General features: G+C 66.5%; 442 protein-coding genes, 1 tRNA gene, 4 pseudogenes and 2 riboswitches (2 of these 449 only partly in view). Of the genes and pseudogenes, 180 read left to right on the top strand and 267 right to left on the bottom strand.

Annotated elements, in window-relative coordinates; genetic code table 11:
• The 7 genes from BLV49_RS08425 to BLV49_RS08395 form a co-directional block, all read right to left on the bottom strand.
• Positions 1-306, bottom strand: partial view of an ABC transporter substrate-binding protein gene (locus BLV49_RS08425; protein ID WP_091182573.1) — the 5' end (the start) only. It extends 678 nt beyond the left edge of the window; 306 of the gene's 984 nt are visible here — the first part of the coding sequence; the start codon lies at positions 304-306; its stop codon lies beyond the left edge, outside the window.
• Between the two features lie 184 nt (positions 307-490).
• The gene (locus tag BLV49_RS08420) at positions 491-1,510 is read right to left on the bottom strand and encodes an ABC transporter permease (protein WP_091182571.1); all 1,020 of its coding nucleotides are present in this window, start codon (positions 1,508-1,510) and stop codon (positions 491-493) included.
• A complete protein-coding gene (locus BLV49_RS08415; protein ID WP_091182569.1) occupies positions 1,507-3,027 on the bottom strand; it encodes a sugar ABC transporter ATP-binding protein in 1,521 nt (506 codons plus the stop codon). The genes BLV49_RS08420 and BLV49_RS08415 overlap by 4 nt, the downstream gene beginning before the upstream one ends.
• Before the next feature lie 216 nt (positions 3,028-3,243).
• The gene (locus BLV49_RS08410) at positions 3,244-3,663 is read right to left on the bottom strand and encodes an RbsD/FucU family protein (RefSeq protein WP_091182566.1); all 420 of its coding nucleotides are present in this window, start codon (positions 3,661-3,663) and stop codon (positions 3,244-3,246) included.
• 3 nt (positions 3,664-3,666) lie between these two features.
• Entirely contained in the window at positions 3,667-4,566 is a 900-nt protein-coding gene (locus BLV49_RS08405; protein ID WP_245723587.1) for an amidohydrolase family protein, read from the bottom strand.
• Entirely contained in the window at positions 4,563-5,531 is a 969-nt protein-coding gene (locus BLV49_RS08400; RefSeq protein WP_091182563.1) for an aldo/keto reductase, read from the bottom strand. The genes BLV49_RS08405 and BLV49_RS08400 overlap by 4 nt, the downstream gene beginning before the upstream one ends.
• Complete coding sequence (locus BLV49_RS08395; RefSeq protein ID WP_091182561.1) at positions 5,524-6,831, bottom strand: L-fuconate dehydratase; 1,308 nt, start codon at positions 6,829-6,831, stop codon at positions 5,524-5,526. Before BLV49_RS08395 ends, BLV49_RS08400 begins: the two co-directional genes overlap by 8 nt.
• A 166-nt stretch (positions 6,832-6,997) precedes the next feature.
• Between BLV49_RS08395 and BLV49_RS08390 the strand changes: the two genes are divergently transcribed.
• Together BLV49_RS08390 and BLV49_RS08385 are read left to right on the top strand one after the other, a co-directional pair.
• A complete protein-coding gene (locus tag BLV49_RS08390) occupies positions 6,998-7,864 on the top strand; it encodes a fumarylacetoacetate hydrolase family protein (protein WP_091182558.1) in 867 nt (288 codons plus the stop codon).
• 35 nt (positions 7,865-7,899) lie between these two features.
• Complete coding sequence (locus tag BLV49_RS08385; protein WP_091182556.1) at positions 7,900-8,649, top strand: SDR family NAD(P)-dependent oxidoreductase; 750 nt, start codon at positions 7,900-7,902, stop codon at positions 8,647-8,649.
• A gap of 6 nt (positions 8,650-8,655) precedes the next feature.
• Here BLV49_RS08385 and BLV49_RS08380 read toward each other — a convergent pair whose 3' ends face one another.
• A complete protein-coding gene (locus BLV49_RS08380) occupies positions 8,656-10,290 on the bottom strand; it encodes an MDR family MFS transporter (protein ID WP_091182554.1) in 1,635 nt (544 codons plus the stop codon).
• Positions 10,287-10,910: a TetR/AcrR family transcriptional regulator gene (locus BLV49_RS08375; RefSeq protein ID WP_176980783.1), complete on the bottom strand. Its 624-nt coding sequence runs from the start codon at positions 10,908-10,910 to the stop codon at positions 10,287-10,289. The genes BLV49_RS08380 and BLV49_RS08375 overlap by 4 nt, the downstream gene beginning before the upstream one ends.
• 155 nt (positions 10,911-11,065) lie before the next feature.
• Between BLV49_RS08375 and BLV49_RS08370 the strand changes: the two genes are divergently transcribed.
• From BLV49_RS08370 to BLV49_RS08355, 4 genes are all read left to right on the top strand, one after another.
• The gene (locus BLV49_RS08370) at positions 11,066-12,520 is read left to right on the top strand and encodes a phytoene desaturase family protein (protein WP_091182548.1); all 1,455 of its coding nucleotides are present in this window, start codon (positions 11,066-11,068) and stop codon (positions 12,518-12,520) included.
• 7 nt (positions 12,521-12,527) lie between these two features.
• On the top strand, positions 12,528-12,971 hold the full coding sequence (locus tag BLV49_RS08365; protein ID WP_091182546.1) for an SRPBCC family protein: 444 nt from the start codon (positions 12,528-12,530) through the stop codon (positions 12,969-12,971).
• An 89-nt stretch (positions 12,972-13,060) separates the two neighbouring features.
• Positions 13,061-13,855 (top strand): ABC transporter ATP-binding protein, encoded by a 795-nt coding sequence (locus BLV49_RS08360; protein WP_091182543.1) that lies wholly within the window; start codon positions 13,061-13,063, stop codon positions 13,853-13,855.
• Entirely contained in the window at positions 13,837-15,405 is a 1,569-nt protein-coding gene (locus BLV49_RS08355; RefSeq protein ID WP_091182541.1) for a transporter, read from the top strand. Before BLV49_RS08360 ends, BLV49_RS08355 begins: the two co-directional genes overlap by 19 nt.
• Before the next feature lie 14 nt (positions 15,406-15,419).
• On the opposite strand, the gene mtnN is transcribed toward BLV49_RS08355, so the two are convergent.
• Together mtnN and dcd are read right to left on the bottom strand one after the other, a co-directional pair.
• The gene (gene mtnN / locus BLV49_RS08350; protein WP_281245320.1) at positions 15,420-16,181 is read right to left on the bottom strand and encodes a 5'-methylthioadenosine/S-adenosylhomocysteine nucleosidase; all 762 of its coding nucleotides are present in this window, start codon (positions 16,179-16,181) and stop codon (positions 15,420-15,422) included.
• Positions 16,182-16,214: 33 nt separating this feature from the next.
• Positions 16,215-16,820 carry a dCTP deaminase gene (dcd, locus tag BLV49_RS08345; protein ID WP_091187047.1) on the bottom strand — a complete coding sequence of 202 codons (606 nt, stop codon included), beginning with the start codon at positions 16,818-16,820 and terminating at the stop codon, positions 16,215-16,217.
• 55 nt (positions 16,821-16,875) lie between these two features.
• On the opposite strand from dcd, the gene BLV49_RS08340 reads away from it, so the two are divergent.
• Positions 16,876-16,946, top strand: a tRNA-Gly gene (locus BLV49_RS08340).
• A gap of 445 nt (positions 16,947-17,391) precedes the next feature.
• Here BLV49_RS08340 and BLV49_RS08335 read toward each other — a convergent pair.
• Both BLV49_RS08335 and BLV49_RS08330 read right to left on the bottom strand, forming a co-directional pair.
• The gene (locus BLV49_RS08335) at positions 17,392-19,365 is read right to left on the bottom strand and encodes an ATP-binding protein (protein WP_091182535.1); all 1,974 of its coding nucleotides are present in this window, start codon (positions 19,363-19,365) and stop codon (positions 17,392-17,394) included.
• 281 nt (positions 19,366-19,646) lie between these two features.
• Entirely contained in the window at positions 19,647-24,476 is a 4,830-nt protein-coding gene (locus BLV49_RS08330) for a DEAD/DEAH box helicase (protein ID WP_434061454.1), read from the bottom strand.
• A 159-nt stretch (positions 24,477-24,635) separates the two neighbouring features.
• On the opposite strand from BLV49_RS08330, the gene BLV49_RS08325 reads away from it, so the two are divergent.
• Positions 24,636-26,213 carry a HEPN domain-containing protein gene (locus BLV49_RS08325; RefSeq protein WP_143034006.1) on the top strand — a complete coding sequence of 526 codons (1,578 nt, stop codon included), beginning with the start codon at positions 24,636-24,638 and terminating at the stop codon, positions 26,211-26,213.
• Between the two features lie 105 nt (positions 26,214-26,318).
• Here BLV49_RS08325 and BLV49_RS08320 read toward each other — a convergent pair whose 3' ends face one another.
• The 6 genes from BLV49_RS08320 to BLV49_RS08295 all read right to left on the bottom strand — a co-directional run bounded on the left by BLV49_RS08320 (position 26,319) and on the right by BLV49_RS08295 (position 29,246).
• A complete protein-coding gene (locus tag BLV49_RS08320) occupies positions 26,319-26,648 on the bottom strand; it encodes a hypothetical protein (protein WP_091182525.1) in 330 nt (109 codons plus the stop codon).
• An 11-nt stretch (positions 26,649-26,659) separates the two neighbouring features.
• Complete coding sequence (locus tag BLV49_RS08315) at positions 26,660-27,223, bottom strand: hypothetical protein (RefSeq protein ID WP_143034005.1); 564 nt, start codon at positions 27,221-27,223, stop codon at positions 26,660-26,662.
• Positions 27,216-28,061 carry a metallophosphoesterase gene (locus BLV49_RS08310; RefSeq protein ID WP_143034004.1) on the bottom strand — a complete coding sequence of 282 codons (846 nt, stop codon included), beginning with the start codon at positions 28,059-28,061 and terminating at the stop codon, positions 27,216-27,218. The genes BLV49_RS08315 and BLV49_RS08310 overlap by 8 nt, the downstream gene beginning before the upstream one ends.
• Complete coding sequence (locus BLV49_RS08305; protein WP_143034003.1) at positions 28,039-28,323, bottom strand: hypothetical protein; 285 nt, start codon at positions 28,321-28,323, stop codon at positions 28,039-28,041. The genes BLV49_RS08310 and BLV49_RS08305 overlap by 23 nt, the downstream gene beginning before the upstream one ends.
• A gap of 29 nt (positions 28,324-28,352) precedes the next feature.
• Positions 28,353-28,592 (bottom strand): hypothetical protein, encoded by a 240-nt coding sequence (locus BLV49_RS08300; RefSeq protein ID WP_091182510.1) that lies wholly within the window; start codon positions 28,590-28,592, stop codon positions 28,353-28,355.
• Between the two features lie 93 nt (positions 28,593-28,685).
• The gene (locus tag BLV49_RS08295; protein WP_091182506.1) at positions 28,686-29,246 is read right to left on the bottom strand and encodes a hypothetical protein; all 561 of its coding nucleotides are present in this window, start codon (positions 29,244-29,246) and stop codon (positions 28,686-28,688) included.
• A 658-nt stretch (positions 29,247-29,904) separates the two neighbouring features.
• Here BLV49_RS08295 and BLV49_RS16730 point away from each other — a divergent pair.
• A complete protein-coding gene (locus tag BLV49_RS16730; protein WP_143034002.1) occupies positions 29,905-30,096 on the top strand; it encodes a hypothetical protein in 192 nt (63 codons plus the stop codon).
• 325 nt (positions 30,097-30,421) lie between these two features.
• Here BLV49_RS16730 and BLV49_RS08290 read toward each other — a convergent pair whose 3' ends face one another.
• The 6 genes from BLV49_RS08290 to BLV49_RS08265 form a co-directional block, all read right to left on the bottom strand.
• Entirely contained in the window at positions 30,422-31,996 is a 1,575-nt protein-coding gene (locus tag BLV49_RS08290) for an amidohydrolase (RefSeq protein WP_176980782.1), read from the bottom strand.
• Positions 31,996-32,667 (bottom strand): FMN-binding negative transcriptional regulator, encoded by a 672-nt coding sequence (locus tag BLV49_RS08285; protein WP_176980781.1) that lies wholly within the window; start codon positions 32,665-32,667, stop codon positions 31,996-31,998. The genes BLV49_RS08290 and BLV49_RS08285 overlap by 1 nt, the downstream gene beginning before the upstream one ends.
• A 141-nt stretch (positions 32,668-32,808) precedes the next feature.
• Positions 32,809-33,984 carry a TRAP transporter substrate-binding protein DctP gene (gene dctP / locus BLV49_RS08280; RefSeq protein WP_176980780.1) on the bottom strand — a complete coding sequence of 392 codons (1,176 nt, stop codon included), beginning with the start codon at positions 33,982-33,984 and terminating at the stop codon, positions 32,809-32,811.
• Positions 33,985-34,104: 120 nt separating this feature from the next.
• A complete protein-coding gene (locus BLV49_RS17325) occupies positions 34,105-34,773 on the bottom strand; it encodes a TRAP transporter large permease subunit (RefSeq protein WP_091182494.1) in 669 nt (222 codons plus the stop codon).
• A 26-nt stretch (positions 34,774-34,799) separates the two neighbouring features.
• On the bottom strand, positions 34,800-35,600 hold the full coding sequence (locus tag BLV49_RS17320) for a TRAP transporter large permease subunit (protein ID WP_091182491.1): 801 nt from the start codon (positions 35,598-35,600) through the stop codon (positions 34,800-34,802).
• Entirely contained in the window at positions 35,597-36,115 is a 519-nt protein-coding gene (locus BLV49_RS08265; RefSeq protein WP_091182488.1) for a TRAP transporter small permease, read from the bottom strand. Before BLV49_RS08265 ends, BLV49_RS17320 begins: the two co-directional genes overlap by 4 nt.
• Positions 36,116-36,313: 198 nt before the next feature.
• Here BLV49_RS08265 and BLV49_RS08260 point away from each other — a divergent pair, with 198 nt between their 5' ends.
• Together BLV49_RS08260 and BLV49_RS08255 are read left to right on the top strand one after the other, a co-directional pair.
• Complete coding sequence (locus tag BLV49_RS08260; RefSeq protein ID WP_091182485.1) at positions 36,314-37,654, top strand: aminotransferase class I/II-fold pyridoxal phosphate-dependent enzyme; 1,341 nt, start codon at positions 36,314-36,316, stop codon at positions 37,652-37,654.
• 242 nt (positions 37,655-37,896) lie between these two features.
• Complete coding sequence (locus BLV49_RS08255) at positions 37,897-38,640, top strand: HNH endonuclease (RefSeq protein ID WP_091182481.1); 744 nt, start codon at positions 37,897-37,899, stop codon at positions 38,638-38,640.
• Positions 38,641-39,207: 567 nt separating this feature from the next.
• Here the strand turns inward: BLV49_RS08255 and BLV49_RS08250 are convergent.
• From BLV49_RS08250 to BLV49_RS08235, 4 genes are all read right to left on the bottom strand, one after another.
• Positions 39,208-41,349, bottom strand: a complete 2,142-nt coding sequence (locus BLV49_RS08250; RefSeq protein WP_091182477.1) for a glycoside hydrolase family 2 protein — start codon at positions 41,347-41,349, stop codon at positions 39,208-39,210.
• 36 nt (positions 41,350-41,385) lie between these two features.
• Positions 41,386-42,129 (bottom strand): carbohydrate ABC transporter permease, encoded by a 744-nt coding sequence (locus BLV49_RS08245; protein WP_218132613.1) that lies wholly within the window; start codon positions 42,127-42,129, stop codon positions 41,386-41,388.
• 98 nt (positions 42,130-42,227) lie between these two features.
• Positions 42,228-43,052, bottom strand: coding sequence for a carbohydrate ABC transporter permease (locus BLV49_RS08240; protein ID WP_218132612.1), 825 nt, complete (start codon positions 43,050-43,052; stop codon positions 42,228-42,230).
• Between the two features lie 120 nt (positions 43,053-43,172).
• On the bottom strand, positions 43,173-44,474 hold the full coding sequence (locus BLV49_RS08235) for an ABC transporter substrate-binding protein (protein WP_176980779.1): 1,302 nt from the start codon (positions 44,472-44,474) through the stop codon (positions 43,173-43,175).
• 293 nt (positions 44,475-44,767) lie between these two features.
• On the opposite strand from BLV49_RS08235, the gene BLV49_RS08230 reads away from it, so the two are divergent.
• Positions 44,768-45,823 (top strand): LacI family DNA-binding transcriptional regulator, encoded by a 1,056-nt coding sequence (locus BLV49_RS08230; protein ID WP_176980778.1) that lies wholly within the window; start codon positions 44,768-44,770, stop codon positions 45,821-45,823.
• 251 nt (positions 45,824-46,074) lie between these two features.
• On the opposite strand, the gene BLV49_RS08225 is transcribed toward BLV49_RS08230, so the two are convergent.
• The 5 genes from BLV49_RS08225 to BLV49_RS17495 form a co-directional block, all read right to left on the bottom strand.
• On the bottom strand, positions 46,075-46,623 hold the full coding sequence (locus BLV49_RS08225; protein WP_091182461.1) for a hypothetical protein: 549 nt from the start codon (positions 46,621-46,623) through the stop codon (positions 46,075-46,077).
• A complete protein-coding gene (locus BLV49_RS08220; protein WP_091182459.1) occupies positions 46,607-47,464 on the bottom strand; it encodes a metallophosphoesterase family protein in 858 nt (285 codons plus the stop codon). The genes BLV49_RS08225 and BLV49_RS08220 overlap by 17 nt, the downstream gene beginning before the upstream one ends.
• Positions 47,442-47,756 (bottom strand): hypothetical protein, encoded by a 315-nt coding sequence (locus tag BLV49_RS08215; protein ID WP_091182456.1) that lies wholly within the window; start codon positions 47,754-47,756, stop codon positions 47,442-47,444. The genes BLV49_RS08220 and BLV49_RS08215 overlap by 23 nt, the downstream gene beginning before the upstream one ends.
• 145 nt (positions 47,757-47,901) lie before the next feature.
• Entirely contained in the window at positions 47,902-48,174 is a 273-nt protein-coding gene (locus tag BLV49_RS08210; protein ID WP_143033999.1) for a hypothetical protein, read from the bottom strand.
• A 54-nt stretch (positions 48,175-48,228) separates the two neighbouring features.
• Complete coding sequence (locus BLV49_RS17495) at positions 48,229-48,660, bottom strand: Helicase associated domain protein (protein ID WP_491522687.1); 432 nt, start codon at positions 48,658-48,660, stop codon at positions 48,229-48,231.
• Positions 48,661-49,149: 489 nt separating this feature from the next.
• On the opposite strand from BLV49_RS17495, the gene trxB reads away from it, so the two are divergent.
• From trxB to BLV49_RS08180, 5 genes are read left to right on the top strand one after another with little or no spacing between them, the layout of a single operon-like run.
• The gene (trxB, locus tag BLV49_RS08200) at positions 49,150-50,124 is read left to right on the top strand and encodes a thioredoxin-disulfide reductase (RefSeq protein WP_091182449.1); all 975 of its coding nucleotides are present in this window, start codon (positions 49,150-49,152) and stop codon (positions 50,122-50,124) included.
• A complete protein-coding gene (gene trxA, locus BLV49_RS08195) occupies positions 50,121-50,447 on the top strand; it encodes a thioredoxin (protein WP_091182447.1) in 327 nt (108 codons plus the stop codon). The genes trxB and trxA overlap by 4 nt, the downstream gene beginning before the upstream one ends.
• On the top strand, positions 50,444-51,532 hold the full coding sequence (arsB, locus tag BLV49_RS08190) for an ACR3 family arsenite efflux transporter (RefSeq protein WP_091182445.1): 1,089 nt from the start codon (positions 50,444-50,446) through the stop codon (positions 51,530-51,532). The genes trxA and arsB overlap by 4 nt, the downstream gene beginning before the upstream one ends.
• Positions 51,529-52,533 carry a metalloregulator ArsR/SmtB family transcription factor gene (locus BLV49_RS08185; RefSeq protein WP_091182444.1) on the top strand — a complete coding sequence of 335 codons (1,005 nt, stop codon included), beginning with the start codon at positions 51,529-51,531 and terminating at the stop codon, positions 52,531-52,533. Before arsB ends, BLV49_RS08185 begins: the two co-directional genes overlap by 4 nt.
• A gap of 16 nt (positions 52,534-52,549) precedes the next feature.
• Positions 52,550-52,954, top strand: a complete 405-nt coding sequence (locus BLV49_RS08180) for an arsenate reductase ArsC (protein WP_010157043.1) — start codon at positions 52,550-52,552, stop codon at positions 52,952-52,954.
• 136 nt (positions 52,955-53,090) lie between these two features.
• Here BLV49_RS08180 and BLV49_RS08175 read toward each other — a convergent pair whose 3' ends face one another.
• Genes BLV49_RS08175 through BLV49_RS08155 form a run of 5 tightly spaced genes read right to left on the bottom strand, consistent with a single transcriptional unit; the run spans position 53,091 to position 57,595 of the window.
• Complete coding sequence (locus tag BLV49_RS08175) at positions 53,091-53,399, bottom strand: hypothetical protein (RefSeq protein WP_010157044.1); 309 nt, start codon at positions 53,397-53,399, stop codon at positions 53,091-53,093.
• Positions 53,396-53,950, bottom strand: coding sequence for a signal peptidase II (lspA, locus tag BLV49_RS08170; RefSeq protein WP_024356154.1), 555 nt, complete (start codon positions 53,948-53,950; stop codon positions 53,396-53,398). Before lspA ends, BLV49_RS08175 begins: the two co-directional genes overlap by 4 nt.
• Positions 53,947-55,860 (bottom strand): heavy metal translocating P-type ATPase, encoded by a 1,914-nt coding sequence (locus BLV49_RS08165; protein ID WP_176980777.1) that lies wholly within the window; start codon positions 55,858-55,860, stop codon positions 53,947-53,949. The genes lspA and BLV49_RS08165 overlap by 4 nt, the downstream gene beginning before the upstream one ends.
• Entirely contained in the window at positions 55,857-56,216 is a 360-nt protein-coding gene (gene cmtR, locus BLV49_RS08160; RefSeq protein ID WP_091182441.1) for a Cd(II)/Pb(II)-sensing metalloregulatory transcriptional regulator CmtR, read from the bottom strand. Before cmtR ends, BLV49_RS08165 begins: the two co-directional genes overlap by 4 nt.
• Positions 56,217-56,263: 47 nt before the next feature.
• Complete coding sequence (locus BLV49_RS08155) at positions 56,264-57,595, bottom strand: NAD(P)-binding domain-containing protein (protein ID WP_091182439.1); 1,332 nt, start codon at positions 57,593-57,595, stop codon at positions 56,264-56,266.
• Between the two features lie 82 nt (positions 57,596-57,677).
• Between BLV49_RS08155 and BLV49_RS08150 the strand changes: the two genes are divergently transcribed.
• The gene (locus BLV49_RS08150) at positions 57,678-58,019 is read left to right on the top strand and encodes an ArsR/SmtB family transcription factor (protein WP_091182437.1); all 342 of its coding nucleotides are present in this window, start codon (positions 57,678-57,680) and stop codon (positions 58,017-58,019) included.
• Positions 58,020-58,028: 9 nt separating this feature from the next.
• Here BLV49_RS08150 and BLV49_RS08145 read toward each other — a convergent pair whose 3' ends face one another.
• Both BLV49_RS08145 and BLV49_RS08140 read right to left on the bottom strand, forming a co-directional pair.
• Positions 58,029-59,054 carry a hypothetical protein gene (locus BLV49_RS08145; RefSeq protein ID WP_245723586.1) on the bottom strand — a complete coding sequence of 342 codons (1,026 nt, stop codon included), beginning with the start codon at positions 59,052-59,054 and terminating at the stop codon, positions 58,029-58,031.
• Positions 59,055-59,430: 376 nt separating this feature from the next.
• On the bottom strand, positions 59,431-59,898 hold the full coding sequence (locus BLV49_RS08140; protein WP_143033998.1) for a helix-turn-helix domain-containing protein: 468 nt from the start codon (positions 59,896-59,898) through the stop codon (positions 59,431-59,433).
• Positions 59,899-60,005: 107 nt separating this feature from the next.
• Here BLV49_RS08140 and BLV49_RS08135 point away from each other — a divergent pair, with 107 nt between their 5' ends.
• The 5 genes from BLV49_RS08135 to BLV49_RS08115 all read left to right on the top strand — a co-directional run bounded on the left by BLV49_RS08135 (position 60,006) and on the right by BLV49_RS08115 (position 67,394).
• Positions 60,006-60,773, top strand: a complete 768-nt coding sequence (locus BLV49_RS08135; protein ID WP_091182433.1) for a TnsA-like heteromeric transposase endonuclease subunit — start codon at positions 60,006-60,008, stop codon at positions 60,771-60,773.
• Positions 60,766-62,673 carry a TnsB C-terminal domain-containing protein gene (locus BLV49_RS08130; protein ID WP_091182431.1) on the top strand — a complete coding sequence of 636 codons (1,908 nt, stop codon included), beginning with the start codon at positions 60,766-60,768 and terminating at the stop codon, positions 62,671-62,673. Before BLV49_RS08135 ends, BLV49_RS08130 begins: the two co-directional genes overlap by 8 nt.
• A gap of 2 nt (positions 62,674-62,675) precedes the next feature.
• The gene (locus tag BLV49_RS08125; RefSeq protein ID WP_091182429.1) at positions 62,676-63,731 is read left to right on the top strand and encodes a TniB family NTP-binding protein; all 1,056 of its coding nucleotides are present in this window, start codon (positions 62,676-62,678) and stop codon (positions 63,729-63,731) included.
• Complete coding sequence (locus BLV49_RS08120) at positions 63,728-65,668, top strand: zinc-ribbon domain-containing protein (RefSeq protein ID WP_091182428.1); 1,941 nt, start codon at positions 63,728-63,730, stop codon at positions 65,666-65,668. The genes BLV49_RS08125 and BLV49_RS08120 overlap by 4 nt, the downstream gene beginning before the upstream one ends.
• A gap of 1,234 nt (positions 65,669-66,902) precedes the next feature.
• Positions 66,903-67,394 carry an FBP domain-containing protein gene (locus tag BLV49_RS08115; RefSeq protein ID WP_091182426.1) on the top strand — a complete coding sequence of 164 codons (492 nt, stop codon included), beginning with the start codon at positions 66,903-66,905 and terminating at the stop codon, positions 67,392-67,394.
• A gap of 10 nt (positions 67,395-67,404) precedes the next feature.
• On the opposite strand, the gene BLV49_RS08110 is transcribed toward BLV49_RS08115, so the two are convergent.
• Positions 67,405-67,878 (bottom strand): universal stress protein, encoded by a 474-nt coding sequence (locus BLV49_RS08110; RefSeq protein WP_091182424.1) that lies wholly within the window; start codon positions 67,876-67,878, stop codon positions 67,405-67,407.
• Between the two features lie 97 nt (positions 67,879-67,975).
• Entirely contained in the window at positions 67,976-70,039 is a 2,064-nt protein-coding gene (locus BLV49_RS08105) for an APC family permease (RefSeq protein WP_245723585.1), read from the bottom strand.
• A gap of 109 nt (positions 70,040-70,148) precedes the next feature.
• On the opposite strand from BLV49_RS08105, the gene BLV49_RS08100 reads away from it, so the two are divergent.
• Positions 70,149-71,318, top strand: a complete 1,170-nt coding sequence (locus tag BLV49_RS08100; RefSeq protein ID WP_091182421.1) for an SLC13 family permease — start codon at positions 70,149-70,151, stop codon at positions 71,316-71,318.
• A gap of 2 nt (positions 71,319-71,320) precedes the next feature.
• On the opposite strand, the gene BLV49_RS08095 is transcribed toward BLV49_RS08100, so the two are convergent.
• Positions 71,321-71,977 carry a ScbR family autoregulator-binding transcription factor gene (locus BLV49_RS08095; protein ID WP_091182419.1) on the bottom strand — a complete coding sequence of 219 codons (657 nt, stop codon included), beginning with the start codon at positions 71,975-71,977 and terminating at the stop codon, positions 71,321-71,323.
• Positions 71,978-72,389: 412 nt separating this feature from the next.
• On the opposite strand from BLV49_RS08095, the gene BLV49_RS16875 reads away from it, so the two are divergent.
• A complete protein-coding gene (locus tag BLV49_RS16875) occupies positions 72,390-72,557 on the top strand; it encodes a hypothetical protein (RefSeq protein WP_176980775.1) in 168 nt (55 codons plus the stop codon).
• Between the two features lie 43 nt (positions 72,558-72,600).
• Positions 72,601-72,858, top strand: coding sequence for a hypothetical protein (locus BLV49_RS08090; protein ID WP_091182418.1), 258 nt, complete (start codon positions 72,601-72,603; stop codon positions 72,856-72,858).
• Between the two features lie 13 nt (positions 72,859-72,871).
• Here the strand turns inward: BLV49_RS08090 and ypfJ are convergent, their stop codons facing one another.
• Positions 72,872-73,759: a KPN_02809 family neutral zinc metallopeptidase gene (gene ypfJ, locus BLV49_RS08085; protein WP_091182416.1), complete on the bottom strand. Its 888-nt coding sequence runs from the start codon at positions 73,757-73,759 to the stop codon at positions 72,872-72,874.
• 103 nt (positions 73,760-73,862) lie between these two features.
• Between ypfJ and BLV49_RS08080 the strand changes: the two genes are divergently transcribed.
• A complete protein-coding gene (locus tag BLV49_RS08080; protein WP_091182415.1) occupies positions 73,863-74,195 on the top strand; it encodes a cupin domain-containing protein in 333 nt (110 codons plus the stop codon).
• Between the two features lie 91 nt (positions 74,196-74,286).
• On the opposite strand, the gene BLV49_RS08075 is transcribed toward BLV49_RS08080, so the two are convergent.
• From BLV49_RS08075 to BLV49_RS08060, 4 genes are all read right to left on the bottom strand, one after another.
• On the bottom strand, positions 74,287-74,490 hold the full coding sequence (locus BLV49_RS08075; RefSeq protein ID WP_091182413.1) for a cold-shock protein: 204 nt from the start codon (positions 74,488-74,490) through the stop codon (positions 74,287-74,289).
• A 108-nt stretch (positions 74,491-74,598) separates the two neighbouring features.
• Positions 74,599-75,687 carry a fatty acid desaturase family protein gene (locus BLV49_RS08070; protein WP_245723704.1) on the bottom strand — a complete coding sequence of 363 codons (1,089 nt, stop codon included), beginning with the start codon at positions 75,685-75,687 and terminating at the stop codon, positions 74,599-74,601.
• A 148-nt stretch (positions 75,688-75,835) separates the two neighbouring features.
• On the bottom strand, positions 75,836-76,363 hold the full coding sequence (locus BLV49_RS08065; RefSeq protein WP_091182408.1) for a DinB family protein: 528 nt from the start codon (positions 76,361-76,363) through the stop codon (positions 75,836-75,838).
• A gap of 50 nt (positions 76,364-76,413) precedes the next feature.
• Positions 76,414-76,986 carry a TetR/AcrR family transcriptional regulator gene (locus tag BLV49_RS08060; protein ID WP_176980773.1) on the bottom strand — a complete coding sequence of 191 codons (573 nt, stop codon included), beginning with the start codon at positions 76,984-76,986 and terminating at the stop codon, positions 76,414-76,416.
• Between the two features lie 101 nt (positions 76,987-77,087).
• On the opposite strand from BLV49_RS08060, the gene BLV49_RS08055 reads away from it, so the two are divergent.
• Complete coding sequence (locus BLV49_RS08055) at positions 77,088-78,326, top strand: glycosyltransferase (RefSeq protein WP_091182404.1); 1,239 nt, start codon at positions 77,088-77,090, stop codon at positions 78,324-78,326.
• 15 nt (positions 78,327-78,341) lie between these two features.
• Here the strand turns inward: BLV49_RS08055 and BLV49_RS08050 are convergent, their stop codons facing one another.
• On the bottom strand, positions 78,342-79,610 hold the full coding sequence (locus BLV49_RS08050) for a serine hydrolase domain-containing protein (RefSeq protein ID WP_091182402.1): 1,269 nt from the start codon (positions 79,608-79,610) through the stop codon (positions 78,342-78,344).
• 98 nt (positions 79,611-79,708) lie between these two features.
• Here BLV49_RS08050 and BLV49_RS08045 point away from each other — a divergent pair, with 98 nt between their 5' ends.
• Positions 79,709-80,011 (top strand): DUF2470 domain-containing protein, encoded by a 303-nt coding sequence (locus BLV49_RS08045; RefSeq protein ID WP_091182400.1) that lies wholly within the window; start codon positions 79,709-79,711, stop codon positions 80,009-80,011.
• 10 nt (positions 80,012-80,021) lie between these two features.
• Here BLV49_RS08045 and BLV49_RS08040 read toward each other — a convergent pair whose 3' ends face one another.
• Entirely contained in the window at positions 80,022-81,398 is a 1,377-nt protein-coding gene (locus tag BLV49_RS08040) for an ATP-dependent DNA helicase (protein ID WP_091187031.1), read from the bottom strand.
• 60 nt (positions 81,399-81,458) lie between these two features.
• Here BLV49_RS08040 and BLV49_RS08035 point away from each other — a divergent pair, with 60 nt between their 5' ends.
• Positions 81,459-82,538 (top strand): hypothetical protein, encoded by a 1,080-nt coding sequence (locus BLV49_RS08035; protein ID WP_091182399.1) that lies wholly within the window; start codon positions 81,459-81,461, stop codon positions 82,536-82,538.
• Between the two features lie 3 nt (positions 82,539-82,541).
• On the opposite strand, the gene BLV49_RS08030 is transcribed toward BLV49_RS08035, so the two are convergent.
• From BLV49_RS08030 to BLV49_RS08005, 6 genes are all read right to left on the bottom strand, one after another.
• Positions 82,542-84,545, bottom strand: coding sequence for a bifunctional copper resistance protein CopD/cytochrome c oxidase assembly protein (locus BLV49_RS08030; RefSeq protein ID WP_176980772.1), 2,004 nt, complete (start codon positions 84,543-84,545; stop codon positions 82,542-82,544).
• A 100-nt stretch (positions 84,546-84,645) separates the two neighbouring features.
• The gene (locus BLV49_RS08025) at positions 84,646-84,933 is read right to left on the bottom strand and encodes an HU family DNA-binding protein (RefSeq protein ID WP_091182397.1); all 288 of its coding nucleotides are present in this window, start codon (positions 84,931-84,933) and stop codon (positions 84,646-84,648) included.
• Between the two features lie 251 nt (positions 84,934-85,184).
• On the bottom strand, positions 85,185-85,490 hold the full coding sequence (gene rpsN, locus BLV49_RS08020; protein WP_091182396.1) for a 30S ribosomal protein S14: 306 nt from the start codon (positions 85,488-85,490) through the stop codon (positions 85,185-85,187).
• 4 nt (positions 85,491-85,494) lie between these two features.
• Positions 85,495-85,662, bottom strand: coding sequence for a 50S ribosomal protein L33 (rpmG, locus tag BLV49_RS08015; RefSeq protein WP_091182394.1), 168 nt, complete (start codon positions 85,660-85,662; stop codon positions 85,495-85,497).
• The gene (gene rpmB / locus BLV49_RS08010; RefSeq protein WP_091182392.1) at positions 85,662-85,898 is read right to left on the bottom strand and encodes a 50S ribosomal protein L28; all 237 of its coding nucleotides are present in this window, start codon (positions 85,896-85,898) and stop codon (positions 85,662-85,664) included. Before rpmB ends, rpmG begins: the two co-directional genes overlap by 1 nt.
• A gap of 166 nt (positions 85,899-86,064) precedes the next feature.
• Positions 86,065-86,457: a Fur family transcriptional regulator gene (locus BLV49_RS08005; protein WP_091182389.1), complete on the bottom strand. Its 393-nt coding sequence runs from the start codon at positions 86,455-86,457 to the stop codon at positions 86,065-86,067.
• Between the two features lie 94 nt (positions 86,458-86,551).
• Here BLV49_RS08005 and BLV49_RS08000 point away from each other — a divergent pair, with 94 nt between their 5' ends.
• A complete protein-coding gene (locus tag BLV49_RS08000; RefSeq protein WP_176980771.1) occupies positions 86,552-88,015 on the top strand; it encodes an MFS transporter in 1,464 nt (487 codons plus the stop codon).
• A 6-nt stretch (positions 88,016-88,021) separates the two neighbouring features.
• Here the strand turns inward: BLV49_RS08000 and BLV49_RS07995 are convergent, their stop codons facing one another.
• The 10 genes from BLV49_RS07995 to BLV49_RS07950 form a co-directional block, all read right to left on the bottom strand.
• Positions 88,022-88,921 carry a metal ABC transporter permease gene (locus BLV49_RS07995; protein ID WP_091182387.1) on the bottom strand — a complete coding sequence of 300 codons (900 nt, stop codon included), beginning with the start codon at positions 88,919-88,921 and terminating at the stop codon, positions 88,022-88,024.
• Complete coding sequence (locus BLV49_RS07990) at positions 88,918-89,766, bottom strand: metal ABC transporter ATP-binding protein (RefSeq protein WP_091182385.1); 849 nt, start codon at positions 89,764-89,766, stop codon at positions 88,918-88,920. Before BLV49_RS07990 ends, BLV49_RS07995 begins: the two co-directional genes overlap by 4 nt.
• Positions 89,763-90,713, bottom strand: a complete 951-nt coding sequence (locus BLV49_RS07985) for a metal ABC transporter solute-binding protein, Zn/Mn family (protein WP_091182382.1) — start codon at positions 90,711-90,713, stop codon at positions 89,763-89,765. Before BLV49_RS07985 ends, BLV49_RS07990 begins: the two co-directional genes overlap by 4 nt.
• A gap of 106 nt (positions 90,714-90,819) precedes the next feature.
• Positions 90,820-91,716, bottom strand: a complete 897-nt coding sequence (locus BLV49_RS07980; RefSeq protein ID WP_091182380.1) for a glycine betaine ABC transporter substrate-binding protein — start codon at positions 91,714-91,716, stop codon at positions 90,820-90,822.
• 69 nt (positions 91,717-91,785) lie between these two features.
• The gene (locus BLV49_RS07975) at positions 91,786-92,721 is read right to left on the bottom strand and encodes an ABC transporter permease (protein ID WP_091182378.1); all 936 of its coding nucleotides are present in this window, start codon (positions 92,719-92,721) and stop codon (positions 91,786-91,788) included.
• A complete protein-coding gene (locus BLV49_RS07970) occupies positions 92,718-94,046 on the bottom strand; it encodes a quaternary amine ABC transporter ATP-binding protein (protein WP_176980770.1) in 1,329 nt (442 codons plus the stop codon). The genes BLV49_RS07975 and BLV49_RS07970 overlap by 4 nt, the downstream gene beginning before the upstream one ends.
• 411 nt (positions 94,047-94,457) lie before the next feature.
• Positions 94,458-95,762: a dihydrolipoamide acetyltransferase family protein gene (locus BLV49_RS07965; protein WP_091182376.1), complete on the bottom strand. Its 1,305-nt coding sequence runs from the start codon at positions 95,760-95,762 to the stop codon at positions 94,458-94,460.
• A gap of 15 nt (positions 95,763-95,777) precedes the next feature.
• A complete protein-coding gene (locus BLV49_RS07960; protein WP_091182373.1) occupies positions 95,778-96,794 on the bottom strand; it encodes an alpha-ketoacid dehydrogenase subunit beta in 1,017 nt (338 codons plus the stop codon).
• Positions 96,791-97,927, bottom strand: a complete 1,137-nt coding sequence (locus BLV49_RS07955; protein WP_245723583.1) for a thiamine pyrophosphate-dependent dehydrogenase E1 component subunit alpha — start codon at positions 97,925-97,927, stop codon at positions 96,791-96,793. Before BLV49_RS07955 ends, BLV49_RS07960 begins: the two co-directional genes overlap by 4 nt.
• Positions 97,915-99,051 (bottom strand): histidinol-phosphate transaminase, encoded by a 1,137-nt coding sequence (locus tag BLV49_RS07950; protein WP_218132658.1) that lies wholly within the window; start codon positions 99,049-99,051, stop codon positions 97,915-97,917. Before BLV49_RS07950 ends, BLV49_RS07955 begins: the two co-directional genes overlap by 13 nt.
• A 94-nt stretch (positions 99,052-99,145) precedes the next feature.
• On the opposite strand from BLV49_RS07950, the gene BLV49_RS07945 reads away from it, so the two are divergent.
• A complete protein-coding gene (locus BLV49_RS07945) occupies positions 99,146-99,532 on the top strand; it encodes a phage holin family protein (protein ID WP_091182371.1) in 387 nt (128 codons plus the stop codon).
• Positions 99,533-99,539: 7 nt separating this feature from the next.
• Here the strand turns inward: BLV49_RS07945 and BLV49_RS07940 are convergent, their stop codons facing one another.
• Both BLV49_RS07940 and BLV49_RS07935 read right to left on the bottom strand, forming a co-directional pair.
• The gene (locus BLV49_RS07940) at positions 99,540-101,108 is read right to left on the bottom strand and encodes an alpha/beta hydrolase family protein (protein ID WP_091182369.1); all 1,569 of its coding nucleotides are present in this window, start codon (positions 101,106-101,108) and stop codon (positions 99,540-99,542) included.
• A complete protein-coding gene (locus BLV49_RS07935) occupies positions 101,105-101,419 on the bottom strand; it encodes a hypothetical protein (protein WP_091182367.1) in 315 nt (104 codons plus the stop codon). The genes BLV49_RS07940 and BLV49_RS07935 overlap by 4 nt, the downstream gene beginning before the upstream one ends.
• Positions 101,420-101,582: 163 nt before the next feature.
• On the opposite strand from BLV49_RS07935, the gene BLV49_RS07930 reads away from it, so the two are divergent.
• From BLV49_RS07930 to BLV49_RS07920, 3 genes are read left to right on the top strand one after another with little or no spacing between them, the layout of a single operon-like run.
• Positions 101,583-102,101: a low molecular weight protein-tyrosine-phosphatase gene (locus tag BLV49_RS07930; RefSeq protein WP_091182366.1), complete on the top strand. Its 519-nt coding sequence runs from the start codon at positions 101,583-101,585 to the stop codon at positions 102,099-102,101.
• Entirely contained in the window at positions 102,098-103,483 is a 1,386-nt protein-coding gene (purB, locus tag BLV49_RS07925; RefSeq protein WP_091182364.1) for an adenylosuccinate lyase, read from the top strand. Before BLV49_RS07930 ends, purB begins: the two co-directional genes overlap by 4 nt.
• A 60-nt stretch (positions 103,484-103,543) precedes the next feature.
• A complete protein-coding gene (locus BLV49_RS07920; protein ID WP_091182362.1) occupies positions 103,544-104,671 on the top strand; it encodes an ROK family transcriptional regulator in 1,128 nt (375 codons plus the stop codon).
• Positions 104,672-104,688: 17 nt separating this feature from the next.
• Here BLV49_RS07920 and BLV49_RS07915 read toward each other — a convergent pair whose 3' ends face one another.
• The 18 genes from BLV49_RS07915 to BLV49_RS07830 form a co-directional block, all read right to left on the bottom strand.
• Positions 104,689-104,946, bottom strand: a complete 258-nt coding sequence (locus BLV49_RS07915) for a hypothetical protein (protein WP_245723582.1) — start codon at positions 104,944-104,946, stop codon at positions 104,689-104,691.
• Positions 104,943-105,602, bottom strand: coding sequence for a hypothetical protein (locus tag BLV49_RS07910; RefSeq protein WP_091182360.1), 660 nt, complete (start codon positions 105,600-105,602; stop codon positions 104,943-104,945). Before BLV49_RS07910 ends, BLV49_RS07915 begins: the two co-directional genes overlap by 4 nt.
• 103 nt (positions 105,603-105,705) lie before the next feature.
• Entirely contained in the window at positions 105,706-106,053 is a 348-nt protein-coding gene (locus BLV49_RS07905; RefSeq protein ID WP_245723581.1) for a type II toxin-antitoxin system PemK/MazF family toxin, read from the bottom strand.
• Positions 106,047-106,292 (bottom strand): CopG family transcriptional regulator, encoded by a 246-nt coding sequence (locus BLV49_RS07900; RefSeq protein WP_091182357.1) that lies wholly within the window; start codon positions 106,290-106,292, stop codon positions 106,047-106,049. The genes BLV49_RS07905 and BLV49_RS07900 overlap by 7 nt, the downstream gene beginning before the upstream one ends.
• Positions 106,293-106,427: 135 nt before the next feature.
• Positions 106,428-107,108, bottom strand: a complete 681-nt coding sequence (locus tag BLV49_RS07895) for an SDR family NAD(P)-dependent oxidoreductase (protein WP_091182354.1) — start codon at positions 107,106-107,108, stop codon at positions 106,428-106,430.
• 33 nt (positions 107,109-107,141) lie between these two features.
• Positions 107,142-108,119, bottom strand: a complete 978-nt coding sequence (locus tag BLV49_RS07890; protein ID WP_091182352.1) for a Gfo/Idh/MocA family protein — start codon at positions 108,117-108,119, stop codon at positions 107,142-107,144.
• 9 nt (positions 108,120-108,128) lie between these two features.
• A complete protein-coding gene (locus tag BLV49_RS07885) occupies positions 108,129-108,653 on the bottom strand; it encodes an aromatic-ring hydroxylase C-terminal domain-containing protein (RefSeq protein ID WP_143033997.1) in 525 nt (174 codons plus the stop codon).
• Positions 108,654-108,697: 44 nt separating this feature from the next.
• Positions 108,698-108,952, bottom strand: coding sequence for an addiction module protein (locus tag BLV49_RS07880; protein WP_176980769.1), 255 nt, complete (start codon positions 108,950-108,952; stop codon positions 108,698-108,700).
• Between the two features lie 72 nt (positions 108,953-109,024).
• Entirely contained in the window at positions 109,025-110,398 is a 1,374-nt protein-coding gene (gene dnaB, locus BLV49_RS07875; RefSeq protein WP_091182347.1) for a replicative DNA helicase, read from the bottom strand.
• 525 nt (positions 110,399-110,923) lie between these two features.
• Positions 110,924-111,376 carry a 50S ribosomal protein L9 gene (rplI, locus tag BLV49_RS07870; RefSeq protein ID WP_091182346.1) on the bottom strand — a complete coding sequence of 151 codons (453 nt, stop codon included), beginning with the start codon at positions 111,374-111,376 and terminating at the stop codon, positions 110,924-110,926.
• Between the two features lie 11 nt (positions 111,377-111,387).
• Positions 111,388-111,648: a 30S ribosomal protein S18 gene (rpsR, locus tag BLV49_RS07865; RefSeq protein ID WP_091182344.1), complete on the bottom strand. Its 261-nt coding sequence runs from the start codon at positions 111,646-111,648 to the stop codon at positions 111,388-111,390.
• Positions 111,649-111,678: 30 nt separating this feature from the next.
• Positions 111,679-112,179 (bottom strand): single-stranded DNA-binding protein, encoded by a 501-nt coding sequence (locus BLV49_RS07860; protein WP_091182343.1) that lies wholly within the window; start codon positions 112,177-112,179, stop codon positions 111,679-111,681.
• A gap of 5 nt (positions 112,180-112,184) precedes the next feature.
• A complete protein-coding gene (rpsF, locus tag BLV49_RS07855; RefSeq protein ID WP_091182341.1) occupies positions 112,185-112,547 on the bottom strand; it encodes a 30S ribosomal protein S6 in 363 nt (120 codons plus the stop codon).
• 133 nt (positions 112,548-112,680) lie between these two features.
• Positions 112,681-114,000: an ABC transporter substrate-binding protein gene (locus tag BLV49_RS07850; protein ID WP_091182339.1), complete on the bottom strand. Its 1,320-nt coding sequence runs from the start codon at positions 113,998-114,000 to the stop codon at positions 112,681-112,683.
• Between the two features lie 16 nt (positions 114,001-114,016).
• Positions 114,017-114,877, bottom strand: a complete 861-nt coding sequence (locus tag BLV49_RS07845; RefSeq protein ID WP_091182337.1) for a carbohydrate ABC transporter permease — start codon at positions 114,875-114,877, stop codon at positions 114,017-114,019.
• Positions 114,864-115,838 (bottom strand): carbohydrate ABC transporter permease, encoded by a 975-nt coding sequence (locus BLV49_RS07840; protein ID WP_091182335.1) that lies wholly within the window; start codon positions 115,836-115,838, stop codon positions 114,864-114,866. The genes BLV49_RS07845 and BLV49_RS07840 overlap by 14 nt, the downstream gene beginning before the upstream one ends.
• Before the next feature lie 42 nt (positions 115,839-115,880).
• Positions 115,881-117,107 carry a trans-sulfuration enzyme family protein gene (locus BLV49_RS07835; protein ID WP_091182333.1) on the bottom strand — a complete coding sequence of 409 codons (1,227 nt, stop codon included), beginning with the start codon at positions 117,105-117,107 and terminating at the stop codon, positions 115,881-115,883.
• A 52-nt stretch (positions 117,108-117,159) separates the two neighbouring features.
• A complete protein-coding gene (locus BLV49_RS07830; protein WP_091182331.1) occupies positions 117,160-118,614 on the bottom strand; it encodes a CCA tRNA nucleotidyltransferase in 1,455 nt (484 codons plus the stop codon).
• Positions 118,615-118,669: 55 nt separating this feature from the next.
• Here BLV49_RS07830 and BLV49_RS07825 point away from each other — a divergent pair, with 55 nt between their 5' ends.
• The 3 genes from BLV49_RS07825 to BLV49_RS07815 all read left to right on the top strand — a co-directional run bounded on the left by BLV49_RS07825 (position 118,670) and on the right by BLV49_RS07815 (position 121,951).
• Positions 118,670-120,133, top strand: a complete 1,464-nt coding sequence (locus BLV49_RS07825; RefSeq protein ID WP_091182329.1) for a SulP family inorganic anion transporter — start codon at positions 118,670-118,672, stop codon at positions 120,131-120,133.
• A 57-nt stretch (positions 120,134-120,190) separates the two neighbouring features.
• Positions 120,191-121,549 (top strand): APC family permease, encoded by a 1,359-nt coding sequence (locus BLV49_RS07820; protein ID WP_091182328.1) that lies wholly within the window; start codon positions 120,191-120,193, stop codon positions 121,547-121,549.
• A 96-nt stretch (positions 121,550-121,645) separates the two neighbouring features.
• Positions 121,646-121,951, top strand: a complete 306-nt coding sequence (locus BLV49_RS07815) for a hypothetical protein (protein WP_091182326.1) — start codon at positions 121,646-121,648, stop codon at positions 121,949-121,951.
• A 15-nt stretch (positions 121,952-121,966) separates the two neighbouring features.
• Here BLV49_RS07815 and BLV49_RS07810 read toward each other — a convergent pair whose 3' ends face one another.
• Complete coding sequence (locus BLV49_RS07810; protein WP_143033996.1) at positions 121,967-122,215, bottom strand: hypothetical protein; 249 nt, start codon at positions 122,213-122,215, stop codon at positions 121,967-121,969.
• Between the two features lie 63 nt (positions 122,216-122,278).
• On the opposite strand from BLV49_RS07810, the gene BLV49_RS07805 reads away from it, so the two are divergent.
• From BLV49_RS07805 to BLV49_RS07790, 4 genes are all read left to right on the top strand, one after another.
• Positions 122,279-125,518, top strand: coding sequence for a DEAD/DEAH box helicase (locus tag BLV49_RS07805; RefSeq protein ID WP_245723580.1), 3,240 nt, complete (start codon positions 122,279-122,281; stop codon positions 125,516-125,518).
• A 72-nt stretch (positions 125,519-125,590) separates the two neighbouring features.
• Entirely contained in the window at positions 125,591-127,315 is a 1,725-nt protein-coding gene (gene poxB, locus BLV49_RS07800) for a ubiquinone-dependent pyruvate dehydrogenase (protein WP_091182322.1), read from the top strand.
• Between the two features lie 73 nt (positions 127,316-127,388).
• Positions 127,389-127,835, top strand: coding sequence for a DUF2185 domain-containing protein (locus tag BLV49_RS07795; RefSeq protein ID WP_091182320.1), 447 nt, complete (start codon positions 127,389-127,391; stop codon positions 127,833-127,835).
• Positions 127,836-127,937: 102 nt separating this feature from the next.
• Positions 127,938-129,476 carry an MDR family MFS transporter gene (locus BLV49_RS07790; protein WP_091182317.1) on the top strand — a complete coding sequence of 513 codons (1,539 nt, stop codon included), beginning with the start codon at positions 127,938-127,940 and terminating at the stop codon, positions 129,474-129,476.
• 9 nt (positions 129,477-129,485) lie between these two features.
• Here BLV49_RS07790 and BLV49_RS07785 read toward each other — a convergent pair whose 3' ends face one another.
• From BLV49_RS07785 to BLV49_RS07770, 4 genes are all read right to left on the bottom strand, one after another.
• Positions 129,486-129,863 carry a DUF4440 domain-containing protein gene (locus tag BLV49_RS07785; RefSeq protein ID WP_091182313.1) on the bottom strand — a complete coding sequence of 126 codons (378 nt, stop codon included), beginning with the start codon at positions 129,861-129,863 and terminating at the stop codon, positions 129,486-129,488.
• A gap of 39 nt (positions 129,864-129,902) precedes the next feature.
• Positions 129,903-130,286 (bottom strand): DUF7715 family protein, encoded by a 384-nt coding sequence (locus BLV49_RS07780; RefSeq protein WP_091182309.1) that lies wholly within the window; start codon positions 130,284-130,286, stop codon positions 129,903-129,905.
• Positions 130,287-130,355: 69 nt separating this feature from the next.
• Positions 130,356-131,216, bottom strand: coding sequence for an NAD(P)-dependent oxidoreductase (locus tag BLV49_RS07775; protein WP_091182306.1), 861 nt, complete (start codon positions 131,214-131,216; stop codon positions 130,356-130,358).
• Positions 131,213-131,929: a FadR/GntR family transcriptional regulator gene (locus BLV49_RS07770; protein ID WP_091182304.1), complete on the bottom strand. Its 717-nt coding sequence runs from the start codon at positions 131,927-131,929 to the stop codon at positions 131,213-131,215. The genes BLV49_RS07775 and BLV49_RS07770 overlap by 4 nt, the downstream gene beginning before the upstream one ends.
• A 126-nt stretch (positions 131,930-132,055) precedes the next feature.
• Here BLV49_RS07770 and BLV49_RS07765 point away from each other — a divergent pair, with 126 nt between their 5' ends.
• Together BLV49_RS07765 and BLV49_RS07760 are read left to right on the top strand one after the other, a co-directional pair.
• On the top strand, positions 132,056-133,303 hold the full coding sequence (locus BLV49_RS07765) for a four-carbon acid sugar kinase family protein (protein ID WP_091182301.1): 1,248 nt from the start codon (positions 132,056-132,058) through the stop codon (positions 133,301-133,303).
• Between the two features lie 57 nt (positions 133,304-133,360).
• Positions 133,361-134,005, top strand: a complete 645-nt coding sequence (locus BLV49_RS07760) for an alpha/beta hydrolase (protein ID WP_176980768.1) — start codon at positions 133,361-133,363, stop codon at positions 134,003-134,005.
• A gap of 9 nt (positions 134,006-134,014) precedes the next feature.
• Here the strand turns inward: BLV49_RS07760 and BLV49_RS07755 are convergent, their stop codons facing one another.
• Positions 134,015-134,320: a hypothetical protein gene (locus tag BLV49_RS07755; RefSeq protein ID WP_091182297.1), complete on the bottom strand. Its 306-nt coding sequence runs from the start codon at positions 134,318-134,320 to the stop codon at positions 134,015-134,017.
• A gap of 177 nt (positions 134,321-134,497) precedes the next feature.
• Between BLV49_RS07755 and BLV49_RS07750 the strand changes: the two genes are divergently transcribed.
• The 4 genes from BLV49_RS07750 to BLV49_RS07735 are packed head-to-tail and all read left to right on the top strand — an operon-like array spanning position 134,498 to position 138,256.
• Positions 134,498-136,228, top strand: a complete 1,731-nt coding sequence (locus BLV49_RS07750; protein ID WP_091182294.1) for a dihydroxyacetone kinase family protein — start codon at positions 134,498-134,500, stop codon at positions 136,226-136,228.
• Positions 136,229-136,266: 38 nt separating this feature from the next.
• Positions 136,267-136,728, top strand: coding sequence for a ribose-5-phosphate isomerase (locus BLV49_RS07745; protein WP_091182290.1), 462 nt, complete (start codon positions 136,267-136,269; stop codon positions 136,726-136,728).
• Between the two features lie 4 nt (positions 136,729-136,732).
• Positions 136,733-137,527, top strand: coding sequence for a triose-phosphate isomerase family protein (locus tag BLV49_RS07740; protein WP_176980767.1), 795 nt, complete (start codon positions 136,733-136,735; stop codon positions 137,525-137,527).
• Between the two features lie 15 nt (positions 137,528-137,542).
• Complete coding sequence (locus BLV49_RS07735; RefSeq protein WP_091182287.1) at positions 137,543-138,256, top strand: GntR family transcriptional regulator; 714 nt, start codon at positions 137,543-137,545, stop codon at positions 138,254-138,256.
• Positions 138,257-138,662: 406 nt separating this feature from the next.
• Here the strand turns inward: BLV49_RS07735 and BLV49_RS07730 are convergent, their stop codons facing one another.
• The 4 genes from BLV49_RS07730 to BLV49_RS07715 all read right to left on the bottom strand — a co-directional run bounded on the left by BLV49_RS07730 (position 138,663) and on the right by BLV49_RS07715 (position 142,932).
• Positions 138,663-140,042 (bottom strand): MFS transporter, encoded by a 1,380-nt coding sequence (locus tag BLV49_RS07730; RefSeq protein WP_245723579.1) that lies wholly within the window; start codon positions 140,040-140,042, stop codon positions 138,663-138,665.
• Between the two features lie 170 nt (positions 140,043-140,212).
• Positions 140,213-140,980: an SDR family NAD(P)-dependent oxidoreductase gene (locus BLV49_RS07725; protein WP_091182283.1), complete on the bottom strand. Its 768-nt coding sequence runs from the start codon at positions 140,978-140,980 to the stop codon at positions 140,213-140,215.
• A gap of 32 nt (positions 140,981-141,012) precedes the next feature.
• Positions 141,013-141,975, bottom strand: a complete 963-nt coding sequence (locus tag BLV49_RS07720; RefSeq protein ID WP_091182279.1) for a 3-hydroxyacyl-CoA dehydrogenase family protein — start codon at positions 141,973-141,975, stop codon at positions 141,013-141,015.
• Positions 141,976-141,996: 21 nt separating this feature from the next.
• Entirely contained in the window at positions 141,997-142,932 is a 936-nt protein-coding gene (locus BLV49_RS07715) for a sugar phosphate isomerase/epimerase family protein (protein WP_091182275.1), read from the bottom strand.
• A 193-nt stretch (positions 142,933-143,125) separates the two neighbouring features.
• On the opposite strand from BLV49_RS07715, the gene BLV49_RS07710 reads away from it, so the two are divergent.
• Positions 143,126-144,442 (top strand): MFS transporter, encoded by a 1,317-nt coding sequence (locus BLV49_RS07710; RefSeq protein WP_245723578.1) that lies wholly within the window; start codon positions 143,126-143,128, stop codon positions 144,440-144,442.
• A gap of 2 nt (positions 144,443-144,444) precedes the next feature.
• Complete coding sequence (locus BLV49_RS07705; RefSeq protein ID WP_176980766.1) at positions 144,445-145,491, top strand: NAD(P)-dependent oxidoreductase; 1,047 nt, start codon at positions 144,445-144,447, stop codon at positions 145,489-145,491.
• A 58-nt stretch (positions 145,492-145,549) separates the two neighbouring features.
• Here the strand turns inward: BLV49_RS07705 and BLV49_RS07700 are convergent, their stop codons facing one another.
• Both BLV49_RS07700 and BLV49_RS07695 read right to left on the bottom strand, forming a co-directional pair.
• Positions 145,550-146,836 (bottom strand): mechanosensitive ion channel family protein, encoded by a 1,287-nt coding sequence (locus tag BLV49_RS07700; RefSeq protein ID WP_091186987.1) that lies wholly within the window; start codon positions 146,834-146,836, stop codon positions 145,550-145,552.
• 87 nt (positions 146,837-146,923) lie between these two features.
• Complete coding sequence (locus BLV49_RS07695) at positions 146,924-147,529, bottom strand: TetR/AcrR family transcriptional regulator (protein ID WP_091182268.1); 606 nt, start codon at positions 147,527-147,529, stop codon at positions 146,924-146,926.
• Between the two features lie 151 nt (positions 147,530-147,680).
• Here BLV49_RS07695 and BLV49_RS07690 point away from each other — a divergent pair, with 151 nt between their 5' ends.
• From BLV49_RS07690 to BLV49_RS07650, 9 genes are all read left to right on the top strand, one after another.
• Positions 147,681-149,021 carry an ABC transporter substrate-binding protein gene (locus tag BLV49_RS07690; RefSeq protein WP_091182264.1) on the top strand — a complete coding sequence of 447 codons (1,341 nt, stop codon included), beginning with the start codon at positions 147,681-147,683 and terminating at the stop codon, positions 149,019-149,021.
• A complete protein-coding gene (locus BLV49_RS07685; RefSeq protein WP_091182261.1) occupies positions 149,021-149,953 on the top strand; it encodes a carbohydrate ABC transporter permease in 933 nt (310 codons plus the stop codon). The genes BLV49_RS07690 and BLV49_RS07685 overlap by 1 nt, the downstream gene beginning before the upstream one ends.
• Positions 149,950-150,864, top strand: coding sequence for a carbohydrate ABC transporter permease (locus BLV49_RS07680; protein WP_091182257.1), 915 nt, complete (start codon positions 149,950-149,952; stop codon positions 150,862-150,864). The genes BLV49_RS07685 and BLV49_RS07680 overlap by 4 nt, the downstream gene beginning before the upstream one ends.
• On the top strand, positions 150,861-153,896 hold the full coding sequence (locus BLV49_RS07675; RefSeq protein ID WP_091182254.1) for a glycoside hydrolase family 2 TIM barrel-domain containing protein: 3,036 nt from the start codon (positions 150,861-150,863) through the stop codon (positions 153,894-153,896). The genes BLV49_RS07680 and BLV49_RS07675 overlap by 4 nt, the downstream gene beginning before the upstream one ends.
• A gap of 227 nt (positions 153,897-154,123) precedes the next feature.
• On the top strand, positions 154,124-154,381 hold the full coding sequence (locus tag BLV49_RS07670) for a DUF6458 family protein (RefSeq protein WP_091186984.1): 258 nt from the start codon (positions 154,124-154,126) through the stop codon (positions 154,379-154,381).
• A 32-nt stretch (positions 154,382-154,413) separates the two neighbouring features.
• Positions 154,414-155,661, top strand: coding sequence for a serine/threonine-protein kinase (locus tag BLV49_RS07665; protein WP_091182250.1), 1,248 nt, complete (start codon positions 154,414-154,416; stop codon positions 155,659-155,661).
• The gene (locus BLV49_RS17040; RefSeq protein ID WP_218132610.1) at positions 155,658-156,302 is read left to right on the top strand and encodes a hypothetical protein; all 645 of its coding nucleotides are present in this window, start codon (positions 155,658-155,660) and stop codon (positions 156,300-156,302) included. The genes BLV49_RS07665 and BLV49_RS17040 overlap by 4 nt, the downstream gene beginning before the upstream one ends.
• Before the next feature lie 51 nt (positions 156,303-156,353).
• Positions 156,354-157,187 (top strand): MBL fold metallo-hydrolase, encoded by an 834-nt coding sequence (locus BLV49_RS07655; protein WP_245723577.1) that lies wholly within the window; start codon positions 156,354-156,356, stop codon positions 157,185-157,187.
• Between the two features lie 74 nt (positions 157,188-157,261).
• On the top strand, positions 157,262-159,037 hold the full coding sequence (locus BLV49_RS07650) for a DEAD/DEAH box helicase (RefSeq protein ID WP_091182243.1): 1,776 nt from the start codon (positions 157,262-157,264) through the stop codon (positions 159,035-159,037).
• A gap of 90 nt (positions 159,038-159,127) precedes the next feature.
• Here BLV49_RS07650 and BLV49_RS07645 read toward each other — a convergent pair whose 3' ends face one another.
• The 6 genes from BLV49_RS07645 to BLV49_RS07620 form a co-directional block, all read right to left on the bottom strand.
• Positions 159,128-160,498: an LLM class flavin-dependent oxidoreductase gene (locus BLV49_RS07645; protein ID WP_091182241.1), complete on the bottom strand. Its 1,371-nt coding sequence runs from the start codon at positions 160,496-160,498 to the stop codon at positions 159,128-159,130.
• An 18-nt stretch (positions 160,499-160,516) separates the two neighbouring features.
• Positions 160,517-162,196 carry a dipeptide ABC transporter ATP-binding protein gene (locus BLV49_RS07640; protein WP_091182238.1) on the bottom strand — a complete coding sequence of 560 codons (1,680 nt, stop codon included), beginning with the start codon at positions 162,194-162,196 and terminating at the stop codon, positions 160,517-160,519.
• Positions 162,193-163,047: an ABC transporter permease gene (locus BLV49_RS07635; protein WP_091182233.1), complete on the bottom strand. Its 855-nt coding sequence runs from the start codon at positions 163,045-163,047 to the stop codon at positions 162,193-162,195. Before BLV49_RS07635 ends, BLV49_RS07640 begins: the two co-directional genes overlap by 4 nt.
• Positions 163,034-164,071, bottom strand: a complete 1,038-nt coding sequence (locus tag BLV49_RS07630) for an ABC transporter permease (protein WP_091182227.1) — start codon at positions 164,069-164,071, stop codon at positions 163,034-163,036. Before BLV49_RS07630 ends, BLV49_RS07635 begins: the two co-directional genes overlap by 14 nt.
• On the bottom strand, positions 164,049-165,680 hold the full coding sequence (locus BLV49_RS07625; RefSeq protein WP_091182223.1) for an ABC transporter substrate-binding protein: 1,632 nt from the start codon (positions 165,678-165,680) through the stop codon (positions 164,049-164,051). Before BLV49_RS07625 ends, BLV49_RS07630 begins: the two co-directional genes overlap by 23 nt.
• A 198-nt stretch (positions 165,681-165,878) precedes the next feature.
• Positions 165,879-167,348, bottom strand: a complete 1,470-nt coding sequence (locus BLV49_RS07620; RefSeq protein WP_091182218.1) for a carboxylesterase/lipase family protein — start codon at positions 167,346-167,348, stop codon at positions 165,879-165,881.
• Positions 167,349-167,723: 375 nt separating this feature from the next.
• On the opposite strand from BLV49_RS07620, the gene BLV49_RS07615 reads away from it, so the two are divergent.
• Positions 167,724-168,596 carry an aggregation-promoting factor C-terminal-like domain-containing protein gene (locus tag BLV49_RS07615; protein ID WP_245723576.1) on the top strand — a complete coding sequence of 291 codons (873 nt, stop codon included), beginning with the start codon at positions 167,724-167,726 and terminating at the stop codon, positions 168,594-168,596.
• Between the two features lie 28 nt (positions 168,597-168,624).
• Here the strand turns inward: BLV49_RS07615 and BLV49_RS07610 are convergent, their stop codons facing one another.
• The gene (locus BLV49_RS07610) at positions 168,625-170,880 is read right to left on the bottom strand and encodes a glycoside hydrolase family 3 C-terminal domain-containing protein (RefSeq protein ID WP_091182215.1); all 2,256 of its coding nucleotides are present in this window, start codon (positions 170,878-170,880) and stop codon (positions 168,625-168,627) included.
• Positions 170,881-170,992: 112 nt separating this feature from the next.
• On the opposite strand from BLV49_RS07610, the gene BLV49_RS07605 reads away from it, so the two are divergent.
• The gene (locus tag BLV49_RS07605; RefSeq protein ID WP_176980765.1) at positions 170,993-171,583 is read left to right on the top strand and encodes a TetR/AcrR family transcriptional regulator; all 591 of its coding nucleotides are present in this window, start codon (positions 170,993-170,995) and stop codon (positions 171,581-171,583) included.
• Between the two features lie 15 nt (positions 171,584-171,598).
• On the opposite strand, the gene BLV49_RS07600 is transcribed toward BLV49_RS07605, so the two are convergent.
• The 7 genes from BLV49_RS07600 to BLV49_RS07570 form a co-directional block, all read right to left on the bottom strand.
• Positions 171,599-172,012, bottom strand: a complete 414-nt coding sequence (locus BLV49_RS07600) for a PIN domain-containing protein (protein WP_091182211.1) — start codon at positions 172,010-172,012, stop codon at positions 171,599-171,601.
• Complete coding sequence (locus tag BLV49_RS07595; protein WP_091186968.1) at positions 172,009-172,260, bottom strand: type II toxin-antitoxin system prevent-host-death family antitoxin; 252 nt, start codon at positions 172,258-172,260, stop codon at positions 172,009-172,011. The genes BLV49_RS07600 and BLV49_RS07595 overlap by 4 nt, the downstream gene beginning before the upstream one ends.
• Positions 172,261-172,318: 58 nt before the next feature.
• Positions 172,319-173,848 carry a deoxyguanosinetriphosphate triphosphohydrolase family protein gene (locus tag BLV49_RS07590; protein ID WP_091182209.1) on the bottom strand — a complete coding sequence of 510 codons (1,530 nt, stop codon included), beginning with the start codon at positions 173,846-173,848 and terminating at the stop codon, positions 172,319-172,321.
• A 51-nt stretch (positions 173,849-173,899) separates the two neighbouring features.
• Entirely contained in the window at positions 173,900-174,952 is a 1,053-nt protein-coding gene (locus BLV49_RS07585; protein ID WP_176980764.1) for an IS30 family transposase, read from the bottom strand.
• 64 nt (positions 174,953-175,016) lie between these two features.
• Positions 175,017-175,697 (bottom strand): NAD(P)H-hydrate epimerase, encoded by a 681-nt coding sequence (locus tag BLV49_RS07580; protein WP_091182205.1) that lies wholly within the window; start codon positions 175,695-175,697, stop codon positions 175,017-175,019.
• A 65-nt stretch (positions 175,698-175,762) separates the two neighbouring features.
• On the bottom strand, positions 175,763-176,107 hold the full coding sequence (locus BLV49_RS07575; protein WP_143033995.1) for a hypothetical protein: 345 nt from the start codon (positions 176,105-176,107) through the stop codon (positions 175,763-175,765).
• A 187-nt stretch (positions 176,108-176,294) separates the two neighbouring features.
• Positions 176,295-176,840 carry a hypothetical protein gene (locus tag BLV49_RS07570; protein WP_091182196.1) on the bottom strand — a complete coding sequence of 182 codons (546 nt, stop codon included), beginning with the start codon at positions 176,838-176,840 and terminating at the stop codon, positions 176,295-176,297.
• 197 nt (positions 176,841-177,037) lie between these two features.
• On the opposite strand from BLV49_RS07570, the gene BLV49_RS07565 reads away from it, so the two are divergent.
• Positions 177,038-177,793 (top strand): SDR family oxidoreductase, encoded by a 756-nt coding sequence (locus BLV49_RS07565; protein ID WP_091182193.1) that lies wholly within the window; start codon positions 177,038-177,040, stop codon positions 177,791-177,793.
• Here the strand turns inward: BLV49_RS07565 and BLV49_RS07560 are convergent.
• Positions 177,769-178,137 carry a DMT family transporter gene (locus tag BLV49_RS07560; protein WP_091182190.1) on the bottom strand — a complete coding sequence of 123 codons (369 nt, stop codon included), beginning with the start codon at positions 178,135-178,137 and terminating at the stop codon, positions 177,769-177,771. The two genes, BLV49_RS07565 and BLV49_RS07560, sit on opposite strands and share 25 nt — an antisense overlap.
• A complete protein-coding gene (locus tag BLV49_RS07555) occupies positions 178,138-178,452 on the bottom strand; it encodes a DMT family transporter (protein ID WP_091182187.1) in 315 nt (104 codons plus the stop codon).
• A 16-nt stretch (positions 178,453-178,468) separates the two neighbouring features.
• A riboswitch (guanidine-III (ykkC-III) riboswitch) is annotated at positions 178,469-178,532 on the bottom strand.
• A gap of 91 nt (positions 178,533-178,623) precedes the next feature.
• Here BLV49_RS07555 and BLV49_RS07550 point away from each other — a divergent pair.
• Entirely contained in the window at positions 178,624-179,970 is a 1,347-nt protein-coding gene (locus tag BLV49_RS07550; protein WP_342706620.1) for an MFS transporter, read from the top strand.
• Here the strand turns inward: BLV49_RS07550 and BLV49_RS07545 are convergent, their stop codons facing one another.
• The 3 genes from BLV49_RS07545 to BLV49_RS07535 form a co-directional block, all read right to left on the bottom strand.
• Positions 179,971-180,759 (bottom strand): alpha/beta fold hydrolase, encoded by a 789-nt coding sequence (locus BLV49_RS07545; protein ID WP_091182184.1) that lies wholly within the window; start codon positions 180,757-180,759, stop codon positions 179,971-179,973.
• A 66-nt stretch (positions 180,760-180,825) separates the two neighbouring features.
• A complete protein-coding gene (locus BLV49_RS07540; RefSeq protein ID WP_091182182.1) occupies positions 180,826-181,146 on the bottom strand; it encodes an ArsR/SmtB family transcription factor in 321 nt (106 codons plus the stop codon).
• Positions 181,143-181,580 (bottom strand): SRPBCC family protein, encoded by a 438-nt coding sequence (locus BLV49_RS07535; RefSeq protein WP_091182179.1) that lies wholly within the window; start codon positions 181,578-181,580, stop codon positions 181,143-181,145. Before BLV49_RS07535 ends, BLV49_RS07540 begins: the two co-directional genes overlap by 4 nt.
• 172 nt (positions 181,581-181,752) lie before the next feature.
• Here BLV49_RS07535 and BLV49_RS07530 point away from each other — a divergent pair, with 172 nt between their 5' ends.
• The 5 genes from BLV49_RS07530 (at position 181,753) to BLV49_RS07510 (ending at position 186,263) form a co-directional block, all read left to right on the top strand.
• The gene (locus BLV49_RS07530) at positions 181,753-182,784 is read left to right on the top strand and encodes an LLM class flavin-dependent oxidoreductase (RefSeq protein ID WP_091182174.1); all 1,032 of its coding nucleotides are present in this window, start codon (positions 181,753-181,755) and stop codon (positions 182,782-182,784) included.
• 186 nt (positions 182,785-182,970) lie between these two features.
• The gene (locus BLV49_RS07525) at positions 182,971-183,369 is read left to right on the top strand and encodes a hypothetical protein (protein WP_091182170.1); all 399 of its coding nucleotides are present in this window, start codon (positions 182,971-182,973) and stop codon (positions 183,367-183,369) included.
• 72 nt (positions 183,370-183,441) lie between these two features.
• The gene (locus tag BLV49_RS07520; RefSeq protein ID WP_091182167.1) at positions 183,442-184,086 is read left to right on the top strand and encodes an NADPH-dependent F420 reductase; all 645 of its coding nucleotides are present in this window, start codon (positions 183,442-183,444) and stop codon (positions 184,084-184,086) included.
• Between the two features lie 93 nt (positions 184,087-184,179).
• The gene (locus tag BLV49_RS07515) at positions 184,180-185,580 is read left to right on the top strand and encodes a sensor histidine kinase (protein ID WP_245723575.1); all 1,401 of its coding nucleotides are present in this window, start codon (positions 184,180-184,182) and stop codon (positions 185,578-185,580) included.
• Positions 185,581-185,600: 20 nt separating this feature from the next.
• Entirely contained in the window at positions 185,601-186,263 is a 663-nt protein-coding gene (locus tag BLV49_RS07510; RefSeq protein ID WP_091182159.1) for a response regulator transcription factor, read from the top strand.
• 6 nt (positions 186,264-186,269) lie between these two features.
• On the opposite strand, the gene BLV49_RS07505 is transcribed toward BLV49_RS07510, so the two are convergent.
• Positions 186,270-186,560: a hypothetical protein gene (locus BLV49_RS07505; protein ID WP_091182155.1), complete on the bottom strand. Its 291-nt coding sequence runs from the start codon at positions 186,558-186,560 to the stop codon at positions 186,270-186,272.
• A gap of 174 nt (positions 186,561-186,734) precedes the next feature.
• Positions 186,735-188,015 (bottom strand): M18 family aminopeptidase, encoded by a 1,281-nt coding sequence (locus BLV49_RS07500; protein ID WP_091182151.1) that lies wholly within the window; start codon positions 188,013-188,015, stop codon positions 186,735-186,737.
• Between the two features lie 33 nt (positions 188,016-188,048).
• Here BLV49_RS07500 and BLV49_RS16870 point away from each other — a divergent pair, with 33 nt between their 5' ends.
• The 3 genes from BLV49_RS16870 (at position 188,049) to BLV49_RS07490 (ending at position 189,563) form a co-directional block, all read left to right on the top strand.
• The gene (locus BLV49_RS16870) at positions 188,049-188,222 is read left to right on the top strand and encodes a hypothetical protein (RefSeq protein ID WP_176980763.1); all 174 of its coding nucleotides are present in this window, start codon (positions 188,049-188,051) and stop codon (positions 188,220-188,222) included.
• Between the two features lie 70 nt (positions 188,223-188,292).
• Complete coding sequence (locus BLV49_RS07495; protein ID WP_091182147.1) at positions 188,293-188,637, top strand: hypothetical protein; 345 nt, start codon at positions 188,293-188,295, stop codon at positions 188,635-188,637.
• On the top strand, positions 188,634-189,563 hold the full coding sequence (locus BLV49_RS07490; RefSeq protein ID WP_091182144.1) for an NADP-dependent oxidoreductase: 930 nt from the start codon (positions 188,634-188,636) through the stop codon (positions 189,561-189,563). The genes BLV49_RS07495 and BLV49_RS07490 overlap by 4 nt, the downstream gene beginning before the upstream one ends.
• Here the strand turns inward: BLV49_RS07490 and BLV49_RS07485 are convergent.
• Entirely contained in the window at positions 189,550-191,622 is a 2,073-nt protein-coding gene (locus BLV49_RS07485) for a heavy metal translocating P-type ATPase (protein WP_091182141.1), read from the bottom strand. The two genes, BLV49_RS07490 and BLV49_RS07485, sit on opposite strands and share 14 nt — an antisense overlap.
• A 126-nt stretch (positions 191,623-191,748) precedes the next feature.
• Here BLV49_RS07485 and BLV49_RS07480 point away from each other — a divergent pair, with 126 nt between their 5' ends.
• The 5 genes from BLV49_RS07480 to BLV49_RS07460 all read left to right on the top strand — a co-directional run bounded on the left by BLV49_RS07480 (position 191,749) and on the right by BLV49_RS07460 (position 194,158).
• On the top strand, positions 191,749-192,051 hold the full coding sequence (locus BLV49_RS07480) for a hypothetical protein (protein WP_091182137.1): 303 nt from the start codon (positions 191,749-191,751) through the stop codon (positions 192,049-192,051).
• Between the two features lie 46 nt (positions 192,052-192,097).
• On the top strand, positions 192,098-192,379 hold the full coding sequence (locus tag BLV49_RS07475; RefSeq protein ID WP_091182134.1) for a metal-sensitive transcriptional regulator: 282 nt from the start codon (positions 192,098-192,100) through the stop codon (positions 192,377-192,379).
• A 20-nt stretch (positions 192,380-192,399) separates the two neighbouring features.
• On the top strand, positions 192,400-192,723 hold the full coding sequence (locus tag BLV49_RS07470) for a heavy-metal-associated domain-containing protein (protein ID WP_091182131.1): 324 nt from the start codon (positions 192,400-192,402) through the stop codon (positions 192,721-192,723).
• Positions 192,724-192,823: 100 nt separating this feature from the next.
• Positions 192,824-193,321 (top strand): MarR family winged helix-turn-helix transcriptional regulator, encoded by a 498-nt coding sequence (locus BLV49_RS07465; protein WP_091182128.1) that lies wholly within the window; start codon positions 192,824-192,826, stop codon positions 193,319-193,321.
• A 36-nt stretch (positions 193,322-193,357) separates the two neighbouring features.
• Entirely contained in the window at positions 193,358-194,158 is an 801-nt protein-coding gene (locus BLV49_RS07460; protein ID WP_091182126.1) for an SDR family oxidoreductase, read from the top strand.
• 37 nt (positions 194,159-194,195) lie between these two features.
• On the opposite strand, the gene BLV49_RS07455 is transcribed toward BLV49_RS07460, so the two are convergent.
• The 3 genes from BLV49_RS07455 to BLV49_RS07445 all read right to left on the bottom strand — a co-directional run bounded on the left by BLV49_RS07455 (position 194,196) and on the right by BLV49_RS07445 (position 197,152).
• Complete coding sequence (locus tag BLV49_RS07455; protein ID WP_091182122.1) at positions 194,196-195,215, bottom strand: VanZ family protein; 1,020 nt, start codon at positions 195,213-195,215, stop codon at positions 194,196-194,198.
• Positions 195,216-195,299: 84 nt separating this feature from the next.
• The gene (locus tag BLV49_RS07450; protein ID WP_218132609.1) at positions 195,300-195,929 is read right to left on the bottom strand and encodes a nucleoside/nucleotide kinase family protein; all 630 of its coding nucleotides are present in this window, start codon (positions 195,927-195,929) and stop codon (positions 195,300-195,302) included.
• The gene (locus BLV49_RS07445; RefSeq protein ID WP_091182117.1) at positions 195,926-197,152 is read right to left on the bottom strand and encodes an MFS transporter; all 1,227 of its coding nucleotides are present in this window, start codon (positions 197,150-197,152) and stop codon (positions 195,926-195,928) included. Before BLV49_RS07445 ends, BLV49_RS07450 begins: the two co-directional genes overlap by 4 nt.
• 38 nt (positions 197,153-197,190) lie before the next feature.
• Between BLV49_RS07445 and BLV49_RS07440 the strand changes: the two genes are divergently transcribed.
• Positions 197,191-197,754, top strand: coding sequence for a TetR/AcrR family transcriptional regulator (locus BLV49_RS07440; RefSeq protein ID WP_091186958.1), 564 nt, complete (start codon positions 197,191-197,193; stop codon positions 197,752-197,754).
• A 10-nt stretch (positions 197,755-197,764) separates the two neighbouring features.
• Here the strand turns inward: BLV49_RS07440 and BLV49_RS17175 are convergent, their stop codons facing one another.
• The 3 genes from BLV49_RS17175 to BLV49_RS16725 are packed head-to-tail and all read right to left on the bottom strand — an operon-like array spanning position 197,765 to position 200,705.
• The gene (locus tag BLV49_RS17175; protein ID WP_091186954.1) at positions 197,765-198,499 is read right to left on the bottom strand and encodes a cupin domain-containing protein; all 735 of its coding nucleotides are present in this window, start codon (positions 198,497-198,499) and stop codon (positions 197,765-197,767) included.
• Complete coding sequence (locus BLV49_RS07430) at positions 198,496-199,869, bottom strand: NAD-dependent succinate-semialdehyde dehydrogenase (protein ID WP_091182113.1); 1,374 nt, start codon at positions 199,867-199,869, stop codon at positions 198,496-198,498. The genes BLV49_RS17175 and BLV49_RS07430 overlap by 4 nt, the downstream gene beginning before the upstream one ends.
• Complete coding sequence (locus tag BLV49_RS16725; protein WP_143033994.1) at positions 199,866-200,705, bottom strand: amidohydrolase family protein; 840 nt, start codon at positions 200,703-200,705, stop codon at positions 199,866-199,868. The genes BLV49_RS07430 and BLV49_RS16725 overlap by 4 nt, the downstream gene beginning before the upstream one ends.
• 140 nt (positions 200,706-200,845) lie before the next feature.
• Between BLV49_RS16725 and BLV49_RS07415 the strand changes: the two genes are divergently transcribed.
• Positions 200,846-201,763 carry a GntR family transcriptional regulator gene (locus tag BLV49_RS07415; protein ID WP_091182103.1) on the top strand — a complete coding sequence of 306 codons (918 nt, stop codon included), beginning with the start codon at positions 200,846-200,848 and terminating at the stop codon, positions 201,761-201,763.
• 26 nt (positions 201,764-201,789) lie between these two features.
• Here BLV49_RS07415 and BLV49_RS07410 read toward each other — a convergent pair whose 3' ends face one another.
• The 5 genes from BLV49_RS07410 to BLV49_RS07390 are packed head-to-tail and all read right to left on the bottom strand — an operon-like array spanning position 201,790 to position 208,100.
• Positions 201,790-202,947: an MFS transporter gene (locus BLV49_RS07410; RefSeq protein WP_245723702.1), complete on the bottom strand. Its 1,158-nt coding sequence runs from the start codon at positions 202,945-202,947 to the stop codon at positions 201,790-201,792.
• Positions 202,948-202,958: 11 nt separating this feature from the next.
• Positions 202,959-205,640, bottom strand: coding sequence for an aconitate hydratase AcnA (gene acnA / locus BLV49_RS07405; RefSeq protein WP_091182098.1), 2,682 nt, complete (start codon positions 205,638-205,640; stop codon positions 202,959-202,961).
• Positions 205,637-205,948 carry a putative quinol monooxygenase gene (locus tag BLV49_RS07400; protein ID WP_091182096.1) on the bottom strand — a complete coding sequence of 104 codons (312 nt, stop codon included), beginning with the start codon at positions 205,946-205,948 and terminating at the stop codon, positions 205,637-205,639. Before BLV49_RS07400 ends, acnA begins: the two co-directional genes overlap by 4 nt.
• The gene (locus tag BLV49_RS07395) at positions 205,942-207,012 is read right to left on the bottom strand and encodes an Ldh family oxidoreductase (protein WP_091186951.1); all 1,071 of its coding nucleotides are present in this window, start codon (positions 207,010-207,012) and stop codon (positions 205,942-205,944) included. Before BLV49_RS07395 ends, BLV49_RS07400 begins: the two co-directional genes overlap by 7 nt.
• Entirely contained in the window at positions 207,012-208,100 is a 1,089-nt protein-coding gene (locus BLV49_RS07390; RefSeq protein WP_091182093.1) for an isocitrate/isopropylmalate dehydrogenase family protein, read from the bottom strand. Before BLV49_RS07390 ends, BLV49_RS07395 begins: the two co-directional genes overlap by 1 nt.
• A 116-nt stretch (positions 208,101-208,216) precedes the next feature.
• Here BLV49_RS07390 and BLV49_RS17170 point away from each other — a divergent pair, with 116 nt between their 5' ends.
• Positions 208,217-208,540 carry a hypothetical protein gene (locus BLV49_RS17170; RefSeq protein ID WP_245723574.1) on the top strand — a complete coding sequence of 108 codons (324 nt, stop codon included), beginning with the start codon at positions 208,217-208,219 and terminating at the stop codon, positions 208,538-208,540.
• A gap of 239 nt (positions 208,541-208,779) precedes the next feature.
• On the opposite strand, the pseudogene BLV49_RS17415 reads toward BLV49_RS17170, so the two are convergent.
• From BLV49_RS17415 to BLV49_RS07375, 3 genes and pseudogenes are all read right to left on the bottom strand, one after another.
• A pseudogene (locus BLV49_RS17415) lies at positions 208,780-209,220 on the bottom strand (ABC transporter ATP-binding protein); the annotation flags it as partial.
• Positions 209,213-210,982 carry an ABC transporter permease gene (locus tag BLV49_RS07380; RefSeq protein WP_091182091.1) on the bottom strand — a complete coding sequence of 590 codons (1,770 nt, stop codon included), beginning with the start codon at positions 210,980-210,982 and terminating at the stop codon, positions 209,213-209,215. The gene BLV49_RS07380 and the pseudogene BLV49_RS17415, both read right to left, overlap by 8 nt.
• A 27-nt stretch (positions 210,983-211,009) precedes the next feature.
• A complete protein-coding gene (locus tag BLV49_RS07375) occupies positions 211,010-212,137 on the bottom strand; it encodes an ABC transporter substrate-binding protein (protein WP_245723572.1) in 1,128 nt (375 codons plus the stop codon).
• A gap of 292 nt (positions 212,138-212,429) precedes the next feature.
• Between BLV49_RS07375 and BLV49_RS07370 the strand changes: the two genes are divergently transcribed.
• Genes BLV49_RS07370 through otnC form a run of 5 tightly spaced genes read left to right on the top strand, consistent with a single transcriptional unit; the run spans position 212,430 to position 216,130 of the window.
• Positions 212,430-213,104: a GntR family transcriptional regulator gene (locus BLV49_RS07370; protein WP_091182085.1), complete on the top strand. Its 675-nt coding sequence runs from the start codon at positions 212,430-212,432 to the stop codon at positions 213,102-213,104.
• A gap of 26 nt (positions 213,105-213,130) precedes the next feature.
• On the top strand, positions 213,131-213,598 hold the full coding sequence (rraA, locus tag BLV49_RS07365) for a ribonuclease E activity regulator RraA (RefSeq protein WP_091182081.1): 468 nt from the start codon (positions 213,131-213,133) through the stop codon (positions 213,596-213,598).
• Complete coding sequence (locus tag BLV49_RS07360) at positions 213,595-214,263, top strand: aspartate/glutamate racemase family protein (protein WP_091182077.1); 669 nt, start codon at positions 213,595-213,597, stop codon at positions 214,261-214,263. The genes rraA and BLV49_RS07360 overlap by 4 nt, the downstream gene beginning before the upstream one ends.
• Complete coding sequence (otnK, locus tag BLV49_RS07355) at positions 214,260-215,510, top strand: 3-oxo-tetronate kinase (protein WP_091182072.1); 1,251 nt, start codon at positions 214,260-214,262, stop codon at positions 215,508-215,510. The genes BLV49_RS07360 and otnK overlap by 4 nt, the downstream gene beginning before the upstream one ends.
• Positions 215,507-216,130, top strand: a complete 624-nt coding sequence (otnC, locus tag BLV49_RS07350) for a 3-oxo-tetronate 4-phosphate decarboxylase (protein WP_218132608.1) — start codon at positions 215,507-215,509, stop codon at positions 216,128-216,130. The genes otnK and otnC overlap by 4 nt, the downstream gene beginning before the upstream one ends.
• Here the strand turns inward: otnC and BLV49_RS07345 are convergent.
• Together BLV49_RS07345 and BLV49_RS07340 are read right to left on the bottom strand one after the other, a co-directional pair.
• Positions 216,127-218,172 carry an oxidoreductase gene (locus BLV49_RS07345; RefSeq protein ID WP_091182069.1) on the bottom strand — a complete coding sequence of 682 codons (2,046 nt, stop codon included), beginning with the start codon at positions 218,170-218,172 and terminating at the stop codon, positions 216,127-216,129. The genes otnC and BLV49_RS07345 overlap by 4 nt on opposite strands.
• Positions 218,173-218,253: 81 nt before the next feature.
• Complete coding sequence (locus tag BLV49_RS07340) at positions 218,254-219,933, bottom strand: glycoside hydrolase family 13 protein (RefSeq protein ID WP_091182066.1); 1,680 nt, start codon at positions 219,931-219,933, stop codon at positions 218,254-218,256.
• A gap of 121 nt (positions 219,934-220,054) precedes the next feature.
• Between BLV49_RS07340 and BLV49_RS07335 the strand changes: the two genes are divergently transcribed.
• A complete protein-coding gene (locus BLV49_RS07335) occupies positions 220,055-220,360 on the top strand; it encodes a 4a-hydroxytetrahydrobiopterin dehydratase (RefSeq protein ID WP_091182062.1) in 306 nt (101 codons plus the stop codon).
• Positions 220,361-220,363: 3 nt separating this feature from the next.
• On the opposite strand, the gene BLV49_RS07330 is transcribed toward BLV49_RS07335, so the two are convergent.
• A complete protein-coding gene (locus BLV49_RS07330) occupies positions 220,364-223,876 on the bottom strand; it encodes a TM0106 family RecB-like putative nuclease (RefSeq protein ID WP_245723571.1) in 3,513 nt (1,170 codons plus the stop codon).
• Positions 223,877-223,942: 66 nt separating this feature from the next.
• On the opposite strand from BLV49_RS07330, the gene BLV49_RS07325 reads away from it, so the two are divergent.
• Positions 223,943-224,236 (top strand): DUF503 domain-containing protein, encoded by a 294-nt coding sequence (locus BLV49_RS07325; protein ID WP_091182055.1) that lies wholly within the window; start codon positions 223,943-223,945, stop codon positions 224,234-224,236.
• Positions 224,237-224,329: 93 nt separating this feature from the next.
• Here the strand turns inward: BLV49_RS07325 and BLV49_RS07320 are convergent, their stop codons facing one another.
• The 8 genes from BLV49_RS07320 to BLV49_RS07285 all read right to left on the bottom strand — a co-directional run bounded on the left by BLV49_RS07320 (position 224,330) and on the right by BLV49_RS07285 (position 233,192).
• Positions 224,330-225,760: an HNH endonuclease signature motif containing protein gene (locus tag BLV49_RS07320; protein ID WP_176980761.1), complete on the bottom strand. Its 1,431-nt coding sequence runs from the start codon at positions 225,758-225,760 to the stop codon at positions 224,330-224,332.
• 329 nt (positions 225,761-226,089) lie between these two features.
• A complete protein-coding gene (locus tag BLV49_RS07315) occupies positions 226,090-226,437 on the bottom strand; it encodes a hypothetical protein (RefSeq protein WP_143033992.1) in 348 nt (115 codons plus the stop codon).
• 105 nt (positions 226,438-226,542) lie between these two features.
• A complete protein-coding gene (locus tag BLV49_RS07310; protein WP_245723570.1) occupies positions 226,543-227,154 on the bottom strand; it encodes an AAA family ATPase in 612 nt (203 codons plus the stop codon).
• 109 nt (positions 227,155-227,263) lie between these two features.
• Positions 227,264-227,623, bottom strand: a complete 360-nt coding sequence (locus BLV49_RS07305) for a GntR family transcriptional regulator (protein WP_091182043.1) — start codon at positions 227,621-227,623, stop codon at positions 227,264-227,266.
• A 118-nt stretch (positions 227,624-227,741) separates the two neighbouring features.
• Positions 227,742-228,272, bottom strand: coding sequence for a DUF488 domain-containing protein (locus tag BLV49_RS07300; RefSeq protein WP_091182039.1), 531 nt, complete (start codon positions 228,270-228,272; stop codon positions 227,742-227,744).
• Positions 228,273-228,295: 23 nt separating this feature from the next.
• Positions 228,296-229,078: a sulfite exporter TauE/SafE family protein gene (locus BLV49_RS07295; protein ID WP_091182036.1), complete on the bottom strand. Its 783-nt coding sequence runs from the start codon at positions 229,076-229,078 to the stop codon at positions 228,296-228,298.
• Complete coding sequence (locus BLV49_RS07290) at positions 229,075-232,038, bottom strand: AAA family ATPase (RefSeq protein WP_176980760.1); 2,964 nt, start codon at positions 232,036-232,038, stop codon at positions 229,075-229,077. Before BLV49_RS07290 ends, BLV49_RS07295 begins: the two co-directional genes overlap by 4 nt.
• Positions 232,035-233,192: an exonuclease SbcCD subunit D gene (locus BLV49_RS07285; RefSeq protein WP_091186944.1), complete on the bottom strand. Its 1,158-nt coding sequence runs from the start codon at positions 233,190-233,192 to the stop codon at positions 232,035-232,037. The genes BLV49_RS07290 and BLV49_RS07285 overlap by 4 nt, the downstream gene beginning before the upstream one ends.
• Positions 233,193-233,363: 171 nt before the next feature.
• On the opposite strand from BLV49_RS07285, the gene BLV49_RS07280 reads away from it, so the two are divergent.
• Positions 233,364-234,038, top strand: a complete 675-nt coding sequence (locus BLV49_RS07280; protein WP_245723569.1) for an HAD-IA family hydrolase — start codon at positions 233,364-233,366, stop codon at positions 234,036-234,038.
• 72 nt (positions 234,039-234,110) lie between these two features.
• The gene (locus BLV49_RS07275; RefSeq protein WP_091182026.1) at positions 234,111-234,506 is read left to right on the top strand and encodes a hypothetical protein; all 396 of its coding nucleotides are present in this window, start codon (positions 234,111-234,113) and stop codon (positions 234,504-234,506) included.
• On the opposite strand, the gene BLV49_RS07270 is transcribed toward BLV49_RS07275, so the two are convergent.
• From BLV49_RS07270 to BLV49_RS07245, 6 genes are all read right to left on the bottom strand, one after another.
• On the bottom strand, positions 234,507-235,325 hold the full coding sequence (locus BLV49_RS07270; RefSeq protein ID WP_176980759.1) for a DarT ssDNA thymidine ADP-ribosyltransferase family protein: 819 nt from the start codon (positions 235,323-235,325) through the stop codon (positions 234,507-234,509). It lies immediately after the preceding gene.
• Between the two features lie 288 nt (positions 235,326-235,613).
• Positions 235,614-236,633: an ABC transporter substrate-binding protein gene (locus tag BLV49_RS07265; protein WP_091182022.1), complete on the bottom strand. Its 1,020-nt coding sequence runs from the start codon at positions 236,631-236,633 to the stop codon at positions 235,614-235,616.
• 53 nt (positions 236,634-236,686) lie between these two features.
• Entirely contained in the window at positions 236,687-237,769 is a 1,083-nt protein-coding gene (locus BLV49_RS07260; RefSeq protein ID WP_091182018.1) for an ABC transporter permease, read from the bottom strand.
• Positions 237,766-238,536 (bottom strand): ATP-binding cassette domain-containing protein, encoded by a 771-nt coding sequence (locus tag BLV49_RS07255; protein WP_091182014.1) that lies wholly within the window; start codon positions 238,534-238,536, stop codon positions 237,766-237,768. The genes BLV49_RS07260 and BLV49_RS07255 overlap by 4 nt, the downstream gene beginning before the upstream one ends.
• Positions 238,533-240,017: a xylulokinase gene (locus BLV49_RS07250; protein ID WP_091182011.1), complete on the bottom strand. Its 1,485-nt coding sequence runs from the start codon at positions 240,015-240,017 to the stop codon at positions 238,533-238,535. The genes BLV49_RS07255 and BLV49_RS07250 overlap by 4 nt, the downstream gene beginning before the upstream one ends.
• A 130-nt stretch (positions 240,018-240,147) precedes the next feature.
• A complete protein-coding gene (locus BLV49_RS07245; protein WP_091182008.1) occupies positions 240,148-241,311 on the bottom strand; it encodes an ROK family transcriptional regulator in 1,164 nt (387 codons plus the stop codon).
• A gap of 55 nt (positions 241,312-241,366) precedes the next feature.
• On the opposite strand from BLV49_RS07245, the gene BLV49_RS07240 reads away from it, so the two are divergent.
• Entirely contained in the window at positions 241,367-243,460 is a 2,094-nt protein-coding gene (locus tag BLV49_RS07240) for a transketolase family protein (RefSeq protein WP_091182004.1), read from the top strand.
• Between the two features lie 60 nt (positions 243,461-243,520).
• On the opposite strand, the gene BLV49_RS07235 is transcribed toward BLV49_RS07240, so the two are convergent.
• Together BLV49_RS07235 and BLV49_RS07230 are read right to left on the bottom strand one after the other, a co-directional pair.
• Entirely contained in the window at positions 243,521-245,989 is a 2,469-nt protein-coding gene (locus BLV49_RS07235) for an alpha-ketoacid dehydrogenase subunit alpha/beta (RefSeq protein WP_091182001.1), read from the bottom strand.
• A 9-nt stretch (positions 245,990-245,998) separates the two neighbouring features.
• Positions 245,999-247,243, bottom strand: a complete 1,245-nt coding sequence (locus tag BLV49_RS07230) for a dihydrolipoamide acetyltransferase family protein (protein WP_176980758.1) — start codon at positions 247,241-247,243, stop codon at positions 245,999-246,001.
• Between the two features lie 121 nt (positions 247,244-247,364).
• On the opposite strand from BLV49_RS07230, the gene BLV49_RS07225 reads away from it, so the two are divergent.
• Positions 247,365-248,324, top strand: a complete 960-nt coding sequence (locus tag BLV49_RS07225; protein WP_091181995.1) for a sugar-binding transcriptional regulator — start codon at positions 247,365-247,367, stop codon at positions 248,322-248,324.
• 32 nt (positions 248,325-248,356) lie between these two features.
• Here the strand turns inward: BLV49_RS07225 and BLV49_RS07220 are convergent, their stop codons facing one another.
• Complete coding sequence (locus tag BLV49_RS07220; protein WP_176980757.1) at positions 248,357-248,968, bottom strand: TMEM175 family protein; 612 nt, start codon at positions 248,966-248,968, stop codon at positions 248,357-248,359.
• Positions 248,969-249,140: 172 nt separating this feature from the next.
• Here BLV49_RS07220 and BLV49_RS07215 point away from each other — a divergent pair, with 172 nt between their 5' ends.
• Positions 249,141-250,223, top strand: coding sequence for a type I restriction endonuclease (locus BLV49_RS07215; protein WP_091181992.1), 1,083 nt, complete (start codon positions 249,141-249,143; stop codon positions 250,221-250,223).
• Positions 250,224-250,247: 24 nt separating this feature from the next.
• Here the strand turns inward: BLV49_RS07215 and glsA are convergent, their stop codons facing one another.
• On the bottom strand, positions 250,248-251,633 hold the full coding sequence (glsA, locus tag BLV49_RS07210) for a glutaminase A (protein ID WP_091181989.1): 1,386 nt from the start codon (positions 251,631-251,633) through the stop codon (positions 250,248-250,250).
• Positions 251,634-251,659: 26 nt separating this feature from the next.
• Positions 251,660-252,631, bottom strand: a complete 972-nt coding sequence (locus BLV49_RS07205) for a Gfo/Idh/MocA family protein (RefSeq protein WP_091181986.1) — start codon at positions 252,629-252,631, stop codon at positions 251,660-251,662.
• A 90-nt stretch (positions 252,632-252,721) separates the two neighbouring features.
• Between BLV49_RS07205 and BLV49_RS07200 the strand changes: the two genes are divergently transcribed.
• From BLV49_RS07200 to BLV49_RS07165, 8 genes are all read left to right on the top strand, one after another.
• The gene (locus BLV49_RS07200; RefSeq protein ID WP_091181982.1) at positions 252,722-253,741 is read left to right on the top strand and encodes an LLM class flavin-dependent oxidoreductase; all 1,020 of its coding nucleotides are present in this window, start codon (positions 252,722-252,724) and stop codon (positions 253,739-253,741) included.
• A gap of 34 nt (positions 253,742-253,775) precedes the next feature.
• A complete protein-coding gene (gene relB, locus BLV49_RS07195) occupies positions 253,776-254,000 on the top strand; it encodes a type II toxin-antitoxin system RelB family antitoxin (RefSeq protein WP_091181980.1) in 225 nt (74 codons plus the stop codon).
• A complete protein-coding gene (locus tag BLV49_RS07190; RefSeq protein ID WP_091181977.1) occupies positions 254,001-254,264 on the top strand; it encodes a type II toxin-antitoxin system RelE family toxin in 264 nt (87 codons plus the stop codon).
• A gap of 48 nt (positions 254,265-254,312) precedes the next feature.
• Positions 254,313-254,552 (top strand): hypothetical protein, encoded by a 240-nt coding sequence (locus tag BLV49_RS07185; protein WP_091181975.1) that lies wholly within the window; start codon positions 254,313-254,315, stop codon positions 254,550-254,552.
• A 74-nt stretch (positions 254,553-254,626) separates the two neighbouring features.
• Complete coding sequence (locus BLV49_RS07180; protein ID WP_091181972.1) at positions 254,627-254,932, top strand: antibiotic biosynthesis monooxygenase family protein; 306 nt, start codon at positions 254,627-254,629, stop codon at positions 254,930-254,932.
• 88 nt (positions 254,933-255,020) lie between these two features.
• The gene (locus BLV49_RS07175) at positions 255,021-255,569 is read left to right on the top strand and encodes a DUF421 domain-containing protein (protein WP_091181969.1); all 549 of its coding nucleotides are present in this window, start codon (positions 255,021-255,023) and stop codon (positions 255,567-255,569) included.
• A 96-nt stretch (positions 255,570-255,665) separates the two neighbouring features.
• Complete coding sequence (locus BLV49_RS07170) at positions 255,666-256,025, top strand: YidH family protein (RefSeq protein WP_091181966.1); 360 nt, start codon at positions 255,666-255,668, stop codon at positions 256,023-256,025.
• Entirely contained in the window at positions 256,022-256,360 is a 339-nt protein-coding gene (locus BLV49_RS07165) for a DUF202 domain-containing protein (RefSeq protein WP_143033991.1), read from the top strand. Before BLV49_RS07170 ends, BLV49_RS07165 begins: the two co-directional genes overlap by 4 nt.
• A 1-nt stretch (position 256,361) precedes the next feature.
• On the opposite strand, the gene BLV49_RS07160 is transcribed toward BLV49_RS07165, so the two are convergent.
• The 6 genes from BLV49_RS07160 to BLV49_RS07135 all read right to left on the bottom strand — a co-directional run bounded on the left by BLV49_RS07160 (position 256,362) and on the right by BLV49_RS07135 (position 262,559).
• Positions 256,362-257,360 carry a formylglycine-generating enzyme family protein gene (locus BLV49_RS07160; RefSeq protein ID WP_091181963.1) on the bottom strand — a complete coding sequence of 333 codons (999 nt, stop codon included), beginning with the start codon at positions 257,358-257,360 and terminating at the stop codon, positions 256,362-256,364.
• A gap of 315 nt (positions 257,361-257,675) precedes the next feature.
• Positions 257,676-258,476, bottom strand: a complete 801-nt coding sequence (locus BLV49_RS07155; protein ID WP_091181960.1) for a sugar phosphate isomerase/epimerase family protein — start codon at positions 258,474-258,476, stop codon at positions 257,676-257,678.
• A gap of 174 nt (positions 258,477-258,650) precedes the next feature.
• Positions 258,651-259,478, bottom strand: a complete 828-nt coding sequence (locus BLV49_RS07150; protein ID WP_091181958.1) for a hydroxypyruvate isomerase family protein — start codon at positions 259,476-259,478, stop codon at positions 258,651-258,653.
• A 156-nt stretch (positions 259,479-259,634) separates the two neighbouring features.
• Entirely contained in the window at positions 259,635-260,918 is a 1,284-nt protein-coding gene (locus BLV49_RS07145) for a TRAP transporter large permease (protein WP_091181955.1), read from the bottom strand.
• Positions 260,919-260,923: 5 nt separating this feature from the next.
• The gene (locus BLV49_RS07140; RefSeq protein ID WP_091181952.1) at positions 260,924-261,454 is read right to left on the bottom strand and encodes a TRAP transporter small permease; all 531 of its coding nucleotides are present in this window, start codon (positions 261,452-261,454) and stop codon (positions 260,924-260,926) included.
• A 70-nt stretch (positions 261,455-261,524) separates the two neighbouring features.
• Positions 261,525-262,559 (bottom strand): TRAP transporter substrate-binding protein, encoded by a 1,035-nt coding sequence (locus BLV49_RS07135; protein ID WP_091181949.1) that lies wholly within the window; start codon positions 262,557-262,559, stop codon positions 261,525-261,527.
• Between the two features lie 224 nt (positions 262,560-262,783).
• Between BLV49_RS07135 and BLV49_RS07130 the strand changes: the two genes are divergently transcribed.
• From BLV49_RS07130 to BLV49_RS07115, 4 genes are read left to right on the top strand one after another with little or no spacing between them, the layout of a single operon-like run.
• Positions 262,784-263,842, top strand: a complete 1,059-nt coding sequence (locus tag BLV49_RS07130; RefSeq protein ID WP_091181947.1) for an alcohol dehydrogenase catalytic domain-containing protein — start codon at positions 262,784-262,786, stop codon at positions 263,840-263,842.
• A complete protein-coding gene (locus tag BLV49_RS07125) occupies positions 263,829-265,100 on the top strand; it encodes a RuBisCO large subunit C-terminal-like domain-containing protein (RefSeq protein ID WP_218132607.1) in 1,272 nt (423 codons plus the stop codon). Before BLV49_RS07130 ends, BLV49_RS07125 begins: the two co-directional genes overlap by 14 nt.
• 1 nt (position 265,101) lies before the next feature.
• A complete protein-coding gene (locus BLV49_RS07120) occupies positions 265,102-266,421 on the top strand; it encodes a four-carbon acid sugar kinase family protein (protein WP_091181942.1) in 1,320 nt (439 codons plus the stop codon).
• Positions 266,422-266,441: 20 nt separating this feature from the next.
• Positions 266,442-267,203 carry a DeoR/GlpR family DNA-binding transcription regulator gene (locus tag BLV49_RS07115; RefSeq protein ID WP_176980756.1) on the top strand — a complete coding sequence of 254 codons (762 nt, stop codon included), beginning with the start codon at positions 266,442-266,444 and terminating at the stop codon, positions 267,201-267,203.
• Between the two features lie 299 nt (positions 267,204-267,502).
• On the opposite strand, the gene BLV49_RS07110 is transcribed toward BLV49_RS07115, so the two are convergent.
• Together BLV49_RS07110 and BLV49_RS07105 are read right to left on the bottom strand one after the other, a co-directional pair.
• Complete coding sequence (locus BLV49_RS07110) at positions 267,503-268,135, bottom strand: DUF6518 family protein (protein WP_245723568.1); 633 nt, start codon at positions 268,133-268,135, stop codon at positions 267,503-267,505.
• Between the two features lie 92 nt (positions 268,136-268,227).
• A complete protein-coding gene (locus BLV49_RS07105) occupies positions 268,228-269,100 on the bottom strand; it encodes an ArgP/LysG family DNA-binding transcriptional regulator (RefSeq protein ID WP_091186930.1) in 873 nt (290 codons plus the stop codon).
• 69 nt (positions 269,101-269,169) lie between these two features.
• Between BLV49_RS07105 and BLV49_RS07100 the strand changes: the two genes are divergently transcribed.
• The 4 genes from BLV49_RS07100 (at position 269,170) to BLV49_RS07085 (ending at position 272,871) form a co-directional block, all read left to right on the top strand.
• Positions 269,170-269,769 carry a LysE/ArgO family amino acid transporter gene (locus BLV49_RS07100; protein ID WP_245723701.1) on the top strand — a complete coding sequence of 200 codons (600 nt, stop codon included), beginning with the start codon at positions 269,170-269,172 and terminating at the stop codon, positions 269,767-269,769.
• Positions 269,770-269,887: 118 nt separating this feature from the next.
• Positions 269,888-271,615, top strand: a complete 1,728-nt coding sequence (locus BLV49_RS07095) for a carbon starvation CstA family protein (protein WP_091181936.1) — start codon at positions 269,888-269,890, stop codon at positions 271,613-271,615.
• A 3-nt stretch (positions 271,616-271,618) separates the two neighbouring features.
• Complete coding sequence (locus BLV49_RS07090) at positions 271,619-271,915, top strand: cory-CC-star protein (protein ID WP_091181933.1); 297 nt, start codon at positions 271,619-271,621, stop codon at positions 271,913-271,915.
• On the top strand, positions 271,906-272,871 hold the full coding sequence (locus tag BLV49_RS07085; protein ID WP_091181930.1) for an ArsA family ATPase: 966 nt from the start codon (positions 271,906-271,908) through the stop codon (positions 272,869-272,871). Before BLV49_RS07090 ends, BLV49_RS07085 begins: the two co-directional genes overlap by 10 nt.
• Before the next feature lie 31 nt (positions 272,872-272,902).
• Here BLV49_RS07085 and BLV49_RS07080 read toward each other — a convergent pair whose 3' ends face one another.
• Entirely contained in the window at positions 272,903-274,759 is a 1,857-nt protein-coding gene (locus tag BLV49_RS07080) for a BCCT family transporter (RefSeq protein WP_091186925.1), read from the bottom strand.
• Between the two features lie 274 nt (positions 274,760-275,033).
• Between BLV49_RS07080 and BLV49_RS07075 the strand changes: the two genes are divergently transcribed.
• Genes BLV49_RS07075 through BLV49_RS07055 form a run of 5 tightly spaced genes read left to right on the top strand, consistent with a single transcriptional unit; the run spans position 275,034 to position 279,234 of the window.
• Positions 275,034-275,579, top strand: a complete 546-nt coding sequence (locus BLV49_RS07075; RefSeq protein WP_091181928.1) for an OsmC family protein — start codon at positions 275,034-275,036, stop codon at positions 275,577-275,579.
• Positions 275,580-275,639: 60 nt separating this feature from the next.
• Positions 275,640-276,002: a DUF4190 domain-containing protein gene (locus tag BLV49_RS07070; protein ID WP_091181925.1), complete on the top strand. Its 363-nt coding sequence runs from the start codon at positions 275,640-275,642 to the stop codon at positions 276,000-276,002.
• Positions 276,003-276,037: 35 nt separating this feature from the next.
• Positions 276,038-278,548, top strand: coding sequence for an aminopeptidase N (gene pepN, locus BLV49_RS07065; protein ID WP_091181922.1), 2,511 nt, complete (start codon positions 276,038-276,040; stop codon positions 278,546-278,548).
• 52 nt (positions 278,549-278,600) lie between these two features.
• Entirely contained in the window at positions 278,601-278,834 is a 234-nt protein-coding gene (locus BLV49_RS07060; protein WP_245723566.1) for an AbrB/MazE/SpoVT family DNA-binding domain-containing protein, read from the top strand.
• Positions 278,818-279,234, top strand: coding sequence for a type II toxin-antitoxin system VapC family toxin (locus BLV49_RS07055; RefSeq protein WP_091181916.1), 417 nt, complete (start codon positions 278,818-278,820; stop codon positions 279,232-279,234). Before BLV49_RS07060 ends, BLV49_RS07055 begins: the two co-directional genes overlap by 17 nt.
• Before the next feature lie 28 nt (positions 279,235-279,262).
• On the opposite strand, the gene BLV49_RS07050 is transcribed toward BLV49_RS07055, so the two are convergent.
• Positions 279,263-279,640 (bottom strand): ankyrin repeat domain-containing protein, encoded by a 378-nt coding sequence (locus BLV49_RS07050; protein ID WP_091181912.1) that lies wholly within the window; start codon positions 279,638-279,640, stop codon positions 279,263-279,265.
• A gap of 61 nt (positions 279,641-279,701) precedes the next feature.
• On the opposite strand from BLV49_RS07050, the gene BLV49_RS07045 reads away from it, so the two are divergent.
• Positions 279,702-280,277 (top strand): YdeI/OmpD-associated family protein, encoded by a 576-nt coding sequence (locus BLV49_RS07045; RefSeq protein WP_091181909.1) that lies wholly within the window; start codon positions 279,702-279,704, stop codon positions 280,275-280,277.
• Between the two features lies 1 nt (position 280,278).
• Here BLV49_RS07045 and BLV49_RS07040 read toward each other — a convergent pair whose 3' ends face one another.
• Complete coding sequence (locus BLV49_RS07040) at positions 280,279-280,725, bottom strand: 6,7-dimethyl-8-ribityllumazine synthase (RefSeq protein ID WP_091181907.1); 447 nt, start codon at positions 280,723-280,725, stop codon at positions 280,279-280,281.
• Between the two features lie 56 nt (positions 280,726-280,781).
• On the bottom strand, positions 280,782-281,588 hold the full coding sequence (locus BLV49_RS07035; RefSeq protein ID WP_091181903.1) for a phosphatase PAP2 family protein: 807 nt from the start codon (positions 281,586-281,588) through the stop codon (positions 280,782-280,784).
• 88 nt (positions 281,589-281,676) lie between these two features.
• Here BLV49_RS07035 and BLV49_RS07030 point away from each other — a divergent pair, with 88 nt between their 5' ends.
• Complete coding sequence (locus tag BLV49_RS07030) at positions 281,677-282,066, top strand: VOC family protein (RefSeq protein ID WP_091181900.1); 390 nt, start codon at positions 281,677-281,679, stop codon at positions 282,064-282,066.
• 17 nt (positions 282,067-282,083) lie between these two features.
• Here BLV49_RS07030 and BLV49_RS07025 read toward each other — a convergent pair whose 3' ends face one another.
• Entirely contained in the window at positions 282,084-282,416 is a 333-nt protein-coding gene (locus BLV49_RS07025; protein WP_091186916.1) for a GRAM domain-containing protein, read from the bottom strand.
• Positions 282,417-282,598: 182 nt separating this feature from the next.
• Between BLV49_RS07025 and BLV49_RS07020 the strand changes: the two are divergent.
• The 4 genes and pseudogenes from BLV49_RS07020 to BLV49_RS07005 all read left to right on the top strand — a co-directional run.
• Positions 282,599-283,126, top strand: a pseudogene (locus tag BLV49_RS07020) (Dps family protein); the annotation flags it as partial.
• A 374-nt stretch (positions 283,127-283,500) separates the two neighbouring features.
• Positions 283,501-283,995, top strand: coding sequence for an RNA polymerase sigma factor (locus BLV49_RS07015; RefSeq protein WP_434061453.1), 495 nt, complete (start codon positions 283,501-283,503; stop codon positions 283,993-283,995).
• Positions 283,992-284,621 (top strand): methylated-DNA--[protein]-cysteine S-methyltransferase, encoded by a 630-nt coding sequence (locus BLV49_RS07010; RefSeq protein WP_091181890.1) that lies wholly within the window; start codon positions 283,992-283,994, stop codon positions 284,619-284,621. The genes BLV49_RS07015 and BLV49_RS07010 overlap by 4 nt, the downstream gene beginning before the upstream one ends.
• Entirely contained in the window at positions 284,618-285,214 is a 597-nt protein-coding gene (locus BLV49_RS07005) for a DNA-3-methyladenine glycosylase I (protein WP_091181887.1), read from the top strand. The genes BLV49_RS07010 and BLV49_RS07005 overlap by 4 nt, the downstream gene beginning before the upstream one ends.
• A gap of 1 nt (position 285,215) precedes the next feature.
• Here the strand turns inward: BLV49_RS07005 and BLV49_RS07000 are convergent, their stop codons facing one another.
• A complete protein-coding gene (locus tag BLV49_RS07000; protein WP_091181884.1) occupies positions 285,216-285,989 on the bottom strand; it encodes an HAD-IIB family hydrolase in 774 nt (257 codons plus the stop codon).
• Positions 285,990-286,137: 148 nt separating this feature from the next.
• Between BLV49_RS07000 and BLV49_RS16720 the strand changes: the two genes are divergently transcribed.
• Complete coding sequence (locus BLV49_RS16720) at positions 286,138-286,311, top strand: multidrug transporter (protein WP_143033989.1); 174 nt, start codon at positions 286,138-286,140, stop codon at positions 286,309-286,311.
• Between the two features lie 187 nt (positions 286,312-286,498).
• A complete protein-coding gene (locus BLV49_RS06995) occupies positions 286,499-287,794 on the top strand; it encodes a sulfatase family protein (protein ID WP_091181881.1) in 1,296 nt (431 codons plus the stop codon).
• 11 nt (positions 287,795-287,805) lie between these two features.
• On the opposite strand, the gene BLV49_RS06990 is transcribed toward BLV49_RS06995, so the two are convergent.
• Genes BLV49_RS06990 through BLV49_RS06975 form a run of 4 tightly spaced genes read right to left on the bottom strand, consistent with a single transcriptional unit; the run spans position 287,806 to position 292,780 of the window.
• On the bottom strand, positions 287,806-289,185 hold the full coding sequence (locus tag BLV49_RS06990; RefSeq protein ID WP_091181878.1) for a sulfatase family protein: 1,380 nt from the start codon (positions 289,183-289,185) through the stop codon (positions 287,806-287,808).
• On the bottom strand, positions 289,182-290,639 hold the full coding sequence (locus BLV49_RS06985) for a sulfatase family protein (protein ID WP_245723564.1): 1,458 nt from the start codon (positions 290,637-290,639) through the stop codon (positions 289,182-289,184). Before BLV49_RS06985 ends, BLV49_RS06990 begins: the two co-directional genes overlap by 4 nt.
• A complete protein-coding gene (locus tag BLV49_RS06980) occupies positions 290,636-291,640 on the bottom strand; it encodes a Gfo/Idh/MocA family protein (RefSeq protein WP_091181873.1) in 1,005 nt (334 codons plus the stop codon). The genes BLV49_RS06985 and BLV49_RS06980 overlap by 4 nt, the downstream gene beginning before the upstream one ends.
• A gap of 18 nt (positions 291,641-291,658) precedes the next feature.
• Positions 291,659-292,780: a GntR family transcriptional regulator gene (locus tag BLV49_RS06975; protein ID WP_091181870.1), complete on the bottom strand. Its 1,122-nt coding sequence runs from the start codon at positions 292,778-292,780 to the stop codon at positions 291,659-291,661.
• Between the two features lie 227 nt (positions 292,781-293,007).
• Between BLV49_RS06975 and BLV49_RS06970 the strand changes: the two genes are divergently transcribed.
• The 9 genes from BLV49_RS06970 to BLV49_RS06930 all read left to right on the top strand — a co-directional run bounded on the left by BLV49_RS06970 (position 293,008) and on the right by BLV49_RS06930 (position 304,119).
• Positions 293,008-294,300, top strand: coding sequence for an ABC transporter substrate-binding protein (locus BLV49_RS06970; RefSeq protein ID WP_091181866.1), 1,293 nt, complete (start codon positions 293,008-293,010; stop codon positions 294,298-294,300).
• The gene (locus tag BLV49_RS06965; protein ID WP_091181863.1) at positions 294,297-295,265 is read left to right on the top strand and encodes a carbohydrate ABC transporter permease; all 969 of its coding nucleotides are present in this window, start codon (positions 294,297-294,299) and stop codon (positions 295,263-295,265) included. Before BLV49_RS06970 ends, BLV49_RS06965 begins: the two co-directional genes overlap by 4 nt.
• Before the next feature lie 10 nt (positions 295,266-295,275).
• Positions 295,276-296,196 carry a carbohydrate ABC transporter permease gene (locus BLV49_RS06960; protein ID WP_245723563.1) on the top strand — a complete coding sequence of 307 codons (921 nt, stop codon included), beginning with the start codon at positions 295,276-295,278 and terminating at the stop codon, positions 296,194-296,196.
• A 1-nt stretch (position 296,197) separates the two neighbouring features.
• Positions 296,198-297,556: a sulfatase family protein gene (locus BLV49_RS06955; protein ID WP_091181861.1), complete on the top strand. Its 1,359-nt coding sequence runs from the start codon at positions 296,198-296,200 to the stop codon at positions 297,554-297,556.
• A 68-nt stretch (positions 297,557-297,624) separates the two neighbouring features.
• A complete protein-coding gene (locus tag BLV49_RS06950) occupies positions 297,625-300,741 on the top strand; it encodes a chondroitinase family polysaccharide lyase (protein WP_091181858.1) in 3,117 nt (1,038 codons plus the stop codon).
• A 124-nt stretch (positions 300,742-300,865) separates the two neighbouring features.
• Positions 300,866-300,997, top strand: a complete 132-nt coding sequence (locus BLV49_RS06945) for a hypothetical protein (protein ID WP_091181855.1) — start codon at positions 300,866-300,868, stop codon at positions 300,995-300,997.
• 12 nt (positions 300,998-301,009) lie between these two features.
• A complete protein-coding gene (locus BLV49_RS06940; protein ID WP_091181852.1) occupies positions 301,010-301,195 on the top strand; it encodes a hypothetical protein in 186 nt (61 codons plus the stop codon).
• Positions 301,196-301,272: 77 nt separating this feature from the next.
• Positions 301,273-301,381: riboswitch (SAM riboswitch) on the top strand.
• A 30-nt stretch (positions 301,382-301,411) separates the two neighbouring features.
• Complete coding sequence (locus BLV49_RS06935; RefSeq protein WP_091181849.1) at positions 301,412-302,752, top strand: MFS transporter; 1,341 nt, start codon at positions 301,412-301,414, stop codon at positions 302,750-302,752.
• Entirely contained in the window at positions 302,749-304,119 is a 1,371-nt protein-coding gene (locus tag BLV49_RS06930; RefSeq protein ID WP_091181846.1) for an LLM class flavin-dependent oxidoreductase, read from the top strand. Before BLV49_RS06935 ends, BLV49_RS06930 begins: the two co-directional genes overlap by 4 nt.
• Positions 304,120-304,172: 53 nt before the next feature.
• Here the strand turns inward: BLV49_RS06930 and BLV49_RS06925 are convergent, their stop codons facing one another.
• Positions 304,173-304,643 (bottom strand): ATP-dependent zinc protease family protein, encoded by a 471-nt coding sequence (locus BLV49_RS06925; RefSeq protein ID WP_091181843.1) that lies wholly within the window; start codon positions 304,641-304,643, stop codon positions 304,173-304,175.
• A 24-nt stretch (positions 304,644-304,667) separates the two neighbouring features.
• Here BLV49_RS06925 and rimK point away from each other — a divergent pair, with 24 nt between their 5' ends.
• Both rimK and BLV49_RS06915 read left to right on the top strand, forming a co-directional pair.
• Positions 304,668-305,873, top strand: a complete 1,206-nt coding sequence (rimK, locus tag BLV49_RS06920; RefSeq protein ID WP_091186908.1) for a 30S ribosomal protein S6--L-glutamate ligase — start codon at positions 304,668-304,670, stop codon at positions 305,871-305,873.
• Positions 305,874-305,940: 67 nt separating this feature from the next.
• Positions 305,941-307,194, top strand: a complete 1,254-nt coding sequence (locus BLV49_RS06915; RefSeq protein ID WP_176980755.1) for a Fic family protein — start codon at positions 305,941-305,943, stop codon at positions 307,192-307,194.
• Positions 307,195-307,356: 162 nt separating this feature from the next.
• Here the strand turns inward: BLV49_RS06915 and BLV49_RS06910 are convergent, their stop codons facing one another.
• Positions 307,357-307,809: a cytotoxic translational repressor of toxin-antitoxin stability system gene (locus BLV49_RS06910; RefSeq protein ID WP_218132605.1), complete on the bottom strand. Its 453-nt coding sequence runs from the start codon at positions 307,807-307,809 to the stop codon at positions 307,357-307,359.
• A complete protein-coding gene (locus tag BLV49_RS06905) occupies positions 307,794-308,207 on the bottom strand; it encodes a hypothetical protein (protein WP_091181837.1) in 414 nt (137 codons plus the stop codon). Before BLV49_RS06905 ends, BLV49_RS06910 begins: the two co-directional genes overlap by 16 nt.
• A gap of 221 nt (positions 308,208-308,428) precedes the next feature.
• Here BLV49_RS06905 and BLV49_RS06900 point away from each other — a divergent pair, with 221 nt between their 5' ends.
• A complete protein-coding gene (locus tag BLV49_RS06900) occupies positions 308,429-309,655 on the top strand; it encodes a cobalamin-independent methionine synthase II family protein (RefSeq protein ID WP_091181834.1) in 1,227 nt (408 codons plus the stop codon).
• A gap of 121 nt (positions 309,656-309,776) precedes the next feature.
• Here BLV49_RS06900 and BLV49_RS06895 read toward each other — a convergent pair whose 3' ends face one another.
• From BLV49_RS06895 to BLV49_RS06870, 6 genes are all read right to left on the bottom strand, one after another.
• Positions 309,777-310,094 (bottom strand): putative quinol monooxygenase, encoded by a 318-nt coding sequence (locus tag BLV49_RS06895; protein WP_091181831.1) that lies wholly within the window; start codon positions 310,092-310,094, stop codon positions 309,777-309,779.
• A gap of 47 nt (positions 310,095-310,141) precedes the next feature.
• The gene (locus BLV49_RS06890) at positions 310,142-311,023 is read right to left on the bottom strand and encodes a dihydrodipicolinate synthase family protein (RefSeq protein ID WP_176980754.1); all 882 of its coding nucleotides are present in this window, start codon (positions 311,021-311,023) and stop codon (positions 310,142-310,144) included.
• A 4-nt stretch (positions 311,024-311,027) separates the two neighbouring features.
• Positions 311,028-312,581, bottom strand: coding sequence for a tripartite tricarboxylate transporter permease (locus BLV49_RS06885; protein ID WP_091181826.1), 1,554 nt, complete (start codon positions 312,579-312,581; stop codon positions 311,028-311,030).
• Positions 312,578-313,069 carry a tripartite tricarboxylate transporter TctB family protein gene (locus BLV49_RS06880; RefSeq protein WP_091181822.1) on the bottom strand — a complete coding sequence of 164 codons (492 nt, stop codon included), beginning with the start codon at positions 313,067-313,069 and terminating at the stop codon, positions 312,578-312,580. Before BLV49_RS06880 ends, BLV49_RS06885 begins: the two co-directional genes overlap by 4 nt.
• Positions 313,070-313,238: 169 nt before the next feature.
• Positions 313,239-314,234, bottom strand: coding sequence for a tripartite tricarboxylate transporter substrate binding protein (locus BLV49_RS06875; protein WP_218132604.1), 996 nt, complete (start codon positions 314,232-314,234; stop codon positions 313,239-313,241).
• A 66-nt stretch (positions 314,235-314,300) separates the two neighbouring features.
• Positions 314,301-314,975, bottom strand: a complete 675-nt coding sequence (locus BLV49_RS06870) for a GntR family transcriptional regulator (protein ID WP_176980753.1) — start codon at positions 314,973-314,975, stop codon at positions 314,301-314,303.
• A 105-nt stretch (positions 314,976-315,080) separates the two neighbouring features.
• On the opposite strand from BLV49_RS06870, the gene BLV49_RS06865 reads away from it, so the two are divergent.
• Both BLV49_RS06865 and BLV49_RS06860 read left to right on the top strand, forming a co-directional pair.
• Entirely contained in the window at positions 315,081-315,749 is a 669-nt protein-coding gene (locus BLV49_RS06865; RefSeq protein WP_176980752.1) for a GntR family transcriptional regulator, read from the top strand.
• Positions 315,750-315,751: 2 nt separating this feature from the next.
• Positions 315,752-316,504 carry an HpcH/HpaI aldolase family protein gene (locus BLV49_RS06860; protein WP_176980751.1) on the top strand — a complete coding sequence of 251 codons (753 nt, stop codon included), beginning with the start codon at positions 315,752-315,754 and terminating at the stop codon, positions 316,502-316,504.
• A gap of 43 nt (positions 316,505-316,547) precedes the next feature.
• Here BLV49_RS06860 and BLV49_RS06855 read toward each other — a convergent pair whose 3' ends face one another.
• Positions 316,548-318,251 carry a dihydroxyacetone kinase family protein gene (locus BLV49_RS06855; RefSeq protein ID WP_091181811.1) on the bottom strand — a complete coding sequence of 568 codons (1,704 nt, stop codon included), beginning with the start codon at positions 318,249-318,251 and terminating at the stop codon, positions 316,548-316,550.
• 17 nt (positions 318,252-318,268) lie between these two features.
• On the opposite strand from BLV49_RS06855, the gene BLV49_RS16715 reads away from it, so the two are divergent.
• The 4 genes and pseudogenes from BLV49_RS16715 to BLV49_RS06840 all read left to right on the top strand — a co-directional run.
• On the top strand, positions 318,269-318,472 hold the full coding sequence (locus BLV49_RS16715; protein ID WP_143033988.1) for a hypothetical protein: 204 nt from the start codon (positions 318,269-318,271) through the stop codon (positions 318,470-318,472).
• Positions 318,473-318,561: 89 nt separating this feature from the next.
• The gene (locus BLV49_RS06850) at positions 318,562-318,978 is read left to right on the top strand and encodes an OsmC family protein (RefSeq protein ID WP_091181808.1); all 417 of its coding nucleotides are present in this window, start codon (positions 318,562-318,564) and stop codon (positions 318,976-318,978) included.
• Complete coding sequence (locus BLV49_RS06845) at positions 318,975-320,639, top strand: sodium:solute symporter family protein (protein WP_091181805.1); 1,665 nt, start codon at positions 318,975-318,977, stop codon at positions 320,637-320,639. Before BLV49_RS06850 ends, BLV49_RS06845 begins: the two co-directional genes overlap by 4 nt.
• Positions 320,640-320,948: 309 nt before the next feature.
• Positions 320,949-321,080, top strand: a pseudogene (locus BLV49_RS06840) (DUF1622 domain-containing protein); the annotation flags it as partial.
• Positions 321,081-321,089: 9 nt separating this feature from the next.
• Here the strand turns inward: BLV49_RS06840 and BLV49_RS06835 are convergent.
• The 4 genes from BLV49_RS06835 to BLV49_RS06820 are packed head-to-tail and all read right to left on the bottom strand — an operon-like array spanning position 321,090 to position 325,184.
• The gene (locus BLV49_RS06835; RefSeq protein ID WP_091181800.1) at positions 321,090-322,049 is read right to left on the bottom strand and encodes a carbohydrate kinase family protein; all 960 of its coding nucleotides are present in this window, start codon (positions 322,047-322,049) and stop codon (positions 321,090-321,092) included.
• Complete coding sequence (locus BLV49_RS06830; protein WP_091181796.1) at positions 322,049-322,930, bottom strand: carbohydrate ABC transporter permease; 882 nt, start codon at positions 322,928-322,930, stop codon at positions 322,049-322,051. Before BLV49_RS06830 ends, BLV49_RS06835 begins: the two co-directional genes overlap by 1 nt.
• A gap of 1 nt (position 322,931) precedes the next feature.
• A complete protein-coding gene (locus BLV49_RS06825) occupies positions 322,932-323,861 on the bottom strand; it encodes a carbohydrate ABC transporter permease (protein WP_091181793.1) in 930 nt (309 codons plus the stop codon).
• Positions 323,862-325,184: an ABC transporter substrate-binding protein gene (locus BLV49_RS06820; protein WP_091181790.1), complete on the bottom strand. Its 1,323-nt coding sequence runs from the start codon at positions 325,182-325,184 to the stop codon at positions 323,862-323,864. It abuts the gene before it with no gap.
• 168 nt (positions 325,185-325,352) lie between these two features.
• On the opposite strand from BLV49_RS06820, the gene BLV49_RS06815 reads away from it, so the two are divergent.
• Positions 325,353-326,411, top strand: a complete 1,059-nt coding sequence (locus tag BLV49_RS06815; protein ID WP_091181787.1) for an amidohydrolase family protein — start codon at positions 325,353-325,355, stop codon at positions 326,409-326,411.
• A 6-nt stretch (positions 326,412-326,417) separates the two neighbouring features.
• On the opposite strand, the gene BLV49_RS06810 is transcribed toward BLV49_RS06815, so the two are convergent.
• Positions 326,418-327,230, bottom strand: a complete 813-nt coding sequence (locus tag BLV49_RS06810; protein ID WP_091181784.1) for a DeoR/GlpR family DNA-binding transcription regulator — start codon at positions 327,228-327,230, stop codon at positions 326,418-326,420.
• Positions 327,231-327,318: 88 nt separating this feature from the next.
• Between BLV49_RS06810 and melA the strand changes: the two genes are divergently transcribed.
• Positions 327,319-328,620 carry an alpha-galactosidase gene (gene melA, locus BLV49_RS06805; protein ID WP_091181783.1) on the top strand — a complete coding sequence of 434 codons (1,302 nt, stop codon included), beginning with the start codon at positions 327,319-327,321 and terminating at the stop codon, positions 328,618-328,620.
• Positions 328,621-328,623: 3 nt separating this feature from the next.
• Here melA and BLV49_RS06800 read toward each other — a convergent pair whose 3' ends face one another.
• The 11 genes from BLV49_RS06800 to BLV49_RS06750 all read right to left on the bottom strand — a co-directional run bounded on the left by BLV49_RS06800 (position 328,624) and on the right by BLV49_RS06750 (position 338,590).
• Positions 328,624-329,139, bottom strand: coding sequence for a GNAT family N-acetyltransferase (locus BLV49_RS06800; protein WP_218132603.1), 516 nt, complete (start codon positions 329,137-329,139; stop codon positions 328,624-328,626).
• Positions 329,132-329,422, bottom strand: a complete 291-nt coding sequence (locus tag BLV49_RS06795) for a type II toxin-antitoxin system TacA family antitoxin (protein WP_245723561.1) — start codon at positions 329,420-329,422, stop codon at positions 329,132-329,134. Before BLV49_RS06795 ends, BLV49_RS06800 begins: the two co-directional genes overlap by 8 nt.
• 139 nt (positions 329,423-329,561) lie before the next feature.
• Positions 329,562-329,972 carry a cytidine/deoxycytidylate deaminase family protein gene (locus tag BLV49_RS06790; RefSeq protein WP_091181778.1) on the bottom strand — a complete coding sequence of 137 codons (411 nt, stop codon included), beginning with the start codon at positions 329,970-329,972 and terminating at the stop codon, positions 329,562-329,564.
• Between the two features lie 29 nt (positions 329,973-330,001).
• Positions 330,002-331,444 (bottom strand): aldehyde dehydrogenase family protein, encoded by a 1,443-nt coding sequence (locus BLV49_RS06785; RefSeq protein WP_091181775.1) that lies wholly within the window; start codon positions 331,442-331,444, stop codon positions 330,002-330,004.
• Positions 331,445-331,461: 17 nt separating this feature from the next.
• On the bottom strand, positions 331,462-332,235 hold the full coding sequence (locus tag BLV49_RS06780; RefSeq protein WP_091181773.1) for an SDR family oxidoreductase: 774 nt from the start codon (positions 332,233-332,235) through the stop codon (positions 331,462-331,464).
• Positions 332,235-333,155, bottom strand: a complete 921-nt coding sequence (locus BLV49_RS06775; RefSeq protein WP_091181771.1) for a dihydrodipicolinate synthase family protein — start codon at positions 333,153-333,155, stop codon at positions 332,235-332,237. The genes BLV49_RS06780 and BLV49_RS06775 overlap by 1 nt, the downstream gene beginning before the upstream one ends.
• Positions 333,156-333,157: 2 nt before the next feature.
• Positions 333,158-333,970, bottom strand: a complete 813-nt coding sequence (locus BLV49_RS06770; protein ID WP_091181768.1) for an enoyl-CoA hydratase-related protein — start codon at positions 333,968-333,970, stop codon at positions 333,158-333,160.
• Positions 333,967-335,202, bottom strand: a complete 1,236-nt coding sequence (locus BLV49_RS06765; protein ID WP_245723700.1) for a CaiB/BaiF CoA transferase family protein — start codon at positions 335,200-335,202, stop codon at positions 333,967-333,969. The genes BLV49_RS06770 and BLV49_RS06765 overlap by 4 nt, the downstream gene beginning before the upstream one ends.
• A gap of 2 nt (positions 335,203-335,204) precedes the next feature.
• Positions 335,205-336,569 carry an FAD-dependent oxidoreductase gene (locus BLV49_RS06760; protein WP_091181763.1) on the bottom strand — a complete coding sequence of 455 codons (1,365 nt, stop codon included), beginning with the start codon at positions 336,567-336,569 and terminating at the stop codon, positions 335,205-335,207.
• Between the two features lie 7 nt (positions 336,570-336,576).
• Entirely contained in the window at positions 336,577-337,875 is a 1,299-nt protein-coding gene (locus BLV49_RS06755) for an MFS transporter (protein ID WP_091181760.1), read from the bottom strand.
• A 118-nt stretch (positions 337,876-337,993) separates the two neighbouring features.
• Positions 337,994-338,590, bottom strand: coding sequence for a helix-turn-helix domain-containing protein (locus BLV49_RS06750; RefSeq protein ID WP_091181756.1), 597 nt, complete (start codon positions 338,588-338,590; stop codon positions 337,994-337,996).
• Positions 338,591-338,728: 138 nt separating this feature from the next.
• Between BLV49_RS06750 and BLV49_RS06745 the strand changes: the two genes are divergently transcribed.
• From BLV49_RS06745 to BLV49_RS06735, 3 genes are read left to right on the top strand one after another with little or no spacing between them, the layout of a single operon-like run.
• Positions 338,729-339,907, top strand: a complete 1,179-nt coding sequence (locus BLV49_RS06745; RefSeq protein WP_091181753.1) for a CaiB/BaiF CoA transferase family protein — start codon at positions 338,729-338,731, stop codon at positions 339,905-339,907.
• A gap of 55 nt (positions 339,908-339,962) precedes the next feature.
• Positions 339,963-340,289: a nucleotide pyrophosphohydrolase gene (locus BLV49_RS06740; RefSeq protein WP_091181750.1), complete on the top strand. Its 327-nt coding sequence runs from the start codon at positions 339,963-339,965 to the stop codon at positions 340,287-340,289.
• Entirely contained in the window at positions 340,276-342,015 is a 1,740-nt protein-coding gene (locus BLV49_RS06735; RefSeq protein ID WP_091181746.1) for a DNA/RNA helicase domain-containing protein, read from the top strand. Before BLV49_RS06740 ends, BLV49_RS06735 begins: the two co-directional genes overlap by 14 nt.
• A 352-nt stretch (positions 342,016-342,367) precedes the next feature.
• Here the strand turns inward: BLV49_RS06735 and BLV49_RS06730 are convergent, their stop codons facing one another.
• The 11 genes from BLV49_RS06730 to BLV49_RS06680 form a co-directional block, all read right to left on the bottom strand.
• A complete protein-coding gene (locus tag BLV49_RS06730) occupies positions 342,368-347,695 on the bottom strand; it encodes a DEAD/DEAH box helicase (RefSeq protein ID WP_091181742.1) in 5,328 nt (1,775 codons plus the stop codon).
• A 23-nt stretch (positions 347,696-347,718) separates the two neighbouring features.
• Positions 347,719-350,682: a hypothetical protein gene (locus BLV49_RS06725; protein ID WP_091181739.1), complete on the bottom strand. Its 2,964-nt coding sequence runs from the start codon at positions 350,680-350,682 to the stop codon at positions 347,719-347,721.
• Between the two features lie 105 nt (positions 350,683-350,787).
• Entirely contained in the window at positions 350,788-352,161 is a 1,374-nt protein-coding gene (locus BLV49_RS06720; protein WP_091181735.1) for a DNA cytosine methyltransferase, read from the bottom strand.
• A gap of 410 nt (positions 352,162-352,571) precedes the next feature.
• The gene (locus BLV49_RS06715) at positions 352,572-354,494 is read right to left on the bottom strand and encodes a bifunctional aldolase/short-chain dehydrogenase (protein WP_091181731.1); all 1,923 of its coding nucleotides are present in this window, start codon (positions 354,492-354,494) and stop codon (positions 352,572-352,574) included.
• On the bottom strand, positions 354,491-355,984 hold the full coding sequence (locus BLV49_RS06710) for an FGGY-family carbohydrate kinase (protein ID WP_091181727.1): 1,494 nt from the start codon (positions 355,982-355,984) through the stop codon (positions 354,491-354,493). The genes BLV49_RS06715 and BLV49_RS06710 overlap by 4 nt, the downstream gene beginning before the upstream one ends.
• 19 nt (positions 355,985-356,003) lie before the next feature.
• Positions 356,004-357,644, bottom strand: coding sequence for a glycerol-3-phosphate dehydrogenase (glpD, locus tag BLV49_RS06705; protein ID WP_091181723.1), 1,641 nt, complete (start codon positions 357,642-357,644; stop codon positions 356,004-356,006).
• Between the two features lie 60 nt (positions 357,645-357,704).
• Entirely contained in the window at positions 357,705-358,601 is an 897-nt protein-coding gene (gene lsrF, locus BLV49_RS06700) for a 3-hydroxy-5-phosphonooxypentane-2,4-dione thiolase (protein WP_091181717.1), read from the bottom strand.
• Positions 358,594-359,631, bottom strand: coding sequence for an ABC transporter permease (locus BLV49_RS06695; protein ID WP_091181714.1), 1,038 nt, complete (start codon positions 359,629-359,631; stop codon positions 358,594-358,596). Before BLV49_RS06695 ends, lsrF begins: the two co-directional genes overlap by 8 nt.
• The gene (locus BLV49_RS06690; protein ID WP_091181710.1) at positions 359,628-360,605 is read right to left on the bottom strand and encodes an ABC transporter permease; all 978 of its coding nucleotides are present in this window, start codon (positions 360,603-360,605) and stop codon (positions 359,628-359,630) included. Before BLV49_RS06690 ends, BLV49_RS06695 begins: the two co-directional genes overlap by 4 nt.
• Positions 360,602-362,119 carry a sugar ABC transporter ATP-binding protein gene (locus BLV49_RS06685; RefSeq protein WP_218132602.1) on the bottom strand — a complete coding sequence of 506 codons (1,518 nt, stop codon included), beginning with the start codon at positions 362,117-362,119 and terminating at the stop codon, positions 360,602-360,604. Before BLV49_RS06685 ends, BLV49_RS06690 begins: the two co-directional genes overlap by 4 nt.
• A 36-nt stretch (positions 362,120-362,155) precedes the next feature.
• Positions 362,156-363,235 (bottom strand): ABC transporter substrate-binding protein, encoded by a 1,080-nt coding sequence (locus BLV49_RS06680; RefSeq protein ID WP_091181705.1) that lies wholly within the window; start codon positions 363,233-363,235, stop codon positions 362,156-362,158.
• A 207-nt stretch (positions 363,236-363,442) separates the two neighbouring features.
• On the opposite strand from BLV49_RS06680, the gene BLV49_RS06675 reads away from it, so the two are divergent.
• The gene (locus BLV49_RS06675; protein ID WP_091181700.1) at positions 363,443-364,195 is read left to right on the top strand and encodes a GntR family transcriptional regulator; all 753 of its coding nucleotides are present in this window, start codon (positions 363,443-363,445) and stop codon (positions 364,193-364,195) included.
• Positions 364,196-364,255: 60 nt separating this feature from the next.
• On the opposite strand, the gene BLV49_RS06670 is transcribed toward BLV49_RS06675, so the two are convergent.
• The 7 genes from BLV49_RS06670 to BLV49_RS06640 all read right to left on the bottom strand — a co-directional run bounded on the left by BLV49_RS06670 (position 364,256) and on the right by BLV49_RS06640 (position 374,815).
• Positions 364,256-365,017, bottom strand: coding sequence for a hypothetical protein (locus BLV49_RS06670; RefSeq protein ID WP_143033987.1), 762 nt, complete (start codon positions 365,015-365,017; stop codon positions 364,256-364,258).
• 149 nt (positions 365,018-365,166) lie between these two features.
• Positions 365,167-368,121 (bottom strand): tetratricopeptide repeat protein, encoded by a 2,955-nt coding sequence (locus BLV49_RS06665; protein WP_176980750.1) that lies wholly within the window; start codon positions 368,119-368,121, stop codon positions 365,167-365,169.
• Between the two features lie 131 nt (positions 368,122-368,252).
• The gene (locus BLV49_RS06660; protein ID WP_091181689.1) at positions 368,253-370,373 is read right to left on the bottom strand and encodes an alpha-galactosidase; all 2,121 of its coding nucleotides are present in this window, start codon (positions 370,371-370,373) and stop codon (positions 368,253-368,255) included.
• An 8-nt stretch (positions 370,374-370,381) separates the two neighbouring features.
• A complete protein-coding gene (locus BLV49_RS06655) occupies positions 370,382-371,233 on the bottom strand; it encodes a carbohydrate ABC transporter permease (RefSeq protein WP_091181686.1) in 852 nt (283 codons plus the stop codon).
• Between the two features lies 1 nt (position 371,234).
• A complete protein-coding gene (locus tag BLV49_RS06650; RefSeq protein ID WP_245723559.1) occupies positions 371,235-372,167 on the bottom strand; it encodes a carbohydrate ABC transporter permease in 933 nt (310 codons plus the stop codon).
• Positions 372,164-373,444 (bottom strand): ABC transporter substrate-binding protein, encoded by a 1,281-nt coding sequence (locus BLV49_RS06645; protein ID WP_091181684.1) that lies wholly within the window; start codon positions 373,442-373,444, stop codon positions 372,164-372,166. The genes BLV49_RS06650 and BLV49_RS06645 overlap by 4 nt, the downstream gene beginning before the upstream one ends.
• A gap of 27 nt (positions 373,445-373,471) precedes the next feature.
• Positions 373,472-374,815, bottom strand: coding sequence for a cellulase-like family protein (locus BLV49_RS06640; RefSeq protein WP_218132601.1), 1,344 nt, complete (start codon positions 374,813-374,815; stop codon positions 373,472-373,474).
• A gap of 92 nt (positions 374,816-374,907) precedes the next feature.
• Here BLV49_RS06640 and BLV49_RS06635 point away from each other — a divergent pair, with 92 nt between their 5' ends.
• Entirely contained in the window at positions 374,908-375,786 is an 879-nt protein-coding gene (locus BLV49_RS06635; protein WP_245723558.1) for an AraC family transcriptional regulator, read from the top strand.
• A 27-nt stretch (positions 375,787-375,813) separates the two neighbouring features.
• On the opposite strand, the gene BLV49_RS06630 is transcribed toward BLV49_RS06635, so the two are convergent.
• Positions 375,814-376,422 carry an Lrp/AsnC family transcriptional regulator gene (locus BLV49_RS06630; protein WP_143033985.1) on the bottom strand — a complete coding sequence of 203 codons (609 nt, stop codon included), beginning with the start codon at positions 376,420-376,422 and terminating at the stop codon, positions 375,814-375,816.
• 399 nt (positions 376,423-376,821) lie between these two features.
• On the opposite strand from BLV49_RS06630, the gene BLV49_RS06625 reads away from it, so the two are divergent.
• Positions 376,822-378,252, top strand: a complete 1,431-nt coding sequence (locus tag BLV49_RS06625) for an ATP-binding protein (protein ID WP_091181678.1) — start codon at positions 376,822-376,824, stop codon at positions 378,250-378,252.
• A gap of 38 nt (positions 378,253-378,290) precedes the next feature.
• Here BLV49_RS06625 and BLV49_RS06620 read toward each other — a convergent pair whose 3' ends face one another.
• Positions 378,291-378,641 (bottom strand): hypothetical protein, encoded by a 351-nt coding sequence (locus tag BLV49_RS06620; RefSeq protein WP_143033984.1) that lies wholly within the window; start codon positions 378,639-378,641, stop codon positions 378,291-378,293.
• A gap of 188 nt (positions 378,642-378,829) precedes the next feature.
• Here BLV49_RS06620 and BLV49_RS06615 point away from each other — a divergent pair, with 188 nt between their 5' ends.
• The 3 genes from BLV49_RS06615 to BLV49_RS06605 are packed head-to-tail and all read left to right on the top strand — an operon-like array spanning position 378,830 to position 381,257.
• On the top strand, positions 378,830-379,714 hold the full coding sequence (locus BLV49_RS06615; RefSeq protein ID WP_091181672.1) for a sugar phosphate isomerase/epimerase family protein: 885 nt from the start codon (positions 378,830-378,832) through the stop codon (positions 379,712-379,714).
• A gap of 16 nt (positions 379,715-379,730) precedes the next feature.
• Complete coding sequence (locus tag BLV49_RS06610; protein ID WP_091181669.1) at positions 379,731-380,522, top strand: SDR family NAD(P)-dependent oxidoreductase; 792 nt, start codon at positions 379,731-379,733, stop codon at positions 380,520-380,522.
• Between the two features lie 42 nt (positions 380,523-380,564).
• On the top strand, positions 380,565-381,257 hold the full coding sequence (locus BLV49_RS06605) for a GntR family transcriptional regulator (protein ID WP_091181666.1): 693 nt from the start codon (positions 380,565-380,567) through the stop codon (positions 381,255-381,257).
• Between the two features lie 91 nt (positions 381,258-381,348).
• On the opposite strand, the gene BLV49_RS06600 is transcribed toward BLV49_RS06605, so the two are convergent.
• The 9 genes from BLV49_RS06600 to BLV49_RS06560 all read right to left on the bottom strand — a co-directional run bounded on the left by BLV49_RS06600 (position 381,349) and on the right by BLV49_RS06560 (position 391,253).
• On the bottom strand, positions 381,349-382,227 hold the full coding sequence (locus BLV49_RS06600; protein WP_091181664.1) for an NAD(P)-dependent oxidoreductase: 879 nt from the start codon (positions 382,225-382,227) through the stop codon (positions 381,349-381,351).
• Positions 382,224-383,567: an NAD(P)H-dependent oxidoreductase gene (locus BLV49_RS06595; protein WP_091181661.1), complete on the bottom strand. Its 1,344-nt coding sequence runs from the start codon at positions 383,565-383,567 to the stop codon at positions 382,224-382,226. Before BLV49_RS06595 ends, BLV49_RS06600 begins: the two co-directional genes overlap by 4 nt.
• A 144-nt stretch (positions 383,568-383,711) precedes the next feature.
• Positions 383,712-384,713, bottom strand: coding sequence for a TRAP transporter substrate-binding protein (locus BLV49_RS06590; RefSeq protein ID WP_176980749.1), 1,002 nt, complete (start codon positions 384,711-384,713; stop codon positions 383,712-383,714).
• Between the two features lie 32 nt (positions 384,714-384,745).
• Positions 384,746-386,062 (bottom strand): TRAP transporter large permease, encoded by a 1,317-nt coding sequence (locus BLV49_RS06585; protein ID WP_176980748.1) that lies wholly within the window; start codon positions 386,060-386,062, stop codon positions 384,746-384,748.
• An 8-nt stretch (positions 386,063-386,070) separates the two neighbouring features.
• Positions 386,071-386,625, bottom strand: coding sequence for a TRAP transporter small permease (locus tag BLV49_RS06580; RefSeq protein WP_091181653.1), 555 nt, complete (start codon positions 386,623-386,625; stop codon positions 386,071-386,073).
• Between the two features lie 197 nt (positions 386,626-386,822).
• Positions 386,823-387,578, bottom strand: a complete 756-nt coding sequence (locus tag BLV49_RS06575) for a FadR/GntR family transcriptional regulator (RefSeq protein ID WP_091181649.1) — start codon at positions 387,576-387,578, stop codon at positions 386,823-386,825.
• 83 nt (positions 387,579-387,661) lie between these two features.
• Positions 387,662-388,987, bottom strand: a complete 1,326-nt coding sequence (locus BLV49_RS06570; protein WP_245723556.1) for an NAD(P)H-dependent oxidoreductase — start codon at positions 388,985-388,987, stop codon at positions 387,662-387,664.
• Positions 388,988-389,210: 223 nt separating this feature from the next.
• Positions 389,211-389,708 carry an aldo/keto reductase gene (locus tag BLV49_RS06565; RefSeq protein WP_218132600.1) on the bottom strand — a complete coding sequence of 166 codons (498 nt, stop codon included), beginning with the start codon at positions 389,706-389,708 and terminating at the stop codon, positions 389,211-389,213.
• A 393-nt stretch (positions 389,709-390,101) separates the two neighbouring features.
• The gene (locus tag BLV49_RS06560; protein WP_245723555.1) at positions 390,102-391,253 is read right to left on the bottom strand and encodes an APC family permease; all 1,152 of its coding nucleotides are present in this window, start codon (positions 391,251-391,253) and stop codon (positions 390,102-390,104) included.
• A gap of 134 nt (positions 391,254-391,387) precedes the next feature.
• On the opposite strand from BLV49_RS06560, the gene BLV49_RS06555 reads away from it, so the two are divergent.
• The gene (locus BLV49_RS06555) at positions 391,388-392,116 is read left to right on the top strand and encodes a DUF981 family protein (RefSeq protein ID WP_091181643.1); all 729 of its coding nucleotides are present in this window, start codon (positions 391,388-391,390) and stop codon (positions 392,114-392,116) included.
• Positions 392,117-392,141: 25 nt separating this feature from the next.
• Here the strand turns inward: BLV49_RS06555 and BLV49_RS06550 are convergent, their stop codons facing one another.
• The 3 genes from BLV49_RS06550 to BLV49_RS06540 form a co-directional block, all read right to left on the bottom strand.
• Positions 392,142-393,098, bottom strand: a complete 957-nt coding sequence (locus BLV49_RS06550) for an aldo/keto reductase (protein WP_245723554.1) — start codon at positions 393,096-393,098, stop codon at positions 392,142-392,144.
• Between the two features lie 326 nt (positions 393,099-393,424).
• A complete protein-coding gene (locus BLV49_RS06545) occupies positions 393,425-394,534 on the bottom strand; it encodes a Fic family protein (protein ID WP_245723553.1) in 1,110 nt (369 codons plus the stop codon).
• A gap of 297 nt (positions 394,535-394,831) precedes the next feature.
• A complete protein-coding gene (locus tag BLV49_RS06540; RefSeq protein WP_091181639.1) occupies positions 394,832-395,602 on the bottom strand; it encodes a head GIN domain-containing protein in 771 nt (256 codons plus the stop codon).
• A 162-nt stretch (positions 395,603-395,764) separates the two neighbouring features.
• On the opposite strand from BLV49_RS06540, the gene BLV49_RS06535 reads away from it, so the two are divergent.
• The gene (locus BLV49_RS06535; protein WP_091181636.1) at positions 395,765-396,502 is read left to right on the top strand and encodes an EI24 domain-containing protein; all 738 of its coding nucleotides are present in this window, start codon (positions 395,765-395,767) and stop codon (positions 396,500-396,502) included.
• Between the two features lie 36 nt (positions 396,503-396,538).
• The gene (locus BLV49_RS06530) at positions 396,539-396,997 is read left to right on the top strand and encodes an acyl-CoA thioesterase (protein ID WP_091181633.1); all 459 of its coding nucleotides are present in this window, start codon (positions 396,539-396,541) and stop codon (positions 396,995-396,997) included.
• Here BLV49_RS06530 and BLV49_RS06525 read toward each other — a convergent pair.
• The 4 genes from BLV49_RS06525 to BLV49_RS06510 are packed head-to-tail and all read right to left on the bottom strand — an operon-like array spanning position 396,984 to position 401,260.
• On the bottom strand, positions 396,984-397,625 hold the full coding sequence (locus BLV49_RS06525; RefSeq protein WP_091181630.1) for a KpsF/GutQ family sugar-phosphate isomerase: 642 nt from the start codon (positions 397,623-397,625) through the stop codon (positions 396,984-396,986). The genes BLV49_RS06530 and BLV49_RS06525 overlap by 14 nt on opposite strands.
• Before the next feature lie 48 nt (positions 397,626-397,673).
• Complete coding sequence (locus BLV49_RS06520) at positions 397,674-399,200, bottom strand: sugar ABC transporter ATP-binding protein (RefSeq protein ID WP_091181626.1); 1,527 nt, start codon at positions 399,198-399,200, stop codon at positions 397,674-397,676.
• A gap of 30 nt (positions 399,201-399,230) precedes the next feature.
• A complete protein-coding gene (locus BLV49_RS06515; protein ID WP_091181622.1) occupies positions 399,231-400,229 on the bottom strand; it encodes a substrate-binding domain-containing protein in 999 nt (332 codons plus the stop codon).
• Positions 400,230-400,264: 35 nt separating this feature from the next.
• A complete protein-coding gene (locus tag BLV49_RS06510; protein ID WP_218132599.1) occupies positions 400,265-401,260 on the bottom strand; it encodes an ABC transporter permease in 996 nt (331 codons plus the stop codon).
• 120 nt (positions 401,261-401,380) lie between these two features.
• On the opposite strand from BLV49_RS06510, the gene BLV49_RS06505 reads away from it, so the two are divergent.
• Positions 401,381-402,355 (top strand): sugar-binding transcriptional regulator, encoded by a 975-nt coding sequence (locus tag BLV49_RS06505; RefSeq protein WP_091181619.1) that lies wholly within the window; start codon positions 401,381-401,383, stop codon positions 402,353-402,355.
• Here BLV49_RS06505 and BLV49_RS06500 read toward each other — a convergent pair.
• The 3 genes from BLV49_RS06500 to BLV49_RS06490 form a co-directional block, all read right to left on the bottom strand.
• Positions 402,352-402,978, bottom strand: coding sequence for a beta/alpha barrel domain-containing protein (locus BLV49_RS06500; protein ID WP_176980746.1), 627 nt, complete (start codon positions 402,976-402,978; stop codon positions 402,352-402,354). The two genes, BLV49_RS06505 and BLV49_RS06500, sit on opposite strands and share 4 nt — an antisense overlap.
• 65 nt (positions 402,979-403,043) lie before the next feature.
• Positions 403,044-404,498, bottom strand: coding sequence for a xylulokinase (gene xylB, locus BLV49_RS06495; protein ID WP_091181614.1), 1,455 nt, complete (start codon positions 404,496-404,498; stop codon positions 403,044-403,046).
• Positions 404,495-405,151, bottom strand: coding sequence for an SIS domain-containing protein (locus BLV49_RS06490; RefSeq protein WP_091181609.1), 657 nt, complete (start codon positions 405,149-405,151; stop codon positions 404,495-404,497). Before BLV49_RS06490 ends, xylB begins: the two co-directional genes overlap by 4 nt.
• 135 nt (positions 405,152-405,286) lie before the next feature.
• Here BLV49_RS06490 and BLV49_RS06485 point away from each other — a divergent pair, with 135 nt between their 5' ends.
• From BLV49_RS06485 to BLV49_RS06475, 3 genes are read left to right on the top strand one after another with little or no spacing between them, the layout of a single operon-like run.
• A complete protein-coding gene (locus BLV49_RS06485) occupies positions 405,287-405,940 on the top strand; it encodes a GntR family transcriptional regulator (protein ID WP_091181605.1) in 654 nt (217 codons plus the stop codon).
• A gap of 24 nt (positions 405,941-405,964) precedes the next feature.
• A complete protein-coding gene (locus BLV49_RS06480; protein ID WP_091181602.1) occupies positions 405,965-407,152 on the top strand; it encodes an MFS transporter in 1,188 nt (395 codons plus the stop codon).
• Positions 407,153-407,201: 49 nt separating this feature from the next.
• Positions 407,202-407,402 (top strand): type II toxin-antitoxin system VapB family antitoxin, encoded by a 201-nt coding sequence (locus BLV49_RS06475; RefSeq protein WP_091181597.1) that lies wholly within the window; start codon positions 407,202-407,204, stop codon positions 407,400-407,402.
• A gap of 32 nt (positions 407,403-407,434) precedes the next feature.
• On the opposite strand, the gene BLV49_RS06470 is transcribed toward BLV49_RS06475, so the two are convergent.
• Both BLV49_RS06470 and BLV49_RS06465 read right to left on the bottom strand, forming a co-directional pair.
• Positions 407,435-407,923, bottom strand: a complete 489-nt coding sequence (locus BLV49_RS06470) for an SRPBCC family protein (RefSeq protein WP_091181594.1) — start codon at positions 407,921-407,923, stop codon at positions 407,435-407,437.
• Positions 407,920-408,270, bottom strand: a complete 351-nt coding sequence (locus BLV49_RS06465) for an ArsR/SmtB family transcription factor (RefSeq protein WP_091181586.1) — start codon at positions 408,268-408,270, stop codon at positions 407,920-407,922. The genes BLV49_RS06470 and BLV49_RS06465 overlap by 4 nt, the downstream gene beginning before the upstream one ends.
• Before the next feature lie 143 nt (positions 408,271-408,413).
• On the opposite strand from BLV49_RS06465, the pseudogene lhgO reads away from it, so the two are divergent.
• The 3 genes and pseudogenes from lhgO to BLV49_RS06450 form a co-directional block, all read left to right on the top strand.
• Positions 408,414-409,631, top strand: a pseudogene (gene lhgO / locus BLV49_RS06460) (L-2-hydroxyglutarate oxidase); the annotation flags it as partial.
• Positions 409,632-409,668: 37 nt separating this feature from the next.
• Complete coding sequence (locus tag BLV49_RS06455; RefSeq protein WP_091181578.1) at positions 409,669-410,430, top strand: IclR family transcriptional regulator; 762 nt, start codon at positions 409,669-409,671, stop codon at positions 410,428-410,430.
• Between the two features lie 80 nt (positions 410,431-410,510).
• Positions 410,511-411,701, top strand: a complete 1,191-nt coding sequence (locus BLV49_RS06450; protein ID WP_091181574.1) for a 4-hydroxybenzoate 3-monooxygenase — start codon at positions 410,511-410,513, stop codon at positions 411,699-411,701.
• A gap of 39 nt (positions 411,702-411,740) precedes the next feature.
• Here BLV49_RS06450 and BLV49_RS06445 read toward each other — a convergent pair whose 3' ends face one another.
• From BLV49_RS06445 to BLV49_RS06430, 4 genes are all read right to left on the bottom strand, one after another.
• The gene (locus BLV49_RS06445; RefSeq protein WP_091181570.1) at positions 411,741-413,111 is read right to left on the bottom strand and encodes an MFS transporter; all 1,371 of its coding nucleotides are present in this window, start codon (positions 413,109-413,111) and stop codon (positions 411,741-411,743) included.
• Positions 413,112-413,152: 41 nt separating this feature from the next.
• Complete coding sequence (locus BLV49_RS06440) at positions 413,153-413,911, bottom strand: SDR family NAD(P)-dependent oxidoreductase (protein ID WP_091181566.1); 759 nt, start codon at positions 413,909-413,911, stop codon at positions 413,153-413,155.
• A gap of 40 nt (positions 413,912-413,951) precedes the next feature.
• Complete coding sequence (locus tag BLV49_RS06435) at positions 413,952-414,770, bottom strand: DUF2510 domain-containing protein (protein ID WP_091181563.1); 819 nt, start codon at positions 414,768-414,770, stop codon at positions 413,952-413,954.
• A gap of 112 nt (positions 414,771-414,882) precedes the next feature.
• Entirely contained in the window at positions 414,883-415,440 is a 558-nt protein-coding gene (locus BLV49_RS06430) for a TetR/AcrR family transcriptional regulator (protein ID WP_091181558.1), read from the bottom strand.
• Positions 415,441-415,518: 78 nt separating this feature from the next.
• On the opposite strand from BLV49_RS06430, the gene BLV49_RS06425 reads away from it, so the two are divergent.
• Positions 415,519-416,565, top strand: a complete 1,047-nt coding sequence (locus BLV49_RS06425; RefSeq protein ID WP_091181555.1) for an SDR family NAD(P)-dependent oxidoreductase — start codon at positions 415,519-415,521, stop codon at positions 416,563-416,565.
• A 50-nt stretch (positions 416,566-416,615) separates the two neighbouring features.
• Here BLV49_RS06425 and BLV49_RS06420 read toward each other — a convergent pair whose 3' ends face one another.
• Together BLV49_RS06420 and BLV49_RS06415 are read right to left on the bottom strand one after the other, a co-directional pair.
• The gene (locus tag BLV49_RS06420; protein WP_091181550.1) at positions 416,616-417,542 is read right to left on the bottom strand and encodes a carbon-nitrogen hydrolase family protein; all 927 of its coding nucleotides are present in this window, start codon (positions 417,540-417,542) and stop codon (positions 416,616-416,618) included.
• 82 nt (positions 417,543-417,624) lie between these two features.
• The gene (locus tag BLV49_RS06415) at positions 417,625-418,950 is read right to left on the bottom strand and encodes an MFS transporter (RefSeq protein WP_245723552.1); all 1,326 of its coding nucleotides are present in this window, start codon (positions 418,948-418,950) and stop codon (positions 417,625-417,627) included.
• Between the two features lie 53 nt (positions 418,951-419,003).
• Here BLV49_RS06415 and BLV49_RS06410 point away from each other — a divergent pair, with 53 nt between their 5' ends.
• The 6 genes from BLV49_RS06410 to BLV49_RS06385 all read left to right on the top strand — a co-directional run bounded on the left by BLV49_RS06410 (position 419,004) and on the right by BLV49_RS06385 (position 424,067).
• Entirely contained in the window at positions 419,004-419,963 is a 960-nt protein-coding gene (locus tag BLV49_RS06410; protein WP_091181548.1) for a LysR family transcriptional regulator, read from the top strand.
• Positions 419,964-420,050: 87 nt separating this feature from the next.
• Complete coding sequence (locus tag BLV49_RS06405; RefSeq protein ID WP_091181545.1) at positions 420,051-420,710, top strand: GntR family transcriptional regulator; 660 nt, start codon at positions 420,051-420,053, stop codon at positions 420,708-420,710.
• Positions 420,707-421,597: an NAD(P)-dependent oxidoreductase gene (locus tag BLV49_RS06400; protein WP_091181543.1), complete on the top strand. Its 891-nt coding sequence runs from the start codon at positions 420,707-420,709 to the stop codon at positions 421,595-421,597. Before BLV49_RS06405 ends, BLV49_RS06400 begins: the two co-directional genes overlap by 4 nt.
• The gene (locus BLV49_RS06395) at positions 421,594-422,016 is read left to right on the top strand and encodes a carboxymuconolactone decarboxylase family protein (RefSeq protein ID WP_091181540.1); all 423 of its coding nucleotides are present in this window, start codon (positions 421,594-421,596) and stop codon (positions 422,014-422,016) included. Before BLV49_RS06400 ends, BLV49_RS06395 begins: the two co-directional genes overlap by 4 nt.
• A 40-nt stretch (positions 422,017-422,056) precedes the next feature.
• Complete coding sequence (locus BLV49_RS06390) at positions 422,057-422,869, top strand: N-acyl homoserine lactonase family protein (RefSeq protein ID WP_091181537.1); 813 nt, start codon at positions 422,057-422,059, stop codon at positions 422,867-422,869.
• Between the two features lie 118 nt (positions 422,870-422,987).
• Positions 422,988-424,067: an alpha/beta fold hydrolase gene (locus BLV49_RS06385; RefSeq protein ID WP_176980745.1), complete on the top strand. Its 1,080-nt coding sequence runs from the start codon at positions 422,988-422,990 to the stop codon at positions 424,065-424,067.
• Between the two features lie 287 nt (positions 424,068-424,354).
• Here the strand turns inward: BLV49_RS06385 and phoA are convergent, their stop codons facing one another.
• Complete coding sequence (phoA, locus tag BLV49_RS06380; protein ID WP_091181531.1) at positions 424,355-426,250, bottom strand: alkaline phosphatase; 1,896 nt, start codon at positions 426,248-426,250, stop codon at positions 424,355-424,357.
• A 217-nt stretch (positions 426,251-426,467) separates the two neighbouring features.
• On the opposite strand from phoA, the gene BLV49_RS06375 reads away from it, so the two are divergent.
• Together BLV49_RS06375 and BLV49_RS06370 are read left to right on the top strand one after the other, a co-directional pair.
• Entirely contained in the window at positions 426,468-427,844 is a 1,377-nt protein-coding gene (locus BLV49_RS06375; protein ID WP_091181530.1) for an MFS transporter, read from the top strand.
• A 94-nt stretch (positions 427,845-427,938) separates the two neighbouring features.
• Entirely contained in the window at positions 427,939-429,261 is a 1,323-nt protein-coding gene (locus BLV49_RS06370; protein ID WP_091181525.1) for a GNAT family N-acetyltransferase, read from the top strand.
• 39 nt (positions 429,262-429,300) lie between these two features.
• Here the strand turns inward: BLV49_RS06370 and BLV49_RS06365 are convergent, their stop codons facing one another.
• The 4 genes from BLV49_RS06365 to BLV49_RS06350 form a co-directional block, all read right to left on the bottom strand.
• On the bottom strand, positions 429,301-429,513 hold the full coding sequence (locus BLV49_RS06365; protein ID WP_143033982.1) for a hypothetical protein: 213 nt from the start codon (positions 429,511-429,513) through the stop codon (positions 429,301-429,303).
• 71 nt (positions 429,514-429,584) lie between these two features.
• Complete coding sequence (locus tag BLV49_RS06360; RefSeq protein ID WP_091181521.1) at positions 429,585-430,082, bottom strand: COG4315 family predicted lipoprotein; 498 nt, start codon at positions 430,080-430,082, stop codon at positions 429,585-429,587.
• Between the two features lie 98 nt (positions 430,083-430,180).
• Positions 430,181-430,864: an anti-sigma factor family protein gene (locus BLV49_RS06355; protein WP_091181519.1), complete on the bottom strand. Its 684-nt coding sequence runs from the start codon at positions 430,862-430,864 to the stop codon at positions 430,181-430,183.
• On the bottom strand, positions 430,861-431,367 hold the full coding sequence (locus tag BLV49_RS06350; protein WP_091181517.1) for a sigma-70 family RNA polymerase sigma factor: 507 nt from the start codon (positions 431,365-431,367) through the stop codon (positions 430,861-430,863). Before BLV49_RS06350 ends, BLV49_RS06355 begins: the two co-directional genes overlap by 4 nt.
• A gap of 126 nt (positions 431,368-431,493) precedes the next feature.
• Between BLV49_RS06350 and BLV49_RS06345 the strand changes: the two genes are divergently transcribed.
• Entirely contained in the window at positions 431,494-431,979 is a 486-nt protein-coding gene (locus BLV49_RS06345) for a DUF2231 domain-containing protein (RefSeq protein WP_176980744.1), read from the top strand.
• A gap of 6 nt (positions 431,980-431,985) precedes the next feature.
• Here BLV49_RS06345 and BLV49_RS06340 read toward each other — a convergent pair whose 3' ends face one another.
• Positions 431,986-432,261: an SHOCT domain-containing protein gene (locus BLV49_RS06340; RefSeq protein WP_143033981.1), complete on the bottom strand. Its 276-nt coding sequence runs from the start codon at positions 432,259-432,261 to the stop codon at positions 431,986-431,988.
• Between the two features lie 45 nt (positions 432,262-432,306).
• Positions 432,307-432,693 (bottom strand): hypothetical protein, encoded by a 387-nt coding sequence (locus BLV49_RS06335; RefSeq protein WP_091181511.1) that lies wholly within the window; start codon positions 432,691-432,693, stop codon positions 432,307-432,309.
• A 53-nt stretch (positions 432,694-432,746) separates the two neighbouring features.
• Between BLV49_RS06335 and BLV49_RS06330 the strand changes: the two genes are divergently transcribed.
• Complete coding sequence (locus BLV49_RS06330) at positions 432,747-433,334, top strand: DUF1349 domain-containing protein (RefSeq protein ID WP_091181510.1); 588 nt, start codon at positions 432,747-432,749, stop codon at positions 433,332-433,334.
• A gap of 15 nt (positions 433,335-433,349) precedes the next feature.
• A complete protein-coding gene (locus tag BLV49_RS06325) occupies positions 433,350-434,009 on the top strand; it encodes a hypothetical protein (protein WP_091181508.1) in 660 nt (219 codons plus the stop codon).
• Between the two features lie 16 nt (positions 434,010-434,025).
• Here BLV49_RS06325 and BLV49_RS06320 read toward each other — a convergent pair whose 3' ends face one another.
• On the bottom strand, positions 434,026-435,573 hold the full coding sequence (locus BLV49_RS06320) for an SIR2 family protein (RefSeq protein WP_091181506.1): 1,548 nt from the start codon (positions 435,571-435,573) through the stop codon (positions 434,026-434,028).
• Between the two features lie 199 nt (positions 435,574-435,772).
• On the opposite strand from BLV49_RS06320, the gene BLV49_RS06315 reads away from it, so the two are divergent.
• The 4 genes from BLV49_RS06315 (at position 435,773) to BLV49_RS06300 (ending at position 440,861) form a co-directional block, all read left to right on the top strand.
• Entirely contained in the window at positions 435,773-437,206 is a 1,434-nt protein-coding gene (locus BLV49_RS06315; RefSeq protein ID WP_176980743.1) for an LLM class flavin-dependent oxidoreductase, read from the top strand.
• Between the two features lie 27 nt (positions 437,207-437,233).
• Entirely contained in the window at positions 437,234-438,136 is a 903-nt protein-coding gene (locus BLV49_RS06310; RefSeq protein WP_091181504.1) for an SMP-30/gluconolactonase/LRE family protein, read from the top strand.
• Positions 438,137-438,251: 115 nt separating this feature from the next.
• A complete protein-coding gene (locus tag BLV49_RS06305) occupies positions 438,252-438,809 on the top strand; it encodes a hypothetical protein (RefSeq protein WP_091181501.1) in 558 nt (185 codons plus the stop codon).
• 105 nt (positions 438,810-438,914) lie between these two features.
• Entirely contained in the window at positions 438,915-440,861 is a 1,947-nt protein-coding gene (locus tag BLV49_RS06300; protein WP_091181498.1) for an aconitate hydratase, read from the top strand.
• Positions 440,862-440,865: 4 nt separating this feature from the next.
• On the opposite strand, the gene BLV49_RS06295 is transcribed toward BLV49_RS06300, so the two are convergent.
• Positions 440,866-441,621, bottom strand: coding sequence for a PIG-L family deacetylase (locus tag BLV49_RS06295; RefSeq protein WP_091181496.1), 756 nt, complete (start codon positions 441,619-441,621; stop codon positions 440,866-440,868).
• Positions 441,618-442,811, bottom strand: coding sequence for a glycosyltransferase (locus BLV49_RS06290; RefSeq protein WP_245723551.1), 1,194 nt, complete (start codon positions 442,809-442,811; stop codon positions 441,618-441,620). Before BLV49_RS06290 ends, BLV49_RS06295 begins: the two co-directional genes overlap by 4 nt.
• 436 nt (positions 442,812-443,247) lie before the next feature.
• On the opposite strand from BLV49_RS06290, the gene BLV49_RS06280 reads away from it, so the two are divergent.
• On the top strand, positions 443,248-443,583 hold the full coding sequence (locus BLV49_RS06280; protein WP_091181491.1) for a type II toxin-antitoxin system HicB family antitoxin: 336 nt from the start codon (positions 443,248-443,250) through the stop codon (positions 443,581-443,583).
• Between the two features lie 38 nt (positions 443,584-443,621).
• Positions 443,622-443,945, top strand: a complete 324-nt coding sequence (locus tag BLV49_RS06275; protein ID WP_091181490.1) for a TfoX/Sxy family protein — start codon at positions 443,622-443,624, stop codon at positions 443,943-443,945.
• Positions 443,946-443,966: 21 nt separating this feature from the next.
• Here BLV49_RS06275 and BLV49_RS06270 read toward each other — a convergent pair whose 3' ends face one another.
• From BLV49_RS06270 to BLV49_RS06255, 4 genes are all read right to left on the bottom strand, one after another.
• Positions 443,967-444,149, bottom strand: coding sequence for a PspC domain-containing protein (locus tag BLV49_RS06270; RefSeq protein ID WP_091181488.1), 183 nt, complete (start codon positions 444,147-444,149; stop codon positions 443,967-443,969).
• Between the two features lie 92 nt (positions 444,150-444,241).
• Positions 444,242-444,712, bottom strand: a complete 471-nt coding sequence (locus BLV49_RS06265; protein WP_091181486.1) for an SRPBCC family protein — start codon at positions 444,710-444,712, stop codon at positions 444,242-444,244.
• Positions 444,681-445,079: an ArsR/SmtB family transcription factor gene (locus BLV49_RS06260; RefSeq protein WP_091181484.1), complete on the bottom strand. Its 399-nt coding sequence runs from the start codon at positions 445,077-445,079 to the stop codon at positions 444,681-444,683. Before BLV49_RS06260 ends, BLV49_RS06265 begins: the two co-directional genes overlap by 32 nt.
• Positions 445,080-445,198: 119 nt before the next feature.
• Positions 445,199-445,654 carry a hypothetical protein gene (locus BLV49_RS06255; RefSeq protein ID WP_091181482.1) on the bottom strand — a complete coding sequence of 152 codons (456 nt, stop codon included), beginning with the start codon at positions 445,652-445,654 and terminating at the stop codon, positions 445,199-445,201.
• Between the two features lie 52 nt (positions 445,655-445,706).
• Between BLV49_RS06255 and solA the strand changes: the two genes are divergently transcribed.
• From solA to BLV49_RS06240, 3 genes are read left to right on the top strand one after another with little or no spacing between them, the layout of a single operon-like run.
• Positions 445,707-446,906, top strand: a complete 1,200-nt coding sequence (solA, locus tag BLV49_RS06250) for an N-methyl-L-tryptophan oxidase (RefSeq protein ID WP_176980742.1) — start codon at positions 445,707-445,709, stop codon at positions 446,904-446,906.
• Positions 446,907-446,910: 4 nt separating this feature from the next.
• On the top strand, positions 446,911-447,798 hold the full coding sequence (locus BLV49_RS06245) for a DUF817 domain-containing protein (protein ID WP_091181480.1): 888 nt from the start codon (positions 446,911-446,913) through the stop codon (positions 447,796-447,798).
• A gap of 9 nt (positions 447,799-447,807) precedes the next feature.
• Positions 447,808-448,557, top strand: coding sequence for an ABC transporter permease (locus BLV49_RS06240; RefSeq protein WP_091181479.1), 750 nt, complete (start codon positions 447,808-447,810; stop codon positions 448,555-448,557).
• A gap of 25 nt (positions 448,558-448,582) precedes the next feature.
• Here BLV49_RS06240 and BLV49_RS06235 read toward each other — a convergent pair whose 3' ends face one another.
• The 5 genes from BLV49_RS06235 to BLV49_RS06215 all read right to left on the bottom strand — a co-directional run.
• On the bottom strand, positions 448,583-449,650 hold the full coding sequence (locus BLV49_RS06235; protein WP_245723699.1) for a glycoside hydrolase family 130 protein: 1,068 nt from the start codon (positions 449,648-449,650) through the stop codon (positions 448,583-448,585).
• A 44-nt stretch (positions 449,651-449,694) separates the two neighbouring features.
• Positions 449,695-450,567 carry a carbohydrate ABC transporter permease gene (locus tag BLV49_RS06230; RefSeq protein WP_245723550.1) on the bottom strand — a complete coding sequence of 291 codons (873 nt, stop codon included), beginning with the start codon at positions 450,565-450,567 and terminating at the stop codon, positions 449,695-449,697.
• Positions 450,564-451,475: a carbohydrate ABC transporter permease gene (locus BLV49_RS06225; RefSeq protein ID WP_091181477.1), complete on the bottom strand. Its 912-nt coding sequence runs from the start codon at positions 451,473-451,475 to the stop codon at positions 450,564-450,566. Before BLV49_RS06225 ends, BLV49_RS06230 begins: the two co-directional genes overlap by 4 nt.
• A gap of 56 nt (positions 451,476-451,531) precedes the next feature.
• Entirely contained in the window at positions 451,532-452,866 is a 1,335-nt protein-coding gene (locus tag BLV49_RS06220) for an ABC transporter substrate-binding protein (protein WP_091181474.1), read from the bottom strand.
• Positions 452,867-452,971: 105 nt separating this feature from the next.
• Positions 452,972-453,639, bottom strand: partial view of a LacI family DNA-binding transcriptional regulator gene (locus BLV49_RS06215; RefSeq protein ID WP_091181472.1) — the 3' portion only. The gene runs 349 nt beyond the window's last position; only the last 668 of its 1,017 coding nucleotides appear in the window; its start codon lies beyond the right edge, outside the window; it ends in the stop codon at positions 452,972-452,974.

Below are 453,639 nucleotides of genomic sequence, written 5' to 3'. Positions count from 1 at the left end.
GAAGCCGATCGCGTCGGGCTTCTTGTCGATCGCGGCCTGCAGCATCTGCAGCTGGCCGTCGATCTCGGTCTCCGAGGCGGGGCCGTCGAACGTGATGTCGACGCCGAGCTCGTCGGCCTTCTCCTTGGCGCCCTTGTTGACGGCCTGCCAGAACTGGTGCTGGAAGCCCTTCGAGACCAGGGCGATGTACGGCTTGTCGCCGCTGGGCTCGTCGCCGCCACCCTGGGAGCTGCTGGAGCAGCCGGCAAGGGTGATCGCCACCGCGGCACTGGCCGCAAGGGCAAAGATCTTCTTTGCTGTGTTCATCGAAAACTCCGTTGGTTTCAGTGCGGGCCAGCGGTCGTGCTGGCCTCGTCGGGAATTCGTATTCGGGGGTAGGGGCATCCGCGCGAAGGCCGCACGGGGGCAGCCTCGCAGCCGGACGTTAACCGGTTGTGGGTTCGGTTATGGGGGACGGGCGTCCCCGGCGGGGGATGTCGACGGAAGCGGGTCACGCCTCCTTGCGTCGACGGAGCGAGTCGGTGAACACCGCGATGAGAATCACGATTCCGACTACGACGTTCTGCCATTCGGTCTGAACGGACAGGATGCGGAGGCCGTTGATGAGCACGCTCATGATGAGCGCACCGATCAGGGTGCCGAGAATGGAACCGCGACCGCCGAGAAGCGAGGTGCCGCCGATGATGACCGCCGCGATGGCCTGGAGCTCGTACCCCATGCCGATCTGCGGCTGCGCCGAGTCGAGGCGAGCGGCCATCACGACGCCGGCGATGCCCGTGAAGACACCGGCGACGACGTAGATGATGATGAGCCAGCGGCGCGTGTTGACGCCGGAGAGGCGCGTCGCCTCCTCGTTGCTGCCGATCGCGAACGTGTAGCGGCCGAGGATGGTCTTGCTCAGCAGCAGGTAGGCGAGCAGGGCGAGCACGAACAGGATGAGCACGGCGTTGGGAAGACCCGGGATGACCGTGCCGAGGGCGACCTGCTTGAAGCCCGGTGCGACGGACGAGAAGTAGATCGGGCGGACGTTGGAGATTACGAGGGCGAGGCCCTGCGCGATCATCATCATCGCGAGCGTCGCGATGAACGGCGGCAGTTTCAGGTACGTCACGTTGAGACCGTTGATGAGCCCCATGAGCGCACCGGTCGCGAGCCCGGCGAGGATGCCGACGCCGATCGGCATCCCGAAGTTCACCGTCACGACACCCGTCATGACCGCGCACAGCGTCATGCCGGTTCCGATCGACAGGTCGATGCCGCTCGTGATGATCACGAACGTCGTGCCGAGCGCGAGGATGCCGATCACTGCGGTCGCGAGCAGGATGCCCGAGATGTTGCTCCACTGGAAGAAGTTCGGGCTCGCCAGCGAGAAGAAGATGACGAGAACGATGAGCGTGCCGAACGCGAGCGACTGCTGCAGCTGGGCCTTGAGGAACGCTTTCGCGCCGCCCGACTGCCGCTGCTCGGCTTCCGCCTTCGTCTCCGGGGACTTCGTGGCTGTTGTTGTCATGCGATTGCCTTTTCCTCGCTTGCTCCGGTGGCGTAGTCCATGATGGTTGCCTGGTCAGCGTCTTCGTTGTTCAGGATGCCGGTGATGCGACCGCCTGCCATCACCGCGATGCGGTTCGACATGCGCAGCACCTCGGGCAGCTCCGACGAGATCATGATGATCGACTTGCCCTGGGAGGCGAGCTCCTCGAGCAGGTTGTAGATCTCCTCCTTGGCGCCCACGTCGATGCCTCGGGTCGGCTCGTCGAAGATGAGGATGTCGCAGTCGCGAGCGAGCCATTTCGCGATGACGACCTTCTGCTGGTTTCCGCCCGAGAGGTTCTTCACCGTCTGCGTTATCGACGGCGTCTTGATGCGCAGCGACGACACGTAGGTGCTCGAGACCTTCCGTCCCTTGCCGGGCTTCATGACGCCGAGCGGTCCCGTGTAGTCGGTGAGCGATGCGAGCTGGATGTTCGTGTTCACGTCCTGCTGCAGCAGCAGGCCGAGCGACTTGCGGTCCTCCGAGAGGTAGCCGATGCCGTGCTTGACGGCATCCGCCGGCTGGGAGATCCGCACCGGTTTGCCGTTCACTTCAATGCTGCCCGCGGTGATGGGGTCTGCGCCGATGATGGCCCGAGCGACCTCCGTGCGTCCGGCTCCCATGAGCCCGGCGAAACCGAGGATCTCGCCGCGGCGCACGTCGAACGACACGTCCTTGAGCAGGTTGCGCGTGCTGATGCCGGAGACCGCGAGCGCGACGGGAGCGCCGGAGAGGTCGCGCGAGGTCGGGCGCGCTCCCGCATCGATGTGACGGCCGACCATCATCTCGATGATGCGCGGAACGTCGATCTCGCCCTTGTCGAGCGATCCGATGTATTCGCCGTCGCGGAGCACGGTCACGCGATCCGCGAGACGTCGCAGCTCCTCCATGCGGTGGGAGATGTAGATGATGCCCTTGCCGTCGGCCTTGAGCTGCTCGATGAGGCGGAAGAGCGTCTCCGTCTCGGATTCGGTGAGCGCCGAGGTGGGCTCGTCCATGATGAGCACCTTCGCGTCGAACGAGAGCGCCTTCGCGATCTCGACCATCTGCTGCTTTGCGACGGTGAGGTTCTCGACGAGCTCACGCGGGTTCAGGCGGATGCCGAGTCGCTGCAGCAGCTCCCCGGCCTTGCGGTTGAGGGCGGACTCGCGCAGCGAGAAGCCGCCGAGACCCCGCGGTTCGCGGCCGATGAAGATGTTCTGGGCGATCGTCAGGTGCGGCATGAGGTTCATCTCTTGGTGGATGATGCTGATGCCGAGAGACTGAGCGTGCTTCGGGTCGGCGATCTCGACCTCGTCGCCGTCGATGAGGATGCGGCCCTCGTCCTTCGTGTAGATCCCGGAGAGGATCTTCATGAGACTCGACTTGCCGGCGCCGTTCTCGCCGACGAGGGTCAGCACCTCACCGCGGTGCAATTCGAATTGCACGTCCTTGAGTGCCTGCACGCCGGGGAAACTCTTGCTGATTCCCTCGACCTTGAGGAGTGGGGCTGCCACGTTTTCACCTACTTCGTTGGAGATACCGGCTGTCGCCTGGCCTTGATTCTGACACGGACCCATCGGAAAGATCGGATCAATGCGGCCGATCGTGATCTCATTGTAATGAGTTGTATCTAGTTGTATCTAGTTGTATCTATCTGGAGCTACGGTACGACGCGCGTCGCGAGAATTGCAACCTGAAATCGATATCATAGCCTGCTCATCCGCGCAGTGTCACGCGCTCTCGTGACCGACGAGTCCCTTGCGCACGACGACACAGCCGTATTTGCGCGTCTCGCCCGTCCGGATGATCGCGTACGCCGTCTCGGCCGCGTCGTAGAAGTCGAAGCGGTCGACGAAGCGCACGCCCGCGTCGTCGACTCCCGCGGAGGCCATGAGCTCGCGCTGCACGTCGAGAACGCTGCCGTCGGCGGAGGTCATGAGGTCGACAGCGGGCGTATCGTCGAGCGGCAGAACGCTGCGGATCGCCGCGAGCACCTCGGGCGATGACGTGCCGGGCAGCGTCACGAGCCGCTTCGCGATGCGAGCAGCGGGAAAGTGCGCGTCGACGACGATGACGCTGTCAGAGTGCCCCATCTCGTCGAGGTGCTTGAGCAGGTCGCCGGTGAGCAGCGGGTCGATGCCATTGAGCATTGTTCAGTTTCCTTTCCGGGTGGATGCGAGGGCGTCGAGGGAGTACACACGGGCGGCGGTGTCGTGCAGCACCGCCCACTGCTCGGGGGACGACAGCTGCGCGATCAGTTCGGCCATCACGGCCCACGTGGGTGCGTAGCCGCCGTCGGGAACGGGCATCGGCCAGTCCCCGCCGTACATGAGCCGCTCCGACCCGAAGCACGCGAGCGCATGGTCCCACGTCTCGCGCAGCGCATCGGGGGTGAAGTCCTGGCCGGCACGCCGCAGTGAGGAGAGCTTGCCCACGACGTTGGGGTACTCGGCGACGTGCGCGATCGCCGCCTTCCAGTCCGCGAAGTCGGCGGAGCCGCGCGGCGGCTTGCCGAGGTGGTCGATCACGAGCGTGAGTTCCGGCAGGGCGCGTGCGACCGCGGCCGCGTCGTCGAGGAAGTCGGGCCAGGAGTCGTGCACGTCGAACGCGAGGCCCCTCCGGCCGACCTCGGCGAGGGTCTCGATGACGGCGGGCCGGCCGAGCAGGTCGCGTCGCGGGTCGTCGTTGAGCAAGTGACGGATGCCGCAGAAGGCGGAGCTCCGCTGCCACTCGTCGAGCGGCGCGACCGCGGCGTCCGGGTCGGTGAGATCGACCCAGCCGACGACGCCGAGCACCCAGGGGTGCTGCGCGGCGACGTCGAGCATGAACCGTGTGTCGGCGAGCGAGTCCTCGGCCTGCACGAGCACGGCTCCGGCCATGCCGGCGGCATCGAGCTCGGGTTTCGCCTGCTCGGGGGTCCATGAGGCGTAGAGCGTGCCGAACTCGGGAGTGAGCCACGCGTAGCGCCCCTCGGCGAGGTTCCAGAGGTGCATGTGCGCGTCGATGCGCTGGCCGCGCGGCACCGCGAGGGCGGCATCCGTCATCTCGTTCATGCGGGGATCAGCTCCCGTGTGGCGAGCTCGATCCAGAACTCCTCGGGGATCGCGAGGTTCATGCGCTCGACGTTCTGGCGCATCTGGGCGGCCCTGCTCGCGCCGACGACGACGGAGCGCACGACGGGCTCGCGCAGCGTGTACTGCAGCGCGGCGGCCGGCAGCGGCACGTCGAAGTCGCGGCACACGCCGGCGATCGCCGTGACGCGCTCGAGCACGTCAGCGGGCACGCCACCGTACTCGTAGCGGGCGTCGGCGCTCGGGGCATCCTTCGCGAGAAGACCGGAGTTGAAGACGGAGGCGTTGACGATGCCGACGCCGCGTTCGCGGCAGGCCGGGATGACCTCGGCGAGCGCAGGCTGCTCCGCGAGCGTGTAGCGCCCGGCGACCATGAGCAGATCGACCTGCCCCGACTGCGCCGATTCGAGAAGGGCGTTCGTCGTCATCGAACCGACGCCGATCGCTCGCACCGAACCGGTGTCGCGCAGCTCGGCCATCGCCGTGAGCGCGGAGTCGAGTCGCTCCTCAAGGGGCTGCGGCACGTCGGCCCGCTCGGGGTCGTGCAGGTAGAGGACGTCGAAGCGGTCAAGTCCCGTTCGCTCGAGCGACTCCTCGACGCTCGCCCGGATTCCGGCGGCCGAGAAGTCGAACTCCCGGCGCAGGTCGGCGGGAACGGCGAAGTCGTTCGCCTCGTCGAGCTCGCCGGCGAAGTCCGGGTTCGGCCGCAGGAGCCGGCCGACCTTCGTCGACACGGTGAACTGGTCACGCGGCTTCGACTGCAGAAAGGCGCCGAGCCGCTTCTCGGACAGGCCGAGGCCGTAGTGCGGCGCCGTGTCGAAGTAGCGCACGCCCGCGTCCCAGGCGGCCTGCAGGATCTCCCAAGCCTGCTCGTCGCTGAGCGCGCGGTACAGGTTGCCGACGTTCGCGGCGCCGTAGCCGATGCGGGGAAGCTCGAGCTCAGACATGGAGGCGCTCGGCGGCCTGCGTCTCGGTGTACTCGAACTCGCTGCGGCTCGCCGCGAGCATCTCGGTGCCGGCGCCCGGTGTGGCCGGCGGCCAGTAGGCGCCCTCGCGCACGTCCGTCGGCGTGACGAAGTGCTCGTGCAAGTGGTCGACGAACTCGATGCGCCGGCCTTCGGTCGTGCCGGACACGGCGATGAAGTCGAACATCGACAAGTGCTGCACGGCCTCGCACAGCCCGACGCCGCCCGCGTGCGGGCACACGGGAACGCCGAACTTGGCGGCGAGAAGCAGGATCGCGATGTTCTCGTTCACGCCCGCGACGCGGGTCGCGTCGATCTGCAGCACGCTCATCGAGCCCGCCTGCAGCATTTGCTTGAACACGATGCGATTCTGCACGTGCTCGCCGGTCGCGACGGGAATCGGCGCGACGCCGCGCGCGATGGCGGCGTGGGCGAGGATGTCGTCGGGGCTCGTGGGCTCCTCGATCCACGCGACGCCGAACGGCTCGAGCTGCTTCATCCACGCGATCGCCTCGTCGACGCCCCAGCGCTGGTTGGCGTCCGTGCCGATGAGGATGTCGGGCCCCACGGCTTCGCGGGCGAGCCGCATGCGGCGGATGTCGTCTTCGAGGTCGCCGCCGACCTTGAGCTTGATCATCGAGAACCCGTCGGCGACAGCTTCCTTCGCGAGGCGCACGAGCTTCTCGTCGGAGTAGCCGAGCCAGCCGGGCGTCGTCGTGTACGCGGGGTAGCCGCCCGCGAGCAGCTGCGCTTCGCGCTCGGCGCGGCCGGGCTCGGCGTCGCGCAGGATCTGCAGCGCGTCCTCGGGCGTGAGCGCGTCGGTGAGGTAGCGGAAGTCGATGAGCGCGACGATCTCCTCCGGACTCATGCGCGCGAGCAGCTGCCAGAGCGGCATCCCGGCCCGCTTGGCCTTGAGGTCCCAGAGCGCGTTCACGACCGCGCCGATGGCCATGTGCATGACGCCCTTCTCGGGGCCGAGCCAGCGCAGCTGCGAATCCCAGACGAAGGAGCGCCACGTGGCGCCCATGTCGGCGAGCAGCTCCTCGGCGTTCTTGCCGACCACGTGGTGCTCGAGCGCGCGGATCGCCGCGACCTGCACGTCGTTTCCCCGGCCGATCGTGAAGACGAAGCCGTGCCCCTCGACGCCGTCGTCGGCGTCGGTGACGACGCGCACGTAGGCGGCAGAATAGTCGGGGTCGAGGTTCATGGCATCCGAGCCGTCGAGCTGGCTCGAGGTCGGGAATCGCACGTCGCTGGTCTCCAGCGCGATCACGGTGCTCACGGGGTGGTCTCCTTCGTGGGGTCGTGGCGAGCTTAGACATCGGATCAATACGGTGTCAATACCGGTATTCTGCATCAGCGCGGCCGCAATGATCCGATCAAACGGGCTATAGTGGCCGTGTTCCGCAGTTTCCGCTGCGTTCCGCCACCAACCGGAGGACTCCCGCATGAAGTTCGCGCGCCTCGGCCCCCTCGGGCACGAGATCCCCGTCGTCGTCACCGGCTCCGAGCAGGAGCCCCGCTACCTCGACGTGAGCTCGATCACCGCCGACATCGACGGCGCATTCCTCTCGGGCGACGGTGTCGCGCGCGCTCGTGACGCGGCAGCGGCGGGCGAGCTCAGCCCGGTGACGGATGCCGCGAGCCTGCGCGTCGGCGCGGCGATCGCGCGGCCGAGCGCGATCATCTGCATCGGCATGAACTACGCGGCGCACGCGGCCGAGTCCGGCTCCGAGCCGCCGAGCGTGCCCATCATCTTCCTCAAGACGCCGAACACGATCGCGGGCCCGAACGACACCGTGACGATTCCGAAGAACAGCGCGAAGACCGACTGGGAGGTCGAGCTCGGCGTCGTGATCGGGCAGCGCGCCTCCTACCTCGACTCCCCCGCTGACAGCATCCGTCACATCGCCGGGTTCGTCACGGCCAACGACCTCTCCGAGCGCGAGTTCCAGCTCGAGGTCTCGGGCGGGCAGTGGTCGAAGGGCAAGTCGAGCGCGGGCTTCAGCCCCGTCGGACCGTGGCTCGTGACTCCCGACGAGGTGGACTACAACGCGCTGCGGCTGCGCAGCTGGATCAATGGCGAGCCGCGCCAGGACTCGTCGACGAGCGACTTCATCTTCGACGTCGACTACGTCATCTGGCACCTCAGCCAGTACCTCGTGCTCGAGCCGGGCGATCTCATCATGACGGGCACTCCCGAGGGCGTCGCGCTGTCGGGCACGTACCCGTACCTGCGGCCGGGCGACGTGTGCGAGATCGAGATCGAGGGCCTCGGTCGCCAGCGCCAGGAGTTCGCGGCCTACTCCGCGTGACCCGACAACGTTTCACCGGTTTCAAAGGAGAACGCATGCCTGAATTCGACAATCTCGTCGCCGTCGTCACGGGCGGCGCCTCGGGCCTCGGGGCGGCGATCGCACGCCGCCTCGCCGATGGCGGCGCCGCCGTCGGCGTGCTCGACGTGAACCCGGCCGGGGCCGACCCGGCGTTCTTCGCCGTCGCCGCCGACGTGTCCGACCGGGACTCCGTGGCCGCCGCCATCGCGCAGGTCGCGGAGAAGTTCGGCCGCATCGACATCCTCGTCAACAACGCGGGCATCGGCGCGCAAGGCGATGTCGCCGCGAACGACGACGCCGAGTGGGCGCGCGTGCTGAGCATCAACGTGACCGGCATCGCCCGCACCACCTCCGCGGCGCTGCCCTACTTGCGCGCTTCCGACTCGGCCGCGATCGTGAACACGTCGTCGATCGCGGCGACCGCCGGCCTGCCGCAGCGTGCGCTCTACAGCGCCTCGAAGGGCGCCGTTCTCGCGCTCACGCGGGCGATGGCCGCCGACCATTTGCGCGAGGGCATTCGCGTGAACTGCGTGAACCCCGGCACCGCCGACACTCCCTGGGTCGGAAGGCTTTTGGATGCCGCTGACGACCCCGCCGCCGAGCGCGCGGCGCTCGAAGCGCGCCAGCCCCACGGGCGGCTCGTCGCCCCGGCCGAAGTCGCCGACGCCGTCGCTTACCTCGCGAGCCCGCGATCACGCTCGACCACGGGAACCTCCATCGCCGTCGACGGCGGCATGCACGAGCTGCGCTTGCGGCCGGAGTAGCGGCGGTCAGCGCCCCGGCGCTCGCTCGGCGCGACTGTTCGAGAACTCCGCCGTCGTCGACGGGACGGCGTTCGAGCCGTCGATCTCGAGACTGTCCGCCGTGACGCTGCCGCGATCGATCGTGGTCTTGAGCGGATCCTCGCGCAAGAAGCAGATGAGGATCGCGGCGATGATCATGAGCGGGACCATGACGAGGAAGATCGGCGTGAGCGCGTCGCTGTACGCGCCGATGATGATGCTGCGCACGGCTTCGGGGAGGCTCTTCACGGCGTCCGGCGTGAACGCGTTCGAGGACCCGGCTTGCGAGCCCGCCGCCGGCGGCATCCGCTCGCTCAAGAGGTTCACGAGTCGTGAGGTGAACACGGTGCCGACGATGGCCGAGCCGAGCGAGGCCCCGATCTGGCGGAAGTAGTTGTTCGTCGCGGTGGCCGTGCCCACGACCGCGTTCGGGAACGTGTTCTGCACGATGAGCACGAGGTTCTGCATGCACAAGCCGAGCCCGAGGCCCATGACGGCGAGGAAGCAGCACGTGACCCAGACCGGTGTCGAGGGTGACATCGTCGACAGCAGGAGCAGGCCGAGTCCCGTCACGAGGGTGCCGGCGATCGGCGCCCACTTGTAGCGGCCGGTGCGGCTGATGATCTGACCCGAGACGATCGAGGAGACCAGCACGGACGCCATCATGGGGATCATCATGAGGCCGGCCTGGGTGGCATTCGCGCCCGTGACCATCTGCAGGTAGGTCGGCGTGTACGCGATCGTGCCGAACATCGCGACGCCGATGAGAAGTCCCGCTCCCGTCGTGAGCCCGAAGTTGCGCGCGCGGAAGAGCCGCAGCGGCATGACCGGCTCGGACGCACGGCGCTCGACGAAGACGAACGCGACGGCGCAGATGACCACGCCTGCGATGAGGCCGATGATCGTCGGGGAGTTCCAGTCGTAGGTGACGCCGCCCCAGACGCTCACGAGCACGAGACCCGTGGAGGCGAGGGCGAGAAGGGCGATGCCGAGCACGTCGACGCGCACGTCGCGGCGAGAGTGGTCGGGCAGGTGGAGGAACGCGACGGCCGCGAGGATCGCGAGGATGCCGAGGGGGATGTTGATCCACAGGCACCAGCGCCAGCCGATCACGTCGGTGAACCATCCGCCGAGCAGCGGGCCGGCGACGGAGGAGACGGCGAACACGCCGCCCATCACTCCCATGTAGCGGCCGCGCTCGCGCGCGGGGACGACGTCGGCGATGATCGCCTGCGAGAGGATCATGAGTCCTCCGCCGCCGATTCCCTGCACCCCGCGGCCGATGATGAGCCACGTGATGTCGGGGGCGAAGCCGCCGACGATCGAGCCGATGACGAAGACCGAGATCGCCGCGATGAACAGTCCCTTGCGCCCGATGAGGTCGCCGAGCTTGCCGTAGATGGGCAGCATCACGGTGGAGGCGAGCAGGTAGATCGTGATGACCCAGCTCATCTCGTCGGCGGCGTTCAGGTCGCCGACGATCGTGGGCAGCGCCGTGGCGAAGATGGTCTGGTCGAGCGAGGCGAGAAGCATCGTCACCATGAGCCCGGCGAACATGAGCAGGATGTTGCGCTTCTCGTGGTTTGTCGGCGCGACCCGCGCCGGGGCGTGTTCTCTGCTCATGCGATCTTCTCCGTCACGTCTTTGACAAGCTCGGTGGCTCGCTCGATCATCGGCTCGCCCGACGCGTCGGCGCCGAGCAGCTCGAGCGCGACGGACTTGACCGCCGCCGTGCACATCATCAGGAGCACCTGCGCCTGTGCCTCGGCGATCTCGGTCGCCGCGAACCGGTGATCGCGCTTCATGAGCTCGACGGTCGCGGCGCCGAGCGCGCTGTGCACCCGGTGCATCTGGTTGAACTTGCGCTGCAGCAGCTCCGGGTGATCCTGCAGGATCCGGCGGCGAACCGGCTCGAGCGTCAGATCCGCTCCCGCGGTGCCCATCAGCCCGAACAGGAGCCGCACGACGCCTTCGACGGCATCCGTGCTCTCGATGATCACGAGCTGCTGGGCGACGAGCGCTTCGGTCTCGTCGCTGTGCCGAAAGCCGAGGACGGCGTCGTCTTTGCCGTCGAAGTAGTTGAAGAAGGTGCGCCGCGACACGTCGGCGCGCGCGACGATCGCGTCGATCGTGAGCGCATCGAGGCCGTCGGTCAGCACGATCTCGGCCGCGGCCGCCTCGATCCGCGCGCGCGTCTGCTCGCGTTTGCGCTCTCGGTGTCCCAGAGGAGTTGCTGTTTGCACCCATGCATCCTTGCACCCGTGCACTATCGACCTCCAGAGGGACGCAGGAACGTCACAGCAAATCGCGAATGCGAATCCTCTCGCTTCGTCAAGGCCTGCCGCGCGAGGGCCGATCGCTGTAGCGTGGGAGCACCAGAACGAGGGGGCCGGTGCTTATGCTCGACGCGGTCGTCGTCGGATCGGGCCCCAACGGGCTCGCCGCCGCGGTCACGCTCGCACGAGCCGGTCTGTCCGTGCGCGTTTACGAGAAGGGTGCGACGATCGGCGGGGGCGCACGCACCGCCGAGCTCACGCTTCCCGGGTTCCACCACGACGTGTGCTCGGCCGTTCATCCCATGGCCTACGCGTCGCCGTTCTTCCAACGGTTCCGACTGCACGAGCGCATCGAGTTCGCGATCCCTCCCCTGTCGTACGCGCACCCCCTCGACGGCGCGCGTGCGGGCCGCGCGTGGATCGACCTGCAGCGCACGGCCGATGAGCTCGGGGCCGACGGCGAGGCGTGGCGCTCCCTCTTTCTTCCGCTTCTCGAGCGGACGGAGGACGTCTCCGACTTCGTCTCGCGCTCGATGCTCACGATTCCGCGGCATCCGATCACTCTCGCGCGATTCGGACTGCGCGTGCTCGAGCAGGGCAGTCCCGCATGGAACCTGCGCTGGAAGACGGCGGAGGCGCCCGCGATGCTCACGGGCGTGTTCGCGCACACGATCCGACCCCTTCCGGGCCTCGCCCCCGCCGCGGCCGGCCTCGTTCTCGCGCTCTACGCCCACGCGGGCGGCTGGCCGATCCCGATCGGCGGAAGCCAGGCGATCGTCGACGCGCTCGCGGCGGATGCTGTCGCGCACCGCGCCGAGATCGTCACCGACCACGAGATCTCGAGCCTCGCGGAGCTGCCCCGGGCCCGCGCCGTCATCCTCGACACGAGCGCGGCAGGGCTCCAGCAGATCGCGGGCGACCGGCTTCCGCCCGCGTATGCGCGGTGGCTCGACCGCTTCCACTTCGGCCAGGCGGTCGCGAAGGTCGACTTCGCGCTCTCGGGGCCCGTGCCGTGGGCGGCATCCGACCTGGCGAAGACGGCAACGCTGCACCTCGCCGGCACGCGCGCCGACATCGCGCGCAGCGAACGGCAGGTCGCTCGCGGCCGCCACCCCGACGACCCGTATGTGCTCGTGTCGCAGCCGAGCCAGTTCGACGCGACGCGCGCGCCGACGGGAAAGCACGTGCTGTGGGCGTACACGCACGTTCCCCGCGGATCAACACTCGACCGCACAGAGGCGATAACGCGGCAGATCGAACGCTTCGCGCCCGGCTTCCGCGACCTCATCATCGCGAGCTCCGCGCGCACGGCCGTCGATCTCGACAACTACAACCCCAACTACGTCGGCGGCGACATCGCCGCGGGCGACGTGAACCTGCGGCAGCTGATCGCGCGTCCCGTCCCCTCTCCCGACCCGTGGCGCACTCCCGTGCCCGGTCTCTACTTGTGCTCCGCGTCGACGCCGCCCGGACCGGGCGTCCACGGGCTCGGCGGCTGGCGCGCCGCACTCTCGGCGCTGCGGCACGAGTTCGGCTACACGAAGAGCCCCGATCTCGGCCCGGACAACAGGAAGTGAGACCGAAATGTCGGTGACATATCGCGCGGTGGCGGCGTCACCCCAGGATGTTTTCGACGTGCTCGCCGACGGCTGGCTCTACGTCGGCTGGGTCGTCGGCACCGCCCGCATCCGCGGAGTCGACGCGGACTGGCCACAGCCGGAGTCGCGCTTGCACCACTCCGTCGGCTTGTGGCCGTTCATGCTCGAGGACACGACGTCGATGGTCGAATGGGATCCACCGCGCCGTGCCGTGCTCCGCGCCAGGGGGTGGCCCATCGGCGAGGCGCACGTGACGATCGACGTGAAGCGGCGCGGCGACGGCTGCGTCGTGCGCCTGAACGAGGATGCCGTGGAGGGTCCCGGCCGCTTCGTCCCCTCGGTCTTCCGCCAGCCGGTCATCCACGTGCGCAACAAGGAGTCGCTGCAGCGCCTCGCGTACCTCGCGGAAGGACACGCCGGCCGCACATAGACGGACGTGAGATCCGCCTGTCGACGGACGACGGCGAGCGCCGCGGTTCCCTAGAATTGCGGGTGCCCCTCCCACGGAAAGGCCGCACCGTGTCCGACGTCTCCCCCGCCGCGCCGCCGAGCGCGGCATCCGCTCCCGCCCTCTCGATCACGGGCCTCATCAAGCGCTTCGGCCCGAAGCTCGCCGTCGACAACATCAACCTCGACGTGCCCGTCGGCTCGTTCTACGGCCTCGTGGGCCCGAACGGGGCGGGAAAGACGACGACGCTCTCGATGGCGACGGGGCTCTTGCGACCGGATGCCGGGAGCATCCGCATCCTCGGCGTCGACGTGTGGGCCGACCTCGTGGCGGCCAAGCGGCTCGTCGGCGTGCTGTCTGACGGCGTCGCCCTGTTCGACCGGCTCACGGGCGAGCAGCTCGTGAGCTACGCCGGACTGCTCTGCGGCCTGGATCGCGACAGCGTCGCCGAGCGCACGCGCGACCTGCTCGCGCTGCTCGACCTGCAGGAGGCCGCGGGCACCCTCGTCGTCGACTACTCCGCGGGCATGACGAAGAAGATCGCGCTCGCGTGCGCTCTCGTTCACGCGCCGCGACTGCTCGTTCTCGACGAGCCGTTCGAGTCCGTCGACCCGGTGTCGGCAGCGAACATCCGCGACATCCTCACCGGCTACGTCAGCACGGGAGGAACCGTCATCGTGTCGAGCCACTCGATGGACCTCGTGCAGCGCATGTGCGACCACGTCGCCGTGGTCTCCCAGGGCCGCATCGTCGCCGCCGGCACCGTCGACGAGGTGCGTGCCGGGTCGACGCTCGAAGACCGCTTCGTCGAGCTCGTCGGCGGTCGCCGTCACGCGGAGGGACCGTCATGGTTGCGGTCCTCGTAACACTGCGCTTCCGGGTGATGTGGAACCTTCTGCGTCGCAGCACCTGGCAGCTCGTCGGCGCCGCGATCGGCGCGCTCTATGGGCTCGGCCTGATTCTCGGGCTCGTCGCGGCGCTCATCGCCTTGAGCTTCGCACCGCAGGAGCTCGCGCGCACCATTCTCGTGATCGCGGGTTCCGCGCTCGTTCTCGGCTGGCTGCTCGGACCGCTGTTCGTGGCCGGCGTCGACCAGACCCTCGATCCGGCGAAGCTCGCGCCGTTCCCGATCCCCCGCCGTCAGCTGTTCGTCGCCCTCACCGTGAGCGGCGTGCTCGGCATCCCCGGCATCGTGACGAGCATCGCGGTGCTCGCCTCGGCCGCCGTGTGGTGGCGGCATCCGCTCGCCGTCATCGCATCGCTCGTGTGCTCGGCGATCGCGGTATTCACGTGCGTTGTCGTCTCGCGCGCCGCCACGACGCTCAGCGCAGGACTCAGCGCGGGCAGGCGGTTCCGCGAGCTCACCGGCATCGTGATCATCATCCCGCTTGTGCTCGCGGGCCCCATCATCGTCGGCGTCACGGCCGGGCTCTCGGAGTTCTCGGAGCTGCTGCCGCGCGTCGCAGACGGGCTCGCCTGGTCCCCGCTCGGCGCCGTGTGGGCGGTTCCCGCCGACGTCGCCGACGGCGCCTGGCTGCTCGCACTCGCGCGGCTCGGCATCGCGCTCGCGACGCTCGCGGTGTTCGCCTGGCTCTGGCACGCGGGGCTCAATCGTGCGCTCGACGCGCCGATCCGCTCGACGGCGAAGGCGCGCCCGCAGACGGGGATGGGCTTCTTCGGCGTCGTGCCCGGCACCGCCGTCGGCGCCGTCGCCGCGCGCGCGCTCACGTACTGGCTCAGGGATCCGCGCTACGCGCGCCAGCTCATCACGATTCCGCTCATCGTCGTGCTGCTCCTGTTCTACAGCACGCTCGGCGCGGGCGCCTCGTGGCTGCCGAACGCCGCGGCGCCGCTCGTCGCGTTCATCTTCGCGCTGTCGATCTACTCCGACATCTCGTTCGACGGCAGCGCCTTCGCCCTGCACCTCTCCTCGGGAGTGCGCGGCTGGGCGGACCGGGGCGGACGTGCCCTCGCAGTCGTGAGCTTCGCCGTGCCCGTCGTCGTCATCGTCGCGATCATCTCGTGCCTCATCACGGACACGCTCGACGTGCTCCCGGCGCTTCTGGGACTCGCGCTCGGGCTGCTGCTCACGGGGCTCGGCGCGGCGAGCGTGACCTCGGCGCTTCTCGTGTTCCCCGTGCCGAAGCCCGGTGACAACCCGTTCAAGTCCCAGCCGGGCGCCGCGCTGCCGTCGGCTCTCGCGTCGTTCGGGACGTGGGGTGCGATGACGGTGCTCGCGCTGCCCGAGATCGTCACGTCAATCGTGTTCTTCATCACGCGCGCGCCCCTGCTCGGCTGGATCACTCTCGCCCTCGGCGTGCTGTTCGGCCTCGGGAGTCTCGTCGGCGGCATCGCGCTCGGCGGACGCATCCTCGACCGGCGCGGTCCCGAGCTGCTCGCTCAAGTGCGGAAGTAGCGCTCCCGCGGCCGTCAGGATTGGGCCGATATCCCGCGCAGCAGGGTTGCGACGACGGCGGCCGCGCGCGACGCCGTGTGGTCGCGGTGTGTGAGGAATTCCTCCCCGTCAGGGGCGCAGAGGTCGCTGATCCCTCGAACGGAGATGAACGACATCTTGTGCACGTGAGCGTATTGGGCGATCGCCGCGGACTCCATGTCGACGGCGGCGACCTCCGGGAAGTTCGCCCTCAGTTCGACGGCGCGGCGCGTGGTTACGAACATCTCGCTCGAGCCGATCGGCCGGGCGAGAAGGCGAACCGGATGCGTGCTCGCGCGGATTCGCCGGAGCAGGGACGGATCGGCGTCGTAGTGTTCCGGCATGCCGGGGACCTGGCCGAGGGCATAGCCGAAGGCGGTGGCGTCGGCGTTCAGATTCACGTATCGATCTCCGACGACCACGTCTCCGAGGTTCACGTCGGCTGCCAGTCCGCCCGCTGTCCCGATGCTGATGATCGGAACGTCGCTGCCGAAGGTGTGGAAGGCGTATGCGGCAGCGGCCGTCGCATTGGCGAAGCCGATTCCGCTCCGAAGCAGCACGATCTCTGTCGGTCCGAAGCGCAGCTCCGTCTGACGGTGCGTCCCGTCGCCCGTCAGGGCTTCGTCAGCCAGTTCCGACAGCGCGGCGGCTTCCTCATCCATCGCGGCGATCGCGACAGCCGTCGGTCCAGCCCGCCTGCCCGGCTCAGGGGCTGTCGCCTCCCCGGCGCTTATGCCGCGACCTCTTCCCGTTCGCACACAGGCGTGGTTCCCGTTCGCATGCGACCGTGCTCAGCCGCCGACCTTGCCGGCATCCGTCTCGTTCACGTCAGTGCGGTGGAAGTTGTAGAACGAACGGGATGCCGTCGGCCCGCGCTGTCCTTGATAGCGCGAGCTGTACTCGGCCGAGCCGTAGGGACGCTCGGTCGGCGAGGTGAGGCGGAAGAAGCACAGCTGACCGATCTTCATGCCCGGCCAGAGCTTGATCGGCAGCGTCGCTACGTTGCTGAGCTCGAGGGTCACGTGACCGGAGAAGCCAGGGTCGATGAAGCCCGCCGTCGAGTGGGTGAGCAGTCCAAGGCGCCCGAGCGAGCTCTTGCCCTCGAGACGTGCGGCGATATCGTCGGGCAGCGTGACGAGTTCGAACGTGGAGCCGAGCACGAACTCGCCGGGGTGCAGGATGAACGGCTCGTCGGGCTTCGTCTCTATCAGGTGTGTGAGTTCCGGCTGGTCTTCGGCCGGGTCGATGTACGGGTACTTGTGGTTGTCGAACAAGCGGAAGTAGCGGTCGAGGCGAACGTCGACGCTCGAGGGCTGCACCATGCCGATGTCGAGCGGATCGAGCCCAATGCGCGACGATGCGAGCTCTGCCTTGATGTCCCGGTCTGAGAGAAGCACGTTGTCAGTGTAGCCGTCGGGGTGTTGATAGGATGGCCGAGCGTCACGGCGCACTGGGGCTGTAGTTCAATGGCAGAACTTCTGCTTCCCAAGCAGACAGCGCGGGTTCGATTCCCGTCAGCCCCTCTTCCTGTCGAGTATCCACGTATTCTGTCGCTTCTCAGGCAACATGGCCTTTTTCTCTTCGAGTTGACCTCAGACAAGCGTGTCGTTGCCTTCTGGCGTTGTCACTTCCAGCCGTAGTTGAGACTCGTCAAGTGAACTTGAGACAGCGTTTGGACTGCTCACTCATCCCGGCGATCCAAAAGCCTCGGGTCGTGGGACCGGCAAGGTTCACGACGAGGACCGGAGCTTGTGGGCCACTGGTTCAGCAGCAGAGTCCAGTCCCCGGAGCTATCGAGCGAGATAGCGTACCGGTTGCGTCCCAAACCGCGACGGCCGACGCAGACCGGGACGCAGCAGACTTGCGTTGAGGCTCACGCGCCTCGCACGTGCCTCGCGGCAAGGCGTAGACGCCGTGATTCCTAGCAGCAACGGCGTTGCTTTTGCTCTTACAGCGGCAGCATGCGTATCACTCGTACTTATCTCGCTGCAGGCTATTGCTCTCCCCAGGGTCGTTGAGGTGCTGAATCAGCTCCTTCAGAATGATCAAGTCGCAGTGTTTGTTCCCAGTCTCGAGGTCCTGAAGAACGTGAGTCACGCCGTGATACTGCCGCTGATCTGCATTCTCTGGAATCAAAACCGTTGAGAGCGCGTAACGCGATTCGTATAGATCACCTGTTTCCCATGCAATGCAGAGGTCTATGTCGTTGATGTTTTTGTCGTTGCTGTCGAAGTCTTCGATAAGTCCATCAAGCGAGTACTTGTACTCCAGCACCCTCGGTGGCGTCACTCTGCCGCGCAGTCCGGTCAAAACATCTTCTGACACACCAAGCGGGTTCATCTCTGAGTGATAACGGTAAAGCTCAGGATCCATCTGGAATGAAATCTTGAAAAGTCCGTCGTATGTCGATCGTTCGTTGGTGGACATAATTACGAGGCCGCGAATTACCCCGCCAGCGACTAACTCATGGAAGAGCGCGATCACATCTTGTTCCCGCGTGGGCACCGACGTAATGGATATCGACTTCGTAGGAACGAAGAAGTAGGGACTGGTTAGCTCCAGCGGTGACTCTTTCTCGTGATCCATCAGCTGAGCCTTCCAGTCCTCGATCGCTAGCTCTCGTGCGAGGTCTGGAGAGGCGCCCGTGTTTGGTTTGAGTTGCGCCCTTCTCTTCGAGAGCGGTCCTTCTGTGATACCTCGAGCGATCCTCTTCGCGAACTCAGTCAACTCGCGATGAAACCCCTTACGCCCCAAATCGGGAGTGTAGTTGGCGAAATGGATCAGAAAGTGGACCTGGTTTTGGCGTCCAATGTTTCTGACGAGAGGGACGAGGATGGTCTCTCCTTGCGGCATGTTATTTGCCGCAAGCTGAATGCCGCTGGTTAGGACCGATTGGCCAACCCTTATCCCGAGGTCTTTGTTGAAGTTGGTCCAAAGCTTCGCGGTGTATCCAAACTCGAACGATACCGTTGGTGAGTATTTTTCCAGCGTGGTCAGATCCTCGTCGTCGAGCGCACTCGACAAGTTGGATCGAATTTCTTGCGTGTCCCAAGAATCGTAGATGAAGTCTAAACGGCTGAACCTATCCGGAAAGCGCCGTAGATCCCCGTGGCGAGCATAGATTTCGTCAGCTTTTTCGTTGATCTCGCGGAGAGAGGCTGACTTCGCAGCACTCTCGTGCAGCCACAAATACGCCGTCCCGTTTCGTTCCGCGGTCGTTGCTTGCCCGTTCGAAATCACTTTCACCAGGATGCGTTTGTGGTCTTCCGAAACGACTGCACCTAAGCCAGTCTTGATCCTCAGGAGTTTCATCCAGGTGCTAGCAGTATCGGCCTTTAACCACGAGAGCTTTCCCGGAGTTGTCGTATCGTCAAAGCGGACTGTGACTGCTACACCTCGGTCAATCGACTCGAACGATGCGTGCCATTGTTCCGGAGATAACGGCAACACCTTGGGATTCTCGGCACTGCCATACTCGCTAAGCCAGGTGCGGGCTCCGGTTATCTGCCCCGTGGCTTCGAAACCGGGATACTTCGTGCTGATCCGCATCGAGTTGAAGCCGTAAGCGACGTATGTTGCCCCCACCCCTTTGTGTCCGCGCGTTTTACCGTTCCCCTTCTTAAAGGAGAAACTCGGGGCAAGAAACTGGGTGAACTCAGTTTCTGAAAGCCCGACTCCATTATCGGTGACAGTTAACTTATTGTCATCGACGTCGATCTCAATGAAGATCGTAGGGATATATGCGTCGTTTCCGTCATGACGTTCGGCCACCATACGGGCGTCTACAGAATCCAAGGCGTTTTGGATGAGCTCGGCGAACGGGTCGAACCATCCTACATAGGAGCTAAGAATGTTCTCTATCTCTCGTCTCACTGCAGCGAGCGCCGCCTGCGTCGTGGCGGAATTCTTGAATTCGAGAGGGTCGAATGGGGAGAAAGTCATAGCCTCACACTAGTGAGAATCGGGGTGCTCAACTACCCAATGGTTCGAGGAGCCCGCTACCTCAAACTGATTGGCCAATTTCTGATGTCTACGAGGTCTGCGAGATCTCCAGGCTCGATGCGCCCGATGCCAGGTTATTTGGCGTCGTGGCACGGCACGGGTTAGACCGTCGGTCTGGTTACAGTGCGATACGTAAAGCATTCCGAGGATGGCGGCCACGTACGACGTTTCTATACGTTGTCGACTGTATCCCGGTGTGGCTGTCCTCGAAGGCCAAGTGATCAGCGCTCTTGCGCGTTGTCGATGTCAGCGTCACGCAATCCGAGAGGAGGCAACCCATCCACGATCGCCATCGTTTCCAGACTGAGCGCGATCACCCGGCCGATGAGCTCAATGATGTAGCGAGGCTGCGCGTGTTCACGGGCCCATGCATTGGGGTCGTTCACGATTCCCGATGTCTTGTCCGTTTTCACCTGGTAGCGCTCAACGATCCAATCGAGACCAGATCGGGACCCTAGTTTGTAGCGCTGAGCATCCTCCGGGATGCCATCGATGTCGACGTAAGGGTTGTAACGGATTCGTGTCCTATCCAACGCGCCGGACTTGCCGCCATACCTCATCTTCGAGACTGAATACCGCTCATACTCGTCCTCTGGCGCAGCAATTCGGATCGACTCGGTTAGAGGGTAAGGATCGATCCTCTCGAAGTTGAGATGAAGTTCCGTCAGTTTGTGGCCCGCAGCCCTGAAGGAGTTGAATCTGTCTCGCCCCGTGACTTGCGGTATACGTGGCAACGATTTCTTGAGGTCCGCTGCATATACCTTTCGGTATTCTGGCGAATGCAGAAGGCCGTAGACGTAGTTGAAAATGTCGTCTTTGGTGACGTCACTGCCATAGACGCGTTGGTAGTCGCCAAGAGCCCAGTCCGTGATGTTGTCATGCTTGGTCTGTTCATCGAGTAACGAATTTTGATTGGCCGGAAGATAGCTGAAGCGGGCAAAGTACTGCCCTCCACTTCCAGCGCCTGTTACATGGAGGTCCGGGATCGAGTCAGTCATGAAGACGCTGAACGGAACCGCCGACCCCGCACCGACATAGTAAAACCCGAAGTTCTCTTGTCCCGCGTTCGGAAAGAGCTCGTTGAGCCGGTAGACCATGTCGTTAGCTTGACGGTCGAAATACACGTTCTGCTTTTGGAACGGCCTATATAGCGCAACCCGAAAGCTATCAGGATTCACCGAATATCGCGTACCGCGCGCTAGTTGCGCCTTGTCAGAGCGGTTCCAGCTAAATCGTGAGGGGTCGGTGTTGATGAAGTTCTCGACTTTGCCATTGAGCCCCGCCTGCCTGTACCGATCTACTTCTTGGTTGTAAAAGCCGATCATTCGTTTTACGTTGTCGCGGAGCTTGACCTCCGAAGAGTTGTACACCCAAGCATCTCGTGCGGTCGCAAGTCCGCGTGAGTGCATTGCGAAAATAGCCTCTCGACTGCCCTTCTCGGCAATTGGCGGGTGGGCCTCGTAGTTGGGATCGCGCTGGTTGATCCAGTCGCCGTTCGCGTTGGGAGCGATGGTTTCCCAGTCAAGGTTGTTGATGCTCGAATTATCAACGATTTCGAGTTTCGTCTTGCGGTCGAGATAGTCGCCAATGTCTTTGTAGTGCAACAAGCTCTTCGAGACGGGTCCGGGCCGTTTGATGAGCAGGAGAATCGCAACGGTGTTTCGTGACCCAGAGTCGAAAACCTTGCCACCTTCCTTGCGGCTCTGCTCACCAGCAGTGCGCTGGTTGCCGCGGAGGTTGTAGACGTAGATGTCGTGGAACTCTTTGGTAAGTGTCTTGCGAAGGCCGTCCGCGGTGTTGCCGTCGATGTATCCGCCATTGGAGACGTAGCAGACGATGCCGCCGTTGTCTGATTGGAGGACGCGGTTTGAGGCCCAGCGGATGGCTCGGATGTAGGAGTCGTAGAGCGAGTTCTTGTTCGTGGCCGTGGAGAGTCTTGCGTAGGTGTCCCGGATGGAATCGTCGAGAGTCGGGTATTTCAGATTGGCGTTGTTGTCATTTCCCGACGTTTGTCCGACCGAGTACGGCGGGTTTCCGATGATGACCCGAATATCGAGGGTGTTCTGTTCCGCTGCACGTTCGTTGTTGTGGGGAAACACGGTGGTGTCGATCACGTCACCGTCTTCGGTCATCTGGAAGGTGTCGGTGAGTACGATCCCGTCAAAGGGCGTGTAGCTACCCTCGCTCTGGCCTTCCACGTTGGCGAGTGAGGCGTCTTGTTCGAAGGTGTGGAAGGTGGCTTCGATGTTTATTGCAGCGATGTAGTACGCCATCAGGAGGATCTCGTTGGCGTGGAGCTCCTTGGTGTATTTGCGTAGGAGGTCCTTCTTGTCGATGAGTCCTGACTGCAGTAATCGGACGATGAAGGTTCCGGTCCCGGTGAAGGGATCGAGGATGTGGACCCCCTCGTCTGTGATCGATGCGTTGAAGTGTTCCGTGAGGGCGTCGTTGACGGCGCGAATGATAAAGTCGACGATTTCAATGGGCGTGTAGACGATGCCGAGGGATTCCGCGACGCGGGGGAAGGCGAGCTTGAAGAATCGTTCATAGAGCTCGGTGACGATCTTCTGCTTACCCTCGGCAGTGCTGATTCCGTCCGCACGCACCCGCACCGACCGGTAGAACTCTTCCAGCGATGCTGTTTCAGTGTCGAGGTTGTAGCTGTCGAGGGTCGCGAGCATAGAGTCCATCACCTGAGAGACGGGATTGTGCCCGGTGAAGTCATAGTCCTCGAAGAGCGCGTCGAAGATCGGCTTGGTGATGAGGTGCTGCACCAGCATATCCACGGCGTCGGCGCGGCTGATGCTGTCGTTGAGATTGCCACGGAGGCCAGTGAGGAAAACGTCGAACTCTCCCGAGGGGCGCGGGTCGTCGCCGTCAAGGATGGTCTTGATGCGTGCGGTTTGCCGTTCGGCGATGTCTTTGACGTCTTTGGCCCAGTCTTCCCAGTAGCGGCGGTCGCCGACTTTCTTGACCATGCGGGCAAAGATCGCGTTTTCCCACTCGGCAGCGTTCACCATTGTGAACAAGGCCTCGCTCGCGTCGGAGTCAGAAGAGGCGTCAGATCCGCTGTCACCGTCGGTCTTCCCGGTTCCGATGCCGATAACGTCGATCGTCTTGTTGGCTTTCTTGTCGAGTTCGAGCTTGTTGATCATCGCTTCGAACCGGTCATCGTGCGCACGCAAAGCTTGGAGTACGTCCCAGACGACCTTGTACTTCTTGTTGTCGTTCAGCGCCGTCGTCGGGTCCTCGGATGCGGGCACGGCTATCGGTAGGATGATGTATCCGTATTCCTTGTTCGTCGTCGTGGACTTGCGCATGACACGGCCAACGGACTGCACAACATCGACCTGCGAGTTCCGCGGATTCAGGAACAAGACGGCGTCGAGGCTGGGGACATCCACGCCTTCGGAGAGACACTTCGCATTGGTGAGGATCCGGCACACGTCGACGCCCGCGTCGTCCTGAAGCCAGTCAAGGCGTTGAGAGCGTTCGAGGACATTGAAGGTCCCGTCGACGTGCTTGGCTTCCAGGCTCAGATCCGATGACCCCTCGCTTCGGTTCATCAGCAGTTCGCGGCCGACCCGTTCGAACTGTGCAGCGATCGCCTTTGATTCTTTGATGTTGCGCGCGAAGGCAACGGCGCGTTGCATGGGCGCAGTGTCGGTGATCGAAAGCCGCTCCCCGTTGACGCCGCGCTTGGAGAGTCCGTTCCAACAGCCCACTATTCGGGCGACGTCGTCGAGGTTCATTTCCCCGTCTGAGGCGAGGAGGCCTTGGAACGAGGAGGCGACGGATTCTTCGTCGACGGCGAGGATGAGGACTTTGTAGTCGGCGAGGTGGCCCATTTCCACGGCGCGACCGAAACCGAGGTGGTGGAATTCGGGACCGTAGGTGGTTTCGTCGTCCATCGAGTACACGACGATGCCGTCTTTCGCGGCCTGGGCTTTCGAATCCTCCACGTAAATCCGGGGAGTCGCCGTCATGTAAAGGCGCTTTGCTGCCCGGACATACGTGTCGTCGTGGACGCGGACGAAGGCGGAATCGAATTTACTGGCTTGAGTGATGCCGGTGGTGCGGTGTGCCTCATCCGAGATGATGAGGTCGAAGGCCGGCAGCCCGAGGTCCTGCGCCTGGCTGATCACGTCGATCGATTGATACGTGGAGAACACCACGGATACTGTTTCTTGGCCCGTGGAGATCCTGAACTGATGCGCGAGCTTGTTGGGGTCGGTGGTGGCGGGGAAGCCGAGGTCGTGTGCGGAAACGTCCTCGTTTTCTTTGCGGCCGACGGTTGCATCGGAACAGACGGCGAACGGGCGAAGGGGTACGTCGGCCTGCGCCGTCCATTCGTTTAACGTTTGCTGCAGCAGAGCGATCGAAGGCACGAGGAACAGTACGGCGCCGCCGACAGGGACGAGTTCTTCCACGAGCTTCAGCGATGTGAACGTTTTGCCGGTTCCGCAGGCCATGATGAGCTTGCCCCGGTCGTGCAGGTCAAATCCCCGTTTGACGTCGTCGATCGCTTCGCGTTGGTACTTCCGGGGCTCCTTGCCGGGGCCGCGAACGAGTTCTTCCGGCCGGTCGAGGTTGAAAACAGACCAGTCAATTGTCGATTCGGAGAAATCCTGGAGCCGGATTCGCTGGATCGGTTTGGTCTGCCCCTTCAGGGCGTCTTCGGCGTGTTTGGACCATTGGTCGGTAGTCGAGACGATGAGTCCGTTTGTGAACGGCTCCTTCCCGAGTTCGGTGAAGAAGGAATCGATAGCCTGTTTCGGCAGGGTGTGGGCCGGGTCGTAGAACTTGGCTTGGATTGCTGTCAGTTCACCGGTGTACCGGTCCTCGGCAACAAGGTCGATGCCTGTGTCCGGTCGGCCGTGACGTCCCGGCCATTGATTCCACAGCCACACCTGGGAGTACTGGTCGGCGTACTTCGGCTCGACCTCGAGGTAGCGCTTGAGTAGTCTCTCGAACTTCGACCCCTTGTCCTTCTCGCTCTTTGCCGAGAAATAGAGCTGGTCAAAGACGGCATCGAAGGAAGTCACAGGCACAACACCCATTCTTACGGATGAAGGCCCCGTGCTACGAGCCCACACCTGAGGGGCATCGACTGCTGCCCCTCATTGCTCCGCGCGAATGGTTGGCGGTACCCCTCATTCTGGGTGCGCGATCCGAAAGCCTCGGCGTTCACATTCTCATAGCTTTGACATGTGGAACCAGACTCATTTGATGGCACGGCTGCATGGGAGAAGGCATGCTCCCGCTTTGGGACGGCCACGCTGCGGTATTTATTCAATCTTGACCCGGAGGCGACGCAACCGGATTTCACCGTGCCCACGATCCGGTCTGTCATCGACACGTGCGCAGGCGACGATCTCAGACGCATCCCGAGACCACAATATTTTAGTGTCGCATGCGGTGTCTTCCTTCAAATCGCGGCAGGAACCGCATTCACGCACTTCGAGATGTTGCGTGCCATTACCGGTCAACGGCCGCAACAGCCGAGCAACCTCGTTGAAGCGCTCGCTCGGCTGGTGCGGCATGGGCTCCTGCTTGAGCAGTTCGAAGGAGCAGAAGATCGCCGATTCGAGATCGCCGCGGCTTTCCAAACACCTGAGCTTGTGGATCCTGTAACGGTCGCGTTCCTCGAGGACGAGGAACTGAGCACGTTACTGCCGCAGCAGACGCCGCAAGATGACCCGGCGCGGCCAGACAACGCGGTTGGCCTGCTGTGGTGGTCACCGGGCGGCGGTGGAACGTTGTTCTCGCAGATTGTCATCGGCGCGATTGTCGAGCAGACGCTCGCTCGAATGCGTTTCAGGGATGCTCTGGATGAATCCCGTATTGAAGAGTTCGTAGTTGAGAGCGTTGATCAGCTGAGGCGCTTCGCGCAGGGGGAGCCGGTTGACGTCGTCGTCATGAAAGGACTCGACCATATCGACGTCCAGGGGTGTATCGAGCGCGAGACGTGGGGTATCCGTGGGGCCGATGGTTTGGCAATCGAAACATTCGGAGAGTCGGAAACGCGTCCACGGCCGAGAAGCATCATGTGGCAGACGGTTCCCTTCCATCTCGTTGCGGCGATGAGAAATGAAGTTGATGAGAACACCTCCCTCGAAGTGTTCCAACAGCTCACACGCGAGGCTACGGCGCACAGGTCGGGGCTGTTTCGACACTTCGACGCTGTAGCGTTCGCGATTCTCGCTCATACGCATACGTCGGAATCCCGGGTGAGTCTGGCGACAAGTGGGCCATGGGATCTCTTCCCCCTGCAGCCAACCCAAGCTCCGTTACGGATTGAGACTCTCGCGCAGGAACCGACCGTACTTTCCCAAGGCGACCTTGACGAGATTGCAATCGTTGTCGACGGCATAACTCCCGTCAATGACTCCATGACAATCGCCTTGACCCGAATTACGAAGTCATTCACGGAACGACGCGCGCAAGACGATGCCCTCATTGATGCCGTCATCGCTTGGGAGAATATGGTCGGTTCCAGGTCAGAGACGACGTTCAAAGTGTGTTCGGCTCTGGCCTGGCTCCTTGAGCCCGAACATGCGGAACGCCGAGCCGCGCTCTTCAATCGCTGCACGAAGATCTACGGTGTCCGCAGCAGGCTGGTACACGGCGACACAGACGCCATCTTGTCGAGCGAGGATGTCGACGACGCAATTCGAATCGCCACCGAGGCTTTCAAACGAATTCATGGTGACGCTCGCTTGCGAGCGATGAACTCGTCCAGCAAGCGTGCAAGTCATCTCACGCTACAGAGCGCTTCCGCACAGTAAGTTCGGCGGTTCCCGGGACTCGGGTAGCGAGCACGCAGATACGGCGCTGCTGTCCTTACTACTTCCGCATCGAGCGTTCCGTGCAACGCTCTCCCATGTCGAATTTCACCCGTGCTCAGCACTGGGACCGTGTGGGGCTTCCCGTTCGATTTTGCGGATCGTCGACGACACATGCCAGTAAAAGTCGACCATGACGTCGTCGCTGCTCATCGACCAGCGCCCACGCTCGCCTACCCTGCACGCGTCAAGACTGCGAAGGGGCCGGGTGATGTCATTGATGCTCCTCGACCGACCCTTGCCGGGCACCCGGGTGACGGTCGCTTCGTCGAGGTTGAGGATATGTGAGCTGCCGTGGGTCCAGACGCGCCACACACCGCGGTCGTTGAGGGTGAGTTCGGTGACGACTTCCTCGTCGCCATCTCCGTCGTCGATCAACGGTTCTCGCCTCATGGCAATCGCCCTAAGCTTTGAAGATCGGCCCACTTGGGGAGCTTGCCGCGGTTTAGCCACAAGAACATGATCGTCGCGGCATCGATCCCTTCCAATGGAACGGCCTCTCTCGGCCCATCCCTCTTCGTCTTCTTCTTGCTCGGGGCTGGCCGCTTCGATATTTTGTGGTGTTCGAGGTGCGTTCCGAGCTCGACAACGTACGTCTTTTCGCTGACCTTGAGACGTGAGTAGCGCTCGAGCTCGTTTGGGACGCGGAAGGTCATCGGGGTGTATTCCGGGTGCCTGCCTGCGTGGATCGTGATGGCGATCATTCCCTCGATAGAGTTGACGGTTTCCATCTGCCCATCCGGTTTCGAGAATATCGCGAGCGGCCGTTCCAGGACGACGAATTCCGGGTAGTACTCGTCCATGGTTTTGGCCTCCGGCATTCCAGAGTCGTCTCGTGCGCGATCCCTCCTCGAAGTCCCAGCCCGCCGGGTGGTGGTCGGTTCTTCTGCCGCGTCGTTCGCCGGCCGGCCGGCACCCTCGTCACCAGTGTTGTCCTTGCTACCGTCAGTCATCGCGTGTTCCTTCCTGGTACGGGCCGCCCTCGACGTCGAAGACCTCAAGATTCAAGGTCGAGGTGGTGAGAATTGCGCAGTTGCCGCGATGCTCGCCCTGTTGGTCGAGCACGACGACGCGGCTCGTGAACGAACCGTCTGGCGATTCGTAGGTGACCGTCTCGTCCACGAAATGGTGGTAGTGCCCACCGATCGACAACTGCGGCCGGACCTGCATGAAGCCGCGGTGGAACGTCTTCCGGCCCTCGCGTGCATATTCGATGGCGGCAGGAGGCCAATATTTGTCGCCGCTTCGCAGGCGCACATCAAGAGTGGGAACGCCCATGGGCGCGTCGTGGCTGAGCATGACGGCGGCGTGCTCGTTGCCGAGCGCGTTCAGGTCGTCCTGTGTGATTTGTTCTTGCTCCCACCAAGTGAACCCGCGCCGGCGATGCGCGATGTCGATGCTGTTCGCACCGCCGAGGACCGCGAGCGAACGCCCACCCTGAATTCTCGTGCGGTACCCCCGGGGGAGGTGCGCGATGTTCGTTCGGATCCAGCGGATCCCGTCCGGCGAGACGGGGCGTGCCGTCAGGAGATGGAAATTCTCGTGGTTCCCATCGACGAAATACATGGTCTGATCCCGACCGTTGAGATGATCCTCGAGACGACTCAAACTGAGATTCGCTTGCGAATGATTCCAGATGAAACCAAAATCGCCAAGCTGCACAATGACCGAAACTCCCTTAGCTCGGAGCATCGATATCGCCGCGAAAACATGGCGGAGATCACCGTGCACGTCTCCGAGAAGTCCGATTTTCTCGGCCTGCGCGAGTTCATGCCGCGGGGTCATCGCCAAGCCGTATCTGCTCAATACTGCGAACGCGAGTGGTTGCTCGAGTCGTGTTCATCACGCCCGGCCACGACAGATCGATCAGCAACAGCATCGGTTTCCCGACCTCACACATGAGAATCTCCAACAGGATCGCTTCGCCGCCATCACGCCGAAGCGACGCCGAGATATTCGTCAGACCTCGTTCCCGAACCATGGTCCGTCGATCCATGTCGAGCACATAGGCGGCGCCGGAAGCTGTGCGCACCCGCCACACTCCGGAGGTCATCACACTCTCATCGATTCCATCGCCACTCATCAGGTCTCCGCGATCTCGTCAATGCTGACAACCGGCGTCGCCGTCCACTTGACGCGCACGGTGCCAGGCAGTGCCAGTTGAACTACGAGCCGGAGCGGCTTGTCCACGCGGCAGTCGATGACCTCGACCAGCGAGATCGCGTCTCCTTCGAAACGCGGCTCTCCGGTCACCTCTTTCGTGCGGGTCATGGTGCTCTGGTCCAGGTCGAGCTCGTAGCAGGCGCCGGAGAGGGTGCGCACTCTATAGCGGCCCCTAGTCGGTTGCTGAACGCTTGTCACACCACGGAATCTATGCGGCACGCCCGGCTCACCGTTCCCGTGCAGGCATACAAGTCACCGTCGTCGGCGCGGAACCGGTACGCCTGCCGCTCGCAGTCGCTCCACCTCCTGGGCCGACAGGGCACCGCGCATCGCCAGTTGGCGCCGTTTAGCGGCCCAGTTCGCGAGCCGGCGCTCCTCTGGCGCCTCGGCGCGGTAGCGCGGCGCACGCCCGAATCGTGTGAAGAATTCGGCGTATTGTGTGGCGAGCTCCCTCTGCGCTTCCCCAAGCGGGTCCCACTGGAAGCCGTCGACGATCTCAAGGCGTCGCGATTGGTACTCGCAATGGCCATTTCGGGTCGCGGGACGCCGCTGGTAGCGCACCCAACTGGCGAGGCTCTTCTCCTGCTCGCCGATTTCCCCGGGCGCCAGCCGGCGGTTCTCGCGTGGCATCCGTCGCTCTGCCAGGACGAAACGGTCGAGGCAGTTCACTGTTGCAACCCACCGGCGCATGCGTCGGCTCCCCTGCGTCTCGACTCCGCGGTGGAAAGCCTGCTCTGCTTCCGCGAACGCGCGGGAGGTGCCATCGGATGCGTTGAGGAATTGCCCGATCAAGATCTGCACGTCGTTCTGCACTGATGTATCCCTTCTGCAAGCGCGTTTGCACTTGCAGAGGGGTTATGCGCGGCATCTTCTCCGGTCTTTCATGGACCGTTGTGGCCACGCGCGAGGGGGCTACCGGGAGGGGGATGGGCAAGGATGACGACCTTTCACTGGACGCGCTCCTCAGTCCTCCGATGTCACCGTCTGACGTTGACGCTGTGGGGCTCACGCCCGAGCAGGAACAGCAGATCAAACGCGTGTGTGAACACAGTCCAGCCGGCCGATCTAGACGAGTACAGGCGTCGCAGAAGAGGGCGGAGTCGTAGCTAACAGAGCGGCGGACCGGCGACCTCGCGTCTACGACCGCCTCCCGTCGGTCCGAACAAGTGTTCTAATAGAACTGTGGGAATGTGTTGCAGTGTTCAAGCCTCGGCGGTATCGCCACGCTGTTCCGGGCGATTCAGCAGGACGCGCTATCCCCGGCGGAGCGCTTTCCTATCGGATGCGCGCTTCTTACAGCAGCGAGAGAAGTCTAGAGCGGAGCTGGCCTGTGGGCACGAATAAGCGGTATGACTTGTATGGGCCCAAGCTCGCTGCGGACAAAGAAGCGACCGAACGCAGACCACGCCCAGTGAGTCTGCCTGAGGAAGTGGTTCGTGCCACCGGCCGACGGCGAGACGAACCAACCGCCGTGCCCGTCCGCGCCATGGTTCCCGTGCGCGTCGCGTACAACGACATCGTCGAAACTGAGGCCGAAGTACTCGCATGGACACCGGGCGGCGCGGTACTCGTGCGGTACATCCCATCAGGCGAGAAGTACCCCGCCTATGTCTGGCTCTGGGCGAACGCCGTCAGACGAGTAGCAAAGGAGGGCAGCATCTGACCTTCTTGAGACGAACGAGCACCCAGACTGAGGTGGGCGTTTCCAGCAGAGAGGGCGCGACCCGCCCATTAGAGCACCTCGGCGCTTGCTTTGACACGCCTTTCCCGGGACAAGCTTTATCGGCGGTTGGTGTTTGACCCCGACCAACATGGGCTTCGCTTTGTGCGCAGCTTGTTTCCCGCATGACGTCACTGTGCCGGAGTTTTCAAGAACTCGGTGTTGCATCCCCTCTCGTTTCGGCACTCACGTTCAAGCAACTGTCCATGCGGGTCATAGTGCCATCCGCGGAATCGCCGCACGTAGCCGGTTGAATCGCTGCCGCGTATCAGTATCGGCGGATTCCGTTGACGAACGTGGCGGTGACCGTCGCTTCCCCTAACGCGTTCACTCCCTGATCGAGAATGTTCCGATCGAGGACAGTGATGTCGGCGTACTTTCCAACTGCAAGGGAGCCGAGTCGCTGTTCTCGTCGAGCTGCCCAGGCTCCGGAAAGCGTGTATGCCTGCAAGGCTTCGAGTGGCGTCACGCCTTCATTGGGTCCGACCACCTGCCCGCCGTTGGAGGTTCGGTCGACCATAGTCTGCATACCGCGAAGTGGGGTGCCGGGCAGCGGGCGGTCGGTAGACCCGATGAGCCGGACTCCAGCGTCCAGGAGAGAGCGTCCTCGATAGAGTTGGTGAGCGCGCTCGGGTCCCATGATCTTGTAGAAGTCGTCTCCGGAGTATGTGATGAAGCACGGCTGGGTGCCAATTGAGATTGCGAGGTTCCGTAGCCTACTGATGTGATCCTCACGAATCAGCGCGCCATGTTCCATACGGTGACGGCGACTAGGGTCAGGGGCAAGACGTTGAGCCCCTTCGAAGGCGGAGAGGGCACTGTCGATTGCCCGATCACCGATCGCGTGGGCCGCGACATCCCATCCCGAACGGTGGGCCTTGATTAGCCTGTCCCTGAGCTCTTCCTCATCCTCTGCGAGCTCGCCGCAGTAATCGGTGCCCTCGTATGGTTGGGTGAACGCGGCGCTTCGCGCCATCATGCCGCCGTCGAACCACATCTTGGTAGGCCCGAACCAGATGTCATCGCTGCCGAACCCTTGAAGGATCCCAAGGTCGAGCGTCGACGCGGCGTAATCATCCTCGTGCGCTCTCAGGGGATGTAGGTAGTCGATGCAGGGCATCAGCTGTACCCGGATCCCCAGCTCCCCCTTCCGATGGAGGTTGAGGTAGGCGCGCATGTCAATCTCAGAATGCGAGCAGAGCCCGCGGCCGATACCGGCCTCTATGCACGTGGTGACTCCCTCGGACAGCACAAGCTGCGCGCTTGCACGGACAGCCGCTTCAATTTTCGCCACCCGATACGGTTCGACGAGATCGCGGATCGCGTCCTGAGTCTTTTCGAAGGCAAGGCCGTCCGCTCGTTCGATCTGTTCCCGCAATTCCGGATCACGGATCAATGACAGCGCCGTGCTGTTCACAAGGGACGCGTGGCTCGACACATGCCTCAGCACTACGGGGGTCTTCGGCGCGACACCGTCGAGTTCTTCCATTGTGAGATGCCGGCCGATGTTTCGCTGGTCGTAGCCCCAGACTTCGAGCCATTCGTCTGTGCCCTGCTGGTCAAGCGCGTCGACGATGCGATGTAGCACCGCGTCGACCGAGCGGTCCTCGGAGGCGTTGACGCCGGCTAGCAGCATCCCAGTCGTCGCCAAGTGCGTGTGGCCATCGATGAAACCGGGAACGACACATCCCGTCTCGAAAGCCTCATGCTCGCGCGCTTCGAGACTCTCGATCTCCTCGTCGAACCCGACGATTCGGCCCTGCCACACTCCCATGCGCCTGGCGCGAGGTCGTGAGGGTTCCAGGGTGAGAATGTTTCCGGTGATTACCGTGTCAAGCAGCATTATTGATCCCGTTTCGCTGGTTTTGCTTGCATTGGCGTGGCGGACTGTGGCAGTAGGGCCGCCATGATGTCCGTGACTCTCCAATCCACTCCGGGTGTGGTTCGGAGAATCTCCACCGTTTGTTTGCGATCCTCGATCGTGCGGTTCTGACCCATTTTGAGCTTGAGTTGGACGTTTTCGAGGTCGACTTCGAAGCCGACGAGCATCGGTAGCAGCCGATCGAATCGCTCTTGGTTGACCGGGTCGATCACCCATGCTGTCCGCTCGGTCTGCCCGGCGAACCACTCTTCTCGCTGCGTGATGAGGCGATGCAGATGATCTGCCAGTTCGGTCTCGTCAAGCTGTCGACACTTATCGGTGACTTCGCCAATCCCGTAGTTGAATGTGGGCAAACCGGCATCGCCATAGAGGCTCGGGCTGATGTATTGCTGTGGCCCGTGGACGACGACTGTCAAGAGATCGCTTTCGCTGATGGCTTTAGCGATTGGGTCCACTGTCGGCATGTGGAAGAGAAGCTTCGCCTCGCCGGATTCCCGCCTGACGATCTCTACCGGCATATGGGCGACGCGCACCGGGTCATGCGTGATGATCGTCGATAGATTGTTGTCCGCGACGAAACTCTCGAGCCACGTGAGAGCGTTCTCGACCTCGTACTGTTTATTGATCCACATCTGATTCTCCGCGGAACTGTCATGGCTTTTCCGATGCGGGGCACTTGTCCCCGTCATCACGCGGACTGCCGGCGGCAGGCTGCGAGCTCCGGTGAGGCACCGACGAGGGAAACCCTGTCGGCGCCTCACGAGGCGTTTGAGTTAGCGTGTGGAAGGCATCGCCGGCTTGAGGACTTCATCCCAGAGCCGATCGCCGAAGGGTTCGAAGTCGATGTCGTCGATCGACAGGTCGGAGGCGATGATTTCGGACCAGGTGGCGGGCACCTTGTCTCCGTAGCCCAGTTCGTCAGTGATTATGCGCTGCCATTTGTCCATGGCGGCCGAGTAGGCGCTCAAGAGCTTCTCGTGCTGCTCCCCGGAGCCCTTCGGGGCGGTCGACATAGCGTCAGCCATTCGTTGGCTCTGGTTCTTCTGGAGCGCTTCACGCATGTCGTCGCCCATTTCGTGAATGGTGACGCCGTGTTCCTTGCTCTTTTCGCGAAGCTCGAAGTCCGCTCCCAACCCGGCCGCGACAAAGCGCTCGCTGTAGTCCTTGAGTGTGCTCCAGATTTCGTCCTGACCCTCGGGCCCCAGTCCGTCCCACCAGTCAAGGTTCGCGCCCAGCGCGGCATCGAATCCGGTGAAGCCGATCTCGTCATCCATCGTGAGGTCGGTGGCGACCTCGATGAGGTCGAAGGCGATGAGATCGCGAAGTGGGTTCACACTGCAGTCGAGCACGCCGCGCTGAAGCGCTTCATACATCTCGCCTACCGCCATTTGAGTCGGTGCCATGCCGAGCGCTGTCGTTTCGCGCTCCCATGGACCGCCGGGTGTCCGCACGGTCTTGCCTTTCGCGTCGTCGAGAGACGTGACAGGTTCTGTACATACGAGGTGGTACCCAGCGTTCATCTCGAACATTGGGAGAAGGGGCTCGATGCCTTGATCGCGATATTCGTCCTTCAACAGATCCGAGTTGAGGGATACCTCGAGTGCCGCGGCGTATGCTTGCATGTCGCCGATGACCGGACGGGCGTCGGACTGGAATGAGTACTCCGACAGCCAAGCCCAGTTGGGGAACTTGCTGGGAGTGTAGATCGGATAGAGGATTCCGATCTGTGATGTTCCGCTTGCCATGGCATCGGCAGCCTCGGGAGCGGCCGCCAGTGACCCGGACCAGTGGATGTTGACCTTGACGTCACCGTCGGTTGCGCTCTCCACATCCTTGATCCACTCCTTGTCGGCGTTTGCCAACCATGTCGTGGGGTCATTCGGATGGGCATATTGCGCAACGTTGGTTGATGCGCCGCCGGACGAGCATGCGGCTGTGAGCGCGACCATGCTGCTTACCGCCAGAACGGCAAGTATTCGCCTCTTCATGTGATTGTCTCCGTTCGTTTCAGGTGAGGGATGAGTCGCCGGTACCACCGTTGGCAGGGCGATCGAAGATAGTCAGTGCGGTCACTTGACATTCCCCAAGGTCGGTAGCCAGGTGGCGATGTCCGGGAAGAAGATGAGCAACAACAGCAGAATCACGGGCCCTGGGATGAACCATGCGGCGCCGATGAACACGTCGACGAGAGTGATTTCTCGCGCGCGGACATCATCGAGGGTGCTGGTGATCTTGTGCACGATGTACGACATCATTCCGACGGGCGGCGTCACCGACGCCAGCTCACCCAGCAGGACGATGAACACGCCGAACATCAGCAGGTTCACGCCAGACGCATCAAGCAATGGAATGAGAATCGGAACCGTCAGCACGATCATGGTCATCGGATCGAGGGCCATCCCCAGGATGAGGTAGAAGACCAAGAGCACGAACAGCACGCCGACCGGGCTCAGGTTCAGTGAGGTGAAGTACTCGATCACCTGGCTCGTGATGCCGCTGAGGCTGAGCATCCGCGTCAGCAACGAAGCGCCCGCGATCAGCAGGAGAATCGCCGCAGTGCTCGAGGCCGTCTCGAGCAGCGCCTGGGTGATGGCGCGCATCTTGCCCTTGATGCTGCGCGAAACGAGGGTGACTGCGACGGCGAAGCCTGCTCCATAGGCTGCGGCTTCTGTCGCCGTGAAGATTCCCGAGAAGATGCCGCCGATGACGATCACGAGCATGACGCCGATGGGCCACACCCCGGCTAGAGTCTTGGCCTTGACGACTAAAGGAACACCCTTGTTCTCTGCGCGGGGGCCAGGGATGGTCGTATGGTCGCCATCAGAATCAGCTGAACAGCGAATATGAGCGCGACGGCCACGCCCGGCACGATGCCGGCGAGAAGTTGCTGCCCGACCGATGTTCCGGCCACGCCGGCGTAGATGACGGACAGGATGCTCGGCGGAATCAGTTGTCCTGCCAGTCCCGACATGAGGACCGTGCCTGTCGCGTAGCGCGTGTTGTAGCCGCTCTTGAGCATTTCGGGGATGCTCAATCGTCCGATCGCGTAGGTGATACCGGCGGTCGAACCGCTCACCGCCGCGAGGCCCGCACCCGCGAAGTTCGTCGTGACGGCGAGCCCGCCAGGGAGCCAGTGCAGCCAAACGCGGGCTGCTTCGAAGAGCCGGCCGGTAATGCCTGAGCGCCAGAGCAGAAGCCCCATCAGGATAAACATGGGTAAGACGCTCAGCGACCAACTGGCCACGGCTGCGTACGGCAGGTTGGCGAGCGAATCGTTCATTCCGCGTAGCCCGACGATCGAGTAGATGCCGAGTGCGCCTGCTAGCACCATCGTCAGACCGACGGGCATCCCCAGAAAGATGAGGACGAGCATGAGAATGAGCGAGGCGATCCCCGCCGCCGAGTTGTCGAGAACTCGCGTCAACAGCAGAGCACCAGCGATCACGGCAGACGCGACGAGCGTCACCGTAATCGCGATGCCTCGACCATTCTTGGGCGAGGGAGCGAGGATGGGTGGCGTGCCCTTCGAAGAGATGGGCGCAAGAGCGCCCTTGGCCGCGGTCATGCTTCAGGCCCTTCCGCTTGGAAAGTTCCTCGCAGTATCTGTCGCCGGTCGTCGAAGAGTTTCACGATTGTAACTACGAGGAAGACCGCGACACCGACGACCAGGATGTAGCGAGTGGGCCAGATGGTGATCTCGGAACCGGGGGCGTACTCCCCCTGCAGCCGGTGCTTCCATGCAGTCGGGATCATCGCTATGAGCATGAGGGTCAGAGTGACGGTGACGAGAGCGGCGCGAATATAGCGCCAGATCACTTTGAGTTTGGTGGGCATGAGAGCTTCAAGTACGAGCGCTTCGATCTGCTCGTTGCGTCTTTCTGCGATACCGAGGGCCCCGAAGACGATGAGGATCATCCACCAGTAGCGGCTGTAGTCGTTGGCGCCCGGTATGGGGGTCGAGAAGAAAAATCGTCCGGCCGTATCCGCGATAACGGTGATCATGAGCCCGGCTACACTCGCTGCCGCGATAACCCCCAAAATCGTGGCGGAACCGTAGAGGAGCCTTTTCACCATCAGCATGCACCTTCTTCACGTTGAGCCAAGAGCGCGCTGCCCCGTTTGTCACGGTTGCCACAGTCACACCCTTGTGTACTAGATCACCTACTGGTCACAGATAGTACACTGGCCCTTCGAAGCAAAGCAACTACCACGCTTGCTGAACAGCGACCGCGGACCGGTGTACTATAACGGCTACTTGTCGGCGATTTAGTAGGGGGCATGAGCACGAAGCGAACGGACGGACCACACACGGCTGAGGGGATATTCCAATCCCTCGAGGGCGACATTCTCTCCGGAAAGTACCGACCCGGGGACCTGCTGCCCTCTATCCGGGAGCTCGCCCGCGAACGAGACGTGAGCCCTGCAACAGCTGCAGCGGCCTTTCGCAGGCTTGCAGACCGAGGCCTCACCCACGTCGTGCGAGGCGTGGGCACGACGGTTCGCCAGGAGTCCCTTCTGGTCAACTCGCCCCTAGGCGCCCCCGACCAGCTGTTCAATGGAGCGATTGACGTTGCCAGCGGTGCACCCGATCCTGCCTTCTTGCCGGACCTCAATGTACATCTGCGCCGCATCTCCGTAGAGAAGACGCTCTACGATGTCGATCCCATGCTGCCGGAGTTGCGCACACACGCCCTCGCCCAGTTGTGTGATGTCCTCGCGGGGCGACCGGAGAATGTGATGATCACCAATGGGGCCCTGGATGGCATCGCCGATGCTTCGGAGGTTAGGCTACGAGCCGGAGATCGCATCATCGTGGAAGATCCGGGATTCGCGGCAGCGACGTCCCTGCTCCGGTCGAGAGGGCTCGCACTTGTTCCCGTACCGGTGGACGATGAAGGTTTCGAGTCGGTCCCGTTCCAGGCCGCAATTCGACATGGCGCAGCAGCGGTTATCTACAGTCCCCGCGCGCAGAATCCCAGAGGGTCCGCATTGTCAGCAGAACGCGCTGCAGAGCTTCGTGCGGCTCTTGCCGCTGCTCGCGACAAGGGCAGGGATGTTTTCGTAATCGAGAACGATCACGCTTCACTCGTCGCGAATGCCGACTATCACTCGCTCACCGTCGACTCCAGTTCCTGGCTGTCGATTCGATCACTGAGTAAGTCACACGGGCCCGACCTCCGCTTCGCCTTCGCCGCTGGCGATGAGCTAACGATAGAGCGGATGCAGCGTCGGCAGTCTCTGAACCGTGGCTGGATATCGACAATCCTGCAACGCCTCGTCGTCGACCTGCTCTCCGACACTGATGTGCAGCACCTCGTGAGCGACGCCAGCGTGGAATACGGCAAACGGCGTGCACGCCTCATCGAAGCACTCTCGGGTTTCGGAATACCGGCTTTCGGGTGCTCCGGACTCAACGTCATGGTTCCCGTCGACGACGAGGCGAGCGTCTCTAGCACTCTAATTGCCGGAGGATGGCAGGCCCGGAGCGGGCAGACCTATCGACATACATCGCGCCCGTTCATCCGACTGACCTCGGCAGCACTGGATTACGACAAGATCGATCAGCTTGCGCGTCATGTCTCGCAGGCGCTTCACGGGACAACCCGCCCCCACAGGTAGGTTCGATCAAAGCGATACTCGCGTCGTTGTTGCATCTCGACCTCCATGGCCCGCTCTGGCTGTGAAACCGACCCGGCATGCGTTGAGGCCTTTAGCCTTCCGATGACTTCGAATAACTGACTCGCAGGTAGATTTTTGGCTCCTTCGCTTCTAGGAGCAGGAAGACGCGGTTCTTGGATGCGATGCCTCGCGCACGACAATATAAGCGAAGATCCAGGTTGTGCCTCGGCTAGGGTGGCCCTGTGAAGCGACGGTTCCTCATCGATGTGCCACACCCGTGGTTTTTCCTGGACGACCACTGCTCGAACTGCCTGACGGAACTACCCATCGATATCGTTGGGCTCTACTGCTCAACCTGGTGTCAGGAGATCGCCGCTCACGTGCGTTATCTTCGCCGAGTGTCACGCGATGGGCGCCTAAAAGATCCAGATGTGAAGCTCGCCGTGCAGACAAGAGAGGCATTCCTGCTTGCTGGTGGGTATGGGTCACTACGGCGAAGACTCACGCCTCGGACCCGCACAGAGGTGCGCATTCGCGACAGCGGGCGCTGCCAGCGATGTGGCACTCCTGGTGTAGAGGTCGACCATATCGATGGGAACTCCGATGCGCTCGATAACTTGCAGCTACTCTGCCTCGACTGCCACCACGCCAAGACCGCTGAGAATATGGCTCCGGCCACTGACGACGAACGTCAGCTACTCCTCACCATGATGGTCACCCGCGTTTTGCCTGCCGAACCGCAGCTTCTTGCTGATGACGAAAACGAATGGGAAAGAAGATGGCGCACTCTTCGGTCGGAACGTAAGGAGCGCTTCTTGGAGAAACTACGCGCCCGGGGGCTCGCCGTGCGACAAAGAGACTCCCACGCTAAAAGAGTCCTGGCACTCTTAGACGCAACCAGTGAAGACTCAGTTTCCATGGAGAGCTTCCCCGATTTCGGCCCGGACGAGTTCTTTGACGATCTGCTCCGCGGCAGCTGGAATTGACGGGTTTGACGCCTCTGCGCGGGCTCCCTTTGGCGACGTGACCTCGTGAAGAGGCGGAGAGGAAATATCCGCCTTGCAGGAGGAATCGGTTATGACGAGCCTCGTAGCGGCATGTCGAACGCAGACGTAGGCTTACCACATGGACGATGAGGTAGATGAGGACGGGCTGCCACCGGCAGCTCGCTGCCCCGAGTGCGGAGCTCCGATGGTACCGGAGAGCTTCGACGGCGCGGGGCGGATCCAAGTCGCCTTTCTCTGTTCTCTCCACGGCGTCGGGTGGACGACTGACCCGTTTGAGAGCTGAAGTAACGGTCACGCCCGACCTTCGGGGCATCCTTACTTACTGCGCGCTTTTTTGCTATGGATGGGAGTAAGCGGCCGGGAGCGAATAGCGGCAAATCTGCACCTTAGTAGCGCGCGTGACTTCCCAATTGGGTCTCGTAGTTCAGCGGCCCGAACCACGCCGTCTCCCGAATCAGTATCGCGCCAATGGGCTGTGCAAGCGCATGCACAGCCCATTGGCGCGACGAAACTCCGGCCCCTCGGAGAGGCGCCTGCCTAGAACGGCTAAGCGTTGTACAAACGCATCCCGAAATCATGGCTGAGGCGGTGCGGGTGCCCCTCTACATGCCGGGGATGGCCGAACATGTCGTCGTACTGGTTTCTGGCGATTACCTCTCCGGACCCTGATACTGCGCTCAAGCGGACATCGATCCGGGCCGAATCTGCTTTGTTCAGTTCAAGGTCGAGCACGCGAACCTGCTCGCGTGCGCCGAGATCGACCTCGCTCGTCTTTTCAAGGAGGGTTCGCCCTTCGTCCCTGACAGCCACCGTTACTGCCACTGTGCCGAAGGAACGGGGCGAGTCGTTTATCAGTAGCACACCGGTTGCTTCCTCCGCGGTCTGCTCTACAAGTACCGTCACGGGCTGGTTGCTCATAAGTAGTTCATCAACCACCGGCTTCGGGTGCCCCCACCAGTCATATGCACCGTAGAAGCTCTGTGGCGAGAGGTCGATAAACATGAACTGGATGTAGCCGGAATTCGGGTTCCACCGCTGCATCCGGTAGTGCTCGATGTAGTACTTGATCAAGCGCGCCTGATAGTGCTGGATCGCGGCAAGCCGCGGAAGGGCCGACTTGAGCCGCTTGTAAACCCGCGGCACGCTGCGGAGATTTGCTTCACAACCGGGAGCGTCGAATCCAAACTCAGTATTGAGCTTCTCTGTCGTTCCATCAATTTCCACGTAGTCCTCGTGGTTGCCTTCGAGTGATCCGCGGTAGTTGTGGGTGTCGCCGCTTAGAGGGTCGAAGTTGCAAAATGAGCCCCTGATTACAGGGCGCGTAGGGTCAGCCGCTGTAATTGCTTCGTACATCTGCGGTCCCGGCGATTCCGTCAGGGCCTTGCCTCCGCTGTGGTCGAGAGTGCCGAAGAAGCCGGGTTCGTTCAGCCCGATCCATGTGACGATCGAGGGGTGGTGATCCAACATCCGCATCGCATCGACATAAATGCTTGTCAGTCGCTTCACCCATTCCTCATCTTCAGGATGCGTCCAGTTGTAATCGGAGTCTTGCATCACTGCGAGGCCGAGTTCATCACATAGGGTGTAGAACTCCGGTTGTTGGATGTGCACGTGAATCCGGATGAGGTTGAAGCCGGCCTCACGAATGGCGTGGAGATCGCGCCGGTAGCGTTCGCTTGTCAGCGTGGAGAGATAGACGTCGGGGAAGTATGAAGTGCCGCGAACGTAGAGGCGTTTGCCGTTGAGGATCAGTGTGGTCTGTGATTCGTTACGCACCATTTCGACGGTTCGGAACCCGAACTTGATGTTGGTATTTGCCTCTCCCGCTCGCAACTCAACGTCGTAGAGCCTTGGCTCTCCAACGTCCCAAGTGTTCCAGAGGACGATGCCCTCGACGCGCGCTTCGATCCTGACGCTCGTGGGCTCGGCGCTTAATTCCACTTCCTGGGTCACCCTAGCGACGACGAATCCGGTTGTCACGTCGGTGATCGTTGCGGTCACCTTAGCCTCACCTGAGCCGGCGACTTTTGCGGAGATCGCGATGGCGGCTGACGATTTGCCATCGTCGAGTTCGTAGTGGATTGACGGTTGTTCGGTAATGCGTACGGCGTCTGTCACGATGAGTTCGACATCGCCGTAGATTCCGACGGGGTTCACATCTCGGGCTATGAGGGCGTCATCGTGTTCGTAGGTGCCTTTGACCATGTTGCGGATAACTTTGAAGGCGCGTTTCGCGTGGTGAGCGTCCTGAACGTCGTCGTCCCACGGCGACCAGACCTTGACGATGAGGAGGTTCTTCTCGCCATTACGACGTGCAAGATCTGTCACATCGAAACTGAAAGGGACCGCGTAGCCCTCGTGGCTGCCCAGTCTTGAACCGTTCAGCCAGACTTCGCAGTAGTAGTCGACGTGGCTAAAGCGGAGCTCGAGATGGCTTCCTTCTTCGTCGAGAGTGAACTCGTTCTTGTACCACCATGGTGCCTGGTTAAAGTATCTGAGTTCCCTGCCCCAGTATGGTTCGGCGGAGAAAAGGACTTGCAGATGCTGCAGTCGGTCGATGGGTTCCCACTCTGATAATTGGTGGCCGATCTCGGTGTGGTCGAGGTCGCCGGAAGGTAGTCCGAGCGCTTCTCCGGCGTGGTGGACGTCCTGTAGGACCTGCCAGCCTGATGTCAAATCAACTTTCACAATGCACCCTTTCGATGGTTGGCAAGACGGTTTGTGTTATCCGCGTACGGCCCCTGCGGCCATACCGTCGATGACGCGGCGGTTGAGGAAGAAGTAAAGGACGAGGGTTGGGACGATCGCGACCACGATTGCGGCGTATGTGGCGCCAAAGTCGGTTTGCCCCATCACACCGACGTAGTCGTTGAGGCCCACCGGTAAGGTCTTCATCCGCGGTTCACTGAGGAACGTGTTGGCGAATACGAATTCGTTCCAAACGAAGACAAAGTTGTAAGCGATGATCGTGATTGTGGTGTTCAGGGACATGGGGAACACCAAGGAGATGAACACTCTAAAGCGCCCGGCACCTTCAATCGTCGCGGCTTCAATCAGCGAGTCCGGGATGTATCTCATAAACCCCGAGTAGAGGTACACGCAGAGCGGAAGGTTGAAACCCACTTGCGGGATGACGAGTGCCCAGTATGTATCCCGCAAGCCGACGGCGTTGAACGTTTGGAACATCGGCAGGAGCGCCACGAACACGGGGACTGTAATGCCTAGGAGAAGGTAGCCCAGCACGAGCCGTCCACCTCGAATTCTCAGCTTCTCTATGGCGTATGCTGCAGGCGCACCGATGGCGATGGTCAGGCCTATCGTGAGAAGCGCCACAAGCGTGCTGTTCAGCAGGTACGCGAGCAGGTCCGCTTGTTCAAAAGCGCGAACGAAGTTACCGATGTAGAACTGTGTCGGCGGCGCATATGCGGGTGTTCCCGCGAGCTGTTCAGGCGTCTTGAACGAGGACATCAGCACCCACGCAATGGGATAAACCTGTACCAGGAGAAAAGCGCCGACGACGACGTAGATCAGGCCCCGACTAACCGGGTTACGATGACGTTTGATGATCAGTCCTCCATCTCGTGCTTGCGGAAGATCCAGCGGATGACGACGACGATCAACAGACACTCGGCAGCGAGAAACACTGCCATGGTGCTGCCATATCCGAAGTCCAAGGAGGTAAAGACCGTCTTGTACAAGTACGTTGAGACCAACTCGCTTGATGCCCCTGGCCCACCGTTTGTCATGATGTACGAGACGTCGAAGCCTTTTAGGGTTCCGCTGACCACCATGATGACGGTGGCGATTACGACCCCCTTGATGAGGGGGAACTTCACATAGACGAACTGCTGCCACCAATTCGCTCCGTCGAGCGAGGCCGCCTCCAACGTCTCCTGATCTACAGCCATGAAGGCGGAATAGTAGATCACCATGTAGATCGCGCAGAATTTGTAGGCATCGACTAGGGTCACGATGATCAGGGCGAGGTTTGGGTCGGAAAGGTAGGCACCTCGAAGACCGTCCAATCCGAGCACGCCCAGTCCGGCATTCACCACTCCTTCGGGTTCGGCCGAGAGGAGTCGGACGAATATCAAAGAAATGGCTACTGACGAGATCACGCATGGAATGAAGTACGCGACTTTAACCAGGTTTCGAAATGCGCGGATTGAGAGTAGTAGGAGCGCCATGATCATGCCGATGCTGATCTGAACAAGCGAGCCGACCAGAGTGAAGACGAGGTTGTTCAGTACAACGGTTCGCATTACTTCGTCGTGGAGTAGGCGCACATAGTTTTCAAAGCCCACGAACCGCATCGGTCCGTAGCCGCCCCATTTGAACGCGCTGAGTGACATAGACCAGACGACGGGAACAAAGACTATGGCGGTGAACACGAGTACTGCAGGTAAGGCGAAGAGCCAATCCGACAGCTTGCCTCGGTGACGTTTCCCCGCTTGCGTATGAGTCATTTCAGGTCAGGCCGCCTCTCGATTTGTAAACGATTCGGCGGTTCCTCACCGGGAGGCCACCGCTTCCTTGATTGCGGCGTCGACTCGGGCTGCGAACTTCTCAGGCGTTGTTTGACCGGTTAGGAGGTTGGCGCTCTCGCGGCCAAGTACCGTGTTGACGCTCGGGTCCAGTTCAACGTCCCAGACCTTCGCGTAAGTCTTGACGTTGCCGATGTCTTCAATGACCTTGCGGTAGATATCCGGAGTTGAGTCATTCAAAGTGGGCCTCAACGACGGGATCACACGGAACTGCTCAAATGCGATTTGGCCGTAGTTGTCGAAGAAGAACTGCAGGAAGTCCTTCAGCTCATCGGTAAGCGCGTCGGCGCGCACTGCGGTGCCCACTCCTGAGTTTGCAAATCCATCTGATGTCGGCATGGCGTCCGCACCACCTGTCGGCGGGATGGGGAAGTAGCCGTAGGCGTCGTCGAGGTCGCCTGACGAGTTGAGGAAGTTCGGCAGTCCGTATGTGCTCGAGTAGAACATGGCGGCCTTCTTGGTGGTGAACAGATCCGAAGCGTCCGTGTACGCCGTGTTGCTGAATCCGTCTTGAAAGAACGGCGCGAGTTTCTGCAAGAAGCGAATTGCCTCGAGACCGATCTCACTTCCCATCGACTCGTCGCCGTCCTTCAGACCATTAATGAAGTCGTTCCCCACGCGGCGGAATGGAACCATTGCGAGGTATCGGTAGTACGGCCAGCCGTCTTTGCCGTTGATCGCGATCGGGGTAATTCCGGCTTCATGCAGACGGGAGCACACTTCCGTGAACTCCTCCAGTGTCGACGGCACGGTAACGCCGGCTTTGTCGAAGAGTTCCCGGTTGTACCAGAAGTACTCAATATTGGCGTTGAGTGTGATCAAGTCGAGTGATCCGTCATCCCATTTCGGGTACTTCAACGAGATTGGGAAGAACTTGTCCGTGATACCGAACTCTTTATAGAGCGCGCCGATGTCTGCCACCGCTCCGCTTTTCGCGATCTTCCCGAAAAACGGCTCCGGATCTGCATCGAACATTGCTGGTAGCGCGTTGCTTGACGCGAGAAGTCGAATCTTCTGGTCAAATGCTGGCCGATCCGGCATCGGGTTGATTGCGAGGCGGAAATCAGGGTGCGTCTCCTGATACTTCTTCACCACCGCTTTGAGAGCCTTCACGGTCGGCTCGCTCCCGCTCCGCGATTCGATCCATTCGACCTTGCCAGCGCCAGCGCCCCCTTGGGCACCGCCGCTACATCCGACGAGGGCCATAACGCCGGCCCCCGCACCGAGCATCAGCAGCGTTCGACGGTTGAGAGTAAGCGATGTACTCATAATGTGTCTTCTCCTGTGTCTTGTCACCTTCGACGTACCCACAGTGTGACGGAATTTTGACATCGTTGTCAACTACCTTCTGGCGCGTGTCGGCGTGCGACCGCGATTACTCAAGTGTCGCCTCACGGCGCAGCCCGAGAGCCAGTTCTCGCGGCATTCGAGGCACGTCCCATTTTGAGGCGTCCGCGCAGAGAGCACTCTACTTCCAGACTACGCGGGGCTCGTTGATATCCATGTCACACGATGCGTTAGGCTGTGCTAACCGGCGAAGGGCCGTTCAGGATGGAGGGTTCATGACGACATCGGTACCGTCCCGACGAGAGCCGCCAAAGCCACCCAAACGGCCAAATATGGGCGACGTTGCCCAACTCGCCGGCGTCGGGATAAAGACGGTTTCACGGGTGATCAACGAGGAACCTCACGTAACTCCGGAGACGGCACAACGCGTCTGGAGCGCAATCAGCGCGCTTGGATACAGACCGGATTTTCAAGCAGCCAGCCTGCGACGCCGGGAAAAGCGCACCAGGATGATTGGCATGATGATGGCTGCGAACCCGAACCCGTTCTGGTCGGAGGTTCGGTGGGCGGTCGAGCAGACAGCAACAGAGCACGACACACTAGTACTTACCTCCAATTTGGACGGCAACGCGGAGCACGAGCGCAGGCTATTGAACGCATTGATCAGCAGACGGCTTGACGGGCTCGTAATCGCTACCCCAACACGCAGCCACAGCGAGCTTGCGCAGGAGCAACAGCGCGGCATGTCGATTGTAATAGTCGACGGCATGCCTCTTGGTGTTGACTCCGACGCCGTACTCAGCGATGTCCGCGCGGGAGCCGCACTCGGAACACGCCACCTTATAGAGCAAGGCCACCGCAAGCTCGCATACTTCGGTGCGGACCACTCGCTATTCACGATCAGCGAACGGCGACGAGGCTTTCTTGACGAGACTGTCAGGGCCGGAATCGACATCAGCGAAGTGACAATCGTTGAAGATCTCGACGAGGAGAAGGCATACCGCAACGTGATCGCGGTGATGCAAGGAGAGAATCCCCCCACCGCGATTTTCGCTGGGCAAATATTGGTGACCCGAGGAGTAATCCGCGGTCTGCGACATCTCGGACTTCAACACCAAGTGGCCCTAGTCGGCTTTGACGACAGCGAGTTATACGACCTGCTCGAGCCAGGCATCACTGTGATAGCGCAAAACCCAAAAGCGATTGGCGTCACTGTGGCTGAGCGGATCTTCTCCCGCATCGAGGGTGACAGCTCGCCAGCACGGCAAATTCTGCTGCCGGTGGACCTGATTCAAAGGGGCTCTGGGGAAATTCGGCCAGCGGACGGGTAGCAGTTTACTCGTTCTCATCGCCAACAACAGGCCCCCCGGTGCACCCACGCGACATGCCTCAAGGGTTCGAAGGGGCCGCGTGGCGTCATTGATGCTCGTCGGGCGCCCTTCCCCTGAAACACGTGTGACGGTCTGCTTCTCGAGATCGAGAATGTGTGAGCTGCCTTGGGTCCAGACACGCCAGACTCCGTGATCCTGGAGTGTCAGCTCGGTGACGCTGTCCCTGGTGGAATCTTCGCCGGTCGCCTCGCTCATACCGTTCGCTCTAACGAGTCAAGTCGCACCCATTTCGGCAGCCGGCCCCGGTTGAGCCAGTGGAACATTACCGTAGCGGCATCGACGCCTTGAAGCGGAACACGATCAGCGCTGTCACCCTTCCCTCTACTTTGCTTCACCTTCGTCGCGGTGTGATGCTCAAGGTGCGTCCCGAGCTCCACTCTGTACTGCCTCTCGATGATGCTAAGTCGCGCGTAGCGCTCGACCTCGCTGGGGACCCGGAATGTCAGCGGTGACTGCTCGGGGTGGCTCCCGGTATGGGCGGTGAGAGCGATCATTCCCTCGACGGAGTTGACCACGTCCATCTCGCCACTAGGTCTCGAGAAGATCGCGAGCGGCCGTGCTAGGACCACGAATTCCTGGAAGAGCTCGTCGAGATACTTCGCCTCCGGCATCCCGTGTTCCTCAACCTTCGCACGCTGACGCCGCTTCGAGGCAGCTCCCTTCTCCGTGTCTCTCTTCTCTTGTGCCTCGTCACTTGTCGACTGCCCATTCGTCTCGTCGGCGTCATTCTTGCTCGTCATCATCGTCCCTTTCCGGGTACGGGCGGCCCTCGACGTCGAAGACCTCGATGTCGAGGGTGGGGAGTGTGAGGATGGCGCAGTTGCCGCGGAACGTGCCTCCTTCGTCGAGCACGATGACGCGGCTCGTGAAGGCCCCGTCTGGCAACTCGTAGTCGACGGTGGCGTCGATGAATTGGTGATAGTGCCCGCCGATTGAGAGCTGAGGCCGAACCTGCAGAAACCCCTTGTGAAACATCCGCCGCCCAGCGCGCGCATACGCGAGCGAGCGAGGCGGCCAATACTTGTCGGCACTTCGCAAGGTCGCGTCGAGAGCGGGAACATGCAACGGAGCGTCGTGACTGAGTAAGACATCTGCGTGCTGGGTGCCGAGCCGTGCCAGGTCGTCTTCGTCGGTTATCTGTTCTTGCTCCCACCAGCTGGACCCTCGCTGCCGGTAGCCGACATCAATACTGTTCGCCCCACCGAGCACCGCCAAAGAATGCCCACTGATAAGGCGTGTCCGGTAGCCACGCGGAAGATGCCCAATGTAGTCGCGGATCCAACGCACGCCATCGGATGAGATCGGGAAGGACTCGAGCAGGTCGAAATCTTCGTGATTTCCATCGAGAAAGAGGAGCGTTTGGGCTCGGCTGTGAAGGAACTGGTCCAGGCGGTCAAGCGTGGCCTCGCGCCCGGGGCCGTTCCACACGAAGCCAAAGTCGCCTAACTGAACGACAAGTTTGATGCCCTTGTGGTTCAGCATCCCTGTCGCGGCAAGCACATGGTTCAGGTCTGCGTGCACGTCACCGAGGAGCCCAACGCGGTTCGCATGTCGGAGTTCACGCCTCAAGATCATCGCCATCGCCGATCTGCTCAATACTGACCACTGGAGTGGTCAACCGTCGTGTCCACGTCACGCCCGGCCACGAAAGGTCGATCAAAAGAAGCATGCGCTTCCCCACCTCACACCCCACAACAGCGTGCAGAATCGCCTCGTCGCCATCACGCCGCAACGGCGCCGAGAAACTCGTCAGACCCCGCTCACGAACCAGAACGTGACGATCGAGATCGAGCAGGTAACGTGCTCCGGAACGCGTACGCACCCGCCACACACCGGAGGTCAACTCGTGGCCTCCCTCGTCCACGCGGCTCATAGCCTCTCCGCGGTGCCGAACGGCGGAGAATCGTCTTGCACGGTCGGCATTACGTACGTTTTGGGCGTCGCGGCTATCGCAATGCGAACGTCAGCAGGCGGCCTAGCTGCCGAGGGCCGACGCGCTCGAAGGATGTTCGTGGCCGTCATGTCCGGACCTCGTAGATGTCCGTGACCGGGGTAGATCGCCACGTGAGACGAACGATTCCGGGCCAGTGAGGGCGAACCACCAGATGCAGAGGCTTCCCGATCTCACACTCGACGATCTCGAGCAGATCCATCTCCTCCGCGACTTCCGGTCCGCCCCCATCTCTTGACCGCGATGCGGCCTGCCGGTCAAGGTCCAGCACGTATGTCGCACCTGAAATGGTGCGCACATGATGGATGCCTTGGGCAACGCCGTCCGTCGAGATGCTCATACTGGCGACCGTATCCACCGGGTGTCGGGCGATTCTCCCGTACCGGCATACACTTCATTTCCGGCGCCTCGGAACGGGTATTCCCGCGGCGCGAAGTCTTTGCACTTCTTCCTCGCTCAGGGCTCCACGGGCAGCAAGGGCCCGGCGTTTGGCTGCCCTGTTCGCAAGGCTGCGCTCAGCCCCGTCCGCGGAACGGTAGCGCGGAGCCCGCCGGTGCGTCGCGAAGAACTCGCCGTAGGCGCGCTCAAATTCCCGTTGCGCTTCCCCCAAGGGGTCCCAGGAGAACCCGGGGATCATTTCCAGCCGGCGAACCTGGTAAGTGCACAGCGAGTCCCGCGTGGCGGGCCGCCTCTGATATCGCAGCCAGTTCGCAAGCGATCGCTCATCCTGCTGTTCGCTGCCAGCCTCAGGTCGCTCGCGGGGTGCGCGACCTTCGTGCAGCACAAACCTCTCTACCTTGTTTATGCTTTCGATCCACCGGCGCATACGATTGCCAACGTCGATGACTACACCCTGGTGATAGGCGAGTTCCGCGGCCGCGAAAGCACGACAGATGGGGTCGCGGTCCGCCGAGTGCTGCTCGATAAGTGTCTGGAGTTGCGTGTGCATGTGTCCCTTCCGACCTGCACGGACGTGCGGTCAGAGGGGATATGCGCGGCATTAGCCATAAAGAGGTCATGGCTAATGACGGGATTTCGTGGAAGGGACACAGCCGTCCCTCCTCGCCTGGTCTTGATAACGCGGGGCGAAGGCCCCGCTCCCCGATTCGAGCGGAGAGGCGGAGACCCCGCCCGGGGCAAAGGATACTGGTAGGTCCGATTGTTGAAGAGTGCACTTTTCATGCACTGTTCGTCGATGATGCGGAGGTCACGCGCGAAGGGCGTTGGCAGCCCTGCCTGAGCACGGTAGGTGAACATCCGGTGACGAAGCCGGCATGGGCTCGCGAACTGATTCGATAGATGTCAATATAGAAGTATGTCGAATCAAGAAGTCGAACTGGTCATCGTCGGGTCCGGTCCCGCCGGATACACCGCGGCGGTCTACGCGGCCCGCGCGGGTCTTGCGCCGAACGTGATCGCGGGCTCGGTCACCGCGGGCGGTGCGCTGATGACGACGACCGAGGTGGAGAACTTCCCCGGCTTCGTCGATGGCGTGCAGGGGCCGGAGCTGATGGAGTCGATGCGGGCGCAGGCTGAGCGTTTCGGCGCTCGGATCGTCTACGACGACGCGATTCGCCTCGAGCTCGACGGCGACGTGAAGACCATCGAGACGGGTGCCGGGATGACGTACCGGGCGCGGGCGGTGATCCTGACGATGGGTTCCGCGTACCGCAAGCTCGGCCTCCCCGAGGAAGAGCGCCTGTCGGGGCACGGGGTGTCGTGGTGCGCGACCTGCGACGGGTTCTTCTTCCGCGACAAGGAGATCGCCGTGGTCGGTGGCGGGGATTCCGCGATGGAGGAGGCGCTGTTCCTCACCCGGTTCGCATCGAAAGTCACCGTCGTGCACCGCCGGGACGAGTTCCGAGCGTCGAGAATCATGGCACAGCGCGTGCTGGACGATCCGAAGATCGAGGTCGCCTGGAACAGCGAGGTCGCCGCGATCCTCGGCGACGAGCAGGTCACCGGGCTCACGCTGCGCGACACGATCACCGGGGCCGAGCGGAGGCTCGACGCGACGGGGGTGTTCGTCGCGATCGGGCACGACCCGCGCTCCGAGCTCGTGATTGGGCAGGTCGACACCGACGCGGACGGGTACGTGCGGGTCGCGCACCCGTCGACGCGGACGAATCTGGCCGGGGTGTTCGCGGCCGGGGATCTCGTCGACCACACGTATCGGCAGGCGATCACCGCCGCGGGCACCGGCTGCGCGGCCGCGCAGGACGCCCAGCACTACCTGTCGCACCTCGCACCCGCCACCGTTTCCGAGCCTGTTCTGGAGGTCTCCGTATGAGCACCGTCACCCCCGTCACCGACGCCACCTTCCAGACCGAGGTGCTCGAGTCCGAGCTGCCCGTCGTGGTCGACATTTGGGCGACCTGGTGCGGCCCGTGCAGGGCGATCGCCCCGATCCTGGACCAGCTCGCCGGCGAGTACGAGGGCCGGGTGAAGATCGTGAAGATCGACGCCGACCAGAACCCCGAGACCGTGACCGCGGCCGGCGTGACCTCGATCCCGACCCTCGGCTTCTACCGGAACGGGGAACGTGTCGACGTGCTGATCGGCGCGCACCCGAAACCCGTCTACGTCGCGAAGCTCGAGGAGCTGCTCGCATGACCGACGCCCTGACCCGCACCGCCCCGAAACGGCTCTCCACCCTCGACAAGTGGCTGCCGCTCTGGATCGGCCTCGCGATGGTCGCCGGCCTCGTGCTCGGCCGGTTCGTGCCGGCGCTCTCCGACGCGCTGTCTGCGATGGAGGTCGGCGGGATCTCGGTCCCGATCGGGCTGGGCCTGCTGGTGATGATGTACCCCGTGCTCGCGAAGGTCCGCTACGACAAGGTCGCAGCCGTCACGGGTGACAAGAAGCTCCTGGTCTCCTCGCTCGTGCTGAACTGGCTCGTCGGGCCCGCGGTGATGTTCGCGCTCGCGTGGATCTTCCTGCCGGACCTGCCCGAGTACCGGACCGGGCTGATCATTGTCGGTCTCGCCCGCTGCATCGCGATGGTCGTGATCTGGAACGACCTCGCCTGCGGCGACCGCGAGGCGACCGCGGTGCTCGTCGCGATCAACTCGGTCTTCCAGGTCGTGATGTTCTCGGTGCTGGGCTGGTTCTACCTGACTGTGCTGCCGGGCTGGCTGGGCCTGGACGCACAGGGACTGGAGATCTCGGTCTGGAAGATCGCGCTGAACGTGCTCGTGTTCCTCGGGATCCCGCTCATCGCGGGCTTCGCGTCCCGCTTCATCGGCGAGAAGCGCAAGGGGCGCGACTGGTACGAAGAGAAGTTCCTCCCGAGGATCGGGCCGTGGGCGCTCTACGGGCTGCTGTTCACGATCGTGCTGCTGTTTGCACTGCAGGGCAACGCGGTGCTGGCGAAGCCTCTCGACGTGGCGCGCATCGCGCTGCCGCTGCTGGTCTACTTCGGCCTGATGTGGTTCGCGGGGCTGCTGCTCGGCAAGGGCCTCGGTCTCGGCTACGCACGGTCGACGACGCTGGCGTTCACCGCAGCGGGCAACAACTTCGAGCTCGCCATCGCGGTCGCGATCGGCACCTTCGGCGCGGCATCCGGCCAGGCCTTGGCCGGGGTCGTCGGCCCGCTCATCGAAGTGCCCGTGCTCGTGGGCCTGGTCTACGTCTCGCTCTGGGCCGCGAAGGCCTGGTTCCACACCGACCCCTACGCCACCGAATCGAGGACGTCATGACCGACACGACCGTCATCTCCGACGCCGACGCGTGCGCGCCGTCCACGGCGCACGCGATCGGCACCGAGGCCGCCACGACCGTGGCCGGGGCACTGAAAGCGCTCGCTGACCCGCTGCGGCTGCGGATGCTCTCGGCGATCGCGACCGACCCGCGCGGCGAGTCCTGCGTGTGCGACCTCGCCGACCTCGCCGAGGTGTCGCAGCCGACTGTTTCCCACCACCTGAAAGTCCTGAAGGAGACCGGGATGCTGCTGTCCGAGCGGCGCGGCACCTGGGTGTACTACCGCATCGCACCGGGCAAGCAGCGCGCCGTCGCGTCCCTCCTCGACGCGTTCGCTCCCGCCGCGGCCGTCACCGACGAACCCGAAGACACCGCGGCACGGGCCGCGGCCCTGCAGCAGATGGACGCCCGCGTGACCCGCCTCGCCGAGGAACTCGCGGACGAGCTGACCGGGCTGAACCGGGACCTCGTGATCGCGATCGTGCGCGAGTCCTACGCCGGCCTGGTGCGTTCGGCGAAGCTGACGGCGCACATGATCCCGCTGACCGAACGGTTCGCCCGGCAGCGCCTCGCCGACCTGACGCGGGACCGCTCGGCCGGGGTGCCGCAGGTGTTGTTCGTCTGCGTGCAGAACGCGGGCCGCTCCCAGCTCGCCGCCGCGATCGTCAACCAGCTCGCCGACGGCCGCGTCGTCGCACGCTCCGCAGGATCCACCCCGGCGTCGGACGTGCACCCGCACGTGCGCTCGCTGCTCACCGAGATCGAGGGCGAGCAGGAGGCCGAGACGGCGTTCCCGAAGCCGCTCACCGATGACGCCGTGCGCGCGGCCGACGTGGTGGTCACGATGGGCTGCGGCGACGTCTGCCCGATCATCCCCGGCGTCCGCTACGAGGACTGGGCCGTGGGCGACCCGGCTCTCGCTTCCCCGGACGGGGTCGACGCGATCCGCCACGATATCGAGGGCCGCGTCCGCGAGCTCCTCGCCACGCTCACCGACTGAACGAAAGCGAACAACAATGACTGACCAGAAGCCTTCCGTCCTCTTCGTCTGCGTCCACAACGCCGGGCGCTCCCAGATGGCCGCCGGCTGGCTCCGCGAGCTCGCAGGCGACCGCGTCGAGGTCCGCTCCGCCGGATCCATACCCGCCGACCAGATCAACTCCGTCGCCGTCGAGGCGATGCGCGAAGTCGGCATCGACATCACCGCCGAACAGCCGAAAGTGCTCACCACCGAAGCGGTGCAGGACTCCGACGTGGTGATCACCATGGGCTGCGGCGACGCGTGCCCGTTCTTCCCCGGCAAGCGCTACGAGGACTGGAAGCTCGACGACCCGGCCGGACAGGGCATCGATGCCGTGCGCCCGATCCGGGACGAGATCAAAGGTCGCGTCGAAACGCTGCTGGCGGAACTGCTCGTCTGAGGGACTGCGAGCACGGGAGGGGCAGCGGCCAATGGCCCTGCCTCTCCGCTGTGTTTCCGGGTTTCCTGGTCCCTGCGGCGAACACCGATGTGCCGTGAGGCGTGCGCCATCGATCGCGCTACAGCCCGTTCTTGCTCTACCGGGACGCGCCTCGCAGCGCTGCTTCGATCTGCTCCTGCGTAGGCGCTCCGGCGAACCCGTTCCTCGTCGCATAGACGCGGCACGCGAGCGAGCGGACCGGTGCTGTCGGGAACAGGTCGACGCCGTCGACGAGGATCGTGGGCGAGCCTCCGAACCGGGTGCTTACCGCCTCGGCCTCGGTCCGGATCGTGACCAGCTCGACAGGCACGGCCCTGAATCCAAGAGCGTCCAGTGCTGCGCGCGCGTTGGCTTCGGCCACGTCCGTGTTCGGGCAACCGACAATGTGCAGCAACTCGACCTTCATGCGGCATCCTCGAATCGCGCGTCGTTCGACGCCCGGTCCGGGCCTGGCGGGAGAAGGTTCAGGCAGACCAGGCCGACACCGGCGACGACGAAGACATCGGCGACGTTCCCGACGAACAGGTCGCCGTAGGCGAGGAAGTCCGTGACCTGCCCCTGTCCGAAGGAGGGCGGGTTCAGGAGCCGGTCGACGAGGTTGCCGACCGCGCCGCCGAGGACCAGGCCCAACGCGGCACCCCACCGCGCGCCACGCAGCCGCACAGCGAACACAACTACCGCGATGGCGGCGAGGAGGCCGACGAGGGTGAAGATCCAGGTGGACCCGGAGCCGAGCGAGAACGCGGCTCCGGGGTTGTAGACCAGGGACAGGCCGAACAGGTCGCCGACCAGCGGAACCCGCTCGCCAGAAGTCAACTGCGCCACAGCGAGGGCCTTCGACCCCTGATCGAGGGCCACGGCGAGCACGGCGACCGCGAGGGCGACGCCGAGTGCCCTCCGACCTTTCGGGGAGGGCGGGCTCGTCCCTTCGGCGACGACGGTGCCCTGCGCGGTCACGCGATCGACTTCCTGGTGCGCGCGGCGCGCAGCCCGTTGAGGATCACGATCACCTCGGCGATCTCGTGCACGAGCACCACGGCCGCGAGGCCTAGGACGCCGAACAGGGCCAGCGGCAGCAGGACGGTGATGATCAGCAGCGACAGGATGATGTTCTGGTTGATGATGTGCCGTCCCCGGCGGGCGTGGTCGAACGCGCGCGGGAGCAGGCGCAGGTCGTGGCCGGTGAAGGCGACGTCGGCGGACTCGATCGCGGCATCGGAACCGGTCGTGCCCATCGCGATCCCGATGTCCGCCGCGGCGAGGGCGGGGGCGTCGTTGATGCCGTCGCCGATCATCGCGACCGACCCGTGCTTCTCGCCGAGCTTGGCGATCGCTGAGGCCTTGTCCTCCGGGCGCAGCTCGGCGCGCACGTCCTCGATCCCGGCCTGCGCGGCCAGGGCGCGGGCGGTGCGGGCGTTGTCGCCGGTGAGCATGGTCGTCCCGATGCTCTGGGCGGCGAGCGTACGGACGACCTCGGGGACTTCGGGGCGCAGCTCGTCGCGGACGCCGATCGCGGCGACCGCGGCGCTGTCGCGGTGCACGATCACGACGGTCATGCCCTGCTCCTCCAGGCCCGCGACCCGGTCCTTGAGCGGGCCGGCGTCGAGCCAGCGCGGGCTGCCGACCGTGATCCGCGCGCCGTCGAGGGTGCCCTCGATGCCGTGACCGGCCTGCTCCGTCACGGCCTCCGCCGCGGGCGCACCCGGCGCAGCGGCGGTGATCGCCGCAGCGAGCGGGTGGGTGCTGTGCTTTTCCAGCGCGGCCGCCCAGGCCAGAGCCTGCGACTCAGTGACGCCGTCGGCAGTGAGCACCGCGGTGACGGCGGGCTCGTTGCGGGTCAGGGTGCCGGTCTTGTCGACGGCGACGTGACGGATCACGCCGAACCGCTCGAACACCGCACCGGACTTGATGATCACGCCGAACTTGCTCGCCGCCCCGATCGCGGCGACCACCGTCAGGGGCACGGAGATCGCCAGCGCGCACGGCGACGCCGCGACGAGGACCACGAGGGCGCGGGTGACCCACAGCTCCGGGTCGCCGAACAGCGACCCGATGACCGCCACCAGGACGGCGAGGATCAGCACGCCGGGCACGAGCGGGCGGGCGATGCGGTCCGCGAGGCGGGCGCGGTCCCCCTTCTCCGCCTGCGCCTGCTCGACCAGCTCCACGATCGTGGTCAGCGAGTTGTCGGTGCCCGCCGCGGTCGTCTCGACCTCCAGCGCACCGGCGGTGTTGATCGCCCCGGCCGACACCGCGTCGCCGGGCTCGACCTCGACCGGGATCGACTCCCCGGTGATCGCCGACGTATCCAGGCTGGAGCGCCCCGTACGGACGATCCCGTCGGTCGCGATCCGCTCACCCGGACGCACCAGCATGACCTGGCCCACGGCGAGATCCTTGGCCGCGACCTCGACCGAGGCCCCGTCCTGGCGGATCGTCGCGGTCTCCGGGACGAGCTTGAGCAGCGCCCGCAGCCCGCCACGGGCCCGGTCCATCGCCTTGTCCTCCAGGGCCTCGGCGATCGAGTAGAGGAACGCCAGCGCGGCGGCCTCCTCGACGTAGCCGAGGATCACTGCGCCGACCGCGCTGATGGTCATCAGCAGGCCGATACCGAGCTTGCCCTGGAACAGCTTGCGGATCGCGCCGGGGGTGAACGTCGACGCGCCTAGTAACAGGCCGATCCAGAACGCCACCAGCGCCGGGAACTCGAGCCCGGACCACTCCAGGACGAGGCCGATCAGGAAGGCCACGCCGGAGAAGACCGGGACCATGATCCCGCGGTCCCGCCACCAGGGGCGCTCCGCCTCCTCGGACTCCTCGCCCACCATGCTCTCCGGCTCGTGCTCGCAGCCACACGCCGCGCTCACTCGCCCGCCCTCGTCGCGCAGCAGCCCGGCACCGTGCACTCGGCGTCGACGCACGGCGCGTGCTCATCGACCGCGAGGGTCACGTCCACCAGCGCCGTCAGCGCCGCCGCCAGGTGCGGGTCCGCGATCTCGTAGCGGGTCTGCCGACCCTCGGGCTCGGCGACCACGATCCCGCAGTCGCGTAGGCAGGTCAGGTGGTTCGACACGTTCGAGCGCGTCAGCTCCAGCTCGCGAGAGAGCACGGCCGGGTAGCTCGGGCCAACGAGCAAGGTCATCAGGATCCGGGAGCGCGTCGGGTCCGCCATGGCCCGGCCGAGCCGGTTCATGACGTCGAGGCGAGAAGCAATGGTCAGCATGCACTGAACTATACAGCCAGCACTGACCTGAACCAAGGGTAGTGAACCTACGATGCCGAACCCACGCCGAGTTGGATGAGCTGCGGGGCCGGCGCGCAGCACGATCCCGCGCTGGCGGACTCGTCCGGCGCATCGAAGAGCCCCGAGCCGCCGCACACGCCCGTGTCGGGCAGAACGAGGTCCACCCGTTCCGCGGCCTCGCGGTCCCCGGCGATCGCGGCGACGACGCTGCGCACCTGCTCGAACCCGGTCAGGGCGAGGAACGTCGGCGCACGGCCGTAGGACTTCGCTCCCACGATGTAGAACCCCGGCTCGGGCTGCTCGAGGTCGGCCGCGCCGGTGGCCCGGACGGAGCCGCAGGAGTGCACGTTCGGGTCGACCTCCGCAGCGATCTTCGACGGGGCCTGCAGGCGCATGTCGAGGTCGAGACGGATCTCAGAGAGGAAGGACAGGTCGGGACGGAAGCCGGTGGCGACGAAGACCCGAGCGGCAGGCGCGAGCCGGCGGCCGTCCTCTGCCACCAGCACCGCCTCGCCGGCGGCGAGGACGACCTGCTCGGTGCGGAACCCGGTCACGAGGTCCACGAGGCCGTCCTCGACGGCCTTCTTCGCGCGCTGGCCCAGCGCTCCGCGCTGCGGCAGTTCGTCGGCGCTGCCGCCGCCGAAGGTGTTGCCGACCGTGCCGCGGCGCAGCACCCAGGTGATCCGCGTCCCCGGCTCGCGCTTGGCCACCCGCGACAGGATCCCGATCGTGGTCGCGGCGGAATGGCCGTTGCCAACGACCACGACGTGCTGGCCAGCCAGGGCACTGGCGTCCTCGATCGCGGGCATGCGGTGCTCCAGGAGGCCTGCGTCTGTCGCTGCGCTCTCGCCGAGGGCAGGGAGCCCGTCAGCTCCGGCGGGGCTCGGTGTGCGCCAGGTGCCCGAGGCGTCGATCACGGCACTCGCTTCGATCCGCTCCTCGGTGCCGTCCGCGCGCTCGACGTGGACGACGAAGGGCTGCTCGGCGCGGCCGTCGTCGACGGAGAGGTCGCGGCCCTTGCGGCCTACGCCGACGACCCGCGCTCCGTAGCGCACGCGGTCGCCGAGGGCCTCTGCGAGGGGTGCGAGGTACTGCTCGATCCACTGCGCGCCGGTCGGGTAGCCCTGCGTCGGGGCCGACCATCCGGTCGGCTCCAGTAGGTGTCGCGAGGCAGCATCAGTGAGCTCGGTCCACGGCGAGAACAGGCGCACGTGGCCCCACTCGGCCACGGCCGAGGCGGTGGCGTCGCCGGACTCCAGGACGATTGGGTCGAGCCCGCGCTCGATCAGGTGGGCTGCGGCGGCCAGTCCCTGCGGACCGGCCCCGATGACGACGACGGGATTCACTGCGACCTCCATGCATTGACGTTCTTCGATGTGAGACAGGAACGATCTTGAGGCTCATATCGACAGATGTCAATACGTCGGGCAGAATGGAGCCATGAACGCACTGCCCGTCACTATCGACACCAGCGCAGGCTCCTGCTGCGCCCCCGGCCAGGCGATGGACGACGGCACGGCTCACGACCTCGCGAAGGTCTTCAAAGCGCTCGGCGACCCGACGCGGGTGAAGCTGCTCTCCATGATCGTCGGCAGCAGTGCCGGCGAGATGTGCGTCTGCGACCTCACCGACCCAGTGGGCCTGTCGCAGCCGACGGTCTCCCACCACATGAAGCTGCTCGTCGAGGCGGGCCTGGTCACCCGCGAGCAGCGCGGGAAATGGGCCTACTACCAGCCCACCACCGGGACGCTCGCCGACGCGGCGAAGGCGCTGCTGGGCTGAGCTTCGTTATCAATCGGACGCCGAGCGGATCTTTGGGTGGTCGGACCAGTCCCCACTGGCGAGGCGCGACCACGCGGCGGCCGACGCCGGTGTTATGCCGAGCAAGTCGGACACGATCCGCGGGTGCATCTGCCGGGTGAGTTCGATGAGGGCGGTTGTCCGTGCGCTTCCGGAGCGGAGCCCTTCGGCGCGGAGGCGGCGACTGATCGGCCCCGGGGTGAGGTGGAGTCCCGGGTTTCTGCCGGGGAATAGCCATCCTTCGGGATGGCGCATCGACGCGTCGACGAGGTCGATGATCGCGTCTCCGAGAACCTTGGGGAGCTCGATCGGTTCCGCCCCGATAGTGAGCTTCACGGGCTGGGATGTCGCGTCGACCTGATCGCGGGTGAGGGTGATGATGCGGGTGAGCTGGATGCCGTAGAGGAGCACGAGCAGGCCCGCAGCCCGGGTCTTGGAGTCCATGTCCGTGTCCGTGAGGAATCGGCGGGCCATCTGCCATCGGTGGTCGGACTCGTAGTGCCGGCCCTCGAGGCGACTCGGCCGGAACTCGACGCGGAGGGTGCTCAGATGGTGGCGTCGCAGCCAGCGGGTGAAGGGTGCCAACGCGTCTCGCTGGCTTGGAGAGTCCGTGAGAAACGCGTCGAGGCGACGCTGGGGGAAGGTGGCGAGCGTCTCGTGTTGCGATCTGATCTCGTGCAGGAGCGCGGCGCAGTGTTTGAGCGCTGCGCGTTGCCGCTGGAACCCAGTCGCAGGGTTCGATGGGCCGCGAGACACCGCCCGGAATGTGCGCGTCGAACGGAGCAACTCCCAGGTGCAGTACCGGCGCAGGACAAGCCGGTCTTCGGCGTGCCCGACCTCTGATAACCATTTCTCGAGCCAGTGGTCGAAGCGCGCGGCCTCGACGTCAAGCTCCGGCAGTACGCCGGAGCGAACCAGCAGCGAGAGGAGGAATGCCACGGACTGCCCCGACTGGGCTCTGGTGATGATCGCATCGGCGGCGAGAGGCAGGGTTCCCTCGGCAAGTTCGCGGAGCACGGCGGCGCACTTGCTCTTGTGATGCCATCGCTCCAGAGAATTTGCTTTGCCATGGTGCGTGAGCAGGTAATCCGCAAGAGGCTGAAGTTCAGGGCGAATGTCGTCTGTCTCGTCGCAGAGAAGCCGCTGAGATCTGTGGCCACGGCTCCACACCCACCCATCAATGATTGCGCCCAATGCGGGTGCTCACAGCGGTCAAAAGTTCGGCTCCGCCTACAAGTGCGGTCTCCAACCATGGAATCGGCGGTCACCCATCGGGGACGAATCAAAATGTATGCCATCCCGGTAACGCCAACGACAAGTGCGACGTAGCTTTATCAATCAGGCGCCGTCACCGGCCGGCTCGGTCCTGTCAGAGGCGTCCAGCGGACCGTGGCTAGGGCCTTGGGGCGCCCTGGTGGTTTGCCATGTATCGAGCACTCGCTTCTTCGATGGCTCTCGACTTATACGAAATAGGAGGCGGTTCCACGGTCTTTTGCTTTTGCTTCATCTGCGGTGAGGTGATGCCGCCAAGAATCTGCTCGGCGGCTGCGAGGTCTTCCAACCGCATGATCACTTCCCCGCGCAACATCTTCGAGAGTCGTTGGTATGTGGTCCCCATCGCGCTGGCGAGAGCCTTGACACTTAAACCCCGGTCAGCCCCTTGCGCGCGGATGCGGACCACATATGCGTGCTGCAATTTCGCCGCATTGAGCCGGTGGTGCTCGCGTAGCACGGAACGCACTTCGGGGCCGGCCGGCATACCGATCCTCATCTGGCTCGGTGCCCATTTGACTTCGGCCGCCTTCCCGAATGCGGCCGGTTCAAGGCAATAGTCACGAGGAATATAGCGAGGATCAGACACGAGAAAACACTACAGCATGTATCCCTTCTAGCTTTTTTATGCTCTTTTAGGACACATTATGGCTCGCTTCTCGCGTCTGCGAGGATCACTCGGCGCATACGAAGAGCGTGGACATCAATGAGCTAACAATGACCGTCAAAAACCAAGGGCGCGGCTATCCCGGGGACTGCACCGTCTCCTGGCTAGACGCAGCGTCGACCGCACATGAGGAGCTGGCTTCGGCGAATCTGTTAGAGCGGGAGCTGTATCTTGCTCAACGCATTCGTGAGGGCAACCGGTACCCGCAGCAGCGCAACTATCACGGGTTCTACTTCTTCTCCCAAACCCGGCGTCTGGTCTGGCACGAGTCGTTGCTTGAGGCGAGCATGCTGCGCTGGCTGGACCATACGGCTGACATCGTCGCTGTCGCGACCCAGCCCATGAAGCTCGTCTTCTCCAACGGTGCCTCGCATTTCCCGGACGCTATCGCGATGCGAGCGACCGGCGAGCAGTTGCTCATCGATGTGAAGGCCAGCCGCTATGTGAAGGATGCTGCCGTCGAGCAGTTCGCGCGCACGTCGGCGGTGTGCGAGCGCGTCGGCTGGGAGTATCTGCTTTTCACGGGGCTTCCTGCGGCGACCGAGCGGAATCTGAAGTTCCTCGGTCTGTTCAAGCACCCCGCCTTTCGGCCCGGAGCTGCCGCGACGCACGTTCTCATCTCAGCGCTTCGGGTGAGCCGGATGCCGTTCGGGGAGGCTGCCCGTTTGCTCGCTCCGGACGCGTTGCCGCAGGGCCGCTCGCACCTCCTGCACTTGCTGTGGACTCGCGAAGTCTCCTGCGACATCACCCAGCGACTCACTGACACGACCCTCATCACGGAGGCCCCGAATGCGTGAACTCGACTACAGCGCTCCCGTCGTCCTCGACGATGGCGCCACATACACTCTGGCGAACCACAGCACGACAGCCGTTCGATTGCGTCACAACACCGACGGTTCATTCGTCGACATGCCGTTGTCAGTGCTCGCGCAGCGCGTCACTGGAATGCCGCCGTACAAGGCCACATCCCCGCGCGCATTCGATGACGAGACACTCGCCGACGACGTGCGATTCTGGGCTGGACATGCGACTGAGGTCATCACCGGCGTCCACCCCGATAAACCGTGCGCCGACCCCGCATACGACCTTTCGTTGACGACGAAGACCGCACGCATCAACGCGAAGTCCGCAGAGTTGCGCTCAGCTGGTCACAAGGCATCACCCAAAACGGTTCAACGGCATGTGTTGGCGTTCGAGCACGCAGGAACCAGCGCCCTCGTCGACGGCCGGCGACGGGATGACTCCATCCCGCAAGCCGCCCTGGTCCCTCAGCATGTGCGCACCGTTCTAGCTGAGCTTCTGAGTAAGCAAGTCAATGGCGCGACTCTGACGCGTAAAGAGTTCATCGAGCGAGCTCATGCGCAATTGCTGCGCGACTACGATGCATCTAAGGTCCCGGCCGTGTCGACGATGTACCGGTATTTACAGGCGATGGATGATGGTCGGCACGCGTTCGGGTCGGCGAAGTCACGTCGCACCAAGGCGAACCAGCCGAAGCGCCGTATGGCCAAGTCAGCCGAGCTGGTGCCTGGGGCTCAAGTCCAGGTTGATTCCACTCCGCTGGATGTCCTTGTCCGCAACAGGGAAGGTAACGCGGTCCGCCCGATTTTGACCATCATGGTCGATGCTGCCTCGCGCAGCATCCTGGCATCCACAATCCGGCTCGAGGCCGCCAAAGGCATCGACCACGCGCTGCTGCTGGCACAGGCGCTCGTGCCGTTGCAGAATCGTCCCGACCGCAGTGACCACCGCCGTACCCTGCAGCTGGCTAACCCTGGTCTTAATCTGCTGGAGACGGACGAGTTGGAGCGCCTGGCCGACCGGCAGCCGTATGTGTTCCCCAGGCGCATCATGATGGACAACGGCAAGGACTACGCCTCGACGGTCTTCCTCGCCGCTTGCGAGAAATTCGGTCTGGATGCGACCCTGTCGGCCATCCACACGCCGACGGACAAGGGAATCGTCGAGCGCACGTTCGGCAGCATCAGAACACTGTTTGCCCAGAAGCTCCCTGGCTACACGGGTCGTTCACCTGAGTACCGTGGCCGGGCTCCGGAGAAGGAAGAGCTGCTCTCCGCGGAAGCTGTGCACGAGCTGTTCACGGATTGGGTGCTTCGTGACTGGCAGAACCGCAAACACGACGGCCTGACCGACTTATTCGACCCGACCATCACGTACACGCCCAACGAGGTCCTACAGCGCGCCTCCTGCGTGACCGCCAGCGTCGTCCTGCCGCTCACCCGGTCGGATTTCATCGACCTGCTCCCCACCATGCATCGCACCATTGGCGCGACCGGAGTCACCTATCAACGCCGGGAGTACGACTCGTCACAGCTGAACGAGTTCCGTGGGCACAAATCGAACGACGTGCGACACCGCGGCCTTTGGGAATTCCGGTACGACCCGTACAACCCCTCCGCCATCTGGCTGCGCCACCCGGACGGCGGGTGGGTGGAATGCCAAGACCGCCGGACCGGAGACCTTGACGCGAACTTTGCTGAACTGTTCTTCCAGCACACGCCTGAAAGCGACCGTGAGTACTCCGCCCGCACCAACGCCGCCATCAGCGGAACCCCGCTGCCGGCCCCCACGGACCGTTTCGAGCGGATGGCCGAGCATCTCTCCGAAATGAGCGCGCATAGAGATACCGACGAGGCATACGCCGCGTTCGATGAAGACGATGAAGGGATTTACTGACCATGCTGTTCCGTGACACAGACACTGCAGACGCTCTCCATACTCGAGAGGGGCTCTACTCCTATCTTGCCTCCCGCAAGACAGCACCTCGCGTGCTCCAGGACGAGGACTACGACATCCTCAGCACGGCCGAAAAACACGCATATGACGAGGAACGTATTCGCTTCCTCTCGGGCGATATCACCCTCAACACACCGGCGCTGGCCTCCGCAAAGAAACTCCTCGTGCAGACCATCACCCAAAACCACGGCCGAAACTCTGGCCACGCGGGGATGATGCTCAACGGAAAACCCGGCGTGGGCAAGACCACCGCAGCCAAGTCGTTGCTGCGCTTCACTCATAGCCAGTACGCGAAGCAGTTCCCGGGCTTCGAACGCGCTGGACGACTGCCGGTCGTCTACATCGACGTTCCCGCCTCATCCTCCGGGAAGCTGCTGATGCGCACGTTCGCGGATTTCCTCGGAATCCCCGTCGCGACGAACGAAACGATGGGGACCACGCGGCGCCGCGTCATCGATGCACTCCGGAAGGCGCACACCCAACTCGTCGTCGTCGACGAAATCCAGAACCTTTCCGCCCGCAACATCGGTGCCGGCGAAAGCGTCGACGTGCTCAAGAGCCTCCACAACGAGCTCGCCTGCACGTTCCTGTACGCCGGCATCGACCTCACCTCGGGCGAACTGCTCTCCGGTGTGCGTGGCAATCAGCTCCGCAGCCGCTTCAGCATCCTCGAACTGGGCAACTCCACCATCGGCACGAAAGACGGCAAGGCCGCGTGGCGGAAGCTCGTCGCCGGATTCGAAGCCTCGCTCCCTCTCCGCCACCATGAGAAGGGAACGCTCACGGAGCTCGCCGGCTATCTCTATAGCCGAACGGGTGGTTCCATCGGCTCGCTCAGCCGCCTCATCACTGGAAGCGCCATCCAGGCCATCACCGACCCCACCATCAGCGTGGAACGCGTCGACGAGGACCTCCTCAGCCAGCAAGTCCTCGACGGCACCGCGGAATCCTTCTACGCCAACTACCGTGCCGGCAACCGCAAGGAGGCAACCGCATGACCACGCTCCCGTTCCCGGTGCGGCCCCGCGACAAAGAGACGTTCGAGAGCTACAGCGGCCGCGTACTCCACGCAAATATCTGCGATGCCACGCACCGACGGTCCCTCACCAACGCTGCTACCCCGGACCAGTCGACCGCGAGCAAGAACGCCACCTGGTCGCAGCTGCTAACCGAACTCACCGGCCGCAAGGTCTCCGAACTGGAGAAGCCGCCGGCCCCGGCCCATCATGAAGACGGCAGCTCCTGCCCACAGTGCAACACCGGGCTCGAAGAGCGCTGGATGTGTCTACTCTGCGCCCACGGAGCACAGGTGAAACAGCACCCGCACTTCTCTAACCCCGTCTGCCTCAAACACGCCCGCTGGGTCGGACTCCACACCCCAGTCGAGGAGCAACATCCTGTGAGTGACGAAGTCCACGCCGCCGCATTGACGTTCAAGCGTCTTGCCGACCGAAACCACATCGCACCCTACCTCTACGCGTTCCTTCTCGCCCTCGTGGCGCCCGCGTCGACGAGCGTCGGCAACCGTGCAGCCGAAGCGGCGTCATTCCTCAAAGTCGTCGCACTCGCCGCCATGCTCGCCAGCGACTCGTTCCAACGCAACGTGCTCGACCCCGCCATCACCTACGTCACCGCCTACGCCCGCCTCGAACACCAGATTCGCCGCACCATCGGCGCGCTCGACTACAACATTTCCCGAGGGCTATGGCTGCACCTCAGGCCGACTTTCGCCGCCATCAGACGCTCAATTACACGACAGGAGCCGTACGAGCGCACCTGGGCACACGACCAGCATGTGCGCGCAGACCTCGCCAGGCACTTCGCAAAACACACTGGCAAACTCGCTCCCTTCAGCGAGTACCTCGACGTCACAGAAGACAGCATCGCCAGCGCCGAACAATTCACTGCGGACCTCGGCGCCAGCCGGCTGGTGGTCCGAGGCGAACACACGCTCACCCGGCCGACCTTGCTCGTCTGCGAAAGCGGGCACGAATACATCGCGCAAGAAGCCGCAACCACACGTGTCCCCCAACCCCAAAAAAGGCGCGTGAGACACTGCCCGACCTGCCGAAACCACGTGCTCGAACCGGGCTGGAATGATTTCGCTACCACCCACCCCGAACTCGCCGCCGAACTCGACGTCAAGAAGAGCGGCATCACGCCACGTCAATTCAGAGCCGCCAGCCGGGAGCACTACTGGTGGACATGCCCCCAGGGCCACAGCTACAAGACCCGCCCAACCAACCGCGCGTTCAACCAAACCAGCTGCCCCGTCTGCATGAACCGCAAAATCGTGCCCGGCGTCAACGACATCGCTACAACCCATCCTGAAGTCCTCAGCGAATGGAAGCACCTCGATGACACAGGAGGCCCACACAACTACTCGGCCGGGTCTAGCCGAGCTGTTAGATGGGTATGCCCCAAGGGCCACGAGTACATCATGAGTCCCGTCGACTGGCTCAGCGGCCATCGCTGCCACACATGCGCCCACGAACGACTCCGGAAAAACGGTCGCCATCTTTCAGCAACACACCCGAATCTCGCGGCGGAATGGGACTACGAAGAAAACAAGCTCACGCCGGAGGACATCGACGCAACCTTTCACAAGAAAGTCGCATGGGTCTGCGCGAGCGGGCACCACTACTGGCAACGCGTCGACCTCCGCGCACGTGGATTCCCCTGCACTCGCTGCGCAAAATCAGGCGTCATCCAAGGCAGGAACGACTTGGCCACGACCCACGCCGACCTCGTCAGCGAATGGCACCCATACAAGAACAGACACACGCCGGAGCGCGTCCTCGCCGGCGAGGGTGAGTTCTGGTGGAGATGCCTAGCCGCGGGCCATGACTACCGTCACACCGCAGCACACCGCCGAGAACTTCGCGGCTGCCCGCTCTGCCCCGACCACATGAGAATACTCAACACCACTCACTAAACGCCCCGACCGAAAAGGCGGAGAGACTCGCAGTCTCTCCGCCTTTTTCAATGCCATCCAGCCGAACGCCCAACAGGTCAACTATGCGAGAAAATGCGACAAAAGCCAGGTCAGTTGCAGCGAGAATGCGAGCAATGCTCAATGCCCGCGCGTGCTTGAGTTCTTCAGGTAGGTGGACCGGTCACTTGCGAAAGAAAAAGTCATGTATGCCGAGAAGGGACATATTCGGTGGAAGACGATGAATTCGTTCTACTTGCTCGTGTCTCCGAGAACGCCAATCTTGAGCGAAGAGGACGGCCATCTTATCCGCTCTGGAAAGGCACTATCGGAGCAGCATGGGCAGCTGGGAGCGCTGTTGAAAACTTTGATGCCCCCGACCGGCAAAGCTGGGAATCGTTGATTCAAGAGTCGGAGTTCACTGAGCGTGAAATCGCTCACCATGCTGGCCCGTAGCATATGTGCGATACGCCTCGATCATTCATCAGACAAGGTCGGAGTCATTGTCATGGAGTCTGAAACGTTCGAGCGCTTCACAGTTGCCACACTCAAGCGCGCCCGCGCGTCCTTGCTCCTGGCTGCCGCAGCAGAGATTGTGGCATCCGGTCACTCGCACTTTCCCCGAGTCGTGGAGCGCGAGGATGAGCGCCACGGTAGGCACCCAACCGTTCCCACGCCAGAGCCGCGATGGAAACGGACTCCTCCTTTGCAGGAACGATAAACCGCCAAGGGTTCAGTCACTTCACTCGTGTCATTCTCCAACGCGCCTCAGTCGTGTTGCTGTACACCGGCGGGACGATCAGCCACGCCCACCTGGGATACTCACCGCGGCGATGAGAGTGCCGATCCACAATGTGGCATATATCGAGGGCAGAAGCGGGCTCTCCCCGACACGGACGCCAAAGGCGGCGCAACGTTGGGCGATACGGTGATTGCACGAGGACTATGCAATGGCTAGCGGTGGAGACGCCGTTGCACCGGCCTTGGCGGCTCCGTTCGACATCGCGTCGCCTCGCGCGTACTCTTGTCGCGTGCCACAGCTCATCTCACTTGCTCCGCCCGTTGGGCGTCTGGAGGTCGTCGGCGTCTCATTCGCCGACGCGAGATAGCGCCTTCGCCCCGCTTCCGGGGATCAGTGCGCCCATCGGGCGCTTCCCTCGCTGCGCCACGCCGACGGCGGCATCCGCAGCTCGACTCATCAGGCTCGCCGCGCGAGCCATCAAACGCGAAGGCAACCATGCTGTCCTTGACCGAAAAACAAATCCGCGCGTCGTTCATCAACGCGTCTGTGCGCGAACGCAGCGCCCTCACCCTTCCTGCGAACTTCGACGATCTGGATTGGGACGCGCTCGACTTCCTCGGCTGGCGTGATCCGAAACTGCCGAAGGTCGGGTACGTCGTCGCTGTGCTCGATGGTCAGCCCGTCGGGATCATGCTGAAGCAGGCCGAGGCGAAGACACGCACGCGCCCGCAGTGCTCATGGTGCGAGGACGTCCACCTGCCCAACGACGTCGTGTTCTACAGCGCCAAACGGGCCGGGCAGTCAGGCCGCAACGGCAACACCGTGGGGACGCTCGTCTGCGCGAACTTCGAGTGCTCCGCCAACGCGCGCCGCCGCCCGCCGACGGCCTACATCGGGTTCGACGTGGAGGCGGCACGCCAGCGTCAGATCGAGGCGTTGCGCGCGAACGTCGGGAACTTCCTGCGCGACATCCGCGACAAGAGCTGAGCGAGCGCGCTCAGCGCCGCCGCGCGGGCACGACGACGACCGGTCGATCCTGGAGTCGTGTCAGCGCGGCTGTAATCGAGCCGCTGATCACGTCCTCAACCTCGTGCATCATTCCGCGCCGCACTCCTCCGACGATGATGAGTCGCGCATTGAGCTCGGCTGACAGTCGGCCGAGCGCCTTCGCCGGATCTCCGCCGAGCATGCGGAGGTTCCACGGTGCGCGGCCGGCGACAACGGACTCGACCCGCTCTCCGATGTGAAGGGAGAGTTCCTCCATCTCCTCGTCGACGGCGGGCGCGAGCGAGAGCCCGTCCCGCGTCGACGCCGGAGAGTACTCGACGAGGGACGTGTTGATCATCACATGGCCGATGACGAGTGACGCGCCGAGATCCTGCGCGAGGCTCGCCGCGACCTCGACGATCTCGTCGATGCGCGTCGGTGCGATTCCGACGACGATCACATTGTCCGGGGCTGGCTCAGGCATTGTTCTCCGCCCGATCAGTGTTAGCGTGCGGGCCACGCCGTACGATCATCTTCCACCAGCTCTCGCGGAGGATCAACAGCAGCGTGCCGTCTTCTCGCTACTTGCCCACCGGGCGCTTTCTTCGCTTGTTGCTCGTGCCGGTACGGGGCGCTTCGGAGGCGGGGCGAAGCGGGCGCCGGGCGACCGGCCGGACCGGTTCGCCGCGCCTGTCTTGACCCGGAAGCGGGCGGGAGCGGCGACCGTAGATGAGCGAGGACGAGTCGAGCAGCCACGGAACGAGCGTGACGGAAACTCCGTGGGCGAGCATGAGCTGCCGGCTGATGCGCCGCGCCCGATGGTTGTGCAGGAGCTGCTCCCACCAGTGACCGACGATGTACTGCGGCAGGTAGACCGTGACGAGCTCGGGCCCGCGCTCCTTGCGCCGCCGTTCGATGTACTCGATCAGCGGTAGACCGACTTCCCGGTAGGGCGAGTCGACGATCGTGAGCGGGATGTGGATGTTCTGCTTCTTCCAGTCCCGTTTGAGAGCGGCGGTGTCGTGGTCGCCCGTCGCGACATGCACCGCCTCGATGCTGTCCGGGCGGGAGGCGATCGCGTAGTCCAGGGCCTTGAGCGCGGGCTTCTGCAATCCGCCGACGAGCACTATCGCGTGGTCGCGGTTGCTGCCGAACACTGTCGTCGCGTCGACTTCGACTTCCTTCGCGACATCGCGGTAGTACCGATTCACCCCGAGCATGAGCGTGTACAGCACGGGCATGAAGATGAACACGAGGTACGCGCCGTGCGTGAACTTCGTGATCGTGACCACCACGAGCACGCTGAACGTGAGAACCGCGCCGAACGCGTTGATGCACAGGCTGCGCACGGTGCTTGCGCGAGCGGGATCGCCCGCCCTCAGCAGTCGAATCCAGTGCTTCACCATTCCGCTCTGCCCGAGGGTGAACGACACGAAGACGCCGATGATGTACAGCTGGATCAAGTGCGTCAGACTCGCTTGGAAGATCACGAGCAGCACGATGGCCGCGAGCGCCAGGAGGATGACGCCGTTGGAGTACACGAGCCGGTCGCCGCGGCTGTTGAGCGATTTCGGCGCGTACGCGTCGCGGGCGAGAACGGAGCCGAGCAGCGGGAAGCCGTTGAACGCGGTGTTCGCCGCGAGAAGCAGCACGAGAGCCGTCGCGGCTTGGACGATGAAGAACGGCAGGGAGTTGTCGCCGAACACGGCCGACGCGACTTGGGCGATGACGCTGCGCTGCGGGTCGGTCGCGCAGGTCGCCCAGCCGACCAGATCGCACGGCTGTTCCGCGTAATGCACGCGCGTGATGAGCGCGAGGGACGTGAGTCCTGCGAACAGGGCGATCGCGATGCCGCCGAGCAGCGCGAGCGTGGCCCGGGCGTTGCGGATCTTCGGCACGCGGAACGCGGGAACGCCGTTGGCGACGGCTTCGACGCCGGTCAGGGCGCTGCAGCCGCTCGCGAACGAGCGCAGCAGCAACAGCACGATCGCCGCTTGCGTGAGGCTGGCGCCGTGCACGCCGTAGCCGGCGGACTCCGCGACGGGCGCATCGCCCAGAATCGTGCGGGCCAGCCCGGTGACGATCATCACGCCGATGCTGCCGATGAACACGTACGTGGGGATCGCGAACGCCGTGCTCGCCTCGCGAACGCCGCGCAGGTTGGCGGCGGCGATCACGACGACGAAGCCGACGGCGAGTTCGACCCGGATGCCGCCGAGCTCCGGTATCGCCGAGATGATGTTGTCGACGCCGCTCGCGACCGACACCGACACCGTCAGCACATAGTCGACGAGCAGCGCCGAGGCGACGACGAGCCCGGCCTTCTCCCCCAGGTTCTTGTGCGCGACCTCGTAGTCGCCGCCGCCGGACGGGTACGCCTTGATGAGCTGCCGGTACGATGCGACGACGGTCACGAGCAGCAGGATGACGGCGAGCGCGATCCACGGGGCGAAGCTCAGAAACGCGAGACCGCCGATTGTCAGGATCATCAGCAGTTCCTGAGGCCCGTAGGCGACAGACGACAGCGCATCGCTCGCGAAGATGGGGAGCGCGAGGCGCTTGCTCAAAAGCTGTTCGTCAAGCTTCTCGTTCGGCAGGGGTTCGCCGAGCAGCCACCGTTTCGGTGACCGTCCTTCAGTTGTCACGAAGGATGACACTACACCCGCGCCGTCCCCTGTCAAGACGCTTGTTCTGAGGGATGATGACGCCCTTCTCGGGCGTGGATCGGCGCGGCTTCGTGCTTAGAATCCGAGCATGAGCAGCCGACGGCGACGACGGTGGCGCTACGCCGTTCTGGCGCTCCCCGCCCTCGCGTTCGCGTGCCTCGTCTCGGGTGCTCTTCCCGTTCAGGATGCCGCAGGCCTCGCGGACCGCGCGATACCGGTTCTGTCCTTCGTCGCCGGGATCACCGTCGTCGCCGAGCTCGCGAGCGCGGCGGGCGTGTTCGTCGGCATCGCGGCTGCGCTCGCCCGCTTCGGGCGCGGCCGGATCGGTCTCATCTGGCTGCTCGTGGTCGCGCTGTGCGTGTGCTGCACGGCGTTTCTCTCCCTTGACACGACGGCCGTGCTTCTCACTCCCGTGGTCGTGATGCTTGCCCGCCGGATCGGCGCTCCCGCGTTCGTGTTCGCGCTCACCGCCGTGTGGCTCGCCAACACGGCATCGCTCTTCCTTCCCGTGTCGAATCTGACGAACCTGCTCGCGGCCGACCGGCTGCGGCTGACGCCGACGGCGTTCGCTGCCGCCTTCGGCGTGCCCGCTGTCGCCGCTGTCGTGTGCTGTCTCGCCCTGCTCGTCGGTGTCAATCGCCGCGCGCTCAGGGGGCGCTACGCGACCGCACCGGCGGCGGCTGTCGCCGATCGTCCCCTGTTCCTCAGCATGGCGGTGCTCGTGGCAGCCACGGTCCCGCTTCTCGTCACCGGCATCCCCGTTGGCATCACCGCGGGCGTCGCGGCGATCGCGATGGCTGGCGTATTCGAGTGGCGCCGCCCCGGCTTCGTCTCGATCCGTCTCATCCCGTGGCGCGTGCTCATGATCGCCGCGAGCCTTTTCGTCATCGTCGAGACGCTGCACGCGCACGGCGCCTCCCAGCTCGTCGTCGCGGCCCTCGGCGGTGGAGAGTCGCTCCCCGACCTGCTCCGACTGGCCGGCGCGGGTGCGGTGAGCGCGAACCTCGCGAACAACCTGCCCGCCTACCTGCTGCTCGAGCCGGCCGGCGACTCGCCCGTTCGGCTCGCCGCTGTGCTCATCGGCGTCAACGTCGGCCCGCTCGTGTCGCCGTGGGCGTCCCTCGCCACCCTGCTGTGGCACGATCGCTTGCGCGCGATGGGCGAGAACGTCTCGTGGGGCCGTTTTGCGCTGCTCGGCGCGCTCGTCGTCGTGGTCGCGGTTCCCGTCACCACGCTCGCGCTTGCGGTCACGGGCTGACCTCAGGGCAGAGTGACCTCGGGTGCGGGCCCGAAGACCTCGTCGACCAGCTGCCGCGCGGCAGCGGCATCCGTCGCCGGGACGAGGGCGAGCACGAGGATCTTCCACATGCGGTTCAGACGCGCGTCGAGATCACGGCGGCCCGTGATCGCGTCGGCGACGAGCTGCACGCCTGTGTAGGCGGGGCTGATGAACTGCCCGAAGGAGTCGGGGTCGATGTCGGGCACGAAGCGGCCTTCGGCCTGGCCCTGACGCACGAGCCCGGCGAAGGTCTGCATCCAGTCGGTGTACGGATCCTTCACGGGGGTCTTGAACGTCGTCGTGTCGGTCGTCAGCCGGATGCCGGCGGCGGTGATGGGGTCGTGCTGCATGCGCTGCGAGAGATCGTGGCACATCTCGAGCATGATGCGCAGCGGATCCGTCACGCGTTCGAGGATTCCCATGGCGCCCTCGCGCGCTCGCGCGTGCTGGGTGTCGACGATCGCGTGGGCGATGTCCTCTTTCGAGCGGTAGTGGAAGTAGAGAGCGCCCTTCGTCACGCCCGCAGCCTCGACGATGTCGGACAGCGAGGCGTTGAGGTATCCCTTGCGCTGCACGACATCGGCGGCCGCCTCGAGGATGCGCTGCCTCGTGGCCTGAGCACGCTGCTGTTGTGCCACGTGGACCCCTTCGGTTGTCGAGGCTCACCGGCACCTCGGCTCTTCCAGAGTAGCCGGGTGTTTCTCAATGTTTCCGCACAGTGCGCGGCCCACTTTGCAAAACCGGTCGAATGGTATGTAATTGTTGTGGGGAATCAGTGCGCCCGCAGACCCTCCGACGTCTCGGAAGGTGCCGACGCCTGCCGCCACACGGCCGATCGTAGCCGGTGGCCCTCAGGGGCCCGGTTCTGCATCGGGGGTTGCAGCCGGGCCCCTCACCTCACGCCGACGCTGATAGCCGCGCACGCGCGCCTTAGCAGAGCCGTCGCCCACTCGGCAAGGGTTCGCTCTCCACTTTGCCGCTCTCGCTGAGCGGTGGCAGATTTGCTCTCACCACCCCCACTCGGGGGCCGGGCCGTGGAGAGGAGCCACCATGAGCGTCACCTTCGGCGAAACATTCGTCCCTTCCCGTCGCAGCCGATTCAGCGAGGTGCGCGAAGCAGCGCGCGACCGCATCCTGCTCGGAATCGCAACCGGCGTCGGCATCGCCTGCACGCCGCTCATCATCGGCGGCGCGATCGCCGCCGCGTACTACCTCTGAGAGCGCGCTCGAGCACGCCGACGAAAAAGGAAAGGACTTCTCGATGACAATCACAAACCCCACCGCCCCCGCACGCACGATCACCGCCTCCGACTTCTCGTGGCGCGAGGCGGACGCCGGCCTGTGGGTCGCCACGGTGCGCGGCAGCTTCGCCGGCTCGGTCGACCGCGTCGACGGGCAGTTCCAGGCCCACGACCCGCTCGGCCGCTACCGCGGCGCGTTCCCGTCGCTCGAGCAGGCGCAGCGCCTGCTCGCCGCCTTCGCCGCCCACCCGAGCATGTCCCGCCACTTCGGCGGCTGAACCCCCGCGAGACCTAGAGGGATCGCGTCGAGAAGGTGTCGCACGCCTCGGCGCCGCCGCGGTAGCCGTTCGTGAACCACGACTGCCGCTGCTCGCTCGTTCCGTGCGTGAAGGTGTGGGGCGTGACTTGGCCCTGCACCTTCTCCTGGATGCGGTCGTCACCGACAGCGGCGGCGGCGCTCAGCGCGTCGGCGATCTGAGCGTCGGTCGGCTGCTTGAGCAGGGTCGTGCCCTGCTCGTCCTTCGTCTTCGAGGCCGCGGCGACCCACGCTCCGGCGTAGCAGTCGGCCTGCAGCTCGATGCGCACCTGGTTGGACTCCGGCCCTGTCTGCCCGTCGGAGTACCGGTCGAGATCCCCCAGAAGGTTCTGCACGTGGTGGCCCCACTCGTGCGCGATCACGTACATCTGCGCGAGCGAGCCTCCGCTCGAGCCGAACTGGCTGCGCAGCTGGTCGAAGAACGACACGTCCACGTAGATGTGCTCGTCGCTCGGGCAGTAGAAGGGCCCCGTCGCACTCGTCGCAGACCCGCATCCGGTCTGCGTCGCGTCAGTGAACAGCGTCACCTCCTGCGGCGGCGCGTACTGTCCGCCGAGCGCGGGCACTTCGTCTTCCCAGTAGTCGTCGAGGGATGCCGCGGCGCCCTTGACCCGGCATTCGGCGCTCGCGTTCGCGTCTGCGCCGGTCTGGCAGTTCTCGAGCGACTCCCCGGCCACCTCGCCGCCACCGCCGGTTCCCCCGCCGACGAGCCCCGAGAGGTCGACGCCGAACAGCTGCGAGATGAGGAAGACAGCGATGAGGCCGACTCCGCCGATCCCGCCGCCGATCGCGACCCCGCGGCCGCGCTTGCGCACGCGATCGCCTCCGCCGCCGCCCAGATTCGCATTGTCGTTGAACGTCATACCGGAACAGTACCCACGTCGAGCGTGATTCACGCCGCACGCGTGACATCGCCGCGCGGGCCGGGCAGACTGGCAGGAGCATTCAACGGCGAGGAGGACGCTCGTGCAGAAGACATCGTTGACGGCTCTGGCGCGGCACGAGCTCGAGCACGCGCTCTCGGGGTCGAGCGGACGCAGCGCGAAGACGCTCTACGGCGGCCAGGAGCACCAGTTGCGGCAGACTCTCGTCGCCCTGCGTGCGGGCGTCGTCATGGCCGAGCACGAGAATCCCGGCGAGGCAACCGTGCAAGTGCTGCACGGTCGGCTCGAGCTCGCGACGGCGGACGCGTCGTGGTCGGGCTGGGTCGGCGATCTCATCATCGTCCCCGATGCGACGCACAAGGTCACCGCCGTCGAGGACTGCGTCTTCCTGCTCACTGTCGTCAAGACCCAGTGAGCGAGCGGATGCCGCGGCCGGCGGCATCCGCAGTGCACGACGCCGCCCGGCCCCACGTGGGGACAGGGCGGCGTCGCGAGGTGGCGCGAGCCTAGAGAGCGCGGATGTTCTCGGCCTGCAGACCCTTCGGGCCGCGGGCGGTCTCGAACTCCACCTTCTGTCCCTCGTCGAGCGAGCGGTAGCCGTTGCCCGAGATGGCGGAGAAGTGCGCGAAGACGTCAGCGCTTCCGTCGTCGGGAGCGATGAAGCCGAAGCCCTTGTCAGCGTTGAACCATTTGACGGTGCCAGTTGCCATGTATTTCTTTCCTTATTCTGCGGGAGCCGCTCGTGCGGCTCCATCGTTCACGCTCGGTTGAGGGCGAACGTCGTGTCGGGTGCGGTCGCACCCGGGTCTGTGGGCCGCTCAGACACGCCGGAACTGGGTGACGAGCGGACAGTCGAAGGGGTCGCGCGCGGCGAGGCCGACGCGATTGAGGTATGCGATCACGATCGCATAGGAGTTCACGAGAGTGGTCTCCGTGTAGGGCACGCCGAGCGTCGCGCAGTGCTCGCGCACGATCTCGCGCGCCCGCGCGAGGTGCGGGCGCGGCATGCTCGGGAACAAGTGGTGCTCGATCTGATAGTTGAGCCCGCCCATGAGGGCGCTCGCCCACCAGCCTCCGCTGATGTTGCGGGAGGTACGCACTTGCTTGCTGAAGAAGTCGAGCTTCGCATCGCGCGGCACGAGGGGCATGCCCTTGTGGTTGGGCGCGAAGGATGCCCCCATGTAGACGCCGAACACCGCGAGCTGCACGCCGAGGAACGCGAACGCCATGCCGAGCGGCAGGAAGGCGAACAGCACGGTGAGGTACAGGGCGAAGTGCGCGGCGATGAGCGCCAACTCGATCGCGCGGCCCTTCACCTTTCCCGCGGCGAAGAGCGTGCGAATGGAGCGGTAGTGCAGGTTGACGCCCTCGCCGAGCAGCAGCGGGAAGAAGAGGTATCCCTGCTTGCGGGTGATGAGCGCGATGAGTCCGCGAGCCTTCGCGGCATCCTCCTCGACGAACGAGATCGTGTCGACCTCGATGTCGGGGTCCTTGCCGAGCTTGTTCGGGTTCGCGTGGTGGCGGTTGTGCTTGTTCATCCACCACGAGTAGCTCATGCCGACGACGAACGTGGCGATGAACCGGCCGAGGCGGTCGTTCGCGGGCCCCGAGGCGAGCACCTGGCGGTGCGACGCCTCGTGCGCGAAGAAGGCGAACTGCGTGAAGATGACGCCGAGCGCCCCGGCGATGAGCAGCTGGAACCAGCTGTCGCCGAGCAGGACGAAGCCGACGGCCGCGCCGACGAGGCTCAGCGTCAGCGCTCCGCCGAGAACGGCGTAGAACAGGTGCGTGCGGTTCAGCAGACCGAGGTCTTTCACCGCGCGGGAGACGTCAGTGTACGAGCGAGTGATGCTCGCTGCACCGGGGATGCGGGGCCGCGTCGCCCTGACAGCACCCAACTGCCCGATGGGCAATGAGGGAAAAGAGATAGAACACCAACTCGATCGGCGGCCGGGGCCGCATGAAAGCCAAAGGCAGATCGCCGATCGCTGAGTTCATGCTACGGCAGATTCCCGGCATTCGGCTGAGCGTTTTTGTCGGATGCCGCCGGCGCGGTCAGCCGCGGTCGCGCGTCACGTCCCACGCGTGGTGCACGAGGTCGTGCGCGTAGTAGCGCCCAAGCGTCTCGATCGTGAACCGGGAGCCGTTGCTGCGCAGTCCCGTGCGCGCGGCGTACTCGGCGGGCACCGCGTCGAACGCCTCGGCCGTGCCGAATGCGGCCTCCATGAGCTGCGTCGACACGTCGCGGGGATCCTGCTCGGCGTAGGCGCCGGCCTCGGCCGCGGCATCCTGATCCCAGTCCGCGAACTCGGGGTCGTCGTGCGTCATCATGAGCACGAGCCGCTCGGCGAAGACGTTGTGCACGTCGCGCACGTGACACGCGTACTCGAGCGGTGACCACGTGGCGGCGTCCGGGCGCACGGCCACGTCGGGGCGCTCGAGCACCTCGGCCCAGATGCCCGCGTTCGTGCGCGCCATGTCACCGACCTCGTCGAGCTCGAGCGTGCTCGCGTCGAAGCCGCACTCGGGGCAGCGCCGTTCGATGACCCACGTCCAGTCCTTGGTGTCGGGTGTGATCGCCATGCCCCCAGCCTAGGAGCACGCGCGCGCCGTGTCAGCCGCGCTGCGCGGCCTCACGCCGCGTGAGCGAGGATCCCTTCGACGAGAGCCTCGAGGTCCGCCCGCGTCGCGGCAGCGTCGAGCCCCTGCGCCTGCCGCAGCTGAGCCCACGTGAAGACGTCGAGCGCGGCGACGAGAAGCCGCGTCGCGCGCGCGCGCCGGGCCGGATCGAGCGCCGCGATCTGCGGGGCGAGCGCTGACTCCACCCACGCGCGATGGGCGCGCCGGCCGTACTCCGCGGCCTCGGCGAGCGCGTCGATCCGATCGGCGAGGGCGAGCATGCGCAGCGTTCCCGGCCCCGACTGCTCGTAGTCGCTCACGGCGACGTCGACGACGGACGCCAGATCGCCGACGCGCACGGCGGCGCGGTGCTTCGTGATGCGGGGCCCCGTGCGCTCTTCGAGACCGACCAGGTACAGCTGCCCCTTCGAGCCGAAGTGGTTCACGATCGTCTGCTGCGACACTCCCGCTTCGCGCGCGATATCGGCGAGGGTCACTTCGTCGTACCAGCGCTCGGCCAAGAGGCGCTCGGCCGCGTCGAGGATGACGGTGCGCGTGCGCTGCGCCGCGGCATTGCGGGAACCCATGTGGTAACGGCGCCGCTCCGAGGATTTCTTTTCATTAGTACTTGACACAAATGAATAGTAGCGCATACTAGTGAATTACACACGACCAGTGAGGAATTCTCATGTCACGCATTCTCGCGTATACCTCGCCCGCCTCCGGGCACCTGTACCCCCTCGTCCCCGGCCTGCTGGAGTTGCAGCGCCGCGGCCACCACGTGCACGTTCGCACCCTGTCGAAAGCGCTGCCCTCGCTGGCTGCCGTGGGTCTCGAGGCGAGCGCCGTCGACCCCCGCATCCTCGACGTGGAGGTCACCGACTACCGGGCGCGCTCGAGCAAGGAGCGGCTGCTGTCGGGACTCACCGACGTCATGCGGCGCGGGGCGCTCGACGGCGCGGATCTCGACGACGCCATTCGCGAGTTCCGCCCCGACGCGCTCATCGTCGACGCGAACGCGTACGGCGCGCTCGTGCACGCGGAGGCGAGCCGCCTCCCCTGGGCGCTCGCGATGCCGTCCCTTCTGCCGCTTCCCGAGCCCGGCATCCCGCCCTACAGCCTCGGCCTCGCACCCGCGCGCTCCGCACTGGGGCGAGTCAGGGATGCCGCGCTGTGGCCGCTCGTCGAGCGCGCGTTCGGCAAGGCGATGCTCCCGGGGCTCAACGGGCTCCGACGCTCAGCCGGGCTGCCGGAGTTCGCGTCGCCGCTCGACCAGTACACGCGGCCGGATCTGGTTCTCGGCCTCACGGGCGAGCCTCTCGAGTATCCGCGCCGGCGCCTCCCCTCGAACGTTCGCCTCGTCGGCTTCCAGGCATGGGATCCGCCCGCGGCCGCGCCGGACTATCTGTCGGAGCCGGGTGATCCGTGGATCCTCGTCACGTGCTCGACCGACTACCAGGGCGACGAGTCGCTCGCCCGCGTCGCCGTCGAGGCTCTGCGCGACCAGCCGTACCGCGTGCTGCTGACGCTCGCCGACGCCTTTGACGGCGCAGCGCTGCCGAGCGCGGGCAACGTGCGCGCCGAGCGCTTCGTGCCGCACGCGCCCGTGCTTGAGAGGGCTGCCGCCGTCGTGACGCACAGCGGGATGGGGATCGTGGGGAAGGCGACTCGGGCGGGCGTGCCGGTCGTCGCCGTGCCGTTCGGCCGGGATCAGCCGGAGATCGCTCGCCGCGTCGTCGAGGCGGGCACGGGCGTCGCGGTCCCCGCGGCGCGGCTCACAGTCGAGAGGCTCCGGGAGGCCGTCGCCGATGCTGTCGCCCGAAGCGGCCGAGCACGCGAGGTCGCTGCCGAACTCGCCGCGCACGATGCTCCCCGCGCATTCGCGGATGCCGTCACGGGCATCGTCCCGCAATTGCAGCGCAGCTGAGCTGCGGCGCCCGGCTCACTGGCAGACGGCGAGCTTGCCGATGGCATCCTGCATCTGGCCGGCGGACCACGGCAGGTCGAGACCGGGCGCCGTGTTCCCCTTCGCCGCCGGCACCTTTGACGCGTACGAGGCGAGCTGCATAGCGAGGTCGAGCGCGAGGCCGGAGCCGGCCGTTGAGTTGTTGAGCATGACGACGATCGTGAGGCCCGACGACGGATCGCTGAGCGACGCGGTGATGAAGCCGGGCACGTCTCCCGCCTGGCCGTAGAGCGGACCGTAGTGGTAGGTGCCGAAGCCGTACTGCTGCCACGATTCCGCCTTGTCGCCGATCGGCCGGGTCTGCTTCTGCACGTCGGCCGTGCCCTTCTTGAACAGCGCTCCCGTCGCGAACGCCTGCGAGAACGCATGCACGTCGGCGGCTGTCGACACGACGCCGGCGGAGGTGTAGCCGAGCGACGACGACAGCTTCGATTCGTCGAACGGCGCATCGCACTGCAGCTTGCCGTCGACCTTGAGAGCCTCGTAGGCGTGCAGGCTCGAGTCAGGCAGCTCGGTCTTCGCCGGCGAGGGGAGGGTGCTGCGGTCCATCCCCACGGGGGTGAACACGTACTCGTTGTACAGCTCGTTCATCTGCTTGCCCGTCGCGGCCTCGAGCGCCATGCCGAGCAGCACGTAGCCCGTGTCGGCTGGCGAGAACGTGTCACCGGGGTCTGCGGCCTTCGTGGCCATGCCGTCGTTGTAGAGCTCGTTCGGGCTCCAGATGCGCTCGGGGTTCTGGATGAAGATGTTGTCGAGGTTCCCGCGGTAGCCGCCGAGCCCCGAGGTTCCCGTGCACAGGTTCGAGAAGGTGATTCCCGTGAGGCCAACGGTGCCGGGGAGGTAGTCCGCGACCTTGTCGTTCAGCGACACCTTCCCCTTGTCGACGAGCGCGAGGAGCACACTGCACGTCATCGGCTGCGTGTTCTGGCCGATGCGGAACGCCATGTCCGGCTCGACCTCCGTCTTCCCGTCGATCTCGGTGACGCCGTAGCCCTTGAGGCTGCTGCCCGCCCACGGCGCCCACACGCCGACGATCGCTCCGGGAGCGGCGGCCATCGCCATGGCGTTCGCGACCGCGTCATCGATCTGCTTGCCCGTCTCCGCGGGAAGCTCTCCGTCGGCCTGCGCGGGAAGCGTCACTGTCGGCCCGGGATCGCCGGTGCAGCCCGTGAGCGCGAGAAGCCCTGCCCCTGCCAGCGCCAGAATCGAAAGACCGCGTCGGCCGTGCCTGAGCTTCTCCACCATCGATGTCCCCCTGACGTCTCGCAGGATTGTATCGACGTTGCCTGAATCGAACCCGAACACGTCTGGCGCAGCTCGAGCCCGCCTGCTTAGCTAGCTGCATGACGCTCCACTTCGAGGCCGATGTCGTCCACGCCGTGCTCGCCCATCTGAACGACGACCACGCGGAGGCCAGTCGCGCGATCGTGCACGCCTTCGCCGATGCGACGGCTTCCGACGTGTCGATGGTCGGCCTCGACGGCGACGGCGGAGATTGGGAGTACACGGATGCCGCCGGCGATGTCGTCCACACGCGCATCCCATGGCCCCACGAGGTCACGGAACGCGACGAGGTGCGCGACACCTTCGACGCGCTGCACGCGAGGGCCCGCGAGCGTCTCGGCGGGCGCCCGCACTCGCGGTGAGCCCGGCGGCTCAGTCGGCGCGGCTCACGGCCGTGGCGGCATCCGCCCCGCGCACGCGCGTGACGCCCGCCATGAACCGCTCGACGTCGCGGTCGACGATGATGTCGCTCGGCCGCAGCGGCCGGGAGAGGTACAGTCCGTCGAGCGATGTCAGCCGGCTGAGCGCGACATAGGTCTGGCCGGGGCTGAAGGCGCGCGGCCCGAGGTCCACGACGGCGCGATCGTACGTCTTGCCCTGCGACTTGTGGATCGTCACGGCCCACGCGAGCCGGAGCGGGAACTGCTCGAAGTCGGCGACGACCTCGCGCTTGAGCCGCTTGGTGGCGGCGGAGTAGCTGTAGCGGTATTTCTCCCACGTCGCCGGCTCGACCTCGTGCTCTTCGCCGTCGACTTCGACGAAGACGTTCGAGGTGATGCGCGTGACCGTGCCGATCGTGCCGTTCACCCAGCGCAGCCCGCCGTCGTGCACGCTGTCGTTGCGCAAGAACATGACTTGCGCGCCGACCTTGAGCTCGAGGGTCTCTTCCGCCGGGTAGGCGCGGCCGCCGAAGTCGCCGTTGATCTCCGCCTTCGCGCTCAGGGCGCGGCCGGGCAGCCGCGCGAGCGCCGCGTTGTTGATGCGGTTCACGCTCGCGTTGCGGGACGCGAGCGTGATGACGCCGTCGTCGGGCGGCCTGCGGGCGCCCATGCTGTTGAGCCGACCCGCGATCTCCGCCGTCACCTGCCCGTGCCGCACGGCGTTGAGCATGTGCTTGAAGTCGAGCTCGTGCTGGCGGTGGATCTCGGTGAGCTCGACGATCGTGAGCGAGGCCTCGAGCCACACCTTCGCGTCGAAGAACCACATCGAACGGTAGGTGTCCGCGAAATAGGCGCGTTCCTCCGGATCCCCCGGCACGGGGGCGAGCTGGTAGGGGTCGCCGAACAACACGATCTGCACGCCGCCGAACGGCTCCGATTTGCGCTGCCGCGCCTGCCGGAGACTGCGGTCGATGGCGTCCATGAGGTCGGCGTTGACCATCGACACCTCGTCGATGACAAGGGTCTCGATGGTGTTCAGCAGCTTGCGCACGGCGTCGTTCTGCTCGATGTCGCTGTCGGCGATGACGCCGATCGGCAGTCGGAAGAGGGAGTGGATGGTCTGGCCGCCCACGTTGAGCGCGGCGACGCCGGTCGGTGCGGCGATGACGAGCTGCTTCTCGGTGCGCCACGCGAGCTCGTTGAGAAGCGTGGATTTTCCGGTGCCCGCGCGTCCGGTCACGAAGACGTGCTCGCGCGTCTTCTCGATCAGATCGAAGACGGCCTGCTGCTCAGCGGCGAGGACGAACGTGGGACTACTGATGGCGGCATCCTCTTTCGCTATCGTGCCGCCCGCGGGCGACCCCACCATGATAGGCGACGGGGAGCGCTCCCCGTCGCCCGCCATCCCCGCTCACCTTAGGATGGCCGTGTGACTCAGGTAGACGCGCAGCAGAGCGGCGAGCCGCACGACGCCGAATCCCGTTCGGGCTCCGCCGCGAAGACGCGGGCGATCATCGTGTGGGCTGCCATCGGCGTGCTCTTCCTCGCTGCGGCCGCGTCCGCTGTCGGCTCGCTCGAGCGCACGGTGTATGGGGCGCGCGGTGTCGTGAACGAGTACTTCGACGCACTGCAGCGGGGGGACGCCGCGGCGGCGCTCGAGGTTCCGGGCGTGGCCCTCGACGCGGCAGGGCTCCAAGCGGCGGGGCTGCCCGAGAACGCGTCGACGGCGATGCTCCGCCGTGACGTCATGCCCGACCCCACGGAGGTCCAGTTCGTCTCGGACACCGTCGATGCGAAGGGCGTGCACGAGGTCACGTATTCATACGAGCTCGACGGCACCGCGGGACAGACGACGTTTCGGCTGACGAAGGTCGGCGGCCTGTTCGGGCACTGGGAGTTCGTGACGAGTCCCCTCGCGGCTGTGAACCTCACCGTCAAGCACTCGTCCGTCTTCGAGATGAACGGGTTCGCGCTCGACACCCGCCAGGTCTCGGAGAAGGGCGCGAAGGCGCATTTCGAGAACATCGCGAACATCCTCGTGTTCACACCGGGAAGCTATACGTTCAAGACGGACACGGACTTCGTCGTCTCCGAGGACAAGCGCGTGTTCGCCGACGCGCCCGCGAACGTCGAGGAGGCGTCGCTCGACGCCGAGCCGACGGACGCGCTCGTCGATGCGGTGCAGAAGCAGTTCGATGCGCAGCTCGACGCGTGCGCGAAGCAAGTGGTGCTGCAGCCGACGGGCTGCCCGTTCGGCTACCACGTGTCCGACCGGGTGTCGGGGCAGCCGGCATGGAGCATCGGCTCGTACCCGGACATCACGCTGACTCCCGGCAGCGACTCGTGGCTCATCCCCGCTGTCGACGGCGTCGCGACGATCGACGTCGACATCCAGTCGCTCGCCGACGGCTCGGTCCGCAACGTCAGCGACAGCGTCCCGTTCACCGCGTCGGGCGCCGTCTATCTCTTCTCCGACGGAACCCTGACGACGCAGCTGCTCACCGAGTAGCCCTCACACGCGGTCGCGTTCGGCGAGCCGGGCGAGCTGCGCGTTGTAGGCGCGAAGCTCGGCGTCGCCCGAGCGCGCCTCCCGACGGTCGATGCGCCTCTGGTCCTTCGTGTCGCTCGTGGCCCACTGCACGGCCACGACGATCGCGAGAGCGAGAGTCGGGATCTCGCCGACGCTCCACGCGATCCCGCCGCCGACGAACTGGTCCTCCATGGGCGTCGCTCCCCACGTGCGGCCCATGGCGCCGAACCAGTCGGCGGCGAACAGGCCGGTGCTCATCATGATCGAGAGCCCGAAGAAAGCGTGCGTCGCCATGGTCGCGAGCAGCAGCAGCAGCCGCATCGGATAGCCGAGGCGCTCGGGGCCCGGGTCGATGCCGATGAGCGCGTTGACGAACAAGTAGCCGGTGAGCAGGAAGTGCACGATCATCCACTCGTGACCGATGTGCTCCTCCATCGCCCAGCGCAGCAGCGGGGAGTAGTAGAAGACCCACAGGGAGCCGGCGAACAGAACGGCGGCGATGACGCCGTTGCTGAGGAACCGCGCGTAGCTCGAGTGCACGAAGATGAGGATCCACTCGCGGGCTCCGCGCGAGCCGTCGTCGCGCTTGCGGATGGCGCGCATCGCGAGAGTGATGGGCGCGCCCGGGACGAGGAGAACGGGAACCGCCATGGTCAGGCCCATGTGCTCGAGCATGTGCACGCTGAACATGTAGTCCTGGTACACGTTCGAGGCCCCGCACGTGAGCCAGAACAGCAGGAGCAGTCCCGCGACCCAGGATGCGGTGCGCAGCGGCGACCAGCGGTCGCCGCGCTTGTGCAGCCGCCACACGCCGGCGAGGTAGAAGAAGAGCCCGAAGCCGCACACGAGCAGCCAGATCAGGTCGATGTTCCATGCCGTGACGAACTTCATCGCCGTCAGCGGATCGGGAAGCGGGTCCCCCGTGAGGAGAATCGCGGGGGTTCCCGTGACGGGAGCCTCCTGTGGGACGGGAGTCGCGCTGCGCGCGAGCGCCGCAGCGACGCCGGAGGCGATGCCCATGAAGGCGAGCTCCGCGACGGCGAGGGACCAGAACATGCGCGTGCGCTTCGCCGCGGCCGCCGTCACGGTCTTCGCGGCTCCCGCCGCGGTCTGCGGCATCCGACCGATGATCCAACGGCGGTAGATCGCGCCGAACAGGCCGAGAGCGATGAGCGCTGCGACCTTGAGCACGACGAGAAGGCCGTAGGGCGTGAGCAGCTGCGGAAGCGTGCCGATGCGCAGCTGCGCGCTCACGTAGCCGGAGAGCGCGACGACGATGAAGCAGATGAGCGCGAGCGTGGAGTAGCGGCGCAGCGCGTCGATGATCTCGCCGCCGTCGAGCTGCTTCTTCACGAGGATGAGGGCGAGCAGCCCGCCGATCCAGACGGCGGCGAACATGAGGTGCAGGCCGAGACCGTTCACGGCGGCGTCGTGGCTTGCCGCACCGGCCGCGTGTCCCTGCTCGGCCATGGGCACGAGGGAGACGAGCGCGAGAAGGCCGACGAAGAGCACGCCGGTCTGACCGCGCACGGCGAAGCACAGCACGGTCACGGCGGCCGCGATGAGTGTCGTGATGAGCCACGCCTGGCCGAGCGCGACGTCGGTGAAGAAGAAGCCGAGCTTCTGGCCGAAGTCGCTGCCGAAGGAGAACGACGCGCCCGTCACGTTGAGGAATGTGAACACTCCGGTGACGGCGGAGGCGATCGCGTAGACAGCGGCACCGGCCGCGGCGACGTCGAGGGCCCGCGCGTAGGCGGGCCGGGTGGCGTCGAGCACGAACAGCGCGACGGTGAGCGTGCCGAGAGTGAGCGCCGCACCGAGATTGACGAGCAGCTTCGCGATCGGCAGGCCCCAGCGCACGGCGGCGCCGGGATCGCCGATCGCCGGCGCTTCCGCTCCCCCGCCGATGACCAGGCCGACGAGCACGGCGGCGAAGGCAGCCAGAACGAGCACGGCGGGGCCGAGGATGCGAAGGGAGCGGGTCACCCCTCAAGGGTAAGCCTGACCGGCTGGGAGTCGCCGCCTGCCGGAAAGCGCTGTGGGGCGCCGCGCGAACGCGCGGCGCCCCACAGCGGAGAGCTGTTGGCTACTTAGCGGCAGCCTTGAGCTTCGATCCAGCGGTCACCTTGACCGAGTGGCCGGCCGGGATGTTGATGGTCTCGCCGGTCTGCGGGTTGCGGCCCGTGCGAGCGGCGCGGTCGGTGCGCTCGACAGCGAGCCAGCCGGGAACCGAAACCTTGACGCCGTTGCTGACCGCGTCAGCAAGCTCGGCGAACAGCGCGTCGAGCACACCGCCGACGGCGGCCTGGCTCTGGCCGGTCGATGAGGCGATCTTCGCGACGAGCTCGGTCTTGTTGAGCGACTTATCAGCCATTGAGTTGTCCTCCTCGGACGATTACTGCGTGGATCACGCTTCGTGTTGTCCCCTGTGAGCAGTCCCACCGAGGCTCTGTGACTCGTTGAATGTAACAGAGTTCCGCGTGATTTCGCGGATTTATGCGGGTTTCGAGCACATTTATCCGGCGTGTCGGGGCCGGATTGGACCTGTGTGACGCGTGTGACGCCGCTGGGGATGCCGAAAGGGCGCCGGCACGAATGCCGACGCCCCTTCAGAGGTGTTGTCGTCTACCAGCTCGACTTGGTCACGCCGGGAAGCTCACCACGGTGCGCCATCTCACGGAAGCGGACACGCGAGATGCCGAAGCGGTTGAGGATTCCGCGCGGGCGTCCGTCGATCGCGTCGCGGTTGCGGACGCGGACCGGCGAAGCGTTGCGGGGAAGCTTCTGCAGGCCGACGCGGGCGGCCTCGCGGGACTCGTCGGTGCCGTTCGGGTCGACGAGTGCCTTCTTCAGCTCGCGACGCTTCTCGTCGTAGCGGGCCACGATTACCTTGCGCTGCTCGTTGCGCGCGATCTTGCTCTTCTTAGCCATATGCCTATCGCTCCTCGCGGAACTCAACGTGCTTGCGCACTACGGGGTCGTACTTCTTGAGCACGAGACGGTCGGGATTGTTGCGGCGGTTCTTCTTGGTCACGTAGGTGTAACCGGTGCCCGCCGTCGAACGAAGCTTGATGATCGGACGAACGTCCTGAGCCTTAGCCATTAGATCTTCTCCCCACGTGCGAGAAGGTCCTTGACGACGGACTCGATGCCGCGTGCGTCGATGACCTTGATGCCCTTGGTGCTCAGCGTGAGCGTCACGTTACGACGAAGCGACGGAACGTAGTAGGTCTTCTTCTGGATGTTCGGGTCGAAACGACGCTTGGTGCGTCGGTGCGAGTGCGAGATGTTGTGTCCGAAGCCGGGGACGGCTCCGGTCACCTGGCACACTGCTGCCATAGTGGTTCTCCTTCAATACCGCAGGACGGATGCCCTGCCCAAGATCTCTTGTCGGCATACGACATCCCTCGCCGCGAAGGAGGGGGATGTGTACACGGCACAACCGGTCGAGATCTCCGGTCAGCCAAAGAGATACTCTACCACAGCCGGTTGCCGAGACTGAGCGTCAAGCCGTGGAGCACTTCTCGCACAGGCCGAAGATGTCGACGACGTGCCGCGCGTCGGTGAAGCCGTGCTCGGCGGCGACGGCGCGCGCCCACCGCTCCACCTCGCCCGCTTCGATCTCGACGGTGAGCCCGCAGTTGCGGCAGATGAGGTGATGGTGATGGCCTGTGCTCTCGCACGCACGATACAGGGCCTCCCCCTCGGGGGACTGCAGCGAGTCGGCCTCTCCCTCGGTGGCGAGGTCGGCGAGAGCGCGATACACGGTGGCCAGTCCGATGTGCGATCCGGCGTCGCGCAGCTGGAGGTGGAGGCCTTGCGCGCTGATGAATCCATCGCTCGAATCGAGAGCCTCCCGCACCGCTTCGCGCTGCCATGTGTTGCGCTTGACGACCATGACATCCCTCCCGCGTCTTCCGTTTCAAGACTATCCCGAAGCGGCGTCACGGTCGCTGGGAGCGCGGCGTGCGCGAGCACGGCGGCATAGGCTGATGACGATGTCCGATTCCACTCCGACGGGGGCCCTCGAGCTCCCTCCCGCGCAGCGCTGGCGCGCGTTCGCCGTGTGCGTGACCGTGGCGGCGCTCACCATCCTCGACCTCACGAAGGTGAACGTGGCGCTGCCCGCGATCGAGCACTCCCTCGACGCGTCGTCGACGTCGCTGCAGCTCATCGTCTCGGGCTACATCCTCACGTTCGGACTCGCGCTCGTTCCCGCAGGGCGGCTGGGAGATTTCCGCTCCCGGAAAGTGTTCTTCATCATCGGCCTCACGCTGTTCACCGTCATGAGCGTCGCGTGCGCACTCGCGCCGACGAGCGACGTCCTTCTGGTCGCTCGGCTGCTGCAGGGCGTCGCGGCCGGTATTCAGATGCCGCAGGTGATCGGGCTCATCCAGCAGATGTTCCACGGACGCGAGCGTGGCAAGGCGTTCGGCCTGTTCGGCGCGATGATCGGAGTGTCGACGGCGTTCGGTCCCACGATCGGCGGCCTGCTCATCGCACTGGGCGGCGAGCAGAGCGGCTGGCGCTGGATCTTCTGGATGAACCTCCCCCTCGGCATCCTCGCGCTCGTGCTCGCGGCGAAGTTCCTGCCGACGACGCGCGGGCTCGCCGGAAAGCTGTCGCTCGACCCGCTCGGCACGATCCTGTTCGCGGTGACGGTCATCAGCCTCATGTGGCCGTTCCTGTTCACGACCGGAACGCCCGCCGATGTCCCGGCGCGCTGGTGGCTGCTCGTCGTGTTCGTTCTCGCGGCGGCGGCGTTCATCGCGTGGGAGCGTCGATATGCGGCATCCGGAAAGCATCCTCTCGTTCCGCTTGACCTGTTTCGGGTGGCGTCCTTCCGCAACGGGACGCTGCTGTCGACGCTGTACTTCTCGGCGATTCCCGGCATGTTCCTGCTCACGACGCTGTACCTGCAGGAAGGGCTCGGTATTCTTCCGGTGTACGCGGGCATGGTGAGCATCGGCTTCGCGCTCGTGAGCGCCTACACGTCGTGGCGCAGCGGCACCATGGTCGACACCTACGGCCGACCGCTCGTTGTCGTGGGACTCGTCGTCGTTCTCGCCGGAATCGCGGCCCTGATCATGTCGGCGCTGTTCGCCACACCCGCCGCGACGCCATGGCTCATGGCCGGCGCTCTCGTGATCGCGGGCGCCGGGGGCGGTGTCGTCGTGTCGCCGAACCAGACGCTCACCCTGCACGAGATCCGGGTGAGCCAGGGCGGCCTCGCCGGCTCGGTGGGTCAGCTGGGACAGCGCATCGGCACGGCCGTCGGCACCGCCATCGGTCTCGCCCTGTACTACGCGACGATCTTCGCGGCGGGCGGGCGCGACACCGGCATCGCGACGTACCACCAGGCGTACCTTCGGGGCATGCTCGCGGTCACCTTGCTTCTCGCCCTCTCGCTCGCGGTCGGCGTCGCCGACATGGGGCGCCGTCGCCGCACCCCCTGACGCGGCTCAGCGCACCGCGGGCCGCGCCTTCGCGCGCAGGCCGATGAGCCGGCAGACGATGTAGATGACGAACGAGATCGTCGTGATGTACGGACTGATCGGCAGCGAACCGCCGATTGCGAGCATAATTCCGCCGACTGCGGAGACGAAGCCGAAGAGCACCGCCAGCAGCGGCACCATGAGCGGTGAGCTCGAGACGCGGAGCGCCGCCGCTGCGGGCGTGACGAGCAGGGCGAGCACGAGCAGCGCCCCGATGATCTGCACCGAGACCGCGACGATCAAGCCGAGCACGATCATGAAGCCGAGCGAGATGAGACGGCTCGGCACTCCGCGAGCGGCCGCGACGTCGGCGTCGAGGCTGTCGAAGCTCAAGGGCCGCCACATGAACAGCAGGGCGGCGAGCACGACAACGCTGATGCCGATGAGCCAGCCGAGCTGCGGGTCGTCGACGGAGATGATCTGTCCCGTGAGCAGACCGAACTTATTCGCGCTCCGACCGGGATAGAGGGCGAGGAACAGTATGCCGAGGCCGAGCCCGAACGGCATGAGCACGCCGATGATGGAGTTGCGGTCTCGGGCTTTCGCGCCCATGACGCCGATCATGACCGCGGAGATGAGCGCGCCGACGACGGAGCCGGCGACGACGTTCACCCCGAACAGCAGGGCGGCCGAGGCGCCGGCGAACGAGAGCTCGCTGATGCCGTGCACGGCGAAGGCCATGTCGCGCTGCATCACGAACACGCCGATGAGGCCGCCGACGATGCCGAGAATCGCTGCGGCGATTATCGAGTTGTGCACGAGCCCGAGCAGCTCGCCGTAGTCGGTGAAGTTGAACAGCTTCGACCAGATGCCGTCGTCGTCGGATGCCGCGGAAAGCGGAGCCGCGAGGGTGCCGAGGGCGCTCATGCGACGGGCTCCGGGTGCGGGCCCGCATGGTGATCGTGGTGGTCGTGGGTCTCGGCGTCGGGGATGCCCATGACGACGACGCGGTCGCCCGTGCGGATGCATTCGACCGGCGTGCCGTACAGCTCGCTCAGCACGTCGCTGCGCAGCACCTGCTCGGGCGTGCCCTCACGGAATCTGCCGCCCGCGAAGTACAGGATGCGGTCGACCATGTTCAGAACAGGATTCACATCGTGCGTGACGAACAGCACCGCGGTACCCGCCTCGCGGCGTCGGCGGTCGATGAGCTCGCTCACGCCCCGCTGATGCTGCAGGTCGAGGCTCAACAGCGGCTCGTCGCACAGCAGGAGCGTCGGATCGCCCGCGAGCGCCTGCCCCACGCGCAGCCGCTGCTGCTCGCCGCCGGAGAGGCTGCCAACGGGGTCGTCGGCGTAGGCGCTCGCACCGACGGCCTCCAGTAGGGCGTCGACGCGTCGACGGTCGCTGCGACGCATGATCGGCAGTCCGAAGCGGTGCCCGTTCACGCCGAGCGCGACGAGGTCGCGGCCGCGCATGGGGGTGCCGGGCGGGATGATCTTCTGCTGCGGAATGTAGCCGATCTGCCGGTCGCCGCGGCGCACGGGGTGCCCGTTGACGCGGATGCTGCCGGCGTCGAGCTCCTGCTGGCCGAGCACGGCCTTCAGCAGCGTCGTCTTGCCCGAGCCATTGGGCCCGAGCACGGCGAGGAACTCCCCCGGGCACACGTCGAGGTCGAGCCCCGACCAGAGCTGACGTGGGCCGAAGGAGAGGCTCCCGCCCTGCACCGACAGCACGGGGTCGCTCGGATGGTTGTGCACGGGTGTGTTCACGCGTTGAGTGCCTTCGTCAGGGCGTCGATGTTCGCCGTCATCCAGCTCACGTAGTCGTCGCCGTCGCGCAGGGTCTCGGTGAAGGACACCACCGGAACGGATGCCGCTTCGGCCGCGTTCTTCACCTGCTCGGTGAGTGGGCCGCTGGTCTGCTCATTGTAGGCGAGCAGCGCGATGTCACCCGAGTCGACGAGGTCGAGCATCTTCTTCACCACGGTCGCGGCCACGTCGTTTCCCTCCTCGACGGCCTCGCTGAAGGCAGCCGGCGTCATGTTGACGAGGCCCGCGTCCTCGAGCAGATAGAGAGGCACCGGCTCCGTGATGAGAACCTGCTCACCGCCGTGCTCGTCGCCGAGGCCGTGGACAGTGTCGAGCAGAGCCGCGAGCTCTCCCGTGAAGCGCTCGCTGTTCGCCGCGAACGTGTCCGCCTTCGACGGCTCTAGCGCGCCGAGCTCTTCGGCCAGGCGCTGCGCGACGCGCGTCATGGCCTCGAGACTGTACCAGACGTGCTCGTTGAAGCCTTCGACATGGTCGTGCTCCGCCTCGCTGGCCTCGTCGTCCGCGTGGTCGTGCTCGTCATCCGGCATGAGCCCCGAGATCTCGCTCGCACGCAGCACGACGGGGTTCCCCGCACCCTCGAGCAGAGCATCCATGAACGGGTCGTAGCCGCCGCCGTTCTCGATGACGATGTCAGCCTTCGTCACGGCCAGTCGATCGTGCGCGCTCGCGGCGTAGGAGTGCGGGTCCTGCGTGCTCGAGTCGATGATGCTCGTGATCGCGGCATCGCCTCCTGCGACCGCGAGCGCGATGCTGCCGTACACGTTCGTCGAGGCGACGATCTCGACGCCGTCGCTCTGCCCCGCCGCGTCGGTCGGCGAGCAGCCCGCGAGGGCAAGGGCGGATGCCGCTGCGAGCGCGATCGGGACGAGGGGGAATCTCTGAGGCACGAAACCACGCTATTGCTAATGATAATGATTGTCAAAAGCGCTGAGTTCGGAGACAGCGAAGCGGGCGCCCACCGAAGTGGGCGCCCGCCGCGTGTGAATCACATCGCTACTCGGTGAGCGAGTCGACGTAGTCCTGGTTCTCGGCGATCCAGTCTTCCACTACCGGGGTGTAGTCCTTGATCTCCTCGTCCGTGTTGTACATGACGTTCTCGAGCGAGAAGAGCAGGTCGGAGTCCATCGTGAAGTTGGACAGCCACTCGTTGACCTCGGGGAAGTCATCGGCGAATGACGTGCTCGTCACCGTGTGAATCGACTCGGCGTCCCCGAGAGCGCCCTTCGGGTCCTCGAGGTCCTTGATGTCGAACGCGTCATACGCCCAGTGGGGACGCCACAAAGTCACGACGATGTTGTCGTCGGCCTTGAGCGCCTTCTGCAGCTCGGCGAGCATCGCCGGCGTCGACGACGTGATGAAGTCCATGTCCTCAAGACCGTAGTCGGGAATCACCGCGTCCTGAGTCGCCTTCGTGAGACCGGCGCCCGGCTCGATGCCGATGATCTTGCCGCCGAATTCGTCGGCGTGGTCGGCGAGCTGGTCGAGCGAGTCGATCGGCGCGTCCGCGTTCACGGCGATCGTCAGCTTGGCGTCCTTGTTCCAGGTGCCGAGGTCGACGATCTTTCCTTCGTACTGCTCGAAGTAGTCCTTGTGCGTCAGCGGCAGCCAGCCGTCGAGCGCCACGTCGTAGTCGCCCTTGCTAAGGCCGGCGAACACGGGGCCCGCGTCGGCGTACTCGAGGTTGACGGTGTAGCCCTTGTCCTCGAGGATGCTCTTCCACAGGTAGGAGGCCGCCTCGCCCTCGGGCCAGCCGTTGAACACGCCGATCGTGACTTCGCCCTTGTCGTCGCCGCCGCTACCGCTTCCGCCGGAAGCTCCGGCGGAGCAGCCGGTGACGCCGAGTACCGCTGCCGTGGCCAGGGCGGCCGCGGCGAGAATACGCTTCTTCATTTCTTTCCTTTCCACGCCTCGGCGCTGCCGAGGGTCATGACTGACAGAGGATTGGGGTGTGGGGGCAGCTCAGATGGCGTTCGGGGCCCGCTTGGGTCCTGCGGCCACGAGCTCGTCTTTCTCCTCGCGCGCCTCGGCGGGCGCCTCGGATGAATCACGCTTCGCGCGAGTGCCGCGCTTGCGCTGACCGCCGAGCGAGGCGGTGAGACGGTCGAGGATGATCGCGAGGATCACGACCGACAGCCCGGCCTCGAAGCCGAGTCCCGTGTCGACGCGGCTGAGCGCCTGGATGATGTCCTTGCCGAGCCCGGGAGCGCCGACCATGCTCGCGATCACGACCATCGAGAGCGACAGCATAATGACCTGGTTCACGCCGGCCATGATCGAGGGGCGAGCGAGCGGCAGCTGGATCTGGACGAGGATGCGGCGCGGCGAGGCGCCGAATGCCTGTCCGGCCTCGACGACCTCACTATCGACGCCGCGAATGCCGAGCTCTGTGAGCCGGACGCCCGGGGCGACGGCGAAGAGGATCGTCGCGACGATGCCCGGAACGACGCCGACGCTGAATAGGATGATGGCGGGGATCAGGTAGACGAACGCCGGCATCGTCTGCAGGAAGTCGAGGATCGGCTTCACCACTGCGGATACGCCGCTCGAGCGCGCTGCCCAGATTCCGACGGGGATCGCGATGATCACGGCGATGACGGCGGCGACGAGCGTGAGCGCGAGGGTGTTCATCGCGTTCTCCCACTGGTTGACGCCGTAGATCACGAGCAGCCCAATGAGTGTGCCGATTGCGAATGTCCACTTGCGTGCGATCCACGCGAGAACGACGAGCACGATCATGATGACCCAGAACGGCGGCGTCACGAGCACCCAGTTCACGCCGTCATAGAAGCCACCGAAGATCGTCGCGATCACGTCGAAGACCACGCTGAACGTGTTCGTGACGAAGTCGACGACATCTTCGACCCAGTCGCCGAGGGGAAGCCGGAAGTCATTCATGCGTTGCTCCCTTCGCTCGCGACGGCGGCGCCGTCGGCGATCACCTCATCGCCCGAGCCCGCCGTGTCGCGCAGCATCTGGGTCATGATCTCGACCGGCACGGTGACGGGCGGCTCGATGACCGGAATCTCGGTCGTCGTCGAAGGCACGTTGCTGAGGGAGGCCAGCAGGGTGACGCGAGGGACGACGCCGAGCAGTCGGTCCTTGTCGTCGACGACGGCGACGGGAAGGTCAGACCCGGCCGCCGGCTCGAAGAGATCGACGAGATGCTGGTCGGGCGAGACGGTCAGCATGTCCTTGCGCACGATCGCCATGAGGTCCTTCTCACCGTTCTTGACGGCACGCAGCACGTCTCGGTCGCGCACGACGCCGAGCAGCTTTCGACCGTTGCCGACCACGAAGGCGGCGGAGGTCTGCAGGTCCCGCATGGTGCGGAGCGCTCCGCGCGGCCCGGCCGTCGCCGTGATGACCGAGCGAGGCGCCTCCATGACGCCCGCGGCAGTGAGCACGCGGGCGCGGTCGACGTCTTGCACGAACTGCGCGACGTAGTCGTTCGCGGGGTCGGTGAGGATGTCGTCGGGGGCGCCGATCTGCACGATGCGGCCGTCGCGCATGACGGCGATGCGGTCGCCGAGGAACATGGCCTCGTTCAGATCGTGCGTGATGAAAATGATCGTCTTTCCGAGCTCCTGCTGCAGCTCGACGAGCTGCTCCTGCATCTCGCGGCGAATGAGCGGGTCGAGGGCGGAGAACGCCTCGTCCATGAGCAGGATGTCGGTGTCGGCGACGAGCGCGCGGGCGAGGCCGACGCGCTGCTGCATTCCGCCGGAGAGCTGGCTCGGCAGCTTGTCCTCCCAGCCGAGAAGGCCGACGCGCTCGATGACGCGCATGGCCCGCTCGCGGCGCTCGGCGGCGGGAACGCCCTGCACCTCGAGACCATATGCGGCGTTGTCGAGCACCGTGCGGTGCGGCAAGAGCGCGAAGTGCTGGAAGACCATGGAGATCTTCTTCTTCCGCACGTCGCGCAGATCGCGGTCGGAGATGCCCGTAACGGGCTCGCCCATGATGCGCACGGTTCCGTCCGTGGGTTCGAGCAGCCCGTTGAGCATGCGGATGAGCGTGGACTTGCCCGAGCCGGACAGGCCCATGACGACGAAGATCTCGCCCGGCTTGACCTCGAAGCTCGCGTCGATGACGGCGGCGGTTCCGAGGGCGGACAATTCGTTGCGCGAGGCACCGGACTTCAGGCGTTTGATGACCTCTTTGGGTCGGCGCCCGAACACCTTGTAGAGATTCTGCGCTTCGAGCGCAAAGGTTTCTGACACGTGTTCTCCAGGCACGCAACGGGGAGCATAGGCGGTCTCCCGTTGCTGCTTTTCGTTCTTGCGGCCGGGTCAAGGACACGCGCAGAACGGCGATCAAGCGGTGACGACGCAAATTAGGGACGGCGTCAAGTCACGCGATTCGGGTTTCCGCAGGGACAGCTATTGAGCCGCCGCCAGCATCCTCGACCATACGCTCACGCGCTTCCGACGGGGGCCGGGAACTACGTGACCGCGGACTGGTTGAGTGGCCGTGAGGCCGTCAACCACCGTATCGACCTCGCGCGCGAAATGCGAGCCGCGTTCGGTGATCAGAGCGGGAAGCACGCAGGAATCCGGGCCGATAAAGCGCTTCCCATCGGGCAAAACGTCAACGTTGCCGTTTTGTTATGTTCGGTCCCCGCGAACGGGCGCCTAATCGAGCAGAAGCGCGGGTTCCTCAATGATCGAGGCGACGTCGGCGACGAAGCGCGAGACGACATCGCCGTCGACGACACGGTGGTCGAAGGAGCCGCCGATCGTCGTCACGAAGCGCGGGCGCACTTCGCCGTCGACGACCCACGGCTTCTGCTTGATCGTGCCCATGGCGACGATGCCGACCTCGCCGGGGTTGAGGATCGGCGTTCCCGTGTCCATGCCGAACACGCCGATGTTGGTGACCGTTATCGTGCCGTTGGCCATGTCGGCGGGCTGCGTCTTGCCGTCGCGAGCGGTGAGCGTGAGCTGCTCGAGCGCCGTCGCGAGCTCGAGAAGGCTCATCGACTGCGCCTCCTTGATATTCGGCACGAGCAGGCCACGGGGCGTCGCCGCGGCGATGCCGAGGTTGACGTAGTGGTGGATGATGATCTCCTCATCCGTCCACGTCGCGTTCACGCTTGGGTTGCGGCGCACGGCCCAGATCATGGCCTTCGCCATGATGAGCAGCGGCGACACCTTGACGCCGGCGAAGTCCGGCGAGGCCTTGAGTCGCTTCACGAACTCCATCGTGCGCGTCGCGTCGACGTCGACGAACACGCTCACGTGGGGAGCGGTGAACTTCGAGCGCACCATCGACTGCGCGATCTGCTTGCGCACGCCCTTGACCGGGATGCGTTCTTCGCGGTCCTCGCTCCACGCGGGGGTCTCGATGTTGCGGAAGACGCTCGCCTGGCTCGCGTGGCGCACGACGTCGTCTCGAGTGATCTCGCCCGCGAGTCCCGTGCCCTCGACGGCGGACAGGTCGACGCCGAGGTCCTTCGCGAGCTTGCGGATGGGCGGTTTCGCGATGATGGGAGTCGCGGCGGCGGCGGGGACGGATGCCGGCGGGCGGGGCGCCCGCTGCGGCTTCCCCTTCTTCTTGCGGCGGCTCGACGCTCCCGCGCCCGTGCCGTAGCCGACGAGCACGGACCCCTCACCGGACTCCTCGGCGTCGATCGTCGCTTGCGTGTCGGCGGCGATGGAAGCGGCGTCGTCCGAGGCGGCGGCGGGAGCGGCATCCGACCCGCCCTCGATCGTGACGATCGCTGTGCCGACGTCGACGGTGGTGCCCTCGTCGACGAGGATGCGCCCGACCGTGCCCGTGAACGGGGACGGCAGCTCGACGAGGGACTTCGCGGTCTCGATCTCGACGAGCACCTGGTTGAGCTCGACCGCGTCGCCGGGAGCGACCTTCCACTGCACGATCTCGGCCTCGGTGAGGCCCTCGCCGACGTCGGGAAGAGTGAACTCTGTTTCGCTCATGCTGTTTACCTCCGGCTAGTAGGCGAGGGACCGGTCGACGGCCTCGAGGATGCGGTCGGCGTCGGGAAGGAACGCCTTCTCGAGGCGAGCGGGCGGGAAGGGGACGTCGAAGCCGGACACGCGCAGGACGGGCGCCTCGAGCGAGTAGAACGCCTGCTCGGCGATCGTCGCGGCGATCTCGGAGCCGACGGAGACGAAGCCGGAGGCCTCCTGGGCGACGATGAGCCGCCCGGTCTTGCGGACGCTGTCGAGGATCGGCGCGTAGTCGACGGGCGAGAGGGAGCGCAGGTCGACGACTTCGAGGCTGATGCCCTCGGCGTCGGCGAGCTCGGCGGCCTGCAGGGCGACGGTGAGCATCGCGCCGTGCGCAAGGATCGTCGCGTCGCTCCCGGTGCGCACCACGCGGCTCGCGTGCACGGCCGCGGCGGGTGCGCTCACGTCGACCTCGCCCTTCTGCCAGTAGCGGCTCTTCGGCTCGAGGAACACCACGGGGTCGTCGCTGGCGATGGCGTCCTGGATCATCCAGTACGCGTCGTTCGGCGTCGACGGGCTGATCACCCGCAGGCCTGGGGTGTGGGCGAAGTAGGTCTCCGGGCTCTCCTGGTGGTGCTCGACGGCGCCGATGTGCCCGCCGTAGGGGATGCGGATGACGACGGGCATCGAGAGCGCGCCCTGGTGCTTGTTCGTGAGCTTCGCGAGCTGCGTCGTGATCTGGTTGAAGGCCGGGAAGACGAATCCGTCGAACTGGATCTCGCAGACGGGGCGGAATCCGTTCATGGCCAGTCCGATCGCCGTGCCGACGATGCCGGACTCGGCGAGCGGCGTGTCGAGCACGCGGTTCTCGCCGAACTCGGAGATGAGTCCCTCGGTGATGCGGAAGACGCCGCCGAGAGAGCCGATGTCCTCTCCCATGAGAAGCACGCGATCGTCGTCGGCCATCGCCTTGCGCAGGCCGGCGTTGAGCGCCTTCGCCATCGGGAGCGTCTGCACGCGCGTCTCGGCTGCCGTGGGCGTCTCGATCGTGTTCGTCATCGTTCGCCTCCCTCGAGGCTCGCCTCGTACGCTTCGAACCACTCGGCCTGCTGGTCGGTGAGCGGGTGATCCTCGCTGTAGACGAAGTCGAACATGAGCTCCGGATCGGGGTTGGGCAGGGCGAGGCAGCGTCTGCGGATGTCGGCGGCGAAGTCCTTCGCCTCCGCGTCGATCTCGTCGAAGAAGCTCTGCGAGGCGCCCTGGCCGCGCAGCCAGGACTCGAAACGGGTGATCGGGTCCCGCGCGATCCACGACTCGAGCTCGTCCTGCGTGCGGTACTTCGTGGGGTCGTCGCTTGTCGTGTGCGCGCCGACGCGGTAGGTCATGGCCTCGATGAACTGCGGCCCCTTCCCGCTGCGCGCGTTGTCGAGGTGCTGCGCCGAGACGGCGTAGCTTGCGAGCACGTCGTTGCCGTCGATGCGCACGGCCTCGAGTCCGAAGCCGGCCGCCCGTTCGTACAGGGGCGTGCGCGACTGCCGCTCGACGGGGACGGAGATGGCCCAGCCGTTGTTCTGCAGGAAGAACACCTCGGGCGTCTGGTAGCTCGCGGCAAAGATCATCGCCTCGTTGGCGTCGCCCTCGCTCGTCGACCCGTCGCCGAAGTACACGACGACGGCCTTGTCCTTCTCGGGATCCCCCGTGCCGGACTCGCCCTTGAAGCCGATGCCCATGGCATAGCCGGTCGCGTGCAGCGTCTGCGTCGCGAGCACGAGCGTGTAGAGCCGGAAGTTGCCGTTCTTGGGGTCCGTCGGATCCCAGCCGCCGTGGGTGACGCCGCGCAAGAGGGCGAGGATGCCGAGCAGGTCGATACCGCGGATCATGCCGACGGCGTGCTCGCGGTAGGAGGGGAAGATCGTGTCCTGCGGACGCGAGGCGTGCGCGGATCCGACTTGAGCGGCTTCCTGCCCATGGCTCGGCACCCACAGCGCGAGCTGGCCCTGGCGCTGCAGGTTCGCCGACTCCGCGTCGAACGCGCGCGTGACGACCATGTCGCGGTAGAACCGCTTGTGGTCGTCGTCGGTGAGGCGGTCGAGGAGGGGGAGGTAGGGTTCTGCGTTCGGCGACGGCGCGAAGCTGCCGTCGGCCGACAGAATCTGCACCGGAGTGTTCTTGTCGTTTTTCACGGGCACCACCGTTCTAACCTACGGTCCGGATGGCCGGCCGAGAGGTTCTCCACAATCAACTGTGCAGCTGCTAAGAGCTTTTCGACAGACTCCTCTTCGCCGACGCTGACACGGATGCCGGAGCCGGAGAACGCGCGGGCGATGATGCCGTTCTCGGCGAGCACCGCGGCCGCAGCATCCGTCTCGTCGCCCGTGGCGAGCCAGACGAAGTTCGCCTGCGACTCGGGGACCGACCAGCCCTGTTCACGCAGGCCGGCGAGCACGCGCGAGCGGCGCTCGACGATCGTGTCGACGCGCTGCAGAAGCTCGGCCTCCCGCTCGAGAGAGGCGAGAGCCGCGGCCTGGGCGATGCCCGTGACGGAGAGCGGAATGGCGCTCGCCCGCGCCGCGTCGAGCAGGCGCTCGGCGCCGAGCGCCCAGCCGACGCGCACGCCCGCGAGGCCGTACGCCTTCGAGAAGGTGCGCAGGATCACGAGGTTGGGGTGGCGGCCGATGATCGCGAGTCCGTTCACGGCCTCCGCATCGCGGACGAACTCGGCATAGGCCTCGTCGAGCAGCACGAGCACGCTGTCGGGAACCTGAGTCATGAAGCGCTCGAAGTCAGCCGCCGTCACCGTCGTCCCCGTCGGGTTGTTCGGGCTGCAGACGATGACGACGCGCGTGCGCGGAGTGATCGCAGCGGCGATCGCGTCGAGGTCATGCCCCCCGGCGGCCGTGTTCGGCACCGGCACGCTCGTCGCCCCCGAAGCGGTGACGAGTCCCGGGTACGCCTCGAAGCTGCGCCAGGAGTAGACGACCTCGTCGCCGAGGGTCGCGGCGGCAAGGATGAACTGGGCGAGCAGGGCGACCGAGCCGGACCCGACGTGGATCTCGGCCGGGTCGACGTCGTGGCGTGCGGCGAGGCGCTCGCGAAGCGCGAACGCGGCGGCATCCGGATATCTGTTGATGGCGGTCTCGGCGGCGATCGCCTCGATCACGCCGGGCAGCGGCGGGAAGGGGTTCTCGTTGCTCGAGAGCTTGAACGCGTCGGCCGCCGCCGGCTTCCCCTGCCGGTAGGGCGGAGTCGCGAGGATCTCGGGACGCAGTGCGACCTTGTCGGCCTCGGGCAGGCGCGAGGCGTTGTCGGGGGCAATCACCTTCCCGAGTCTAGACACCGGCCATACCGGCGCCGGTATACGGCGCGCACGGGGTCTCGCGCGCGACCGGGCGGCCTGTCATCATGGGCGCATGCGCTTTATTCTTCGCATCATCGTCAACGCGATAGCGATCTGGCTCACGACGCTCATCGTCGCGGGAGTCTCGGTGACGTCGTTCGGTCCGGAGTGGTGGCAGATCGGCCTCACGTATCTGCTCGTCGCGTTCATCTTCGCGCTTGTGAACGGCATTGTCGGCACGGCGATCCGGATCGTCGCCTTCCCCATCTACCTGCTCACCCTCGGGCTGATCTCCTTCATCGTCAACGGTCTTCTGCTGCTGTTGACCGCGTGGGTGAGCAGCTGGTTCGGCTTCGGCTTGAACGTGGAGGGCTTCTGGTGGGGCGTGCTCGGCGCAATCGTCATCGCGATCCTCAACTGGATCATCGGCCTGTTCGTACGGCCGAAGCGGGGTCGCTGACCGCTCGTCAGTCAAGCCGGCGGATGAGTTCGCCGTCGAACCAGCCGAGGCCGAGGCGCTTTCGGCCGGCGTCGGGCTCGGTCGGGTCGATGAGCGGCCGGTCGCTGACGCCGGATGCGACCGCGCTTCCCGTTCCCGCGCCAGCCGGCGGTGGTGGGACGGGCGCCGCTTCTGCGGGCGGTGACACGCGTTCCGCGCGGTAGTCGGTGACATCGCCGGTCGCGTCACCCCCGATTCCCGCGACGGCGCGCTGCAGGTCGACGATCTGCGGGTCGGTCGAGACGTCGATGGCGGCCGCTGTCTTCTCGTACTCGGTGAGGGCGTGCGCCGAAGGCCCTTGGTCGGCCGGCGGCACGTCGGCGCTGATCACAACGCGATCGCCGCCGGGGTCGACGAAGCCGCCGAGGGCGGGCACGACGTCGCCGCGATGCTCGACGGCGTAGGCGTGCACCGTGTCGGGCAGCGGGGCGTCGGTGGACGGCGCCCCGAACGTGACGAGGGTGCGCACGTCGTACTGGCCCGACTGCGCGATGCGCTCGGCCACGAGCCCGCCTTGCGAGTGACCCGCGATCGTGACCGGCTCGCCTGAGGCCACGCCCGCGTCGTCCATCGCCTGCACGACGGCGCGGTAGGCGCCGCCGTCGGCGTCGGCCATGAGCGCCGCGTTCGACTCCATGTCGAAGGGCTCGTCTCCCGGTGCGACGGCCATGTCGACGGTGCCGCCGACGTACACCGCCCAGGAGTGGTTCCCCGTGTCGTCGGTGTACTTCTCCACGCGGATCTGCGAACCGCCCGCCCCAGAGGCGGGAATGCGCGAGACCAGCTCCGCGATCGAGCGCGGCGGCGCTGTTCGGGCGTGGTCGACCGCCGTCACACGCACGGGCGTCTCTGTCACTCCCCCGATGCCGAGGGCGCCGAGGCCGAGCGCCGCTCCGGGCACCGAGAGTCGAGGGTCGTTGACGAGGGGCGAGAGGACCGTGGGCATGCCGAGTGCGGACTTGACCGCGTCGTCGCTTCCCGACACGAGTCCGCGGACGAGCAGCATCGCGAGCGGGTTGCGTGCGGCCTGCGGGTGTTCGGCGAGCCAGCGAGTGACGGCGCCGCCGAGGACGCTCCCTGCCCGAGTGAGGGCGGCACGGGTTTCGGGGAGCGCCGCGGCGGCGACGAGGGAGGGGATGGCGGGAGCGGCGATCGTGGCTGCCACGCCGAGCAGCGGCAGCAGCATGCGCGAGAACAGCGCCCCGCCGATCGCTCCGGTCATGGAGGTCGCCGTCTCGAAGAGCGCGCTGACTGTCGACTCAGTGGTCACGTACAGGTCGGCGGAGGCGGAGAGCGCCGTGCTGAGGTCGAACGCGGCGTCGGCCGCGAGGGCGAGCGCGTCGGCGGCGGCCTCGATCTCCGTCCCTGACGCACCGGACCAGCGCGACGCCGACTGCGGCGGGGCGGTCAGCAGCCGGGCGGCCGACACGTCGGCGCTCACGAGCGCGCATTCTGTTGCGATGCCGAGAACGGCGTCGGCGAGGGCGCCCACTTCTGCCGTGTCGACGGTGCCGTTCGAAACGTAGGCGAGGGTCATGACAGCCGTCCTCCCGTCGCGGGGACGAGGCCGGCGGGGATGTCGGCGACCACGTCGGCGATCGCGGCATCCACGCGCCCGATCGCGGTGTCGAGAGTCGCCGTCGCGAGACGGAGCGACTCATCGAGCGCGTCGAGCCGTGCAGAGTATGCGGTCGCGGCCGAAGTCGACCACACGGAGGGGCGGGCCCCGGCAAGCCGATCGGCGCGCAAGCGAACGAGCGCGCCGTGCGCCCGGTCAAGGGCGGCGCGCTGTGCGCGGAACTCGTCGATCGCCTGTCGGCACTCCGCCTCGGTCACGCCACTCGCCATCGTGCGCCCCTTCCCGCTTCGGCTTCCAGAGTGCCGCTCGCGGGACGGCAGCGGCTGGCGGAATCCACGAATTGTGGAGGGTGGGCTGGCGGCATCCGCTGGGGAGGAGGAGTGGCTCGAAGGGGACTGTGCAAGCGTGCGGGAGTTCGACAGAATAGTGCCCATGCCTCCCTCCGACCAGATCGTTCCCTACCGCGTCTGCTTCGTCTGTGCGGGGAACATCTGCCGCTCCCCCATGGCCGAGGCCGTGTTCCGGGCGCGCGTGGAGAAGGCCGGCCTCACTCCGTGGGTGAGCGTCACGTCCGCGGGAACTGGGGACTGGCACGTGGGCGAGCAGGCAGACGCGCGCACGCTCGACGCGCTTGCCGCGCGCGGCTATGACGCGGGATGGCATCGGGCCAAGCAGTTCGACTCCGCGTGGTTTCCGCAGCTCGACCTCGTCGTCGCCCTCGACCGGGGCCACGAGCGCGCGCTGCGCGACTGGGCGCCGACGCCGGCCGACGCCGACAAGGTGTCGCTCCTGATGAGCTTCGACACCACGTATCCCGGCATCCTCGACGTGCCGGACCCCTACTACGCCGACGCGCGCACCTTCGACCGGGTTCTTGGGATGATAGAGGGAGCGAGCCTGGCGTTGTTCCGCCAGCTCGAACCCGCGATCCGACAGGGAGCCCTTCGATGACCTCACTTCCGCCTCAACCGCTCAGCCCGCTCGACGGCCGGTACCGCACAGCGGTCACAGAGCTCGGAGAGCACTTGAGCGAGGCAGGACTGAACCGGGCGCGCGTGCACGTCGAGGTCGAGTGGCTGATCTATCTCACGTCGCACGAGATGTTCGGGGCGAGCCCGTTGACGGATGCCGAGACGGCGGCGCTTCGCGAGCTCGCGAGCGGCTTCGGGCAGCCAGAGATCGACCGGCTCGCCACCCTCGAGGCGACGACGCGGCACGACGTGAAGGCCGTCGAGTACCTCGTTCGCGAGAAGCTCGCGAAGCTCGGCCTCGACCGCATCGCGGAGCTCACCCACTTCGCGTGCACGAGCGAGGACATCAACAACCTCTCCTATGCGCTCACGGTGTCCGACGCCGTGCGGAACGTGTGGCTGCCGAAGTACCGATCCGTCATCGGGGCCCTGCGGTCGCTCGCCGACGAGTACGCCGACGCGTCGATGCTCTCGCACACGCACGGCCAGCCGGCCACGCCGAGCACGATGGGCCGCGAGATCGCCGTGACCGTCTACCGCCTCGAGCGCATCCTCCGGCACGTCGAGGGCTCCGAGTACCTCGGCAAGTTCTCGGGCGCGACGGGGAACTTCGCCGCGCACACGGTCGCCGCGCCTGACGCCGACTGGCTGCGCATCTCCCGAGAGTTCGTCGAATCGCTCGGTCTCACGTGGAACCCGCTCACGACGCAGATCGAGTCGCACGACTGGCAGGCCGAGCTCTACGGGCGCATCGCGCACGCGAACCGCGTTCTGCACAACCTCGCGACCGACATGTGGACCTACATCTCGATGGGCTATTTCCGGCAGATCCCGCAGGCGGGCGCGACCGGGTCCTCGACGATGCCGCACAAGGTGAATCCGATCCGCTTCGAGAACGCGGAGGCGAACCTCGAGATCTCGAGCGCGCTCCTCGACTCGCTCGCTGCGACGCTCGTGACCTCGCGCATGCAGCGTGACCTCACGGACTCGACGACGCAGCGCAACATCGGGGTCGCCTTCGGGCACTCTCTCCTCGCTCTCGACAACATCGAGCGCGGCCTGCGCGAGGTCGACCTCGACCGGTCGGCCCTGCTCGCGGATCTCGACGCGAACTGGGAGGTGCTCGGCGAGGCCATCCAGACGGTCATTCGCGCCGAAGTCACCGCCGGGCGCTCGCAGATCTCCGACCCGTACGCGATGCTCAAGGAGCTCACGCGCGGCAAGCGCATCGGCCACGCGGATCTCACGGCCTTCGTGGACGGGCTCGACATCGGCGATGCGGCGAAGCAGCGCCTGCTGCAGCTCACGCCCGATCGCTACGTCGGTCTCTCGATGCAGCAGGTGGCCCTGCTCGCCGACTGAACGCGCGTTCGCACCGTCATCGAGTTGCGGCTCGACAGTTTGTGAGGAAAGCTAACAAACATGAGTCCGCGGCAGCCGTCCCTTCATGCGCCGCTTCGGCGCGAGACGGCGGCGCTCCCCGGGCACACGCGCGCGCACAACCGGGCGCTCGTTCTGCAGATGCTCTTCCGCGGCGAGTCGCTCAGCCGCGCCGACATCGCGAGGGAGACGGGGCTCACCCGCGTGACGATCTCAGATCTCGTCGCGGAGCTGCAGCGCGAGGGCCTCGTTGTCGAGCGCGGCGTGCGCACGGCATCCGGTCCCGGAAAGCCGGCCGTGCTTCTCGAGATGGCGCGCGGCTCGCATCAGATCATCGCTCTCGACTTGAGCGGGCACGACGTGTTCCGGGCGGTGCTCACCGACCTGAACGGCGAGATCGGCGAAGAGGTCTCGATCCCCTCCCCCGACGTCACGGGCGAGGACGCCGAGCGACTCGTCGAAGATCTGCTCGAATGGGCGCTGCAGCTGACGACCGCGCCCGTTCTCGGCGTCGGGGTCGCCGTGCCGGGGATCGTGGACGCGAGCGGCATCGTGCGCCGCAGCGTGTCGCTCGACTGGACGGATCTCGACCTCGGCGCCTCGCTCGCCGCCCGATTCGGCACGCCGGTCTCGGTCGCGAACGACGCCAACGTCGCTGTTCTCGCCGAGCACAGCTTCGGCACGGGAACCGGCGACATGCTCCTCGTCAAGATCGACCGCGGCTTGGGCGGAGGCCTTCTGCTCGACGGCCGGCCGGTGCTCGGCTCGCGGCTCACGGCGGGTGAGATCGGCCGCGTGCACGTGCGGCAGGGTCCGAGCGAGGCGTGGGTTCCGTTGGAGTCCATCGTCACGGCGCCGGCGCTGCGCCGCCGCATCGAACGCTCGGTCGTCGGCGGCGACGGGGCGGATGCCGCACTCGGCAGCGCCGGTGAGCTTCTCGGCGCCGCGCTCTCCCCGCTGATCAGCACGCTCGATCTGACGGACGTCGTGCTGACGGGGCCGCACGAGCTCGTGAACGAGCCGCTGCTTGACGGCGTGCGGCGCAGCGTCGACGAGCGCACGGGGAGCGACGGCGCGGCGAAGGTGATCCGCACCTCTCAATTGGGCAGGGACATCATGCTGCGCGGCGCGGCCGCACTCGTGCTCTCGCAGCGGCTCGGCATCGCCTGAGCCGCGTCACGCCGGCTTCAGAGAACGGGCGGGGTGGGGCCGTCGTCGTCTTGCTTGTGGATGTCGTCGAGCTCGCGCTTGTTCGGCTTCACCGTCAGGGCGAACAGGGCGAGGAACACGAGCCCCGCGATGAAGGCGACGCCGAAGAAGATGACGGACAGCGTGATGTCGCGCGTCGACATGAGGGTGATGAGCCCAGCGAAGACGCCGAACACGGCGGCGATGGCGAGCAGTTCGACGGGCTTGAGCACGTCACGCATGCTTGGCTTGGTCACGCGGATTCCTCCTGGACATCTGTGGCGGCATCCGTTCTCTGCCATTTGAGGGACAGGCCCGCGATGGCGAGGTAGACGGCGACGATGGCGGCGTAGGCGCCGAAGACTCCGACGGCCATGACCGATGAGGTGAGGGTGGCCGGAGCGCCCTGCTCACCGCCCCCGGTCTGCACGAAGTCGGGCGGAAGCAGAACGAAGACGACAGCGAGCAGAGCCGTGAAGGCGCCGACGATGAGGAAGTCCTTCGACAGCGGCGCGCGCCGGCCGAGTCGGTAGCCCGTGTACAGCTCGAGAAGGCCCGTGATTCCCGCCCAGATCGCGACGGTGAGCAGCAGGCTGCCGAGCCCAGAGTCCCGCAGCAGGAGAGCGACGACGCCAGCGGCGAGGGTGATCGCCGATTGCGCGACGACGAGGCGCCGCGTCGGGCCATCGGCGATGAGCGGGAACGCGAGGGAGCCGACGACGATGCCCGCGACGACAGCGGTGACGCCGAAAACGACGAGGCCCAGGTGCGCGGAGTGGTCAGCGGAGAAGGTGATGTACACGGCGGCGAGCGCGAAGATCACCGCACGGCTCAGTTGCAGCGCCCAGAGGCGGGTGTGGGGAGCGGTCGCCGATGCGGTTGTGCCGCGGGGAACATCGGCAGGGGTGACCACAGACGAACGCCTCTTTCATGAAAACCGGCCGCGAGTGCGCGACCGTCGGGATGCTGCCATTCTATCCGCCGCAAGCTGAGTGCGCGCCGCCCCGTGGAGCCGATCAGATCCCGGTAACCAGGCGAATGCCGGACGCGATCCTCGTGAGGAGGTATCCCGGCAGGCGCCCCGTCGCGTACGGCTCGAGGTATTCACGGCTGACGGGGCCGATCTGGGATACGACAGCGACGGAGTCCCTCTCGAGTCCGGACGCTTCCTGGGGAATGAGGACGTTCCCGGGAAACGCTTCCAGTGCCGTGTTCGAGGTCAGCGGTACGACGAACACGGTTTCGATGCCGCTGGACAGGAGCCAGTTCTCCTGCATGACGATGGCAGGGCGCTTCTTGGCAGGCGCTGACCCGCGCGGGGTCCCGAAGTCCGCCCAGACGACATCGCCGTGAGCGATCACCACGGTGTTCCTTCTTGGGACACGCGCTCCGATTCGCGAAGGAACAGACCATCCTCGGCCGGCTGGCCCGCACGTTCTATCGCCGCGTCGGCGAGCGCTGTGAGCTCCGCTTCCCCCTCAAGTTCGTCGGCGAGCTTCTGCGCGGCACGACGATAGAACTCGGATCGGTTCATACCGTGTCGCGCCGCGATTCGCTCGTATCTCTCGAAGTCACCATCGGGAACAGAGATCGCCGTCTTCATAACCAGAGTATAACCGGTCATACCCTATCCCGTTCGTCGACGTGAGACATGCATCGATCATGACGGTCGAGCTGTTACCCGGGATGAGCAGGCGGCAGTCTGTGGAGAATCGCTCGAACAGATCCGTGGGGACGGTCACATTGACGTGACGCCCCGAACGCGGTGCCCCACCGCGATCGACTCTCCAGAGATCGTTCCCGCGAGCGGCGAGACGAGGAAGGCGATGAGATCGGCGACGTCGGCCGGGCTCGTCTGGCCTCCCTGCCCGGGCCTGACGTCTCGAGACGGAGCCGCGCTGACGATGCCGGGGCTCACGGTGTTGACGGTGACGCCGGTGCCGGCCGCGGAGTCGGCGAGGTTCTTCGCCGCGATGATGAGCGCCGCGTTCCGCACGGAGCCGGCGAGATTGCCGGTCTGGAGCGCGTTCTGGCCGCTGACGCCGACGATGCGGCCGTATCCCGCGTCGGTCATGAGCGGGAGCACGGCATTGGCCACACGCACGAACCTGAGCGCCTTGCCGTCGACGGCAGCGAGCACCTGTGCGGGATCGGATTTTCTCGCCGGGTCGAGCGTCTGTGCGCTCGGGGCTGCGGCGATGACGAGGCCGTCGATCTCGCCGAAGCGCTCGAGCACCTCCTCGAGCGCCGCGGCCACGGAGTCATCGCTTCCCGCGTCCAGGCGCACACCGTCTTCGCCGTGCCGCGACGCGGGAACGGCGACGGCGCCTTCGGCGCGGAGTCGTTCGACGACGGCGCGGCCGATGAGTCCGGTGCCGCCGACGACGAGAATGACACGGTTCTCAAGCTGCAGGTCCATGTGCGGAATCGTAGCCGCGCAGGCAGGGCGCTGTCAGGATGCGGCGTAACGCCAGAGCGTGAGGACGCGCGCGACCGCTGCTGTGTGCGACCACGGCATCTCCGGCACCTCGCACCGCCCATCGGCGAGCGCACGCGACACTGCGTCAGCCTCGGCCGCCATCGGCTGCACAATGGGAACCTCGATCGTCTGCTCGTCGCCGTCGCGGCGCACGATCAGGGAGCGAGCACTGTCGACGCGGCTGCCCCACGGGCTGGGAAGAATGACCTCTCCGCCCGTGAAGCGCAGAGTCGCCGTCGCATCGAGCGTGCGCACGATCGACGTGGAGAGCTGCGCCTCGAATCCACCGAACTCGACGAGAGCGGCGGCATCCGTCTCGACTCCGGCGTCGTGCTCGGCCGTGCTGGAGATGAGCTCCGGCGCGTCGAACGGCAGCCCCGCCGCGGCGGCGATCTCCACGGCGAGGGACACCGGGTAACAGCCGACGTCGAGGATCGCGCCGCCGGCGAGCTCGGGGTCGAAGAGCCGGCCGGTCCGGGTGCCGGCCGCGAATCCGCATGCCGCCTCGAGACGCGCGGGAGCGCCGAGCTCACCGCCGGCCACGAGGGAGCGCACGGCCTCGGCGAAGGGCCCGAAGCGGTTCTTGAACGCCTCGAGAAACGGCCGCTTGGCACGCGCAGCCGCGTCGAGGATGCGCTGCGTCTCCGCGAGCGTCGGGCTCGCGGGCTTCTCGCACAGCACCGCCTTTCCCGCATCGAGCGCGCGGATGGCCAGCTCCACGTGCGTCGTGTGCACGGTGCCGATATAGACCGCGTCGACGTCATCACGCGCGATGATGTCGGCGTAGGTTCCGGATGCCGCGGCGCCCTGTTTCGCGGCGAATGCCGCTGCGCGTTCGGGCGAGGAGCTTCCCACGGCGTGCAGCATCCCATGCTCAGAGTGCCGGAGGCCCTCCACGAAGTCGGTGCTGATCACGCCAGGGCCGAGCACGGCCCACCTGGTCTGCTGCATGAGCCGATGCTACCCGGCGAGGACGCGGCTCCGTCCGTCGTGCTCCCCGCTCGCGGAGGCCTCCGGCGCACTATCGGCCGACGAGGGCCGATCGAGGATCTGCGCGAACGCCGCCCGGAGCACGCCTGCCGGGTCATCGGAAGCGCCGGTCTGGCGCAGCGCGATGTGCTGGTCGGGACGCACCAGGAGGCAGCCATCCTCGCCGATGCCGCTGCGGCGCTCGAAGTCGCCGTAGAGGTCCTGCACGTCACCGGCGTGCGCGATCGCGACGACGGCGAGCGGCACCCCGAGTTCCGCGGCGACCGCTGTCGCGGCATCCGCCCATGCCCCGCCACGATCACGCGTGACGAGAGTGAAGCGTTCGTGACCGGTGACGTCGAGCGTCGACACCGTGCCGGTCGCGTCGCCCACCCACGCGTGCGGGATGCGCGCGCCGGGGCGGCTCGACGGCTGGATGTACAGCTGCGGGTCGCGATCGTAGACGAGCTCGGTCCCGTCGTCGACGACGGCTGTCGACGCGTACACGTGGTTCATCAGCTCGACACGAGCCTCGGGATGCTCAAGCCAGTCACCTGGATTCACGCGCCCTGGCGCGCGCGGCGCTCCGCGATTCGCTCGCGAGCGATGCGCATAGTCTCGCGTCCGTCAACGAGCTGGACGCGGCCACTCTCGATGTCTTCGATGCGCCGACGGAGCTCCTTCTGCCAGGCAGCGTCAACAATGGGATCAGGCTCCTCCGGCTCCTCGACGCTGTCGAGCAGCTCGTAGGCGAGCGCCACGCGGTCGGCGGGCGCAAGCTCACGGGCCTTCTCGATCAGCTCTGACAGGGTCACGCTTCGAGTGTACGACGCACACGCGAGATTGGTCCGAATTCCACCAGCCGCAGACCTGAGCGAATGCGCCGCCTACACCGGCGCCATGTCAGTGAAGCGCGAGAAGTGTCCTTGGAACGCCACCGTCACCGTGTCGGTTGGGCCGTTTCTGTGCTTGGCGACGATGAGGTCGGCTTCCCCGGCGCGCGGGTTGTCCTTCTCGTAGGCCGACTCGCGGTGCAGGAGCACGACCATGTCGGCGTCCTGCTCGATCGACCCTGACTCTCGAAGGTCGCTCAGGGCGGGCTTCTTGTCCTGCCGCTGCTCGGGGCCACGGTTCAGCTGCGAGAGGGCGATGACCGGCACGCCGAGTTCCTTCGCGAGCAGCTTGAGCGCTCGTGAGAACTCCGAAACCTCCTGCTGGCGGCTCTCGACGCGCTTGCCGCTCGTCATGAGCTGAAGGTAGTCGATGACGACCATCTTGAGCCCGACACGCTGCTTGAGCCGACGGCATTTGGCGCGAATCTCAACGAGGGTCATGTTCGGCGAATCATCGATGTAGAGCGGGGCGTCATTGATCTTCCCGCGAATGGACGCGATCGTCGTCCAGTCGCGGGCGTCGAGCGTTCCCTTACGCATGTTCTGCAGCGGGACCGAGCCTTCGGCCGACATGAGGCGCATGGCGATCTCGCTTCGCCCCATCTCGAGCGAGAAGAAGATGGTGGGCATGTTGTGCTTGATCGCTGCGGCGCGAGCGAAGTCGAGGGCGAGCGTCGACTTACCGAGAGCCGGGCGCGCGGCGATGATGATCATCTGCCCGGGATGCAGACCGTTCGTGAGCTGGTCGAGCCCAGAGAATCCGGTCGGAACACCCGTCATCGACCCGTCGCGGTTCTTGGCCGCCTCGATCTCGTCGATGGCCGCGTCGACAGCGGTAGTGAGCGGAACGTAGTCCTCGGCGCTCTCATTGCCTGTGACGGAGTAGATCTCCGCCTGGGCGTTGTTGACGAGGTCTAGTACCTCACCCTCGCCCGAGTAGCCCATCTGAACGATGCGCGTGCCCGCTTCGACCAGGCGGCGAAGCAGCGCACGCTCGGCGACGATCGATGCGTAGAAGCCGGCATTCGCGGCGGTGGGGACAAGTGAAGTCAGCGTGTGCAGGTAGTCCGCGCCGCCGGCGCGCTGGAGCTCTCCCTGCTTGATGAGCTCGTCCGTGACCGCGATGACGTCGGTGGGCTCGCCGTGCGAGTAGAGCGAGAGCAGCGCTTCGAAGATGATCTCGTGCTTGGGAATGTAGAAGTCGGCGCCGCGGACGGTCTCGACGACGTCGGCGACGGCATCTTTGGAGAGCATCATGCCGCCGAGAGTGGACTGCTCGGCGAGGAGGTCATGCGGAGGCGTCCGTTCGAATGAACGCTCGCTGTCGCTCGGGGCTTCGTCTCCGATACCAAGATGAGCGATTGACACCGCTTCCCCTTCCCTGACTGTCGAGCGCTCGCGCGCCTCATTACTCCTTGACGAGTCGTTCCGGCCTCTTTGTCGACGACTCGTCAAGCGAATCAGCACCCTCCGACAGTGCGCGTCGAGGCACTGAGCCGGCGCGGGAGAGGGTGTTGCTGATTCACCCTATGGACACTCGCCCACCGCCCCAAATCGTCCTGTGGATAACTCTGTGAATAGATTGCGGGAAACGCCGTGGGACCTGTGAACAACCGTTGTGGATAACTGTGGACAACTACGTCGAGTTCAAATCAGTTTCACCCCGTGACCAGGCGTTGAGTTATCCACCCCTGTGGAGAGACAACCGGTTTGAAGTATCGGTTGAGGGTTGCAAAAGAGCACGGCGCCCTGTGCACAGATTGCTTGACAAAGGCCGTCCCGACCCACTAGGGAAACCGATTGCACACCTCCGCGCAACCGTTCGTTCAGGCATGCAAAAGGGTCGTGACGCCGAGTTTCTTTCTCGTCGTCACGACCCTTGGTCGCGTGGACCTACTTTGCGGCGACCACCTGGAGGGTGATCGTTGCCGAGACGTCCTCGCGCAGGCGAACGCTCGCCTCGTGCGTTCCGGTCGTCTTGATCGGTGTGGGGATCTCGATCTTGCGACGGTCGAGCTCGCCGACGCCGGCCTCCGAGACAGCGGCGGCGATGTCCGCCGGCTTCACGGAGCCGAACAGGCGACCCTCGGCGCCGGCCTTGACGCTCAGCTTGACCTTCGTCGACTCGAGCGCTTCCTTGAGCGACTTCGCGTCTTCCAGAGTGGCGAGTTCACGAGCGGCACGCGCCGCCTTGATCTGCTCGACCTGCTTCTCTCCACCGCGGGTCCACGGGGTGGCGAAACCCTGCGGGACGAGGTAGTTGCGGGCGTAGCCGTTCTTGACCTCGATGACGTCACCGGGAGCTCCGAGGCCAGTGACCTCGTGCGTCAGAATAACCTTTGACATTCGCGTGCTCCTTAGCGGCCCGAGCCGGCGTAGGGCAGAAGAGCCATCTCGCGGGCGTTCTTGACGGCCTTCGCGATGAGGCGCTGCTCCTGCACGGAGACACCGGTGATGCGACGAGCACGGATCTTGCCGCGCTCGGAGATGAACTTGCGGAGTGTGGCGACGTCCTTGTAGTCAATGACGCCGACACGGATCGACTTCGCCGGGGCGGATGCCTTCGCACCCTTGCCGCGGGAAGGCTTGCGGCCCTGGCCGCTCGACTTTCCAGCCATGTTGGTTTCCTTTTCGTGGAGATTTGAGAGTTAGAACGGAGTGTCGTCGCCGTAGTTGGTGCCGGGGTTTGCCCACCCGTCGGCACTCGGCTGGGACTGCGAGGACGCAGCCCACGGCTCGTCGTTCTGTGAGGATGACGGGAAGCTCCGGCCGCCACCGCCCTGCGACTGCGCGCGCGTGATCTGCGCCGTCGCGTAGCGGAGGCTCGGACCGATCTCGTCGACCTCGAGCTCGATTGTGGTGCGCTTCTCGCCTTCGCGCGTCTCGTAGGAGCGCTGCTTCAGACGTCCGCTGGCGATCACGCGGCTGCCCTTGGTGAGGGAGCCCGCCACGTGCTCGGCGAACTCGCGCCATACGCTTGCGCGAAGGAACAGCGCTTCGCCGTCCTTCCACTCGTTCGCCTGACGGTCGAACGTGCGCGGAGTCGACGCGATGGTGAAGTTGGCAACCGCGAGTCCCGACTGCGTGTAGCGCAGCTCCGGGTCTGCGGTGAGGTTGCCCACCACGGTGATGACGGTTTCGCCTGCCATGAGCCCTACGCGCCCTTGCTCGCCTTGCGCGCGGCCTTGGCCTCGGCGCGCTTCGCCTCGGATGCGACGAGAGCGATCGCCTCTTCGGCACGCAGCACCTTGGTGCGCATGACGGCCTCGGAGAGCTTCAGCTGACGGTCGAGCTCCTGCGTGGCCTCGCTCGTCGCGGTGAAGTCGACGACGGCGTAGATGCCCTCGGACTTCTTGTTGATCTCGTAGGCCAGGCGACGGCGTCCCCAGATGTCCACGTTGTCGATGGTTCCACCATCGTTGCGGATGACGTTGAGGAACTTGTCGAGGCTCGGTGCAACCGTGCGCTCGTCAATCTCCGGGTCGAGGATGACCATGAGTTCGTACTGATGCGTCACTAACCCACCTCCTTCGGACTCGAACGGCTGCAGACGGTCTGCAGCAGGAGGGTTCTAGCATCGTTGCGATCGCTCGTGTGCGAGCGCAACTTGACAATGCTACCCGATCATCGCCGAAGTGGCGATTCGGATGCTATTGCCCGATCGCCGCGTTCGCCGCGGCCTGGGCCCGTTCGAGGCCCTCCTTCGGCTTCACGTTCCCCGCGAAGATCTCCTTCATGATCGGGTCGTACTGTTCGAAGCCCTTGCTGAAGTTCGGTCCGGTCGGGGCGGGGATCGTCTTGTTTCCCTTGACGACGTCGAAGAACGGCGAGACGTCGACGCCCTTCTTCTTCCAGTAGGAGAAGTAGGTGTCTTGCGCGGCGACGACGCCGGGCACGGCCGAGCCGGTCGACGCGAGATAGCCGTTGCCTTCCTCCGTGCCGAGCCAGGCGAGGACCTTCTTGATGGCGTCCTGCTTCTTGCTCGCGGCGTTGCCGGCAGCGACGATGCCGTTCGTGACGGTCACCTTCCCCGCGGGTCCGGCGGGAATCGACGCGACTCCCCAGTCGAAGTCGGCGGCGTCGGAGATGTTCTTCAGGTTGTACAGGCCCGACTGGAACATCGCCATCTTGCCCTGCGTGAAGGCATCGAGGCTGAAGTCGCCATTGCTGTTGGTGTCGGCGGCCAACGGCGCGACGTGGTACTTGTTTATCGCGTTGACGAGGTACGAGACCGACTCGACGCTCTTCGGATCGTCGAACGAGAACTCGTCGCCCTTCTGGAACGTGCCGCCGTTCGAGCCGATGTACGGCAGCAGGATCGCCTGCAGGTCGTAGGCGATGTTTGTGCCGTACTGGCTGACCTTGCCGGAGTCGAAGCCCTTTGTCGCGGCATCCTTGCCCGACGCGTCGAGCGTCAGCTTCTGCGCAGCGGGCAGGAACGTGTCCTTCTCGGCATCCGGGTTCCAGGTCAGGTCGTCGAGCTTCTTCGGGTCGATGCCGGCCTTCTCGAGCAGATCCTTGTTGTAGTACACGCCGATGCCGGCGTCGTACAGCTGCGGGACGCCCCACAGAGTCTTGTTGCGCGTGAACTGGTCGACGACGCTCGGCTCCCATGCGGAGCTGGCGTTCTCGCCGAGCACCGCCCCCACGTCGACGAGGTTGCCGGAGTCGACGTAGGCGCCGTAGTACGAGTTGTTGATCCAGAAGACGTCGTCCATCGTGCCGCCCGCGACGTCGGTGCGCAGCTTCGTCCAGTAGTCGGCCCACGGCACGACGTTGACGTTCACCTTGATGTTCGGGTTCTTCTCTTCGAACGCCGCGAAGGAGTCCTTGTACGCCGCGGCGACGGTGTCGTCCCAGAGCCGGAAGTTGACTGTCGTCACATCGGTCTCTGTGGTGTCGCTCGCGGCACAGCCGGAGAGCAGAAGAGCGGATGCCGCTACGACTGCCGTGATGATTCGCTTGGCCATTCGGGTCTTTCTCTTACTACTTGAAACCAGTGATGGTGATGGATCGCACGATCTGCTTTTGGAAGATCAGGAACAGGACCAGGAGGGGGACGACGGCGAGCGTCGTGGCCGCCATCACGAGCGTCCAGTTGCTGGTGTGTTGCGACTGGAGGCTAGCAGTCGCAACCGTGATCACTCCCCACGTGTCCCCTGTCGTCACCACGAGCGGCCAGAGGAAACTGTTCCACTGCGTGACGACGGTGATGAGGGCGAGGGTCGCGATGATCGGCCGCGACAACGGAACAACGATACCCGTCATGATTCGGAAATGCCCGGCTCCGTCGAGCCGAGCGGCGTCGATGAGGTCTTGCGGGATGCCCCGGAAGTACTCCCTGAGCAGGAATATCGCATACGGGCTCGCGAACATGAACGGGAGAACGAGACCCCAGAATGTGTTGCGCAGGCCGGATTCGACCATCATCAGGTACAGCGGCACGACGAGCACGACGCTCGGCACCATGAGCCCGGAGAGGTACAGCCAGAACAGCGCCGCCCGGCCGGGAAACTGTATGCGCGCGAAGGCATATGCCGCCATGATCGAGAAACTCAGCTGCAGTACGAGGATGACGCCGGTCATCGCGACGGTGACGCCGAGCGCCCGGCCCAGCCCGTGACCGCCGCCGAGCACCTCGGTGAGGTTCTGCAGCGTCGGCGGCGCGGGCAGGCTCAGCGCGCCCTCCCGCGCGAACTGGCCGGGCGAGGTGAGCGCCGTCAGCACGCTGAAGGCGAACGGGGCGAGCGTCAGCACGGCGGCGATGACGAGCGTGAGGTAAACGCCGGCCGTTCCGAGCCGCCCGCGCGGCGCACGGCGACGCACCGCGGAATCAGGAGAGGTCATACGTCGTCCTCTTCCGGAAGTACAGCTGCTGCGCGATCGTGATGGCGACAAGGAGCACGAGCAGGACGACCGCGATGACGCCGGCGTGGCCCATGTCGAAAGTGACGAACGCTTCGCTGTACAGGCGCATGGCGACGACGTCCGTGCGGCCGAGCGTCGCGGCATCCGTCACCGTGTAGGGTCCGCCGCCGGTGAGCGCGTAGATCTGGTCGAACAGCTGGAACACGCTGATGACGCTCGTGACGAGCACGAAGAACATCGTGGGGCGCAGCAGCGGCAGCTTGATGCGCCAGAACACGGAGACGGGGCCGGCGCCGTCGATGCGGGCCGCGTCGACGAGCTGCTCGGGAATGTTCAGCAGGCCGGCCATGAAGAACAGCGCGACGTAGCCGACGTTTGTCCAGATGACGACGGCGGCGACACTCGGCAGGGCGAGCGCCGGGGTCGTGAGCCATTCGACGCGGTGCCCGATGATCGTGTTGAGCAGACCGTCGGTGGGGGCGAGGATCCACTTCCACACGACGCCGAGCGCAAGCGGTGCGCTGATCCAGGGCAGCACGTAGATGACGCGGAACAGGCCGCTTCCCGGCAGCCCACGTGTGAGGAACGAGGCGACGAGCACGCCGAGCGCCGTCTGCACGGGGATCACGATCACGACGAAGAACGCGGTGACGAGGAGCGAGTTGATGAACGCCGGATCGCCGAGAATCTCGCCGTAGTTGGCGAGCCCCGCCCAGCGCGCGGGCGAGAGCATGTCCCAGTCGTGGAAGCTCAGCCACACGACGACGAGGACGGGGAAGACGAGGAACATGACCACGCCGAACAGGCTCGGCGCGAGCAGGGCGTATGCCGCTCCGGCCGCTCGGCGCCGTTCGCTGCGTCGTCCGGCGGGGCGCGAGGCGGCGGCTCGCGGGTTTCGGGGAACGGCAGGAGACAGAGGGGTGCCCACGTTTCCTGCCATCCGACCATCGTATCGATGGCGCGCGTGCACGGAGGCGGGCTGCTAGGCGAACGTCGCGGCGAGCGCGGCGTCGAGGTCCGCGATGATGTCGTCCGGGTCCTCGAGCCCGATCGAGAACCGCAAGTGCCCGAGGCGTTTGAATTCCGCGGGATAGAACTGCACGCGCGGCCCCGCGTCCGCTCCCCCGGCGACGTGCACGATGAGCGACTCGTCGTGCCCGAGCGAGACAGCAGAGGTGATCAGCCGCAGATTCTGCACGAACCTGTCTTGCGTCGCCGCATCGCCGTCGACGGCGAACGCCATCATCGCGCCAAAGCCGGCACCGCCGAACTGGCGCGCCGCCAGTTCGTGCTGCGGGTGCGCCTCGAGCCCCGGGTACGCGACGTAGGCGACGCGCGGATGCTGCTCGAGAAACGCCGCGACGCGCATGGCCGAGTCGAGGTGCTGCCGCAGCCGGAGCGGCAGCGTCACGGAGCCGCGCATGATGAGCCACGCGTTGAAGGGTGAGATCACTCCTCCCACGTCGACCATTGCGTCGTCCTTGATGGTCTGGATAAGCTCACGTCGACCGATCACGGCGCCGCCCATCGCGTCGCCGTGTCCGTTGATGTACTTCGTGAGGGAGTGCACGACGAGGTCGGCGCCGTGCTCGAGGGGCCGGAAGAACGGCGGCGGCGTGAACGTGGAGTCGACGCTCAGCAGGGCCCCTGACTCGTGCGCGATCTTCGCGATGGCCGCGACGTCGGTGACCTTCGTCGTCGGGTTCCCGATCGCCTCGATGTGCACGAGCCGCGTGTTCGGTCGCATCGCGCGGCGCACGGCGTCGGGGTCGCTCGTGTCGACGAAGTCGGCGTCGATGCCGTACTTCTCAGGCAGCAGCTCGGTGAACAGCCGGTAGATCGCCTCGTACGTGACGTCGCCGACGACGACGTGGTCGCCGCTGCGCAACGTCGTGAAGAACACGCCGTGCAGGGCGGCGACGCCGCTCGCGAGCACGACCGCGTCGATGTCGTCCGCGCTCGATCCCTTCTCGAGGGCGGCGAGCTTTCTCTGCAGGCCGAGCTGATTGGTGCCCGAGTTGCGGGTGTACAGCGGCTCCTCGGTGCCCGACCAGCTCATGCTCGCGGGCTCGTCGGGCAGCGCGTACGAGTTCGCCATCACGATCGGCGTGCGGATGGCGCCCGAGGGTCCTCGCTCGTTCCCGGCGTGCACGGCCAAGCTCGTCGTGCGGAGTGTGTCGGGCTTGTGCTTGTCGACGCGTGCGCTCATGCGCTCAGGGTACGCTGGGCCGGGTGCCGCCGGTCGTCGCGTTACGGCTCGGCTACGCGCTGCGGCGCGCCCACCACTCGCGCAGCCGGCGTTCGACCTCGTCCTGGCCGAGAGCGCCCTCGTCGAGCCGCAGCTCGAGCAGCCACTTGTACGCTTGCCCGACCTCCGGCCCCGGGGGGATGCCGAGAACCTCCTGGATGCGGTTGCCGTCGAGTTCGGGCCGCACGGCGTCGAGCTGCTCCTGCTCGGCGAGTTCGGCGATGCGCTGCTCGAGGTCGTCGTAGGCGAACGCGAGCCGCTCCGCCTTGCGCCGGTTGCGCGTGGTGACGTCGGCGCGCGTGAGCATGTGCAGCCGTTCGAGCAGCGGACCGGCGTCGCGCACGTAGCGGCGCACGGCCGAGTCCGTCCAGGCTCCCTCGCTGTAGCCGAAGAAGCGCAAGTGGAGCTCGATGAGCCGCGCGACCGACTTGATCGTGTCGTTGTCGTAGCGCAGCTCCCGCAGCCGCTTCTTCGCGAGCTTCGCGCCGACGATGTCGTGGTGGTAGAAGCTCACCGCCCCGCCGGGCTCGAGCTTGCGCGTCGCCGGCTTCCCGACGTCGTGCAGCAGCGCGGCGAGGCGCAGTACGAGATCGGGTGCCTCGCCCGGGTGCCGTTCACGCTCGTAGTCGATGGCCTGCTCGAGCACCGTGAGCGAGTGCTCGTAGACGTCCTTGTGGTGGTGGTGCTCGTCGATCTCGAGCTGCAGGCCGGGGATCTCGGGCAGCACGATGTCGGCGACGCCTGTGTCGACGAGCAGTCGGATGCCGCCGGTCGGCGCTGCCGTGCACAGCAGCTTCGAGAGCTCGACCTGCACGCGCTCGGCGGAGACGATGCCGATGCTCTCCGCCATCGCTCGCATGGCGTCCTGCACGTCGTCCGCGACGTGGAAGCCGAGCTGGCTCGCGAAGCGCGCGGCGCGCATCATGCGCAGCGGGTCGTCGCCGAAGCTCGTCTCGGGGCTCGACGGTGTGCGCAGCGTGTGGTCGAGCAGGTCCTCGACGCCGCCGTACGGGTCGACGAGCCTGACCTCGGGAACGCGCAGCGCCATCGCGTTCACGGTGAAGTCGCGGCGCTTGAGGTCGTCCTCGAGGTTGTCGCCGAACGCGACGACCGGCTTGCGCGTCACGCCATCGTACGCGTCGGCCCGGTAGGTCGTGATCTCGACCGTGTCGGCGACGGCGTCCTCGCCCTCCCCCGCGACGACGCGGGCGCCGATCGTGCCGAACTCGCGCCCGATGTCCCAGTGCGCGGTCGAGAGGGGCGCGACGATGGCGAGGATCTCGTCGGGGCTCGCGTCGGTCGTGAAGTCGTAGTCGTGCACGGGCACTCCGAGCATGGCGTCTCGCACGGGACCGCCGACGAGCGAGAGCTCCTTGCCCGCATCGGCGAAGGCCGTCGAGACTCTCCGCACGATGGGTGAGCCGGCGAGGGACTGCAGTCGTTCGAGCGCCTCGGCCATTTTCACCATGCGCACAATCTTAACCGGCGGATGCCGCCCCCGGCCGCTCCCGTAGGGTTGAGCGGTGACCTCCTCCCCCACGACTCTTCAAGCGCTGCGCCGTCCCCGCCTTCTCACGACCGAGGTGCTCGCGGGCGCGGTGACGACGCTCGCGCTCATCCCCGAGGTCATCTCGTTCTCGATCATCGCCGGCGTGGACCCGAAGGTGAGCCTCATCGCCTCCGTCGTCCTGGCCGTCTCGATGTCGATCCTCGGCGGCCGCCCCGCCATGATCACCGCCGCGGCGGGAGCGGTCGCGCTCGTGGTCGCACCGCTCGTGCGCGAGCACGGGGCCGAGTACCTGCTGCCCACGGTCGTGCTTGCCGGCATCGTGCAGATCCTGTTCGGCGTCACGGGCCTCGCCCGGCTCATGCGCTTCATCCCCCGCTCGGTCATGATCGGCTTCGTGAACGCCCTCGGCATCCTGATCTTCACCGCCCAGCTGCCGCACGTGCTTGGCGTGCCGTGGCTCGTGTACCCGCTGTTCGCGCTCACGCTCCTCATCGTGCTCGGGCTGCCCCGCCTCACGACGGCGGTGCCCGCGCCGCTCGTCGCGATCGTGGTCGTCACGGCGATCACGATGATCGCGCACCTGCAGGTGCCAACGGTCGGCGACCAGGGCGCCGTCGCGGGCGGTCTGCCCGGCATCACGCCGCTGCTCGTTCCGCTGAATCTCGAGACGCTGCGCATCATCGGCCCGACCGCGCTCAGCGTCGCGTTCGTCGGACTCATGGAGACCCTGCTCACGGCGAAGCTCGTCGACGACATTACCGACACGCGCTCCCACAAGGGCAGGGAGTCGTGGGCGCTCGGCGTCGCGAACATCCTCGCGGGGTTCTGGGGCGGCATCGCCGGCTGCGCCATGATCGGCCAGACGGTTGTCAACGTCAAGCTCGGCCGGGCCCGCACGCGCATCTCGACGTTCGTCGCCGGCGTGCTCCTGCTCGCTCTCGTCACCGTGCTGAGCGATGTCATGGAGCAGATCCCCATGGTCGCTCTCGCCGCCGTCATGATGGTCGTCGCCGTCTCCACCGTCAACTTCCACAGCGTTCGCCCCGCCACGCTCAAGCGCATGCCGCTGTCGGAGACGGCCGTCATGGTCGTCACCGTCGGGGTCGTCGTCGCCACGAGCAACCTTGCCCTCGGCGTCGCGGCAGGCGTGCTGCTCGCCATCGTGCTGTTCGCGCGTCGCGTCGCGCACGTCGTCACCGTGGAGCGCAGCGCCGACGCGGAATCCGCCGTCTACACTGTGCGGGGTCCGCTGTTCTTCGGCAGCAGCAACGACCTCGTCGAGCAGTTCCGCTACGCCGACGACCCGCCGCTCGTGAGCGTCGATTTCTCGGCGGCGCAGATCTGGGACGCCTCCACCGTCGCCTCGCTCGACTCGGTGCAGACGAAATACGGCGATCACGGCGTGAACGTGCGCTTCACCGGCCTCGATGAGCGCTCGACCGCCTTCCATGGGCGGCTCACGGGAACCCTCGGCTGACGCGGGCGCCCTGTCAAGGCCTGTCCGCGCGGCAGGGCGCGCCGGTAGCGTCGCGGCATGAATGAGAAGAGAGCGGATGCCGCCGCCGGCAATCTGCCGGTTCCGGAGGAGACCGCGCAGCCGACACGGCTCAAGCGCCGCATCACCGGCCCCCTGTTGTACTTCTTCATCGTCGGCGATGTGCTCGGCGCCGGAATCTACGCCCTCATGGGCAGCCTCAGCGCCGAGGTCGGCGGCGCCCTGTGGGCGCCGCTCATCGTGGCGCTCCTGCTCGCGCTGCTCACGGCCGGCTCCTACGCCGAGCTCGTGACGAAGTACCCGAGGGCCGGCGGCGCCGCGGTGTACGCGAAGCGCGCCTACCCGTGGCCTGTCGTGTCGTTCCTCGTGGGCTTCAGCATGATCGCCGCCGGCGTGACGAGCGCCGCGGGACTCTCGCTCGCGTTCGCGGGCGACTACCTCGGCACCTTCGTCGAGCTGCCGCCGATTCCCGTCGCGATCGTGTTCCTCGCCCTCGTGGCGTGCCTCAACGCCCGCGGCATCTCGGAGTCGCTCAAGAGCAACACGGTGATGACGGTCATCGAGCTGAGCGGCCTCGTCATCGTCGTCGTCGTGGTGGCGATCATGGTCGGCCGCGGCGACGGCGGAGACTTCTCGCGCCTCGGCGAGTTCCCGGCCGAGACCGCGCCCGCCCTCGCGATCCTCGCCGCGGCGATCATTGCGTTCTACTCCTTCGTCGGCTTCGAGACCTCGGCGAACGTGGCGGAGGAGATCACGAATCCGTCCCGTGTGTATCCGCGCGCGCTGTTCGCCGCGCTCGGCACGGCCGGCGTCGTGTACGTCCTCGTCGGCGTCGCGAGCTCGATCACGCTGCCGGCATCCGAGCTGTCGAAGTCGTCGGGGCCGCTGCTCGAAGTGGTCAAGGCCACGCACGTGGCGCTGCCGCCGTGGCTGTTCAGCATCATCGCGCTCATCGCCGTCGCCAACGGCGCGCTGCTCACGATGATCATGGCGAGCCGCGTCACCTACGGCATGGCGGAGGAGGGCCTGCTGCCGTCCTTCCTCACCCCCGTGCTGAAGAACCGGCGCACGCCGTGGGCGGCGATCGTCGCGACGACTGTTCTGGCGATGCTGCTCACTCTCGTCGGCGACGTGTCGACGCTCGCCGAGACGGTCGTTCTGCTTCTGCTGTTCGTGTTCCTCAGCACGAACATCGCCGTCCTCGTGCTGCGCCGCGACCGCGTGGACCACAAGCACTTCCGCGTGTGGAGCTTCGTTCCGGTGCTCGGAGCGGCCTCGTGCATCCTCCTCATGACGCAGCAGAGCGGCCAGGTCTGGATCTACGGCCTCCTGCTCCTCGCGCTCGGCGTCGTGCTGCACGTCATCACGGTCTTGACGCGCAAGCGCCGCTCCCGCTAGCACCAGCGACCCGGCCCGTCTACCCCGTGGAGGCCCCCGCTCGCGGGACTTAGCCTCGCAAGACGTGAGAGAAGCGAAACGAGAAGGAGCACTCCGATGACCAGCGCAGACGCCCCGGAGCCGAATGACGGCGTTCCGGGTCGCACTCCTCGCAGTATCGACGCGTTCGAGGACCTGCCCGAGGACACCGACCTCACCGACCATGCCGACACGGCCATGATCGACGAGTTCGCCCAGGATGCCGAGGGCGACCCCGACATCGTCGCCGACGACCCCGCCGACGACGAGGACCGCCGCGCTCAGACGGCGGAGGGCGCGCTCAGCCCCGGCAGCACGGCGACCGGCGCGCCGACGAGCACCGACGACGACGGCGCTCTGCGCGAGAACCCCCTCGGCGGCTGATCGCGTCGCGGCCGCTCAGCCCTCGTCGGGGAAGACGCGCTTGTAGGAGCGCCCGTCGGGAAGCGTGACGTTCTCGGCGCGCAGCTGTCCGCGCGAGACGCGCAAGTACACGGCCTGCGGGCTGATGCCGAGCGACGCGGCGGCCTCGGCGACCGACAGCCCCGGCAGGTCGGTCGGCTTGCTGCTCGGCCGCTTCGAGCGCGGGCGGCGCAGCCTCGGCCGCGTCGGCATCGAGCAGGCGCTGCAGCAGCTCACGGGTGTCATCGCGCAAGAAGGCCATGCCCCCATCGTACGAAGGCCGTGGGCGGGGCGTGCGAACATGGTCTGGTGTCTGCCGAGCCTCTTCCCGCCATCGACCTCGGCGCGGTCGAAGCCTACGTCGGCGCGGCGACCTACGAGCGGGCGGCGCGCTATGCCGCCGGCGGCGCCGTCTCCGAGCTGCGCTGGAACTCTGCAGCGCGCACGCTCTCGGCGCACGTGCTCGGCAACTCGGCGGCGCCCTACCGCTGCCGCGTCGACCTCAAGCCCGCGCGCGAAGGACTGCGTCCGAGCTTCACGGCGTGCAGCTGCCCCGTGCAGGCCCGCTGCAAGCACGTCGCCGCCGCGCTCATCAGCTGCGACGCCGCCTCGCGCACCCGGCCGGCTCCCGAGCCCGACGCGCCGGCGTGGAAGACCGCGATCGCGGCGCTCGCGCCCGAGCCGCAGCCGACGGGTGAGCGCTCGGCACTCGCGCTCGGCTTCGAGCTTCGCCGCGCCCGGCCGAGCGCCCGCATGGGCGGCGGCGCGGCGGCGACGCCCGCGGACCTCGCCGACGCGCCCGCCGTGCGCCTCGGCATCCGCCCGCTCATGCGCGGCAAGAAGGACAACTGGATAAAGGGCTCGATCACGTGGCGCACCCTCTCGCACCAGATCAACCGGCTGAGCCTCGAACCCGGGCAGCTGCTGTGGTTCACGCAGCTGCTCGGCCTGCACGACGCCACCCGCGAGCGCTACCTCACCGGTGAAGCGGACACGCTCGCGCTCGACGGCTTCCGCAGCCCGCTGCTGTGGACGCTCCTGCGGGAGGCCGAGCAGCGCGGCGTCGCCCTCGTCGGCATCAATCGGGGGATGAGCGTCGAGCTCGCCGGGTCGGCGAGCGTGCGACTCGACGCGCATGCCGAGGGACGCGACCTCACGCTCGCGCCGATCGTCTCGATCGACGGGATGAGCGTCGACGCGGCGCGCACGGCGCCCATCGGCGAGCACGGCGTGTACAGCTACAGCCTCGACCACGGCATCCGGCTCACCCTCGCCCCGGGCGAGGAGCCGCTCACGGGCGAGCGTCGGCGACTGCTCGAGCACCCGGAGCCGCTGCGCGTGCCCGCCGACGACGTGCCCGAGTTCCTGCGCGACTACTACCCGCGACTGCGCTCGGCGCTCACCGTCGAGAGCGCCGACGGGTCGGTCGATCTGCCCGAGGTGGCTCCGCCGACGCTCGTCGCGCACGTGCGGTTCGGCCGGCGCACGCAGCTGAGCGTACGACACGAGTGGGAGTACCACGACCCGAACCGGCGCGTGCCCTTCGAGGCGCGCCCCGGAGAGCGCCGCGACGCCGACGCCGAGCGCGAGGTGCGAGCGCGGCTGCGCGAGCTGTGGCCGGACGCGCCCGAGGCGGACGCCCTCGAACTGCGCGACGTCGACGCCGCGGAGTTCACCGAGCACGTGCTTCCCGCACTCGAGGCGGCAGAGGGCGTGCGCGTCGAGGTGACGGGAAGCAGACCGGAGTACCGCGAGCTCACCGAGTCGCCGCACGTGACGATAACGACCGTCGAAAGCGAGCACAACGACTGGTTCAACCTCGGCTTCATCATCACGATCGAAGGCAGGGAGATCCCGTTCGTCGACCTGTTCACGGCGCTCGCGCGCGGCAAGAAGAAGCTCATGCTCATCGACCGCAGCTACTTCTCGCTCGACCATCCCGCGTTCGACCGGCTGCGCGAGCTGCTCGACGAGGCCGACGCGCTTGAGGAGTGGGAGCCCGACCAGCCGCGGCTGAGCCGCTACCAGGCGAGCCTGTGGGCCGAGTTCGAGGACCTCGCCGACGAGACCGTCGAGGCCGTCGGCTGGCGCGAGTCGGTGTCGGCCCTCGCGGGGCTCACGCAGATCGAGCCCGTCGCGCCGCCCGCGAGCGTGCGCGCGACGCTTCGCCCCTACCAGCAGGAGGGCTTCACGTGGCTCGCGTTCCTCTGGCGGCACGGGCTCGGCGGCATCCTCGCCGATGACATGGGGCTCGGCAAGACGCTGCAGACCCTCACGCTCATCGCCCACGCGCACGAGAGCGGGCAGCGGCATCCGTTCCTCGTCGTCGCCCCGACCTCGGTCGTGTCGACCTGGCAGAGCGAAGCCGAGCGTTTCACACCCCAGCTGCGCACGCGCGTCGTGGCCGAGACCGCCGGCAAGCGCGGCTCGACCCTTGCGGACGCCGTCGCGGGCGCCGACATCGTCATCACCTCGTACGCGGTCATGCGACTGGATGCCGCCGACTACCGCGCACAGGAGTGGGGCGGGCTCATCCTCGACGAGGCCCAGTTCGTGAAGAACCGGGCCTCGAAGGCGCACAAGGCGGCGAAGGACATTCCCGCGCCGTTCCGGCTCGCGATCACGGGAACGCCGCTCGAGAACTCGCTCATGGACCTGTGGTCGCTGTGCTCGCTCACCGCGCCGGGCCTGTTCCCGTCGGCGCGGCGGTTCACCGAGGAGTACGTGAAGCCGATCGAGCACGGCACGGCGCCCGAGCGCATCGAACGGCTGCGCAAGCGCGTGCGCCCGTTCATGATGCGGCGCACGAAAGAGCTCGTCGCGACCGAGCTTCCGCCGAAGCAGGAGCAGGTGCTGCACGTCGAGCTCGCTCCCGCCCACCGGGAACTGTACGACGCCGTGCTGCAGCGGGAGCGGAAGAAGCTGCTCGGGCTCATCGAGAACCTCGACCGCAATCGCTTCATCGTGTTCCGCTCCCTCACGCTCCTGCGCATGCTCGCGCTCGACCCCTCGCTCGTCGACCCCGCGAACGTCGGGGTTCCCGCGTCGAAGCTCGACGTGCTGTTCGAGCAGCTCGACGACGTGATCGCCGAAGGTCACCGCACGCTCGTGTTCAGCCAGTTCACCTCGTTCCTGCGCAAGGCGGCCGAGAGGCTCGACGCGAGCGGCATCCGATATTCCTATCTCGACGGCTCGACGACAAGGCGCGGCGAGGTCATCGAGGGCTTCCGCTCGGGCGACGCTCCCGTGTTCCTCATCAGCCTCAAGGCGGGCGGCTTCGGGCTCACGCTCACCGAGGCGGACTACGTGTTCATGCTCGACCCGTGGTGGAACCCCGCGACCGAAGAGCAGGCCATCGACCGCACGCACCGCATCGGGCAGACGAAGAACGTCATGGTCTACCGGCTCGTCGCCGACGGCACGATCGAGGAGAAGGTCATGGAGCTCAAGCGCAAGAAGTCGTCGCTGTTCCAGGCCGTGATGGACGACGACTCGGCATTCAGCCAGGCGCTCAGCGCCGACGACATCCGCGGCCTGCTCGAGGGCTGAACCGCCCGCAACCCCTACCGTGCCGGCGACGGCCGTGCCTACACTCGGAGCACCGACCGGGGAAGGGGCGCCATGACCACCGTCGCAGAGAACATCGTCGACACCTTGCGGGCGAGCGGGGTGAAGCGGGTCTACGGGATTCCGGGAGACTCCCTCAACGGCTTCACCGACGCGCTGCGCACGCGCGCCGACATCGACTGGGTGCAGGTGCGGCACGAGGAGTCCGCGGCGTTCGCGGCGTCCGCCGAGGCGGCGCTCACGGGCGAGCTCGCGGTGTGCGCGGGAAGCTGCGGCCCCGGCAACCTGCACCTCATCAACGGCCTGTTCGACGCGCAGCGCTCTCGCGTGCCGGTGCTCGCGATCGCGGCGCAGATCCCGAGCGAGGAGATCGGCAGCGGCTACTTCCAGGAGACCCACCCGCAGGAGCTGTTCCGCGAGTGCAGCGTGTACGTCGAGCTCGTCTCGAGCGTCGACCAGATGCCGCGCATCCTGCACATCGCCATGCGCGCGGCCGTCGAGAAGAGGGGCGTCGCCGTGATCGTGCTGCCGGGCGATGTCGGGCTCGCGGAGGCCGCGAACGAGCTCGTGGTGCCCGTGACAGCGACCCAGTCCACCGTCACCCCGAGCGTCGAGGAGCTCGACAAGGCGGCGCGGCTGCTCAACGCCGCTTCGAAGGTCACGATCCTCGCCGGCGCCGGCGTGCAGGGCGCGCACGCCGAGGTCATGGACCTCGCGCACGCGCTGAAGGCGCCGATCGTGCACGCTCTGCGCGGCAAGGAGTTCATCGAGTACGACAACCCGTACGACGTGGGCATGACGGGGCTTCTCGGCTTCGCCTCGGGCTACCGCGCCATGGAGGCGTGCGACACGCTGCTCATGCTCGGCACCGATTTCCCCTACCAGCAGTTCTATCCCGACGACACGACGATCATCCAGGTCGACATCCGCGGCGAGAACCTCGGCCGGCGCACTCCGCTCGACCTCGGCCTCGTCGGCGGCGTACGCGAGACCGCCGCGGCCCTGCTGCCGCGACTTGCGACGAACAAGAGCGACAAGCACGTGAATTCCTCCCGGAAGAACTACGAGAAGACCCGCAAGAAGCTCGACGATCTCGCGACGCCGCGGCGCGGAAAGCAGCCGCTGCACCCGCAGTTCGTCGCGCGCGCCATCGACGAGGTCGCCAGCGACGACGCCGTGTTCATCCCAGACGTCGGATCGCCCGTCGTCTGGGCCTGCCGCTACCTCACGATGAACGGGAAGCGACGCATGATCGGCTCGTTCACCCACGGTTCGATGGCGAACGCGCTGCCGCAGGGCATCGGCGCGCAAGCCTCGTTCCCCGGGCGGCAGATCATCGGGCTGTCGGGCGACGGCGGTCTGACGATGCTCATGGGCGACCTCATCACGCTCACGCAGAACAAGCTGCCCGTGAAGCTCGTCGTGTTCAACAACTCGTCGCTCAACTTCGTCGAACTCGAGATGAAGGCGGCCGGCATCCTGACGTACGGGACGGGGCTTGAGAACCCGAACTTCGCCGACGTGGCGAACGCGATGGGGATCCGCGGGTTCCGGGTCGAGCGGTCCGCCGACCTCAAGGGCGCGCTGCGTGAGGCGCTCGCGCACGACGGCCCGGCACTCGTGGACGTGGTGACGGAGCGGCAGGAGCTGTCGATGCCGCCGGCGATCACGGCGCAGCAGGTGGGTGGTTTCGCGCTGTACGCGATCCGCACCGTGATGTCCGGGCGAGGGGACGAACTCATCGATCTCGCTCGGGCGAACGCGCGCCAGGTGCTCTGACCGCGGTCTGCCGACGGGGGTCTTGTGAACCGCGGCCGTCTGGTTCATCCTTGATGCCAGCGGAGGGTTGCGCATGGACAAGAGATACGTGCTGTCGGATTCCGAGATCGTCGAACTCGTCCCCGGTCGCGGAACCGCGGCAGCGACTGACGAGATCACGGTGGCGGGCCGCGCCGTCGGCTACATGTACCGCGAGGACCCCGAGGACGACTCCGACAGCGGCTGGCGATTCCTCGCCGGCGACGAGACGCAGGAGTACCTCGACGACGAGCGGCACGTCGACGTCTTCGACGTGAACATGATCGCGAACATGGACCAGGCGATCATCCCCTATCTCGATGCCGAGCCCGGCACCCACCTGGTTCGCGACGAGGAATCGGACGACTTCGACGAGATCGACCCCGACGCCGAGGACGACGAGCTCTACGACGCTGACGATGGCCTCGACGAGGAGTGGGAAGAGTTCGACGACGATGCGATCGACAGCGCCGACGACCTGCGGGACGACGACCGGCTCTGAGCGGCGTTTGTGAAATTCCTCGACGAATGATGGAATAGTCGGCCGGCCCCCGCGGTTATCCTCTCCACTTCCGCGATTGCCCCTCCCCTCTTTTTCCCGCCGATGACGGCGGCGCACACCGACGAACGGACGCCCGTGACCGAGCACGCCCCCTCCCCGACTTTTGATTCCAGATCCGCCGTCGCGCCGCACGCCATGCGCGTGATCTGGCTGCTCCTCGCGGCAGCGTTCGTCGTGATCCTCAACGAGACGATCATGAGCGTCGCCCTGAGTGAGCTCATGCACGACCTCGACATCACCGCTCGCCTTGCGCAGTGGCTGACGACAGCCTTCATGCTGACGATGGCCGTGGTGATCCCGATCACGGGGTTCCTGCTGCAGCGTTACACGACCCGTCAGGTCTTCATCACCGCGATGTCGCTGTTCTCGCTCGGCACCCTGCTCGCCGCGTGCGCGCCCGGATTCTGGATGCTGCTCGGAGCACGCATCGTGCAGGCCTCCGGAACGGCGATCATGATGCCGCTGCTCATGACGACGCTCATGACCCTCGTGCCGCCTGCGGCGCGGGGAAAGACCATGGGGAACGTGGCCATCGTCATGTCCGTCGCCCCCGCGGTCGGCCCCGCCGTCTCCGGGCTCATCCTCGATCAGCTCAGCTGGCGCTGGATGTTCATCATCGTGCTGCCCATCGCCTTGGCGATGCTCGGAGTCGGCATCCGATTCGTCACGAATGTCAACGAGCCACGGAAGCTGCCGATCAATGTGTCTTCGATCGCGCTGTCCGCGATCGGGTTCGGCGGACTCGTCTACGGGTTGAGCAACATCGGCAGCGGCGACGGCGACAACCCGCAGGGGACCCCGCTCACGGCGTGGGTCGCGATCGGCGTCGGCGTCCTCACTCTCGTGTTCTTCGTCCTGCTGCAGAAGCGCCTCGAGAAGAAGGATGATGCCCTCCTGGATCTGCGCACCTTCACATCGGGCAACTTCTCGGTCTCCGTCGCGATGATGGTCGTCGCGATGATGGGCCTGTTCGGCACGATCGTGCTCCTGCCGATCTACCTGCAGCAGGGCCTCGGCATGGACCCGCTCCTGATCGGCCTTCTCGTTCTTCCCGGTGGGCTTCTCATGGGCGTCATGGGACCTGTCGTCGGCCGCTTATACGACCAGGTCGGCACGCGTCCGCTGCTCATCCCGGGGACGGTGATCGTCGCGGCCGTCTTGTGGACTCTCGCCACCGTTGTCTCCTCGGAGACCTCCCCGTTCCTGATCCTCGGCGCGCACATCGTCATGAGCCTCGGTCTGTCGCTGCTGTTCACGCCGCTGTTCACGTCGAGCATGGGCTCGGTCAGGCCGCAGCTCTACTCGCATGCGAGCGCGATCGTCGGCACGGTTCAGCAGGTTGCCGGTGCGGCGGGGACGGCGCTGTTCGTGACGGTCATGGCGACCGTTTCGACCGGCCTCGTTGCATCAGGCGCCGCGGAGGTGCCCGCTCTCGCCGGCGGCGTGCGCGCGGCGTTCCTCGTCGGGGCGATCGTGTTCTCGCTCTCGATCATCGCCGCGATCTTCGTCCGCAAGCCCGCCGATGATCTCGATGCTGACGCGCACGACGCGGCCGATCCGGTAGCCGTCGGCGCGCTCTGAGCCCGGCGCCTACCGCTCGGCGACGGGCGTCTGCGTGTACAGCGCGAGTCGCCACTCGCCGCGGACGCGGACGTAGCTGCTCGTCATGAGCGCGACGAACTCCGGTTCGGATCCTCGATGTGCGGCGCCCGTGTACTTGAGCACGACGACGTCGTCGCTCACCTGCACGAATCGTTCATCGCTAATGTCGAACGAGTCCCAGGGCGGCGCGTCACGCAGGGACGCGATGGCTCCCTCGCGGTCCAGTGCGAAGCCGCCTGCAAGGACCATGAGACCGTCGAGGACCATCGCGCGTTCATAGAACTCGGCGCCCATGCCGTTGCAGAGCGACTGCCATCCCGCGCGTTCCAAGGCGAGCAGCTCCTCGCGCTCAGCGTCGGCAACCATCCCGTCACGATAGCAACCGGGATGGTTGCCGTCGAGGACTCAGAGCTGCGGGTGAGGCTGGCGCTGCCGGATCGTGCTGCGCTCCCGCTCAAGCACGGTGCCTGCCTCCCACTGGGCCGCCACGGCCCGCGACAGTCTCGCGGCGTCTCGAGCGCAGCACGGGCAGCACCAGGAGAGCCCCTGGACGACCGCCGCCTCGTATGCGCGCATACCAAGCTCGGCGTTTTCGACGACCACCGCCGTCGTGGTCAGCTGACCTGACGCAACCCCGAAGAATCCGCGCGAGCACACGCAGGTCCAGTCATCGCTCGCCGTCGTGTCGCTGCACGATCCCAGGTCGATGACGAGCTCTCCGGGAACCGCATGCATGAAGTCGTCGGGCTTGAGGCCCTGCAGCTCGGTTGTGGCGACGAGTATTTTCATGATCTTCTCCCCTGATGGTGGATGGAAGATCCGGCACAAACCGAGAGTAGGCCCGGCCTCCGACACTGCTCAGTTCGAGCGGTGCTGGTAAGTCTCGATCACCCGGCTGTCGTCGCGAGCGCCGAGACCAGCGTCCGCGGCAAGACGGTAGCGTTCCTTGGCCGCGTCGAGCAGCGGCACCTCAGCTCCCGTGGCCGCAGCAGCGTCGGCGACGAGTCCGCTGTCTTTCACGAAGATGCCGATCGTGCTCATGACGGGCGCGTCGGTGCCCATGAGCATGCGCGGACCACGATCCGACAGCATCCATGACCCGGCGGCTCCGTCCTTGACGAGGTCGAGCACTTCGCCCTTGTCGAGGCCGAGCGACTCGGCGAGGTTGAGCGCCTCCGCGGCGGCCGCGATGTGGACGGCGGCGAGGTGCTGGTTGACCACCTTGATGCCCTGACCGTCGCCGAGGTTCGCGCCGACGACGCGGGCGGTGCCGAGCGCGTCGAGCGCGGGCCGCGCGGCGGCGATCGCGTCGGAATCTCCGGAGACGAAGATGACGAGCTCTCCGGTCTTGGCGCGGGCGACCCCACCGGTCACGGGGGCGTCGACGACGCGGGCGCCGCGAGCGATGAGCTGCTCGCCCTGTTCGCGCACCGATGCCGGCCCGACGGTGGACATGATGACCCAGGTCTGCCCGCTGACGCCCTCGCCGGCTTGGGAGACGAGGGTCTCGAGGTGCTCGGGCGTCGCGACCATCACGACGACGGTCTCCGCGCCCGGCGCGTCGGCGATGCTCTCGACCGCGTCGATGCCCGACTCGACGGCACGCTCGCGAGCTCCCGCGAACGGGTCGACGCCGGTGACTGTATGTCCCGACTTCGAGAGCTGAACGGCCATCGGAAGTCCGATGGCGCCGATTCCGACGAAGGTGACGTTGCTCATATGGCTGCTTTCTGTTGGGCCGCCGGGGAGGCGACGAGGGTGAATACGTCGAAGTGCTTGCGCATCGCTCGGCGAGCGGCATCCGCGTCCCGGTTCTCGAGCGCGTCGATGATGTCGCGATGCACCGTGTCGGTGCGGAGGGCGCCGTCGGGGTCTCGCTCGGCGGCGAGGCGCGCAAGGGCACGACGGCCCTGCACGTTCTCAGAGAGGACATGGGTGAGCCCACCACCCAGCATGTTGAAGATCGGGTTGTCCACGATCGCGTACAGGCGGTTGTGGAAGGCGAGGTCGGCCGCGGCGGCCCCCTCGTCGTCAGCGTCCTCGGTGCGAGCGATGATCTCGTCGACGAGCGCGTGCAGAACCGCGATGTCGTCGTCGGTGACAAGAGGCGCCGCTGCGGCGGCGACGGTCTCCTCGATCATCTCGCGGGCCTGCGTGAACTCCTGATCGTCGAGATAGCCCAGATGTCGCATGAGCGTGAACGACGTCCGCACGAACGCCGCATCGGGAGCGTCGAGGTAGCTGCCGTGGCCTTGACGGCGGTGCAGCACGCCAAGGTTCTCCAGCATCGCGAGCTGTTCGCGAAGAGCGCCGCGGCTGATGTCGAGCCTGGCGCACAATTCGCGCTCGGGCGGGAGCCGACGCGAACCGGTCTCGTCGGGACTCGAGAGCTCGAGGAGGCTGTGCACGAGAGACTCGAGGCGCGCCGTCATGTCGCTCCCTTCACAAGCGAATGATTGGTCTAACCAATCTTGTGCTCTCGACGATAAGCCCTGATAATGGAGACGTCAAGATTGGTTTTACCAATTTCCGCGACATGCCCGCGAGGAGAAGACCCCATGAAGACCATCGTGCTCGACGACGACCCGACCGGCACCCAGTCCGCCTCGAACGTGACCGTCCTGCTGGACTCGAACGCCGACCTGCTCGAGGCCGCGTTGCGCGATGCCGACAGTGTCTACGTGCAGACGAACTCGCGCGCGATCTCCGAGGACGAGGCGGTCGCTCTTGTCAGCCGAGTCCGCGATGACGGCCGCGAGGCCGCCCGCCGCCTCGGCGAAGAGGTGCGCTTCGTGCTGCGCGGCGATTCGACCCTTCGCGGGCACGTTTTCGCCGAGAGCAACGCCTTCGCCGGTGACGATTCCATCATCGTGTTCGTTCCCGCGTTTCCCGCCGGCGGGCGTACCACGATCGACGGCGTGCACCTCGTGGCGATCGACGGAACGACCTACCCGGCACATGAGACGGAGTACGCCGAGGATCCGGTCTTCCCGTTCTCGAGCGGTCGCCTTGTCGACTACGTGGCTGAGAAGTCCGATCGGCCCGCTCTCGCGGTTCCGCTCGACGCCGTGCGTTCGGGCAAACTCGCCGAGGCGCTACGCGACGCGGCCTCGGGAAGCGTCGTGCTTCCCGACGTCGAGAACGACGACGACGTCGCCCTCATCGCCGAGGCCATCACGGCCGTGCAGCGCGAGGGCCGCGACATCGTGGTCCGCAGCGCCGCCCCACTCGCCGCCGCCCTCGCCGGAGTGGTCAGCGATGGCCTGCTGCCCACTCCCCTCGTCGCCGAGCCCGGTCGCACACTGCTCGTCTGCGGCTCGCACACCGAGGGAGCGACGCGTCAGCTCGCACCGGTGATCGAGCACTTCGGCGAGCCCGCCGTTGTGGACACGGATGCCGCTCTCGCGAACAGCCGCGAGGCCGGAGAGGATGCTGCCCGCGCAGCATCCGCCCAGCTCGACGAGCGAGGACTCGGTCTTCTCATGACGGAGCGCCGCCGCAGCTCCGAGCACAACACGCTCGATCACGGCGCACGCGTGATGGATGCGCTGACCACTGCGGTGCGGGAGCTCGTGCCCGGAATCGATGTGGTGATCGCGAAGGGTGGGATCACCTCGGCTGACGTGGCCCGAATCGGGATCGGCGCAACCTCGGCGCGCGTGCTCGGTCAAGTTCTCGCCGGTGTCTCCGTGTGGGACCTGACGGCGTTTGACGGCCACCGCGTGCTGTACGTCGTCGTTCCGGGAAACGTCGGCGGCCCCGACACGCTCACGCGCATCCTCGAGGCGGTGCAGTACCCGATGTAGCGCCAGATGCGGCAGCTCCGCCTCAACGCGCCCCGGGCGCAGCAGTACGCTGTCGGCATGGCCGCCATCGACGACGATGCCTCCCTCTGGTCTTGTCCGCCCTCCGAGCCCGACGACCGGCCCCTGCTGGTCCTGCTTCACGGCAGGGGCGGCGACGAGCACGACATGGAGCGGTTCTTCCCCCAGCTGCCATCGGGCTACGCCGCCGTCTCGCTCCGAGCGCCACGGCCGCACGGAGAGCGTTTCTCCTGGCTCGCCCCGATTCACGACGAGGATTCGCTGTCCGCGGCGCTTGACGGGGCAGCTCTCGAGCTGCTGCGCTGGATCGACGCACATCGAGGAAATGCCGAGCACGTCGGACTGATCGGCTGGTCCCAGGGCGGTGCGGTTGCACTGCAGGCCCTGCGGCTCGCGCCTACATCGTTCGCTTGTGTGGTGACGCTCGGGGCTTTACCGGAGGAAGCGATCGGGCAAACGACAGCGAGCTCGCCAGATTGCGCCCGCCCGTCTTCTGGGGACGCGGCACCCGTGACGATGTCATTCCGCCATCCGACATCGAACGGATGGCGACCTTCCTCCCCCCACCACACGACTCTGACGGCCGAGGAGTACGAAGGTGTCGGCCACGAGATCTCACCGGCGGAATGGGCAGACGTGCTGGCCTTCATCGACGCGTGGAGTCCCACATCGTCCGTCGAGTGAGAGCGAAGATCAGCCGCGCGCGGCTCCAACAGCGAGCAGCTGCCGATTGTGCCGCACTTGCACGAGCATCGGCGCAGCGAACACACAGAGGACGAGCACGATGCTCCAGTAGCCGATCGACTGCGCGGCAAGACTCGCGCCAACGAACGCGAGCGCGGCGCTGACGCTCCGGCACACAGTCGCGGGCAGAGACCGCACCTCGGGCGCATGCCACCACGGCATGAGGACGCCGGAGTTGGCTTGAGAAAGCAGTCTCATCGAAACGAATCCGCTGATCGCGCTCGCGAGGAGGAGCGCCAGGCCGAGGACGGTCATGGCTGCGACGCTACCATCATGCTCGCACGTTGAGCGGGCAAGCTGTCGCTGTGGATCATGGACGCGGCATCTCGAACAGAGCAGACTTGCTGTGGGGATGCGCTTTGATCAGTTTTCCAATATCCTATAGGAAACGCTTCAATCGATCGACGTGCTCAACGACGAGGAGATAACAGGATGACTCGGCTGTGGAATGAACCGGCGGACTTCGCCGACGAGATGGTGGACGGCTTCGTCCGGGCGAACGGCCGCTGGGTGCGCAAGGTGCACGGCGGCGTCTCTCGTTCGACGCGCTCCGCGAGCCCCGAGGTCGCGGTCGTCATCGGCGGCGGCTCGGGCCACTACCCCGCCTTCGCCGGACTCGTGGGGCCCGGCCTCGCGCACGGAGCCGCCATGGGCAACCTCTTCGCCTCCCCCTCCGCCCACCAGGTGGAGTCGGTGATCCGCGCCAGCGAGCAGGGGAAGGGCGTTCTGCTCAGCTACGGCAACTACGCCGGCGACGTGCTGCACTTCACCGAGGCCCAGGAGACCGTGCGCAAGGAGGGCGTCGACTGCCGCACCGTGACGGTCACCGATGACATCTTCAGCGCAAAGCCTGATGAGAAGCAGAAGCGCCGCGGCATCGCGGGAGACCTCACGGTGTTCAAGGCAGCCGGCGCCGCCGCGGCATCCGGCTATGACATCGACGGCGTCGAGCGCATCGCCAAGCTCGCGAACGAGCGCACGCGCTCGATGGGCGTCGCCTTCACCGGCTGCACTCTGCCCGGTGCCGACGAGCCGCTCTTCTCCGTGCCCGAGGGCCGCATGGCGGTCGGCCTCGGCATCCACGGCGAGCCCGGCATCGACGAGACGGACATCCCCACGGCCGACGGCCTTGCGGAGCTTTTCGTCGAGCACTTGCTCGCCGACGGCGAGATCCCCGAGGGCGTCACGGTCGACGGCGCGCGCGTCGTCCCCGTGCTGAACGGCCTCGGCTCGGTCAAGAGTGAGGAGCTGTTCGTCGTCTTCAGCCGTGTCGCGGATCTGCTCGAGGAGAAGGGCATCACGCTCGTCGACCCGCAGGTCGGAGAGTTCTGCACGAGCTTCGACATGGCCGGCGCATCGCTCACCCTGTTCTGGGTCGACGAGGAGCTCGAGAAGCTCTGGAACGCCCCGACCGACACTCCCGCGTTCCGCAGCGGATCCTTCGACAGCTCGGACCTGGAGACCGTCGACGCGAGCGAGGATGAGGAAGCGGATGCCGTCATCCCCGACGCCTCTGACGACTCGAAGCACGCCGCGTCACGCATCGCCGCCGCGCTCGACGCGGTCCGCGTCACCATCGACGAGAACGCCGAGGAGCTCGGCCGCATCGACTCGATCGCCGGCGACGGCGACCACGGCATCGGCATGCAGCGCGGCTCCCGTGCAGCCGCCGAAGAGGCCGCGGCGGTCGCCGAGAAGGGCGCGGGCGCCGCGACCCTGCTCAGCCGCGCCGCCGACGCCTGGTCCGACCGCGCCGGCGGAACCTCCGGCGCGCTCTGGGGAGTGATCCTGCGCACCCTCGGCGAGAAGCTCGGTGACACCGAGCAGCCTTCCGCCGAGACGGTGAGCGCCGGAATAACAGCCGCGAAGGACGCCGTTATGTCCTATGGGAAGGCCAAAGTCGGCGACAAGACCATGGTCGACTCGCTCGTTCCGTTCGCCGACACGCTCGCCGAGCGCGTTGCCGCCGGGGACGCTCTCCTCGACGCCTGGAACGCGGCGACGACCGCGGCGAAGGGCGCTGCCGACAAGACGGCGGATCTGATGCCCGGAATGGGTCGCGCCCGTTCGCACGGTGAGAAGGCCCTCGGCGTTCCGGACCCCGGCGCCGTGTCGCTCGCGATGATCGCGGAGACCGTCGGCGGCGTCCTCGCCGACAAGTAGAGATTCCCAGAGACAGATAACAAGAGTAAGGAGTGGTCATGGCCAAGACATGGCGTGTAGTTGTGGGTTCGGATGATGCCGGATTCGACTACAAGGAAGCGATCAAGAAAGACCTCGAGGGCAGCGACCTCGTCGCGTCAGTGACGGACGTCGGTGTGGATGCCGATGGGCACACGAACTACCCGACGATCGCGACGACGGCAGCCGAGATGGTCGCCCGCGGTGAGGCCGACCGTGCCGTGCTGATCTGCGGCACCGGGCTCGGCGTCGCCATCGCGGCGAACAAGGTCAAGGGCGTTCGCGCCGTCACCGCGCACGACAGCTACTCGGTCGAGCGCAGCGTTCTGTCGAACAACGCGCAGGTGCTGTGCATGGGCCAGCGCGTCGTCGGTCTCGAGCTCGCTCGCCGCAACGTGCGCGAGTGGCTGACGTACGAGTTCGACACCACGAGCGCCTCGAACGAGAAGGTGCAGGAGATCTGCGCCTACGAAGGCGAGTAGAACCGTGTCGGCGTCCCCTTATGTGATCGGCGTGAGCCTGAAGATGTACTTCAGCCACGCACGAACCGTCGAGTGGTGCCGCGCTGTCGCTGACATCGCACGCTCGCACACCGCGATCGCCGACGGGGACGCCGAGCTGTTCGTCATTCCTTCCTATCTCTCGGTTCCGGCGGCCCGCGAGATCCTCGGCGATCTCGCGGCCGTCGGCGCCCAGGACCTCGCGACCGAGGACTCCGGTGCCTTCACGGGCGAGGTGTCCGGCGCGCAGATCGCCGAGTTCGGCTGCCGCGTCGTCGAAGTCGGCCACGCGGAACGCCGTCGACTGTTCGGCGAGACGGAAGAGATCGTCCGGCAGAAGACCGACGCCGCCCTGCGCAACGGTCTCGCGCCCGTCCTGTGCATCGGCGAGGCCGACAAACAGGACCCATCGGATGCCGCCGCCGAGTGCATCCGCCAGCTCGATGACGCGCTCTCCCTCGCCCGGGAGGCCGGGCACGGTGGCCGCGTCATCGTCGCCTACGAGCCGTTCTGGGCCATCGGAGCCTCCGAGCCGGCGTCGCCCGACTACATTCGCGCGGTCTGCTCGCGCCTCCGCGATCACGTGCGCTCCCTCACGGATTTCCCGCGCTCTGCCGTCATCTATGGTGGAAGCGCGGGTCCCGGCCTGCTCAGCACGATCGGCGACGATGTCGACGGGCTGTTCCTTGGCCGTTTCTCACACGATCCCGCTGCCGTCGCGACGATCCTCGACGAGGTGCATGCACTCTCGTCGGCGGATGCCGCCCGCACGGCTCACTGACCAACTGGAGACCGCATGGCCGACACCATCTTCTCAATCGGAGCTTCGACGAGCCTCGAGAGACGCGGCCTGCGGGACCGCGTCTACGACCTCGTCCTCGACATGCTCATGAGCTCGCAGATCGAACCGGGGACACGGCTGTCCATCGACGCGATCGCCCGCGATCTCAGCGTGTCGCCGACCCCCGTGCGCGAAGCGCTCGTGCAGCTGGAACGCACGGGACTCGTGACGCGGGAGGCCCACAAGGGCTATCGCGTCGCCCCGCCGATTGCGGACGGACAGCTCGAGTCGCTCTTCGATGCACGACTGGTGCTCGAGACCGGCGCGACGGCTCTGGCAGCCCGCGAGGCAGATGTCCTCACGCCCGTGCTCGAGCACGCGCTCGACGAGCACATCGCCGTGACCAAGCGCGTGCGTGCCGCCCACTCCCACGGCGACATGCCGGTGGATCTGATCCGTGAGTACTTCGCCGTCGACTGGAACTTCCACCATCAGATCTTCGAGGGAACCCACAACGCGTTCCTCATCGACATGTCCGAGGCGATCTCGACCCGCGTGCACCGCATGCGCCAGACAGTGATGACGGGTGTGAGCGATGCCGACGAGGCCGTCGCCGAGCACCGTGCGATCATCGAAGCCCTCGCAGATGGCCCGGAAGCGGCAGCGCAGGCCATGCGCGATCACGTTGAGAAGGTGCGCGAGCGCTCTCGGCGCGACGCCTCCCGCTGACCTACGTGTGAAGAGCCGAGGCGAAGAGGCTCTCGGTATGCCGCACCCCGAGCTGGTCGTGTCCGCAGAGCCCGTTCGTCGCTAGGCGGAGCCGCAGGTCTCGGCCGCTTCGACGATCGATCAGCCGAGCTGCGTGGGGATTCGTGCCCCGCTCTCCGCTGGGACGACCGCGACGTGCTCACCTCTCACTCGGGACAACCATTGCGAGCTGACTTCTTCCCGTTTCGACTGCGCGTCGATCGGCGACATCTCCCGTTGGTTCCACCCGACCGACGGGGCACCGCTTCTGCGGTCCGTGCCGAGGGACGCGGGCAGCGTCGGCTAGCTTTCGGCTCTGCCTGCAGGTACACGAAAAGCCGGGTCGGTGCTCGCCAAAAGCCCGACCCGGCTGGTTTCGTGTGACCTCTTAGTGAGGCGCCGCCGTGGTGACGGTCGTCTCGAGGAATTCGTCCGACTTGGCCTGACGGAAGAACTTGGTGCAGTAGATCATCACGGCCGCGAGGAACGCGAACACACCGAGTGAGACAACGCCCCACGCGCCGCTCTCGGTCGGCATGGCCTCGTTGAACGCCGTGCGCATAAGGGGCGCGACGAATCCACCGAGGTTACCGAGCGAGTTGATCAGGCCGATACCGGCCGCGGCGGCAGCCCCCGTGAGGAATGCCGTCGGGTACGCCCAGGTGATCGGGCCGACCGAGAGGAAGCTCGCCACGGCGAGCGTGATGAACATGATGCCGAGAATCGGAAGGTTCGCCGCTCCAGCCCACGCGGAGCCGAGGATGCAGAGACCGGTCGCGACGTAGAACATCGTGCCCCAGTTGCGGCGACGCAGAACCGTGTTGGCGGCGCGGCCGACGTAGTAGCACGCGAACAGACCGACGAGCCACGGGATGGCCGCCACGAGACCGACCTGCCAGCCCACCTTCTGGCCGATGAGGCCAGCGACCTGCTGCGGGAGGTAGAACGTCGTGCCGTACACCGCGATCTGGAGGCAGAAGTAGATGATGGTGAAGTACCACACCTTCCAGTTCGCCATCGCGCGCCAGACGCCGGACGGGCCGTCCTCGGTACGCGCAGAGTCTTCTCGCTCCATCGTCGCGGAAAGCGCAGCCTTCTCATCGTCGTTCAGGAACTTGGCATCATGTGGACTGTTGATCAGGAAGAACAGTGATGCGATACCGGCGATGACGGCCAGGATGCCTTCGCCGAAGAACATGACCTGCCAGCCGTGCCACGGCGTGACCGCGTCACCGACGCTGATGAGCCCGCCCGAGAGAGGCGCACCGATCATCTGCGAGAACGGCTGCGCGAGGTAGAAGATCGCGATCATCTGCACACGCACCTTGTTCGGGAACCACTCCGAGAGGTACATGATCACACCCGGGAAGAGTCCTGCCTCGGTCACACCGAGAAGGAATCGCAGGATGATGAACATGGTGTCGTTCGTCGTGAACGCGAAGATCGCCGCGACGATGCCCCACGTGATGGCGATGCGGGCGAGCCAGAAGCGAGCGCCGAACTTCTTCAGCAGCAGGTTGCTGGGGATCTCGAACAGCGCGTAGCCGATGAAGAAGATCCCCGCGCCGAGGGCGAAGGCACCATCGGACACGCCCCGGTCGACCTGGAGCGCCTCTTCAGCGAAACCGACATTCGTGCGGTCGAGGAACGCCACGAAGTAGAGGATGACAAGCATCGGCATGAGATGCTTGGCGGCCTTCGAGATCGCGGATTTGAGATGCGGGTTGCTCGTTGATGCGAGGCCCGCTCGTGAATCTGACGTTGACACGTCTGCTCTCCTTTGAGTAGGGAAAGGGGGTTGATGTGTTGTGGGGGTAGAGATTGCCTGCTAGTTGAACAGGCTGGGAAGGATCATCCAGACCCCGACGCCGACGAGGATGACCCCGATGGCGAGGAAGATGATGCGAGATTTAGACCATTCGCCCATGATGTTCACGATCAGTGCATGTAGAGGCCGCCGTCGACGTTCAGGGTCTGGCCCGTCACGAATCCGGCGTCCTCGCTGATGAGGTAGGCAATGGCTGCGGCGATGTCGCGCGGGGTTCCGATGCGCGGCAGAACACCGTCTGCTGCCATCTTCTCCTTGCGCTCATCGGTGAGGGTTCCGCCCATGATGTCGGTGTCGATCGGTCCGGGCGAGATCACGTTCACGGTGACGCCCTCCTGACCGAGCTCACGAGCGACGCTGCGGGAGAAGCCGATGACGCCGGCCTTGGCTGCCGAGTACACCGTCTTGCTGAACGTGCCGCCGCCGCGCTGGGCGGAGACGGAGGACAGGCTGACGACGCGGCCTACGCCGTTCTTGACCATCGACTCGACGGCGCGGCGCGTGGCGTAGTGGACGCCATTCATGTTGATGTTCATGACACGGTTCCACTCCTCCGGCGTGACCTCGAGGTACGGGACCGGCGAGGAGACGCCGGCCAGGTTCACGAGCGCGACGAGCTGGGGAAGCTCGGCCTCGAGCTCGTCGAATGCAGCACGGACCTGCGCCTCGTCGGCCACGTTCGCGCCGGCACCGGCGGCTTTCACTCCGTGCTGCTCCGCGATCTCAGCGGCGACGGCCTTCGCCGCATCCGCATCGAGGTCGATGATTCCGATGTTCCAGGCGCGCTCGGCGAGGTAGTGAGCCGATGCGCGGCCGATGCCGCGCGGTGACGCCGCGCCCGTGAGGACGACGGTCTTCGATTCAGGGAAGGCAGTCATTGCGATCTCTCTCTCGTTGTGCTTTCTGACGCTCAGTTGGCCGGGTGGATGGGGGCCGGACCGAGTTCGTCCATGAGCTTCTTGATGGCGACGTACGCCTTGTTGCGGTAGGCGACGAGCTCCGGCGTGCGATCGGCGGGAACGTCGAGGTAGCCGGCGCCGGACTTGGTGCCGAACTTGCCCGCGTCGACGAGCTCCTTGAGCGACTCAGGCGTGGCGAACCGCTCAGGCCAACGGGTCTGGAGCGAGGCGTAGCAGAAGGAGTAGACGTCCAGACCGGCCATGTCGGCGATCGCGAAGGGACCGAAGGCCGGGAGGCGGAAGCCGAAGGTTGTGCGGACGATCGTGTCGATGTCCTCGGGGGTCGCGATGCCCTCTTCGACGATCTGGGTCGCCTCGTGGAACAGCGCGTACTGCAGGCGGTTGAGCACGAATCCGGTCGAGTCCTTGACACGAGCGGTCTCCTTGCCGGTCTCGGCGACGATCTGCTCGACGGTCTCGATGGCGGACTCGTCGGTGCCCTCGTGCGGGATGAGCTCGACACCGGGGATGAACGGCGCCGGGTTCGAGAAGTGCACGCCCAGGAAGCGCTCGGGGTTCGTCACGGCCTCGGCGAGGGAGCCAATGAGGATCGTGGACGTGTTCGAGCCGATGATCGCGTCGGGACGAGCGGCCGCGCTGATGCGACGGAGCGTGTCGTGCTTGATCTCGATCTTCTCGGGAACGGCCTCCTCGATGAAGTCGGCGTCCGCGACGGCCTCTTCAATGGATGCCGCCGGCGAGAGGTTGGCCTCGATGCGCTCGACGGCGTCGGCGGGGAAGAGCTCGTCGGCGACGAACTGCTTGGCCTCTTCGATCAGACGGTCGTAGTTCTTCTTCGCGATCTCCTCGGAGATGTCGGCGATGAGAACCTTCGAGCCGGCGAGTGCGAGAACCTGGGCGATGCCGCCGCCCATGTAACCGGAGCCGACGACGGCGATGGTACGAGTGCTCATTGTGTGCTTCTTCCTTGTTTCTTACGCCTTGGGCAGCAGGGTCCGGACGTACTTCTGGTTCGTGGCGCAGACGCCGAGGCTGTCGCCGCCGTACTGCTCCATGAGGATGATTCCGTCGAAGCCGAGAGCGACCGCGTCGCGGAAGACCTGACGGTAGTTGATGAGTCCGGTCTCCATCGTCGAAGGAACGGACGTTGCCCAGCTGCCGTCACCGGCTTCGTCGCGCGTGTAGTTCTTGACGTGCATGTAGTTCGCGTACGGCAGGGTCTTGGCGAACAGCTCGCGCCAGTCCTCGACGGGGCGGTGCAGTCGGATGAGGTTGGCGACGTCGGGGTTGAGACCGACGTTGTCGAGGCCGATCTCCTCGACGAGACGCACGGCGCTGTCGGCAGTGCCGAGGTACGTGTCCTCGTACATTTCGAGCGACATGCGCAGGCCGAGCTCGCCGGCGTGCTTGCCGAGTTCGCGCAGTCGAGTGACGGCCGCGTTCCAGACCTCGGGGTCATCCGGGTCCTTGGGGCCCTCAGCGGTCCAGAACCACAGGGCCTTCTTCTGCGCCTCGCTGAACGGCTGGTGCAGGCCGGTCGAGAAGACCTCCATGCCCCACTCCGCTGCCGCGTCGATGGTGCGGTGTGCGTATTCGAGGTTGCGCTCTTCGTGGCCCGGCATGATGACGCTCTGGCGCTGCAGATGCACGGAGGGGATGCCGACGCCGTGCGACTTGGCGATCGAGAGGAACTCGTCGCGGCGCGAGGGCTCAAGGTCGGCGGGGCGAACGTGGCTGTCAGCCAGCTCGGCGAGGTTGAAGTCGACGTCCTCGATCTGGGCGAACATGTCGTCCCACACCTGAGGATCGGCGTCGTGCATAGCGACGCCGTTCTTGTCGACCGAGGGGAATCCGTGGAGGCACGTGGCGATGGGCCAGGTCTCGGCGGTGAATGCGGGCTTTTCCGACATGGTGCTCCGTTGCGATTGTTTGGGGTTTTCTCGGGTCTTCGGGAAGCGATCAAAGATCCTATAGGAAATAGTAGCTCGAAAAATTGATCGCGCAAGACGTCGGCGCAGCTTGTTGCGCGCCGGCAAATCCCTATAGGATCCAGGATCTGGGATCTTTGATCCTTTCTGCAGTCCTCACACAAGGGAGTGAAACGTGACCGCTATCCGCGAATCTCAGCCGACGCAGGAGTCGGCAGGGCGGAAGACAATCAAGAACCTGCGCTGGTGGATTCTGGGCTGGGCGCTGGCCGCCGGGATCCTCAACTACATGGATCGAAGCGCCATCTCGATCGCCGCACCCGAGATGATGACCGATCTTGGCCTCACTCGCACAGACATCGGCCTGCTCGGCACGGTGTTCTCCTGGACGTACGCGTTCTCGCAGCTGCCGGCCGGCTGGCTCGTCGATAAGCTCGGCGCGCGCCGGGTGTACTTCGTGGCTATCGCGGGCTGGAGCATCGCCACGGCGCTCATGTCCGTCGGCACGAAGATGTGGCACCTCATCACGTTCCGCGTATTCCTGGGAATGGCGGAAGCGCCCAACAGCCCGGCGAGCGCGCGCTTGACGGCGGACTGGTTCCCACGGTCTGAGCGCGGGCAGGCCACGGCCATCTGGGATTCCGGTTCCAAGTGGGGTCCCGCAATCGCTCCGCCCATCCTCACTGCCATCATGGTGACTCTTGGCTGGCACGCGATCTTCATCTTCCTCGGCATCGCCGGCATCGTTCTGGCCGTTGCCTTCTACCTCTTCTACCGCTCGCCGGAGGCCCACCGCCGCGTCAGCGAAGCCGAGCGCGCGCACATCGAGGCGGAACGCACCTCTCAGAAGCTTGAAGCGACGAAGATCTCCTGGCTCCGCCTGTTCACTCACCGTCAGACGTGGGGAATGATGGCCGGCTTCTTCTGCGTCATCTGGATCTGGAACATCTTCATCGTGTTCCTGCCGCTGTACCTGCAGGAAGAGCGCGGCGTGAGCATCGCGAACTCAGGCTGGCTCGCCGCCATCCCCTACCTCGGCGCCGCCGTGCTCGGCATCACTGGAGGTTGGGTCATGACGCGATACGCGAAGCGGGCCGGTCAGGACCCGCTGAAGAGCAAGCGACACGTCATGTCAGTCGCAGCGATCGTCTCCGGCATCCTGATCTGTATCATCCCCTCGGTCGACGCCCTTCCGCTTGCGATTCTCGTCATGACGATCGCTCTCGGCTTCGTGGCCACGATGCAGGCCGCCGCATGGGCCATGCCCGGTGACATCGTCGATCAGTCCCAGGTCGCCTCGATCGGCGCGATTCAGAACTTCGGCGGTTATTTCGGCGGCGCCTTCGCTCCGCTGCTCACGGGCATCATCGCTGACGCGACCGGCTCCTACGCGCCGTCATTCATCATCGGCGGCATCATCGCAGCGCTCGCCGCCGTGGCGTACACGGTGCTCGTGCGCAAGCCCATCGTGAGCAAGAAGGCTCTGGTCTAGCCGTGGGATCCCGCTTCACCGTCGCCATCACGGCCGACGCGGCGCAGCCCGACGGCAGCAGCGTGCACGGCGACCTGCGCCTGCGCGACCTCGAAGAGCACGGCATCGCATGGCGTGTGCTCGATCGATACGTCAATCCAATCCCGCCGGCGGACCTCGCCGACGTCGACGCGGTGTATTCGCTCGGTCACTTGCCCTTCGATGAAGAACTCGTCTCGCAGCTTCCGAGGCTGAAGCTTGTGGCGCGATTCGGCGCCGGAGTCGACACGATCGACCTGGACGCGTGCACGCGCGCCGGAGTGGTCGTGACGAACACCCCAGAGGCGATCCGCACTCCGCTCGCCCTCGCGACGGTGACGATGCTGCTCGGCGTGGCTCACCGGCTCGTGGCGAAGGACAGCATCACGCGGCGCTCCGCGTGGCGGGAGCGCAGCGAGTTTCGCGGTGCTCCGATGCGCGGCCGCACCGTCGGCATCGTCGGGTTCGGCGGTGTCGGCAGCGAGGTCGCACGCATGCTGCAGGCGCTTGGCTTCGCAGTGATCGGCAACAATCGTAGCGGGCGCAGTCCTCAGGCCGACGCCCTCGGCGTTGAGCTCGTCGAACGTGACGAGCTGCTCGCGCGCTCGGATTTCGTCGTGCTGTGCGCGGCGCTCACGTCCGAGACCGCGCGCATGATCGGTGCGCGAGAGCTTGGCCTGATGAAGAGTTCTGCTGCGCTGATCAACATGGGGCGAGGCGGGCTTGTCGACACCGATGCTCTCCGTCAGGCGCTCAAGAGTCGCACGATCGATGCGGCCGGGCTCGACGTGTTCGACCCCGAGCCGCTCGACCCCGATGATGAGCTGCTTTCGCTTCCGAACGTGACCCTCAGCCCGCACGCGCTGTGCTGGACGGCGGACTTCACGGAGGACGTCACTCGAGACGCGAACGCATCGATCATCGCCGTCGCGGAGGGCAGACGCCCCGAACGAGCGCTGAATCCGGCGGTCTTCGAGACCGCGGCGTGGCAGCGGAAGGCCGAAAAGGCAGCGTCGGTTCTCACGAGCTGACGCATTGTGCGAATGGAGGCACCGCCCGCGGGCGGTGCCTCCATTCGTGTGCCGGGGCTTACGGGCGGGACGCGGCCGCCTGTTCGTCCTCGAGCGGCAGCACCGCGGTCTGATCAGGGTCGTCCGCGGGTGCCTCGAGCGTCTCGTCGAGCTGCTCCTCGGCGGTGCGCTTCTGCACGGGCACGGCGCCCGTGAACTGACTGCCGCGAGCCTCGGCTTCGGGAGAGCCGGAGAACAGTCCAGCGTGGTCGCGCTGCGCCTCAGCGTCGGCGCCCTTCGGCGCCGAGCGCGTGGAGCGCCGGTCGGCATCCGGGCCGTCGACCATCTGCACGCGGGTGACGGGCAGCGAGTAGCGGCCGTCCTTCTGCAGCCAGGCGACGAGCTCCTCGCGCACGAGGCAGCGCAGGTCCCACAGCTTGCCCGAGTCATGCGCGGAGATCACGGCGCGCACGCGCACGAAGCCGCCGGTCGCGTCGGTGATCTGCAGGGAGGAGCTGCGGCCGTCCCACAGGTCGGTCGAGGCGAGCACCTCGTTGAAGCGGTCGCGCATGGCGGAGATGCCCACGCGCCAGTCGATGTCGAATTCCACGGTGCCGAGAATGAGGCTCGAGCGCCGGGTCCAGTTCGTGAACGGCTGGGTCGTGAAGTAGGTGCACGGCAGGATGAGCCGTCGTTCGTCCCAGATGTCGACGACGACGTACGCGAGCGTGATCTCGCCGATGCGTCCCCACTCGCCCTCGACAACGACGACATCGTCGACGCGCAGAGCGCCGCTGAAGGCGAGTTGGATGCCGGCGATGAGGTTGCCGAGAACCGATTGCGCCGCGAGACCGGCGATGATGCTGACGATTCCGGCGGAGGCGAGAACGCTCGCGCCGACGGCGCGGATGCCGGGGAAGGTCAGCAGGATCGCACCGATGGCGATGACGACGACGACGACGATGAGCAGGCGCCGCACGACGGTCATCTGCGTGCGCACGCGTCGGGCTGCCGCGTTGTCGGCCACGTCGATGCGGTAGCGCGCGTTCGAGAGGTCCTCCATAACGTAGACGAGGCCGACGAGCAGCCATCCGACGACGGCGATCACGGCGATGACGAATACGTGGTGGACGAACGATCGCCACTCGCGGTCGGGGTAGGGGAAGGTCGCGGCCATGACGATCCACAGCGCGATGAGGCCGATGCTGACGCGGATCGCGGGCTTGAGCCGCGCCCGGACGAGTTCGACGGTGGGCTTGCGCCGCCCGGCGAGCGTGAGCGAATAGCTCAGCGCACTGATCACGACGGCCACCACGATCGCTCCGACGACAAGGCCGATGCCGAACACGAGCCACCTCTGCCACATCTCCACAGAGTTCTCCTTCCGCTCAGAAGTCCTCCACGATGCCACAGCAGCCTTGGCGTCGCATCCGTGGCCGAGCCGGTCGGCCTGCTATGGCGCGGAGGGCCGGATGATGAGGCCGAGGTAGTCGGCGAGGCACGCCGCCATGTCGACGGAGTCGTCAAGCAGCCACTGGGTCTGTATGCCGTCCCAGAGGGCGACGATCGAGCTCGCGGCGCGCTCGATGTCGACGCCCTCTCGCAATCGACCGGCCGCCTCGAGCTTGCGCAGCTCGGCCGAGTACTCGTCGCGCAGCCGCGCGAAGCGGTGCTCGAAGTAGTCCCTCGCGGGGTAGTGCTCGGTCACGGACTCGCCGCACAGCACGGTGTAGAGCTCGATGAGTCCCGGCACGCCCTCGTTGAAACGGGCCTGGTCGATGAGGATCGTGGGGAAGTCCCGCGTCTCGTCCTCGAGCGGCCCCGTGTCGGCGACGACGTCCCTGCGGTTGAGCACGGCGACGAGAAGGTCCGCTTTGGACGGGAAGTAGTGCAGCAGGCTCGTCTGACTCATGCCGACGCGATCGGCGACGTCCTGCAGGGAGCCGCCCTGGTAGCCGCGCGCCGCGAACACCTCGAAGGCCGCGTCCACGATGCTGCGCCGACGCTCGGCGGACTTCGCATACGGGCCGCGGCGGCGGGGCCGAGCGTCGGTGTCCATGCTCAGAATCGTAGCCTCGCGGCATCCGTTCGTCGAATTTCGAGTATGCGCTCGAATTTGTGTTATCTTTCCTGACACCGGCCGCACGAGACGAGCGCGGCGACAGAATCGCACGAGGGCGAGCCTGTCCTCACAACGAAGTGAAAGGCACATGACACCACTCACACGACGACAGCTGCTGAGCATGGGTCTCAGCACGGCGGCGATCGGTGCGCTCGCCGGGTGCGCGACGCCCGGCACGACATCGGTTAACGCGCTGCCCACGATTCCTCCGGTGGCTTCGGGCGAGAAGATCACGCTCACCTACTGGGCGTGGCTCAAAGACCTGCAGAAGGTCGCCGACATCTGGAACGCCAAGAACCCCAACGTGCAGGTCGAGGCGGTCTGGATCCCCGGCGGCAACTCGGGCGGCTACCCCAAGATGTACTCCGCGCTCGCGGCCGGCGGCGGCCCCGACCTCGCGCAGGTCGAAATGCGCACGATCCCCGAGTTCATGCTCGTGAACGGGCTCGTCGACCTCTCGCGCTACGGCGCCGAGAAGCACGCCTCGAAGTTCGACCCCACCCTGTGGGGACAAGTGAGCTTCACGGGCGGCGTGTACGGGATCCCGCAGGACTCCGGCCCGATGGCCACGTTCTACCAGCCCGAGCTCTTCGAGACCGTCGGCGGCACGCCGCCTGCGACATGGGATGACTGGGCCGCGCTCGCGAAGGAGCTGCGGGGGCAGAAGATCTACCTCGACTGCTTCCCCATCTCGGACGCGAGCCCGTTCTGCGCGTTCGCCACGCAAGCGGGAGCGCAGTGGCTGACGCCCGAGGAGGACGGCTGGGTCATCAACATGACAGACGACGCGACGATGCGCGTCGCGAAGTTCTTCGATGCCGCCATCGACGACGACCTCGTCACGACGAGCTTCACCCCCTATTCCCCCGCGTGGTTTGCGGCAGCGGCCGACGGCAAGATCGCCTCGCTCACGAGCGCGAGCTGGGGCGACGCGCTCATCAAGGGCGTCGCCGGCGGTGAGGGCAAGTGGAAGGTCGCGCCCATGCCGCGGTGGGGTGACGAGGGCTACGGGTCGAGCTATCAGGGCGGCTCGACGGCCGCCGTTCTCGCGAACAGCAAGCACCCGAAAGAAGCTCTCGAGTTCGCCGTGTGGATGTGCACGTCGCACGAGGGAATCGACGCGATGATCAAGCACTGCGGCATCGGCTGGTCACCCGCCGCCGACTACATCGGCGCCGAGCGCCAGAAGCCGTCGGAGTTCTTCAGCGGCCAGAACTACAACGAAGAGGTGTTCGTTCCCGCCGCGAAGGAGCAGAACCCCGACTGGTCGTGGTGGCCCATCACGCAGCAGTCGTTCAACATCCTCTCCGACGGCTTCCGCCGCAAGGCCTCGGGCGGCACGCTCGTCGACGCCGTCGCCGCGGCGGAGAAGAACATCATGGCCGCGTTCCGCAACAAGGGGCTCAGCATTCGAAAGGCGGGCGCGTGATGACGACGACACGTCAGATGACCACCGGGTCGAAGACGACGGGCACGAGAACGGATGCCGCCAAGCGCGCGCCCTGGCTCCTGCTCGCTCCCTTCCTCCTGCTGTTCCTGTTCACGTTCATCCTGCCGATCCTCGTCGCGATCGGCTCGAGCTTCACGAAGGTCACGCGCAGCGGACTCTTCGGCGAGGCGGGCGTGACGAGCCAGTTCGCGTGGTTCGACAACTACGCCCTCGCCCTCGCCGACGGGAACTTCATCGCCTCGATCGGCCGCATGTTCCTGTTCGGCATCGTGCAGGTTCCCGTGATGATCATCGCCGCGACAGTGCTCGCGCTGCTGCTCGAGTCCGCGTCGGCGCGGTGGCCCGGGCTGTTCCGCGCCGCGTACTTCCTGCCCTACGGCGTTCCGGGCGTGATCGCGACGATCCTGTGGTCGTTCCTGTACGTTCCCGGACTGAGTCCCGTCGTCGACGTGGCGAGCTGGATGGGCATCGACGTCGACTTCCTCGGCGCTGGCAGCGTGCTGTGGTCGATCGCGAACATCGTGACCTGGAGCTACACGGGCTACAACATGCTCATCATCGTCGCCCAGCTCAAGTCGATCCCGACCGAGCTGTACGAGGCGGCGCGCGTTGACGGGGCGTCGTCGTGGCGAGTGGCTCGCAGCATCCAATTGCCTCTCATCGCGCCGGCGCTCGTGCTGACCACGGTGTTCTCGATCATCGGAACCCTGCAGCTGTTCGCCGAACCGCAAGTGCTGAAGACCGTGGCGCCGGCGATCGACAGCCAGTACACCCCGAACCTCTCCGCGTATACGACGGCGTTCGCGTACAACGACTACAACGTGGCGGCCGCGCAGGCCGTGCTCATCGCCGTCGTCGCATTCGTGCTGTCGTTCGCGTTCCTCCGCCTGACGAACAGGAAGAGCAAATGAGCACAACGACACTCAAGACAACGCAGCTGAAAGCCGTGAAGCCCGGCGGGCACGCCGACCGGGCGGCGGGAAAGCGCCGCTCCTCGACGATCATCGTCACGGGCGTGCTCGTCATCATCGCCCTGTACTTCGTCATCCCCGTGTACTGGGTCGTCATCGCGGCGACGAAGACGACGGAGGACCTGTTCTCCACCTACGGCTTCTGGCTCGCCCCGACGTTCGCGCTGTGGGACAACCTCGGCCAGGTGCTGACCTACGACGGCGGCATCTTCGTGCGCTGGTTCCTCAACTCGGTGCTGTACGCCGGCGTCGGCTCCCTTCTCGCGACGTACTTCGCCGCGATGGGCGGCTACGCGCTCGCGAAGTACCGCTTCCGCGGCAACAACTTCGTGTTCGGCACGATCCTCGGCGGCGTTCTCGTGCCGGGAACCGCGACGGCGCTCCCGCTGTTCCTGCTGTTCAGCCAGCTCGGCCTCGCGAACACGTACTGGAGCGTGCTTATCCCCTCGCTCGTGTCACCGTTCGGCCTGTTCCTGTGCCGCATCTACGCGCAGGCGACCGTCGACGACTCGCTGCTCGAGGCCGCGCGCCTCGACGGCGCGGGCGAGCTGCGCATCTTCCACACCGTTGGCCTGCGCATCCTGACACCGGCGCTCGTGACGGTGTTCCTGTTCCAGCTCGTCGGCATCTGGAACAACTACTTCCTGCCGCTCGTGATGCTCTCGGACTCGAAGCTGTACCCGATCACGCTCGGCCTCAACAACTGGCTCAGCCAGGTCGACCGGCTGCCCGAGTTCTACCAGCTCACCACGGGCGGCGTTCTGCTCTCGGTGATCCCCCTCGGGATCGCCATGATCGTGCTGCAGCGCTTCTGGCGCGGCGGCCTCACGGAAGGATCTGTCAAGGCATGACCGGCTACCTCACCGACCACTCCCCCGGCGCGGGCGCGCGGCGCCCCGCCCGCTCGTGGCTGCACAGCGATGCGCCGACGCTGTCGCTGAACGGCGACTGGCGCTTCCGGCTGCTGCCCGGCGCCCCGGGGCAGCCCGGCGCGGGCGGCGTGCTGCCCTCCGGCGAGGACGTCGATGATCTCGCGCGCGTCGATTTCGACGACTCGGGCTGGGACACGATGCCCGTGCCCGCGCACTGGGTGCTGCAGGGCGACGGGCGCTACGGCGCCCCGATCTACACGAACGTGCAGTTCCCGTTCCCCGTCGATGCGCCCCACGTGCCGGATGAGAACGCGACGGGCGACTACCGGCGCGGCTTCGACCTGCCCGAGTCGTGGTCGGATGCCGAGACGATCGTTCTGCGATTCGACGGCGTCGAGTCGCGCTATTCGGTGTGGCTGAACGGCGAGTGGATCGGCTGGGGTTCCGGCAGCCGGCTCGCGCAGGAGTTCGACGTGACGGATGCCGTGCGACCCGGCTCGAACACGATCGCCGTGCGCGTGCACCAGTGGTCGGCGGGCAGCTACCTCGAAGACCAGGACCAGTGGTGGCTGCCCGGCATCTTCCGCGACGTGACCCTGCAGGCCCGGCCGGTCGGCGGCATCGACGACGTGTGGCTGCGGGCGGGGCTCGAGGCGGACGGCGCCGGCGTCATCACGCCGCAGCTGGCGGCATCCGATCGGGCCTTCCCGATCTCCCTGCGCGTTCCCGAGCTCGGCGTCGACGTGGAGTGGGCCTCCGCCGCCGACGCCGCGCCCGTGCGGGTGAAGGCGGTCGAGCCGTGGTCGGCGGAGGTGCCGCGGCTGTACGACGCGACCGTGTCGAGCGGGGCGGAGACGATCTCGCTTCGGCTCGGCTTCCGCACCGTGACGATCGAGGGCGACCAGTTCCTCGTCAACGGCGAGCGCGTCGTGTTCCACGGCGTCAACCGGCACGAGACGCACCCCGAGCGCGGCCGCGTGTTCGACGAGGAGTGGGCGCGGGAAGATCTCGCCCTCATGAAGCGGTTCAACGTCAACGCGATCCGCACGAGCCACTACCCGCCGCACCCGCGGCTGCTGGACCTCGCCGACGAGCTGGGCTTCTGGGTGATCCTCGAGTGCGATCTCGAGACGCACGGCTTCGAGCGCGGCGGCTGGGTCGACAACCCGAGCGATGACCCGGCGTGGCGCGACGCGTACCTCGACCGCATCGAGCGCACCGTCGAGCGCGACAAGAACCACCCGTCGATCGTGATCTGGTCGCTCGGCAACGAGTCCGGAACCGGGCAGAACCTCGCCGCGATGGCCGCGTGGGTGCACGACCGCGACCCCGAGCGCCCCGTGCACTACGAAGGCGACTACTCGGGCGCGTACACCGACGTGTACTCCCGCATGTACTCCTCGATTCCCGAGACCGACGCGATCGGCCGTGACGACTCCCGCTCGCTGCTTCTCGGCTGCTCGGCCGCCGAGTCGGCCAGGCAGCGCACGAAGCCGTTCCTGCTGTGCGAGTACATCCACGCGATGGGCAACGGGCCCGGCGCGATCGACCAGTACGAGGACCTCGTCTGGCGGCACCCGCGGCTGCACGGCGGCTTCGTGTGGGAGTGGCGCGACCACGGCATCCGCACGACGGACGCGAACGGCGCCGAGTACTTCGGCTACGGCGGCGACTTCGGCGAGGTCGTCCACGACGGCAACTTCGTCATGGACGGCATGGTGCTGCCCGATTCGACGCCGACGCCGGGATTGTTCGAGTACAAGCAGGTCGTCGCGCCGGTTCGCCTCCAGGTGAGGGATGCCGCGGACGGCTCGCTCGCCCTCACGGTGACGAACCGCCGCCACACCGCCGACACGAGCGACCTCGAGTTCCGCTGGCGCGTTGAGTCCGACGGCGTGGAGCGCGCGAGCGGCGTCATCCACGTCGATCCGGTCGCCGCTGGCACGACGGCTGCCGTCGCACTTCCCGAGCTCGACGTCCCGCAGTCCGGCGAAGGTTGGCTGACCGTCGACGCCGTGCTGCGCGAGGCGACGCCGTGGGCGCCCGCGGGACACGAGATCGTGTTCACGCAGCACGCGCTGCGACGCGCGACGTTCGCGGCCCCGCGCATCGCGGCATCCGGGGTCGGCGGGGCCGCTCCCGCCTCGCGCACGCTCGGTCCCGCCGAGTTCGAGCACGGCGAGCTCGTGCGTCTCGCCGGCCAGCCGGTCTCCGGGCCGCGGCTCGAGCTGTGGCGCGGGCCGACCGACAACGACCGCGGGCAGGGTCGCGGCTCCTACGACGGGACGGACCCGTGGGAGAACAACGGCAACGGCGTTCCCGCGCCGGCGTACGACGAGATCTGGCAGGCCGCCGGGCTCGACCGACTGACCTCGCGGGTCGAGCTCGCCGAGGCTGGGGAGGATGCCGTCCACGTGCGGCGCCGCTGGTCGGCGGCAAACGAGCGCGCGACGGTCACCACGGACGAGCGCTGGCAGCTCGTCCACGGCGAACTGTGGCTACGGGCCGACATCGAGCCGAGCACCGGCTGGGACATCGTGTGGCCGCGCATCGGCCTGCGCTTCGACCTGCCCGGCTCGGTCGACGGGGCGAGCTGGTTCGGCACGGGGCCCCTCGAGTCGTACCCCGACAGCCGGCACGCCGCGCGCGTCGGCCGATTCGACGCCGCCCTCGACGAGCTCACCGTGCACTACTCGCGACCGCAGGAGACCGGGCATCGCAGTGACCTGCGCTCGCTCACGGTGCGACGCGACAACGGCGACTGGCTGCGGGTGGATGCCGCGCCCGACGCGCGCGGGCGCCGCCCCGGCTTCACGCTCACGCGCAACACGGCTCAGCAGCTCGACGCCGCGCGGCATCCGCACGAGCTGCCCGACACCGGGACGACGTATTTGTACGTCGACGCGGCGCAGAACGGGCTCGGCTCGCGGGCGTGCGGCCCGGACGTGTGGCCCGACTTCCTGCTGCGCCCCGAGGCGCGCACGATCACGCTGCGGTTCGGCGCCCTGTAGCCGCGGCAGAGAGCCGGAGCAGGGCTACGCTGTCCACTCCGGCTCTCAGCCGCCTGTGCGCGTTTCCCCAGGAGCGTGACCGAAGTCAAGCCCCTGTCCGCGCCGGCGGATGCACGCTAACTTGCGAGTGTCAGCGTTCGTGCCACAGCGCGAGCGACCGCTTAGACGCTTCGCCCGACTCTGCCACAGCGGCAGCGCGGGACGAGCGAGATGGGATGAGACAGCTCATGAGCATCGGAACCGGAATCGCCCTCTTCGTCATCGGGGCGATCTTGACCTTCGCGATCAACGTCGACGCGGGACCTGTGAACCTCGACCTGATCGGCTACATCCTGATGGGCGCGGGCGTCGTGGTGTTCATCATCGGCATCGCGCTGCTGTTCCGCCGCCGTTCGAGCGTCTCGACGACCCGCTCCGCGGTCGACCCGGCGAACGGTGAGCGCGTGACGCGCCGCAGCACCGACAGCGACGACCCGATCGCTTGACGTGGGCGAGTACCGCTCGTGCACGCAGCCCTATGACTGACGCTCTCGCATCCCCCCGCAGAACGGGAGAACTTCTCGACGGCCGATACCGACTCGAGGAGCGGATCGGCTCCGGCGGAATGGCAACCGTCTACCGCGCCGTCGACGAGTCCCTCGGTCGCACAGTCGCCGTGAAGCTCTTCCCGCCTGGCACGGCGGAGCCAACTGATGCTCAGCGCAAAGCATCAGAGACTCGCGTTCTCGCGTCGCTCAACCACCATGCCCTTGTGACGCTGTTCGACGCCAACGTCTCCTCTGACGACGGCGCATACCTCGTCATGGAGTACATCTCCGGTCCGACGCTCGCACAGCGCATCGAGGAGTCTCCGCTGCCGAGCGCGGAAGTGGCCGCCATGGCGCTCGACCTGGCCGACGCGCTGCACGTCGTGCACGAGGCGCGCATCGTGCACCGGGACATCAAGCCCTCCAACGTGCTGTTGAGGCCCTCGCCGACAACGGAACCCGCGTTCCGGGCGAAACTCGCCGATTTCGGCATCGCGTACCTCATCGACAGCGCGCGCCTGACCACGCCGGGGCTCGTCGTCGGCACCGTCGCCTACCTCAGTCCCGAGCAAGTGCGCGGCGCCTCTCCCGCTCCTCCCGCCGACGTGTACGCGCTCGGCCTCGTTCTGCTCGAGGCGCTCACGGGCCGGCGCGCCTACCCGCAGCCGGATCGGAACGAAGCCTTGTTCGCGCGGCTCAACGAGGCGCCCGAGATCCCCGGGTCGCTCGGCTACGAATGGAAGTCGCTGCTGACCGCGATGACGGCGACCGATCCTGACGACCGCCCAACGGCGCTCGAGGTCGCGGCGGCCGTCAGAACGATGAACACGAACAACGCGAGCCCCGTCGATCCCGACATCACGAGCGCTATGACGGCGCCCGTCATGGCGGACGCGGATGCCGCCGACGCGCCGACCGTGCGGTTCGACAACGCCGAGACGCCGACCAAGCCGGCGCCGGTGACCCCATCCTCGACTGGCGACGAGCCCAGAACCGACTCGACGCCCGCGACGGCGCCGAGCACCGCCGACTCCCCCGAGACCCGGAACCCGCGCCGCGCCTTGCGACGCTGGATTCTCGTCGCCGTTCTCGTCCTGATCGTGGCGGCGGTGATCGCGGGCCTCGTGCTCTGGCCGATGCTTCAGTCGGGCGGAACCGCGTCAGCACCGGATCTGCCGACGCTCCCCGCTCCGCTTTCGACTCACCTCGACCAGCTCATGAAGGAGGTGTCGCCATGATGGCGCCGCGAGCACGCAAGCGCAGAGTGGTCTCCGCCGTCGGAGCGACGCTCCTCGTCGTGGGCCTGGTGACCGGCTGCACGGCCCCGGCCGGCGACATCACCGTCGACACCGCGCGCAGCATGCAAGCGACAGTCGTCGCGATAGCGGATGCCGCGGCCGACGATGACACCGAGAGCGCTCTGGCCGCGCTGAACAAGCTCGAGGCTCAACTCACGGCGGGCCTCGGCAACGGCACGATCGACGCCGAGCGTGGGGCCGCCATCAAGTCGACGATCGAGCTCGTGCGCGCCGACCTCGAGTCACCGAAGACGGAACCGTCGAGCACGCCGACGACCACTCCCGAGACGACCGCGCCGGTCGACAACTCGAACAACAGCGGCGGCAACGACACCACGCCCAAGGACACCGAAAAGGAGAAGAAGGACAAGAAGGAGAAGCAGGAGAAGAGCAACAACGGAAACAACGGGAACGGGAACAACGGGAACGGCAACAGCGGAAACAACGGAAACAACGGCAACGGCAACGGGAACAACGGCAACGGAAACGGAAATGGCGGCGACGACGCCGGCGATACCGGCGGCGACACGGGCGGCGACACCGGAGGCACGCCGGCTCCTGCCCCGACCCCCACGCCCTAGTGTGGAGGTGCTCCCGCGCACCGATGCGCCCGTCCCACGATCGGAGTAGCCGTGGTTGAGAAGAGTCCCGTCCTGTGGCTGTGCGCGACCTGCGGCGTCGAGTACGCACCGAGCATGGAGCCGCCCGCCGAATGCCCGATCTGCGAAGACGAGCGGCAGTACGTGCCGGCGACCGGACAGCGCTGGACGACGCTTGACGAGCTGCGCGACACAGGCCATTTCGTCGAGGTCTTCCCCGTCGCAGACCGGCTGTGGGGAATCAGGGCCGACGGCGTGGGCATCGACCAGCAGGGGATGCTCGTGCAGACCGAGGCGGGGAACCTGCTCTTCGATGTGCCCGGGCTGATCGATGCTGCTGCGATCGAGCGCGTGCGCGAGCTTGGCGGCATCCGTCATATCGTCGCGAGCCATCCGCACATGTACGGCGCGCAGTCCGCCTGGAGCGAGGCGTTCGAGAACGCGACGATCTGGGTCGCCGAAGCCGACAAGCGCTGGCTCGGGTATCGGCCGGACGCCGTGCGCACGTGGAGCGAGCCGTTCGAGGTGCTGCCTGGCATCCGGCTCGACCAGATCGGCGGGCACTTCCCCGGCAGCACGCTCGCGCACTGGTCAGCCGGCGCCGACGGGCGTGGCATGCTGTTCGCGGGTGACGCGATCTTCCCCACTCCCGACGGGAACGTCACGTTCCTGCGCAGCTACCCGAACCGCATCCCGCTCTCAGCCGCCGTCATCCGCCGCATGGCCGACTTCGTCTCCCGCTTCGATTTCGACGTGCTCTACAACAACTTCGGATCGAGCGCGGGTCCGGATGCCGCCACCATCGTGCAGTTCTCGGCCAAGCGCTACATCGACTGGGTGAGCGGAGCGAACGACGATCTGACCTGACGCGCTCTGCATCCCACCGCCTGAATTCAACACTGTCGTTCAGTTGCCAGCCACGACCGACTACCGTTGTGTCAATGACAGCTCACGAATCGAGCGGAACGGCGACCGTCGACCCCGCAGACACTCCCGAGGTCCCGTCGTTCTCCGAGCTCGGGCTCAGCGAGCCCGTGCTCAAGGCCGTTCGCGACATCGGCTACGAGACCCCGTCGGCCATTCAGGCGGCAACGATCCCCACTCTGCTCGACGGGCGCGACGTCGTCGGGCTCGCGCAGACCGGCACGGGGAAGACGGCGGCGTTCGCGCTGCCGATCCTCTCCCGGATCGACGCCGGGCAGAAGGCGCCGCAGGCTCTCGTGCTCTCCCCCACGCGCGAGCTCGCTCTGCAGGTCTGCGAGGCGTTCGAGCAGTACGCGTCGCACTTGCGCGGCATCCACGTCCTTCCCGTCTACGGCGGGCAGGCGTACGGCGTGCAGCTCTCGGCGCTGCGACGCGGCGTGCACGTGGTCGTCGGAACACCCGGGCGCATCATGGACCACATCGCCAAGGGCACTCTCGACCTCTCCGAGATCAAGTACCTCGTTCTCGACGAGGCCGACGAGATGCTCAAGATGGGCTTTGCCGAAGATGTCGAGACGATCCTCGCCGAGACGCCGGAAGAGAAGCAGGTCGCCCTGTTCTCGGCGACGATGCCGGCGCAGATCCGGCGCATCTCGAAGCAGTACCTGCGGGATGCCGAGGAGATCTCGGTCAAGGGCAAGACAACGACGTCGGCGAACATCAGCCAGCGCTACCTCATGGTGTCGTACCCGCAGAAGGTCGACGCGCTCACGCGGATCCTCGAGGTGGAGAACTTCGAGGGCATGATCATCTTCGTCCGCACGAAGAGCGAGACCGAGACGCTCGCCGAGAAGCTGCGCGCTCGCGGCTACTCCGCCGCAGCGATCAGCGGCGACGTCGCCCAGGCGCAGCGCGAGCGCACGGTGAACCAGCTGAAGTCCGGCAAGCTCGACATTCTCGTCGCGACCGATGTCGCCGCGCGCGGACTCGACGTCGACCGCATCAGCCACGTCGTCAACTACGACATCCCGATCGACACGGAGTCGTACGTGCACCGCATCGGCCGCACGGGGCGGGCGGGTCGCAGCGGCGCGGCGATCAGCTTCGTCACTCCGCGCGAGCGCCGTCTGCTCGGGGCGATCGAGAAGGCGACCCGGCAGCCGTTGACGCAGATGCAGCTGCCGAGCGTGGAGGACGTGAACGTCTCGCGCCTCACCCGGTTCGACGACGCGATCACGTCGGCGCTCGCGCAGGACGGCCGGATTGCGGCGTTCCGCGACATCATCGGCCACTATGTGTCGCACCACGACGTGCCCGAGGCGGACGTCGCGGCCGCCCTCGCGATCGTCGCGCAGGGAGACACGCCGCTGCTGCTCTCCGCCGAGGACGAGCTCGTCCAGCTGCGCGAACGCGATGAGCGCGGCGGGAAGGCCGACCGCGGCGAGCGCCGTCGGCGCTCCAACACCGCAATGGCGCCGTACCGCATCGAAGTCGGCCGGCGTCAGCGCGTCGAGCCGCGCCAGATCGTCGGCGCCCTCGCGAACGAGGGCGGACTGAGCCGGGACGATTTCGGGGCGATCCAGATCCGTCCGGACTTCTCGATCGTCGAGCTGCCGGCCGATCTGTCCGACGACGTGCTCACGCGGCTGCGTGACACCCGCATCGGCGGGACGCTCATCGAGATCAAACCCGACCGGGGACCGCGCCGTCGGCGTGAGGACCGCGACGGCGGCCCGCGCAGAGGTCATGACTCACGCGGTGAGCGTCCGTTCCGCAAGCCGCGTCACAAGTAGGCCCGCATCCCGTTTGGGAGCCACAACAGCCGATGGGAGCCTGGATATCCAGGCTCCCATCGGCGTTTCTGATTCCCCCCTCAGCCCCGGCTACACGAGCGCGTCCGCCTCGCGGAATGCGCCGCGGTACTGCGCCGCCGGGTGCCGCTCGTTCAAGCGCGGCTGCCCGAACAGCTTCTCGCGCAGCGTCGCCCCCTCGCCGTACTCCGTCTTCGCGAGGCCACGCTCCCGCAGCACGGGCAGCACGCTGTCCGCGAACTCCGCGAACGAGCCGGGGATCACCCAGTTGATGACGTTGACGCCGTCGATGCCGGCGGCCTGCCACACCTCGAGCTGGTCGGCGATCGACTCGGGCGTGCCGATAATGGCGCTGTTGCGCGCCCGCAGGATCGCGAGGTCGGCGACGACGGGCTCCCGGTCGGTGATGTACCGCGACACCCACTCCACGAAGCCGCGCGCCGAGTTCGTCTGCACGTCCTTCAGCGGCGTCTCCGGCGGGTACACGCGTCCGTCGGGGTCCACAATCGCGGAGTGCGCGGAGTAGCCGTCGACAGACACGTACTTCATGTACTCGTCGGCCTTCGCCTGCGCTTCCTCCTCGGTGTCGCCGATGATGAAGCTCAGCCCCTGGAAGAACTTGATGTCCTCGGGCTTGCGTCCGTACTCGACGGCGAGCGCGCGCGTCTCGTCGATCTGCTGCCGCGCGATCTCGGGACTCGGCGCGACGATGAACGTGGCCTCGGCGTTGCGCGCGGCGAATCGGCGCCCCGCGACCGACGAGCCCGCCTGGTACAGCACGGGCGTGCGCTGCGGCGACGGCGACGGCAGGTGCGGTCCCTCGACGCTGTATCGCGCGCTCTTGTGGTGGATCTTGTGCACCCGGCTGACGTCGGAGTAGGCGCCGTCGCGGTCCTTCAGCACGGCGTCGTCGTCCCACGAGCCCTCCCACAGCTTGTAGACGACGTCGACGTACTCTTCCGCCCACTCGTACCGGGCGTCGTGGTCGACGAGCTTCTCGAGCCCGAAGTTGCGGGCGCCGTTGTCCTGCATTCCCGTGACGACGTTCCACGCCACGCGGCCGCGCGTGATGTGGTCGAGCGTCGAGATCTGCCGCGCGAACTGGAACGGGTGGCTCTGCATGACGTTCGAGGTGAGCGCGAGCCCGAGGTGCGTCGTGTTCACGGCGAGCGCCGCAAGCAGCACGGTCGGGTCGTTGCTCGGAATCTGCAGCCCCTCGTTCACGTACACGTCGTAGGGCGCGTCGGCGTCGCCGTACAGTCCCGTGACGTCGGCGAAGAACATGCCGTCGAACTTCGCCGCCTCGAGCAGCTTCGCGAGCTCGATCCACGTGTCGACGTCGTTGAACTCGGTCTGCCCGGCGTCGGGCCGGCGCCACTGCCCGTGGTGGATGTGCGAGGTCGTGTTCATGACGAAGGCGTTGAACAGCAGAGGTATTGTCATTGTCGGTGTCTCTTTCTCTCAGGTGAGGGGGTCGGATGCCGCCAGCCGCGGCGCTGCCGCACCGACGAGCTGGGCCGTGTACGGGTGGGCGGGATGCGCGAAGATCTGCTCGACGGGGCCGTGCTCGACGACCCGACCGTCCTTCATGACGAGCACGTCGTCGCTCACGTGGCTGATCACGCCGAGGTCGTGCGAGATGAACAGGTAGCTGAGCCGCAGCTGCTGCTTGAGGTCGGCGAGCAGGTCGAGGATCTGCGCCTGCACCGACACGTCGAGCGCCGACACGGCCTCGTCGAGGACGAGCACCTCCGGCTCGGTCGCGAGCGCCCGAGCGATCGCGATGCGCTGCCGCTGCCCGCCCGAGAGCCGCAGCGGGAAGCGGGCGAGCACGTCGGCCGGCAGCCCGACCTGCCGAACGAGCTCCGCGATGCGCGAGCGGCGATCGGCAGCGGGAACGGATTCCGGCAGGGCGTCGAGCAGGATGCGCTCCGTGTTCCAGCGGGGGTCGAACGAGCTCAGCGGGTCCTGGTACACGACGGAGATGCGGCTGCGCAGCCGGCGCCGCTTGCGTTCGCTCACGGCCGTCCACGGCCGCCCGAGCAGCGTGACCTCGCCCTCATCCGGTGATTCGAGCGCGAGAGCGAGGCGCGCCGTCGTGCTCTTCCCCGAGCCGGACTCGCCGACGATCCCGAGCGTCGTGCCGCGCTCAAGGGCGAACGACACGTCGTCGACGGCGGTCGCGAGGCTGCCGTCCGGCCGCGGGAACCGTTTGGTCAGGTGCGCGGCGGCAAGCGCGGGCACCGCGGCGGGCTCATCCACGGGCGGATGCCGCCGGGCGGCGACTGCGGGGGCGTCGCTGAGCCGCTTCCCCCGCGTGTGCGTGCCGGGAACGGCGGCGAGCAGTCGCCTCGTGTACGGATGCTGCGGGTCGCCGAGCACCCGGTCGGCGGCGCCCGACTCCACGACGCTGCCGCCCGTCATGACGATGATGCGGTCGGCGAGCTCGGCGACGACCGAGAGGTCGTGGCTGATCACGATGAGGGACGTGCCGCGCCGTTTCGCGTCGGCGAGCAGCGCGAGCACGTGCGCTTGCACGGTCACGTCGAGCGCCGTCGTGGGCTCGTCGGCGATGATGAGCTCGGGGTCGAGCGCGAGCGCGGAGGCGATGAGCGCGCGCTGGCGCAGTCCGCCCGACAGCTCGTCGGGCCGCTGCCGCGCCCGCTGCTCGGGCTGGGGCACGCCGACGGCCTCGAGCAGCTCGATCGCCTTCCGCCGGCGGTCGCGCGCGCGGCCCCAGCCGTGCAGGCGCAGCGCCTCCTCGATCTCGGCGCCGACGGGCCGCAGCGGGTCGAGCGAGACGAGAGCGTCCTGCAGAACGAAGCCGACGCGACGTCCGCGCAGCGCCCGCCACTGCTTCTCGGTCACCGTGGTGAGGTCTTGCCCCTCAAGGCTCAGCTGCCCGGCCGACACCGCGGCGCCCGCGCCCGTGAGCCCCACGAGCGAGCGGGCGGTCACCGACTTGCCCGAGCCCGACTCACCCACGATCGCGAGGCACTCCCCGCGGCGCAGTTCGAAGGACACGTCGTTGACGACGGGCCGGCCGTGGAACGACACCGAGAGGGTCTCGGCGCGCAGCAGCACGTCGGTGTCGGCCGGGCGCAGCGCGCCGGCATCCGCCCTCTCATCGGTCAGCGTCATTTCTCTCCCCTTTCGAGCGCGCGCTGGATGTGCTGCCCGATCGTCGTCGACGCGATGGCGAGCACGACGATGACGAGGCCCGGCGCGACCGTGAGCCACGGTGCGTGGATGATGTACAGGCGGCCCGCGTCGAGCAGGGCTCCCCACTCGGGCGAGGGCGGGGCGACGCCGAGGCCGAGGAACGACAGGCTCGACGCCCACACGATCGACTGCCCGACCGACATCGCGATGACGGCGACGAGCGGGCGCACCGCGTTGGGCAGGATGTGCCGGGCGAGCACGCGACCGCGCGGGTGGCCGAGCGCGATCGCGGCCTCGACGTAGCCGGAGCGCTTCGCCTGCAGGATCTGCGCCCGGATCATGCGGGCATAGCCTGGCGCGGTGCCGATCGCGACCGCGAACACCTGCGAGATCGCGGAGGGCCCGGCGATCGCGACAAGGAGCAGCGCGAGCAGCAGGGTCGGGAACGCGAACTGGATCTCGATGATGCGCGCGACAACGGCGCCGACGACGCGTCCACCGAGGGCGGCGAGCGAACCGAGCACGAGGGCGATCGTGATGCTCACGACGGTCGCGCCGATGCCGATCAGCAGCGACTCGCGCGCCCCGAACACGATGCGGCTGTACAGGTCGCGGCCCTGCTCGTCGGTGCCGAGCCAGTGCGCGGCGCCGGGCGGCTGCAGCGCTTCCGTCAGCGAGATGGCGAACGGCCCGTGCGTGGCGAGCAGCTGGGGTGCGGCGAGCGCGATCGCGAAGAACGCGGCGACGGCGAGCGCGGCGTACAGGCCGATCGGATGCCGCCGGCGGGACGCCGCGCTAACGGTCGGCGCTGCGGTCTCAAGCGTTGTCATTTGTCTTCAGCCTCGGATCGATGAGCGTGTAGGCGACGTCGACGAGCAGGTTCGCGACCACGTAGAGGGCGGCGATGAGCACGACGACGCCCGTGACGATGGGCAGGTCCTGGGCACCGACCGCCGCGATGAGCACGGTGCCGATGCCCTGCCGCGAGAAGAGGGCCTCGACGATGACGGCGCCCGAGATCGTGGCGCCGAGCGCCCAGCCGGAGAGCGTCACGGCGGGCAGCACCGAGTGCCTCAGCACGTGCCGCAGCCGCACGGCGGTGTCGCCCATTCCCCGCATGCGCGCCGACACGACGAACGGCTGGGCGAGCGTCTTCTCGAATTCGGCGCGCGTGGCCTGCCCCATGAAGCCGGCCAGCGGGATCGCGAGCGTCAGGGCGGGCAGGAACAGTCCCGCGGGCTGCGATCCGCTGATCACGGGGAACCAGCCGAGGCCGAGCGAGAACACGAGAAGCAGCAGGATGCCGAGCCAGTAGTGCGGCAGCCCTGCCGTCACGGTGTCAACGACGGCGCCGATCGCGCTCACGCGCGGCCCTCGTCCGGCCGTGAGCGTGACCCACGCGATCATGATGAGCCACGCGAGCGCGAGCGCCGTGACCGTGAGCGTGAGCGTGGGCCCGAGCTGCTCGCCGATGATCGCCGTGACCGGCCGGTACTGCTGGTACGACAGGCCGAGGTCGCCGCTGAACAGTCCGCGCACGTAGTCGAGATACTGCACGATGAGGGGGTGGTCGAGACCGTACTGCGTCGTGATCTGCGCGAGCTCGGCGGGCGTGCGCTCCACCGCTTGTCCGGCCCGGATGTTGTAGATCACCGTCGCACGGTCCCCCGGAAGAGCGAGCTGGGCGAGGAAGGCGAGGGATGCCGCCCCGAACAGCGTGACGGCGGCGCCGATCACACGCCCCAGCAGCCGGCGGGCGAGGGCGACGCGGCGTGCCGCCGCGCGGTCGCGGGTTGCCGCGGCATCCGATTCCGTCGTCGGGGCGGCGGCGTCAGCCGACGAAGTACGCGTCATGGAACACCGGTCCTCCCTGCGAGTTCTCCTGCCAGACGTCCTTGAGCAGCGGCGACACGGCGAGTGTCGACAGCCGGTCGTAGAGGCCGATGGAGAGGGCGTGGTCGGCGATGTACTCCTGCGCCTTCGCGTAGAGCGCGTTCTGCGCGTCGAGATCGGCCGTGGAGTTCGCGTCGAGGATGAGCTTCTCGAGCTCGGCGGAGTTGTAGAACGCCGAGTTGTTGCCGTTCGGCTTCTCGGTCGTGGTGGAGCGCCAGTTGATCCACAGGATCCCGGCGGTCACCGACGTCCAGTAGCCCGCGTAGATGTCCCGCTCGTCGGGCTTCGAGTAGGCGCCGGCGAAGAACTCGCTCTGCGGCACGGGCACGAGCTTCACGGCGAAGCCCGCGGCCTTCGCCTGCTCCGCGACGCCCTGCAGGATCGACGCGCCCTCGGCGTTGATGATCGATCCGGCGCCGTACGGCAGCACGACCTCGAGCCGCTTCCCGTCCTTCACGCGGTAGCCCTCGGCGTCGGTGCTCGACCAGCCGGCGTCATCGAGCAGGCGCTTCGCCTTCGCGAGGTCGAAGCTGTAGGCGTCGGCGGCCTTCTCGCTGTACCCGGGGGTCGCCTGGCTCACGGCTCCGTTTCCCTCGAACGGGATGACGCCCTGCCCGACGGTGTCCACGAGGGTCTTGCGGTCGAGGCTGTAGGCGAAGGCCTTGCGCACGTTCTCGTCGGCGAACGGCCCCTCCGCCGTGTTGAAGGCGAGCTGCTGCGGCCGGCCGGGGGTCACGTACTTGTGCAGCTCGAAGCCGGCGGCATCCAGGCTCTGCCATTCGATCGACGGCACGTCGTAGATCGCGTCGACCTCGTCGCTCTTGAGCGCGGCCGAGCGCGTGGTGCCGTCGGGAACGAACCGCCAGTCGACCTTCTCGACCCGAGCGGGGCCGGTGTGCTTCGCGTTCGCGGGCCACGAGGTGTAGTCCTCGTTGCGGACCAGCTCGATGCTCTCGCCGCGGTTCCAGGACTGCACGGTGAACGCGCCGGATCCGATCGGCTGCTCGCAGTTCTGCTCGTCGCTGCGGGTCTCGAGAGCGTGCTGCGACTGGATGCCGAAGTAGCCCTGCGCGAGCGTCTCGGGCAGGCGCGGGTACGGCTTGTCGAGGTGCAGCACGAGGGTGTGGTCGTCGGTCGCCTCGGCGGAGGAGTAGTAGCCGTCGAGCCACACTTGCGCGGTGCTGTTTCCGCCCGCGAGCCAGTAGTCGAAGTTGTAGGCGACGGATGCCGCGGTGAGCGGTGTGCCGTCCGTGAACGAGACGCCGTCCTTGAGGGTGAACGTCCACGTGAGGCCGTCGTCGCTCGCGACCCAGTCGTCCGCGAGCCACGGCACCGCCGCGCCGTCGTCATCGAGCGAGGTGAGGCTGTCGAGAACCTGGTAGCTGAGGTAGGCCTGTTCGATCCAGCCGCCGAACACGCACGCGGGCTCTTGCTGGTGGGCGTAGACGATCGTGCCGTCCTTCACAGGCTTCGCGTCGGCGGCGGGCGTCACGCCGTTCGCGCAGCCGGTGAGGGCGAGCGCGGCCGCGGCGGCGATCCCTGCGGCGACGAGGAGGCGATTGCGTGGCATGGGTTGCGCCCTTCAGTGTCGATTCGGTGGTGTGAAGCGAACCTAGAGCCGCGCAATAGGCCGCCGGAAGGGCGCGGGTCACACTTCGTAGCGTGAGCGTCACATGACGTCACGCGGCGTCACGGGGGAAGAAATATCGTGACGAATCGGCCGCACGCGAGTAGCGTGCGGAAGTTGGGCGGTACGCGGAATCGCCGACTACGGGCGCACGAGCGCGAGCTCTCGCGCGAACACGGAGTCCTCGCTCGAACCGGCGTCGAAGCGCATGCCGCGCCGGCCGTGCTCGAACGCCGGCCACGGCGCTGCCCCGTGGCGGATGAACCGCAGCCAGTCGCCGTGCATGCGATCCGCGAGGGCCTGCGGCGGGTTCGGGCCCGTGACCCCGGCGACCACGTTCTCGCCCTCGAGGCAGTCCCACACGAAGGGCAGTTCGAGGCAGTGCCCGCTCCGGCCCGTGAGCGCGGAGGGCAGGCGGAAGTCGTAGGCGAACGTGGCGCCGCGACGGGTCGCGAGAGCGCGTGCGACGGCGAAGCGGAAGACGGCGTCGCTCGCGATGCGGCCGAGCAGCTGCCGCGTCGTGCCAGGCGTTCGGGCGCGGTAGCTGCGCACAGCGGCAGGCGTGAAGCCTGCGACGAGCAGCGCGAGCGAACCTGGCAGCCGATCGAGAAGGCGCGAGCTGTCGTCGAACAGCGCGTCCATCTCCTGGGCGTTGGCGCCGATCAGCAGCGGCTTGTCGGCCCCGATTCCGCGGGAGAACGCGGTGTCGATCGGGTGCGGGATCAGGTCGCCGTCGACGACGGGCTGCCAGAGCATGGAGGCGCCGCCCCGGATGAGCCGGCGCACGAACGGCAGGCCCGCCTCGTCGCCGAGCTTCTGCTGCGCCGTGAACACGGCGCGCTCGTCGCACGAGCTGAGGCCGGCGCGGGTCGCCGGCACGCCGAGTCGGTCGGCGAGCCGTTTCGTGCTCGCGGCGACCTCGTCGTGGTCGCCGTTGACGCTGCCGGGCGACTCGGCGATCGCCCGTGCGAACAGCGGCTGCGCCGCGGGCATCGACAGCAGGGTGAGGACTGCGGAGCCGCCCGCGCTCTGCCCCGCGATCGTGACGCGAGCGGGGTCGCCGCCGAATGCCGCGATGTTGTCACGCACCCACTCGAGTGCGAGCAGCCAGTCGCGCACGGCGCGGTTGTCGGGAGCGCCGTCGATGACGCCGAAGCCGTCGACGCCGAGTCGGTAGGAGAGCGACACGACGACCACGCCGTCATGAGGGAAGGATCCGGTCGCGTACCAGGGCGCCGACGGCGAGCCCGTCGTGAAGCCTCCGCCGTGGATCCAGACCAGGACGGGGACCGGATCGTCGCGTTCTCCCGCTCGCGGCGTGAAGACGTTGACGGTGAGGGTCTCCTCGCCCGGGAACGCGGGCTCGGGGATCAGGGTGATGCCGGTCATGAACTCGCGCAGCGGTGTGGCGCCGTAGCTGACCGCATCTCTGGCCCCCTCCCACGAACCATGGGGGACGGGCGCGGCGAAGCGGCGTTCACCGACCGGAGCCTCGGCGTACGGGATGCCGAGAAAGGCCGTCTGCGTGACCCCCGCTGCGGTTGTCTGCGTCACACCGCGCACGGCTCCCGCTGTGGTCAGGACGATGGGGTTCGGCTCTGCCTCGCTCATGCTTCATGCCTACCACCACCGCCCCTGACGACGCCCTCCCCGCGTCGAAATCGGCCCGGAACGGGTTGTTTTCTGCAGAATCGCGACGTTCCCAGGGGATTCGGAGGCACAGTGCGCGTGGACGCCGGGCGACGCACGTCGCTTCGCGGGAACGTACCGCCGCGATCCGCGCGATGACGGGCGAGGAGCGGGATGCGGCATTCGCTCAATGAGCTCGAATCGCGACCGGACGCGGACGATGAAACGACACGGGATCGACGTCATTTTCAGTTTTCGGCAGGATTCCGCCCAGTTTCGGGGTACAGGGTCGTTCTCCGTGCGCACTGAGCTGCGCGCGACCCGATACGAAACCCGAGATGCACACGCCCCGAAAGTATGACGACGACTTCCCACACTCCTGACGAAACCCCCGACACCTCCCTCACGCCGTTCCCGCGGCGCAACCACCTCAATCGGCTCCGCCGGCAGCGCACAAAGCGCCGCGCCCGCATCATGGGCGCCTCCGCGCTCGCGCTCGGCCTGACGCTCGGCGGTACGGGTGTCGCGGCGAGCTGGGCCACCCCGACGGTCGACCCAAGCGTCAAGCCGCTCATGCCCTCGGCGACGTCGATGGCTGACGCCTCGACGCAGCTGCAAGCCGCAGACGAGGCGCAGAGCACAGCCTCGTCGGCACTCGACGACGCGAACGCCGCCCTTGACCGCGCTGACGACTCCGTCGACACGGCGACGCTCGCGTCGTACGTGAAGGACCTCGAAGCGGCCGACCCGCGCGAACCCGATGCCACCCTGAGCGTCGCGAAGAAGACAATGAGCGAGACCGCCACTGTCACCGCGGACATCGAAGCGGACGAGAAGGCGGAGGCTGCCGCGAAGGCCGCCGCCGAGGCCGCCGCGAAGAAGAAGGCCGAAGAGGCCGCGCGAGCGCAGGCCGCCGCGAACACGCCGGCGGGCGCGAAGGCGACGGCCGCGCGCATGGCCGCGCAGAAGTACGGCTGGGGCTCCGGCCAGTTCAGCTGCCTCTCCTCGCTGTGGGCGAAGGAATCGGGCTGGTCGTACACGGCCTCGAACGCCTCGAGCGGCGCGTACGGGATCCCGCAGGCGCTGCCCGGCAGCAAGATGGCGTCGGTCGGCAGCGACTGGGCCACCAACGCGACAACGCAGATCGCGTGGGGACTCGACTACATCAAGCGCGCCTACGGCACACCGTGCGCCGCGTGGGGCCACTCCCAGGCGATGAACTGGTACTGATCCCGGCAATCCCGGTGAACGCCGCGCGTCAACGCGCGGCGTTCACCGCGTCGAGGAACTGCTGGATCTGCTGCGGGTCGACGTCGGGCGAGAAGCTGACCATGCGGCCGATGGGCAGCGACCCCATCATCTTCAGCAACTCCTCATCGCCGGCGAGGGCGGCGGCGTCCTCGCCGAGCATCGACACGACGTGCTGCTGCAGCATCGGCCCGGCGACGGGGTCCGCCATGATCTCGGCGAGCGAAGAATCCGTCGTCAGCGGCAGGCGCAGCTCGTCGCCCCCGACCTCGACGACCGCCTCGGCTCGCAGGTCACGGCTCGACGCGCCGAACGACACGAGGTAGTCGCCGCCCTCGACGACGAAACGGTCGGCGCGCGTGTCCCAATACGCGAGGTCCGCACGCGGAATCTCGATCGTGACCTCGCGGGACTCCCCCGCTTGAAGCAGCACGTTCGCGAATCCCTTGAGTTCGCGCGGTGCGCGCTGCACGCTCGAGCCCGGGACGGACACGTACACTTGCACGACCTCGCGACCGGCCACATCGCCCGTGTTCGTGACCGTGACGCGGGCGCGGAGCCCGGCGGCATCCGATTCGACGCTCGCGTCGGCGTACGCGAAGCTCGTGTACGACAAGCCGTGCCCGAACGGGAACGCGACGTCGAGCTCGCGGGCGTCGTACCAGCGGTAGCCGACGAACAGGCCCTCGCCGTAGCGGATGTGGCCGTGCTCGCCGGGGAAGTCGAGGTAGGCGGGCGTGTCCTGCAGCCGCACCGGGATCGTCTCCGCGAGGCGCGCGGAGGGGTTCACGGCGCCGAAGAGCACGTCGGCGATGGCGCCTCCGCCGGCCTGCCCGAGCAGCCAGCCCTCGAGGATCGCGGGGACCTTCTCGGTGAACGGCAGTCGGACGACGCTGCCGTTCGAGAGCACGACGACGGTGTTCGGGTTCGCCGTGACGATGCGGTCGAGCAGCGCGAGCTGCGCCGGCGGCAGCTCGATGTGCTCGCGGTCGTAGCCCTCCGATTCGTCGGCGGCGGGCAGGCCGAGGAAGACGACGGCGACATCGGCGGCCGTCGCCGCGGCGATCGCCTCGTCCGCGAGCCCGGCATCGTCGCTCCCGTCGATTGTGAAGCCGGGCGCGAAGCTCACGTCGCCGGCGACCGCGCGGATCTCGGCGAGCGCGTTGTCGAGCTTCGTGGGGTTGATGAGCGAGCTGCCCGCGCCCTGATAGCGCGGCGTGCGCGCGAACTCGCCGATCACGGCGACGGATGCCGCGGGCTTCAGCGGCAGGATGCCGTCGTCGTTCTTCAGCAGCACGATGCTGCGCGCGGCGACCTCCCGGGCCAGCGCGTGGTGGGCGTCCGCGTCGTAGGCGGCGTCCTCGCGGGCGCCGGCGACGGCCTTCTGCACGAGCGAGATGATGCGCTTCGCGGCGGTGTCGAGCACGGACTCCTCGAGCGAGCCGTCGCGCACAGCGGCGACGATCTCGGCATCCGTGCGGCCGCCGGAGGCCGGCATCTCGAGGTCGAGGCCTGCCGCGAGCCCGGCGGTGCGCACATTCACCGCTCCCCAGTCCGAGACGACGAGGCCGTCGTATCCCCAGTCGTCGCGCAGCACTTCGGTGAGCAGCCAGTGATTCTCTGACGCGTAGACGCCGTTGATGCGGTTGTAGGAGCACATCACGGTCCACGGATTCGCGTCGGCGACGACGCGCTGGAAGCCGCGCAGGTAGATCTCCCGCAGCGGGCGCCGGTCGATGTCAGAGCTCGCGCGCATACGGTCGAACTCCTGGTTGTTCGCGGCGAAGTGCTTGAGCGAGGCGCCCACGCCCTGCGACTGCAGCCCGGCCACGAGTGCGGAGCCCAGGGTGCCGCTGACGATCGGGTCCTCCGAGAGGTACTCGAAGTTGCGGCCGCACAGCGGAGAGCGCTTGATGTTGATGCCCGGCCCGAGCAGCACGCCCACGCCTTCGGCACGCGCCTCCTCGCCGAGCGCCACGCCGACGCGTTCGACCAGTTCGGGGTCGAAGCTCGAACCGAGGGCGACGGCGGGCGGGAAGCACGTCGCGGGAACGCTGTCGGCGATGCCGAGGTGATCGGTCGCGCCGGCCTGCTTGCGCACCCCGTGGGGTCCGTCGGTGAGCAGGATGCTCGGGATGCCGGCCTCGGGCACCGCCTTCGTGCGCCAGAAGTCGGCGCCGCTCGTGAGGGCCGCCTTCTGCTCGAGGCTCAGCTCGGCGACGCTGTCGGCGGCGCTGCGCTCGGTGACGGCTGGCGATTCGGTCATGATGCTCCTTCGAGGCGGGTCGCGAGCGGCATCCGCACCCTCGCGTCCTCAAAACCTTACATCACTCGGTTTTGAGCGGCAAGCACTGAGATCTGCCCTTACGATGGTGCTCATGGCACAGCGGGGTTCGTATGCGAAGGGCGTGGCCAAGCGCGAGGAGATCCTCGCGACCGCGCTCGAGGTGATCGCGCGCCACGGGTATCGCCGCACCTCGGTGCGCGAGCTCGCGGAGGCCGTCGGACTGAGCCAGGCGGGGCTGCTGCACTACTTCAGCTCGAAGGAGGAGCTCTTCGCCGAGGTGCTGCGCAAGCGCGACGAACTCTCCGCTGCCGCGACGAAGGACGCGACGCCCCTCGCCATCCTCATCGACGCGGTGCGGCACAACGCCGAGGTCGCCGGCCTCGTGCGACTGCACACGCAGTTCTCGGCGGAGGCGACGGACGAACTGCATCCCGCGCACGCGTTCTTCGCGCAGCGCTATGCGGAGCTGCGCGAGCGCAGCGCCGAGGCCATCCGGCAGATGCAGGATGCCGGCGAGCTGCGGCGCGACGTCGATGCGGTCACACTCGCGACGATGACGATCGCGCTCACGGACGGTCTGCAGACGCAGTGGCTGCTCGACCCGTCGATCGATATGGCGGCGCACATCGAAGCCCTGCTCGCCCTCGCGAGCGCCGGCGGACCTGCCGGCTCCGAGCGCTGATGGGTCGCCCCAGCGTCACAACAGCCAGGGATTGAGAAGACTCACTCCCGTGCGCTCCATGTCCCGGGTGTCTCGAGTGACAAGTGTCAGCGCGTGCGCGAGAGCCGTCGCCGCGATCAAGGCGTCAATGTCAGACATCGGGTCGGGTGTGTGAAGTCGCGCCGCCTCGAATACCACTCGTTCGTCAACAGGCAGCACACGCCCCGTGAACGTCGGGACCACCTGCTCGTCCAACCAGCGCCGCAGGGCGGCACCGCCGACGGGGTCTCGGCGCTCGCGGCGCCGGATGCCGATATCGAGTTCCAGCAGCGTAATCGCACTGATTGCAAGCTCCGCGACGGGCTGGCCAGCCAGCCAAACGTCGAGGGCTGGGGACGTGCCGCGACGGCGCGCGTCGCTGATCACATTCGTGTCGAGCAGATATCTCATAGCTCGGGAACTCGAAGCGAAGACCCGGTTCGCTCCGGCAAGAGCAGATCGACGTTCTCCGCGTTCTCCATCTGAAGACGCTCCCCGAGCCGCTCGCCCTGATTGGCTATTCGGTCGTACTCCTCGGCAGTGAGGAGAACATGCGACGCGCGCCCGTGGTCCGTTATCGTCACCGGACCTTTCTCTGCCGCACGCTTAGCCGCCGACACATCCCGATTGAACTCGCGGCTGGTGATAGTCGTGCCCATGATCCTCCCCTCCACTCCCATTCTACCTACAGTAGGTACAACTTGGCATGTCCCTGAGCTAGAGGCTGCGGCCAGCCTCCCAGAGGCCCTCCGACGTGCCGTTGAGCAGCGCGGCGACCGACGTGGCCTGCGCATCGGTGAACGAGGCGATGTAGTCAACGATCGCGCGCGCCCGCCCGAGTCGCTCGATCTCGAGGCTGCCCGCCTGGTCGGCGTCGAAGAACTCCGGCGCCTCGACGAGGAGCTGCCGGTACTCGGCGGTCGCCGCCTCCACCGAGTCGAGCAGGCGCCGTGGAGCGCGCGCGGCGTCGTCTTCGTCATCGAGCCACGCGTGGAATCCGCTCGCGAGGTTCTCGAGCACGCGTGCCTGGCCGCGCTGGAAGACCGCGAGGTCGGAGCGTTCGAGCACGAAGCGGGAGTGCACGAACTTGAGCACGTTGACGTCGTGCCACGCTTGGCTCGTGAGCCGTACGTGCCCGCTGCGGATGTTGGGATGCCGTTCGACGACGATGGACCCCTTGAGATGGTCGATCCAGCGACGCGTGAACGCCGTCACGGCGCGATCGGCTTCGAGCCCGCCGTCGTACGGGATCGTGAGCAGGCCCTCGACGAAGTCACGATTCACGCCCTCGACGGATGCGCGGAAGGTGTCCACATCCGCGATCCAGGAGTCCTTCTGGCGCATGCGCCGCCACGCCGCCTCGAGCGAGTGCCCGGGAGTGCGCAGCGTGAGCTCGCTGTCGTCAAGCGCCTCGAGTTCACGTTGCTGGGTGAGCCAGCTGCTGAATTCGGCCGACACCGTCGTGTGGTCGAGAACGCCCGCGCGGTAGAAGTCGTCGAGATCATGCACGGAGTACGCGATGTCATCGGCGATGTCCATGATCGAGCACTCGACGGTCTGCTGGTGCACCTCGATCGAGGGGAAGACACCAAGGACGGCGTGCATCTCGAGCGCCTCGACATCGTAGGCCGAATACTTCTGCGCGCCCGTCGCGAGCCGAGTCCCCACGCCTCGCGGCATTCGCTCGGCTGAACGACCGCGCACGGAACGCCACTCGTTGCGCGTCCACGGGTACTTGAGAACGGCGGCCCTCACGGCGGCGGTGAGGTTGAGTCCGCGCGGCGTCGCGTCCGAGCTGTCGAGCGCGGTGAGGATGCGGAAGGTCTGCGCGTTGCCCTCAAATCCGTCCGGCAGGCCGAGTTCGTCGCGCGCGACGCGGTCGAGCACTTGCTCACCGAGGTGTCCAAACGGCGGGTGACCGAGGTCGTGTGCCGCCGCAGCCGCCTGCACAACCACCGGGTCGCAGCCACCGAGCTCGTCGACGACGGCGCGCGTCTTCTCGTCGCCGGTGAGCAGCCCGATGGCGATGGAGCGCGCGACGGCCGACACCTTGAGCGAGTGCGTGAGCCGGTTGTGGATGACGGTTCCCGAGCCCGCCTGCGGGATCACCTGCGTCACCGCCGAGAGCCGGGAGAAGTAGGGGGAGAAGCGGATGCGCTCGATGTCGACTCGGAATTCGTCGTCGCCGTTCGTGCGCGTCTCGGGGATGGTGCGATCGCGGCCGCCGGTCATGTGGGTCTTCTGCATCGTGCGCTTCAGCCTAGCGCGGCGGCGTCACTTCCCCTGCAGCCCCGGGTTCTAAGTGGAAGTGCAATGGGGTGTGGCCTGGGTCGATGATAGTTCGTGGAAAACCTCGGCTGGTGTCGCCCAGCCGAGGATCTTGCGGGGCCGGTTGTTGATCTCGTTGACGTATTCGTCGAGTTCGGCTTGGTCGAGATCGGCGAAGCTGGTGCGTTTGGGCAGATAGCCGCGGATCCGGCCGTTGAAGTGCTCGTTCGTGCCGCGCTGGTATGCGCAGTACGGGTCCGCGAAATAGGTCGGGATCCCGAGCGTGTCGGCGAGCCGGTAGTGGGACGCGAACTCGCTGCCGTTATCGGCCGTCACCGAACGGGCCGCGTGCGCAGGCATCGCCGTGAACATGCCCAGTTGCGCCTCCAGCGTGGCCTGAGCGGTGATCTCCGGGATCTTCCTCGCGACCAGATACCGCGAGGTTCGTTCGACGCTGGTGTGCAGGCCTCCGGTGCCGCGTCCGAGGACGCTGTCGGCTTCCCAATGTCCGAACTCGGCCCGGTCCTCGATCACGGCGGGACGATCATGGATCGAGACCCGCCACCGGATTCGCTGCTGATGCACCCGCCTGCCGCGTCGTTTGCGGCGCTTCTTCTGTCCCCGGCGCAGATACTCCGGCAACCGCCGGTGCTGCTGGTTCGGGTGGTAGATCCACGCGTATAACGTCTCGACACTGGTGCGCATACGTGGCTCGTGGGGGAACTCGATCGGGAGCCGGCCGCTGATCTCTTCCGGGGTCCACCCCTTCCGGAGGTGGCTGATGACCCAGTCGACCAGCCGATCCCACATCATCCGATACGGCTGATGCGACCGCGCCGCACGCGTGTCCGCTTGCAGCTGCGCCTGCCCGGCCAGATACAGGCGTTCATGCGGGTCTCTCGTGTCGAGCTTGTTCCGCAGATACGGGCGCAGGTTCGCGTGGTCCTGCTCCGGCTGCCAGGACCCGCGATGCAACTCCCTACTGATCGTGGAGCGGTCCACTCCGAGTCGTCGGGCGATTTCAGCGCCGCTGTACTTCTGCTCGTGGAGCTTCTGAATCTCTACCCGGTCTTCAATCCACAAATGACGGTAATGTGCACCCAAGGAAGCGCAACCCTTTCACGGTGATGATCTGAACAACCACACCCTAGAAGGCGTTGCGCTTCCGTTTAGAATCCGGGAGCTTCGCGAGCTCGGGTCCGAGCCCGATGTCGGCGACGACGAGCCGTCCGACGTACTCCGACGCCGGCTCCCGCAGCAGCCCCGTCTTCGCGGCGCCGAAGGTGACGGTCACCTCGGCCGGCAGCACCGTCTCATCCGGCACCTCGCCCGTGTCGGGATGCACGCCGCTCGGCAGGTCGACGGCGACGACGATCGGATGCCGCTGCGCGCCGAGCTGCGGCAGAATCCGCTGCACGATCTCCCGCGCCCGGCCCCGCAGCACGGGACTCGCACTCGTCCCGGTTCCGAGGATTCCGTCGACGAGAACGTCGTAGCCGCCCACCTCGAGCGTGTCGCCGTCCGCTGCGTGCACGGTATGCGCGCCCGCGTTGAGCGCCGCGAGCAGGCCACCATCGTGCACGCGGTCCGCGGTCTCGACGATGCCGACGCGCACGCCGGCCCGGGCGAGTTCGGCGCCGGCGAACAAGGCGTCGCCGCCGTTGTTGCCGGAGCCGACAAGAAGGAGCACGCTGCCCGGAACATCGGCGGGCAGGAGGCTTCGGATCTCGGCGGCGAGCGCCGTCGCGGCACGCTGCATGAGTGGGACGCCCGCGTCGAGAAGCGGCTTCTCGGCGGTGCGCACTTGCGAGGCCGTGTATGCCTCCATGCCGGCAACGTTAGTGCAGCGCCGCGTGCGCGTCGAGGCCCCTGGTCACCGACAGCGGTGCAGCCTCACTGACGCGAGAAGCAGAGCCAGAACCCTGAGACGGCGACGCTCAGCACCGCGGCCACGTAGAGGTTTATCGAGTGCTTGCGCGCGTTGAGGAACGCCGCGATCCCGACGACAAGAACGGTGGCGGAGAACGTGCACAGCCGGACGGCACTCAGAAGCCAGCCTTGCGCCCGGATTTCTTCAGCGGAAGGCGGCGGCCCGAACGAGAACAACGCGGCAAAGTGCATGGCCGCGAGATAAAACGGGACGAGCACATTGAAGAGCGGCAGGACCAGCCAGATGATCATCGTCCACGTCCGGCGCGCTGTCCACGGGCGAGCAGTAGCGGTCCGCTCCTCCGTCACTTCCATCGCCCTCGATACTCGGCATTCGCGGCACATGGCTGCACAACGGGATGCTTCAGCTGGTCAGAGCGAGTGTGGCCGAGATTGCTCCGCAGCGGCAGCACCCTATTCAGGGCAGGAGCGGGTTGCAGGACGCTTCGCCCGATGAGCCCGCCTCAAGCAGTCTGAGGCCCCCCGAATCCGCTCCCTACAGGTAGTCGCTGAGCGCGGCCTGGCTGATCGAGGAGTCGGCGAGCTCGTGCCAGATGAGCGCCGAGGCGGGCGTGCCGTCTTCGGCGGAGGACACGTCGCCCACGATGCGCCGGGCGAGCAGGCTGCTGTCGGTGCAGTCCGTGCAGTCGATGACGCGCGAGGTGATCTCGATGCCGTGCGAGCTGCCCGCGAGGGCGTGCAGCTTCTCGGCGAGCGTCTCGTAGATCGGCAGCACGCGCGACGACCGTGCAGCGCCGCCCTTGATGATGACGTACACGTGCGCGTCGCCCTCGAGCAGCGCGCACGAGTCGTCGATCTGCTGCTCGATGCGGCGCAGCGACCGTTTCACCTCGCGCACGCGATCGCACGTCGACAGGTCGACGCCGACGATGAGCGCCTTGGCGGCGCCGGGGTCGGCGGGATGCAGAACGAAGTCTTCGAATTCGCGAGTCAGGATGCCGTGCCCGGTGGCTTCGGCTTCAAACTCGTTCAGACAGTCAAGGGAGTCCCCACGTCGCAGAACGACGGACGATGCGCTCACTCTCATGCTTTCTCTCGGAGGTCCCGCACAGCGGGTGCCGGTCCAGTCGGCCGGTCTTCACGGGCCCGAGACGAGTGGATGCTGCTGCGCACGACGCCGGGGCAGCTCTCAGGCCGCCGACCAATATAGCCCTTCCTCGGGGCTTTGTCAGCCCGGCTCCCCTAGCCAGAAACTCGGGTGCGAACGAGAATGGAGACATGCCCGAAATCCTCGTCACCGGCGGCACCGGCCGGCTCGGCGTGCCGACCGTCGACGCCTTGCGCCGCGCGGGTCACGCGGTGCGGGTTCTGAGCCGCAGGCCCGGCGCCGGCCGTGCCCTCGGCGACCTCGTGTCGGGCGTCGGAGTTCCCGAGGCGCTCGAGGGCGTCGACACGGTGCTGCACTTGGCCACGAGCGGTCTCTCGCGTGACGAGGAGACGTCCGCGCTGCTGTTCCGCGCGGCGGAGCGCGCCGGCATCCGTCATCTCATCTACCTGTCGATCGTCGGGGTCGACCGCATCCCCATGCCCTACTACCGCACGAAGCTCGCCGTCGAGCGGATGCTCGAGGACTCGCCGCTGCCGCACACGATCCTGCGGGCCACCCAGTTCCACGAACTCGTGACGGGCCTGTTCACCGTGCAGCGTCGGCTGCCCGTGCTGTTCGTTCCGCGCATCGGCTTCCAGTCCATCTCGACGCTCGACGTCGCCGCGCGGCTCACGGAGCTCGCGGCGTCGGATGCCGCCGGCCGAGTGCCCGACATCGGCGGGCCCGAGCGGCTGAGCGCCGCGGAGTACGCGAGGCGCTGGCGACGGGCGAGCGGATCGCGCGGGCGCGTCGTGACGTTCCGACTGCCCGGGAAGCTGTATCGCGCGCTGCGGGAGCGGCGCAACATGGTGCCGGGCCCGCCGTACGGCACCCGCACGTACGAGGACTACCTCGCCGAGCGCTACGGCGCCGTCTCGCCGGGCTGAGTGTCCGGCTCGGCGCGCTCGCCCGGCGCGGGCGCCGCGAACTTGAGGCCGATGACGCAGCCGACGATGCCCGCGAGGAACAGCACCTTGAGCACCGAGACGGGCTCGAGCCCCGACAGCATGGCGTAGCTCACGGTCAGCGCCGCTCCGAGTCCCGTCCACACGGCATACGCGACGCTCACGGGGATGCGCTTCATGGCGACGCCGAGGCCCACCATGCTCGCCGTCAGGCCGAGCGCGAACACGACGGTGGGCGCGGGTTCGCTGAGTCCGTGCGATGCGCCGAGCGCCGTGGCCCACACGGCTTCGAAGCCCGCGCTCACGATGAGGACGATCCAGTGCATCTAGCTCACCACCTTGAGACCGACGACGCAGGCGACGAGTCCCGCGAGAAGGAGCACGCGCGTGACGGTCGCGCGTTCGCGGCGTGTCACGATCGCCCACACCGCCGTGAGCACGGCGCCGACGCCGACCCACACGGCGTACGCGGTTCCCGTCGGGATGCTCGTCATCGCGAACGCGAGCCCCGCCATGCTCACGCCCATGGCGACGACGAAAAGTATCGAGGGGACGACCTTCTTGAACCCGTTGGATGCCGCGAGGGCGCTCGCCCAGACGGCTTCGAGCACCCCCGACGCGATAAGGATGACCCAGGCCACGACAACTCACCTTTCCGTGGTCAGTCTTGTCGCTGTGCGGGTACTGCGCCCTCGTCCGCAGGCTCGGTCGAAGCCTTCACTCAAGGATAGCGAGCGCGCCTGTGCAGAACTGGAACGCGGCACGCCGCCGCTCTGCCCCGCCGCGTGGTAGCGTCACCGGGTGATCGTGCCGTGAGCGAGAAGCCCGAAGCGGCCGGCGAGAGCGTGCCGGAGCAACCGCACGATCCGCCGCGCACGGGCGTCTTCGCCGACCTGACGCCATTGCGGCAGAGCCCGGCGTTCGCGCGCCTGTGGGGCGGCAACGCGATCGCGGGCATCGGCAGCCAGATGACGATCGTCGCCGTCGGACTGCACATCTACGACTTGACCCAATCGACGTTCGCCGTGTCGATGGTCGCCCTGTTCGCGCTCGTGCCCATGCTCGTCTTCGGCCTGTACGGCGGCATGCTCGCCGACACGTTCGACCGGCGCACCGTCGCTCTCGTCGCGGCGATCGTCGCGTGGATCTCCACGGCGGGACTCGCGGCGCTCGCGTGGGCGCACGTCGACGTGACCTGGCCGTTCTATCTCGTGATGACGGTCAACACCGTCGCGGCCACCGTGCTCGGCACGACCAGACAGGCGATTCTGCCGCGGCTGCTCCCGCTCGAGCTGCTGCCGGCGGCATCCGCTCTCACGGGAATCAGCGCGGGCGTCATGGTCACCGTCGGCCCGGCGCTCGCCGGTGTTCTCGTCGCCGGCGTGGGCGTGCAGTGGACGTTCACGACCGACGTCGTGCTGTTCACGTTCGCCTTCGCGGGCATCGCGTCGCTTCCGCACCTCGAGCCCGAGGGGGACGTCCGCGAGGCGGGGCTGCGCTCGATCGTGGACGGCCTGCGGTTCCTGCGCACGGCGCCGAACATCCGCATGTCGTTCATCGTCGACATCGTCGCGATGACCTTCGGGCAGCCGCGCGCGCTGTTCCCCGCCGTCGGCGCACTGCTTCTCGGCGGCGGCGCGATCACGGTCGGCGTGCTGACCGCGGGCGTCGCGATCGGCGCGTTCATCACGAGCGTGTTCTCGGGCCGGCTCGGCGGTGTGCGCCTGCAGGGCCTCGCGATCCGCAACGCGATCTCGGTGTTCGCCCTCGCGACGCTCGGGTTCGGGATCGTTCTGCTGTGGACGACGCTCACGGGCGGAGTCGCGAGCGAGGCGGACGTGAACTGGCCGGCGCTCATTCTCGCGTTCCTCTGCATGGTCGTCGCGGGCGGCGCCGACAACGTGAGCTCGATCTTCCGCATGACGCTGCTGCAGGCTTCCGCGCCGGACGCGATGCGCGGCCGCATTCAAGGTGTCTTCACCGTCGTCGTCACGGGCGGCCCGCGCATCGGCGACCTCTATGCGGGCGCGTTCACGGCGCTCGCGGCCCTGTGGGCGCCGCCGCTTGTCGGCGGCATCCTCATCGTCATTCTCGTCTGGCTGCTCGTGCGCACGCACCCGCGGTTCGCCGCATACGACGCGCTTGACCCGCAGCCGTAGTCAGGCGCCGAAGAAGTCGGCGAGCGCTGACTCCATCGCCTCAAGCTGCCACTGGTGGCTCTGGCCCGCGATGGTCTGCCGTCGCGCGTCGGCGAGCGTGTCGACGAGCAGCTCGGCGGCGGGCGGGAACACGGGAAGGGTCTGCTCGCCGACGAGAACGAGCACCGGCTGGGTCACGTGAGACCACAAGCTCTCGCGCGGCCCGATCGCGAGCGATGCGGCGTCGGCGACGAGGGAGGGCGCGAGCGCGACCATGCCGGGCCACGCGCCACCCGCCTTCGCTCCCTCAAGCCACGCGGGCGGCATGTCCTTCATGAAGTGCTCGAGCGCTGCTTCGTTCTGCTTCGCCGCGACGCGAGAGCGCAGCACGGCCACATTCTCAGCGGCCTCGCCGTCGTCATCGGTCGCGAGCGGCACTTCCCACACGGCGATGCGCGACACCGGGACGCCGGACTGCGCCGCCCACAGGGCGAGCGCGCCGCCGGAGGAGTTGCCGAACAGCGACGCGGTGCCGCCGACGGCGCGCACGATGGCGGCGATGTCCTCGATCTCACGCTGCACTTCGCTTCCGGCATCCTGCGGCTGGACCGGCCCGCTCTCGCCGCGCCCGCGGCGGTCGTAGTGCACGCTCGTGAAGCCGCGGGCGGCGAGGCGCTCGGCGAGCGCCGCCGTCATCGCATCTCCCGCGCGCTGCTGCATCGCCCCCGGCACCATGATGACCGCCGGTCCTCGGCCGCGCCGCTCGAACACGATGCGCGTGCCGTCTGCCGATACTGCGAACTCAGCCATGTCCACTCCTTCGCGCCTCCACAAGAGTCGCACCGACGCCGCATCCGCGGCAAGGGTCGAGCGACTCTATTCGCGCTCGGCGCCGGCCTTCAGGCGGGCAAGGCGCGCCTCCCATGCGCTGCCGATCTTCTCGAGCCGCCGCGCAGCCTGACTCAGCGGCGCCCCGAGAGCGGCGAAGCGAACCTCACGACCATGGCGCTCGGCGGTGACGAGCCCGGCGCGCTCGAGCACGCGCACGTGCTTCACGATGGCCTGGCGTGACACCGGCAGCTCCTCGGCCAGAGCCGACGCGGATGCCGCCTCGCGCCCGAGCCGCTGCAGAATCGCCCACCGTGTGGCGTCGCCGAGAGCCGCGAACACCGCGACATCGACGGTCGACGAACTCACGCGCCCTCCAGGTGGCGCTTCGCAAGAGCGAGCTCGATGCGCCAGCCCTCGACGTTGTCGTCGAATCGCTCACGGCGTTCGGCGGCGGTGCCGGGAAGTGACGCGAGCCCGCTCTCGACGACCGAGAGGATCACCGACTCCGCCGCCGTCTCGGTGAGGCGGAACTCCACGAGAGTCGAGGGGGTCTCGGGGTCTTCCGGATCCTGCAGCCAGCGGAAGGCCGCATAGCGCGGCTCGTCGAGCTCGACAGCGGCGAACGCGAACGGACCATGCACGGGGTCGTGCACGATGCTCAGCTCTCCGCGCTTCTCGATGCGATGCGGCGTCAGGCTGCCGTCGTTGATGTACCAGCCGGGCTCGCAGACCAACTGCCACACCCGCGCGATGGGCGCCGCGATCTCGACGCGGCGTTCAATGCTGTCGAAGTCGTCCATGAGCTCAATCCTCCTGCAACTCGATAGTTGCACAGGCGGGGTCAGCTCGCAACCGTCAGGTTGCAATTCGTGGACGCTTCAGCCCTGCCGGAATACACGGCCGACAGACTCCGTTAGATTTCCATGCAGACGCATAAATCGGAGTCTCGAGCTCCGCGACCGTGAGGACACCATGAGCGACATCCAACTGGGACTCGACACTTTCGGCGACATCACTCTCGATGACGCCGGCGGCCGCAAGCCGGCCCACGAGGTGATCCGCGACGTCATCGCCGAAGCCGTGCTCGCCGATCAGGTCGGCGTCGACGCGATCGGGCTCGGGGAGCACCACCGCGACGACTACGCCATCACCTCCCCCGACATGGTTCTCGCGGCGATCGCCGGACAGACGAGCCGCATCCGCCTCGGCACGGCCGTGACCGTGCTCTCGAGCGACGACCCCGTTCGCGTGTACGAGCGCTTCGCGACACTGGATGCCGCGAGCAGTGGTCGCGCCGAGATCACCCTCGGCCGCGGAAGCTTCACCGAGTCCTTCCCGCTGTTCGGCTTCAGCCTCGACCAGTACGAGACGCTGTTCAATGAGAAGCTCGACCTGTTCGCGAAGCTTCTCGACGAGAAGCCGGTGAGCTGGCAGGGCACCTTCCGCACTCCGATGCACGGCGTGAACGTCTACCCGAAGACCCAGAGCGGGCGCATCCCGGCGTGGATCGGCGTGGGCGGCAGCCCCGAGTCGGTCGTGCGATCGGTGCGCTACGGCATCCCCATGATGCTCGCCATCATCGGCGGCGACCCCGCGCGCTTCCGCCCATACGTCGACCTCTACCACCGCGCATCCGACGAGCTCGGTCGTGATCGGATGCCGCTCGGCGCCCACTCGCCGGGGCACATCGCCGCGACAGACGAGCTCGCGCGCGAGCAGCTGTACCCGCACTTCAAGGCGAACCGCGACCGCATCGGCGCCGAGCGCGGCTGGCCGCCCACGGGCATGGCGGAGTTCCTCGCCGAAGCCGACGGCGGCTCGCTCTACGTCGGCTCGCCCGAGACCGTCGCCCGCCGCATCGCGAACACCGTGCGCACCCTCGGGCTCGATCGCTTCGACCTCAAGTACTCGAACGGCCCCATGCCGCACAGTCAGCTGGCTGAGTCGATCGAGCTCTACGGCTCGAAGGTCATTCCGATGGTGCGCGACATCCTGAGCAGCTGACCGATGACACGGCCGCGGTTTTTCGCTTTCATCAGTTGTTCTGTTATGGTGGCGCGCGGAGAGTATTTGACGTGCGCTTCGCCCTGCCGTGGCCTCGGCAGCGTTCGGCCCCTGCTGGTCCCCCGCGGGAATCCACGGGCCCCGCGTCTTGTTATGTCAAATGAACCCAGTCCCTGAGGAGTTTCATTGAGCACACCCGCTGAGGTCGTCGAGACCGACACCGGAACGATCACGCGCTACCGCCGCCACCCGCTCGGCCGCGGTCTCGTGGCGTCGGGTGCCACGGTCGACCCGACCGCACACATCGAACGGACCGCCTACGTCGAGCCCGGAGCGATCGTCGGCCGCGGCGCCTGGATCGGCGCGACCGCGTGGATCGACCGCGATGCCACCGTCGGCGCCGCCGCCGTCATCGGCGCGAACGTGCACGTCGGCCAGAACGCGAGCATCGGCCACGGCGCCCGCGTCGGCGGTCACTCCCGCATCGGTGCCAACGCCCGCGTCGGCAACGGCGCGAACGTGCCCGGCGACAGCCAGATCACACCGTTCACCGTCATCCCCGGCCCCGGCGACATCCCCGCCTGAGCCGCCCGTCCGATGCCCGTCATCCCCCGGCCCGTCCGGGAATAACGGGCATCGACCGCTGTTGTCCCCGTCATGACAACACTCGGACTCATCGGCTCCGGCCACATCGGAAGCCAGCTCGCGCGGGTCGCCGCCGCGAGCGGCTACGACGTTATCCTGTCGAATTCGCGCGGCCCCGAAAGCCTGCACGGTCTCGTCCACGAGATCGGCGAACGCGCCACCGCGGGCACGACCCAGGATGCCGCGACGGCCGACCTCGTCGTCGTGACGATTCCCCTCGCCGCCGTGCCGGACCTCCCCGCCGACCTTCTCGACGGCAGAGTGGTCATCGACACGACGAACTACTACCCGCAGCGCGACGGCGACATCGCCGAGCTCGACACGGAGGAGCTCACGACCTCGCAGTTCGTGCAGCGCCACTTCGCCGGCGCCCATGTCGTGAAGGCGTTCAACCACATCTACGCGCGCGACATCACGGCCGACGCCTCTCCCGCGGGGTCGCCCGGTCGCCGCGCCCTCATCGTCGCGTCCGACGACGCCCAGGCGAAGGCGCGCGTCGCCGCGTTCATCGACTCGATCGGCTTCGAGCCCTACGACATGGGCGATCTCGCCGACTCCTGGCGCATCCAGCGCGACACTCCCGCGTATGGTCCGCGGCTCACGACCGAGCAGCTGACCGAGAAGCTCGCCGCAGCCAAGCGCTACCGCGACATGTGAGTCGCGCCCCCGGATCGCGGCGGGGGTTAGCCCCACCGCGGTCCGGGAGCCCGCCTGATTCTCACCCGACGGCTCCCTCGCGAGGCTAGAAGCATGCCTCTTCCCACTGACACCACCACGAGCCCGTCACCTGAGAGCATGGTGACCATGACGAGCACGGATGCCGCGACGCGGCCGCCCGCGAGCGCCGACGCCTCCGCGTTCCCGAACCGGTACCTGCGGCTGTGGCGTCGCGTGCCGCGCGAGCTCGGCTACCTGCTTCCGCTTCTGCCGATCACCGTCGTCGGCCTCACTGTCGCGCTCACGCTGTTCAGCCTCGGCGCCGGCACGATCGTTCTCGTCGTGGGGCTGCCCATCATCGTCGCGAGCTTGTACGTCGCCCGCGGCTTCGGCGCGTTCGAGCTCATGCGCCTCGACCTGTCCGGCTTCCCGCCGATCCCGCGGCCGCGCTGGCCGCACACCGAGAAACGGGGTCTCGCCGGCATCCTCGCGATGCTCGCAGACCCGCACGCGTGGCTCGCGCTCGTGCACACGATGATCGTCGCACCGGTTATCGGCATCCTCTCGTGGACCGTCGCGTTCGCCTGGACGACGGTCGGCATCGCCGGCGCCACCCAGTGGATCTACGGCTGGTTCCTCCCCGAGCAGAACGACGGCAACTTGCTTGAGTGGGTGTCGGGCGGGGCGATAACGATGCCCGATCGCTACGGCGACATGATCGCCGGCACGATCCTCGGCATCCTGTTCCTGGCCACTCTGCCGTTCGTGACGCGCGCGCTGACCGCGCTGGGCTGGGGCGTCGCTCGCGTCATGCTCGGCAGCTTCTCGTCGACGGCGCTGCGCGAGCAGGTGACGGAACTCGCCGAGTCGCGCACCGCCGCCGTCGCCGCCGAGGGCACAGCGCTGCGGCGCCTCGAGCGGGACATCCACGACGGACCGCAGCAGCGGCTCGTGCGGCTGCAGATGGATCTCGCCGCCGCCGAGCGAGCGCTCGAACGGGACCCGGATGCCGCGCGCGAGCTGCTCACGTCGGCGACGCAGCAGTCACGCGAGGCGCTTGAGGAGCTGCGCGGCCTCTCGCGCGGCTTCGCTCCCCCGCTGCTGCTCGACCGCGGTCTCGTGGCGGCGCTCGAGTCGCTCGCGGCCCGCAGCACCGTGCCCACACGACTGGAGTCGACCCTGCCGCCCGAGACGCGGCTGCCGCTCGAGCTCGAGCGCAACGCGTACTTCATCGCCGCCGAAGCGCTCACGAACGTCGCGAAGCACAGCGGCGCCCGCTCCGCGCTCGTCCGGCTCGCGTTGGGCGAGGCGGACGCGGCGGGCCGACGGTGGCTCGAGGTGACGGTCGTCGACGACGGGCGCGGCGGAGCGGCATCCGTTCCCGGCCACGGACTCGCAGGACTCGAGGAGCGCTCGCGCGGCCTCGGCGGCACTCTCGCGGTGTGGAGCCCGGCGGGCGGCTCGACGACAGTGTCGGCGCACCTGCCCGCCTGAGCGCCCCTTAGGCTGGGCGCATGACACGAGGCTCCCCGAGCGCGCTGCGCGTGGTCGTCGCCGACGATTCCGTTCTGCTGCGCGAGGGGCTCGTGCGCGTGATCGACGAGGCGGGCCACGACGTCGTCGGCGCGTTCGGCGACGCGGACTCGCTCCTGGCCGGCATCGGCGAGCTCGCGCCCGATGTCGCGATCCTCGACGTGCGGATGCCGCCGAGCTTCCGTGACGAGGGCGTGCGCGCCGCAATCGACCTCAAGGCGCGAAGACCCGGGCTCGGCATCCTGCTGCTGTCGCAGTACGTCGAGGCCACGTACGCGCACGAGCTGCTCGGGTCGGGCGCCGGCGGGGTCGGCTACCTCTTGAAGGACCGCGTGGCCTCCCTCGCCGAGCTCTCCGACGCGATCGACCGCGTCGCGACGGGAGGGACGGTTCTCGATCCCGAGGTCGTGGCGCAGCTCATCGGGCGACGCCATGATCCGCTCACGACTCTCACCGACCGCGAGCGCGAAGTGCTCACGCTCATGGCCGAGGGCCGCACGAATCAGGCGATCGCGGCAGCGCTGTTCATCGGCGTCGGAGCCGTCGAGAAGAACATCACGTCGATCTTCGGCAAGCTCGGCCTCGACGACTCGGGCTCGGCCCACCGCCGGGTGCTCGCCGTGCTCGCCTGGCTGCAACGGTGACGCCGCTCACGCGATGCGCTTCCAGCGGCCGCGGTCACGGCGAGTGACGAACCAGCCGCCGACCTCGACGACGGTGGCGGCGACGGATGCCGCGTGCGCCGCGACCTGCTCGGCGAGCTCGTCGTCGTCGGCCGTGAACCGCACGACGATGCGCGGGGTCCCGCGCACGAGCTGCACGTCGCTCGCCTCGACCGTGACGAGCTCGGCCGCGGCATCCGTCATCGTCGGAATCACCCGCTCGGGCGAGGCGCCCTGGCGCAGGGCCCCGGGTGAGAGCGTGATTCGGTAGGAGGGCACTCCGTCAGCCCTCGAGTCGCATCTGCATTGCCGCTCTGCCCTTCTCTGCGTGGCGCAGCTCTGCCGCTGCGGCGGCCGCCACGGTATTTTCTGCAATTCTCGCGACACGCCGCGCCTTGGCGCCGGCTCGGCGGCGTGTCGGCACGAAATGCAGAAAATGGGCGGGCGACGCCGTCACGCCCCGGCGAAGAACGCCGTCGCGAGCGCGCCGAGCCCTGCCGCGTCATCGACGTGCACGAGCTCGCGCGCAGAGTGCATCGACAGCAGCGGAACGCCGACGTCGACGGTGCGGATGCCGAGCCGCGTGGCCGTGAGCGGCCCGATCGTGGAACCGCACGGCACCGTGTTGTTCGAGACGAAGTCCTGGTACGGCACGCCGGCCGCGGAGGCGAGGCCAGCGACGAGCGCGGCGCCGGCGGCATCCGTCGCATATCGCTGGTTCGCGTTGTACTTCACGAGCAGTCCGCCGCCCGCGACGGGACGGTTCGCGGGGTCGTGCTTCTCGGCGTAGTTGGGGTGCACGGCGTGCCCGGCGTCGGCCGAGAGGCACCAGGATGCCGCGTACGCCTGCTTCTGCTGCGACCGCGTCGCGCCCCGCGTCTCCCCGATGCGCGTGAGGACGTCGTCGAGGATCGGACCGGAGGCGCCCGACCGGGAGCCGGAGCCGAGCTCCTCGTGGTCGAAGGCGGCGAGAACGCTCACGTGGTCGGCGTCGGTGTCGGATGCCGCCGCCTGAAGCAGCGCGACGAGCCCGGCGTACACGGACGAGAGGTTGTCCATGCGACCCGCGGCGAACAGGGCCCCGTCGAGGCCGAAGCGCTCGGGCGCGTGGGTGTCGGCCGTGACGAGGTCGAAACCGGCGACGTCCGCCGCGTCGACCCCGGCGAATCCGGCGATGTGCGCGAGCAGGTCCGCCTGCGAGGCGTCGCCGACGCCCCACACCGGCTGCACGTGCTGCTGCTTGTCGAGCGTGAGTCCGTTGTTGACGCCGCGGTCGAGGTGGATCGCGAGCTGCGGGATGCGCAGGAACGGTCCCGTGCGCACGAGGTGCAGGGCGCCGTCGCGCGTGGCGAGGCGCCCGGCGAGCTCGAGCTCGCGGTCGAGCCACGAGTTCAGCAGCGGGCCGCCGTACACCTCCACTCCGGCCTGCAGCCAGCCGTTCGATCCCGTCGACGGTGAGGGCTTGAGCTTGAAGCCGGGCGAGTCGGTGTGCGCGCCGAGAACGCGGAACGGCGTCGTCGGTCCGGCGCTCTCGGGCTGCAGCCACGCGATGACGGCGCCGTCGCGCACGATGTAGCTGCCGCCGGCAGCGGCATCCCACTCCGCCGTCTCGTCGAGGCGCGTGAATCCGGCCTCGTCGAGGCGCCGCGCCACTTCGGCGGCGGCGTGGTATGACGACGGCGACGCGGTGATGAAACGGGCGAAATCGGCGATGTAGTCGGCCACAGCATCCATGTCTCCATCAAACCACGCGACTACGCTTGCACCATGCGCCCCTATCTTCTGCCGATCATCGGCGCCGTGCTGCTCATCGTCGGCGTCCTGGTTGTCGCCGTGAACGTGGCGTGGGCGATTCCGGCCCTCGTTCTCGAGATCGCCGGCGTCGTCCTGCTCGGCGTCTACATCGGCCTCGGCCTTCGCCGGCGCGGCTCGCAGCGCTGACGCGCAAGCCCCTTCCGCTTCACCCGCGCAGCGCCTAACGTGGCCGCAGACATCGAATCAGGAGGCGACGATGACCGACACGAACCCGTATGAGCAGGACCCGCGACTGACCGAGAAGCAGACGGTCACTAATGATGCGCTCGCGGGCGAGCCCGTCGAGGGCGGCGTGCAGCCCGACGTCGAGACCGAGCAGGAGACGGAGGACGAGTACGTTCCCGACTTCGCCGTGAACGAAGACGGCGAGGCGGAGCCCCTCGCCGACAACCCGGATCTCAACGAGCACACCGAGCAGGAGGTCGTGCTCGGCACCGACGCGACAGACAGCCGTCCCGACGACGCGAGCTACCCGCCGATCGCCGAGACCGACGATCGGGAGCCGAGCGAGGCGGAGCAGTCTGACGGGGACGCCCGGTGAGCGCAGCCGCCCCGAAGCGCGTTCAGTTCTCGCGCAACGGCGGCCCTGAGGTGTTCGAGCTCGTCGACCAGCAGGTTCCGGATGCCGCGGCCGGGCAGATCCGCGTGCGCGTTCTCGCGGCGGGGCTCAATCCCGTCGACTACAAGATCGCGGCGAGCCCGGAGCGCACGGCGCAGTTCGGCGAGCTGCCGGCCGGCAACGGCAACGACTTCGCGGGCCGCGTCGACCAGGTCGGCGAGGACGTGACGGACCTCGCCGTTGGCGACCTCGTGTTCGGCGGGAAGCGCATGTTCGCGCAGGCCGACTACCTCGTCGCGGCGGCATCCGAGGTTCTGCCCATTCCCGACGGGCTCTCGATCGAGCAGGCGGCGTGCCTCGACATCGCGGGCCGCACCGCCACGGCGATGGTGCGCCGTTTGGGCGTGACGGAGCGCGACACGGTGCTCGTGAGTGCGGCGTCGGGTGGTGTGGGCCTGCTCACCGCGCAGTTGTGCCGGCTGCGCGGTGCGGTCGTGGTGGGGACCGCGAGCGACGCGAACCATGGCTTCCTGAGCGATCTCGGCATCCTTCCCGTGCGGTACGGCGAGGGGATGGTTGAGCGCATCCGCGCGGCGGCCCCCGAAGGCGTCGACATCGTGTTCGACCAGGCCGGCCGCGAGACGCTCGAGGCGGCGATCGAGCTCGGCATCCCCGCCGATCACGTGAACACGATCGCCGACAAGCCGTTCGGGCTCGAGCACGGCTTCAGCACCTTCGGGCGCGTCGAAGCGGACACCGATGACCTGCGCGAGCTCGCGCTGCTCATCGCCGCGGGCCGCGTCGTGTACCCGGTCGCCGAGAGCTACCCGCTCGAGCGCGTGCGCGAGGCGTATGAGCGCCTCGCCGCCGGTCACGTGCGCGGAAAGCTCGTGCTCACGACCGAGTAGCGGCCTCGGGCGAGAGCTCGATGCGGCGCAGCAGCTGCGCGTTGAGAGCGACGACGACGGTCGACGCCGACATGAGCAGCGCGCCGACGGCGACCGGGAGCACGAAGCCGACGGGCGCGAGCACGCCAGCGGCGAGCGGGACAGACACGAGGTTGTAGCCCGCCGCCCACCACAGGTTCTGCCGCATCTTCCGGTAGCTCGCTCGCGAGAGCTCGATGACGGAGACGACCGATCGCGGGTCGTCGCTCGCGAGGATGACGCCGGCGGAGCCGATCGCGACGTCGGTTCCCGCGCCGATCGCGATGCCGACGTCGGCGTGCGCGAGCGCGGGCGCGTCGTTGACGCCGTCGCCGACCATTGCGACACGACGGCCCTGCTTCTGCAGGGCGGCGACCCGCTCCGACTTTCCCTCGGGCTTCACGCCGGCGAACACCTCGTCGACCCCGAGTTCACGCGCGACGGCGTCCGCGACCGGCCGGGCGTCGCCCGTCATCATGGCGACGCGGATGCCGCGACGGTGCAGTTCGTCGATCGCCGCGCGAGATTCGGGGCGAACTTCGTCGGCGAGCCGCACGGCCCCGATGACCCGGCCGGCTCGCAGCACGTGCAGCACGATCGCGCCCTCGTCGCCCCACGCCGTCGTCGCCTCGAGCGCGGAGCCGTTCTCGTCGGCGAGAAGCGCCGGCCCGCCGACCCGCACCTCGGCGCCGTCGACGCGCGCCGTGACGCCGAGCGCGGGGGCGGACCGGAAGTCGCTCGCCTCGGGGACGCGGACCTCGCGCTCGACCGCCGCGCGGACGATCGCCCGCGCGAGCGGGTGTTCGCTGTCGCGCTCGGCCGCCGCGGCGAGCGCGAGCACTTCATCGGCGTCGATCCCAGCGTCCGCCGCGATGACGTCCTGCACGGCCGGCTCTCCGCGCGTGAGGGTTCCCGTCTTGTCGAAGACGACAGTGTCGACGCGTCGCATCGACTCGAGCGCGAGCCGGTCGCGGACGAGAACCCCGCCGCGCGCGGCCCGCTCGGTCGCGATCGAGACGACGAGGGGAATCGCGAGGCCGAGGGCGTGCGGGCAGGCGATGACGAGCACCGTCACGGTGCGGATCACCGCGTCGTCGGGCCGGCCGACGAGCACCCACACGATCGCCGTGATCACGGCGGCGCCGAGAGCGAACCAGAACAGCAGCGCCGCGGCCTTGTCGGCGAGCCGCTGAGCACGGGAGCTCGAGCTCTGCGCGTCGCTGACGAGAGAGCGGATGCCGGCGAGCGCCGTGTCCTCGCCGATCGCCGTGACGCGCACGCGAAGCGCGCTGTCGGTCGCGATCGTTCCCGCGACCACGCGGTCGCCGATCTCGCGCGTCACAGGCGTGGACTCGCCCGTGATCATCGACTCGTCGACGGCGGCCGTGCCGTCGCTGATCTCGCCGTCGGCGGGCACGCGTCCGCCGGGGCGGACGATGACGATGTCGCCCAGACGGAGGTCCTCGGGGGTGACCTGCTCGACGTCACCGTCGACGAGGCGCTCGGCCGTGTCGGGAAGCAGCGCGGCAAGGGAGTCGAGCGCCGAGGACGTCTGCGCCAGAGAGCGCATCTCGATCCAGTGCCCGAGCAGCATGATGACGATGAGGAGCGCGAGCTCCCACCAGAAGTCGAGTTCGTGATCGAAGACGCCGAGGCTCGATCCGAGGGAGGCTGCGAAGCCGACGGCGATCGCCATGCCGATGAGCAGCATCATGCCGGGCTGCTTCGAGCGCAGCTCTGACACGGCGCCGCTCAGGAACGGGGCACCGCCCCACGCGAAGATGACGGTGCCGAGAACGGGAGAGATCCAGTCGACACCGGGAAAGTCGGGCCGCGTGTAGCCGATGATGTCGGCGAACATGCCGCTGAAGAAGGCCGTAGGCAGCGCCAGCACGAGCATGATCCAGAACAGCCGACGGAACCGCGCGACGTGCGCGGAGTGATCGTGCCCGCCGTGTTCACCGCCGTGCTGGGCGTGGCCGGCCGCGTGCTTGCCGCTCTGCTCGTGCTCCTCGTGTGTGCGGGATGCCGTGTTCGCCATGCGCCTCTCCTCTCGCTGTCATCTCCACCATACCCCCGGAGGGTATAAGCGCAAGGCGCGGTGAACCATTCCCCAAGGCCTTGCTTCCGCTCGTGAACCCGCGTAGACAAGAGCCAGGAGGACACCATGGACGACAAAGACGTTGCTCCCGAGGAGCCCCGCGAATCCCCCGTTCACCACGGAGATCCCGGCGCCGCCTCGTGGACGCGGCCCGACCCGCACGCCATCGACGACGATCCCGCGGGAGGAGGCGACCCGGGCGCCGGCTCCTCGACGCGGCCGGACGAGCACGATCGGCGCGAGGACCCGATCCCGGGCGGCGACCCCGGCGCCGAGTCGTGGCGGCGCCCCGACCGGCACGCGGTCGACGACGATCCGGCGGGAGGAGGCGACCCTGGCGCGAACTCCTCGGAGCGACCGCACCACTGAACGCGATACGGGGAGGGGGTATACTTGCCTCGATCGGGAGGCAGATATGCAACACGGCTACGTCGATGACAAGGACGCCCTGCTCAAGCGACTGCGTCGCGCAGAGGGCCAGGTTCGCGGCATCCAGAAGATGGTCGAGAACGACACGTACTGCATCGATATTCTCACCCAGGTGTCGGCGGCGACAAAGGCGCTCGAGACTGTCGCCCTGCAGCTTCTCGACGACCACTTGAACCACTGCGTCGCGCAGGCGACCCGCGAGGGCGGCCCCGTCGCGGACGAGAAGCTCAAGGAAGCCTCCGCCGCGATCGCCCGCCTCGTCCGCTGACCACACCCAGAAGGAGCACCATGAGTTTCATCGACCTCGGACTGACGGACAAGAACGCCGGCGGCGGATGCTGCGGCGGAGGCGCGTGCATGTGCGGGCACGGCTCCGCATCGCCGGAGGTCTCGGTCGGGGCGGTGACGACGACGATCGGCGTCGCGGGCATGACGTGCGGTCACTGCGAGAAGGCCGTGACCGAGGAGCTGTCCGCGCTCGGCGGCGTCACGGGAGTCAGCGTGGAGCTCGCGCCGGGCGAGACCTCGACAGTGACGATCGTGAGCGACGAGCCGCTTGAGACCGCGGCCGTGCGGGCAGCGGTCGAAGACGCCGGCTACGCCATGGCGTAAGGCCTGGGCTACTCCTGACCGCGGAGACCCGCTGCGAGGTGGACGCGGAAGCTCCGACACCGAGATATACTGTCTTCACGACAGTATTTGGAGGTGGCCGATGACGGAGGCGGACGGCTTGCAGTACCGGTCCGACATCGTCGCGTCGCTGACGCACGTGATCGGCACGTGGACCACGTCGGACTTCATCGCGGCCGTCGCCCGCAGCTCCGGAGTCGAACTCGATACTCCGTCGATCGTGACGATAACCCTCATCGCGCGCGGCGGTCCGCAGCGCCCCTCCGCCCTCGCGCACGCGCTCGTCACGGGCGCGTCGAACATGTCGAAGATCATCGCGCGCTTGGAGAGCGCCGCGTTCGTCGAGCGCCGCACCGACCCGGACGATGCGCGAGCAAGCCTCGTTCACCTCACGGATCGTGGAGCGGACGTCGCCCGATCGCTCACGCGCGCCGGCGACACGCTCATCGAGGCCCTGCTCGTCGGCTGGTCCGCCGCCGACCGGAACGAGTTCGCGCGGCTCCTGTCGAAGTTCGACGCCTCGAGCAGCGCCTATGCACGGCGTTCGAACGCCCACCCGGATGCCGCTCGCGAGAGCTGACGGCACCAAACCCCCTTCAGGAGAGAGAAGAAAACAATGACACGCACCTTTGTGGTCACCGGCTCGGCATCGGGCATCGGAGCGGCAACGGCCGATCTGCTGCGCGATCGCGGCTTCCGCGTCATCGGCGTTGACCTTCGCGACGCCGATGTCATGGCCGACCTGTCCACGCCCGACGGCCGCGAAAGCGCCGTCGCGCAGGTGATCGAACTCGCCGACGGCCGCATCGACGCCGTCATCGCGGCGGCCGGCATCTCGGCTCCGAAGCCGCTCACCGTCGCCGTCAACTATTTCGGCGTCGTCGCCCTGCTCGACGGGCTTCGCCCCACGCTCGCCGCGTCGCCGTCGCCGCGCGCCGCCGTCGTGAGCTCCATGGCGTCGCTGCAGCCGAACTCGGCAGAGCTCGTCGAGGCTGCACTCGCCGGCGACGAGAAACGTGCGCTGCAGATCGGGCAGGCTCTCGCCGACGCGGGGCCGCAGACCGGGTACCTCAACTATCCGTCGAGCAAGCGCGCGCTCTCCCGCTGGGTGCGCCGCGAGGCCATCACCGCCGACTGGGCGGGCGCCGGCATCCCGCTCAACGCGGTCGCACCCGGCACCGTGCTCAGTCCCATGACGCGGGAGCTCCTCGCGACGCCCGAGGGCCGGGCGATGGTCGACGCGAACGTTCCCATGCCGCTCAACGGCCACTCGGAGTCGATCGTCATCGCCCGTCTGCTCGCGTGGCTCACGAGTGAAGAGAACACGCACGTGACGGGTCAGACGATCTACATCGACGGCGGCGCCGACGCGTCGCTGCGAGGCGACGACATCTGGTCGCACGTCGGCGCAGCCTGATCGCCTCTTCGACGGCGTCGCGCCCGGCCCACCCCCTTCAGCCGGCGCGGCGCCGTTCTTCGCTCGTCGGCGCCCGCCGCGCATCGATGATCGACAGGTCGGATGCCGCCGCCGCGAAGCCGCGGTGGTTCTTCGTCGTGAACACCATGACGATCGTGGTGACGACAAGAGCGGCGAGCAGCAGGCCGCTGAACGGGAACTCGAACGTGCTCAGGAGCATGTAGCCGCCGATCCCGAGCCCGAAGCGGAGCAGTCGCACCAGCGGGGCGGGCACGCGCCCGGTCTGAGCGCTCAGCAGCACGATGTGCTCGCCGATCGTCGCGCCGCTCGCGAGCACGACGACGAGTTGCGCGATGAACGGGATCGCGAAGGCGATCGCCGAGAAGACGCTGTCGGGCAGGGCGAGCTGAGGGCGACCGTCGACGAGAGCGATGACGACGCGTGCGGCGCCCACCGCGAACACCGAGAGCCACATGATGGCGAGATCGCACAGGATGCCGAGGAAGCGGCGCGTGACCGTGATGGGGCGCGGCTCGGCGGCATCGACGCGATCGCGGCGGCGGCGCCAGAGCAGCATCCCGAGCAGAGAGCCGAGGAACGCGCCGGCCGTGTTGGCGAGAAGATCGTCGACGTCGAAGATGCGCCACGCGCACGAGTAGAGACCCCACAGCCCCGTGACCTGCGTGAGCTCGATCGCGAGCGAGACCGCGAACCCGCACAGTGTCGCGACGACGAGTCCGCGCCCTGCCAGCCAGCGCGCGAACCAGCCGAGGGGCAGGAACAGCAGCACGTTGAACGCGACCTGCAGCAGCGCCGCGTTGTGGATGATCGCGCCGAGCGAGGACACCCCTTCGCGCAGCACGTCGGCCACGAACTGGAGGGGGACGAGCTGCGTGGGCGCGCACTGCACGTCGCGGCTCTGAGGGAACGGCACGAGCGTGTACGTCCACAGCGCCATCGCGTACACGAGAGCCGCGAACCAGAGCAGGCTGCGACCCAAGCTCATCCCGCCGCGGCGGCGGTAGCTGAGGGCCACGAACGGCACGAAGGCGAGCACCGCGAGCGCGCTCCCGGCGAAGACCGCGAGAAGGGCGGGAGTGACGACGGTCTGCAGGCCCTGGATGGTAGCGAAAGCCCTCAGCTACCCGGGCCGCTCGTCGTCGAGTCGGATCACGCGATCGGCACGCGTTGCCGTTGCCTCGACGAGTCGAGCGTTCGGCTCGTCCACGGCCTCGACCCAGGCTCGCGCCGCAGCGGGCGATTTGCCGAACTGCTCGTGCCGCGCGATGAGCCGGGAGCGTCGCACGGCGGCATCCTGCTGCACGAACCACACGGCGTCGAGCTCGGCGCGCGCCTCCGCCCACGCGTCGAGGAGCAGATAGTTTCCCTCGGTGATGATGACCTCGACGTCCGGGTCGACGCCGATCGCCGCGGCGAGCGGCTGCTCGAGATCGCGCTCGAAGCCGGGAGCGAACACCGTGTGCGCGGGCCGTTCGCGCAGCGTGCGCAGCAGCCGCGCGTAGCCGTGCGCGTCGAACGTCTCGGGCGCCCCCTTGCGGCCGAGGAGCCCCAACCGCTCGAGGGAGACGTCGGCGAGGTGGAAGCCGTCCATCGGCACGCTCGCGGCTCGCGCACCGAGCTCGGCGACGAGCGCCTCGGCGAGCGTCGTCTTCCCCGCGCCTGGAGCGCCCGCGATTCCGAGCAGCACGCGTGAGCCCGACGGGCAGATGCCGCGCACGGCGGCCGCGAGTTCGGCGATCGTCTCGGTCACGCCTCGAGTCTGGCAGATCGCTTCTGCAGAACGCCCGCGAGCAGGATCACGAGGACCCCGGCGACGGGCACGACGAGCAGTCCGACGCGCAGGCTCGTCGCGTCGGCGATGAGGCCGACGAAGGGCGGCGACAGCAGGAAGCCGAGGCGCATGAGCCAGGAGACGATCGTCAGACCGGTGCCGTGCCGCAGGCCAGGCAGTTCGTCGGCTTCGTGCATCGCCGCGGGCACGAGCGTGGCCACGCCGAAGCCGGCGGCGGCGAATCCCGCGATCGTGCCGGGGACGGTCGGGAACGCGAGAGCGAGTCCCATGCCGACCGCCGCGATCACGCCGCCCGTGCGGGCGACGGCGCGCTGGCCGAACCGGTCGACGAGTCCGTCGCCGGCGAGACGGCCGATGAACTGCGCGCCAACGAGCGCGATGTAGCCGGTTGCGGCGAGCGCCGCCGGGGCGCCGAGCCCGGAGAGGTACAGGGTCGCCCACGAGTTGCCGGCGTCTTCGACGAGCGTGCCGCCGATCGCGATGACGACGAGGGCGACGAGGATGAACACGGTGCGGGGGCCGACGGCAGAGGTGCGCGCCGAGGGTGCGGCCGCGTCGGCGGCACCTGCTGAGGCGGAATCCGGGGTGATGTCGACGTCTCGGCCGGGCAGGCAGAAGCGCAGGGCCACGAGAGAGACGACCGAGAACAGGAGTCCGGAGATGCCGAGGTGGACGCCGAGAGGAACATGGAGAGCGATGGCGCCGGCGGCCATGGAGCCGCCGAGAACAGCACCGATCGACCACACGGCGTGGAACGAGTTGATGATGGAGCGGCCGTAGCGGCGCTGCACGCGCAGTCCGTGCGCGTTCTGCGCGACGTCGGTGATCGAATCCATGGCGCCCGCGCAGAACAGGGCGGCGGCGAAGACGAGAAGCGAGGGGGCGACGCTCGCGACGAACACGCCGACGGCGGTGAGGACCGTGCCGGCCACTGCGAGCCGTGCCGAGCCGAAGCGGCGCATGAGCGCGGCGGCCGCGAGACCGGCGACGATCGCGCCGAGCGGGAACGCCGCGACGGCGAGTCCGTACACGGCGTTCTCCAGGCCGAGGGCCGCTTTGATCTCGGGATACCGCGGCAGAAGGTTCGCGAACAGCGCCCCGTTCGCGAGGAACAGGGCGGCGACGGCGGCGCGGGCACGCCGGTCGACGCGCGCCGCACGCGCTCGGGAACTCGAAAGCATGTGTACGATCGTACACTTGCTTGGGCTACGATCGGACCGTGAGCACTTCCGACCGCTCCCTCTCATCCGGGCGACGACTCGACCCCGACCGGAGGGAGCGCATCATCGACGCGTGCCTCGACGTCATCGCCGAGCGCGGAGTCGCCGGCACCTCGCACCGGCGCGTCGCCGCTGCCGCCGGAGTGCCGCTCGGCTCCATGACCTACCACTTCACGGGAATGAGCGAGCTGCTGCGTGAGGCGTTCTCGCGATTCGCGGTCTCGGTAGCCGCGCAGTTCGAGGCGCGAATGGCAGCGGCGTCGACGCCCGAAGAGGCGAAGTCGGCCGTGGTCGCCATCATCACCGATGACGTCTTCGCGACCCGGCGAGACGTCGTGCTCACGCAAGAGCTCTACACGATAGCGGCGCGGGACCCGTCGTTCCGGACGCTCACCGACGACTGGATGAGGCGCAGTCGCCGCGCACTCGAGCGCCACTTCGATCCGGAGACGGCACGGCTGCTCGACGCGCTCATCGAAGGGCTCTCTATGCATCGCGCCCTCGATACGGCGCCGCACGACCGGTCGGTCGCGGTACAGGCCGTCGAGCGGATCACCCGCTGAGGACGAGCGCTCAGAACCCGGTCAGCACGTTGCGCACGTGCTCGACGTCGGGAGTACGCGCGATGTGGGGACCGATGAGCTCGCGCCAGCGGCGAAAGTCCTCCGACTCCCGGAAGCGCACCGTGTGGTCCTCGACCGATTCCCAGGCGATGACGAGTCGGTAGCGCGTCGGGTGTTCCTCGGATCGCTCGAGTCGCATGGTACGAGCGCCGTGGGCTCGCTGGAAGAGCGGCACGGCCTCGCGCACGGCCTGCTCGAGCTTCTCCTCGTGGCCCGGACGCGCCTCGAGGGTCGCGATCTCGCTGACCACGCGCACGGGAGCGGCGGCGCCCGGCGCCGATTCCGCGTCGATGCGGCCTGACTCGCCCGTGCCGACGATCGTTCGCGTCGAGTCGAGAGAGCCGTACGTCCAGAAGATGCGCATCTCCGCCTCATCGGAGGCGTTCTCGAAGTGGTGCGGGATGTTCGCGGGAACGAACGTCGTGTCGAAGGTCGCGAGCCGCGTCCGCTCGCCGTCGATGTCGACGATGGCGTCGCCTGCAATCACCATGACCGACTCGGCGACGTTGTGCGAGTGGTGCGCGATCTGCGCACCCGGCTCGAAGATCGTCATGCCGTTGAGGTACGTTGTCGCCCCACGGGCGGCGGTGACAAGCGGAATCGTGCGCGCCCCTCCTCCCCTGCTCTTCTGGGGCAGTTCGTCAGGCCGGAAGACGTGGTGCGACTGCGATGTGATGCGCGTCATGCGGCCGGTCCGATCCACACCGTCTTGACGTTGACGAACTCGCGCAGGCCGAATTCGCCAAGTTCTCGACCGTAGCCCGACGCCTTGATGCCGCCGAAGGGCAGGCGAGGGTCGGAGGCGACCATGCCGTTGATGAAGACGGCGCCCGCCTCGATGCGGGATGCCAGCGAGCGCGCGCGGTCGAGGTCACGCGTCCACAGCGCCGCTCCCAGGCCGAACTCGGTGTCGTTCGCCAGGTCGATGGCGTGTTCGGGGTCCCGTGCCCGCACGATGGCGGCGACGGGGCCGAAGGTCTCCTCCGTGAATGCGACGTCGCCGGGCTCGACGTGGTCGATCACGGTCGGCTGATAGAAGTAGCCCGGACCGTCGACGGGCGCTCCCCCTGCCTTGAGTACGGAGCGGCCATTCTCGAGCGTTCGCTGCACTTGCGCGTGGAGCTCGTCGCGCAGGTTCTCCCGTGCCATGGGCCCGATGTCGGTGTGCTCGTCGCGGGGATCCCCAACGCGGAGCCTGCTGACATTCTCGACGAAGGCGTCGACGAAACGGTCGGCGACAGCATCCTCGACGATGAATCTCTTCGCGTTGACGCAGCTCTGCCCGCCATTCGTGAATCGGGCCTTGACCGCCGTCCGCGCGGCTTCGTCGATGTCGGCATCCGCGAGCACGATGAAGGGGTCGGAACCGCCCAGCTCGAGCACTTGCTTCTTGAGGGCCCGGCCGGCCCGACCCGCGACGATCCGCCCGACCTCGGTCGAGCCGGTGAGGGTCACGGCGGCGATGCGGTCGTCGGTGATGAGGCCCGACACGCGATCGGATTCGACGAGCAGCGTGGGACACAGTCCGTCAGGCGCTCCGGCTTCGCGCAGCACCTCCTCGACCGCTCGAGCGCACTGGGGAACGTTGTTCGCGTGCTTGAGCACGGGCGCGTTCCCGGCGGCAAGGGCCGGCGCCGCGAAACGAAAGTACTGCCAGAACGGGTAGTTCCACGGCATGATCGCGAGAACGAGACCGAGCGGCTCGAACACGACGGAGCTCTCGCTCGCGTTTGACGGCACTGGCTGAGACTCGAGGAATCCTGTCGCGTTCTCCGCGTAGAAATCGAGCGTCTTCGCGCATTTCTCGATCTCTGCGCGCGACTCGACGATCGGCTTGCCCATCTCGAGTGTGATCAGCTGCGCGTATTGCTCACACTTGTCACGCAGACCCGCGGCGGTGCGGCGGAGGAGCTCTGCCCGCTCCCCGATCGGGCGGGTGCGCCAGGCGCGTTGCGCCGAGACGGCGGCCTCGAGCGCCCGGTCGACGTGCGCGGCGTCGTCGGGCTCGAACGTCGCGAGGGTATGCGTCGTCGACGGATTCACGGACACGATCACCGGTGTGCTCCTTCTCGATGGCGGGTGCCCGCCGGCACGGCGAGCGGTTCGGGGGCGAAACCGAACAATCGCTCGGGATTGTCGACGAGGACTCTGCGGGCGGCTTCCGCGTCGTCGATCCAGTTCACGATCGCCCGGCGGGAGTCTGCGGCATCGCAGCGCCGCCTCGTTCCGTTCGCTCGGGTTCGTGGTCCGACTCCGTGGCACGCGGCGTGCACCGCACCGGATCCCCACAGCAGTCGCTGCCCGCCGAATTCGACGAGTTCGCTCGTGATGTGCGGGAGTAGGGTTGCGATGTCTCTCGGCGAGCCGAACCGACACGGCAGGGACAGCGTGATCCAGACGTGTCCGAGGCTGAGCAGCCGAAGGGCCGTGAGCAGCCCTTCCACGGTTCCGTTGGATCGGGCGCGGATACCGGCGAAGCGCTCGAGAAGCACGGGCACATCCGCATCCGCGAGAACTTCGAAGGACTGCTCGATCGTGCGCGCGTCGGCGTCGACGTCGATGAACAGATTGTGGTCCCGCACCCGGCTCGCGAGCCGGGGGAAGGATTCTGCGAGCTCGTCACCCGCATGCGCCTCGAGCCGTACGCCGCGAACTCCGGAGGCGACAAGGGCCGTGAGCTCCTCCTCGTCGATCACGTGGTCGAGCTGCGCTATGCCGCGGGCCGTTTGGTGCCCGCGTTGGGCGAGCGCGATCCGGAGCTGCTCCGTTCCGCCGCGCCGCGACTGGACGAGAACCACGCGTTCCGCACGGTCGCGCCTCACCTGTTCGAGGGGAACGTGGGCGTCGATGATGCCGGGCGCGCCAAGGGGTGAAGGGAGAATCATAGTCATGAGCGTCCTCGCATCTCGCCACGAACAGGGGCACCAGCGACTCTAGAACCAATTATGGTACTTTTCAAGCAGAAAATCCCATTTATGGTTTTTCTATTTACACAACGACCAAAATGACCACAATGTGTGAGACTGGGAGCATGGCTTCGGAGACATCCGCGCAATTGACCGCGTCGGGAAGCGATACGGCACTTGCCGACCAGATCAGCGCCGAGATCCTGCGCTGGATCGTTGACGAGGACCTGCCGGCCGGCTTCCGCCTGACCGAGCGTGCGGTCGCAGAGCGGTTCAAAGTGTCGCGATCGCCGAGCCGGCGAGCTCTGCAGCGACTGCAGCGGGACGGGCACATCGATCGGACCGACACCGGTCGATATGTGGTGTCCGCTACTCGCCCGAACGTCGTCGGCCACAGCGTCGATGAGGCGGCGACGGACGAGGACCTCTATTTGCGCGTCGCACGCGAGCGGCTGGAAGGTGCGCTCCCTGAGCGGATCTCGCAATCGGCGCTCGCGCGGCGATACGACCTCAGCCCATCGCGAGCGGGGGCGCTGCTGCAGCGACTCTCGATGGAGGGCTGGGCGGCGCCGTTGCCGGGTCATGGCTGGGAGTTCTTGCCCGTGCTCACCTCGATCGGCTCGTACCAGGCCAGCTACCGCTTCCGCCTCATCGTCGAGCCGATGGCGGTTCTCGAGCCGACGTTCGAGCTCGATCGCGTCGAGCTGCTCAAACGGCGCGATGAGCAGCAGCAGCTCGTAGACGGGGACATCACTCGCGTCACCCCTTCCGAGCATTTCGAGCTGAACGCGGCATTCCACGCCACTCTCGCGCGCTGCAGTCGCAACGAGTTCGTGATCGAGAGCCTTGCTCGCGTGAACCGGCTGCGTCGACTGATCGAATACCGGCAGGCGCTCGTTCCCGAACGGGCGGTGATCCGCTGCCGGGAGCACGTGGCGATCGCTGATCTCGTCCTCGCGGGGAAGCTCGACGCGGCAAGCGGCGCGCTCCGAGACCACATCTCGTCTGCCGCCGAAGAGAAGTCGGTGGACCGCGCGCGCTGAGCCTGAGCGGCAGACGGGCCGCGCCCTCACGTCTCGTCCGATGGCGTAGCGATCACGCCCGCGCTCGCCCACGCGGCGATGACGAGCATCGCTCCACTTGCACCGAGCACGCCGGCCGCTCCGGCGCCGGCCGCGATCGTGCCAAGCCCAGCGGGGATGATCGTCTGCCCGAGTCGGTTCGTCGCGAGTCTCAGCGACATGGTGAGCCCGCGTGTGCCGGCGGGAGCGAGCACCGAGATCCATGACATCGTGACCGGCTGGCAGATACCGACGACGAAGCCGTAGGCGGCAGCCACGCCGATCAGCACGGGCACGGGCAGCGGCAGAGAGAGCGCTACGAGCGACACCGCCGACAGCGTGATGCTCCAGACCAGCAGTCGACGTCGGCCGAGGGCGTGAGTGAGCCGGCCGAGCGCAAGCCGGGATGCCATGGACGCCATGGACCGCGCGACGAGCATCGCGCTGATGGCGCTGGCGGTGACGCCGCGGTCCACGCCGATGAGCGGCGCGTACGCGACGAAGATGTCGACGGACGCGAGTACGAGGCTGCTCGCGAGAAGTGCGCGCACGAGACCCGGCAGCACGACCACTCCGCGCACCGTCTTGAGGAGGGGCACCCTCGATGTTCGAGGGGCTCGATCGTTGCTCCGCACGAACGCCGAGACGACTAGTAGGAGGCAGGCGAGCCCGAAGCCGATGAGCATGATGAGGGGAAGCGGGGGAACGGTCCGTGATCCTCCCGGGAGCGCGAGAAGCAGAGGACCGATCGTCTGCCCGGCCGCCGCGGCGAAGCCGTAGTAGCCGAAGGCGGCGTCAGAGCCACGTGCGGTCGAGGTGTTCCCGATGAAGGCCTGCTGCCCGATGACGGTGAGCACTTGGCCGGCGCCGAGCAGCACGGTAGCCACGACGAGGAGCCAGAGGGAGCCGAGCCCCGCGTATGCGGCGGCCATGGCGAGCACGACCAGCACCGCCCCGGCGATGAGCGCCTTCCGCTCCCCCAACCGGTCGATCGCGTGCCCCGCCGGCACCGCCATCGCGAGAGCGGGCAGGGCGTACGCGGCCGCCAGCAGCCCGAGGAACCCGGGCGAGACGCCGAGATCCAGCGCCGCGTACGAGACGACGGGCCGGATCGCGAAGACGATGATCTGGATGATGACCGAGTGGCAGAGCACCACTCCGAACATCACCCGGGAACTCATACGGCAGCCGGTCGTTCGGTGGCGAGATGGCGAAGCACGAAGCGCATGATGCCGCCGTGGCTGAAGTACTGGTGCTCGCGTGGCGTGTCGAGTCGCACGATCATCTCGAACTCGCGGCCGTCCGCGCTCACGCGCACGCGTTCGCGTCGCTTGTTCTCGTCAAGCGTGGAGATCCCGCGGATGTCGAAGTGCTCGGTGCCCGTGATGCCGAGCGACGCGGCGCTGTCGCCGGGCAGGAATTCGAGGGGCAGAACGCCCATTCCGATGAGATTGGAGCGGTGAATCCGTTCGAACGATTCGGCGAGCACGGCTTTGACCCCCAGGAGAGAGGGTCCCTTCGCTGCCCAGTCGCGCGATGATCCGGTCCCGTACTCCTTCCCGCCGAGCACCACGAGCGGCGTTCCCGCACTCCGGTACGCCATTGCGGCGTCGAAAATCGTCGTCACGGCGCCGCCGTTCGTGAAGTCACGCGTGTAGCCGCCTTCCGTCCCCTCGACGAGCCTGTTGCGCAGGCGCACGTTCGCGAAGCAGCCGCGCATCATGACCTCGTGGTTTCCGCGACGCGAAGCGTACGTGTTGAGTTGGAAGCGCTCGACTCCGCGCTCCGCGAGGTAGCGTCCGGCGACGGAAGCGGCGGGGATCGCGCCGGCGGGCGAGATGTGATCGGTCGTGACGGAGTCGCCGAGCACAACGAGCGCTCGCGCGCCCTCGAGGTCGGCGGCCGGCTTCGGGTCCCGGCTCATTCCGTCGAAGTAGGGCGCGTGCCGGATGTACACGCTGTCCTCATCCCAGTCGAACGTTTCGCCATCGGGAGTGGCGAGCCCCCGCCAGCGATGATCCCCCTCGAACACGTGCGCGTACGCTTCGCTGAACATGTCCGCGCTGAGATTCTGGGAGACAACGGCGTCGATCTCGGCGCCCGAGGGCCAGAGGTCCCGCAAGAAAACGAGGTTCCCGTCCCGGTCGCGCCCGATCGCCTCGGCATCCCAGTCGACGTCCATGGTGCCCGCGAGCGCGTAGGCCACGACGAGCGGCGGCGACGCGAGGTAGTTGAATCGCACGTCGGGGTTGATGCGACCGTCGAAGTTCCGGTTGCCCGAGAGCACGGCGGCGACGCCGAGACCCTGCTCGCGCACGGCATCCTGAACTTCGGGGATCAGCGGCCCCGACGCTCCGATGCACGTCATGCAGCCGTACCCCGCGAGGGTGAAGCCGAGCTTGTCGAAGTACGGCATGAGACCGGCGCGCGAGATGTAGTCGGTGACGACTCGTGATCCGGGCGACAGCGTCGTCTTCACCCACGGCTTGCTCGACAGCCCACGCTCGACGGCGTTGCGGGCGAGCAGCGCCGAGGCCACCATGACGCGGGGGTTCGAGGTGTTCGTGCACGAGGTGATCGCGGCGATCGCGACCGCGCCCGGGTGCATGTCGTGCGCGTCCCCGTCGAGTGTCACGCGCACGGGAGCATCGATGTCGGCACCGGGCATGAGGTCCGCGAGGGCGCGGCGGAACTGCGGCTTCGCCTCGGCGAGCGCCAGGCGGTCCTGGGGGCGTCTCGGGCCGGCGAGCGAGGGGCGGATGCTGCCGAGATCGAGCTCGATGCTCTCGCTGTACCGGGCGATCGACTCGGGGCGGTGCCAGAGTCCCTGCGCCTTCGCGTACGCCTCGACGAGGGCGACGCGCTGCGGGTCCCGCCCGGTGAATCGCAAGTAGCGGATCGTTTCGTCGTCGATGGGGAAGTACGCGCACGTCGCCCCGAACTCGGGAGCCATGTTCGCGATCGTGGCACGGTCGGCGAGGCCGATCGCTCCGACGCCTTCGCCGTGGAACTCGACGAACTTTCCCACGACGCCGTGGCGGCGCATGAGCTCCGTGATCGTGAGCACGAGATCCGTGGCGGTGACGGCGTCCTGCAGCTCGCCCGTGAGCCGGACCCCCACGACGCGCGGCACGAGCATGCTCAGGGTCTCCCCGAGCATCACGGCTTCGGCCTCGATGCCGCCGATCCCCCAGCCGAGAACGCCGAGGCCGTTGACCATCGTCGTGTGGGAGTCAGTGCCGAAGCAGATGTCGGGGTACGCCCAGCCGCCGTCGGCCATGACGACGCGAGCGAGGTGCTCCAGGTTCACCTGGTGCATGATGCCCGTGCCGGGCGGTACGACCTCGAAGCCGTCCATCGCCTGCTGACCCCACCGCAGGAACCGGTAGCGCTCGGCGTTGCGCTCGTATTCGATGTCGACGTTCCGCTCGGCGGCATCCTCGGTTCCGAACACGTCCGCGATCACGGAGTGGTCGATCACGAGCTCCGAGGGGACGCGCGGGTTCACGCTCGCGGGATCACCGCCGATGCTCCCGATGGCGTCGCGCATCGAGGCGAGGTCCACGAGAACGGGCACGCCGTTCGTGTCATGAAGGAAGGCGCGGGCCGGGCTCACGTCGATCGCCGACTGGAACGACGTGTCGCTCCCCCAGCCGAGAAGCGCCTCGACCTGCTCTCGGGTGACTCGGTGCCCGTCTTCGTTTCGCAGCAGGTTCTCGAGCACGATCCGGATGCTGTAGGGCAGGTGCTCCACGTCGAAGCCGTCGAGCGACGCGATGCGGTAGCTCACGTCGCCGACGCGCAGCTCACGCGCGACGTCGAAGCTGCCGCGTCCCCACCGCGTGCTCGGCTCGCTCATGCGGGCATGACCTCCGGATTCACCGGCCGGGCGTACGTGTTGGAGCTGCTGCCGGGAACGACGCAGCGCTCGACCACCTCGCGCCACGCGGGGTAGTGCGGCGCGCCGCGGTGCTCGTGATAGAACGCGTCGTCGTCGCGGTAGATCTCGTAGAGCATGAACCGCTCCGGCGACTCGACGGAGCGATGGATCTCGAACCGCAGGCAGCCGGGTTCTGATCGCGTCGCCTCGGCGTTGGCGAGCAGCCCCGCCAGGAACTCGTCGACGCGCTCGGGGTGCACGTCCATCGTCACGAAAACGGTCAGCATGCCGTCTGCGCCTCCCTCTCCCACGGCGCGGTCACTCCGCACTCTCGCGCGAGACGCGCGAGATCGTCCGCTGTCTTCTGCGGAAGCGTCACCCCGACTGTTCTGCTGCGCTCTTCGGCACGCGCCTCGATCTCGCCCGGCACGAAGATCTCCGCCACGCCGGCCGCACGAGGCACGCTCTTCGTCTGGGCGATCAGCTCGGCCACCCGCGCGCGGAACTCGTCGAGGCCCATGAACGCCGACACGTCGAGGGCGATGACGAGGTGCCCGCAGCCGCTGCGCTCGTCGGGCACGTACGGGCCGACGACGCCCGTCGAGAAGCGGCTTCCCGTGAGCACGCCCGAGAGCACATCCATCATGAACGAGATCCCGTAGCCCTTGTGACCGCCGACGGGGGCGAGGATTCCCTCGATCGCCGCCTGCGCGTCCGTCGTCGGGCGACCCTGAGCGTCGATCGCCCAGTCGGCGGGGATGTCCTCACCGCGCTGCTTGGCCGCGTAGATCTTCCCGCGGGCGACGCTCGTGTTCGCGATGTCGAGAACGAGCGGGCCGTTCTCCCCGCCCGGCGTCGCGATCGACCACGGGTTCGCGCCGACGGTCTTCTCCTTCCCGCCCCACGGCGCCATCGCGGGACTCCCGTTGGTCGTGAGGATGCCGATGAAGCCGGCCTCCGCCATCCGCCGCGTCCAGTAGGCGGCGGTGCCGAAGTGGTTGCTGTTGCGCACGGCTACCGCTCCGATGCCGTGCGCGGACGCGCGCGCGACCGCGCTTTCGCACGCCGTGTTCGTGATGACCTGGCCGATGCCGTCTTGCCCGTCCACGACGGCTATCGCGCCCGAGTCGACGAGCGTCGCGACCTCGGTCACGGCCGACATCGCGCCCGAGCGAAGGCGCGCGACGTACCACTCGAGCCGCAGCATGCCGTGCGAGGGGTGACCCCAGCTGTCGGCCGCCACGAGGCTCTCACTGACCAGCCGGGCATCGTTCGCCGGCACGCCGTGCGCTTCCAGCACGCGCGCGCCGAACCCCGTCAGCCGGGTTCCGTCGACGACGACCCCCGGCATCAGGCGCTCGCGATCTGTTCGGCGACCGCGTCGGCGAACGAGGCCGTGCCGTCGGTTCCACCGAAGTCGGGAGTGGCGCGCCCCGCGAGCACGGCGGCGTTCACGCCGTCCTCGATGCGGCGCGCGGCCTCGTTCAGGCGCGGGTCGTTCGCGCGTCCGCTGAGCCAGTCGAGCACCATGGCGCTTGAGAGGATCATCGCTATCGGGTTGGCAATGTCGCGACCGGCGATGTCGGGCGCGGAGCCGTGCGCCGCCTGCGCCATCGCGTGCGTCGCCGAGCTGTTCACCGACGGGGCGATGCCGAGCGATCCGGCGAGCGCTCCCGTGAGGTCGGAGAGGATGTCGCCGAACATGTTCTCCGTCACGATCACGTCGAAGTCCTTCGCGCGACGCACGAGGTGCACGGTCATGGCGTCGATGTGGAAGTCGTCGACGGTGACCTCGGGGTAGTCCTTCGCGACGCTGCGGCACGCGTCCCGAAACAGTCCGGTCGTGAGCATGAGCACGTTCGCCTTGTGCACGATGGTGACGTGCTTGCGCCGGCGCATCGCGAGCTCGAACGCCTCCCGGGCGATCCGCTCGGACGCGACCCGCGTGACGATGCCGTGCGCGATGGCGACGTCGGGAGTCGGCATGAACTCGCCCGTCCCCGCGAAGGTGTTGCGGTCGGCGTAGAACCCCTCCGTGTTCTCGCGCACGATCACGAGGTCGGCGTCGTCGACGACGGATGCCGCTCCCGCGAAGACCCGCGCGGGGCGGATGTTCGCGAAGAGGTCGAAGTGCTTGCGCAGCGTCCCGCTCGGGTTGAGGCGCGAGCGGTGCGGCTCCGGGTACGACACGCTGTCGTGAGGCCCGAGCAGCCACGCGTCCACGGTGTCGAGGCCGGCGAGGGTTTCGTCGGGAACGGGCGTGCCGTGCGTGCGGATGGCGTCCGCGCCGAGGGGGAACTCCGCCCACTCGACGGCGGGCGCTCCGGATGCCGCGATGGCGGCATCCACGCACAATCGTGCGGCCGGAACGATCTCGGGTCCGATGCCGTCTCCGAGCAGCAGGCCGAGCCGGCGGGGTGTGTCCTTCGTTGTGGTCATGCGGGCACCGCCATGAGTTCCTTTGCTTCCGATGGGAGGGCGTCGCCGGGTATACGTGCACGGCCTCCGCGGGGAAGGCGAGCCGCACGTCCTGCGTGAGGTCGCCGGTCGGTGAGATGGCGCGCACGGCCGTTGTGCCCAGCCGCAGCGTGTACTCGAACCGCGACCCGACGTACGCCTTCGTCAGGATCTCGGTGTCGATGGTGTTCTCGTCCCCGGCGGGAGAGCCGGCCGTGGTGACGCGCATGCGCTCGGGCCTGACGGCGAGGGTCACCGTGTCGCCCTCCTTCGCGGAACCGTCGGCGGGAACCACGACGAACTCGTCGACCGCGTCCAGACGCACGCGCATCGTACGACCGTCGGTGGACGCCACGGTGCCGAGCAGGAAGTTGCAGCTGCCGACGAAGGCCGCAACCGCGGCGGTGGCCGGGTGCTCGTAGATCTCCGTCGGCGTTCCGATCTGCGCCATGACACCGTCGAACATGACGGCGATCCGGTCGCTTAGCGAGAGGGCCTCGTCCTGGTCGTGCGTGACGTAGAGGGTCGTGATGCCGAGGTCGGCCTGCAGCCGCTTCAGCCACGCGCGAGCCTGCTCGCGCAGCTTCGCGTCGAGGTTCGACAGCGGCTCGTCGAGCAGCAGCACGGACGGCGAGTAGACGAGGGCGCGGGCAAGCGCGACGCGCTGCTGCTGACCGCCCGAGAGCTGGTGCGGGTACCGGTCGCCGAGCGTTCCGAGTCCCACCTTGTCGAGCGCATCGGCGATGCGTGCCTTCTTGTCGGCCTTGTCCGCGCGGCGGATGTTGAGCGGGAACGACAGGTTCTTCTCCGTCGTCATGTGCGGCCAGAGCGCGTAGGACTGGAAGACCATGCCGAGGTTGCGTTCCTCGGTGGGCACGTAGATGCGCTTCTCCCGGTCGACGAGTGTGCGGTCGCCGATCGCGATGCGCCCGTGGGTGGGGTCTTCGAGGCCGGCGATGCAGTTCAGCGTCGTCGACTTCCCGCAGCCGCTCGGACCGAGGAGCGTGAAGAACTCTCCCTCCCTGACGGTGAAGTCGATGTCTTTGAGCACCGACACGTCGGCGAACTGCTTGTTGAGGTGAGAGACGTGAACTTCAGGCATCTCGGTGTCCCTTCATGAAGAGGCTTGCGATTCCGACGACGACGGCGGTGATCGCGATCTGGATAGTTGCGAGAGCGGCGACGGATCCGGTGTTGCCCTGGACCCACAGCTCGAGCATCGTCGTGCCGATGACGTTGCTGTCGGCGGAGGACAGGAACAGCGCGGCGGAGTATTCCTTGAGCATCGTGACGAAGACGAGGATCATCGAGCCGATGAACGCGGGAAGCAGCAGCTTCCGCAGGATGCGAGTGAATACGCCGATCCAGTCAGCGCCGGAGACACGCCCCGCGTTGTCGAGCTCGCTCGCGATCTGCATGAGCGCGGGCGAGATCGAGCCGAACGCGGTGGGCAGCGCACGCAGCCCGAACGCGATGATCACCGCGGCGAGCGTGCCCTGCACGAGTCCGCCGAGGTTCCACGGCATGAGTGCGAACGCCCAGAAGAACCCGATGCTGACGATGATTCCGGGGATCGCCTGCGGCGCGAGCGACAAGTACTCGACGGCGCGCGCGAAGCGGAACGTCGATCGGCGCGCCACGATGACGGCGAGCAGCGCGAGGAAGCTCACGAGAACCGCGCCCACGACGGCGATCGTGACGCTGTTCGTTATCGACTGGATGTAGGACTGGTACGTGAAGATGCGCTCGTAGTTCGCCATCGTCAGGGTCTTGAACGGGCTCTGCAACGGCGTGAACACGAACGTGAACGAGCGGAACACGAGGCCGAGGATCGGCAGCGCGGCGCCGAACACGACGTAGAACACGATCGCGACGGCGACCGGCCATTTGAGCCAGCCGAGGTCGAGTTTGTTCGGGCGCACCGCCTTGCCGCGAACGGAGATGAATCTCTGGGCGTTCTTGAGTACCTTCGCCTGGATCATCACTGTCGCGATGGTCGCGGCGAGGATGATCGTCGACGCCGCTCCCAGCACGCCGTAGTCGGGTGAGATGGACTGCAGGCCGTTGGTGTAGAGGAAGGTTGAGAAAACTTCGATGCGCACGGGCGTGCCGTAGAGCAGAGGCACGCTGAGCGTCTCGATCGACATGCTGAAGACGAGAATGGCGGCGTACACGATCGGCGGCCGCAGCATCGGCACGATGACGCGCAGGAGAATCCGGAACGGGCCGGATCCGCACACGCGCGCTGCGGACTCGAGCGACGGATCGGACTGGCGAAGCGCGTTCGCGCAGAACACGTAGGCGATGGGCGCGAGCCCCACGGCCTCCGTCACGGCCATGCCGGGAATCGAGTACAGGTTCCAGGGAACGGTGCCGATCACGCCCTTGACGGCGACGCTGATGAAGCCGGCGGGACCGTAGAGCGTGATCCAGCCGAAGCCGAGAATCAGCGAGGAGACGAAGAACGGCCACTGCATGGAGCCCGCGAGCACGGTTCCGAACGGCAGCTTCGTCCGCACGACGAGCACGGCCATGGGCACCGCGATGAGCAGAGCGAGGATCGTCGTCATGACGGCGAAGAGCGCCGTGTTGAGGATGACCTGGCCGAAGCCCGCATCCGTGAAGAGATGGACGTAGTTGTCGACTGTGAACAGTCCGCCCGCCCGGTACAGCGGCCTGTCCTGCACGGACTGGTAGAGGATCGGCACGATGGGCGCGACCACGAAGAGGCCGATGACGATGAAGACGGCGTACTGCAGCAGCCGGGCTCGGCCGACGCCGAAGATCTTGCGATACTTCGGCGCCGGCAGCGTCGGCTTCTGCACAGCGTCAGCGCTCTGCCGAGACGTTGTGAGAAGAGACATGATTACCTTTTGTCGAATTACCGGTTGTTACTTTCCGAGCAGCCCGTCCCACCGATCGACGAACGCCTTCACATCGTCGTCAGAGGTCACCTTGTAGGGAACTCGGATGATGGCGTCTTCACCCACGGCATCCACGACTTCCTGGTAGGTGTGGCGTCCTTCGGTCAGCTTGACGCTGTCACGGTAGGAGCTCAGCCCGCCTTCGGCGACCGCGTTCTGGCCTTCCTCCGAGAGGACGAAGTCGATGAAGAGCTTCGCCGTCGCTGCGTGCGGCGCCTTCGGGGTGATGCCGATTCCGCGGCCGAGCACGACAGTGCCGTCATCGGGGAAGACGAGATCGAACAGTCCGCCGCTCTTCTCCTGCATGGGGTATGCCGGCGCCGTGCTGATGAAGAAGCCCGCCGCATACTCGCCGGAGAGGATCTTCTCGACCTGGGTTCCCGAGGAGCTCTCGGGGCGCGCGAGCGGCAGGATCTGCTCGAGCGAATCCCACGAGTCCGGGTTGCCTTCCGTGAAGGCGTGGGAGACGGTGAAACCGTACGCGCCGTTGACATCGCGCGTCGTGATCTTGCCCTTGAACTTGTCGGGGTCGGCGGAGACGATCTTCGCGAGCGAAGCGATCCCGGTCGGCGCTTCGTCGAACAGCGACGTATTGTACGAGATCGTCACGGGGTCGAGCGACATCGCGAAGATGTTCGGGCTCAGTTCGGCGAAGTCGGGCAGCTCGCTGAGCTCTGGCGACTTGTAATCCATGAGCGTGTCCGGCTGCTCAGCGTACTTCGCCCACGCCTGCACGGCGTTCGAGACGAGCAGGTCGGCGGGCGCGTTGCCCGTCGCCATTTCGCTGAGCTGCCGCTGGAAGACCTCGTCGCTGTCGAGGTTGTTCGCCGAGATCTTCGTGATGAAGGGGTACTTCTTCTTGAAGTCACGGAAGATCGGCGCCCAGTTCTCCTGGTCGGTGTTCGAGTAGATCGTGAGCTCGCCGCCCTCGTCCTTGGCCGCGTCGACGAGGTCACCGTAGTCCTTGGGGTAATAGCTCGGCCACTCGCCTTCCGTGATCTTGTTCTCGGGGGCCTGACCGCCTCCCCCCGAGCCGCCGGAACAGCCCGTCAGGGCCGCCACGACGGCGAAGAGGGCAGCGGACGCAACCGTCACCGCTCCTTTTCGACGAGACCATGAACGTTCAACGTTCATCATTTTTCACTCCCTTGTGATCGATGGTTCTCGAGGTGTTGCTCAACGACGATACTGGAGGTTATAACCTGCGGGTGTCAAGAACAGCTTCATCTCAAATTGGCAACATCCGCGGGAATCTGTGACCACAAGTTACACAACCCGCTTTCCAATCTTTCTGGCGTTAGGCCGGTTTTCGCAATTCCTTTCCTTGCTCTGCTATAGGTTATAACCTACGTGGCAATCTAGGATGAGGGCGGGAGGCGCGAAGACCATGGACAATGCAGATCAGTACTCCACGAAGAGCGATTTCGCGTACGCCGTCATTCGGAACCGAATCCTGGCGCACGAGTACGTTCCGGGCGCCACGATCAACCAAGCGACCCTGGCCAAGGAGATCGGAATCAGCACGACTCCCCTCCGCGAGGCGCTGCGCCGGCTCAAACAAGAAGGTCTTGTCGAGCTTGATGCCCACAGAGACGCGTATGTGACGAAGCTCAGCGTCGAGGAGGCTCGGGACCTTCTCGAGCTCCGACTCGCTCTCGACCCGCTCGCCGCGGCACTCGCCGCCGAGCGCCGCACTCGGGAGGACATCGCCGAGATTCGCCGATCCTCCGAGGTGAACGCCCTATCGAACCAGCCGACGGTCGTCGATCTCGTCGCCCACCGTCGTTTCCACCGCGCCATCTACGTCGCCTCGCACAATGACGTGCTCATCGCAACGCTCGACGGACTCTGGGACAAAGCGGACCGGTATCGGCTCGTGGGCCTGCGCGAGGGACGCGACCAGCCCGAGCGCGACAAGAAGAACGAGGAGCATCAGCAACTCGTACTGGCTGTCATCGCGGGGAACCCCGATGAAGCGGCGGCCGTGATGCGTGCCCACATCTCCGACAGTCTCGGCGCGCGGGCCGCATGGTTCATGGAACGCAACAGCACTTCGGTGTGAAGTGCACCCGAACAGTGAGGAAGACAATGACCGTTTCCACCGCAGACCTCTGGGACGAGCGCGGCCACGAGCTCGCCTCGATCCCGCTTGACTGGCACGACTTCGGCGGCAAGGCCGCGTTCTCCGGGCCGGCCCGCACAGTGCGCTGTCTCGAGGACAACGTCGTGCTCAAATCGGTCGTCTCCGAGCCAGGCGACGGAGCCGTGCTCGTTGTCGACGGCGGCGGCTCGCTCCGCACAGCGCTGCTCGGCGACATGATCGCGAAGATCGCGATCGACAACGGCTGGGCCGGCATCGTCATCAATGGCGCCGTACGCGACCGCGTCGCTCTTCGCGACATGCCCATCGGCATCCGCGCGCTCGCGAGCAACCCGCAGAAGAGCGCCAAGGAAGGCGTCGGCGAGGCCGACGTGGAGATCGAGATCGCCGGCACGCGGATCCGACCGGGTGTCCGCCTCTTCGCCGACGAGGACGGCGTTCTCGTCGAGCGATGAACGCCCCGCTCATCGCTCTCGTGAGCGCCGTGCCGGCGGCGATGGCGCCGGCACAACAGGCGTTCGAGCGCGAGTACCCGGACGCGACGATTTGGAATCTCCTCGATGACCGGCTCATCGTCGAAGCGCTCGAGGCCGGCGGACTCACCACGACGCTGAAGGATCGGATGGCGGGGCTCATCGACCACGCCATCCGGAACGGGGCGAAAGGCGTCCTGCTCACGTGCTCGATGTACGGTCCGGTCGCGCACGAGGCCGACGCACGCTCAACGCTGCCCGTCTTCGCTTCCGACGACGCGGCGTTCCACGACGCCGCGACGAGCGGATTCACACGCCTCGCACTGGTCTCCTCGATCGCGACGCCGCTTGCCGACGCCCGCACGCGCTTCGACGTCGTGCCGAAGCCGGCCGAGTTGAGCACCCACGACGTCCTCGCCGCCGACGCCCTCGAGCCCTCCCGCGAGGGCGATGCGGCCGGAACGGCCCGCGCGCTCGCGGCCGCCGTGCGCGCCGCCGACGGTCCGTTCGACGCCGTGCTGCTGGCCCAGTACACGCTCGCTCCCGCCGCCGAGGCCCTCGAGCACGAGCTCGGCATTCCGGTGCTCGCGGGGCCGGTGCGAGCAGCCGCCGCGATGCGCGCCGTCCTCGAGGAGAGTGCCAGGTGATCGGGGCGATCGCCGACGACTTCACCGGCGCGACCGACGTCGCCGTCGCGTTCCGCCGTCAGGGACTCCGCGTGCGCATCGTCTTCGGCTGCCCCGACGACAACACGCCGGCCGGCGCGGACGATGTCACGGTCGTCGCACTCAAGTCCCGCACGATTCCCGCTGCGGACGCGGTCGAGCAATCCGTGCGCTCCGCGACATGGCTGCGGTCGATCGGCTGTGAGCAGCTCTACCTCAAGTACTGCTCGACGTTCGACTCGACTCCCGCGGGAAACATCGGCCCCGTCGCCGATGCGCTCGCCGACCTGACCGGCTCCGCCCTGACGGTTGTGACGCCGTCATCCCCCGTGCACGGCCGGACCGTCTACGGCGGCCACCTGTTCGTCGGCACCGACCTGCTCTCGGAATCCTCGATGCTGCATCACCCGTTGACGCCCATGACCGATTCCTCGGTCGTGCGTCTGCTCTCAGCGCAGACCGACCGGGAGGCCGCGCTCATTCCGGAGGCAACCGTCGCCAACGGGACGGATGCCATAGCCGCCGCGTTGCGGGAGCTGCGCGATCGCGGCATCCGATACGCCGTCGTCGACGCGATCGACGCTCACGACCTTGAGCAGCTCGGCGGCGCAGTCGCACGTGACGTGCTCGTCACAGGAGCGGCCGGACTTGCGGAGGGCCTCGCCGCCGCGCAGGCCACCGCGAGCGCCGCGGCGCCGACCCCGCCGCTCGACTCCTACGCGACGGCCGCGGCCCTCGCCGGAAGCTGCTCGGCGCGCACGCGCGAGCAGGTCGCACGGTTCGCGGCGCACAATCCGGCGCACTTCCTCGATCCGGCCAGCAGCGACGATCCCCGCCGGCTCGCCGACGCGGCCCTGGACTGGTTCGACGCGGCACGGCGCGACGGCGTGCCGCTCATCTACTCGACGACGGAACCGGAGAAGCTCCGCGCCGCACAAGAGCGGTTCGGCGTCGACCGGCTCGCGCACCTCGTCGAGACGGCGCTCGGCTACGTCGCCATCGGACTGATCGAGCGCGGCGTCGACCGGATCGTCGTCGCAGGCGGGGAGACCTCGGGCTCTGTCACCTCCGCGCTCGGCGTACGGACCGCCACCATCGGCGAGGAGCAGGCGCCGGGTGTACCGTGGCTGCACATCGACAGCCCCAAGCGCCTCGCGCTGCTGCTGAAATCCGGCAACTTCGGCGACGAGGACCTGCTGATCACGGCGACGGGAGCACAACCGGCATGACCATGACACAGGACGCTCGCGAGCAGCTGATCGCCGCCGCGCGCTCCCTCTTCTTCCGGGGGCTGACGCACGGCAGCACGGGGAACATCAGCGTGCGCATCGAGAATGGCATCCTCATCACGCCGACGGGAAGCAGTCTCGGCACCGTGACGGCCGACGAGCTGTCGCTCATCGATGTGAACGGCCGCCACATCGGGGGCGGGCGCCCGTCGAAGGAGGCGTTCTTCCACGCCGCCGTGCTGCGCGCCCGGCCGAGCGACGAGGCTGTCGTCCACACGCACTCGACCTACTCCGCCGCGCTCTCGTGCCTCGACGGTCTCGATCCCGACAACGCGCTTCCGCCGCTCACCGCCTACTTCGCGATGCGCGTGGGGCGCCTTGCGCTGCTGCCCTACCATGCTCCCGGCGACACCGCGCTCGAGCCCGTCATCGAGCGCGCCGCCCACGACCATCAGGCGCTGCTGCTCGCGAACCACGGGCCCGTCGTCTCGGCGCCCTCGATCGCGGCGGCACTCGACACGCTCGAGGAGCTTGAGCACACGGCCCAGCTGCACCTGCTGCTGACGGGTCACCGCACGCGCCCGCTCACCGACGAGCAGGTCGCGGCGCTGCGACGCTAGCCCGCGGCCACCGTTCCGGCGGCGAACGCGACCTCGAACCCGTCGAAGATCGCCGCGTCGATGTTGCGCGGCGCCCGCGCGTCGCCGATCACCGTCACCGGCACGTCGAGCCCGGCCGCGTCGAACGGCACTTGCTCGCGCGGCGTCGCGAGCACGACGGTGCGCGCCGCGACCATGCGCTCCCGCCCCGAGTTCAGGTCGCGCAGCAGCGCTTCGCCGGCGACGTAGTCCGCGATCGTCGTCGCGACCTCGATGTCGAACGAGCCGTCGCCGGGTAGCGCCCCCGGAGTCCCCGGCACGCGAAACAGCCGCCGGTGCAGGTGGTCGCGGTCCTGGCTGCCGCGGATGAACGGGAACGCGGTGTCGAATCGCGTCACCATCCGCACGTCGTGCCCGCTCGCGACAAGCGACAGCGCGATGCCGGCAGCGTACGGCGTGCCGTCGTGGTCGACGAGCAGCACGGGCCCGCGCAGCCGCTCCGGTTCCGCGACGGCCGTCCAGGCGTCGAGCACGCCCGCGCGGCCCGCGATCGGTTCAAGCGCGGCGGACGCGGCATCCGTCACCGTCGTTCCCTGCGCCGACGGTCGCGATCCCGTCGCGACGACGACGTGATCGAACGAATCGGATGCCGCGAGCAGCTGCGCGGCGTCGGTGCGGACGCCGAGGCGCACGTCGACGCCCGCGGTGTCCCGCGTGAGGTCGTCGATCAGCAGCTGCACGCTCTCGCGGCCGGGGACACGTGCGGCGAGCCCGAGCTGCCCGCCGAGGCGGTCGCTCGCCTCGAACAGGGTGACGTCGTGGCCGTTGGCGCTCAGCTCGGCGGCCGCCTTGAGCCCGGCCGGTCCACCGCCGACGATGGCGAACCGCTGCCTCGCCGTGGCGGCATCCGGAGCCGAACGGCTCGCCTCGCGCCCCACGACGGGATTCACCGTGCAGCCCATCGGCAGGCCGTTGCCGGTGCGCGCGAGGCAGCCCTGGTTGAGGCGGATGCAGTGCGTCACGGGCGCGCCCGTGCGCAGCTTCGTCGCGAGGTCGGGATCGGCGATCTGCGCGCGCGTGAGGGCGACCATGTCGGCCACGCCCTGCTCGATGACCTCGCGGGCGCCGTCCACGGTCGCGGCCGCACCAACGCCGAACACGGGGATGTCCGCGTTGGCGCGCTTCACCGCGGCGACATCATCGCGCAGCCACGCGGCGGGCATCGCCGACGAGGGGAAGACGTAGTGCACCTGGTGGTACTCGCCGCCCGCGAGGTTGAGGTAGTCGATGCGCACGTGCCGCCGCAAGTGGGCGATGATCGCGAGGCAGTCCTCGCGGCTGAGCCCGGCCTCGTCGAACTCGTTGGCGACGATGCGGATGCCGACGACCGCCTCGTCGCCGACCCGCTCGCGCACGGCGCGCAGCACCTCGAGCGGGAACCGCGCGCGGCCCTCGAGGTCGCCGCCGTAGCGGTCGGTGCGGCGGTTGTAGAGCGGCGAGAGGAACTGGTGCAGCAGGTAGCCGTGCGCCATGTGCACCTCGACGCCGTCGAAGCCGCCGCGCATGGCGTTCTCGGCCGTGACCGCCCACCCCTCGGTGAACGCCGCGATGTCGTCGTGCGTCGCCTCGATCGTCGCGGCGCCGGTCGACGGCGAGATCAGGCGGCTCGCCGAGAAGACGGGACGCGGCCCGTCCGGTCCGTCGGGCGAGGCCTGCGCGCCGTGGTGGTTGAGCTGGGCGAAGATCTTCGCGTCGCGCTCGTGCACGGCGTCGGTCAGCGCCCGGTCGGCACGGACGATGCCGGTGCGCCAGCCGTCGACGAAGCCGCGGATCGCGCTCGACGGGTGCACGAAGCGGTTGCCGGCGATGAACAGCGCCGTGCCGCCCTCCGCACGCCGGGCGAAGTAGTCGATCTCCTGCTGCGACTCGCGCCCCTGCACGGCGTACAGCTTCGAGTGCGCCGCCTGCATGAGCCGATTGCTCACGGTGACGCTGCCGATCTGCAGCGGAGTGAAAAGCGGGTCGGATGCTGCGTCGCGCTCAGCGGAGAGGGCACTGCTCATGCACTCAGAGTAGTGAGTGCGGCGCCGTTCGACTGAAAGTCGAACGGTTGCCGCAACGCCAGGTCCCGCGAGCCTGCGCCCTCAGTTCTTGAGCCACACCGTCGTCTCGCCGGGCAGCGTGTCGCCCTCGAGGGGCCGGCTCGAGATCAGCCGCTCGCCGGCGGGCAGCGCGATCGGCCCCGTGCCGAAGTTCGTCACGACTTCCCAGCCGTTCGGCCGACGGAAGTGCAGCACGTCGGCCGAGCCGCCGACGTCGAGCCACTCGAGCTCCTCCGCGGTCTGCAGCTCATGGCGCAGCGCGAGAGCCCGGCGGTACAGCTCGAGCGTCGAGCCGGGATCGCCGTCCTCCGCCTCGACCGAGAACCGGCCGAACCATTCGGGCTGCGGCAAGTGCGCGCCGTCCGACCCGAAGCCGAAGGAGGATCCTTCGTGCGTCCAGGGCAGCGGCACGCGGCATCCGTCCCGTCCGATGTCGACGCCGGGATTGCGGAAGAAGGCGGGATCCTGCCGATTCTCCGCGGGAATGTCGGCAACCTCCCCGAGGCCGAGCTCCTCGCCCTGGTAGAGGTAGGCGGAACCGGGCAGTGCGAGCATCATGAGCGTCGCCGCGCGAGCGCGCCGCAGTCCGCCGGCGATGTCGAGCTCGGGCTCACGCCCGCCCGCGAGCAGCCACTCGGAGCCCTGCTTCACCGCGCGTCCGGCAAGCGGCGGGAGTCCGTAGCGCGTCGCGTGCCGAACGACGTCGTGGTTCGAGAAGACCCACGTCGTCGACGAGCCCGCACCCTTCGCCTGTTCGAGGTTCGACGTGATGATCTCGCGGAACTGCGCGGAATCGAAGTCCGCCTCGAGCAAGTCGAAGTTGAACGCCTGCCCGAGCCCCTCGGCACTCGCGTAGCGCGCCCGGCGCTCGGGCGTCGCGACCCAGGCCTCGGCGACGGCGATGCGGGGCGGGTCGTATTCGTTGAAGACGCCGCGCCATTCGGCGTAGATCTCGTGCACTTCGTCGCGGTCCCAGAGCGGATGCTGCCCCGTCGTCTTCTCCATCGCGTCGAGCTCCGCTTGCGAGGGCAGCACGGCGGGCAGCTCCTTCGCGAGCCCGTGGGCGACGTCGACGCGAAAGCCGTCGACGCCCCGGTCCGACCAGAACCGCAAAGTGGCGAGGAAGTCGTCGCGCACCTCACGGTTGTCCCAGTTGAAGTCGGGCTGCTCGGTCGCGAAGTAGTGCATGTACCACTGGCCGTCGCCGACGGGCTCCCACGCGAGGCCGCCGAACGCGCTCGTCCAGTCGGCGGGCGGCAGCTGGCCGTTATCGCCGAGGCCGTCACGGAAGATGTACCGGTCGCGCTCGGGCGATCCCTTGGGCGCGGCGAGCGCTTGCGTGAACCACTCGTGCCGGTTCGACGAGTGGTTCGGCACGATGTCGACGATGAGCTTGATGCCGGCGCGGTGCAGGGCGTCGACCATGTCATCGAAGTCGTCGAGCGTGCCGAGGCGCGGGTCGACGTTGCGGTAGTCGTCGACGTCGTAGCCGCCGTCGGCGAGCGCTGAGGGGTAGAAGGGACTCAGCCACACGGCGTCGATGCCGAGCTTCTTCAGGTACGGCACGCGACTCGTGATGCCGCGCACGTCGCCGATGCCGTCACCGTTCGCGTCGGCGAAGCTGCGCGGGTAGATCTGGTACACCGCCGCCTGCCGCCACCACGTGGCGTCGCTGCGAGCTGATTCATCGCTTGTCTCGGGAACGGGACGAGTGTCGGTCAAGGGTGTTCCTCCGTTGAGTTCAGGGCGGATGCCGTGCGGCTCTGCCGAGACTATCGCGCCCGCCTGCACGCCACGTCACCCGTCCCTTCCGCTTCTCGCACGGCCGACGTAGCCTGAGGTCATGGCCGAGCGAATCACTCCCGAGGAGTTCACCCAATCGGACGGCGTCGGCGACTGGACCGCCGAGGCGACGAGCGCGCACGCCGTGTTCGCGACGGGCTCGTTCGCGGCGGGCGTCGAGCTCGTGAACGAGATCGGCATCCTCGCCGACGACGCGAACCACCACCCCGACGTGCTGCTCACCTACCCGACCGTGACGGTGACGCTCAGCACCCACGAGGTCGACGGCCTCTCCGAGCGCGACGTCGACATGGCACGACGCATCTCGAAGGCAGCGAAAGTGCTCGGCATCACGGCCGGCGGCTGACGGCTACTCCCCCTCGACGAGACGGATGAACGCGCTCAGCTGCGCGACCTCCGCGGGGGTGCGCGGCAAGTACTCGACGAGCTCGGGCGAGTAGACGAGGTGCGCCGCCCACTGCGCGCGCGAGATCGACACGTTGAGCCGGTTCTTCAGCAGGAGGAAGCCCATGCCCCGCGGGACCTCTGATGAGTCGGATGCCGCGAGGCTCACGATCGCGATAACGGCTTCCTGCCCCTGGAACTTGTCCACCGTGCCGACCCGCACGTCGTGCAGATCGGCCCGCTCGAGTGCGTCGCGGATCTCCGCGACGTGCGCGTTGTAGGGCGACACGACCATGATGTCGGCTTGCGTGAGCGGCATCCGGTCGATTCCCGCCGACGGATCGGTCCACGGCCGTCCGAGGTGCGAGCGCACGATTTCTACGACGCGCGCTGCCTCTTCCGGCGAGCTCGTCGCGTTGCCGGAGTGCGCGACCGGGTCGACGTGCAGGCCCGGTTCGACGCCCTCCAGCATCCGCTCACCCGCGCACGGGTGCGAGTGCAGCGCGCCTTCGTAGGACAGCGCGGAGACGACGGCGCTCACCGCGCCGTGCATGCGGCGGCTCTCGGCGAGGAAGTAGCCGAGCTCGGTCGGCAGCACGTCGTGCCCGGCGCTCACCCAGCCGAGCGCAGACTCGTCGACCGGCTCCGGATGGGTGCCCTGGCTCACTTGCGGAAGCTGCTGCGGATCGCCGAGCAGCAGGAGGTTGCGGGCGCCGACGCTCGCGGCGATCGTGGAGCCGAGCGAGAACTGTCCGGCCTCGTCGACCACGAGCAGGTCGAGCGATTCGCGGGGCACGAGGGCGGGGTTGCTGAAGTTCCACGCGGTGCCGCCGACGACGAATCCCGTGTGCGCGTTGTCGAGCGCGAAGGTGAGGTAGTCGGTCTTGCGGAGCGTCGTGTAATCGTGCTCGGTGCGGTCGCCGTCCTTGGGCGCCTTGCCCACGAGGTTGTTCGGCAGCCCGGCCGCGACCACGCGATCGAGCACGTTCTCGACGACGGCGTGCGATTGCGACACCACCCCGATGCGCCACTGGTGGTCGCGCACGAGCGCCGCGATGACGTGAGAGGCGAGGTACGTCTTTCCGGTTCCGGGCGGTCCCTGCACGGCGAGGTAGGACCCGTCGAGGTCGAGCAGCGCCGCCGTGACGTCGGCGACGTTGTCTCCGGTCGCGGGCAGACGCCCGCCTCGAGTGCGCGGCGGCACTCGGCGCAGCAGGTCGAGCATGGGTTCTGCGGGCAGCGCATCGGCGATCTCACCGGGCGCGGCATCCGCGGCATCCACGATCCGCTGTCCCCATTCGGCGATCGCGTCGACCTGCGTGCCGGGCGACGGCGGGCTCGCCGGCGTGAGTGCGACGGGCATGGTCGTGTACGGGTCGACGTCCTTACCGAGCGTCTCCTCGATCAGCAGGGAGCCATCATCGCCGACCTCGATGAGCCTCGCGGACTTGGCCACGCGCGCTCCGGGGTCGCTCGTCGGATCGGTCCACGGGCCCGGGTGGGCGTACACGACGTACGGCGTCGCGCCTTCCTTGACGGTGCTGCCCGGCGCCCACTGGCCGAAGACGCGCACGTGACGGCGTTCGCTGCGCTGCTTGCCCTCGCGATGCCAGTCCCGTTCAAGCACGGCACGGTCGATGATGAAGCAATCGCGCGTGTCCGCCCACTCGTCGATGGGCTCGACGAGCCGAGAGAAGTGGCCCCACCAGAAGCTCTTGTGCTCGCGTCGGTGGTAGTCGATCGCCGCTGCCGCGACACCGAGCGCCCGCTGCTCGGGAGTGCGTTCGAGCTCGAGCGGGTCGCCGGCGAGGGCCGCGAGCCGGTCGTGCAACGGCGAGGGCTCGATCTCGGCCTCATCGCGCTCAGTCGGCGGCGAGGGCGCGATGCCGTGCGCGAGTGCCAGGCCGCGCAGCCAGTCACGCAGCCGCAGCGTGGAGACGCAGTCGTATTCGTTGTAGTCGGCGATCGAATCGAGCATGCGCTGCGCTTCAGCAGCGGCATCCGCATCACCCGCGAGTCCGGCCGCACGGAGCTCGCTGAGCCGAGCGTATTCCGTTATCGAGTCGCCCGCGTTCGTCACGTCGCCCTCGCGGCGCTCGTCGCCCATGTACAACGGCTCGAGCTTCTTTATCGAGTACGAGCGAGAGCCCACGCGCACGCTCTGCCGCACGATGGGGTACAGGTCGACGAGCACGTGCTCGCGCAGCAGCGTGTCGACGGCATCCTCCCCCACACCGTGACGCGCGGCGAGAGACAGCAGGTGCGTGCGCTCGTAGGGAGCGTAATGGTAGATATGCATGTTCGGATGCCGCCGACGGCGGTCCGCGACATACGCGAGGAACTCCGCGAGAGCCTGGCGTTCTTCGGCGAACGTGTGGGCCCAGAAGGCCCGGAAGGTGCCGTCGGGCTCGATGAGGCCGAAGAGATAGTCGAGTCCCCACTCCCGGTGCTCGCCGGCGCCTGATTCGCTGTAGAGCGGGTCGCCCTCGAAATCGAAGAAGATGTCTCCGGCATCAGGATCGGGAAGAGCGGCGAGAGCTTTGGGGTCGAACAGCGTGACAGCGGGACCGGCGTCCGGTGCGGACTCGAGCTGCAGGCGGGCCTGCTCGCGCAAGTGCTCGAACGTCGACGCGCTCATGCCGTCGATGGCGCTCGGCGCCGCGGCGAGCTGCTCGATGGTCGCGATTCCGGCGCGGTTGAGCACGGCGCGCTGGCGCACGCTCAAATTCGCGACGAGAAGGAGGTCCCGGTGTTCCTGCACCGCCTCTTCGCAGAGCTCGCAGCGGCCGCACAGGGCATAGCGCGTGTCACCCCAGGCGAGCGGGGAGAGTTCGGCGAGGCGCTCGGCCATGATGCGCTGAAGGCGCGCGCGGCGCTTGCGATATACGGGTGCGATGTCGGCGAGGCGGTGCTCGCTGTGGCTACCGTCACCGAGAATGAGCCGCGCGACCGGGCTGACGGGCACACCGAGTTCCGTGAGCTTCTCCCCGTATGCGGCGAGTTGGAGCAGCGCCGTGATCTTGGCGTGGCGGGCGAGTTTGGTGTCCTGCACCTCGTAGCTGCCATCGGGCTGGCGGACGATGAAGTCGGCGAAGCCGACGAAGTTGCCGTCCCAGAATGTCGCCTGGAAGACGACGTCCGCACCGCCCTCGAACGCTGCTTTCGTCTCGGCGGCCACTTGGGCCAAGTGTTCAGCGGACATCGATTGGGGCCGGTCGATCTCGACGACGCCTTCCGCGTACGTGTCGCGGTAGTGCTGAAGCACGTTTGCTTCATGCACGTCGCCGAGTGCGGACGTGCGCTGGTTCATCGCGTCGCGTTCTTCGACGATCGGCGGAATGCGACCGAGTTTCGCGTCGAGCCTGCGCAGGAATGCCCATTCGCACTGGGACGCGAGAGTCAGGTCGCTTGCGCTCGTGACGATGCGCGGCACGGCAGACGTGTGGGACTCGGCATCCATGGGTGAAAGCAGGAACATCAGGGCCTCTCGATTCGCATCAACGGTACAAGCAGCGACTGACGTTGCGGGCACGACAATGGAGACATGTGGATTGGTTGGATCGAGTTCGACCTGTTGTTGGGGGATGTGCACTCGCTCAAGGAGAAGCGTTCCACCGTGCGCCCGATTCTGGCTGAGATCAAGCGTCGCTTCGAGGTCTCGGTCGCGGAGGTCGGGCACCTTGATCTGCACCGGCGCGCAGCCGTCGGAGTGAGCGTGGTCAGCGCTCACAGTAGCCACGTGACGGAAGTACTCGACGGTGTCGAGCGAATGGTCGCAGCCCGGCCCGAAATCGAGTTACTGTCCGCTCGCAGGCGGCTTCATCGCAGCGAGGACTGACCGCGGTCGGTCGTCGATCGCGGCATTGCCGACTGCCGACGCTCAGTGCCGACGCTAACGCGCCAAGGCGCGCATCACATGCTCACTCTGCTTCTAGAAGAGCGGGTTCTCCGGGTAGTCCTTGCCGTCGGTCGCGTCAGCGTCGTCGGCTGCATCGGCTTCGTCGGTTTTGGTGTCGGTGAACCAGCTCTCGCCGTCGGGATTCGGCGCGTCTTCGGCGAAGCCGTCGTTCTCGCTTTCCTCGTCGTCGATGTCGGGTTCGGGAGTCTCGTCGCATTCGTCGAGGGGTACGAATCCGACATTGGTGGAGCGTCGGATGCGGTACTTCTGTCCGAGGGGTGAGGTCCAGATGATGGTCCCGTCGTCGTCGCGTTGGACCTGCCAGGTGCTTGAGTGTTTGAGTACGTGGTGGCGTCGGCACAGGCAATTGAGGTTCTCGAGGTCGGTCTCACCTCCGTCCTGCCAGGCGAGGATGTGGTCCACATCACATTGCCTGGCCGACCGGTTGCAGCCGGGGAAGCCGCAGACCTTGTCTCTGACTTCGATGGTCTTTCGCAGGTCGGCGGGGACGGCGTAGCGGTCGCGTCCGACGGAGAGGACGGCTCCGGTTTCGGGGTGGGTGAGCAGCCTTGTGAAGCTTGGCGCTTGGGCGGCGAGCCGGCGGGCGGTCTCGGGGTTGATCGGCCCGTACCCGTCGAGTTCTGCCGGTTCCTCACTGTGGCCGAGGAGGGTCATCACCGGGACGGTCACGTGCACCGTCGGCCGGATCGCTCCATCACGGCCGGCGAAGACGGGAACACCGGCCCCCTCACCGCTGTCGTCACTGCTGCCGCCGGTGCCGATCCCGGTGGTGAGCCCGAGCATGGCGGCGTCGGTGAACACGTCGGCGGTGAGTTGCCCGATGGTGCGCTGATCGCCGGTTTTGCGGAGGCTTTTGGCGGTGGTGTGGCAGGCGTTGAATATGCTCTGGGTTACCTCGACGGGGGCGTAGAGGGCGAGCCAGCCCATTCCGTCGGGAGCGTTCCAGTGCTCCACTCGCCGATCTTCCGCTGCCGCTTCGTGGCGTTCGGTACTGGTTTCCGGGTGCAGGCTCTCGCGCAGGGCGAGGGCCTTGTTCTTGAACTGCGGCGGGGTGGAGGTTTTCGCCAGCTTGAGGGCGACCTGCTCGAACGCCGCCCGATCCTGTGTGGAGAGCCCGGTGGCCTGATCGATGAGCGTGCGCGCGTGCTGATATGTGATCACCCCCTCACCGAGTGCTTCCAGGGTGGCGGGGAGTTCCGTGGTGAGGGTTTCGGCGGTGCCGAGCATCGAGGTGATCATCGGCTGCGACAACCGCATCTTCGCCGCCAGTTCCCCGGCGAGGGCGGAACGCACAACCTCCTGCGTCTTCGTCGTGTCCGTGTCGGAGGCGACGAACAGGTCACGGTTCGCCGTCGCGTGGTCCAGAAGATCCGCGAGCATCGTGGACACCTGCGCCTGCACGACCGCCAGCAACGCGTACTGTTCGGAGATCTCTTCGACCATCACCGCCAGTTTCCCGATCCGGGAGTCGCGGCTTTCGGGTGGGTGTTTATCGTCATCGTTGAGGATTACCATGGGTTTACTCTGCCATCACCCACCGACACTCACTCGAACACAAATACGAAACTGGATAAGTCAGAGTGCGCGGGTCCTGTGGACGAGAAGTCGGCGCTTCCTGAGCGGTTCGCGGCGTCGCGGGCAGCGCTGCCAGCGGTTCGTGACGTTGCTCGCGCGTCGCGGGAGCGGCATCCGATCACCGTGAACCTGCCGACTGCTCCGTGGCATGCCGGTGCGGTCGCCGTCCGACAGACGGCGACCGCACACCGCATGTGTCAGCGGCGGCGCGCCGCGCTCTTGCGCGACACCACCTTCACTGCTGCGCCGATAAGAAGGAGCAGCGAAGCGAGACCGAGAATCGCCGCCCCACCATCGGCACCCGTCTCAGCGAGTTCGCCGGTGACGGTCGCCGCGATCGGCGCCGCACTCCGGGTGCTCGCTGCTGCAGCGACTCCGCTGTCTCCGACAACCGAGTCGGGCGTGGCAGCATCCGTCACCGAATCACCGATGCCGGACTCGCCCAAACCAGACGTCTCGTTGTCGGAGCCGATTGCGCCGGGAGCCTCACTTGCAGGGTCACCGGTGCCCGGCATGGGGCCCGCCGACGCGCTCTCACCAGTCACGGAGACGCTCGTTCCGTCAATGCCGATGTGCAGGCCAACGATCGGAGCCAGATCGGTTGACGGTGTGCAGTCTGACGACAGAACGAATGCGCATGATGGTCTCCCTTAGGCGGCCGCGGTCTCGGCCGTGACGGATGCCGCCGCCCCCGAGGTCAGGTGGACGATGAGGTTCTGCAGGGACACCGCGGACACCGTGAGCCCCGCGCGCTCGGCGGCTTCGGCGTCGCCGGGCTCGGCGGTGATGGTGGCGGAGCGGAGTCCGCCGAGTCGCTCGCGGGCGGGAACGTCGCGGTCGCGCACGAAGGCGTCGACGGCATCCGCGCGGCCCGCGACCTGGAGGGTGCGACCGCGAAGCTCGTCGGTGTCGGCGTCGAGGAGCACGCGCCCCTCGTCGAGGACGACGACGTGCTCGAGCAGGTTCGCGGCCTCGTCAATGTGGTGCGTCGAGAGCACGATCGTGCGGGGGTGCTCGGCGAAGTCGGTCAGCAGGCGGTCGTAGAACAGCTGACGCGCGACGGCGTCGAGCCCGAGGTAGGGCTCGTCGAAGAAGGTGAGCGGCGCATGGGAGGCGAGGCCGACGATGATGCCGACGGCGCTCAGCTGACCGCGCGAGAGCTTTTTGATGGGTCGCTTCTCGGGCAGTCGGAATTCCTCGATGAGCTGTGCGGCGAACGCGGCATCCCATTCGGGATACACGTCGGCGGCGACGGCGAACACATCGCGGGGTCGGAAGGTGTCGGGGTAGCGCTGCCGAGCTCGATCGCGACGCCGTCGACGGCGCGCGTGTCTTTGTAGGTCTTCGTGAGGTTGCGGGCGACGATGGCGGTCATCGCTTCGCCTCTTTCGTGATCATGGCGATGAGATCGTCGAACCCGATGTCGAGTTTCGACGCCTCTCGCAGGAGTGGGCTGATGTATTCACCGGCGAAGGAGCTCTGCCTGTCTTCGATGAGCGCGCGCGTGGCGCCCGTGGCGACGAACATGCCGATGCCTCTCTTCTTGTAGAGCACTCCGGCGTCGACGAGGCGATTGAGACCCTTCGCCGCCGTGGCGGGATTGATGTGGAGGAACGCTGCGAGCTCGTTCGTCGAGGGCACCGGTGTCTCTTCGGGGTACGTCCCGTCAAGGATGTCGTTCTCGATCTGCTCGGCGATCTGCACGAACAGCGGGCGTCCATCCTCGAGCATGGCGCCTCCGTTCCGGTCGGCGGCGGGTGCGCACCCGCCGGAAAGCAGAACGCGTCTGCTTCTGTGGTTCGTTACTCAACCAATGAACCATAGAACCAGGATGCTGTCAAGCAGAGCCTCAGCCGGCGTCGTCCCAGACGAGCCGCGTGCCCTCGAGCACCCGCGCGCCTTCGCTTGGCTCGTGCGCGGTGAGCTTTCCGGTGTGCATGAGATGCTCGACCGGGATGCCGCAGCCGAGCGCGACGACGTCGGCGATGATGCGGCGGTGACACCGCCACCAGACGGACTCCGAGCACATGACGGCCGTGCGCGCCGTCCCGATGTCGTCGACGAGATCAGGAAGGGCGGTCTGGAACTCGTCGCCGCGCGTCCACGCGGAGTAGGCGCGGAACGCTTCGACGCGCCACCAGGTGTCGGGCGACGGAGTGTGCTTGTCGAGTCGGCGTCGCCCGCCGAGGCGCTGATCCCAGCGGTAGGCGATGCCGATCTCGGCGAGCAGCTCGGGAACCTGCCCGCGCGCGGCCGCCTCGTTCGCGCGGCTTCCGGGGAAGCGGCGCACGTCGACGACGCGCTCGATGCGCGCGTCGCGCAGCAGGTCGGCGAGCTCCTGCCGCTCGAGGCGGCCATGACCGAACGTGAGCAGAGGCATGGCGCCAGTGTAGGCGGCGCGCCTCACGGGGCGAGCGCGATATACGGCGCCGTCGCGAGCAGCACCGCGGCGAGCACGAACGCGAGCACGCGGGAGGACACGTGCCTGGCGACGATCCAGCCGAGCACGACGCCGAGCAGTTCGGGGAGGCCGACGAGGGCGGCGAGGCCGAGGTCGATGGAACCCGACGCCAGGTACCCGAGGCTGCCGACGGCGGCGATGACGATCGACTGCACTTGCGACGCCGCGAGCGCTGGCAGCAAGGACACGCCGATGACGATGAGCAGCGGCACGCTCAGCATCGGGCCGCCGACGCCGAAGACGCCGCTCACGGCCGCGACCGCCAGTCCGATCCCGATTGTCGGCGCGAGGCCGAGCGGCCTCCGCGCGTGGGCGTGCTGCTCGGCGGCATCCGTCGTTCTCGACCGGTGCTGACGCACGAGGACGAGCACCGCGACGATGACGACGAGGGCGGCGAGCAGCATCCCGAACGCGTCTGGGGAGAGCAGCCGGTTGAGGAGCACCCCGAGCGGCGTGCCGACGACCGCGGTCACGGACAGCACGACCGCGAGGCGCTTCACGTCGGGGTCGGCGAGGTGGCGTGACCGGGCGAAGACGATCGTGCCGACGATGCCCGTGGCGACGTTCGTGAGCATCGCCGTTCCGGCCACCTCGTCGGGAGCGAGCGGCGTGAGAGCGACGAGACCGATCGTGACGAGCACGCCGCCCGGGCCGATCGCCGTGATGCCGACGCCGGCGACGAGCCCGATGAGCGCGAGCGCGATGACGGGAAGAAGCGCGCTCACGCGGCGTCTTGGCTGATCTCGCTCCAGCCGCCGTCGGTGACCGAGATGCGCAGCTTCGCGGGGATCTGCTCCTTCATTCCCTCGACGTGGCTGATGAGGCCGACGGTGCGACCGCCGGCGCGCAGGGAGTCGAGGGTGGCCATCGCGATCTCGAGCGTGTCGGCGTCGAGCGAGCCGAAGCCCTCGTCGATGAACAGGGTGTCGAGCGTGATTCCGCCGGAGCGCGCCGTGACGACCTCGGCGAGGCCGAGCGCGAGGGCGAGCGAGGCGAGGAAGGTCTCGCCGCCCGAGAGCGAGTGCGTCGCGCGCGCTTGCCCCGTGTGCTGGTCGAAGATCGCGAGTCCGAGCCCCGAGCGCACGTTGCGGTACTGCACGGCGTCGTCGTGCTCGAGCGTGTAGCGGCCACCCGACATCGTGCGGAGCCTCGCGTTCGCGGCATCCACGATCTGCTCGAGCTCGGCGGCGAGCACATAGCTCTCGAGGCGCATGCGCCGCGTGTTGGGGTCTTTGCCGGCGAGCGTGTTCGCGAGTTGCTGCAGCGTCTCGAACTCGCGGTTCACGTGAGCGGATGCCGCGAGCTTCTCGCTGATCGTCGTCACTGTTCGCACAAGCGCGGTGTGCCGTTCGTGGAGGGTGTCGCGGTCGCGGTGGGCGGCGTCGCGCGCCTCGCGCGCGGTCTCGAGGGCGGCAGCGGTCGCCGCAATGTCGGGTGCTTCGGCGGGCAGGTCGGCGAGTTCCGGCTCGGCGAGGATCGCCGCGTTCGTCGCGCGGGCGTCGTCGTGGCGGCGGATGCTGCTGCGCAGCGTCTCCCGATCGGCCGCGGCTCGCCGGGCGGTCACTGCCGCGTCCGCGTTCGCGAAGCCGTGCTCGGCGAGGGCGTCGGCGAGTCGCCGCTCGGCCTCGGCGACGGCGTCGCCGCGCAGGGCGCGTGTGCGCAGCGCCTCGGCGAGGCGCTGCGCCGCGTCGCGGGCGGCGGTGAGCGCGGCGACGGCGTGCGTGATGGTGAGGTGCTCGCCGCGCTGCGCCTCGACGTTCGAGGTGATGCGGGTGATCTCGGTGCGCGCGTTCGACTCGGCGCCGGCGTGCGCGTCGCGCTCGCTGCGCAGCCTGTCGCGGTCGGCGTCGCCGCGCTCGCGTTCGTCAACAAGCGCCGCATGGCGAGCCTCGAGTTCGGTGACCCGTTCCGCGGCGGCGGTCGCGCGATCGAGCGCGTCGCGTGCGGGCTCGAGTTCGGCATCGAGCTGCGCAGCGTCGCGGTCACCCGTGGCGGCGCGCAGCTCCGCCGCGCGCGTCTCGAGCCGGGACACCTCGCGAGCGGCATCCGCCTTCGCCGTCTCGCATCGGGCGAGCGTCTCGCGCGCCGCCTCGATGTCGGCCTCCGTCACCGGCTCCTGTTCCCGGCGGGCGGGGGACGGATGCTGCGTGGCGCCGCACACGGCGCAGGGCTCTCCGTCGACGAGCTCCGCCGCGAGCTCGGCCGCGTGCCCCGCGAGACGGTCATCCAGCAGCTGCTGGAGCGCGAGCGAGGCGTTGGTGTTCTCGCGCACGCGTTCTGCCTCCGTCGCCCGTGCGGCCGCGAGCTCGTCGGTGACCGCGAGCGCCTGCTCGGCTGCGGCCCGGGCCGCCTGGAACCGCTCGAGCTCGCCGCGCGCGGCGTCGACTCCGGCCGCCTGGACGGTGGCGGTCGTCAGTTCGGCGGCGACCGCGGCGATCTCCTCGGGCAGCTGGGCGAGCCGCTGCGTGAGCGCGTCGAGTGCTTCGGCGGCGACCGTCCTGCGGTGCGCGGCGTCGGCCTCGGCCGAGGCGAGGCCGGGCAGCGCGTTCTCCTGCTCGAGCACATCGTCGAGGAGCGCGAGGCGACCGGCGAGCGCCGTGACGGCGTCGTCGAGGTCGCTCGTGTCGGCGTCGGGCGCGGCCAGGTCATCGGTGCGCACGGCCGCGTACGCCTCACGCGCCCGGTCGACCGCGGTGACGGCGGCAGCGTGCTCCTCGCGGGCCGCTCGCGCGCCGGTCACGTAGGGCCAGGCTCGTTCCGCCTGTTCGGCGAGCTGGAGTTCGGCGCGCTTCGACTCGATCTCGTCGTCAATGGCCGCGAGGTCGCGAGCGTTCTCCTCCGCGGCGGCACGGCGCGTCTGCCGACGCGTGAGCTCGAGCGCCTCGGTGTGCGCGGCTTCGGCCGCACGCTGCCGAGCGTCTGCCGCGGAGGCGGCGGTGATCGTCTGTGCGAGCCGGCCGCCGAGGGCGAGCACCTGCTGCTCGAGCCACGCTGTGACGTCCTGCTCGGGCGGTTCGGCGTCGAGGGCATGCGCGGCGTCGGCGAGGAGCTGCTCGGTGTGTGCTCGCGCGGTCGCAAGGCGGGCCTCGAGGTCGCGTCGGCGCTGCGTGACGGCTTCTTCGTAGTCGGCGAAGCGGCTTGTGCCGAACAGGCTGCGCAGCACGGTCTCGCGTTCGCCGCTGCCGGCGAGCAGGAATTTCTGGAAGCGGTTCTGCGCAAGCAGGATGACCTGAAGGAACTGGTCTTTCGTGAGGCCGACGAGGTCGGCGAGCTCGTGTGCGACGTCGACCGGGCGAGCCGCGATACCGCGCCAGGATCCTCCGTCGAGCGCGTCGAGCTGCGCCGTGGGCTTCTGCGTCGTCATGCCCGTTCCGCGCGCTTTCGGCCGGTCGTACTCGGGAGAGCGCGTCACGCGGTATCGCTCCCGTCCGATCGTGAACTCGAGGCTCACGCTCGTGGGGTCGTCGGGGGCGCAGTGGTCGCTGCGCAGCCGGCCTTTCGTGCCGTCGTAGCGCGGCACGCTGTCGTAGAGCGCGAAGGCGATGGCGTCGAGGATGCTCGACTTCCCTGCTCCGGTCTTTCCCGTGATGAGGAAGATGCCGTCGTCGGCGTACGTGTCGAAGTCGACCACTTGCGTGCCGCGGTAGGGCCCGAATCCGGTGATCTCGAGGCGGTTGATCTTCACGCCGCCTGCTCCTTGCCCGCCAGCTCGCCGATGACCTCGCGGAGAACGTCGACCTCGGCGTCGCTCGGACCTTCGCCGTTGCGCACGAATTCGAGGAAGCCGCCGATGATCTCGCTGTCGCTGCGCTGCTGGATGCGCTCGGCGTAGCTGCGGGTGCCGTGGTCGGCGACCGTGCTCGGCTCGTGCACCATTGTGGCGCAGTGCGGGAACCGGCCCTGCAGCTTGCGCATTCCGTCGATGGGCCGCACGGTGTCGGTGAGCACGGCGCTCACCCAGTCCTTCTCGAATTCCGCGTATTCCGGGTTCGCGAGCAGCTCGTCGAGCGTGCCGGTGAGCACAGTGAGCGGGCGGGGAACGGGAAGGTCGACCCACTCGACCGCGCCGAGCCCGTCGGCGTCGAGGTCGACGAGCCAGCCGCCGCGCGGCTTTCCCGCTTCGCTGAACGAGTAATGCAGCGGGGCCCCCGAATAGCGGATGCCGTCGGCGAGCTGCGCGCGGCCGTGGATGTGGCCGAGCGCGACGTAGTCGACGCCGTCGAACACCTGAGCCGGCACGAGGTCGAGTCCGCCGGAGGTGATGTCCCGCTCGACGTCGGTAGCGGCATCCGACACGCCTTGCGCGAAGCAGTGCGAGATGACGACGGCGCGGCCGCCGCGGGAGTCGTGGTCGGCGCGAATGCGGCGCATCGCGAAGTCGAGGGCGTGCGCGTGCGTCTTGAGGGTCTCGTCCGGGTAGCGGTGCCGGATGAGGGCCGGCTCAAGGTACGGGATGCCGTAGACGTGAACCGGGCCGTGCTCGTCCTCGAGCGTGACCGGAGTGTCGAGGCTCTCCTCGCGTGTGAGCACGTGGATGCCGGCGAGCGCGGCGAAGTCGGACTGGAAGCCGAGGCGTGCCGCCGAGTCGTGGTTGCCGCTTGTCGCGACGACTGTCGCGCCGGCATCACGCAACCCCGTGAGCGCGCGCGTGAGCAGCCGGTAGGCGTCGGCGGACGGGGTTGCGGAGTCGAACACGTCGCCGGCCACGATCACGAGGTCCACGTTGCGCTCGCGCACGGCATCGGCGAGCGCGTCGAGCACGCCCTCGAGCGCCTCGAGGGTCGGATGCCCGTGGAAGGTTCGCCCGATGTGCCAGTCGGAGGTGTGCAGGATTCGCATGCTTCGACGCTACCCGGCGCCGCCGACATCGCCGGACAGCAACCCGTGGCGCGTGGATAGATCCCGATTCACATCGTCATCGCCCTGGAGATGAGTCTCCATCAGCGAAATCGGTCTTGCGAAGATAACTCCGGACACTCGATACCATCGGAGCGACGAACGGAGACCCCTGTGACACTCGATCTCGAGCAGGCGAGCACCCTTCTCGACCGCACGTTTCGCGGTGCGCTCTTCGACATGGACGGCACGCTCATCGATTCGACGCCCGCCGTCATCCGTTCCTGGACTCAGCTCGCGAGCGAGATGGGGTCGACGACCCGGTTCGAGGGCGGCGGCCACGGCCGCCCCGCGCGCGAGCTGCTCGCGTCGGTCCTTCCCGCGGATCAGGTCGAGGCGGCGCTCGCTCGCGTGACGGAACTCGAACTCGCCGACACCGACGGCGTCATCGCGCTGCCCGGAGCGGGCGAGCTGCTCGCGGGTCTTCCCGAGCATGCGTGGACGATCGTCACTTCCTGCACACTCCGGCTCGCCGAGGTGCGCATCGCGGCGGCCGGGATCCCCCGGCCCGATCGGTTCGTCACATTCGACGACGTCACGAAGGGCAAGCCCGACCCCGAGCCGTTCCTCACCGGCGCCGAGCGCCTCGGAGTGCCCGCGACGGAGTGCGTCGCGTTCGAGGATGCGCCCGCCGGTCTTGAGGCGGCACGCGCGGCGGGCTGCGTGACGATCGCGATGGTCGGCACGCACGCGGGGGCGGAGCTCGACGCCGACATCGTTCTCGAGAGTCTCGAGCAGCTCGAGGTCGAGCGCGTGCCGGACGGTTTCCGACTCTCCCTCACCCTCTGACGCCACGCGCCGCACGCCCCTCGCGCGCACTGCGGTTCTGCGCCACAATGGAGGCGGGCGAAGGGGGCACGGGTGCCGGCGCAGAAGAGCTACTCGCAGGACTACATCGGAGGCTGCCGGGAACGCCTCTGGGCCCAGATCGCGCTCTACGACGAGGCGGATGCCGACGCCGTTCTCGAGTCGGTGTTCTTCAACAACCTCGTGATCGTGCTCGAGGCGACGTTCATGCACCGCGACCGCGACCAGGAGGGCACTAACGGCAATGCCCTCGGCGAGGTGCGCGTGCTCGCGGCATCCCTCATGGACGACGGCGTCACCATGGGCGCCGACCCGTCGACGGGCCTCGACGCTGAGACGAGTGTGCTCGGCCTCGCGCCCGGCGACGAGATCGCCCTCACGGAAGACGACTTCGTTCAGCTCGCCGACGCGTTCTTCTCGGAGCTCGAGAGACGCTACGGCGAGGCGTGACTACGCGCTCGGCGCGAACCAGGGCTGGTAGGTCGCGACCTTTGTGCGCAGCCCCGCGTCGGCCAGCATCCGCTTGACCTTCTCCCGCAGCTGGATGCTCGCCACGCCGATCATCGACAGGGCCGTGAGCGGCAGCTCGTCGCGCACGAGAACCTCGGCGGCGCTCTGTGCCGCGTCGTCGGCATCGAGGGCGAAGCGCGCGAGCATGCGGTCGGCCTGCACTGGGTCGGCGGCGAAGCGCGTGAGCCCTGCGGCAGCGTCGCCGTCGGCGACGACGACCTCCGCGTCGAGGGCTCGAAGGCTCGCGACGCTCGTGACGAGCATGACGAAGTCGTTCGGCGCCAGACGAGCGGCCTCCGCGCTGATGCGCACGTTGGGAGTGCGGGAACGGATGCTGCTCCACACCGCCGCGTCAGGCGAGAGGAACAGCGGAACGTACGCCGACACGGCGGCGTCCTCGATCGTGATGCGGCGGCGGGCGGCGCGGTTCTCGGCCGAGGAGAGCATGATCTGAGCGGCATCCGACCGTTCGTCGTCGTGAAGCAGGTCATCGCTCAGGATGCTGCCGCCGGCGAGAATCGAGGGCAGATTGCGCACGTGCGTGACGTGGTAGAGGCGCATCTGGTCGACGCGCACGGGCTTCGCCACGGAAGCGGAGCCGCGAGCTGTCGAGGTGCGGCTCGAGGCTCGCGTCGACGCGCGCGGTGTGGAGGTGCGGCTCGCGGTCTCACGCGGAGCCGATGAGGTCTCGGGGGTCTTGGGGGGATAGCAGATGGCGCACAGCCCGGCTTCGAAGCCGTGCCTACATTCGTCGCTCAAGGGAACCTTTCGTGCATCGGCCCGCGAGGTCGGGGGAACGGGGCCAACAGTCAAGGGTACGCCTCGCGCGCCGGCCCCGCACGCGGCCGCCCTGACGGACGATGTTCGCTTTTTCGCGTTGCGACCGGGCGCTTCGCGCGCGGGACAGTGAGGCCGAAGAAACCGCGAATCCGCTGAGGATTTGAACCGCATGTAGTAGGCGCTAGCGAGAAAAGAGGGTCCCCCGCTCGCTCACCGCGAGCGGAGAACCCTCCTGTGCGACGGGCATGGAAGCCTATCGCTTATCTGTTACAGGCAGCTCTCGATGTAGAAGTACTTCGAGATCTCCGGGTCATCTGCGTTGTCCGTCGTCGCAATGATGTTGTCCAGGACCCGCGGGGTGTCGATCTTCGATTCATCACCCGTGAGCTTGGCATAGGCGTATTCGACGCCGAGACGACCCTCTTGGATGAAGTCCTGCACGACGAGGATGTTGATGTTTCCTGCACGCAGCTGCTCCACCGTGCCTGGCTCAGCATCGTAGCCGGCAACGACGATATCGCCTGCGTGGCCGGAATTGACGACGGCGTTTGCGGCGCCTGTGGCGGAGTTCCCGTTCACCCCGAAGACTCCGGTGAGGTCAGAGTGCGCGAGCATCAGAGCCTGAACTTGAGACTCAGCAGTAGCGACCACGGAGCGCGAGTACTCGGGTTCGAGCACTTTGACGTCGGGGTACTTCTCTTCCATCACCGCACGGAAGCCTTCGACTCTATCGACGTCGGTGGTAGCACCCGGAACACCGGAAATAATGGCCACCGTGCCCTTGCCGTCGATGGCTTCGCCGAGGGCTTCCGCTGCCGCGCCTCCACCTTGGACGTTGTCGGAGCTGATCACCGCGGTGAGGCCGCTCGTGTCCTCTAGGCCGGTGTCGACTGTAATCACGGGAATATCAGCCGCAAGATACTGATCCACTGCGGGTCGAAGCGCAGAGGAATCTGCGGGAACGAGGAGAAGTGCATCGGGAGCGGTGGCGAGCATCGATTGGACCACGGGTAGCTGCTTCGCGGGATCCCATGCATTGGCACCTTGGAAGTCGACCTTGACTCCGAGTTCGTCCGCGGCTTCGAGTGCGCCGCAATACATGGTCTGGTACGCGGAGTGTGTCGTCATACCAGGGACGAGCGCGATCGTATACTCTTTGCCCCCGGCGTCGGGAGCTTCGCTGGAGCTTCCCGCATCGCTGCTCGATGAGCAACCGACAAGACCGAAGAGCGCAACAGCAGACAGTGCTATCCCGGCCTTTCGGATTCGGCTATTTGGTGATTGCATGATGTGGTTCCTTTCTGAAGAGCATCGTTGCTCTGCTTTTTGGTGAAGGTCTCTCAGGCGCGTTCGCCGGAATACCTGATTCGAATCTGATCTCCGAATACGGCTGCGACAGTGATGATTCCGATTGCAATCGTTTGCCAGAACGACTGCACCCCGGCCACGATCAGTCCGATCTGCAGCGCCGCCATGATCAGAGCACCGATCATGGTCCCGACGATCGATCCACGTCCGCCGATGAGGCTCGCACCGCCAATCACAGCCGCCGCAATGGACAAGAGCTCCATCCCTTGTGCCGCCAAAGGGCTCGCGTTGACGAAACGGCTTGTCAGCAGGAAGCCACCGATGCCGGAGAACAGACCCGCGAGAACGTACACGCGGATGAGGTGCGCATCGACGGCGATTCCCGCGCGACGCGCTGCGCCCTGATTGCTACCGATTGCATACGAGCGCAGTCCGAACCGCGTCCTTGTCAGTACGAGCGCTGAGACGATCGCCGCAAGAATGGTGATGAGCACAGGCACCGTAACCCACCCGCCGAGTGGATAGTTTCCAATCTGGCCGAGCACAGGCGGGAGGCCTACGACCTCCGCTCCCCCACTTACAAGGTTCATCGTCCCTGTGGCAACGCTCAGCATGCCTAAAGTCACAATGAACGGGGTTATTCGGAGCTTCGTGATAACGAGGCCGTTCAGCAGGCCCGCGGCGGATCCCACGATGAGCATGACCGCGAGCCCGGCAAGTATCGTGAGTGTCGGCTCTACGCCAGACACGTGCATGTTGCGCATGACTGTCGCGCCGATCACGGCCGAACAGGCCATGACCGCGCCCACCGACAGGTCAATGCCTCCGGTGATGATCACGAACGTCTGCCCCAAAGCGAGCAGCGCCACAACCGTGGCCGTCTGCGATAGCGCCAGCCAGCTCGCTTTCGACAGGAAGTTGGGGGCAAACAGTCCTATCACGATGACTATGGCGACAAGGATCAGAACTCTTGCGACATCTCCGTCGCCTCGCCCCAGGAAACGCCCCACGCGTTGGAGCGCTGTACGCTTTTGCGGCTCGTCTGCGTGAACCGGCATATCGATCGTGGAGGTTTCAGCGGTGCGCGGCTTGCGCTTGACTCGTGAATCACTCATTTCTTCTCCTCCAGTGCGGCACCGGTGATCCAGCTGATGATCGTCTCCACGGTTTCCAGCTTGGGGTTCAAGTCAGCGACGATTCGGCCGCGGTACATGACCAGCACCCGATCGCAGAGCTCGGACACCTGCGGAAGGTTATGGCTGATGAGCAGCACCGGGACGCCCCGATCGGCAACCGAACGAACCAGCTCACCTACACGATGCTGTTGTTCAACTCCGAGGGCGGCTGTCGGCTCGTCCATGAGCACGAGTTTCGAACCCTGTGAGACCGCGCGGGCGACAGCGATCGCTTGACGTTGCCCACCCGAGAGAGCACTAGTGCGGGCTTTCACGGACCCGATTCGAATCCGTGTCGCCAAGAGTTCGTCCTCTGATTCGGCGATCATTTTTCGGCGGTCCAGCCATCCGAACCAGCCGAGCGGGCCGGGGGCTCGCCGTTCCCTTCCCAGGAAGAGGTTCGCCCATATCGGAACGTCAAGCGCTAACGCCAGGTCCTGATAGACCGTTTCGATGCCGAGGGTGCGGGCGTGCGCCGGATTCGCCAGCGAGACATCGCTCCCCTCGAACTCCAACGTTCCGTCAGTGGGAGGAGTCGCTCCGGAGAGAACGCCCACGAGTGTCGATTTGCCCGCCCCGTTGTCCCCGACGAGTCCCACTACCTCACCCGCGCGTATCTCGAGGTCGGCGCCGCGGAGAGCCTGTACATGGCCATAGTGCTTTGTCACACCACGCGCCTTCAGAACGACACGATCTGTCGTGCTCATTTCGGGTCCCCACTTCCGTAGTTCTGCGGATGTCGCCTCGTGCTCGAAACTTCTGCCAATGCCGCCCGGCGTTCACTCTGTCGACGGAGCCTCGCAACAGATTCCTCCGAAGGCTGCACGATTCCGTGGACCCTCTGCGCGGCGTCGAAGGTCACGTCAGCCTCGGCCGCGGCCGCGGCGGAGAGAGCAGCGCCCAGCGCCGAATGCTCCAGGTCAGCACTGATCGTTACGGGAAGGCCCGTCGCGTCCGCGACGGACTGCCTCCACACTGCGAACCGTGCACCACCTCCTGACAGCACGACCGTCTTCGCCTTGAGAGTGCCGGGCTGGATATCGGCGAGTGCCCCCGCGAGTGAGACAGCCGCTCCCTCGACGAGAGCGCGCATGAGATGAGCTGGCTCGTGATGGAAACCGATGCCAGAAAAGGCACCTTGGGGCGCGCCATCCACTCGTGGGGTTCGCGTACCGCCGAAATCCGAGAGGCCGATCAACGCGTCGTCCACCGAGACGTCGGCAGCCGCTTCCAGAAGCTCTTGCACGGAGCGATTGAGCATCGACGCCAGCCACTCCGTCGCAAGCCCCGCCGCCAAGATCACGCCCATCGCGAGGTTATGCCGCGGCGTGGCGGCAGCCAGCCTGTGATAACCCGGGGGAACTGCGGCAGAGGAGTCAATCGGCACCAACACGGTGCCTCCGGAGCTGAGTGAAATCGCGGCACGATCGGAAGAGTCAAGTCCCAAACCGAATGCAGCCATCGCTTGGTCACTCCCACCAGTCGCGACCAATACGCCGGGGGCGAGTCCCGTCTCGCGTGCGGCTGCTTGCGTGACAGTCCCAAAAGGCGCGAGCGTAGCGACGACTTGTGGCAGTAAATCGCGACCCACTCCGGCGATATCAAGCAAGGGCTGGGCGGGCACGCCGGAGCGCACATCGAACAGCAAGGAGGCGCCAGCGTCAGTTGGATCGAGCCCCGCCCGGCCCGTCAGGCGCAAACGAACGTAGTCCTTCGGCTGCATGGCGAACGCAGCGCGCGCAAACGCCTCGGGCTCATGCGCACGCACCCACGAGAGACTGACTCCCGCCATCCCGCTGGCCGGCCGGAACCCCGTTTTCGCCTCGATCTCGTTGTCGCCTACGCGAGCCCGCCAATACTCGACTTCTCGCGATGCGCGACTATCTGACCATATGATCGCTGGGCGAACGGGGCGCAGGGCATTGTCAACGAGAACGAGACCGTGCATTTGGCCAGAAAGCCCGGCGCCCCCTACGGAAGTGCCGGCGGGTAGCCGGTGGAGTAGGCCGGCTAACGCCGCGACGACCGCTAACCACCATGACTCGGGGTCTTGTTCGGCCCAACCCGGTCGTGGTCGGTTCACTGGATACCGTTCTTGGCTCGTCGCGATGACCGAGGCACGCTCGTCTAACGCCACACACTTCACGCTCGAAGTGCCGAGATCGATTCCGATCCAGACGTGCGCCATGCCTCACTCCTCATCGAGCCTTCTGCCGGTCGCTGGGCTTTTGCTAATCTTATGAGTAGGCGCTCATATGTCAAGTTGTTGCTCATACGTGCACCACGACTGAAGTCGTCCGAGCACCGGCGCGTGCGGGCTATGCGAGATCCGAACCGGAGATTGCCGTGATGCGACTTGGCTCGAACAGGGCATCGAGGGCGAGAGCCGCTGCGCCCCTCACTCCAGCCTTGTCCCCAAGGCGCGACCGCTCGACGATAAGGCGCTGCCTGGAGAGTTCATGGGCGGCGCACATAATGGATCGCCGTACAGCGCTGATGTAGCCATCCCCACCGTCGGCCAAATTTCCCCCGATAACGACGGCTGCTGGGTTCACGAGCCCGACGACGTCCGCTAAGGCGAATCCGAGGATTTCCCCGATCTCAACGAGCAGCGCCGTCACCTCTTTGTTTCCCGCCCTGCCGAGCTCAGCAATGTCAGCGCTTGTACGCAGTTTCAGTCCCGATCGCGAAAGCCGCGACTGAATCACTCCTCCACTGGCGACGTATTCCAGTGGTTTCAAGCGAGCACCCGGCTGGTAGCGAAGCGGAGCGCTCAATAGACCCGCTTGCCCGGTGCTGCCTCGGACTATCCGACCGCCGGTCACGACTGCACAACCCACTCGGATCCCAGCCTTCACCACGACAAGGTCTCGCACCTCTGGCCAGCCGAACCTGGCTTCGCCGATAGCCAGCACGTTCACGTCGCGGTCCACCGCGAATACGGCTTCCTCACACCATCCCGAGAAATAGTCACGAACGCGAACGCCGCTCCACCGCGGAGCAGCATCCGAAGGTTCGATTCCGCCCCCGGCGCCGCTCACGGCGAATGGGACGCCAATGCCGACTCCCTCGACATCGCTACGCGCTTTACCGATATCGAGGAGCAGTTCCTCGAATGTTGCTTTCGCCCAGGTGAACACATCCTCAGGGCGATCCGAGGATCCGAGATCGGCCTCAGACTCGACAAGGACCTTTCCGGCAAGATCCGTAATGCCAATTCGGGTATGGGAACTTCCCGCGTCTATCGCGAGTATCACTCCCCGCTCCGCGTTGACCTCGAACTCCTCGCGCGGTCGACCTCCCGAACTGGCGCTTTGACCCGCGCGCACAACGAGGCTGGCGCGGACCAGTTCATCAAGACGACGCCCAAGCGTCACCCTCGACCAGCCCAGCGCCTCTTGCAAGTCGTGTCGCGTTGTCGCCTCCCCGGAACGTATGAGGTCCAGGACGACACCCGCTCCGGTCGTGTTTCGTCGCGACATCCTGTCCTTCCGGCCCGGTCTTGGCTTACGTACATTAATTTACTAAAGTCCAAACATGTCGAGTTCTCCGCTTGCAGACGCCGCCCCTGCACTCTCAAATCACGCTGTGGTCGGTGCGCGAAGCACCGCTGAGCTGCAAGCGGTGTCAACGGCCATCGCGCTCCCCGCCGTCATCGTTCAGTCGAAAGGTCATGGACACGCAGGAACAGCGATGGCCCTGGCGCCTCTCGCCCATGTCTTGTTCCAACGCGTCCTCAAGCACAACCCTCTCGATCCCGCGTGGGAAGGTCGCGACAGGCTCATACTGTCTGCGGGCCATGCCAGTCTGCTGCTCTACACACAGCTATATCTCTGCGGGTACGGGCTCACTCTCGAAGACCTGGCGGCAAGCCGAGCTCTAAGATCCAGGACTCCCGGGCACCCCGAACTGGGCGTCACTCCTGGAGTCGAGATGTCAACTGGTCCGCTCGGCCAGGGCCTCGCAAGCGCGGTAGGACTCGCGTTATCGCTGCGAAGGGATACGGCGCTCCACGATGCAGGAGCTGGCGTCTGGGATGCCACAGTTTATGCACTAGCCGGAGACGGTTGCTTACAGGAGGGCGTCTCGGCAGAAGCGTCGAGCCTCGCGGGTACGCTCGGCATCGACAATCTGGTGGCCATCTGGGATGACAATGGAATCTCCATCGATGGCCCGACGTCGACCACTTTCGCTGAAGACGTTCGTGACCGCTACCGCGCGTATGGGTGGCGAATCATCGAAGTGCAGGATGCTCGGAACCTCGACGAAATAGAGAACGCTCTGTTGACGGCACGCGAGCGGACAGGACGTCCCACTCTCGTCGCTGTGCGCAGCGTAATCGGCTCTCCGGCCGATGAGGTTGCCGGAACAAGCGCCGCACACGCCGGTCCATTGGGCGAGAAGACGATTGCCGGGCTGCTCACCACTCTCGGCCTTACGTCTAAATGCGGTCTCAATGAACTCGTAAGTGATGCCGTACTTGCGTTCACGCGCGAAGCAATCGTGCGCGGCGAGAGTTTACAGAAGAACTGGACAGCTGACCGTGAGCGCTGGGCTGACGAGCACTCAGACCTCAACGAGAAGAGGTGCTTGCTCAAGCATACGTTCGGGCCTCACACGACCAGTGCATTTGACGACGACAGCACCTTGGGGGACTCGGATCGGCTTTCCCGATTTCTTGCGGGCGAGCCATTGGCGACTCGCGTAGCCAATGGCACAGTCGTGAAGGCGCTCCACGAGCGCGGAGTGATTTGGGGCGGCTCAGCTGACCTGGCGGGTTCGACAAACATCGCCGTCCCAGGCGAACCGGTGTCCGCTCACAACCCGGCGGGAGAATTCATCCCGTTTGGCATCCGTGAACATGCAATGGCTGCAATCTTGTCCGGGATCGCACTCCATGGCCTTTGGAGGCCGTTCGGCTCGACCTATCTCGCATTCAGTGACTATCAACGCCCCAGCCTCCGGCTCGCGGCACTCATGAGCTTGCCCACGATTTACGTCTATACCCACGACTCCGTAGCAGTGGGGGAAGACGGCCCCACCCATCAGCCTGTCGAGCAGATCGCCTCTCTGCGCACCGTTCCGAATTTGTCTGTGATTAGGCCGGCCGACGCGTCGGAAGTCTTTGCAGCATGGCGCACAATTCTCGCAAAGCCGTCGGCCCCGACTGCCCTGGTATTGTCACGGCAAGCCCTCCCCGCATTGCCCGACCCCGCTGCTGCCGCAAGCGGTGTCAGCCGTGGCGGCTATGTTGCATGGAAGAGCGGTGAGGAACAAGACATCGCACTTATAGCAACGGGAAGCGAAGTTGCGCTCGCCATCGACGCGGCACGACGGCTCCAAACCAGCGGCATAAACGCACGCGTCGTTTCAATGCCTTGCGTTGAATGGTTCGAATCGGCGTCGCCCGAATGGCGAGAAGAGGTGTTGCCACAGGCTCTCGCGGCGCGGGTAGCGATAGAGGCAGGTCGAGGCGACGCGTGGTACCGCTGGGTCGGCGGTCGGGGCCGCGTAATCAGCATCGACGACTTCGGCGAATCCGGCCCTGGGGCAGCGGTCCTCGAGCTGCGCGGTTTGACAGTCGATGCGGTGGTCGACGCCGCGATGGCTTCACTGGCAGACATTCGATAGACACGGGCACCGAGAGAGACGACCTGTCGCTCGAGACCGATACCTTGAGCGGTTGCGCCGTCACAGACCGAGGGCAGACTCCTCCAGAGTGCCTTCCGCGCCGGGTCCCGTCGGTCCGGTGCGCCCCTCGAGGGGAATGATGCGCGTGTGGACGGCATCGAGGATGTCGTCGGGCGTGACGAAGTACTCCCATTCGAGCTCGGCGGGCGGGGCGATCCAGTTGCGGGCGCCGAGCACGACGACGGGCGCGTCGAGTTCGTCGAACGCCTCGGTCTGCACCCGCGAGGCGACGGTCTGCATCCAGCTGCCGCGGAGGTTCGCGTCGGAGGCGAGCAGCAGGCGGCCGGTCTTAGCGACCGACTCGAGCAGCAGCGTGTAGTCGAACGGAACCATGGAACGCGCGTCGATGACCTCGGTCGAGATCCCGTATTCGGCCTCGAGTCGATCGGCCGCTTCGATCGCCCGGTAGAGCGCGGCTCCGATGGTCATGACGGTGAGGTCGGCGCCCTCGCGCACGATGGTCGGCGTGCCGATCTCGATCTCGTAGTCCTCGCTCGGCACGCCGTCGGCGTGCACGACCTCGACCTGGTCATAGAGGCGCTGGCTCTCGAAGAACACGACGGGGTCGTTGCCTCGCAGCGCGGCCGCCATGAGCCCCTTCGCGTCACGGGCCGTCGCGGGGAAGACGACCTTGAGGCCGGGCACGAGCGCGACCATGGAACTCCAGTCCTGCGAGTGCTGAGCTCCGTACTTGCTGCCGACGGAGACGCGCAGCACCATCGGCATGTCGACGAGCCCACCGCTCATTGCGCGCCACTTCGCCATCTGGTTGAAGATCTCGTCGCCGGCGCAGCCGATGAAGTCGGCGTACATGAGCTCGACGACGGGGCGCCCGCCGGCAAGAGCGAATCCGACGCCGGAGCCGACGATCGCGGCTTCGGAGATGGGCGAGTTGAACAGGCGGTGCCGCGGCAGAAGCTCGGTGAGTCCGCGGTAGACGCCGAACGAGCCTCCCCAGTCTCGGTTCTCTTCACCCCAGAACGTCGTGCGATCGTCGGCGGCGGCCTGCCGGGCGATCGCCTCGAACAGGGCATCGCGGTAGGTCACGGCCTTGGCGCCGCTGAGCGTCTTCCCGTCCACGAGGCCGACCCGCGACTTTCGCGCGATGGCGGTCAGTCGCTCGAGTTCGTCGACCGGGACGAGAGTCTCCCCCTTCGGGGCCTCGCCGGCTTCGACGGACGTGTTGGAAAACGTGATCTCCGCCATCACACGCGGGTCGTCACGCAGCGAGAGGCGCGGGGAGACCGTCGTGTCGATCGCGACCTCGAGCACGGAGGCGACGGTGTGCTCGGCCCACGCCTTGAGCTCCGAGCGGCGTTCAGCGGTCGTGATGCCCGCGTCGATGAGACGGGAGAAGTGCTCGTCGATCGGGTCGACCGCCGCCCACAGCTCCAGCTCGTCCTTCGTGCGGTAGCTCGAGGCGTCGCTTGGTGAATGTCCCGACTGGCGGTAGGTCTGCACGTCGAGCAGCACGGGTCCGGTGCCGCTCTCAAGGTGCTCGCGCGCCTCCTCCATCGCCCGGATCACGGCAAGCGGATTGTTGCCGTCCACGGTCTGCGCGTGCATGTTGTGCGCGTTGAAGCCGGCGCCGAGCCGGGCGACCCGGTCATACGACATGGTCTCGCCGATCGTCTGGCCGCCCATGCCGTAGAAGTTGTTGACGATGAAGAACACGACGGGCAGCCCGCCCGAGTGCTTCTCGTCCATGAGTCCGAAGAGCTGTCCCATCCCGGCGAAGTTGAAGGACTCGAGCACGGGACCGCGCCCGGTGGCGGCATCGCCGATGCTCGCGACGACGATCCCGGGCTCGGCGCGCAGCCGGTTGTGCAGCGCAGCACCCATCGCCAGCGGCCCGGAGCCGCCGACGATCGCGTTGTTGGGGAAGATTCCGAGCGGCGGGAAGAACGCGTGCATGCTTCCGCCGAGGCCACGGTTGAATCCGGTCTTACGGCCGAAGGTCTCGGCCGTCATGCCGTACATGAGGTAGTTGATGGCCTGCTGCTCAGCGTCCGATGCAGGCAGCCGAGATTCGACAACGTCCCAGATCGCGCCGTTCGACCAGCTGCGCATGGCCTGTTCGACACCGGCGGGCGCGGCGCTCGTGATCGCCGAGAGCCCCTTGGCGATGACCTCGCCGTGGCTGCGGTGGCTGCCGAAGACCTTGTCGATCGTGCCGAGGGTGAACGCCTGGCCGACCGCCGCGGCCTCCTGGCCGATCGAGAGGTGCGCCGGCCCCGCGTGCACGTACTCAATGCCGGCGTAGGCCCCTTCGCGCTTGATGCTGTTGAGCATGAGTTCGAACTCGCGGACCAGGAGCATGTCGCGTCCGATCCGGACGAGCGCGTCGTCACCGTAGCGCGCCCGTTCCGCGTCGATGTCCGGCACATAGGCGTTGACGGGAATCGAGTCGATGTCGATGCGGCCGGAACCGCGCACGATGGCGGGATCGACGAGGAGTTCTTTTGCCATGTGTGTTCCTTACGCGCTGAAGGCCGACAGGACGTCGACGGTCTCGATGTTCTGGGCGATCTCGGCGAGCACTTTCGCTGCCGCCACACCGTCGAGGGCGCGGTGGTCGAAGGTGAGCGAGAGCGGAAGCTGACGCGGCGCGTCCGGGTACGCCTGGTGGGCGGCGCCGATCCCGAGGATGCACGCTTGGGGCGGGTTCAGCACGGGAGTGAACCAGTGGATGCCGAGCCCGCCGAGATTCGACACGGTGAAGGTGCCGCCCGACATGCGCTCGCTCGAGAGCGAACCGGCCTTGGCCTGCGCGATGGAATCGTGCGCGGTGCTCGCGAGATCCTCAAGCGAGAGTGTCTCAGCGCGCTCGATCACGGGAACGAGCAGTGCCTGCCCGGTGTCGACGGCGAACCCGAGATTCACCGTCCGGAACCGACGGATGCCGTCCCAGTTGAAAGCCGAGTTCGCCTCGGGATGCCGGATGACGGCCTTCGCCGTCGCGTAGAGGAGGAGGTCGTTGATGCTGATGCGTCCGCGCCCGGTGGACTCGCTCACGTGCGTCAGCCGAGCGGCGTAGTCGAAGAGGCGGCTCGCATCGGCGTAGCGGGTCAGCGTGACCTGCGCGGTCGACTGCAGCGACTCGTGCATCCGCTGCGCCGTGACCTTCCGTGCGCCGCGGACGGGCACGACCTCGAAATCGACGTCGGGCAGGGCGGATGCCGCCGGCGCGGCAGCTGCCGGGGCGACGCTTTCGGTGCTCGGGCGTGCCGCTTTGGCCGCGATGACGTCCGAGACGATGATGCGGCCGCCCGGCCCCGAGCCGACGATCCGTTCAAGGTCAATTCTCCTGCGCTCGGCCATGAGCGCCGCGCGAGGCGATGCTTTCACCTTGCCGCGGGCGTTGCGGCGCGATGCGAGGGGAGCGGGCCCGGCCGCGGCTGGCGACGCGGCGACCGGCGATGAGGCGGGGGCGGATGCCGTCGGCGAGGCGTCGGAATCGGGTGCCGTGCCCGCCACGCTCTCACCGGGCTCGCCGAGGATCGCCACGACGGAGAACTCTGCGACTTCGTCGCCCTCTTCGGCGAGCGCGCGCAGGAGAGTCCCGCTGACGGGCGCTTCGATATCGACCGTCGATTTCGCCGTCTCGAGCACGAGGAGCACCTCGCCTGCCGATACCGACTGGCCCTCAGCGACCGACCATTGCGCGACGACCACATCCTCGCCGGCATTACCGGTCGTCGGCACTCGGACTTCAGTGCTCATGGCTCTCCGCTTCGCAATAGTTTGTGCTCGTTTGATATTCTTTCGCTCGTATGAGCGCATTCTTACTGTACACTGATGGTCGCGTGCCGGTCAATCAGACGGCCACCGAAGGAGAATCGCCATGCCGCTTGACTCGCGCTTGTCTGCATCGCGACGCTCGCCGCTGCTTGAGGCTGCGATCGTCGCGCGCCGCTATTACATTGACAACAAGCAGAAGAGCGAGATCGCAGACGAGCTGGGAATCTCGCGCTTCAAGGTCGCACGGCTGCTTGATGACGCCCGCGCGCAGGGGCTCGTGCATATTCAGGTCGACATGCCTGCGGAACTCGATCTTCCGCTCGGTGACCGGCTAGCTGCCAGGTTCGGCCTATCCCGGGCGGTCGTCGTCAATACCGCGGATTCGTCGGTGGACATGACGACATATCTACTCGGTCAGGCTTGTGCAGACCTTCTCGAGGCTTTTGTCGACGTGGACGACGTGCTCGGCATCACCTGGGGCGCCACCCTCACGCGAGTTGCAGATGCACTTTCAACACTTCCTCAGTGCACCCTCGTCCAGCTCGTGGGAGGAGTCTCAAGCGTCGATCTCAACGTCAGCGGTGTCGAGCTGCTGCGGCGAATTGGGTCAAAGACCAACGGACCCACGCACGCCCTTCACGCCCCATTACTCGTTCGCAATGCCGCCGTCGCCTCTGACCTCAGGGCGGAACCGGAGATTGCGTCGACTCTGTCCAAATGTGATTCCCTCACGGCCGCCCTCGTGGGCATCGGATCGTGGAACGAGAACTCGACCTTCTACGCCCACGTCGACGAGACCGAGCGTGAGGAGTTCCGCACGCGAGGCGCGGTCGCCGACATGTGCGCCCTCGTCTTCGACGGCAACGGCGAGCTGCTCGAGGGCTCCCTGAGCGAGCGCACGATCGGCATCTCCGCCGAGCAGTTGCGCAAGGTTCCGGACGTCATCGCCGTGGCCGGCGGCGCCGACAAAGTCCCCGCCATCCGGGCGGCGCTCGCGAGCGGCATCCCGAACACGCTTGTCACCGACTCGATCACCGCCGAGACGCTGCTTGCTGATGCCTGAGTTCCGCGACGGTCCGCCGCCGACTGTGACGCTCAGGCGCGGGCGGCGCTCCGCTTGCGGATGACCACGTTCGCCGGCCAGCTCAGCACGAGCAGGAACAGCGCGAAGTAGTTCACCGCCGGCCAGAGCGTGCCCACGACGAGCGCGACGAAGAACAGTGCGGTCGTAATGATGCTGTTGGTGCGCACGTGCTCGGGCAGCGGATTGTCCGCGTCCTCCTGCGCCGAACCGCGGATCGCGAGCACGTGCAGCGTCAGCAGCAGGCTGCTCACGGCCATGGTCGCGATGTAGAAGCCGATCACGCCCGGCTCGACGGCGAGGCTTGCGGTCATCGCCGTGGGCAGGGGAAGCAGCACGATCGTGAACGCCCACAGCAGCGTGAGCAGCAGGGTGCGCGGCGTGTAGGTCGTGACGTGCTCGAAGATGCGGTGATGCGCGAGCCACAGGCGAGCGATCACGGCGAAGCTGATCAAGAAGGCGATGAGCTGAAGCGCGTGCTCGGCGAAGAAATCGCCCGCGGTCATGCCCGAGGCGTCGAGATCGGATGCCGCGTCCACGAGCGGCAGCACGAGCAGCGTGATCGCGATGGCGACGATCGCATCCGTGAACGCCGTCAACCGGTCGAGACCCCGCGTCGTGCTCATGCGACAAGAGTAGTGGGCGACGGTCGCCCGGGCGCGACCTTCCTCACCCAGGGCGGAGTGGCCCCAGTTCGGGTGAGGATTACTCCGACGTAGGCGATTTTGTCGAGAACGATGAATGCTCGAGCGCGATAGTGGGTGCATCTCGCACCACAGCACGGAGGCTTTAGCATTCATGGAATTCAACGAGCGACTGACGGCGCTGGCCGCAAAGGTCCGCGAACAGCGAAGCTCCATTGAGACTGAAGAAGCGGCCAAGAATGCGTTCGTCATGCCGTTCATTTCCACGATTCTCGGTTACGACGTGTTCAACCCTCTCGAGGTCATTCCAGAATTCACCGCCGACGTCGGCGTCAAGAAGGGAGAGAAGGTCGACTATGCCATTACTCACAATGGCGACGTTCAGATCCTGATCGAGTGCAAACGAATTAACGACGCGCTTCGAATCGAGCACGCGTCTCAGCTCTTCCGCTACTTCGCTGTCACGAACGCTCGAATCGCCATCCTCACGAACGGCGAGGTGTACCAGTTCTACACCGACTTGGACCGCCCCAACCGGATGGACTCGAAGCCTTTCCTTGTGCTTGACCTCAATGAGATCGATCCGACCCTCATCCCCGAGGTACGCAAGCTGTCAAAGGAGATCTTCGATCTCGACTCCGTGCTCAACGCGGCGGAGGAGCTGAAATACGTTGGCCAGATAAAGCGCGCAATGTCTGCTCAGTTCAAGGAGCCGACGGACGACTGGGTGAGGTTCTTCACTTCCCGCGTATACGACGGAGCATTCACGCAGCGGGTGCGCGAACAATTCACACCGCTTGTGGGCAAGGCGAGCCAACAATTCCTCACGGAGCAAGTGAACGACCGGTTGAAGACCGCCCTCGGCTCGTCGAGTTACCCCGCAGAAGAGCTCGCTGACGAGGTCAAGAGCGAGACCGTTGTCGAAGAGAGCCTCTCACGTGATGACTCGATCGAGACGACCCTCGAAGAGCTTGAAGGCTTCCACATCGTTCGGGCCATCGTGTGCAACGAACTCAAGCTTGAGCGAATTTGTCACCGGGACGCGAAGTCCTACTTCGCGATCCTCGCTGACGACAACAATCGGAAACCGATCGCCCGGCTCCACTTCAACCACTCTCAGAAGTATTTGGGGCTGTTTGACGAGAACAAGGCCGAAACGAGAGTGCCGATCGAGTCTCTGGACCAGATCTACAGGCACGTCGATGCGCTTCGTGAAGCTGCCCGGCGATACGCGTAGCGACTCCTAAGTCACCCCGCGACCTCAGCCCGCTGGCGTTCCCGATCCCGCTGTCGCCGCCGCGTCACGCACGGCGCCGTCGAAGTCCGGCGTCTGCGACAGTCCCGCGACACCGAGGCTGCGGCCCTGCGGGTCGCTCGCGATCACGCGCATTCCGCGTTCGCGGCACCAGGTCGCGAGGGCCGCGAGCATCCACACGGCGACGGACTGCAGCTGCGTGACCTCCGTGAGGTCGAGAACGATGACCGCCGGATTCTCGCGCTCGGCGGGCCGCGCCTGCAGCCAGGCGTCGACGTCGAGGAGCAGCTGCTCGGCGCCGTCGAAGTCGATATAGCCGCGCAAGCGCCACACGGCGAGATCGTCGGCGTGGTCTTGCAGCAGCTGCGCCGCAGCGGCATCCTGTTCCGCTCCGAGCCCGGCCTCCAGCTCGTCGTTCGCGGCAGTGACCTCGGAGGCCGAGAGCGAGAGCGGCCGGTGCAGCACGTGGAGCCCGAAGCGGTTCGCGAGGCGCTGCGCCGCGACCACCGCGCGCACGCTCGCGCCGCTCGCATCGAGACGCGGGCTGAACAGGCCGAGCCCGAACTCGCCCGGTGAGCTCGCGACGAGGCCGCCCGCGACCCCGGACTTCGCCGGGAGGCCAGCGCGCAGCAGCCATTCGCCCGCGTAGTCGTACATGCCGCACGTGGCCATGATCGTCATCACGTGCTGGCAGGTCTCCGCGCTCGTCACGCGTCGCCGGGTCAGCGGGTTGACGCCGCCGTTCGCGAGCGTCGCGCCCATGACCGCGATGTCGTGCGCGGTGACGAGAATCGAGCACTGCCGGAAGTACGTGTCGAGCGTGTCGCCGACGGGCGCTGTGAGGGAGCCCGCGCCGCGCATGAGGTAGGCGAGCGCCCGGTTGCGATCGCCCGACTCCTGCTCGGACGCGAAGACGGCCTCATCGACGCTCAGCTGCCGGCCGGCGAACGCGCTCAGCCGTTCGAGGATGCGCTCGAACCGTCGCTCGGGGCTCGCACCGTCGACGAGCGAAGTCGTCACGATCGCTCCCGCGTTCACCATGGGGTTCGGCGGGCGTCCGGTTCCCGCCTCGAGCTTCACCGAATTAAACGCCTCACCGCTCGGCTCCGCGCCGACGCGCTCGTGCACGGCGTCGAGGCCGCGGTCGTCGAGGGCGAGCGAGTAGACGAAGGGTTTGGATGCCGACTGGATCGTGAACGGCACGTCGGTGTCGCCGCTCTCGTACACGCGACCGTTCAGGCCGCACAGGGCGATGCCGAACAGCTCCGGGTCGACCTCCGCGAGCTGCGGGATGTAGTCCGCGACCGCGCCCCTGCGGTCGTCGACGAGCCTGTCGTGCACGACGTCGAGGAAGGACGTGACGATGTCAGAGAGGGTCTCGGGCGCGGCCATGCACCCATGCTACGGACGGCCGACACTCAGCGCACGGACACGGGGCGTCCCGACTGCGCTGACTCGTACGCCGCGAGCACGACCTCGACCACGTGCCGCGCGTGCGCGAGCGACACGCTCGGCTCGGCTCCCCCGACGGCGGATGCGAAGTCGCGCAGCTCCGCCGTGAAGGCGTCTTGCAGCCAGTCGTCGTTCGCCTCCCACAGCGTGAGGGTGTGACCGTCCTGCTGCCGGAAGGTGCCGTTCAGCGGGTCGGCGGTGATGACGCCGCCCTCCCCGACGATGACGAGTTCGTCGGCGTAGCGCGGCGCGTCTGACACGACGGTTATCGACACGGTCGCGCCCGTGTCGAGTTCGAGTCGGACGATGCCATCGGTTTCCACGGACACGTCGTGTCGACGAGCGACGGAAGCGGTGACGGTGCGCGCCCGCCCGCCGGCGAGCCACAGGGTGCGGTCGATGCAGTGCCCGCCGATGTTGATGAGCGAGCCGCCGCCGGCGATGCGCCTCGAGAAGAACCAGGGCGTGCGGATGCCGGGACGGTAGTCCGTCGTGCGATAGTCGCGCAGCAGCAGCGGAGCGCCGATGTCGCCACGCGCGATCGCGTCGGCGGCGGCGCGCTTGCCGGGCGTGTAGTGCTGCACGTGGCCGACCATGAGCGTCGTTCCATGCTGCTCGCTCGCGCGCAGCATCCGATCGCAGTCTTCGAGCGTCGTCGCCATGGGCTTCTCCACGAGCGCGTGCAGTCCGGCTGCCGCCGCCTCGACGGCCATGGGCGCGTGCAGAGCGTGCGGGGTGTTCACGATGACCGCGTCGACAAGGCCGCTCGCATAGAGGTCGCGGTAGTCGCCGAAGATCGCCGCGTCCTCGGGCGCGACGGCCCGGGCGGCGTCCTCGTTGAGATCGCACACCGCGGCGATGCCAAGGCCGTCGATCTGCTCGGCCGCCGTGACGTGGTTGACGGCGACGGCGCCCGCGCCGATCAGTCCGATGCGCATGTGCTCTCCCGACGTTGGTGTGCCTCCAGTCAACCGCATCCGCGCGGTGATGGCGGGAATACCGGACCGCATTCCGACGCTGTCGCAAGCATGAAGAGCATCGGGTTTCTCTCGTTCGGGCACTACCAGGACGTGCCGGGCTCGCTCGTGCACACCGCCGCCGACGCGCTCACGCAGACGATCGAGCTCGCGGTGGCAGCCGAAGAGCTCGGTGTCGACGGCGCCTACGTGCGCGTGCACCACTTCGCGCCGCAGCTGGCCTCGCCGTTCCCGCTGCTCGCCGCGATGGGAGCGCGCACGAGCCGCATCGAGCTTGGCACGGGCGTGATCGACATGCGCTACGAGAATCCCCTCTATATGGCGGAGGAAGCTGGGGCCGCCGACCTCATCAGCGGCGGGCGCCTGCAGCTCGGCGTGAGCCGCGGATCACCCGAGCCCGCAGACCGCGGGTTCGAAGCGTTCGGCTACGTCACGCCCGAGGACGCCACCGACGCGGACGTCGCCCGGCAGAAGACGGCGATCTTCCGCGCCGCCATCTCCGGAGCCGGTCTCGTGCGCGCGAACCCGCAAACCGCCGGCCACGCCGGCGCCCTCGCGATCGAGCCGCAGTCGCCGGGGCTCGACACGCGCATCTGGTGGGGATCCGGCACGCGCGCGACGTCGAAGTGGACGGGCGAGCAGGGCATGAACCTCATGAGCTCCACGCTCCTGACCGAAGACACCGGCGTGCCGTTCGACGAGCTGCAGGCCGAGCAGATCCAGGTCTTCCGCGACGCCTGGAAGGAAGCCGGCCACGAGGGCACGCCCCGCGTCTCGGTGAGCCGCAGCATCATGCCCCTCGTCACCGATGCCGACCGCCGCTACTTCGGCATCCGCGCCCAAGCCGAGAGCCGCGACCAGGTCGGCGTCATCGATGACAGCATCTCCCGCTTCGGCAAGAGCTACATCGGCGAGCCCGACAAGCTCATCGAGGAGTTGAGATCGGATGCCGCCATCGCGGCAGCCGACACCCTTCTGTTGACCGTGCCGAACCAGCTGGGCGTGGACTACAACGCGAAGCTGCTCGAGAGCGTCGTGACGCTCGTCGCGCCGGAGCTCGGCTGGCGCTGAGCCTGTGTTACACTGTAACACAGGAGGTACTTCGATGGCCACTTCCACCTTGACGCTTCGGCTCGACGCCTCGGAAAAGCGTCTCCTTACCGACTACGCGAAGACTTTCGGCATGTCCGTCTCCGAGTTCGTGCGCAGGTCTGCGCTTGAACGCATCGAGGATGAACTCGATCTTCAGGCGTGGAACAGAGCCAAGGATGAGTTCGATGCAGATCCGCTGACACTGAGCGCAGACGAGATCGCCGCAAAGTATCTGTAAATGTGGAGTCTCTTCTACTCGCGTCGCGCTGAAAGGCAGCTCTCAAAGCTCGATCCAGGCGTCAGGCGCATCATTGTGTCGTGGTTGAACAAGAACGTCGATGGCTGCGACGATCCGCGCTCGATAGGCAAGGGACTGACTGCGGGGCTTTCGGGCAAATGGCGTTATCGCATCGGCGACTACCGCATACTGTGTGAGATTCGAGACGCGGAGCTCGTGGTTCTGGCGATTGAAATCGGCCACCGCAGCGATGTGTACCGCTGAGCGGCACATCGAAGGGGCGGCGATTTTCTCGGCGGTAGGCTCCTAATCGTGTCGAATTATCGGGATGAACCCGAACCGGCGCAGCCCCCGCCGAATGCGCGGCTGCTGTTCTGGCTGAAAGTCCCGTACGCCGCGGACGTCGTCCTCGTGATCATCGGCGTCGCGTTCCTGCTCGCCGATAACGGCGTGGGCTGGTGGGTGCTCGTCTTCGCCGCGGTGCGCGCGGCGGTCGGAACGATCGCGCTGTTCTGGCTCTACCCGCGACTCACGGGCCGCCGGAAACAGTGACTGTCCGTGGGCAGCTCGTTTTGCCACGGCATCCGCTCTGACGTTGTCGTGATGACGGCTCGTAGGATTGCGTCATGGCCGTCGTGAAGATCAATGCCGTCGAAGTTCCCGAAGAGGCGCGTCCCGAGTTCGAACGCCGATTCATTCATCGCGCCGGAACGATCGACGACTCCCCCGGCTTTCTCGGGTTCGAGCTGCTTCGTCCCGTCGCCGGCGAGGATCGCTACTTCGTCGTGACGCGCTGGGAGGACGACGAGTCCTACGAGGCGTGGCGCGATGGCGCCGCGCGCGCCGCCCACAAGGGTGAGCACGGGAAGCCCGTTCTGACGCAAGCGACGGTTCTCGAGTTCCAGGTCGTGCTCGACGTCGAACCGCGCTGACGCCTCGGCCACGGTGCCCGCGCTGAGCAGATCGCCCGCAGTGGGATAATCGCCTTCGTTCGCCGGTCGCGCACGAAGGGGCTCTCGCATGTGGATGGAATTCGGACTCGACTGGCTTGACGCTGTCCGCGTGGTTGTCTCGTGCATCGTCTTCTACGGTGCGGTACTGCTGCTCGTGCGGGGCTTGGGACAGCGCACGCTCGCGACGCTGTCGAGCTTCGACCTCGCCGCGGTGATCGCCCTCGGCGCGGTCATCGGGCGCGCGATTCTCGGCGATACCCCCACCCTCTTCGCGGGACTGCTGGGGCTCGCGACGCTGCTTGTGCTGCAGGCCGCAACAGGCCAGCTGCGACGCGTGAGACGCGCTGCGAATCTCGTCAACAGCCCGGCGGTCGTGCTCATGGCTGGCACCGAGCTGCTCGAGGACAACCTCGCGTCCTCCCACGTCGTCGCGGACGAGGTGTACTCAAAACTCCGGCTCGCCGGCGTGCGCAGCCGCGCCGAGGTCGCGTGCGTGATCCTCGAGCCGACAGGACAGATCAGCGTGCTGCGCCGCGGCGAGATGATCGACCCTGAGCTCCTACAAGGAGTCGTCGGGGCCGAGCGGGTGCCGCGCGATTTCGTCAGCGGGAGTTGAGCCCGAGCGTGTGTATCGTGCTCCAGTTCGGGCAGGGACGGCATACTGCGTCGCAGCGATATGCGGGTGCCTCGTCCCATTAAGTACGATCGAGTCATGCCCCAAACCCGCTTCCCGCGTCGCGTATACGACCGTGGAACGGACCCGGATCCGCGTTTCAGCCTAGCGAACGAACGCACCTTCCTCGCCTGGATCCGAACGTCGCTCGCGCTGCTCGCCGGGGGCGTGGCGCTTGCCGCCCTGCCGCTCGACATCCCGCTCGGGCTGCGCATCGGTGCCGTCGCGATCCTGCTCGGCCTGGGTCTCGCCGCGCCCATCTACGGCTGGATCGCGTGGATGCGCAACGAACGCGCTCTTCGCGAGGCGAATCCCCTGCACGCGCCGTCACTCGCGATCGTGATCGTGGTCGGTCTCGTGCTCGCCGGCGCCCTCGTCGCCACCGGCCTCATGCTGTGACCAGCCCACGCGTCTTCGACCCGGGACTGCAGCCCGAGCGCACGCTCATGTCGTGGCAGCGCACGACGCTCGCGCTCATGGTCGGCATCGCGGCAGCCGTCCACTACGTTGCCCCCGAGCTCGGAGGCCCCGCCGCCATCTTCGCGGGCGTCACCGGTATCGCCGTCGCGGTCGCCGCGTATGCCGCGGCGCACCGCCGCTACGCCAAGGGGACGCGTGAACTGCTCGCAACCTCGACGCTGACTGTGTCGGCGTGGCCGATGCTGCTGCTGTCGCTCGCGTGCTTCGCCGGCGGCCTCATCGCCGTCGTGTTTGCCGTCGTCGTGCTGCTCTGACTCACGCGTCGGCGGCGCAGCGGAAGCCGAGGTGCGTCGTCGCCGAGTCCTCGGTCTGCGGCGACCGCGCTGCCGGCCGGTAGCGCTGGCAGTACTCCGGAGCGCACAAGTGGGATCCGCCCTTGGTCACCCTGCGCACGCTCGAATCGGGAACGGATGCTGCAGCGCCTCCCGCCGCAGCTCGCGACGACTCGCCGCCGCACCCGCAGCCGCAGCCGGCGCCCGCGTCGTCCGCCGCCGTGACCGGGACAGTCTGCAGAAGCGAGCGGCCGGCCGGCGCCTCAAGCGCCGCCGCGCGCGCCGCCTCCCGGTGGTTCGCGGTGAACCGGCTCGAGGTCCACTCCCACACATTGCCGATCATGTCGACGAGTCCATAGCCGTTCGACGCGAAGCTGCCGACGGGCGACGTGCCGACCCACCCGTTCGCTCCGGTGTTGTCGTACGGGAAGCTGCCCTGCCACGTGTTCGCGCGCAGCTCGCCGTCCGGCGCGAGCTCGTCGCCCCACGCGAACTCCGCTCCGTCGAGTCCGCCGCGGGCTGCGCGCTCCCACTCGACTTCCGTTGGCAGCCGTTTGCCCGCCCAGGCCGCGTACGCCGCGGCATCCGTGAAGCACACCTGCACGACCGGGTGCTCGTCCTTGCCGTCGATGTCGTCGTCGGGGCCGAACGGATGCCGCCAGTTGGCGCCCGGCATCCACTCCCACCACGCCCGCCAATCGCGCAGGTCGACGGGGCCGGCGGTCTTTCGAAACGCGAGGCTGCCCGGGGCGCGCTCGGCCTCGTTCAGCTGCGGATACTCGGTCGCGTCGAGGGCGCGCTCGGCGACCGTGACGTATCCGGTCGCGTCGACGAATTCGCGGAACAGACGATTGGTGACGGGGTGCGCGTCGATGAGGAACGCGTCGACGCGGGCCGTGTGGACGGGCCCCTCCTCGGGGTAGTACGACCGCGAGCCCATGGCGAACTCGCCGCCGGGAATCAGCACCATGTCCTGCGGCATCCGGACTCCTCCTTCTCGGCGTGCATGCTCGCTCGCGATTCCAGCGTATCCGCGGTTCAGACCCTCGAAGACGAGAGCCGATCAGGCAGCGGCTGCGAGGAATGCGGCTCATCCTTCAGCTCGGCCTGCAGCTGCCAGAGCCGGACCTTCAGCTCTTCGCGCCGGTCGAAGTACGCCGGGGAACGATCGCGGGAACAACCGTCGGCAGGAATCACCGCTGCCGCGGCTGACGTCGCCGACCTTTCGAGAGCGTTGGCGACGTGCATGCTCAGTACGAAGCTGCTCCGACGACGTCGAGGAACGCCGGCCGCGCAGCTATTGTTGCTTGCTCCTCAGGTAGCGCACGTTGTGCGCGGTCCATTCGTCTTCCATTCGGCAGGTCGTCTCCTCGTCGCCCTGCCAGGGAAGCCAGTGCTCGATGATCTGGCTAATGCCGCGTTCGCCAGGCTGGATGGCGCCGATCATGGTGTCGTAGTCGAGCAGTCCCTTGCCCAGAGGAGCCCCGACGAGCGAGAATCCGACCCACCCGTCCAGCCGCGTGAAGGTGAAGTCCTTGATGTGCATGTTTGCCACATAGGGAGCCACACGGGCGATAACATCGCCCGGGCTCTCAAGCGCAGCGACACAGTTCGCCGGATCGCTGCAGATGCCGAGGCTGGTGCTGCCAATGCGTGACACGAGATCGACAAGCGTACTGCTCGGCACTTGTTCGTAGGTTTCGAGAGCGATCGTCACACCGGCTCTCTCGAAATCGGGAAGGACTTCTCGCAATAGCCCTTCGGCCTCGGACGCGGTCGGCCGGTGGTCGGGCGTGTTGAACATGCTGCGGACGATCGGAGCGCCCAATAGCTCAGCCATGTGCAGGTACCGCCGCAAATGCACAGGCCGCACGCCTCTGGTACCGAGTTCCAACCTGATGCCGAGGTCTTCGGCGTAGCTGCGAAGTGCGCCCAACTCCTCGTCGCTGCGTGTCTCGATTTGCGGGTAGTCGCAGATCTGGAACAGTTCGATGCCGAGATCCGCGGTCTTCTGCAGCATCTGCTCGAGCGAGATAGGGGTTCGGACTCGATCGGACCATTGCCAGAAGAACGCGTATGTATTGAGGCCGATAGTCATGGCCACTCCTTCCTACTTCTCGTTGTCATACGAGCACGTCCCCGGGAGCTTCGGCGAAGGTTCCCGATCGTGTTGACTAGCGACACCCGCCCGCGCGACCGCATCGCTCAAGAAGCGCGAAGCCTCCAGAAGTTTGGATACACGTCGGGGGTCGCACTTGCGGTGACGGCCAAATCAAACGCCCCAACTGCTCCGCTCGCGTTCCCAGGCCACCAATGACGTCGCTGTGTCCGTAGTCGGAATATATTCCAGCGCAAACGCTCCCGTGTAGCCGCTCCCCCTAAGCCGCTCTATGAGGGGTCCGATCTGGGCAGCACCGCTACCCGGTTCGCCACGTCCCGGGACGTCTGCAAGTTGGACATGGAGGATCTTTTCGCCCCAATCGTCAATCGCCGTGAGCAGGTCGACCCCTTGATTCTCCAGGTGGTACTGATCGAGCAAGAAGCCAAGGTTCGTGATTCCCTTGCTCTCTCGCAAACGGTCGATCACTGCGAAGGCGTCCTGAGGCAGCTTCATGGGGTACAAGGGCATGCCGCTAATCGGCTCGAGCAGCACGGTGCCGCCAATCTTGCCGATCTCTGATGATGCGAACGCCAAGCTCTCATCAGCCAGTGCGTCCTGCACGGCCTCAGGGAGGCCTTCCCGGCGATGTCCATACGGAGCGTTGAAGAGGCGCGTACCGAGCAATTCGCCGATGTGGGCCGCGATCCTCACGCTCTCGCGGAACTCTTCCGTCCTTTCAGGGTACGAGAGCACGCCCCTCTCGCCGGCCTGCATGTCACCACCAAACAAGTTCATTGCGGCCAGTTGCACTCCCGCGGACAGAACTGCATTCGTGAACCGCTCAATTTCAGAGGCTCGCGGTCTTCCTTCCGTTCCGAATGGCCACCAGAATTCGACCTCGTCGAATCCCGCGGCCTTTGCGGCCGCCGGCCTGTCGAGCAGCGGAATCTCCGTGAACAGAAGACTGAGATTTGCGATCCACCGGACTCGCTCGGTCATGGTCTCTCCTCGCTTGGGTCGTGCCAGTTCGAATTCGTGGACGGCAAGCTGCCGCCCCCTTCTTCTTCACAGATTGGCAACGCGCGTTTCTTCCACATCACGGGGAACCAACAGCTCCCGAGCATCGGAAGGCTTCGTTGCCCTCGCGTGCTCTCACTAGAAGCCAGCCAACCTCGGAAGCCAAAGAACGAGGCCAGGGAGCAGCGCAAGTATCGCTGTGATCAGCACGACAGCGCCTACGAGCGGCGTCACCGCTACGGATACCTTCTCAATCGTCGTCCGTGCAATCTTCGCTGTCGTGAACAAGCACACTCCAACAGGTGGAGTGGCGACACCGATCGAAAGCGATACGACCACTATGAGTCCGACGAACAATGGATCAAGTTGCGTACCAGCAGTGATCCCGACAATCACTGGCGCGATAATCGCAATCGCGGCGTTCGTTTCCATAAAGCTGCCAATAATGACCATGAGCAGCACGATTACGAGCATTATCTGCCAGTCGGCACTGAGCCCAGAGAGCAGTGCATCAGCAGCCTTTGCCGGAAGCCTCTCGTAGGTCATCACATATCCGAGTACGGATGCGGTCGCGATGACTGTGAGGATCACGCCGGTCGTAACCGCAGTACGCAAGAGCACTCGGTAGAGCAGTTTCCACGTGACAGTCCGATAAACGAGCGCCAGAAGCAAGGTGTAGACCGCACCGACTGCACCCGCCTCGGTGGCCGTCATCACTCCGAGAAGGATGCCGCCGATAATGATCACCGGGATGGCGAGAACGCCGAGGGCACGCACGAAGGCCGGGCCAATCACGCTCAATGGCTGCCGCTCTGCAACCGGTATGCCGTGGCGTTTTGCTATGAGGGCAATGATGATCGCGAGAGCAATCACTTCAAGAATCCCGGGGATATACCCGGCGATGAAGAGCCCGCCGATCGATACCCCCGTCAAGGACCCGTAAACAATCATCGAGATGCTCGGAGGGATAACTGTGCCAAGGCTGCTGGCAGCACTTTCGATTCCCGCGGCGATCGGCGCCGGATAACCCTGCCGTTTCATCGCCGGAATGGTAATTCCGCCGACACCAACCGAGTTAGCGACGGATGAGCCGGAGAACGATGACATTAGTGCGCTCGCCGCGAGGGACACGATTCCCATCCCGCCTCGGAAGTGACCGACGATCGCCTTTGCCAGATCAACGAGACGCTCAGAAATGCCGGTTGCGTTCATGAGTTCGCCGACCAGCACGAAGAACGGTATAGCGAGAAGCGGAAACGAGGCCGGTTTGGAGCTCATGATCTGCGGGATAACTGTGAGCGGCACAGCGGCAGGCATGAACCAGTAGATGTAACCCAGTGACGACAGTCCAAGTGCGAAGGCAATTGGGACACGCAGCATGAGTAATAGGACGAAGGAAACTACGAGATACAGGATTCCCATGATTATTAGACCTGCGTCCCCTCAAGCTCTTCGTCGGAATGGTGAGGAGGCTCTTCACCTGTCCAAAGACGTCGGATGTTCATTGCGATGCTTCCCGCTACATAGAGCGCCGAAAGCCCCATTCCCACGAGCAGGGCGCTGTATCCCCATGCGGGTGAGATATGGAGACTCGCCGTAAGCCGGACGTTGCTGAGTGCGAGCATCACGTACTTGTAGCTCTCCGTGGTCAAGATGATCAAGAAGAAGAGCAACACTGCGTCGGAAATGATGAGAAAGCCGGCCAACCAGCGGCCGTGAAACCGATTCGCGACGGCAGTGATGGCAAGGTGACCACCTTCCAGGAACGCCACGAATGCGCCGAGGTAGATGAGCCAAATGAATAGGAGAATCGCCAGTTCGGACGAGCCTTCTGGAACGATGTTGAAAACGCGAAAGAGCACGGTGCCCACAACGACCACAATCAACGCGGCAACCAGCGCGACTGTGACGCCCTTAAGGAAGGCAATGGGGATGTTGACCACGCTTTTAAAGGTCATTTGATGATCCTCTTGTTGAGGGAATGGTGCGGGAGGCGGCTGGGGGCGTGCTCCGCCCCCAGCTGGATCCCTACTTCTGAATCTGCGACAGGTCTTCCGCGGACAGCTCGTGCTGTTTCAGCCAGTCCGCGCGAACGTCCTCGACCGCGGCCTTGAAAGGGGCAAGGTCCGGCTCGATGACATTCATGCCCTTGTCCTTCAGCTTCTCCAACTGCTCCGCATTGGTCTTCAGCTGGAGGTTCGACTGCCATTCGCCAGCCTCGTCCAAGGCATCTCGGATAAGATCCTGATCTTCCTTCGGAAGGCCTTCAAAGAAGTCGTTGTTCATGACCAGAGTTTGGTTTTGCGTCATGTGCTTCGTGAGGGACAGGTAGTCCTGCACTTCGAACAGGGCGTTCTCGTAAATGGTGCTGATCGGATTCTCTTGGCCGTCGATGACTCCGGTGTCGAGCGCCGTGTAAACCTCACTGAATGCCATCGGCACCGCCTGGGCGCCGAATGCCTTGATGCCCATCGTATGGAGATCCGCGGGTGGCGTCCGAATGTCGAGGCCGCGCATATCCTCGGGCACGTTGACCTCGGTTGATCTTGTGGTCAGGTTGCGGTTGCCGTACCACCACGAGTTGTCCACAACGAGGTTCCCGGTGTCCTCCGCGCACTTTTCGACGATGTCTTCGTTGAACTTGGAGCCCGTTAGCTTGCGGAGGTTCGCGTACTGCTCCTCACTCGTATCTCCCTCGATAACGTAAGGGAGTGCGTATGCCCCGAATTGCGGGCAGGTGTCGGCGAGAACCGCGGTCGCCACAATAGCGATCGATACGCTGCCGAGCTCGAGCCCTTCAATCATCTCCGGCTCGGATCCGAGTTGCTCCGCCGGGTAGACCTCGACGGTCACGCGGCCGTCAGTCTTCTTCTCAACGGTGTCTTTGAACCGCAACGCTCCCTGGTTGACGGGAGTGCTCGCCGCGACAGAGCTTCCGATAGTCAGCGTGTAACTCGGCAGACCGGATTCGTCCTTGCTGCCTTCTACCGCTCCGCCGCGGGCGCAGCCGGCCAATGCCATCGCCCCGACTGCAAACACCCCGAGGACTGCGAGTCCTTTCATCTGCACGGATTCTTCCTTTCGCCATTGAAATCACATCCACGGGAGAACTCAGCCTTGAGCTCCGCCGAGACACGGTGTTCGTTCGAACGTCCGTGCCGGCAAAGCTAACACCCAGGAAGGACGCGGGTCAACCGCGTTTCCCAATCGTGATATTGACCGTTCTGTTCGAAACAGCGTAGGCTCGTGTTCGTTCGCACAGTCGAAACAAGGGAGTTTGAGGGCTAATGGAAGCGATCATCAAGAACCGCCCAGGGCACGGCGCTGAGTTCATCAAGGACCTGAGCGAGCCAATTGTCGGCAAACGAGACGTCCTGATCGAAGTGGCAGCAGCTTCCGTATGCGGCACTGATCGTGAACTGTACGAGTGGACTCCATCCGCTCAGGCGTTCAATCTTGAACTCCCTGTCGTGATCGGTCACGAGGTTTCCGGAACCGTCCTTGAGGTGGGTTCAGACGTCACGACCATTGCGCCTGGCGACCGAGTGGCCCTCGAAAGCCACGTACCTTGCCTTGATTGTTACCAGTGCCGCATCGGCAACGCGCACAACTGCCTCAACATGAGGATCCTCGGCATGCACGTGAACGGTGGGTTCGCACAGCGCACTGCCGTACCCGAATCGATTGTCGTGAAGCTTCCCGAATCCGTGTCGCTCGAAGTTGGCTCATTGATGGAGTCGGCCGGGGTGGCGTTGACCGCGCTCGCTAGGAGCGGTTTCGCCGGCGTGGGAGGAGTTGTCGTGGTCAGCGGCTGCGGGCCTGTTGGGCTTGTCGCAATTCAGCTGAGCATGCTGTTCGGAGCGTCACACGTCATTGCTATAGAGCCGAACCCGTATAGGCGCGCGATTGCTGAGTCTCTGGGCGCTCAGGTACTTGACCCTTCCGATGACGTGGTCGATTACGTCCGAACTGTTTCCGGTCGACGAGGTGGAGCGGACGTAGCGTTCGAGGTGTCAGCGGCGCCAAGTGCCCTACCGACACTTCTCGAAGCGGTGCGGCGTGAAGGAGATGTTGTCACCATCGGGCATCCCGGATCGAAGATTCCGATCGATATCGCCGCCTACATAAACAAGAAGGGGATCACCCTTCGAGGAGTTTTCGGCCGCCGTCTCTGGTCCACCTGGGAGGACCTCAGCCACCTACTCGCATCAGGACGACTTGACTTGAGCTGGCTGATCACACATCGATTGAATTTGAGGGACTTCGATCACGCGATCGAGTTGCTCACTGGCGAGGCCAACAAGGTCGTGCTCTTTCCGAATGGGGTTCTGAGTGACAATCAGTGAGTCCGAGCCTCGCGACAGCTATATCGTCGCGACCTACAGAATCTCTAGTTACCTTCCGCTTGAGAAGGCGGCAGAGATTCTGGCCGGGGAACAATCCTCCGGGACTTTCACTCGCGTCGCGCTCGAGTCCGAAGACCTCAAGCGCCGCCACGGCGCCGTTGTGAGTCGCATCACGGTCGACGAGACACCCATTGCGCCGCTGCCTGGGTCATGGCGGCCGTCTCCGGCGGCAACGCTTACGACCGGAACCGTCGAAGTGCTCTTCCCGACGATCAACTTCGGACCCTCAGTGGCATCACTGATCACAACGGTTGCGGGTAACCTTTATGAGCTCCGAGAACTCGCCGCCGTCAAGCTGCTCGACGTCGAGTTGCCGGCAGCGCTCGCGCAACACTATTCGGGTCCGCTACGCGGCATTCCCGGCACCCGACGCCTCATGGGGGTAGATGGCGGGGCCATGATCGGGACGATCGTCAAACCATCGATTGGCCTGCATCTGGAACAACTTACCGCCCTTGTTCGAGAGCTCGCTCTCGCCGGCATCGACTTCATCAAGGACGACGAACTCAATACCGATCCCCCGTTCGCTCCTCTGAACCAGAGAATCGATGCCGTCATGCGTGTTCTCAATGACGTAGCGGATCAGACCGGCAAGCTGACAATGTACGCGTTCAATGTGACGGGCGACGTAGACAGCATGAAAATGGGGCTGGAACGGATCGAGCGCCAAGGCGGGACCTGCGCGATGGCGGCTATCCCCACTATCGGTTTCTCAGCCTTGGCTGAACTTCGAAAGAGTACGGACCTCGCGTTGCACGGACATCGCGCCGGGTTTGGTGCACTCGACAGACACCCGGGACTGGGGATGTCCTTCCGCGTCTTTCAGAAGCTCGCCCGCGTGTGTGGGGCCGACCATTTACACGTTGGTGGCATAGACAGTAAGTTCTGGGAAGACAACTCAGCGGTAGTTTCAAGCGTGCGGGCCATGCAGCGCCCGCTCGAGATTGGTAATCCGATGCTGCCGGTGCTTTCATCAGCACAAACGGCCGCCACAGCAGCGACAACGCACGCTTTGATTCAGTCTGCCGACATCCTTGTTCTCGCTGGCGGCGGAATCCACGCACACCCGGGTGGCGCGTCGGCCGGCGTCAGCAGCATGCGAGCGGCTTGGGACGCGGTCGTCGCTGGAGATGTTCCCGAAGAAGTCGCCGAACCTGGCTCTCCACTTGACATCGCGCTGAAAGCTTTTGGACACTGACATGCCTAAAGACCTGCTCTTGGCGTTCTACGGTGACGACTTCACCGGCTCGGCTGACCTGATCATGCAGTACCAGCGCTTCGGGCTTGATAGCGTGTTGTTCCTTGGAGCTCCAGATCAGGGCGAGTTGGAAGCGGCCGCCGAAACGCACGCCGTCATTGGCATAGCCGGGGTTACACGAGCTATGGAGCCAGAGGCAATCAGAGCGCAGCTGATTCCCGCTCTCGAACAGTTAGCGCAGCTGAACCCGGACTTCCTGCTCTACAAGGTGTGTTCAACCGCCGACTCATCGCCGACCGTCGGAAGCTTCGAGCCTGCGATCACGTGGGGACAGCATCTGATGTGCGGCGCGCCGGTACCAGTCTTGGTGGCTCAGCCCAATCTTGGTCGCTACACCGTCTTCAGCAATCACTTCGCGGTCGACCGTGGAAACGTGCACCGCTTGGATCGGCAATCGATCATGACGAACCATCCGGTCACTCCGATGAAGGAAGCGGACCTGAGACTGCACATCGAGCTACAGCTCGGCATGCCCGTTTACGGCGTCGATATACTCGCCCTGGCCGATGTCGAACAAGGGCAGCAGCGGTACGCTCATGCGCTCGATGATGGAGCCTCTGCGATCGTTCTCGACAGCCTTACTGAAGACGACCTCAGACGAGCAGGTGAACTCGTGCTTCGCAATACGCAGGACGTGCAAGGATTCGGGGTGGGATCGGGCGGCTTCGGCATTGGAATCGCATCCGCGCTAGGCCGTAAAGCAAGCGCTCGACCAGACAACATCGACGCATCGAGCGGCCCGGTGCTTGCAGTTTCCGGATCTTGTTCTTCACTCACGAGTGACCAAATTGAATATGCCCAGCGCGGCGGATGGCACACAATCGCGCTTGACTCGAGCGGTAGTGACTCGAATTGGGCACTAGAGATCCAGTCAGCAGCATTGGAAGCTCGAAGGGAGATCCAAGCGGGGAGGAGCGTGATCCTTTACACCTGCGGCGCGGATAGCCCCCGGAAGGCTCGCCCGGTGAGCGTCACGAAGATCGCCGACGGTCTAGCGCGGGCAGTCCGGTACTGTCGCGAGTCAACGGACTTGGGTCGAGTTCTTGTCGCTGGCGGCGACACTTCCGGCTATGTCGTAACCGCGCTTCGCGCTCGGGCGATGGTCACGATCGGCACAGTGTCAGGCCTCACGCTCGCCTTCCGATTACAGTCAGATGATCTGGTGACGGACGGACTCGAGATCGTCCTCAAGGGCGGCCAAATCGGCGGAGAAGACTTCTTCGAGGCCGTGAGAACCGGGCAAACGCAGCTGGCGCGATGAGCAGGAGAAGACGGACAAGCGTGGTAGAAGCAACGGGCCATTCCATCGAAGATCGCAAGCGTTACATCCTCGATTTGCTCCACCGCGACGGTCAGGTGGACGTAGCTCGAACGGCGCGCTCGCTTCAGGTGTCTGAGATGACCGTCCGGCGTGATCTTGCGCGGCTCGATAGTGAGGGCGTGCTCCAACGGGTTCACGGGGGAGCGACGGCTCCGCGCCCCCGCTTCTCAAAGCGCGTGGGAGTCATGGTCGAGGCCAAGTCGGCCATTGCTCGCAAAGTCGCCGAGTTAATTGTGAGCGGTGACACGGTCGGTTTGGATAGCGGCACATCGTGCAGAGCGGTCGCGGCGGAACTAGCACCGCGCGACGACCTGCTCATTGTGACGAATTCGATTCAGGCGGCTGTCGAATTTCAGTACTCGCGGAGTTCGGTGATCGTGCTCGGGGGGATGCTAACCAGCGAGGCCACGCTCGTAAGCGGAGATCTCGTAGAGAAGCGGCGTCAGCTTCAACTCAACAAGCTGGTTCTCGGCTGCGGTGGTCTCACCGCTCTCGATGGCATCAGCTACTTTGACGTGGCTGAGACGGAGGTACGCCGGAGCTTGCTCGGACAGAGTGACACCGTGATCATGGCCGCCGACCACACGAAGCTGGGGCAGCGCAAAGGAGTAGTACTCGATCGCATTGACGTTCTAGATGTGCTCGTCACCGACAAGGAGCCCGACCGAGATCTGCGGAACGAGCTTCTGAGTGCTGGCGTCGAGATTGTTGTGACCGGATGAAGTCACCGCGGCCTCTTTGAGATGCCGCCACGGAGAAAGCCGCGCGATCGCAGTCAAGACTGACACGTAGCGGACCGCCACCAGCGGCGGATACGTCGCCAGTGCGGAGTCTGCCCGGACGTTCCCGGCGGCTTGAGCCGCTCACGCTCGACGACTGCGTGGACTTCTGGCGACATCGCCATCGGTGCGGGATACATCGTTCACTCCGATCACTGACGGCCAGTGTCCCTCTCACGAGGGGCGCCTCACAATCCCCCATGTAGCCCACATAGAAGGCCGCGTGTTCCCGCGAGAAAGGCCTAAGGTGCTCCGCTGAGCGCCCGGAAGGCGAGCAAGTAGGCGGCCGCAACGGCCGCCGAGCCGAGAACGGCGATGACAACCGGCACCACGCCGCGGATGCGGCGCACGAGCATTCCGGCGATCAGGGCAAGGCTGAGAACGCCGATCGCGCCCCAATACACGGGACTCGTGGTCGAGGCGACGACCGTGAGCCCATAGAGCGCGTCACCAATGCCGATTCCGGCGAGCGCCGCGGTCCCCAACGCGGCCCGCAGCCCGCGATCCCGCAGCCAGCACGCCGCGACGCCCACGAACGGCCCGACCAGCACGCCGATCACCGAGAAGAACATCGGGTCGTAATAGAAGCCGCGCATTGTCGACACCATGGCGTAGCCGACCGTGAGCAGCACGAAGCTCCCAGCACCGAGCACGGCTGACATCCCCCACGCGGCACGCGCCGCGAACACGAGAACGGCGGTCAGCAGCGTCCACCCGCTCGACGAGTTCGCGAACGACGTCGCCCACTCGGGCAGAAGCCCCTGCGCGCACGAGGTGAGTCCGCCGAGCAGAAGGCTCGCAGCGAGCACCGCGCCGCCTCGGACGACGAGCGGGAGACGAGCGCGGCGCACGCGGTCCGCGGATTGAACGGTCACAAGAGAGACGCTAACGACGGATGCCGCGACCTCGCGTCCTCCTCAAGGCTCATGATCCTCCTCCTGAAGACGCACTCGGAAGCCGCGGAACACTATCGCCGCAGCACGGTCGACGCGTCGACGACCGCGGCCGTGAGCCGATCAAGACGCTCGGAGTCCAGCCGCCAGCGGTGCCAGTACAGCGGCACGTCGATGATGCCGTCGTCGGCGAGCGGCACGAGACCCGACGTGTCCTGACCGAGCTGCAGCTCCGGCAGCATCCCCCAGCCGACGCCCGCGGCGACGGCGGCGAAGAACTCCTGGGAACCAGGCACCTGCGACACCTTCGCGGGCAGCGCGGCGCCATGCCGCACGAGGAAGTCCAGCTGCAGCCGATCATCGGGGCCGTAGTTCACCATCGGCAGCCGCCCGAGGTCGACGCCGTCACGCCCTCGCTTCTTCTCGCGGAACCTCTCGACAAGGTCGCGCCGCGCCATCGCGACATACCGCATGCGACCGAGCGGAGTGGCGGTGAAACCTTGCACCGACCGTGCGTGGCTCGTGACCGCGGCGATCGCGGTCCCGTCGGCGAGGTGCGAGGTCTCGGCTCCTTGGTCGACGACGTCGATGCGCACAGCGATGTCGTCCCAGCTCGCCGCCACGTCGAACACGGAGCGGAACCAGGTCCCCATCGAATCGGCGTTCACGGCGATGGGAAGGTTCAGCTGCGCCGCCCCGTGTCGCAGCTGCTCGAACGTCTCCGCCTCGAGCAGGGCGACCTGCCGCGCCATCCTCAGCACGGCGGCACCCGATTCCGTCGGGGCGATCGGCGTCGTGCGGGTGAGCAGCACGAGCCCCACGTCGGACTCGAGCGCGCGGATCCGCTGGCTCATCGCCGACGGTGTGATGTGCAGCGCTCGTGCGGCGCGCTCCATTGTGCCGTTGTCGACGGCGGCGGCGAGGGCGCGCAGATGCTCGATCTTCATGAAGCGATTCTGCATGATCTGCAGAAACATTCACTGGCTTTCATGCGGGCCGTGCCGGAGGCTTGAGTGGTGATCTCCGCTCTCGTGTCCGGTCTGCTTGCCGGCTGGTCCCTCATCATCGCCGTCGGCCCGCAGAACGCGTACGTGCTGCGCCAGGGGATCCGCCGCGAGCACGTCACGATCGTCGTCGCGCTGTGCATCGCTGCCGACGTCGCGCTCATCGCCGCGGGAGCGCTCGGCATCGGCGCCCTCGTCGAGGCCGTGCCGCTCGCGGCATCCGTCCTGAAATGGGCGGGAGCCGCCTACCTCGTCTGGTTCGCGATCACACGGTTCGTCGCGGCGGCGAAGCGCGAGTCGCTTGAGCAGAACGGCGAGCGGATGCCGCGACGCTCCGTCGTGACGGTCACGCTCGCACTCACGTTCCTCAACCCGGGCGTGTACCTCGACACGATCGTCATGCTCGGCACGCTCGCGAACCGGTCGGGCGCGCAGGGGCCGTGGCCGTTCGCGATCGGCGCGATGCTCGGCTCGATCAGTTGGTTCACGGCGCTCGGCTACGGCTCCCACCGGCTGGCGCCGCTGCTTGCGAAGCCGCGCGCCTGGCAGATCCTCGACGTGACGATCGGCGTCGTGATCCTCGCGCTCGCGGTGCGGCTCGTGCTCATGTGAGTCCGGCATCTGCCCCCACGTGGACCGCCAATCTCACAGTAACTTCACAGAGTCTGGTAGCGTCGCGGGAACGGGTGGCGAACACCCGACTCGTTGCAATGACGCACAAGGGGGAAACATGGGCTCTCTGATTCTCATGCTCGTCGGCTTGGCGATGTTCGCCGGCGGGTACCTGCTGTATTCGAAATTCCTCGCTCGCCGGGTCTACAAACTCGACGAAAACTTCAAGACGCCGGCGCACGAGTTGAGTGACGGCGTCGACTACGTCCCTACGAACAAGTACATCCTGTGGGGCCACCACTTCACATCCGTTGCCGGCGCCGCTCCCATCGTCGGTCCGGCGATCGCCGTGATCTGGGGCTGGCTGCCCGCCTTCCTGTGGGTGACGATCGGCACCGTGTTCTTCGCCGGAATGCACGACTTCGGCGCCTTGTGGGCGTCAGCGCGGAACAAGGGCCGCTCGATCGGCGCGCTGTCAGCGCGCTACATCGGCAAGCGCGGCGCCAACCTGTTCCTCATCGTCATCTTCCTCCTGCTGCTGATGGTGATCGCCGCGTTCGCCGTCGTGATCAAGAACCTGCTGATCAGCACACCGACCGCTGTCATCCCGACCTGGGGTGCGATCGGCGTCGCGCTTCTCGTGGGCGTCGCGGTCTATCGCCTACGCTGGCCGCTCATCCCGATCACGGTCGTGGGCGTCGTGCTTCTGTACGCCCTCATCGTCCTCGGCGACCGAGTTCCGGTCGTTCTGCCCGAGTCCTTCCTCGGCATGACCCCGGCCACGTTCTGGATCGTCGCACTGTTCGTCTACGGCGCGATCGCGTCGCTGCTGCCCGTGTGGGTGCTGCTGCAGCCTCGCGACTACATCAACGGCGTTCAGCTCTTCGTCGGTCTCATCCTGCTGTTCGGCTCCGTCCTTCTCGCGACCCTCTTCTCGGCGACGAAGCCGGAGATCGTGGCGCCGGCGTTCAACATGAACCTGCCGGAGGGAACGCCGAGCCTGGTGCCGCTCCTGTTCGTGACCATCGCGTGCGGCGCGATCTCCGGTTTCCACGGCATGGTGTCGTCGGGCACGAGCTCGAAGCAGCTCGACAAGGAGACGGACTCCCGATTCGTCGGCTACTTCGGCGCCGTCGGTGAGGGTCTGCTCTCGCTCGGGACGATCCTCGCCGTCATCGGCGGCTTCAAGACGGCGACCGAGTGGAACGAGATGTACAGCTCCTTCGGCGCCGGAGGGGTCGAGGCGTTCGTCAAGGGCGGCGGCGCGCTGATGCAGAACGGCATCGGGTTGCCCGCCTCGCTCAGCGCGACGGTTCTCGCGACCATGGCCGTGCTGTTCGCCGCGACGACAATGGACACCGGCATGCGGCTGCTCCGCTTCGTCATCCAAGAGATGGGTGATGTCGTCAAGCTCCGGATCTCCAAGTTCCCGGCCACGCTCATCGTGGTCGTTGTCGGCATCGGCCTCACGTTCTCACAGGGTCTTGGCGGTGAAGGCGGCCTTCGGATCTGGCCGCTGTTCGGAACGACGAACCAGCTGATGGCGTCGCTCACGCTCTCGATCATCGCTGTAATGCTCATTCGGAAGCGCCGGAACCCGGTTTACGCACTCGTACCGCTCATCTTCGTGTTCATCACCTCCTTCTGGGCGGCGATCAACCAGCTCACGAGCTTTGCCGATCCGGCGAACCCGGACTGGCTGCTCCTCGCGCTCGACGTCATCATCATCGTCGCGAGCGTCTGGGTGGCCGTCGAGGCGATCCTCGCCATGCGGCGAGCGCAGCTTGAACCGCCCGAGCCGATCGACGCAGATGCCAGGCTCTCCGCTGTGCGGGAGCAGGTCTGACCGGTGACGCGATCGACGCGGAAGGCCAGGCGCCGGGAGACCCTCTCCCGGCGCCTGGCCGCGCTTCGCGCCGGCCTGCTTGAGTTCTACGTCGGCCCCTATCGGCAGACGCTCGCGCGGGAAAAGCGGGACGAGGACGACTTCTTCTCGATCGTGGTCCTCGGCGAGGCGCTCGGAGTGCCCGACCCCGCCGCCTACTACAGTGCAGAGCTGCTACCGGCGATCTGGGAGAACTTTCACTCCTGGCATCGCCGCATGGGCATGCCCCGATCCCCGCTCGATCACGTCGGATGCTGCTAGAGCTCGCGCGCGCTCGGCGCGTCCTCTTCGTCGGCGGCAAGGGCGGAGTCGGAAAGACCTCCGTGTCCTCTGCTCTGGCTCTCGCGCGAGCCCGGCAGGGAGCCCGGGTGCTGCTCGTGTCCACAGATCCTGCTCACAACCTCGGGCACATCTGGGAACGCGCTCTCGGCGACGAGCCCACCCGTCTGGCGACCTCGGACGGACTTGTCGACGGCATCGAGCTTGACCCGAAGCGCACGATCGACTCTCACTTCGCAGCGGTGTCGCGCACGATGATGCGGCTGCTGCCCGAGCGGCTTCACGCCTCCGCGCGCGAGCATCTCGACCGCGCGAAGGCTGCGCCCGGCAGCCACGAGTCAGCGGTGCTCGAGCGGATCGCCGAACTCATCCAGACCAGCCGCGACGACTACGACCTCCTGGTCTTCGACACGGCGCCGACCGGCCACACGCTCCGGCTCCTCGCGTTGCCCGAGCAGCTGACGAGTTGGACGGAGTCGCTTCTCGCGAACCGAGATCGCTCTGAACGATTCGCCGCGGCGGCCCGCGGCTTGGTCGGCACGAAGCAGGAGGAGCCATCCGCCGATGCGGAGCTTCGACGCGCTCTGATCGCGCGCCGCGATCGATTCGCGGCCATGCACACGGCGCTCACGGCGACGGACGAGTCGGGTTTCATCATCGTGTGCGTCGCCGAGAAGCTTCCCGTCGCCGAGACCCTCGCTCTCGCTGGGGAACTGGCTGAGCTGGGTATCGGGCTCGATGCTGTCGTGGTGAACCGCCGATCACCCGCTGACGCGGGAACCCTGCTCGCCGCGCGACGCTCTCGCGAGGAGCACTACGTGGACCAGCTGCGCTCGAGCCTCCCCTCGATCCCGCTCGCGCACCTCCCTCTCGTCGCCGATGAGCTTGCCGGCGAGAACGCGCTCGGCCGACTCGCCGGGCTTCTCGCCGATGCCTGATGAGCAAGCGCACCGACGACGGCGACGAGGACTACCGTGTCGAGCGCCCGTCCGAGTCGTCCTCGCCGTCACGGCGCCGCTCGGCATCACCGTCGAGCGCAGCGTCTTCCTCAGGTGAAACCACGTTCTCGTCGATGGTCTCGACGGCTCCCGTGCGAGCATCCTCGTACCACTCCGTGAGCGCCGGGTTCGTCGTATCGAGCCACGCGCCCGCCCCGTGCTCGGGCTCGACAGCTCCCGCTGCGAACGCGAAGTCGTCGCCGTGCTCCTCGATCCCGCGTCGGACGCCCTCTGCGATCGCGGCCTTCGCGTACTTGCCGCGCAGGATGAGCGGGTCCGTCTGAAGGTCGCGTGCCCACGCGAACATCAACGCGAGAACGACGACCGCGAACGGCAGCGCCGACACCACCATGAGAGCCTGAAGCGCGTTCAACGCATCCGATCCTCCGGCGAGCAGAAGTACAGACGCGATGGCCGCGAGCGCCACTCCCCAGAGAATCGTGACCCAGTGCGCCGGCTCGGGCCGGCCGTGCTGGCTCATGGAGCCCATCACGATCGACGCGGAGTCGGCGCTCGTGACGAAGAAGACGACGACTGAGATCATGGCCACGACGGATGTGACGATCCCGAACGGGAGATTCTCGAGCACGGCGAAGAGAACATCCTGAGCCGACTTCGCGTCGGAGATCGCGATGCCGGTTGACTCCATCCACATTGACGTTCCGCCGAGGATTCCGAACCAGATGAGGCACACGAGCGACGGCACGCCAATCACAACGACGACGAATTCGCGAAGCGTGCGACCGCGCGAGATCTTGGCGATGAACATGCCGACGAAGGGCGTCCACGACACCCACCACGCCCAGTAGTACGTCGTCCACGTCTCCATGAACTTCGCTGCATCCGGGCCCTCGGCCGCCGAGCGCTGCATCATGGTGCCGAGGTCGTTGAAGAACGCGACACCCGCGGACGGGATGAAGTTGAGCAGGAACACCGTCGGGCCAGCAATGAACACGAACAGTCCGAGCAGCCCCGCGAGAACCATATTGAAGTTCGACAGCGCCCGGATACCGCGTTTGACGCCCGACACCGCCGAGATGATGAAGGCGCAGGTCAGCACGGCCATGATGCCGATGATGGCGGCGTTTCCGACATCCCCGATCCCGCCGACGATTTCGATTCCGCGGCCGATCTGCAGCGCGCCGATCCCGAGGGTGACGGCCGTGCCGAACAGGGTCACAATGATCGCGAAGATGTCGATTGCCGCGCCGACGGGTCCCTTCGTTCGGGAGCTGAAGATCGGGTCGAAGATCGCGGAGATGAGTGGAGAGCGGCCTCGGCGGTACGTGGAGTAAGCGATCGCGCCGCCGACGAGCGCATAGTATGCCCAGGCCATCGGACCCCAGTGGAACATCGTCTGCGCGAGAGCGGCGTGCATGGCATCGCGGCTGCCGGCGTCGATCTGAAAACCGTGCGGCACGTCGAGGAAGTAGGTCAGCGGCTCGTACGGTCCGAAGAACAGCAGGCCGATTCCCATGCCGGCGGAGAACATCATGGCGATCCACGAGAACTTCGAATACTCGGGCTCCTCGTCGTCGGCTCCGAGCCGGATCCTGCCACGTGCGGAGAACCCGACCCAGAGCATGAACGCGAACACGAGCACCGTCAGCAGTGAGAAAAGCCAGCCGAAGTAGGTCGACACCCACGTCAGCGCGGAGCTCGAGAACTCGCCCATGCCCTTCGTATCCACGATGCCCCACGTGACGAACAGGGCGACGAATCCCGCCGCGATCGCGAAGACCCACCAGTTCGTGTGAAACCGGCGTCCCGTGTCTTCGACGCCGATCCCGGGAATGAGTGCGGGGTGGATGCTGTCGGGATCCGTCATCTCCGCGAGAATGCGCCGCGCCGGATCCGTGGGCCGCTTCTTCACCGTCGGCGGCGTCGGTGCCACCGCGTTCTCATTCGTGTCCGGGGCGGAACCTGAGGCGGAGTCGTTGTCGTTCACGGCACAAAACTAGCAACTGGTCTCCGATTCCCGCAGGCCGCGCGAGGGGTTGACAGTGGGGACGAACGGCCCGCGGCTGTATGACGCCGCATGACGGCATCCGTTGGCGGAGAACTCGCACGGCTCTAGCCTGAGCGAAACGAAAGGACATCGCATGTCGCTCACCGAAACCGCACCGCAGATCTCCGCCGACGAGCGCGCCGCACGCCTCACCGAGGCCGGCGAATTCTGGAGCCGCCGCATCGAAAGCGCTCCTTCGACGGCCAACCTCAGCTACACGGTGACGGGAGTCGGCACCGGTTCGGTCGCCTCGACGATCACGGCGGGCACGCACACGTTCACGATCGACGAGCCCGCAGGCCTCGCCGGCGACGACGTGGCCGCGAGCCCCGTGGAGGTCGCGCTCGGCGCACTCATCTCCTGCCAGATCGTCGTGTACCGGCTGTACGCGCAGAACCTCGGCATCGAGATCGACTCGATCTCGGCGACCGCGGTGGGCGAGCTCAACGTCAAGGGACTGTTCGGCATCGACGACGCCGTGCGCCCGGGCTTCGAGAAGGTGCGTCTCACGATCAACGTCACGGGTCCCGAATCGGACGAGCGCTACGAGGACCTGCGCCGGGCCGTTGACGCGCACTGCCCGGTTCTCGACCTCTTCTCGAACGCGACGCCGATCGACGTGGAGCTCATCGCGAACTGACGAGCCCCACCCCCGAACAGGGCCTGAGCGAAAGCTGAACGTCTCCCGTAGCGTAGGGAGATGAGCTATCCGCCCCAGCCGCCGCAATCGCAGTACCTCTATCACCACATCGTGCGGCCGCCGAGCAACGGATCGGCGACCGCCGCCATGGTGCTCGGCATTGTCGGAATCGTCATCGGCATCTGGTCGTTCGTCCCGATCCTCGGGCTGTTCTCGGCGGTGACCGGCTTCGTCCCCGCGCTGCTCGGCGTGGTGTTCGGCCACGTCGGTCTCGGCAAGGCGCGGCAGCTCAGGGGGACAGGACACTCGGCGGCGTTGACGGGCCTCATCCTCGGCTACATCACGCTCGCCGTCATCGTTCTCGTGACCGTGTTCTGGTGGCTCGCCATCATCGGCAGCTCGAGCTCGAGCTACTCATACTGACGCAGCGGAAACACCGCGCGTGACACGATGGAGCCATGAGCTCCAACGCCTCCGCCAACCTCACCCGTGATGAGACCGCCGCTCGTTCAGCGGCGCTCACGCTGCACAGCATCCGCGTCGAACTCGACCTGCGGCAGGCGCCCGACCCCGCCGTTTCGGGATTCCCGACCACCACGACGCTGACCTTCGACGCCGACCTCGCTCGGGGCGATGCGACGTGGGTCGACTTCATCGGCGAAGCCGTGCACAGGGTGACGCTCAACGGCGCCGAGCAGCCGGTGCGCTACGACGGGGCGCGCGTGCAAATCGCCGGCCTGGCGGCATCCAATGTGCTCACCATCGAGGCGACCGGAGCGTATTCCCGCTCGGGCGAGGGCCTGCACCGCTTCGTCGACCCCGTCGACGGCGAGACCTACCTCTATACCCAGTACGAGCCGGCGGACTCGCGGCGCGTGATGGCGTGCTTCGAGCAGCCCGATCTGAAGGCGGCGTACACGTTCGTCGTGCATGCGCCGGCCGGCTGGCAGGTGCTCTCGAACCAGCAGGGACAGGCGCGATCGGATGCCGCCGGCCAGAGCGTCGAGTTCGCGCCGACGCTGCCGCTCTCGAGCTACATCACCGCTGTCGCGGCGGGTCCGTATCACCGCGTCGACGCCGCGTGGAGCCGCGGCGAGCTCACCGTGCCGCTCGGCGTGTTCTGCCGCGCCTCGCTCGCCGAGCACCTCGACGCTGACGAGATCCTCGAGGTCACGAAGCAGGGCCTCGACTTCTTCCACGACGCTTTCGACTTCCCGTACCCGTGGGGCAAGTACGACCAGATCTTCGTTCCCGAGTACAACCTCGGCGCCATGGAGAACCCGGGCCTCGTCACCTTCACCGAGCGGTACGTGTTTCGCGGCGCGGCGACCGAGGCGCAGCACGAGGGCCGTGCGAACACGATCCTGCACGAGATGGCGCACATGTGGTTCGGCGACCTCGTGACGATGCGCTGGTGGGACGACCTGTGGCTCAAGGAGTCCTTCGCCGACTACATGGGCTCGCTTGCCGCCGCGGAGGCGACTCGGTTCAGCGACGCGTGGGTGACGTTCGCGGACCGCCGCAAGGCGTGGGCCTACGCGCAGGACCAGCTGCCGACGACGCACCCGATCGTCGCCGACATCCCCGACCTCGAGGCCGCGAAGCTCAACTTCGACGGCATCACCTACGCGAAGGGCGCGAGCGTTCTCAAGCAGCTCGTGGCCTACGTCGGCCGCAACGCGTTCTTCGCCGGCGCCCGCCGATATTTCCAGCGGCACGCGTTCGGCAACACGACGCTCGACGACCTGCTCATCGAGCTCGAAGAGGCGTCCGGTCGCGACCTGCGCGCGTGGTCGCGCGCGTGGCTCGAAACCTCCGGTGTCTCGACCCTTCAGATCGAGACGGATGCCGCCGGGCAGCGCACGATCACGCAGACCGCGCCGCGTCCCCACCGCCTCGCGGTCGCCGCCTTCGACTTCGACGACGCGACGCAGCTCGTGAGCCGCGACCGCGTCGAGCTCGACGTGGCGGACGAGCGCACGCCGCTCGAGCTGCCCGACGCACCGCTGACGCTGCTGAACGACGGCGACCTCACGTACGCGAAGGTGCGCCTCGACGACCGCTCCCTTGAGACGATCGAGGGCTTCCTCGACCGCGCCACCGACACGCTCGCCCGCGGCCTCATCTGGGCGGCCCTGTGGAACGCGACGCGCGACGGCGAACTCGCGACCGCCCGCTACCTCACGATCGCGCGCAGCTTCGCGCCGCTCGAGACCAACGTGGGCCTGCTCGCCTCGGTGCTCGCGAACGCCGCCTTCGCGATCGAGCACTACGTTCCGGATGCCGCGCGCGACGCCGAGCGCGGAACCTGGCTCGACACCTGCTGGAGCGCGATGCTCACCTCGAACCCCCGCTCGGGCGAGCAGCTCGCGTGGGCGCGGGCGGCAGCATCCGCCGCCGTCTTCGACGACGCGCAAGCGGACGAGATCCGGGCGATGCTCGACGGCGACGCGGTTCCCGAGGGCCTGCGGCTCGACGCCGAGCTGCGCTGGATGCTGCTCACGGCGCTCGCCGCGACCGGCCACGCGAACGAGGCGGACGCCGACGCCGAGCTCGCGCGCGACAACACCGCGAGCGGCGCGACCGCGCGCCTCGAGGCGCTCGCCGCCCGCCCCGAGACCGACGCGAAGGCGCGCGCGTGGGAGTCGGCGTGGAGCGACACCTCGCTCACGAACGATCATCTCGACGCGACGATTCACGGCTTCCGTGCGGGTGGCCGCCGCGATCTCATCGCCGGCTGCGACGACGCGTACTTCGCGCGGATCCGCGCAGCGTGGCAGAGCCGCAGCATCGAGATCGCCCGGCGCCTCGTGCTCGGGCTGTTCCCCGCGAGCGACTCCCTTGGCCCGGTCGACGCGTGGCTTGCCGCGAACGCGGACGCACCGGGAGCGCTCGTGCGGCTCGTGACCGAGCAGCGCGACCACCTCGCACGGGACCTCAGAGTCCGCGCGGCGCAGCCGGCAGCCTGACGTCGACGTTGTGCACGGCGTGAGTCTGGCATCCGAATGGTATCGTTATGGTATGCGGACGACCATGGACAAGGCCGGACGTATCGTCGTGCCGCTCGCGATTCGTCAGAAGCTCGGGTTCGAACCGGGCCCGGTCGATATCAGCGTGGAAGGCACAAGCATCAGAATCGAAGTGCCCACGTCAGACCGCCTCGAGGAAAAGGATGGGCGTCTCGTCATCGCCACCGAAGGCGAACCCCTCAGCATCGACGCGGTGCGGGAGATTCGACGTGCCGACCAGCGCTGACCTTCTTCTCGACACAAGCGCCGCGATCGCCCTGATCGTCGAGAATTCCGACTTCCATGAGCCGGTAATTCAACGCACCCACGGCCTCATCCTTGGCCTATCCGGCCATGCATCGTTCGAAACCTATTCGGTGCTGACGCGCCTTCCGATCACACTCAGGCTGAGTTCGGCTGCCGCTTCCCGTGTCATCGCGACCAACTTCCCGGGGACCCACCATCTCGGTGCCGAAGCTACGAACTCAGCACTCGGCATCCTTGCAGCGGCGAACATCGCGGGAGGCGCGGTATACGACGGCTTGGTCGGCCTTGCCGCTAAGGCTGCAGGGATTCCGCTGCTCTCCTGCGATCGACGGGCAGAAAGAACCTACACGGCTCTCTCCGTGGAAACCGAACTCATCTGACCTACGCAACTGCCGCGCTCGACGCCGCTCACGCGAACAGGTGCGCCCGGCCGAACATCTGCGCCGCCGCACGGGCGCTCGGCGTGCCGGCGTCGAGATCGGCGCCCGCGTCGCGCAGCATCCGCACGATCTCGTCCTCACCCTTGAACACGGCGCCGGCGATCGGCGACTGGTCGCGCGCGTTGCGCAGGTCGACGTCGGCGCCGCGATCGATGAGGCCGCGCACGGCGTCGGCGTGGCCGTTGTACGCGGCGAGCATGAGCGCGGTGTTGCCGGCGGCATCCTGCACGTTGACGGGAAGTCCGTGGTCGACGAATTCGAGCAGCTCGGCCGTCTCGCCGCGCCGGGCGAGGCCCATGGCCATCTCGGTGAGGGTCGCGAGCTGCTCAGCGTTCAGTTCCGGCATCCCGTCAGCATAGAACGTCGGCGGCTGCTCGTAGACTCAGTGCCGGAACGAGGGAGTGCGCATGGCCGATCGCGAGACGCTGTACTTTGACGACGCTGCCGCGTGGGAGCGCTGGCTGGACGAGAACCACGCGCTCTCGGACGCGATCGACCTCGCGATCGCGAAGAAGGGCGCCGGCGTGCCGAGCGTCACGGCGGCCGAAGCGCTCGAGGTGGCGCTGTGCTTCGGCTGGATCAACGGCGTGCGGAATCGTCTCGACGAGCGGCACTACCTGCAGTCGTACATGCCGCGGCGCGCCCGCAGCACGTGGTCGCAAGTGAACCGCGACATCGTCGAGGAGCTCATCGCGGCGGGGCGGATGCGGCCGGCGGGTCAGACCGAGATCGACCGGGCGAAGGCGGACGGACGATGGGATGCCGCGTACGCGCCGGCGTCGCGCATCGAAGTGCCACCGGAGCTGCAGTCCTTGCTTGACGCGAACCCCGCTGCCGCCGCCTTCTTCGCGACGCTGAGCGGGCAGAACCGCTACGCGATCCTGTTCCGCATCGTCACGGCGAAACGGCCTGAGACGCGCGCACGGCGGGCGACGACGTTCGTGGAGATGCTGGAGCGCGGGGAGACGATCTACCCGCAGTGAGTCAGTCGGCGGTGACGTCGAGCGCGACGATCTGACGCACCGCGCGAGCGGCCTCGGCGCCCTTGGTGAGGAAGTGCTCGCGGAAGAAGCCAGTGTGCTCGGCAGTCGGCTGGAACTGGTGCGGCGTGAGGCTCACCGAGAACGTCGGCACGTCGGTGTCGAGCTGCACGCGCATGAGTCCGTCGACGACGGCCTGCGCGACGAACTCGTGCCGGTAGATGCCGCCGTCCACGACGAGAGCGGCGGCGACGATCGCGTCGAAACGACCTGTGGCGGCGAGCCGCTTCGCCTGCAGCGGCATCTCGAACGCGCCTGGCACGTCGTACACGTCGAGAACGTGCTCGGCACCGGCATCCTGCATGTCCTTCTCGAACCCGACGAGGGCCTGGTCGACGATGTCGGAATGCCAGCTCGCCTTGATGAATGCGATGGTGAGCGGTGCGGTCATGGGTGCCTCCTCGAGTGCCGTTACCTCGACGGTACCGCGTGCCGACGCGTGCGGTGTCACCGGCGGCGGGCGACGGCGGGCAGCATCCACAGAACCGCGCCGACGCCGACGCAGACGGTCGCAACGCCGACGCCGAAGGCGAGGGCCCGCACGGGCCAGCCGTCGTCGAGGAGGTTGAGCGAGAGCAGGCCCGCGAGCACGCCGGCGGCGATGCCGGCGAGCACACCGACGCCGAGCAGCACGCGGCCGACCGGGCGGGCGGGGTTCCTTCCCATGCGCACGCGCGGTGTGCGCAGGGTGCGCAGCGCCATGAGGACGCCCGCGATGGCCACGACGAGGCAGACGCCGCCGACGATGTCGCTCGGCCGGTGCCAGCCGAACGCGAGCAGCTGCACGGCGACGGCGCCGAGAACGAGCGCGACGATCGGCGCGAGGATCGCGCGCAGCACGGGCGGGACGACGATGACGAGGCCGATCAGGACGGAGGCGAACGCGATCGTATGCCCGCTCGGGAACGTGTTCGCGGCGTCGAGGGAGTCGCTCGTGAGCGGCGGCCGGTCGAGCACCCGGTACTTCAGAAGCTGGCCGAGGAGGTTGCTCGCCACGAGCAGAAGCGCGGCGACAGCGGCATCCGCCCATCGTCGTCTGACGATGGCGATGAGCACGACGACGGCGCACGCGATCGCGAGGTTCGGCACCGTCACGACCGCGAGCAGTGGAGAGTGCTCCGCGTAGCTCGAGGAGTCGAGGACGCGCTGCTCGACACTCTGCCCGACGGGCGTGAGTACGCCGAACGCGAACGACGCGATCACTCCGATCACGCCGCCGAGGGCGACGAGGCAGCTGCGAACCAGAATCGACACGCCCCTATTCGATCATCCGGAACCGCAGGAAAACTGGACGACAGCCCAACGCGGCATCAGCCTGGGCTGAAGGCGTAGCATCGGCGTTATGACACCGAAGTTGCGCAGCATCCACCATGTGACACTGACGGTCTCGGACGTCGATGCGAGCCTCGCCTGGTTTCGCGACGTGCTCGGATTCGAGGAGCTCGCGCACGTGGAGCAGAACGGTCTCGACAAGGCGATAATGACGCGCGACGGGCTCACCGTGAGCTTCGTGTCGCACGGTGACAAGGCGATCGTCGGGGACTTCACGGAGCGTCGCGTGGGCCTCGACCACTTGAGCTTCGGCGTCGCCGAGGACGAGCTCGAGTCGTGGCAGGAGCACCTCCGGGAGCGCGGAGTGACGCAATCGCCCATCGTGAAGGGGCTGCGCGGGCGCGTGCTGTCGTTCCGCGGACCGGACGACATCGCGCTCGAGTTCTACACGGTGCCGTGACGCACGCTCGGGCCTGATCAGGTGTCGGGGAGGCACGCCTCGAGGGCGCTGGCCCACTCCGTGCGGCGGCTCACGACGAAAGCGAATTCCACGCCGGCGGCGGTCTGCACCTCGAGCGTGTTCGGGGCGAGCGGGATCTTGCCGAAGAGCTTCGTCCACGCCAGGCGCGTGCCGACGATGTCGGCGAGCGGGATGTCGGTGACGCCCGACTGCACGTTGAACCCGTGAGGTCGGAACACGAGCCGCTGGTCGGTGAGGAAGAGGTGGCCGCCGACAGTCTCCAGGCCGCGCTGCAGGTTCGCCCCACTCTTGCGCACGAGAATCTCGTCGGGGTCCAGGGCGATGTCCATGCCCAGAGTCTTCTCGATCGCGGCGAAGCCGGCCACCGAAAGAGGTGCCCATCCCCGTCCCTGCGCTCACAGATACCGTCGCCGCATCCGCCTTGTCAACGCCTATCCGGTGCGGCACGCACGGCATAGCGTCGGCAGTGCGACGCCGGTTCGCGTCGCCGACACCATCTTCGGAGGAAGACATGACACCCAAAGACACGCTTGAGATCGCCCCAGATGCGGGGCCCGCACGCACGAACCGCCAGAACGCGGAGCACGGGTTCAAGGCGTCCGAGCGACTCATGGACAGTCTGCAGAGAGTGCTCGTCGACCTGATCGAACTGCACCTGCAGGGCAAGCAGGCGCACTGGAACGTGGTGGGCACGAACTTCCGTGACACCCACTTGCTTCTGGACGAGATCGTCGAGGCGGGCCGGCTGGCGAGCGACCAGATCGCGGAGCGCATGCGCGCGCTGCACGCGATTCCGGACGGCCGGTCGGACGTCGTGGCCGCCACGACGTCGCTGCCGGAGTTCCCGCAGGGCGAGATCAGCACGACGGACGTCGTCGACCTCGTGACGACGGCGATCGAGTCGACGGTCGCCACCATGCGCGACGTGCACGACGGCGTCGACGAGGAGGACCCGACGAGCGCCGACGTGCTGCACGCCATCATCGAACAGCTCGAGCAGTTCGCGTGGTTCATGAGCGCCGAGAACCGCACGCCCCGCGCGAGTGCGAAGAGCTCGGGCTCAGGCTCGGGCTCGAAGGCCGCGGCGAGCACGAAGGACGACAAGTCGGCGGTGAGCGCGAAGAGCAAGAGCTCCGGCGGCAAGAAGAAGAAGTAGCCGGAGCCTCGGCAACGGGTCGTCGACGGAAGTCGGCGGCCCGTTTTCTCTGTGCCTGTCACGCTCGCCGCGCTTCCCCTGTCGCGAAGTGCTCTCGGCAACCGATTCCCAGCCGCACTTCGAGACAGGGGAACGAGATTCAACGGCGAAGAAGCGATGCTGAGTCCGACGAGATGCCCGCGCCGCTGCGCTGAACGGTCCAGACTTGAACGAGGTTCCGACCTCACGTTTCACCATCCCCGTCCGTCTCCCCAGTGATGACCATGAAGAAACCGTTCGAGCAGATCGTGTCGCAGAACGCGACCCTGGTGCTGCGCGTGTGCCGCGGGGTGCTCGGTCCGCACGCCGATGCCGACGACGCCTGGTCCGAGACGTTCCTCGCGGCGATGCGCGCCTATCCACGGCTGCCGGAGGACGCGAACGTCGAGGCGTGGCTGGTGACGATCGCCCACCGGAAGGCGATCGATGTCACGCGGGCGCGTCAGCGGCATCCGATCACCGTCGATGAGCTGCCGGAGCGACCGAGCACGCTCGGCATCCCCGGCGCAGGCGACCCGGAGCTGTGGCAGGCAGTGGGAGCGCTGCCCGAGAAGCAGCGAATGTGCGTCGCTTACCACTACCTCGGCGGTCTGCCGTATGCGGAGGTCGCGGGGCTCGTCGGCGGGAGCGCCGAGGCGGCACGACGCGCGGCGTCCGACGGGGTGAAGTCGCTGCGCGGCCTGCTCAGCGAGACGGAAGGAGAGCAAGCATGAACAGAGAGACGGATATCGCCTGCATCGAGCTGAGTGAGCGGTTCGCGTCCGCGGCCGACCCGTCGGCGGCACACCTCGATGCTCTGCGCGCGCGGCTCGCGGACCGCGCGGCGGCGGAAGGCCTGCTCGATGTCGCCTACACGACGATCGACACTCCCGTCGGTCCGCTGCTGCTCGCCGCGACGCCCACCGGCCTCGTGCGCGTCGCGTACGAGCGGGAAGGGTTCGATGCGGTTCTCGATGCGCTCGCCGCGAAGCTGAGCCCGCGCGTGCTGCGCGCGCCGAAGCGCCTTGACTCCGCCGCGCACGAGATGGACGAGTACTTCGCGGGCACCCGCACGGGCTTCGACCTGCCCCTCGACTACGCCCTCTCGCGCGGGTTCCGGCAGCTCGTGCAGCGCGAGCTGCCGCACATCGGCTACGGCAGCACGGCCTCGTACAAGCAGGTCGCCGAGCGCGTCGGCAATCCGCGGGCGGTGCGCGCGGTCGGCACGGCGTGCGCGACGAATCCGCTGCCGGTCGTGGTTCCGTGCCACCGGGTGCTGCGCACCGACGGTACGCTCGGCGGGTACGTCGGCGGCGCCGACGCGAAGACGACGCTGCTCAGATTGGAGAACGCCGCATGAGCGACGCCCTCATCACGGGAGACGACGGCCTCGCCCGACCGGCGTGGGCGGCCACCGACCCCCTGCTGCGCGAGTACTACGACACCGAGTGGGGCATGCCCGTGCGCGACGAGCGCGGCCTGTTCGAACGGCTGAGCCTCGAGGCGTTCCAATCGGGACTGTCGTGGGCGACGATCCTGCGCAAGCGGCCCGCGTTCCGGCAGGCATTCGCTGACTTCGAGCCCGAGGCGGTCGCGGCGTTCACCGACGCCGACGTCGAGAGACTCATGACGGATGCCGCCATCGTGCGCAACCGCGCGAAGATCCGTGCCGCGATCACGAACGCGAACGCGACGATCACGCTGCGTGACAACGGCGGCCTCGTCGACTTCGTCTGGTCGTTCCAACCGGAACAGACGCCCGCGCCGCGCACGCTCGCCGAGATCCCCACGACCTCGTCCGAGTCGATCGCGCTGTCGAAGGCCCTGCGCAAAGCGGGCTTCACCTTCGTCGGCCCGACGACGATGCACGCGCTCATGGAGGCGGTCGGCATCATCGACACGCACCTGGTGGGCAGTCACCGGCGCGGCAGCTCCGGCGTGTGGCCCGCCTGAGTCAGGCGAGCACGCCGGAGAGCACGCCGTCGATCACGCCGAGCGTGTCGTCGGGGCCGGTGACCTCGATGCAGCGCACCCCGAGCTGCTTCACGGGGTAGTCGTTGCCGTGCTCGTCGAGCCGGTCGCCGACGAACAGCATGTCATCAAGGCGGATGCCGCTCTGCTCGGCGAGCTGCCGCATGCCGTACGCCTTGTCGATGCCGGGGCGCGTGATGTCGATCGACGTCGTGCCGCCCGCGCGCACTTCGAGGTCGGGTAGCGTCGCCGCGACGGCGTCGCGCAAGCGCAGCCGCTTCGAGCCGTCCGGGTCCCAGGCGACCTTCGCGTCGACGGGCGCGCTCTGCCCCAGCGCCGAGAAGGTGATCTGGCTGCCGCGGTCCTCGAGGATCGGACCCCACGTCCGCTCCTCCCACAGCCCGAGTCCCCGCGCCGAGGATTCGAGGGCCGCGAGAGCGGCGCTTTTCTGCTCGTCGCTGAGCTCCTGCGCGTACACGCGGTGCCACTCGGCGTCACGGAAGCGGAAGTACTGCGTGCCGCACGTGGGCAGCAGGTGAAGCCGTTCGAGGAGCTGCGGCGTCGTGTCGCCGAGCCGGTCGACGAGCTGCGCCTGGAACTGCGCGAACTGCCCGCCCGAGATCACCGCGACCTCAGCCGCGTCCAGCAGTCGCCGCAGGCGCTCCGCCATCTCCGGTGACATCGGGCTCTTGGATGCCGCGAGCGTGTCGTCGAGGTCGAAGGCGACGAGCAGCGGCGTCGACGGGCCGTCGGACATGGTGAACTCCCCCGTGGTCTGGAACCGAGCGGCGGCGCATCCGCCGCGACTGCAGGCTACCGCACACCCGCGACCGCCTGCCGCAAGCGGTCCTTCCGCAACGGCGCAACCCGTGGAAATCGCGAGGCGAGCGGTCTACGGTCGCACCATGGCTGACATGACACCCGAAGAGAAGCGACACGACCAGCTCACGACAGCGCCGAACGCGACGGAAGAGGACGCCGCCCCGCGCATCGAGGTCTCGAAGACCGAGGACGGCACCACGCGCATCGACATCGCGGACACGGCGGCCGTGCGTCCCGGCGAGGCAGACGAGGAGTAGCGCCGGCGCGGGGACTCCGTTGCCGAATACCCGTTGAATCCTCTGCTGACGGACGGCTTGACTGAGTGGCAGTGAACCGTCAAGGAGCAGCGTGAGCGCCCATCCCAACATCCTCGTGATCATGTCCGACCAGTTCCGAGCCATGGCGGTTGGCGCCGTCGGGACGGATCCCGTGGCCACTCCCTAGTTGGATCGGTTAGCCGCGGAAGGAGCGCACGTCCCCAACGCGGTGAGCAACTATCCGGTGTGCAGCCCACATCGGGCCATGTTCCTCACGAGCGGCCTTCCTCACGAGAACGGCGTCCCGCTCAACGTCAACTCGGAGAGCGCGGAACTGGGGGTGGGTTTACGGGACGGAATGCCGACCTGGGCCAGCGTCCTCCGAGAGAACGGCTACCGTACGGGCTACATCGGCAAGTGGCATCTTGAGCCGCCGACCCCCGACGATGAGATTCATGGAGAAGGCCGGCGCGACGACGGCAAGGTGTGGGACGCGTACTCCCCCGTCGACCGCCGCTTCGGGTTCGACGACTGGCACTCGTACGGTGCCGCCGATAAGCACCTCCAGCCGCATTACTGGGTTCAGGATGCCGCCAGCAGCGAACGCACGGATGTGGACGCGTGGTCGGCGGAACACGAAGTGGATGTCGCAATCGAGCAGATCAGCGCCCAGGCGGCCGGCGACCTGCCGTTCGCCCTGATGGTCTCGCTCAATCCTCCCCACCAGCCGTTCGAAGCGGTTCCGGAGCGCTACCGTCACCGCTACGACGGCTTGTCGGAGCGCGAGCTGCTGACGCGCGACAACGTTCCGCACGGCAGTGCCGTCGCGAGCAAGGCCGCGGTCATCGCCCGCGACTATTTCAGCGCTGTCACGGGAGTCGACGACCAGGTCGGTCGTCTCATCGCCGCCCTCGACGCCACGAGGATCGCGGCCGACACGATCGTCCTGTTCACTTCCGACCACGGCATGCAGCTCGGCAGCCACGACGAGCTCTTCAAGAACGTGCCGTTCGAGGAGTCCATGCGGATTCCGCTCATCGTCCGCTGCCCGGGCATCATCCCGGCGCACACATCGACAGAGATGGTCACGTCGCTCGATTTCGCTCCGACGATTCTCGGCTTCGCGGGTCTCGAGACGCGGATCCCGGTGTCCATGCGGGGCGCCGATCGCTCCCCTGTTCTCCGCGGCGAGGCGGAACCCTCCGTGGACCCGGCCGCGACGTACTACCGGGCGCCATCGGCGAGCGATCCCGCCGATGTGCGCGGACTGCGCACGCGCACGCGCAAGCTCATCGCGTCGTGGGAGCCCGACGACAACCTCGTCCTCTCGGGCTTCGACCTGTCGGCCGATCCCTTCGAGCTCTGTGACGAGCCGGACACTCCCGCGATGCGTGAGCTCGCACACCGGCTGCTCGCGCGGCTCGACGCCGAGAACGACCCGTGGCCCGGCACCGGCCCGCTGCGTGCCCACGTCGGCGGCTGAGCCCCCGGGACTCAGCCGCGCGGCTGCTCCGCGAGTCCGACCCGTTCCCGCCACGCATCATGTACCCGCGACAGTCGCTCCACGACGTCGGGATGCCGCTCGGCGAGGTTCTTCGTCTCGCCGACGTCACCGTCGAGATCCCAGAGGGCGAGGCCCGCGCCCGGTTCGGTGTGCTCGACCTCGCGAACGTACCGCGCCGTCTCCGCATCGGCGTCGACCCAACTGAGCTTCCACCTTCCGTCGCGCACCGCCCACTGCCAGCCGCAGTCCCAGTGCAGCTCTCCGTGCCCGGCGCCGCCCTGCGCGGCATCCGCCAGATCTCTCCCGTCGAGGTCCGGGTCGGAATCCTGCCCGGCCGCGCGCAGGAACGTCATCGCGAGATCGAGAGAGCTGACGAGAGCATTGCTCGTCGTGCCGGGATCGGTCACGCCGGGCCAGCGCATGAGGTACGGCACCCGGATGCCGCCCTCCCACAGCGTGTACTTCGTGCCACGCAGCTTGCCGTTGTCGCCGTAATTGCACGTGGACCCGCCGTTGTCGGTGAGGTACACGACGATCGTGTCGTCCGCGATGCCGAGCGTTTCGAGTCGCCCGAGCAGCCGCCCGATCTGCGTGTCCATGAGCTCGAGCTGCGCAAGGTAGTAGCCGCGGCCGTCGGGCAGGTTCGGGCTGATCGCGCCGTCGTACCAGTCGAGGTAGTCGGCGGCGCCGGGATGCCAGTCCTCGAAGGCGGGAAGCCCGCGCTTCTCGCGCTCGTCGTCGGGCAGCTGCCAGCAGAAGTTGTGCACGGCGTTGAACGCGACCATCGCGAAGAACGGCTCGTCCTGATGCCGGGTGATGAAGTCGTCGGCGCGCTCGGCGATCTCATCGGTGAGGAACGAATCGACCTCGACCGGTTCCTCACCCGCCCACAGCGGCTGCACCGCCATCGCGATCGACGCCTCACCGTACTCGTCGACAGCAGCCGCCGAGTGCCGCAAATAGTGCAGGCGACCCATCGACTGGCCGGCGAGCCCGTAGAACGACTCGTCGAAGCCGTGGCATGGCGGAGTGCCGCGGTCCCCGGGGGACTCGGACCCGTAGTGGACCTTGCCGAAGTATCCGGTGGAGTAGCCGGCGTCACGCAATCGCTCGGCAATGGTGGGTGCCTCGCCGATGTCGGAGCTGTCGAACCAGGTCGCGCCCCAGCGCTGCTGGTACTGACCGGTGATCATCGCGGCGCGGGAGGGAGAGCAGATCGGCGCGGTCACGTACGCGTTTGTGAACGTCGTGCCGCTCCCGGCGAGCGCGTCGAGGTGCGGTGTGGCCACGCCGGGCGTGCCGAGCGCGGACCGATCCGCGTAACCGTGGTCGTCCGACACGATGAGCAGGATGTTCGGCGCGCGCGTCATCGGCAGTCGCCTTTCGTTTTCGAGGCCTTCGCGGGCGTGCCGTCCCAGTTCGGCGGCGTGAACGGGCCGAGCGGGTCGTCGCCGAGCGGAGCGACCTGGCCCGCACCGACGACGGGCAGCCGTGCGCCGTCTGCCAGCGGATCGGCGTGCCGCTGGAACCAGTCGTCGAGGCGCGCGCGCAGGCTCGACAGCTCCGCCGCCCAGGCGGGGTCGTCGATCCGGTTGACCCGCTCGCCAGGATCGTTCTGCAGGTCGTACAACTCGTGCGGGCCGAAGGGATGCCGGTGCACGTACTTGCGATCGCCCGTGCGGATCATGCGCACGGGGCCATACTCGTCGTGCACCACGACGGCCCGGCCAGGCTGCGGCTCGCCCTGCAGCAGCGGGGCGAAGCTCTGACCCGGCCCCGTCTCAAACGGCGCGGGGTCGAGCCCGGCGAGCTCGAGCAAGGTTGCGGCGAGGTCGTAGCCCGAGAGCAGGTCGTCCACGACAACGCCCTCCCGAATCTGGCCCGGCCGGGCGACGATGAACGGCACCATGACCGACTCGTCGTACATGTTCTGCGGGAACGTGCCGTTGCCCTTTCCCCAGATGCCGTGGTGACCGCAGTTGAAGCCGTTGTCGCTCGCGAAGACCACGAGGGTGTCACGGGCGATGCCCTGCTGGTTGACGGCGTCGAGGACGCGGCCGATCGCGGCATCCATCGCCGTCACGGCCGCGAAGTAGCCGATGAGGGCCTCCCGCGCGTCGGGTTCGCCGCCAATCGGGACGCCATCCACCGTCGGCTGCCACGGATGCGCGGGTTCCTGCGGGCACGACTCGAAGGCGCAGTCACGGTACAGCTCGGTGTACCCGAGCGGATGCTGCCCCGCGAATGGCTTGTGCGGCGCCGTGAAGTTCAGGGCGAGAAAGAACGGTTCGTCACCGCCGGCCGCCGTCTCAACGAAGCCGATCGCGTCCTCCGCGAACACGTCCGTCAGATAACCGTCGATCTCGACGGGCTCCGTATCGCGGTACATCGTCGCATGATCGTAGGGGCTGCCGCCGCCGTGCAACGCGAACCAATGCGAGAAACCGCGACGTGGTCGGTCACTCGCACCCAGATGCCACTTTCCCGAGAGTCCCAGGCGGTAGCCGGCGTCGGCGAGCGCGTCAGTGAAGGTGGGGATACTGCCGAGGTAGTCGACGCTGTCCGGTCCCGCGTGCGGACCGTCGAGGTAGTCGTGAACGCCGTGCCGGGACGGGATCTGCCCCGTGAGCAGGCTTGCTCGAGCGGGTGAGCAGACAGGCGAGACGCAGAAGAAGCGGCTCAAGCGCGTTCCGCACTCGGCGAGCGCGTCGAGGTTCGGAGTGCGGATCTCGGGGTTGCCGGCGCAGCCGAGCGCCCACGGGCCCTGGTCGTCGCTGAGGATGACGATGATGTTCGGATGCCGCTGGCCCATCGCAGCGGTCACCGCTCTGCCGCACCGACCGCGGCCCCCTCCAGCTGCACCGCTCCGCCGATTTCGGCTGCGCGGTAGCTGGCGAGAACGAGTTCCACGACGTGGCGCGCATGCTCAAGCGGGACAGCCGGCTCGGCGCCGTTCGCGACGGCGACGAAGTCCGCCATCTGCGCGGTGAACGCACTCTGGATGTCATCGGGGCGGGGCTCGCGCACGACTCGCCGCTTTCCATCCACCTGCACGCTTGTTCCGGCGCGAGGATCGGCGACGATCACGCCGCGCTCGCACACGACGAGGAGACTGTCGGCCCGCAGCGGAGGGTCCGATATGACGCTGATCGAGACGCCCACCCCGTTGTCGAGACGCATGGCGATGTTCCCGTCCGTCTCGACGGCCGAGTCAAAGCGGTTCACTGTCGAGGCGAACACCTCGACGGCTCGCCCCCCGCCAAACCAGAGGCTGCGGTCGAGGCAGTGTCCGCCAATGTTGATGAGAGCGCCTCCGCCTGCCATCTGGGGGGAGAAGAACCATCCTGACCGTGAGCCGGGCCGATAGTCGGTGCTGCGATAGTCCCGAATCAGGACCACGTCACCGAGCTCTGCGGTCTCGATGAGATCGCGTGCGGCGAGCTTGTCAGGCATGAAGTGCTGTATGTGGCCCACGGCGAGCGCCACATCCGCTTCAACACAGGCGGCCATCATCGCGTCGCAGTCCTCGAGCGTCGTGGCCATCGGCTTCTCGACGAGCACGTGCAGACCGGCCCGAGCGGCCTCCGTCACCATCGGCAGGTGAAGAGCGTGCGGCGTGTTGACGACGACACCGTCTATCAGCCCGCTGGCATACATGGCTCGATAGTCCGTGAACGCCGTTGCTCTCGGCGCCGTTGCGGCCGCCCGCTCGGCCGCCTTCTCGTCAATGTCACACACCGCGGTGATTGACGCTCCGTCGATGGCGCGTGCAGCCGCGACGTGGAAGTCGGCGACAGCACCGGCTCCGATGAGTCCAATTCGCATTGCTCTCCTTTGCAGTAGTCAGGCCTCGCGGATCGCGCCGCACGAGCGTCGGACAACGATTCGCGGGCGAAGTCTGATTTGATGAAGCGGGCAGTCGTCGCCCTCGACGAGTCGCCGGACGAGCACGTCGGCGGCCATTCGGCCGATGCGGTACTTGGGCGGCGAGACCGCAGTTAGCGGGACCTCGGCGAGATCAGCGGTCTCGTCGTCGTATGAGACGAGGGCGATGTCGTCGGGCACCGCGAGCCCCGCACGGCGCACGGCGCGTTCGAGGAGCGTGGCTTCGCGGTCACCGAAGACGAGGGCTGCCGTCGCTTCGAAGTCGCGGACGGCGCGGAACGCTGCATCTGCAGCATCCGCCTCCCACTCCTCCTTCCGCAGGGCGAACTCGAGCTCCGCGGGGAGACCGAAATCTGCGATGGCCCGGCGGTAGCCGAGAACGACGGCCGGTGCGGTCGGCGTGCGATCGCGCGTGAGCAGAGCGATGCGCTCATGACCAAGGGCGCGCAGGTGCCGCACGGCATCGTATGCGCCGCCCTGGTGGTCGGAGCAGACGTGCTCGGTGCGGTCTCCGGCGCCCGAGTCGATGAGGCTGCGTTCGAGGAGCACGACCGGCACCGGGAGCTCCATGAGGCTCTGGGCGCGCGCTGCCGCATCGTGGATGCCGGTCAGGGTGGGTACGAGCAGCATCCCATCGACGCCGGCGTCAAGCAGGAACTCGATGCTGCGGTCTTCTCGGTCGGGATCGTAGCGGTATGTCGCCAACTGGAGCGATGCTCCGACGGCCGACAGAGACTCCTCGATGCCCTGGAGCACACGCGGGTAGTACAACTGCGTGTCCGGGAGCAGTACGCCGACACGCTTGCGCACACGCTCCTCGCGGGCGGCGCGCGAGGCGACGAAGCTGCCGGCGCCCTGCCGACGAATCACGTAGCCCTGCATGACGAGCTCGTCGAAGGCCCGCCGAACCGTTGTGAGGGAGAGCCCTGTGTCGGCGGACAGCTGCTGCTCGGTCGGGAGCTTCTGTCCCGCCGTCCACGTGCCAGCGATGATGCCCCGACGCAGTTCGTCGGCGAGAGCTTCAAATTTCAGCCCGCGCACGTCGGCGTCGCGAATGGCGGCGGCTCGCGTCTTCGGCATCCGCGGTCCCCTCTCGGTGTACTCCTCTGATTCTGACGACGAATAAGAGAGGAATAAAGACCTAATGCAATGACGATCCCGCGGCGATCAGGAGGAAAGACGGAAGATTTGACGATTCCTGGTGGATTTTCTTTCAATTACCCATTGAATACTCTCCTCGCGACTTGTGAGAGTCGAGCGAACATGAGCGGCGAGGACGCCGGCTCTGCAACGTGAAAGGTGAACCAATGGCGAAGATCCGAGTTCTCTCCGCCCTGCTCTTGAGCGGCGCTCTCGCGGTCACGGCGAGCGGCTGCGCATCGCAGAGCAGCGGCGCAAGCGATTCATTGACCTACTGGTCGATGTGGAAGGAGGGAGAAGCCCAGCAGAAGGTCGTCGCTGCCGCGATTGCCGACTTCGAAGATGAGACCGGAATCACGGTCAACGTTCAGTGGCAGGGTCGCGACAACGTGAAGAAGGTCGTCCCTACACTCAACACGAACAAGACGCCGGACCTGATTGACGGCTCGTTCGCGAAGCTCGCTCCGATCCTTGCTGAGACGAATCAGGCGGCACCGCTGACGAAAGCGTACGACGCAGAAGTCGACGGTAAGAAGGTGTCGGATCTCATCCCGAGCGCCTACCTCAAGGCGGGCGAGCTGACCCTCGAGGGCGCCGACGCCCCCTGGATGCTGCCCTACTCGCTCACAAGCGACGCCGTGTGGTTCAATGCGGCGGAGCATCCGGAGCTTGTCGAAAAGGCTCCCGCGACGTGGGATGAGTTCATCGACACCCTCGACGAGCTGCAGGCGAAGGGAGAGACACCAATCGGCATCGACGGCGACGTCTCGGGCTACAACGCCTACTGGTACACGACGCTCATGATGCGCCTCGATGGTCCCGGCTCACTGAAGAAGATGGCCGCAGACGAATCGGGCGCGGCCTGGGAGTCCGCCGATGCGCTCACGGCCGCGAAGATGGTCAGCCAGCTCGCGACCGGCGACTATTTCATCGACGGGTACAACGCGAGCAAATGGCCCGCGCAGCAGCAAGCGTGGGCCGACAACAAGGCCGCGCTCATGTTCAACGGAACATGGATCCCGACCGAGACAGGCCCGTACGCCGCCGACGGCTTCGAATACTCGTCGTTCCCGTTCCCGCAGGTCGACGGAGGCCCTATGGCCCAGCGCGCCGACTTCGTCGGGTTCGCCGTTCCCGCTAAAGCGCACAACTCAGAGAACGCTCAGAAGCTCGCGGCTTTCTTCCTCGGCAAGACGTACCAGGACGACCTCGGCACAGAGGCCAAGATCATCCCGATCCGCCAGGACGCCGCGGTTAGCGATGAAATGAGCACGGTCAAGGCCGCACTCGACAATGCCGACGAGTTCTACCAGCAAAACGACGGCATCACTTTCCCCGGTTACACCGAGAAGCTGCTGTGGCCGGAGCTCGACAAGCTCGTCCTCGGCACCATTACACCGGAGAAGTTCATCGACGAGATGAAGGCCGGACAGATCGACTACTGGAAGCAGAATTCATGACCGAGACGGCTCGCGTCATCGGAGCCAGGCGCGCCGCCGGTTCGTCCTCCCCCTTGGGAGCCCGAACCGGCGGCAACGCCATCGACCGAGGGCGCAAGAAGCTCTTCGTCCCCTTCGTGGGACCCGCCTTTCTCTTCTACACGATCCTGTTCGTCGTGCCAGCGCTCTACGCGGTCTGGATCAGCTTCAACAAGTGGGCGGGCGCGGGACCCATGGAGTTCGTGGGGCTCAAGAACTACGTGCGCCTGTTCTCGGACAAGCTGTTCATGCAGTCGTTCGTAAACACGCTGCTCCTGCTGTTCGTGGTCGGTATCGCGATCTTCGTCATCGCGTTCGGCCTCACCCTCGTCCTGCGTGACATGGTCGGCCGCAAGATCGCCCGCTCGGTGATCTTCTTCCCGCATCTGGTGAACGCGATGATCTTCGGCGTCCTCGCCGGCTTCATCTTCAACCCTGGAGGGCTCGTCAACACCCTCCTCGGTGGTCTGGGCGTGACGGATCCGCCCGCCTGGCTCTCGCACCAGAACATGTTCCCGCTCATCATGGTGATGATGACGTGGATCACCACGGGGTATTTCACGACCATCCTCATGGCCGGCGTCGACCGGATTCCCCCGTACTACTATGAGGACTGTGCACTCGCCGGTGCGAATGCCTGGCAGCGCCTTCGCTACGTCATCCTTCCCCTCACGTGGGACGTCTTCGGCACCTGCGCTGTGCTCTGGACAATCTCTTCCGTGAAGATCTTCGAGATCATTTGGGTCTTCGGCGGGTCGACGGGACAGGGGATGCCGCCGACTCAGACGTGGACCACCGCCGTCTACACGTACGTCACGGCCTTCTCAGGCGAATCGATCCCCGCATACGGTGCGGCTACGGCCTCCGCTGTACTCTCCCTCGCGCTGGTATCCGTCCTCGTCGTCCTGCTGCGCCGCGCTCTCAAGCGTGACGCCGTCGAGTTCTAGGAGCAACACAATGACCATGACAGAGCTGACGCCGACCGCTGTCGCTGTGGCGCCGCCGAGCAAGCGCCCTCGGCGGCCCAGAAGGCGCGCCGCCATCAGCCGAGACCGCAGCGTCTTCCGCGGCATCGGACTCGTGCTGCTGTGGCTGTTCGTCGCCCTCAACATCGGCTGGATGGTGTGGATGGTCATCCAGGCCTTCCGCGACACCCGCTCGATCCTCAGCGATCCGTGGGGAATGCCGAGCTCACTCGACTTCTCCAACTTCGTCACCGCGTGGACCGTGGGTGACTTCGCCACCGCCACCCTCAACAGCGTCGTCACCACGACCGTCTCGTCGGTGATTACTGTGGCCATCGCGGCACCAGCGGCCTACTATCTCAGCCGCGTCGACAACCGACTCACCCGCTCGCTCACGATGTACTTCGTGCTCGGGCTCGGCATCCCGGCACAAGTGATCCTGATCCCGTTGTTCGTGATGCTCAACGAGGTCTACCTGACCGACAGCCTCATCGGTCTCAACATTGTCTACGTCGGCGTCTCGATGCCGTTCACTGTGTTCCTGCTCACGGCGTTCTTCCGCTCGCTCCCCCTCGAGATGGAGGAGGCGGCGGCGCTTGATGGGACAACGGCATTCGGAACGTTCTGGCGCATCACCCTGCCCCTTGCCAAGGGCGGCATCGTGACGGCGTTCGTACTGCAAGTCATCGCCCACTGGAACGAGACTCTCCTCGCGCTGACCCTTCTGCAGTCGACCGAGAAGTACACGCTGCCCGTCGCGCTCATTTCGTTCATTCAGCAGCAGACGTACTCAGGCGCGGACTGGGGCGGCCTGTTCGCGGGCCTGTGCATCGTCGTGATTCCCATGCTCGTGATCTATCTGTGGCTCGGGCGGCGTCTCACGGAGGGCCTGACTCTCGGCATGGGCAAGTAGCGTGGCATCCGTCAATGGCCGGGAGCGGCCGAACATCCTCCTGGTCATGGCGGACCAGCTCGGCGCCCACGTCCTCGATCGTGACGCGGACTTCGTCGACACCCCGAATCTCGACCGGCTCGCCGCGAACGGCGCCGTCTTCGATCGCGCGTACGTGAGCTTCCCGCTTTGCGTGCCGTCCCGCGCGAGCATGCTCACGGGTCGGATGCCGCACGAGATCGGCATCGCAGGCAACGCGCCGAGCTCCCGCAGCTTCGAGGATGAGCCCGGTGCCAGGACCGACAGTCTCGGACATGTGCTGCGCGACGCCGGCTACACCACCGCGTATGCCGGGAAGTGGCATGCCACCCAGGCGAGCGCGCCGCCGGACGCCGGATTCGATGTGATCCGGCCGTTCGGCGACGCGGGCCTCGCCGAGGCGTGCGCCGCATGGCTCGGCGAGAGAAACGGCGAGAAGCAGCCCTTCTTCCTGTGTGCATCGTTCGACGATCCGCACACGATCTGCGAGTTCGCGCGCGGGCAGCCGATGCCATACGGCGACGTCAGTGCGGTGGACGTGCGTCAGGCGCCGCCGCTGCCCGCCAACTTCCAACCCGCGCCTTTCGAGGCGGAAGCCGTGCGCTTCGAGAAGCACGCGGCGCAGAACGTGTACGGCACACGCGAGTACACCCCGCAGGACTGGCGCACCTATCGGCATGCCTACCGGCAGCTCGTGGAGCGGGCAGACGCCTACCTCGGACGTATGCTTGACACACTCGACCGGAGTGGCCTCACCGAGTCGACGCTCATCATGTTCACCAGTGATCATGGCGATGGCGACGCCGCTCATCAGTGGAACCAGAAGACGGCTCTGTTCGAGGAATGCACTCGCGTTCCACTGATCGTCGCTGGTCCCGGCGTCACGCCGGGGCGCCGCACCGGGCTCGCCTCCGCAAGCCTCGACCTGCTGCCGACGGTGGCGGCCGCTGCGCGAGCCGTCGTTCCGGATGGGCTGAGCGGTCGGATGCTCGACCTCGCCTCAGATGCCGAGGACGCTGACCGGACCGTGGTCGTCGAGACGCTCTTCGAACGACCGAGACCGCCTTTGACGCACGGCCGTGCCCTGTACGCAGGCCGCTACAAGTACACGGTGTACAGCTGGGGCCGCCATCGCGAGCAGCTGCACGACCTCTCGACCGATCCCGGAGAACAGCGCAACCTCGCCGTCGAGTCGCGCTTCGACGACATTCTCGAGCAGATGCGCCACCGCCTGCTCGCCTGGTGCCGGGACTCTGATGACCGCACGTTCCTCAAGCGGCTCGTCCTCCCCCGAAGCATCGACGCGTCGATTCGGGACGAGATCTTCGCCGTCCCGTACTGAGGCAATCCCTCTTGAATCCTTCCGTCACCGTCCGATGAGCTACCTGTCACAGTCACAAGGAGGTACTGATGGAGTTCACCAGACGGGGTGTGCTTACCACGGGTCTGATCACTGGCGGCGCTCTCGTGCTGCCGACCGGCGCGTCCGCCGCCGAGGCGGCAGAGAAGCTCACCGACATCGAGCGTCGCGCCGAGAAGCTGACGCCACCGATCTTCCTACTCGAGAGCAGGGTGCCAAAGCAGTTTGACACGGGCAAGGGGTCAACGCTTGAGATCTCGGGTGCGCGAGCGAAGGTCGGAGCACATAGTCTGCATTGGGTGCACGCACCCGGTGCGGTTCTGACGATCAAGGAGAAGGTTCACTACCGCGCGAGTGGGTACACCGCGGGAGACGACCAGGCCTGGATGGGTACCGTCGGCACCTTCAGCTTCTGGGTCTACAACGCGAAGCCGAGTTCGGAGCCACTCCGGGTGGAATTCGGGCGCGGCGCGAACGCCGACTGCTGGTTCGATTTTGGCCTCGACTTCACCGGCTGGCGGACCTGCTGGGTTCGCCTGGGCTACGACACGGAGGGAACACCGCACACGGCGATGAACCGCGTGCGGTTCATCGCTCCCCAGCGCACCGGCGAGCTGTTCATCGACCAGGTCATCCTGAACACTCCCATGCGACCCGACCATCCCACGCCTGACGACCAGGTGCCGAACGTGCAGCCGGAGATCGCGGACGCCGACAACTACCATTGGCTCGCCCTGCGCGAGTTCCGCGCCAACCTCGAGTCTCATCCGCTCGAGCCCGCCCCGGCCAGCGACGACCTGGCGGTCGTGCGAGAGCGGCTCACGGCAGCCCTTGCGGGAAGGCCGAAAGTGACGGCCGATGCCCTGGCCACTCTGACGGACTCCGTCGAGGCGCTCGGCGTGCCGGCGCGCGACGGCGCGGGTGCACCGAAGGAGCCTGGCTCGTTCATCAACGGCTACCAGTCGGCGATCTGGCCGGCTGAGCTGCGCGCCGACATCTCGACCTTCGCCTCGCTCGTCCAGCTGCGAGCGTTCACTGACACGATGTTCACCGTCGCACAGGCTGCCCGTGCTGCGCGTGACCAGGGCGCCGGCACGGCAGGAGACTTGTCTGAGCTGTACGTGCGCATGCTCGTGCATCTCGAGGACCAAGGATTCGCGGCCGGCAGTTCGCAGGGCACGATCCACCACATCGGGTACCAGTACAGGGGATTCGCGAACTCGCTCCTCCTTGTACAGCCGATTCTCGAGGAGAAGGGACTGTGGGAGCGGGCTCGAGCGAACCTGGCATGGTTCTTTGGCCTCGGCCGTCTCGTGCCGGACTTCGCGGATGCCGCTCACTACGGCGGACTGGTCGACGTGCTCAACACGCTCCTGCAGGGAATCGCAATCGTGGGACTCACGGCTCCGACGGCCGCCGAGCAAGCGACGGTGCTCGCTGGCCTCACCCGGTGGCTCGATCGCGCCCTCACCTACTCACCAGGGCTTGAAGGCGGGTTCAAGCCCGACGGCACGATCTTCCACCACATGGGTCCCTATCCCGACTACGCGCGGGACGCGTTCGTCGGCATGGTGCCCGTGCTCGCCCTGTTGCACGGAACGACCTTTGATATCGGTACCGCCGCTCGTCGCATTGTTCGAGCCGGATTGCTCACGCAGCGATTGCACGCGAACACGACGCAGTGGCCGCTGTCGCTCACCGGGCGGCATCCGACCGGCGTCACGGCGCTCAACGTCACGAGCTTCCAGAAGCTCGCCGCCGTTCCGGGACCTGACGACAGTGGAATATTCGATGCGGAGGTCGGAGCCGCCTTCCTGCGACTGCTGCCCGCGAACCCTAGCAATGCGCAGAAGAATTTCGCGGCCAAGCTCAAGGACGCGGGCATTACTGCCGAACCAGCTCCGACAGGGCATCGGCAGCTCGGCTACGCGGCGGCGGGGCTTCACCGACGAGACGAGTGGCTCGTCACCATCCGGGGCCACAATCGCTACCTGTGGTCGACCGAAATCTACGACGGCGCGAACCTGTATGGCCGCTACCTCACCTACGGGACCGTCGAGATCCAAGCATCCGCGGACGCGCTGGGCCAGATCACGCACGCGGCAGGGGGATTCGAGCAGCCGGGCTGGGACTGGAACCGGATGCCGGGAGCGACGACGAAGCACCTGCCCTGGTCCGAGCTGCGTGCCGATCTCGAGGGCACGATCGAGCAGATGGTGCTGACGCGCTCGGCCTTCGCCGGCGCGGGCTCCTGGAAGGGCGAGCACGGCGTCTTCGGCATGCACCTCATGGAACATCCGTTCTTCGATGCGAGCCACACGGCCAAGCTGTCGCGATTCAGCTTCGACGGCATCGTCATCGTGCTCGGCAGCGACATCTCGAACAGCGACAGCGGCCGAAACACTGAGACGACGCTGTACCAAGTGCGCATCGCCTACGGAACGGCCACAGGCGAGGACTCCACGCGAACCCTCGCGAAAGGCGAGGTGCTCGTCGATCCGCTCGGCAACGGCTATTACCTTGCAAAGGACCAGAAGGTCCGCACACTGTCGGCCGAGCAGACGGCTCCCGACCAGTCGGGGGCAAAGACCGCCACGGCGCCGTTCGCGACGGCGGTCATCCCGCACGGCGCGGCGCCGGACAAGGAAGCGTACGAATACGCGATCCTCGTGCAGGCGGGGGCGAAGAAGGCCGAGTCGTTCGCCGCCGCGATGGCGACGGACGAGCCGCCGTACACCGTGCTCCGCCGGGACGGCACCGCGCACGTCATCGCCCATCGCGACACGGCAATCACGGCATCCGTCTGCTTCGAACCAGTCGACGATCTTCCCGGCGTCGTCACCGGCGCCGACACACCATGCCTGCTCATGGAGCGCCCGACCGACCGTGCGCTCGAACTGTCGGTCACCGACCCGGACCTGCACTTGTACGAGGGCGATGACGCCGACCAGTTCGATGCGAAGGGCCAGTACACCGGACGCATGACGAGCTACTCGCGCCCGTGGCGTCGCAACGACAGCGCGCCCTCGTGGGTCACGCTCACTCTCGACGGGGTGTGGTCGTGTGACGCGGACGACGTCGAGGTTGATCCCTCGAGCGGCACGACGACACTGAAAGTGCGGTGCCAGCATGCGGCATCTCGCGACCTCACGCTCATGAGGGGCTAGCGGATGCCGCGGCGCCGCCGGACCGCTCGCGCGCGGTCCGGCGGCGTCACGCCGGCCTCCTTCGGAGCGAACGCACGATGGGTTTCTCATCCCTGTCGGGGGAACCAACAGCGCGCCGACGCCCATGGAGTTCGTCGCCGGTGCCGTCAATGCCTGCATCGCGGTCGTGATCGAGACGGTCGCCTCCGAGCTCGGAATCAGCGTGCACGCCATCGAGACCGGCTCCAAAGCCCACATGGATGTCCGTGGTTTCTGAGGCACTGCTGAAGTGTCTCCACACTTCCACGACTACGAACTCACGCTCCGCGTCCTCGCGACGGCACCGCGTGAGGCGCTTGATGATCTTGCTCGCGAGTCTGAGAAACGCTGCCCCGCCATCAACCTCGTGCGCGATGCCGGCGTCCCCCTTGTCATCCATTGGCAGTTCGGCAATGTCAGCGATGACGTCGCATGACCGAACACGGCAATGTTTCACTATGTGACTGGGGATGCTTGAGAGATCTTCGCTCTCGCATCTAGCCTCGTGCACAGAATCACGAGTCCCAACATCACCTGATCGGTTGGGCGGCAACCCCCAGAGCTGTAGTGGGGTGCCCAGGGAACGATTCGGCCCGTACGTTCGCGCGGGCAAGTCCGGCTAGGGGTGCACAGCACCCGACGAGGAAATCACATGTCCATTGCAGAGCTTCAGCTTCCACCGTCCGCGCTTCACGGCAAGAAGCGCGTGTTGACCTCGGCCTTCGTCGGCACGACAGTCGAGTGGTACGACTTCTACCTTTATGGCACCGCCGCAGCGCTCATCTTCAACACACAGTTCTTTCCCGCCGGCTCAGACGTTGCTGGAACGCTCGGCGCCTTCGCCACGTTCGCCGTCGGCTTTCTCGCGCGTCCGGCGGGCGGCATCATCGCGGGACACCTCGGCGACCGTATCGGGCGCAAGTCACTTCTCGTGGTTTCGCTCATCACCATGGGCGCGGCATCCACCGCTATCGGACTGCTGCCTAACTACGCCACGATCGGCGTGTTCGCGGTGATCGGTCTCGTCCTACTTCGGCTGTTGCAGGGTCTGGCGTGCGGCGCGGAGTGGGGCGGATCAGCGCTGCTGTCAGTGGAGCACGCGCCCAGCCGACTTCGCGGCTTCTTCGGCAGCTTTACACAAGTCGGCTCAGCTGCTGGGATGCTTCTGGCGACCGGATCATTCGCCGTTGCGCAAGCGCTGACGACCGACGAACAATTTCAGGCGTTTGGCTGGCGACTACCCTTCCTCGCGAGCGCCGTGCTGGTCGTCGTGGGCATCTACATCCGGCTCGGCGTCGAAGACGCTCCGGCGTTTCGCAAACTCAAGGTCGAGAACCGCATTGCCAAGGCTCCCGTGTGGGAAGTGCTGCGCTACCACAAGCGAGCGCTATTGGTCACGATCGGGCTTCGGCTCGCGCAGCCGGCGCTCTTCGCGATCCTCGCCATCTACTTGATCAACTATCTTGCCGCCCGCCGCGACGACACAACCTCTGGTGTCACCGCCGTGCTCATCGGGTCTGCCGTCGGGCTCGCGTCCGGTCCGCTCTGGGGCTGGGCCTCCGACAAGTGGGGGCGCCGCAATATCGCACTCGTGGCCATCGCAGGCATCGGCCTGTTTATCTGGCCATTCTTCTGGTTCCTCGACAATGGGCCGCTCGCGTTGCTCCCGATCGCCATGCTGCTCGGGATGAACATCCTCCACGACGCGATCTACGGTCCGCAGGCCGCGTGGTTCGCCGAGCAGTTCCCCGTGCACGTCCGCTACACCGGAGTGTCGCTCGGCTGCCAGATCGGAACCGTCCTCTCCGGCGGCCTGACGCCGGTCATCGCCGCGTCGCTGCTGCTGGCCGGCAACAACACGCCCTGGCTGATCTGCGCCTACATCTCCGGCCTCGCCGTGTTGTCGTTCATCGCAGCCCTCGCTGCCAAAGACCCCGTGGGCGACCGCCTGCGAGACTCCGACGCCCATGACGAATTCGAGGTCGCACCGTGACAAAGCCCATCATGCTCAACGCCTTCGAGATGCTCGTGCCGGCTTTCCAGTCGCCCGGCCTGTGGCGGCATCCTGACGACCAGAGCAGCCGATACACCGAACTCGCGTATTGGGCAGAGCTCGCCCAGACGCTCGAGGACGGCGGGTTCACGGGGATCTTCCTCGCGGACATCCTCGGCCAGTACGACGTGTACGGCGGTAATGCGGATGCCGCCATGCGAGGCGGTGTGCAGTACCCGATTCTCGACCCCACACTCATCATCACGGCCATGGCAGCGTCGACGAAGCACATCGGCGTCGGCGTCACCGTGTCGACGACCTACGAGCACCCCTACCTGCTCGCGCGGCGGTTCAGCACGCTCGACCACTTCACGAACGGGCGCGTCGGCTGGAACATCGTCACCTCGTACCAGGACTCCGCGGCGCGCAACCTCGGGCTTGCCGGGCAGGAACCTCACGACAAGCGCTACGACCGTGCGGACGAGTACATGGATGTGGCGTACAAGCTCTGGGAGACCTCGATCGAAGACGACGCGATCGTCGCGGACCGCGAGAGCGGCGTCTTCGTCGACCCGAGCAAGGTGCACAAGATCGACCACGAGGGCGAATACTTCACTGTGCCGGGCCCGGCCCTCGCTCAGCCGTCCCCGCAGCGCACACCATTGCTGTTCCAAGCCGGCGCGTCACCACGCGGGCTCGCCTTCGCGGCGAAGCACGCCGAGGCGATCTTCTTCAACGGCTACTCCACGTCGATCGTTCGCGGCTGGGTGGACAAAGTGCGGGGTGATCTCGTTGCCGCTGGCCGCTCCGCCGACGCGGTGAAGATTTTCACCATGGCCACGGTGATCGTCGCTGAGACCGACGAAGCTGCTCAGGCGAAATACGAGGACTACCAGCAGTACGTCGACCCCGAGGCGGCGCTCGCGCTGTTCGGCGGATGGACCGGAGTCGACCTTGAAGGCGCTGAGCTTGATAGCCCCATCGAGCACGTGCAATCTGAGGCCCACCAGTCCGCATTGGCCACGTTTACGAAACTCGACCCTGATCGCGTGTGGACGATACGTGCTATGGCAAAGTTCATCAGCATCGGCGGGCGTGGCCCCGTCATCGTCGGGTCACCCCAGACCGTTGCCGACGAACTCGAGCGCTGGATGGTCGAGGCGGACGTCGACGGTTTCAACCTGTCAAGCGTCATTCGCCCAGGCGGCGAAGAGGACTTCGTCCGATTCGTCTCACCCGAGCTGAGGCGTCGAGGCCTCCTGCCCACGCCGGCCGAGGGCGCGACGTTCCGCGAGGCTGTGCTCGGCAAGGGCCCGCGCCTCGCCGATGATCACCGGGGAGCAAGCTTCCGCAAAGCGCGCGTTTAGCCGCCAGGCCCTGCGCCGGACCCGTCGGATTGCGCAAGGGCGCGAGCTTCCGGCTAGTCTGCGATCCTGTTTCGACGACGGATCTGCTTTGGCGCTTTGGTGCTGAGAAACGACTTTCCCGAATCGACGACGAAGCCCTGACGCAGTGCTTCGCGCCCGATGAGCATGCGGAAGCCCATCTCGTCCCGGCGTGACAGGGTCGTCTCGGCCGTGACGGTTCGGCCGGCGAGCTCGATGTCGAGCAGCACCACGATGCGGGACTGCACGTGCCCCGAGGAGCTGCGGATCTCGCGGCGATCGTGAATCGGGCACTCGACCGTGACGGCATCCGCCCCCGATCGCTGACGCGGGTGCACTTGGAAGCGAACACGGCTGTCGGGAAGCTCGACGACGTCGAACGCGTGCAGAGCAGAACTGCGCGCGCCCGTGTCGAGCTTGGCCTTGATCCATGGCACGCCGATTCCGGGCAGCGCAACCCATTCCCGCCACCCCACGAGGGTGTTTGAATGGATGCCGTCGGTCATTTCTCCATCTTCGCAGGGACGTCGGTGAAACTCGCTATTCTCTCGCGTGCTCCACACGCTTACTCCACCCGGCGGCTGCGTGCCGCCGCTCTCGATCGAGGGCACACCGTGAAGGTCCTCAACACGCTGCGCTTCGCGATCGACCTCTCGGGCGAGGAACCGGATCTGCAGTATCGCGGCCGACTGCTGAGCGACTACGACGCGATCCTGCCCCGCATCGGCAGCTCGATCACGTACTACGGCACGGCCGTCGTGCGGCAGTTCGAGCAGATGGACGTGTACACCCCGAACACGGCGAATGGCATCTCGAACGCGCGCGACAAGCTGCGGGCCAACCAGATCCTCTCGCGGCACAATATCGACATGCCGCCGACGACGTTCGTGCACAGCCGCGCCGACGTGAAGATGGCGATCGAGCAGGTGGGCGGAGCGCCCGTCGTGATCAAGCTGCTCGAGGGCACGCAGGGCATCGGCGTGATCCTCGCCCCCGAGGAGAAGGTCGCCCAGGCGATCATCGAGACGCTGCACTCGACGAAGCAGAACGTATTGATCCAGAGCTTCATCTCGGAGAGCCGCGGACGAGACATCCGCGCGCTCGTCGTCGGCGACCGCGTCGTCGCGGCGATGCGCCGGGTCGCGAAGGGCGATGAGTTCCGCTCGAACGTGCACCGCGGCGGAACCGTCGAGCCCGTGCAGCTCAGCCCCGAATTCGAGCAGGCCGCGGTGAAGTCGGCGCAGATCATGGGCCTGCGCGTCGCCGGCGTCGACATGCTCGAAGGCAATGAAGGACCGCTTGTGATGGAGGTCAACTCCTCCCCCGGGCTCGAGGGCATCGAGACAGCGACGGGGCTCGACGTGGCCGGCGCCATCATCGACTACATCAACAACCAGGTCGCGTTCCCCGAGATCGACGTGCGTCAGCGCCTGAGCGTCTCGACGGGCTACGGCGTCGCGGAACTGCTCGTGGGCGCGGGCTCCGAGCTCGTCGGCAAGAAGATGCGCGACTCAGGGCTCGGCGACCGCGACATCTCGGTGCTGACGCTGCACCGCGGCACGTCAGTCATTCCGAACCCGCGCGGCGGCCTCGAGCTCGAAGCGGGCGACCGGCTGCTGTGCTTCGGCAAGCTCGAGGAGATGCGCTCGATGATCCCCGCTCGCCGGCGCCGGCGGCAGAAGCTCCGCAAACTGCCGGCCGATGCGCTCGGCGAGTTGGAGCAGCAACAGGCCTGAGTGCGCAAGGCAAATAAGAGTGCCGCTTACTAACATTTTGTAGAGAAAGTGTTAGTAAGCTGGTTCTATGCACACGGATCTTGTGCCCGCCGAGGAAGAACCATCCGTGCCGATTGCCGCAGTCGGGTCGGAGCGTCACCTCTGGGCGCCAAGAATGACCGGCTATTACTCACGCAGTGAAATGCGCCAACAGAGCGGCGAATATCACTCCACCGTTCCCGCCCCCTTGGTCGACTGGCAACCTGTACTGTCGCCCTCGCTCAGCGCAGATGTCGAAGATGCCACCCGCGCGCTCCTCGACTTTGACCTGTACGCGCTCCGAATACTCAGCTCAAGCGATGCCGCCCTTGCCCCCATGTCGGCAATCCTCCTGCGAACCGAGAGTGCTTCGAGTTCACAAATCGAGAATGTCACCGCGAGCGCGCGGCAGCTGGCACTCGCCGAAATCAATGAGACCGACGCGACGAATGCGAGGTCTGTCGTCGGAAATGTGCATGCTATGGAAGCCGCGATGGCTTTGGCTGGCGGTGTCAGCCTCAACTCGATTCTGGCAATGCACAAAGCGCTCATGGAGCACGACTTCACGATGCGCATGCACGCCGGCAGCTTCCGCAACGAACTGGTCTGGATCGGACGGGGAAACGCAGGTCCCCTCGGCGCCGACTTCGTCGCGCCCCAACATGAGCACATTCCGGCAGCCCTCAGCGATCTCGTCACTTTCGTCAACCGCGACGACATTCCCGTGCTCGTGCAAGTGGCCACTGCACATGCTCAGTTCGAGACGATTCACCCGTTTGTGGACGGCAACGGGCGTACGGGGCGGGCCCTCGCTCACGCCATGCTGAAGAACAAGGGGCTCGTCTCGCATACGACAGTTCCGCTCTCGGCCGGCCTGCTCGCCGACACGGAAAGTTACTTCTCCGCTCTCGGAGCGTTCAGATCCGGGAACGCGGGCCCGATCATCGAGCGATTCGCGGAAGCTGCGCGCTTTGCCGCGGTTTCGGGACGACACCTCATCGATCGCCTAACTGCGGAGATTGATGCATCCCGGGGGGCCTTGGCCGGCGTAAGAGCCCATGCAGCGGCCTGGTCAGTACTCCCGCTGCTCGTTGGCCAGCCCGTGGTCACCTCCTCATTTCTCAAGTCCAAGCTCGGCCTCAACGACGCTACCGTCCAGCGAACCCTCGCATTGCTGAGCGACCGCGGCGTACTTCACGAAAGGACGGCGCGTCGGCGAAACCGAGTGTGGGAACACACGGGCATTCTCGCTGCACTCGATGAGTACGCCGAGACCGTCCGCCGCGGCACGCGAAACGCCTGATTGGACGTATCGCGCAATTCTCGCTGGGCCTCATTGAGCGCGTCCCGTACTCCGGTTATGACGCCGCTTGACAACCTCGCTGAATCGGTTTCAATGGCATGGCTCAAGACTAGAACGCCTGTCGAGTCATGGGCTTCGGACGCATCCTGCGCCACTGCTCCGTCACTCCGGATCGCGCGACCGACTCCAGAAGGCTGCGACGCGCTCCTGCGCTTCGTCCACGGTCAAACGTGCCACCTCATCCGGCGGCATTCCGACGTGATCCGTGAGCACCTGATACAGGTAATAGGGAATTCCGGGGCGATCAGGCATCCTCGTGGCGCGCTGAGGGAGCACCGAGTCTCGCACGCATGCCCAGAACTCGCTGTTCGTCACTTCCAGCTGCTCGCGCAGAATCGTCACCCACGTGAACGCCGGGTAATCGGTGCGATCCACTGGCTTCGAAATTCTCGTTCGGAGGATCCGACCGTCACCGAGCGGCAACTTGTACGTTCGGTGGTGCCGCACCGGCTTGCCGGCAGCACCGCGAACGAGCTCCCAGCCTTCGGTGGTGCAGAATGTGTCGTGATCTTCACGCGTCGCGGTGGGAAACTTCGCCATCAGCTGCGCAACCACGCCTTCAACTGCTCATCGCTGCTGAATCGCACGAGCTGAACGAGGCCCCAGTTCTCCTTGTGGTTGGCGGCTCCGGAGAAGTGCTCGTCGAAGTCCTCGGCATACTCGCGGAGCTCTTCCACGAGCCCGTCGATCGCGTCTTCGGCATCGGCGCCTTCCGCAATGAACGGACGTGAGTCCATCGAGGCCACCCACGTACCCGTGTCCTCCGCCTTTCCGACTCGGAGCCTCGGCTCGACGGTCTTCGCGAGGTAGTCGCGAAGACGCTCGACACTCGTGATGGCGAATCGTTCCCGGCTGCGAGCGACCGTGACGATGTGTCCGCGTTCGGCAGCGTCGAACACCGTCTTGAGGTGCTCGCGTGCCGAGGTGAAGCTGGGGTAGTCGAGTGCGTGCACGCCTCCATTGTCAGCCGACCAGGCATGTACGTCAAGGACACAACGTACTTATCCGGCGGCTCCCATTGCGAATCATGACGCCGCGCTTGGCGGCATCCGCTCTGCTGATTACCGTGGAGACACAACGCAGCGCACCATGCGAAGCCTCGCGCCCCTCTGGGGCATTGCCTGCGGACATCCCATAGAGGAGGAGTCCGCACGGACTCCGGAAGCGAGGAACCATGCGACGCAGCACCGACCACATCCTGACCAGCCACGCCGGCAGCCTGCCGCGCACGCCCGAGCTCATCGCCGCGAACGAGGCGCGCAGCTTCGCCGACGACGGCTTCACGCTCGAGTCGACGCCCGCGTTCGAGGGCCTGCTGCAGGATGCCGTGACCGACCTCGTCGCCCGGCAGAAGGCGCTCGGCATCGATGTGCCGAACGACGGCGAGTACGGCAAGGCCATGTCGAGCGCGGTCGACTACGGCGCGTGGTGGACGTATTCGTTCCAGCGCACGGGCGGGCTCGAGCTGACGGAGTTCAACCCGATCACGGCGGGTCCGGTGCGCAGCGAGCCGGGGAACGTGCGGCTCACGAGCTTCGCCGACCGCCGCGACTGGACGCGCTTCGCCGAGGCGTACCAGGACCCCACGAGCGGCATCGCGCTCGGCAAGAACGCGACCGCGTTCCCCACCGCGACGGGGCCGATCAGCTACACCGGGCACGACGCGATCGTGCGCGACGTCGCGAACCTCAAGGCCGCGCTGGCGGCATCCGATCTGTCGGAGGGGTTCATCACGGCGCTCTCGCCCGGTTCGGCGAGCCGCATCGGCAACGAGTACTACGCCACCGAGGAGGAGTTCATCTGGGCGTGGGCCGACGTGCTGCGCGAGGAGTACTTGGCGATCACGGATGCCGGCCTGATCGTGCAGATCGATGACCCGTCGATCGCCGAGAACTGGGACCAGGTGAACCCCGAGCCGAGCGTGGAGGACTACCTCGCGTTCACGCGCATCCGCGTGGAGGCGCTGAACCACGCGCTGCGCGGGATTCCGGAGGAGCAGGTGCGCTTCCACTTGTGTTGGGGCAGCTGGCACGGGCCGCACACGACGGACCTCGAGATGACGCACCTCGTCGACACGATGCTGTCGATAAACGCGGGCGGATACTCGTTCGAGGCCGCGAACGCGCGGCACGAGCACGAGTGGCGCGTGTGGGAGGACACGGCGCTGCCCGAGGGCAAGGTCATCATCCCGGGCATCGTGAGCCACGCGACGAACGTGGTCGAGCACCCCGAGCTCGTCGCCGAGCGCATCGAGCGGTTCGCGAGCGTCGTCGGCCGCGAGAACGTCATCGCGTCGACCGACTGCGGGCTCGGCGGCCGCATCCACCCGCAGATCGCGGTGGCGAAGCTCGACGCGCTCGGGCAGGGCGCCCGCATCGCGAGCGAGCGGCTCTGGAGGTAGCGCCGACTCACGGAAGCGCGATTATTTCTGCACTTTCACGCGACACGCCGAGTGTCGGATGCCGCTACCCGGCGTGTCGCGATGAATTGCAGAAATTACTCACCGAGGAGAGCTGAACGCCCTACAGCGCGCCCTTTCCGGACTCGCCGACGGGCAGCGGCTCGAGGCGGGTGACCTCCGTCGGCCGCGTGACCTTGCCCTCGAGCGACGCGTTGAGCTTCGCCACTGCTTCGCCCTCGCCGTGGGTGTCGAGCAGCTCCGCCGACTCCCACTTCTCGATCATGACGATCGTGCCGTCCGGGTGCTTGTGGATCGCGTAGAGCTCGCAGCCCGGCTCCTCGTGAACGGCCTCGATCGCAGGGACGAGCGCCTCGTACACGGCATCGTATTGACCGGGGGCCGGGTAGAAGACGGCGGTGACAACAACGGGATTCGACATGCTTCGAGCCTACCGAGTCGGCTGGCGCGGACGACCAAGCAGAGCTCTCAATCGGCCGGGGCGAACCTGTCGTACTCTCGCACGGCGCGCTCGAGGTCTGCAAGCTCCTGCTCGTTCGGCTCCTGCAGTGCCATGCGCGGCCAACCGGCGTGGACACCTTGCATTCGCAGGGCAGCCTTCATTCGCGCCATGTCGCCCTGCACGGTGTCGACGGCGTCATCGACGGCCGCCTGCGCATCCGCGAGATCGGTCTCCCCCGCGCCGATCTTCGCCGCGATGTCCGTGAAGGGCACCGGGAGCGTGGAGGCGATGCCCGAGATCACGCCCTGTGCGCCGTACTCGGCCACGCGAGCTATATCGCGATCGCTGCCCGTGTAGATGATGAATTCGTCGGGGACCACGGCGCGGTACTCAGCCAACCGTGACAGCGGCTCACCGCTCACCTTGGCGCCGACGATGTTCGGCAATCGTGAGATGGTTGCCATCGCATCCGCAGTTACGGTGTTTCCAGTTCGAGCCTGGAACACGTAGATATAGACGTCGAGCCCGGCCGAGGCGTCGGAGACCGCCGTGAAGAACCGCACCATCTCCGCATCCGTCACCGGAAGGTAATACGGCGTGATCACGGCGATCTCCGTCACACCCGCCGCACGTGCCTGATCGATCAATTGAAGAACCTCGTAGAGGCTCGCGGCACCCACGTGGATAATGCATCGCATCCCCGCGAGTTCCTCAACTGCCGCCTTCACGATTCGCCCGCGCTCCTCGAAGCCGAGCGAGACGAACTCGCCGGTGGTTCCGAGCACCAGGCCCCCCTGTACTCCGCTGCCGGCCGTCTTGCGGAAGATCTCCCGCGTACCGTCGAGGTTGAGCGCGCCGTCCTTATCGAATGCGATGGGCAGTGCGGTGATGATGTCAGGCTGGCTCACAGGCTTACTTTCCTTCGGTCTTGGTGTTGCTGTTGGTTGTCTCGTGCTCGAGTGGAGAATCGACCGCAGTCCGTGCCGCGGCGAGCTCCTTCTGGCGGCCGCGGATCCGGCTGTACAGTGTGCCGACAAACGCGAGGATTGCGAACACCAGAAGCACGAGGGCGATCGGGTTGGTGACGAATCCGGCGGGTCCATCGATGACAAGAGCCCGCCGGAGGTTCGACTCGGCGAGTGGGCCGAGCAGCAGACCGAGGACGACGGGACCGGCGGGGAATCCCGTGCGCTTCATCAAAACGCCGACAGCCCCGGCGCAGAGCATCACGACCACGGTGTTGATGTCGTTCGTCGTCGCGTACGTGCCGATGACACACAAGATGAGGACCGAGGCCCAGAGGTAATTACGAGGCAGGTCGAGGATCTTCACGAGTCCGCGGATGCGGAAGAGGTTCAGCCCGAGGCTGACGATCGTGGAGATGACCATGATTCCCGCGATACTCGCCACGAGCGCAGGCTGGCTTGCGAAGAGCTGCGGGCCAGGCTGCAGGCCCCAGATCAGCATGGACCCAAGCATGACAGCGTTGACGGAGTCGCCGGGGATGCCGAGAGCCATCGTCGTGGTGAGCGCGCCACCGAGGGTGGAAGTCGACGCCGAGTCCGCGGCGACGAGTCCCTCGTATGATCCATTGCCATACTGCTCGGGCTTCTTCGAGAGAGCCTTCGCACGGTCCCAGCCGATCAGGCCAGCGATGTCGCCGCCCGCAGCAGGAACGATGCCGACAATGGTGCCGATGATCGAGCCGATCACGAGCGGCTTCCCCATCTGCTTGTACTCCTGCTTGTTCGGCCACCAGCGGCCAAGGGAGGCGACCGGTTTGAGTCGCAGCTTAGAGTGGCTGAGCATCTGGTCAAAGACCTCGGCGATGCCGAACAGTCCGATGACCACAGCGATGAAGTCGAGCTTGTCGGCAAGCACGTCCAAGCCGAAGGTGAATCGCGCGTCGGCCGTAATCGGGTCATGCCCAATCGTCGCGAGGAACAGTCCGAAAAGGCCCGCGATGATGCCCTTGACGAGCGACTTCGACGAGATCGAGATCATCACCGTGAGACCGAGGACCACGAGCGCGAAGAATTCGTATGGCCCGAAGTTCAGGGCGAAGGACGCGATTGGGACCGCGGCCACCGAGAACACCACCATGCTCAGCAGAATCCCGATGGCAGCGGCGAAGCCGGAAATCACGAGAGCGAGACCGGCCTTGCCTTGCTTGGCCAGCGGATACCCATCGAAGGTCGTCGAGATCGCCGCCGGAGTTCCAGGCGTATTGACGAGAATCGCCGGTATGCGATCGCCGAAGTTGGCGCCGGTGTAGATGGAGAGAAGGACAGCGAGTCCCTGCACCGGAGACATTGTCAGTGTGAAGCCGGATGCAAGCGCGACCGCCATGGTGGCCGTGATGCCGGGGAACGCGCCGACCAGCATGCCGAGACCGATACCGACCGCCATTCCGAACAGCACGGTGGGGTCGAGCAGGGCGGTGAGCCCTTCAAGAACGGGGTTCATAGCGGCACCTTCAAGAGCGTGTGGAAGAGCAGGTAGATGAACGCCACAGTGGCGATCGGGTAGATGACCAAGGCCTTCCAGCCCCGACCGTCATAGACCCACATCAGGGCGACCAAGAGGATCACCGAGGGGACAACGAAGTTTCCGCTCAGCGTCCAGGCGACGATATAGAGCGCGGACAGTACGATCGTGCAGACCAGTCGAAGCCAGCCGCCGCGGTTCGTGACCTCGAGGTCCTCCCGGTCAAAGGGAGGACGGGTGAAGGCGATGACAGTGAGGAGCAGGGAGAGCCCGAGCGATATCCCACACATCAGCGTGGGCCACCACCGGGGGTCGATTCCTCCCGTCTCGGTACGCACTTCAATGAGCCGAGAGCCGATGATCCCCAGCACGCAGAGACCGACGAGCGAGAGCGCAATCACCCGTTCGAGCCAGCGGGAGGGCTTGGCTTGGAGAGCCGAGACCTCGCGCTCCATCTCCTCGACCATTGCGAGTTCTTCCGCGCTGATCCCCTCGGCCAGGCTCTCCGACCTCGTGACCTCGGGTGTCTCGGCCGGCCGGGACGGCCCCGCGGCTTTTGCCGCGGAGCCCTCTCGCTTATTACGTCGTAATTTCACTGATCATCACCTTCACCATGGGGGTGGTAATTGCGGGATCTTACTTCTCGAGGACTTCGCCGAAGCGCTCGTGCTCTTCGTTCACGAACTTGGTGAAGTCAGCGGCATCCTTGTAGACGACGACCGTGCCCGTCTTGCTGATCGGGTCCACGAAGTCGGGCGACTTGACGGCTTTCGCAATCGCGTCCTCCAGCGTCTTCGCAACATCATCCGGCAGACCCTTTGGTGCGTACAGGCCGCCCCAAGCACCGAAGTCGATGTCGTAGCCCTGTGACTTGGCCGTTGGGATGTCGGTGAAGACGGGGTGCGGGTCAGGGCTGAAGATCGCGAGCACGCGTAGCTGGCCATTCTCAACAGCCGCGTGGGTTTCGCCAGCGCCCGCGACAACGGCGTCGACCTTACCGCCTGACGCGGCGGTCACGGCCGGGGCTCCACCGTCAAACGGAACAGGCGTGAATTCAACGCCCCCGGCCTTGCCGAGGAGCTTGGTCGCGGCTTCCCACGACGACCCGGCACCGGAGTTGCTCACCGTGATCTTCTTGGTCTTGGCGGCCTCGACGAGGCTCTTCAGGTCCTTATATGGGCTGTCGGCCGGAACCGCGATGGTGCCCGGCTGGTTCATGATCTCGCCCAGCAGCTGCACGTCATCAGGAGAGACGTCATAGCCGAGGTGATCGAACATGGCCAGCTCAACGGGGGTGAACCCGATGTGGTAGCCGTCGGGCTTCAGGCCCGCGACGTACTTCACCGCGAGGGACCCGGAAGCGCCGGGACGGTTCTCGACGACGATGCTCGTGCCGAGCTCCTTCTCAAGGACCTTCGCGATGGTCCGCGAGGCGAGGTCGGAACCGCCACCCGGCGCGGCCTGGACCGTGAGGGTGATCGGCTTGTTCGGGTAGTCGGAGCCCGAGGCGGCCTTGCCTGAGTCTCCTCCGTTAGATGAACAGCCGACCAGCGCAGCGGCCATGCCGATGGTCGCTGTGACAGCAAGGGCGTGCTTGAACAAGCCCTTCTTGTTGCCATGGTGAAGTTTCACTTCTTTGCCTTTCTCTGGTGGTGCGTTGCATGATGCAAATGGTCGTGGATGAGCCGAGGGGGAAGGTCACCCATCAGCGGGAGTGGAGAGCCGTTCGTATGCCGCGATCATGCGATCACGGGCGCGATCTATGTGGTCGCCGGTTTCGGCGGCGACGCGCTCATCTCCGCTCCGAAGCATTGCGAGCAGTGAGTTGTGGTCTTCAGCCGACTGGTGAAGACGCTCGTCATGCCCGACCGCGGACTGAAGGATCGTGACGAGGATCGGCATGTATTGGTGCCACACGTCGGCGACACGACGGTTGCGGGAGATCGTGAAAAGCAGGTCGTGGAAGTCAACGTCGGCATCAGCGAACGCGGAATGGTCGTCGGCGATCGCTGCCTCTCGCATCCGCTCGACACACTCCTGCATTTGTGCGAACTGGTCGTCGGTAGCGTGGCGGACAACCGATTCGACGGCGAGGAGCTCGAGCGCCTTGCGCAGGTCGTACAAATGCGCGATGTCTTCGACGGTGAGGCCGATCACGTACGCGGCGCGCTTCTGCAACGCCACGAGACCTTCACGCTCCAATTGCTTGAGCGCATCGCGAATGGGTCCGCGGCTCACTTCGAAGCGACTGGCCAGTTCTTCTTCCACCAGGCGCATGCCATCAGGCAAGTCGCGGCGCAGGATCATTCCCCGCAGTCGCTGCGCGACTTGAGAGCCAAGGTTGGCGCGCTCGATTGTATCGGTGGAAACCACGTCGTTTCATCCCTGTCTGACGGCATTGTTAACCGTGAACAGAGAACAGTAAACAGATATCCGTCTAGCATGTCAAGAGGTCTCACTGTCGGGGAGGAAGCAGACATGACAGCGTTCAAGCCGGTCCGAAGACGGGCGTATGGCGAGCAAGTCACCGAGCACCTGCGGGATTCCATCGTCAGCGGCGAACTGCCGCGAGGCCAACGACTCGTCGAAGAGCAGCTGGCCGAGCAGTTCGGGGTCAGCCGCGGTCCGATCAGGGACGCGCTGCGGCGGCTCGAGATCGAGAGCCTCGTCGAATCGCGCGGGAACGGCACATACGTGATCGGCATCGATGTGCGTGACATCGACGAGTTGTACTCACTGCGAGAGGCGATCGAACTGCTCGCCGCTGATCTTGCGCTGAGCAATGTCGGGGGCGACGGGTGGGGCGAGATGGCGGCTTGCGTCGAGACGCTCGAGAATGCGGCGGATGCGCGAGACGGTGATGGTTTCGCTGCGGCCGACATCCAGTTCCACAACTTGATCTACGCGCTCTCCGGCCACCGCCGCCTCGCGGACGTCTGGCGCCAGTACTCGCCGATACTCGGCACGCTGCTGCGCACCACCGTGCACGTGGAGCTCGACCTTCACGAATCGGCCGGGAAGCACCGCACGCTGCTGGAGCTCATGAAGACTGGAGACGGCCAGGCGGTCGCCAAGGAGCTTCGTGAACACTTGGAAGGATCGCACCAGCTCATGCTGGCCGCTCATCGACGAGCCAAAGGGGAATGAGGATGACGACGCTCAAGCAGGTCCTGACCGCCGATACGCTCGCATACGGGGTGTGGAGCGGTCTCGACGACCCCATCGCCGCGGAGATCACCGGCCGATCGGGATTCGACTTTGTCGTGGTCGACCTCCAGCACGGCTTCGCAAGCATGGCGTCGGCACCTGCCATCATGAACGCCTTGGAGCACACACCTTCGGCCCCGGTGATCCGGGTTCCGTGGAACACTCCGGACCTGCTGATGCGCGCGCTCGACCTCGGGGCGGAGGGCGTCATCGTACCGATGGTGAGCACTGCCGCCGAGGCGCGGCAAGCGGTCACCGCCTGCCGGTACGCTCCCGCCGGGAACCGAAGCTGGGGGCCGCTGTGGACCACGGCACGACGGCACCTGGTCGACGTAGCCGAAGGCGATGAGAAGGCTACCTGCATCGCCATGATCGAGACGGCAGAGGGCTACGCGAACATCGACGAGATCGTGCGGGTCGAAGGCCTCACCGCGGTTTACGTGGGGCCAAACGACCTGGCCCTGAGCATGGGGTTCGGTCGGGTGCGCTTCCCGGAGTCGCCAGACCTCCAGAATGTGATCGAACGAATCGTCGACGTAGCGCATGCAGGCGGAATCGCCGTCGGGGTGGATTGCAACGGCACGCCCGAAATCGGGCACTGGCGAGACTACGGCGTCGATTTCGTCATCTCGCACACCGACACCACCCTGCTCGTGGAGTCCTCGGAGGCTGCGGCGCGAGCCGCGCGCGGCTGAGCCGGATCAGCCTTGTCGGGGTCGTGAAGCGCCGAGCGAGTACTCAGGCGCCGGATGCCCCGGAATGGTCGGCGGCCCGAACGATCTCCTCCACGAATCGCTGGATCGCGACGCTTCCCGGATCGGCCTGCCCGACTGACCGCTCCTGCTGCCACGCCGCCCTGCCTCGCTTCGACTTCAGCTGAGCCGTCTCGTCGACGGTCGTCTTCGCCACGTCGGCGATGCGGTCAAGGGCGCTGCCGTGCTCGAGTGCGCTGGCGACAGCATCCAGCACGTCAAGAAGCGTCTTGTCCCCGACCTGTGCCCCGCCACGCTCGGCGATTCGATCGGTGACTGCGCGGAGCAACGGCGCAATGCGCGCTCCGATCAGGTCTTCTTCGGGCGCGAACGACTCTGCCGCACCGATGAGCCCGCTGCCCACGAGCGCGGCGAACGTCGACGGGTTCGCTCCCGAGAACGCGAGGCCAATCGATGACAGGATGCTGCGAGCATCGACATCTTCAGGCAGGTCCTCCAGAACGTCGACGACGGCCTCACTGCCCGAGGTCACCGTGATGCCCAGGTCCCCGTCGCCGAGCGCGGCATCGAGGTCGCGGAGCTCTTCCTTGTGCGCGGACATACGCGGCAGGGCCGCGAGCAGTACGGCGCGCAGCGCGCTCGGGTGCCCCATGCGCCCGATCTCGACGCCGCTCGAGCTCTCGTTGCTCGCGTCGATCACCGTGGGTGCCACGTCGATGTCCGCGACCTCACCCTGTTTGAAGAAGGGTGAAGCGGCCGGATCGTTGAGCAGCTCTTCGAGCTCGTCGTCGAGCTGCATGATCGAGAGCGAGGCTCCGGCCATCTCGAGGCTTGTGACGTACTCGCCGATGAGCCGGTAAGCGATGCTCACGCCGCGGTCGGCGAGCACGCGGTGCACGCGCCTGTACACGACGTACAGTTCCTCGAGCGGCGTCGCACCGAGCCCGTTGACGAGCACGGCGACCCGTGCGCCTTCGGTGAGGTCGAGCTCGGTGTCGAGCTGTGCAAGGAAGCGGTCCGTGATCTCGTCTGCTGACTCGAGGGGGCCTCTGTGCGTCCCCTTCTCACCGTGGATCCCCACGCCGATCTCCATTTCGCCCTCGTCAAGGGTGAATGTCTCTTCGCCTGCGGCGGGCAGCACCGTTGGCGACAGCCCGACCCCCATGGTCCTCGTGGCGGCGACCGCCTTGCGGGCGATGCGTTCAACGTCGTCGAGCGAATAGAGCCGCTCCGCGGCGGCCCCGGCCACCTTGTACACGAGCACGAGTCCCGCGACGCCACGCCTCGTGTTCTCCTGCCCTGCGGGAGCAGACTCGATGTCGTCAGTGCCGAGGACCGTGCGTACGTCGATGCCCGAGGAGCGGCACAGGTCGGCTGACATGTCGAAGTTGTAGACGTCGCCGCCGTAGTTGCCGTACAGATAGAGCAGGCCGGCTCCCGCCGAGACGGCGACGGATGCCGCGTGGATCTGCGCCGAGGAGGGAGAGGAGAAGACGTTTCCGACGGCGACGGCGGAGCACAGGCCTTTGCCGACGTAACCGAGGAAGAACGGCAGGTGTCCCGAGCCTCCGCCCGTCACGATTCCGACGCGTCCAGGAGCGGGAGCGTCGGCGCGCACGATCGCGCGGTTGTCGCGCGTCGCGGAGCGCAACTGGTTTCCGTGCGCGAGAAGTACGCCGTCGAGAACTTCGTCAACAAATTGATCGGCCGAGTTGATGATCTTTCGCATTCGCACACTCCATTGTCGTGATCGACGCCCGATTCGGTCCGTCATTTCTGGGCGCGAACGCTCGAGCGCATCATTCATCGTCGACGCTGCACGGAAGCTCCGAATACCAGGACACCTTCACCGGCTCGACCGTGGCCGCGGCGCCGTTACTCTCGCGACATTACAGCACGTTACGTTCGCGCTGGCGCAGCGCGAACGAGCGCGCTTTGATCATCACGTGACCACTTCCGCGACGCCCCCTGCTTCCACCGTGACGGCCGATGCTCCCCAGCTGAAGTCGGTTCGCGCTCGCGGGTCGTGGCGTGGGCACATGACGACCGATGTCAGCATCCGGGATTTCTCGTTCCATATCGACGAGCCCGAACCGGTCGGCGGCACGAATTCGGCACCGACGCCGATGGAGTTCATCGCGGGCGCCCTCAACGGCTGTATCACCGTCGTCGTCGAGACCGTCGCAGCCGAACTCGACATTCACCTCGACGGCATCGAGACCGCCTCGCATGCGCACATGGATGTGCGCGGCTTCCGCGGCACCGCCGACGTGTCGCCGCATTACACCGACTACGCTCTGTCGATCGAGATCCGCACCGATGCGACGGCAGAGCAGCGTGGCGAACTCGTGCGGCAGAGCGAGAAGCGATGCCCCGCCATCAACCTCGTCCGCGATGCTGGTGTCCCCCTCACGATCGATTGGCGCTACGAGCCGAGCACGAACGGCGCCTCATGACCGCAGCAGGCCTCTGGACCATCGGGCTCGCTCTCGCCTACACGGCCGCGCTCGTGATTGTCGGCCGGATGCTGCAACGGCGCGCCGTGCTTTCCGGGGCGGGTGGCGCCGGCTTCTTCGTCGGCGGTCGCAGCTTCAGCAAGTGGACCGTCGCGTTCTGCATCACCGGGCTGTTCTCCGGCTCGTCGTTCATCTCGATCCTCGAACTCAGCTACCGAACGGGCATCTCAGCAATCTGGTACGGCGTCGCCGAGAGCGTGCAGGTTATCCTCATCGCCCTGCTGCTCGTGAAGCCGCTTCGCGAACGACTCGTCGTGACCGTCACGGGAATCATCGGGGAGCGCTTCGGCCGTCTCGCGCAGGGCATCGCGGGCGCGATCACGGCGTTCACGTTCCCGATGTGGTCGGTCGCGACGGCGATCGCGTTCGCGTCGGCACTGCACGCGTTCACCGACCTGTCGATCTACGCCGCGATCGGCGTGACGGCCGTGCTCCTGCTGTTCTTCCTCTGGGCGGGCGGGATGCGCGCCGTCGCGTTCACGCAGACGATGAACTGCGTCGTCTTCCTGGCCATGCTCGTCGTCGGAGTCATCGCGTTCCTCGTGAACCCGGGCATCGCCGGCCTGGCCGAACTTGCACAGAGCAGGCCAGAGATGGTCGACCCGACGAGCGCGGGCGTCACCCTCATCGCCGCATGGTTCGGCACGTTCGTCGTCAACGTGCTGCTCGCGCAGGCTGCATTCCAGATGAGCTTGTCGTGCCGCACTCCCGAAGAGGGGCAGAAGGGACTGTTCCTCGCCGCCGGGCTCGGCATGCCGCTCATCATTCTCGGCGTCGTGCTCGGCACGGCAGCGGCGGTCGTCGTGCCGAATGCTGCGCTGCCGCTCGTCGCGACGCCAACCTACATCGCCGAAGTTCTGCCGGCGCCGCTCACCGGAGTGTTCTTCCTCGGCATCTGGGCGTGCGCTCTCGGCTGGGCCGGTCCCTGCCAGTTCTCGGGCGCGACGAGCCTCGGCCGAGACGTGGGCCGGGCGATTCGCCCGAGCGCGAGCGAAGCCGACCTCGTGCGGTATACGCGCTGGTCGCTTGTCGTGCTCACGGCGCTCATGATCGGGTTCGCCTTCTTGCGCACCGAGCAGGCCGCATGGTGGAACGTTCTCGCCTGGACGTTGCGCAACGGTGCGACGCTTGCTCCTGTGCTCGCCGCATTCTTCTGGCCACTCGCCACACGGCGGGCCGCCATCCCGGCTATGGTCGCGGGCTTCGGCTCCGGACTGCTCTGGTACCACCTCGGCGCCTGGTCGCCGGCGGCGTTCTTCCTCGGCATCCATCCCGTGTGGGTTGGCATGTCGGTGAATGTCGTCGTCATGATCGCACTCACCCTCGCGAGCACCCGCTGGACATGGACGACGGATGCCGCCCGGCGCCGCCGCGGCATGAGCTTCGCCATCGCGACTGCTGTGGCCGCCGCGATCACGATTCCCGCGGCGCCGTGGCTCCACGCACTCGGCCTGTCGGGCCTGGTCTACTTCGCGCTGCTCGCACTCGCCTCGACCACCGTCTTCTTCTGGACGGTCCCGGCCGAGCAACAGCACGAGCCCGCGAGCGACTCCGATGGATCGCCCGAGGAGCTCACGGCCAGCTCCGACGTTTCCCCGTGACCCGCACCAGACAGGTTCGTACGTGGGCTGTGCTGGCAGATCAGCACTGAACCTGCGAAGCGCAGACGATCACGGGCTCTGACGACTCCGGGTGGTCACGAAAACCGCGCAGAATCTTGAATGACGGATGCCGCGACGCGCGCCTCCACGCGGCCGAAGCATCCGCTTCCCGACGACAACCCCCTTGCGGTCTCGCCTCCCCGTGGGCTGAGCTGGGTGCTGCCGTGATTCCGCAGCTCAGGGGAGAGGCCCGTGCCCGACTTTCCACATCTCATCGAGGCCGCGGGCCGCATCGTCGACGCCACGGGCGTCGCCGTGCTGGCCGCCATCGTGCTGATTCGAACGTTCCTGAGCTGGTCCCTCGAGCTTGAGATCACGGGCCGCTGGCCGTGGCAGAAAGAGCGCGAACCCGAGACGCAGGAGCCGTCCCCGGCAGAGTGATCCGGTGCGTCAGCGCGCAACGCCGACGGCGCTCAGACTGTCGGTCAGCTCGCTGAGGGAGATCTGCGCGCCCGTGCCGCCAGGGCGCGTCACCGAGTGCGAGCCCGCGAGCGTCGCCCACGCGAGCCGCTCCTGCTCATCCTCGATTCCGTGCGCCATCGCCGCGATGTAGCCGGCGTTGAAGCTGTCGCCGGCGCCGGTGGTGTCGACGACCTCGACGTCGGGCACGGCCGCGACGTGGATGCTGCCGTCCGGCATCGCGAGCAGGCCGCCCTCGGAGCCGCGCTTGACGAGAACGCGGGGGCCGAGCGCGGCGAGCTGGCGAGCGATGTCCTCGTCGGAGCCGGCGGGGTCGTCGGCGTAGCCGGCGCCGACCGCGCGCAGCTCCTGACGGTTCGGCATGAAGTGGGTGATGCGCGGCAGCACCTCGTCAAGGCCGACCCACTGTTCGCTCGGGTCCCAGTTGGTGTCGACGCTCGTGCTGATCCCGACGGCGCGGAGCTCGTCGAGCAGGTCGGGCAGTCCCGCCGAGAGCTCGGGGAGCAGGAAGTACGACGAGAAGTGAACGTGAGCCGGCGTCGTGCGTGCGACGGCGCCGCGGACGGCGTCGATGGACAGCGTCGGGATCACGCCGGGGAAGGTCAGGATGGACCGGTCGTCGGGCTGCGAGAGGATGACGGAGATGCCCGTCGCCCCGGCGGACGTGCGCAGCACTTGCGACGTGTCGATGCCGCACTTGTCGAGGAATCGCTCCGTCTGCTTCCCGAAGTAGTCGGTGCCCACGGTGGCGAGCAGCCCCGTGTCGACCTCGAGCCGGGCGAGGCCGGCCGCGACGATCGAGGCGCTGCCGCCGAGCACGAGCTCGGCGGACGACAGCAGCTGCTCCGCTTGGCCGAAGCGCGGGCTCACGTCCCCTCGCAGAATGAAGTCGGGGTTCGCGTCTCCGACGACGAGTGTGTGCACGCGCATTATCCTTTCAGTCCGGAGAACGTCATTGTTTGGATGAATTGCTTCTGGGCGATCAGGAAGAACACGACGAGCGGGATGACGGCGACGACGTTTCCCGCCATCAGGAGCCCCCACTCGGTCTGCCGTGTTCCCTGGAAGTTGGCGATGCCGAGCTGGATCGTGAACGCGCCCGGGTCGTTGATCGCGATGAGCGGCCAGATGAGGTCGTTCCACGCGCTCAGCAGAGTGAAGATCGCGAGCGTCGCGAGAGCGGGCCGGGCGAGCGGCAGCACGATGCGGAAGAAGATCCCCCAGCGGGAGCATCCGTCGAGCATGCCGGCCTCTTCGAGCTCCACGGGCAGGCTCAGGAAGAACTGCCGCATGAGGAAGATGCCGAACGCCGAGGCGAGCCATGGCACGATCGCGGCGCCGAGGGTGTTGATGAGCCCGATCTTCGAGAAGAGGATATAGGTCGGGATCATGAGCAGCTGCGTCGGCAGCATGATCGTTGCGACGATCATGAGGAACCCGACGTTGCGGCCCCTGAATCGCAGCCGGGCGAAGCCGTAGCCGGCGAGCGAGCACAGCACGATGTGCGCGAGGATCGCGGCCGCCGAGACGATTATCGAGTTGACGAGCCACTGCAGCACGTTCGTCGTGGCGAACAGCTTCGCGAAGTTGTCGAACGTGAGTGTCGACGGGAAGAACGGCGGCGGGAACGTCACGAGCTCGGCGGAGGGCGAGAGCGCCGCGAGGATCATCTGCACGAACGGGATGACGAAGATGAGAGCGATCGGCGCGAGCACGAAGTGCCACCCGCTGATGCGGCGTCGGCGGCGGCGCCCGGCGGGGACCGGCTCGGCGTGCGGAACGACGCCGATGGCGTTTTGCGTGGCGACCATGTCAGAAAGCCTCCGTCTTGCTGCGCCGTGAATACACGACGACGCCGAGGGTGATGATCAGGGTCAGGGCGAAGAGCGCGTACGCGCTGGCCGACCCGTAGCCGAACTCGAGTCCCTTGAAGGCGCGCTCCCAGACGAAGTACACGATCGTCTTCGTCGAGTCGAGCGGGCCGCCCTTCGTCGTCGTGAAGACGAGGTCGAAGAGCTTGATGGCCTCAATCATCTGCCAGATCGTGACGAAGACCGTGACGGGAGCGAGCTGCGGCCAGACGACCCGCCAGAACGTCTGCCACCGGTTGGCGCCGTCGATGCGGGCGGCCTCGATCAGGTCGTTCGGGATGTCCTGCAGCGCGGCGAGGTAGATGACCGTCGTGAACGCGGCCTGGCCCCACAGCGACATGATCGCGATGACGACCATCGCCTGCGACGGGTCCTCGAGCCACCGCTGCTGCGGCAGCCCGATCACGCGCAGGACGTTGTTGACGACGCCGAACTGCGGGCTGAACAGATAGGTGGTCAGGATGCCGGTGGCCGCGGCGGACGCGACGAACGGCACGAAGATCGCGGTGCGGTAGATGCCGATGAAGCGGATGCGGCGGTTGAGGGCGACGGCGAGGAACAGGCCCGCGAGCACGGACGAGGGCACGAACAGCACCGTGTAGAACAGCGTGTGCATGACCGAGTCCCAGAACTCGGGATCGCCGAACAGCCGCGCGTAGTTGTCACCGCCGAGGAACGTGGGATCGGTGAAGCCGTCCCACTCCTGCAGCGACAGGATGAACGCCCACACCGCGGGGAAGATCGACAGGCCAAGCACGACGAGAGTCGCGGGCCCGACGAACGACCAGCCCAGGAAGAGCGATCCCTTGGGGCGGCCGGGAGCCCCGCCTCGCGAGGCTCCCGGTGCGACCAGCATCCGCGTCTGGCTCATTTACTTCGAAGCTCCGAGCTTCTTGTTGGACTTCTCGGCCGCGGCCTTGAGCGCGTCAGCGGGGTCGCCCTGACCCTGGAGCACGCTCGAGATCGCGCCGCCGATCGCCTCGGAGAGGTTCACGTAGCCCGGCACGGTGGGCCGCGCCTTGACGGCGTTCTCGTTGTTCGCGGCCATGACGTCGAGGCCCGGGTACTCGGCGGCCTGCTTCGCGAACGCGTCGGACGACACCTCGCTCGAGCGCAGCGGCAGGTTGCCGATCGCGACGTTCCAGCGCACGTCCTGCTCGGCGCTCGTGAGCCATTCGATGAACTGGTACGCCCAGTACTCGCGGTTCTTGTCCTTATGGTCGAACAGCGCCCAGATGTCAGGGCCGGAGACCGTCTGGTGGTCGCCGTCGGTTCCGGGCAGGACCGTGACGCCGTAGTCGGTGCCCGCCGCCTTCAGGTCGTAGAGCTGCCACGGCCCCGAGGTGATCATGCCGATGCGATCGCTCGCGAACAGCTGACCGAACTTCGTGTCAGTCTGATCGAGGTAGACGCTCTTGTCGGTGACGGCCATGTCCTGGAGGAACGTGAGCGCGGTGACGCCGGCGTCGGAGTCGAAGGCGGCCTTCGACTGGTCATCGGTGAGGATCGAGCCGCCGTTCTGCCACAAGTGGGGCCAGAACTGCCACGTCGTCTCCTCGGATCCCGAGACGGAGTAGCCGTACCCGTAGGTGTTGCTCGCGGGATCGGTCAGCTTCTTCGCGGCCTCGCGGAAGTCGCTCCAGTCCCAGCTCTCGTCGGGGTAGTCGAGCCCGGCCTTGTCGAAGAGGGTCTTGTTGTAGATGAGGGAGAGGTTGTCGACGATGGCGGGGAAGCCGATCGTCTTCTCGCCCGTCGGCTGCACCGTCGCGCGGGCGGCCTCGGAGAACTCGTCCCATTTCACGTCAGGCTCGCTCACCTGATCGGTGATGTCGAGCGTGCGTCCGGAGGCCTCGAGCTGGCTCGCCCACGCGCCGAAGGCGTAGGAGATGTCGGGGTAGCTGTTTCCCGCGAAGCCCGCGGACAGCTTCTGCAGGAGCTGCTCGGTCGACGAGGCGCCGGCCGACAGGTCGATCGTGACGTTCGGGTGCTCGTCTTCGAACTCGCTCGCGAGCTTCTTGATGTAGTCCTGCGCCTCATCGGTCTGACCCGACCACATCGTGATCGTGACCTTGGCGTCTTTGTCGAGCGTCGTCGCGCCCTGGCCGCCGCTGCAGCCCGACAGGGCCAGTGCTCCGACGGCGGCTAGCGCGGCGGATATTCGGATGGAGCGCTTGAGCTGTGTATGGGGGGACATTTGGGGACCCTTTCGACTTCTCCATTGAAGGAAGCGGGAGTCATTCCAGGTGAGCGGATGCTTCCCGTCACAGCGAACATCGCATAACCTGTGTGTTCGAGCAATCGTTCAGTCAGAAAAGCGATTGCTTCGCGCACTTTTGCTGATCGTTTCGACGAGGAGACACGCATGAACCGCACGGCACCGAACGACGTCCGCCTCAAAGACTGGCGGCCACGCAGCATGGTCGTCGTGCCCGAGACCGCCGTCGAGCGGGCTCACACCCCGTGCATCGACGTGCACAACCACCTCGGCACGTGGCTCGGCGACGGCGCGTGGATGGCTCCGGACGTCGCCGCGCTCCTGCAGGTCATGGACGACTGCGGCGTCGAGGCGATCGTCAATCTCGACGGCCGCTGGGGAGACGAGCTCGAGGCGAACCTCGAGCGGTACGACCGCGCCCACCCGGAGCGCTTCGTGACGTTCTGCCACCTCGACTGGCGCGTCCTCGCGGAGGACGGCGGCGAGCGCGCCCTGCGCGAGTCGCTCGAGGACAGCGCACGGCGCGGCGCGCGCGGGCTCAAGGTGTGGAAGGACCTCGGGCTCGGCATCCGGGACGCGACGGGTGCTCTCATCGCGCCGGATGACGAGCGCGTCATTCGACTGCTGGGCCACGCCGCCGACCTGGGGATGCCGATCCTCATGCACACGGGCGACCCGCGCGCGTTCTTCGAGCCGCTCGACGAGCGCAATGAGCGGCTCGACGAGCTCGGGGAGCGCCCGGACTGGTGGTTCGGCGACCGAACGCGCTACCCGAGCTTCGACGAGCTCCTGGCCGCGCACGCCCGCGTGGTTCTCGCACTGCCGCACGCGCGCATCATCGGCGCGCACGTCGGCAACTGCGCCGAGAACCTCGACACGGTCGAGCGGCTGCTCGAGGCGGCGCCGAACTACGTGATCGACACGGGCGGTCGCCTCGCCGAGCTCGGTCGCGCCCCGCGCCGCTTCGCGAAGCTCGTCGAGCGCTTTCCCGATCGGGTGCTGTTCGGCACCGACGCGTTCCCCGTCACGCGAGAGGCGTATCGGCTGAACTTCCGGTTCTTCGAGACCGACGACGAGGCGTTCTCGTACGCGCCGGAGGAGGAGGTCCCGCCGCAGGGTCGCTGGCTGGTCTCCGCGGCGGGGCTGCGACCGGAGCTGCTCGAGGGCTTCTACCGCGGGAACGCCCGGCGCGTGCTGGGGTGCTGAATCCGGTTACGGCTTCACGACGTGCACGCGCACGCCGAGGCGCTCGATGCGCGCGAGCTCTTGCGGGTCGGCGCCGTCGTCGGTGACGAGATCGGAGACCTCGCTCAGGTCGGCCACGCGGGCGAGGCGGACTTCGCCGAACTTCGTGCTGTCGGCGACGACGACCACGCGGCCGGCGTGCGTGACCATGGAGCGGTTGGCGCGCGCCTCGGTGTCGTCGAACGTCGTGAGCCCGTTGGCCGCAGTGATGCCGTCGGCGCCGATGACCGTCATCGCGACATTGATCGCGTTGAGCGCGCCCTCGGCGAGGGTGCCGACGAGTTCGAACGAACTGGGCCGGATGACACCGCCGGTCATGACGACCTTGACCTTGCTGCGCGACGCGAGCTCGTACGCCGTGGTGAGCGAGTTCGTCACGATCGTGAGTTCGGTGCGGGCGGTGAGGTTGCGGGCGACCTCGGCGGCCGTGCTTCCGCCGCCGATCGCGATGGCCTGCCGGCCGCGCGGGATGAGCTCGGCCGCCTTGCGGGCGATGGCGATCTTGGCGTCGCGCTCGGTCGCGTCGCGGTACCGCACCGGCAGCTCCGCGTTCAGATCGGTGGACTGGGCGCCGCCGTGGGTGCGCGTGAGGAAGCCCTGGGACTCGAGGAGCGCGAGGTCGCGGCGGATCGTGGCGGGCGAGGCGCCGAGCGTGTCGGTGAGTTCCGTGAGCGAGACCACTCCCCCGTCGGCGAGGGCGGAGAGGATCGCGGTGAGACGCGACGACCGCTTCGCGGAGGCGACGAGAGGTTGGCTGCCGGAGGAGATCACAGGGCTCATGCACTCAGTTGACCACAAAACCGCTCACACCGCTCACAAATAATGAGTGATTCGCGACTCTGAGTGACCGCACGGTCACAATGGCCCTATGACACGAGTGACCTTCATCGGCGCAGGCAGCGTCGTGTTCACCAAGCAGCTTCTCAACGACCTGCTGCGCTTTCCCGAGTTCGATCGTCTCGAGATCGCGCTGCACGACATCGACCCCGAGCGGCTGCGCGTCGCGGAGGCGACCGCCCGGTACGTGTCGCGGCGCCTGAACGCGAATGCGCGCGTCACGGCATCCGCCGATCGGAGAACGGCCCTCGAGGGTGCGGATTTCGTGATCAACATGATCCAAGTGGGCGGGATCGACGGCACGCGGGCGGACCTTGAGATTCCCGCGCGGCACGGGCTGCTGCAGACGATCGGTGACACGACCGGCGTCGGCGGCGTGTTCCGCGGGCTGCGCACGTTCCCGGTGCTCACGCAGATCCTCACCGACATGCGCGAGGTGTGCCCGAACGCGTACTTCCTCAACTACACGAACCCCATGACGATGAACGTGTGGTGGGCGAACCGGGTCGCGCCCGAGATCCGCACGGTGGGCCTGTGCCACAGCGTGTACTGGACCGCACACGACCTCGCCGAGCTCCTCGGTCTCGACGTCGCCGAGACGCGGTTCCGTGCCGCTGGACTCAACCACCAGTCCTGGATGCTGGAATGGACGCACAACGGCGAGAGCCTGTACCCGCGGCTCGCGCAGAAGATCGCCGACGAGCCCGAGCTGCAGCGCCGGGTGCGCGCCGAGATCTTCACGCGGGTCGGCTACTACCCGACCGAGACGAGCGAGCACTCCGCCGAGTACCTGTCGTGGTTCCTGCGCTCGGAGTCGCAGCGTGAGAGGTTCCGGCTGCAGCCGCTCGAGTACCTCGGGATCAGCGAGGAGAACGTGGCCGAGTTCGAGCACACGCGCGCCGCGCTCGATGCCGGTCAGGACATCGAGCTCGCCGACGAGGCGACGGAGTACGCGCCGCAGCTCATCCACTCGATCGTGACGAACACGCGGCGCGAGATCCACGCGAACCTGCCGAACGCGGGCCTCATCAGCAACCTGCCGGAGGCGGAGGTCGTCGAGGTGCCGTGCGTCGTCGACGGCGAGGGGCTGCACCCCGTCGCCATGGGCGAGCTGCCCGTCGAGTGCGTGACGGTCAACCGTCCCTACGCCGCGGTCGCGGGTGCGGCCGTCGAGGCGGCGTGGCGCGAGGACCCGACGCTCGTGCGCCAGGCGCTGCTCGCCGATCCGAACGCGACCTCAAGCGTGACGCCGGAGACGCTGTGGCAGATCTGCAACGAGCTCACCGACGCGCACGCCCGGTATCTGCCGGAGGCGCTGCGCGTTCACGTTTGAGGCTTACAGCTCGAATGCCTTGAGCGCGCGGTTGACGTTCTTGAGGAGGAAGTACTGCAGGTCGGGTGAATCCGGGAACGGCGAGAATCCGAACTTCCGGTAGAAGGACGCAGCTGAGTCGGTGAGCGCCTGGACGACTATCGTCCGGGCACCAACGATATCGGCAGCGCGCGCGGCTTGTAGTACCGCATATTGCAGCAGTGACGACCCTACTCCCTGACCGCTGAAGTCTTTGTCCACAGCGAGGCGCCCAAGTAAGACAACGGGAATCGGGTCCGGCATGTTGCGGGCAAGCGCGCCTGGAGCACTTGTCGGTGTGATCGAACTTGCCGACAGACAAAAGTAACCAGCGACTCGCCTGGTCGGTGAGTGGATCGAGACAAATGTGCGCGACGCGCCGACTTTCTCGTTGCGCAGAGCTGTCTGCCGGAGCCATAAGTCAAGAGTGGGTTCCCCGCAGTGAAATCCTGCGGTGTCGTCAGTCGTCAAAATTGCGCGCGGCGTCTCGAAATCAGTCACTGAAGACTGACCGTCGCTGCAGCAGTTCCACCATTCCCTCGACGACCTGTTCCGGCTCATCAAGCAGCCGGTTGAACGCGTCGAAGGCCTCCGCGGAGACCGCGAACTGCCGATCCCGGTCGATCACTTCGCGGGCGCGCTCGGTGAGCGCGTCAGCAGAAAAGTCGCTGACCGTCCTGCCTTGTACAGCTGCGGCGCGTTCGATCATCGCCTTCTGTTCTGACGTGAGTCGAAGCTCAAGCCGCTTGTCCTTCAAAGCCCCCATAGCGGCAGTGTACGGCATTATTCCGTACCTTTTCGGCGTTAAAGGCCAGGCTCTGATGACGCTCGGATTTTCATTGAGGCTTTGCCATACGGTCGCCGCCGACACGAGGCAGAAGCCCCGCCCCGGCCGAGGCCGAGACGGGGCTTGCTCACGAGGACTATGCGTAGCTGCGGGCGCGCGCCCACGGGATCGGCAGCAGCTCGGCGACGTGCACCGGCCGCACGTCGCCACCGTCGTTGACGATGACGCGCACGTTCGGCGCGTACATGGGAACGAGTTCCCGGCACACGCCGCACGGGTTGATCACTTGCGGCACGTCGTCGGGGTCCATCCCGACCGCGACGATCGACTCGATGTCGGTCTCCCCCGCCATCGCGGCGTTCGCGAGCGCGCTCGGCTCCGCGCAGATGCTCACGCGGTTCGAGAGCAGGCTCAGCCCGAGGTAGGTGCGTCCAGACGCCCCGCGCGCGGCGACGGCGACCCGGTGCCGGTCGGGGTCGTGGGATCTCGACAAGAGATCGGATGCCAGTCGGCACAGCTCCGCGTCGGCGCTGCTCAGTTCGGCCATCGCCGTCCCCTTCCCTCTCGTGCTGCCACTCAGACGCCGGTGTAGACCGTCTTTTCCCACGTGTAGAAGTCCGTCGCCGAGTGCCCCTGCTCGCGGAAGGTGTTCGACGAGGAGTCCTTGATGCCGCCGAACGGCACGTGCAGGTCGAGGCCCGAGGTCGGCCGGTTGACCTTCACGACGCCCGCCTGGATGCGGTTCGAGAAGTCTGTGGCGTGCGCGAGGCTGTCGGTGCAGATTCCCGCGGTGAGACCGTAGCGGGAGTTGTTGAGCGCGGCAAGGCCGGCCTCGTAGTCGGGCACGTCGAGCACCGCGACGACGGGTCCGAAGATCTCGTCGGTCGCGATCGCGGCGTCGTGGGCGACATCGGTCGCGATGACGGGCTTGAAGCGCAGTCCGTCGGCGTCGGTCGAGCCGTGCAGCAGGCGAGCGCCGGAGTCGACGGCGCCCTGTACGGCGGCGATGTCCTGCTCGAGCTGGCTCTCGCTCACGACGGCGCCCATGCGGGTCGACGCGTCGAGGCCGTCGCCGGGCTCGTAGGTCGCGGCGATCGCGGCGAGCTCGTCGAGGAAGGCCTGGCGGATGCCGGGTGTGACGTACACGCGCGATGTGGCCGTGCATGCCTGACCCGTGAGGCTGAAGGCGCCGGCCGCGACGACCTGGGCGGCCTTGCACGGGTCAACGTCGTCGAGAACGAGCACACCGTTCTTGCCGCCCATCTCCGTCTGGATGCGGGCGCGGCGACCGTGCAGAATCTGCTGCAGCCCGAGGCCGACCTTCGTCGAGCCCGTGAACGACAGGGCGGCGACGCGCTTATCGCGGGCGAGGTAGTCCCCGACGACGCTGCCGCGACCGTGCACGACGTTGAAGATGCCGTCGGGCAGGCCGGCGTCGCGCAGGGCGATGCCGAGGTGCGTCGCCGACATCGGCGTGAGGTCGGCGGGCTTGAGCACGACGGCGTTGCCGCTGATGAGCGCGGGCGCGGACTTCCACGCGGGGATCGCGATGGGGAAGTTCCACGGCGTGATGAGGCCGACGACCCCGAGCGCTTCCCGGCGGGTGGAGATGCTCGTGTCGGGGGTCGCGCTCGGGTAGACGGTGCCGCTCGCCGACCAGCCGAGCGAGCCGAAGAACTGCAGCACGCCGATCGCGCGGCCGACCTCGCCGGTGGCCTCGCCGCGGGTCTTGCCCTCTTCGCGCACGAGGTCCTCGGCGATCTCCGTCTGCCGCTGCTGCAGCAGCTCGGCTGCGCGCAGCAGCACGGCTCCGCGGGCGGGGGCCGGAGTGTTCGCCCACGCGGGCTGCGCGGCGGCAGCCGCTGCGATCGCGGCATCCGTGTCGGTGCCGGTTCCCTCGGGAGAGACGACGGCGACCTCGTCGAGGCGGGCGGGGTTGCGGCGCTCCTTGGCGGCGTCGCCGATGAGCTCGCCGCCGATGAGGTGCTGCGCGACTGCGGTGCTGGTGAGAGTGGGCATGGTGTTTCCTTTCGTCGTCAGAGTGTTCCGACAAGGCCGCCGTCGCAGCGGAGTGCGACGCCGGTCACGTACGAGGCAGGGCCGCTGCACAGGAAGGCGGCTGCGGCGCCGAATTCGGCCGGTTCGCCGTAGCGGCCGGCGGGGATGGACTGCTGCGAGCGCTGTTCGACCTCCTGACGCGAGAGGCCCTGGCGTTCGGCCTGCGCGGCGTCGAGGTTCGCGACGCGGTCGGTCGCGATGCGACCGGGCAGCAGCAGGTTGACGGTGACGCCGTCGGCGGCGACCTCGGTCGACAGCGTCTTGAGGTAGTTCGCGAGAGCGGCGCGCCCCAGGTTGGATGCCGCGAGGTTCGGCAGCGGCGAGACGATGCCGCTCGAGCCGACGGCGAGGATGCGACCCCAGCCGCGCTCGCGCATACCCGGCAGCGTCTCGGAGACCAGTTGCCGGTGCGGCTCGACGAGCTGCTCGAAGGCGGTGCGGGCGCCGTCGGCCGTCATGTCCGCGGCGGTGCCGGGCTTGGGTCCGGGGCCATTGAGCACGAGGATGTCGATGAGACCGAAGGCGTCGCGCGCCTGCTCGAGCGCTCGGGTGCGCGACGCGGCGTCGAGCACGTCGAGCTCCAGGCCGATCGCGGACGGCAGGGCAGCGGCGATCTGCTCGGCGGTCTCGCGGCGGCGACCGGTGATGACGACATTCGCGCCCTCGTGCGCGAGCGCCTCCGCGGTCGCGCGGCCGAGTCCGCCGGTGGACGCGGCGACGAACGCGGTCTTTCCCCGAAGCTGCAGATCCATCAGCGCACCACCTGGAGTCGGCCGGCGCGTTCCAGATGGGCGTCGGCGATTGTCGACAGCTCGGCCGGGAACGCAACGGCGGGTGGCCGCACGGCGGCGTCCGCGAAGAGGCCACGGCGGCGGAACAGCTCCTTGCGGATCGCGAGGGCGATGCCGGGCTGCTGCTCGAAGTTGATGAGCGGCAGGTAGGGCAGAAGCGCCTCCCGCGCGGCATCCGCGTCGCCGGCGAGCGACGCATCCACGCAGGCGACGAGGGCCTCGGGGTACGAGAACCCGGTCATGGCGCCCGCCGAACCGGCGGCGAGCTCGTCGAGAAGTCCCTGTCCGCCGAGCCCGCCGAACACGGAGACCTCGAGCTTCGCGGTGAGCCGCGCGATCGCGACGGCGGTCGGCGGGGCCTCGGCCTTGACGGCGGAGACGAACCGGCACGCCTGCACGACGGCGATGACGGCGTCGGTCGAGATCGCGACGCCGCTCGCCTTCGGGTAGTCCTGCAGCACGATCGGCACGCCGGTCGCGGCGTGGATGCGCTGCAGGTGCTCGATGACCGCGTCGGCACGCGGCGAGTTCGCCTGCACCATGACGGCCGCAAGGCGGTCGCCGAGTGTCGCGTGCGCGTTCTCGATCTCGGCGATCGCCGGTGCGGTCGACAGCGACGTGACGCCCGCGACGATCGGCAGGCTGCTGTTCTCGGCGGCGACGCGGAGCACGTCCATCCGCTCGGCCGCGGTGAGCGAGGCCGCCTCGCCGAACACGCCGAGAACGGTGAGCCCGGTCGCGCCGACGGTCTCGTAGAACGAGACGAGCCGGGCGAGGCTGTCGGCGTCGATCGCGCGGTCGTCGCCGGTGAAGGGCGTCGCGACGACGCCCCACACGCCGCGGGCGAGGGGTTCGATGCGTGCGTCTGCGGGTGCGGTCATGATCACCTTCCGGGCCAGACGGGCTGGCGCTTCTGCTGGAATGCGGCGACGCCCTCGGCGGAGTCTTCGCTGTCGAGAGCGTCCATGAGCGCGGGAAGCCGCATCGCGCGGGCCTCCTGCGCGGTGAGGTGGGTGGTGCGCGTCACCATCTGCTTGACGGCGCGCACCGATGTGGGCGCGCAGGCGAGGATCTGCTCGACCCAGCGGTCGACGGCGGCGTCGAGGTCGGCGGCCGCCGCGACCTCGTTGACGAGGCCCATGCGCTGCAGTTCCTCGGCGGGCGCCTTGCGACCGGTGAGCAGCAGCCCCATGGCCTGCGTGTATGGGATGCGGCGCACGAGTTGGTGGATGCCGCCGTCGAGGGCGAGCCGGCCGACGCGCGGTTCGGTCAGTCCGAACTTGGCGGTGTCGGCGGCGATGACGATGTCGGCGCCGAGCACGATCTCCATGCCGCCGCCGAGCGCGTAGCCGTTGACCTTCGCGATGACGGGAACGTCGAGCGTGGTGCGCAGGCTGAGCCCGCCGAAGCCGTTGGGGTCGAGCTCGGCCCAGTATTCAAGACCGGTCTTGTCGACGGCATCCGCCGACATGTCGGCCCCGACGCAGAACGCCTTCTGCCCGCCGCCGGTGATGACGACGACGCGCACGTCCCGGTTGTTCTCGATGCTCGCCCAGATCTCGTTGAGCCAATCGTGGGTGGCGCGGTCGACGGCGTTGAGCACGCGCGGCCGGTTGATCGTGACGGTCGCGACGCCGCGCTCGTCGATGTCGAACGTGACCTCGTCGACGATCTGTTCGGTGGCGGTGGCGCTCATCGCAGTACTCCTAGCTCCTGCAGTCGGCGGATCTGGTCGTCGTCGAAGCCGTTCTCGGCGAGGATCTCGGCGTTGTGCTCGCCGAGCCGCGGGGCGACGCGGCGCACGGTCGCGGGCGTCTCCGACAGGTGGATGGGTGCGTTGAGCATCCGGAACCGGCCCGCCGTGGGGTGCTCGGCTTCGACGATCATGCCGTTCGCGGCGGTCTGCTCGTCGTCGAGCGCCTCGGCGAGGGTGCGGACGGGCGCGTTGAGCACGCCGACGCCCTCGAGGCGGGCGGTCCAGTGCGCCGTGGAGTTCGTCGCGAAGCGCTCGGCGAAGATCGCCTGCAGCGCCGACCGGTTCTCGAGCTGCTTCTCGAGGTTCGCGAACTCGGGGCGGAGCGTGAGGTCCTCGTCGAGTTCGAGCGCCTCCGAGATGCGCGCGAGCGGGTCGGGGGTGAAGCCGCCGACCATGCAGACGGCGGAGTCGGTTGTCGCGAACACGCCCGTGAGCGGCATCCGCCCCCAATTGACCTCGAAGCCGCGGTTGAGCTGCATCGCCGCCTCTTGCATCTGCATGTGCAGCATCGAGTCGTACATCGTGACGTCGACCCTCTGCCCCTCGCCCGTCACGTCGCGGGTGCGCAGCGCGAGCAGGATGCCCTGGAACAAGTGCATGCCGGTCGTGTAGTCGCACAGCGTCGTCGGGTAGACGGCGAGCGGGTCGTCTTCGGAGCTGCGCCGCCACATCACGCCCGAGTAGGCCTGGTTGATGACGTCCTGGCCGCCGAGCTTCGCGTAGGGGCCGGTGCTGCCGAAGCCCGTTCCCGACGCCCAGACCAGGCGCGGGTTGAGCTCCCGCAGCTGCTCATAGCCGAAGCCCATGCGCTCCATGACGCCCGCGCGGAAGTTGCTCACGACGACGTCGGCGCCCGCGATGAGCTCGCGCACGACCGCGCGGCCCTCCTCGGACTTCGTGTCGATCGTCATGCCGCGCTTGTTGCGGTTGATCGACTGGAAGATCGGGTTGTCGGTGCCGTCCTTGTCGGGGTACGAGGTGCGCGAGGTGTCGCCCGTGCCGGGCCGCTCGATCTTGATGACGTCGGCGCCGAAGTCGCCGAGCATCTGCGTGCAGCTCGGTCCCATGAACACCTGGGTGAAATCGATGACCCGGATGCCGTCAAGCGGCAGCGTCGTCGTGGGCTCCGCGGCCGTCGGCGCGGCATCCTGAGCGTTCTGAATGTCCTGCATGGTCATACCGCCACCATCTCCTCCTCGTCGATCGTCGCGTTCTCCGACGGGATGTCGCCCGGGTCGGCGTTGTGCTGACGCATGCGCTGCTGGATGTCGAGCGGGTCGACGTCGCGCACGCGCACGCCCTGCTCGAGGGCGAGGGTAGCGGCGGATGCGACGGCCTGCCCCATGGCCATGCACGGCGGGATCTCGCGTGACGCCTTCTGCGCGTCGGGAGTGGCCGAGTAGTGCCGGCCGGCGACGAGCAGCTGGTCGACCTCCGTCGGCACGAGCGAGCGGTACGGGTAGTAGTAGTCGCGGCCGCGGGCGACGGTGTCGCGGAAGTGGCGGCGCTGCATGACGTCGTCCTTCGTCATGACGTACTCGCCCTGCAGCAGGCGCGTCTGGCGCACGCCGATCTGCGGGGCGACGTCGAGCACGTAGGCGTCGGCGAAGCCGGGCAGGTTCTCCTTGACGTAGTCCACGGCCTCGGCGATGCGCTCGCGGGCGGCGAACTCGGCCTCGGTGAGTGAGACCGGGTCGGTGCCGTCGAAGCCCGACATGTGCGGGGCGTTGCACCACACGACACCGGGGAGCGGTGTCTTGAGCCACCACAGCTCCCACGCACCGCCTAGGATGCGCTTCACCTTGCGGTTGATGGCGCGCGCGGCCTTGGGGTCGCGCTGCTCGAACTCCTCGGCGAGCGCCGTGTCGACGCCGCCGAGGCGGAAGACGAGCGTGGTGATGTAGCTGCCCTGGATGTACTCAGCGCCGGCGCGGGACGCGACGTCGATGTCTCCCGTCGTGTCGATCACGACGTCGGCGAGGTGCGCCTGCGGGCCGGACTTCGTCTCGACGATGGCGCCCTTCATGACCCCATCATCGACGATCGGACGTGAGAACCACGAGTGCAGGCGCAGGTTCACGCCGGCCTCGCGCACGAGGTCGTTCGAGACGCGCTTCCAGCCGTCCGGGTCGAACGCGGCGGCGTAGCAGATGGGCTTCGGGTTCGTGTGGCTGTGGAAGTCGAAGGTGCCGTAGCGGCCCCACTTGTTCCACAGCTCACGCGAGGTCTTGCGGTCGTCGGCCGGGGGCACGACGGCGAGGCCGAGCTTCTGCATGCGCTCGATGTACTCCGAGACGATGCCGGTGACCGTGATCTCCTGCCCGTTGATCATGTCGTCGAGCACGAGCACCATGCCGCCGGAGGCGAGGCCTCCGAGCGAGGCGTAGCGCTCGAGCAGGGTGACCGACACCCCGCTGCGTGCGGCGGTGACGGCTGCGGCGACACCGGCGGGGCCTCCCCCGACGACGAGCACGTCAGAGCGTGTTGCGATGGGAGCTCCGAGGCTGTCTGAGGTGACGAGGAGGTCGAGGGACTTCATTGTGATCTCACTTTCCGACGTGAATGCCGTTGACGCGGCGGGCGAGCAGGTAGAAGACGATGCTGAGCACCGAGAGCACGGCGACGTACACGGGGAAGGCCCAGTCGACGTCGATGGACTGGAACCAGACGAGCAGGTACGAGGCGGTGCCGCCGAAGACGGCGACGCCGATGCCGTAGCCGAGCGACGTGCCGGTCGCGCGGATGCCCTTGGGCATGAGCGAGGTGGAGACGACGTTGTAGAGCGTCATGTTCATCGCGAGGATGACCGATCCGCCGAGCAGCACCGCGGCGAAGCCGCCGATGCCGGGCTCCACGTAGAGCAGCATGAGGAACACGGACGGGATCGCGAGGATGCGAGTCACGAGGAACCAGCGCGAGAGCGCACGACCGTCGACGAGGCGTCCGACGACGAGGCTGCCGACGATGAGGATGAGGCCGAGGATGGTCGTGAGCGCGAACACCGCGGTGGGGTCCTCGCCCATGGTCGAGCGGGCGGCGTTCGGCAGGCCGACGTTCCATGCGTAGTTGTAGGCCTGCACGGCGCCGACGACGAAGATGATCGCGAGAACGCTGAGCCAGCTCTTGCGCACGCCGGTCCAGACGGAGCCGGTCGTGGTGTCGACGAGTTCCTCCGCGCGCATGGTCTCGGGGAGCGTGCGGCGCAGGTAAAGGATCACGAATCCGAAGAGGGCGCCGACGATGAACGGGATGCGCCAGCCCCAGTCGCTCATGGCGTCGCCGCCGATGACGAGGGTGACGAGGAAGCTCACGAGCGGGGCGCCGACGATGCCGACGTTGACGTAGAACGAGATGATGCCCGCGACGTAGCCTTCGCGGCCTTCGGGGACGAGCTCGACAGCGTGCGCCGTCGAGAGAGGCGCCTCGACGCCCGTCGAGAGACCCTGAACGACGCGGCACAGCAGCAGGATGACGCCGGCCCAGATGCCGATCTCCTGATACGTGGGCGAGACCGCGATGACGAGCGTGCTCGCCGCCATCATGGTGATCGAGAGCATCATGACCTTGCGGCGTCCGATGCGATCGGCGACGGTGCCGAGGATGATGCCGCCGAGCGGGCGGAAGAGGAATCCGACGGCGAACACGGCGAGCGCGTCGAGCGTCGCGGTGACGGGGTCGGTTGCGGGGAAGAAGTGAGGTCCGATGTAGGCCGAGAGCAGGCCGAAGATCATCCAGTCGTACCACTCGAGGGTGTTGCCGAGGCCGAGTCCGAGGATTCCGCGCCGGACTTCCGGTGAGAATTTCTCGCGACGAGCGGTCTTCTTGTTGACGCCGGTGTCAATCATGGTTCTCCTTATCAAGCGTCGTCGTTGGTGCTTGACGGCAGGCTCCATCGACGTCGGACCCAGGCTGGGTCGACGCGGAGCTGTGGATGGGATCAGGCAGTGACCGCGGAGTGCGGGACTACCAGGTGGGTGGGGAGTTGATCCAGACCGCTACGCACGTCTCGTCGTAGCTGTTCTTGTACCAATGCGGAATCGTGGAATCGAAGGTGATGGAATCGCCGGCTTCGAGCGTGTACTTCTGGCCATCGAGGTACACGTCCTTCCTGCCGGAGATGATGATCCCGACTTCCTCTCCCCCGTGGGTGAACGGATCGGCGCTCGTGTCATGGCCGGGAGGGGTCACGACCCAGAGCGCTTCGATGGTCCCGTTCAGATCCGGAGTGAGCAGCTCGTAGACGGCCTCCCCCACGGCCTCGGGAGCCACTCCCTTGAGGTCTCGCCGTTCGCCCTTGCGCACGACGGGAGACCTCGTCTCGGCATGGTTCGGGAACAGCTTCCCGACTGGGATCTCCAGCCCATGCGCGAGCTGCGCCAGCGTCGTGAACGACGGGTTGGCGAGCCCTCTCTCGATCTGGCTGACGATAGCGGGACTGAGGTTCGTGACCTCAGACAGTTCGGCGAGGGTCAGGCCCTTCTCCTTGCGGAGCGCGCGAACGATGCTGCCGACATTAGCGAGAATCTTGTCCACGGACGGTGCCGGTGACTCCAGAACCATGAACTCAACTCCCTTCGGTGCCAGACGTTCGTTTTAGTATATTGAAGATCTTCAGTGAGTCAATGGCATCGCTAAAAATCTTTACTATCCTAAACAGAAGCGTAGACTCTCGCGCAATGCGGCTCGAAAGGAGGGCTCGTGCCTCGACCACTCGACGGTATCAAGGTCATCGACTTCACGCAGGTCATGCTCGGCCCGTCCTGCACGCAGGCGCTCGGCGACTTCGGCGCCGACGTCATCAAGGTCGAGCGGCCTGGCCGCGGCGACCTCTCTCGCGAGGGCGTCCTCAAGCACACGGGGAGCGACAACCCGGTCTTCCTCGCCCTCAATCGCAATAAGAGAGGTATCGCCCTCGATCTGACGACGGATGCCGGCCGCGAGGTCGCGTACGACCTGCTGCGCACCGCCGACGTCGTCGTGAGCAACTTCCGCCCCGGAGTGATGCAGCGCCTCGGCCTCGACTACGAGACCGTGTCACAGATCAACCCGCGCATCATCTGGGCGAGCGGATCCGGCTTCGGCGCCACCGGGCCCTACGCCCACAAGGGCGGCCAAGACATCCTCGGCCAGGCCTACTCGGGCGTCATGCGCCGCAAGGCCGACCCGCTTCACCCGACCGCGATCTACGCGACGCCGATCGCCGACTACACGGCCGGCCAGCACCTCGTGCAGGGCATCCTCCTCGCCCTGCTGCAGCGCCACCAGACCGGCAAGGGGCAGAAGGTCGAGGTGAGCCTCTACGACTCGATGCTCGCGATGCAGATGCAAGAGGCGACCACGCGCCTCATGTACGATCAGGAACTCAACTGGGCGCTCATGCCACTGAGCGGCTGCTTCCCCACCCAGGATTCCGAGATCGTCATCGTCGGCGCCTTCAAAGAGAACCCGCTCGGCGACATCTGCGCCGCGTTGGGTCTCCCCGACTACTCACGCGAGGAGAGGTTCTCGACCCTCGACCGGCTCAAAGAGAACCGCGCTGAGATCCGCGCGATCATCGCCGAGCGCCTGCTCGATGACACGAGCGCGCACTGGCTCGCCGCGCTCGAGCAGCACGACGTGTTGTGCGGGCCCGTCAAGAGCCTCGCCGAAGCCCTCGCCGATCCGCAGACGGCGCACAACAACATGATCATCGAGTTCACGGATGCCGCAGGCGAGGTCGTCAAGACGATCGCGTCACCCATCACCATGTCCGCCGTCACGAAGGAAGTCCGACACACGCCGCCGCGCCTCGGCGAGCACAGCCGCGAGCTGCTCGCGGAGCTCGGTTACGACGATGCGCGGATCGACGGGCTCGTGCAGAGCGGGGCGGTTCGGTAGTTGGGCGCATGCCTGGACGGCGTAGCGCCTCTCCGTCTCTCACCGCTGTTACGGTATGGACGTGACCCACAAGCGCGTGCTCGAAGAACTGAAGGCCTTCGTCCTCGAACGTGACTGGGAACAGTTCCATTCGCCCGAGAACCTCGCCAAGAGCATCTCGATCGAGGCCGGAGAGCTGCTTGAGTGCTTCCAATGGAACGCGGAGTATTCGCTTGAGAGAGTCCAGAACGAACTCGCCGACGTGCTGACGTACTGCATGCTTCTCGCAGACAGGCTTGGAGTAGACCCCGACGAGATCATCCTCGACAAACTCCGCATGACTCGCGAGAAGTACCCAATCGAGCAGTCTCGGGGTCGGAGCACGAAGTATGACGAGCTTTAGGATCGACCGCCACGAGTTCTCGGCGGATGAAGTCAAGTCGTGGACGAAGCTCGACCGGCGCTACACGAACTGGCCCGTCGTCTACACCCTCGACAACGACAAGGAGATCTACGTCGGCGAGTCGCTCAACGTTGCTGTGCGAATGCGGCAGCACCTGGATTCGCCAGAGAAGAAGAGGCTCCGAGCAGTCCGCGTGGTCTTCGACGACACCTTCAATAAGTCCGTCTGCCTGGACCTCGAGTCATATCTCATTCGGCTTTTCGCAGGCGATGGCAAGTACAGCGTGCTCAACCGGAACGAGGGCATTACCGACGCCGACTACTTCAGTCGCGCACGCTACAACGAGACCTTTAAGCAGATCTTCGACGAGCTGTTCCACCAGGGTGCGTTCACCCGCACCATCCCAGAGATCGAGAACAGCGACCTGTTCAAACTCTCGCCCTTCAAAGCGCTTACTACGGATCAAGCGATCGCCATAGAGGACATTCTGGAAGGGCTCTTCAACGACCTCGAGTCCGGGGCCCGGAGCACGATCGTCATCCAGGGCGACCCGGGAACAGGCAAGACCGTCGTCGCGATCTACTTGATGAAGCTCCTTCAAGACATCGCGACCACTCTCCCCGCAGAGGCAGTCGACAGCGACTCCATATTCTCTGAGTTCTTCGTCGAGGGGTACGGCGAACTCTTGAAAGACTTCCGAGTGGGGCTCGTTGTTCCTCAGCAGTCACTCCGAGCCTCGATTCAGAAAGTCTTCCGCAAGACCCCGGGGCTCAGCAGCGATATGATCCTGACCCCGTTCGACGTCGGCTTGAGCGAGCAGAAGTTCGACCTCCTCATCGTCGACGAGACGCACCGATTGAACCAGCGCGCGAACCAGCCGTCCGCGTCTCAGAACGCCAGATTCACTCTCATCAACGAGCGCCTCTTCGATGACGACGACGTGAGCCACACCCAGCTCGATTGGATCAAGACTCAAAGTACGCACCAGATCTTCCTCCTCGACTCCGCTCAGAGCGTGAGGCCCGCCGACCTCCCCTCTTCGGTTCAGCAGGATCTCGTGTCGGCGGCGACGAAGACGCAGCGCCACTACAAGCTGTCGTCGCAGATGCGCGTCAGAGGCGGGGCTGATTACGTCGACTACGTCCGGCAGGTCCTCAGCCCAGAGCCGCCCGAGCCCCAGGCGTTCTCCAAATACGAGTTCCGTCTATTCGACGACTTGGAAGAGATGCGAGACGCGATTCACGCTCGTGATCAAGAGGTCGGTCTTGCTCGGATGGTCGCGGGATATGCCTGGCCGTGGAAGAGCAAGAAGGATCCACTTGCCTTTGACATCGAGATCGATGGATGCCAGTTCCAGTGGAACCGCAGAGCGACCGACTGGATCAACTCACCGGGCTCAATAGACGAGGTCGGGTCAATCCATACAGTGCAGGGTTACGACCTGAACTACGCGGGCGTGATTATCGGCCCCGACCTTCGGTACAACGCCCAACAGCAGAGACTCATCTTCGACCGATCACACTACTTCGATACCAAGGGCAAAGAAAACAACCCTCGGCTCGGCCTAATCTACACGGATGAGGACCTGCTGCAGTTCGTGTGCAACATCTATGCGGTTCTCCTGACACGAGGCATGCTCGGGACGCTCGTTTACGTGTGCGACCCAGAACTACGCCAGCATCTGAGCACGTACGTCAGCAGCGGCGATATTCGGCACCTACATTGATTTCGCCCCGGAGAGCCAGGAGCAGTGTGCGACCTCAAGGAGAACCAAGCCGACGAACGAGAGTACACAACTCGACACGTTTGAGCGACGCGAAGCTCGTCGCCGCTTTCAGCGATCGTGCCGAGGACGTGGCAACCGCATCTGAGCGGCTCACGCGGCTCAGGTACAGACGGTCCCGCGTACAAGAACATACGTTTTCGTACGGAATCAGGCACTCGGTGAACACTCGAGCCGGTCAGCGCTACGACTGATCCGACCATGGAGTACCGCGCGTGCAAAGGGACGGACACGAACCGGTCAGGCGGAGCACACCGCGAGGAGTGGGCGCTAACCCATTTGTCTACTTCTGCAATTACGCGTTACCCAGCAACGCGTTGAACAGCCTAATAGGTGCACGGTCTAGGACGTGAGTATCGGACACGATGATGTGCGACAGCCCGCGGCCCCGCAGTTCAGCCACAGCGCGCCGTACCTCGGGATTCCAGTGAGCGTCATCGTGTCGCCAGAGCGGATGACCGATCACGACAGCGGCGCCCGGACCATCTGGCGAAACGAGCGCTGGCAGTCCGTTGACCACGTGCTGCTCGATTCGAAGGTGCGGACCGTAGCCATCGGCGAAGTTCTGCATCAGGGCGTTGGTTCGGTCGCTCCAGTGCGACGGCTCCAACTCACGACCAAGCGCCAGATCCACAATGTCGAGCCCAAGTCGCCAATCCAAGGCCCAATGGTTGAAGCGGTTCTCGTAGTTGCGGAGGCACCCTGGGCAGGAAGACGTGCAGGCAGTGCCGTGTGGACCTTCGCGGAGCCGTCGACCGGTCTCTTCTCGAATCGACTTCAAGAGCTTCTCGAAGGTCGCAATCTCACCAAGCTCCAGCGCGTATCCCGCACCGTTATCAAGAGCATCGGCGAGGAATACACGCGCCGAGACCGTCGTGCCGTTCCGCGTTGGCTGAAGGCCTACCTCAAGCTCCGACTGCTCTATGTCCAGGTACTCCTTGGCAGCGTTGCGAAGCATCTCGGCGAAGGAGAGCAAAGCACCTTTGCCCGCCGGGCACGCCCACGGCAGCGTACCCACCGTTCCTTCAGGGAGGGCTAGTCTATCGAGTCCGAGCAGGAGCACGTCGGTACGGCGGACTTCTCCGATCGCAGCTGGGTCAAGAGCCTGCCCGGCTGTCCGCATGAATTCCGGCAACGGACGCCGATACAGATCTCGATTCTGCGCGATGACCGATCCATCTGACTGACGGCTCAGATCAAACAGCTTCCGGTTATTGTCGTTTACCGCGACTACTTCCGCCTGCTCGAGTAGCCGGAGTGAGACGCCCTGAAGCCTCACCTCCTGCCCGAGCTCCGCGTTCGTCGAGAGTTCGGAGTAACCGGCGTACATGGGCGTAATGTGCGAGTCGTTGTAGTCAGGCTGACTGTAGATCGTCCGATACCCCTCGGGCTGATAGAGCGAGAACGCCCTCATCTCCTCCCCGCAGACCGAGCACTCGAGCGACTCGTGGGTCGGACGCGTGTCGAGGCTGCCGCACTGCCAACAACGATGAACCTGCAACGGTGCCCCTAGCGGGTCTTTCGCGCGCGCGCTCGTTCCGATGATGTCGTAGGCCGCGAAACCGACCGCGAGGTGCTCGGCGCCGTCCTTGACGACGACGGCTCCCGGAGCGAATGCCGTGATGGACATACGAAGATCGCGATCGGCGACGGTATGCCTTTCGGCATCGGCAATACCGCGAAGCGGCCTCGAATAGAGCGGCCGCACGCGGGTCGGAAAGCCGAACATCGGGAGTACGCCGGCGTTCGCAAGCAACTCGCTGAGTTCGGTGTGCTGGAAGTAAGGGTTACCAACGGCTTCGTCGATGTCGCCCGCTAGACGGTTCCGTGCCCAGTTCTTTAGTTCGGCAACGTCAAGTGCCGTGAAGGCGCTGAACCGTTCGCAGACAAGCGAAACGTCGCCCGATACCTGAAGCCAGGACTCAACCTCCGCGCGCCGCTGCGGCCAGTCAATGGTCAATCCGAACGTGCCGTGGATACTGTCACGGGTCCTCCGCGGCGGGTTCTGCACAGCGAGAAATGCGCTCCTAAGAAGTTCCGCCGCGATCACCCGACGAACGATGCGGGGTCGCGACAAGTCGATGAACGGGGGCGGCGGATCGGCTGCAGTCATCTTCTCGGGGGCCTGGAAGTAGTAGTCATCGTGCGCTCGGTCCCGCGAGACGGTAACCGCAAACGAGAACGGTTGGCCGGAGCGCCCAGCGCGGCCGACCCGTTGTTGATAGTTGAACCGTTGGGGAGGCATGTTGGCCATCGCAACGGCACGGAGCGAGCCGATGTCGACTCCGACCTCCATCGTGGTCGTTACCGAGAGCAGGTCGAGGGGGTCGGCGAGTGCACTCTCAGATGGCGGCGGGAGCACCTCGCCCTTGAAAAGACGCTGTCGAGCCCGTTGGTCGGCCAGTCTGGTCTGGCCGGTGAGCTCTGCAACTCGCATGCGTCGAAGCGGCTGAGAGGCGAGCCATCCGTAGTAGTCGAGTTCTTCGGACCATTCCTCCGCATGGAGCACTCCGTTCGGGCACTCCACGTTGGTGCAGACGCCAGCCGAAGAATGTAGATGCGTCGTACCGCAGTTCTCGCAGACCCATACCTTATTACTAGGCGTCCTGAGTTCGAGGGAATCCTGCCCTGTCTGGGTTCTGAGCGTCCAGTTCTCATCGACAATGTTGCTCGCGCGGAGGAACTCGCCAACGTTGGCCACAAGCATCTCCCCGTCCACCTGATGCTTGGCAGCGACACGTTTGAGGTAAGTTCCCACGACCTTCGGCGCTGAGTTGGATCGAGCTGCATATCCACCCTCGAACCTTTTTGCGATGCCAAGGAGTCGGATTACGCTCGCCGTGACATCCCCGGAGATCTCGGTCGAGAAACCCCAGTTGTCGGGCGCAACTGGCCGCGCCCTGACTACTCCAAGACGAGTGGATTCTAAGTCGCGCGAGGCTCTGTCGAAGACCGCTTCCGCCACGGCAGTTGCAGTGAGCCGGTAACGGTCTTGTCGGATAGGCCGCGCTACGGCGTCCGCCAACGGCTCCCAGGCGTTACGGACCGGAGGCTCATAGGCTCGATACCACGGAGCATCGCCTTCACTTTCCGCCACGGAAGGCCCCGGACCAGCTGGGTTGACGCCAACCTTGAGCATAACGCGCTCAGCGTCGTGGATCAGGGTCGCCCACGGAAGAGATTCAGCCTCCTGCTCCGCAGAGGCGATCATCGCCATGTCCATGGAATCGGCAGCACGAAGGCTTTCCAGCCGGAGCTTATCGAACAGCTCACGACGACTAGCACGCAACTGCTCGGCGTGCTGAAGATCGCCGCCAATTAGCTCGCCGCGAAGGAGCGCACGCAGAATTGGTACAGGGTTCTCGCGCCCATGAAGAAGCTGTCTAACAACCTGTCGCACTTGATCCCGGAAGTTGTTGAGCGCAATCCCGGCCGCGATGCGGGCGGAATCGTCACGACTGTCGGTGAATACGATCGTCCGCGACTCAGCCGCTTCGGCCCCGAGGCTTCGGAACAACTGGGATACCGCCATTTGGTTGAGTTGTGCTCTACCTGACGTATGTGCACGGATCGGCGATCGGACGTTGCCGGCGAAGTAGACCGCCGCATCTCGGTTCTCCTGTCTCCCACCGCAGCGGGGACAGGATTCCGGTAGCGCAGGCAGCGCCAGACCGCTGTCGTCGCCCGCATTGTGGCTGAGGACGACTGCTGGGACGCCATCGGGAGCGTCCCCGAGCATGAGCGCCCCGAGTTTCGGATTCCAGGATGCGGCTCCGAAGTTGGTCTCAACGGTCGCCTGGTTCGCGTCCATGTCGGCGGGAAGTTTGTGCCGGTTTGGTGCATCCGGGACTGGGGAGCCGAGCCACAGCCATCGATACTCGTCGTCGCTTCTCCGATATACAAAGTCGCCGGAGTTTTCACCTGGAGTTACCGGCGTGGTTGAGAGCACGACAGCACCGCGATCCGGCCGTTCCACGACGTAGCCACCAAGGCTGACATCACCGCACTCGAAACAGTAGAGGAGTTCAAGCACGCGAGCACCGCAGTCAGCGCACGTTGACCGCGGGGTGTCATACATCCGACCGACTCGCCGAGGTTCCGAATCAGTTCCGCCCGGGCAGCTTGGATCAGAGCACGCCCATAGCCCGCGCATCCCTCGCATCATTACGTGACCGCGGAACTGGATCGCGGGTTTCACCGCGGCAGCGAGACCGTCAAGCATCGCGGCGAGCGCCGTCGACGCTAATGGGTCATCTCCGAAGAGCCGAGTCGCAACCGTGTCGATACGCGTCGCCTTCGGTCGTCCGTCGTTAGGGTCGTTGCATGCAGCTGCGATTGTCTCCGCCCACCGGTCCCGTGCAGCTACTTCTGCGAGTTCGTCCGCAGCGATGCATAGCACATTAGCAGCAGAAGGCTTCTGGCCGGTCACCAGCGCTCTCGGCTGCCCCGGCTCGATCAGAAAGGACGCGCGGTCGATACCAAAGAATCGCTCTAGGTACTCCAACCCCGAGTCATCACCTGGGAGAGATGCGCTCGTCCCGATGATTCTGAACTGGTCGGAAGTCGGCTCGAGCCCGATCCGCGAAGCCAGGTTTCGGACAACCATGCCTACCTCGGCCCCGGTGCTTCCGCGGTAGAGGTGCAACTCGTCGACGACAAGGGTGAAAACGTGGTCGGACGACCTCTGGAGCCAGCGTCGCGTGGATTCGAAGATCGGCTCTTCGACGTCTCGCATGAGCATCACGTTGAGCATCGAGTAGTTCGTTACTAGCACGTCGGGTGGCGTGGCGATCATGTCCCAACGCGTGATGAGTTCGCCTGCGTGCGGATCCTGGAACTGGGCCATTAGGTCCGGGGTGTTGAGCGCTGCGAGCCGCGCGTTCAGACTGGAGAGTTCTCGTATATCTCTCGCCACGTCGGCGGTCGCAGACGTGGGCACTTTCCCCGTTGGAACTCCGCCCGAACCCGGCGTTGCGCCGGTGTAACGACCAAACCAGAGGTCAATGGGAGACTCCTGATCCCGGAGGGCGCGGACAGCTCGTCGAAGCCGTGCGATTTGGTCCTCGACCAGCGCATTGGTCGGGTAGAGGATCATGGACCGCACCGCCGCCTGCTTCATTCCTACGGTCCGAGTTGGCCGCCAGCTCTCAGTTTGCCGCTTCAAGTCCCACCACTCGTGAATGGGGGCCAGAGCTGCGGCCGAGCGCTTCTCAGCCGCGATCCGGCTTAGGAGCGGAATCAGGAAAGACTCGGTCTTGCCGGATCCCGTGCCCGAGGTCACCACGGGGTTGTGCACGATGTCCGGTGCGAAATGAGTTGCGAGCGCAACCGCTTGGTGTTTGCGTAGTTTGGCGCCCGCCAGCTCATCAGGCAGCAGGCCGAAAACTGCACTGATCACGTCTCCCAGATCACGTATGTCAACACCGGCCTGGCTCGCCGCCTCGCCCACGGAAGCAACCCCGTCATATGGCAGAACGGGCTCGAGCATGAGCGGGGCGAACAGGTTTCCTTGCCCCTCAAGCAGCAGGCGGCGCCGCTCCTCGACGAGTGCTTTGTCTCGTAAGGCATAGGCGGTGTCGATGTACCGAAGGAACGCATCGCGGAGATCGTCAGCGATCTTCACCGGGGTTGGAAATGGCACTCTACTCACCGACTCACGCGATTGAATATGACGTCCGCGACTGCTCGCGGCACTGATGGGTACTGAAGCATCCGATGGTTCACAAACTCGCGCGGGGCTCGTCCTGAGCAAAGCGCGAGCGCGCGCCCGTACAGCGCCGGCAGGTCCGCACCCAGCGGCGTGATAACTGAGCCGCTTCGTGAGTTATAGCCGACGAGGGGGTCATTGGCCCACAAGTTCGCGATGTGCTTCACAATCTGCGCATTGCCCAGCCCGATGGTTCCGCTCGCGATGTCATCAGCTGTGCGGATCGCGTAGGTCGAACCGTAGTGCCTGAGTCGGTATGCGCCGACCCTGGCGAGTGACTCGGTCCGGTGCCATGATGCAGAGGCCGTGTCCCAGAAGTCCACTGATCTGTAGACCGGCACGATGACGCGTTTGAGTGCCTTGGCCAATTCGCTGAGTGGGGGAAGCGCCTCAGCGATTACCTTCGCAGGGGAAGCATCAAGCACCGCGATCCCAGCTTTATCTAGCGCCGCGACCGGCAAATCACCAGCAACCTCGACACGGGTGAGTGCGGCGTCAACACTGGTGCTGACGACGGCGCGACTTCCCACGAGTCCCCTAAGTCTCCCCAGTAGATCGTCCGAACGAGACCCAATGAGAATCCATCGCCTGTCGCCCATCGGAACGAGCGTCGACTTGTTCACTGCCCATTCCGTCACCCGGAGGAAGGCATCCCTGACCGCATCAACGTGACCGACGACCTCAAGCTGTCGGAGGAAGGAGTCCGCAAACAGTTCGGAGCCGTCGATCTGGGCAGCTATGCGCTCGAATACTCCAAACGATCCAGCCCCCACGTGGTTGAGCGCATCGAACGCGACGTCGAAGTCTGACTCGTCCGCCTCGATCAACGGGGGGCTCTCTGGGAGAACGACTATCTTCGCAGCGACATCCTTCTTCTTCGCAGCCCAGGGGGTGCCCGCGAAACGGCGCACAAGCCCGCAGGTCGCACACTCGCCCTTGATACTCCGTGTGGGTGTTTGGCCCGGAAGGACCGGTGGAAGGAGAAACCGGTGCATCCCGGTGACGAGACACGAGTCGCTCGCCACAGGGAGCCCGACCCGCGTCTTTGTTAGCTCTGGGTTGGAGTCGCTCCTTTCCCGCGGCACGAACTCAGACATTGGTCTAGCGGCTTCATCACCGAGCGATTCAAGGCCCACCGTCCTCGCACCATTTACATGGTCTGGCCAGTCAGCTGGGCCAGCAGTAAGTGGCCAGCGCGGCGAGGAATCGGGCGAGTAGACTAGACGGATATCAACATCATCAACTCTGAACTGCGGGGTGCGCGCGGATCGCAGTCGGAGGAGCGCTGTCGATGACGGCTTGGTCTTATCGTCGACGAACATAGCGACCACATACTCGCCGTCAGACAGGTCACGATGTGCGAGCGGGAGAACTGCGAGTTCGCCGGGCTGACTAGACTCGGCGACGAGCGCGGCGGGGTCAATGCGTGTGCCGCGGTAGAGCCGGACATCTATCGAGGACGCCCCTGCGACGAGGGCGACAGCTTCGGGTGGTTCCATCACCGACCATTTGCGAAGCAGCCCGGGAATCACGAAGCCACCTCGCAGAGTCAAGCTCGTCCTAGTACGCGGAACAAGCGGGAGCAAGTCGAAATGCACTTGCCCCATCGGCGCGGAGACGATCTGAACCTGTTTATAGACAAGCCATCCCTCCGGTGTGCCTGGCAGCTCTGCGAGTTCGTGCCAGCCTGGCCGGGCGTGGACAGCGAGGTGAGCCTCCACGCGTTTGCGCGCATCCGACCTCGCCAGGACGATGCTGTCCTCGGCAAGTGGGATGTGTTCGATCTCGACATACGCCCCCTGGAGGTCGTCCCAACGGAGAGAGATGACCCGCTTCGGTCTGCGACCGAACGGACGGCTGTCGTCGTCCCCGAACTCTCCCGTGAGCTGTTCGCCCACGAGGGACGCTCCACTAATCCCCTCGACCCCTGACAGGCGCGTGGAGCCACCCGGCCCGGAGATGGTCGGAACAACCTCCTCCTCATCCTCAAGCTTGAATCGGGCAATATCTGGTCCCTGCGACCGATACGGAAGCATCAAGTTGAACTCGATGGACTTGCGAGGGAAAGTCCGCACGAACGCCAGCAGACGCGTGGTGGCGACAGGCCGTGCAGACGCGAATGCCTCGACCCCAGACCCATCCCATGCTTCGAGTTCGAGACACGCTGCGTCGATAATTCGGTCTCTGGCTGCAGAGACGCGCCAAAGCTGGGCAAGGTGCGAGCTGAGAGGCAGGCTGGGCGTGGCCGTTGCATACGGGTCCATCGCGAGACTCATGTCCTCCGGCGAGATGCGTAGGCCCGGAGTCATACCCTCAACCGCGAAGAGTTCGTGGAGGCCAGCACGATCGTGCTGTCGGACAACCGCCTGGGACATCGGCAACCCAATGAAGGCGTGGCCTCCGACCGCGTAGGCCGTTGGGATTCCGCGCTCGCCATCCCATGCCTCAAGCCAGGCATTCAGTGATCCCCACAGCAGGTCGGCGACGCGACGATAGTCGTTCTCGACCCTCAGATACTCGGACGTCGGCACTTGGAGTATTCGATGCAGTCGCGAGTAGTAGTTATGAGCGGCATGGTCACCGTCCGCCTGCATTTGCTCCGCGGCAATCGAAAACACGACCAAGAGCGGAAGCGCGGACGGCGTCTCGAGCGGCTGGTGCCGATGGCGGCGCGCGGCCTCGCCCTGCCAATAAAACGGTGCGACGCCGGGTTCACCCAGCTGTAGAGACGACTTGACGATGGTCGATAACCCAACCAGCGTCCGATCTTCGATCTCCGCGGCTTCGAGTATCTCGCGAACCGTCTCGGCGTCTGGGAGAGCGTAGACAGGTCGTCCAGCCTGCCCTGAACCGAACATGATGTCCGCGACTGCTTCACTCAGACGCGTGTAATCGGAATCCACAGCTAGCCTCCCACCCACTATGCTCTGCTCCCCTCTGTGCCCACCAACCTAGCGACGAGCTCCGACATCGGCGCTCCCTGAAATGTCCGAAGCTACTAGGGCTGATCACGCGGCATCGCAGGCCTCTTGCTCGAGCGCTATCATCGTTCCATCGGGTCTTTTCAGCAGCGGCTCCGCGATCGCGCGCACAACGTCTGCATTCACGGCATTGCCGAGCGCCTTGTACGCTCGGAGGTCACAACTCGGTAGCGCGATCGCACCCAGGCTTTGAAGAGCTGCGCACTCCGTTGGAGTCATGTAGCGGCGGACGCCCACGACGTCTTTGCCAAGGACCGGAACCTGCGTATGGGTCATGGCGATGAGGCTCGGAGCGGTCGTGGTCCGCTTCACGCGGAGACCTGAGGCACGCAGCTGGAGGACGTATTTATCAATCCGGCGTTCGCCGCCTTGCACATTCCATTCGAACTTCTGCAGACTTGACGGCAGCTTCCACGGCTGCCACTGTTCTAGCCACGGGTCGATCCACCTTTGGTTCGCCCAGTAGAACTCTCGGTTCTGGCGAATGAACGCCTGTTTCCACCTCGGGAAAATAAGGTCGGCAGGTCGGCGCGCGTGGCTCGGTAATAGGTCGAATTGTTCCGGTTCTGACAGCCCCTTTAACTCAAAACCAAAGCTGCCAAGCGAAAGATCTAGGTCCCGGGGACCGAGTTCCTTCCAGATCGCCGGCGGGGTAGCGTCCTCGTAGGGATACGTCGCCCCGAACTCCATCGCCCAGATAGGGAAGGAGGGTAGCTTCAAGGACTCCGGGGCGCGCTGTAGAAAGTCGTCCCACATGTCGATTGCACGCAGGGTCTGAGTAGAGATTGCACGCGTCGGCTTTGCTTCTCTGTCCAGCACGCTGCTGATATCCGTGTTAGGCCGAGCCGGGCTCGGCCACTCGAATCCATCGAGCCCATCAAGCGATCCGACGAAGTAGGCGCGTTCTCGTATCTGCGGCACGCCGAACTCGTGCGGCGAAAACTTGTGCACGTCAACCGTGTAGCCGAGGTCTTCAAGCTGCTCTCGAATAGTGGCGAGTGTCTCGCCGTTCTGATGGCGCAGGATGTTTGGCACGTTCTCGAGGATGAATCGTCGCGGCCGCTTCTCTCTGAGGATCGCCAGCACTTTGAAAAATAGTTGCCCCTGGAGAGTGTGACTAAACCCCAGTTGTTCACCCGCCTTAGAGAACGGCTGGCAAGGGAAGCCAGCAGTCAAGACTTCGTGATCCGGAACCTCTCGGGAGATCGTGGCGTCGTCCTTCAAATCATTTACGTCAGCCCAGGGCTTGATGCCGAAATTTGCCTCATAGAGTGCGTTCAGCGTCGTATCCCATTCGGCAGCGAACACACCCTCACCACCGAGTTTTTTCAGCGCGACGTGGAAGCCCCCAAGTCCCGCGAACAGGTCGACGAACCGAAAGGTGGCAGCCTCACCGGACATGTTGGCTCCTTTCCGTCAGCCGGTTCCACGGTAGCGGGGCCCACCGTCGCCGAAGCAGCAGCTCGCCGATTGCCACCCGAACGCGGGGGTGCTAGGCAAGAGGCCGGCTTCGCTCAAGCGCGAGCGACCGACCAACGGACGTCGCTCTGGAGCGGCGCCGCTGCAATGGGTTATGAGAGACGGGCTCGCGATCATGAGGTGCGCAGCGACAGCGCTTCGGAGACGCTCGGCACCGTCGGTTTCTCACGCAGCATCGGGAGTCGTCGAACAGCGCTTCGACGTCTACTTGTAGCGCGCTATGAGTACCCGCGCGTTAGTAGCTGCTGCGTTCCAGCGTGCGCCGCGACTTCAGAGAAGCCCCTAGGGCTGCGATATTTCGCGGGCGTTTAGTCCGCTATAAAGCCAAAGACTTAGACCACCCGATCGTTGCCCCCGTCAACGCTGAGGTGCGCGCCGGTTGTCGCTGGCAATGCCGTACCTGCGAACACGGCGACGGCGTCGGCGACCGTGCGGCTCGTGACTTCCATTTTGAGCAAATTCCGCGTTTTGTACTCGTCGACGGTCAGGCCGTAGTTCGCGGCCCGCTTCTCGAGAAGCTCGGGCGTCCAGATCGCGGTGTCGAACACGGCGTCCGGTTCGACGGAGTTCACGCGGATTCCGTCGGTGGCCGACTCCAGCGCGGCGACGCGAGCGAGCTGGGCGGCAGCCGTCTTGCTCGCCGAGTACGCCGCGACGCCCGGACCGGGAGCAGCGACGTTCTTCGTCGAGACGAGAACCACACGCCCACCGCGCGGTGCCAGCGCGAGGTATGGGTGCGTCTCGCGGAGTGCGCGAGCGACCGCTGTCGTGTTGACGGCGAGGGCGGCGTCCCAGGCGCGGTCATCGAGCTCGGCGATCGGGGCACTCGGCGGGAAGATGCCCGCGGCGATGACGAGGACGTCGACGCCGCCGAAGTCGCGGACCGCCGTGTCGGCAGCCATCTTCAACACGTCGGCATCGCTCACGTCGCCGACGACGCCTCGCCAGGAAGGCGAGTCGAACGCAGTCGTGACGGCCGGGTTGAGGTCGATCCCGACGACGGCGGCGCCGCCCTCGAGCAGACGTTGTGCGCAGGCGCGGCCGATTCCCGATGCGGCACCCGTGACGATGGCGATCTCGCCCTCGAACTCGGCCACGTTGCTCTTGGCGAGCTTCGCCTGCTCGAGGGACCAGTACTCGATGTCGAACGTGTCGCGCTCGTCAAGCGACGAGTAGGCCGACATCCGGTCGGCCGCGGCGATGATCTGCATCGTGTGCAGGTAGATGTCGCGGGCGATCGCGGCATCCTTGACGGTGCTGCCCGCCGTGAGCATTCCCCACTCCGGGTCGAGAACGACGCGGGGAGCCGGATCGATCTCGACGATGCCGCGACCGGCACGGTTCTCGTCGACGTAACGGCGGTACGCCTCCGCAAACGCGTCGACGTCGCGGCCGACGAGCGGCTGACGCTTCGTGCGAATCACGTGCTCGGGAGTCGCTGTGCCGCGCGCCGTGCGTTCGACGGGGTCGGAGCGTGAGGCGAACTCGGCCGCCACCAAAGACGCGGACTGGGCCACGATCATCGGACGCCCGGCGACGCGTGACAGCTCCGCGCGGAAGCGCGCCAGGTCGGCAGGCACACCGTGGCGCTCTTCCTCCTCGCCGGGGTCTCCCCACTCGCTCACACCGAGCGCTTGCGACGCTCGGCCGACGAGTTCACGGTGCCGTGCGAGGGCGGCATCCGGATCGTCATTGAAGGTGAACAGTCCGTGGTTGGAGAGCACCAGCGCATCGACGCCCGAGAAGCCGTCGGCGAACGCCGCGGCGACTGCACGGGCCAGATCGAAGCCCGGCATGATGTACGGGAGCACGACGACGCCGTCGCCGAGAATCTCCTCGATGCTCTGGGCCCGGTCCGCCTGGTTGGTGAGGGCGACGATCGCGTCGGCGTGCGAGTGCAGCACGACCTGCGCGGGGAGGAAGGCGTGCAGGAGCGCTTCGATGGACGCCGTCGGAGCGGAGGCGTCGAGAGAGGCCTGTCGGATCTCGTTGACCATCTGCTCGTCGCTCAGCTTCTCGCACGCGAGCACCTCGAGCAGGCGTTCGCGCCGCAGGGGGCTGAAGCCGGGAGCCTCGATCGTCGCGAGGTCCCAGCCGCTGCCCTTCACCCAGACGGTGTCGACGGCGGCGCCGGTGACGTCGCGGCTCACGCCCTTGATCGAGGTGTTCCCTCCGCCGTGCAGCACGAAGGACGGGTCGCTGCCGAGCGCGCGGGAGACGCGGACGATCTCGGCGATCGCGTTTGAATCGGTCATGGCTTGGCCTCCGTCCAGACGGCTGACATGGCGTCGAGAATGCGGTCGAAGCGCTCGGCCTGCACCCGGTACGTCTCGCGATCGGGGCCCGGCTCGACGACGAGCTCCGGGTTAGGGTCGACGCGCCAGCCCGACGTGTCGGCACCGACGCCGGCCGCGGCGAGCGTGGCGACGCCGCGCGCTCCGAGCTCGGTTCCGAGCTGCCGGCGCACGGGGTGGCCGATGATGTCCGCGAACATCTGCGCCCACAGGGCGTTCTTGGCTCCGCCCCCCGCGAGCGTCCATGGACCGGACGACACGGTCGCGCCACTGACGCGCACCTTCTCGAGCTGCACGCGGTGGTACTGCGTGATCCCCTCGGCGACGGCGCGGGCCATCTCGCGGTAGCCGTGGCTGCCCTTGAGGCCGATGAACGTTCCGGAGGCGCCGAGGTGGTCGGGCGCCCCGTGCAGGAACGGGAGGAACATGAGCCCGTCGGCGCCGGCCGGCACGTCCGCTGCGGCGTTGAGCAGCTGCGGCGGTGTCACACCGTCGACGGAGAGCGTCGACATGAGCGATGAGAACCACTCGATGCTCGCCGCCGAGGTCGGCGCGACCTCCTGCGCGAGCATGAGCGCCGGGTCGGGAAGCAGCGCGTTGAGCGTCACGTTAGGCGGCGTCTCGGCTGCCGGGACGACGACCGAGTTGATCGCCCACGTGCCGACGATGACGGTGACGTCGGACTCGTCGACGGCGCCCGCGCCGAGCGGGCTCGCGACGCAGTCCATGCATCCGGCGACGACGGGAAGCCCCTCGGGCAGACCGGTCGCCGCCGCAGCCTCGGCAGTGACCGAACCGACGACCTCGTCGGACGCGGCGAGCGGCGGCAGCAGGCGCATGTGCTCGCGCGGGATGCCGAGCATGTCGAACACGCGCGGCTCGTAATCGCGATCGGCGAGCGAGAGCAGTCCGCACCCGGAGGCGTCAGAGAGGTCAGCACCGGCTCGGCCGGTGAGGCAGGCGCGCACCCAGTCCTTGCTCGAGAGCACGTGGCGGGCGGCGGCGATGCTCTCGGGCTCGTTGTCGAGCAGCCAGCGCAGCAGCACGCTCGGCTGCCCCGCCCACGGTACCGAGCCCGTGATCTCACGGATCTCCGCCACGACCGTCGTATCGAGGGACGCGACAACGTGCTCGGCGCGGCTGTCGTTCGAGGCGATGGCAGGACGCACGGGTTGCAGGTTCTCGTCGGCGAGGTAGAGACCGTTGCCCGCCGCCGTGGCACCGAGAGCTGCCGGCGTCCAGCCGTTCTCGCCGAGCCACGCGGTCAGTCGGGTGAGCACTTCGGCGACGACGCCCCAGAGCGCGAGCATGTCGATCTCCTGGCGCTCTCCGTCGACGGCCGCGCGCGGGTTCGCGGCCGAGAACGTGCGGATCTCATTGCCGTCCGCGTCGAACGCGCCCGCCTTCGCGGCGGTCAGCCCGACGTCGACACCGATGTAGCAGTGCTTCACTTCATTTCCCTCTAACTCGTCACGCCGCTTCGCCCGCCGCGAGAACGCGCGGTGCGAATCGGCGCACGGCCTCGCCGTAGCGCTCGAGCTGCTCGTCAGCCTCGGCGCGCGTCCACTCACCGGCGTCGACGAGCACGTCGGCGACCCGGGGAGCAGCGCTGATACCTACATCCTTGTTGATTCCGATGAGGGTTCGGCGCAGCACGATGTCCTCGAGCGTGTGCGCGCCCTCTTCGCGCCGGGCGTACAGCACTTCGGCCGCGATCGCGCCGGAGTCCTCATCGATGACGCGGGCCAGTTCGGGGTCGCCTTCCACGATTGCGGCGATGTCGGATGCCGCCGAGCCGTACGTGTCGACGAGTCTCCCCGCCACGTCCTCCGGCAGTGCCGACTGCGCGACGAACCACTCTCGGTACTTGGCGAGCGGTTTGTCGGGAGCGCCGGGGAGGTCCGCGCTGCGCGTCACGGAGCGGGTCACGCGCTGGCCGAGCGTCTTCTGCAGCTGGTCGGCGACCTGCTCGCCGAGGGCGCGGTGCGTCGTGAGCTTCCCGCCGATGATCGTCACAAGACCGGAGTCGGAGCCGTCGTGGCTGATGATCTGGTGGTCGCGGGTCACCTTTGACGGATCGTCGAGCTCCCCCACGTACGGCAGCGGGCGCACGCCCGAGTACGACCAGAGCACGTCGTCCGCGGTGAGCTTCGCGCGCGGGATGAGCTGGTTCACGGCGCTCAGCAGATAGTCGGTCTCGTCGGCGTCGATCGTGATCTCGTCGAGGCTGCCGTCGTACGGCAGATCGGTCGTGCCGATCATGAAGCGGCCCTGCCACGGGAGTACGAACATGGGGCGCGCGTCGTGGGGCGACTCGAAGAAGATGCACGTGTCGGGCGCGCCGGGGAACGCGTCGACGACGCAGTGGCTTCCCTTGGTCGGGCCGATCTGCCGGTCGTGCGCGCCGGCGAGATCGAGCACGCTGTCGACCCACGGGCCCGCGGCGTTGATCACGACCTTCGCGTGCACGGTCTTGAGCTCGCGGTCGACGCGGTCACGGTAGCGCACGCCCGTGATGCGACCGCCGCCGCGGACGAGTCCCTCGACGCGTGCGTGCGTGAGCACGACGGCGCCGCGTTCGTGGGCGTCGCGGGCGAGTTCGATCGTGAGCCGCTCGGTGAGCGGAACGTTGGCGTCCTGGAACAGGCCGCCCCACTTGAGCCCGCCTTCCACGAGCGAGGGCCAGCCCTCCTTGAGGCGCTTGCCGAAGACGATGCGGTTGAACGGCAGCTTCTTGCCGATCGAGAGCACGTCGTGCAGCAGGAGCCCGCATGACAGCATCCACCCGGGTCTGCTCTGCGCCTTCGAGAACGGAATGAGCATGGGGTACGGGTGCACGAGGTGCGGAGCGTGCTTGAGCAGGATGTTGCGCTCGCGGATGGACTCGAAGACGAGGTTCAGCTCCATACGCTCGAGGTACTTGAGTCCGCCGTGGATGAGTCGCGTGGAGATCGCGGAGGTGCGGGCGCCGATGTCGTCTTGGTCGATCAGCACGACCGACAGCCCCCGCGAGGCGGCTTCACGGGCGACCGCGAGACCGTTGATGCCCGCACCGATGATGGCGACGTCGGTCGGACCGACTTCCGGCTGATAGGTCGACAGTTTGGGCATAGCTATTCCTTGAGATCAGAGTGCTGTGGGCCCGAGGGGGACGGGCCCACAGCACGGCTTTCAGAGCGAGACCGGCGCGAGCGCGGCGTGCGAGAGCTGCTCGAAGAGCTCGAACGCCTCGTCGGGTGTGAGGCCGTCGTGGACGACGCCGCGCACGGCGGCGAGCATCGCGGCGGGGTGCTCCGACTGGAAGACGTTTCGGCCCATGTCGACGCCGGCGGCGCCCTGGTCGATCGCGCGGTAGGCGACGGTCAGCGCCTCCTTCTCGGCGACCTTCTTCCCGCCGGCGATGATGATCGGCACGGGGCACGCGGACGTGATCGTCTCGAAGTCCTTCTCGACGTAGTACGTCTTGATGAAGCTCGCACCGAGCTCCGCCGGGATGCGGGTGGCGAGGCGGAAGTAGCGTGCGTCGCGCACCATGTCCTTCCCGACCGCTGTCACGCCGAGCACCGGGATGCCGGCCGACTGGCCCTGGTCGACGAGCGTCGACATGTTCTTGATCGACTTGGTCTCGTGCTCGCCGCCGATGAAGACCTGGATGGCGAGCGCGGCCGCATCGAGGCGCACGGCGTCGTCGATGCCGACGGTGATCTCCTCGTCGGAGAGCTCCTTGAGGACGGACGGTCCGCCGCTCGCGCGCAGCACGATGCCCTTGCCGTTCGTCGCGGGGATCGTCGTGCGCAGCGCGCCGCGCGTGCACATGAGGGCGTCGGCCTGCGGCACGAGGGGGACGATGGAGCGGTCGAGCCGCTCGAGTCCCGACGTCGGGCCCTGGAAGTAGCCGTGGTCGAACGCGAGCATCACGGTCTTGCCGTCGGCGGGGTTGAAGATGCGCGAGAGACGCGCCCGCATGCCCCAGTCCTGGCCCGCGAGCCCCTTGAGCGGGAAGTCGGAGCGCACGGTCTCACCGCCGGTGAAGTCAGTTCCGTCACGGAGATCGTCGAGATCAGCCATCGAGGTCGCCTACTTTCTCTTTCTTTGTGGGTGTGTACATCTCGCGCAGTCTGCGCAGAGTGGTCTTTCCGGTTCCGGTCGCGCCGCTCGAGACCACGACGACGAGCACGACCAGCAGCCCCTTGAGGATGTTCTGCTCGCCCACGCTCCAGCCGACGAGGTTCAGCAGGCTCGAGAGCATGACGAAGAACAAGGCTCCCGCCCACACGCCGGTCACGACGGGGCGTCCGCCGGCGATGAGGGTGCCGCCGATCACGACGACCGCGATCGAGTCGAGCATGTAGGAGGTGCCGAGCACGGTGCTCGGCGAGATGTAGGCCGAGAGCACTCCCCCGGTGAGGCCGGCGAAGGTGCCGCTCAGCAGGTAAGTCACGGCCGTGACGGTGCGCACACGCAGTCCCGCCTTCGCCGCCGCCTTCGCGCTCTGGCCGATCGCGGCGACGGAACGGCCGAACGTCGTGCGCTTGAGCACGAACGCGACGATGAGCGTCACGACGAGGGCGAGCCACGCGATGCTCGGGATGCCGAGGACGCGCGAGGTGACGAAGGCGCGGAGCGAGGCGTCGGCGCCGCCGCGGTTGGCGTCGGCGAGGATGAGCACGAGCGAGGTGACGACAAGGCTCGTCGCGAGGGTCGCGATGATCGGCGGCACCCGCAGCACGAGGATCGCGAGCACACTCAGGACCGCAGCGGCCGCGCCCGCGAGGATCGCTGCGATGACACCGGCGAGCGCTCCTGCCGAGCTGCCGACGGAGACCGAGACGTACGCGGCCATGGAGATCACGGTGCCGACCGACACGTCGATGTTGCCGGGTCCGAGCGTGATCACGAGCATCTGGCCGAGCGAGACGAGCACGAGGTACGGCGCGAGGCTCAGCGCCTGCGAGAGCGGGGACCAGGCGGAGCCGGAGCTGACCGACATGATGCACAGCCAGACGGCGACGACGCCGATGGTTGCCCAGCCCCACGCGGGCCACGTGATCGGGAATCGACGGGTTGCGACCGAGGGAGCGGAGGTTGCGGTTGTCATGAGCGAGTGATCCGTTCGGTGATGACGCGGCCAGCGAGCACGGCGAGGACGACGAGGCCCTGCGCGGCGGACTGCACGGTCGACGGAAGGTTGATGAAGCTCAGCAGCACGGTGATGAGGCCGAGCGTGACCGCGCCGAGGGCGGTTCCGATCGGCAGCGCCCGGCCGCCTGAGAAGTTGCCGCCGCCGAGGATCACCGCGGCGATCGTCATGAGCGTGTAGCTTCCCGCGGAGTTGATGTCGCCCGAGCGGGTCTGCGACGCGAGCAGAAGACCCGACACGACGATGAGGATCGCGGCGAGCACGTAGGCGCCAACGCGTGTCATGGTCAGCGACCAGCCGAGCTTGCGGAGCGTCGCTGGGCTGCTGCCGAGGGCACGCATGCGGGCTCCGAAGCGGCTGTAGCGGCTCAGGTACCAGCCGATGACGCACGCGACGGCGATGTACACGAGGGGTGCGGGAATCCAGTCGGGACGCCAGCGTCCCACCATCGTGAGCCAGTCGGGCGTCTGGCCGCCGGGGGTCGGCAGCAGCTGCAGGCCGAGCCCGAGCCACACGAACGACAGACCGAGGGTCACGATGATCGACGGCACGCCGCGCTTCTGCACGAGCAGGGCGGTGAGGGCGTACGCGACGATGACGCCGGCGAGCAGGAGCAGCCCGATGAGCGGCGACGTGCGCAGCGTCGTCGCGGCGATCACCGTGACGAGGCCGACGAGGTTGCCGATCCCGAGGTCGATGTCGCCGACCGACATGACGAGCATCTGCGCCTGCGCGGCGAAGACGAGGGGAACGGCCGACATGAGCATGAGCGTGAGGCCGTTGACGCTGAGGATCGCAGGCTGCAGTGCGATCGCGAGGCCGAAGATGACGGCGAGCGCGACGAGCGCGAGCAGCGCGGGCGAACCGTGCATCGCGGTGACACGGGCGCGCGTGCCGAAACCGGTCCGATCGAGGGTCAGTTGGTTAGTCATTTGTCGTGTCCTGAAATCTCATCGAACGAACTGGCGATGATGCTCTCCTCCGAGATCTCGTCCTCGCGCAGCGTCGCGACGATGCGCCCCGCACGGAAGACGTACACGCGGTCGCAGTGCGCCATCTCCTTGTTCTCGGTCGAGTACCAGATGATGCAGCGGCCCTGAGCGGCCTCCGCCTTCATGAGCGCATAGAGTTCGTTCTTCGTCGCGACGTCGACGCCGCGGAACGGGTCGTCGAGCAGCACGACATCGCTGTCAGAGGCGAAGGCGCGCGCGATGAGAACCTTCTGCTGGTTGCCGCCGCTGAGCGAGGTGATGGGGGCGCCGGCGCCGCCGCGCACGCGCAGGATGTCGACCCAGTGCGCCGCGAGCTTCCGCTTGCGCCGACCGCTGATGACGCCGAAGCGGCTGACGGCCTTCCCCGCGGCGATCGTGAGGTTCTCCGCGACGCTCCACAGGGGCAGGATGCCGGAGACCTGACGATCCCCCGGAACGTAGGCACGCGCCCGCGGCACCGTGACACCGCTGTCGAACAGGCCCCGGTTCCACAGCCGTTCGAGCACTTCCTCCTGGCCCTGGCCTGCGAGGCCGGCCAGGCCGATGATCTCTCCCCGGCGCGCCTCGAGCGACGCGCCCACGCCACCCGCGAGGGCGACGACGCGGTCGCCGCTTCCCGAGGCCTCGGCATCCGCCGTCTCGGGAACCCGGCGAAGCGTCGCGGTGTCCGCCTTCACCGCACCGCCCATCTTCACGAGCAGGTCGTCTTCCGTCGCCTCGCGCGCCTCGACGGTGTCGGCGACGCGGCCGTCCTTCATCACGAGGATGCGGTCGCTGTGCGCGATCACCTCCTGCATGCGGTGCGAGATGAGCAGGGCGCTCACGCCGCGATCGGCGAGGGCGCGCACCTGCCGGTAGAGCTGCGCCGCGGCTTCGCCGTCGAGCGACTCGGTGGGCTCGTCGAGGATGAGCAGCGACAGGTTGTCGGTGCACAGGGCGCGTGCGATCTCCACCATCTGGCGCTTCGCCATCGGCAGCTCTTCGGCGCGCTTGATGACCGTGATGCCGTGGCCGGGGAACACCTCGTCGAGGGCTGCGCGCAGCCGCTTCTCCGACTGCCCTCGCCAGGTGAACGGGTTCGTCGAGCGCCGGTCGGAGAGGTACGCGTTCTCGACCGCCGACAGGTCCCCGCACAGGGCGAGTTCCTGGTAGATCATGCGGATGCCGGCCTTCTCGGCCGCCGCCGCGGAGAACGCGCCCGTGACGTCGTTCCCCGCGACCGCGATGCTCCCGGAGTCCGGGCGCTCGATGCCGGCCAGCATCCGCGTGAGTGTGCTCTTTCCTGCGCCGTTGTGACCGACGAGTCCGAGGATCTCGCCACGGGCGATCGTGAGGTCGACACCGCTCAGCGCCTGAGTGCTGCCGTATCTCTTCACGAGACCGGATGCTGCGATCATCGGCTTCGTCGCGGGCGCGACGCCGTCGATGTCGTGCGCAAGTGCGTCCATCGTCATGTTGTTGTCCTGAACTCGTCGGTCACTGGCTGTGCGTTACTTGATCGCGGGAGCGACCGCGTCTTCGCCGGCGTTGATCGCGTCGATCGCGGCGGAGATGCTCGCCTCGTCCCACGGGTACGCGGCGTACTCGTCGGCGCTGAGCTGCTCGACCCAGTAGTCGAGGTCGGCCTTGTCGATCTGCACGAGCGGCAGGATGATCTCCTGCGGAACGTCCTTGCCCGCGAGCTTCGCGAGCGCGACGTAGATCGCGGCGACGCCCTGACCCGGGTCGGTGAGCGCCGAGAACGAGCCGTTGTCGATGCCCTCGTCCTTCCAGAACTTCAGCGACTTGCCGTCGGTGTCGAAGACGACGGCCGGCAGGTCACGCCCGGCGGACTCGAAGGCCTGGACGATGCCCATGCCGCCGATGCACCCGGGAACCGCGGCGATCTCGGGTAGCGATCCGAGGATGCCCGTGATCTCCTTCTGCGCCGTGCTGCTGTCGCAGAAGCCGTTGATCTCAGCGGCGATCTTGACGTCCGGGTAGTCCTTCAGGATCTCCTTCTGGCGGGCGTAGAACTCCTCTTCCGGCTGCGAGCCGATGACACCGCGGTTGAGCACGATGTTGCCCTTGCCGTCGATGGCGTCGAGCGCGGGCTGCAGGGAGACCTCGCCCCACATGCCGTAGTCATTGCGCACGATCGTGGCGCACGGCGCGTCCATGTCGGCGTCGAGCACGACGACGGTGATGCCCGCGTCGCACGCTTCCTCGACGGCGGGAACGAGGGCAGTCGAGGATGCCGGGATGACGACGAGCACGTCGGGATCCTGGATCATGAGGCTGCGGATCTGGGAGGCCTGCTCGGTCGCGCTGTTCTCGCCCGGTGCGTTGACCGACGAGAACTCCTTGACGATGCCGTCCTTCTGCAGCTTCTTGGCCTCGGCCTCGAACTTGTTGATGAGCGTGAGGCGCCAGCCGTTGACGAATCCGTTGCTGAGCGCGATCGAGATGCCCTCGCCGCCGGCCGAGTCCGCCTTGTCGGATGATGAGGCGCTCGCGGAACAGCCCGTGAGTGCCAGGGCGCTGAGCGCCAGGGTTGCGGCGCCCAAGCGCCAAGTCTTCTTAAACGACATCGTTTTACTCCTAGGGGTCGCGTCTCTGCGAGGAATGTGTGGAGGACCATGCGACGCGGTGCCAGGGTGCAGTCACCAGCCGCAAGGGCGACGGTTCGGAATTGTAATGTCCAACTCGTCATGACTAGTTAGTCATGATAGGAATATATGGATGCAGGGCGCCGATGTCAACCTTCGGTAACCTCGAACCAATCTCTAGGGGGACCGATGACATCGACGTCGTTGCGCGAGTACCGACTGGACCGCAACACCGAACAGCCGCTCTGGCTTCAGCTGTCGAACGCGCTGCGTACCGCGATCGCTGACGACGTGCTCCGACCGGACCAGGCGCTGCCGTCGGAGGCGGAGCTCATCGACATGTACGGCGTGTCCCGCACCGTCGTGCGCGAGGCGCTGGCGGAGCTCGTCCGAAGGGGCCTGATCTACAAGATCCGCGCCAAGGGCTCGTTCGTGTCGCCTCCCAGGCGGGACCTCAGCTTCATCGGCTCGACGGCCGGTTCCCTCGCCGATCTCACGGCGGCGGGGCGTAATTCGTCGACGCAAGTCCTCGGCCAGTCCGAGGGCGAGGCGAACGAGCGGGAGGCGGAGGCGCTGCAGATCTCGGTCGGTGCGCCCGTGGCGCGGTTGAAGCGACTCCGCTCGGTGGACGGGTCTCCCTGGCTTCTCGTCGAGACGACGCTGCCCCTCGAGCTCTTCCCGGGCATCGCCAAGGCGAACCTCGAGAACCGGTCGCTCTACGATCACATCCGGCGCCACTACGGCACGGAGGTCGCGGGCGCCGATCGGTGGATCCAGGCCGTCATGCCGAGCGCATCAGACGCGGAATTGCTCCAACTCGCGAAGGGCGAACCGGCACTCGCGATCGAGTCCATCGCGTGGGACAGTTCCGAGACGCGCTTCGAGTACTACCAGGCCCTTCACCGAAGCGGCTCCTCCCGCTTCTACGTCGGCATTCGCTAGCTGAGTTGCGACCTGCGCCATAAACACCGGAAAGACGGCTCCGAGCCGCAACACCAGCGGTTAGGTTACAAATGTCCAACCGCATTGCAGGAAGACATTCCGCCCTGGCTCGATATTCATAAGCGCCGACATCGGCTCGAGTTCCACAAGCCGCGCCGTCGCGTCGAGGCCCTCGAGCCCCGGCAGCGACGTGTCAGCATCTGTCTGCATCCAGACCTGGAACGGACAGCCGTCGGGATAGTTGGCACCGCCGTCGACCGTGAAGTGCAGCGACATCTCGGGAAAGCCGGACCGCCGGAATCGCACGTCGCCTCGCGCATTCTCGAACCCCAGCTTTCCCACGACATCGGCGAAGGGGACGCATATCGTCTCATCGTTGACCTGATGCCCACGCATCGTCCCCAGAGGCGAGAAGAGTACGCGCGGCGCACGATTGTCATGGACATCGACGAAGACACCCGCCTTGGCGTCGTCCACGTCATCCTCGTCGAATGCGAGCTGCATAACTTCCCATGCCGCCCACCGCACCGTGTGCTGAGAGCAGTTCGTGAGGGTCGAGGTGACCACCAGACCATCGGAAGCAACGGCGATGTCTCGCGAGATCCGCAGTCCCGAGCGCTCGTCGTAGCCACTCTCCAGAACGACCCGCCTGCCCGGTTCGTGTTCCGCAACCTCGTATGTGCCGGCGTCGAGCACTGCATCGGGCGGCCCGGGCCACTCGCCTGGACCTGACCACCCCTGCGGGCCCGGCCACGTCTTGTCGCCGCCCCAGTTCTGCCATTGATCGAAGCCTGCGTCGCGAGGCAGAGCGACCGGATCCACGAGCGGACGCAGATCGTCTCCGACGAGGTCGGGGTTGCGCCAGAGGTACTCGTGCCCCTCGTACGTGAGCGACAGAATGCGACCGCCCAGGCGGGGCACGATGCCAGCCCGAACGGGACCAGCCTCGAGCCACACGACTGCGGTAGCTGTCACAGACTTCCCCTTCGATGGAAGAGCAGGTTCTCCGGCAGGCTCGTCGCGAAATAGTCGGTCTGACCGTCGTCGTGAACGGCGACCGGCGCGACCGCTTCCGGTCGCTTCTCTCCCAGACTCAGCGGCGGCTCCCCTTGCGGCATACCGAGGGCAGAGCGCGCGGCGTCCCAGGCAGCGAGAACGAGGCCTTCGCCACCTTCCCAGGGCTGAAACTGCCGTGACTCGAGCCACCGCAACGACTCGTCGGCACGGTCCGCCTCGGTGAGGAGTACCGCGTACCGCACGGCGAGATCGTCGCGGGAGGCGACGAGGTCGAGGTTGAGCTCCAATCGCTCAAGCCGACTCTCCGACGAGTGCCCAAGCTTCTCGGCCAGCAAGTCCTGCTCGAGCAGCAAGCGAGCGTCGCGTGGGGCGAGTTCGCGCGCTCGCTCGTAGTGCCGCCAGGCGAGGTCGTCATCTTCAACGACGTTGTATGCGGCAAGTCCGGCGTTCCGGTAGAGCACGGCGTCATCGAGACCGGCCGCGATCGCGGCATCCCACTGCTCGACCGCTTCGCCGCGCCGACCATTGTCGTAGAGAAGCATGCCGAGCAGGAGCCTCGCGACACCGTCACTCGGATCCGCGGCGACGGCCGCGGTGAGGGCGTCATGCGCGGAGAGGCCTACCGGGAAGCACCAGCGTCCGTCGGCCTGTTGCCCTCGTCGCCGCTCAGAGGCCGCCTCGCCTGTCAGTCCGAGCTGCTCGAGCAGCTGGGCTCGCAGATAGTGCGCGAGGGGGCGCACGCTCCCCGAGGGCACGATCGGACTCATGGTCGCCTCGTCGAGCACGGCGAGCGCAGCATCCGTCTCTCCGAACGCTGCGAGATCGAGCGCCAGGTCGACGAGCAGACCACCGTCGACCGGACGGATGCCATCCGCGAGGTAGTCGAGCAGGTCATCGACGCGGCTCTCGGTCCGCACCTGTTCGAGCGTTCGTGCGGCGTCCGCGTTGCGCCCGAGCCGACGCAGGAGGACGATGCGCAGCGCGGTTGCGCGCGGGTCTTCGGCGCCGTGAGCGATGAGCGGTTCAAGGTCGGCGAGCGCCTGCTCGCTCTCACCACGCCTCGTCAGGATGCATGCCGACTCGAACCCCGCCGCCACCGCCCAGGTGCGATCCCAGCCCGCCTTGCCGAACCGCTTGAGCGCACCATCGTCGTCACCCATCCGCGCGAGGATGAGTCCGAGCACGTAGTACGCCTCGGTGTTGCGCAGGTTCTCGTTCCGCACCGTGAGCCGCGCGACTGCCGCCTCCGCGTGCTCGCGTGCCGACTGGTAACGACCGCGATGGTATTCGCGCTTTGCGAGGGCGAGGTGCACGCGCGCGTCGCCCGGGTCACGGCGCAGCGCCTCGGTCCAGTACGGCATCGGTGAGCGCGTGGGGTGTCGGTACTGCACAAGGTGGAGCCCAGTGAGGTAGAGCTCGTCGACGCTGTCGATGTCCTCCGGTCGCGGCGGCTCTGTCGCCGACCACGGTTCCTCGTCGTCCGCGTCGGCGAGCTTCCACTGCAGCACGACGGCACCGTTCTCCACGAGCTCCATGCGGATGCTGCTCGCTGACACGCCTGCAGGTAGCTTCGCGTCGATGCGCACCACGTCGCCCGGCAGCATCCGCTCTGCTCGTTCCGAGTACACCGTTCCCGTCGTGTCGCGCGCACGCAGGAGTGCGTCGGTCGGCCGGGTCACGGCGAACGCAGCATCGACTCGAGTCGATCCGGTGCTCGAGTCAACGTCAACGTGCACGGCGGCGTCAGCGGTGGCCTGGTGCGCGACGCCGATCCCGGGGATCGGGTACCAGAACTGCGAGAACCGCTTGACCTCTCCGGGTTGCAGCCAGGAGAAATCCGGCTGGTTGTCGGTGTAGACGCCGGCCATGAGCTCGACGTAGGGGCCGTCCTCGTCCGTGAGGTGGCGGTCCCAGGCGTGCCCGAACGGCGAGTTGCCCCACGTCCACTGCTTCTTGCCGGGGGAGATCCGGCGGTCCGCCCAGTGCACGACGCCCGCGCCGGCGGCATGATCGTAGCCGCCGAAAAACGCCTCATCGGTGTCGACGATCATGTACGACGTGGGAACGGGGATGTTGCGGTAGAAGTCGATGCGATCCGCCCCGGGCAGGTTCTTCGCTCGCTCCTGATAGTCAACGCCGTAGTACGGGCGGTCCGCCCGCGGGAACGCGGTGATGGCGCGCCGCGCGTGATCGGCGACGTAACGCACGTCCTGGGGGAAGAACGACTGGTACTCGTCGTGCACCCGCACGGCGGCGTTCGCCCACCAGAGAAAGGTCTGCTCCTCGCTCGTTCGGTTGTGCAGCCGGGCGAGGATCTCGACGACGGAACGGTCGGCGTGCAGCCGGATGCCGTGCGTGCCGTGCATGCGCGCGAACGGGTCGTGGTCGCCGCACCACACCGTCGCGCTGCCGTCGTCGTCGAGGTCGATCGTGAACTCGGTCGGAAAGTATGTGGCGGGGCGGTGGTGCTGCGGCCAGTTGAACTCGACGCCGCCGCTCACCCACGGGCCGTCGAGCCCCACGAGCGCGGGCTTGATCACCGAGTTGCGGTAGAAGAAGTCGTAGCCCGTGGTCTTGTCGTAGCCGGAGTGGATCCGCCCGCCGAGCTCGGGCAGCACCATGAGCCTCACGTAGGCGTTATCGATGTGCACCGCCTGCCACACGCGCGGCACGGGAGTGCGGGAGACGCCCTCGACGAACGGCATCGGATATACCCGCCCGCTTGACCCCTGGTACACGCGGTTGTCGAGGTACATTGGGTGATCGGCCGGCTCGTCGGGCTCGTACGTCGGAATGGTCACCGACTCGAGCCACGCGACGGCGTGGCCGGCCTCCGAGCGGGCCCGCAAGGGTTCCGGCACCTCGGGCAGCAGAGCCGCGTGTTGCCGCGTGGTCTTCGTGTCGGTCACGGTGTGGGTCCTTCCTGTGCGGCATCCGGGGAAACCGAATGCGCGTTTTCTGGCATGCATGGGGAGCCGCAGCCTGTTCGGATGCGGAAGCACGTGGGGTTCTCAGTCGTCGTCGGTGTGCCGGGTCGGCGTCACGGCGCCTCCCGCGGGGAGAGCACGAGCACGTCGGCGTCGGGGGCCCAGGCGAACGGCACCGCGATCCCCTGGGTACGAGCGGATGCCGCCGTCACGACGTCGCCGATTCCCTCGACCATGTACGTCACGCCATCGCGCAGCCCGCTCGGGTACACGCGCACGCGATCCCGGTCCCGTGTGCGGTCCCTGTCGCGGTCGAAGACGAACAGGACGTTGCGCGGATCGTCGTCGGGTCCCCGGTATTCGACGCAGTACCCGTTGGCGTCCACGTCGCCGTGGGTGCGCACATCGCCATAGTGGATCACCGATCGCAGCGCCTTGTACGCGTCGACCATCCGCGATGCAGCCGCCCGCTCGTCGTCTGACCACGCGAGCAGGTCGGAGCCGATGCCGAGCACGCCGCACATCGCGACGGCGAACCGGTAACCGAGGCTCGGCGTGAGCCGGTCACGGTGGCCGGCGTCGTCGGAGACCCACGAGCTCATCACCCACGAGGGGTATGCGGTGAGGAAGCCGTCTTGGATCACGAGGCGGTCCCGCGCGCCGACCTCGTCGCTCGTCCACACGACGTCGCTGCGGGCGAGCACGGCGTTGTCGATGCGGCCGCCGCCGCTCGCGCACGCCTCGAGCGTCACGTGCGGGAACTCGCGGCGCAGCATCTCCATGACCCGGTAGTAGTTGCGGGTGTGCTGCAGCGACCATTCCCGACCGTGCGGGTCTCCGGGGCGGCCGCCATCGCTGACCGGTCGGTTCATGTCCCACTTGAGGTAGCTGATGGGGGCCGACTGGAGTAGGCGGCGCAGCGTGTCCTCCACCCAGTCCACGACCTCGTCGCGGCCGAGATCGAGCACGTACTGGTTCCGCACGGTCTCAAGCGGCCGATCGCCGGCCCGGTACACCCAGTCGGGGTGGGCACGGTACAGGTCGCTGTCGGGATTGACGCACTCGGGTTCGATCCACAGCCCGAACCGCATGCCGAGGCCCGCGACGTGTTCGGCGAGTTCGCCGAGGCCCTGCGGGAACTTCGCCGGATCGGGCGTCCAATCGCCAAGTCCTGCCCGGTCGCTCGTCCGGCCGACGAACCAGCCGTCATCGACGACAAACGCTTCGACACCGATGGAAGCCGCGACCTCCGCCAGCTGCTTCTGGTGCGCGACGTCGACGTCGAACAATGTCGCCATCCACGAGTTGTATACGACGGGACGCGTCTGCGGACTGGCGTCTCGAGCGAGCTCCTCGCGCTGGAATTCGTGCCATGCGCGCGTGACTCCCTCGGGTCCCTCATCACTGAACACGCCGAGGCTGTCGGGCGAGGAGAACGCTTGTCCCGGCTCGAGCAGCACCGTGGTCGTGTCATCGTCGACGCCGCACGACACCCGCGCGTGCCGGCCGACCGAGCCGCATTCGACCTGCAGCCGCCACGAGCCGCTCCAGTCGAGCGCGATGCCGTATGCACTGCCCTCCGGCACGGCCGGTGAGTCCTCGCCCGGCAGCGCGGTCACCGTCACGACGGGGCTGAACTGCAGGCCGGTGACGCCTTGCCTGCTGCCGATCGAGAACGCACCCCAGCCAAGGTCGACGGAGCGTCGCTGGAACTCTCTCGCCCACGAACCCGCGAGGTAGTCGACGTGCACGCGCTGGCCGAGCGGCAGGTTCCAGCCGGCGGAGAACGCGCGGGGAAGCTCGATGTCAGTGCTTCCCTCGTTGACTAGTCGGATGCTGCGCCGCACGACGTCGTGACGTGACGACGTCGCGAAGTTCAGCTCAAGCCGCAGATCGGCGGTCTCGTCGACGAGGGGAACCAGCAGTCGGTCGCCGGCACCTTTCGTCTCGAATTGGATCTCGTCACTTTTCACTGTCCAGGCGGCACCGTTGTGCCCGGCACCGCGGCGCACGAGAAGCTCGCTGAACGCACCGTGTCGCTGCCCGTCGCTCGCGTACTCGAGCGGCGTGACGTCGGCGGCCGTCGTGAACCCGCACTCCCGTTCAGGCTCCGACCAGTTCTCGAGCACGCCGCCGTGCACGCCCCAGCCGTCGAGCACGACGCCGGAGCCATCGGGGAGCACGCTCACGCCGTAGTCGGTGTTGCGCGTGCGAAGCACCCACTGCAGTGACATTGCGATCCTTACTTGTTCGAGCCGATGGTGAGGCCGGAGACGAACTGCTTCTGGAAGATGAAGAACACGATCGCCGTGGGAATCGCCGCGATGATCGCGCCGCTTGCGACGACGTTCCACTGGCTGACGAAGCCACCCTGGATGTTCAGCAGCTCGGCCGTGATGGGGAACTTCGACTCAGAGCGCAGCACGGTCAGCGCCCACAGCAGGTCGTTCCACACCCACGTGGTCGCGAGGGCTCCAAGGGCAGCGAGCGAGGGACGGCACAGCGGAAGCACGATCTGCAGGTAGGTGCGAAGCTCACCCGAGCCATCGACGCGCGCGGCCTCGAAGATCTCACCGGGAAGCGAGCGCATGAATCCGTAGAGCACGAAGGTGTAGAAGCCGAGGCCGAACGCGACCTGCACGACGATGAGAGCGAACAGGGTGTCGGCGATGCCGAGGCTCTCGCAGATGCGGGCCACCGGGATCAGCAGGATCTGCGGCGGGAGCAGGTTGCCGGCGAGCATCAAGAGTAGGACGCCGCGATTGAACGGGATCGCGAACTTGCTGAGGGCGAAGGCCGCCCACGACGCGAACAGCAGTGAGAAGAGCACCGTGAACGCCGTGACGATAACGCTGTTCCAGACGGCGCCGCCCGCGAGGCCGTCGGTGAAGACGGTGACGAAGCCCTCGAACGTGAACGACTGCGGAAGGGAGCCGAGGCCGTTGCTCGTGATGTCTTCAAAGGAGCGGAACGCGACGAACACCACGAACACCATCGGGGCGATCCACAGCAGGGATACCGGCGCCATGATGGCGTGGAAGACCGTGTCGCGCGAGCGGCGACGAGGTGCGGGCGCGGCGGGTAGTGCGCTCATGTCAGAAGTCCTCCTTCGTCGCACGGGTGAGATAGCCGATGATGAACAGGATCGCCAAGAGGAAGATCACGACGGCGATCGCGGAGCCGTAGCCGAGGTCCACGACGGTGAAGCTCGTCTGGTACATGTACGTCGACAGCAGCTGTGTCGTGTTGTAGGGGCCGCCGCGGGTCATCGCCCACACGATGTCGAACGTGCGGAGTGAATCGATGACGGTCACGGCGAAGACCACGGAATTGACCCCTCGCAGCTGCGGCATCACGATCTTCCAGAACCGCTGCCACGCGTTCGCGCCGTCCATAGCCGCTGCTTCTTCGAGCGCAGGGTCGACGCCCTTGAGCCCCGCGAGGTAGAGCACCATGATGTAGCCGCACTGCCGCCACACGGCGGCGATAAGCACCGCGTACAGCGCCGTCTTCGGGTCCGCGAGCCACTGCTTCTCGAGCGATTCGAGACCCACGGCGCCGAGGATCGTGTTCACCGCACCCTCGGGCTGGTACAGCAGCCGCCAGAAGAGCCCGGTCACTGCGAGCGAGAACACCATCGGCAGGTAGATCGCGCTGCGGTACAGCCCCACACCGCGCCGCGGCTTGTTCAGAGCGAGGGCGAGGCACATGCCGATGACCACCGATGCTCCACCGAAGCCGACGACCCAGATCACGTTGTTGACGAGGGCCTGCTTGAAGATCGGGTCGGAACCGAGGGCGATGAAGTTCTGCAGCCCGATGAACTCCGGCGCCCCGGCCCCGTTCCACTTCGTGAGGGCGATGTAGAAGCTGTTGATAGCGGGCCAGAACACGAGGCCGATCTCGACCGCGAGCGGGATGAGCAGGAATGCCCACACCACGGGCGGCACGCGACGCAGCGAGCGGTGGTGCCGCCCGCGCACGATCGCCCTCGTGTCAGCGGATGCCGTGTCCACAGCGGTTGTCACGAGTCGAGAACCTTCTTCGCGGCCGTCTCCCAGTCCTTCAGGATCGAATCAACGTCGTCCGGCTTGGCGAGGAACTTCGTGAGCGCGGTGTCGGCGGTGGTCTGCAGCGCGTCGGAGGAGTCACGGTTGAAGAACTGCGTGATCTGCTCCGTCTCACCGAGCATCTTGAGGCCCTTCTGCACGAGCGGCGAGAACTTGCTCGTGTCCACGTCCGGCGAGGTAGGCAGGTTCGACGAGTTCGAGTCCTCGATGAACTTCTGCTGCGACTCGGCGCTCGCGAGGTAGCTCAGGAATTTCTTCGTTGCTTTCACGTCCTTGGTCTTCGCGCTGGCGAAGTATCCGTCTGTCGGCGCTTCCTCCGCCTTCGGGATCGACGAGTCGATCACCGGAACCGTGAAGAAGTCGAGGTCGTCCGGTTCGCCGCCGGTGATGTTCTGACTGATGAACGCACCGGTGAGGTACATCGCATCCTTCCCCTGCACGAGAGGCGTGACGGCATCCTGCCACGCATACGAGGTCATGTTCGGGTCGAAGAACGGGATGAGCTGCGCGTAGTACTTCATCACGTTCTTCACCTCGGTGCTGTCGAACGAGTGCTTGCCCGCGAGCAGCTCCTTGTGGAACTCGGCGCCGTTGACACGCAGGTTGAGGATGTCGAACCAGCCGGATGCCATCCAGGGCGTCGAGCCGATGCCGTTCGCGAGCGGGTTGATGCCCTGGGCCTTGAGCTTTTCACAGAGGGAGATGAAGTCGTCCCACGACTGCGGTTCGCTCACGCCCCACTTCTTGAACGAGGATTTGAGGTAGAAGACGCCCCACCAGTAGTAGTTCGTCGGCATGAAGATCTGCTTGCCGTCATCGCCCGTCGAGAGGTCTTTGAGCGCCTGCGAGTAGTTTGCCGCGGGTCCGCTGCCCTCCCACAGGTCCGAGATGTCGAGCAAGTAGCCGTTGCTGGCGTAGTCGCGGGCTACCGAGCCGGCGTACCACGTGAGCACGTCCGGCGGATTTCCCGAGGTCAGGTACGTCGATAGCTGAGCCCGGAACTGCTCGATCGCGACGGTGTTGAGGGTGACATCGCCCTTGTATGCCTTAACGAGTGATTCGAGCGCCTTCTTCGGTGCCGGATCTGACAGCGAAGACTGCAGCGTGATGCCGGCCCCACCGGCTGCGCCGCCGGTCGAGCCTGACGTCGCGCACGAGGTGAGAAGCGAGGCACCGCCGATGGCGAGCGCGCCGGTGAGAAGTCCCCTCCTGCTGAGCTGGGCTGTGGTGTTCATTGTCGTCCTCCTTGACGGATGAAAAGGTCAAACGGTGATGGGGGTTATCTGGTGCGTTGTGAAATGAAGTAGTCGTTGCACTCGCGTTGCAACCTGATGTCGCTCCACATCGGGTGATGCGGCCGCATTCGAGCAGACGATCGTGCCCCACGCGCCGACGCGAGCCGATTCGCGCACGGCGAAGCGGCAGTACTCCGCTCCGACCGGACCCTCCTCGAAGCTTCCGCGCAGCGGCGTATAACCGACCCAGCCCTCGCCGAAGGCGAAGGGTATGCCACGGGATGCTGCAAAATCCGCCGCCGCTTCAAGCCAGAGCGTGAGCACTCGATCCATCTCGACGCGATGAGACTCGTACCTCTCGTAGAGGTACCGATCGAACGCATCGGCGTTCACCCAGTCGTGCAGGAAGATCTCGGGCTTGCCGACGATCGTGGCGTCCATCTTCCACGCGGCCTCGTCGGGAATCACCCACTCGGTGGCAGGCGGCGCGCCTTCGCGCAACAGGCCCGCCGCGTCGACGGCGGCGCGAGGGAAGTCCGCGAGGCTGCCACGCAAGTCGAAGGACTCGGTGACCTCGTTCAGCACGCCGTACACGTAAGGATGTGTGACGAAGACGTCAATCTCGCGAGGGATGCCGCGAAACGCACCGACGGGCACCCGTGAGTAGTTCACCGTCACCGGTTGCGTCGGCTGCAACTCATGGAATCGGGCGAGACCGCGACTCAGCCGAGGTTCGAGAGCGATCACCAGGTCGTTCGCGGTGCCCGCCTCGAGGCCATCGGCGAGGTGGCCCGTGGCGACTTCGTTGTGCAGCTCCGTGAAGGCGATGCGATCGTCGAGGCCGTGCTCTGACACGAAGTCAATAAGTTCGGCGAAGGCTTCCGCAAGAAGTTCGGGTCGATCCTCCGGGTCAACGCTGTCAAGCGCTTCCCACCAGTCACTCGCCGTCGCGAACGATGAGGACTGCTGGTACTCCCACGAGGAGAGAATGATGAACAGGCCGTGCCGTTTGCAGACTTCGAAGAGCTCGATCAGCTTTGCGCGACCGTCGAACCGTGTGGGCGCCTTGACGTCGTACCAACGCACCCCTTGGCCGTACTCGTCACCGAGTCGGTCCAGCTCGACGTCGGTCGTGTCGAGCCCAGAACCAAACAAGAGGAACGGCATCGCGCACACGCGAACGGTGTTGTAGCCCCGCTCGACCGTCTGCGCCGCTGCGGCGTCGAGATCTTCGAACGGCTCCCCCTCGCCCGAACGGACGTACCAAGAGAAGTCCCACAAGCAGATCGTGAGCCTGTCGGGGAGATGAGATCCGACCGGGACCGGCCGGTACTGTCCTGCGGCTTCCGTCGTGTGCGCGTCGATGGGCATACCTCGAATCGTAGGGAGGCTCGTGCGCCCGCGGAATGGGCGTTTCTCTGAACCCATATGGACAATTCTCTGAATCAGAGTAGCGTGAGCGCATGCTGCTTCGAGACGGCTTCCCCGGCCAGCGCTTCCGAGTTTTAGCACGACCGACCGTGGATGTAGCGCGCAAGTCCCCCGTCACAAAGCGATTCCTTGTCACGGATGCTGGATACTTTCCACACGCTGCTGCGCACGGACGAATTCGGCCGCGAGGGGCCGCTGAAACGATCGTGATCATCTGCACCGGGGGTAGTGGCCGACTTACGGTCGACGGTATTGAGTATGTCGTCACGGCCGACGACGCAGCGATCATCCCAGCCAGGTCTGCGCACCAATACATCGCCGATGTTGAAGACCCATGGAGTATCTGGTGGTTACACGCGACAGGGCCCGACGCAGATGAACTCGCCCGTGTCATCATCGGCGCCGGAAACGACCCGGTTCTGCGGCTGAGAGACACTCGCTCAGCAACGAGTCTGGTCGAGCGCGTGATCGACACACTCGAGATTGATGATACGAGCGCGACGCTGCTCGATGCGGCAGGACTCGCGTGGCAACTGTTCGCTCACCTAGCCGCAGACCGATTACGCGGGCATGCGGATCCGTCCGATCGGATCAAGGAGGTTCAGGACTATCTTCGGGCGAACCTCACCTCGAACCTCACTGTGCCGGAACTCGCTCGCATGGCGGCCGTCAGCAGTTCTCACTTCTCGGCATTGTTCAAGTCGTCGACCGGCATGACGGTTACCGAGTACATCAAGCGCCTTCGGAGCGCGCGAGCTCGCGAGTTACTCATGACGACTTCCGCCACCATTGCTGAGGTCGGCGAACGGGTCGGCTACGCGGACGCGTTCTACTTCTCTCGCCAGTTTCGCTCAGTCAACGGCATTTCACCGAGGGATTTCCGGCGTCACGTGATGCGCGACGCGCTGTGACGGGCGCTTGGGAACCTTCCTTCACGATTACCGGCGCAAGACGTTCGGAACCTGGTCTCCGATGCGGAAGCCATCGCGATCGTGCCAGTAGCGTCTTGCGATCCTTAGACCAACGGCACTGCTCATGGTGCGAACGCTGGGAAGGGCGCCGAGGTCATCCTTCAGAAACTGCGAGAACTCGACCGGCCCCGCAAAGACGCCATGAAACGAGATCGACGAAGCCCCCGTTACCGTGCTGATCATCCGCGCGGATGGATGTTGAGCCAGCGTGTCGACGACGGCGCCGATCGCCCGAGGCTTCACATCGAGAGAGACAGCAGTCAGCAACGGATATCCCACAACCGCCGGCTCGATCTCAACCCGCGGAACCACAGCACCCGATTGGAGTAAGGTCCGTATCGCACGCGCGGCCGTCGAACTCGAAACGTGGAGGATGCGGCCAACCTCGGCTGCGGAGATTCGTGCATCACGTCCGAGTTCTCGCTTCGTGGCGAACTCAACGTCGCTCAAATTGCCGATATTGGAAATTTGGGGACTCGTGGCCGCGACCCGATGCTCCGTGAGCGCATCGGCCTGATCCGAGCGCAGCCGGGGGAGCCGCCAGGCGACGCCGAGGCGCGCCGATTCGAGGACCATTCTGCTCTCGATTGCCCGCACTCCGTCGATCGATGGGATCTTTTCCGTGAGCAATTCGTAGTAGTCAGATCCCCTCCCGTATAGGCCTAGCGGGTTCCACCCTCGAACTCGAAGATGGCCGTCGCGTTCGATACGCCGTCGAACCAGCTGAGGTCCGGCTACCGCCCTTCGCAGTACACAGACACCGGGTCCGCATCGAGCACGTAGCGGGCGGCGTCGAAGGCACGGATGGCCATGTCAGGTATTCCTGGTCGCAGCTGCTACGAGCACCTTCGCGACTCAGTCCTCGGCTTCCGGTTAGCGTTTACAGTGCCTTTCGAGTAGTCGTGAAATGTGTCCGGTTGGCCCTGTTTTTAGGCCATATGGCCTACTGATAAACCTTTAGAGTAGCTTTAGAGCATGGCTGGATTCGATATCGAACGCGTGTTGGAGCTACCGCCGCAAGCACGTGCCGAGCGATTGATCAAGGAACCCGAAAGCCAGTGGTACGAACGCAAGAGTGTCCGTGTCGATACGAAAGCGGTCGCAAGGGCCCTGATCGCCTTCGCAAATGCTGAGGGCGGCTCCCTTATCGTCGGAATCCACGACGGAAACATCGAGGGTCTCGAAAAGCATCCCGATGTCGCTAATCGACTGAGACGCGTCCCCATTGAGATGGTCGTCCCACCTGTCCGAGCGAAAGTCACCGACGTCACCGTGGAAGATGCGAACGGTCTACCGCAAACCGTCTTGGCCTTCAGCGTAGAGCCAAGCAGTCAACTGCATCGGGCGACCGATGAGTCAACTTACATTCGCGCAGGGGACTCGACGCTGAAGCTCAACTATGTTCAAGAACGCGAACTCATGTTTGATCGAACCGCTGTCACATTCGAAAGCGAGGTAGCTGACGCTGACCTCGAAGAACTAGACAGCGAACTCATCGAGGCCTTCGCATCGACGATCGGCCACCCGTCGCCTGAGCGCAGCCTGTTCGCAAGGCACCTGCTGACACGCGATAGCCGGCTGACTAACGCCGCCTACTTACTTTTCGCGACGGATCCTGAGCGACTGTTTCCGAACGCGAATATCCGAGTGGTCTCCTACCTCGAGAATTCCCGCGGCGAGGGCGCCTCTCAGTCGTTGCAGTCAGGTCGAGACATCCGCATTTCGGGACCGCTTCTCAAGTCCGTCATCGAAGCGCAGGAAGTAATAGCGGAGTGGATGCCACAGCGACGCATTCTCAGCGATTCCGGCCGTTTCACCGATACCTCGATCGTTCCCCAAGCGGCTTGGCTTGAGGGGCTTGTCAACGCCACGGTGCACCGCTCGTACAGCCTTGTCGGTGATCACATTCGCGTAGAGTTGTTCCCGAATCGAATCGAGATTACTTCTCCGGGGCGGTTCCCCGGCTTGGCCGATCCATCCAAGCCGTTGGAGATCCCCCGTTACTCCCGCAATCCTCGAATCGCACGGGTGTGTTCTGATATGGGTCTGACGCAAGAACTCGGCGAAGGTATTCGCCGCATGTTCACCGAGATGCGCCGCCTCGATCTCACCGATCCCATATTCGAGCAGACTGCAGCATCCGTGCGACTGACACTTCGCGCCACAACGAGGCTCGATTCCACGGTCGCAAAGCGACTTCCCAAGGGCTCCGCTGAGGTGCTCACGTTTCTTGAGCAAACTGGCCGCGCATTCGGCACGGGCGAAATCGCGCTTGCCCTCGACAGGTCACGACCAACCGTGCTGAAGCAACTAAATGCTCTCCGCACTGAAGGTCTCGTCACCTGGGAGGGCAAGAGCGCTCGCGATCCTCGCGCTTCCTGGAGCGCGGCATCGACAGTGCAGTAGACACTAAGCTCCGCATGTAGAAGACGGGCTGCCACGGCTCACAGGAGGACCGACGCGGGTGGAGGCAACGCCTCACTCCCCTCCAACTCCGCTCGCACGTCGTCGCGCATCTCCGCGGCGAGCACAGCCCGTTGCGCCTCCGCAAGCACATCGCTTACGCTGACGCGGGCTCCCGTGTCGGCCGGGCGGACTGCTGCCTCGACCATGGCCAGACTGTAGACGTTCGAGCGGATCTCGCCCGAGGGCGTCTCTCCGGAACGCAGCACAGCGACGAATTCGGCAAGCGAGCCGGCGATCTTGCGCAGAACGCCAGCGTCAGCGGCATCCGGAGTCTTCACCGACTGCTCGCCGACGTGCTGCGCCCGCAGCATCCGTTCACCGTCACACATCACCGTTCCGCCCGCTCCGTTGATGCGCCATCCGTTTCGCGACTCAACCCCGGTAGACCCGCGGTGCTAATCCTCGTTGGCGTACCGGCATGACCGAGGGCCGGCGCCGAAATGCCGTCATGTTGATTGTCAACAGTTGAACAGCCTACAATGAGGGAAGCGCGCGACTACGAAGGCGAGGAGGACTGATGGAGGCACCGAAGAGTCTTGGCTGCTCCACCATCACGTTCCAGCACCTTCCACTCGCCGAGGCGCTGACTGAGATCGCGGCGCTCGGCGTAGAGGAGATCGACCTCGGGGCACTACCCGGCGTATGTGATCACGTGCCCTACACGCTCGACGACGCGGCGATCGAGACGGTCACCACTGAGATCGCCGCAAGCGGCCTCCGAGTTCGGAGCGTCAACGGCGACGTCGGTGATCTCAATGCAACGCAGTTCGACGGAGCCGCTCGCGCCGAACACCTCGACCGGTTGCTTCGGCTCACCGCCGCCATCGGTGCGGAGGCCCTGGTTCTCCCCGCCGGCGCACTGGGACATGAACCGATCGACGATGAAGAAGCTGACCTCGATCGCATTCATCGTGAGCTTTCACATGCCGCCGCAATGGCCCGCGACCATCGCGTGCAACTCTGGGTGGAGTCGCTGCACTTCTTGCGTTTCGGCTGGGGCCGAGGCCGGGCGGACGCACTGCACGAGCGCTTCGACTCGGACGGCCTCGACATCGGGATCGTGCTCGATGTCGCCCATGTCACCGCAGCCGGCGACGACCTGAACGCGACGATCGCGGCATGGCGCGACCGGATCTCGCACGTTCACTTGCGGGACGCGGTTGTCGGCGACTTCAGCCGCCGCATCGGAGAGGGCAGCGTCGACTTCGGATCGACGTTTTCGGCTCTCGACGACATCGGTTACAGCGGTGGGCTCATTCTTGAACAGCCCAGTCGCGCCTATGAGCAGGACGCGACCGCCGTGGCCGATTCGAAGCGTCGTGAGGAACTCCGAGCCGTGGCCAGCCAGTCCCTGAACCGTCTGCGCGAAGCGATGGTCGCTTCGATGCAACCCACCAACTGAGAAGGAACGTTTATCAATGTCAGACTCCACCGTCGTCTCGAATCGGGACAAGACAGCAGTCATCACCGGTGCCACCTCTGAGCGAGGCATCGGCATGGCCGTCGCCGAGCGCTACGCACAAGACGGCTGGGCCGTCGTCATCCTGGATCTGGACGCCGCGCGCGCGTCTCAGGTCGCCGAGGCGATCGGGCAGAAGCATGGAGTTGCGGCCTTCGGCACGTCAGTCGATGTCGCCAACGAGGCTTCTGTGGCCGAGGCATACGGGGCCGTTCACGCGGAGGTCGAAGCCGGCCGCATTCCTACCGTCGGTGCATTGGCGAACATCGCAGGAATCACCTCTCCTGTGCCGTTTCTCGAGACGTCGCTCGATCTCTGGAACAAGGTCATGTCGGTCAATGCGACGGGCACGTACCTGGTGACGAAGGCGTTCCTCCCGGGAATGCTCGACGCCGGTTGGGGCCGGATCGTCAACATGTCCTCGGTCTCGGCGCAACGCGGAGGCGGTGTGTTCGGCAAAGTCCCATATTCGGCAGCGAAGGCCGCCATTCTCGGCTTCACCAAGGCGCTCGCACGTGAGATCGCGGATTCCGGCGTCACGATCAACTCGGTCACTCCGGGGGCCGTCGACACGAACATTCGAGTGGGCGCGACGCCGGAGTCGGAAGCACGACTCGCCGCCGACATTCCGCTCGGTCGTGTCGCAACGACGTCCGAGATCGCGGCCGTCTTCTCTTTCCTCTCGAGCGAGGAAGCGGCCTACCTCCAGGGCACGAACATCGACATCAACGGCGCAAGCCACCTGCATTGATGCGGCCCGGCAAATGACCTTCCTTCGGATACGATGACACCCATGGCCCTCGATGCCCAATTCAGCTCACTCGGCGCCATCGAGCGCCTGACTCGACGAGAGCTCATACTCGACCGCCTCCGCTCCGCTGTGACGACCGGAGAGCTCGCTCAAGGGACCCACCTCGCGGAGACGGAACTGAGCGCATCACTCGGCGTCTCCCGAGGCACCCTCCGCGAGGCGCTTCGCGCGCTAGAGGAGGAAGGCCTTCTGACAAAGGACGCTCGCGGACGCCTTTCGGTGCGGATCGTCACGCCAGCGGAAGTGCGGGATATCTTCGACGTGCGCTTCGCGCTCGAGTCGCTCGCCTGTGAATCAGTTTGCGCGCGGGATGACCTCGATCATGTCGTCGTCACCCTTCGCGGCGCGCTCCAGCGACTCGAGGAGAGCGAGCGCGGCCCCATCGCTGATCAGGTCGCGGCCGACCTGGCGTTCCACGAGGCCATCTGCCGCGCCAGCGACAACCACATCCTCGTAGAATCCTGGCGCCGCGTGAGCGGCCTCGCCCGGGCAAGCATCACTGCGGCCGGACGAGACACCGCCATCGCCAACATGGCCGCAAGTCGGCATGCGCCGATCCTCGATGCGATCGCTTCGGGGGATGCGAGCAAGGCTCGCGAGGTGTTGCGGGAGCACAACAATGCAGCGTGCACCGCCATCACGACGCAGCTTGAGGCGCTCGAAGCACACGCGTAAGCGTCAAATGCGCCCCGTCGGCGCTCTGACCGCTACGAATCGACGCGTGACGATAGCGGGCGCCACCCATAGAGCGGCGCCCGCACGAATCTCAGTCCCGAATCACTTGACGGTAGACACCGGTGTGATCGAGGCCGCCGTCACCGGCATCCTTCGATGCTTGGAACAGTTCCAGCACCGATTTCGCGGCCCTCATATTCAGACCGACGGCATCAGCTGATTGCTTCGCATAGCGCAAGTCCTTCACCTGGTAGTCGACTGTCCCACCCGGTTCGAAGCTCTCGCTGATCCAGTGCTCTCGCTTCTGCCGCAGCACTTCGCTGGCCGCGAGGCCTGAGCCGAGTGCATCGGCGAGCGTGCTCGCGTCGATGCCGCTGGCTCGGGCCAAGGCGAACGACTCGGAGAGAGCGGCGACGGTCGAAGCGACGACGAGCTGATTGCACAACTTCGCAGTTGCCCCTGAACCGACGGGGCCCATGCGCGTGACCCTGCCGGCGCACGGTTCGAGCACATCGGCAAGAAGCTCCACCTGTTCGGGCGTTCCGCCGACGAAGACGCTCAGTGTTCCCGCTGCCGCACCGAGCACGCCACCGGAGATGGGCGCATCGACAACGTCGACACCATGCGAGGCGAGATCACTCGCGAGCTCGCGTAATTCCACAGGAGAGACGGTCCCCATCACGACAAGCAGGGGACGGTCGATCGAGTCGCGTTGCCATCCGGCGAGCAGACCGTCCGGGCCGTCGAGCACCGCCCGGACATCGGGCAGGTCGGGCAAGACCGTCAGAACCACTTCGGCAGCCGCCGCGGCTGGCGTCTGAGCGACGCCAGCCGCGGGCAGCTCGGCCGCGAGCGCTTCCGCCCGCGACCGGCTTCTGTTGTGCACCGTGATGGGCCCGCGCTTCGCCAGAAGGCGGGCCATCGGCAGGCCCATGGCCCCGAGGCCGATGAGACTGAGCCGAGTGCTCATGACACGGGGACTGCAGCCAGCGCTTCGGTCTCGCGGCGCAAGGCGATCGCCTGGGCGAGCGATTCGTCGACGACGACATCGTCCCACCGCACGCTTTCTCCCTGCGCGATGTCGCGGTTCAGGGGCACGTGGTGTGCAAGTGCGACCGGCAGGTAGCCTTCTGCGACCGACGTGCGCGCTGAGACGAGCTTGCCGTAGACGGCGTACCCGCCTTCGCCGTCGAGGGTGTCGCCGGCCTTGAGATCCTTCTTCGCCGTCGCGACGACGTCGGCCGTGAAGCCGACGGCGGTGCCGGTCGCCACTCCACGAAGGACAGCGTTGGCGATCGAGATGTTCAGCTCGAGCCCGACGTAGTGATAGGGCCGGTAGAGGGCAGCGTACTGACCGGTGGGGTCCGGGTGCCATGGGTACTCCTTGAAGCACTCCGCAACGTACGCGTTCGTCGCCTTGACGACGACGAAGACGCCCTCTTGCGTGTTGTGAGGAATCCAGTCACCGTCGCGCGTGTAGCTGGACATGACGTCCACGGTGCCCTCGTGAGCAAGGACGCCACCGGCCTCCTTGGGACGGCAGACCGTGGCAATCTCTTCGAGGTTTCCAGGCGTGAACGTAATTCCCTCGTCGCTCGGCACGAGAGCCGCCGCATTGGCGACAGCGGCCATCTCGATCGCTGCCTTTGTGCCGTCGCGGAAAGAGGTGTGCATGTAGGGATTGAGCTGGCCGGACTTCTTCAGTTCGTCGGAGAACTCCCAGTGCTCCCACACATTGTCGGGGTTCATCTGGTGGTAGCCGGGGAGGTACTTCGCGCCCTTGCCGGCGCAGACCACATCGAAGCCGCTCGTGCGCGCCCAGTCGACGAGTTCCCAGATGAGTGCGGGCTGATCGCCGAACGCCATGGAGTAGACAACCCCGGCTTCCTTCGCGCGACGTGCGAGGGCGGGGCCGGCGAGAGCGTCAGCCTCGACCGTGACCATCATGACGTGCTTCCCCGAATCGAATGCCGCGAGAGCGTGCTTGATTCCGACGATCGGGTTTCCGGTCGCTTCGACGATTACGTCGATGTCAGTCCGGAACAGGTCCATTGCGTCGGCGATGACGGCGGTCTTCCCTTCGGTCAGATCATCAACCGAGTCGACGATCGAGTCCTCGGGCCAATCGACGCGAGCGAGGGATTCTCTCGCGCGAGCCGTGTTGATGTCCGCAATGGCTGCAACACGAACACCCGGGATGTTCCGCGCTTGGGAAAGGTACATGGTGCCGAAGCGGCCGGAGCCGATCAGGCCGACGCGAATGGGATCGCCCGCGGCCTCTCGTTCGCGCAGCAGCTCGTGCAGGTTCATTTTTTCTCCTTGGTGAAGGCGCTCACGCGCGGGTCGGTTGAGTCAGTCGGCGGGCATGCCGGGCTGCGCACTGTGCGCAGAGCGTGCACAGTTGCGGAAGAAAGGGGCTGGGGGCCCGTCGGAACGGGCCCCCAGGGGTCTGAACTACATGGAGCGGATCTGCTTGACCCAGTCCTGAACCTGTGCGGGCAGGCTATCGATGACGGGCTGCGTCGCCTTGACCCACTTCTCGCGATCCTTCAGCTGGTGGAACGTGGCGCCGCCGTCCTCGAGCTGAGTGCGGTAGTCCTCGAGGTTCGTCACCGTGTTCTTGGTGTACTCCTGGCCCACTTCGGCGGCAACGTCTTCAATCGCCTTCCGGATGTCCTCCGGGTAGCCCTGTAGCGCGTCGTCCCACATGATGAAGTGGTAGTTCGCGTACATGTGGTCGGTCTCCGTGATGTTGGGAGCGACTTCGTGGATCGAGTTGAACAGGATCGCGTCGAGCGGGTTCTCCTGACCGTCGAGAACGCCGGACTCGAGCGCCGAGTAGACCTCGTTGAACGCGAGTGCCTCGGCGCGTGCGCCGAGCGCGTTCCACGTGTCGATCATCGTCTGCGCGCTGGGCGTGCGGATCGTGAGGCCCTGGAGCTCATCGAGAGTCGTCACGGGCTCTTTGGTGTTGAGTTCGCGTGAACCTCGGAACATGTTGCCGAGCAGCGCATAGCCGGAGGCATCGGTGACGGCCGTCTTGATCTCCTTGCCGAGATCACCCTCCCAGACCTCGAAGAACTGCTCGTTGCTGTCGTAGAGGAACGGCGTGGTCTCGATGGACGCGACGTCGGTGTACGCCTCGACGGCGAGCATAGATTCGATGACGATGTCGACGCTGCCGATCTGGAGCCCGTCGATCATCTCCTCCCACGTGCCGAGCGTGGAGTCGGAGTGAACTTCGACCGTCACTCGTCCGTCGGTCGCTTCCTCGATTCGGTCAGCGAACTGCTCGGAAGCCCACTGGCGCGGGTCAGTCGTTGAACCGGCGTGCCCGAGCACGAGCTTATAGGTCTTGTCGCCGTCGTCGGCCGCTCCACCCGAGCTGCTCGCAGAGCAGCCGGTCAGTGCGAGAGCGACGATGCTGACGCCAGCGAGGAGTGCTGTCTTACGCATGGTGTTTCCTTTCATTGGGACAGAATGGTGCGTCACTCGCCGACCATCAGCACGGATGGCAACCACAGCGAGATCTGCGGGATGTAGGTGATGAGAATCATGTAGATGAGCCCCGTCAGCAGGAATGGCCACGACGAGCGGATTGCCGTGATGAACTTCACCTTCGCGATCTCAGACGAGAGCATGAGGGCGATTCCCACCGGAGGAGTGATGAGCCCGATACCGAGGTTGACGACGATGATGATGCCGAGGTGCACGGGATCGACACCGAGTTCTGTCAAGACCGGGTAGAGGATCGGGGTGATGATGATCAACGCCGCATTCGCCTCGATGAACATGCCGGCGATCAGAAGCAGGATGTTGACAAGGATCAGCAGCACGACGAGGTTGTCGCTGAAGTTGAAGATCGCATCTGCCGCCATCTGCGGGACGCGGCCCGAGGTCAGCGCCCACGAGTAGAGCTGCGCTGCTGCGAGCACGAGCATGATCAGCCCGACCATGAGAGAAGATTCCGCCAGCGAGGAGATGATCTTCTTGATGGTCAGCTCGCGGTAGACGAAGATGCCCACGACAAGGGCGTAGAGAACGGCGACGGCTGCGGCCTCAGTTGCGGTGAACCAGCCGAAGCGGATGCCGCCCAGAATCAGCAGCGGAAGAAGCAGCGCCGGCAGTGCGCCCCAGAGCGACTTCCAGAACGGGGGCCGGTCCTCCTTCGGCGTCTTGCCGATGAGCTTGAGGTTCGTGGTGTTTGCCTGCAGCTCATCCGTGAATCCGCGCTTGCGGACGGTGAGGTGGACCGCGACCATGAGCATCGCGATGTAGAGGATCGCGGGGATGATGCCGGCGAAGAAGAGCTGCCCGATCGAGGTCCCGGAAACCACGCCGTACACGATCATCGTGATCGAGGGGGGCATGATCGGCGCCACGATCGGCGCGGCTGCCGTGACGGCGGCCGAGTATGCGGCCTTGTAGTCACGTGCTTTCATCGCCGGGATCAGGATGCGGCCGAGGCTCGAGATGTCAGCGACAGCGGAGCCGGAGATTCCGCCGAAGAAGAGGGCGGAGAGCACGTTCGTCTGCGCCAGGCCACCGCGCATCCCGCCGACGATCGCGTCCGCGAGGTTCAGAAGGCGCTTGGTGATGCCGCCCGCGTTCATGATGCCGCCAGCCAGGATGAACAGCGGAATGGCGAGCAGGGGGAACGGGGTGATGCCGGCCACGATGCGCTGCGCGCCGATCGTGAGCGGAGTGTCCGTGAGTATCCACAGGGTGACGAGGGAGGCGAGAGCGAGTGCGAAGCCGATCGGCACTCGCAGCAGCATCCCGAGGCCAAAGTTGCCAAGCAGCATGGGACCCATCAGATTTCGCCCTTCACCATCGTGTCTTCACCGGACTGGAACAGCACTGCAGATGGCAGCGGGTCGGCATCTGGATCGGGATTTCGAACAAGCCTCCACCACGCCTCGATCGTGAAGATTGCGGCGATCGCGCTTCCGACCGGCACCGCGAGAGACACGAGCCCGAACGGAAGATCGATGCCCGGCATGTTGCGGCGCATCGCGCTCGGCAATGCTTCGACACCGAACCACGTGAGAGCGACAAGCGTTGCCAGAACCAACGCGCTTGAAACGGTCGTGATCGTGATGCGCAGCCAGCGCCGCTCGGGCACGTACTCCCAGATGTCGAGAACCATGTGCCGGCCCTGGCGGACACCAAGGGCGATCGCCATCATCGACAGCCAGACAAAGGCGAGGGCCGCGACCTCGAGTGTCCATGAGGCGGAATCGCGCGTGACGTAGCGCGTGATCACTTGCCAGCTCACCGCGAACGTCACGGCGGCGAGCGCCAGGACGCACAGCCATTGGACGATCGTGTCGAGCGCCGAGAGGATCCTTTCGATCGGTCTTGGCATAAATTCGCTCCCTTGCGAGGTAGTCGGGTCGGTCGTAGCCCTAGCGGGCGAGGCTAACTGTCGTACTGTTGACAGTAGAACGCTATGAGTATCAAGTCAAGGCGCTGCGTGCGCCCAAAGATCACATTTGCGCCACGTTCGAGGCCAGCGTCAGTCCCGAGAGTTTCGGGCTGAAATCGCTGGCTCTAGTCGGCGCCTCAGCTCGATGGCATTGAGCCGGCGCGCTGAACCGACTCGTTGGCAGCGCCGAGCTGATAGAAGCTTGTGATGTGGTGCCGTACAAGTCGGACCGCATCGTCTATTTGGTGTTTTTCAATTGCGCCGAGGATCTCGCGATGCTCGGCCATGACGGTCTTCGCGGTCTCGCGCCAGTCTTCGAGGCGCTCGTACGCGTCGATCATCTGGCGATTGATCGCGGTTCGCAACGACCCCATGAAGTGCGCCGTGAGCGCGTTGCCTGTGGACTCGGCGATCGCCACGTGAAATGCCGTGTCCAGGCGGTTGAAGTCCCGCACGTCGATGCCAGGGGTGTCCATTTCCTCGAGGATGCCGGCGAGTACGGCGTGGTCCTCCCCCGTCGACTGCTGCGCGGCCTCAGCACATGACCACTGCTCCATCGCGACACGCGTCTGCAAGACGTCCGTTTGGCTGAAGTGACCGAGCGCAATCTGAAGCTTGAGGAGATTGACGAACCCCGGGCCCGGGGTGCCGACGAGCACCGCCCCGCCCTCGCCGCCGCGACGAATGTCGACGATGCCCAGGGCTTCGAGCACTCGAAGGCTCTCGCGCAGCGAAGGCCTGCTCACACCGAGCGATGCGGCGAGTTCCCGTTCGCTCGGAAGATGGTCCCCGGCCTTCAGTCGCCCGTCGAGGATGCGCTCCTCGATCTGAGCCATCACTTGCTCGTAGGTGCGGACCCGTTGCACGGGCTCCCACGAGTACGCTTCCGACATCGTCGCTCTCCACGTTCTTGGCGCCGGCCAGCGCTCTTCTTCTGATGAGCAGTCTAGTTTTCATGACGCCACGGGTCAGACCATCAAACCGCCGCGAGTGACTCGCTGCGGAACTCGTTCTCGAGCTCGCGCCGGACCCGGACGGCGAGGAGCGACTCGTCGGGCTCAACGTCGTCCCAAGAGACCATCCGGTCCTTCGGGACATCTCGCTTGAGCTTCATGCCGTGGGCGAGCCCCAGCGGAAGCGCGTTGTGCTCGAGAGAGATGTGCGCCGGGGCGAGTTTGCCGAAGACGGTGTATCCGCCCTCTCCGTCAAGCACCTCCCCCGCACGGAGGTCCTTCTTCGCCGTCGTCGTCACATCTCCGCGGAAGCCGGTCGGCGATCCCGTCGCCTCACCGCGGAGGACGGCGTTCGCGATACTGACCCCGAGCTCGAGTCCGATCATGTGGTACGGCCGATAGAGAGAGCCATAGCGACCCGTCGCGTCCGTGTGCACGCCGTACTCGGCAAAGCACTGCACTGCGTAGTCGGTCTTCGCCTCGAAGGTGACGTAGACGCCCCACCGCAGGTTGTCCGGCACCTCCGTGCCGTCCCGGTACATGCTCGAAGCAATCTCCACCGTGCCGCGGCGTGTGAGACTGCCACCGCTCAGGCTGCTCTCGCGGAACACGGTCGGGAGGTCGTCCTTGCTTGCGGCAGGGAAGAGCAGCCCCTCATCCTGCGGCAGGAGCCCTGTGCCGTTCGCGACGGCAGCCATCTCGATGGCTGACTTAGTCCCGTCAAGGAAGGAGTTGAACATCTTCGGGTTGTAGTCTCCCGAAGCGAGTTGTTCGTCGGTGAACCCGTAGTAGTTCCACACGGTGTCGGGGGTCGAGTAGTTGTACTCCGGCAAGTACTTCGTGCCCTTGCCCGCGGCAACGACGTCGAATCCGACCGTGCGGCACCAATCGACGAGTTCGCAAATGAGCGCCGGCTGGTCGCCGTAGGCCATCGAATACACGACGCCGGCCTGCTGTGCGCGACGCTGGAGAATAGGCCCGACCATGCAGTCGGCTTCGACGTTGACCATGATCACGTGCTTGCCGCTGTCGATCGCCTTGATCGCGTGATAGGTGCCGAAGATCGGGTTGCCGGTGATTTCAAGCACGACTTCAATCTCGGGCCGTTCGATGAGCTCGTCCGCGCTCTCCAGGACATAGGTGCCGCCCGTGCGAAGCGCCTCATCGAAGCTGGAGGCCGCAAATCTCTCTGTGGGCCAGCCCGTGCGGTCGAGCGCCGCCTTAGCCTTCGGCACGTTGATGTCGGCTACGGCGACGACGTGGAATCCGTCGCTGTGCACGGCTTGCGTGAGGAACATGGACGAGAACTTGCCGGCGCCGATGACACCGACGCGGATCGGTCCTTCCATTGCCTTTCGCCGTTGCAACATCGAGTAGAGATTCATTTGCGCGACTCCCTTGTGGCCTTGAACTTAAGGATGGCATGTTGGTCTGACCATCAGATGTTCATAATGATGGAGTTGTCCGCGGTTGTCAAGCCGCGTCGCTCGCCGAGAAGAGCAGGCACGCCAAAGGAAGCAGAGCCGACTGAATCGGCGCGCTAATGCAGAAGTCCTCGAGGGAGGCTGGCCTCTACCGGTTGTAAGCGGGCATCGGCCCGCGGAGATCAGCCCCCACCTCGTCGCATGCGGCGAGGACATCCTCGGGAAGCGGTCCTGCCTGGATCGCGGCGAGGTTGCTGCGGAGGTGCTTCTCGCTGCTTCCGCCCAGCAGCACGGCATCGACGACCGGGCGGCTCACGCACCAGCGCAACGCAAGCTCCGGCAGGCCCAGCCCGGCGGCATCCGCTATGCCATGAAGCTTCTCGACCGCTTCGAACAGGTCCTCGTGCCAGTAGCGGTCACGGTACTCCTTGGCACCGCGCGCCGCGGCGATACGCCCGGGCGTGGCGTCCGATTCGAACCGGTATCGGCCGGTCAGGAGGCCGCGGCGAGCGGGTTGTAGATGACGGTTGCGAGTCCGGAGGTTGCCGCGAATTCCGCGTACTCCTCGTCCAGCCGACGAGCAGGTAGACGATGTCGACGCGCTCGCATCCGAGGCGAGGCGGCGGCCCTCGATGGCAGTGCGCATATGCGCGGGAGCGAAGAGGGACGAGCGCCGACCTCGGATCGCGACTACGTCAGCGTTTGCGCAGAGCAGTTGCGTATCGTGTCGGGGAACGGCGAGTACCTTGGCGAAGAATCACTCTTCGAGCTCGGCTCTCTTCGAACAGAATCCGACCCGGAGAGCGCCAAGCGCGCGTTAGAGATTACGGCATTCACTCTAGTGCTCCCCGGCATTTTGGCCGGTGGACACAAGTGCGCGAACGCGACGGTGCGGCCCGTACTTGCGTCTACTCGTCGTGTGCCCGCGCACGCACTGCGAGGACTTGCGTGACCACAATCGCCAGGGCGACGCATGCTGCGACGATAACCGTGAGCAGGTCGTTCCGCACTTTCGCAACGGTGAAGGGGATCAGAATGGCTATGTCGAGCAGGATCGTGAACAGGGGGAGCCACGTCCGCCCCCGATCTTCGAGCGGAGGTGTCGGATGATGCCCCATTGCACGGCGATGTCCATCGTCAGGTAGAGGAATGCACCCATCGATGCGATCTGGCTGAGATCGAGGAACACCGTGGCCAGGATCGCGAGCCCCGCCGTGATGATCATCGGCTGATGGCTCACCTTCTGAGGCAGCGAAGGCGCCTGTCGCATGCCTTGCAGCATCGCGTAGAGGCGTGACACCGAATAGAGGCTCGCGAGGAGCCCCGACACCGTCGCAACAACGGCGACGGCGACCGTGATTCCGACTCCCGTCGAGCCGAAGAGAGGTTCAGCGGCCTGAGCGAGTGCGTAATCGCGCGCTTTGACCGCGCCCTCTGCTCCGATGCTGGATTCCACAGCAACGGTGATGAGCAGGTACAGCACGGTGCAAATTAGCAGCGAGATCACGATCGAGCGTGCGATGTTCTTCTTCGGGTCGCGCAGGTCGTCACCTTGGTTCGTGACCGTCGTGAAGCCCTTGTACGCCAAGACGCTGAGGGTCGCACCGGCGAGCAGCCCCGTGATACCGGCCGATTCTCCGGACGACTTCGCGAAGAATCCGTCGCCCGATACGGCTGCACCGATGAGGCCGCCGATCGCGAGAGCCGCGATGCCAATGATCTTGAGCACGGCTGTCGCGGTCGCTGAGCGTTCCACGAGCGTGTTCCCGACCAGGTTCACTGTTGCAGCGATGACGATCGCGACAACGCCAAGCAGCGGCACGAGCACGGCGGAGTCCTGCAGATCGAAGGGGCGCAGCAGGTAGGTGCCGAACGTGCGCGCCAGAAGGCTCTCGGCGACTACCATCGACACGTACATGAACAACGAGAACGACCCGGCGATCACTCCTGGCCCGTACGCGTCCTTCAGCAGCATCGCAATGCCGCCCGAGGACGGGTTGACGCTGGAATAGCGGATATAGGAATACGAGCTGATCGCGGCGATGACCGCGCCGAGGAGAAAGGCGAGCGGAAACCAGTTCCCCGCGAACTCGGCGACTTGGCCCACGAGCGCGAAGATTCCCGCGCCGATCATCACACCGGTACCGAGAGAGACCGATCCCGTCAGCGAGATGTCTGCGCGCTTTGACATGTCAGACATTCTGCCGTGCGCGCCGCGCCCGTCGTCAACGAATCCCCACCCCTTGCCCGCGGTATCCGACTTCGATAGACAGGAGGGGTTCGTCGGCGAACCAGCCACTTCCACGCCCACGAGAAGGAGATTGCATGATCGCTGTGCACACCGAGGGTCTGGTGATCGACTGGACTCAGATGCCCACCTACAACACAATCATGTCGGTCATGGCCGGCGCGGGACTTCTCACCCTCGTCTGGTTCGGACGCGACCTGCATCGCGGAGCGATCGAGAAGTTCGAACCGTGGGCTCTCGCGTTCGCCGTTCCCGGCGTCGTTCTCACGGCCACGGGCCTGCACATGACCCTGACTTGGCCGTTTGCGAAATACTTCCCCTTCGACAACATCATCTTCGGCGAAACAAGCCTCGCCTTTGGAGTGCTGTTGCTCGCCGGCGCGTTCTACCTCTGGAAGCGCGGGCGCATGATCTCGGCGGAACCGGATGCCGCCGACGCTCTCGCTGCGACAGCTCGCCCCCTTGCCTTCACCGTCGGGGGTCTCGGCTTGTGCCTGATCGCGATCACGTTCGCCGGGATCACCTTTCAGTTATTTGCCGCCCCGCCGGAAGAGCCGATCTCCGGTGCCTTCTCCGCCTACCCGTGGGTCGAGGCGATCTTCATGTCGGGGCTCTTCGGCCTCGTCGGAATCGGCGCCGTTCTCTTCCCATTCTCGCTCGCGGGATTCAGCGTCCGCGCGAAGGCGCCCTCGATCCTGCAGCGCATCGTCGGGATCGTGTGGGGGCTTGCGGGAATCGCGTTCCTTCTTTTTGGCGCGCTCAATTTCTTCACCCACATCGGGCTGATCATCCACACGATGGGTTGATGACGGGGTGGCCCGCTGACGACGCTCAGCGATTGTACGCGGGCATCGGGCCGCGAAGCTCGGCGGCAACCTCGTCGCACGCCGCGAGGATGTCGTCGGGCAGCGGCCCCTCCTCGATTGCGGTGAGGTTGCCGTGGAGGTGCTTCTCGCTGCTGCCGCCGAGCAGCACGGCATCGACCACCGTCCGGCTTACGCACCAGCGCATAGCAAGCTCCGGCAGGCCGAGACCGGCCTGATCAGCGATGCCATGGAGCTTCTCGACTGCTTCGAACAGGTCCTCGTGCCAGTAGCGGTCACGGTACTCCTTGGCGCCGCGCGCCGTGGCGAAGCGACCGACCGTGGCATCCGATTCGAATCGGTATCGGCCGGTGAGGAGGCCGCCCGCAAGCGGGTTGTAGATGACCGTTTCGAGTCCGGAGGTCGTCGCGAACTCGGCGTACTCCTCGTCGAGGCGGCGCGCGACCAGGTTGTACATCTGCTGCGACAGGCGCGGTGCCGGGAGGCCAACCTGCGCCGCGACCTGCTGGATCTGGCAGATCTGCCAGGCGGAGAAGTTGGAGACCCCGAACTCGCCGACCTTGCCTTCGTCGACGAGTGTCGCCGCCATCGAGAGCGTGTCTTCGATCGGCGTGCTGCGGTCGGGCTTGTGCAGGTAGACGATGTCGATGCGCTCGCGACCCAGGCGACGCAGGCTGCCCTCGACGGCGGTGCGCATGCGCTCTGGTGCCAAGAGAGAAGCGTCGCCGACCTCGGACTGCGGCTGCCCGACCTTTGTCGCGAGAACAATGTCGTCGCGAGAACCGAGCAGGTTCCCGAGGATCTCCTCCGACCGGCCGTCGGAGTAGCTGTTCGCGGTGTCGATCCAGCGCACGCCGGCGTCGAGCGCAGCGCCGAGGATCTTCGCCGACCCCTCGTCATCGACAGTGTCGCCGAAGGTCATCGTCCCGAGGACGACGCGGGGTAGGGAGAGATCGGCGGTCATGCATTCACCTTTCATTGGAGCCTGCCGCCAGGTCGCGGTGGCAGTACTCCCTCTATTGTGGCGAATGTGGCTGCCGCCGTTGATTTCGATCATCGTGCCCGTGAGATACGACGCGTCGTCAGACGCGAGAAACGCGATGACACCGGCGATCGTGGACGGGTCACCGTGGCGGCTCCAGTTGAGCAAAGGGAAAACCTGCGCTCGGCATCGAGCCCATCGCCGGGGACAGCTGCAGCACTCGCTTTGAGCAGCAATCACTCACCGGTTGCAGGCCCACAACAGTCCGCGATGGTTGAGCTCAGATAAACATCTGATCTCATGCAAATTCAGTCATCCATCGCATTCCGGATGCGCCGATCGAGCTCATCGAGTTCAGCCAGCAGCTCTGATGCCACCCACACACGGTCGCGCTTGCGCCCTGTGACCTCCTGAATGAAGCCCGCCGCCGCAAGCTTGTTGACGGCCTTATAGGCCTGCTGCTCGGACGACCCCGAGTGCTTTTCGATCTCGGTCGCAGTCATTACGGGGTGATCGTAAAAAGCGGGGATCAGAGCGGCAACGGAGGACCCGGCTCGCGGGCGCAACTCCGCTGCCCATTCTTCAGGCAGCGCCTTGATACGAGCAATGGAGCTTCGCGAGCAGACCGCAGCGGCACGCGCTGATTGCGAGAAGAGATCAATGAGTGTCGATGGGTGCCCCTGGCGGTACCTGCCAAGAGCTGCGAAGTAGTCTTCGCGCTTGGCCAGCAGACCACTAGCAAGAGGAACTACCGCATTACGTGTGACGCCGCGACGCCGAAGCACCGCGGACACAAGCGCACGTCCAATTCTGCCGTTGCCATCCGTGAAGGGGTGGATTGACTCGAACTGCGCGTGCCCGATCGCGGCCTGCACCATTACGGGGACGTCGTCCCGGTTGAGGTAATCAATCAGGTCCTCCATGAGTGTCGTCACTCGCTCAGGTGCAGGCGGCACGTGGAGCGCTTCGCGTGGGGAATGATCGCTGCCACCTATCCAGTTTTGAATGTCCCGCATTCGACCCGCGTAGTCAGCTTCATGCGCGTCGTTCTTCATCAGCGCGTGGTGGGCCGCGATCAGATCGTCGAGTGCGAACGCGCCGCGATCACCAACTCCGGTAACGAGGCTATGCAGCGCTGCACTTGCGGCGACCATGCTCGTTGCTGATGAATTCGACCGGTTGCCAACCAGCGCCTTCGCGTAGTCAGACGCGTCGGCCGTAATCCGCTCGATCTTCGATGACGCCACGGACTCCGTCCGCATCATGAACCGACTAAGAGCCGCCGAGTGCCCTTCTGCGTCTGTATCGGCTTGTGCGACGGCAAGCAGTGCATCCTCGGCGGCAACGATCGTCCTCGCCGATGGGATGAAGTCGAGCCGTGCGATCAAGGGCGGGATGGATGCGTCGACAGAGGTCATCATCCGGTCCTCGCGCGTACCTCCACGCACCCGTTGACGCCATGGCAGGGTCTCTGCGGCGTGAGAGGGCCATCTGGCGCCGGACCTTTCTGCTTCAGTGTCCACAATGCTTATTGTGGCACGCGCAGTAAGGTTTATTGCTCCTAAACACGAGAGTCTCGTGCGCTACTCGGGGATTCGGCGCACGAGCACCCGAACTCACAACTTCAGGCTAGCGATGGAACTGCGACCTGTCGCAGCTCCGCCACCCCAACCGAGAGGGAACGCCTTTCGCAGGCGCCAGCTGCAGACCACCGGTCACCCCGCCGGCACGACCTCGCCGGCGCCATCGATGCTCTTGTCGACGCGCGGGTCGCCGGAGTAGCGGATGGATCCGCTGCCGTCGATGTTCGCGGTCAGGGTGCCGGTCGCGAACACATCGACGTCACCCGAGCCCTCGATGCGCACGATCGTGTCGACAGTCTTGAGTTCTTCGGCGTCGTAGTCGCCGGCGCCCTCGATCGTGAGGGACTGCTCGGTCGCCTCGCCCGAGAGGGTGATGTTGCCCGAACCCTCGATATGAGCGGTCACATCATCCGCCGCTAGACCGTCGACCGTGATGTCGCCGGAGCCCTCCAGCGTGATCGTCAGCGAGGTCGCGTCGATGTTCGTGGCGTGGATGTCTCCGGATCCGCGGATCGCCAGCTTGACGGCATCCGCCCCCGAGAAGTCGGCGTCGACGTCGCCCGATCCCGAAATCGTCACGCCTTCGAGCTTCGGCACGGTGAGTTCGTAGCGGATGGGCCCGACCGTGCCTGGCCCCCACGATTTGCGGCCGAGGCGCAGCACGCCGCCGTCGGTCTCGGACGTGAGGTCGTCAATGATTCTGTCGCCCGCGGTGATGGTGAGCGAGGGCTCATCGCCCAGGGTGACCACGAGGTCGCCCGAGGTGTCGAGTTCCACGGCGGTGACGTCGCCGATCTCGCGCTCGTCGGTCGCGCGCGCGCCCGGGTTGATCGCGGAGCAGGCGGTGAGCAGGCTGGCGCAGAGAATGACGGATGCGGCGGCGCCGGTGGTGCGGAGGTTCATGTGAGAGTTGCCTTTCGTGTGCGGCGGGAAACGGTGCCGTCGTGGAAGACCTTATTGGGGAAGCGGTCGGCGCCGACACATACCCGCGAGGGATCTTTCGCCCCGGGGACGCTACCCCGGTGGTAGCCGCGAGCGTGCCTGACTCACCCATAGACTGGGGCGATGCTGCGTGAGTTCGCGACTGGCGTGCGGACCCTTGGCCGCGGGTTCGCCTTCTGGCGCACCCGGCCCGGCGTCATGTGGGCGGGTCTTGTGCCCGCCGCGATCGCCTTCGTGCTGCTCGCCGGCGCGCTCGTCGCGCTCGGGCTGAGTCTGCCGGGGCTCGTGGAGTGGGCGACGCCGTTCGCGGACGGCTGGGACGAGGCCTGGCGCGAAGCGCTGCGCGTCGCCCTCGCCGTGGTGGTCTTCGCCGCGGCGCTCGTGCTCGCCGCCGTGACCTTCACGGCGCTCACGCTCGCGATCGGGGAGCCGTTCTACGAGAGGATCTCTCGCGCCGTCGACGCGCAGCTCGGTTCCGGCGCGGCGGAGTCCGGCGGCGGCTTCTGGCGCGGCATCATCGACGCCCTGCAGCTGCTCGCCCTCGGCATCCTGACCGCGATCGCCATGTTCCTGATCGGCCTCATTCCCGTGGTCGGCTCGACGGTGGCGGCCGTGCTCGGCTTTCTGCTGACGGCGCGGCTGCTGGCGCGCGAGCTGACCTCGCGCGCGTTCGAGGCGCACGGGCTGCCGCTCGCGGCGCGCCGGCAGCTGCTGAGTTCACGCCGCTGGCGCGTGCTCGGATTCGGCGTCGCGACGCAGGCGTGCTTTCTCGTGCCGCTCGGCGCGATCGCGGTGATGCCCGCCGCTGTCGCGGGCGCCACGATGCTCGCGCGCGAGCTCGAACAGAGCCCGCGCGCGTAGCCGCGGCCCAGCTCGGCGGCATACGCTGGAACCGCCATGAAGAAGAAGCCGAACCCGCTGAGCGATGACGAGATCAACTTCCACACGCGCAAGTGGATCAAGCCCGAGGATCTGAACCCGAACGGCTCGCTCTTCGGCGGCAGCCTGCTCAAGTGGATCGACGAGGAGGCCGCGATCTACGCGATCGTGCAGCTCGGCAACTACCACGTCGTCACGAAGTTCATCTCGGAGATCAGCTTCGAGGCGTCCGCTCGGCAGGGCGACCTGGTCGAGATGGGCCTCGTCGCAACGCACTTCGGGCGCACGTCGCTCACGATGCGCGCCGTCGTGCGCAACATGATCACACGCAAGACGATCCTCACGATCGAGAAGATCGTGTTCGTGAACATCGGCGATGACGGCCGGCCCGCGCCGCACGGCTACTCGTCGATCACCTACAACCGCGATCGGATGCCGACAGAGCATCCGCAGACGGGCTCGATCAACCTGCCGTAGCTGAAGGCGTCTCGCCGAGTCCTTCGAGGTTCTGCGGCAATACTTCAGTATGTCCCACCGCCCCAGCGGGGTGCGTCTCGAGCACGGCGTCCCAGCCGTACTGACGGCGCCGCATGAGGACGGTCGCCAGAGCGTCGCCCCACACGGCCGTCACGAGCGTGCTGCCCATCGCGATCATCCCGCCCGGGTCACCACCCTCATTGGTTTCGAGCACGACGACGATGTCGGCGAGCTGGCCAAGCGTCGAGCCGGGAACCGCGGTGAGAGCGATGACCCGCACGCCGCGCTTCTGTGCGCGCACAGAGAGTTCGTTGATCTCGTCGGACTCCCCGCCGCGAGATATCGAGATGAGTATGTCCCCCTCACTCAACGCCCCCATGGTGCCATGCAGCGCGTCCATGGGGTGGATGAAGACCGCCGGCGTACCGCACACGGCAAGCAAGTGCGCCATCCGGCGCGCAATGGCGCCCGAGGTGCCGGAGCCGACGACGAAGACCTTGCCCGTGCAGGCATAGAGCGTGTCGGCGACTTCAAGGAAGGATGCGTCGAGTTGGTCGGCGACCGCGAGCACGCCGGCGGCCTCCGTTCGCACGACGTCCTTGGCGGCATCCAGAATCGAATCAGTCATGGGGCGTTCGGGCCTCTCTTGTAGAAGACGGTGACATCGGATGCCGCGTCACGCCGCTTCCCAGGCGGCCTGGCGCAGCGATGCGGCAGTGAGGGTCGCGGGGTCAAGGAGTTCGCCGTCTGCACGGCCGTGGCTCATGACGATCACGTCGTCGGCGACGTCGCAGATCTCCTCTTCCTCGCTCGAGACGAGAATCACGGTGAGCCCATCTTCGTGCGCGAGTCGACGGATCATGCGATGGATCTCCGCCTTGACACCCAGGTCGACGCCCTTCGTCGGCTCGTCGAGAAGCAGCACGCGGGGCTGCTGGGCGAGAGCCCGGGCGAGCAGCACCTTCTGCTGGTTACCGCCGGACAGACTGGCGATCGGCGCCTGCTTATCGCCGCGCACTCGGAGGGTTGTCATGAACTCGTCCGCGCGCTTCGAGAGCCTGTTTCGGTCAAGCAGCCCCCAACGGTAGGACTGTTTGAGCACCGGCAGCATCGTGTTGATGGTGGAGTCGAGTTGCGGCACGATGCCGTCTTGCTTTCGCTCCTCGGTCACGTAGACGACGCCCCTCTTACTCGCCTCGAGCGGCGTCGTAGGCCGATAGGCCGAACCGAAGAGCTCAATCTGTCCGCTATCCATTTTGTCGGCGCCGATCAACGAGCGCAGCAGCTCCGTGCGCCCGGAGCCGATGAGTCCATAGATGCCGAGGACGCGTCCCGCGCGCGCTTCACACGTCACTCCCTTGAGCACAGGGGATCGCAAGTCGCGAATGCGCACGACCACATCCGCAGACTCGACCTCTTCTTCACGCTTGCCGTCGGCGGAAGAGCCGTGCGTCTCGCGCCCCGTGACCGCTTCTTCGCCGGCGATCGCGCGCACGACATCGTCTCGGCTCACGTCGCCGATCGGTGAATCGATGCGGATCTCACCGTCCACAAGCGCGACGATGCGCGACGCGACGGCGTAGAGCTCGTCCAGTTTGTGATTTACGAGCACGATGCCGAGGCCATTTGCGGCGAGGCCCCGCACGGTCTCGAGGAAGTTGTCGACCTGGCGGCCCTCCAAGCTCGTGGTCGGCTCATCGAGAAGCAGATAACGCGCCTTCCGGAACGTCGCGATCGCGATCTCGAGCAATTGCCGGGTAGCGACGGGGTAATCACGGACCTTGCGTTCGACGTCAACGCTTAGACCGAACTTCTTCACGAGCGCGGCCGCCTGCTCCCTCATCTCCTGCTTCTTCAGGAAGCCTGATGCCGTCCTCTCGGCTCCGAGGAACACGTTCTGCGCGACTGTGAGATTTGGGAGCAACGAGAGCTCCTGGTACACCGTCGCAATTCCGGCGTCGATGGCGCTTGTGGGGGACCCTTGGGGGACGTCGACGCCGTCAATGGCAACGGTGCCAGAATCAGGCTTCGTAGCGCCAGAGATGACACGCATAAGCGTCGACTTGCCCGCTCCGTTGTGCCCGACGAATCCTACGACCTCGCCGGGGCGGACGGCGATGGAGACGCCCTTGAGCACGGTCGTTCCCGTGTAGCTCTTCACAACATCGCGAACATCGAGTCCCGCGTCCCCGACCGTCTCCATCACCGCTCCTCCTTAACTCTTCGAACCGGACTAACCGACTTCGCCCGGCGCAGGCGTCTCACCGGAAACGAACTGCTTCAGCGGAAGCAGAATCTCCTTCTCCGGGGTGTCGCCGTCGAGCCAGCCCTTCACCTGCTGTACGACCTGCTCGCCGTAGGACTCCGGCTCCTGGGCGACGCAACCGGCGTACTGGTCCGTGAGAGGCTCCTCCGCTGCGCAGAAGCCGTACACCGTGACCTTGTCGTTTCCCTTGAGGGCCTGGAGCGCCCCGTAGGTAGCGGGTCCGGTACTTGCGAAGATGAGGTTGATGTCCGGGTTGCCCGACATCATTTCCGTGGTCACCCGAAGGCTGTCGTCAGGCTTGACGTTGCCGTCGACCTTCGCGACAACCTTCGCGTTCGTGTCTGCGGCGATCGTCTCCTCGAAGCCCTTGTCCCGCTCGAGCACAGGAACCTCGTCCGGCTCGCTCACGAACCCGATCTGCATGTCTGCATCGTCGCCGAGGTCCTTCAGCGCCATTTCGGCCATCTGCTTTCCACCGGCGTAGTTGTCGGCGCCAAGGTACTGCACGATCGAGGCGTTCTGCGCCTTGAGCGCTTCCTCAGAGATGGTGACGTTGACCGTGAAGACGGGAACACCCGCCTCGTTCGCGGCCTTGACAATGGCTGCGCCGGGCTCAGATTTCACCGCGTTGAGCGCCAGCGCGCAGGGCTTCTTCTGCAGCATGGATTGCACTTGCGACAGTTGCTGAGCGTCGTCGTCGTTGGCGATCTGAACCTCAACCTTGAAGCCCTGTTTCTCGCCTTCAGCCTCGAAGCCCTTCTTCATGGCGACGTAGTAGGGGTTGGTCAGGTTGGGGAGGGCGACGGCGAGGAACGGGTTCTCTGCGTCGCAGGCTTCGGGACGCGAGATTGTTCCTGCGGTCTCATCCGGCGCTGAACCCGTGCCGGTGTCGAGTGCTCCGCTACATCCGGTGAGCAGAAGTGCTCCCGCGGCGAGCGCCGCGAGAAGGGGAGTGCGTCGTTGCATTGCTGTTCTCCTGGTTTCTCTGGTGGTGGGGGTTTCTAGTCACTGACGGTCTGAAGCTGCTTTGATCTAGCGCCGCTCATGCGCTTGACGAGTTCACGAAGCGACAGCTGGCGCCGGTGCGTGTCGAGAATGACGCCGACGAGGATGATCACGCCGATGACGAGGGGTTGCCAGTAGCTCTCGACCCCGATTACGTTCATACCGTTGGAGACGGTTGCGATCAGCACCGCGCCTAGGAGGGCACCGCCGATCGAGCCGATTCCGCCGAACAGGCTCACGCCCCCGACGACTGCGGCGGCGATCGAGTAGAAGAGCTCATTGCCTGAGCCTGCGCTCGGGTAGCCCACCATAAGACGACTCGTGGTGATGAGGCCCCCGAATGCGGAGCAGAGACCGCTCATCGCATACGCGAGCATGATGACGCGTCCACTCCGCACGCCTGCAAGTCGACTGGTCTCAGCGTTGCCGCCCACGGCATAGAAATGCACACCTGTCGCGGTGTATCGAAGGACGATTGCGAAGATGATGACCGCGAGGATAACCAGCACAACCGGCATAGGGATTCCGAAGAGGGCGCCGCGTCCGATGATGGCAAAGAACGGATCGCGCACAGGGACGGAGTTTGCCCCAGTGAGGATGAGCGGGATGCTGGCGGCCACACCGAAGGTCGCGAAGGTGACGATGAACGGCGGGAGCTTGAGGTAGTACACGACGGCGCCGTTGAAAGTGCCCACGAGCAACCCGATCGCTACTGCAGCGAGAACCGCCACATACCAGGGCAAGCCAGCCTGCATCGCCAGAGCTGCGACCATTCCGGTGAGAGCGATATTCGAGCCAGTTGAGAGGTCGATGCCTCCCGTGAGAAGAACGAACGTCTGACCTAGCGCGAGGAAGGCGATAACGGCCCCGTTGAGGAGCAGGATCTCGACGTTGCTGATCGTCCGGAAGGTCGGCGACATGATGCTCAGGACGATCGCGACGATCACCACGACTGCGGCGATTCCGACTTCATTGGGTATTCGCCTTCGCACGCTCGTGCCTCCTCGCAAGAACTCAGGATTTTGCTCGTTTGAGCGACTACCGCGCTCGAATGATTTGATACTAGAGTCAATCTACGGCAACCGCAACCAGCAGTGAGAAATCGGGAGAGAATGCCTGCCAAAGACAGCTCGACGGCGATTTCGGCGCCGCTTCCCACGAGCGAGCGGGCGATGGCGCTCGTCGTGGCCCGAAAGTTCTACCTTGAAGACCACAGCAAAGTTGAAATCGCGGACGAATTGCAGATCTCGCGCTTCAAGGTCGCTCGACTCATCGAACAAGCGCGTTCACTCGGTCTGATCACGATCTCGATCAATGATGAAGGCCTCGTTGACGAAGACTTGTCCGCTCGTGTCGCGGCGAAGTTGGGAATCGACGAAGCGAGAGTCATCGAGGCTTATGGCGACGACACGCATGTGCGGGACCAAGTCGGCAAGGCCGCGGGCGAGCTTCTGACGGAGACCCTTCGGCCTGGCGATGTCCTCGGGATGGCGTGGGGCCGAACGCTCAGCTCGATGACGGAGTCGCTACCCAGTCTCCCGCCGATGACAATCGTCCAGCTCACCGGTGCGGCTGGCATGAATATCTTCCAGTCGCCGGTCGAGCTCGTGCGGAAGCTCGTCCAAGCCTCGGGCGGGTCGGCATACCCGATCTACGCGCCCCTTGTTCTCGCCGATCCCACAACGGCAGAGGCACTACGTTCACAGCCCGACATCGCACGCGCACTGAGTCGTTACAGTGAAGTGACGACAGCGGTGATGTCAATAGGCTCCTGGCAGCCACCGGAGTCGCAACTGTACGAGTCGATCCATCCCGATGACCGCCAGGGCCTCCTCGACCGTGGCGTTGTCGCCGAGATCTCGGGCGTTCTGCTCGCCGAGGACGGCAGTGAACCAGCGCCGGACTTCCTCGAGCGCTGCATCTGCGCAACGGCCGCGGAGCTCCGAGCGATCCCTCGCGTTCTCGCTGTTGCCGCTGGAGCGCGTAAGGCTGCCGCTGTGCGGGCAGTCGCGCGAGCTGGACTCATGAACGGGCTCGTCACTGACCGAACTCTCGCCGAAGCCGTGCTCGCGCTTCCCGACAGCTAATTCGCGGCCAGGAGCGCGCGGCCCGACACCGCGATCGACGCTCCCGCTCGGAGAGCCTGCGCGGCGATCTCCTTCGTGACGCCGCCGTCGATCCCAATTCCGAAATCCGCGGCGGTCCGGGCGCGAATCGGTGCGATCTTTGCGAGCAGCTGCACCTGAGCACGCTGTGACGTCCCGGTCTCGATCAGCATGACAAGGACGCCATCGACCTCGTCGCCGAAGTCCTCGAGAATGTCCACTGGCTCCCGGCACCCGATCTCAAGCCAGACGGCGACCCCAAGCGAGCGGAGCTCGGCAGCCATGGCGCTGGTCCGATTGAGGAGCTCGCTGCTGAGGGAGACGCTTCGAGGCCGCACGAGCATTACGCGGGCCAGTGTCTGCTGCAACGCGGTATCGACACTGTCATCCTGCTCGCCGAGCACCATGAGGTGCACGTCTATGGCGCCGCCGAACCCGGCGATGTCGTCAAGATCGTCCATCGAGACCCCGACGTGTTCCCAGCGCGCGTCGGTCGCTCGCGAACGGCGTGCGAGGATCACGTCAACGTGCACGGGGACGCTCGCCTGCGCCGCGGCCGCAGCGACATACCGGCGATTGTCCGCCTGTGCCGAATAGACGCTCACGGCGATGCGCCCCGGTTCAAAGGAGGTATGCCAGTCGCGGAATTCCAATGGGGCCGACATCTCGGTTAGAGCTCGTCGAGACTCGTGACGGCCACCGTCCGCGCGTACGCGTCTCGTCTCCCGCGAGAATCGCCGCGAGGCTGAGCCGCGAGAAAGCGCTCGGGCCTCCACGCGCGACGCACGTCGTCGATGTCACATCCCGTCGCGACGGACGCGGCCTGCAGAGCAGCGCCGCGGGCGGTCGCTTCGCCCGCGTCAGCGGTGAACACATCTCGCCCGAGCGCGTCCGCGAGAAGCTGCGTGTAGGCGCGCGAGCGCGACCCGCCACCGACAGCGATCACGTCTCCGTTCGTGACTACACCGGCGCGCTCGATGTGAGCGTGCCCTTCGACGAGTCCGAGCACGACCCCTTCGTAGGCGGCTCGCGCGATCTGCTCGCGCGTGGTCGAGGTCGTGATGCCCGAGAGGAGACCGCGCGCTCCGGGTCGGTCGGGCGTTCGCTCACCGTCGAGGAATGCCGCGAGCACGGGCCCGTCCTCTCCCGCTTGAAGAGCCAATCGGTCGAGTTCGGCGTGGTCGACTCCGAGAATGCGGGCGAACGTGTCCGTGACTTTCGCGGCGTTCATGGTGCAGACGAGGGGCAGGAACCCACCGTTCATGTCCGCTACGCCATTCACAAAGCCGAGTGGGTCGTAGACCGGCTCTCTGCTATCCGTGTATACGACGCCCGACGTGCCGAACGCGTACACGACGTCGCCTGGCTCGACACCGAGGCCGAGCGCGGATGCGTGCTGGTCTCCCCCGCCGGCGCCGACGAGAACCGTGTCGTCGACGCCGAGCTCTGCGGCGATCGAGGGCAGCACCGTACCGGCTGCAGCCGAGGGCTCAAGCACCTCTGGCAGCAGGGAGAGCCATTCGCGGGTGCCATCAACGTGGGCAAGGAGATCGAGGCGGTACTCCCCGGACGCCGCATCGAAGTATCCGGTTCCCGACGCCTCGGAGCGATCGGTCACGCGTCTCCCGGTCAGCCGGAAAGTGAGGTAGTCGTGCGGGAGCAGCACGTACCGCAGGCGAGCGAAGTTGGCGGGCTCATGACGGGCGAGCCAGGCGAGCTTGCCGATCGTGAACGCCGCCGTCGGCAGCGATCCGACAGCCCGGATGAAATCCGCGTCCCCAACCGTCACGCGGAGTTCGGCGAGCTCCGGCGCCGATTCCGTGTCGTTCCACAGCTTCGCGTCGCGGATGACCGCGCCGTGTTCGTCGAGGGCGACGAGACCGTGACACTGGCCCGCGATCGAGATCGCACGGACCTCGGCATCGGCAGGAAGGTCCGCACGAGCCTGCCTGAACACGGAGACAAACGCCTCCCACCATGCCTGGGGATCCTGCTCGCTGCGCGGGGGGAAGGCAGGCGGATGCGGCGCCGCTCCCGATGCGACGAGCTCGCCTGATTCGATATCGCGAAACTCGACCTTGCAGGACTGCGTCGACGAGTCGACGCCGGCCACAAGCATCCTCATCGTGATTCCTTCTCATCAGGGAGCGACAGCCCAAGCGACAGCGTCTCGGGGAGCTTCGTCTGCTGCCCGACGATACCGGCCGGATGGCTGTGCAGAACTTCTTTCCAGTCGTACTGGTTCGCCGCCATGAGGGTGGTCGCCAGAGCGTCCCCCCACGCCCCCGCCACGAGGGTACTCCCCATGGCGATCAGACCGCCCGGATCCGCGTCGACCGGATCCGTCGCCACACGCACGACCGTTCCCGCCGCGAGCGCGAAGGGAGATTCGGGCTTTTCCGTGACGGCGATGACGTGAACGCCGCGTTCGCCGAGGCGCACGGTGAGCTCCGTGAGCTCAGCGGACTGCCCTCCCTTCGAGAAGGCGATCACGAGGTCCTCCCGGGTGATCGCGGCCATACCGCCGTGCAGGGCGTCCTGGCTCGAGAGGTACAGCGCCGGAGTGCCCGACACGGCGAGGATATGAGCCAGTCGGGCGGCCATGATTCCCGATGTCCCGGCCCCGGTCGTGATGACTTTGCCCGGTGTGGCGAGCACGCGCTCCACGATGTCGACGAACGACTCGTCAATGAGCGACGCAAGGTTCGCGAGTGCTCGTGCTTCCCGATCGATGAACTCGCGCGCAAGGCGAACGATGCCATCCTCATTGTTGGCCATGCTTCTCCTGTCGACAGCTGCGTGTTTCTATGATTCGGGAGCATGCGCTCATATGTCAAGTTGCGTGCGCTCATACGAGCATTCCAAGAGCCGACGATTGTTGCATTTATGCTTGCATTTATCTAGAATCAGTGCGTGCCCGACCTGATCCTGAATGCGGATGCCGCTCCCGACGGCGCTCCCGCGGTGCAGCGCGCGTACCTCCCGGTCGCGACCGCGATCGTCACGGGGGACCTTGCGGCCGGCACCATGATCACCGAGGGCGAGGTCTCCACCATCCTCGGCATGAGCCGCACCCCCGTGCGCGAGGCGTTCCTCCTGCTTGAGGCGCGCGGGCTGCTGCGCCTCTACCCCAAGAAGGGCGCTCTCGTCACGGCGATCGACGACGCTGAGGTGCGCGACCTGCTCGAGGCGCGCATCATGCTCGAGAGCACGGCCGCGCGCACCGCCGCCGACCGCGGCGACACCGCCCGGCTCGGCTCCGAGCTGGCGCGCCTCCTCGATGAGCAGCGGCGCGCCGCGGCATCCGATGATCTTCTCGCCTTCGCCCACGCCGACCACCTGTTCCACGCGCGCGTCGTGGAGGAGGCCCGCAACGGCGTGTTCGACGAGATCTACGACTCCCTCGGCCCGCGCTTCGAGCGCGTGACACACCGCATCGTCGCCCGCGACGCCGCGCGGCTCGCCGAGTTCATCAGCCAGCACGAGCAGCTCGCACAACTCATCGCGACGGGGCGGTCGCATGAGTACGAGCCCGCGCTGCGCACCCACGTCATGCCGCTCGGCTGACCTCCGCCCCTCACCGAAAGCACCATGTTCTCTCGCATTCCCGCGTGGCTGCGCGTCGCCCCCGCCCTGTTCGTCATGGCGTGGGGAGGCAACCACTTCACCCCCCTGCTGCACCTGTACGAGCAGATCGGGCACTACACGACCCTCGACGTCAACCTGCTGCTCGGCCTCTACGTGCTCGGGCTCATCCCCGGCCTGCTGCTCGCCGGCCCGATCTCCGACCACCGCGGCCGCAAGCCTGTCACGATCGCCGGCGTGCTGCTGAGCATCGCCGGCAACGCCGTCATCGCGGCGGGGCTCGGCAATCTCGTCGTGCTGTGCGCGGGGCGTCTGCTCGCGGGTGTCGGCGTCGGCATCGCGATGGCGGTCGGCACGAGCTGGATCAAGGAGCTCTCCTCGCGCCCATTCGACACCCGAGCGGATGCCGCCGCCGGGGCGCGCCGGCCGTCACTGGCCCTCACCCTCGGCTTCGGCCTCGGCGCCGGCGTCTCCGGTGTGCTCGCGCAGTGGGGTCCGTTTCCGGCGCTCGTGCCGTATGGCATCCATGTGCTGGTCAGTGCACTCGCCCTCGTGCCGCTCGCGGCCGCCCCCGAGACTCTCGCAGCGCCGGCCCGCGGCTCACTGTGGCGCGACCTGCGCGTGCCGCTCGCCGGCCACGCCCGCTTCGTGCGGGTTGTGCTGCCCGCCGCGCCGTGGATCTTCGGCGCCGCCGGGCTCGCCTACGCCGTGATGCCGCAGCTCGTCGCCGACAAGACCGGCTCGCTCTCCCTCGCCTACGCGACGCTGCTCACGGTGCTCACCCTCGGCACCGGCGCGCTCGTGCAGCCGCTCGTCAAGCGCCTGAACGAGCTCACGCACGGCCGCGCCATGGTCGTCGGCATGGCGCTCATGCTCGCCGGGGTGCTGCTCGCCGTCATCAATGCGCGGATGCTGTCGCCGGTGCTCGCGCTCGTCGCCGCGCTCACGCTCGGCGCCGCCTACGGCATCTGCATCGTCGCGGGCCTGATCGAGGTGCAGCGCATCGCCGGACCCGAGGACCTCGCCGGCATCACGGGTGTGTACTACAGCCTCGCCTACGCCGGCTTCCTGCTGCCCACGGTGCTCGCCGCCTTCGCCGCGCTTACGACGTACACCGTGCTGCTCGCCGTGCTCGCCGTTCTGTGCGCCGCGTGCCTCGCGCTGGTGTCGCGCGGCCTGCGCCGCGCGGCGTAGGGTGGTTTTCACACAGGCGTGCGTGAGACCTTGTGCGAGGTGATTGCCGATGGCCACTCACATTGCGATCGATCCGGAGTTACTCGACCAGATCCTGAGGCTCAGCGGAGAGAAGACGAAGAAGGCGGCTGTCACCCTCGCGCTTCACGAGTTCATCGCTCGCCGTGAGCAGGCGAAGATTCTTGAGCTCGTCGGAACTCTGGAATGGAACGAGTCCTTCGACTACAAGTCGGAGCGTTCGCGCATCTGAGCGACGCCTCGCAATGCTCTTGCCCTGAACAGCTACCGCTCGGCGAGGATCGCGTCGATCTGGCCAAGCGCTTCGCCCATGCCCTCTTGCATTCCCATCTCAATCATCTGCTCGAGCTGCGCGGTGCTCGCGAAGTGCGTCACGATCGTCATACGCGTCACGCCGTCCGCGTCCTCGAGGGTGGCGACCATGTGCGCGCTGCCCACGTCCTCGACGCGATTGCGGTCAGCGTCGGCGAAGCCTTCGTCGAGTTCCACCCGCGTCGGCTCCTCGATCGTCGTGAACTCCCACCATCCGTAGGCGCGATCTCCTTCTGGTCCGGTCATGTAGTAGTCGGCCTTGCCCCCGGGCTCGAACTCGAAGACGTCGAATGTGGCAGGCCACGTCGGCGGTCCCCACCAGCGCTCGAGCTGGCGCGGGTCGGCCCAGAGCTGCCAGGCGCGCTCGACGCTCGCCTTCAACTCGACGACGAATGTGAGGGTGAGGGCCTCGGCATCCTTCTCACTGCTGATGACGGTCATGACTGTTCTCCTTCTCGATCTTCGGTGATGAGACTCTCCATGCGAGCGGCGCGGTCGCGCCAGATCTGCTCGTAGTCGTCGAGCAGACGTGCTGCCCGGCGCAAGGCGGCGGGGTCGCCGTGCACGATCTGCTCCCTTCCACGCCGTTGCTTTGCGACGAGGCCGGCGCGCTCGAGCACCGCGACGTGCTTCTGCACGGCCGCGAAGCTCATCGCGTACCCGCTCGCGAGCTCAGACACCGACAGCGCCTGTGCCATCACTCGCGAGACGATGTCCCGTCGAGTCGCATCCGCCAGCGCTTGGAAGATCCGATCGACGTCCTCGTCACTCATATTATGTACAACCATTTGGTTGTACGTTAGCACGCATGGGGCGCACTGTACAGAGCCGACGCTGAACCTTCACCGGCTGATGCCCTGAGACGAGCGACAACAACTCGAGCCGTGCGAACCACTCGAAGACGGGTCTTGCTGCGACGCGTGATGCGCGTCAGGCTGAGCGCATGGCAAAGCGCATCGGCATCATCGGTGGTGGAATCATCGGCGTCGCGCTCGCCCGCGCCCTGTCCGCTCGCGGCGACGAGGTCACCGTCCTCGAGAAGGAGCAGCGGCTCGCGCAGCACCAGACCGGACACAACTCCGGGGTCGTGCACGCGGGCCTCTACTACGCGCCGGGATCGCTCAAGGCGACGCTGTGCGCGGCCGGTCGAGTAGCGCTTCGCGAGTTCTGCGCTGCGAAGAGCCTGCCCTACCGGGAGGTCGGCAAGCTCGTCGTCGCCGTCGACGAGAGCGAAGTCCCCGCACTGAACGAGATCGAGCGCCGCTCGCGCGAGAACGGCGTGCCGGACCTTAGCCGCATCGACGGCGTCGCCCGGCTGCGCGAGATCGAGCCGCACGTCGCGGGCGTCGCCGCGGTGCACTCCCCGCACACAGCGGTGGTCGACTACGCCACGATCACGGAGGCGATGGCGTCCGACGTGCGCGCGGCGGGCGGCAGCATCCGTCTCGGCCACGAGGTGACCGGAGTACGTCTCGAAAACGGTCGCGTTCGCGTGCTCGCCGAGTCGAGCGAGCACGTCTTCGATCGGCTCATCGTGTGCGCCGGCCTGCAGTCCGACGTGATCGCCCGATTCGTCGGAGCGGATCCATCGCCGAAGATCCTGCCGTTCCGGGGCGAGTACTGGCAGCTCGCGCCTGAGCGCGCCGATCTCGTGCGCGGCATGATCTACCCCGTGCCCGACCCGCGGTTCCCATTTCTCGGCGTGCACTTCACGCGAGGGATCTACGACATCGTGCACGTCGGCCCGAACGCGGTGCCAGCGCTCGCCCGTGAAGGCTACCGGTGGCTGCGCGTCTCGCCGAAGGACACCTGGGAATCGCTGCGTTGGCCCGGCGCGTGGCCGCTTGCGAAGAAGCACTGGCGGATGGGCGTCGACGAGATCAGCGGCTCGCTCGCGAAGCCGCTCTACTTCCGCAAGGCGCGCCGGTTCATTCCCGAGCTGCGCATGCCGGACCTGCAGCGAACGGAAACAGCGGGCGTTCGCGCCCAGGCGTGGGGACGCGATGGAGCGCTGCTCGACGATTTCGCCGTCGACCAGGTCGGCCCCGTCACGCTGCTGCGCAACGCCCCCTCTCCGGCGGCGACGTCGTCTCTCGCGATCGCCGACTACCTGATCGAGCACCATCTCGCGCCGACCGGGGCGGCATAGAGCGCGTCGCGAGCGGCCCTCGTGTCACAGTTGAGGCATGGCCAACTCCGCGACCGGCGACTCCGTGCTCGAGCGCGTCGTTCGCGTGCTCGAGACGTTCACCGTCGACCGGACGACGCAGACCGCGTCAGATATCGGGCGGCGCGCTCACCTTCCGTCGTCCACGGCGCATCGTGTGGTGAACGAGCTCGTCGCCGCGGGCCTGCTCGAGCGCGACGACGACAACCGAGTGCATCTCGGCATGCGGCTGTGGGAGCTGGCGCTGCGCGGCTCCCCCGCCCTGCGGCTGCGGCAGGCCGCGCTGCCGCACATGGAGCGCGTGCAGGCCCGGGTCCGCGAGCACACGCAGCTCGCGGTGCTCGAGCACGACTCCGCCCTCTTCCTCGAGCGGCTCTCTCACCCGCAGGCGGGCGCCAACATCACGCGCATCGCCGGGCGGCTTCCCCTGCACGCGTCCTCCTCCGGCCTCGTCTTGCTCGCGTACGCGGACCCCGAGCTCCAGGAGCGCATCCTCGCCGGGCCACGTCGCGCGCTCACTCGGGAGACGGTGACGGATGCCGCGGCCCTGCGGCGTCTTCTCGCGGACATCCGGCGCCGCGGTCACGTCGTGGCGCCCGGATCGATCGAGACGGTGTCCACGGGGGTGGCGGTTCCCGTGCGCGATGCGAGCGGAGACGTCGTGGCCGCCCTGTCTGTCGTGCTTCCGCGGGAGACCGCGCCTGACGAGGCGATCGCCGCCCTTGTTCGCGCCGCTCGCGGCATCCGCTCTGATCTAAGTAGTCCACCTGCTTCCCATTGAACGGGAAATCGGCGACGGCTGACGGTCCTCCTCCTCGAGACTGAGGGCAGCATTTCGCTTCGTCCGTCAAGGGAGACTTCATGACCGCGAACGTTCGCACTCGCGTCGCCATCGTCGGCGCCGGCCCGGCCGGCCTGTTCCTCTCCCACCTGCTCGGCATCGCAGGCATCGAGCGCGTCGTGATCGACGCACGGTCTCGCGCCGAGATCGAGACGACGATCCGGGCGGGCATCCTCGAGCAGGGCACCGTCGAGGTCCTCACGGAGTCCGGCGCCTCCGCCCGGGCCCGCACGGTCGGACACAAGCATGATGGCGTCGAGTTCGGCTTCGCCGGCGAGCGCCATCGCATCGACTTCGCGGACCTTGTGGGGCGGAGCGTGTGGCTGTATCCCCAGCACGAGGTGCTCACCGACCTGATCGCCGTGCTGACCGCCGCCGGGCAGGACCTGCGCTTCGGCGTGCGGGCCGTACGGGTGGAGGATGCCGCAAGCGACAGGCCGCGCGTCATCGCCGCCGACGCCGAGGGCGCCGAGCTCGTGATCGAGGCCGATTTCGTCGTCGGCGCGGACGGTTCACGAAGCGTCGTGCGGGAGGCCGTGACCGGGTCGCCGACGGGCGGCTACTTTCGCGAGTACCCGTTCGCGTGGTTCGGCGTGCTGTGCGAGGCACCGCCAAGCTCAGCCGAGCTCATCTACAGCAACTCCGCGAACGGATTCGCGCTCATCAGCCAGCGCAGCGACACCGTGCAGCGCATGTACTTCCAGTGCGACCCGGATGCCGATCCGACCGCATACTCCGAGGACGAGCTCTGGCACGAGCTGCAGTCCCGCGTGCCGGGCACGACGCTCCACCAGGGGCCGATCTTCCAGCGCGACGTGCTGCGGTTCCGAAGCTTCGTCGCCCATGAGCTGCTGCGCGGACGAGTCGCGCTCATCGGCGACGCCGCGCATACGGTGCCGCCCACGGGCGCGAAGGGAATGAACCTCGCCATCGCGGACGTGATGATCCTCGAACGGGCCCTGCGCGCTCTTCTGAACGAGAACGACAGCCGCCTGGTCGAAGCGTTCCCCGAGACCGCGCTGCACCGCATCTGGAAGGCGCAGCACTTCTCATGGTGGATGACCAGCATGCTCCACGTTGCCCCGGAAACCTCCGAGTTCGACCGGCACCGCCAGCTCGGTGAGCTGCGCACCGTCATCGAGTCGGAAGCAGGACGCCGTTTTGTCGCGGAGGCATACACGGGCTGGCCGCTCGAGGGACTCGCAGGATAACCGCCGCTGAACCTATGATCGCCACAATGGGCGCACGCATTATGCGGTCGCGGCATCCGCTTCGGCGAGCTCGACGTATCGGGCCGAGAGGCGCCGGTAGGTCCGCGTGCCCAGAGCGCCGAGCCCGAGCAGGATCGTCACGATCCCGGCGACGACGAACACCATCGCCATGCCGCGGGCGTCGCCCTGCCCGAGCAGCCAGTCCCACGTGCCGCGGCCGGCGGCCGTCTTCGCGTACGGGATGATCCAGAACTGAGCGATCGGCGCGATGATGAACGCGGTGATCGGGGAGGCCGCGGCCTCGAACATCATCGCGAAGCCGAACACACGCCCCTGCGTCTCATACGGCACGACGCGCTGGATCACCGTCTGCTCGGCCGCCTCGACGGCGGGCATGAGCGCCATGAAGATCCAGATTCCGACGGCGAACAGCCACCACCACTCGCGCAGCGTGAAAACCGCGCCGAGCAGCCCTGTCGCGGCGACGAGCAGAAGCATGGTGCGCAGCGGGTTCCGGCCGAGCCCGAATTTCGCGACGAGCGCGCCGCCGATGATGAACCCGGTCGATGTGATCCCGAGCACGAGCCCCCACATCTCGACAGAGAACAGCGTCAGGCCGTACGGGTCCATGAGCGCCATGTAGACGCCGCCGATGAGGTTGTTGAACGCCGTGAACACGATCAGCCACATGAGCGGGTGCGCCGCGCGAACCGCGGCGATGCTGCCCCGGATGTCGATCAGGCTCATGTGCTCGCCGCTAGCCACGATTTCGGGTTCGCGGATGCGCAGCACGAGCAAGTGCACGAGAACCGCCGCGATCAGGCCGATCGCGATGATGATCGTGCCGCCCATGCCGAGGAACCCGATTGCGAGCCCGCTGAACACGCTCGTGACGAGGAACGCGAGGCCCTGGACGGTGCCGACGAGGCCGTTCGCGTTGGCGCGCCGCTCGGCGGGGACGAGGAGGGTCACCGTGGTAGACAGCGCGATGTTGCGCAGCTGCTCGACCACGGCGCCGACGAGCACGATGACGGCGAAGATCCAGAACCACGGCGCCCCAAGATCGAGCAGCGCATCCTCTGACAGCGCCAGGTAGACGACGCCCGCCAGGGAGAAGCAGACGAGAGTGCCCAGACCGGATGCCACCATCACGGCGTGTTTGCGGAACCGGTCGACGAGCGTCCCGAAGAACATGCCGCTCGCGGCGACGAGCAGCATGTAGGCGCCGCCGATCACTCCCGTCGCGAGCACCGAGTGCGTCTCGAGGTAGACCCAGAAGGTCAGGGCGAACCACAGGAAGCTGGTCGTGATGTTCGCGACGCCCGTGTTGACGAGCACGTGCAGGAACGTGGCCACGCTCGTGGTGTCGACCGGTGTGACGCTGCCCTCGATGCGGGCTTCCTCGTCCATGGAATCGAGGGTACGTCGCAGGGCCGACGCGCAGAAGGGCCTCAGCGCAAGTACGAGGCGCCGTTCAGGTCGAGGACAGCGCCGGAGGCCCACTGCGCCTCGGGCGAGGTGAGGTAGACCACGGCCGCAGCGACCTCCTCCGAGGTGCCGACTCGGCCGAAGGGGCTCTGCGCGCGGACGGCGTCGCCCGTGGCGCTCGTGAGCGTCGGCTCCTGGCGTTCGGTTCCGACGAACCCGGGCGACACCGTGGCCACCGCGATGCCGTGCGGCGCGAGCGCAACGGCCATGGACTGTCCGAACGCGTGAAGCCCGGCCTTCGCGGCGCCGTAAGCAGGAAAGTCGGGCTCCCCACGGTTCGCGCCACGCGACCCGGTGTTGACGATCGTGCCTGGCAGCCCGGCGTCGATGAGCGCCGTGGCGAAGAGGTAGGTCACGTTCGCAGCGGCGGTGAGGTCGACATCGACCATGAGCTTCCAGGCGCGCTGCCAGGACTCGTAGTCGGTCTTGTCGACGCGGTGGAACGTGGCCGCGCTCGGCGCGACGGCGGCGTTGTTGACGAGGATGTCGAGGGCGCCGAGGCCCGCTCGCGCCTCGTCGACGACGGCGCGCGCCGTCTCGGCATCCGACAGGTCCCCACCGACGAGGACGTGCCCGTCGCCCTCGAGCAGGGCGAGCGTCTGCTCGGCGGAGGGGCGATCGGAGCCGTAGTGCACGGCGACGCGATCACCGCGCCGGCTCAGCGCAATCGCGGTCGCCCGGCCGATGCCGCGTGATGCTCCGGTGACGAGAGCGTTGCCCATTCCCTACCCCGCTTTCGGACGGTTTCCTGCCCGATCGACGCTACCGCGTTCCCAGCACCGCAGCCGTCAGCAGCGCAGCGACGAGCACCGCCGTGTACGCGTGGAATCGCACGAGCGTCCAGCCGCGCCCCGTCGCGGCGTGCACGCGAACGCTGCGAGCGATGAGGTAGCCGAGGGGCCCGAGCAGGATCCAGAACCAGTGCGCCGGTCGCGGGAAGCCGGCGCGGCGCAGCCGCTGCACGTCGCAGTACGCCGAAACGGCGCCGACGAAGACCGCGAGCGCGACGAGCGCCGCCATCGCGCGCACGGAGATGACGCCCGGCATCACCGCCAGGTCGAACCAGCGCGGCCACCAGATGAGAGCTGCGAGCCACACCGGGCTCAGCACGAGCGCCCACGCCCACGCCGTGTGCGGCGAATACGCGCGTCGCATGGGCACGAGTGTTGCGATGCTGCGCTCCGGCGCCTGCTCGAGCGGCAAGGTGGGCGAAGCCGTCGCGGGCGGCGCCCCCGGAGGGTCGGGCACGGGGTGCGGCTCGTGCACTTGCCGCGGGGAGCCGGTGCGCGCCCGCTCGGCCTCCCGGCGGGCTCGCCGCGACGTGAAGCCGGGACGGGGCGTGTCGGCCGTCGGATGCTCGGCGGCATCCGACGCCCATCTCGTCAGGCGAATTCGGGACGCCTTCTCGACGGATGCCGCCGGCACGGCGTAGGCCGCGGAGTTCGTCGCGTGCGCGACCCCGACCTCGGGAGCCGCCGGCCGCACATGATCGCTCCACGTGGCGCCGTTCCACCAGCGCACGCGGCCGCCGTCGAGCGGATCAGGCAGCCAGGCGGGCGGCTGGCCGAGCGGTAGGTCCACGAGTACTCCTCGAGGCGCGAGGGCGCCGAGTCGAGCCTATGAACCGGCTGTGCCGCTGTCGATTCCCCCGACCGGAGGACACCGGCTGGAGGCCGCAGTCCCGTGTGACGCGCTATCGCGGCGCGAAGGCGGCGTGGAACAGCCCCCACGCGCGCTTCGCCGTGGCACGCCGCTCGCCCGCGGGAGTACGCGACAGGATGCCGGCGAGCATCGAGACGGCGAGCAGCACGTCCTCGGCGGCGACGTGGTCGCCGAGGCGGCCCGCCGTGCGCTCCCGCGCGATGAGACGCTCGGCCACGTGGCGAAAGCGGTCGCCGAGCGGGATGACGCGCTCGTCGTCGGGGTTCGCGGTGAGAAACGTGATGATCGCGGTTGACACGAGCGCCTGCTCGATCACGTGCTCGAGCAGATCGTCGAGAATCGTCTCGGGCCGTTCCGCGAGCGCCTCGAGCTCGGCGATGTTCTCGTCGAACACGGCGACGGCGAGCGCCGTGCGGTCGGGGAAGTGGCGGTACAGGCTGCCCTGTCCGACCCCCGCGCGCTTGGCGACGGAACTCAGCGGAGCCGAAAGCCCCTCGGCCGCGAACACCTCTCGAGCGGCGTCGATGAGGGCACGCCGATTCTGCGGACCGACACTCGGCCCGCGGTTCGCTTTCGGACTCTGCGGCACGGGTGTAGCCTACAACCGGACACCATTGTCCGGTTGTATCTCACCCGGCGACACCGCCCTCACCACCCAGGAGCACTCATGGCCACTTCCCTCAGCGCCGACTCCACCGTCGGCACCTGGCTCGACGACCCGAAGGGCGGCCCGGTGCTGCGCGCGCTTCTCGCGCGGTCCGGTCAGTCCGCCGACACCCTCCGTCCCGTCCGCAGCCTGCCCCTCGGCCGGCTCGTCGAGCTCAGCAAGGGCGCCTTCCCCGCCGAGCTCATCGACGAGCTCGTGCGCCGCGTCGACGCGGGCGAGATCCCCGACGAAGACCCCGCAGCAGCATCCGCCCCCACCGACGCACCCGCGGCACCGGGGCGCCCGCGCTGGGTCGAGCGCATCGACGCCGGCCGCTTCGCCGGCAAGACCGTCATCGTCACGGGCGCCGGTTCGGGCATCGGCCGCGCCACCGCCTCCCGCGTCGCTCGCGAGGGCGGCCGGGTCATCGCCGTCGATATGTCGGCCGAGCGCCTCGACGAGTTCGTCGCCGCCCACCCCGACGCCGACATCGTGCCGGTCGTGGCGAACATCACCGACGACGCGGCCGTCGCCGCCATCGTCGAGGCCGCGGGCGAGCGCATCGACGGCCTCGCCAACATCGCCGGGATCATGGACGACATGACCCCCGTCGGTGACGTGACGGATGCCGTGTGGCAGCGCGTCTTCGCTGTCAACGTTGACGGCACGATGAAGCTCATGCGCGCGGTCGTCCCCGTGATGCTCGCACAGGCCGCAGGCTCGATCGTGAACACCGCGTCGGAAGCGGCGCTGCGCGGCTCGGCGGCGGGCGCCGCCTACACGGCCTCGAAGCACGCCGTCGCGGGACTCACGAAGAGCAGCGCGTTCATGTACGGGCCGAGCGGCATCCGCGTGAACGCCGTCGCGCCGGGTCCGGTCATCACGAACATCGAGGCGAGCTTCGCCTCGCCGCTCGGTGCAGAGCGCGTGCGGCAGGGCATGGTGATCATGCCGGATGCTGTCGAGGGCGACGCCCTCGCGGCATCCATCACGTTCCTGCTAAGCGACGACGGCGTCAACGTGAACGGCGTCATCCTTCCGAGCGACGGCGGCTGGTCGGCCGCGTAAGCGGTGCGGCGTGCGGGAGGGCGGGCCATTCGGTCCGCCCTCCGTCGATCCTACGGTCCGGCGAAACTGACTGAATCTCGCGCCCTCGTGTCCACCGTGAGGGCGAACACGTCGGGGCGAGAATAGTGCCCGACCGCATCGAAATCGAGATGCGAGCGATACTTCGCCTCCAGGTCGACGTCCGCATACAAGATCGTCTCCTCGTCGAAGACCGGTCCAGCGAGCACCGTTCCCGTCGGGTCGACGATCATGCTGCCGCCGCGCATGAGGACATCACCATTCGGCATCTCGAAATCAATCGCGTGGTCCTCGGGAAAGTCAGCTATCGTCAGGAACTGGCAGGCAGAGTACACGAACACCCGACCCTCGATCGCGACGTGCACCATGCTGGCCTGCCATGTCGGCCGGTCATCCGCCGTGGGTGCGCAGTAGAGCTGCACGCCCTTCGCGTACATGGCCTGCCGCATCAGGGGCATGTAGTTTTCCCAGCAGATGACTGAACCGATTCGACCTAGCGGGCTGTCCATAGTGTCAAGAGTCGAACCGTCCCCGAAACCCCAGACAAGCCGTTCGGTACCTGTCGGCATGAGCTTGCGGTGGTTGCCGACGAGACCGCTGTCGGGCGAAATGAGAAGAGCCGTGCAGTAGAGCGTGTTGCCGAGGCGCTCGATCACGCCTATCACCACAAACACTCTGTGCTCGGCTGCGGCGGCCTCGAGGCGTTGAACCTCCGGTCCATCGAGACTCACGGCCCCCGCAAAGTAGCGAGCGAATTCGTCACGGCCCCGTTCAGTCCGCAACCCAACGGCCGTCCCAAAGGTGGTTCCCTTGGGATAACCACCGATGAACGCTTCGGGGAACACCACTAACTCAGCGCCAGCAGCCGCGGTCTCGGCAATGAGCGCTTCGGTCTTCGCGGTTGCCGCCTCGGCGTCAAACGGGACCGAGGCGGCCTGGACTACTGCCACTCTGCCCACGAGGGCCTCCTTCTATTGTTGGCGTAGATACTGCGTGGAAGGCGATCTGGCGCCTGACACCACAGGTTTGAAGTAGTCGAACTCAACCGTGAGAGATGTCAGCGTGACGCGTCTCTTTGAGAAGGGGTGCCAGGATAACGAGGGCGACGACCGCGACTGCAATCACATAGAAGGCCGGCGACGTGAGCATTCCAGTTCCGGCGACAAGTGCCGCCGCGATAAGCGGTCCTGGCCCAGCGAGCAGCGCATATGCCACGTTGTACCCAATCGCCGAGCCAGCCGATCGGATCGATGCAGGGAAGACCTCAACGAGGAGAACATTGTTCATCACGGCGCAGCAGGCGACAAAGAACGAGAACACAACGAGTGCAAGGAAGGCGAAAAAGGGGTTGCCCGTGTTCATCAACATAAAGGCGGGCAGGGGCCAAACGATGAGGCCAACGATGCCGGTGTACAGGACCGGGCGGCGGCCCACTCTGTCCGACCAGACTCCCACCAGAGGGTTGAAAGCCACATAAACGACCATTGCCGCTCCGGTGGCAAGCAGCGCAGGAAGCCGCTCCATCTCAACCGGCCCGGTGAGATGGTTGTTTGCATAGGTAACGAAGTAATAGAGACCCACGCCGAAGATTCCGGAGAAGGCGAGTGTCATGAGGAACGCTCGCCCCTTCTGCCCGGCCGGGGTCACCTCGATTGTGCCTGTTTCACGCTTGCGCTCAAGTTCCTGGTAAACCGGAGTGTCCTCGAGCTTCAAGCGAATCCAGACGGCGACGACTGCCATGACAAGCGAGAAGACGAACGGTATCCGCCAGCCCCACGTAGCTAGGGCGGTCTCATCCATCACAGCGGTGAGCAGCGCTGCGACGAGCGTGCCAACAAGGAAAGCGAGACCAGCCGTCGCCGTGACGACACTTGCGAACAATGCACGCTTCGACTTCGGGGCGCTCTCGCCAATGTACGCGGCGGCACTCGTCCATTCGCCACCGACCATCATTCCCTGAACAAGCCGCAGTGCCACGACGATTATGGGTGCAGCGATGCCGATCGTTTCGTATGACGGGGTAAGCCCGATCAGTGTAGTGACGATGCCCATAGAGAGCACAGTGAGGACGAGCACCGTCTTTCGCCCCAGACGGTCGCCGAGGGGACCGAGGAAAAGCGCACCAACCGGTCGCGAGATGAATCCCACGGCGAATACCGCCAGACCCGAGAGCGTCGCTGCGCTTGGATCGTTCGCCGGGAAGAACTGGGCACCGATGATCGCGGTGAAATAGCCGTAGATGGCGAAGTCAAACCACTCCATGAAGTTGCCGATTCCAACAGCGGCCAGACGCCGAGTGCGATCCCGCCGAGGCAGATCCAAGAGTTCTGTGTCGCTGCGCAGGGCAGCTTGAGAATCGGTGGGCACGAAAGATCTCCTTTGTTCCAAGTGCAGCCTAATCACGTCGTTTACCCACTCTGGTGGCTGACCTGAAAACTGTCCAATTGATGTTTATCATGCGTGATATGAATTCAAATGATCTTCGCCGGGTGGACCTCAACCTGTTGGTGGTCTTTCAGACGATCATGCGCGAGGGCAGCGTCACACGAGCCGCGGTGAAGCTTAACCTCAGTCAAAGCGCGGTCAGCGCAGCACTTGCGCGCCTACGTGTGCTGTTTACCGACCCGCTCTTCGAACGGTCCCGAGCCGGTATGTTGCCCACAGCACGCGCACTCGAGCTCTCGGCACTGCTCGCGCCCACCCTCACGGCCATAGCGAACGTAGTGTTCGAATCCCCCAGCTTCGATCCCACTCAAAGCACGCGGGTCATCCATCTCGCCATGTCGGACGACCTGGCAATGGTTCTCGCACCGTGGCTTGCCAGGCGCAAACTCGACGAGGGCTGGAGCATCGATTTCGGAATCCATCAGACGAATAGCACCTTGTGGCGCGATAGCATCGACGACCCAAGGAACGAAGTGGTTCTCACAGTCACGCCTGAACGCCAGTCGTCGGCTGTCCGCTCCGCGCCCCTGTTCTCCGGTGGTTATCGGTGCGTCTACAACGCCCAGCTCCTCAAGGCGTCAAGCCCGATCACTTACAGCGAATATGTGGCTGCTAATCACGTTCGCGTGTCATACGACGTACAGCGGGGCTGGGTGGACGAGTTGCTCGCTGCAGACGGCCACAAACGCCGCACCCTCTGCGCGATCAGCCATTTTTCTGGCCTCGCACCGGTAATCAATCGTGTGCCGGCCATAGCGACGATTCCCAGTCACGCGGCGCATGCGATTCAGGAGCTCTGCGGCCTCACGGTCAGCCCCGTGCCCCTGCCTGCCCCGCGTTTTACGATCTCCGCATTGTGGAGAACGGAAGTCGACGGAGCGCCTGAGAACGTATGGTTGCGCGGTCTCCTCAGCGATTTTGCCGAAGCGATGTAGACGCCTGTGCGCGTACGGCTGAGTCATGGCAATACTTGCGTTATACGAGATTACGGTAATACGATCTTCTCGACCTTGGGGGATTCGATGCTGCAACGACAGGCCGCGCCGCTGCGAGAGCAGGCGGTTGAGGAATTACGCCGTCGAATAGTCGACGGCACGTTCCGTCCGGGAGAACGCGTGAAGGAGCGCGTGCTCGTCGAGTTGCTCGAAGTCAGCCGAACAGTAGTGAGAGAGGCTCTGCGACAACTCGAATCCGAGCGCCTGATTCGCATCGAGCCTCAGGTCGGCCCCATCGTGGCCGAACTCACGGCCGATCAGGCACGGCAGCTCTATGAAGTTCGAGCGGCACTCGAGGCTACGGCGGCTCGGCTCGCCGCGAGCAATCGCTCAGACGCGGAGATGCAGGTCCTGCGCGACAGCTTGAGCGCCTTGTCAGCCCCTCTCTCGCCCGTCACCGACCTCCTCGAAGCGAAGCGCATCTTCTACGATGCGCTCATCGATGCGAGCCACAACACGATAATCGGTGAGCAACTTGATGCCGTGCAGGCTCGGGTGAGCCAGCTCCGTCTTGTCACTCTCACGACGCCCGGCCGCGGGCCAAAGATGCTCGCGGAACTTCGGGAGGTGGTGAACGCCATCGAGGACCGCGATGCTGATCGCGCTTACTCGGCAAGCCTGCTCCATGTCCAGGCGGCGGCCGCCATTGCACTAGAACACCTGAACAGCCTGACGGAGGATCAATGAACAACACATTGTTCATAGGGCTCGGACGTATGGGACGTCCGATGTCGAGCCACATCGCTAAACGCTTCTCAACAAGCGTGTACGACGTCCTTAAGAAGAGCGTCGACGACGCGGCAGAGGAATCCGGCGCAGAGCCCATATACGACCTCAAGGAAGCCGCCGGAATCGACACCGTCATACTGATGCTTCCCACGAGCGCACACGTTGAATCCATTCTCTTGGAGGAGGGACTACTTGGACGGCTCAGTGCCGGTGCCCTCATCATCGACATGGGCTCGAGCGTCCCAGCCAGCACCCGTCAACTCGCGGAAGCGGCCGCGAAGCTCGGCATTGACTACGTCGATGCCCCCGTGTCGGGCGGTATCTCTAAGGCGGCGACGGGCGAACTCACGATGCTTGTGGGCGGCGAGCCGGATGCGATCGGACGAGCGAGACCGTTCTTACAAACTGTTGGCAGCGAAATCGTTGTCGTGGGCAGCAGTGGAGCAGGCCACGCCGCAAAGGCCATAAACAATCTCGTCAGCGCCACAAACATCGCAGTCGTCTCCGAGGCGGTCCTTCGCGGCAAGTCCGCCGGTATCGCACCCGAGCGCATGGTTGAGGTTCTTAATGCTTCTACCGGGATGAGCCAGGCGAGCCGAGTGAAATTCGTGCAACACATCCTCCCTGGCTCGTACGCGTCGAACTTCGCATACGACCTGATGCTCAAAGACATGGGAATCGCGATGCAAATCAATGCACCGGATGCTGCCTCGCCGCTGACGCGTGAGGCATACCGACTGCTTTCGGATGGACGTGACGTCCTTGGCGATAACCCCGACCACACAGAAATCGCGCGGGTGTACGAGCACCTAGCGGGAACATCCATCTCTGAGGAGGAAGCATGACCAACACAGTTGCCAACGCACAGGAGTACATCGACGACATGGCTCGCAAGCGCGGCTATGTACTCGACTATCACAAGGTAATGGCGCAGCACGACTTCCCTGTGCTGCAGGCAGCGAATGGAGTGGTCTCCGCCGCGTACCTCGAGCAGCGCACCCTAGATCGGAAGACGAAGGAACTGATCTTCATCGTGTCCCTGACTGTCATGCGAGCATCCAAGGGACACATTCAGTCCCATATCCGCGTCGCGCTCGACCTCGGTCTCAGCCCGCGCGAGATCCTAGAGGCCATCGAGATTGCGCTTCCTGAAGCGGGAATCGTCGCGTTCCAGTCCGGTGTGGAGGCATGGCGCGAAGTGGTTGGAGCGGAGGGGCTCGAGCCGACCGTAGAAGTGCATCAGGGCGGTTCCGGCGCGGAGTAGCCTCGCCAGCGGCAAGAAGCGGATAGGGGAGAACTCAGGAATGTCGGCAGCTTCCAACAGCCCAGACACGACGTGGGAGATCTTCGTCATCAAACACGGCACTCGTGAGACTTCTCGTAGCGACGTCTTCATGAATTACGGCTTCTATTCGGAACCGGATGACAAGTTCGAGCTGGCTTATTACCTCTGGGTTCTCCGCCAAGGAGAGCGGGTTATCCACATCGATACCGGCTACTCCGAGGCGGGCGCGACGAAGCGCGGTCGCACGGTGCTCGCGGATCCGCTCTTGCTGCTCTCTTCGCTCGGTTTCGATCCGGCCGCTGGCAACCCGCTGGTCGTGACCCATGCCCACTATGACCACATCGGCAATCTGCCCGCGTTCTCGAATTCTCCGATCTACATCAGCAGAAAAGAGCTGGAGTTCTGGACGAGCGATCTCGGCACGCGGTCCTTGTTCTCGCACTTCGGGGACCAAGTGGAAATCGCAGACCTTGTTTCTGCGAGACACCAGGGTCGCGTTCACGAGTTCGAGGGGAGCATCCAGATTGCGCCGGGCGTCGAACTCGTCGAAGTTGGCGGGCACACGCCCGGCCAGTTGATTGTGCGTATCCAGACTGCAGTCGGCGAAGTCGTGCTCGCGTCTGATGCTGCCCACTTCCACGAAGAACTTGAACGCGACATGCTGTTTCAATCGATGGCGGACCTGCCGCGATCCTATCGAGCGCTCGATTTCCTACGGGGTTCCGAAGCCGTCATCGTCACAGGACACGACGCTGGCGAAATCGAACGCTTCGCCCCGGTCGACCAGAAATTCAGAGGGCTCGTCTCAACGATCGGTACTGGCGATGCATGACCGACTCGCCCGGGCCTCTCAGGCGGAATCAGTACTCGCACTATTGGCGGGGACGTCGACAAGCTTTGCGCTGGAGGCAGACACCTGGCGAGCTGCCTTCTCAATCACGAGGGGTCAGATGACGATCTTGGCAGGGAGCGATACGACTGCGTTCTCGTTGAGCGCCTCCGATGCCATCTGGGAGGAGCTTCTTTGCTCTCGCCCTACAGCGGGAGTGCACAGCGTTGTACATCTCGTGCGTCGTGGCTTGATCAAGCTGACTGGCTCACACATCGACTATGAGCGCAATGTCCAGATTGTGCGGTCGCTTATCGATGAGGCACGAGGCCATACGCATGTCGACGGCCCCGGTCACGAACTACACGCCCGCGGCGAATACCATCGGATAACGACATCCCTGGGGACTAGTGATGTCTACGTCGAGCGGGTAGGTAACGGTGAGCCACTCCTCGCTTTCTCCACCGCAGGAAGCAACACCGCCCAGTGGCACGGACTCATGACACACACCGATGTCGCGGGCCAGTACGAACTCATCACGGTTGACATGCCCTGGCATGGCCGCTCGTCGCCGTCGTGGGCGTCAGCGGTAGGGAGCTATAGCCTCACGCCAGATACCTTTACCGAATTCATCGTCGCTGTGTGCAGTTCGCTTGCACTCGATAGGCCGGTGCTGGTGGGAGTCTCCATGGCTGGTGCAGCCGTGATCCACGCGATTGCCACGCACCCGCAGCGGTTCGCAGGCGCCGTTTCTTGCCAGGCTGGCCCCGCAGTGCACTCTCGCCAGAACGAGCATCTCCGCGGCACCACCGTAAACCCGACCTTGTTCATCCCAGAATGGACATACGGGCTGATGAACCCAGCATCGCCGGAAGAGTTCAAACAGCGCGTCTGGTGGGGCTACTCCTCCGGAGGCTTCGGCCTATACGCCGCCGACATCGACTCCTACCTCCGTTGGAATTTCGAAGACGTCGCGCAGTTACTCACGAGCGAATCTCCGCACATTGCGTTGCTGAGCGGATCCTTCGACACCAGCGTGCCCAGCTCCGAAACCCAGGCGCTGGCCGAGCGCATCCCGAATTCGTCTTTCGCCGTCATGCCCGAGCTTGGCCATTTTCCGCATGCCGAGAACCCCATAGCGTTCGCGACATATCTGAAGAACGCCCTTGAGCGCGTAACAGCGAACTCTCCCCGTTGCTGAGCAATAACGGCGACAAAGTGAACGACGTCATCCTGTGAGGGAGCGGTCGCGTATGGGCTGTGGGCAGCATCTGCGAGCTCGGCAATCCTGAAAGATCGCTCCGGGTTGAGAAGGATCTGCGCGAGCATCTCCCCTTGAGCATCCGTACGGGAGAGAGGAGCGAGAGTGAGGGGCACGCGTATTCACATAGCGATACGACTATCGCGCATGTGAATGGCGCTAGCTCAGCATGGCCGCGATGTGCGGGAGGGCGGGCCACACGGCCCGCCCTCCCGCTTCTGTTCTGACTAGTTGCTCATGGGAAGCCCGCGCCGGCGAAGCAGCACCATCACTCCGCCGATGCCGACCAGCAGCAGCGCGATCACGAGGAAGGGCAGCGCCTCGGCGCCGGTCCACGGCAGCGTCCCGCTCGTGTTGCCGCTCGCCGCGGCTGCGGCATCCGGGTCGCCGTCACCGTCACTCGAGCCGTCGCCCGGGACGACGACCACACCATCGGCCGTGACGGTGAACTGCAGCGTCGCGGCCACGTCGGTCTGCGCACCCGTGACGGTGAGGGTGTGCGTGCCCTCCTCGGCGGGAGCGGTCGCCGTGTAGCTCGCGGCGCCGTCGATGACGTCCGCGGCGCCGAGTTCGACCGGCTCGCTCTCCATCAGTCCGCTCACCTGGCGGTCGCCGTTGAAGCCCGTCGCCGTGAAGCTGAACTTCTCACCCGGCGTGAGCTTCGTGTCGTCGAGCGTGATGCTCGCGCCGGCGCTCAGCGCGGCGGCATCCCGGTTGAGCCCGAGCGCATTCGACATGGTGAAGAACGTGTCGGTCTGATCGGTGAGCCCGACGACGTTCGCCGCGCCGGGGCCGTAGCCGGCGATGCGCAGCTGCGCGCCGGTGTGCTGCTGGGAGCCGCCCGCCGCCGCGGTGCCGTACGCGACCTTCATGACGCTGCCGTCCGCGGTCGTGAGAGCGGTGCTGAGCGTCGCGGGAGGCGCGTCGTCGACGATCTGGCTCGTGTGGGCGTGGTCGGCGGTCACGATCACGAGGGTGTTGCCGTCCTTCTTCGCGAACTCGAGGGCGGCCTGCACGGCCTCGTCGAGGTCGATGGTCTCGCCGATCTGGCCGCACGCGTCGGCGGAGTGGTCCTGCTTGTCGATCGAGGCGCCCTCGACCTGCAGGAAGAAGCCCTTGTCGGAATCGGAACGGTCGAGCAGGCCGATCGCCTTGTTGGTGAGCGAGGCGAGCGAGAGCTCGGTGGAGAGCCGTGATGGGTTCGCCGTGCAGCGGATCGGCGCACCGTTCGCGCCGCCGACCGTCGCCTCGGACGGGCTGTAGCGTGTGGGGAAGTTGCCGGGCGTGAACAGGCCGAGAAGCGGCGAGGACTGGTTGGCCTTCGTCACTGCCTTGAGCTGGTCCGCCGTTGTCGCGACCTGGTAGCCGCGGTCAGTCGCCTGCTCGAAGAGGGTCGCGCCCTCCCACTGCCCGGCCTTCGCCGTCTGCTCGAACGAGGCCGTGCCGCCGCCGAGGATGACGTCGGCGCGCGTGTTCAGCAGCTGCTCGCTGATGGAGCCGAGGCCGCCCTTCTCGAGCGCGTCGTCGCCGCACACCGAGCTGTCGGGGCCGTAGCACTTGCGCTGGTCGACGTGCGCGATCTGAACGGCCGGCGTCGCGTCCTGGATCTCGGCGGTGCTGACATTGCCCGTGCGCAGCCCGTTCGCCTTCGCGAGCTCGAGGATCGAGTCGTGCGGGTTCCCGTCGACGTCGACGCCGATCGCGCCGTCGTAGCTCTTCGTGCCGGTCGCCCACGCCGTTCCCGTCGCGGCGGAGTCCGGCACGTAGTCAGGCTTGCCCTTCTGGTCGCCGTCCTTGTGCACCGAATACGTCGTGTACTGGCCCGTGAGCGGAAGCGCGTCGATGCCCGGCAGCATCCCGGCCGCGCCGTAGGCGTAGTTACGCGCGATCGTGATCTCGCTGTCGCCCATGCCGTCGCCGATCAGCAGGATGACGTTCTTGGCGGGGCCGTCGGCGATGGCGTCGCGCACCGCCTGGCTGCGGTCGTCGTCGTGGCGGGCGGCTCCGCCGGTGTCGGTGACGTCCGCGAGCGCGGCCGAGGGCGCGAGAAGCCCGGCCCCGAGGATGGCGGCGGCGCCGACGGCGAGGGCTCCCGAGCCGAGGCGTCGGATTCGACGTGTCATGTCTGTTCTGTCTCCCTATGAGTGAGCTGTGACGCGACAAGTGAATCGGCGCAGGACCAACGCACGGTGAACGCAGGTGAACGACTCGGTGACGGATGCCGCCGGGCGGCGTCGCCGAGCGGCATCCAGAATCACCTTGCGTGATATTCGACATCAGATATGATTTCTCACTGAGATCTGACATGGTGGTCTCTCCCGCACATGACAAAGGAGTCGAATGTCCGCACACACAGCCGCCCCGCCGCCCGCGACGACGGCCGATATGAAGAAGGTCGCCGTCGCGACCATCATCGGGACCACGATCGAGTGGTACGACTTCTTCATCTACGCGAACGCCGCAGGGCTCGTCTTCGCCTCGCTGTTCTTCGAACCGGCGGGCCACGAGATCGGCGTGCTCCTGTCGTTCGCGACCGTCGGCCTGAGCTTCCTCTTCCGCCCGCTCGGCGCGTTCATCGCCGGCCACCTCGGTGACCGCATCGGCCGCAAGACGATGCTCGTCTGGACGCTCATCCTCATGGGCGCCGCCACGATGCTCATCGGCGTGCTTCCCACGTATGGGCAGGCGGGCATCATCGCTCCTGTGCTGCTGCTCTCGCTGCGCATCCTGCAGGGCCTCTCCGCCGGCGGTGAATGGGGCGGGGCCGTTCTCATGGCCGTCGAACACGCCCCGAAGGGCAAGCGCGGCCGCATGGGAGCGTTCCCGCAGATGGGCGTTCCGCTCGGCCTCCTGCTCGCCTCGGGCGTTCTCGCCCTCATGACCGGTGTCTTCTCACCCGGCGACGCCTTCGTCGAGTGGGGCTGGCGCGTGCCGTTCCTGCTGAGCTTCGTGCTCATCGTCATCGGCATCATCGTGCGCCGCACGGTCGAGGAGAGCCCGGTCTTCGCCGAAATGGCCGTCAAGGCCGAACGCTCGCGGATGCCGATCATCGAACTGTTCCGCAAGCACTGGCTGCTCGTCATCCTCGCCGCGCTCACGTTCGCGGGAAACAACGCAGCCGGCTACATGACCACGGGCGGCTACCTCCAGGGCTACGCCACAACACCCATCGCGGACGGCGGGCATGTCGGAATGGAGCGCACGCCCGTGCTCATCGCCGTCGCAGGCTCCGCCGTCGTGTGGCTGCTGTTCACGTGGATCGGCGGCCGGCTCTCGGACCGCATCGGCCGACGCAACACGTATATCGCGGGCTGGATCGTGTTCCTTATCACCGTGTGGTTCTTGTTCCCGCTGGTCAACACGGGCAATTCGTGGCTGTTCTTCGTCGGCATCGCGATCTTCACCGTCGGAAACGGCTTGACCTATGGCCCGCAGGCGGCGTACTTCACGGAGCTGTTCCCGGCCGCGATCCGCTACTCCGGCGTCTCGATCGCCTACGCGCTCGGAGCGATCCTCGGCGGCGCCTTCGCGCCGTTGATCTCGGCCTGGCTCGTGCAGTCGACGGGGACCTCCTGGTCCGTCGCCTTCTACATCGCCGGTGTGATGGTCATCGCCTTCATCGCGACTCTCATCCTGCGCGATCGCACGAACATCCCGCTCGGCGCCGAAACGCCGGAGCAGCAGGAGAGCCCGATCCGCGGTACGAGTCACGCGTAAGCCATACGCGTAGAACGACTCGGGAGGGGCCGGCACCGTCGTGGTGCCGGCCCGGCTGTTTCCCCGCATCCGGGGTGCTCGGTAGGGTGATCGAGTGAACTTCAGCGACGCCCCCATCGACAGCGCCTCCGCCGCACGGCTTCACGCCGAGGGGCTCAGACTCGATCTCGTCGACACCGCCGACACCGCCGCGTTCAGCGCCTGGATCCGGGCCGAGTCCCGCGGCTTCTATGATGACGAACCGAGCGAGAAGCGCCTCGCCTACATGCTTGAGCACGCGGCGTACCGGCGCACGACGGGAGTATGGGACGAGTCGGATGCCGTCGGCGCCGAGCCCGTCGCGACGGTGTCGACGTGGGAGACGCCGCTGAGCCTCCCGGGCGGGAGCAGCATTCCCGTCTGGGCGATCAGCGCCGTGACCGTCGCGCCGACCCACCGCCGCCGCGGCATCGCGCGCAACCTGCTCGAGTCCGAGCTGCGCACCGCGCACGCGTGCGGCGTGCCGATCGCAGCCCTCACGGCATCCGAAGCGACGATCTACGGCCGGTTCGGCTTCGCCCCGTCCGCGTTCGCGAGCGATGTCACGATCGACACGAGGCGGGCACGGTGGGCCGGCCCGGCAGCATCCGGTCGTGTGCGCTTCACCACTCGCGAGGAGCTGCACCACTCGGCCCGCGCAGTGTTCGAAAGCGCCCGCCGCCGGCATGCGGGCGAGATCGAGGCCGACGACGCGCTGTGGGCGGAGACGTGCGCTACCGACGAGCGCAGCGCCGACAAGGTGAAGAGCCTGCGGGCGGTGCGCTACGACGATGCGTCCGGCGCGCTGCAGGGATTCGCCATCTACCGCGTGACCGGCGGCGAAGACGACTTCACCGTGCACACCGTGGAGGTGCAGTCACTCGTCGCCGCGACCGATGACGCGGCGAACGGGCTGTGGCGATTCCTGCTCGAACTCGACCTCGTCACCGCGGTCAAGGCGTACCTGCGCCCCGTCGACGACTCCGTCGCCTGGCAGCTCTCCGACCGTCGGGCCGTGCAGTCGCGACCCTACGACCACTTGTGGCTGCGCGTCCTCGACCCCGTCGCGGCGCTCGAGGCGCGCACGTACAGCGCGCCGATCGACCTGGTCCTCGATGTCGCGGACCCGAACGGCTTTGCCGAGGGGCGGATGCTGCTGAGCGTGGACGAGAGCGGCGCGGGCACCGTGACGCGGCTCGACGCCGACGCGGACGTGCCGGCGGATGCCGCTCACCTCGCGCTGAGCGTGAATTCGCTCGCGGCGCTCTACCTCGGGGCGACGCCGGCGTCGACGCTCGTGCGCGCGGGCACGGTGCTCGAGCGGCGCCCGGGCTCGGCGGAACGGGCCGACGCGGCGTTCCGTGCGGCCGAGGCGCCGTTGCTCAGCATCTGGTTCTGAGCCTCGCGCTTTCGTAAACGGGCGCCGGCAACGCGAGGGCTAGGAATTCCCGTCGTCGGTGGGTTCGTCGAGTCGCTCGTCGACCTTGTCAGGGTCGTCGGCGTTGCCCTCAAGCCCGTCGACGAGACCGTTCGTCTGGTCGAAGGTGTGGCCGACGTCCGACAGGGAGCCGAGGTTGCCGTCCTCGGTCGCTGTGCTCTCGTCGCGTTCTGCGTCTTGCGGGTCCACGTCTCCCGCGTGCTTTCCATTCATGCCGCCATGATGCCGCGGCCGCGCGGCGGCGCTCCAGCCCTTGACAATCGTCGACGTCGTCGCGATCGCGGTCAGTAGCCGGACGTGTCGGAGGTGATGGGCTTGCCCGCGGGAGTCAGCACCCACCAGATCCCCTGCAGTCCTTGACCGTACGTGTCTCCGGCCGCGTTGTCGCCGACGTAGTAGTACAGCGGCCACCCGTTGAGCGTCAGCTGCGGTTCGCCGTCGACCCCGGTGATGGTTCCGACCTCGCCCGTCACTCCGTCGAGTTTGGGCGCATCTGAACCGGGAACGGCGGGCCAGTTCGCCGCGCACTGACCCGTGCACGACGAGGAGTCGCCGTTCTGCGTGTCGTTGTCGAACTGGTAGACGGCCTTCCCCGTGCCGTCGACGACGATCGTGCCGATCGATGAATCGGCCGTCGACAGGGCGACCTCCGACGAGGCGCTCGTGTTCGGCGCCGTGCTGGATTCCGCCGCCGGCGCCTCGGAGTTCGTCGGCGCGCAGGCGGTCAGGGCGAGAAGGGCGAGGGATGCCGCGGCGAGGGATGCCGCGATTCTCGACGTCATTGTCGTTTCCTTTCGGTGAGTGACCGCGAGTGCGATCACTCAGCACACGAGACAGCCCGCGCTCCGGTTCACCTCGCACGGACGCATCGCCGCGGTGCTCAAGGCCCGTCCGTGGATCCGGTGAGGATCGTGTCCCCGGCGGTCGAGCGGACTTCGATCGTCGCGATCTCATCAAGGTTCAGATCGGTCGCTGCATCCAGGTGAACGGTCTTGCCCGGCACCGCGTTCCACGTCGATATGTCGCTCGCGCGGCCTTGAGCGTCGGTGACGACGAGCACGTACCGCCATGCGTCGCCCGGCTCGGTGCCGTAGCCGCCTGCGGGGTAGTCGCAGTCCATGTGCAGCCGCGTGCCCCAGGGAGCGGAGCTGAGCTCGACCGTCGCCGACATCGTCGTGGCTTCGACGGGCGTCAGCGCTACCGTCGTCGGCGCAGCAGTGTCGGGAATGAGAGCGGGAACGGCGAAGAGGAGAACGATGGCCGCGGCCAGTGCGCTCACGCCGACGATGACGCGCGTTCGGATGCTGCGTCGCCGGCGGCGTGCCGTGACGCGGTGGACGAGGTCGGCCGGCGGCCCACCCGCAGGCTCCGGTTCGTCCAGCGCCTCCACCATGGGGCGGGCGCGCGACAGCAGGCCGGGCATGGCGGCGAGGTCCGCGACGGCGGTGCGGCACCGCTCGCACTCTTCGAGGTGCGATTCGAAGACGCGGCGATCGGCGGGGCTGAGGGCTCCGAGCACGTAGGCCGCGTCCCAGTCGGCGAGCGCCTCATGATCCGGGGTCATCGGACCACCCCTTTCTCCTGCAGGGCGAGCCGGAGGGCGCGAAGCCCGTAGTGCAGGCGGGACTTCACGGTGCCCTCGGCGATGCCGAGCTCGGCGGCGAGCTCTGCCGTGTTCTGGCCGCCGTAGTACGCCCGCACGACGACGGCTCGGTGGTCGGCGCTCAAGGTCATGAGCGCCTCGCCGACGAGAAGCGAGTCGAAGAGCTCGTCCGTGCGGTCTTCGATCGCTCGCTCGGGCGGCTCCCCCACCGGTGACTCGTGACGGTGACGGGCGCTGCGCACGTCGTCGATGACGAGATTGCGCGCGACCGTGTAGAGCCAGCCGCGTGTCGTCGCCGGGTCCTGCTCGAGGATGCGCGGCGTCCGCCAGGCCCGGAGGAGGGTCTCTTGCACGACGTCGTCAGCATTCGAGGCGTTGCCGGTGAGGTAGACGGCATAGCGCCAGATCGCGGCCGCATGCTGATCATGCAGCTCGCGGAGAGCCAGTGCCTTGTCCACCAGCATCCCGTGCCTTTCTCATGTGCGGCACGTGCGCACATCGTCCTCACTCGAGACAACGAGGCAGTCGCGCTCCCGGTTCACTTTCGGGAAGCGGGTGAACGGAATTCGCGTCAGTCTCGTGTTCTGTTCATGGACGATATTCTGCAGCTCGCCGGGCTTCCCCTCCATCCCCTGCTCGTGCACGCCGTCGTCGTCCTGACACCGCTCGTCGCGCTCGCGGTTCTGCTCGCTCAATTCTGGCCGGCGGCGCGGCGCCGCCTCGGAGTCGTCACGCCGCTCGGCGCTCTCGTCGTCCTCGTGCTCGTTCCCGTCACGGTCAGCGCGGGCGAGTCGCTCGCCGCGGCGGTCGGTCCCGTGCCGGCGGTGCAGTTGCACCAGCGCTATGGCGAGATGCTGCTGCCCTGGACGATCGCCCTGTTCGTCGTCGCGCTCGCGCAGTGGGTGTGGTTTCGCGGGGGAAGGCGGGGAGTTCCATCATCACGCCGCGCGCTCGCGCGCGTCGCCTTCACGGTTCTCGCCGTCGCAAGCGTCATCGTCGCCGTGGGCACCGTCATCCTGCTCGTCCTGATCGGCGATTCCGGTGCACGCGCCGTCTGGGGCGGTCTGCTCGGTTGAGAGCCGCTACAGGTCGCGCAGGATCTCCTCGCGTTTCCGCCGATACTCAGTCTCGCTGATCAAGTTCTTGCTGCGCAGCTCGTCGAGTTCCCGCAGCCGGTGCTCGAGCGGCGACGCGGGCGAGGGAACTCCCGAGCCTGCCTCCATGACGGGCGGAGCGGCCGGGTTGCGCTTGCGCACGTACGTGACGATGACGAACGCCGCGATCGTGATGATGGCGGCGGGAACGAGCCACACCGCGACGATGATCATCAGGTGCCACCCGGACAGGTTCCCCAGCATCTTTTCCCTCGCGCAAGCCGATCGTGTGGGCTCGACGATACTCCCTTACGCTCCCGTGCCGGTCAGCGCGACAAGCAGAGCGAGCGCGGCGAGCAGAAGCGAGACAGGCGTCATCGTCACGCGCTCGGGCTTCGACCGCGATATCGCGTTCATGAGCACGCTGAGCACGAGAAACGCGAACACGACCCACATGCCCACGCTCGAGAATGCGCTGGGGAAGATGTCGATGAGCGCAGCCTTGTCGAGCGCGATGAGAGCGATGACGACGTAGACGAGCACCGTGACGCCCGAGCCGACCCGCTTCCCGGCCGGGAGAACGCCCCGATGCTGCCCGCCCCACGCGAAGCGTCCCCACGGCGCCCCGAGGGCCAAGGCGAGCTGGAACAGCGCGAGCAGCCCGAGCAGAACGACGAAGACGACGGCGATGATCACGAGGGAAGCCTACTGGGCTGCGGTCCGCGGTCGGCGCCCTCTACGGTGGGTGCATGCACGAAACCTCGATCGACTGGACCGCAGGGACCTGGACGCACGACCCCGTCTCGGCGACGGTGACCGATGACGGGCTGACCGTCGTCGCCGCGGAGGGCAGCGACGCGTGGCGGCACACCTCCTACGGCTTCGTCCACGACACCGAGCACGCGCTCCTCGCTCCCCTCGCCGTCGGTCGCGCCGTCGAGGTGGCATTCATTGCCGCGTTCGCCGAACAGTTCGACCAGGCGGGCGTCTTCCTCCGCATCGACGACGAGACGTGGATCAAGGCCGGCGTCGAGTACGCCGACGGCCAGCCGCAGGTCGGCGCCGTCGTCACTCTCGGCCGCTCCGACTGGTCGGTCGCTCCCGTGCCCGACTGGGCCGGCCGCCTCATCACCGTCCGCCTCAGCCGAGCGCGAGAGTCGGTGACGGTCCGCGCCAGAGTCGACGACAAGCCCTGGCGCCTCGTGCGCGTCGCGCCATTGCCCGAGAACGCGAAGGCCGAGGCCGGACCCTTCGTGTGCGCTCCCACCCGCTCCGGCCTCGAGATCACGTTCGCGTCGTGGGCGGAGACGCCCACCGACGCGTCGCTGCACGAGTAACGCCTGGAGTGCGGAATGAGACCCCTGATCGAGTCGATCGTCCTCTGGGTCGCCTTCGCCGGGGGCTGGGCGGCGATCGCCGCCTCGAATCTTCGGCGTCAGCCCTCTCAACCACCGGTGCGTCTCACCTGGTGGGCCGCCGTGCTCTGGCTTGTCGTGGCGATCCCCTCCGTCATTCAGCTTGCCCAGCCGCAGCTGCTGGATGCCGGGATGCGCAACGCCGCCATCCTCGAGCACGGCGAGTGGTGGCGCGTCGTCACGGCCAACGTGCTGCAAGACGGCGGCCTCGCCGGCACCGTCAGCAACCTCGCCGTCCTCGCGGTCTCGCTCCTCATCATCGTACGCGCCCTGCCCGGTCTCCACGCCGTGCTCGCCTTCACGATCGGCGGCATCGGCAGCATGCTGCTCCAGCTGCACCATCCCGGCGCAGGGAACTCGATGGCCACGCTCGCCCTGGTCGCGGCCTCCACCGTCATCGTGACGGCGCGCAGGCCGGCATTGCCGGCCTCGGTCATCGGGCTCGTCGTCATAATCGCGGTCGGCATCGTTCTGACGGTTCTCGGCAACGAGCACGGCCCCGCGATCCTGCTCGGCCTGCTGCTCGGGGCGCTCATTCGCTTCATCCCGGCGCTGCGGCCGCGGCCACCAGCCGGACGCGAGGAGCCGCCGACGTGACGGCGAGTACGGCGGCTCAGCCCTCCCAGCCGAGGTCGCGCAGCAGAGCCGTGACGCGCGCGTAGGCGGCGGCATCCGTCATGTCGTCGGTGAGGGCGGATGCCGCCGAGCCGAGCACCGCGGCGAGCTTCGCGTCCGCGGTCGGAAGCACCTCGCGGAAGCCCGGCGACAGCGCGTATGAGCGGCTGTCGGTCGCGAACGCGAGCACGGCGTCGAGGTACACCTCGAGCGCGCGCGTCGCATCGCCGTCGCTCGCATCGGCGCCCGCCATCGGCACGAGCGCGAGGCGCCCCTCCCACAAGCGGCGGTCGAGCGGGTCGTCGCGCAGCGTGAGCGCCGTGGCCTGCGCGGCCGCGTCGGCGTCCTTCGGCAGAGCGGCGCGCACGTCGTGCGCGATGCCGTGGAAGCTGCGGTCGCCCGTGCCGAAGCCGACGAACAGCAGGTGGTTTCCCGCGGCGCTCGCGGCCACGAGGGCGCGCACCGTCGCCCGGATGCCGTCGCTCCCACCGCTGTCGACGAGCAGGGCGATGCTCGCGGGGTCGTCGACGGAGCCGAGAAGCTTGTACAGCCACGGCGCGCCGACGCGGCGGCCGCCGGGCACGACCGTGCGAGGGTCGCCGATGTCTTCCGCGGCGATCTCGAACAGCCGGTCGACGTTGAGCGTGAACGCCTGCGGCGACTTGAGGCTCGCGAGCAGCGCCGGCGCGAGCCCGTAGTTCTTCACCCCGACGATCTCGGAGATCGCCTGCTCGAACGAGCCGTCGCGGCGTTCGTCGTATACGGAGCGCAAGAACGCGAGCTGGTCGAGGGGGTCGCTGTCGCGCTGCAACGACTGCCGCTCCGCGTCGCTCAAGTCGGCGCCCTCGGCGAGCGCCTCCACGGTCTGCTCCCAGCTGGGGGTGACCGAGCTCGCGTTCACGCCCGCGCCCATGAACGGCACGAGCCGGCCGTCGCGCGCGTGCCGGCCGAGCGATTCGGCGTGCCTCAGCATCTTGCGGTTCTTCGCGATCTCGGGCCACGCGGTCTTGCGGTCGTGGCTGCGGATCATCTGCGCGAGGGCGAACGTGCGCTCATCGTCGAGAACGAGCACGACGTCGACGTTCTCGGCGGATGCGGCGTGACGCGCGGCGGCCATCTGCGCCTCGAGCAGCTCGCCAAGGGAAGCGGCATCCGTTCGCCCCGAACTCGGGAAGATCGTCATGCCGAGCAGGATGCGCGCGTCGGGGTCGATCGCGCGGCCCTGGCGGCGCTGACGGACGGCCTCTGCGGCGGTGTGCACGAAGTCCTCGATGCGGCGGCCGATCTCGAAAGTGTCGCGCGCGCTCTTGTGCGGTGTCGCCGTGAGAACGGGAAGGGCGCGCGGCCAGCGCCACGACTTGAGCGGGAGGGCGAAGCGCTCTTCGCGCTCGAATTCGGCGGAGTTGGTGCGGGCGACGCCGTTGCTGATGCCGGACACGCGTCGCCAGGCGTCACTGATGGTGTAGCGGCGGTCGGAGGGCAGCATCCACGCGTCGAGGTTCATGTGGAGCAGGTCGCCGCGGACGACGAAGACGTGTGAACTCATCGTTCACCGAAGCGAAGTTGAAGACCCATGACGCCATTCTTACAGCGCGGCGGTCAGGTGTCACGGGGTGGGTGAGCTGGCTCATCCGGCCGGTCGAAAGATGACGCCGTATGACGCCGACCCTTTACGCATGGGATCCCCGGGTGTTGCATGGCCGTGTCCCGCCAGGCGGCCGTGCGCCGCAGTTCAGGAGTTCCCGATGACGAAGCCCCGCATCCGATTCAACGCCTTCGACATGACATGCATCATGCACCAGTCGCCCGGACTGTGGACGCATCCGGACGACCAGTCGACGAGATACAAGGACCTCGACTACTGGGTGGACCTTGCGAAGCTGCTCGAGAAGGGCAAGTTCGACGGGCTGTTCATCGCCGACGTGCTCGGCGTCTACGACACGTACGAGGGCTCGTACGACGCCTCGGTGCGGCGGGCGATGCAAGTTCCCGTCCACGACCCGCTCCTGCAGGTATCCGCCATGGCGGCCGCGACCGAGAACCTCACGTTCGGGTTGACAGTGTCGGCGACCTACGAGCAGCCCTACGCGCTGGCCCGCCGGTTCAGCGCCCTCGACCATCTCACGAAGGGCCGCGTCGCGTGGAACATCGTGACGTCATACCTCGAAGGAGCCGCGCGCAACCTCGGACTGCAGCGACAGATGTCGCACGACGAGCGCTACGAGCTCGCGGCGGAGGTCGTCGACGTCTGCTACAAGCTGTGGGAAGGCTCGTGGGAAGAGGATGCCGTCGTCGAGGACCGCGAGGGGAAGGTGTACGCCGACCCCGAGAAGGTGCACGAGATCGGCCATGAGGGAACCTACTTCTCGGTTCCCGGCATTCACCTGTCAGAGCCGTCGCCGCAGCGCACGCCCGTCATCTGGCAGGCCGGCACGTCGTCGAAGGGACGCGAGTTCGCGGCACGCAACGCGGAAGCGGTGTTCACCGTCGCGCCGACGACCGACACTCTGCGGGGCTACGTCGACTCGATTCGCAGCACGGCCGAGGCTGCGGGACGCGATCCGCGCAGCATCAAGATCTTCACGGAGATCACGACGATCGTCGCCTCGACGGACGAGGAGGCGCAGAAGCGGTATACGGAGCTGCTCGGGTACGCCGACTTCGAGGGCGCCCTCGCTTTCTACGCCGGTGTGACCGGCGTAGACCTCTCCCGTCTCGACCCGGACGAGCCGCTCGAGTACGTCGACACCGACTCGGCCCGCTTCGCGCTGGAGATCTTCTCGAAGGCGGACCCGAACCGCACGTGGACAGCCCGCGAGGTCGTGAACTTCGTCGCGATCGGAGCGATGGGCCCCGTCATCGTCGGTTCGCCGCAGACCGTCGCCGACGAGCTCGAGCGTTGGATGGACGACGCGGACATCGACGGCTTCAACCTCGCCTACGCGATCACGCCCGGAACGTTCGAGGAGTTCATCGAGCTCGTCGTTCCCGAGCTGCAGCGTCGCGGACGTTATTGGGACGACTACGACGAGGGCACGACGCTGCGCGAGAAGCTCTACGGCGTCGGGCAGAAGCGCGTGCGTGACGACCACCCGGCGGCCACGTACCGCCGTGAGCTAGAGGCGCGGGCGGCAGAGCGCGAAGCGAAGCGACGGTCGGAATCGAGCGTCCTCGCCTGACGCCGGTCGCCATGCTTGACTGATCGTGTGAACGACCCATCAGCAGCATCCGATCTGATCGCCGAAGGCGCCGAGCTCGAGCGTCTCTGGACCGGTGCGATCTGGTCGGAGGGGCCGGTGTGGCTGCCGGCACTCGGCGTGCTGCGCTGGAGCGACATCCCGAACAGCCGCATCCTCGAGTTCGACGCCTCGACGGGGCAGACGCGCGTGCACCGCGACGACGTCGAGTTCACGAACGGGCGCACTCTCGATCTGAACGGCGACGTCGTGCAGTGCTCGCACGGGCGGCGCGCGATCGAGCGCGAGGTCGACGGGGTTCCGCGGACGGTCGTCGACCGGTTCGGCGAGGCCCGGCTGAACTCGCCGAACGACGTCGTCGTGCGCAGCGACGGCAGCATCTGGTTCACCGACCCGCCGTACGGCATCATCCAGCCGAACGAGGGCCACCCGGGCGAGCGGGAGTACGGCGGCTGCTTCGTGTTCCGCTTCGACGAGGCGACGGGCGAGCTGACACCGGTTGTCACCGACATGCAGATGCCGAACGGGCTCGCGTTCTCGCCCGACGAGCGCGTCCTCTATGTCTCGGACACCTCCGCGAGCCACGCGGCCGACGGCATGCACGAGATCCGCGCGTATGACGTCACGGGTGACGGATGCTGCGAGAACGGGCGCGTGTTCGCCGAAGTCGAGGCCGGGCTGCCCGACGGGTTCCGCGTCGACGAGGCGGGACGCATCTGGACTTCGACGCGCGACGGCGTTCTCGTCTTCGAGCCGGACGGAGCCCTCGTCACCTCGATCGCTGTGCCCGAGGTCGTGTCGAACGTCGCCTTCGGCGGCGCCGACGGGCACGACCTCTACATCACGGGAACCACGAGCCTGTACCGCATCCGCACCACGGCGCGCTCGTGCGTGCCGTGGCTGCGCGGCTGAGCGTATTCACTCGCGCGGCCGACCGGGCAGGATACGTCACCCGGTCAGCGGCATCCACCCCCTGCCGAACCGCATCCCTCGCACGCATGCTGACAGTGGACGAGAGGAGTTCAGCATGAGCGACAAGCAGCCGAACCAGGCACCCTTCACGGAAGACACCGCACCCGACACGAAGGGCCCCCAGACGGACCCGGGTGACAAGGGAACGGAGGAGTCGACGCCCACGAACACGAACGACTCGCTCGGCATCGGCGGGGAGCCGGGAGCGCCGCTCGAGCGTGAGCCGAACGACGACGAGGCGGGATCCGGTAGCGATCCGGCGCCCGATCCGCCGGGCGGTGGTGAACCGGCGGGCACGGCGACAGACGTGACGGCCGACGATGTCGCGCAGAAGCGCGGCTTCAACGGCGACGCCGCCGCGCCGGCCGGCAACCCGCGCACCGACCCTCTCGGCACGGAGGGCGAGCCCGAGCAGCCGGCCGGGTCCACGCACAACGAGAGCGACCCGGAATCGAAGATGACGACCGACCCTGAGCCGCGCGACCCCGACGCTCCGCTGCCTCAGCACAGCGCCGGCATCGACGCGCCCGACGCCGACGCACCGAGCGACGAGCCAACGAACCCAGGGCCGAGCCGCGACGACAGCGCGGCGGGAACCCACGGCCTGCCGTGACGCGACCGCGGCGGCATCCTTCACCTTTTCCCTCTCGCGGCCTAGGGTGGCAGAGAGGTCCGGCGTCGGACTGGCATCGGACTCTCGAATCTGGAGGGCCGGACTATGTCGCATAACGTCGCGCAGAAGCTCATCGCGAGCCACCTCGTCGAAGGGGAGATGACGCCCGGAAACGAGATCGGGCTCACCGTCGACCAGACGCTCACGCAAGACGCGACGGGCACGATGGTGATGCTCGAGCTCGAGGCGATGGGCCTCGACCGCATCAAGACGGACCTGTCGGTGCAGTACGTCGACCACAACCTGCTGCAGACCGACGAGAAGAACCCCGACGACCACCTCTTCCTGCAGTCGGCCGCGCAGCGGTTCGGGCTGTGGTTCTCGAAGCCCGGCAACGGGGTCTCGCACCCCGTGCACCAGTCCCGGTTCGGCAAGCCCGGCGTGACGATGATCGGCTCCGACTCGCACACGTGCGCGGCCGGGGCGCTCGGCATGCTCGCGATCGGCGTCGGCGGGCTCGAGGTCGCGATGGCGATGGCGGGGCAGCCGCTGTACGTCGCGATGCCCGAGATCTGGGGCGTCGAGCTCACCGGAGAGCTGCCCGACTGGGTGTCGGCGAAAGACGTGATCCTCGAGATGCTGCGCCGTCACGGCGTGAAGGGCGGCGTCGGCCGCATCATCGAGTACCACGGGCCCGGCCTCGCCTCGCTCACGGCGATGGACCGGCACGTGATCGCGAACATGGGCGCGGAGCTCGGCGCGACGGCGACGGTTTTCCCCGCCGACGACGCCGTCCGTGAGTACCTCGAGGCCGTCGGGCGGGCGGACGACTTCACGGAGATCCTCGCCGACGCCGGCGCTGAGTACGACGTGACCGAGCACATCGACCTCTCGAGCCTCGTGCCGCTCATCGCGAAGCCCTCGTCGCCCGGAAACGTTGTTCCCGTGAGCGAGGTCGAGAACGAAGACGTCTTCCAGGTCGTCGTCGGCTCGTCGGCGAACCCCGGACTGCGCGACTTCGCCGTCGTCGGTGAGATTCTCGACGGCCGGCAGGCGCACCAGCAGGTCTCGGTCGACGTCAACCCGACCTCCCGCGAAGTGCTCGCCGACCTCATCGCCGGCGGCTGGCTCACCTCCCTCGTGAAGGCGGGCGCGCGCATCCACCAGTCCGGCTGCATGGGCTGCATCGGCATGGGCCAGGCGCCGGCGACCGGCCGCAACTCGCTGCGCACCATGCCCCGCAACTTCCCGGGCCGATCGGGAACGGAAGAGGATGCCGTGTGGCTGTGCTCCCCCGAGACGGCGGCCGCCGCGGCGCTCACGGGCCGCATCACCGATCCGCGCACGCTCGAGCACTCGCTCGGCATCCGCTACACCCGCCCCGTCATGCCCGAGCGCTACAGCGTCAACACCGACATGCTGCAGGCGCCGCTCCCGCCCGAGGAAGCGCTCGGCGTCGAGCTCGTGAAGGGGCCGAACATCGCCTCGCTGCCCGATTTCGAGCCGCTGCCCGACCACCTCGACCTGCCCGTGCTGCTGAAGATGCCCGACAACGTCTCGACCGACGAGATCATGCCGGCCGGCTCGCGCGTGCTGCCGTTCCGCAGCAACATCCCCAAGATCGCGGAGTTCAGCTTCACTCGCATCGATCCGACATATCCCGAGAGAGCGAAGGATGCCGCGGGCGGCCACGCCGTCGTCGCGGGCGAGAACTACGGGCAGGGCTCGAGCCGTGAGCACGCCGTCATCGCCCCGCGCTACCTCGGGCTGCGGGTGGTCGTCGCGAAGTCGTTCGCGCGCATCCACTGGCAGAACCTGGCGAACTTCGGCATCCTCGCGCTCGAGTTCGAGGAGCCGGCCGGCTACGACTCGGTCACGCTCGGCGACACGGTCGTGCTCGACGGGTTGCGTGACGCACTCGAGAACGGCACGCCGATCTCTGCGACACTGAATGGGGAGCCGCTCAAGCTGCGGCACCACCTCTCCAGTCGTCAGGCGGCGATGGTGCTCGCCGGCGGCCGCATCCCGTATACCGTCGCCCAGACGGCGTAGGTCGCTAGATCTCCCGCAGTCCGATCGACGTGCGGATCGGCTCCCGCTGCCCGCCGGAATGCACAACATCACGGCCATGCACGGTCAGCTGCGTCGCATGCGCGTGCAGCGCCTCGATGACCGTGTCGAGCCGATGCTCGAGGGCGAACCACGTCACATCCTCTCCTGGCTCTTCCACCAATTCGGCGAATCGGATGCCGCGGGCTGCGGCTGCCGCCACCGCGATCTCGCGCGCCCGCACGTGGTCGGGGTGTCCGTAGCCGCCGATCTCGTTGTAGCTCACGACCAGTTGCGGTCGGGCGCCCACCGGATCGTCGATCAGGGCGAGCAGGTCCGCGACCTCCTCCTTGAGCGGACTCGTCGAGAACGACTGGGCCGACGCGTCTCCCGCCGGGCCGGCGAGCCCCTCACGGATCCAGCGCATGCCCGAGTCCTCGTAGACGCGCGGTCGCTGTCCCGCGGCGCGCGCCGGCGGCGTCCCGAGCCACGCATGATCGGTCACGCCGAGGATTTCGAGCGCGCCCGCGATCTCCCCCTCGCGGTGTGCGGCGAGCTCGGGCGTTCCCTCGAGGTGGGAGAACGGCCCGGTAACTACTTCGCCGCGCTCGCCGCGGCTGCAGGTTACAAGCTGCACGTGGATGCCGCGCGCGAGCAGCTCAACCATGAGCGCGCCGCCCGCGAGTGTCTCGTCGTCGGGGTGCGCGTGCACGAAAAGCACCGTGTCGACGCCGTCGAACAGAGCGAACGGGTCCGCGCTCATGCCAAGCCTCCCGCGAGCACGCGCTCGTACACGGCAGCGGTCTGCTCAGCGGTTCGCCGCCACGTGAACTGCAGTGCGCGCGTGCGTCCGGCCTCCCCAAGCACTCGCGCCCGCTGAGAGTCCGCGAGCAGCGCGTCGAGCTCCGCCGCCCACCGCGCCGGATCACGGGCAGGCACGAGCACACCGGTCTCGCCATCGGCAATCGCCTCGCGCAGCCCGCCCGCATCAGCCGCGAGAACCGGTACGCCGCACGACTGCGCCTCGAGCGCGATGAGCCCGAAGGTCTCGGAGTGCGACGGTACGAGCACGGTGCGCGCGCCACGCAGCAGGGCGGCGAGCGCGTCGCGTCCCTGCGGCCCGATGAACTCGACGCGATCGGCGACGCTGCGGTCGCGGGCCAGTTGCTCCAGCTCGGCGGGGTAGTCGTCGTGGCCGGTGGTCGGTCCGCCCGACACCACCAGCCGAAGCTCCGGGTCGCGCGAGCCTGCGAGCGTCTCGATCGCGAGATCGAGCCCCTTGAGCGGCTCAAGACGTGCGGCCGCGACGATGTAACCGGGCGAAACGGTTGCGGCATCCGACCGTGAATCGGGCGCGAACTGGTTCGCGTCCACGCCCGGATACACCGTGACCACACGCTGCGGTTCCGCACCGAGCCGGTCGATGACCGTCGAGCGTTCGGCGTCGCTCACGGTGATGATAGCGTCGGATGCCGCGGCGAGCGCCGCCTCTCCGGCGAGGCGGCCCGGCGACTCCGGCCGCTCCCCCTCCGACAGTGGAGTGCTGAGCGCGGCCGCGATGCTGTGATAGCTCTGCACGTGCGGGATGCCGCGGGAGCGGGCGATCTCAACGGCCGCCATTCCGCTGAACCAGTGGTGCGAGTGGATGAGGTCGTAGGGTCCGAGGTCGGCCATTGCGGCGCGGAACGCCTCGATGTACTCCTCGTGGTCGCCCTTGACGCGGCGCTCGGCAGGACCGGCCGAGAGCTGGCGCAGGGTGACACCCGGTGCCACCTCGCACGCGTCAGGGCCTGCTGTCGAGGAGCGGCGGGTGAGCACGTCGATCTCGTGGCCGAGTTCGGCGAGCGCGAGGGCGGTGTGCCGGACGGCGACGTTCATTCCGCCGACGTCGCCCGTCCCCGGGTCATCGTTCGGCGACGTGTGAAGGCTCACGAGAGCAAGGCGAAGCGGCACTCCTCAAGCCTATGCCGCAGGCTCGCGGGCCGACCCGTTGCCATGTCCCCATCTGCGTCGCGCCTCGCATTTCTCGTACACAGAGACTCAGCCGCTGCTGCCATCCCCACCGAGCCGTCACCAGTTCGCCGACGTTCTCTCGTTTCATAGCCTTCAACAATGGATCATTGACAAAAGGTTGCACTAATGACACCATCACAGGCGAGACGCCTTGTCCGAGCGATGCGTGCCTCACCGGCAAATGTCAGATATTCCGAACTGATGGCAGTGTGCGAACACTACTTCGGCGAGCCACGGCTCCACGGTGGGAGCCACTCTGTATTTGCAACGCCATGGCCCGGCGACCCGCGAGTGAGTATTCAGAATCAGGGAGGAATGGCCAAGCCCTATCAGGTGCGTCAAGTACTGGACGCAATCAAGAAGATGGAGGATGAGCATGGCGGCCGCAGCTGATCGCTACGCCTATCGCGTGCTCTGGTCAGGCGAGGACGACGCTCACATCGGGCTCGTTGCTGAGTTCCCGTCGCTGTCGTGGATCGACGCCGACGCGGTGGCCGCCCTGATCGGCATACGCCAACTCGTGGCAGACGTACTCGACCAGATGGTGCAAGGCGACGAGCCAATTCCGGCTCCGCTGTCTGAGCGTCGCTACAGCGGAGCCTTCAAACTGCGCATTCCTCCGGAACTGCATCGCACGCTCGCCATCGAAGCGGCGGAGCAGAACGTCAGCCTCAACCGCCTCATCAATATGCGACTCGGCGCAACGGCCTGAAAGCCGAATCGCGCGCTTGCGCGCAGTAGAGTCTCCGCATGGCAGCCGATCGACGCATCGCCGAGTTCATCCGCGACCAGCTCGCCGAGCTCGGCGACGTGCAGATCAAGCGCTTGTTCAGCGGCTGGGGCCTCGTGCTGCACGGGGAGTTCATCGGCGCTGTGCTCGGCGACGAGTTCTACCTCAAGGTCGATCCGTACGCGTTCGACCGCATGAGCGCCGAGGGCGGCCATGCCTTTTCGTACACGCGCAAGGACGGCCGTCTCGTCACGATCGACAAGTGGTGCTCGGTGCCCGACGCCCACCTCGACAATGCAGCATCCCTCACGGAGTACGTGCGCAACATGACGGGCGTGCTCTGAGGCAAGGCCGGCGGATGCCGCTCAGCGCTCGTTCGGGATCAGCCACCACAGCACGAGGTAGATCACGAACTGCGGCCCGGGCAGGATGCAGCTGATGACGGCGAGGATGCGCACCGTCGAGGGCCTGAGGCCGAAGCGGTAGGCGATGGCGGCGCACACGCCGGCGATCATGCGGTCTCTGCGGGGTCGGTAGAGGTCAGCCATGTCTCCATGGTGCGCCGGTTCGGCGGCATCCGCATCGGTGATCGCCCTGAATCATCCCCGGGGACGACCAGGTCGCGCCCCGGGGATGACGGTCAGCCGACGAGCTGGTCGAGGCGCTCGTAGCCCTCGCTCATGCCACGTTCCATCCCGCTCGAGACCATGCCGTCGCGCGCCTCGACACTCGGATAGCAGGCATGGCCGGTCAGGCGCGTGCGGCCGTCGCCGAGGTCTTCGAAGCGCAGCGTCTCGATGCTGACGACGTCGGGGAAGCCTTCGAACTCGAACGTCTGGATGGCGATCTCGTTCTCCCGCACCGTGTGGAAGGTGCCGTTGAACGCGTACTCGTCGCCGTCAGGCGTGCGGTGCACGTAGCGGTAGCCGCCGTGGGTCTCGAAGTCCCATCGGTCGATGAGCATCTCGTAGCCGTTCGGTCCCATCCACTGCGCGACCTTCTCAGGGTCGGCATGGGCGGCGAAGACCGCGGCGACGGGGGCGTCGACCTCGCGTTCGAAGTCGATGAAAGGCAGACCGTCAGGGGCGGTGACGATCAGTTCGTTCGTCATTTCTCTTCTCTTTCGTGTGCGGGCCGCTCGGCCCGGCGTCCTCGCCGGTCAGCAGGGCGTCCAATCGGCGGAACGCCTGCTCGTGGGCCAGCCGGTAAGTGTCGATCCACGCCGTCAGCTCCTCGAGCCGGCGGGCGTCGAGGTGAACGGGGCGTCTTTGCGCGTCGCGCGTGCGCGTCACGAGTTCCGCCTGCTCGAGCACCTGGATGTGCTTTGACACCGCCTGTGTGCTGATGTCGAACGGCTCTGCCAGCTCGGTGACCGTCGCCGGCCCCCGGCTGAGTCGGGCGATGATGCGGCGGCGCACCGGGTCGGCGAGGGCAAGGAATGCCCGGTCCAACCGCTCATCGCTCTCAGAGTTCGACACCTGTGTTCAACTTTCTTCTTTATCAATCTATTGGTTGAATACGCTACGCTCGCCGTGAGGGAAAAGCAAGGGTCGGATGCCGCCGGCAGACGGCGCCCGGCGGCATCCGTCACACCGGGCTATTCGAAGGCAAGGATCACAGCCGCGATGCCGCACAGCACTCCGGCGGCGATGAGCCACCAGCTCGTGGCGTTGACAGCTCGCACGACCGGCATCTTCAGCGCGACGTCTCCGACGATCCCCGTCGGAACGGGCATTCTCCAAGGCTGCCATTCGACGCGAAGGTCGTTCAGCTGCCCGGCGGAATACGGCTCGGTTGCGGCGGACTTCTCGTCAGTCGCGAGCCAGTGCAGCTGCCGGCGGTACCACCACACCGTTCCATACATCTCGAGAAAATAGCAGCCGAGCAAGGCGAACCATGCGCCGACCGGAATCATCACGGCCTCGCCCAGCTGCGTCGCCACCCAGACCCCGGCGACGATGAGCGCGAGCCCGAACGGAAGCCAGCAGGCGAAGAAGATGACGTTCGCTCTCGCCGCCTGCCGCTGATAGAAGGCCTGGGCGGAATGCGTCATGCTTCAAGTCTGCCGCACGGAGGCGCGTCGTAGGCTCGACACGGAGGACACCATGGAACACGCAGACATCGCCGTCGTCGGAACCGGAGCGATCGGCGCGGCCGCGGCTTGGCGACTCGCCGAACGCGGCGCCGACGTCGTCGCCTTCGAGCGCTTCGCCCCTGGCCACGCACTCGGCTCCTCGCACGGCGACACGCGGCTGTTCCGAGAGGCGTGCCTCGAGCATCCTGATCTCACGCCGATGGCGCAGAGTTCGCGCGCGCTGTTCCGCGAACTCGAGGCGCTCAGCGGCGACGAGCTGCTCACGATCACGGGCGGCGTCATGATCGGCGCAGCCGATTCGTCCGTGGTCTCGGGAACGGTCGCGGCGGCCGAACGTGCGGGACTTCCACTCGAGCACCTCGACGCGGCCGGCGTCCGGGAGCGCTTCCCGCAGCATGCGGGCATCGGCGACAGAGACGTGGCGGTGCTCGATCCGGGTGCGGGCGTCGCCCGGCCCGAGCGCACCGTGCGCGCGGCCGCCGCGGCGGCATCCGCTCGGGGAGCCCGTATCATCACGGGGACTCGCGTCACCGCGATCGAGCCGGGAACCGACGGCGTTGTGATCAGAACGGCGGATGCCGCGTGGCACGTCGATCGCGTGATACTCGCCGCGGGCGCGTGGCTTCCGGGCTTCGCGCCGTGGCTGAGGCTGACGCCCATCCGCACTCCGCTGACCTGGCTCTCGCCGCGCGAGCACGGCGACACCGCCTTTGCGGTGGCGGCGTTCCCCGTCGTCGTGCGGCAGCTCGACGCCGAGAACGTGCTGTGGGGACACGGAGCGCTCGACGGCGGCCTCGTCAAGATCGGCCGCGGCGACATCTGGGGCGAGGAGCGCCCTGGCATCGACCCAGATCACGTCGATCGCGGCGTCACTTCCGACGACTGGCGGCTGCTCTCGCCGCTCGTCTCGCGGGCGCTTCCCGGCCTCGAGCCTGTGCCGAGCCGGGTCGAGCCGTGCATGATCACCCTGAGCCCCGACGACCAGTTCGTCATCGGCGCCTCGCCGGACTCCGAGCGCGTCATCGTCGCGGGCGGCGACAGCGGCCACGCGTTCAAGCACTGCCTCGCGATCGGTGAAGTGAAGTGCTCGCACGCGCCGCGCTCGAGGAGGAGCAGGAGCTCGAGCTCGACTTCGTGCGGCCGGCGAGGTTCGCCGCCTAGATTCCCAGCAACCGGTCGGAGAGCCCCCAGTCACGTGGCCCTACCCTGAGGCGATGGCCCTCCGCCCCGACCTGACCGCGCTCGAGCGCCGGCTCGACGACGCGGCGCGGAGCCTGCTCGCCCGGGCCCCGCGCAGCCGGTCATGGGCGGCGCTCGTCGAATTCCTCGTCTTCGGCGCCAAGCAGGCGTGGGCGTGCGTGTTCGGCGGCGCGCTTCTCGTCGTCATCGTCACCGCCCGGCTCTGGTATCCCGACGGCGCGGCCGTCGCCCGCAACGACGCTCTCACGATCGCCGCGATCGTCATTCAGGTGCTCATGGTGTGGGGCGGACTTGAAACGCTGCGCGAGCTGCGCGTGATCGTGCTGTTCCACGTCGCCGGCACGCTCATGGAGCTGTTCAAGACCGACGTCGGCTCGTGGGCCTACGATCCGGGCGGCGTGCTGCGCATCCTCAGCGTTCCGCTGTTCACCGGGTTCATGTACGGCGCGGTCGGCTCGTACATGGTTCGCGTCTACCGGCTCTTCGAGCTGCGCTTCACCCGCTACCCGCCGGTGTGGGCGACGGCGATCATCGCGGCCGCGATCTACGTCAACTTCTTCACGCACCACTTCATGATCGACCTGCGCTGGTTCCTCCTCGCCGCCGTTCTGCTCGCCTTCGGCTTCTCGACCATGCACTTCCGCGTCTTCAGACACAGCTATCGGATGCCGCTCACGCTCGCCTTCGCGCTCGTCGCCGTGTTCATCTGGCTCGCCGAGAACATCGGCACGTTCGCGGGGGCGTGGACGTATCCGGACCAGGTCGAGGCGTGGCATCCAGTGTCGATCGCGAAGCTCGTGTCGTGGTTCCTGCTCATGATCATCTCCGTCGTGCTCGTCACGTGCGTGTATCCGCCGCGGCGGCCCGAGCCGGTCATGGTCCGCGAGCCGGAGCCCACATAAGCTCGCAGCATGGACTGGCCGCAGCTCGTGGTGACGACGCTCGTGTGCGTCGGCATCCTCGTCGCCCTCACCACCGGCGTGCTCTGGGGGTTCCGCATCCCGCACCGGTGGGCTCCGGCACTCGCCATCCTCAGGGGCACACTGCAGCTCGCGGCGATCAGCGTGATCCTCGCCGGGGTCATCAGCGACCCGCTCTGGGTCAGCGTCGCACTCGCCGTCATGTTCACCGTCGCCGCGTCGACGGCGACGCGCCGCGTCGGGTGGAGCACCGCGCACGCGCTCATGATGTTCAGCGCCATGGGCATCGGCATCGCGGTGACGCTCTGCGTCGTCTTCGCGAGCGGCGCGATCGCGTTCTCGCCGCGCTACGTGCTCGCGATCGGTGGCATCGTGATCGGAAACGCGATGTCGATCGCGACGCTCGCCGGCCGGGCGTTCACGTCGAGCGTCGTCGACCGCTGGGAGGAGGTGGAGGGCTGGCTCGCCCTCGGAGCAACTCCCCGGCAGTCGACGCTGCAGTTGGTGCGGCGCTCGGTCGCCGAGGCGCTCATCCCGTCGACCGACCAGACGAAGACGACTGGTCTCGTGACGCTGCCCGGGGCCTTCGTCGGCGCCATCTTCGGCGGCGTCTCCCCGCTCGAGGCCGGCCAGTTCCAGATCGTCGTGCTCGCCTCCATCATGGCGGCCGGCTCGATCACGGCCGTCGTGGTCACGAAGTGGCTCGCCCCGGTGACCCAGAAGCCGCGAGTGCTCGCCTGATCCGCTGGGCGAGTCCGCGGCACGGTCAGCGGCGCACGAGTCGAGCCACACCGATTTGCGAGTCGGCCATGCCGTAGAACACGAAGTGGGCATCTCCGATCTTCTCGATCGCCGTCGGGAACACCACGTTCGCGACGGTTCCGGCCGTCTCCTCCGCCGTCTCGGGAACGAGCAGTGGCTCCGGCGTGCGGGCCAAGACCCTCGACGGATCTGCGGCGTCCAACAGCAGCGCGCCCGCTTCGTAGCGCACATTGCTCTGCGGCACGAAGGCGCCGCCCACGACCGTTCCGGTGACGCCGTGGTGGACGACGAGCCAGCCTTCCGGAGTGCGCAGCGGGGCGGGACCCGCGCCGATCTTGAGCTGCTCCCAGGCGAATTCCGGCCCCGCGACGAACCGGTGCGTCCGCGGCCGCGCGAGGGCGGACACATCCGCAACGACATCCGCCGCCGGCACGTACGAGATCCACACGCTCGCCCGATCGTCGACGATGCCGGTCGGCAACGGGGGCGCTTCGCCGGGCCGAACGAAGCTGAAGTCCCACATCGGCCGATGCAGCAGGGCGTAGCTCGGAACGCCGTTCGGGTCAGGCACGACGTCGGGGAAGAAGACGACGTCTTTGTTCGGGAAGAGGTTGAGATCGGTGTCCAGCGCGTCGTCGTAGCCGAACTGGATGGGGCCGAGGCGGCTCCACTCGATCCCGTCACGCGAGACGGCGAGCGCAGGCTTGGGTCCGAGCGGGCCGAACGCCACATAGGTCATGACCGAGAGGCCGAGACTCGGGATGCTGGTGATGCGAGGATCCTCCACCCCTCCGTGTGCGCTCCCGTGCTCCCAGCCGCGGTCGGGCTCGAGCACGGAGCCGAGACGCTCGACGCCTGTGGGCACGCCGTCCTCGATCACGACACGGGCGCGTCCGACGCGTGAGACGTTGCCTGCCGCCACGAGTCGTGGATAGAGGTACAGCTGACCGTCGGAGCCCCAGCACGTCGCGGGGTTCAGCACGCCGTCGGCTTCCTCCGGGCGTGCCGGATCCGGGCGCATGATCACCCCGATGCGCTCGAGGGCGTAGGGGATGGCGGTCTGCGTGTCGATGTCGGTCACTCTGTCTTTCTCTCTTGGTGATCGTTGCGTGAGCCTCAGCCCTTGACGGCGCCGAGCACCCCGTTGACGAGGTATCGCTGGATGAAGATGTAGCCGATGATGAGCGGCGCGGCGACGATGAACGTCGCGGCTGCCAACAGCGGCCACTGGTTCGAATAGGTGCCCTTGAAGGCGTACAGCCCGACGGTGACGGGGAACTTGGCCGGGTCGGCGAGCAGCACCGTGGCCAGGATGATCTCGTTCCAGATCCACACTGCCTGCAGGATGAACACCGTCGCGAGCGCCGGTTTCGCCAGCGGGAAGACGAAGCCGAACAGGTACCGCCAGTAGCCGACGCCGTCGAGCGCGGCTGCCTCGTCGAGTTCGAATGGGATCGACTTCGCGTAGCCGCTGAACAGCAGCGGGCCGATGCCGACGCCGACGCCGACCATCAGGATGTAGCCGAGCTGGTTGTCGTACAGTCCCAGCCGAAGCAACAGCTGGAACTGGGTGATGAGCGCGTTCGGCAGAAACAGCACGACGACGAACAGCATCGTCCAGTACTTCGATCCCGCGATATAGCCGCGCGAGACGGGGAAGCCCATGACGAGCGCGATGAAAGTGCCGGTGCTCGCGCCGAAGGCCGTGTAGAGCACGCTATTGAGGATGAATGAGCCGAACGCGCCCTGATTCCAGGCGTCCGCGAAGTTCGCCCACTGCGGATCCTGAACGAGCCCGACCGGGTTGGCCGCGAACTCGCCGTTGCTCTTGAGCGCGGTGTTCAGCAGGTAGGCAAGCGGGAACACGAACACGATCATGAGCAGCGCGACGCACACGTAGGCGCCGATCGGGTACCGGCGACGACGTCGGACGCGGGTCTGCGTTCGAGCGCTCGTCTCCGTCGCCGGCTTCTGGGCCGTTGCCGTCACAGTCGCGCCTCCCGTCGTCTCAGATACCAGAGCGCGGTGAGGGTCACCACGCCGACGAGCACGAACTGCACCATGGAGATCGCCGCCGCATAGCCCTGGGACTGCGAGAGCGTCGTGCCCGACGCGCCGCCGAAGCCCTGCACGTAGACGAGCAGAGAGAGCACCTGAGTGGATTTGTTGCTCGGCCCGGTCAGCACGTACGTCAGCTGGTAACTCTGAAGGGCGTTCACGATGCCCAGAAGAACGTTCGCCGTGATGGAGGGCGCGAGAAGCGGAATCGTGACATACCGGAACCGCTGCCACGGCGTGGCGCCGTCGATCGACGACACCTCGTAGAGCTCGGCGGGGATGGCTTGCAGCCCGGCGAGGAAGATGATCACCGAGACGCCGACCACCATCCACACCTGCACGATGATTACGAGGGCGAGAGCGAGCTTCGGATCGCCGAAGAACGCGGAGCTCGTGCCGAACCAGGACAGGATGGATGCGGCGGGGCCTCCGGAGACGTTGAACATGAGCGACCAGACGAGACCTGTGACGGTCACGCCGAGCACCGTCGGCATGAAGACGATGGCTCGATACAGGTTGCGGCCCCGAAGGGGACGGTTCAAGAGCAGGGCCGTGCCGAGGGCGAGGATGATCTGCGCGACGGTCGACACCGTCGCGAAGATGACCGTGTTGCCGAGGGCGTTGAGGCTGTCGGCCCGCTTGGCGGGGGAGAAGAAGTCGAGATAGTTCTCGATGCCGACCCAGTTCACGGGGAGGTACGGCAGACCACGGAGGTTCGTGAAGGACACCACGAGGACCCCGACAGCCGGGACGAGGGCGAACACGACGAGGATGATCAGCCCGATGGAGAAGCTGATCCGCACGGGTGCGCGTCGGGGGAAGGGGAAGGAGGCCGTCATTGTCTACCTTGAGTGTTCGGTCCGGTGGCCCGCCAGGCGGGCCACCGGTCGATCGGTCAGAACGCCGCGGACCAGGCGCTCTGTGCTGCGGATGCCGCCTTCTCTGCGCTCGATGAGCCGAGGGGCTGCAGGGCCGGATAGTTGAACGGGTAGACGGCGTCCTGACCGGCCTTGTTGTTCGCGATCCAGACCTGGTCCCACGCGGGCTGGTAGGTGCTCGTGTACTTCTCGATCGATTCGAGGAACGGCGTCGCCGGGATGTCGGGCTGGGCCGAGGAGAATCCGGACTTCGCGAGGAAGTCGGCGTAGTTCTTCGGGTCGGAGAAGAAGTCCAGCCAGGCGAGGGCAGCGGTCTTGTTCTTCGTCGACGACGCGACGCCGAGTTGCAGCTCGATCTTGCCGTTGAGGAACGCGTTGTCCTCGGCGTTGTCGCTCGTCGGCAGCGGGAAGTAGCCGAAGTCGAAGGCGCCGTTCACGGCCGACTCGATCGTCGGCTCGTTCCAGGTGCCGTCGATTGTCATCGCGAAGTCGCCCGCGGCGAAGCCTGCGGGAATCGCGTCGTAGCCGGCGCCCGCGAAGTTGTCCTGGGCGTTCTGGAAGATCGTCTCCGTCTTCTCGAGGACCTCCTCGGGAACATCGTCGGTCAGTTTCGCCTTGCCCGTCCAGAGATTCTTGGCGAGCTGCGCCTTCGCGTCAGCCGTCGGATACAGGCCGGCGACGGACCCGAGCATGGCGAGACCAGCCGGCCAGGTGTCCTTTCCGCCGATGCCGAAGGGAGCGACGCCGGCGTCCGTGAGCGTGCTCATCGCCTTCACGAGCTCGCTCCAGGTCGTCGGGACCGCGAGGCCGTTGTCCTCGAAGATCTTCTTGTTGTAGTAGACGCCGGTCGAGTAGCTGAGCCCCGTCGGCACCGCGTATTGCTTGCCGCCGATCGCCTGCGCGTCGAGGACGCTCGGCGTGTAGTTCGACATGAAGTCCTCGTCTGTGAGGTCGACCAGGCCGCCGGCCTGGGCGAGGAGCACGTCGTCAGACGTGGAATCCTTCGCGTAGTCGGGCACTTCGACGAAGGTCTTCAGCACGATGATGTCGACGTTTCCCGCGGTGAGGCGCGAGGACTTGGTTGCCGGGTAGTTGTCGTTCGAGACCGACGAGAAGGTGACGTCGACGTCGGGATACTTCTTCTCGAATGCCTCGTTGATCGCCTTGAAGGCGGCATCCGATGCGTCTGCGCTCGATACGAGGATCTCGAGTTTTCCCGATGGCTCGCCGTCGGATGCCGGTGCGGCGGAGCCGGCCGAGCATCCTGCCAGCAGTGCCAATGTGGCGATCGCCGCTGTTCCGACGACCGCGCGCCGCGCGGCTGTGCGCGGTCGCAACCTCTTCGTTGCCATGTCTTCACTCCTCGTAGGGAGACCGCCTGCGGGGCGATCGAGTATTTACCGAAACGTTTCGGCTTAGGCGCAAGTGTGGCACGCCGATCCGCTGTTGGCAAGCGCTCAGTCGGAGACCGGGCCCGTCGATGCGCGGACCAGGAGCTCGGCCGGCTCGATGACCGTGTCGGGGACACGGCGGCCGTCGATCAGCTCGAGCAGCATCCGCGCCGCCTCGAAGCCCAGCCTGCGCGGGCTTGTCGTGATCGTCGTGAGCGCCGGATGCACGTACGCGCCGAGCTGGATCCCGTCGTAACCGGCGACGGAGATGTCGCGCGGAACCTCGAAGCCGAGGTGCGCGGCCTCCGACATGAATCCGATCGCCGAGAGGTCATTCGCGCACAGCACGGCTGTCGGACGTTCGCCTCCGCTCAGCAGGGTGTCGGCGGCATCCGCCCCGCCCGCATAGGTGAATCCGCCCTCGACGAAGCGGCCAGGGGTGAGCCCGTGGGATTCAACAGCGTCTCGCCACGCCCGTTCGCGCTGGGCCGAGTGGATGAAGTGCCGCGGACCCCCGACGAAGGCGATGCGTGTGTGTCCGCCATCGACAAGGTGCGAGACGAGCGCTCGGATGCCGGCCTCGTGGTCCTGACGCACGACCGGCATCGAAAACCCTGGCTCAGCGTTGATGCCGACGGCGGGCAGACCCAGCTCACGCACGAGCGGCACGCGGGGGTCGTCGGTCTCGAGCTCTGAGAGGAACACCCCGTCCACGCGATTGTCGGCGGCGAGCC

This window comes from Paramicrobacterium humi, assembly GCF_900105715.1.
Classification (GTDB): domain Bacteria; phylum Actinomycetota; class Actinomycetes; order Actinomycetales; family Microbacteriaceae; genus Paramicrobacterium; species Paramicrobacterium humi.
The sequence above is the reverse complement of the archived record's forward strand: the minus strand, read 5'-3'. Positions and strand labels throughout refer to the sequence as shown.

Coding starts and splice junctions, on each gene's coding strand:
- BLV49_RS08420 (WP_091182571.1), bottom strand. CDS start 1,510: ATGACAACAACAGCCACGAAGTCCCCGGAGACGAAGGCGGAAGCCGAG.
- BLV49_RS08410 (WP_091182566.1), bottom strand. CDS start 3,663: ATGCTCAATGGCATCGACCCGCTGCTCACCGGCGACCTGCTCAAGCAC.
- BLV49_RS08405 (WP_245723587.1), bottom strand. CDS start 4,566: ATGAACGAGATGACGGATGCCGCCCTCGCGGTGCCGCGCGGCCAGCGC.
- BLV49_RS08400 (WP_091182563.1), bottom strand. CDS start 5,531: ATGTCTGAGCTCGAGCTTCCCCGCATCGGCTACGGCGCCGCGAACGTC.
- BLV49_RS08390 (WP_091182558.1), top strand. CDS start 6,998: ATGAAGTTCGCGCGCCTCGGCCCCCTCGGGCACGAGATCCCCGTCGTC.
- BLV49_RS08385 (WP_091182556.1), top strand. CDS start 7,900: ATGCCTGAATTCGACAATCTCGTCGCCGTCGTCACGGGCGGCGCCTCG.
- BLV49_RS08380 (WP_091182554.1), bottom strand. CDS start 10,290: ATGAGCAGAGAACACGCCCCGGCGCGGGTCGCGCCGACAAACCACGAG.
- BLV49_RS08370 (WP_091182548.1), top strand. CDS start 11,066: ATGCTCGACGCGGTCGTCGTCGGATCGGGCCCCAACGGGCTCGCCGCC.
- BLV49_RS08365 (WP_091182546.1), top strand. CDS start 12,528: ATGTCGGTGACATATCGCGCGGTGGCGGCGTCACCCCAGGATGTTTTC.
- BLV49_RS08355 (WP_091182541.1), top strand. CDS start 13,837: ATGGTTGCGGTCCTCGTAACACTGCGCTTCCGGGTGATGTGGAACCTT.
- BLV49_RS08335 (WP_091182535.1), bottom strand. CDS start 19,365: ATGACTTTCTCCCCATTCGACCCTCTCGAATTCAAGAATTCCGCCACG.
- BLV49_RS08315 (WP_143034005.1), bottom strand. CDS start 27,223: ATGACTGACGGTAGCAAGGACAACACTGGTGACGAGGGTGCCGGCCGG.
- BLV49_RS08305 (WP_143034003.1), bottom strand. CDS start 28,323: ATGACCTCCGGAGTGTGGCGGGTGCGCACAGCTTCCGGCGCCGCCTAT.
- BLV49_RS08290 (WP_176980782.1), bottom strand. CDS start 31,996: ATGCTGCTTGACACGGTAATCACCGGAAACATTCTCACCCTGGAACCC.
- BLV49_RS08285 (WP_176980781.1), bottom strand. CDS start 32,667: ATGTGGATCAATAAACAGTACGAGGTCGAGAACGCTCTCACGTGGCTC.
- dctP (WP_176980780.1), bottom strand. CDS start 33,984: ATGGTCGCGCTCACAGCCGCATGCTCGTCCGGCGGCGCATCAACCAAC.
- BLV49_RS17320 (WP_091182491.1), bottom strand. CDS start 35,600: ATGACCGCGGCCAAGGGCGCTCTTGCGCCCATCTCTTCGAAGGGCACG.
- BLV49_RS08265 (WP_091182488.1), bottom strand. CDS start 36,115: ATGCTGATGGTGAAAAGGCTCCTCTACGGTTCCGCCACGATTTTGGGG.
- BLV49_RS08260 (WP_091182485.1), top strand. CDS start 36,314: ATGAGCACGAAGCGAACGGACGGACCACACACGGCTGAGGGGATATTC.
- BLV49_RS08245 (WP_218132613.1), bottom strand. CDS start 42,129: ATGTCCTCGTTCAAGACGCCTGAACAGCTCGCGGGAACACCCGCATAT.
- BLV49_RS08235 (WP_176980779.1), bottom strand. CDS start 44,474: ATGAGTACATCGCTTACTCTCAACCGTCGAACGCTGCTGATGCTCGGT.
- BLV49_RS08230 (WP_176980778.1), top strand. CDS start 44,768: ATGACGACATCGGTACCGTCCCGACGAGAGCCGCCAAAGCCACCCAAA.
- BLV49_RS08225 (WP_091182461.1), bottom strand. CDS start 46,623: ATGACGAGCAAGAATGACGCCGACGAGACGAATGGGCAGTCGACAAGT.
- BLV49_RS08220 (WP_091182459.1), bottom strand. CDS start 47,464: ATGGCGATGATCTTGAGGCGTGAACTCCGACATGCGAACCGCGTTGGG.
- BLV49_RS08215 (WP_091182456.1), bottom strand. CDS start 47,756: ATGAGCCGCGTGGACGAGGGAGGCCACGAGTTGACCTCCGGTGTGTGG.
- BLV49_RS08210 (WP_143033999.1), bottom strand. CDS start 48,174: ATGAGCATCTCGACGGACGGCGTTGCCCAAGGCATCCATCATGTGCGC.
- BLV49_RS17495 (WP_491522687.1), bottom strand. CDS start 48,660: ATGCGCCGGTGGATCGAAAGCATAAACAAGGTAGAGAGGTTTGTGCTG.
- trxB (WP_091182449.1), top strand. CDS start 49,150: ATGTCGAATCAAGAAGTCGAACTGGTCATCGTCGGGTCCGGTCCCGCC.
- trxA (WP_091182447.1), top strand. CDS start 50,121: ATGAGCACCGTCACCCCCGTCACCGACGCCACCTTCCAGACCGAGGTG.
- arsB (WP_091182445.1), top strand. CDS start 50,444: ATGACCGACGCCCTGACCCGCACCGCCCCGAAACGGCTCTCCACCCTC.
- BLV49_RS08185 (WP_091182444.1), top strand. CDS start 51,529: ATGACCGACACGACCGTCATCTCCGACGCCGACGCGTGCGCGCCGTCC.
- BLV49_RS08180 (WP_010157043.1), top strand. CDS start 52,550: ATGACTGACCAGAAGCCTTCCGTCCTCTTCGTCTGCGTCCACAACGCC.
- BLV49_RS08175 (WP_010157044.1), bottom strand. CDS start 53,399: ATGAAGGTCGAGTTGCTGCACATTGTCGGTTGCCCGAACACGGACGTG.
- cmtR (WP_091182441.1), bottom strand. CDS start 56,216: ATGCTGACCATTGCTTCTCGCCTCGACGTCATGAACCGGCTCGGCCGG.
- BLV49_RS08155 (WP_091182439.1), bottom strand. CDS start 57,595: ATGGAGGTCGCAGTGAATCCCGTCGTCGTCATCGGGGCCGGTCCGCAG.
- BLV49_RS08150 (WP_091182437.1), top strand. CDS start 57,678: ATGAACGCACTGCCCGTCACTATCGACACCAGCGCAGGCTCCTGCTGC.
- BLV49_RS08130 (WP_091182431.1), top strand. CDS start 60,766: ATGCGTGAACTCGACTACAGCGCTCCCGTCGTCCTCGACGATGGCGCC.
- BLV49_RS08125 (WP_091182429.1), top strand. CDS start 62,676: ATGCTGTTCCGTGACACAGACACTGCAGACGCTCTCCATACTCGAGAG.
- BLV49_RS08120 (WP_091182428.1), top strand. CDS start 63,728: ATGACCACGCTCCCGTTCCCGGTGCGGCCCCGCGACAAAGAGACGTTC.
- BLV49_RS08115 (WP_091182426.1), top strand. CDS start 66,903: ATGCTGTCCTTGACCGAAAAACAAATCCGCGCGTCGTTCATCAACGCG.
- BLV49_RS08110 (WP_091182424.1), bottom strand. CDS start 67,878: ATGCCTGAGCCAGCCCCGGACAATGTGATCGTCGTCGGAATCGCACCG.
- BLV49_RS08100 (WP_091182421.1), top strand. CDS start 70,149: ATGAGCAGCCGACGGCGACGACGGTGGCGCTACGCCGTTCTGGCGCTC.
- BLV49_RS16875 (WP_176980775.1), top strand. CDS start 72,390: ATGAGCGTCACCTTCGGCGAAACATTCGTCCCTTCCCGTCGCAGCCGA.
- BLV49_RS08090 (WP_091182418.1), top strand. CDS start 72,601: ATGACAATCACAAACCCCACCGCCCCCGCACGCACGATCACCGCCTCC.
- ypfJ (WP_091182416.1), bottom strand. CDS start 73,759: ATGACGTTCAACGACAATGCGAATCTGGGCGGCGGCGGAGGCGATCGC.
- BLV49_RS08075 (WP_091182413.1), bottom strand. CDS start 74,490: ATGGCAACTGGCACCGTCAAATGGTTCAACGCTGACAAGGGCTTCGGC.
- BLV49_RS08065 (WP_091182408.1), bottom strand. CDS start 76,363: ATGGCGATCACACCCGACACCAAGGACTGGACGTGGGTCATCGAACGG.
- BLV49_RS08060 (WP_176980773.1), bottom strand. CDS start 76,986: ATGGGTTCCCGCAATGCCGCGGCGCAGCGCACGCGCACCGTCATCCTC.
- BLV49_RS08055 (WP_091182404.1), top strand. CDS start 77,088: ATGTCACGCATTCTCGCGTATACCTCGCCCGCCTCCGGGCACCTGTAC.
- BLV49_RS08050 (WP_091182402.1), bottom strand. CDS start 79,610: ATGGTGGAGAAGCTCAGGCACGGCCGACGCGGTCTTTCGATTCTGGCG.
- BLV49_RS08045 (WP_091182400.1), top strand. CDS start 79,709: ATGACGCTCCACTTCGAGGCCGATGTCGTCCACGCCGTGCTCGCCCAT.
- BLV49_RS08040 (WP_091187031.1), bottom strand. CDS start 81,398: ATGGTGGGGTCGCCCGCGGGCGGCACGATAGCGAAAGAGGATGCCGCC.
- BLV49_RS08025 (WP_091182397.1), bottom strand. CDS start 84,933: ATGGCTGATAAGTCGCTCAACAAGACCGAGCTCGTCGCGAAGATCGCC.
- rpsN (WP_091182396.1), bottom strand. CDS start 85,490: ATGGCTAAGAAGAGCAAGATCGCGCGCAACGAGCAGCGCAAGGTAATC.
- rpmG (WP_091182394.1), bottom strand. CDS start 85,662: ATGGCTAAGGCTCAGGACGTTCGTCCGATCATCAAGCTTCGTTCGACG.
- rpmB (WP_091182392.1), bottom strand. CDS start 85,898: ATGGCAGCAGTGTGCCAGGTGACCGGAGCCGTCCCCGGCTTCGGACAC.
- BLV49_RS08005 (WP_091182389.1), bottom strand. CDS start 86,457: ATGGTCGTCAAGCGCAACACATGGCAGCGCGAAGCGGTGCGGGAGGCT.
- BLV49_RS08000 (WP_176980771.1), top strand. CDS start 86,552: ATGACGATGTCCGATTCCACTCCGACGGGGGCCCTCGAGCTCCCTCCC.
- BLV49_RS07995 (WP_091182387.1), bottom strand. CDS start 88,921: ATGAGCGCCCTCGGCACCCTCGCGGCTCCGCTTTCCGCGGCATCCGAC.
- BLV49_RS07980 (WP_091182380.1), bottom strand. CDS start 91,716: ATGAAGAAGCGTATTCTCGCCGCGGCCGCCCTGGCCACGGCAGCGGTA.
- BLV49_RS07975 (WP_091182378.1), bottom strand. CDS start 92,721: ATGAATGACTTCCGGCTTCCCCTCGGCGACTGGGTCGAAGATGTCGTC.
- BLV49_RS07965 (WP_091182376.1), bottom strand. CDS start 95,762: ATGAGCGAAACAGAGTTCACTCTTCCCGACGTCGGCGAGGGCCTCACC.
- BLV49_RS07960 (WP_091182373.1), bottom strand. CDS start 96,794: ATGACGAACACGATCGAGACGCCCACGGCAGCCGAGACGCGCGTGCAG.
- BLV49_RS07945 (WP_091182371.1), top strand. CDS start 99,146: ATGCGCTTTATTCTTCGCATCATCGTCAACGCGATAGCGATCTGGCTC.
- BLV49_RS07940 (WP_091182369.1), bottom strand. CDS start 101,108: ATGACCCTCGCCTACGTTTCGAACGGCACCGTCGACACGGCAGAAGTG.
- BLV49_RS07935 (WP_091182367.1), bottom strand. CDS start 101,419: ATGGCGAGTGGCGTGACCGAGGCGGAGTGCCGACAGGCGATCGACGAG.
- BLV49_RS07930 (WP_091182366.1), top strand. CDS start 101,583: ATGCCTCCCTCCGACCAGATCGTTCCCTACCGCGTCTGCTTCGTCTGT.
- purB (WP_091182364.1), top strand. CDS start 102,098: ATGACCTCACTTCCGCCTCAACCGCTCAGCCCGCTCGACGGCCGGTAC.
- BLV49_RS07920 (WP_091182362.1), top strand. CDS start 103,544: ATGAGTCCGCGGCAGCCGTCCCTTCATGCGCCGCTTCGGCGCGAGACG.
- BLV49_RS07900 (WP_091182357.1), bottom strand. CDS start 106,292: ATGAAGACGGCGATCTCTGTTCCCGATGGTGACTTCGAGAGATACGAG.
- BLV49_RS07895 (WP_091182354.1), bottom strand. CDS start 107,108: ATGGACCTGCAGCTTGAGAACCGTGTCATTCTCGTCGTCGGCGGCACC.
- BLV49_RS07890 (WP_091182352.1), bottom strand. CDS start 108,119: ATGCAGCAGACCAGGTGGGCCGTGCTCGGCCCTGGCGTGATCAGCACC.
- BLV49_RS07885 (WP_143033997.1), bottom strand. CDS start 108,653: ATGAACCACGTGTACGCGTCGACAGCCGTCGTCGACGACGGGACCGAG.
- rplI (WP_091182346.1), bottom strand. CDS start 111,376: ATGTCAAAGGTTATTCTGACGCACGAGGTCACTGGCCTCGGAGCTCCC.
- rpsR (WP_091182344.1), bottom strand. CDS start 111,648: ATGGCTGGAAAGTCGAGCGGCCAGGGCCGCAAGCCTTCCCGCGGCAAG.
- BLV49_RS07860 (WP_091182343.1), bottom strand. CDS start 112,179: ATGGCAGGCGAAACCGTCATCACCGTGGTGGGCAACCTCACCGCAGAC.
- BLV49_RS07850 (WP_091182339.1), bottom strand. CDS start 114,000: ATGGCCAAGCGAATCATCACGGCAGTCGTAGCGGCATCCGCTCTTCTG.
- BLV49_RS07845 (WP_091182337.1), bottom strand. CDS start 114,877: ATGACCTCTCCTGATTCCGCGGTGCGTCGCCGTGCGCCGCGCGGGCGG.
- BLV49_RS07840 (WP_091182335.1), bottom strand. CDS start 115,838: ATGGCAGGAAACGTGGGCACCCCTCTGTCTCCTGCCGTTCCCCGAAAC.
- BLV49_RS07835 (WP_091182333.1), bottom strand. CDS start 117,107: ATGAGCGCACGCGTCGACAAGCACAAGCCCGACACACTCCGCACGACG.
- BLV49_RS07830 (WP_091182331.1), bottom strand. CDS start 118,614: ATGGTGAAAATGGCCGAGGCGCTCGAACGACTGCAGTCCCTCGCCGGC.
- BLV49_RS07820 (WP_091182328.1), top strand. CDS start 120,191: ATGAATGAGAAGAGAGCGGATGCCGCCGCCGGCAATCTGCCGGTTCCG.
- BLV49_RS07815 (WP_091182326.1), top strand. CDS start 121,646: ATGACCAGCGCAGACGCCCCGGAGCCGAATGACGGCGTTCCGGGTCGC.
- BLV49_RS07810 (WP_143033996.1), bottom strand. CDS start 122,215: ATGACACCCGTGAGCTGCTGCAGCGCCTGCTCGATGCCGACGCGGCCG.
- poxB (WP_091182322.1), top strand. CDS start 125,591: ATGACCACCGTCGCAGAGAACATCGTCGACACCTTGCGGGCGAGCGGG.
- BLV49_RS07795 (WP_091182320.1), top strand. CDS start 127,389: ATGGACAAGAGATACGTGCTGTCGGATTCCGAGATCGTCGAACTCGTC.
- BLV49_RS07790 (WP_091182317.1), top strand. CDS start 127,938: ATGACGGCGGCGCACACCGACGAACGGACGCCCGTGACCGAGCACGCC.
- BLV49_RS07785 (WP_091182313.1), bottom strand. CDS start 129,863: ATGGTTGCCGACGCTGAGCGCGAGGAGCTGCTCGCCTTGGAACGCGCG.
- BLV49_RS07780 (WP_091182309.1), bottom strand. CDS start 130,286: ATGAAAATACTCGTCGCCACAACCGAGCTGCAGGGCCTCAAGCCCGAC.
- BLV49_RS07775 (WP_091182306.1), bottom strand. CDS start 131,216: ATGAGCAACGTCACCTTCGTCGGAATCGGCGCCATCGGACTTCCGATG.
- BLV49_RS07770 (WP_091182304.1), bottom strand. CDS start 131,929: ATGACGGCGCGCCTCGAGTCTCTCGTGCACAGCCTCCTCGAGCTCTCG.
- BLV49_RS07765 (WP_091182301.1), top strand. CDS start 132,056: ATGAAGACCATCGTGCTCGACGACGACCCGACCGGCACCCAGTCCGCC.
- BLV49_RS07760 (WP_176980768.1), top strand. CDS start 133,361: ATGGCCGCCATCGACGACGATGCCTCCCTCTGGTCTTGTCCGCCCTCC.
- BLV49_RS07755 (WP_091182297.1), bottom strand. CDS start 134,320: ATGACCGTCCTCGGCCTGGCGCTCCTCCTCGCGAGCGCGATCAGCGGA.
- BLV49_RS07750 (WP_091182294.1), top strand. CDS start 134,498: ATGACTCGGCTGTGGAATGAACCGGCGGACTTCGCCGACGAGATGGTG.
- BLV49_RS07745 (WP_091182290.1), top strand. CDS start 136,267: ATGGCCAAGACATGGCGTGTAGTTGTGGGTTCGGATGATGCCGGATTC.
- BLV49_RS07735 (WP_091182287.1), top strand. CDS start 137,543: ATGGCCGACACCATCTTCTCAATCGGAGCTTCGACGAGCCTCGAGAGA.
- BLV49_RS07725 (WP_091182283.1), bottom strand. CDS start 140,980: ATGACTGCCTTCCCTGAATCGAAGACCGTCGTCCTCACGGGCGCGGCG.
- BLV49_RS07720 (WP_091182279.1), bottom strand. CDS start 141,975: ATGAGCACTCGTACCATCGCCGTCGTCGGCTCCGGTTACATGGGCGGC.
- BLV49_RS07715 (WP_091182275.1), bottom strand. CDS start 142,932: ATGTCGGAAAAGCCCGCATTCACCGCCGAGACCTGGCCCATCGCCACG.
- BLV49_RS07700 (WP_091186987.1), bottom strand. CDS start 146,836: ATGTGGCAGAGGTGGCTCGTGTTCGGCATCGGCCTTGTCGTCGGAGCG.
- BLV49_RS07695 (WP_091182268.1), bottom strand. CDS start 147,529: ATGGACACCGACGCTCGGCCCCGCCGCCGCGGCCCGTATGCGAAGTCC.
- BLV49_RS07690 (WP_091182264.1), top strand. CDS start 147,681: ATGACACCACTCACACGACGACAGCTGCTGAGCATGGGTCTCAGCACG.
- BLV49_RS07685 (WP_091182261.1), top strand. CDS start 149,021: ATGACGACGACACGTCAGATGACCACCGGGTCGAAGACGACGGGCACG.
- BLV49_RS07680 (WP_091182257.1), top strand. CDS start 149,950: ATGAGCACAACGACACTCAAGACAACGCAGCTGAAAGCCGTGAAGCCC.
- BLV49_RS07675 (WP_091182254.1), top strand. CDS start 150,861: ATGACCGGCTACCTCACCGACCACTCCCCCGGCGCGGGCGCGCGGCGC.
- BLV49_RS07670 (WP_091186984.1), top strand. CDS start 154,124: ATGAGCATCGGAACCGGAATCGCCCTCTTCGTCATCGGGGCGATCTTG.
- BLV49_RS07665 (WP_091182250.1), top strand. CDS start 154,414: ATGACTGACGCTCTCGCATCCCCCCGCAGAACGGGAGAACTTCTCGAC.
- BLV49_RS17040 (WP_218132610.1), top strand. CDS start 155,658: ATGATGGCGCCGCGAGCACGCAAGCGCAGAGTGGTCTCCGCCGTCGGA.
- BLV49_RS07650 (WP_091182243.1), top strand. CDS start 157,262: ATGACAGCTCACGAATCGAGCGGAACGGCGACCGTCGACCCCGCAGAC.
- BLV49_RS07645 (WP_091182241.1), bottom strand. CDS start 160,498: ATGACAATACCTCTGCTGTTCAACGCCTTCGTCATGAACACGACCTCG.
- BLV49_RS07640 (WP_091182238.1), bottom strand. CDS start 162,196: ATGACGCTGACCGATGAGAGGGCGGATGCCGGCGCGCTGCGCCCGGCC.
- BLV49_RS07635 (WP_091182233.1), bottom strand. CDS start 163,047: ATGACAACGCTTGAGACCGCAGCGCCGACCGTTAGCGCGGCGTCCCGC.
- BLV49_RS07630 (WP_091182227.1), bottom strand. CDS start 164,071: ATGACGCGTACTTCGTCGGCTGACGCCGCCGCCCCGACGACGGAATCG.
- BLV49_RS07625 (WP_091182223.1), bottom strand. CDS start 165,680: ATGCCACGCAATCGCCTCCTCGTCGCCGCAGGGATCGCCGCCGCGGCC.
- BLV49_RS07620 (WP_091182218.1), bottom strand. CDS start 167,348: ATGAGCGAGGCAGAGCCGAACCCCATCGTCCTGACCACAGCGGGAGCC.
- BLV49_RS07615 (WP_245723576.1), top strand. CDS start 167,724: ATGACGACGACTTCCCACACTCCTGACGAAACCCCCGACACCTCCCTC.
- BLV49_RS07610 (WP_091182215.1), bottom strand. CDS start 170,880: ATGACCGAATCGCCAGCCGTCACCGAGCGCAGCGCCGCCGACAGCGTC.
- BLV49_RS07605 (WP_176980765.1), top strand. CDS start 170,993: ATGGCACAGCGGGGTTCGTATGCGAAGGGCGTGGCCAAGCGCGAGGAG.
- BLV49_RS07600 (WP_091182211.1), bottom strand. CDS start 172,012: ATGAGATATCTGCTCGACACGAATGTGATCAGCGACGCGCGCCGTCGC.
- BLV49_RS07595 (WP_091186968.1), bottom strand. CDS start 172,260: ATGGGCACGACTATCACCAGCCGCGAGTTCAATCGGGATGTGTCGGCG.
- BLV49_RS07590 (WP_091182209.1), bottom strand. CDS start 173,848: ATGCAGAAGACCCACATGACCGGCGGCCGCGATCGCACCATCCCCGAG.
- BLV49_RS07580 (WP_091182205.1), bottom strand. CDS start 175,697: ATGGAGGCATACACGGCCTCGCAAGTGCGCACCGCCGAGAAGCCGCTT.
- BLV49_RS07565 (WP_091182193.1), top strand. CDS start 177,038: ATGCCCGAAATCCTCGTCACCGGCGGCACCGGCCGGCTCGGCGTGCCG.
- BLV49_RS07560 (WP_091182190.1), bottom strand. CDS start 178,137: ATGCACTGGATCGTCCTCATCGTGAGCGCGGGCTTCGAAGCCGTGTGG.
- BLV49_RS07545 (WP_091182184.1), bottom strand. CDS start 180,759: ATGGCTGAGTTCGCAGTATCGGCAGACGGCACGCGCATCGTGTTCGAG.
- BLV49_RS07535 (WP_091182179.1), bottom strand. CDS start 181,580: ATGGACGACTTCGACAGCATTGAACGCCGCGTCGAGATCGCGGCGCCC.
- BLV49_RS07530 (WP_091182174.1), top strand. CDS start 181,753: ATGAGCGACATCCAACTGGGACTCGACACTTTCGGCGACATCACTCTC.
- BLV49_RS07520 (WP_091182167.1), top strand. CDS start 183,442: ATGACAACACTCGGACTCATCGGCTCCGGCCACATCGGAAGCCAGCTC.
- BLV49_RS07515 (WP_245723575.1), top strand. CDS start 184,180: ATGCCTCTTCCCACTGACACCACCACGAGCCCGTCACCTGAGAGCATG.
- BLV49_RS07510 (WP_091182159.1), top strand. CDS start 185,601: ATGACACGAGGCTCCCCGAGCGCGCTGCGCGTGGTCGTCGCCGACGAT.
- BLV49_RS07500 (WP_091182151.1), bottom strand. CDS start 188,015: ATGGATGCTGTGGCCGACTACATCGCCGATTTCGCCCGTTTCATCACC.
- BLV49_RS16870 (WP_176980763.1), top strand. CDS start 188,049: ATGCGCCCCTATCTTCTGCCGATCATCGGCGCCGTGCTGCTCATCGTC.
- BLV49_RS07495 (WP_091182147.1), top strand. CDS start 188,293: ATGACCGACACGAACCCGTATGAGCAGGACCCGCGACTGACCGAGAAG.
- BLV49_RS07485 (WP_091182141.1), bottom strand. CDS start 191,622: ATGGCGAACACGGCATCCCGCACACACGAGGAGCACGAGCAGAGCGGC.
- BLV49_RS07480 (WP_091182137.1), top strand. CDS start 191,749: ATGGACGACAAAGACGTTGCTCCCGAGGAGCCCCGCGAATCCCCCGTT.
- BLV49_RS07475 (WP_091182134.1), top strand. CDS start 192,098: ATGCAACACGGCTACGTCGATGACAAGGACGCCCTGCTCAAGCGACTG.
- BLV49_RS07470 (WP_091182131.1), top strand. CDS start 192,400: ATGAGTTTCATCGACCTCGGACTGACGGACAAGAACGCCGGCGGCGGA.
- BLV49_RS07465 (WP_091182128.1), top strand. CDS start 192,824: ATGACGGAGGCGGACGGCTTGCAGTACCGGTCCGACATCGTCGCGTCG.
- BLV49_RS07460 (WP_091182126.1), top strand. CDS start 193,358: ATGACACGCACCTTTGTGGTCACCGGCTCGGCATCGGGCATCGGAGCG.
- BLV49_RS07445 (WP_091182117.1), bottom strand. CDS start 197,152: ATGCTTTCGAGTTCCCGAGCGCGTGCGGCGCGCGTCGACCGGCGTGCC.
- BLV49_RS17175 (WP_091186954.1), bottom strand. CDS start 198,499: ATGACGCGCATCACATCGCAGTCGCACCACGTCTTCCGGCCTGACGAA.
- BLV49_RS16725 (WP_143033994.1), bottom strand. CDS start 200,705: ATGACTATGATTCTCCCTTCACCCCTTGGCGCGCCCGGCATCATCGAC.
- BLV49_RS07415 (WP_091182103.1), top strand. CDS start 200,846: ATGGCTTCGGAGACATCCGCGCAATTGACCGCGTCGGGAAGCGATACG.
- BLV49_RS07410 (WP_245723702.1), bottom strand. CDS start 202,947: ATGTTCGGAGTGGTGCTCTGCCACTCGGTCATCATCCAGATCATCGTC.
- acnA (WP_091182098.1), bottom strand. CDS start 205,640: ATGAGCGAGCCGAGCACGCGGTGGGGACGCGGCAGCTTCGACGTCGCG.
- BLV49_RS07400 (WP_091182096.1), bottom strand. CDS start 205,948: ATGCTGACCGTTTTCGTGACGATGGACGTGCACCCCGAGCGCGTCGAC.
- BLV49_RS07395 (WP_091186951.1), bottom strand. CDS start 207,012: ATGCCGGGGGTCGTCGTCGACGGAACCCGGCTGACGGGGTTCGGCGCG.
- BLV49_RS07390 (WP_091182093.1), bottom strand. CDS start 208,100: ATGACCACAACGAAGGACACACCCCGCCGGCTCGGCCTGCTGCTCGGA.
- BLV49_RS17170 (WP_245723574.1), top strand. CDS start 208,217: ATGGCGCGCACGGCCGTTGTGCCCAGCCGCAGCGTGTACTCGAACCGC.
- BLV49_RS07380 (WP_091182091.1), bottom strand. CDS start 210,982: ATGTCTCTTCTCACAACGTCTCGGCAGAGCGCTGACGCTGTGCAGAAG.
- BLV49_RS07370 (WP_091182085.1), top strand. CDS start 212,430: ATGGACAATGCAGATCAGTACTCCACGAAGAGCGATTTCGCGTACGCC.
- rraA (WP_091182081.1), top strand. CDS start 213,131: ATGACCGTTTCCACCGCAGACCTCTGGGACGAGCGCGGCCACGAGCTC.
- BLV49_RS07360 (WP_091182077.1), top strand. CDS start 213,595: ATGAACGCCCCGCTCATCGCTCTCGTGAGCGCCGTGCCGGCGGCGATG.
- otnC (WP_218132608.1), top strand. CDS start 215,507: ATGACCATGACACAGGACGCTCGCGAGCAGCTGATCGCCGCCGCGCGC.
- BLV49_RS07345 (WP_091182069.1), bottom strand. CDS start 218,172: ATGAGCAGTGCCCTCTCCGCTGAGCGCGACGCAGCATCCGACCCGCTT.
- BLV49_RS07335 (WP_091182062.1), top strand. CDS start 220,055: ATGGCCGAGCGAATCACTCCCGAGGAGTTCACCCAATCGGACGGCGTC.
- BLV49_RS07330 (WP_245723571.1), bottom strand. CDS start 223,876: ATGTTCCTGCTTTCACCCATGGATGCCGAGTCCCACACGTCTGCCGTG.
- BLV49_RS07325 (WP_091182055.1), top strand. CDS start 223,943: ATGTGGATTGGTTGGATCGAGTTCGACCTGTTGTTGGGGGATGTGCAC.
- BLV49_RS07320 (WP_176980761.1), bottom strand. CDS start 225,760: ATGGTCGAAGAGATCTCCGAACAGTACGCGTTGCTGGCGGTCGTGCAG.
- BLV49_RS07305 (WP_091182043.1), bottom strand. CDS start 227,623: ATGCTCGAGGATGGACGCCCGCTGTTCGTGCAGATCGCCGAGCAGATC.
- BLV49_RS07300 (WP_091182039.1), bottom strand. CDS start 228,272: ATGCCTCTGCTCACGTTCGGTCATGGCCGCCTCGAGCGGCAGGAGCTC.
- BLV49_RS07285 (WP_091186944.1), bottom strand. CDS start 233,192: ATGCGAATCCTGCACACCTCCGACTGGCACATCGGGCGAACCTTCCAC.
- BLV49_RS07265 (WP_091182022.1), bottom strand. CDS start 236,633: ATGCAATCACCAAATAGCCGAATCCGAAAGGCCGGGATAGCACTGTCT.
- BLV49_RS07260 (WP_091182018.1), bottom strand. CDS start 237,769: ATGAGTGATTCACGAGTCAAGCGCAAGCCGCGCACCGCTGAAACCTCC.
- BLV49_RS07255 (WP_091182014.1), bottom strand. CDS start 238,536: ATGAGCACGACAGATCGTGTCGTTCTGAAGGCGCGTGGTGTGACAAAG.
- BLV49_RS07250 (WP_091182011.1), bottom strand. CDS start 240,017: ATGGCGCACGTCTGGATCGGAATCGATCTCGGCACTTCGAGCGTGAAG.
- BLV49_RS07245 (WP_091182008.1), bottom strand. CDS start 241,311: ATGTCGCGACGAAACACGACCGGAGCGGGTGTCGTCCTGGACCTCATA.
- BLV49_RS07240 (WP_091182004.1), top strand. CDS start 241,367: ATGTCGAGTTCTCCGCTTGCAGACGCCGCCCCTGCACTCTCAAATCAC.
- BLV49_RS07235 (WP_091182001.1), bottom strand. CDS start 245,989: ATGGCAAAAGAACTCCTCGTCGATCCCGCCATCGTGCGCGGTTCCGGC.
- BLV49_RS07230 (WP_176980758.1), bottom strand. CDS start 247,243: ATGAGCACTGAAGTCCGAGTGCCGACGACCGGTAATGCCGGCGAGGAT.
- BLV49_RS07225 (WP_091181995.1), top strand. CDS start 247,365: ATGCCGCTTGACTCGCGCTTGTCTGCATCGCGACGCTCGCCGCTGCTT.
- BLV49_RS07220 (WP_176980757.1), bottom strand. CDS start 248,968: ATGAGCACGACGCGGGGTCTCGACCGGTTGACGGCGTTCACGGATGCG.
- BLV49_RS07215 (WP_091181992.1), top strand. CDS start 249,141: ATGGAATTCAACGAGCGACTGACGGCGCTGGCCGCAAAGGTCCGCGAA.
- glsA (WP_091181989.1), bottom strand. CDS start 251,633: ATGGCCGCGCCCGAGACCCTCTCTGACATCGTCACGTCCTTCCTCGAC.
- BLV49_RS07205 (WP_091181986.1), bottom strand. CDS start 252,631: ATGCGCATCGGACTGATCGGCGCGGGCGCCGTCGCCGTCAACCACGTC.
- BLV49_RS07200 (WP_091181982.1), top strand. CDS start 252,722: ATGAAGAGCATCGGGTTTCTCTCGTTCGGGCACTACCAGGACGTGCCG.
- relB (WP_091181980.1), top strand. CDS start 253,776: ATGGCCACTTCCACCTTGACGCTTCGGCTCGACGCCTCGGAAAAGCGT.
- BLV49_RS07190 (WP_091181977.1), top strand. CDS start 254,001: ATGTGGAGTCTCTTCTACTCGCGTCGCGCTGAAAGGCAGCTCTCAAAG.
- BLV49_RS07180 (WP_091181972.1), top strand. CDS start 254,627: ATGGCCGTCGTGAAGATCAATGCCGTCGAAGTTCCCGAAGAGGCGCGT.
- BLV49_RS07175 (WP_091181969.1), top strand. CDS start 255,021: ATGTGGATGGAATTCGGACTCGACTGGCTTGACGCTGTCCGCGTGGTT.
- BLV49_RS07170 (WP_091181966.1), top strand. CDS start 255,666: ATGCCCCAAACCCGCTTCCCGCGTCGCGTATACGACCGTGGAACGGAC.
- BLV49_RS07160 (WP_091181963.1), bottom strand. CDS start 257,360: ATGCCGCAGGACATGGTGCTGATTCCCGGCGGCGAGTTCGCCATGGGC.
- BLV49_RS07155 (WP_091181960.1), bottom strand. CDS start 258,476: ATGACTATCGGCCTCAATACATACGCGTTCTTCTGGCAATGGTCCGAT.
- BLV49_RS07150 (WP_091181958.1), bottom strand. CDS start 259,478: ATGACCGAGCGAGTCCGGTGGATCGCAAATCTCAGTCTTCTGTTCACG.
- BLV49_RS07145 (WP_091181955.1), bottom strand. CDS start 260,918: ATGGGAATCCTGTATCTCGTAGTTTCCTTCGTCCTATTACTCATGCTG.
- BLV49_RS07140 (WP_091181952.1), bottom strand. CDS start 261,454: ATGACCTTTAAAAGCGTGGTCAACATCCCCATTGCCTTCCTTAAGGGC.
- BLV49_RS07135 (WP_091181949.1), bottom strand. CDS start 262,559: ATGAAAGGACTCGCAGTCCTCGGGGTGTTTGCAGTCGGGGCGATGGCA.
- BLV49_RS07130 (WP_091181947.1), top strand. CDS start 262,784: ATGGAAGCGATCATCAAGAACCGCCCAGGGCACGGCGCTGAGTTCATC.
- BLV49_RS07120 (WP_091181942.1), top strand. CDS start 265,102: ATGCCTAAAGACCTGCTCTTGGCGTTCTACGGTGACGACTTCACCGGC.
- BLV49_RS07105 (WP_091186930.1), bottom strand. CDS start 269,100: ATGAAGATCGAGCATCTGCGCGCCCTCGCCGCCGCCGTCGACAACGGC.
- BLV49_RS07095 (WP_091181936.1), top strand. CDS start 269,888: ATGGGCTCTCTGATTCTCATGCTCGTCGGCTTGGCGATGTTCGCCGGC.
- BLV49_RS07085 (WP_091181930.1), top strand. CDS start 271,906: ATGCTGCTAGAGCTCGCGCGCGCTCGGCGCGTCCTCTTCGTCGGCGGC.
- BLV49_RS07080 (WP_091186925.1), bottom strand. CDS start 274,759: ATGACGGATCCCGACAGCATCCACCCCGCACTCATTCCCGGGATCGGC.
- BLV49_RS07075 (WP_091181928.1), top strand. CDS start 275,034: ATGTCGCTCACCGAAACCGCACCGCAGATCTCCGCCGACGAGCGCGCC.
- BLV49_RS07070 (WP_091181925.1), top strand. CDS start 275,640: ATGAGCTATCCGCCCCAGCCGCCGCAATCGCAGTACCTCTATCACCAC.
- pepN (WP_091181922.1), top strand. CDS start 276,038: ATGAGCTCCAACGCCTCCGCCAACCTCACCCGTGATGAGACCGCCGCT.
- BLV49_RS07060 (WP_245723566.1), top strand. CDS start 278,601: ATGCGGACGACCATGGACAAGGCCGGACGTATCGTCGTGCCGCTCGCG.
- BLV49_RS07050 (WP_091181912.1), bottom strand. CDS start 279,640: ATGCCGGAACTGAACGCTGAGCAGCTCGCGACCCTCACCGAGATGGCC.
- BLV49_RS07045 (WP_091181909.1), top strand. CDS start 279,702: ATGGCCGATCGCGAGACGCTGTACTTTGACGACGCTGCCGCGTGGGAG.
- BLV49_RS07040 (WP_091181907.1), bottom strand. CDS start 280,725: ATGACCGCACCGCTCACCATCGCATTCATCAAGGCGAGCTGGCATTCC.
- BLV49_RS07030 (WP_091181900.1), top strand. CDS start 281,677: ATGACACCGAAGTTGCGCAGCATCCACCATGTGACACTGACGGTCTCG.
- BLV49_RS07025 (WP_091186916.1), bottom strand. CDS start 282,416: ATGGACATCGCCCTGGACCCCGACGAGATTCTCGTGCGCAAGAGTGGG.
- BLV49_RS07015 (WP_434061453.1), top strand. CDS start 283,501: ATGACCATGAAGAAACCGTTCGAGCAGATCGTGTCGCAGAACGCGACC.
- BLV49_RS07010 (WP_091181890.1), top strand. CDS start 283,992: ATGAACAGAGAGACGGATATCGCCTGCATCGAGCTGAGTGAGCGGTTC.
- BLV49_RS07005 (WP_091181887.1), top strand. CDS start 284,618: ATGAGCGACGCCCTCATCACGGGAGACGACGGCCTCGCCCGACCGGCG.
- BLV49_RS07000 (WP_091181884.1), bottom strand. CDS start 285,989: ATGTCCGACGGCCCGTCGACGCCGCTGCTCGTCGCCTTCGACCTCGAC.
- BLV49_RS16720 (WP_143033989.1), top strand. CDS start 286,138: ATGGCTGACATGACACCCGAAGAGAAGCGACACGACCAGCTCACGACA.
- BLV49_RS06990 (WP_091181878.1), bottom strand. CDS start 289,185: ATGACGCGCGCGCCGAACATCCTGCTCATCGTGTCGGACGACCACGGT.
- BLV49_RS06980 (WP_091181873.1), bottom strand. CDS start 291,640: ATGCGAATTGGACTCATCGGAGCCGGTGCTGTCGCCGACTTCCACGTC.
- BLV49_RS06975 (WP_091181870.1), bottom strand. CDS start 292,780: ATGCCGAAGACGCGAGCCGCCGCCATTCGCGACGCCGACGTGCGCGGG.
- BLV49_RS06970 (WP_091181866.1), top strand. CDS start 293,008: ATGGCGAAGATCCGAGTTCTCTCCGCCCTGCTCTTGAGCGGCGCTCTC.
- BLV49_RS06965 (WP_091181863.1), top strand. CDS start 294,297: ATGACCGAGACGGCTCGCGTCATCGGAGCCAGGCGCGCCGCCGGTTCG.
- BLV49_RS06960 (WP_245723563.1), top strand. CDS start 295,276: ATGACCATGACAGAGCTGACGCCGACCGCTGTCGCTGTGGCGCCGCCG.
- BLV49_RS06950 (WP_091181858.1), top strand. CDS start 297,625: ATGGAGTTCACCAGACGGGGTGTGCTTACCACGGGTCTGATCACTGGC.
- BLV49_RS06945 (WP_091181855.1), top strand. CDS start 300,866: ATGGAGTTCGTCGCCGGTGCCGTCAATGCCTGCATCGCGGTCGTGATC.
- BLV49_RS06935 (WP_091181849.1), top strand. CDS start 301,412: ATGTCCATTGCAGAGCTTCAGCTTCCACCGTCCGCGCTTCACGGCAAG.
- BLV49_RS06925 (WP_091181843.1), bottom strand. CDS start 304,643: ATGACCGACGGCATCCATTCAAACACCCTCGTGGGGTGGCGGGAATGG.
- BLV49_RS06915 (WP_176980755.1), top strand. CDS start 305,941: ATGCACACGGATCTTGTGCCCGCCGAGGAAGAACCATCCGTGCCGATT.
- BLV49_RS06900 (WP_091181834.1), top strand. CDS start 308,429: ATGCGACGCAGCACCGACCACATCCTGACCAGCCACGCCGGCAGCCTG.
- BLV49_RS06895 (WP_091181831.1), bottom strand. CDS start 310,094: ATGTCGAATCCCGTTGTTGTCACCGCCGTCTTCTACCCGGCCCCCGGT.
- BLV49_RS06885 (WP_091181826.1), bottom strand. CDS start 312,581: ATGAACCCCGTTCTTGAAGGGCTCACCGCCCTGCTCGACCCCACCGTG.
- BLV49_RS06880 (WP_091181822.1), bottom strand. CDS start 313,069: ATGGTCGAGGAGATGGAGCGCGAGGTCTCGGCTCTCCAAGCCAAGCCC.
- BLV49_RS06865 (WP_176980752.1), top strand. CDS start 315,081: ATGACAGCGTTCAAGCCGGTCCGAAGACGGGCGTATGGCGAGCAAGTC.
- BLV49_RS06860 (WP_176980751.1), top strand. CDS start 315,752: ATGACGACGCTCAAGCAGGTCCTGACCGCCGATACGCTCGCATACGGG.
- BLV49_RS06855 (WP_091181811.1), bottom strand. CDS start 318,251: ATGCGAAAGATCATCAACTCGGCCGATCAATTTGTTGACGAAGTTCTC.
- BLV49_RS06850 (WP_091181808.1), top strand. CDS start 318,562: ATGACGACCGATGTCAGCATCCGGGATTTCTCGTTCCATATCGACGAG.
- BLV49_RS06845 (WP_091181805.1), top strand. CDS start 318,975: ATGACCGCAGCAGGCCTCTGGACCATCGGGCTCGCTCTCGCCTACACG.
- BLV49_RS06835 (WP_091181800.1), bottom strand. CDS start 322,049: ATGCGCGTGCACACACTCGTCGTCGGAGACGCGAACCCCGACTTCATT.
- BLV49_RS06830 (WP_091181796.1), bottom strand. CDS start 322,930: ATGGTCGCCACGCAAAACGCCATCGGCGTCGTTCCGCACGCCGAGCCG.
- BLV49_RS06825 (WP_091181793.1), bottom strand. CDS start 323,861: ATGAGCCAGACGCGGATGCTGGTCGCACCGGGAGCCTCGCGAGGCGGG.
- BLV49_RS06820 (WP_091181790.1), bottom strand. CDS start 325,184: ATGTCCCCCCATACACAGCTCAAGCGCTCCATCCGAATATCCGCCGCG.
- BLV49_RS06815 (WP_091181787.1), top strand. CDS start 325,353: ATGAACCGCACGGCACCGAACGACGTCCGCCTCAAAGACTGGCGGCCA.
- BLV49_RS06810 (WP_091181784.1), bottom strand. CDS start 327,230: ATGAGCCCTGTGATCTCCTCCGGCAGCCAACCTCTCGTCGCCTCCGCG.
- melA (WP_091181783.1), top strand. CDS start 327,319: ATGACACGAGTGACCTTCATCGGCGCAGGCAGCGTCGTGTTCACCAAG.
- BLV49_RS06795 (WP_245723561.1), bottom strand. CDS start 329,422: ATGCCGTACACTGCCGCTATGGGGGCTTTGAAGGACAAGCGGCTTGAG.
- BLV49_RS06790 (WP_091181778.1), bottom strand. CDS start 329,972: ATGGCCGAACTGAGCAGCGCCGACGCGGAGCTGTGCCGACTGGCATCC.
- BLV49_RS06785 (WP_091181775.1), bottom strand. CDS start 331,444: ATGCCCACTCTCACCAGCACCGCAGTCGCGCAGCACCTCATCGGCGGC.
- BLV49_RS06780 (WP_091181773.1), bottom strand. CDS start 332,235: ATGGATCTGCAGCTTCGGGGAAAGACCGCGTTCGTCGCCGCGTCCACC.
- BLV49_RS06775 (WP_091181771.1), bottom strand. CDS start 333,155: ATGACCGCACCCGCAGACGCACGCATCGAACCCCTCGCCCGCGGCGTG.
- BLV49_RS06770 (WP_091181768.1), bottom strand. CDS start 333,970: ATGAGCGCCACCGCCACCGAACAGATCGTCGACGAGGTCACGTTCGAC.
- BLV49_RS06765 (WP_245723700.1), bottom strand. CDS start 335,202: ATGCAGGACATTCAGAACGCTCAGGATGCCGCGCCGACGGCCGCGGAG.
- BLV49_RS06760 (WP_091181763.1), bottom strand. CDS start 336,569: ATGAAGTCCCTCGACCTCCTCGTCACCTCAGACAGCCTCGGAGCTCCC.
- BLV49_RS06755 (WP_091181760.1), bottom strand. CDS start 337,875: ATGATTGACACCGGCGTCAACAAGAAGACCGCTCGTCGCGAGAAATTC.
- BLV49_RS06750 (WP_091181756.1), bottom strand. CDS start 338,590: ATGGTTCTGGAGTCACCGGCACCGTCCGTGGACAAGATTCTCGCTAAT.
- BLV49_RS06740 (WP_091181750.1), top strand. CDS start 339,963: ATGGACGTGACCCACAAGCGCGTGCTCGAAGAACTGAAGGCCTTCGTC.
- BLV49_RS06735 (WP_091181746.1), top strand. CDS start 340,276: ATGACGAGCTTTAGGATCGACCGCCACGAGTTCTCGGCGGATGAAGTC.
- BLV49_RS06720 (WP_091181735.1), bottom strand. CDS start 352,161: ATGTCCGGTGAGGCTGCCACCTTTCGGTTCGTCGACCTGTTCGCGGGA.
- BLV49_RS06715 (WP_091181731.1), bottom strand. CDS start 354,494: ATGACCGATTCAAACGCGATCGCCGAGATCGTCCGCGTCTCCCGCGCG.
- glpD (WP_091181723.1), bottom strand. CDS start 357,644: ATGCCCAAACTGTCGACCTATCAGCCGGAAGTCGGTCCGACCGACGTC.
- lsrF (WP_091181717.1), bottom strand. CDS start 358,601: ATGGCTGATCTCGACGATCTCCGTGACGGAACTGACTTCACCGGCGGT.
- BLV49_RS06695 (WP_091181714.1), bottom strand. CDS start 359,631: ATGACAACCGCAACCTCCGCTCCCTCGGTCGCAACCCGTCGATTCCCG.
- BLV49_RS06690 (WP_091181710.1), bottom strand. CDS start 360,605: ATGACTAACCAACTGACCCTCGATCGGACCGGTTTCGGCACGCGCGCC.
- BLV49_RS06685 (WP_218132602.1), bottom strand. CDS start 362,119: ATGACGATGGACGCACTTGCGCACGACATCGACGGCGTCGCGCCCGCG.
- BLV49_RS06680 (WP_091181705.1), bottom strand. CDS start 363,235: ATGTCGTTTAAGAAGACTTGGCGCTTGGGCGCCGCAACCCTGGCGCTC.
- BLV49_RS06675 (WP_091181700.1), top strand. CDS start 363,443: ATGACATCGACGTCGTTGCGCGAGTACCGACTGGACCGCAACACCGAA.
- BLV49_RS06660 (WP_091181689.1), bottom strand. CDS start 370,373: ATGTCACTGCAGTGGGTGCTTCGCACGCGCAACACCGACTACGGCGTG.
- BLV49_RS06655 (WP_091181686.1), bottom strand. CDS start 371,233: ATGAGCGCACTACCCGCCGCGCCCGCACCTCGTCGCCGCTCGCGCGAC.
- BLV49_RS06645 (WP_091181684.1), bottom strand. CDS start 373,444: ATGAACACCACAGCCCAGCTCAGCAGGAGGGGACTTCTCACCGGCGCG.
- BLV49_RS06640 (WP_218132601.1), bottom strand. CDS start 374,815: ATGCCCATCGACGCGCACACGACGGAAGCCGCAGGACAGTACCGGCCG.
- BLV49_RS06635 (WP_245723558.1), top strand. CDS start 374,908: ATGCTGCTTCGAGACGGCTTCCCCGGCCAGCGCTTCCGAGTTTTAGCA.
- BLV49_RS06630 (WP_143033985.1), bottom strand. CDS start 376,422: ATGGTCCTCGAATCGGCGCGCCTCGGCGTCGCCTGGCGGCTCCCCCGG.
- BLV49_RS06625 (WP_091181678.1), top strand. CDS start 376,822: ATGGCTGGATTCGATATCGAACGCGTGTTGGAGCTACCGCCGCAAGCA.
- BLV49_RS06620 (WP_143033984.1), bottom strand. CDS start 378,641: ATGTGTGACGGTGAACGGATGCTGCGGGCGCAGCACGTCGGCGAGCAG.
- BLV49_RS06615 (WP_091181672.1), top strand. CDS start 378,830: ATGGAGGCACCGAAGAGTCTTGGCTGCTCCACCATCACGTTCCAGCAC.
- BLV49_RS06610 (WP_091181669.1), top strand. CDS start 379,731: ATGTCAGACTCCACCGTCGTCTCGAATCGGGACAAGACAGCAGTCATC.
- BLV49_RS06605 (WP_091181666.1), top strand. CDS start 380,565: ATGGCCCTCGATGCCCAATTCAGCTCACTCGGCGCCATCGAGCGCCTG.
- BLV49_RS06600 (WP_091181664.1), bottom strand. CDS start 382,227: ATGAGCACTCGGCTCAGTCTCATCGGCCTCGGGGCCATGGGCCTGCCG.
- BLV49_RS06595 (WP_091181661.1), bottom strand. CDS start 383,567: ATGAACCTGCACGAGCTGCTGCGCGAACGAGAGGCCGCGGGCGATCCC.
- BLV49_RS06590 (WP_176980749.1), bottom strand. CDS start 384,713: ATGCGTAAGACAGCACTCCTCGCTGGCGTCAGCATCGTCGCTCTCGCA.
- BLV49_RS06585 (WP_176980748.1), bottom strand. CDS start 386,062: ATGCTGCTTGGCAACTTTGGCCTCGGGATGCTGCTGCGAGTGCCGATC.
- BLV49_RS06580 (WP_091181653.1), bottom strand. CDS start 386,625: ATGCCAAGACCGATCGAAAGGATCCTCTCGGCGCTCGACACGATCGTC.
- BLV49_RS06575 (WP_091181649.1), bottom strand. CDS start 387,578: ATGTCGGAAGCGTACTCGTGGGAGCCCGTGCAACGGGTCCGCACCTAC.
- BLV49_RS06570 (WP_245723556.1), bottom strand. CDS start 388,987: ATGGAAGGACCGATCCGCGTCGGTGTCATCGGCGCCGGCAAGTTCTCG.
- BLV49_RS06565 (WP_218132600.1), bottom strand. CDS start 389,708: ATGCGCACTGCCATCGAGGGCCGCCGCCTCGCCTCGGATGCGAGCGCG.
- BLV49_RS06560 (WP_245723555.1), bottom strand. CDS start 391,253: ATGTCAAAGCGCGCAGACATCTCGCTGACGGGATCGGTCTCTCTCGGT.
- BLV49_RS06555 (WP_091181643.1), top strand. CDS start 391,388: ATGATCGCTGTGCACACCGAGGGTCTGGTGATCGACTGGACTCAGATG.
- BLV49_RS06550 (WP_245723554.1), bottom strand. CDS start 393,098: ATGACCGCCGATCTCTCCCTACCCCGCGTCGTCCTCGGGACGATGACC.
- BLV49_RS06545 (WP_245723553.1), bottom strand. CDS start 394,534: ATGACCTCTGTCGACGCATCCATCCCGCCCTTGATCGCACGGCTCGAC.
- BLV49_RS06540 (WP_091181639.1), bottom strand. CDS start 395,602: ATGAACCTCCGCACCACCGGCGCCGCCGCATCCGTCATTCTCTGCGCC.
- BLV49_RS06535 (WP_091181636.1), top strand. CDS start 395,765: ATGCTGCGTGAGTTCGCGACTGGCGTGCGGACCCTTGGCCGCGGGTTC.
- BLV49_RS06530 (WP_091181633.1), top strand. CDS start 396,539: ATGAAGAAGAAGCCGAACCCGCTGAGCGATGACGAGATCAACTTCCAC.
- BLV49_RS06525 (WP_091181630.1), bottom strand. CDS start 397,625: ATGACTGATTCGATTCTGGATGCCGCCAAGGACGTCGTGCGAACGGAG.
- BLV49_RS06520 (WP_091181626.1), bottom strand. CDS start 399,200: ATGGAGACGGTCGGGGACGCGGGACTCGATGTTCGCGATGTTGTGAAG.
- BLV49_RS06515 (WP_091181622.1), bottom strand. CDS start 400,229: ATGCAACGACGCACTCCCCTTCTCGCGGCGCTCGCCGCGGGAGCACTT.
- BLV49_RS06505 (WP_091181619.1), top strand. CDS start 401,381: ATGCCTGCCAAAGACAGCTCGACGGCGATTTCGGCGCCGCTTCCCACG.
- xylB (WP_091181614.1), bottom strand. CDS start 404,498: ATGAGGATGCTTGTGGCCGGCGTCGACTCGTCGACGCAGTCCTGCAAG.
- BLV49_RS06490 (WP_091181609.1), bottom strand. CDS start 405,151: ATGGCCAACAATGAGGATGGCATCGTTCGCCTTGCGCGCGAGTTCATC.
- BLV49_RS06480 (WP_091181602.1), top strand. CDS start 405,965: ATGTTCTCTCGCATTCCCGCGTGGCTGCGCGTCGCCCCCGCCCTGTTC.
- BLV49_RS06475 (WP_091181597.1), top strand. CDS start 407,202: ATGGCCACTCACATTGCGATCGATCCGGAGTTACTCGACCAGATCCTG.
- BLV49_RS06470 (WP_091181594.1), bottom strand. CDS start 407,923: ATGACCGTCATCAGCAGTGAGAAGGATGCCGAGGCCCTCACCCTCACA.
- BLV49_RS06465 (WP_091181586.1), bottom strand. CDS start 408,270: ATGGTTGTACATAATATGAGTGACGAGGACGTCGATCGGATCTTCCAA.
- BLV49_RS06455 (WP_091181578.1), top strand. CDS start 409,669: ATGGCCAACTCCGCGACCGGCGACTCCGTGCTCGAGCGCGTCGTTCGC.
- BLV49_RS06450 (WP_091181574.1), top strand. CDS start 410,511: ATGACCGCGAACGTTCGCACTCGCGTCGCCATCGTCGGCGCCGGCCCG.
- BLV49_RS06445 (WP_091181570.1), bottom strand. CDS start 413,111: ATGGACGAGGAAGCCCGCATCGAGGGCAGCGTCACACCGGTCGACACC.
- BLV49_RS06440 (WP_091181566.1), bottom strand. CDS start 413,911: ATGGGCAACGCTCTCGTCACCGGAGCATCACGCGGCATCGGCCGGGCG.
- BLV49_RS06425 (WP_091181555.1), top strand. CDS start 415,519: ATGGCCACTTCCCTCAGCGCCGACTCCACCGTCGGCACCTGGCTCGAC.
- BLV49_RS06405 (WP_091181545.1), top strand. CDS start 420,051: ATGCTGCAACGACAGGCCGCGCCGCTGCGAGAGCAGGCGGTTGAGGAA.
- BLV49_RS06400 (WP_091181543.1), top strand. CDS start 420,707: ATGAACAACACATTGTTCATAGGGCTCGGACGTATGGGACGTCCGATG.
- BLV49_RS06395 (WP_091181540.1), top strand. CDS start 421,594: ATGACCAACACAGTTGCCAACGCACAGGAGTACATCGACGACATGGCT.
- BLV49_RS06390 (WP_091181537.1), top strand. CDS start 422,057: ATGTCGGCAGCTTCCAACAGCCCAGACACGACGTGGGAGATCTTCGTC.
- BLV49_RS06385 (WP_176980745.1), top strand. CDS start 422,988: ATGACGATCTTGGCAGGGAGCGATACGACTGCGTTCTCGTTGAGCGCC.
- phoA (WP_091181531.1), bottom strand. CDS start 426,250: ATGACACGTCGAATCCGACGCCTCGGCTCGGGAGCCCTCGCCGTCGGC.
- BLV49_RS06375 (WP_091181530.1), top strand. CDS start 426,468: ATGTCCGCACACACAGCCGCCCCGCCGCCCGCGACGACGGCCGATATG.
- BLV49_RS06365 (WP_143033982.1), bottom strand. CDS start 429,513: ATGAATGGAAAGCACGCGGGAGACGTGGACCCGCAAGACGCAGAACGC.
- BLV49_RS06360 (WP_091181521.1), bottom strand. CDS start 430,082: ATGACGTCGAGAATCGCGGCATCCCTCGCCGCGGCATCCCTCGCCCTT.
- BLV49_RS06355 (WP_091181519.1), bottom strand. CDS start 430,864: ATGACCCCGGATCATGAGGCGCTCGCCGACTGGGACGCGGCCTACGTG.
- BLV49_RS06350 (WP_091181517.1), bottom strand. CDS start 431,367: ATGCTGGTGGACAAGGCACTGGCTCTCCGCGAGCTGCATGATCAGCAT.
- BLV49_RS06345 (WP_176980744.1), top strand. CDS start 431,494: ATGGACGATATTCTGCAGCTCGCCGGGCTTCCCCTCCATCCCCTGCTC.
- BLV49_RS06340 (WP_143033981.1), bottom strand. CDS start 432,261: ATGCTGGGGAACCTGTCCGGGTGGCACCTGATGATCATCGTCGCGGTG.
- BLV49_RS06330 (WP_091181510.1), top strand. CDS start 432,747: ATGCACGAAACCTCGATCGACTGGACCGCAGGGACCTGGACGCACGAC.
- BLV49_RS06325 (WP_091181508.1), top strand. CDS start 433,350: ATGAGACCCCTGATCGAGTCGATCGTCCTCTGGGTCGCCTTCGCCGGG.
- BLV49_RS06320 (WP_091181506.1), bottom strand. CDS start 435,573: ATGAGTTCACACGTCTTCGTCGTCCGCGGCGACCTGCTCCACATGAAC.
- BLV49_RS06315 (WP_176980743.1), top strand. CDS start 435,773: ATGACGAAGCCCCGCATCCGATTCAACGCCTTCGACATGACATGCATC.
- BLV49_RS06305 (WP_091181501.1), top strand. CDS start 438,252: ATGAGCGACAAGCAGCCGAACCAGGCACCCTTCACGGAAGACACCGCA.
- BLV49_RS06300 (WP_091181498.1), top strand. CDS start 438,915: ATGTCGCATAACGTCGCGCAGAAGCTCATCGCGAGCCACCTCGTCGAA.
- BLV49_RS06295 (WP_091181496.1), bottom strand. CDS start 441,621: ATGAGCGCGGACCCGTTCGCTCTGTTCGACGGCGTCGACACGGTGCTT.
- BLV49_RS06280 (WP_091181491.1), top strand. CDS start 443,248: ATGGCGGCCGCAGCTGATCGCTACGCCTATCGCGTGCTCTGGTCAGGC.
- BLV49_RS06275 (WP_091181490.1), top strand. CDS start 443,622: ATGGCAGCCGATCGACGCATCGCCGAGTTCATCCGCGACCAGCTCGCC.
- BLV49_RS06270 (WP_091181488.1), bottom strand. CDS start 444,149: ATGGCTGACCTCTACCGACCCCGCAGAGACCGCATGATCGCCGGCGTG.
- BLV49_RS06265 (WP_091181486.1), bottom strand. CDS start 444,712: ATGACGAACGAACTGATCGTCACCGCCCCTGACGGTCTGCCTTTCATC.
- BLV49_RS06255 (WP_091181482.1), bottom strand. CDS start 445,654: ATGACGCATTCCGCCCAGGCCTTCTATCAGCGGCAGGCGGCGAGAGCG.
- solA (WP_176980742.1), top strand. CDS start 445,707: ATGGAACACGCAGACATCGCCGTCGTCGGAACCGGAGCGATCGGCGCG.
- BLV49_RS06245 (WP_091181480.1), top strand. CDS start 446,911: ATGGCCCTCCGCCCCGACCTGACCGCGCTCGAGCGCCGGCTCGACGAC.
- BLV49_RS06240 (WP_091181479.1), top strand. CDS start 447,808: ATGGACTGGCCGCAGCTCGTGGTGACGACGCTCGTGTGCGTCGGCATC.
- BLV49_RS06225 (WP_091181477.1), bottom strand. CDS start 451,475: ATGACGGCCTCCTTCCCCTTCCCCCGACGCGCACCCGTGCGGATCAGC.
- BLV49_RS06220 (WP_091181474.1), bottom strand. CDS start 452,866: ATGGCAACGAAGAGGTTGCGACCGCGCACAGCCGCGCGGCGCGCGGTC.